This is a genomic window from Streptomyces sp. 840.1 (assembly GCF_003751445.1).
GTDB lineage: Bacteria > Actinomycetota > Actinomycetes > Streptomycetales > Streptomycetaceae > Streptomyces.
In genome coordinates this window covers 461,374-917,934 of sequence record NZ_RJUU01000003.1, presented here as the reverse complement: position 1 = coordinate 917,934, position 456,561 = coordinate 461,374, and the positions used below count along the sequence as shown (strand labels likewise).

At 71.6% G+C, this 456,561-nt stretch carries 404 protein-coding genes, 2 tRNA genes, 8 pseudogenes and 3 riboswitches (2 of these 417 cut by a window edge); of the genes and pseudogenes, 226 read left to right on the top strand and 188 right to left on the bottom strand.

Annotated elements, in window-relative coordinates:
- The 3 genes from EDD93_RS36575 to EDD93_RS36565 form a co-directional block, all read left to right on the top strand.
- Nucleotides 1–708 carry the 3' portion of a cytochrome P450 gene (locus tag EDD93_RS36575; RefSeq protein ID WP_123530817.1) on the top strand. It extends 588 nt beyond the left edge of the window, so only the last 708 of its 1,296 coding nucleotides appear in the window; its start codon lies beyond the left edge, outside the window; its stop codon occupies nt 706–708.
- Complete coding sequence (locus tag EDD93_RS36570) at nt 705–1,961, top strand: cytochrome P450 (RefSeq protein ID WP_123530816.1); 1,257 nt, start codon at nt 705–707, stop codon at nt 1,959–1,961. Before EDD93_RS36575 ends, EDD93_RS36570 begins: the two co-directional genes overlap by 4 nt.
- 364 nt (nt 1,962–2,325) lie before the next feature.
- On the top strand, nt 2,326–3,333 hold the full coding sequence (locus EDD93_RS36565) for a LacI family DNA-binding transcriptional regulator (RefSeq protein WP_123530814.1): 1,008 nt from the start codon (nt 2,326–2,328) through the stop codon (nt 3,331–3,333).
- A gap of 66 nt (nt 3,334–3,399) precedes the next feature.
- Here the strand turns inward: EDD93_RS36565 and EDD93_RS36560 are convergent, their stop codons facing one another.
- The 6 genes from EDD93_RS36560 to EDD93_RS36535 all read right to left on the bottom strand — a co-directional run bounded on the left by EDD93_RS36560 (nt 3,400) and on the right by EDD93_RS36535 (nt 12,253).
- Complete coding sequence (locus EDD93_RS36560) at nt 3,400–4,113, bottom strand: GH12 family glycosyl hydrolase domain-containing protein (RefSeq protein ID WP_123530812.1); 714 nt, start codon at nt 4,111–4,113, stop codon at nt 3,400–3,402.
- A 34-nt stretch (nt 4,114–4,147) separates the two neighbouring features.
- Nucleotides 4,148–6,400, bottom strand: a complete 2,253-nt coding sequence (locus EDD93_RS36555; protein WP_123530810.1) for a glycosyl hydrolase family 95 catalytic domain-containing protein — start codon at nt 6,398–6,400, stop codon at nt 4,148–4,150.
- Nucleotides 6,397–8,373 carry a beta-galactosidase gene (locus tag EDD93_RS36550; RefSeq protein ID WP_123530809.1) on the bottom strand — a complete coding sequence of 659 codons (1,977 nt, stop codon included), beginning with the start codon at nt 8,371–8,373 and terminating at the stop codon, nt 6,397–6,399. Before EDD93_RS36550 ends, EDD93_RS36555 begins: the two co-directional genes overlap by 4 nt.
- A 75-nt stretch (nt 8,374–8,448) precedes the next feature.
- Nucleotides 8,449–9,420 carry a carbohydrate ABC transporter permease gene (locus EDD93_RS36545; RefSeq protein WP_123530807.1) on the bottom strand — a complete coding sequence of 324 codons (972 nt, stop codon included), beginning with the start codon at nt 9,418–9,420 and terminating at the stop codon, nt 8,449–8,451.
- The gene (locus tag EDD93_RS36540; protein ID WP_123530805.1) at nt 9,417–10,553 is read right to left on the bottom strand and encodes a sugar ABC transporter permease; all 1,137 of its coding nucleotides are present in this window, start codon (nt 10,551–10,553) and stop codon (nt 9,417–9,419) included. The genes EDD93_RS36545 and EDD93_RS36540 overlap by 4 nt, the downstream gene beginning before the upstream one ends.
- Nucleotides 10,554–10,645: 92 nt before the next feature.
- A complete protein-coding gene (locus EDD93_RS36535; RefSeq protein ID WP_123530803.1) occupies nt 10,646–12,253 on the bottom strand; it encodes an extracellular solute-binding protein in 1,608 nt (535 codons plus the stop codon).
- Nucleotides 12,254–12,793: 540 nt separating this feature from the next.
- Between EDD93_RS36535 and EDD93_RS36530 the strand changes: the two genes are divergently transcribed.
- Nucleotides 12,794–15,709: a glycoside hydrolase family 3 C-terminal domain-containing protein gene (locus tag EDD93_RS36530; protein ID WP_123530801.1), complete on the top strand. Its 2,916-nt coding sequence runs from the start codon at nt 12,794–12,796 to the stop codon at nt 15,707–15,709.
- A 76-nt stretch (nt 15,710–15,785) separates the two neighbouring features.
- Nucleotides 15,786–18,062 (top strand): alpha-xylosidase, encoded by a 2,277-nt coding sequence (gene yicI / locus EDD93_RS36525; RefSeq protein WP_123530799.1) that lies wholly within the window; start codon nt 15,786–15,788, stop codon nt 18,060–18,062.
- 72 nt (nt 18,063–18,134) lie between these two features.
- On the opposite strand, the gene EDD93_RS36520 is transcribed toward yicI, so the two are convergent.
- On the bottom strand, nt 18,135–18,662 hold the full coding sequence (locus EDD93_RS36520; RefSeq protein ID WP_123530797.1) for a DUF4232 domain-containing protein: 528 nt from the start codon (nt 18,660–18,662) through the stop codon (nt 18,135–18,137).
- Nucleotides 18,663–18,918: 256 nt separating this feature from the next.
- On the opposite strand from EDD93_RS36520, the gene EDD93_RS36515 reads away from it, so the two are divergent.
- The 3 genes from EDD93_RS36515 to EDD93_RS36505 all read left to right on the top strand — a co-directional run bounded on the left by EDD93_RS36515 (nt 18,919) and on the right by EDD93_RS36505 (nt 21,483).
- Nucleotides 18,919–19,488, top strand: coding sequence for a TetR/AcrR family transcriptional regulator (locus EDD93_RS36515; RefSeq protein WP_123531646.1), 570 nt, complete (start codon nt 18,919–18,921; stop codon nt 19,486–19,488).
- An 83-nt stretch (nt 19,489–19,571) separates the two neighbouring features.
- Complete coding sequence (locus EDD93_RS36510) at nt 19,572–20,759, top strand: GDSL-type esterase/lipase family protein (RefSeq protein ID WP_123530795.1); 1,188 nt, start codon at nt 19,572–19,574, stop codon at nt 20,757–20,759.
- Between the two features lie 37 nt (nt 20,760–20,796).
- Nucleotides 20,797–21,483, top strand: a complete 687-nt coding sequence (locus EDD93_RS36505; RefSeq protein ID WP_123530793.1) for a ThuA domain-containing protein — start codon at nt 20,797–20,799, stop codon at nt 21,481–21,483.
- Nucleotides 21,484–21,550: 67 nt separating this feature from the next.
- On the opposite strand, the gene EDD93_RS36500 is transcribed toward EDD93_RS36505, so the two are convergent.
- The 3 genes from EDD93_RS36500 to xylB form a co-directional block, all read right to left on the bottom strand.
- Nucleotides 21,551–22,378, bottom strand: coding sequence for a hypothetical protein (locus EDD93_RS36500; RefSeq protein WP_123530791.1), 828 nt, complete (start codon nt 22,376–22,378; stop codon nt 21,551–21,553).
- Nucleotides 22,375–23,649, bottom strand: a complete 1,275-nt coding sequence (locus EDD93_RS36495; RefSeq protein WP_185092633.1) for a VWA domain-containing protein — start codon at nt 23,647–23,649, stop codon at nt 22,375–22,377. Before EDD93_RS36495 ends, EDD93_RS36500 begins: the two co-directional genes overlap by 4 nt.
- Before the next feature lie 68 nt (nt 23,650–23,717).
- Nucleotides 23,718–25,211, bottom strand: a complete 1,494-nt coding sequence (xylB, locus tag EDD93_RS36490; RefSeq protein WP_123530788.1) for a xylulokinase — start codon at nt 25,209–25,211, stop codon at nt 23,718–23,720.
- Nucleotides 25,212–25,523: 312 nt separating this feature from the next.
- Here xylB and xylA point away from each other — a divergent pair, with 312 nt between their 5' ends.
- Nucleotides 25,524–26,693, top strand: a complete 1,170-nt coding sequence (gene xylA / locus EDD93_RS36485) for a xylose isomerase (RefSeq protein WP_123530786.1) — start codon at nt 25,524–25,526, stop codon at nt 26,691–26,693.
- A gap of 58 nt (nt 26,694–26,751) precedes the next feature.
- Here xylA and EDD93_RS36480 read toward each other — a convergent pair whose 3' ends face one another.
- The 5 genes from EDD93_RS36480 to EDD93_RS36460 all read right to left on the bottom strand — a co-directional run bounded on the left by EDD93_RS36480 (nt 26,752) and on the right by EDD93_RS36460 (nt 31,154).
- The gene (locus EDD93_RS36480; RefSeq protein ID WP_123530784.1) at nt 26,752–27,996 is read right to left on the bottom strand and encodes an ROK family protein; all 1,245 of its coding nucleotides are present in this window, start codon (nt 27,994–27,996) and stop codon (nt 26,752–26,754) included.
- 104 nt (nt 27,997–28,100) lie between these two features.
- Entirely contained in the window at nt 28,101–28,670 is a 570-nt protein-coding gene (locus EDD93_RS36475; RefSeq protein ID WP_398906606.1) for a DUF305 domain-containing protein, read from the bottom strand.
- 92 nt (nt 28,671–28,762) lie between these two features.
- On the bottom strand, nt 28,763–29,410 hold the full coding sequence (locus tag EDD93_RS36470; protein WP_123530782.1) for a DUF3105 domain-containing protein: 648 nt from the start codon (nt 29,408–29,410) through the stop codon (nt 28,763–28,765).
- Nucleotides 29,411–29,671: 261 nt separating this feature from the next.
- Nucleotides 29,672–30,628 carry an IS481 family transposase gene (locus tag EDD93_RS36465; protein WP_123530780.1) on the bottom strand — a complete coding sequence of 319 codons (957 nt, stop codon included), beginning with the start codon at nt 30,626–30,628 and terminating at the stop codon, nt 29,672–29,674.
- A gap of 100 nt (nt 30,629–30,728) precedes the next feature.
- The gene (locus tag EDD93_RS36460) at nt 30,729–31,154 is read right to left on the bottom strand and encodes a hypothetical protein (RefSeq protein ID WP_185092632.1); all 426 of its coding nucleotides are present in this window, start codon (nt 31,152–31,154) and stop codon (nt 30,729–30,731) included.
- A gap of 112 nt (nt 31,155–31,266) precedes the next feature.
- On the opposite strand from EDD93_RS36460, the gene EDD93_RS36455 reads away from it, so the two are divergent.
- Entirely contained in the window at nt 31,267–32,193 is a 927-nt protein-coding gene (locus EDD93_RS36455) for a phospholipid scramblase-related protein (RefSeq protein WP_123530776.1), read from the top strand.
- Nucleotides 32,194–32,268: 75 nt separating this feature from the next.
- On the opposite strand, the gene EDD93_RS36450 is transcribed toward EDD93_RS36455, so the two are convergent.
- Nucleotides 32,269–33,612, bottom strand: coding sequence for a uracil-xanthine permease family protein (locus EDD93_RS36450; protein WP_123530774.1), 1,344 nt, complete (start codon nt 33,610–33,612; stop codon nt 32,269–32,271).
- Between the two features lie 8 nt (nt 33,613–33,620).
- The gene (locus EDD93_RS36445) at nt 33,621–34,745 is read right to left on the bottom strand and encodes an aryl-sulfate sulfotransferase (protein ID WP_123530772.1); all 1,125 of its coding nucleotides are present in this window, start codon (nt 34,743–34,745) and stop codon (nt 33,621–33,623) included.
- Nucleotides 34,746–34,862: 117 nt separating this feature from the next.
- Between EDD93_RS36445 and EDD93_RS36440 the strand changes: the two genes are divergently transcribed.
- Nucleotides 34,863–35,441 carry a helix-turn-helix domain-containing protein gene (locus tag EDD93_RS36440; protein WP_123530770.1) on the top strand — a complete coding sequence of 193 codons (579 nt, stop codon included), beginning with the start codon at nt 34,863–34,865 and terminating at the stop codon, nt 35,439–35,441.
- Between the two features lie 72 nt (nt 35,442–35,513).
- On the opposite strand, the gene EDD93_RS36435 is transcribed toward EDD93_RS36440, so the two are convergent.
- Entirely contained in the window at nt 35,514–36,272 is a 759-nt protein-coding gene (locus tag EDD93_RS36435; RefSeq protein ID WP_123530768.1) for a VOC family protein, read from the bottom strand.
- Between the two features lie 138 nt (nt 36,273–36,410).
- On the opposite strand from EDD93_RS36435, the gene EDD93_RS36430 reads away from it, so the two are divergent.
- Complete coding sequence (locus EDD93_RS36430) at nt 36,411–38,111, top strand: FUSC family protein (protein WP_123530766.1); 1,701 nt, start codon at nt 36,411–36,413, stop codon at nt 38,109–38,111.
- Nucleotides 38,108–38,614, top strand: coding sequence for a MarR family winged helix-turn-helix transcriptional regulator (locus EDD93_RS36425; RefSeq protein ID WP_123530764.1), 507 nt, complete (start codon nt 38,108–38,110; stop codon nt 38,612–38,614). The genes EDD93_RS36430 and EDD93_RS36425 overlap by 4 nt, the downstream gene beginning before the upstream one ends.
- Here EDD93_RS36425 and EDD93_RS36420 read toward each other — a convergent pair.
- On the bottom strand, nt 38,562–39,359 hold the full coding sequence (locus EDD93_RS36420; RefSeq protein WP_123530762.1) for an IclR family transcriptional regulator: 798 nt from the start codon (nt 39,357–39,359) through the stop codon (nt 38,562–38,564). The genes EDD93_RS36425 and EDD93_RS36420 overlap by 53 nt on opposite strands.
- Before the next feature lie 500 nt (nt 39,360–39,859).
- On the opposite strand from EDD93_RS36420, the gene EDD93_RS36415 reads away from it, so the two are divergent.
- The 6 genes from EDD93_RS36415 (at nt 39,860) to EDD93_RS36390 (ending at nt 45,990) form a co-directional block, all read left to right on the top strand.
- Nucleotides 39,860–41,497, top strand: a complete 1,638-nt coding sequence (locus EDD93_RS36415) for a sensor histidine kinase KdpD (protein WP_123530760.1) — start codon at nt 39,860–39,862, stop codon at nt 41,495–41,497.
- Nucleotides 41,494–41,901 (top strand): roadblock/LC7 domain-containing protein, encoded by a 408-nt coding sequence (locus EDD93_RS36410; protein WP_024494673.1) that lies wholly within the window; start codon nt 41,494–41,496, stop codon nt 41,899–41,901. Before EDD93_RS36415 ends, EDD93_RS36410 begins: the two co-directional genes overlap by 4 nt.
- Nucleotides 41,898–42,269 carry a DUF742 domain-containing protein gene (locus tag EDD93_RS36405; protein ID WP_123530758.1) on the top strand — a complete coding sequence of 124 codons (372 nt, stop codon included), beginning with the start codon at nt 41,898–41,900 and terminating at the stop codon, nt 42,267–42,269. Before EDD93_RS36410 ends, EDD93_RS36405 begins: the two co-directional genes overlap by 4 nt.
- Nucleotides 42,250–42,864: an ATP/GTP-binding protein gene (locus EDD93_RS36400; protein ID WP_123530756.1), complete on the top strand. Its 615-nt coding sequence runs from the start codon at nt 42,250–42,252 to the stop codon at nt 42,862–42,864. Before EDD93_RS36405 ends, EDD93_RS36400 begins: the two co-directional genes overlap by 20 nt.
- A gap of 93 nt (nt 42,865–42,957) precedes the next feature.
- The gene (locus tag EDD93_RS36395; protein ID WP_123530754.1) at nt 42,958–44,514 is read left to right on the top strand and encodes a cytochrome P450; all 1,557 of its coding nucleotides are present in this window, start codon (nt 42,958–42,960) and stop codon (nt 44,512–44,514) included.
- 135 nt (nt 44,515–44,649) lie between these two features.
- Nucleotides 44,650–45,990 (top strand): 6-phospho-beta-glucosidase, encoded by a 1,341-nt coding sequence (locus tag EDD93_RS36390; protein WP_123530753.1) that lies wholly within the window; start codon nt 44,650–44,652, stop codon nt 45,988–45,990.
- A gap of 86 nt (nt 45,991–46,076) precedes the next feature.
- On the opposite strand, the gene EDD93_RS36385 is transcribed toward EDD93_RS36390, so the two are convergent.
- Complete coding sequence (locus EDD93_RS36385; protein ID WP_123530751.1) at nt 46,077–46,514, bottom strand: hypothetical protein; 438 nt, start codon at nt 46,512–46,514, stop codon at nt 46,077–46,079.
- Entirely contained in the window at nt 46,508–46,966 is a 459-nt protein-coding gene (locus tag EDD93_RS36380; RefSeq protein ID WP_123530749.1) for an ATP-binding protein, read from the bottom strand. Before EDD93_RS36380 ends, EDD93_RS36385 begins: the two co-directional genes overlap by 7 nt.
- A gap of 204 nt (nt 46,967–47,170) precedes the next feature.
- On the opposite strand from EDD93_RS36380, the gene EDD93_RS36375 reads away from it, so the two are divergent.
- The 3 genes from EDD93_RS36375 to EDD93_RS36365 are packed head-to-tail and all read left to right on the top strand — an operon-like array spanning nt 47,171 to nt 48,772.
- Entirely contained in the window at nt 47,171–48,031 is an 861-nt protein-coding gene (locus EDD93_RS36375; RefSeq protein WP_123530747.1) for a helix-turn-helix transcriptional regulator, read from the top strand.
- Nucleotides 48,031–48,267 (top strand): DUF397 domain-containing protein, encoded by a 237-nt coding sequence (locus EDD93_RS36370; protein ID WP_123530745.1) that lies wholly within the window; start codon nt 48,031–48,033, stop codon nt 48,265–48,267. The genes EDD93_RS36375 and EDD93_RS36370 overlap by 1 nt, the downstream gene beginning before the upstream one ends.
- Before the next feature lie 49 nt (nt 48,268–48,316).
- Entirely contained in the window at nt 48,317–48,772 is a 456-nt protein-coding gene (locus EDD93_RS36365) for a YchJ family protein (protein ID WP_123530743.1), read from the top strand.
- A 29-nt stretch (nt 48,773–48,801) separates the two neighbouring features.
- Here EDD93_RS36365 and EDD93_RS36360 read toward each other — a convergent pair whose 3' ends face one another.
- Together EDD93_RS36360 and EDD93_RS36355 are read right to left on the bottom strand one after the other, a co-directional pair.
- Nucleotides 48,802–50,874 (bottom strand): MDR family MFS transporter, encoded by a 2,073-nt coding sequence (locus tag EDD93_RS36360; protein ID WP_123530741.1) that lies wholly within the window; start codon nt 50,872–50,874, stop codon nt 48,802–48,804.
- A 58-nt stretch (nt 50,875–50,932) separates the two neighbouring features.
- Entirely contained in the window at nt 50,933–51,760 is an 828-nt protein-coding gene (locus EDD93_RS36355) for a hypothetical protein (protein ID WP_123530739.1), read from the bottom strand.
- A gap of 81 nt (nt 51,761–51,841) precedes the next feature.
- Here EDD93_RS36355 and EDD93_RS36350 point away from each other — a divergent pair, with 81 nt between their 5' ends.
- Nucleotides 51,842–53,095: a cytochrome P450 gene (locus EDD93_RS36350; protein ID WP_123530737.1), complete on the top strand. Its 1,254-nt coding sequence runs from the start codon at nt 51,842–51,844 to the stop codon at nt 53,093–53,095.
- A gap of 57 nt (nt 53,096–53,152) precedes the next feature.
- On the opposite strand, the gene EDD93_RS36345 is transcribed toward EDD93_RS36350, so the two are convergent.
- From EDD93_RS36345 to EDD93_RS36330, 4 genes are all read right to left on the bottom strand, one after another.
- A complete protein-coding gene (locus tag EDD93_RS36345) occupies nt 53,153–54,367 on the bottom strand; it encodes an acyl-CoA dehydrogenase family protein (RefSeq protein WP_123530735.1) in 1,215 nt (404 codons plus the stop codon).
- 4 nt (nt 54,368–54,371) lie between these two features.
- The gene (locus tag EDD93_RS36340; protein ID WP_123530733.1) at nt 54,372–54,845 is read right to left on the bottom strand and encodes an SCP2 sterol-binding domain-containing protein; all 474 of its coding nucleotides are present in this window, start codon (nt 54,843–54,845) and stop codon (nt 54,372–54,374) included.
- Nucleotides 54,846–54,927: 82 nt separating this feature from the next.
- Nucleotides 54,928–55,191 carry a hypothetical protein gene (locus EDD93_RS36335; RefSeq protein WP_123530731.1) on the bottom strand — a complete coding sequence of 88 codons (264 nt, stop codon included), beginning with the start codon at nt 55,189–55,191 and terminating at the stop codon, nt 54,928–54,930.
- A gap of 218 nt (nt 55,192–55,409) precedes the next feature.
- Nucleotides 55,410–56,624 carry a helix-turn-helix domain-containing protein gene (locus EDD93_RS36330; protein WP_123530729.1) on the bottom strand — a complete coding sequence of 405 codons (1,215 nt, stop codon included), beginning with the start codon at nt 56,622–56,624 and terminating at the stop codon, nt 55,410–55,412.
- 892 nt (nt 56,625–57,516) lie between these two features.
- Here EDD93_RS36330 and EDD93_RS36325 point away from each other — a divergent pair.
- The 17 genes from EDD93_RS36325 to EDD93_RS36245 all read left to right on the top strand — a co-directional run bounded on the left by EDD93_RS36325 (nt 57,517) and on the right by EDD93_RS36245 (nt 74,791).
- Nucleotides 57,517–58,134, top strand: coding sequence for a hypothetical protein (locus EDD93_RS36325; protein ID WP_123530727.1), 618 nt, complete (start codon nt 57,517–57,519; stop codon nt 58,132–58,134).
- A gap of 176 nt (nt 58,135–58,310) precedes the next feature.
- Complete coding sequence (locus tag EDD93_RS36320; RefSeq protein WP_260256109.1) at nt 58,311–59,729, top strand: DUF6801 domain-containing protein; 1,419 nt, start codon at nt 58,311–58,313, stop codon at nt 59,727–59,729.
- Nucleotides 59,730–59,806: 77 nt separating this feature from the next.
- Nucleotides 59,807–60,760, top strand: coding sequence for a hypothetical protein (locus tag EDD93_RS36315; protein ID WP_123530725.1), 954 nt, complete (start codon nt 59,807–59,809; stop codon nt 60,758–60,760).
- 589 nt (nt 60,761–61,349) lie between these two features.
- On the top strand, nt 61,350–62,345 hold the full coding sequence (locus tag EDD93_RS36310; RefSeq protein ID WP_073734359.1) for an ABC transporter ATP-binding protein: 996 nt from the start codon (nt 61,350–61,352) through the stop codon (nt 62,343–62,345).
- Entirely contained in the window at nt 62,342–63,205 is an 864-nt protein-coding gene (locus EDD93_RS36305) for an ABC transporter permease (protein WP_123530723.1), read from the top strand. Before EDD93_RS36310 ends, EDD93_RS36305 begins: the two co-directional genes overlap by 4 nt.
- A gap of 3 nt (nt 63,206–63,208) precedes the next feature.
- Nucleotides 63,209–64,012, top strand: coding sequence for an ABC transporter permease (locus EDD93_RS36300; protein WP_123530721.1), 804 nt, complete (start codon nt 63,209–63,211; stop codon nt 64,010–64,012).
- Complete coding sequence (locus tag EDD93_RS36295) at nt 64,012–65,325, top strand: MCE family protein (RefSeq protein WP_123530719.1); 1,314 nt, start codon at nt 64,012–64,014, stop codon at nt 65,323–65,325. Before EDD93_RS36300 ends, EDD93_RS36295 begins: the two co-directional genes overlap by 1 nt.
- Nucleotides 65,322–66,353 (top strand): MCE family protein, encoded by a 1,032-nt coding sequence (locus tag EDD93_RS36290; protein WP_123530717.1) that lies wholly within the window; start codon nt 65,322–65,324, stop codon nt 66,351–66,353. The genes EDD93_RS36295 and EDD93_RS36290 overlap by 4 nt, the downstream gene beginning before the upstream one ends.
- Nucleotides 66,350–67,369, top strand: coding sequence for an MCE family protein (locus tag EDD93_RS36285; protein ID WP_123530715.1), 1,020 nt, complete (start codon nt 66,350–66,352; stop codon nt 67,367–67,369). The genes EDD93_RS36290 and EDD93_RS36285 overlap by 4 nt, the downstream gene beginning before the upstream one ends.
- Nucleotide 67,370: 1 nt before the next feature.
- Complete coding sequence (locus EDD93_RS36280; protein ID WP_123530713.1) at nt 67,371–68,486, top strand: MCE family protein; 1,116 nt, start codon at nt 67,371–67,373, stop codon at nt 68,484–68,486.
- Nucleotides 68,483–69,646, top strand: coding sequence for an MCE family protein (locus EDD93_RS36275; protein WP_123530711.1), 1,164 nt, complete (start codon nt 68,483–68,485; stop codon nt 69,644–69,646). Before EDD93_RS36280 ends, EDD93_RS36275 begins: the two co-directional genes overlap by 4 nt.
- Nucleotides 69,643–70,908 carry an MCE family protein gene (locus tag EDD93_RS36270; RefSeq protein WP_123530709.1) on the top strand — a complete coding sequence of 422 codons (1,266 nt, stop codon included), beginning with the start codon at nt 69,643–69,645 and terminating at the stop codon, nt 70,906–70,908. The genes EDD93_RS36275 and EDD93_RS36270 overlap by 4 nt, the downstream gene beginning before the upstream one ends.
- Nucleotides 70,905–71,426: a hypothetical protein gene (locus tag EDD93_RS36265; RefSeq protein ID WP_123530707.1), complete on the top strand. Its 522-nt coding sequence runs from the start codon at nt 70,905–70,907 to the stop codon at nt 71,424–71,426. Before EDD93_RS36270 ends, EDD93_RS36265 begins: the two co-directional genes overlap by 4 nt.
- A complete protein-coding gene (locus EDD93_RS36260; protein WP_123530705.1) occupies nt 71,423–72,067 on the top strand; it encodes a hypothetical protein in 645 nt (214 codons plus the stop codon). Before EDD93_RS36265 ends, EDD93_RS36260 begins: the two co-directional genes overlap by 4 nt.
- 107 nt (nt 72,068–72,174) lie before the next feature.
- A complete protein-coding gene (locus tag EDD93_RS36255) occupies nt 72,175–72,705 on the top strand; it encodes a nuclear transport factor 2 family protein (RefSeq protein WP_260256108.1) in 531 nt (176 codons plus the stop codon).
- Between the two features lie 39 nt (nt 72,706–72,744).
- On the top strand, nt 72,745–73,527 hold the full coding sequence (locus EDD93_RS36250) for a hypothetical protein (RefSeq protein WP_123530703.1): 783 nt from the start codon (nt 72,745–72,747) through the stop codon (nt 73,525–73,527).
- 22 nt (nt 73,528–73,549) lie between these two features.
- On the top strand, nt 73,550–74,791 hold the full coding sequence (locus tag EDD93_RS36245) for a lytic transglycosylase domain-containing protein (protein ID WP_123530701.1): 1,242 nt from the start codon (nt 73,550–73,552) through the stop codon (nt 74,789–74,791).
- Nucleotides 74,792–74,806: 15 nt separating this feature from the next.
- On the opposite strand, the gene EDD93_RS36240 is transcribed toward EDD93_RS36245, so the two are convergent.
- Nucleotides 74,807–75,874: an ATP-dependent DNA ligase gene (locus EDD93_RS36240; RefSeq protein ID WP_123530699.1), complete on the bottom strand. Its 1,068-nt coding sequence runs from the start codon at nt 75,872–75,874 to the stop codon at nt 74,807–74,809.
- A gap of 97 nt (nt 75,875–75,971) precedes the next feature.
- On the opposite strand from EDD93_RS36240, the gene ligD reads away from it, so the two are divergent.
- Together ligD and EDD93_RS36230 are read left to right on the top strand one after the other, a co-directional pair.
- Entirely contained in the window at nt 75,972–76,982 is a 1,011-nt protein-coding gene (ligD, locus tag EDD93_RS36235) for a non-homologous end-joining DNA ligase (RefSeq protein WP_123531638.1), read from the top strand.
- Nucleotides 76,979–78,118: an ABC transporter permease gene (locus EDD93_RS36230; RefSeq protein ID WP_260256107.1), complete on the top strand. Its 1,140-nt coding sequence runs from the start codon at nt 76,979–76,981 to the stop codon at nt 78,116–78,118. The genes ligD and EDD93_RS36230 overlap by 4 nt, the downstream gene beginning before the upstream one ends.
- A 20-nt stretch (nt 78,119–78,138) precedes the next feature.
- On the opposite strand, the gene EDD93_RS36225 is transcribed toward EDD93_RS36230, so the two are convergent.
- Both EDD93_RS36225 and EDD93_RS36220 read right to left on the bottom strand, forming a co-directional pair.
- Nucleotides 78,139–80,379 carry an OmpL47-type beta-barrel domain-containing protein gene (locus tag EDD93_RS36225; RefSeq protein ID WP_123530698.1) on the bottom strand — a complete coding sequence of 747 codons (2,241 nt, stop codon included), beginning with the start codon at nt 80,377–80,379 and terminating at the stop codon, nt 78,139–78,141.
- On the bottom strand, nt 80,376–82,865 hold the full coding sequence (locus EDD93_RS36220) for a ThuA domain-containing protein (protein WP_123530696.1): 2,490 nt from the start codon (nt 82,863–82,865) through the stop codon (nt 80,376–80,378). Before EDD93_RS36220 ends, EDD93_RS36225 begins: the two co-directional genes overlap by 4 nt.
- Nucleotides 82,866–83,128: 263 nt before the next feature.
- Here EDD93_RS36220 and EDD93_RS36215 point away from each other — a divergent pair, with 263 nt between their 5' ends.
- Nucleotides 83,129–84,214: a multicopper oxidase domain-containing protein gene (locus EDD93_RS36215; protein WP_123530694.1), complete on the top strand. Its 1,086-nt coding sequence runs from the start codon at nt 83,129–83,131 to the stop codon at nt 84,212–84,214.
- Nucleotides 84,215–84,259: 45 nt separating this feature from the next.
- Here the strand turns inward: EDD93_RS36215 and EDD93_RS36210 are convergent, their stop codons facing one another.
- From EDD93_RS36210 to EDD93_RS36200, 4 genes are all read right to left on the bottom strand, one after another.
- Nucleotides 84,260–84,913, bottom strand: a complete 654-nt coding sequence (locus EDD93_RS36210) for a restriction endonuclease (protein WP_260256106.1) — start codon at nt 84,911–84,913, stop codon at nt 84,260–84,262.
- Between the two features lie 83 nt (nt 84,914–84,996).
- Nucleotides 84,997–85,134, bottom strand: a complete 138-nt coding sequence (locus EDD93_RS39830) for a hypothetical protein (protein WP_185092631.1) — start codon at nt 85,132–85,134, stop codon at nt 84,997–84,999.
- A gap of 164 nt (nt 85,135–85,298) precedes the next feature.
- The gene (locus EDD93_RS36205; RefSeq protein WP_123530690.1) at nt 85,299–87,545 is read right to left on the bottom strand and encodes a DEAD/DEAH box helicase; all 2,247 of its coding nucleotides are present in this window, start codon (nt 87,543–87,545) and stop codon (nt 85,299–85,301) included.
- A gap of 104 nt (nt 87,546–87,649) precedes the next feature.
- Nucleotides 87,650–88,432 carry an IclR family transcriptional regulator gene (locus EDD93_RS36200; protein WP_123530689.1) on the bottom strand — a complete coding sequence of 261 codons (783 nt, stop codon included), beginning with the start codon at nt 88,430–88,432 and terminating at the stop codon, nt 87,650–87,652.
- A 195-nt stretch (nt 88,433–88,627) separates the two neighbouring features.
- Between EDD93_RS36200 and EDD93_RS40750 the strand changes: the two genes are divergently transcribed.
- The 9 genes from EDD93_RS40750 (at nt 88,628) to EDD93_RS36160 (ending at nt 95,766) form a co-directional block, all read left to right on the top strand.
- Nucleotides 88,628–88,738, top strand: coding sequence for a putative leader peptide (locus EDD93_RS40750; RefSeq protein ID WP_311318354.1), 111 nt, complete (start codon nt 88,628–88,630; stop codon nt 88,736–88,738).
- A gap of 156 nt (nt 88,739–88,894) precedes the next feature.
- On the top strand, nt 88,895–89,899 hold the full coding sequence (locus tag EDD93_RS36195; RefSeq protein WP_123530687.1) for an ABC transporter substrate-binding protein: 1,005 nt from the start codon (nt 88,895–88,897) through the stop codon (nt 89,897–89,899).
- 38 nt (nt 89,900–89,937) lie between these two features.
- Nucleotides 89,938–90,960, top strand: a complete 1,023-nt coding sequence (locus EDD93_RS36190; RefSeq protein WP_123531636.1) for an NrtA/SsuA/CpmA family ABC transporter substrate-binding protein — start codon at nt 89,938–89,940, stop codon at nt 90,958–90,960.
- Entirely contained in the window at nt 90,957–91,808 is an 852-nt protein-coding gene (locus EDD93_RS36185) for an ABC transporter permease (RefSeq protein ID WP_123530685.1), read from the top strand. Before EDD93_RS36190 ends, EDD93_RS36185 begins: the two co-directional genes overlap by 4 nt.
- Nucleotides 91,805–92,563, top strand: coding sequence for an ABC transporter ATP-binding protein (locus tag EDD93_RS36180; protein WP_123530683.1), 759 nt, complete (start codon nt 91,805–91,807; stop codon nt 92,561–92,563). Before EDD93_RS36185 ends, EDD93_RS36180 begins: the two co-directional genes overlap by 4 nt.
- Nucleotides 92,564–93,451 (top strand): ABC transporter substrate-binding protein, encoded by an 888-nt coding sequence (locus EDD93_RS36175; RefSeq protein WP_123530681.1) that lies wholly within the window; start codon nt 92,564–92,566, stop codon nt 93,449–93,451.
- Nucleotides 93,452–93,455: 4 nt separating this feature from the next.
- Nucleotides 93,456–94,529, top strand: a complete 1,074-nt coding sequence (locus EDD93_RS36170; RefSeq protein WP_123530679.1) for an LLM class flavin-dependent oxidoreductase — start codon at nt 93,456–93,458, stop codon at nt 94,527–94,529.
- A gap of 112 nt (nt 94,530–94,641) precedes the next feature.
- Nucleotides 94,642–95,427, top strand: a complete 786-nt coding sequence (locus EDD93_RS36165; protein ID WP_123530677.1) for a VOC family protein — start codon at nt 94,642–94,644, stop codon at nt 95,425–95,427.
- 84 nt (nt 95,428–95,511) lie between these two features.
- Nucleotides 95,512–95,766 (top strand): WhiB family transcriptional regulator, encoded by a 255-nt coding sequence (locus EDD93_RS36160; protein WP_123530675.1) that lies wholly within the window; start codon nt 95,512–95,514, stop codon nt 95,764–95,766.
- Nucleotides 95,767–95,889: 123 nt separating this feature from the next.
- Here the strand turns inward: EDD93_RS36160 and EDD93_RS36155 are convergent, their stop codons facing one another.
- From EDD93_RS36155 to EDD93_RS36140, 4 genes are all read right to left on the bottom strand, one after another.
- The gene (locus tag EDD93_RS36155; protein WP_123530673.1) at nt 95,890–96,819 is read right to left on the bottom strand and encodes a chitosanase; all 930 of its coding nucleotides are present in this window, start codon (nt 96,817–96,819) and stop codon (nt 95,890–95,892) included.
- Between the two features lie 97 nt (nt 96,820–96,916).
- Nucleotides 96,917–97,891, bottom strand: a complete 975-nt coding sequence (locus EDD93_RS36150; RefSeq protein ID WP_123530671.1) for an acyl-ACP desaturase — start codon at nt 97,889–97,891, stop codon at nt 96,917–96,919.
- A 276-nt stretch (nt 97,892–98,167) separates the two neighbouring features.
- Nucleotides 98,168–98,359 carry a hypothetical protein gene (locus EDD93_RS36145; protein ID WP_123530669.1) on the bottom strand — a complete coding sequence of 64 codons (192 nt, stop codon included), beginning with the start codon at nt 98,357–98,359 and terminating at the stop codon, nt 98,168–98,170.
- 8 nt (nt 98,360–98,367) lie between these two features.
- Nucleotides 98,368–99,219 (bottom strand): Scr1 family TA system antitoxin-like transcriptional regulator, encoded by an 852-nt coding sequence (locus tag EDD93_RS36140; protein ID WP_123530667.1) that lies wholly within the window; start codon nt 99,217–99,219, stop codon nt 98,368–98,370.
- A 154-nt stretch (nt 99,220–99,373) separates the two neighbouring features.
- Between EDD93_RS36140 and EDD93_RS36135 the strand changes: the two genes are divergently transcribed.
- On the top strand, nt 99,374–99,847 hold the full coding sequence (locus tag EDD93_RS36135; protein ID WP_260256105.1) for an ATP-binding protein: 474 nt from the start codon (nt 99,374–99,376) through the stop codon (nt 99,845–99,847).
- A gap of 400 nt (nt 99,848–100,247) precedes the next feature.
- Here the strand turns inward: EDD93_RS36135 and EDD93_RS36130 are convergent, their stop codons facing one another.
- The 3 genes from EDD93_RS36130 to EDD93_RS36120 are packed head-to-tail and all read right to left on the bottom strand — an operon-like array spanning nt 100,248 to nt 102,393.
- Entirely contained in the window at nt 100,248–100,955 is a 708-nt protein-coding gene (locus EDD93_RS36130) for a B3/4 domain-containing protein (protein ID WP_123530663.1), read from the bottom strand.
- Between the two features lie 41 nt (nt 100,956–100,996).
- Nucleotides 100,997–101,521 (bottom strand): FMN-binding negative transcriptional regulator, encoded by a 525-nt coding sequence (locus EDD93_RS36125; RefSeq protein WP_123530661.1) that lies wholly within the window; start codon nt 101,519–101,521, stop codon nt 100,997–100,999.
- A 35-nt stretch (nt 101,522–101,556) separates the two neighbouring features.
- A complete protein-coding gene (locus EDD93_RS36120; protein ID WP_123530659.1) occupies nt 101,557–102,393 on the bottom strand; it encodes an EamA family transporter in 837 nt (278 codons plus the stop codon).
- Nucleotides 102,394–102,511: 118 nt separating this feature from the next.
- Here EDD93_RS36120 and EDD93_RS36115 point away from each other — a divergent pair, with 118 nt between their 5' ends.
- The 6 genes and pseudogenes from EDD93_RS36115 to EDD93_RS36090 all read left to right on the top strand — a co-directional run bounded on the left by EDD93_RS36115 (nt 102,512) and on the right by EDD93_RS36090 (nt 107,889).
- The gene (locus tag EDD93_RS36115; RefSeq protein WP_123530657.1) at nt 102,512–103,096 is read left to right on the top strand and encodes an XRE family transcriptional regulator; all 585 of its coding nucleotides are present in this window, start codon (nt 102,512–102,514) and stop codon (nt 103,094–103,096) included.
- Between the two features lie 43 nt (nt 103,097–103,139).
- A pseudogene (locus EDD93_RS36110) lies at nt 103,140–103,571 on the top strand (zeta toxin family protein); the annotation flags it as partial.
- 219 nt (nt 103,572–103,790) lie between these two features.
- Nucleotides 103,791–105,119 carry an MFS transporter gene (locus tag EDD93_RS36105; RefSeq protein WP_123530653.1) on the top strand — a complete coding sequence of 443 codons (1,329 nt, stop codon included), beginning with the start codon at nt 103,791–103,793 and terminating at the stop codon, nt 105,117–105,119.
- Nucleotides 105,112–106,077 (top strand): D-2-hydroxyacid dehydrogenase family protein, encoded by a 966-nt coding sequence (locus tag EDD93_RS36100; protein ID WP_221217382.1) that lies wholly within the window; start codon nt 105,112–105,114, stop codon nt 106,075–106,077. Before EDD93_RS36105 ends, EDD93_RS36100 begins: the two co-directional genes overlap by 8 nt.
- A gap of 53 nt (nt 106,078–106,130) precedes the next feature.
- The gene (locus tag EDD93_RS36095) at nt 106,131–107,045 is read left to right on the top strand and encodes an MBL fold metallo-hydrolase (RefSeq protein WP_123530651.1); all 915 of its coding nucleotides are present in this window, start codon (nt 106,131–106,133) and stop codon (nt 107,043–107,045) included.
- Between the two features lie 238 nt (nt 107,046–107,283).
- Nucleotides 107,284–107,889, top strand: a complete 606-nt coding sequence (locus tag EDD93_RS36090; protein WP_123530649.1) for a TetR/AcrR family transcriptional regulator — start codon at nt 107,284–107,286, stop codon at nt 107,887–107,889.
- Between the two features lie 223 nt (nt 107,890–108,112).
- On the opposite strand, the gene EDD93_RS36085 is transcribed toward EDD93_RS36090, so the two are convergent.
- The gene (locus EDD93_RS36085) at nt 108,113–109,327 is read right to left on the bottom strand and encodes an amidohydrolase family protein (RefSeq protein ID WP_123530647.1); all 1,215 of its coding nucleotides are present in this window, start codon (nt 109,325–109,327) and stop codon (nt 108,113–108,115) included.
- 101 nt (nt 109,328–109,428) lie between these two features.
- Between EDD93_RS36085 and EDD93_RS36080 the strand changes: the two genes are divergently transcribed.
- Complete coding sequence (locus EDD93_RS36080; RefSeq protein WP_123530645.1) at nt 109,429–109,896, top strand: MarR family winged helix-turn-helix transcriptional regulator; 468 nt, start codon at nt 109,429–109,431, stop codon at nt 109,894–109,896.
- Between the two features lie 128 nt (nt 109,897–110,024).
- On the opposite strand, the gene EDD93_RS36075 is transcribed toward EDD93_RS36080, so the two are convergent.
- From EDD93_RS36075 to EDD93_RS36065, 3 genes are all read right to left on the bottom strand, one after another.
- The gene (locus EDD93_RS36075) at nt 110,025–111,656 is read right to left on the bottom strand and encodes an ABC-F family ATP-binding cassette domain-containing protein (protein ID WP_123530643.1); all 1,632 of its coding nucleotides are present in this window, start codon (nt 111,654–111,656) and stop codon (nt 110,025–110,027) included.
- A gap of 283 nt (nt 111,657–111,939) precedes the next feature.
- Nucleotides 111,940–112,356 (bottom strand): SsgA family sporulation/cell division regulator, encoded by a 417-nt coding sequence (locus tag EDD93_RS36070; protein WP_123530641.1) that lies wholly within the window; start codon nt 112,354–112,356, stop codon nt 111,940–111,942.
- A 134-nt stretch (nt 112,357–112,490) separates the two neighbouring features.
- Entirely contained in the window at nt 112,491–112,784 is a 294-nt protein-coding gene (locus EDD93_RS36065; protein WP_123530639.1) for a YciI family protein, read from the bottom strand.
- A gap of 89 nt (nt 112,785–112,873) precedes the next feature.
- Between EDD93_RS36065 and EDD93_RS36060 the strand changes: the two genes are divergently transcribed.
- Nucleotides 112,874–113,551, top strand: coding sequence for an endonuclease V (locus EDD93_RS36060; RefSeq protein ID WP_185092630.1), 678 nt, complete (start codon nt 112,874–112,876; stop codon nt 113,549–113,551).
- Nucleotides 113,552–113,630: 79 nt separating this feature from the next.
- Nucleotides 113,631–113,774 (top strand): morphogenic membrane protein MmpA, encoded by a 144-nt coding sequence (gene mmpA / locus EDD93_RS39825; protein WP_185092629.1) that lies wholly within the window; start codon nt 113,631–113,633, stop codon nt 113,772–113,774.
- A 109-nt stretch (nt 113,775–113,883) separates the two neighbouring features.
- On the opposite strand, the gene EDD93_RS36055 is transcribed toward mmpA, so the two are convergent.
- A complete protein-coding gene (locus tag EDD93_RS36055; RefSeq protein ID WP_123530635.1) occupies nt 113,884–115,074 on the bottom strand; it encodes a trans-acting enoyl reductase family protein in 1,191 nt (396 codons plus the stop codon).
- Between the two features lie 204 nt (nt 115,075–115,278).
- On the opposite strand from EDD93_RS36055, the gene EDD93_RS36050 reads away from it, so the two are divergent.
- From EDD93_RS36050 to EDD93_RS36035, 4 genes are read left to right on the top strand one after another with little or no spacing between them, the layout of a single operon-like run.
- Entirely contained in the window at nt 115,279–116,439 is a 1,161-nt protein-coding gene (locus EDD93_RS36050; RefSeq protein ID WP_123530633.1) for a CaiB/BaiF CoA-transferase family protein, read from the top strand.
- Complete coding sequence (locus EDD93_RS36045) at nt 116,439–117,581, top strand: acyl-CoA dehydrogenase family protein (protein ID WP_123530631.1); 1,143 nt, start codon at nt 116,439–116,441, stop codon at nt 117,579–117,581. Before EDD93_RS36050 ends, EDD93_RS36045 begins: the two co-directional genes overlap by 1 nt.
- A gap of 43 nt (nt 117,582–117,624) precedes the next feature.
- Nucleotides 117,625–118,839 (top strand): acetyl-CoA C-acetyltransferase, encoded by a 1,215-nt coding sequence (locus tag EDD93_RS36040; protein ID WP_123530629.1) that lies wholly within the window; start codon nt 117,625–117,627, stop codon nt 118,837–118,839.
- Nucleotides 118,840–118,870: 31 nt separating this feature from the next.
- Nucleotides 118,871–121,042, top strand: coding sequence for a 3-hydroxyacyl-CoA dehydrogenase NAD-binding domain-containing protein (locus EDD93_RS36035; RefSeq protein ID WP_123530627.1), 2,172 nt, complete (start codon nt 118,871–118,873; stop codon nt 121,040–121,042).
- Between the two features lie 51 nt (nt 121,043–121,093).
- Here the strand turns inward: EDD93_RS36035 and EDD93_RS36030 are convergent, their stop codons facing one another.
- Nucleotides 121,094–121,825 carry a MerR family transcriptional regulator gene (locus EDD93_RS36030; protein WP_123530625.1) on the bottom strand — a complete coding sequence of 244 codons (732 nt, stop codon included), beginning with the start codon at nt 121,823–121,825 and terminating at the stop codon, nt 121,094–121,096.
- Nucleotides 121,826–121,993: 168 nt separating this feature from the next.
- Between EDD93_RS36030 and EDD93_RS36025 the strand changes: the two genes are divergently transcribed.
- Both EDD93_RS36025 and EDD93_RS36020 read left to right on the top strand, forming a co-directional pair.
- Nucleotides 121,994–123,826: a long-chain fatty acid--CoA ligase gene (locus tag EDD93_RS36025; protein WP_123530623.1), complete on the top strand. Its 1,833-nt coding sequence runs from the start codon at nt 121,994–121,996 to the stop codon at nt 123,824–123,826.
- Nucleotides 123,827–123,914: 88 nt separating this feature from the next.
- Complete coding sequence (locus EDD93_RS36020) at nt 123,915–124,571, top strand: TetR/AcrR family transcriptional regulator (RefSeq protein ID WP_123530621.1); 657 nt, start codon at nt 123,915–123,917, stop codon at nt 124,569–124,571.
- A gap of 26 nt (nt 124,572–124,597) precedes the next feature.
- Here EDD93_RS36020 and EDD93_RS36015 read toward each other — a convergent pair whose 3' ends face one another.
- The gene (locus EDD93_RS36015) at nt 124,598–126,598 is read right to left on the bottom strand and encodes a PQQ-binding-like beta-propeller repeat protein (protein ID WP_123530619.1); all 2,001 of its coding nucleotides are present in this window, start codon (nt 126,596–126,598) and stop codon (nt 124,598–124,600) included.
- A 516-nt stretch (nt 126,599–127,114) separates the two neighbouring features.
- Between EDD93_RS36015 and EDD93_RS36010 the strand changes: the two genes are divergently transcribed.
- The gene (locus EDD93_RS36010; RefSeq protein ID WP_123530617.1) at nt 127,115–128,002 is read left to right on the top strand and encodes a polysaccharide lyase; all 888 of its coding nucleotides are present in this window, start codon (nt 127,115–127,117) and stop codon (nt 128,000–128,002) included.
- An 18-nt stretch (nt 128,003–128,020) separates the two neighbouring features.
- Here the strand turns inward: EDD93_RS36010 and EDD93_RS36005 are convergent, their stop codons facing one another.
- The 7 genes from EDD93_RS36005 to EDD93_RS35975 all read right to left on the bottom strand — a co-directional run bounded on the left by EDD93_RS36005 (nt 128,021) and on the right by EDD93_RS35975 (nt 135,522).
- Nucleotides 128,021–128,986, bottom strand: coding sequence for a formylglycine-generating enzyme family protein (locus tag EDD93_RS36005; protein ID WP_398906283.1), 966 nt, complete (start codon nt 128,984–128,986; stop codon nt 128,021–128,023).
- Nucleotides 128,983–129,906 carry a Gfo/Idh/MocA family protein gene (locus tag EDD93_RS36000; RefSeq protein WP_123530615.1) on the bottom strand — a complete coding sequence of 308 codons (924 nt, stop codon included), beginning with the start codon at nt 129,904–129,906 and terminating at the stop codon, nt 128,983–128,985. The genes EDD93_RS36005 and EDD93_RS36000 overlap by 4 nt, the downstream gene beginning before the upstream one ends.
- Nucleotides 129,903–130,751: a carbohydrate ABC transporter permease gene (locus EDD93_RS35995; protein ID WP_260256104.1), complete on the bottom strand. Its 849-nt coding sequence runs from the start codon at nt 130,749–130,751 to the stop codon at nt 129,903–129,905. The genes EDD93_RS36000 and EDD93_RS35995 overlap by 4 nt, the downstream gene beginning before the upstream one ends.
- Nucleotides 130,748–131,707: a carbohydrate ABC transporter permease gene (locus EDD93_RS35990; RefSeq protein WP_123530613.1), complete on the bottom strand. Its 960-nt coding sequence runs from the start codon at nt 131,705–131,707 to the stop codon at nt 130,748–130,750. The genes EDD93_RS35995 and EDD93_RS35990 overlap by 4 nt, the downstream gene beginning before the upstream one ends.
- A gap of 79 nt (nt 131,708–131,786) precedes the next feature.
- Nucleotides 131,787–133,040 carry an extracellular solute-binding protein gene (locus EDD93_RS35985; RefSeq protein ID WP_123530611.1) on the bottom strand — a complete coding sequence of 418 codons (1,254 nt, stop codon included), beginning with the start codon at nt 133,038–133,040 and terminating at the stop codon, nt 131,787–131,789.
- On the bottom strand, nt 133,037–134,482 hold the full coding sequence (locus EDD93_RS35980) for a sulfatase (RefSeq protein ID WP_123530609.1): 1,446 nt from the start codon (nt 134,480–134,482) through the stop codon (nt 133,037–133,039). Before EDD93_RS35980 ends, EDD93_RS35985 begins: the two co-directional genes overlap by 4 nt.
- Complete coding sequence (locus EDD93_RS35975) at nt 134,479–135,522, bottom strand: hydroxyacid dehydrogenase (RefSeq protein ID WP_123530608.1); 1,044 nt, start codon at nt 135,520–135,522, stop codon at nt 134,479–134,481. The genes EDD93_RS35980 and EDD93_RS35975 overlap by 4 nt, the downstream gene beginning before the upstream one ends.
- Nucleotides 135,523–135,631: 109 nt before the next feature.
- On the opposite strand from EDD93_RS35975, the gene EDD93_RS35970 reads away from it, so the two are divergent.
- Nucleotides 135,632–136,804, top strand: a complete 1,173-nt coding sequence (locus EDD93_RS35970) for an ROK family protein (protein WP_123530606.1) — start codon at nt 135,632–135,634, stop codon at nt 136,802–136,804.
- Between the two features lie 51 nt (nt 136,805–136,855).
- Here EDD93_RS35970 and EDD93_RS35965 read toward each other — a convergent pair whose 3' ends face one another.
- The gene (locus EDD93_RS35965) at nt 136,856–137,743 is read right to left on the bottom strand and encodes an oxygenase MpaB family protein (protein WP_123530604.1); all 888 of its coding nucleotides are present in this window, start codon (nt 137,741–137,743) and stop codon (nt 136,856–136,858) included.
- Nucleotides 137,744–138,010: 267 nt separating this feature from the next.
- Between EDD93_RS35965 and EDD93_RS35960 the strand changes: the two genes are divergently transcribed.
- Nucleotides 138,011–138,895 (top strand): oxygenase MpaB family protein, encoded by an 885-nt coding sequence (locus EDD93_RS35960; RefSeq protein WP_123530602.1) that lies wholly within the window; start codon nt 138,011–138,013, stop codon nt 138,893–138,895.
- Nucleotides 138,896–138,944: 49 nt separating this feature from the next.
- Here EDD93_RS35960 and EDD93_RS35955 read toward each other — a convergent pair whose 3' ends face one another.
- Nucleotides 138,945–139,988, bottom strand: coding sequence for a LacI family DNA-binding transcriptional regulator (locus tag EDD93_RS35955; RefSeq protein ID WP_123530600.1), 1,044 nt, complete (start codon nt 139,986–139,988; stop codon nt 138,945–138,947).
- 187 nt (nt 139,989–140,175) lie between these two features.
- On the opposite strand from EDD93_RS35955, the gene EDD93_RS35950 reads away from it, so the two are divergent.
- Complete coding sequence (locus tag EDD93_RS35950; RefSeq protein ID WP_123530598.1) at nt 140,176–141,489, top strand: M14 family metallocarboxypeptidase; 1,314 nt, start codon at nt 140,176–140,178, stop codon at nt 141,487–141,489.
- Nucleotides 141,490–141,563: 74 nt separating this feature from the next.
- Entirely contained in the window at nt 141,564–143,309 is a 1,746-nt protein-coding gene (locus EDD93_RS35945) for a BCCT family transporter (protein WP_185092628.1), read from the top strand.
- A 30-nt stretch (nt 143,310–143,339) separates the two neighbouring features.
- Here the strand turns inward: EDD93_RS35945 and EDD93_RS35940 are convergent, their stop codons facing one another.
- Nucleotides 143,340–144,263 (bottom strand): FAD-dependent oxidoreductase, encoded by a 924-nt coding sequence (locus EDD93_RS35940; RefSeq protein WP_123530596.1) that lies wholly within the window; start codon nt 144,261–144,263, stop codon nt 143,340–143,342.
- A 126-nt stretch (nt 144,264–144,389) separates the two neighbouring features.
- Here EDD93_RS35940 and EDD93_RS35935 point away from each other — a divergent pair, with 126 nt between their 5' ends.
- The 4 genes from EDD93_RS35935 to EDD93_RS35920 all read left to right on the top strand — a co-directional run bounded on the left by EDD93_RS35935 (nt 144,390) and on the right by EDD93_RS35920 (nt 149,689).
- Nucleotides 144,390–146,027 (top strand): ABC-F family ATP-binding cassette domain-containing protein, encoded by a 1,638-nt coding sequence (locus EDD93_RS35935; RefSeq protein ID WP_123530594.1) that lies wholly within the window; start codon nt 144,390–144,392, stop codon nt 146,025–146,027.
- 218 nt (nt 146,028–146,245) lie between these two features.
- Nucleotides 146,246–147,724: a chlorohydrolase family protein gene (locus EDD93_RS35930; RefSeq protein ID WP_123530592.1), complete on the top strand. Its 1,479-nt coding sequence runs from the start codon at nt 146,246–146,248 to the stop codon at nt 147,722–147,724.
- Complete coding sequence (locus EDD93_RS35925; protein WP_123530591.1) at nt 147,721–148,395, top strand: GntR family transcriptional regulator; 675 nt, start codon at nt 147,721–147,723, stop codon at nt 148,393–148,395. The genes EDD93_RS35930 and EDD93_RS35925 overlap by 4 nt, the downstream gene beginning before the upstream one ends.
- 82 nt (nt 148,396–148,477) lie before the next feature.
- Complete coding sequence (locus tag EDD93_RS35920) at nt 148,478–149,689, top strand: amidohydrolase family protein (protein WP_123530589.1); 1,212 nt, start codon at nt 148,478–148,480, stop codon at nt 149,687–149,689.
- 67 nt (nt 149,690–149,756) lie between these two features.
- On the opposite strand, the gene EDD93_RS35915 is transcribed toward EDD93_RS35920, so the two are convergent.
- The 7 genes from EDD93_RS35915 to EDD93_RS35885 form a co-directional block, all read right to left on the bottom strand.
- Nucleotides 149,757–150,806: an ABC transporter ATP-binding protein gene (locus EDD93_RS35915; protein WP_123530587.1), complete on the bottom strand. Its 1,050-nt coding sequence runs from the start codon at nt 150,804–150,806 to the stop codon at nt 149,757–149,759.
- Nucleotides 150,803–151,858, bottom strand: coding sequence for an ABC transporter ATP-binding protein (locus EDD93_RS35910; protein ID WP_123530586.1), 1,056 nt, complete (start codon nt 151,856–151,858; stop codon nt 150,803–150,805). Before EDD93_RS35910 ends, EDD93_RS35915 begins: the two co-directional genes overlap by 4 nt.
- Complete coding sequence (locus EDD93_RS35905) at nt 151,855–152,775, bottom strand: ABC transporter permease (RefSeq protein ID WP_123530584.1); 921 nt, start codon at nt 152,773–152,775, stop codon at nt 151,855–151,857. The genes EDD93_RS35910 and EDD93_RS35905 overlap by 4 nt, the downstream gene beginning before the upstream one ends.
- The gene (locus EDD93_RS35900; RefSeq protein ID WP_123530582.1) at nt 152,772–153,746 is read right to left on the bottom strand and encodes an ABC transporter permease; all 975 of its coding nucleotides are present in this window, start codon (nt 153,744–153,746) and stop codon (nt 152,772–152,774) included. The genes EDD93_RS35905 and EDD93_RS35900 overlap by 4 nt, the downstream gene beginning before the upstream one ends.
- Nucleotides 153,743–155,353 carry an ABC transporter substrate-binding protein gene (locus EDD93_RS35895; RefSeq protein ID WP_123530580.1) on the bottom strand — a complete coding sequence of 537 codons (1,611 nt, stop codon included), beginning with the start codon at nt 155,351–155,353 and terminating at the stop codon, nt 153,743–153,745. The genes EDD93_RS35900 and EDD93_RS35895 overlap by 4 nt, the downstream gene beginning before the upstream one ends.
- Before the next feature lie 434 nt (nt 155,354–155,787).
- Nucleotides 155,788–158,259 carry a Tex family protein gene (locus EDD93_RS35890; protein WP_123530578.1) on the bottom strand — a complete coding sequence of 824 codons (2,472 nt, stop codon included), beginning with the start codon at nt 158,257–158,259 and terminating at the stop codon, nt 155,788–155,790.
- A gap of 156 nt (nt 158,260–158,415) precedes the next feature.
- Nucleotides 158,416–159,273, bottom strand: a complete 858-nt coding sequence (locus EDD93_RS35885; protein ID WP_123530576.1) for an SCO6745 family protein — start codon at nt 159,271–159,273, stop codon at nt 158,416–158,418.
- A gap of 135 nt (nt 159,274–159,408) precedes the next feature.
- Between EDD93_RS35885 and EDD93_RS35880 the strand changes: the two genes are divergently transcribed.
- Nucleotides 159,409–160,422, top strand: a complete 1,014-nt coding sequence (locus EDD93_RS35880) for a GlxA family transcriptional regulator (RefSeq protein WP_123530574.1) — start codon at nt 159,409–159,411, stop codon at nt 160,420–160,422.
- 19 nt (nt 160,423–160,441) lie between these two features.
- Entirely contained in the window at nt 160,442–161,077 is a 636-nt protein-coding gene (locus EDD93_RS35875) for a DJ-1/PfpI family protein (RefSeq protein ID WP_123530572.1), read from the top strand.
- A 9-nt stretch (nt 161,078–161,086) separates the two neighbouring features.
- Here the strand turns inward: EDD93_RS35875 and EDD93_RS35870 are convergent, their stop codons facing one another.
- A complete protein-coding gene (locus tag EDD93_RS35870; RefSeq protein WP_123530570.1) occupies nt 161,087–161,845 on the bottom strand; it encodes an enoyl-CoA hydratase/isomerase family protein in 759 nt (252 codons plus the stop codon).
- An 80-nt stretch (nt 161,846–161,925) separates the two neighbouring features.
- Here EDD93_RS35870 and EDD93_RS35865 point away from each other — a divergent pair, with 80 nt between their 5' ends.
- Both EDD93_RS35865 and EDD93_RS35860 read left to right on the top strand, forming a co-directional pair.
- Nucleotides 161,926–162,594: an HdeD family acid-resistance protein gene (locus EDD93_RS35865; protein WP_123530568.1), complete on the top strand. Its 669-nt coding sequence runs from the start codon at nt 161,926–161,928 to the stop codon at nt 162,592–162,594.
- Between the two features lie 134 nt (nt 162,595–162,728).
- Nucleotides 162,729–163,184 (top strand): ATP-binding protein, encoded by a 456-nt coding sequence (locus tag EDD93_RS35860; RefSeq protein WP_123530566.1) that lies wholly within the window; start codon nt 162,729–162,731, stop codon nt 163,182–163,184.
- 28 nt (nt 163,185–163,212) lie between these two features.
- Here the strand turns inward: EDD93_RS35860 and idi are convergent, their stop codons facing one another.
- The 4 genes and pseudogenes from idi to galE form a co-directional block, all read right to left on the bottom strand.
- Nucleotides 163,213–163,806, bottom strand: a complete 594-nt coding sequence (idi, locus tag EDD93_RS35855) for an isopentenyl-diphosphate Delta-isomerase (protein WP_123530565.1) — start codon at nt 163,804–163,806, stop codon at nt 163,213–163,215.
- A 139-nt stretch (nt 163,807–163,945) separates the two neighbouring features.
- Nucleotides 163,946–164,446 (bottom strand): annotated as a pseudogene (locus tag EDD93_RS35850) (GNAT family N-acetyltransferase); the annotation flags it as partial.
- Nucleotides 164,447–164,584: 138 nt separating this feature from the next.
- On the bottom strand, nt 164,585–165,526 hold the full coding sequence (locus tag EDD93_RS35845) for a cation diffusion facilitator family transporter (RefSeq protein WP_123530561.1): 942 nt from the start codon (nt 165,524–165,526) through the stop codon (nt 164,585–164,587).
- Nucleotides 165,527–165,694: 168 nt separating this feature from the next.
- The gene (gene galE, locus EDD93_RS35840; RefSeq protein ID WP_123530559.1) at nt 165,695–166,678 is read right to left on the bottom strand and encodes a UDP-glucose 4-epimerase GalE; all 984 of its coding nucleotides are present in this window, start codon (nt 166,676–166,678) and stop codon (nt 165,695–165,697) included.
- Nucleotides 166,679–166,936: 258 nt separating this feature from the next.
- On the opposite strand from galE, the gene EDD93_RS35835 reads away from it, so the two are divergent.
- From EDD93_RS35835 to EDD93_RS39820, 18 genes are all read left to right on the top strand, one after another.
- The gene (locus EDD93_RS35835) at nt 166,937–168,739 is read left to right on the top strand and encodes a CDP-alcohol phosphatidyltransferase family protein (RefSeq protein ID WP_260256103.1); all 1,803 of its coding nucleotides are present in this window, start codon (nt 166,937–166,939) and stop codon (nt 168,737–168,739) included.
- Nucleotides 168,736–169,473: a sugar phosphate nucleotidyltransferase gene (locus tag EDD93_RS35830; RefSeq protein ID WP_123530555.1), complete on the top strand. Its 738-nt coding sequence runs from the start codon at nt 168,736–168,738 to the stop codon at nt 169,471–169,473. Before EDD93_RS35835 ends, EDD93_RS35830 begins: the two co-directional genes overlap by 4 nt.
- Nucleotides 169,461–170,522 carry an iron-containing alcohol dehydrogenase family protein gene (locus tag EDD93_RS35825; RefSeq protein WP_123530553.1) on the top strand — a complete coding sequence of 354 codons (1,062 nt, stop codon included), beginning with the start codon at nt 169,461–169,463 and terminating at the stop codon, nt 170,520–170,522. The genes EDD93_RS35830 and EDD93_RS35825 overlap by 13 nt, the downstream gene beginning before the upstream one ends.
- A complete protein-coding gene (locus tag EDD93_RS35820) occupies nt 170,500–171,279 on the top strand; it encodes a CDP-alcohol phosphatidyltransferase family protein (RefSeq protein WP_123530551.1) in 780 nt (259 codons plus the stop codon). Before EDD93_RS35825 ends, EDD93_RS35820 begins: the two co-directional genes overlap by 23 nt.
- An 8-nt stretch (nt 171,280–171,287) precedes the next feature.
- Nucleotides 171,288–172,160: a glycosyltransferase family 2 protein gene (locus tag EDD93_RS35815; protein WP_185092657.1), complete on the top strand. Its 873-nt coding sequence runs from the start codon at nt 171,288–171,290 to the stop codon at nt 172,158–172,160.
- Nucleotides 172,161–172,266: 106 nt separating this feature from the next.
- Nucleotides 172,267–173,196, top strand: a complete 930-nt coding sequence (locus EDD93_RS35810) for an ABC transporter permease (RefSeq protein ID WP_123530547.1) — start codon at nt 172,267–172,269, stop codon at nt 173,194–173,196.
- Nucleotides 173,189–173,974: an ABC transporter ATP-binding protein gene (locus tag EDD93_RS35805; protein WP_123530546.1), complete on the top strand. Its 786-nt coding sequence runs from the start codon at nt 173,189–173,191 to the stop codon at nt 173,972–173,974. The genes EDD93_RS35810 and EDD93_RS35805 overlap by 8 nt, the downstream gene beginning before the upstream one ends.
- A gap of 445 nt (nt 173,975–174,419) precedes the next feature.
- Nucleotides 174,420–175,340, top strand: coding sequence for a squalene synthase HpnC (hpnC, locus tag EDD93_RS35800; protein ID WP_123530543.1), 921 nt, complete (start codon nt 174,420–174,422; stop codon nt 175,338–175,340).
- A 29-nt stretch (nt 175,341–175,369) separates the two neighbouring features.
- Nucleotides 175,370–176,290: a presqualene diphosphate synthase HpnD gene (gene hpnD, locus EDD93_RS35795; RefSeq protein ID WP_185092627.1), complete on the top strand. Its 921-nt coding sequence runs from the start codon at nt 175,370–175,372 to the stop codon at nt 176,288–176,290.
- 119 nt (nt 176,291–176,409) lie between these two features.
- Nucleotides 176,410–177,798 carry a hydroxysqualene dehydroxylase HpnE gene (gene hpnE / locus EDD93_RS35790; RefSeq protein ID WP_123530542.1) on the top strand — a complete coding sequence of 463 codons (1,389 nt, stop codon included), beginning with the start codon at nt 176,410–176,412 and terminating at the stop codon, nt 177,796–177,798.
- Nucleotides 177,795–178,898, top strand: coding sequence for a polyprenyl synthetase family protein (locus EDD93_RS35785; RefSeq protein ID WP_185092626.1), 1,104 nt, complete (start codon nt 177,795–177,797; stop codon nt 178,896–178,898). Before hpnE ends, EDD93_RS35785 begins: the two co-directional genes overlap by 4 nt.
- 107 nt (nt 178,899–179,005) lie before the next feature.
- A complete protein-coding gene (shc, locus tag EDD93_RS35780; RefSeq protein ID WP_123530538.1) occupies nt 179,006–181,009 on the top strand; it encodes a squalene--hopene cyclase in 2,004 nt (667 codons plus the stop codon).
- The gene (locus EDD93_RS35775) at nt 181,009–181,668 is read left to right on the top strand and encodes a 1-hydroxy-2-methyl-2-butenyl 4-diphosphate reductase (RefSeq protein ID WP_123530536.1); all 660 of its coding nucleotides are present in this window, start codon (nt 181,009–181,011) and stop codon (nt 181,666–181,668) included. Before shc ends, EDD93_RS35775 begins: the two co-directional genes overlap by 1 nt.
- Before the next feature lie 5 nt (nt 181,669–181,673).
- The gene (gene hpnH / locus EDD93_RS35770; protein ID WP_123530534.1) at nt 181,674–182,693 is read left to right on the top strand and encodes an adenosyl-hopene transferase HpnH; all 1,020 of its coding nucleotides are present in this window, start codon (nt 181,674–181,676) and stop codon (nt 182,691–182,693) included.
- A gap of 218 nt (nt 182,694–182,911) precedes the next feature.
- The gene (gene dxs / locus EDD93_RS35760; RefSeq protein WP_123530530.1) at nt 182,912–184,873 is read left to right on the top strand and encodes a 1-deoxy-D-xylulose-5-phosphate synthase; all 1,962 of its coding nucleotides are present in this window, start codon (nt 182,912–182,914) and stop codon (nt 184,871–184,873) included.
- Nucleotides 184,870–186,264 (top strand): aspartate aminotransferase family protein, encoded by a 1,395-nt coding sequence (locus EDD93_RS35755; protein ID WP_123530528.1) that lies wholly within the window; start codon nt 184,870–184,872, stop codon nt 186,262–186,264. Before dxs ends, EDD93_RS35755 begins: the two co-directional genes overlap by 4 nt.
- Nucleotides 186,265–186,330: 66 nt before the next feature.
- The gene (locus EDD93_RS35750) at nt 186,331–186,939 is read left to right on the top strand and encodes a helix-turn-helix domain-containing protein (RefSeq protein ID WP_123530526.1); all 609 of its coding nucleotides are present in this window, start codon (nt 186,331–186,333) and stop codon (nt 186,937–186,939) included.
- Between the two features lie 47 nt (nt 186,940–186,986).
- Entirely contained in the window at nt 186,987–187,163 is a 177-nt protein-coding gene (locus EDD93_RS39820) for a DUF6126 family protein (protein ID WP_185092625.1), read from the top strand.
- A 34-nt stretch (nt 187,164–187,197) separates the two neighbouring features.
- On the opposite strand, the gene EDD93_RS35745 is transcribed toward EDD93_RS39820, so the two are convergent.
- Complete coding sequence (locus EDD93_RS35745) at nt 187,198–188,010, bottom strand: tyrosine-protein phosphatase (protein ID WP_123530524.1); 813 nt, start codon at nt 188,008–188,010, stop codon at nt 187,198–187,200.
- 412 nt (nt 188,011–188,422) lie between these two features.
- Nucleotides 188,423–188,612, top strand: a riboswitch (cyclic di-AMP (ydaO/yuaA leader).
- A gap of 3 nt (nt 188,613–188,615) precedes the next feature.
- Between EDD93_RS35745 and EDD93_RS35740 the strand changes: the two genes are divergently transcribed.
- Nucleotides 188,616–189,551 carry a LysM peptidoglycan-binding domain-containing M23 family metallopeptidase gene (locus EDD93_RS35740; RefSeq protein ID WP_123530522.1) on the top strand — a complete coding sequence of 312 codons (936 nt, stop codon included), beginning with the start codon at nt 188,616–188,618 and terminating at the stop codon, nt 189,549–189,551.
- Nucleotides 189,552–189,769: 218 nt separating this feature from the next.
- Nucleotides 189,770–190,615 carry an SGNH/GDSL hydrolase family protein gene (locus EDD93_RS35735; protein WP_123530520.1) on the top strand — a complete coding sequence of 282 codons (846 nt, stop codon included), beginning with the start codon at nt 189,770–189,772 and terminating at the stop codon, nt 190,613–190,615.
- Nucleotides 190,616–190,694: 79 nt separating this feature from the next.
- Here EDD93_RS35735 and EDD93_RS35730 read toward each other — a convergent pair whose 3' ends face one another.
- The 7 genes from EDD93_RS35730 to EDD93_RS35700 form a co-directional block, all read right to left on the bottom strand.
- Nucleotides 190,695–192,248 (bottom strand): alpha/beta hydrolase, encoded by a 1,554-nt coding sequence (locus tag EDD93_RS35730; protein WP_123530518.1) that lies wholly within the window; start codon nt 192,246–192,248, stop codon nt 190,695–190,697.
- A 155-nt stretch (nt 192,249–192,403) separates the two neighbouring features.
- Nucleotides 192,404–193,285, bottom strand: a complete 882-nt coding sequence (locus EDD93_RS35725; RefSeq protein WP_123530516.1) for an STM4011 family radical SAM protein — start codon at nt 193,283–193,285, stop codon at nt 192,404–192,406.
- A gap of 7 nt (nt 193,286–193,292) precedes the next feature.
- Nucleotides 193,293–194,654 (bottom strand): STM4012 family radical SAM protein, encoded by a 1,362-nt coding sequence (locus EDD93_RS35720; protein WP_123530514.1) that lies wholly within the window; start codon nt 194,652–194,654, stop codon nt 193,293–193,295.
- The gene (locus tag EDD93_RS35715; protein ID WP_123530512.1) at nt 194,651–195,466 is read right to left on the bottom strand and encodes an STM4013/SEN3800 family hydrolase; all 816 of its coding nucleotides are present in this window, start codon (nt 195,464–195,466) and stop codon (nt 194,651–194,653) included. The genes EDD93_RS35720 and EDD93_RS35715 overlap by 4 nt, the downstream gene beginning before the upstream one ends.
- Nucleotides 195,467–195,503: 37 nt before the next feature.
- Nucleotides 195,504–196,661, bottom strand: coding sequence for an STM4014 family protein (locus EDD93_RS35710; RefSeq protein ID WP_123530510.1), 1,158 nt, complete (start codon nt 196,659–196,661; stop codon nt 195,504–195,506).
- Nucleotides 196,642–197,610 carry an STM4015 family protein gene (locus EDD93_RS35705; protein ID WP_260256102.1) on the bottom strand — a complete coding sequence of 323 codons (969 nt, stop codon included), beginning with the start codon at nt 197,608–197,610 and terminating at the stop codon, nt 196,642–196,644. Before EDD93_RS35705 ends, EDD93_RS35710 begins: the two co-directional genes overlap by 20 nt.
- Before the next feature lie 7 nt (nt 197,611–197,617).
- Nucleotides 197,618–198,568, bottom strand: coding sequence for an STM4015 family protein (locus tag EDD93_RS35700; protein ID WP_123530508.1), 951 nt, complete (start codon nt 198,566–198,568; stop codon nt 197,618–197,620).
- A gap of 175 nt (nt 198,569–198,743) precedes the next feature.
- Between EDD93_RS35700 and EDD93_RS35695 the strand changes: the two genes are divergently transcribed.
- Together EDD93_RS35695 and EDD93_RS35690 are read left to right on the top strand one after the other, a co-directional pair.
- A complete protein-coding gene (locus tag EDD93_RS35695) occupies nt 198,744–199,070 on the top strand; it encodes a hypothetical protein (protein WP_123530506.1) in 327 nt (108 codons plus the stop codon).
- A gap of 100 nt (nt 199,071–199,170) precedes the next feature.
- A complete protein-coding gene (locus EDD93_RS35690) occupies nt 199,171–200,172 on the top strand; it encodes a DUF6745 domain-containing protein (protein WP_123530504.1) in 1,002 nt (333 codons plus the stop codon).
- 63 nt (nt 200,173–200,235) lie between these two features.
- Here EDD93_RS35690 and EDD93_RS35685 read toward each other — a convergent pair whose 3' ends face one another.
- Together EDD93_RS35685 and EDD93_RS35680 are read right to left on the bottom strand one after the other, a co-directional pair.
- Nucleotides 200,236–200,826 carry a TetR/AcrR family transcriptional regulator gene (locus EDD93_RS35685; RefSeq protein WP_123530502.1) on the bottom strand — a complete coding sequence of 197 codons (591 nt, stop codon included), beginning with the start codon at nt 200,824–200,826 and terminating at the stop codon, nt 200,236–200,238.
- A gap of 125 nt (nt 200,827–200,951) precedes the next feature.
- The gene (locus EDD93_RS35680; RefSeq protein WP_123530500.1) at nt 200,952–202,160 is read right to left on the bottom strand and encodes a glutamate dehydrogenase; all 1,209 of its coding nucleotides are present in this window, start codon (nt 202,158–202,160) and stop codon (nt 200,952–200,954) included.
- A gap of 258 nt (nt 202,161–202,418) precedes the next feature.
- Here EDD93_RS35680 and EDD93_RS35675 point away from each other — a divergent pair, with 258 nt between their 5' ends.
- Entirely contained in the window at nt 202,419–202,859 is a 441-nt protein-coding gene (locus EDD93_RS35675) for a PPOX class F420-dependent oxidoreductase (RefSeq protein ID WP_123530498.1), read from the top strand.
- A 99-nt stretch (nt 202,860–202,958) separates the two neighbouring features.
- Nucleotides 202,959–204,221, top strand: a complete 1,263-nt coding sequence (locus EDD93_RS35670; RefSeq protein WP_123530496.1) for an MBL fold metallo-hydrolase — start codon at nt 202,959–202,961, stop codon at nt 204,219–204,221.
- 79 nt (nt 204,222–204,300) lie between these two features.
- Here the strand turns inward: EDD93_RS35670 and EDD93_RS35665 are convergent, their stop codons facing one another.
- The gene (locus EDD93_RS35665) at nt 204,301–204,879 is read right to left on the bottom strand and encodes a helix-turn-helix domain-containing protein (RefSeq protein WP_123530494.1); all 579 of its coding nucleotides are present in this window, start codon (nt 204,877–204,879) and stop codon (nt 204,301–204,303) included.
- Between the two features lie 47 nt (nt 204,880–204,926).
- On the opposite strand from EDD93_RS35665, the gene EDD93_RS35660 reads away from it, so the two are divergent.
- The 9 genes from EDD93_RS35660 to EDD93_RS35620 all read left to right on the top strand — a co-directional run bounded on the left by EDD93_RS35660 (nt 204,927) and on the right by EDD93_RS35620 (nt 213,389).
- Entirely contained in the window at nt 204,927–205,793 is an 867-nt protein-coding gene (locus tag EDD93_RS35660) for a trans-aconitate 2-methyltransferase (RefSeq protein ID WP_260256101.1), read from the top strand.
- Between the two features lie 193 nt (nt 205,794–205,986).
- Nucleotides 205,987–207,000 carry a helix-turn-helix transcriptional regulator gene (locus tag EDD93_RS35655; protein WP_123530490.1) on the top strand — a complete coding sequence of 338 codons (1,014 nt, stop codon included), beginning with the start codon at nt 205,987–205,989 and terminating at the stop codon, nt 206,998–207,000.
- Nucleotides 207,001–207,163: 163 nt separating this feature from the next.
- Complete coding sequence (locus EDD93_RS35650; protein ID WP_123530488.1) at nt 207,164–207,877, top strand: C39 family peptidase; 714 nt, start codon at nt 207,164–207,166, stop codon at nt 207,875–207,877.
- Nucleotides 207,878–207,905: 28 nt separating this feature from the next.
- Nucleotides 207,906–208,913, top strand: coding sequence for an alpha/beta hydrolase family protein (locus tag EDD93_RS35645; RefSeq protein WP_123530486.1), 1,008 nt, complete (start codon nt 207,906–207,908; stop codon nt 208,911–208,913).
- 423 nt (nt 208,914–209,336) lie between these two features.
- On the top strand, nt 209,337–211,235 hold the full coding sequence (locus EDD93_RS35640) for a sensor histidine kinase KdpD (protein ID WP_185092624.1): 1,899 nt from the start codon (nt 209,337–209,339) through the stop codon (nt 211,233–211,235).
- Between the two features lie 7 nt (nt 211,236–211,242).
- On the top strand, nt 211,243–211,677 hold the full coding sequence (locus tag EDD93_RS35635; RefSeq protein WP_123530482.1) for a roadblock/LC7 domain-containing protein: 435 nt from the start codon (nt 211,243–211,245) through the stop codon (nt 211,675–211,677).
- Between the two features lie 2 nt (nt 211,678–211,679).
- Complete coding sequence (locus tag EDD93_RS35630) at nt 211,680–212,051, top strand: DUF742 domain-containing protein (RefSeq protein WP_185092623.1); 372 nt, start codon at nt 211,680–211,682, stop codon at nt 212,049–212,051.
- Entirely contained in the window at nt 212,029–212,805 is a 777-nt protein-coding gene (locus tag EDD93_RS35625; RefSeq protein WP_311318353.1) for an ATP/GTP-binding protein, read from the top strand. Before EDD93_RS35630 ends, EDD93_RS35625 begins: the two co-directional genes overlap by 23 nt.
- Complete coding sequence (locus tag EDD93_RS35620; protein WP_123530478.1) at nt 212,802–213,389, top strand: GAF domain-containing protein; 588 nt, start codon at nt 212,802–212,804, stop codon at nt 213,387–213,389. The genes EDD93_RS35625 and EDD93_RS35620 overlap by 4 nt, the downstream gene beginning before the upstream one ends.
- 34 nt (nt 213,390–213,423) lie before the next feature.
- Here the strand turns inward: EDD93_RS35620 and EDD93_RS35615 are convergent, their stop codons facing one another.
- The 5 genes from EDD93_RS35615 to EDD93_RS35595 form a co-directional block, all read right to left on the bottom strand.
- On the bottom strand, nt 213,424–215,361 hold the full coding sequence (locus EDD93_RS35615; protein ID WP_123530477.1) for a DUF2264 domain-containing protein: 1,938 nt from the start codon (nt 215,359–215,361) through the stop codon (nt 213,424–213,426).
- A gap of 40 nt (nt 215,362–215,401) precedes the next feature.
- Entirely contained in the window at nt 215,402–217,813 is a 2,412-nt protein-coding gene (locus EDD93_RS35610; RefSeq protein ID WP_123530475.1) for a polysaccharide lyase 8 family protein, read from the bottom strand.
- A gap of 44 nt (nt 217,814–217,857) precedes the next feature.
- The gene (locus tag EDD93_RS35605; protein ID WP_123530473.1) at nt 217,858–219,237 is read right to left on the bottom strand and encodes a M60 family metallopeptidase; all 1,380 of its coding nucleotides are present in this window, start codon (nt 219,235–219,237) and stop codon (nt 217,858–217,860) included.
- Nucleotides 219,238–219,395: 158 nt separating this feature from the next.
- Entirely contained in the window at nt 219,396–220,490 is a 1,095-nt protein-coding gene (locus tag EDD93_RS35600) for a LacI family DNA-binding transcriptional regulator (RefSeq protein ID WP_123530471.1), read from the bottom strand.
- Between the two features lie 62 nt (nt 220,491–220,552).
- Nucleotides 220,553–221,539: a hydroxyacid dehydrogenase gene (locus tag EDD93_RS35595; protein WP_185092622.1), complete on the bottom strand. Its 987-nt coding sequence runs from the start codon at nt 221,537–221,539 to the stop codon at nt 220,553–220,555.
- A 339-nt stretch (nt 221,540–221,878) separates the two neighbouring features.
- On the opposite strand from EDD93_RS35595, the gene EDD93_RS35590 reads away from it, so the two are divergent.
- From EDD93_RS35590 to EDD93_RS35570, 5 genes are all read left to right on the top strand, one after another.
- Complete coding sequence (locus tag EDD93_RS35590) at nt 221,879–222,892, top strand: sugar ABC transporter permease (RefSeq protein ID WP_123530468.1); 1,014 nt, start codon at nt 221,879–221,881, stop codon at nt 222,890–222,892.
- An 82-nt stretch (nt 222,893–222,974) separates the two neighbouring features.
- Nucleotides 222,975–223,835: a carbohydrate ABC transporter permease gene (locus tag EDD93_RS35585; RefSeq protein ID WP_123531620.1), complete on the top strand. Its 861-nt coding sequence runs from the start codon at nt 222,975–222,977 to the stop codon at nt 223,833–223,835.
- A 103-nt stretch (nt 223,836–223,938) separates the two neighbouring features.
- Entirely contained in the window at nt 223,939–225,612 is a 1,674-nt protein-coding gene (locus EDD93_RS35580) for an extracellular solute-binding protein (protein WP_123530466.1), read from the top strand.
- Nucleotides 225,609–227,075, top strand: coding sequence for a M1 family metallopeptidase (locus EDD93_RS35575; RefSeq protein ID WP_123530464.1), 1,467 nt, complete (start codon nt 225,609–225,611; stop codon nt 227,073–227,075). Before EDD93_RS35580 ends, EDD93_RS35575 begins: the two co-directional genes overlap by 4 nt.
- Entirely contained in the window at nt 227,072–229,270 is a 2,199-nt protein-coding gene (locus EDD93_RS35570; RefSeq protein ID WP_123530462.1) for a right-handed parallel beta-helix repeat-containing protein, read from the top strand. Before EDD93_RS35575 ends, EDD93_RS35570 begins: the two co-directional genes overlap by 4 nt.
- A 109-nt stretch (nt 229,271–229,379) precedes the next feature.
- Here EDD93_RS35570 and EDD93_RS35565 read toward each other — a convergent pair whose 3' ends face one another.
- Nucleotides 229,380–230,105 carry a TetR/AcrR family transcriptional regulator gene (locus tag EDD93_RS35565; RefSeq protein WP_123530460.1) on the bottom strand — a complete coding sequence of 242 codons (726 nt, stop codon included), beginning with the start codon at nt 230,103–230,105 and terminating at the stop codon, nt 229,380–229,382.
- Between the two features lie 182 nt (nt 230,106–230,287).
- Between EDD93_RS35565 and EDD93_RS35560 the strand changes: the two genes are divergently transcribed.
- The gene (locus EDD93_RS35560; RefSeq protein WP_123530458.1) at nt 230,288–231,235 is read left to right on the top strand and encodes an NAD-dependent epimerase/dehydratase family protein; all 948 of its coding nucleotides are present in this window, start codon (nt 230,288–230,290) and stop codon (nt 231,233–231,235) included.
- Between the two features lie 37 nt (nt 231,236–231,272).
- Here the strand turns inward: EDD93_RS35560 and EDD93_RS35555 are convergent, their stop codons facing one another.
- Together EDD93_RS35555 and EDD93_RS35550 are read right to left on the bottom strand one after the other, a co-directional pair.
- Nucleotides 231,273–232,175, bottom strand: a complete 903-nt coding sequence (locus EDD93_RS35555) for a transketolase family protein (RefSeq protein ID WP_123530457.1) — start codon at nt 232,173–232,175, stop codon at nt 231,273–231,275.
- 64 nt (nt 232,176–232,239) lie between these two features.
- On the bottom strand, nt 232,240–232,941 hold the full coding sequence (locus tag EDD93_RS35550; protein ID WP_123530455.1) for a transketolase: 702 nt from the start codon (nt 232,939–232,941) through the stop codon (nt 232,240–232,242).
- Nucleotides 232,942–233,069: 128 nt separating this feature from the next.
- Between EDD93_RS35550 and EDD93_RS35545 the strand changes: the two genes are divergently transcribed.
- Nucleotides 233,070–233,143, top strand: a tRNA-Pro gene (locus EDD93_RS35545).
- Between the two features lie 118 nt (nt 233,144–233,261).
- On the opposite strand, the pseudogene EDD93_RS40880 reads toward EDD93_RS35545, so the two are convergent.
- The 3 genes and pseudogenes from EDD93_RS40880 to EDD93_RS35530 all read right to left on the bottom strand — a co-directional run.
- Nucleotides 233,262–233,447: pseudogene (locus EDD93_RS40880) on the bottom strand (site-specific integrase); the annotation flags it as partial.
- A 73-nt stretch (nt 233,448–233,520) separates the two neighbouring features.
- Nucleotides 233,521–233,775: a hypothetical protein gene (locus EDD93_RS35535; protein ID WP_123530453.1), complete on the bottom strand. Its 255-nt coding sequence runs from the start codon at nt 233,773–233,775 to the stop codon at nt 233,521–233,523.
- Nucleotides 233,776–233,957: 182 nt separating this feature from the next.
- A complete protein-coding gene (locus EDD93_RS35530; RefSeq protein WP_123530451.1) occupies nt 233,958–234,587 on the bottom strand; it encodes a type III effector protein in 630 nt (209 codons plus the stop codon).
- A gap of 128 nt (nt 234,588–234,715) precedes the next feature.
- Here EDD93_RS35530 and EDD93_RS35525 point away from each other — a divergent pair, with 128 nt between their 5' ends.
- From EDD93_RS35525 to EDD93_RS35515, 3 genes are all read left to right on the top strand, one after another.
- Nucleotides 234,716–235,147 carry an Hsp20/alpha crystallin family protein gene (locus EDD93_RS35525; RefSeq protein WP_123530449.1) on the top strand — a complete coding sequence of 144 codons (432 nt, stop codon included), beginning with the start codon at nt 234,716–234,718 and terminating at the stop codon, nt 235,145–235,147.
- Nucleotides 235,148–235,248: 101 nt separating this feature from the next.
- Nucleotides 235,249–235,644 carry a DUF2267 domain-containing protein gene (locus EDD93_RS35520; protein WP_123530447.1) on the top strand — a complete coding sequence of 132 codons (396 nt, stop codon included), beginning with the start codon at nt 235,249–235,251 and terminating at the stop codon, nt 235,642–235,644.
- Nucleotides 235,645–235,715: 71 nt separating this feature from the next.
- Nucleotides 235,716–236,159: a DUF2267 domain-containing protein gene (locus tag EDD93_RS35515; protein WP_123530445.1), complete on the top strand. Its 444-nt coding sequence runs from the start codon at nt 235,716–235,718 to the stop codon at nt 236,157–236,159.
- Between the two features lie 525 nt (nt 236,160–236,684).
- On the opposite strand, the gene EDD93_RS35510 is transcribed toward EDD93_RS35515, so the two are convergent.
- From EDD93_RS35510 to EDD93_RS35500, 3 genes are all read right to left on the bottom strand, one after another.
- Nucleotides 236,685–237,449: an SDR family NAD(P)-dependent oxidoreductase gene (locus tag EDD93_RS35510; RefSeq protein WP_123530443.1), complete on the bottom strand. Its 765-nt coding sequence runs from the start codon at nt 237,447–237,449 to the stop codon at nt 236,685–236,687.
- A gap of 113 nt (nt 237,450–237,562) precedes the next feature.
- A complete protein-coding gene (locus EDD93_RS35505) occupies nt 237,563–238,396 on the bottom strand; it encodes an NADPH-dependent F420 reductase (protein ID WP_260256149.1) in 834 nt (277 codons plus the stop codon).
- Complete coding sequence (locus tag EDD93_RS35500) at nt 238,314–238,895, bottom strand: TetR/AcrR family transcriptional regulator (RefSeq protein ID WP_123530438.1); 582 nt, start codon at nt 238,893–238,895, stop codon at nt 238,314–238,316. Before EDD93_RS35500 ends, EDD93_RS35505 begins: the two co-directional genes overlap by 83 nt.
- Nucleotides 238,896–238,984: 89 nt before the next feature.
- On the opposite strand from EDD93_RS35500, the gene EDD93_RS35495 reads away from it, so the two are divergent.
- The 4 genes from EDD93_RS35495 to EDD93_RS35480 all read left to right on the top strand — a co-directional run bounded on the left by EDD93_RS35495 (nt 238,985) and on the right by EDD93_RS35480 (nt 241,455).
- Nucleotides 238,985–239,461: a VOC family protein gene (locus EDD93_RS35495; RefSeq protein WP_123530436.1), complete on the top strand. Its 477-nt coding sequence runs from the start codon at nt 238,985–238,987 to the stop codon at nt 239,459–239,461.
- A 78-nt stretch (nt 239,462–239,539) separates the two neighbouring features.
- Nucleotides 239,540–239,971, top strand: coding sequence for an Rrf2 family transcriptional regulator (locus tag EDD93_RS35490; protein ID WP_123530434.1), 432 nt, complete (start codon nt 239,540–239,542; stop codon nt 239,969–239,971).
- Between the two features lie 172 nt (nt 239,972–240,143).
- On the top strand, nt 240,144–240,896 hold the full coding sequence (locus EDD93_RS35485) for an SDR family NAD(P)-dependent oxidoreductase (RefSeq protein WP_123530432.1): 753 nt from the start codon (nt 240,144–240,146) through the stop codon (nt 240,894–240,896).
- A 136-nt stretch (nt 240,897–241,032) separates the two neighbouring features.
- Entirely contained in the window at nt 241,033–241,455 is a 423-nt protein-coding gene (locus EDD93_RS35480) for a nuclear transport factor 2 family protein (RefSeq protein WP_123530430.1), read from the top strand.
- Here the strand turns inward: EDD93_RS35480 and EDD93_RS40590 are convergent.
- A complete protein-coding gene (locus EDD93_RS40590; protein WP_123530429.1) occupies nt 241,346–241,801 on the bottom strand; it encodes an amidohydrolase family protein in 456 nt (151 codons plus the stop codon). The two genes, EDD93_RS35480 and EDD93_RS40590, sit on opposite strands and share 110 nt — an antisense overlap.
- A 150-nt stretch (nt 241,802–241,951) precedes the next feature.
- The gene (locus tag EDD93_RS35470; RefSeq protein WP_148083926.1) at nt 241,952–243,349 is read right to left on the bottom strand and encodes a hypothetical protein; all 1,398 of its coding nucleotides are present in this window, start codon (nt 243,347–243,349) and stop codon (nt 241,952–241,954) included.
- A 281-nt stretch (nt 243,350–243,630) separates the two neighbouring features.
- Here EDD93_RS35470 and EDD93_RS35465 point away from each other — a divergent pair, with 281 nt between their 5' ends.
- Nucleotides 243,631–244,194: a dihydrofolate reductase family protein gene (locus EDD93_RS35465; RefSeq protein WP_123530425.1), complete on the top strand. Its 564-nt coding sequence runs from the start codon at nt 243,631–243,633 to the stop codon at nt 244,192–244,194.
- Between the two features lie 126 nt (nt 244,195–244,320).
- On the opposite strand, the gene EDD93_RS35460 is transcribed toward EDD93_RS35465, so the two are convergent.
- From EDD93_RS35460 to EDD93_RS35450, 3 genes are read right to left on the bottom strand one after another with little or no spacing between them, the layout of a single operon-like run.
- Nucleotides 244,321–245,211 (bottom strand): ABC transporter ATP-binding protein, encoded by an 891-nt coding sequence (locus EDD93_RS35460; protein ID WP_123530423.1) that lies wholly within the window; start codon nt 245,209–245,211, stop codon nt 244,321–244,323.
- 1 nt (nt 245,212) lies between these two features.
- Nucleotides 245,213–246,097, bottom strand: a complete 885-nt coding sequence (locus EDD93_RS35455; protein ID WP_123530421.1) for an ABC transporter ATP-binding protein — start codon at nt 246,095–246,097, stop codon at nt 245,213–245,215.
- Nucleotides 246,094–247,212, bottom strand: coding sequence for an ABC transporter permease (locus EDD93_RS35450; RefSeq protein ID WP_221217381.1), 1,119 nt, complete (start codon nt 247,210–247,212; stop codon nt 246,094–246,096). Before EDD93_RS35450 ends, EDD93_RS35455 begins: the two co-directional genes overlap by 4 nt.
- An 84-nt stretch (nt 247,213–247,296) precedes the next feature.
- Here EDD93_RS35450 and EDD93_RS35445 point away from each other — a divergent pair, with 84 nt between their 5' ends.
- Nucleotides 247,297–247,947, top strand: coding sequence for a TetR/AcrR family transcriptional regulator (locus EDD93_RS35445; protein ID WP_221217380.1), 651 nt, complete (start codon nt 247,297–247,299; stop codon nt 247,945–247,947).
- 23 nt (nt 247,948–247,970) lie between these two features.
- Here the strand turns inward: EDD93_RS35445 and EDD93_RS35440 are convergent, their stop codons facing one another.
- Entirely contained in the window at nt 247,971–249,287 is a 1,317-nt protein-coding gene (locus tag EDD93_RS35440) for a DEAD/DEAH box helicase (protein ID WP_123530417.1), read from the bottom strand.
- A 326-nt stretch (nt 249,288–249,613) separates the two neighbouring features.
- Between EDD93_RS35440 and EDD93_RS40585 the strand changes: the two are divergent.
- Nucleotides 249,614–249,712, top strand: a pseudogene (locus tag EDD93_RS40585) (RNA polymerase subunit sigma); the annotation flags it as partial.
- Between the two features lie 15 nt (nt 249,713–249,727).
- Here the strand turns inward: EDD93_RS40585 and EDD93_RS35430 are convergent.
- On the bottom strand, nt 249,728–250,471 hold the full coding sequence (locus EDD93_RS35430) for a GntR family transcriptional regulator (RefSeq protein WP_123530415.1): 744 nt from the start codon (nt 250,469–250,471) through the stop codon (nt 249,728–249,730).
- A 197-nt stretch (nt 250,472–250,668) separates the two neighbouring features.
- Here EDD93_RS35430 and EDD93_RS35425 point away from each other — a divergent pair, with 197 nt between their 5' ends.
- Entirely contained in the window at nt 250,669–252,114 is a 1,446-nt protein-coding gene (locus tag EDD93_RS35425) for a glyceraldehyde-3-phosphate dehydrogenase (RefSeq protein WP_123530413.1), read from the top strand.
- A gap of 67 nt (nt 252,115–252,181) precedes the next feature.
- Here the strand turns inward: EDD93_RS35425 and fusA are convergent, their stop codons facing one another.
- The 3 genes from fusA to EDD93_RS35410 all read right to left on the bottom strand — a co-directional run bounded on the left by fusA (nt 252,182) and on the right by EDD93_RS35410 (nt 255,995).
- Complete coding sequence (fusA, locus tag EDD93_RS35420) at nt 252,182–254,281, bottom strand: elongation factor G (RefSeq protein WP_123530411.1); 2,100 nt, start codon at nt 254,279–254,281, stop codon at nt 252,182–252,184.
- Between the two features lie 343 nt (nt 254,282–254,624).
- Nucleotides 254,625–254,978: a hypothetical protein gene (locus EDD93_RS35415; RefSeq protein ID WP_260256100.1), complete on the bottom strand. Its 354-nt coding sequence runs from the start codon at nt 254,976–254,978 to the stop codon at nt 254,625–254,627.
- A 102-nt stretch (nt 254,979–255,080) separates the two neighbouring features.
- Nucleotides 255,081–255,995 carry a DUF2510 domain-containing protein gene (locus tag EDD93_RS35410; protein WP_123530409.1) on the bottom strand — a complete coding sequence of 305 codons (915 nt, stop codon included), beginning with the start codon at nt 255,993–255,995 and terminating at the stop codon, nt 255,081–255,083.
- A gap of 212 nt (nt 255,996–256,207) precedes the next feature.
- On the opposite strand from EDD93_RS35410, the gene EDD93_RS35405 reads away from it, so the two are divergent.
- The 7 genes from EDD93_RS35405 to EDD93_RS35375 all read left to right on the top strand — a co-directional run bounded on the left by EDD93_RS35405 (nt 256,208) and on the right by EDD93_RS35375 (nt 262,550).
- Complete coding sequence (locus tag EDD93_RS35405; RefSeq protein WP_123530407.1) at nt 256,208–256,948, top strand: class I SAM-dependent methyltransferase; 741 nt, start codon at nt 256,208–256,210, stop codon at nt 256,946–256,948.
- 166 nt (nt 256,949–257,114) lie between these two features.
- A complete protein-coding gene (locus EDD93_RS35400) occupies nt 257,115–257,492 on the top strand; it encodes a DUF4440 domain-containing protein (RefSeq protein ID WP_123530405.1) in 378 nt (125 codons plus the stop codon).
- Between the two features lie 51 nt (nt 257,493–257,543).
- Nucleotides 257,544–258,587, top strand: coding sequence for a S66 peptidase family protein (locus EDD93_RS35395; RefSeq protein WP_123530403.1), 1,044 nt, complete (start codon nt 257,544–257,546; stop codon nt 258,585–258,587).
- A gap of 149 nt (nt 258,588–258,736) precedes the next feature.
- Complete coding sequence (locus EDD93_RS35390) at nt 258,737–259,468, top strand: FadR/GntR family transcriptional regulator (protein WP_123530401.1); 732 nt, start codon at nt 258,737–258,739, stop codon at nt 259,466–259,468.
- Nucleotides 259,469–259,618: 150 nt separating this feature from the next.
- A complete protein-coding gene (locus tag EDD93_RS35385; RefSeq protein WP_123530399.1) occupies nt 259,619–260,386 on the top strand; it encodes a (Fe-S)-binding protein in 768 nt (255 codons plus the stop codon).
- On the top strand, nt 260,383–261,921 hold the full coding sequence (locus EDD93_RS35380; protein WP_123530397.1) for a LutB/LldF family L-lactate oxidation iron-sulfur protein: 1,539 nt from the start codon (nt 260,383–260,385) through the stop codon (nt 261,919–261,921). Before EDD93_RS35385 ends, EDD93_RS35380 begins: the two co-directional genes overlap by 4 nt.
- Nucleotides 261,918–262,550, top strand: a complete 633-nt coding sequence (locus EDD93_RS35375) for an LUD domain-containing protein (RefSeq protein ID WP_123530395.1) — start codon at nt 261,918–261,920, stop codon at nt 262,548–262,550. The genes EDD93_RS35380 and EDD93_RS35375 overlap by 4 nt, the downstream gene beginning before the upstream one ends.
- 39 nt (nt 262,551–262,589) lie before the next feature.
- On the opposite strand, the gene EDD93_RS35370 is transcribed toward EDD93_RS35375, so the two are convergent.
- The 6 genes from EDD93_RS35370 to EDD93_RS35345 all read right to left on the bottom strand — a co-directional run bounded on the left by EDD93_RS35370 (nt 262,590) and on the right by EDD93_RS35345 (nt 270,137).
- Nucleotides 262,590–264,491: a DUF2264 domain-containing protein gene (locus tag EDD93_RS35370; protein ID WP_123530393.1), complete on the bottom strand. Its 1,902-nt coding sequence runs from the start codon at nt 264,489–264,491 to the stop codon at nt 262,590–262,592.
- Nucleotides 264,488–265,528, bottom strand: a complete 1,041-nt coding sequence (locus EDD93_RS35365; protein WP_123530392.1) for a hydroxyacid dehydrogenase — start codon at nt 265,526–265,528, stop codon at nt 264,488–264,490. Before EDD93_RS35365 ends, EDD93_RS35370 begins: the two co-directional genes overlap by 4 nt.
- A 37-nt stretch (nt 265,529–265,565) precedes the next feature.
- Complete coding sequence (locus EDD93_RS35360; RefSeq protein WP_123530390.1) at nt 265,566–266,441, bottom strand: carbohydrate ABC transporter permease; 876 nt, start codon at nt 266,439–266,441, stop codon at nt 265,566–265,568.
- Nucleotides 266,438–267,439, bottom strand: a complete 1,002-nt coding sequence (locus EDD93_RS35355) for a carbohydrate ABC transporter permease (RefSeq protein WP_123530388.1) — start codon at nt 267,437–267,439, stop codon at nt 266,438–266,440. The genes EDD93_RS35360 and EDD93_RS35355 overlap by 4 nt, the downstream gene beginning before the upstream one ends.
- A 79-nt stretch (nt 267,440–267,518) precedes the next feature.
- A complete protein-coding gene (locus tag EDD93_RS35350) occupies nt 267,519–268,877 on the bottom strand; it encodes an ABC transporter substrate-binding protein (protein WP_123530386.1) in 1,359 nt (452 codons plus the stop codon).
- A 102-nt stretch (nt 268,878–268,979) separates the two neighbouring features.
- A complete protein-coding gene (locus EDD93_RS35345; RefSeq protein WP_123531616.1) occupies nt 268,980–270,137 on the bottom strand; it encodes a substrate-binding domain-containing protein in 1,158 nt (385 codons plus the stop codon).
- A 137-nt stretch (nt 270,138–270,274) separates the two neighbouring features.
- Between EDD93_RS35345 and EDD93_RS35340 the strand changes: the two genes are divergently transcribed.
- Nucleotides 270,275–271,042, top strand: coding sequence for a sulfite exporter TauE/SafE family protein (locus tag EDD93_RS35340; RefSeq protein WP_123530384.1), 768 nt, complete (start codon nt 270,275–270,277; stop codon nt 271,040–271,042).
- 88 nt (nt 271,043–271,130) lie between these two features.
- Here the strand turns inward: EDD93_RS35340 and EDD93_RS35335 are convergent, their stop codons facing one another.
- Both EDD93_RS35335 and EDD93_RS35330 read right to left on the bottom strand, forming a co-directional pair.
- Entirely contained in the window at nt 271,131–272,660 is a 1,530-nt protein-coding gene (locus tag EDD93_RS35335; RefSeq protein ID WP_123530382.1) for an amino acid permease, read from the bottom strand.
- Between the two features lie 67 nt (nt 272,661–272,727).
- Entirely contained in the window at nt 272,728–273,735 is a 1,008-nt protein-coding gene (locus EDD93_RS35330; protein WP_123530380.1) for a hypothetical protein, read from the bottom strand.
- 320 nt (nt 273,736–274,055) lie between these two features.
- Between EDD93_RS35330 and EDD93_RS35325 the strand changes: the two genes are divergently transcribed.
- From EDD93_RS35325 to EDD93_RS35315, 3 genes are all read left to right on the top strand, one after another.
- Nucleotides 274,056–275,489: an FGGY family carbohydrate kinase gene (locus EDD93_RS35325; RefSeq protein WP_123530378.1), complete on the top strand. Its 1,434-nt coding sequence runs from the start codon at nt 274,056–274,058 to the stop codon at nt 275,487–275,489.
- A 64-nt stretch (nt 275,490–275,553) separates the two neighbouring features.
- Nucleotides 275,554–277,005 carry an NAD(P)/FAD-dependent oxidoreductase gene (locus EDD93_RS35320; protein WP_123530376.1) on the top strand — a complete coding sequence of 484 codons (1,452 nt, stop codon included), beginning with the start codon at nt 275,554–275,556 and terminating at the stop codon, nt 277,003–277,005.
- On the top strand, nt 277,002–278,228 hold the full coding sequence (locus EDD93_RS35315) for an FAD-dependent oxidoreductase (protein WP_123530374.1): 1,227 nt from the start codon (nt 277,002–277,004) through the stop codon (nt 278,226–278,228). Before EDD93_RS35320 ends, EDD93_RS35315 begins: the two co-directional genes overlap by 4 nt.
- Nucleotides 278,229–278,255: 27 nt before the next feature.
- Here the strand turns inward: EDD93_RS35315 and EDD93_RS35310 are convergent, their stop codons facing one another.
- Together EDD93_RS35310 and EDD93_RS35305 are read right to left on the bottom strand one after the other, a co-directional pair.
- Nucleotides 278,256–278,633, bottom strand: coding sequence for a hypothetical protein (locus tag EDD93_RS35310; protein ID WP_398906598.1), 378 nt, complete (start codon nt 278,631–278,633; stop codon nt 278,256–278,258).
- Between the two features lie 27 nt (nt 278,634–278,660).
- Entirely contained in the window at nt 278,661–279,203 is a 543-nt protein-coding gene (locus EDD93_RS35305; protein WP_123530370.1) for a DUF309 domain-containing protein, read from the bottom strand.
- 109 nt (nt 279,204–279,312) lie between these two features.
- Between EDD93_RS35305 and EDD93_RS35300 the strand changes: the two genes are divergently transcribed.
- Nucleotides 279,313–281,946, top strand: coding sequence for an AAA family ATPase (locus tag EDD93_RS35300; RefSeq protein WP_123530368.1), 2,634 nt, complete (start codon nt 279,313–279,315; stop codon nt 281,944–281,946).
- 49 nt (nt 281,947–281,995) lie between these two features.
- A tRNA-Pro gene (locus EDD93_RS35295) sits at nt 281,996–282,069 on the top strand.
- A gap of 286 nt (nt 282,070–282,355) precedes the next feature.
- On the opposite strand, the gene EDD93_RS35290 is transcribed toward EDD93_RS35295, so the two are convergent.
- From EDD93_RS35290 to EDD93_RS35275, 3 genes are all read right to left on the bottom strand, one after another.
- Nucleotides 282,356–283,009 carry a pyridoxamine 5'-phosphate oxidase family protein gene (locus tag EDD93_RS35290; RefSeq protein ID WP_123530366.1) on the bottom strand — a complete coding sequence of 218 codons (654 nt, stop codon included), beginning with the start codon at nt 283,007–283,009 and terminating at the stop codon, nt 282,356–282,358.
- Nucleotides 283,006–284,190, bottom strand: coding sequence for a globin domain-containing protein (locus EDD93_RS35285; RefSeq protein WP_123531614.1), 1,185 nt, complete (start codon nt 284,188–284,190; stop codon nt 283,006–283,008). Before EDD93_RS35285 ends, EDD93_RS35290 begins: the two co-directional genes overlap by 4 nt.
- A gap of 1,005 nt (nt 284,191–285,195) precedes the next feature.
- Entirely contained in the window at nt 285,196–285,627 is a 432-nt protein-coding gene (locus EDD93_RS35275) for a tautomerase family protein (protein ID WP_185092621.1), read from the bottom strand.
- A 125-nt stretch (nt 285,628–285,752) separates the two neighbouring features.
- Between EDD93_RS35275 and EDD93_RS35270 the strand changes: the two genes are divergently transcribed.
- Entirely contained in the window at nt 285,753–286,661 is a 909-nt protein-coding gene (locus EDD93_RS35270) for a LysR family transcriptional regulator (protein ID WP_123531612.1), read from the top strand.
- A gap of 74 nt (nt 286,662–286,735) precedes the next feature.
- Here EDD93_RS35270 and EDD93_RS35265 read toward each other — a convergent pair whose 3' ends face one another.
- From EDD93_RS35265 to EDD93_RS35255, 3 genes are all read right to left on the bottom strand, one after another.
- A complete protein-coding gene (locus EDD93_RS35265) occupies nt 286,736–288,136 on the bottom strand; it encodes a cytosine permease (protein ID WP_123530362.1) in 1,401 nt (466 codons plus the stop codon).
- Nucleotides 288,127–288,221, bottom strand: a riboswitch (TPP riboswitch). (Overlaps the previous gene by 10 nt.)
- A 32-nt stretch (nt 288,222–288,253) precedes the next feature.
- Entirely contained in the window at nt 288,254–289,231 is a 978-nt protein-coding gene (locus EDD93_RS35260; protein ID WP_123530360.1) for a formylglycine-generating enzyme family protein, read from the bottom strand.
- Nucleotides 289,228–290,442, bottom strand: coding sequence for an ROK family transcriptional regulator (locus tag EDD93_RS35255; RefSeq protein WP_123530358.1), 1,215 nt, complete (start codon nt 290,440–290,442; stop codon nt 289,228–289,230). Before EDD93_RS35255 ends, EDD93_RS35260 begins: the two co-directional genes overlap by 4 nt.
- 204 nt (nt 290,443–290,646) lie before the next feature.
- On the opposite strand from EDD93_RS35255, the gene EDD93_RS35250 reads away from it, so the two are divergent.
- From EDD93_RS35250 to EDD93_RS35230, 5 genes are read left to right on the top strand one after another with little or no spacing between them, the layout of a single operon-like run.
- Nucleotides 290,647–292,140 (top strand): sulfatase-like hydrolase/transferase, encoded by a 1,494-nt coding sequence (locus tag EDD93_RS35250; protein WP_123530357.1) that lies wholly within the window; start codon nt 290,647–290,649, stop codon nt 292,138–292,140.
- Complete coding sequence (locus EDD93_RS35245) at nt 292,137–293,003, top strand: ABC transporter permease (protein WP_260256099.1); 867 nt, start codon at nt 292,137–292,139, stop codon at nt 293,001–293,003. Before EDD93_RS35250 ends, EDD93_RS35245 begins: the two co-directional genes overlap by 4 nt.
- Before the next feature lie 2 nt (nt 293,004–293,005).
- Complete coding sequence (locus EDD93_RS35240) at nt 293,006–293,788, top strand: ABC transporter ATP-binding protein (protein ID WP_123530355.1); 783 nt, start codon at nt 293,006–293,008, stop codon at nt 293,786–293,788.
- Nucleotides 293,785–294,816: an aliphatic sulfonate ABC transporter substrate-binding protein gene (locus tag EDD93_RS35235; RefSeq protein ID WP_123530353.1), complete on the top strand. Its 1,032-nt coding sequence runs from the start codon at nt 293,785–293,787 to the stop codon at nt 294,814–294,816. The genes EDD93_RS35240 and EDD93_RS35235 overlap by 4 nt, the downstream gene beginning before the upstream one ends.
- Nucleotides 294,813–297,137 (top strand): DUF4838 domain-containing protein, encoded by a 2,325-nt coding sequence (locus EDD93_RS35230; protein ID WP_260256098.1) that lies wholly within the window; start codon nt 294,813–294,815, stop codon nt 297,135–297,137. Before EDD93_RS35235 ends, EDD93_RS35230 begins: the two co-directional genes overlap by 4 nt.
- Before the next feature lie 275 nt (nt 297,138–297,412).
- On the opposite strand, the gene EDD93_RS35220 is transcribed toward EDD93_RS35230, so the two are convergent.
- The 5 genes from EDD93_RS35220 to EDD93_RS35200 form a co-directional block, all read right to left on the bottom strand.
- On the bottom strand, nt 297,413–297,907 hold the full coding sequence (locus EDD93_RS35220; RefSeq protein ID WP_123530351.1) for an FBP domain-containing protein: 495 nt from the start codon (nt 297,905–297,907) through the stop codon (nt 297,413–297,415).
- Nucleotides 297,908–297,957: 50 nt separating this feature from the next.
- Nucleotides 297,958–298,464: an NUDIX hydrolase gene (locus EDD93_RS35215; RefSeq protein ID WP_123530349.1), complete on the bottom strand. Its 507-nt coding sequence runs from the start codon at nt 298,462–298,464 to the stop codon at nt 297,958–297,960.
- Between the two features lie 82 nt (nt 298,465–298,546).
- Nucleotides 298,547–299,440, bottom strand: coding sequence for an NAD(+)/NADH kinase (locus EDD93_RS35210; RefSeq protein ID WP_123530348.1), 894 nt, complete (start codon nt 299,438–299,440; stop codon nt 298,547–298,549).
- Nucleotides 299,437–300,450: an SPFH domain-containing protein gene (locus tag EDD93_RS35205; RefSeq protein ID WP_123530346.1), complete on the bottom strand. Its 1,014-nt coding sequence runs from the start codon at nt 300,448–300,450 to the stop codon at nt 299,437–299,439. The genes EDD93_RS35210 and EDD93_RS35205 overlap by 4 nt, the downstream gene beginning before the upstream one ends.
- 241 nt (nt 300,451–300,691) lie before the next feature.
- Nucleotides 300,692–301,321 carry a TetR/AcrR family transcriptional regulator gene (locus tag EDD93_RS35200; RefSeq protein WP_123530344.1) on the bottom strand — a complete coding sequence of 210 codons (630 nt, stop codon included), beginning with the start codon at nt 301,319–301,321 and terminating at the stop codon, nt 300,692–300,694.
- Nucleotides 301,322–301,486: 165 nt separating this feature from the next.
- Here EDD93_RS35200 and EDD93_RS35195 point away from each other — a divergent pair, with 165 nt between their 5' ends.
- Together EDD93_RS35195 and EDD93_RS35190 are read left to right on the top strand one after the other, a co-directional pair.
- Nucleotides 301,487–302,347: a phosphatase PAP2 family protein gene (locus EDD93_RS35195; RefSeq protein ID WP_398906193.1), complete on the top strand. Its 861-nt coding sequence runs from the start codon at nt 301,487–301,489 to the stop codon at nt 302,345–302,347.
- On the top strand, nt 302,344–303,306 hold the full coding sequence (locus EDD93_RS35190) for a hypothetical protein (protein ID WP_123530340.1): 963 nt from the start codon (nt 302,344–302,346) through the stop codon (nt 303,304–303,306). Before EDD93_RS35195 ends, EDD93_RS35190 begins: the two co-directional genes overlap by 4 nt.
- 64 nt (nt 303,307–303,370) lie before the next feature.
- Here the strand turns inward: EDD93_RS35190 and EDD93_RS35185 are convergent, their stop codons facing one another.
- Together EDD93_RS35185 and EDD93_RS35180 are read right to left on the bottom strand one after the other, a co-directional pair.
- The gene (locus EDD93_RS35185) at nt 303,371–303,925 is read right to left on the bottom strand and encodes a PadR family transcriptional regulator (protein ID WP_123530338.1); all 555 of its coding nucleotides are present in this window, start codon (nt 303,923–303,925) and stop codon (nt 303,371–303,373) included.
- Nucleotides 303,926–303,980: 55 nt separating this feature from the next.
- Entirely contained in the window at nt 303,981–305,996 is a 2,016-nt protein-coding gene (locus EDD93_RS35180; protein ID WP_123530336.1) for an NADPH-dependent 2,4-dienoyl-CoA reductase, read from the bottom strand.
- Nucleotides 305,997–306,233: 237 nt separating this feature from the next.
- On the opposite strand from EDD93_RS35180, the gene EDD93_RS35175 reads away from it, so the two are divergent.
- Nucleotides 306,234–306,776 (top strand): DoxX family membrane protein, encoded by a 543-nt coding sequence (locus tag EDD93_RS35175; protein WP_123530334.1) that lies wholly within the window; start codon nt 306,234–306,236, stop codon nt 306,774–306,776.
- A gap of 47 nt (nt 306,777–306,823) precedes the next feature.
- Here the strand turns inward: EDD93_RS35175 and EDD93_RS35170 are convergent, their stop codons facing one another.
- Complete coding sequence (locus tag EDD93_RS35170; RefSeq protein ID WP_123530332.1) at nt 306,824–308,470, bottom strand: FAD-dependent oxidoreductase; 1,647 nt, start codon at nt 308,468–308,470, stop codon at nt 306,824–306,826.
- Nucleotides 308,471–308,533: 63 nt separating this feature from the next.
- A complete protein-coding gene (locus tag EDD93_RS35165; protein WP_123530330.1) occupies nt 308,534–309,454 on the bottom strand; it encodes a diiron oxygenase in 921 nt (306 codons plus the stop codon).
- A 542-nt stretch (nt 309,455–309,996) separates the two neighbouring features.
- Between EDD93_RS35165 and EDD93_RS35160 the strand changes: the two genes are divergently transcribed.
- Together EDD93_RS35160 and EDD93_RS35155 are read left to right on the top strand one after the other, a co-directional pair.
- On the top strand, nt 309,997–310,530 hold the full coding sequence (locus tag EDD93_RS35160) for an EF-hand domain-containing protein (protein WP_123530328.1): 534 nt from the start codon (nt 309,997–309,999) through the stop codon (nt 310,528–310,530).
- A gap of 178 nt (nt 310,531–310,708) precedes the next feature.
- Nucleotides 310,709–311,647, top strand: coding sequence for a class I SAM-dependent methyltransferase (locus EDD93_RS35155; protein WP_398906595.1), 939 nt, complete (start codon nt 310,709–310,711; stop codon nt 311,645–311,647).
- Between the two features lie 56 nt (nt 311,648–311,703).
- Here the strand turns inward: EDD93_RS35155 and EDD93_RS35150 are convergent, their stop codons facing one another.
- The 8 genes from EDD93_RS35150 to EDD93_RS35115 form a co-directional block, all read right to left on the bottom strand.
- The gene (locus EDD93_RS35150; RefSeq protein WP_123530324.1) at nt 311,704–312,792 is read right to left on the bottom strand and encodes an NAD(P)-dependent alcohol dehydrogenase; all 1,089 of its coding nucleotides are present in this window, start codon (nt 312,790–312,792) and stop codon (nt 311,704–311,706) included.
- A 2-nt stretch (nt 312,793–312,794) separates the two neighbouring features.
- Nucleotides 312,795–314,195 carry an aldehyde dehydrogenase family protein gene (locus tag EDD93_RS35145; RefSeq protein WP_123530322.1) on the bottom strand — a complete coding sequence of 467 codons (1,401 nt, stop codon included), beginning with the start codon at nt 314,193–314,195 and terminating at the stop codon, nt 312,795–312,797.
- Between the two features lie 8 nt (nt 314,196–314,203).
- Nucleotides 314,204–314,968, bottom strand: coding sequence for a (5-formylfuran-3-yl)methyl phosphate synthase (locus EDD93_RS35140; RefSeq protein ID WP_123530320.1), 765 nt, complete (start codon nt 314,966–314,968; stop codon nt 314,204–314,206).
- Between the two features lie 248 nt (nt 314,969–315,216).
- The gene (locus tag EDD93_RS35135) at nt 315,217–316,143 is read right to left on the bottom strand and encodes a MerR family transcriptional regulator (protein ID WP_123530318.1); all 927 of its coding nucleotides are present in this window, start codon (nt 316,141–316,143) and stop codon (nt 315,217–315,219) included.
- A 105-nt stretch (nt 316,144–316,248) separates the two neighbouring features.
- A complete protein-coding gene (locus tag EDD93_RS35130) occupies nt 316,249–322,755 on the bottom strand; it encodes a beta-ketoacyl synthase N-terminal-like domain-containing protein (protein ID WP_123530316.1) in 6,507 nt (2,168 codons plus the stop codon).
- Between the two features lie 50 nt (nt 322,756–322,805).
- Nucleotides 322,806–328,982, bottom strand: coding sequence for a type I polyketide synthase (locus EDD93_RS35125; RefSeq protein ID WP_123530314.1), 6,177 nt, complete (start codon nt 328,980–328,982; stop codon nt 322,806–322,808).
- On the bottom strand, nt 328,979–330,562 hold the full coding sequence (locus EDD93_RS35120; protein ID WP_123530313.1) for a PfaD family polyunsaturated fatty acid/polyketide biosynthesis protein: 1,584 nt from the start codon (nt 330,560–330,562) through the stop codon (nt 328,979–328,981). The genes EDD93_RS35125 and EDD93_RS35120 overlap by 4 nt, the downstream gene beginning before the upstream one ends.
- A gap of 34 nt (nt 330,563–330,596) precedes the next feature.
- Nucleotides 330,597–331,808, bottom strand: coding sequence for an SDR family oxidoreductase (locus tag EDD93_RS35115; protein WP_123530311.1), 1,212 nt, complete (start codon nt 331,806–331,808; stop codon nt 330,597–330,599).
- A gap of 903 nt (nt 331,809–332,711) precedes the next feature.
- Here EDD93_RS35115 and EDD93_RS35110 point away from each other — a divergent pair.
- Nucleotides 332,712–334,091: a wax ester/triacylglycerol synthase domain-containing protein gene (locus tag EDD93_RS35110; protein WP_123530309.1), complete on the top strand. Its 1,380-nt coding sequence runs from the start codon at nt 332,712–332,714 to the stop codon at nt 334,089–334,091.
- Between the two features lie 70 nt (nt 334,092–334,161).
- Here the strand turns inward: EDD93_RS35110 and EDD93_RS35105 are convergent, their stop codons facing one another.
- Entirely contained in the window at nt 334,162–335,547 is a 1,386-nt protein-coding gene (locus EDD93_RS35105; RefSeq protein WP_260256096.1) for an NAD(P)/FAD-dependent oxidoreductase, read from the bottom strand.
- Nucleotides 335,548–335,862: 315 nt separating this feature from the next.
- On the opposite strand from EDD93_RS35105, the gene EDD93_RS35100 reads away from it, so the two are divergent.
- The 3 genes from EDD93_RS35100 to EDD93_RS35090 all read left to right on the top strand — a co-directional run bounded on the left by EDD93_RS35100 (nt 335,863) and on the right by EDD93_RS35090 (nt 338,071).
- A complete protein-coding gene (locus tag EDD93_RS35100) occupies nt 335,863–336,477 on the top strand; it encodes an ABC transporter ATP-binding protein (protein WP_123530307.1) in 615 nt (204 codons plus the stop codon).
- Nucleotides 336,474–337,331 carry an ABC transporter permease gene (locus EDD93_RS35095; RefSeq protein WP_260256095.1) on the top strand — a complete coding sequence of 286 codons (858 nt, stop codon included), beginning with the start codon at nt 336,474–336,476 and terminating at the stop codon, nt 337,329–337,331. The genes EDD93_RS35100 and EDD93_RS35095 overlap by 4 nt, the downstream gene beginning before the upstream one ends.
- Before the next feature lie 176 nt (nt 337,332–337,507).
- Nucleotides 337,508–338,071, top strand: coding sequence for a hypothetical protein (locus tag EDD93_RS35090; protein WP_123530306.1), 564 nt, complete (start codon nt 337,508–337,510; stop codon nt 338,069–338,071).
- Between the two features lie 102 nt (nt 338,072–338,173).
- Here EDD93_RS35090 and EDD93_RS35085 read toward each other — a convergent pair.
- Nucleotides 338,174–339,469: pseudogene (locus EDD93_RS35085) on the bottom strand (heavy metal translocating P-type ATPase); the annotation flags it as partial.
- Between the two features lie 182 nt (nt 339,470–339,651).
- On the opposite strand from EDD93_RS35085, the gene EDD93_RS35080 reads away from it, so the two are divergent.
- Nucleotides 339,652–340,041 (top strand): metalloregulator ArsR/SmtB family transcription factor, encoded by a 390-nt coding sequence (locus EDD93_RS35080; protein ID WP_123530305.1) that lies wholly within the window; start codon nt 339,652–339,654, stop codon nt 340,039–340,041.
- Between the two features lie 135 nt (nt 340,042–340,176).
- Here EDD93_RS35080 and EDD93_RS40745 read toward each other — a convergent pair whose 3' ends face one another.
- Nucleotides 340,177–341,664, bottom strand: a complete 1,488-nt coding sequence (locus tag EDD93_RS40745; protein WP_311318351.1) for a transposase family protein — start codon at nt 341,662–341,664, stop codon at nt 340,177–340,179.
- Nucleotides 341,665–341,825: 161 nt separating this feature from the next.
- Between EDD93_RS40745 and EDD93_RS35060 the strand changes: the two genes are divergently transcribed.
- Nucleotides 341,826–342,287, top strand: coding sequence for a GNAT family N-acetyltransferase (locus EDD93_RS35060; protein ID WP_260256094.1), 462 nt, complete (start codon nt 341,826–341,828; stop codon nt 342,285–342,287).
- An 83-nt stretch (nt 342,288–342,370) separates the two neighbouring features.
- A complete protein-coding gene (locus tag EDD93_RS35055; RefSeq protein ID WP_123530303.1) occupies nt 342,371–343,165 on the top strand; it encodes an SDR family NAD(P)-dependent oxidoreductase in 795 nt (264 codons plus the stop codon).
- A 58-nt stretch (nt 343,166–343,223) separates the two neighbouring features.
- Here EDD93_RS35055 and EDD93_RS35050 read toward each other — a convergent pair whose 3' ends face one another.
- The gene (locus tag EDD93_RS35050) at nt 343,224–343,592 is read right to left on the bottom strand and encodes a VOC family protein (RefSeq protein ID WP_123530302.1); all 369 of its coding nucleotides are present in this window, start codon (nt 343,590–343,592) and stop codon (nt 343,224–343,226) included.
- A 63-nt stretch (nt 343,593–343,655) separates the two neighbouring features.
- Here EDD93_RS35050 and EDD93_RS35045 point away from each other — a divergent pair, with 63 nt between their 5' ends.
- Complete coding sequence (locus tag EDD93_RS35045) at nt 343,656–344,153, top strand: MarR family winged helix-turn-helix transcriptional regulator (RefSeq protein ID WP_123530301.1); 498 nt, start codon at nt 343,656–343,658, stop codon at nt 344,151–344,153.
- Between the two features lie 36 nt (nt 344,154–344,189).
- On the opposite strand, the gene EDD93_RS39975 is transcribed toward EDD93_RS35045, so the two are convergent.
- Nucleotides 344,190–344,513, bottom strand: a complete 324-nt coding sequence (locus EDD93_RS39975; RefSeq protein WP_260256093.1) for a hypothetical protein — start codon at nt 344,511–344,513, stop codon at nt 344,190–344,192.
- Here EDD93_RS39975 and EDD93_RS35035 point away from each other — a divergent pair.
- A pseudogene (locus tag EDD93_RS35035) lies at nt 344,460–344,645 on the top strand (hypothetical protein); the annotation flags it as partial. The gene EDD93_RS39975 and the pseudogene EDD93_RS35035 sit on opposite strands and share 54 nt — an antisense overlap.
- A gap of 41 nt (nt 344,646–344,686) precedes the next feature.
- Here EDD93_RS35035 and EDD93_RS35030 read toward each other — a convergent pair.
- Entirely contained in the window at nt 344,687–344,947 is a 261-nt protein-coding gene (locus EDD93_RS35030) for a TetR/AcrR family transcriptional regulator (RefSeq protein ID WP_185092620.1), read from the bottom strand.
- Between the two features lie 235 nt (nt 344,948–345,182).
- Here EDD93_RS35030 and panD point away from each other — a divergent pair, with 235 nt between their 5' ends.
- The 3 genes from panD to EDD93_RS35015 are packed head-to-tail and all read left to right on the top strand — an operon-like array spanning nt 345,183 to nt 346,699.
- Nucleotides 345,183–345,608, top strand: a complete 426-nt coding sequence (panD, locus tag EDD93_RS35025) for an aspartate 1-decarboxylase (RefSeq protein ID WP_123530296.1) — start codon at nt 345,183–345,185, stop codon at nt 345,606–345,608.
- 30 nt (nt 345,609–345,638) lie between these two features.
- A complete protein-coding gene (locus EDD93_RS35020; RefSeq protein WP_123530294.1) occupies nt 345,639–346,001 on the top strand; it encodes a GNAT family N-acetyltransferase in 363 nt (120 codons plus the stop codon).
- Between the two features lie 38 nt (nt 346,002–346,039).
- Nucleotides 346,040–346,699 (top strand): aspartate/glutamate racemase family protein, encoded by a 660-nt coding sequence (locus EDD93_RS35015; RefSeq protein ID WP_123530292.1) that lies wholly within the window; start codon nt 346,040–346,042, stop codon nt 346,697–346,699.
- On the opposite strand, the gene EDD93_RS39480 is transcribed toward EDD93_RS35015, so the two are convergent.
- The 4 genes from EDD93_RS39480 to EDD93_RS34995 form a co-directional block, all read right to left on the bottom strand.
- Complete coding sequence (locus EDD93_RS39480) at nt 346,690–347,082, bottom strand: hypothetical protein (protein WP_148083925.1); 393 nt, start codon at nt 347,080–347,082, stop codon at nt 346,690–346,692. The genes EDD93_RS35015 and EDD93_RS39480 overlap by 10 nt on opposite strands.
- Before the next feature lie 54 nt (nt 347,083–347,136).
- On the bottom strand, nt 347,137–347,934 hold the full coding sequence (locus EDD93_RS35005; protein ID WP_123530283.1) for a family 1 encapsulin nanocompartment shell protein: 798 nt from the start codon (nt 347,932–347,934) through the stop codon (nt 347,137–347,139).
- Nucleotides 347,934–349,010 (bottom strand): Dyp-type peroxidase, encoded by a 1,077-nt coding sequence (locus EDD93_RS35000; protein WP_123530281.1) that lies wholly within the window; start codon nt 349,008–349,010, stop codon nt 347,934–347,936. Before EDD93_RS35000 ends, EDD93_RS35005 begins: the two co-directional genes overlap by 1 nt.
- 169 nt (nt 349,011–349,179) lie before the next feature.
- Nucleotides 349,180–349,935 carry an MgtC/SapB family protein gene (locus EDD93_RS34995; RefSeq protein ID WP_123530279.1) on the bottom strand — a complete coding sequence of 252 codons (756 nt, stop codon included), beginning with the start codon at nt 349,933–349,935 and terminating at the stop codon, nt 349,180–349,182.
- A gap of 390 nt (nt 349,936–350,325) precedes the next feature.
- On the opposite strand from EDD93_RS34995, the gene EDD93_RS34990 reads away from it, so the two are divergent.
- Both EDD93_RS34990 and EDD93_RS34985 read left to right on the top strand, forming a co-directional pair.
- Nucleotides 350,326–351,021 (top strand): type 1 glutamine amidotransferase domain-containing protein, encoded by a 696-nt coding sequence (locus tag EDD93_RS34990; protein WP_123530277.1) that lies wholly within the window; start codon nt 350,326–350,328, stop codon nt 351,019–351,021.
- Between the two features lie 128 nt (nt 351,022–351,149).
- Nucleotides 351,150–352,826 (top strand): sigma-70 family RNA polymerase sigma factor, encoded by a 1,677-nt coding sequence (locus tag EDD93_RS34985; RefSeq protein ID WP_123530275.1) that lies wholly within the window; start codon nt 351,150–351,152, stop codon nt 352,824–352,826.
- A 58-nt stretch (nt 352,827–352,884) separates the two neighbouring features.
- Here EDD93_RS34985 and gndA read toward each other — a convergent pair whose 3' ends face one another.
- Both gndA and EDD93_RS34970 read right to left on the bottom strand, forming a co-directional pair.
- Nucleotides 352,885–354,324: an NADP-dependent phosphogluconate dehydrogenase gene (gndA, locus tag EDD93_RS34980; RefSeq protein WP_123530273.1), complete on the bottom strand. Its 1,440-nt coding sequence runs from the start codon at nt 354,322–354,324 to the stop codon at nt 352,885–352,887.
- A gap of 633 nt (nt 354,325–354,957) precedes the next feature.
- Nucleotides 354,958–355,569: a hypothetical protein gene (locus tag EDD93_RS34970; protein ID WP_260256092.1), complete on the bottom strand. Its 612-nt coding sequence runs from the start codon at nt 355,567–355,569 to the stop codon at nt 354,958–354,960.
- 784 nt (nt 355,570–356,353) lie between these two features.
- Here EDD93_RS34970 and EDD93_RS34965 point away from each other — a divergent pair.
- Nucleotides 356,354–357,712 (top strand): ROK family transcriptional regulator, encoded by a 1,359-nt coding sequence (locus EDD93_RS34965; protein ID WP_185092619.1) that lies wholly within the window; start codon nt 356,354–356,356, stop codon nt 357,710–357,712.
- A 796-nt stretch (nt 357,713–358,508) separates the two neighbouring features.
- On the opposite strand, the gene EDD93_RS34955 is transcribed toward EDD93_RS34965, so the two are convergent.
- Nucleotides 358,509–359,618, bottom strand: coding sequence for a LacI family DNA-binding transcriptional regulator (locus tag EDD93_RS34955; RefSeq protein ID WP_123530267.1), 1,110 nt, complete (start codon nt 359,616–359,618; stop codon nt 358,509–358,511).
- An 8-nt stretch (nt 359,619–359,626) separates the two neighbouring features.
- Complete coding sequence (locus EDD93_RS34950; RefSeq protein ID WP_123530265.1) at nt 359,627–362,146, bottom strand: glycoside hydrolase family 3 C-terminal domain-containing protein; 2,520 nt, start codon at nt 362,144–362,146, stop codon at nt 359,627–359,629.
- 207 nt (nt 362,147–362,353) lie between these two features.
- Here EDD93_RS34950 and EDD93_RS34945 point away from each other — a divergent pair, with 207 nt between their 5' ends.
- Complete coding sequence (locus EDD93_RS34945) at nt 362,354–363,694, top strand: transglycosylase family protein (protein ID WP_123530263.1); 1,341 nt, start codon at nt 362,354–362,356, stop codon at nt 363,692–363,694.
- Here EDD93_RS34945 and EDD93_RS34940 read toward each other — a convergent pair.
- From EDD93_RS34940 to EDD93_RS34935, 3 genes are all read right to left on the bottom strand, one after another.
- Complete coding sequence (locus tag EDD93_RS34940; protein ID WP_260256091.1) at nt 363,664–364,986, bottom strand: DMT family transporter; 1,323 nt, start codon at nt 364,984–364,986, stop codon at nt 363,664–363,666. The two genes, EDD93_RS34945 and EDD93_RS34940, sit on opposite strands and share 31 nt — an antisense overlap.
- Nucleotides 364,987–365,380: 394 nt before the next feature.
- Complete coding sequence (locus EDD93_RS40580) at nt 365,381–365,503, bottom strand: hypothetical protein (RefSeq protein ID WP_260256090.1); 123 nt, start codon at nt 365,501–365,503, stop codon at nt 365,381–365,383.
- On the bottom strand, nt 365,500–365,922 hold the full coding sequence (locus EDD93_RS34935) for an ATP-binding protein (RefSeq protein WP_260256089.1): 423 nt from the start codon (nt 365,920–365,922) through the stop codon (nt 365,500–365,502). Before EDD93_RS34935 ends, EDD93_RS40580 begins: the two co-directional genes overlap by 4 nt.
- Before the next feature lie 507 nt (nt 365,923–366,429).
- Here EDD93_RS34935 and EDD93_RS34930 point away from each other — a divergent pair.
- Nucleotides 366,430–369,111: a PA14 domain-containing protein gene (locus EDD93_RS34930; RefSeq protein WP_123530259.1), complete on the top strand. Its 2,682-nt coding sequence runs from the start codon at nt 366,430–366,432 to the stop codon at nt 369,109–369,111.
- A gap of 130 nt (nt 369,112–369,241) precedes the next feature.
- A complete protein-coding gene (locus tag EDD93_RS34925; RefSeq protein WP_123530257.1) occupies nt 369,242–371,602 on the top strand; it encodes a GH92 family glycosyl hydrolase in 2,361 nt (786 codons plus the stop codon).
- A gap of 70 nt (nt 371,603–371,672) precedes the next feature.
- Here EDD93_RS34925 and EDD93_RS34920 read toward each other — a convergent pair whose 3' ends face one another.
- Both EDD93_RS34920 and EDD93_RS34915 read right to left on the bottom strand, forming a co-directional pair.
- Nucleotides 371,673–372,005: an STAS domain-containing protein gene (locus tag EDD93_RS34920; protein ID WP_123530255.1), complete on the bottom strand. Its 333-nt coding sequence runs from the start codon at nt 372,003–372,005 to the stop codon at nt 371,673–371,675.
- Between the two features lie 251 nt (nt 372,006–372,256).
- Nucleotides 372,257–372,754 (bottom strand): MarR family transcriptional regulator, encoded by a 498-nt coding sequence (locus EDD93_RS34915; RefSeq protein ID WP_123530254.1) that lies wholly within the window; start codon nt 372,752–372,754, stop codon nt 372,257–372,259.
- Nucleotides 372,755–372,834: 80 nt separating this feature from the next.
- Between EDD93_RS34915 and EDD93_RS34910 the strand changes: the two genes are divergently transcribed.
- Nucleotides 372,835–374,010: a PP2C family protein-serine/threonine phosphatase gene (locus EDD93_RS34910; protein WP_123530252.1), complete on the top strand. Its 1,176-nt coding sequence runs from the start codon at nt 372,835–372,837 to the stop codon at nt 374,008–374,010.
- A 53-nt stretch (nt 374,011–374,063) separates the two neighbouring features.
- Here the strand turns inward: EDD93_RS34910 and EDD93_RS34905 are convergent, their stop codons facing one another.
- From EDD93_RS34905 to EDD93_RS34885, 5 genes are all read right to left on the bottom strand, one after another.
- Nucleotides 374,064–374,519, bottom strand: coding sequence for an ATP-binding protein (locus tag EDD93_RS34905; RefSeq protein ID WP_123530250.1), 456 nt, complete (start codon nt 374,517–374,519; stop codon nt 374,064–374,066).
- A gap of 104 nt (nt 374,520–374,623) precedes the next feature.
- The gene (locus EDD93_RS34900) at nt 374,624–375,067 is read right to left on the bottom strand and encodes a response regulator (protein ID WP_123530249.1); all 444 of its coding nucleotides are present in this window, start codon (nt 375,065–375,067) and stop codon (nt 374,624–374,626) included.
- Nucleotides 375,064–376,680, bottom strand: a complete 1,617-nt coding sequence (locus EDD93_RS34895) for a CHASE3 domain-containing protein (protein ID WP_123530247.1) — start codon at nt 376,678–376,680, stop codon at nt 375,064–375,066. The genes EDD93_RS34900 and EDD93_RS34895 overlap by 4 nt, the downstream gene beginning before the upstream one ends.
- Entirely contained in the window at nt 376,670–377,929 is a 1,260-nt protein-coding gene (locus tag EDD93_RS34890; protein ID WP_123530244.1) for a PP2C family protein-serine/threonine phosphatase, read from the bottom strand. Before EDD93_RS34890 ends, EDD93_RS34895 begins: the two co-directional genes overlap by 11 nt.
- A 165-nt stretch (nt 377,930–378,094) precedes the next feature.
- Nucleotides 378,095–378,997 (bottom strand): RNA polymerase sigma factor SigF, encoded by a 903-nt coding sequence (locus EDD93_RS34885; protein ID WP_123530242.1) that lies wholly within the window; start codon nt 378,995–378,997, stop codon nt 378,095–378,097.
- A gap of 212 nt (nt 378,998–379,209) precedes the next feature.
- Between EDD93_RS34885 and EDD93_RS34880 the strand changes: the two genes are divergently transcribed.
- The 3 genes from EDD93_RS34880 to EDD93_RS39810 all read left to right on the top strand — a co-directional run bounded on the left by EDD93_RS34880 (nt 379,210) and on the right by EDD93_RS39810 (nt 382,948).
- Complete coding sequence (locus EDD93_RS34880) at nt 379,210–380,724, top strand: MFS transporter (protein ID WP_123530240.1); 1,515 nt, start codon at nt 379,210–379,212, stop codon at nt 380,722–380,724.
- 192 nt (nt 380,725–380,916) lie between these two features.
- Nucleotides 380,917–382,422, top strand: coding sequence for an SDR family NAD(P)-dependent oxidoreductase (locus EDD93_RS34875; protein WP_123530238.1), 1,506 nt, complete (start codon nt 380,917–380,919; stop codon nt 382,420–382,422).
- 349 nt (nt 382,423–382,771) lie between these two features.
- Nucleotides 382,772–382,948, top strand: a complete 177-nt coding sequence (locus EDD93_RS39810; protein ID WP_185092617.1) for a hypothetical protein — start codon at nt 382,772–382,774, stop codon at nt 382,946–382,948.
- A gap of 106 nt (nt 382,949–383,054) precedes the next feature.
- Here EDD93_RS39810 and EDD93_RS34870 read toward each other — a convergent pair whose 3' ends face one another.
- Nucleotides 383,055–383,429 (bottom strand): CrcB family protein, encoded by a 375-nt coding sequence (locus EDD93_RS34870; RefSeq protein ID WP_123530236.1) that lies wholly within the window; start codon nt 383,427–383,429, stop codon nt 383,055–383,057.
- Nucleotides 383,426–383,896, bottom strand: coding sequence for a CrcB family protein (locus tag EDD93_RS34865; protein ID WP_123530234.1), 471 nt, complete (start codon nt 383,894–383,896; stop codon nt 383,426–383,428). Before EDD93_RS34865 ends, EDD93_RS34870 begins: the two co-directional genes overlap by 4 nt.
- Before the next feature lie 198 nt (nt 383,897–384,094).
- Between EDD93_RS34865 and EDD93_RS34860 the strand changes: the two genes are divergently transcribed.
- The 10 genes from EDD93_RS34860 (at nt 384,095) to EDD93_RS34815 (ending at nt 394,737) form a co-directional block, all read left to right on the top strand.
- Nucleotides 384,095–385,057, top strand: a complete 963-nt coding sequence (locus EDD93_RS34860; protein WP_123530232.1) for an urea transporter — start codon at nt 384,095–384,097, stop codon at nt 385,055–385,057.
- A gap of 59 nt (nt 385,058–385,116) precedes the next feature.
- The gene (locus EDD93_RS34855) at nt 385,117–385,422 is read left to right on the top strand and encodes an urease subunit gamma (RefSeq protein WP_073734599.1); all 306 of its coding nucleotides are present in this window, start codon (nt 385,117–385,119) and stop codon (nt 385,420–385,422) included.
- Nucleotides 385,423–385,427: 5 nt separating this feature from the next.
- Nucleotides 385,428–386,288, top strand: coding sequence for a sirohydrochlorin chelatase (locus EDD93_RS34850; RefSeq protein WP_123530230.1), 861 nt, complete (start codon nt 385,428–385,430; stop codon nt 386,286–386,288).
- Nucleotides 386,285–386,764, top strand: coding sequence for an urease subunit beta (locus tag EDD93_RS34845; protein WP_123530228.1), 480 nt, complete (start codon nt 386,285–386,287; stop codon nt 386,762–386,764). The genes EDD93_RS34850 and EDD93_RS34845 overlap by 4 nt, the downstream gene beginning before the upstream one ends.
- A complete protein-coding gene (ureC, locus tag EDD93_RS34840) occupies nt 386,764–388,488 on the top strand; it encodes an urease subunit alpha (RefSeq protein WP_123530226.1) in 1,725 nt (574 codons plus the stop codon). The genes EDD93_RS34845 and ureC overlap by 1 nt, the downstream gene beginning before the upstream one ends.
- Before the next feature lie 5 nt (nt 388,489–388,493).
- Nucleotides 388,494–389,240 (top strand): urease accessory protein UreF, encoded by a 747-nt coding sequence (locus EDD93_RS34835; RefSeq protein WP_123530224.1) that lies wholly within the window; start codon nt 388,494–388,496, stop codon nt 389,238–389,240.
- A gap of 30 nt (nt 389,241–389,270) precedes the next feature.
- On the top strand, nt 389,271–389,891 hold the full coding sequence (ureG, locus tag EDD93_RS34830) for an urease accessory protein UreG (RefSeq protein ID WP_123530222.1): 621 nt from the start codon (nt 389,271–389,273) through the stop codon (nt 389,889–389,891).
- Nucleotide 389,892: 1 nt separating this feature from the next.
- Nucleotides 389,893–390,852: an urease accessory protein UreD gene (locus tag EDD93_RS34825; protein ID WP_123530220.1), complete on the top strand. Its 960-nt coding sequence runs from the start codon at nt 389,893–389,895 to the stop codon at nt 390,850–390,852.
- Nucleotides 390,853–390,889: 37 nt separating this feature from the next.
- Nucleotides 390,890–392,239, top strand: a complete 1,350-nt coding sequence (locus tag EDD93_RS34820) for an ammonium transporter (RefSeq protein ID WP_123530218.1) — start codon at nt 390,890–390,892, stop codon at nt 392,237–392,239.
- 143 nt (nt 392,240–392,382) lie between these two features.
- Nucleotides 392,383–394,737 carry an alpha-L-fucosidase gene (locus EDD93_RS34815; protein ID WP_123530216.1) on the top strand — a complete coding sequence of 785 codons (2,355 nt, stop codon included), beginning with the start codon at nt 392,383–392,385 and terminating at the stop codon, nt 394,735–394,737.
- Here EDD93_RS34815 and EDD93_RS34810 read toward each other — a convergent pair.
- From EDD93_RS34810 to EDD93_RS34800, 3 genes are read right to left on the bottom strand one after another with little or no spacing between them, the layout of a single operon-like run.
- The gene (locus tag EDD93_RS34810) at nt 394,715–396,148 is read right to left on the bottom strand and encodes a lipase maturation factor family protein (protein WP_123530214.1); all 1,434 of its coding nucleotides are present in this window, start codon (nt 396,146–396,148) and stop codon (nt 394,715–394,717) included. The two genes, EDD93_RS34815 and EDD93_RS34810, sit on opposite strands and share 23 nt — an antisense overlap.
- A 37-nt stretch (nt 396,149–396,185) precedes the next feature.
- Entirely contained in the window at nt 396,186–396,710 is a 525-nt protein-coding gene (locus EDD93_RS34805; RefSeq protein WP_123530211.1) for a DUF1990 family protein, read from the bottom strand.
- Nucleotides 396,707–397,558, bottom strand: a complete 852-nt coding sequence (locus EDD93_RS34800) for a YndJ family protein (RefSeq protein ID WP_123531603.1) — start codon at nt 397,556–397,558, stop codon at nt 396,707–396,709. Before EDD93_RS34800 ends, EDD93_RS34805 begins: the two co-directional genes overlap by 4 nt.
- Before the next feature lie 195 nt (nt 397,559–397,753).
- On the opposite strand from EDD93_RS34800, the gene EDD93_RS34795 reads away from it, so the two are divergent.
- Together EDD93_RS34795 and EDD93_RS34790 are read left to right on the top strand one after the other, a co-directional pair.
- Nucleotides 397,754–398,899 carry a DUF6777 domain-containing protein gene (locus EDD93_RS34795; protein ID WP_123530210.1) on the top strand — a complete coding sequence of 382 codons (1,146 nt, stop codon included), beginning with the start codon at nt 397,754–397,756 and terminating at the stop codon, nt 398,897–398,899.
- Between the two features lie 160 nt (nt 398,900–399,059).
- Nucleotides 399,060–400,112, top strand: a complete 1,053-nt coding sequence (locus tag EDD93_RS34790; RefSeq protein ID WP_123530208.1) for a chitinase — start codon at nt 399,060–399,062, stop codon at nt 400,110–400,112.
- 70 nt (nt 400,113–400,182) lie between these two features.
- On the opposite strand, the gene EDD93_RS34785 is transcribed toward EDD93_RS34790, so the two are convergent.
- Nucleotides 400,183–401,550 (bottom strand): FAD-dependent oxidoreductase, encoded by a 1,368-nt coding sequence (locus EDD93_RS34785; RefSeq protein ID WP_123530206.1) that lies wholly within the window; start codon nt 401,548–401,550, stop codon nt 400,183–400,185.
- Between the two features lie 288 nt (nt 401,551–401,838).
- Here EDD93_RS34785 and EDD93_RS34780 point away from each other — a divergent pair, with 288 nt between their 5' ends.
- The 10 genes from EDD93_RS34780 (at nt 401,839) to EDD93_RS34735 (ending at nt 412,596) form a co-directional block, all read left to right on the top strand.
- Nucleotides 401,839–403,905, top strand: coding sequence for a SpoIIE family protein phosphatase (locus EDD93_RS34780; RefSeq protein WP_123530205.1), 2,067 nt, complete (start codon nt 401,839–401,841; stop codon nt 403,903–403,905).
- A gap of 187 nt (nt 403,906–404,092) precedes the next feature.
- Nucleotides 404,093–405,469 (top strand): wax ester/triacylglycerol synthase family O-acyltransferase, encoded by a 1,377-nt coding sequence (locus EDD93_RS34775; protein ID WP_123530202.1) that lies wholly within the window; start codon nt 404,093–404,095, stop codon nt 405,467–405,469.
- A 168-nt stretch (nt 405,470–405,637) separates the two neighbouring features.
- Nucleotides 405,638–406,621 carry an aldo/keto reductase gene (locus EDD93_RS34770; RefSeq protein WP_123531601.1) on the top strand — a complete coding sequence of 328 codons (984 nt, stop codon included), beginning with the start codon at nt 405,638–405,640 and terminating at the stop codon, nt 406,619–406,621.
- A 1-nt stretch (nt 406,622) separates the two neighbouring features.
- A complete protein-coding gene (locus EDD93_RS34765) occupies nt 406,623–406,934 on the top strand; it encodes an L-rhamnose mutarotase (RefSeq protein ID WP_123530200.1) in 312 nt (103 codons plus the stop codon).
- 1 nt (nt 406,935) lies between these two features.
- Entirely contained in the window at nt 406,936–407,793 is an 858-nt protein-coding gene (locus EDD93_RS34760; RefSeq protein WP_123530198.1) for an amidohydrolase, read from the top strand.
- Between the two features lie 34 nt (nt 407,794–407,827).
- Nucleotides 407,828–408,688: an Fpg/Nei family DNA glycosylase gene (locus tag EDD93_RS34755; protein WP_123530196.1), complete on the top strand. Its 861-nt coding sequence runs from the start codon at nt 407,828–407,830 to the stop codon at nt 408,686–408,688.
- A gap of 63 nt (nt 408,689–408,751) precedes the next feature.
- On the top strand, nt 408,752–409,504 hold the full coding sequence (locus tag EDD93_RS34750; RefSeq protein ID WP_123530194.1) for a LytTR family DNA-binding domain-containing protein: 753 nt from the start codon (nt 408,752–408,754) through the stop codon (nt 409,502–409,504).
- 64 nt (nt 409,505–409,568) lie between these two features.
- Nucleotides 409,569–409,931, top strand: coding sequence for a hypothetical protein (locus tag EDD93_RS34745; RefSeq protein ID WP_123530192.1), 363 nt, complete (start codon nt 409,569–409,571; stop codon nt 409,929–409,931).
- A complete protein-coding gene (locus tag EDD93_RS34740) occupies nt 409,928–411,409 on the top strand; it encodes a cation acetate symporter (protein WP_123530190.1) in 1,482 nt (493 codons plus the stop codon). Before EDD93_RS34745 ends, EDD93_RS34740 begins: the two co-directional genes overlap by 4 nt.
- Nucleotides 411,406–412,596 (top strand): sensor histidine kinase, encoded by a 1,191-nt coding sequence (locus EDD93_RS34735; RefSeq protein ID WP_123530188.1) that lies wholly within the window; start codon nt 411,406–411,408, stop codon nt 412,594–412,596. Before EDD93_RS34740 ends, EDD93_RS34735 begins: the two co-directional genes overlap by 4 nt.
- Before the next feature lie 18 nt (nt 412,597–412,614).
- On the opposite strand, the gene EDD93_RS34730 is transcribed toward EDD93_RS34735, so the two are convergent.
- Nucleotides 412,615–413,130, bottom strand: a complete 516-nt coding sequence (locus EDD93_RS34730) for a hypothetical protein (protein WP_123530187.1) — start codon at nt 413,128–413,130, stop codon at nt 412,615–412,617.
- A 124-nt stretch (nt 413,131–413,254) separates the two neighbouring features.
- Between EDD93_RS34730 and EDD93_RS34725 the strand changes: the two genes are divergently transcribed.
- A complete protein-coding gene (locus EDD93_RS34725; RefSeq protein WP_123530185.1) occupies nt 413,255–413,452 on the top strand; it encodes a zf-HC2 domain-containing protein in 198 nt (65 codons plus the stop codon).
- Here EDD93_RS34725 and EDD93_RS34720 read toward each other — a convergent pair.
- Both EDD93_RS34720 and EDD93_RS34715 read right to left on the bottom strand, forming a co-directional pair.
- Entirely contained in the window at nt 413,386–413,955 is a 570-nt protein-coding gene (locus tag EDD93_RS34720; RefSeq protein WP_123530183.1) for a sigma-70 family RNA polymerase sigma factor, read from the bottom strand. The genes EDD93_RS34725 and EDD93_RS34720 overlap by 67 nt on opposite strands.
- 187 nt (nt 413,956–414,142) lie before the next feature.
- A complete protein-coding gene (locus EDD93_RS34715) occupies nt 414,143–414,604 on the bottom strand; it encodes a universal stress protein (protein ID WP_123530181.1) in 462 nt (153 codons plus the stop codon).
- Nucleotides 414,605–414,769: 165 nt separating this feature from the next.
- Here EDD93_RS34715 and EDD93_RS34710 point away from each other — a divergent pair, with 165 nt between their 5' ends.
- A complete protein-coding gene (locus EDD93_RS34710; RefSeq protein ID WP_123530179.1) occupies nt 414,770–415,612 on the top strand; it encodes a polysaccharide deacetylase family protein in 843 nt (280 codons plus the stop codon).
- A gap of 49 nt (nt 415,613–415,661) precedes the next feature.
- Here EDD93_RS34710 and EDD93_RS34705 read toward each other — a convergent pair whose 3' ends face one another.
- The gene (locus EDD93_RS34705; RefSeq protein WP_123530177.1) at nt 415,662–416,321 is read right to left on the bottom strand and encodes a class F sortase; all 660 of its coding nucleotides are present in this window, start codon (nt 416,319–416,321) and stop codon (nt 415,662–415,664) included.
- Between the two features lie 314 nt (nt 416,322–416,635).
- Between EDD93_RS34705 and EDD93_RS34700 the strand changes: the two genes are divergently transcribed.
- On the top strand, nt 416,636–417,280 hold the full coding sequence (locus EDD93_RS34700; RefSeq protein WP_123530175.1) for a hypothetical protein: 645 nt from the start codon (nt 416,636–416,638) through the stop codon (nt 417,278–417,280).
- A 91-nt stretch (nt 417,281–417,371) separates the two neighbouring features.
- Here the strand turns inward: EDD93_RS34700 and EDD93_RS34695 are convergent, their stop codons facing one another.
- Together EDD93_RS34695 and EDD93_RS34690 are read right to left on the bottom strand one after the other, a co-directional pair.
- Nucleotides 417,372–417,926, bottom strand: a complete 555-nt coding sequence (locus tag EDD93_RS34695; protein WP_123530174.1) for a hypothetical protein — start codon at nt 417,924–417,926, stop codon at nt 417,372–417,374.
- Between the two features lie 162 nt (nt 417,927–418,088).
- Complete coding sequence (locus EDD93_RS34690) at nt 418,089–418,856, bottom strand: DUF4239 domain-containing protein (RefSeq protein WP_123530172.1); 768 nt, start codon at nt 418,854–418,856, stop codon at nt 418,089–418,091.
- A 1,106-nt stretch (nt 418,857–419,962) separates the two neighbouring features.
- Between EDD93_RS34690 and EDD93_RS34675 the strand changes: the two genes are divergently transcribed.
- Nucleotides 419,963–420,781 carry an SAM-dependent methyltransferase gene (locus EDD93_RS34675; RefSeq protein WP_123530168.1) on the top strand — a complete coding sequence of 273 codons (819 nt, stop codon included), beginning with the start codon at nt 419,963–419,965 and terminating at the stop codon, nt 420,779–420,781.
- Nucleotides 420,778–422,952: a bifunctional diguanylate cyclase/phosphodiesterase gene (locus EDD93_RS34670; RefSeq protein ID WP_123530166.1), complete on the top strand. Its 2,175-nt coding sequence runs from the start codon at nt 420,778–420,780 to the stop codon at nt 422,950–422,952. The genes EDD93_RS34675 and EDD93_RS34670 overlap by 4 nt, the downstream gene beginning before the upstream one ends.
- Nucleotides 422,953–422,971: 19 nt before the next feature.
- On the opposite strand, the gene EDD93_RS34665 is transcribed toward EDD93_RS34670, so the two are convergent.
- Entirely contained in the window at nt 422,972–423,889 is a 918-nt protein-coding gene (locus EDD93_RS34665; protein ID WP_123530164.1) for a LysR family transcriptional regulator, read from the bottom strand.
- A gap of 95 nt (nt 423,890–423,984) precedes the next feature.
- On the opposite strand from EDD93_RS34665, the gene EDD93_RS34660 reads away from it, so the two are divergent.
- From EDD93_RS34660 to EDD93_RS34650, 3 genes are read left to right on the top strand one after another with little or no spacing between them, the layout of a single operon-like run.
- Nucleotides 423,985–424,692, top strand: a complete 708-nt coding sequence (locus EDD93_RS34660; RefSeq protein ID WP_123530162.1) for a succinate dehydrogenase — start codon at nt 423,985–423,987, stop codon at nt 424,690–424,692.
- A gap of 1 nt (nt 424,693) precedes the next feature.
- Nucleotides 424,694–426,643, top strand: coding sequence for a fumarate reductase/succinate dehydrogenase flavoprotein subunit (locus EDD93_RS34655; RefSeq protein WP_123530160.1), 1,950 nt, complete (start codon nt 424,694–424,696; stop codon nt 426,641–426,643).
- Nucleotides 426,640–427,386 (top strand): succinate dehydrogenase/fumarate reductase iron-sulfur subunit, encoded by a 747-nt coding sequence (locus EDD93_RS34650; RefSeq protein WP_123530158.1) that lies wholly within the window; start codon nt 426,640–426,642, stop codon nt 427,384–427,386. Before EDD93_RS34655 ends, EDD93_RS34650 begins: the two co-directional genes overlap by 4 nt.
- Before the next feature lie 69 nt (nt 427,387–427,455).
- Here the strand turns inward: EDD93_RS34650 and EDD93_RS34645 are convergent, their stop codons facing one another.
- Both EDD93_RS34645 and EDD93_RS34640 read right to left on the bottom strand, forming a co-directional pair.
- Complete coding sequence (locus EDD93_RS34645) at nt 427,456–429,225, bottom strand: glycosyl hydrolase family 18 protein (protein ID WP_185092616.1); 1,770 nt, start codon at nt 429,223–429,225, stop codon at nt 427,456–427,458.
- Between the two features lie 249 nt (nt 429,226–429,474).
- Nucleotides 429,475–431,904: an excinuclease ABC subunit UvrA gene (locus tag EDD93_RS34640; RefSeq protein WP_123530156.1), complete on the bottom strand. Its 2,430-nt coding sequence runs from the start codon at nt 431,902–431,904 to the stop codon at nt 429,475–429,477.
- 169 nt (nt 431,905–432,073) lie between these two features.
- On the opposite strand from EDD93_RS34640, the pseudogene EDD93_RS34635 reads away from it, so the two are divergent.
- Nucleotides 432,074–432,325: pseudogene (locus EDD93_RS34635) on the top strand (hypothetical protein); the annotation flags it as partial.
- A 94-nt stretch (nt 432,326–432,419) separates the two neighbouring features.
- Here the strand turns inward: EDD93_RS34635 and EDD93_RS34630 are convergent.
- Nucleotides 432,420–432,635 (bottom strand): dodecin, encoded by a 216-nt coding sequence (locus EDD93_RS34630; RefSeq protein WP_123530154.1) that lies wholly within the window; start codon nt 432,633–432,635, stop codon nt 432,420–432,422.
- A gap of 200 nt (nt 432,636–432,835) precedes the next feature.
- Here EDD93_RS34630 and EDD93_RS34625 point away from each other — a divergent pair, with 200 nt between their 5' ends.
- From EDD93_RS34625 to EDD93_RS34615, 3 genes are all read left to right on the top strand, one after another.
- Nucleotides 432,836–434,092 carry an extracellular solute-binding protein gene (locus EDD93_RS34625; RefSeq protein ID WP_123530152.1) on the top strand — a complete coding sequence of 419 codons (1,257 nt, stop codon included), beginning with the start codon at nt 432,836–432,838 and terminating at the stop codon, nt 434,090–434,092.
- 181 nt (nt 434,093–434,273) lie between these two features.
- Nucleotides 434,274–435,116, top strand: a complete 843-nt coding sequence (locus tag EDD93_RS34620) for a GNAT family N-acetyltransferase (protein ID WP_123530150.1) — start codon at nt 434,274–434,276, stop codon at nt 435,114–435,116.
- The gene (locus EDD93_RS34615; protein WP_123530148.1) at nt 435,113–435,976 is read left to right on the top strand and encodes a 1-acyl-sn-glycerol-3-phosphate acyltransferase; all 864 of its coding nucleotides are present in this window, start codon (nt 435,113–435,115) and stop codon (nt 435,974–435,976) included. Before EDD93_RS34620 ends, EDD93_RS34615 begins: the two co-directional genes overlap by 4 nt.
- Here EDD93_RS34615 and egtD read toward each other — a convergent pair.
- The 4 genes from egtD to egtA are packed head-to-tail and all read right to left on the bottom strand — an operon-like array spanning nt 435,919 to nt 440,307.
- On the bottom strand, nt 435,919–436,881 hold the full coding sequence (gene egtD / locus EDD93_RS34610; RefSeq protein ID WP_123530145.1) for an L-histidine N(alpha)-methyltransferase: 963 nt from the start codon (nt 436,879–436,881) through the stop codon (nt 435,919–435,921). The genes EDD93_RS34615 and egtD overlap by 58 nt on opposite strands.
- The gene (gene egtC, locus EDD93_RS34605) at nt 436,878–437,633 is read right to left on the bottom strand and encodes an ergothioneine biosynthesis protein EgtC (RefSeq protein ID WP_123530143.1); all 756 of its coding nucleotides are present in this window, start codon (nt 437,631–437,633) and stop codon (nt 436,878–436,880) included. Before egtC ends, egtD begins: the two co-directional genes overlap by 4 nt.
- On the bottom strand, nt 437,633–438,991 hold the full coding sequence (gene egtB / locus EDD93_RS34600) for an ergothioneine biosynthesis protein EgtB (protein ID WP_123530141.1): 1,359 nt from the start codon (nt 438,989–438,991) through the stop codon (nt 437,633–437,635). The genes egtC and egtB overlap by 1 nt, the downstream gene beginning before the upstream one ends.
- Nucleotides 438,988–440,307 carry an ergothioneine biosynthesis glutamate--cysteine ligase EgtA gene (gene egtA / locus EDD93_RS34595; RefSeq protein WP_123530139.1) on the bottom strand — a complete coding sequence of 440 codons (1,320 nt, stop codon included), beginning with the start codon at nt 440,305–440,307 and terminating at the stop codon, nt 438,988–438,990. The genes egtB and egtA overlap by 4 nt, the downstream gene beginning before the upstream one ends.
- 147 nt (nt 440,308–440,454) lie before the next feature.
- On the opposite strand from egtA, the gene EDD93_RS34590 reads away from it, so the two are divergent.
- Nucleotides 440,455–441,297 (top strand): TIGR02452 family protein, encoded by an 843-nt coding sequence (locus EDD93_RS34590; RefSeq protein WP_123530137.1) that lies wholly within the window; start codon nt 440,455–440,457, stop codon nt 441,295–441,297.
- A 113-nt stretch (nt 441,298–441,410) separates the two neighbouring features.
- Here EDD93_RS34590 and EDD93_RS34585 read toward each other — a convergent pair whose 3' ends face one another.
- Complete coding sequence (locus EDD93_RS34585) at nt 441,411–441,878, bottom strand: type II toxin-antitoxin system PemK/MazF family toxin (protein ID WP_123530135.1); 468 nt, start codon at nt 441,876–441,878, stop codon at nt 441,411–441,413.
- Nucleotides 441,879–441,987: 109 nt separating this feature from the next.
- Between EDD93_RS34585 and EDD93_RS34580 the strand changes: the two genes are divergently transcribed.
- A complete protein-coding gene (locus tag EDD93_RS34580) occupies nt 441,988–443,007 on the top strand; it encodes a LacI family DNA-binding transcriptional regulator (RefSeq protein ID WP_123530133.1) in 1,020 nt (339 codons plus the stop codon).
- Nucleotides 443,008–443,059: 52 nt separating this feature from the next.
- Nucleotides 443,060–443,422, top strand: a complete 363-nt coding sequence (locus tag EDD93_RS34575; RefSeq protein WP_260256087.1) for a hypothetical protein — start codon at nt 443,060–443,062, stop codon at nt 443,420–443,422.
- Nucleotides 443,423–443,504: 82 nt separating this feature from the next.
- On the opposite strand, the gene trxA is transcribed toward EDD93_RS34575, so the two are convergent.
- On the bottom strand, nt 443,505–443,876 hold the full coding sequence (trxA, locus tag EDD93_RS34570) for a thioredoxin (RefSeq protein WP_123530131.1): 372 nt from the start codon (nt 443,874–443,876) through the stop codon (nt 443,505–443,507).
- Between the two features lie 117 nt (nt 443,877–443,993).
- Here trxA and EDD93_RS34565 point away from each other — a divergent pair, with 117 nt between their 5' ends.
- The 3 genes from EDD93_RS34565 (at nt 443,994) to EDD93_RS34555 (ending at nt 447,334) form a co-directional block, all read left to right on the top strand.
- Nucleotides 443,994–445,433, top strand: coding sequence for an NAD(P)/FAD-dependent oxidoreductase (locus EDD93_RS34565; RefSeq protein ID WP_221217379.1), 1,440 nt, complete (start codon nt 443,994–443,996; stop codon nt 445,431–445,433).
- Nucleotides 445,434–445,658: 225 nt separating this feature from the next.
- Entirely contained in the window at nt 445,659–446,783 is a 1,125-nt protein-coding gene (locus EDD93_RS34560; protein WP_123530129.1) for a sorbosone dehydrogenase family protein, read from the top strand.
- Between the two features lie 131 nt (nt 446,784–446,914).
- Complete coding sequence (locus tag EDD93_RS34555) at nt 446,915–447,334, top strand: RidA family protein (RefSeq protein ID WP_123530127.1); 420 nt, start codon at nt 446,915–446,917, stop codon at nt 447,332–447,334.
- 160 nt (nt 447,335–447,494) lie between these two features.
- Here the strand turns inward: EDD93_RS34555 and EDD93_RS34550 are convergent, their stop codons facing one another.
- Together EDD93_RS34550 and EDD93_RS34545 are read right to left on the bottom strand one after the other, a co-directional pair.
- Nucleotides 447,495–448,397: a family 16 glycosylhydrolase gene (locus tag EDD93_RS34550; RefSeq protein WP_123530125.1), complete on the bottom strand. Its 903-nt coding sequence runs from the start codon at nt 448,395–448,397 to the stop codon at nt 447,495–447,497.
- Between the two features lie 195 nt (nt 448,398–448,592).
- Nucleotides 448,593–449,177: a histidine phosphatase family protein gene (locus EDD93_RS34545; RefSeq protein ID WP_123530124.1), complete on the bottom strand. Its 585-nt coding sequence runs from the start codon at nt 449,175–449,177 to the stop codon at nt 448,593–448,595.
- Nucleotides 449,178–449,288: 111 nt separating this feature from the next.
- A riboswitch (adenosylcobalamin (AdoCbl) riboswitch) is annotated at nt 449,289–449,438 on the top strand.
- Between the two features lie 2 nt (nt 449,439–449,440).
- Between EDD93_RS34545 and EDD93_RS34540 the strand changes: the two genes are divergently transcribed.
- Nucleotides 449,441–449,656, top strand: a complete 216-nt coding sequence (locus EDD93_RS34540; RefSeq protein WP_123530122.1) for a CbtB-domain containing protein — start codon at nt 449,441–449,443, stop codon at nt 449,654–449,656.
- Between the two features lie 29 nt (nt 449,657–449,685).
- Entirely contained in the window at nt 449,686–450,459 is a 774-nt protein-coding gene (locus EDD93_RS34535) for a CbtA family protein (RefSeq protein ID WP_123530120.1), read from the top strand.
- 87 nt (nt 450,460–450,546) lie between these two features.
- Here EDD93_RS34535 and EDD93_RS34530 read toward each other — a convergent pair whose 3' ends face one another.
- Both EDD93_RS34530 and EDD93_RS34525 read right to left on the bottom strand, forming a co-directional pair.
- Nucleotides 450,547–451,053, bottom strand: coding sequence for a GNAT family N-acetyltransferase (locus EDD93_RS34530; protein WP_123530118.1), 507 nt, complete (start codon nt 451,051–451,053; stop codon nt 450,547–450,549).
- 112 nt (nt 451,054–451,165) lie between these two features.
- On the bottom strand, nt 451,166–451,522 hold the full coding sequence (locus EDD93_RS34525) for a tetratricopeptide repeat protein (protein ID WP_123530116.1): 357 nt from the start codon (nt 451,520–451,522) through the stop codon (nt 451,166–451,168).
- 142 nt (nt 451,523–451,664) lie between these two features.
- Here EDD93_RS34525 and EDD93_RS34520 point away from each other — a divergent pair, with 142 nt between their 5' ends.
- The 6 genes and pseudogenes from EDD93_RS34520 to tkt all read left to right on the top strand — a co-directional run.
- Nucleotides 451,665–452,630 carry a pirin family protein gene (locus EDD93_RS34520; protein ID WP_123530114.1) on the top strand — a complete coding sequence of 322 codons (966 nt, stop codon included), beginning with the start codon at nt 451,665–451,667 and terminating at the stop codon, nt 452,628–452,630.
- 426 nt (nt 452,631–453,056) lie between these two features.
- The gene (locus EDD93_RS34515; protein ID WP_123530112.1) at nt 453,057–453,281 is read left to right on the top strand and encodes a DUF2945 domain-containing protein; all 225 of its coding nucleotides are present in this window, start codon (nt 453,057–453,059) and stop codon (nt 453,279–453,281) included.
- Between the two features lie 45 nt (nt 453,282–453,326).
- A pseudogene (locus EDD93_RS40575) lies at nt 453,327–453,413 on the top strand (plasmid stabilization protein); the annotation flags it as partial.
- Nucleotides 453,414–453,711: 298 nt separating this feature from the next.
- A complete protein-coding gene (locus EDD93_RS34505; RefSeq protein ID WP_123530110.1) occupies nt 453,712–454,170 on the top strand; it encodes an SRPBCC family protein in 459 nt (152 codons plus the stop codon).
- A 117-nt stretch (nt 454,171–454,287) separates the two neighbouring features.
- Entirely contained in the window at nt 454,288–455,919 is a 1,632-nt protein-coding gene (locus tag EDD93_RS34500) for an NAD(P)/FAD-dependent oxidoreductase (protein WP_123530108.1), read from the top strand.
- A gap of 97 nt (nt 455,920–456,016) precedes the next feature.
- On the top strand, nt 456,017–456,561 hold the start of the coding sequence (gene tkt, locus EDD93_RS34495) for a transketolase (RefSeq protein WP_123530106.1). The gene runs 1,678 nt beyond the window's last position; the window shows 545 of its 2,223 coding nt (coding positions 1–545); it begins with the start codon at nt 456,017–456,019; the stop codon falls past the right edge of the window.

Here is a 456,561-nt window from a genome sequence, read left to right as displayed (position 1 = left end):
GCCGACGGCGGTCCGGGCGCGCAGGAGGCCCACCTGCGTTTCGGGGAGCACATGACACGGCTGGTCGCCGCGAAGCGTGCCGAGCCCGGCGACGACGTCACCTCGCGGATGCTCGCCTCCCCCGAGGCCTTCACCGACGAGGAGTACATGCTCGACCTGATGGCCATCACGGCCGCCGGGCACCTCACCACCGCCGACTGGATCAGCAACTCGCTGCGGCTGATGCTCACCGAGGACGAGTTCGCGCACTCGATGGCGGGCGGCCGGCGCAGTGTGGGCGAGACCATGAACGAGGTGCTCTGGGAGGACGCGCCGACCCAGATCCTCGCCGGACGCTGGGCCGCCCGGGACACCCGGCTCGGCGGACATTCGATCGCGGCGGGGGACATGCTGCTGCTCGGGCTCGGCGCGGCCAACACCGATCCGCTGATCCGGCAGAGCCTGTCCGGCGGCGGCCCCTGCGCCCAAGGGGGCAACGGCGCGCATCTCGCCTTCAGCCACGGCGAGTACCGGTGCCCTTTCCCGGCCCAGGAGATCGCGGAGACCATCGCGCGCACCGGCATCGAGGTGCTGCTCGACCGGCTGCCCGATCTGGAGCTACGGGTCCCCGTCCCGGACCTCGTGCGACGGCCCTCCGCGTTCCTGCGCGGGACCACCTCGCTCCCCGTTCGGTTCACCCCCGTTCGTACGACAGGAGACCTCTCGTGAACTGCCCTCACGCCGCCGCGCACGCCGCCGCCCCGAGCGTCGCGACCGTCGTCATCGACCCCATGGTCCAGGACCTGGACGGCGAGACGGCGAGGCTGCGCGAAGCCGGCCGGCTCGCCCGGATCGAGCTGCTCGGCGTACCGGCCAGGACCGTCACCCGCTATGACGACGCCCGCCGGCTCCTGGTCGATCCGAGGCTGGTGAAGGACCTCGACGCCTGGGGGCTGTGGCAGAGCGGCGAGGTGACGCACGCGTGGCCGCTCATCGGGATGATCGACGCCGGGCGGTCCATGTTCACCGTGGACGGCGCCGAGCACCGGCGGCTGCGGACCAAGACCTCGCAGGCGCTCACCCCGCGCCGCTTGGAGGCCATCAGGCCCGACATCGAGAAGTTCACCCAGGAACTGCTGGACGCGCTCGCGGAGGGCGGCAGGGACGGGGCCGTCGTCGACCTCAAATCGGTGTTCGCGCAGCCGCTGCCGATGCGGGTCGTCGGGATGCTGATGGGCGTGGACCCCGCCGAGAACGCGATGCTGACCAGGCAGTACAAGGCCTTCTTCTCGATGCTCACCCCGCAGGACGAACGCCTCGCCCTCCTCGCCGAGCTGGACGTCTTCTACGCCGGACTCGTCCGCGAGAAGGCCGCACGGCCCACCGACGACCTGACCTCCGCGCTGATCCTGGCCGACGAGGGCGGCGAGCCGCTCACCGAGGAAGAGGTGGTGGGCAACCTCAAGGCGATGGTCGCGGCCGGCCACGAGACCACCATCGGCCTCATACTCAACGCGGTTCGAGCACTCCTGGCCCACCCGGACCAGCTGCGGATGGTCCTGGAGGGGGAGGTCTCCTGGGAGACCGTGATCGAGGAGACGCTGCGGTGGGACACCCCGACCACCCATCTGCTGATGCGGTTCGCCACCGAGGACATCCAGGTGGGTGACGACGTCATAGCCAAGGGCGAGGGCGTGGTCATCTCGTACCGGGTGATCGGCCGGGACCTCGAGCAGCACGGCGCCGACGCGGACGCCTTCGACATCACCCGCCCCACCCCCATCCGGCACATGACGTTCGGCCACGGGCCGCACATCTGCCCCGGCGCGGCGCTCTCCCGCGTCGAGGCGGGGATAGCCCTGCCCGCCCTCTTCGCCCGGTTCCCCGCCCTGCGACTCGCGGTGCCGGACGCGGACATCCGCAAGCTCCCGGTGATGACCCAGAACGACATGGAGGCCTTCCCGGTACTGCTCGACGCCTGAGTCCGGGCCGGGGACGGAGCCGGTGGCCGTCCGGACGGCCGGAGCCGCGCGCGTACCCCCGAGGCCATGAAGATCCGCTTCGGAGTGCTCGGAGGCGGAACTGCTGTCCCGGCAGAACCGAGCGCCTCGGGCATATCGTTGCGACAGGTACGGGCGGCCGCCACGTCGGGCGGCGGCGGCTGGACAGTGAGTCGAAGCGCTTCGACGGGGCTATGGACACGCTGTGTGTGCGGGTCTAGGGTCGCACTGTCCGTGCACGTCAGAGGCAGCAGAAGGAAGTCGAAGCGCTTCGTCTCGGTTGTGGCTGCCGGTGCAGGCCGGTATGCGTGCCGGTGTCCGACGTCGTTCTGTGATGGAGAGCTGAATGGTCACCCTTGCCGAGGTCGCGCAGCACGCCGGAGTCTCCGCCAGCACGGTGAGCTACGTCCTCAGCGGGAAGCGGTCCATCTCGGCCCCCACCCGCGAGCGGGTCGAGCTGTCCATCAAGGAGCTCGGCTACCACCCCAACGCGGGTGCGCGGGCGCTCGCCAGCAGCCGGTCGAACATCATCGCGCTCATGGTGCCGCTGCGCACCGACATGTACGTCCCCGTGATGATGGAGATCGCCATCGCCGTCGCGACGACGGCCCGCACCCACGGCTACGACGTCCTGCTGCTGACCGGTGAGGAGGGTCCCGCCGCGGTACGCCGGATCGCCGGCAGCTCGCTCGCCGACGCCATGATCCTGATGGACGTCGAACTGCACGACGAACGGCTGCCGCTGCTGCGCGAGACCGACCGCGCCGCCGTGCTCATCGGGCTGCCCGCCGACACCGAGGGGCTCACCTGCGTGGACCTCGACTTCGAGGCGACCGGGGCGCTCTGTGTGGAGCACCTGGCCGGCCTCGGGCACCGTGAGATCGCGGTGATCGGTGAGGCGGCGGCGGTGTACGAGCGGCACACCGGATTCGCCGAACGCACCGTCGACGGGGTGCGGGCCAAGGCGCGCGAGGCCGGGGTTCGGGTTCTGCACCGGCCCTGCGAGGGCGGTTATCCGGCGATGGCCCAGACCCTGTCGCGGATATTCGACGAGCGCCCCGGCACCACGGGCTTCATCGTGCAGAACGAGTCGGCGGTCGAGCCGCTGCTCAACCTCCTGCGGCAGCAGGGCCGGGCGGTGCCCGAGGACGTGTCCGTGGTCGCGATCTGCCCCGAGCAGGTAGCCGCCCAGGCATCGGTGCGGCTGACCTCGGTGGCCATCCCCGCGCAGGAGATGGGGCGCCGCTCCGTCGAACAGGTCGTCGCCAAGCTCTCCGGCCGGGGCGCCGACGAAACGGAGCTGCTGGCGCCGGAGCTGACGGTACGGGAGAGCACGGGACCCGCACCGAGGTGACGCCGCACGACGCCTGCGCGCACGAGCCGGCCCCCGCGAGGGGGACCGGCTCCCGGTGTGCGCGGTTCAGCTCGCCGAGACGCCGAAGCCGTTGGTGGTGAAGTCCAGGCCGCCGGCGGACGAGGTGATCTCGTAGCCGAACTGGACGTCACCGATGGTCTCGTCACCCCACCAGCCCTTGGTGTCCTTGATCCACTTCAGGATGGGCAGGATGTTCACCGAACCCGCTGTGGAGTCCGAGGTGCGCAGGAACGAGAAGACCTGGTTCGCTCCGTTGTCGCCCTTGTACACGGTCCAGGAGTGGCCGCCGAGCGTCACCGTTCCCTGCGAGGTGCCGAGCGGACCGACGGCGCCGTTGTAGTTGACCCAGAGCATGACCTCGTAGTCGTAGTCGGTGTCCCAGATGTCGTACGAGGTGTTGTACGCACCGGACGACGGGACGGTGACGTTGTAGTCGCTGGTGAGCGACGACAGCGAGGTGATCGACTTTCCGACGACCTTCTTGGCGTTCGGGTACGACTTGATGCCGCCGGTGTTCGGGTGATCGGCCGAGACGCCCCACTTCGAGGACGAGTCGGCCCAGATGGACTGCGAACCCGCTCCGGAACCCCAGATGTTGTTGTACAGGGTGTATCCGTCGTCGGTCGTGTAGTTGCCCCACTGGTCCGACGAGGACCAGATGGCGGCCTGGGCGGGGGCGGCTGCGAAGGCGAGCAGAGCCGCCGCTGCCGTCGCCGGGACCGTGACGAACCTGCTGAGCGTGCGGGTGCGTGTTGCCATGGTTGTCCCTTCCATGGGGGGATGTGGGGGAGTGCTACCGCGGCCCCAGACGGAGGACGCGGTCCACGCCGGCCGTCAGCTCCAGGGGAGCCGAGGCGAGTCCGGCGGAGGAATCGGTGAACGCGCTGCGGCTTCCCGTGCGGACATCGACACGGGCGGCGCGTGTGGGGCGCAGCACCGCGGTCGCGGTCCCGTCGGCGGACCAGCGAAGGTTCAGGACCGCGCCGAACCTGGTACGTATGCCCCGCAGTTCACCGCTCGGGCAGCCGGTGAGCGGCGCGGGCAGCAGGACCAGCCGGTGGGGCGTCGACTGGACGAGCGACTCGATCACCGCGGCGGGCAGCGCGTGGGCGGCGTCCGCGTTGTAGACGTCGCGCCCCGGATAGTGCGCGCTCATCAGGGAGTCGTGGAAGAAGTCGCCCGAGAGCACGGCGTTCAGCGCGGCGGAGGCCCGCGCCCCGTCCCGCAGCCGCGCGGCGACCAGCGCGTGGTGCAGATGTCCGTGGGCGGAGTCGTTCTCCGAGCCCCGCAGCTCCAGCGCTCGATGCGCGGCGGCCGCCAGCTCCGGGGTGTCGTACGGGTTGACCGCGTCCAGCGGCCACACCGGGTAGAGGTGGCTGAGGTGGCGGTGGTCGTAGTTCTCCTCCAGCCCCGGCCACGCCCATTCGGCGAGCGCGCCGTCCGCGTTGACGGCGAACTCCGGCAGCCGCGCCGCCAGGTCGCGTCGGCGGGCGGACGCCGGGTGGGCGGGGGAGCGGTCGGCCGGCGCGGTCAGCGCATGACGGGCGGCCGCGAGGTCCATCGTCGCGTTCACCGTCACCCAGCTCGCGTTGGCGGGCCGGTTCTCCGGAGAGTACGAGGGCACCAGGGCGACGGTCCCGTCCGGGGCGGTCCGGGTCAGGAAGTCCTCGTAGAACAGGGCCGCCTCGTGCAGGGCCTCGTCCAGCCGGGGGTCCGGCACCCCGCTGGTCTCGGCGTGTTCGAGCAGCGGTGCCAGGAGCCAGTCCGCACCGGCCGTCCACAGATGCAGCGGGTACGCACGCTGGAAGTGGCGGGTGTGGCCGGACTCGCCGTCCGTGTGGGACGGGGCGACGATCCCGCGCGCCCCGAAGACCGCCCGTGCGTTGTCCCGCCAGTCATCGAGCTGCCCGTACACCAGGGCGGCATGCGCCAGGGACACCTCCGGCAGCGCGGCGGCCGCCGCCGAGGCGATCTGGAGGTTGAGGTTGGCGTTCGTGGTGAACGCCCCCGACCAGGCGGTGTCCCAGTCGCCCGTCCACAGCCCCGTCAGCCGGGGCGGCAGCACACCGGAGGACGAGAGCAAGTGGTAGCGCCCGGCCGCGAACAGCCGCTCCAGGAGCGCCGGGCTGTTCGGCAGACGGGTCAGCTCGCTCCCGGGAAGCGCCCGCTCCGCCGGGTCCGCGTCCAGGGTCAGGGCGGCCCGCTCGAAGGCCGGGCGGTGCAGCGCGAGGTGCCGGCCGAGCAGCGCCTGGTAGTCGCCGTCCGGCAGCGCCGCGTACTCCGCCGCGAGGTCGAGGCCGCCCGCATGGCGCCGCACCCGGGTGAGCACGAGCAGGGACCGGGCCCCCTCGACGCGGATGCCCTCACCGGACACCGACACCTTCCCGCCGTCCGCCCGGACGACGCTCACCCCGGTGTACGCCGCCTCGCTGTCCGGGTAGCCCACCCGCAGCGCCAGCCGGCCGCCGCCGGGGAACAGCGCGGTGCCGCGCCCGATCGCGAGCCGGGCCGGGGCGCCGGGCAGGGCGTGGTCCAGGGTCAGGTCCACCGCGCGCCCCGGGCCGGTCACGCGCTGCACGATCACGTCGTCCGCGCGGGAGACGAAGACCTCGCTGCGCCGGCCCTCGCAGACGGCCGTGATCTCACCCGTGGCGAAGTCGACCGACCGCCGGTAGCCGGACGGGGACACAGGCTCTCCCGGGGCGGAGACGGGGGCCGGGGCGGGACGGATGCGGGTCTGGAACGCCGGGTGGAAGGGCTGGACCCAGACCAGCGGACGCCCGTCCCCGAACCCCTCACCCGCCCCGGTGTCCCCGGCCAGCAGGGCGTCCCGCAGCCGCTCCAGCCGGTCCGCGAGCTCGGGCGGGCGGGTGCGCTCGCTGCCGTTGGGCCGCACCAGCGTGTGGTGGTTGACGACGACCCGGTCGTCGGCCGGGTCCCCGTGGACCATGGCGCCGTGCCGGCCGTTGCCGCCGAGGAAGGCGTCCTCCCAGCGGGCGGCTGGGCGCGGCTCCCAGGTGCCGTCGATGTGTGCGCGGCCGGTCACGGCGCGGCGCTCCTCAGCACGGCCACACCGTGGCGGCCCAGCTCCACCGTCCCCCGCACCGCCCGGCCGGTCAGCAGGTCCGCCAGGTCGCCGGGCACGTTCACGGCGACCGTGCCCCGCCCGTGGTTCAGCAGGAAGAGCAGCTCGCCGCGGCGGACCGCCTCCACCCCGGGGGGCAGCCCCGCCAGCACCGGCTCCGCGCCGGCCTCCCGTGCCACCCCGTCCAGCAGTGCCCGCAGCGCCTCCGGGCCGGGCAGGGTCGACACGTACCAGGCCCGGCCCCGGCGCAGCACCGCGGGCAGCCCGGCCAGCTCGCCGTCGCGGTAGGCGGCCACCACCTCGGTGTCCGGCTCCGCCTCCAGCTCCTCGGACCAGAGCCCGCCCCGGAAGCCGTCGCACTCCACGGCCGCGCCCGCGTCGAGCGGCCACCACTCGTGCAGGGTCCTGATGCCGAAGAGCGCACGCAGCCGTGCGTCCATGCCGCCCGGCCTGATCCGGTCGTCCACGTCCGCGACCCCGCTGAAGAACCCGCAGACCAGCCGCCCGCCGCCGCGGACGTACGCCACGAGGTTGTCGATCGCGGCGTCCGTGAGCAGGTACAGGTGCGGCACGGCCACGACCTTGAACTGGCTCAGATCGGCCTCGGGCCGGGCGAACTCGGTGGCGAACCCGCCCTCCCACAGGGCTCGGTGCCAGCTCCGTACGATCTCGGTGTAGTCCACCAGCGAGGACGGCCTGCCCTCCTGCTCGCCCGCCCACCAGGAGTCCCAGTCGTGCAGGACCGCCACCTCGGCGGCGACACCGCTGCCACTGACGGCCGGACCGAGCAGAGCCAGTTCGGCCCCCAGGCGCTTGATCTCCCGGAAGGTGCGGCCCTGTTCGCCGGCGTGGGTGAGCATGCCGGAGTGGAACTTCTCCGAGCCCTGCCGGGACTGGCGCCACTGGAAGTAACAGACGGCGTCAGCGCCGCGCGCCACCGCCTGGAGCGACCAGAGCCGGTTCAGGCCCTCGGGCTTGGGGTGGTTGACCCCGCGCCAGTTGACCGGCCCCGCGGCCTGCTCCATGAGCATCCACGGACCGGCGGCCTGTGAGCGCGTCATGTCGGCGATCATCGCGTTGTACTGGCCGCCCAGCGGGTCCCGGGGGTCCGGGTAGATGTCGACGGATACGACGTCCTCCTGGGCCGACCAGGCCCAGGCGTCCTGTCCCGACCACAGCGGCATGAAATTGGTCGTCACCGGGATCTGCGGGGTGTGCCGGGCGACGATGTCGCGCTCGGCGGTGTAACACTCCAGCAGCGCGTCGGAGGTGAACCGTCTGAAGTCCAGCACCTGCGCCGGGTTCTTCATGTACTGCGCCGTGCGCGGTGGCAGGATCTCCGTCCACGCGTCGTAGCGCTGGCTCCAGAACGCGGTGCCCCAGGCCTCGTTGAGCGCGTCGAGCGTGTCGTACCGGCCGCGCAGCCAGCGGCGGAAGTGGGCCGCGGTCCCGTCGCACCAGCAGTGCGTGCAGTACTCGTTGTTGATGTGCCAGACGGTGAGCGCCGGGTGGTCCGCGTACCGAGCCGCGAGGTCCTCGGTGAGGGCCGCGGCGTAGCGCCGGTAGACGGGGGAGCTCGCGCAGAACTGCTGACGCGACCCGTACCAGACGATCGAACCGTCCTCCGAGCGCGGCAGGGTCTCGGGGTGCCGCGCCCCCATCCACGGCGGCGGGGAGGCGGTCGGGGTGGCGAGCACGACGCCGATGCCGTGTGCGTGCATCAGATCCATCAGCCGGTCCAGCCAGCCGAACTCCCGAGCGCCGGGGCGTGGTTCGATCTTCGCCCAGGAGAAGACGCCGAGGGTGACGGAGTTGACGCCGGCCTCCTTCATCAGCCGGGCGTCGTCCTCCCACACCTCCTCGGGCCACTGCTCGGGGTTGTAGTCGCCTCCGAAGAGGATGCGGCCGCGGGCCGCGTCACGCAGGGACGGCATGGCGTCTCTCGTTCCTTCTGCTCGTTCGGGTCTTCTGCTGCGAACCCGGCGTACGGGGGACGGCACGGCCGGAGGTCAGCCCTTCACGGCGCCCGTGAGCATGCCCTTCTGGAAGTGCTTCTGGACGAACGGCGACAGCACCGCGACCGGGATCAGCGCGAGGATCATGACCGCCATCTGCACGGCGAGGCTGTTGATCGCTCCGCTGCTGACCGCCGCGCCCATGGCCCCAGGGGGCACCTGGTGCTGGAGGACGAGCTGACGCAGGATCATCTGCAGCGGGTACTTGTCGCTGTCCTGGATGTAGAGCATCGCGTTGAACCACTGGCTCCAGTAGCCGACCGCGTAGAACAGCGAGATCACCGCGATCACCGCGCGCGACAGCGGCATGATGATCTGGAGCAGGATGCGCCACTCGCCGGCGCCGTCGATCCGGGCCGCGTCGATGAGCTCGGGCGCCGTGTCCATGAAGAAGCCGCGCAGGACCAGCACGTTGAAGACGCTGATCGCGCTGGGCAGGATCATCGACCAGTAGCTGTCGCTCAGCCCGATGCCCGTGACCAGCAGATACGTCGGGATGAGACCGGCGCCGAAGAACATCGTGGCCATCAGGGTCATCAGCAGCGGTCGGTGCGCGTAGGAGTCGCGGCGGCTCAGCCCGTAGGCGCACAGGACCGAGACGACCATGCTGACCGCGGTGCCGACGACGGTGAGGCCCACGCTCACGGCGGCCGCGCGGGTCACCGCGCCCCCGCTGAGCAGCTCCTTGTAGGCGACGAAGGTGATGTGCCTCGGCCAGACGACGAGGCCGCCCGCCTCGTTGATGGTCCTGGTGTCGGAGAGGCTGGTGACGAGCACCACCCAGATCGGGATGATCACGACGGCGCAGATCGCGACGAGACCGAATCCCTTGAAGGCGAGCCCCGCCTTGGTGGGCTCCTCCTCCCACACCGGCCGGGGCTCCGTGCGCAGGGCTCGCTGGAGCGGGGTCTCCGTGCGGGGCGCGGCCTGCGCCCGGCCCTTCTCGTGTTCCAGGAGAGTTGTCATTTCTTGGAGTACACCCCCTGCTCACCCAGCATGTGGGCGACCTTGTTGGCGCCCAGCACCATGGCGACGCTGAACAGCCCCTTGAAGATTCCGGCGGCGGCCGCGTAGCCGAAGTCACCGGTCTTGATGCCCGTCCACCAGATGTAGGTGTCCAGGATTTCCGAGGCCCCGGCGCCGACCTGGTCGCGCTGGAGCAGGATCTGCTCGAAGTCGAGATTGAGCGCGCTGCCCACCCGCAGGACGAGCAGCAGTGCGATGACCGGGCGCAGCGCCGGCAGCGTCACGTGCCACATGCGGCGCCAGCGGCCCGCCCCGTCGACGGCGGCGGCCTCGTACAGATCGGTGTTGACGGCGGCGAGCGCGGCGAGGAAGACGATCACGCCCCAGCCGGCGTCCTTCCACACCGCCTGGGCGGAGACCAGGAACTTGAAGAAGCCGGGGTCGGTCATCAGGTCGAAGCCCTCGTGACCGTGGTCGCGCAGCCACTGGGCGACCAGTCCGGCGCCGCCGAACATCTGCTGGAAGACGGTGACGACCAGTACCCAGGAGAAGAAGTGCGGGAGGTAGACGACCGCCTGGACCCAGGCCCGCACCCGGGCGCTCATGATCGTGTTGAGCAGCAGCGCGATCGCGATCGGGATGGGGAAGAAGAGGACGAGCTGGGTGACGAAGATGACCAGGGTGTTGATGAGGACTTCCCAGAAGCGGTAGTCCTCGAAGATCCGGGTGAAGTTGTCGAAGCCGACGAAGGGGCTGCCGGTGATGCCGAGGTCGTAGACGTCGTAGTCCTGGAAGGCCACGATGTTCCCGAGCAGCGGGATGTAGTTGAAGATCAGCAGCAGGGCGATGGCCGGCAGCGTCATCAGCACCAGGGTGCGGTCGCGCCGCAGCCGCTGGCGCCAGGTGATGCCGCCCGCCCGCGGCCCGGGGCCCGCCGGTCCGCTCCTCCTCGTCCCGTTCTCCGCCCGCCGGTTCTTCGCCGTGCGGTTGCGGCGGGCGCCGGTCGCCCGGGACCTGCCTGTCCGCCCGGCGCTTGCGTGCTTGCCGTCACCGTCACCGCTCCCGCCGGCCGGGGCACTCGCCCCGTCGGCGGTGCGGCCCGGGTCGGCCGTAACCGTGGCCCGTGGCTTCACCCTGTGCTCCCCATGTCGTGCTCCTGGCCCCGGCCGCCGGGCTTTCCGCGCCCGGCGGCCCTCTCACCGCGCACCGGTGCGCGTCCCGCGCCTCAGTTGCCGGAGCCGTTCTTGTCGAGAATGTCCTGGTACCAGGCGCGCAGCTTCTCGCCGCCGCTCTTCTTCCAGGTGTTCACCGCGTCGTCGATGTCGCTGACCTTCTTGCGGCCGCGCCTGATGTCCTTCTGCAGGTCGTCGAAGGGCGTGTACAGGGAGGCGTAGCGCTGCGGCTCGACGATCTGCATGCCGAAGAAGAGCGGCTTCCTGACGTTCGGTGCCTGGCGCGCCATCCAGGCCGCGTAGTCCTTCGCGAGCTGCGGCTGGTCCGGGTAGGCGATGGAGGTCGGGGGCGAGGCGAGGAAGAGGAAGGTGGACGGCTGGGCCTCCTCGACACCCTGCGGGGTGTAGGTCGGGGCGCCGTCCTTGAGTGTGTAGTGGGTGCCCTCGACGCCGTAGTTGGTGAGCATGAACTCCTTGGTGCCGAACGGCGCGGCCGCGTAGTCGGCTATCGCGAGGAACTCCTCGATCCGGGCCTTGGAGAGCTTCTTGCTGAGGAAGGTGAAGATCCCTGCCGGATCGTCCTGCCACAGCACCGGCCTGCTGCCGTCGTGGCTGAAGAAGTCCAGTGCCTGCATGTCGAACGTGGCGTTCGCGGAGGCCTGTTCGGTGACCATGCCCTTCCAGCCGCCGGTGCCGTCGTTGTACATCACCACGTGTCCGCCGGTGAAGCGGATCTTGGCGTCGGCGTCCTTGTTGGCCTCGGCGTCCGGGTGTACGTAGCCGCCGTCGTGGAGCTTGCGGGCGAAGGCGAGCGCCTCGCGGTACTCCTGCGTCTCGATCTTGTGGACCAGCTTGCCGCTCTCCAGCTGCCAGTAGTGCGGCGCGTCGGGCAGCAGGCCGTAGATCTTCTGGATGCAGGTCCAGAGGTCGTCGAAGGCCCACACCTTCTTCTTCGGAGCGGTGTACTCCTTGCCGAACGCCAGCAGGTCGTCCGCGCTCCCCGGCACGGCGCCGGAGCCGGTCAGGTCCTTGCGGTAGAAGATCGCGTTGCCGATGACCGGCGTCGGCATGGGCAGTCCGCGCAGCTTGCCGCCGAAGACGGAGTACTGCCAGGCGCCCGTCGGGATGTTCGCCAGGTTCGGGTACTTCTTGACCGCGTCGCCCGCCAGGTACGGGCTCAGGTCGGCGAACTTGGCGGTGATCGCGTTGCGGATCTGTCCCTGCATGTTCCAGCCGGGGATCGTCATGACATCGGGGATGTCCGAGCCGGCGAGGACCGCGCCGATCTTGTCCTGGTAGGTGTTGCCGTCCTGCGGGTCGAAGTTCAGTGTGGCGCCGACCGCCTTGTTCACCGCCGTGTAGTACGGGTTGTTCCTCTTCGGGACGGTGCCCCACAACGGGGTCATGACACGGAACTTCGAGCCCTTGCCCGGCACCGACTTCACCGAGGTGACCAGCGGGTCCGGGAGTTTGGTGAAGCCGGGGCTCGAACCGTTGACGCTCGCGACGTCGGGCTCGACCAGGTTCAGCGGGGCGTACGACGGCACAACCTTCCTGAGCGCCTTGCCCGTTGTCGTTCCCTCCTTGGTCCCGGCGCCGGAGCCGGAACCCCCGCACGCGGCCAGCAGCGGCACCCCGCCGGCCACGGCGACAGCGGCCACCGCGCCGGTGGCGAGGAAGCTTCTCCGGCTCGGAGCCGTGGGGGAGGGGGAGGAATTCGGCGTCATTGCGTCAACCCTTCGAGGCGCACCAGGACGACACGTGGCGGGCGACCGCCGTTCGGTTCCTGTGTCTGAGGTGGAGCGTTGCTGACTGGGCCGGCGTGACCGGCCGCAGGTGAAGCGGTTCAACAGGGAGGCGGCAGAAGCAGTCGCCGTCCCAGGAAATCCGGGGCGCCGGGCGCCCCGTCGGAGCTCGGTCGAAGTCTTGTCGAAGCGCTTCGATGTTGCAGCGAGGTTAAGTGAAGGGTCCTGGCCGCACAAGAGTCCGTTTCCAGATTCCTCCGACCTGTTTCCTAACCGTTTCCTGGCTCAACGAGAGCCGTCGTGCGCATCCGGGTACGGAGGTCGAGGTCGAGGCCTTGACAGGGGCGGGGTTGGCCGCCGAGCATCGAAGCGCTTCGAAGGATCTTCTGAGGTTTCTCGGAGGCTCGCACGAGGTCCTGGCGTCAAAACCTCCCACCTCTCCAAGGGGACCCGCACGTGACGGAACAACCGCAGCCCTTCCGCGACCCCCGGCTGCCCTTCGCCGAGCGCATCGACGACCTGCTCGACCGGCTCACGCGCGACGAACGGATCGCGATGCTGCACCAGTTCGCGCCGGCGGTCGACCGGCTCGGGCTCGGTGCCTTCAGGACCGGCCAGGAGGCCCTGCACGGAGTCGCCTGGATGGGGCCGGCGACGGTCTTCCCGCAGGCCGTCGGGATCGGCGCCACCTGGAACGCCGAACTGGTGCGCCGGGTCGGCGAAGCGGTCGGCAACGAGGTCCGCGCCAAGCGGGCCGAGGACGAGCGCGTCGGCCTCAACGTCTGGGCCCCGACGGTGAATCTGCTGCGCCACCCGCTGTGGGGCCGGAACGAGGAGGGGTACTCCGAGGACGCCTGCCTCACCTCCGCCATCGCGGTCGCCTACACCCGGGGGCTGCGCGGCGACCACCCGCACTACTGGCGCACCGCCCCCGTCCTCAAGCACTGGCTCGCCCACAACAACGAGACCGGCCGCGACACCTCGTCCTCCTCGGTCCGCCCGAGGGTCCTGCACGAGTACGACCTCAAGGCCTTCCGTGACGCAGTCCGGGCCGGGGCGGTGGCCGGGGTCATGCCCGCGTACAACCTGGTCAACGGGCGCCCGAACCACGTATCGCCGCTCCTGGCCCAGCAGTTGCGCACCTGGAGCGAGCGCTCCCTGGTGGTGTGCTCCGACGCGGGGGCGCCGTCCAACCTCGTCGACTCCGAGCACTACTTCGACACCCACGAGGAGGCGACGGCCGCCGCCCTGCGGGCGGGTGTCGACAGCTTCACCGACCACGGCCAGGACTCCTCCGTCATGACCGGCCGCGTCCGGGGGGCCCTGGAGCGCGCTCTGATCGACGAGCGCGACATCGACACGGCCGTCCGCAGACTGCTCGAACTGCGCTTTTCGCTGGGCGAGTTCGATCCGGACCTCGATCCCTACGCGCAGGCCGCCGACTTCGACACGGCCGGACACCGGGCGCTCGCCCTGGAGGCCGCCGAGCAGGCCGTCGTCCTGCTGAAGAACGACGGGCTGCTGCCGCTGGAGCCCGCCGCCGGGAAGACCGTCGCGGTCGTCGGGCTGCTCGCGGACGCCTGCAAGCTCGACTGGTACAGCGGCACACTGATCCACCGCTCCACGCCGCTCGACGGGATCCGGGAACGCTTCGGCGCCGGGAACGTCGTGTTCGCGGAGGGCGCCGACCTGGTCCGGCTCAAGTGCGAGGACGGCTGGCTCCAGGTGCCTGCGACGGACACCGGGCAGGACGCGCCGCGCGGAACACAGGGCGCCCTCGACCCGGCCCTCGTCCGGGGACGCACCGATCTGCCCGCGCTGACCTGCGGCGACACCCCGGCCGAGCTGGCGCTCGTGGACTGGGGCAACGGTGTGATCACCCTGCGGGAACCGGCGGGCCGCTATCTGTCGGTGGCCGATGACGGCTATGTGCGGGCGTCCGCGGACGAGCCCGGCGGCTGGATCGTCCAGGAGACGTTCCGCCTGGAGGCGGTGGAGGGGCATGCGGGCGGTCACCGGCTTCTGCACGTCGGAACGGGTGGCTATGTCTCAGTCGCCGCCGACGGCGTAAAGGTTGCCGCTCCCGGCGGGGAAGTTCCCGCCCCCGGTGGAGGGGCCCGGGGGCAGGACGGGGAAGTTCCCGGACGCCCCGGCCCGTCCGGCACCGTCTTCGGGATCGAGGTGACCGAGCGCGGCGAGGACGCCGTGGCCCGCGCCGCCGCCTCGGCCGACGCCGTGATCGTCGTGGCCGGCAACGACGCCCACATCAACGGGCGCGAGACCGAGGACCGCACCACCCTCGACCTGCCGGCCCATCAGGAACGCCTCTGGCGCGCCGCCCACGCCGCCAACCCGCGCACCGCCTTGGCCGTCACCTCCGCCTACCCGTACGCCCTCACCGACGCGGCGGCCACGCTGCCCGCGCTGCTGTGGACCGCCCACGGCGGGCAGGCCGCCGGAACGGCGCTCGCCCGGGTCCTGGCCGGGGACGTCTCGCCGGCCGGCCGGCTCCCGCAGACCTGGTACGCCTCCGACGCGGAACTGCCCGGTCTGCTCGACTACGACATCATCGGCTCCCGCCAGACCTACCTCTACTACCGGGGCGCACCGCTCTACCCCTTCGGCCACGGCCTCTCGTACAGCGAGTTCACCTACAGTGCCCTGACCGCCGGGCGCACGGGCGACCTCGTACGGGTGTCGCTGACCGTCACCAACACCGGGCCCGTCGCCGCCGACGAGGTCGTCCAGCTCTACGTACGGGCGGTCGCCCCCTCGGTCCTGCGGCCGCTGCGGCAACTGGCCGGCCACCGCAGGCTGCACCTGGCACCCGGCGCCGCCGAACGCGTCGAGTTCGACGTGCCCGTCACCGAACTCGGGCACTGGGACGTGGCGCACGGCCGCTGGACCGTCGAGCCCGGGGCGTACGAGTTCCAGGCAGGAGCATCCAGCACGGACATCCGCGCCGTCGCCGTGGTCACCGTCCAGGGCGAACCGAGCCCGCCCCGGCCCGTCCTGACGCGGGGTCTGGAAGCGGCCGACTACGACGAACAGCTGGGCACCGCGATCGTCGACCGGACGAAGGCGGACGAGGACGCCGTGACCCCGGTCGCCGACCGAAACGAACTGCTGTACCGCCGCTGTGACTTCGGCACGGGAGCACGGGGCGTGACGGTGTCGGCGTCGGGCAGGGGAGCCGTCCGGATCACCATCGACGGCACCACGGTCACCGTCCCGGTGACGGCCGGCGGCGGACCGTACGACTACCGCGGCCGGCGGGCCGCCATCGCCGCCTCGGGCATCCGCGACCTGCGCGTCAGCCTGGACGGCACCGTACGGCTGGCCCGGATCGCCTTCACCGGGGAGGGCGAGTGAACCGGCCCGCACCGCGTAAGCCCGCTCCTCCCCACCAAGCCCCTCCCGTTCCAGTTGCCCCCGGCAAGGAGTCCGCATGAAGTTCACCGACGGCTTCTGGCTCATGCGTGAGGGCGTACGAGCCTGCTACGCGACCGAGATCCGTGACCTGAGCGTCGGCGATGACCGGTTCACCGCCCATGCCGCGGTCAAGCACGTCGCCGAACGCGGCGACACCCTCAACACCCCGCTGATCACCGTCGAATGCTTCTCCCCGGCCGAAGGCGTCATCGGCGTGCGCGCCACCCACCACGCCGGGACGGTGCACCGCGGACCCGACTTCGCCCTCCCCGGCCTCGACCCGGCGGCCGCCGGCGCCCGGACGACGCGGGAGGGCGCGGTCACCGAACTGACCAGCGGACCGCTCACCCTGCGCATGGACGGCGACGGACCCTGGGGCCTCACCTTCCGCGACGCCGGCGGCCGGCGGCTCACCGGTGTCGACGCCAAAGGCACCGCCTTCGCCACCGCACCGGACGGCACCCACCACATGGTCGCCCAGCTCGCCCTGGACATCGGGGAGAACGTCTACGGCCTCGGCGAGCGCTTCACCCCGTACGTGAAGAACGGTCAGAGCGTCGACATCTGGCAGGCCGACGGCGGCACCAGCAGCGAACTGGCCTACAAGAACATCCCGTTCTACCTCTCGTCCCGAGGCTACGGCGTCTTCGTCAACCACCCCGGACGGGTCTCATTCGAGATCGGCTCGGAGTCCGTGGGACAGGTCCAGTTCAGCGTCCAGGACCAGTCACTGGAGTACTACGTCATCGCCGGGCCGACACCCAAGGAGGTGCTGGCCCGCTACACCGCACTCACCGGCCGCCCCGCGCTGCCACCGGCCTGGTCGTTCGGTCTCTGGCTCACCACGTCGTTCTGCACCTCCTACGACGAGGAGACCGTGACGTCGTTCGTCGACGGCATGGCGCAGCGCCGGATCCCGCTGTCCGTCTTCCACTTCGACTGCTTCTGGATGCGCGAGTACCAGTGGTCGGACTTCCTGTGGGACCCGGACGTCTTCCCCGACCCCGAGGGCATGCTGGCCCGGCTCAAGGAGCGCGGCCTGCGGATCAGCATGTGGATCAACCCGTACATCGCCCAGAAGTCGTCGCTGTTCGCGGAGGCGGCGGAGCGCGGATTCCTGGTGCGCCGGCCGGGTGGCGACATCTGGCAGTGGGACCTGTGGCAGCCCGGCATGGCCCTGGTCGACTTCACCGACCCGGCGGCGCGCGAGTGGTACAGCGGGAAACTCCGCGTCCTGCTCGACCAGGGAGTCGACTGCTTCAAGACGGACTTCGGCGAGCGCGTGCCCACCGACGTGGTCTGGCACGACGGCTCGGACCCGGAGCGGATGCACAACTACTACGCACAGATCTACAACCGCACGGTCTTCGAACTCCTGGAGAAGGAGCGCGGACACGGCGAGGCGGTGCTGTTCGCCCGCTCCGCGACGGCCGGCGGCCAGCAGTTCCCGGTGCACTGGGGCGGCGACTGCTTCGCCTCGTTCACGGCGATGGCCGAATCGCTGCGCGGCGGCCTCTCGCTGAGCCTGTCCGGCTTCGGCTTCTGGAGCCACGACATCGGCGGCTTCGAGGGCACCCCGGACCCGGCGGTCTTCAAGCGCTGGCTCGCCTTCGGCCTGATGTCCTCGCACAGCCGCCTGCACGGCAACGTGTCGTACCGGGTGCCGTGGGCGTTCGGCGAGGAGGCGGTGGACGTCACCCGCAGGTTCACCCTCCTCAAGCACCGGCTGATGCCGTACCTGTACGGGGCGGCCGCCACCGCCCACCGGACGGGCGTCCCGATGATGCGCCCCATGCTGCTGGAGTTCCCCGACGACCCGACGACCCGGATGCTGGACCGCCAGTACATGCTCGGACCGGACCTGCTGGTCGCACCGGTCTTCACCGAGGACGGGCAGGTCGAGTACTACGTCCCCGAGGGCACCTGGACCTCGCTGCTGACCGGCGAGCGCGTCACCGGACCGGCCTGGCGCCACGAGACCCACGGCTTCGACAGCCTGCCGCTCCTGGTGCGGCCCGGCGCGGTGCTCCCCTGGGGCGCCGACGACCAGCGCCCGGACGCCGACTGGCTGGACGGACTCACCCTGCGCGCCTTCGGCCCGGCGGCCGCCGCCGGCACCCTGGTCACGGTGCCGGACCTGACGGGCGCGGTCGCCGCGACGTTCCGGGCGGTCAGGGACGGGACCGGCCTGCGCGTCACCGCCGAGGGCAGCGACCGGCCCTTCCGCGTGGTCGACGAGGAGACAGGAGCCGCGGGGGAGGGTGCGGGCACGGTGGTGGTACGGATCGCCTGAGGGACCGACGCCGGGGCGGCCGTTCCGGGGCGGCGGGCGGTGCTCCGGCTCCGCCCCGGCACCGCTTCGGCCTCAGCGGGTCGCGTCCGCCAGGGCCCGGTCGGCAGAGGCGCGGGAGGTGTGCCACAGGGTCGTGATCGGCTCCCACACCTGGATTCCCCGGCCCATGCCCACCGTCGCGGCGCCGAACGTGACGCCGTGGTGCGAGGGGTCCGCCGCCACGGACAGGGTGCGCACGACATGGCCCTCCGAGGCGCCCGGGGCCGCCGTGCGCACGGCGGCGTACCCGTGCTCGCCCGGCGAGAGCGTGTAGGGGGCGCTGGTGGCCGGCGGCGCCGCCTCGGCCGAGCCGTCCAGCCCCCGGAAGGTGACCGTCGGGATCCGGTCCACCACACAGGTGGTCCCGCCCCGGTTGGTGACGGCGATCCGGGCCACGTTGCGCTGCCCGCCGGAGGAGGCTGACACCTTGAGCGCCTGCTCCTGGCAGACGCCGGGACGGGCCGCCGTTCCGGCGGCCTGGGCGGCGGCCGCGCCGGGGACCGTCAGGGCCAGGGCGGCCGTCGCGGTGAGCGCGGCGGTGAGGGTGGAGGACAGACGCATGATGGTTTCTCCCCTTGGATCGACAGCCTGCGGTCGTGGCCGGAGGGCCCCGGCGGCCGGTACGGCCGGCAAGAACATTCTGGACGGTATGCCACGCTCCTGGCGATAGATAGGACATATCGGTTCAATATCTGTCACGGAGGGCTCGTGGGTATCTGTCGCAGGCGGCCCGTGGGTAATTGCCTATTTACCTACACCTATTAGGTAAATCAAGAGTAGGTGTAGGGTGGTGGTGATCGCCGACGGAAGGACGAACATGGTGCGCGCAGGGCTGACCCCCGACCGCCTGGCCCAGGCGGGGGCGGAGCTGGCCGACGAGGTCGGCTTCGACCAGGTGACCGTCTCGGCGCTCGCCCGGCGGTTCGACGTCAAGGTCGCGAGCCTGTACTCGCACCTGAAGAACTCCCACGACCTCAAGACCAGGATCGCCCTGCTCGCCCTGGAGGAGCTCGCCGACCGAGGTGCCGCCGCACTCGCCGGGCGGGCGGGCAAGGACGCGCTCCGCGCCTTCGCGGACGTCTACCGCGACTACGCCCGTGAGCACCCCGGCCGCTACGCCGCCGCCCAGCTGAGGCTCGACCCGGAGGCGGCCGCCGCCGGCGCCGGCCGCAGACACTCGCAGATGACCCGGGCCATCCTGCGCGGCTACGACCTGACCGAGCCCGACCAGACCCACGCCGTCCGGCTACTGGGCAGCGTCTTCCACGGCTACGTCAGCCTGGAGATGCAGGGCGGATTCAGCCACAGCGCCCCCGACTCGCAGGAGAGCTGGTCGCGGTCGCTGGACGCCCTGGACGCCCTGCTGCGCAACTGGCCCGCGCCCTGACCGGAGTTCAGCGAGCCCAGGGCCGAGGCCGGCCGCCCGCCGGTGAGACCGAACACTTCGACGTTCCGAGCACAGGTAGAGACATGCAGACTGAATCCGACTGGATCACCACACCCATCACCGCCGGCCTCCTGCGCGGGGCCCTCGACCTGGAGCGCACCGAGCACGGGCTGCGTCCGCACCGGCTGCCCGCCCGCGCACGCGCGCAGTGCGCCGACGGACAGCTGGCGATGGCGGAGGCCCAGCCGTCCGGGGTGCGGCTGGTGTTCCGTACCGGAGCGTCCGCGATCGAGCTGGACGCGCTGCGCACCAAGACCGCCTACGAGGGCGCCCCGCCCCGCCCCGACGGTGTGTACGACCTGCTCGTCGACGGCCGCCTCACCGGGCAGGTGAGCGCGACGGGAGGCAACGTCCTCATGGTCGACATGACCGCAGGGACCGCGCGGACACAGGCGGGGCCGGTCGGCACCGTGCGCTTCCCGAACCTGCCCGAAGGTGTCAAGGACATCGAGATCTGGCTGCCGTACAACGAGTCCACCGAGCTCGTCGCCCTGCGCACCGACGCCCCCGTCGAGCCCGCACCGGACCGGGGCCGCAAGGTGTGGCTGCACCACGGGAGTTCGATCAGCCACGGCTCCGACGCCGCGAGCCCCACCACCACCTGGCCCGCACTGGCCGCATCGCTCGGCGGGGTGGAGCTGGTCAACCTGGGCCTGGGCGGCAGCGCCCTGCTCGACCCGTTCACGGCACGGGCGATGCGCGACACCCCCGCGGACCTGATCAGCGTCAAGATCGGCATCAACCTCGTCAACGCCGACCTGATGCGGCTGCGGGCCTTCGCCCCGGCGGTGCACGGCTTCCTCGACACCATCCGTGAGGGGCACCCCACCGCGCCGTTGCTGGTCGTCTCGCCCCTCCTGTGCCCGATCCATGAGGACACCCCGGGCCCGAGCGTGCCGGACTTCAGCAACCTCGGTGAGGGGCGGCTCCAGTTCAGGGCCATGGGCGACCCTGCGGAACGGGCCGCCGGAAAGCTGACGCTCAACGTCATCAGGGAGGCACTGAGCGGCCTCGTCGAGCAGCGCTCCGCCGACGACCCGAACCTGTACTACCTCGACGGACGCAGCCTGTACGGCGAGCGGGACTCCGCCGAACTGCCCCTGCCGGACCAGCTCCACCCGGACGCCGCCACCCACCGGCGCATGGGCGACCGCTTCGCCGCCCTCGCCTTCGCCCCGGACGGCCCGTTCGCAGCCGAACGCCTCTCCTGACCACCTCCGCCCCCGGCCCGCGCACCCGGAGCAGCCGATGCAGCCACCCAGCTCTCCCCGAGTCCTCCCTCCCCGCGTCCTCGTCTTCACGCGGACGACGGACTACCGCCACGACTCGATCCCCGAGGGAGTCGCCGCGTTCCGGGCTCTCGGTGCGGAGCACGGCTTCTCCGTCGACGCGACCGAGCAGCCAGAGGTGTTCGCCGACGGGCTGCACCCGTACGCGGCGGTGGTCTTCCTCTCCACCAGCGGGGAGGTCCTCACACCCGCCGGACGCGCGGGACTGCACGCGTACTGCGCGGCGGGCGGCGGCTTCATGGGGGTGCACGCGGCGGCCTGCACCGAGTACGACTGGCCGTTCTACGGCGAGCTGGTGGGCGCCCGGTTCGACCGGCACCCCGAGTTCCAGCAGGGCACCCTGGTGATCGAGGACCATCGGCACCCGGCCACCGCGCACCTGGCCGGTACCTGGGAGTTCAGCGACGAGTGGTACGAGTTCCGGGAGAACCCGCGCGGCCGGGTACGGGTGCTGGCCTCGGCCGATGCGTCGTCCTACGAGGGGGCAGCGGGGGAGGGGCACCCGCTCGTCTGGACCCATGAGCATGGTGGGGCCCGGGTGTTCTACACCGCCCTCGGGCACGCCGGTGAGGCCTACGCCGACCCGGCCTTCCGCGCCCATCTCCTGGGCGGACTGCGCCATGTGATGGTCTCGGCCGCGGCCTGACGATCCCCGCCCGACGGGCCCGGTCCGCCGGCCGGCCCGGGGTTCCGGACCGGCCGGCGGCGCTGCGTCACATGCCCGGCGGGACCCGGGAGGGGCGGCCGCTGCCGCGGGTCAGCGAGTAGCCGAAGACGGCCGCGAACGCGCCCAGCACCCCGCCGCCGACGGTCCACAGCCAGCGGTCGGTCCACCAGCCGGAGGCCCAGCCGTCCTCGGGCTCACCGGCGAGCGGGACCGGGGCGGCCGACGCACCGTCGGTGGAGGCCCGGTCGGCCGTGGACACACCGGGCACCAGCGGCTCGGAGAGCGTGCCGTCGATGTCCCCGGCACCGCCCTTCCCGGCCGACGTGACCTCGACCTCGGTCCGCACCGGCAGGCCGAGATCCGCCGAGGGCAGATCGACGACGGTGAGCCGGACGTAATAGCTGCCGGGCAGCGGGTCGTTGGCCCACGGCTCGGACCAGGCCCGGACGGTACGCAGGACACACGTCAGCTCGACCGTGGTGGCATCGGCGGCGGCCTTGCCGGTCTGCTTGCCGTATATGCAGGCCTGCCGGCGGCGCAGGCCGTCGTACACGTCGACCTGCCAGGTCGAGACGCCGTGCCGGGTGGCGGCCTCGGGCAGGGTGACCTTCGCCTTGACGGTGGCCCGCTGGCCCGCGTCGGCCGGGAACACCCAGTACAGGTAGTCGCCAGTGGAGCCGCCCGCGGTGGCGGTCTGGTTCTGCTGGATCGCGGTGGCCGTACGGAAGGCGGTGCCCGCCTCCGTGGGGCCCGAGCCGTCGCCGGAGGCGCTGGGGCTCGGTGACGGGTCGTCCGCGACGGCGGCTCCCGCCCCGGTGAGCAGGGCGAGGCCGGTCAGCAGCGCGCCCGCGAGCACACGTGTCGTACGGATCATCGGTTCGTCCTCCAGACGGCGATGCGCCAGCGCGAGATCCAGCCGGTCAGCAGGCCCGCGACCAGTCCGGTGAGGACGAGCACGCCGAGCAGCCACCAGCCGCGGCCGAGACCGAACACGGCGACGTCGGCGGCGTTGTCGGGCCCGTCCACCACGTCGACGGTCAGCTCGACCGGCATCCCGGGCGAGGTCTTCACCGAGGCGGGCGCCGAGAAGGAGTTGCTGACCTGGAGGCAGACGGTCTCCGGGACCGGCTCCTCGTCGTCATCGTCCTGCTCGGGCCTCGGGTAGCGCAGCCCGGACGAGATGGCGTCGGTGCGCCCGGTGCCGGACTCGGAGCCTCTGACGATCTCCCGGCCGTGCACGGTCACCGCGCGCAGCAGCGTCCCGTAGTCGTTGTTCACCGCGCGGTCCGCGAAGACGCTGGCCGAGGCGCGCAGTTCCTGGCCGGGCAGCACTTCGACCCGGTACCAGCGGTGCTCGCCGATCTTCTCGCGGTCGGTGTACAGGCCAGACTTGAGCTTCGGGGCGTCGGTGCAGCTGTCCGTGCCCTCGGTCGCCACGGGGGTGACGACGGGCTCCGCCGCCCGGTCGACCAACTGCGTGACCCGGCCGGAGAGTTCGTCGGTGTGCTGGACGGCGGTGTAGGTGCCGCCGGTGGCCTCCGCGATGCAGGTCAGCTGCTTGCGGATCTTCTCGTTCGGCACCAGGCCGAGAGTGTCGATGACCAGGTGGATGCCGCGCGCCGCGATGTCGCGGGCGACCTCGCACGGGTCGAGCGGCCCGCAGGTGTCCTCGCCGTCGCTGATCAGCACGATCCGGCGGGTGGAGTCGCCGCCCTCCAGATCGTCGGCGGCGCCCAGCAGCGCGGGGCCGATCGGGGTCCAGCCGGTGGGGGCGAGAGTGGCGACCGCGGTCTTGGCCTCGGTGCGGTCCAGCGGTCCGACCGGGTAGAGCTGCTTGGTGTCCTTGCAGCCGACCTTCCGGTCGTCGCCCGGGTAGTCGGCGCCGAGAGTGCGGATGCCGAGCTGCACCTGCTCGGGCACCGCGTCCAGGACCTCGTTGAACGCCTGCTTCGCCGCGGTCATCCGGGACTGGCCGTCGATGTCGCGGGTCCGCATGGAGCCGCTGACATCGAGCACCAGCTCGACCTTGGGGGACGCTTTCGTGGGGGTTTCATCGGCCGCGGCGGGGAGTGCCGAGCCGAGCCCGGCGGTCAGGGTGGCGAGCAGAATGCCCACCCCGACCGTCAGCCTTCTTCTTATGATCATCGCCGGATAGTAGTGAACATCAGTTCGCTATCCAAAACGGGTCGCTGACGGCCCGTCGGCTCTCGCGCTCAGTGCCGTGGCCGGTCCGCGCCCAGCAGCGGTCCGGCCGCCCGGTCCAGTACCGAGCCGATCCGGTCCCAGGTGGTCAGGTCCCGTTCCACCGCCGCCAGTTGCCGGTCCTCGCCGGTCCGCCAGCCGGTGGCGACGGCGACCGGGTCCGTGCCCGTGGCGGCCGAGGCGGCGAGGGCCGCCGCGCCCAGCGCGACGAGTTCGCCGCTGGCGGGTACGGTCACCGGGCGCCCGGACAGCCGCCGTACGGTCTCCACCCACTGCTCCCCCTGGGCGCCGCCGCCGATCAGCAGCAGCGGCCGGGCGGCCACCTCGGGGTCGGCCGGGTCGAGCCCGCAGGCCCGCAGCAGTTCGTCGAGCGCGCGCAGCACGGTGAAGACCGCGCCCTCGTAGGCGGCGCCGAGCAGCTGCTGGGGGGTGGTGTCGTGCCGCAGGCCGGTGAGGAGGCCGGCGGAGGTGGGCAGGTCGGGGGTGCGCTCGCCGTCCAGGTAGGGCAGGAGCACGGCCTCGCCGCCGGGCGCGGCGTCGGCGCGGTCCAGGCCGAGCAGGGCGGCGACCTTGTCGACGGCGAGCGTGCAGTTCAGGGTGCAGGCCAGCGGGAGGTACGTACCGTCGGCCGCGGCGAAACCGGAGAGCGCGGGGGAGGCCGGCCTGGTCCGGGAGGCGGCGAAGACCGTGCCCGAGGTGCCGAGGCTGAGCACCGGGTGGTCCAGGAGCCCGGCGCCGCCGAGTCCGAGGCCGACGGCGGCGCTCATGTTGTCGCCGGTGCCCGCGGCGACGGCGATCCCGGCGGGCAGGCCGAGCGCGCCGGCCGCGTCGGCGGTCAGCGAGCCGATCCGGGCCGCGCCGCTCGGGGCCACCTCGGGAAGCATCGCGGGCTCGATGCAGAGGAGTTCGAGCAGCTCGGGGTCGTAGGTGCCGGTGGCCGTGGAGTACCAGCAGGTGCCGGACGCGTCGCCGGGGTCGGTGACGGCGCGGCCGGCGAGCCGCTCGGTCAGGAAGTCGTGGGGCAGCCGGATCGCCTCGGTCGCCGCGGCGGTGGCCGGTTCGTTCTCCCGCAGCCACTGCCACTTCGACGCCGTCATCGCGGCCACCGGTACCGATCCGGTGCGCGCGGTCCAGGCCTCGGGCCCGCCCAGGGCTTCGGTGAGGGCGGCGGCCTGGGGGGCGGACCGGGTGTCGTTCCACAGGAGCGCCGGGCGCAGCGGACGGCCGTGCGCGTCCAGGACGACGAGGCCGTGCTGCTGACCCGCCACGGCGATTCCGGCGACGGCGGCCGCCGGGACGCCGGACTCCTCGAGGCCGGCGGCGACCGCGTCCCGCAGCGCCTGCCACCACACCTCGGGGTCCGTCTCGCGGGCCCCGGCCTCACCGGTGACGACATGAGGGGCACGGCCGACGGCGAGCAGGCGGCCGGTCGCGATGTCGACGAAGGCCGCTTTGGTGGACTGGGTGGAGCTGTCCACACCGATGACGACGGTATGCGGCGGCATGGCTGACCTCATTCTCTGGCCTCAGGGATCGGTCCCGCGCCGTGGGATGCCGGGGCACCGCCCTGCGGGTATTTGATCGTACGGAGAACAAATTAGGTGATCAAACCGGCAGGGAACAGGGGGTGGGGTGGTTTTCCATCGAAGGGTCCAGCGGATGGTCGCACGGGTGTTCGCGTGAGGGATTGGGTATGTGGCCGAGTCGGGGGGTTACGTCGCCGGGGTGCTCCGTGCATGATTAGTCATGACACTGAACAAATTGAGGTTCGGCCGCCCGACCGGCTGCGGACCCATGGCACCGAAGGCGGTTGGACCATGACCGAACGTTTCACCCCCACCCCCCAGGACAAGTTCACCTTCGGCCTGTGGACCGTGGGCTGGCAGGGGCGCGACCCGTTCGGTGACGCGACCCGGGAGGCGATCGACCCGGTCGACACCGTGCAGCGCCTCGCGGAGCTCGGCGCGTACGGTGTGACGTTCCACGACGACGACCTGATCCCGTTCGGCTCGACGGACTCCGAGCGCGAGGGCATCGTGAAGCGGTTCCGCCAGTCGCTGGACGCGGCCGGTCTCAAGGTGCCGATGGCGACGACGAACCTGTTCACGCACCCGGTGTTCAAGGACGGCGGGTTCACCTCGAACGACCGTGATGTGCGCCGGTTCGCGCTGCGCAAGGTCATCCGCAACATCGACCTGGCGGTCGAGCTGGGCGCCGAGACGTATGTGGCCTGGGGTGGGCGTGAGGGTGCGGAGTCCGGGGGTGCGAAGGACATCCGGCTCGCGCTGGACCGGATGAAGGAGGCGTTCGACCTGCTCGGCGAGTACGTCACCGAGCAGGGCTACGACCTCCGCTTCGCCATCGAGCCCAAGCCGAACGAGCCGCGCGGCGACATCCTGCTGCCGACCGTGGGTCACGCACTGGCCTTCATCGAGCGTCTTGAGCGTCCCGAGCTGTACGGCGTGAACCCCGAGGTCGGCCACGAGCAGATGGCCGGGCTGAACTTCGCGCACGGCATCGCGCAGGCCATCTGGGCGGGCAAGCTGTTCCACCTGGACCTGAACGGCCAGTCCGGCATCAAGTACGACCAGGACCTCCGCTTCGGCGCCGGCGACCTGCGCCAGGCCTTCTGGCTCGTCGACCTGCTGGAGACGGCCGGCTACGAGGGCCCGCGCCACTTCGACTTCAAGCCGCCGCGGACCGAGGACTACGACGGCGTGTGGGCCTCGGCCGCAGGCTGCATGCGCAACTACCTGATCCTCAAGGACCGGGCCGCCGCCTTCCGCGCCGACCCGGCCGTCAAGGACGCGCTGCGCGCCTCCCGGCTGGACGAGCTGGCGCGGCCCACCGCCGCCGACGGTGTGGCCGGGCTGCTGGCCGACCGCACCGCCTACGAGGAGTTCGACGTGACGGCCGCGGCCGAGCGCGGCATGGCGTTCGAGGCCCTGGACCAGCTGGCGATGGACCACCTGCTCGGCGTCCGCTGACCCGTGGCGGGGGCGGACGCGCGCACCCGGCGCGTCCGCCCCCGCCTCGTGCGGACCCTCAGGCCGTACCCCGGCCCGCGTACGCCACCGGGTCCGCGAGCACGTCCGTCATGACCAGGGCCGCCGCGCCCCGGGCCGCGTCACCCGCGACCGAGGAGGCGCGCAGCCGGCCGCTGCCCGGTGACCACAGCCCGGACACGACCCGGCCCGTCAGCTCCTCGTCGACGGGCGGCGACAGCCACGGCATCAGGTTCCGGTAGATCCCGCCGAGCACCACGGCGTCCGGGTCCAGCAGGTTCACCGCGCCGGACAGCACCCGGCCCAGCATCCGGCCCGCCCCGGCGACCGCGGCGACCGCCCGCTCCTCGCCCGCCCGGGTGCGCCGCTCCAGCTCGGCGACCCCGACACCGCTGCCGGTCTCCTCGATGCCGGCCGCCCGCAGGAGCGCCGCCTGACCCGCGTACTGCTCCAGGCAGCCGCGCGAACCGCACCGGCACTGCGGCCCCCGCGAGTCCACCACCACGTGCCCGATCTCACCGGCGAAGCCGTGCGCGCCGCGCAGCAGCTCGCCGTTGATGACCAGGGCGCCGCCGACGCCGATCTCACCGGTCAGGTACAGGAAGCTCCGGATCCGCTCCAGCCCGCCGAACCACAGCTCGGCCAGCGCCGCGAGATTGGCCTCGTTCTCCGAACTCACCGTCAGCGCCTCGTGGCCCGGCCGCTCGGCGGCCAGCGCGGTCGCGAACAGTTCCTGCGCCGGGACCTGGTTCCAGCCCAGGTTCGGGGCCTGGCGCACCGCGCCGCCCGAGACCAGTCCGGGCAGCGCCAGCGCCACCCCGACCGGGAACAGCTCCTGCTCGCCCGCCGACTCCAGGGTGCGCGCGGCGATCCTGGCCGCCCGCGCCAGCACCTCGGCGGGCGGCGCGCCCCGGTTGTCGAGGTGCTCGGTGAGCCGGACCCGGCCGGTGCCGGCCAGGTCGACGACGCACACCGACACATAGTCGATGTTGACCTCGACGCCGAGTCCGGCCGGGCCGGTCCGGGCCATCTTGAGCGCGGTGCCGGGCCGGCCCGCCTGACCGCTGAACGTCTTGCCGGACTCCGTGAGGAACCCGCTGTCGAGCAGCTGCTCGACGAGCGAGGACACGGCGGCCCGGGTCAGCCCTACCCGCGCGGCGACCCCGGCCCGGGTCGCCTCGCCCTCGCCCTCGTCGCGGACGGCTCGCAGCACGAGGCTGAGGTTGCTGCGCCGGACAGTGTCCTTGTCGGCCTTGGGCCCCAGCGGTGTGAGGTTGCTCTTCATATCGGAGCCGAGCCTATGCGATCGCGTACGCCCGTACGGTCCGGATGCGGTGGACCGCGGCCCCGGACCCGCCCTGCTCAAGGGGCGTGTCCGGGGCGGGCGGTTCAGCCGGCGGCCCCGCGCTCCTCGAGCATGTCCGCCATGAGCGCGATCTCCGAGCGCTGGCCCAGCACCATCCCCGAGGCCAGGTTCCTGATCTCGTCGGTGCCCGCGGCGGCAGCGGCGGCCTGTGCCATGTCCGCGCCGGCCCGGTGGTGCGCCGTCATCAGCCGCAGGAACCGCACCTCCGCCTCCCTGCCCTTCGCCTTACGCAGGGCGTCGAGTTCCGCGTCGGTAGCCATGCCGGGCATCAGCGCCCCGTCGCCGCGCGGGGTGAAGGTGTGGCCCATCCACTCCATGGGCGGGCCGGGCGAACTCTTCGCACGGCCCCACATCTCCAGCCAGCCCAGCATCATGCCGCGCTGGTTGGCCTGGGTGTTGATGATGTCGAACGCGAGCCGGCGCACCGCCACGTCGGTGGTGCGGTCCCGGACGATGAACGACATCTCGACGGCCTGCTGGTGGTGGACCGACATGTCACGGGCGAACCCCACGTCCGCCGAGGTCTCGGCGGGAGCGGATGCCGCCGCCTTCCCGGCCGGTGCCGGTGCCGACGCGGAGGGGCGGGCCAGCATGAGCGCGACCAGGGCCAGTGCGAGCAGCAGCAGCGCGCCGCCGGCCAGCACCAGCGGGCGGGACGCCCGCGGCGCGGACCGGGCCGAGGGGGTCACCCGGCGACCCCGCCGCCGCACGCGGCACCGGGCTCGGGGGTCTGCGGGCCCTGGACGTACTTCGTGAAGAACTGCGCGACCCGGGCGTCGGAGGCACTGGTCACGGTCACCTGCTTGCCCCAGGCGCTGAGCATCAGCGGGGCCGCCTGGTCCTCGACGGGACTCATCAGGGAGTACGGGGTGGCCGAGACCCGCTCACCGAGCTTCTTGACGTCGGCGGGCTTCGCCTTGCCGTTGTACGTGACCCAGACGGCGCCGTGCTCCAGCGAGTGGACGGCGTTCTCCTTCGGTATCGCATCGGTGTAGACGTCGGCGTCGCAGTTCATCCACACCGGGTTGTGGTCGCCGCCGACCGGCGGGTTCATGGGGTAATCGACCTTCTTGTCGACGTGCTCGCGCGAGAGCTTGTCCCAGTTCTTCTCGCCCTTGACGGGGGAGGACTTGGCGGCCGTCTCGGCCTTGTCCTGCTTGTCCGCGCGGTTCATCAGGTAGCCGCCGCCCGCGACGAGGCCGGCCAGGACAGCGACGGCGGCGGTGATCGTGACGATGCGGCTGCGGCGCTCGCGGGCCCGCTCCTTGCGGCGGGCCTCCTCGAGCTTGGCGCGGCGGGCGTTGGCATGCGGGTGCTTCTTGGCGGAGGCCATGGCGGGTCCTCTGGTTCGGTGAGCCGGACGGATTGAGGGCAGGCGGAAGCGTCCCCGGAGAGACCGGGGGACGGGGCAGCCCATGGGGCCTTTGAAAGGCCTGGGTCTTTCGTTTGGATCAGGCCGGATCAGGGAGCGGTGTCCGGTGCGTGCGGCTGCAAGGCGGAGGAGGGAGTGAATGCGGAGCATTGGCGACCGACGACAACGCCGCAGGTGTGCGTGCCGGACACCGCGAGCCCGGCGTGATCCAAACGAGAGGCCCTAGATGTATTGACCCGCAGCGTTGTTGACACGGCTGATCGGGGGCTGGCCTCCGAGGGCGGTGTGGCAGCGGTGGTGGTTGTAGGTGTGGAGGAAGTCTGCCAGGGCGGCTGTTCGCTCGTCGTTGGAGGTGTAGGGCCGCAGGTAGGCCCACTCGTCGGCGAGGGTGCGGTTGAAGCGTTCGACTTTGCCGTTGGTCTGTGGTCGGTAGGGGCGGGTGAGTTTGCCGGTCGCGCCGATGTCGCCCAAGGCCTGTTTCCAGGCCAGCCCCTTGCGGTAGGCCCAGGCGTTGTCCGTCAGCACGCGTTCGATCCGGGTGATGCCCAGGTCGGCGAAGAACGCGGCGGCCCGGGTCAGGAAGGCTGCGCAGGTCGCGACCCTCTCGTCGCCATGGATTTCCGTGTAGGCGAGGCGGGAGTGGTCGTCGACCGCGGAGTGGAGGTAGTCGAAGCCCATGTTGCTGCGGGTGGCGCGGCCGGCCTGGCGGCCCAGGACCTTGTGGCCGCCGCCGTCGGGTATCCGGCCCAGTTTCTTGACGTCGACGTGGACGAGCTCACCGGGACGCTCGCGTTCGTAGCGGCGGATCACCGAGCCGGTTGGCCGGTCCATCCAGGCGAGGCGGTTCAGTCCGTGACGGGTCAGGATCCGGTGGACGGTTGAGGCGGGAAGGCCGAGGACCGGGCCGATCCGTGCGGGTCCGAGTTTGCGGGACCGGCGCAGGTCGCAGACGCGGGCCTCGATCGCGGCCGGAGTGCGGTGCGGTGTCGTCCCTGGCCTGCTGGAGCGGTCGGCCAGGCCCGCCTCGCCCTCGGCCCGCCACCGCCGCACCCACTTATGGGCGGTCGCCCTCGAGATGCCCATCTCGGCAGCGACATGGGCGACGGGACGGCCGGACGTGACTCGTTCGACCAGCAGACGCCTCCCGAAGACCGTCAGCCGGGCATTACGGTGGGACACGAAGACCTCCGTGTGGTGTGTTCCTAGACAGCTCCACCACACCGGAGGTCTTCGCCTTTGATCAAGACCCCCGTGTCAACAACGCTCGTGATCAATACACCTAGATCCGTTGAACCTGGAGGGTCAGATGGTCCACGTCGCCGACGGCGTCGTTGGTGGGGCCCCGGATACCGGCTGCCCCGGCCGGGCAGCCCGCCGGAGGGACGGCGGTCGCGCAGGGGAGCGCGGCCGGGGCGGGCGGGGACGGCAGCAGGACCGGCGTCGCGTCGTCGGGCGCGACGTGGCAGGAACTCCCCGAGCCCCGGTCCTGCGGGGCATCGGCCACCACGACCCGCGCCGCGACGGCGGCGACCGGGGTGAAGGACCGGAGGGCGCTGAGCGGGACGGTCTCGTGATGCGTGCCGTCGGACCGCGCGGAGGCGGGCGAGCAGCACGACGCCACGGAGAGCAGCACCAGCAGCCAGCCGAGCAGCACGGGGACGCGGGCGCCGCGCACCCGGACGGTCCGTCCGCTCAGCCTGTTCATCCCGGACATCCTAGCGGTGTGTGAACTTTCAAATGACTGCGATGCCGGATCGGAAGCTGTGGATGTGCGGGGAGGGGGCCCCGCCGACGGCGTGGCGGGATAGTGTGCCCCGGTGACAACGCACTCGAACGTATCTGCGGGATGGTATCCGGATCCGCATGGCGCGCCCCAGCTGCTGCGCTACTGGGACGGATCCCAGTGGACCGAGCACACCAACCCGGCGGGCGGGCAGCAGCAGACTCCGGCCCAGGGCCAGGCCCCTGCCCAGGCGCAGGTGCCGCAGCAGCAGGCCCCGCAGCACCAGCAGCAGGCGGGCGGTCAGCAGTACGGGCAGCAGCAGGCCCCCGCCCAGCAGCAGTACCAGCAGCAGGCTCCCGCCCAGCAGGCCGCGATGCCGCAGCAGGGTGCTCACCCTCAGCAGGGCGGCGGTCCGGGTGCGGGCTCGCTCTTCAACCAGCAGGTCCTGGTGGTGAACCAGAAGGCCAAGCTGATCGAGGTCACCAACGAGTACAGCGTCTTCGACCAGCACGGCAACACTGTCGGCTCGGTCGTCGAGGTCGGTCAGAGCGCGCTCCGCAAGGTGGTGCGGTTCCTCAGCAGCATCGACCAGTACATGACCCACCGTCTTGAGATCCGTGACGCCTACGGTCAGCCGCAGCTGCTGCTCACCCGCCCGGCGAAGTTCATCAAGTCCAAGGTCATCGTCCAGCGCCCCGACGGGCAGCCGGTCGGCGAGATCGTCCAGCAGAACGCCATCGGCAAGATCAACTTCGCGATCATGGTCGACGGGCAGCAGGTCGGCGCGATCAAGGCGGAGAACTGGCGTGCCTGGAACTTCGCGATCGTCGACCACAACGACGCCGAGATAGCCCGGATCACCAAGACCTGGGAAGGCCTCGCCAAGACGCTGTTCACCACGGCGGACAACTACGTGCTGCAGATCCACTACCAGCTGCCCGAGCCGCTGCTCAGCCTGGTGGTCGCGACTGCGCTGACCGTGGACACCGCACTCAAGCAGGACTCCCGCGGCCTCGGCTGAGCCGCGAACCCGCACGCGAGACCGCCCGCGCCCCCTCACCCGACACGGTGAGGGGGCGCGGGCGGTCTGCCGCGTTCAGTCCGCAGGGCGCTCCGGTTTCGTGTCCGGCGGCCCCAGCCTGGCGAACACCGCCGCCAGGATCACCGCCGCCAGCGCCCCGGCGGCCACGCCGCTGCCGAAGACGGTCCGGGCCCACACCGGCATCCCCGCGTACATCTCGGGAGCGAAGACCGGCAGCAGCCCGACACAGAGCGCGAGCGCGACCACGATGCCGTTGGTGCCGTTCGTGAGGTCCTCGCGGCTGAGCATGCCGAACCCCATAGTCGCGATCACCGCGTAGATGATCAGGCCCGCCGCGCCGACCACCGGCTCCGGGATGGCCGCGAGCAGCCGGGTGAGCGGTGTGATGAGCCCGCACAGGATCAGCAGCACCCCCGCGCCCGCAGTCACGAACCGGCTGCGCACCCGGGTGAGCTGGACGATGCCGATGTTCTCCGCACTGGTCACCATCAGCGAGGTGCCGAAGATCCCGGCGCCCAGTGAGGTCACGGCGTCCGCGCGGGAGATCCGCGGGACGTCCCGGGCCGGGTCGGGGGTCCGCCCCACCGCCTCGCTGTTCAGGACGGTCTGCCCGGTCGCCTCGGCCAGTGAGGCGAGCGCGAACACCAGCAGCGGTACCGCCGCCAGCAGATCGAAATGCGGCGTGCCGTACGGGAACGGGTCGGGCAGCGCGAACGTACTGCCGTGCGCCATGTGGAACGCCGTACCGCTCACGGCGGCGACGAGCGTTCCTCCCACGAGACCGAAGAGCACCGACATCTGCCGCCAGACACCGCGCATGAACAGGAAGAACAGGGCGATGATGCCGAGCGTGGCGAAGCCGAGCCCCGGTCCCGAGGCGATCATCGGCGCGGTGATCTTGATCATGTTGATGCCGATCAGGACCACCGTGGTGCCCATCACCAGAGGCGGGAAGAACCGCACCAGCCGTCCGTAGAGCGGCAGCACGGCGATCAGGAAGACCGCCGCGATCAGTACCGAACCCGAGGCGGTGGCGGGCCCGTGCTCCTTGGCGACCTGGAGGAAGATCGCCACCGCCGCGCCGCCGGGCAGCATCAGGAACGGCAGCCGGGCGCCGACGCGCAGCGCCCGTACGCCCAGCGACTGGAGCAGTGCGCCGATGCCGCAGAGCACGAGCGTGGCGCTGAGCAGCGACGCGGTCTGGGACGCGGTCAGCGACAGCGTCGTGCCGATCAGGATCACCGAGGAGACGGGGGCGGCCACCCCGGCCAGCAGGTGCTGGAACGCGAGCGGAACCAGCCGGGGGAGCGGGAGCCGCTCGTCGACGGGTGCGACGGAGGGGGCCGGCGCGTCGGCGGTCGTGTCGGGGGCGGCCGTTTCGGGGACGGGGGAGGCCATGGTCCGGCTCAGCCCTTCGGGACGTCGAGCCAGGGGAGTTCCCCGGCCGAGTAACGGTAGGAGCGGAACACGGCGTTGGGCTCGGACGGGAACAGCTTGCGCACTTCCTCTTCGCTGTAGCCGCCGAAGAACGGCACGATGTACTCCCAGCACAGATAGCCGTCCTGGGTGACCTCGAAGAGCCGTCCGGCCGGGGAGTCCGTCACGAGCGTGTTCCCGTTCGGCAGCCGCTGGGCGCTTCCCATGAACGGGGCGAAGAACGACTCGCGCGCCGGGTCGTGGTACTCCCAGACAATGGTGCCACTCGACCGCTCGATCTCGATGACCCGGCTGAACGGCACGTCCCAGCGCGGCCGGAAGACGCCGTTGTCGAAGACCAGGAAGTTGCCGTTCTCCAGCTCGGTCGGGCAGTGCTGCTGCGATACGACCCCGGGCCCGCTGCGCCAGATGATCTCGCCCGTCTCCCGGCTGATGACGATCACGGCGGACGCGGAGCGCAGGCTCGCCAGGATGTTGCCGTCGCTCGTCGGCAGCACGCTGTTGATCAGCGGGTAGTGCTCGCGCGAGTAGTCGGGGTGCAGGGGGAACGCCTCGCGGTCGAGGTGCTCGGAGACCTTCCACTCCCAGACCGTGCGGCCCTCGGCGTCCACCTCGACGATGGTGTCCGCCCAGACCGTGCCGTCCGGCTCCGAGCCGGGTACCCCGCCCCGGACCGAGGCGGCGGCCTCGCCGGTCAGCGGCTCCAGCGCCGCGTACAGCAGCCGGCCGTCGCCGTAGTGGTACGCGTCGTGGTGCTGGTAGCGGTCGCGGTGCTCGCGCACGACGGTGCCGTCGGGGGTGATCTCCTGCATGATCCCGCCGCGGTACTTGTGCCACATCGGGAAGAGCGCCGGCTCGTCCGGGAGGACGCCGCTGTAGGCGAGGTTGCCGTTGGGCAGGATCCTGGCGTGCCGCCCCGGCCGGTGCGGGAGGTCCCACCGGTGGACGACCTCGCCGCGCATGTCGATGAGGTACACCTCGCCGCTGCCGGTCAGCGGGGCGAAGAGGGTGTACCCGCCGTAGGAGGCCTCCTCGTCCAGGGCTATGAGCCCGGTGCCACGGCGCCGTCGCTGGTTCTGGTCCACGAGGGGCATGGATCGGTCCTCCCGGTTAACTTTATTAGGTGGGACTTAAAAGGTTAACCGGACCGGTAGGCTGCTGGCTGCCCCGCCGGCTGTGGTGTGCGGCACGCGGGACACGGAGTGAGTGAGATGAGCGAGGCGGACACGCCCCAGGTCGGCCCGGGAATTCGCCGACGGCGCCGCGCCCTTGAACTGACCCTCGCGGAGGTCGCGCGGCGGGCCGGGCTCTCCACGCCCTTCCTCAGCCAGATCGAGAACGGCCGCTCCCGGCCGAGCATGGGTTCGCTCCAGCGCATCGCGGACGCGCTCGACACGACCGCGGTCCAGCTGCTGGCCACGGCGGAGGCGCCCCGCCCCGTCGATGTGGTGCGCGGCGCCTCCGCGTCCGTGCGGGAGACCGGTGCGGAGGGCGGCGACGGCCTGATGCGCCCCCTGGTACGCGGCCACCAGCGCCTGCACGCCCTGGAGTTCACCGGGGACCACGACTGGGGCCGCGAGTTCAGGCACCGCAACGACGAGATCCTGTACGTCGCGGACGGCGGGGCCGAGGTCGAGGCGGACGGCAACTTCTACCGCCTGGAGCGGGGTGACACGCTCTACTGCGCGGGAGGCCTCGTCCACCGCTGGCGCCCGATCGAACCCGGCACCCGGGTCCTGGTCGTCGGCATCGCGGACCACGTACAGGCGACGGACGAGCAGACCGGCTGACGAGGCCCGCACCGGGGCGGCGCGGCCTCGTCAGCCGGGAGGCCCTGGGGCCTGACAGTTTGAAGACAGGGCCTAGCCGTCCAGGCGGTGCACGCCGAACACGGCGCCCTGGGGGTCCCGGACCACGGCGATCCGCGGGCCCTGCGCAATGGTCGTGGGCGGCATCAGCAGTTCGCCGCCGGCCCCCTTCGCCGCTTCGGCGCTCGCGTCCACGTCCGCGACGACGAAGTACGGCAGCCAGTGCGGCGGCACCTCGGGCGGGAACTTCTCGTCCATCGTCAGCACACCGCCGAAGTCCGCCCCGTCGATGCCCCACTGGGGGTACGACTCCGAGGCGCTGACCGTCCAGCCGAGCACGGCCGGATAGAAGGTGAGCGCCGGTCCGGCATCGCGGGTGACGAGCTCGGCCCAGCCCAGCGTGCCCGGGTCGTTGAACAGGTCGGCGCCCGCGAACGCGCGCCCCTGCCACAGCGAGAACACCGCGCCGGACGGGTCCGCGGCCACCGCGAACCTGCCCTGGTCGAAGATGTCCATCGGGCCGACCAGCAGTGAACCGCCCGCCGCCGTCACCTTCTGGGCCGAGGAGTCCACGTCCCCGGTGGCGAAGGAGACCGTCCAGGCCGGCGGCTGCCCCGGCTGGTAGACGGGGCTGAGCGCGGCGACGCGGGACTCACCGAGGTGCGCCGTCGTGTAGCCGCCCGCCTCCTCGCGCGGATCGGTCTCGCACCGCCAGCCGAAGAGCCTCTCGTAGAACGACTTGGCCGCCGGGACGTCCGAGGTGCTGAGCTCGATCCAGCAGGGGCCACCGCGCACCGGTGCCGTGAGTTTCATTCGGATTCCTCCGCGCCTGTCTCGTTCCGTGTGATTTCACTGCCGGTGTGAACGCTATGGCCGTGCGCGGCGGCGGGCCATCGGGGCGAGATACCGATCCAAGTGTTTTATAGGTGTAATACCTGCTAACGTATTTGAGTGAGTGATACAACTGCACGGCCGCGCAAGCAGCCCTCCGTCCACCGGCTCCCGCTGGCGGCACCGCTGCGACTGGCCCGGCCCTCGGACATGTGGCTCAAACCGGCCTCCAGCGTGGTCGTGGCGACCGCGATACCCAACCTGGTGCTGTTCTCCGTCGACCGCCTCGACCTGGTGATGTACACGATGGCCGGCTCGCTCTGCGCGCTGTACGGCCACAGCCTGCCGTACGCGCGGCGCGCCAGGTCCGTCGCCGGGGTCGTCCTCGGGATGCTCGCCGGCCTTGCGGTGTCCCTGGTCACCGCGTCGCTGACCGGTTCCACCGCCGTCCTGATCGCCGTCGGCGCGCTCCTGGCGGCCGGGCAGAAGCTGTTCTGCGACGCGACCCGGATCGGGCCCCCGGGACCGCTGATCTTCACCTTCGTCAGCTCCGCCGCACTGTTCGCCCCGCAGCACCTGGGCCAGGTGCCCGGCCACCTCGCCCTGACCCTCGGCGCGGGCGCGGTCTCCTGGCTGGTCACCGTCGCCGGACCCGCGCTCGTGCGCCGCGAAGGGCCCGAGCGCCACGCGACCGCCCGCGCCCTGAACGCGGCCGCGGCCCACGCCGCCGACCCCGGCCACGGCACCCGGCGCGCCGCGGTCGCCGCGGTGCACGCGGCCTGGCAGACGCTCCTCGCCGCCGGACGCCCCACCCCCGTACGCCGTGCGCTGGAACGCCTCGTGGTGCACGCGGAGGCCGCACTCGCCGCCGACGGGGGAGCCCCCGCCACTACCGACCCCGCCGTGCTGCGTGACTGGGCCGCCCGGACCCGGGCCCGGGGGCCGGTGCCCACCCCGCCGGCCGCCCCCGGCACAGCCGCCGAACTCTTCGGCATCGAGGCCGAACGCGCGGTACTGCGACCCACCGGCCCCGGCGAGGCGCGCCGCGCGCTGCTCCGCCGCCTCGGCCCCGGATCCCCGCTGCTGCCCATCGCGGCCCGTGCCCTGATCGGCTGCGCCCTGGCCGGCTACGTCTCGTCGGCCGCCGGCGTCGGCCGCCCCTACTGGGCGATCGTCACCGCCGCCTCCCTCTACCAGGCCAACGTCACGCTCTCCTGGAACCGGACACTCCAGCGCACCGTCGGCAACCTCATCGGCGTCCTGGTCTTCGCGGCGGTGCTGCCGGTGACCCGGACCGGCCCGCTGGCCCTGATCGGCTTCTGCCTCTTCTTCAGCTTCGCCGCCGAGGCCCTGATCACCCGTAACTACTGGCTCGGCTCCGTCGCCGTGACCCCGATGGCCCTGCTCGTCCTGGAGTACGCCGGAAGCCACCCCGCCGGTGAACTCATGGGCGACCGGGTCCTGGACACCGTCATCGGCGCCTCGGCCGGATTCCTCGCCGCGATGCTCGTCACCAACCGGCGCGCCGCAGGCCGGGTCGAAGCGGCCCTCGCCGCCGCCGAACTGGCCCGCGCCCACGCCGTGCAGACCCTCGCCGCCCCCGGCCGGAGCCCCGCCGCACTCGAGGCCGCCCGCCGCAGGCTCACCGGATCCCTGGTCGAGCTGCGCGACGCGGACGACACGGCGGCCGGCGAATGGTGGCAGCGCGACCTGCCCCAGGAGGAGGTACTCGCCGCCGAGCAGGCCGGACACCGTACGCTCGCGGCGACAGCAATGCGGCAGGGGCTGATCGCCCCGGCCCCGGAGAACGGAGCGGTGTGACCGACGACATCGTCGCCTCGGTGGTACGGCAGTGGCGGGCAGTCAACCCGGAGCTCGACACCGGGCCCATGGAGCTCATCGGCCGGATCAACCGCTGTGCCGCCCTGCTCCAGCAGGCCGAGGACGCTCCGCTGCGGGCGGCCGGACTGAGCCGCGCCGAGTTCGACCTCCTCGGCGCGGTACGCCGCACCGACCGTGAGCTCACCCCCGGCGAACTGGCCAGGGAGACGTTCTCCTCCGGCGCTGCCGTGACCAAACGCCTCCGGGTCCTCCAGGAGCGCGGCCTCATCGACCGCCGCAGCGACGCCCGCGACCGCCGGGTCGCACACGTGCGGCTCACCGACGAGGGCCGCGCCCTCGTCGACGGACTGCTGCCGCAGCAACTGGCCTACGAACGCGCGGTGCTCTCCGGCCTCGACGCGGAGTCCAGGGACCGGCTCAGCGCGCAGCTCAGCGAGCTCCTGGTACAGCTGGAGGGGCGCATCGGCGGGGCCCGCCGCTGACCTGCCGGAGTGCGGCGGACCGCCGCAGCTCCCCGGCGTGGCGCACCAGTGCGGCGTCGTCGCCCCGGTCGGCGGGGGTGCAGGCCGTGAGCGCGAGCAGATCTCGCCGGCCCGCGCCGGCCAGCGGGACGGCGACCGTGTGCACGCCCGGCACCGGCCGGCCCCGGCCGACCGCGTATCCGCACGCGCGGATCTCCGCCAGCTCGTCGAGCAGCGCCGACCGTGAGCCGCCCGGCCGGCCGTCCCCGTCCAGCCGCTCCAGCGGGTAGAGGGCGCAGACCTGTTCCGCGGTCATCCGGGAGAGCAGCAGCCTGCCGCCCGAGGTGGCGTACGCGGGGTAGGTGCGGCCCGTCTCCGGCACGACCCGCACCGGCTGCCGGGACTCGCGGCCGTCGGTGACGAGGATCCGGTCCCCGACGAGCGTGACGCTCTGCACGGTCTCGCCGGTGCGCCGCAGCGCGTCGTCCAGTACCGCACCGACCTGTGCCCGGTCCCCGGCGCCGAACCCGGCGGGCCGGCCCAGCGCCATGAGTTCGGGGCCGGGTGAGTAGCCGCGGCCCGAGGCGTCCCGGATCACGAAGCCGCGTCCTTCCAGAGTGCTGAGTACCCGGTGCGCGGTGGAGCGCCCGACGGAGAGCCGTGCGGCCGCCCCGGAGACGGTGAGCGAGTCATCCGTGAGGAACAGCCGCAACAGCCGCAGCCCGGTGTCGAGTGACTCGATGGTGTAGTCCCGCGTCGGCCCCATGAGATGTCCGTTCCCCTGTTCGTTCGGGCGGCGACCACGCGCTTCACTCGCGTGTCGGTCAGAAATCTGTTCCTTTCGATCCGCTTCGATCACATGTGCCCCTGTACCGCTGTCCGGTACGAACTGGACCGCAGGGGAGCCGACCTGGTCGCCATTCTCTTCAGGTCACCATATCCGGCAGGGTAGTTGAGCCCGTGCTGCGCTGCGGTGCCCGCATATCCGTCCTTCACAGCGGGACGCCGAGGGGTGATTCCTCCGGAATCCGCCGTCCCGTCACTCCCCGCGCACGCTCGGAGGCGGTGCGTGCAAAACCCGCGAGTGTATTACCGCTGGAGTGCTCGCGCAGGGGGTTGGGTGAATGTGCCGAAGCACTGTTTCGATCTGACTAAGCTCACGCGCAGTGAAGTCGAGTTGATGTGAATTCGAGCGCTTGTTCCCAACTGCCCTGTAAGCGCTGTACTTCCTGAATACTCCCCCGAGTCAACCGCCAGAGGTTTTAGATGGTTCGTGTTGAATCACCGCCGATCGACCGAGAAACACCTGTCGTCCGCGCCGTGTTGCTGCCCGTTGTCGTGATGGCGGGCGCGACCGCCGCAGCCGTCGCGCTGGTTTCCGGGGCCGCGCGGATACCAGTCGTCGCGTGCGGCGCTCTCACCACCGTCGTGGTCGCCGTGCTCACCGCCGAACTGGCCCGCCGCGCCCGGACGATCCGCCGGCAGCGTGCCCAGTTCGAGCACCGCTGCGCGGGCCTGGAACGCCGCCTGGCCAACCACGACGAAGAGACCGTACGGATCAGCAAGGAGCTGCTGCCCGCCGCGATCCACCGGCTCCGGGTGGGCAACTCCCCGGACGAGGTGCTGCGCGACGTCGTGGACGCCGACCCGGTCTACCGGCATCTGCCCGACGCCCAGCGCTCCCTCGTCTACACGGTGCTGGACATCATCGACAACGAGGAGGCGACGCGTGACTCCGCGCAGCGCGCCTTCGTCAACGTCGCCCGCCGGGTCCAGGCGATCGTCCACCGGCAGGCCAGTGAGCTGCGGGAGATGGAGGAGCACCACGGGCGCAACCCCGACGTCTTCGACGACCTGCTCCGCATCGACCACGGCACCGCGCTGATCGGCCGGCTCGCGGACTCCATCGCCGTGCTCGGCGGTGCCCGTCCCAGCCGCCAGTGGCCCAAGCCCGTACCGCTGTTCAGTGTGCTGCGCGGCGCCATGTCGCGGATCCTGGAGTACCCGCGCGTCGATCTGCACTCGATCGCCAAGGTCGCCATCATCGGCACCGCGGTCGAACCGCTCATCCACGCCTGCGCCGAACTCCTCGACAACGCCACCCGGTACTCGCCGCCGCAGACCCGCGTGCACGTCACCGCGGTCGAGGTGCAGACCGGCATCGCCATCGAGATCGAGGACGGCGGCGTCAGCCTCAGCGAGGAGGCCCGCGCGCGGGCCGAGAACATGCTCGCCAGGGCCCAGGCCGGCTCCAGCATGAACGACCTCGGCGAGTCCCCGCGGCTCGGCATGGCGGTCGTCGGCCGGCTGTCGCGGATGTACGACCTCCAGGTCTCGCTGCGGCAGTCCGCGTACGGCGGTGTCCGCGCGGTGCTCATCGTGCCCCGCTCCATGATCACCACCGGCCCCGCGCCCGGTATCGCCCACGGCATCGGCGCCACGTCGCGGCCGACCAGCGACATCGACCTCGCGGACATGAAGCACGTCGTCCCGGCCCGCAGCACCCACCGCAAGCCCAGCCCGCTGGGCGCCCGCCCGGCCACCGGTCCGGTGGCACCCGCCACCCGCCCCTCGGCACCGGCCACCCGCCCCTCGGCCCCCGCCGGCCCGGCCATCGCCATGGAGGACGAGCTCCCCGTGGTGACGGAGTGGACCGCCGGCGGACTCCCGCAGCGCCGCAGCCGCGGCCGTGCGCCGCTCGGTTCCCACAACCTCCCCGCGCAGCCCGCAGATCCCACCGCGGGCCGGACCAACGGCTACGGAAACGGTCACGAGAACGGCAAGGAACCGCCGCCCGGGATCTGGCTGGAGGCGTTCACCAAGGGCGCCAACGGCGTTCCCCGGGACCCCGGGCCCGACGAAGACTCCGATGACGCGTGGGACAACAAGGGAGACCTGAAGTGATCCAGCAACGGGGCAACATGGACTGGATGCTCAAAGAGCTGGCCGACGACGTTCCGGACATCCACCAGATCGTGGTGCTCTCCGCGGACGGACTGCGCATCGCCCGGCACGGCGGCGACCCCGACGTCGCCGACCGCCTCGCGGCGGCCTGTGCTGGACTGCAGAGCCTGGCCGCGGCCGTCGCCTCGGAGATCCCGTACAGCGACGGCCGGATGCGGCTCGTCGTCATCGAGGTCACCGGCGGCTTCTTCTACCTGATGGCCGCGGGGGCCGGCGCGTATCTCGCCGTGCTCGCCGGTGAGACGGTGGACGCGGGGCTCGTCGGATCGCGGATGCGCGACATGGTCGTACGGATCGGCGCCCATCTGACGAGCCCGCCCCGGCACGACGGGCAGGCCGGATGAGTTCTATCCGACGAGAACGCCGCACGGTCGATCCGGCGCTGAGCGATCCGGAACGGCTCTACGTGATCACCGGCGATCCCGACGGCAGCGAGCGGGCCGCACTCGACCTGGTCACGATGGTGGTCTCGAAGTCACAGCCGACACCCACGGTCCAGCCCGAGCAGGCCGTGATCCTGCGGCTCTGCCAGGCCCCCTTATCCGTCGCGGAGATCTCCGCCTATCTCAGCCTGCCGTTCAGCGTGGTGACCTCGCTCCTCACCGAGCTCCTCGCGACCGAACTGATCGAATCGCGAGCGCCGATCATCCGCGCGACCCTCCCGGACAGGTCCCTCCTCGAAGCGGTGATGCATGGACTTCAGAAACTCTGACACGATCACGGGCCCACGGAGCGAGGACGTCCTGCCCACCACGGCCACCGCCGCGGTGAAGGTCGTGATCGTCGGCGGGTTCGGGGTCGGCAAGACGACGATGGTCGGATCGGTCAGCGAGATCCGGCCACTGACCACCGAAGAGACCATGACCCAGGCCGGCGTCGGCGTGGACGACAACTACGGCGTGGAGAGCAAGACCGCCACCACCGTCGCCATGGACTTCGGCCGGATCAGCATCAGCGAGGAGCTGATCCTCTATCTGTTCGGCACCCCCGGCCAGGAGCGCTTCTGGTTCCTCTGGAACGGCCTGTTCGAGGGAGCGCTGGGCGCCGTCGTCCTCATCGACACCCGCCGGCTGGAGGTCAGCTTCGACGTCATCGGACGACTGGAGGAACGCGGCGTCCCGTTCGTCGTCGCGATCAACACCTTCCCCGACGCGCCGAAACACCCCGTCGAGGCCCTGCGCAGCGCGCTGGACCTGCCCGACGAGGTCCCGATGGTCGACTGTGACGCCCGGCTGCGCCCTTCCAGCCGCGATGTGCTGATGACCCTGATGCGGTATCTGCACAGCGCGGCCGTTCCGCTCGGCTGACGTCCCGCACGCGTTCTGCGCACCCGTTTCGCGCGCCCCCACCGCGTACCCCAATCATCGTCCGCCCTTGGCAGTCTGATCCCTGGAGCGATCGTGACAACCCCATTTCACTACGAGCCCGGAGCGGCCACGGGGCCGGTTCCGCCCCCCGAGTGCCCGGCCCACGGCCTGGGCATCGGCCCCGGTGGCCTGCGACGGTTCTACGGCCCCGAGGCCGAGCAGGACCCGCACGGCCTGTACGACAAGCTGCGCGCGGAGCACGGTTCGGTGGCCCCCGTGCTGCTGCACGGCGACGTGCCGGCCTGGCTCGTCCTCGGGCACAGCGAGAACCTGCACATGACCCGTACGCCCTCGCAGTTCTCCCGCGACTCACGCCGCTGGCGAGCCCTGCAGGACGGGTCCGTCGCGCCCGACCACCCGCTGGCGCCGATCTTCACCTGGCAGCCGATCTGCGTCTTCGCGGACGGTGCCACCCATGAGCGCCAGCGCGGCGCCGTCACCGACTCCCTGAACCGGATCGACACCCGCGGCGTCCGCCGCCACGTCAACCGCTACAGCAACCGGCTCGTCAACGACTTCTGCCGGGAGGGCCGCGCCGACCTGGTCAGCGGCTTCGCCGAGCGGCTGCCGATGATGGTGATGTGCGCGATCCTCGGCATGCCCGAGGAGTACAACGACCGGATGGTGCAGGCCGCCCGCGACATGACACGGGGCACCGCCACCGCAGTGCAGAGCAACGCCTACGTGCTCGCCGCGCTGAGCCGCCTCGTCGAGCGGCGCCGCCGTGAACCCGCGGACGACTTCGCCACCTGGCTCGTCGAGCACCCCGCGGACATGAACGACCAGGAGGTCGCCGAGCATCTGCGACTCATCCTGATCGCCTCCTACGAGGCGACCACCAACCTGATCGCCAACGTGCTCCGCATGGTGCTCACCGACCCGCGGTTCCGGGCCAGGCTCAGCGGCGGCCACATGACCGTCCCCGAGGCGGTCGAGCAGACCCTGTGGGACGAGCCGCCGTTCACCGCCGTCTTCGGCCGCTGGGCGGTCGGCGACACCGAGCTGGGCGGGCAGCGCATCAAGGCGGGCGACGCCATGATCGTCGGTATCGCCCCCGCCAACACCGACCCGGTGGTACGGCCCGACCTCAACGCCAACATGGAGGGCAACCGCGCCCACCTCGCCTTCAGCGGCGGCCCGCACGAATGCCCGGGGCAGGACATCGGGCGCGCCATCGCGGACGTCGGCGTGGACGCGCTGCTGCTGCGGCTGCCCGACCTCGAACTCGCGGTGGACGAGAGCGAGCTCACGTGGGTCGGCAACATCATGGGCCGCCATCTGACCCAGCTCCCCGCCGAGTTCGCCTCGCGCCCGCCGCAGGACGACCGGGAACCGCCCTCCATGGGCAAGCCGAACCCGGCCCGCCAGGACTGGGAGGTGCAGTCGGCGGTCCGCCACACCGCACCGATCCCGGTCCGCGCATCCGTTCCGTCGGAACCGGCCGGCACCGCCCCGACCGGGGCGACCGTCGCGGCCGACGGCTCCGCCGCCGCGCCCGGTGAGGCGACGGGCCTCATCCCGCAGCAGCGCCGGCCCGCGGCCCCGGCCCGGATGTGGCGCGTCGTGACCCGCTGGTGGAACGGCCACTGACCGGCGGCGCCCGGTGACGACGGCCCGGCGGAAGCGGCCCCAGGTCCCTTCCGCCGGGCCGTCGTCACCGCGCGACGGCAGCACCGGCCCGTCGCGAGGGGCCCTCCGCGACACCCCCACGTACCATGCGGAAGCGTGAAGCTGACAATTCTGGGTGGCGGCGGGTTCCGGGTTCCTCTGGTGTACGGGGCACTGCTCGCCGACCACGCCGAGGGGCGGGTCTCCGCGGTCACCCTCTACGACACCGACGCCGACCGGCTCACCGCCGTCGCCCGGGTGCTGACCGAGCAGGCCGAGGGCATCGCGGACGCCCCGGCCGTCGTCGCCACCACCGAACTCGACGAGGCGCTGCGCGGCGCCGACTTCGTCTTCTCGGCGATCCGGGTCGGCGGGCTCGCGGGCCGGGCCGCCGACGAACGGGTCGCCCTCGACGAAGGCGTGCTCGGCCAGGAGACCGTCGGCGCCGGCGGGATCGCCTACGGACTGCGCACCGTGCCGGTCGCGGTCGACCTCGCCCGGCGCATCGCCCGGCTGGCCCCGAACGCCTGGGTCATCAACTTCACCAACCCGGCGGGTCTGGTGACCGAGGCGATGTCCGCCCACCTCGGCGACCGCGTCATCGGCATCTGCGACTCGCCGGTCGGCCTCGGCCGCCGCATCGCCCGGGTGCTCGGCGCCGACCCGGACCGGGCCCGGATCGACTACGTGGGCCTCAACCACCTCGGCTGGGTGCGCGGGCTGTACGTCGAGGGCCGGGACGAACTGCCGCGCCTGCTGGCCGACCCGGAGCTGCTCGGCTCGTTCGAGGAGGGGAAGCTGTTCGGCACCGACTGGCTGCGGTCCCTGGGCGCCGTCCCCAACGAGTACCTGCACTACTACTACTTCAACCGCGAGGCGGTCCGCGCCTACCAGGACGCGGAGCAGACCCGGGGCGCCTTCCTCCGGGAACAGCAGGAGGGCTTCTACGGCCGGATGAAGAAGGCGGACACCCCTGCCCTGGCCACCTGGGACCGCACCCGCGCGGAGCGCGAGGCCACCTACATGTCGGAGAACCGCGAGGTGGCGGGGGCCGGCGAGCGCGAGGCGAGCGACCTCGGCTCCGGGGGCTACGAGCAGGTCGCGCTCTCCCTCATGCGGGCCGTGGCCCGTAACGAACGGACCTCCCTGATCCTCAACGTCCGCAACCGCAGCACCCTTTCGGTGCTCGACGCGGACGCCGTCATCGAGGTGCCGTGCCTGGTGGACGCGAACGGCGCCCTCCCGGTCGCCGTCGACCCGCTCCCGTACCACGCGGTCGGGCTGGTCACCGCGGTGAAGGCCGTCGAACGCGCGGTGCTGGACGCGGCGTCGAGCGGCTCGCGCGCCGACGCCGTGAAGGCATTCGCCCTGCACCCGCTGGTCGACTCGGTCTCCGTCGCCCGGCGCCTGGTCGACGGCTACACCCGGGTCCACCCGGGCCTCTCCTACCTCGCATAAGGCCGCTCACCGGGCGGGCCACCCGGACCGGGAAGGCCTTCGGGCGGGCCGCAACCCGCCCGGTGGGTCGTGCCTGCTCCGCCCTGTCAGGGAGCGGAGGAGACACGCGGGCCGCCCGCGGACGTCCATGAGGGCGTTACCCCGGTCACCTGGCAGACCATCAGGTAGAGCGGGATGGGCGGCGTATAGGGGGTGCGGCTGTCGGGCCGGTGGATGAGCCGGGGCCGCACCGCCGGGACGTAGGCGCCGCGCGCGTACGCGGCCTGGGCGGGCCAGTCCAGTTCGAGGTCGGAGCCCGAGGGGACGATCCACCACCAGCGGTCCCCGTCGTCGAAGACGCAGCCGGTGCGCGGCAGATGAGACATCAGCCGGAAGCCGTACCGCGCCGGTACCCCCACCGCGTCGCATCCCAGGGTCGCCGTGAGGGCCGAGGGGAGCGGCAGCTGTACCCGGCCGCCACCGGGACGGCCCGGCTCACGGGGGCGGCGGGTTCCGAGGAGGTGGGACATCGCGTTCTTCAACATGTGTGCTCCGAGCCGTGCGGCAGTTCTGCCCAGACGATGCGCCCCGAGCCGTCCCCGGCGTCGCGGGACCCCCAGGCACTGCACATCGCGTCGACGAGCAGCAGGCCGCGTCCGTGCTCGTCGTCGGCGTTGCGGCACAACTGCGGCCCGCCGGGCTGGTGTCCTTGGTCCTGTACGGCTATCCGCAGCCGGTGGTCGAGGCAGCGCAGCTCGCACACGACGCGAGAGCTGTTGGTGTGCACCACCGCGTTGGTCACCAGCTCCGACACGATGAGGATCGCGGCGTCGTGCGCGTCGTCGTCCAGCCGCCACTCGTCCAGCCTGGCCCGGGTCAGCCGCCGGGCACCGGCCACCGACTCCGGTTGCGCGGGCAGCGCGAAGCAGTACCGGAGCGCTTCGGTCCCGGGGCTGAGGTCGACGAGCCGGGAGATGAGCGCACTGCCAGGTGCCACGACCGAATCCTCACAGTGGGGGCTGCGTCACGCTTCGCGATCTTGATGAAAAGAGGTGAGCGCGACTAGTGAACTGGTTCACTCACCAACTCTCCCCCTGTCGCGAACACTTGGCAAGGGGCACTCTGAAATTTCCAGAGTGGCTGTGTCTTTGACGGCACGCGCATGGCACACTGCTGGCAACAGCGCATGGGGAGGTCTGAAGTGAGTGAACCGCGGTCCGCCCCGACCGTGGGTCAGGTCGTTCTCGGCAAGCGCCTGCAGGATCTGCGGGAGCGTGTCGGCCTGAGCCGTGACCAGGCTGCGAAGGTGCTGCGCGTCGCGCCCGCGACGATACGCAGGCTGGAGACGGCCGAAGTCGCCCTCAAGATCGCCTATGTGCAGCTCCTGCTGAAGGCCTACGGGATCTCCGAGGAGGAGGCCGACGCCTTCGTCGTCCTCGCCGAGGAGGCCAACAAACCGGGCTGGTGGCAGCGTTTCCACGACGTGCTGCCCGACTGGTTCAGCATGTACGTCAGCCTGGAGGGCGCCGCGAGCCTGCTGCGCATGTACGAGCCGCACTTCGTCCCCGGTCTGCTGCAGACCGAGGACTACGCGCGCTCGGTGATGCGTACCGGAGCGGTCGGCCAGACCAGGCCCGAGGACATCGAACGCCATGTGGCGCTGCGGATGGAACGCCAGTCCCTGCTCACCCGGCCGGACGCCTCACGGCTCTGGGTCGTGATGGACGAGACGGTGCTCCGCCGTCCGGTGGGCAGCCCGGAGAACATGCGCGCCCAGATCGACCAGTTGCTCGAGGCGACCGAGATGCCGAACGTGACGCTCCAGATCGCCGAGTTCTCCACCGGCCACCACCCGGGCACCTACGGGCCCTTCGTGCTCTTCCGGTTCGCCGTCCCTGAGCTGCCCGACATGGTCTACAGCGAGTACCTGACCGGGGCCGTCTACTTCGACGCCCGCCCCGAGGTGGCCTCCTACCTGGAGGTCATGGACCGTATGGCGGCCCAGGCCGCGACTGCACAACGCACGAAGGAAATCCTCCGGGGCTTCCGCAAGGAGCTGTGATGACACCCATATACAACGGCATGCCGGCCGCCGAGCTCGGCGCCGAGGGCTGGTACAAGCCGTGGAGCGGCGGCAACGGCGGCAACTGTGTCGAGGCGATGAAGCTGTCCGACGGACGGATCGCCATGCGCCAGTCCGCCGACCCGGACGGCCCCGCCCTGATCTACACCCACCGCGAGATCGCCGCGTTCATCCAGGGAGCCAAGTCGGGCCAGGCGGACTTCCTGCTGACGTGACGGCCCGCCCGGCTGCCCGCCCGGCGCTCCCGCAGGCCACAATGGACCCATGTCCCGACGCACCTCCCACTCCCGGCGGCCGTCCTCCGCGAGGACCCGCCCCGCTCCCGCAGCCGTGATCACCGCGGCATCGCCGTGCCCGTGCGGACTGCCCGCCGAGTACGCCGCGTGCTGCGGGAGGCTGCACGCCGGGGCCGCCGCACCGACCTGTGAGGCGCTGATGCGCTCGCGGTACGCGGCCTTCGCCGTCCGGGACGCCGCCTATCTGCTGCGCACCTGGCACCCCGGCACCCGGCCGGACACCCTCGACCTGGATCCGGGGACGCGCTGGGAGCGGCTGGAGATCCTGGGGACGACGGAGGGCAGCGCCTTCCACACCACGGGCACGGTCACCTTCCGGGCGCACTTCAGGGACAACGGCCGCGCCGACTCGCTGTACGAGAAGAGCCGCTTCGTCCGGCACGGGGGCGCCTGGGTCTACGAGTCGGCGGTCGACACCGACTGACCTGCCGGGCACCGGCTGATCCGCCCGGCTCAGACCGGCGCGCCCGCCGGGGCGGCCGGGGACAGCTCCTGCGTGAGGTCCTCGGCCAGGAGCCGCTTGGCGATGACGTCGACCGCGGCGCGCAGGCGGACGTCGTCCGGGCGCTCGCCGTCGTGGCCGAGCTGGTCGTTGAGCCAGGTCGCCCAGGCGTCCGTGATGGTCGCGGCCTCCCTGCTGCCCGCGTCGGTGTGGGCGAAGAGGTGGCCGTCCCCGGTGAGGTAGCCCTCCTCGATCATCCGGTCGAAGACGGGCACCAGTACCTCCGGCGGAATGCGGTGCCGGGCCGCGATCAGCCGGAGCCCGGCATGGCCGACCATCCGGGTGAACAGCTCGACCTGCATCACCGCCCAGGCCCCCGCCATGTCGAGCCGGGTGTCCGATTCCGCGATGATCCGGCGGGCCGTGTCCGGGTCGACCCGCCGCAGGACCTTGGCCACCGAGAACTCCAGGAGCCGGGCCGAGTCCCCGGTGTTCGGTGAGGCGAATCCCTCGCCCATGTCGGTGGAGCCGGCCCGCACCGTGTCGCGCAGCTTCACCTCCTTGAGGAAGAGCGCGACGAGGAAGCCGAGCACCGCGACCGGCACCGTCCACAGGAACACCGTGTGCAGGGTGTCGGCGTACGCCTGGGCCAGCGGCGCCGACTGCGCGCCGGGCAGCGAGTGCAGGCCCTCCGGGCTCTGCGAGGCCTTCGCCAGCACCGCGGGGTTGCCGCCGGCCCGCGCCGCCGACGCGATCCCGTCCCTGAGGTTGGGGCCGAGCGTGTTGGCGTAGATCGTGCCGAACACCGCGGTGCCGAAGGCGCTGCCCAGGGTGCGGAAGAACGTCACGCCCGAGGTCGCCGTGCCCAGGTCCGAGTAGTCGACGGTGTTCTGCACCGCGATCGTCAGCACCTGCATGGACAGTCCGATGCCGAGCCCGAGCACCAGCATGTACAGGGACTCCAGCCACACCCCGCTGTCCGGGCCCATCCGGGAGAGCAGGAACAGACCGGCCGCCATGACCAGCGAGCCGACGATCGGGAAGATCCGGTAGCGGCCGGTCTTGCTGACCACGTTGCCGCTGACCACCGAAGCCACCAGCAGACCGATGACCATGGGCAGCGTCCGGACGCCGGAGAGGGTCGCGGAGTCCCCGTCCACGTACTGCAGGTACGTCGGCAGGAAGATCATCGCGCCGAGCATCGCGAATCCCACGATGAAGCTGAGGATCGAACAGACCGTGAAGACCGGGTTCCCGAACAGCCGCATCGGCAGCATCGGTTCCTTCGCCCGGAACTCCACGAGGCAGAAGAGCGCGAGCGCGACCAGCCCGAGTGCGAACAGGCCGATGATGACGGGGGAGCCCCAGGCGTACTGGTTGCCGCCCCAGCTCGTCGCCAGGATCAGGGAGCTCGCCCCGATCGTGACCATGGCGATGCCCAGGTAGTCGATGACCGGACGCCCCGCGGCCTTCACGGACGGGATGGTGCGGGCCGCGGCGATGACCACCACGATGGCGATCGGCACATTGACGTAGAACGCCCACCGCCAGGTCAGGTGGTCGGTGAACAGCCCGCCGAGCAGCGGCCCGATGACCGTGGAGACCCCGAACACGGCACCGATCGCACCCTGGTACTTGCCCCGGTCGCGCAGCGGGATGACGTCCGCGATCAGTGCCATCGAGGTGACCATGAGCCCGCCGGCCCCGATGCCCTGGAGACCCCGCCACACGATCAGCAGCGTCATGTTCGTCGCGAGGCCGCACAGGAACGAACCGGTGATGAAGATGATCGCGGACAGCTGGAAGACGATCTTCCGGCCGAACAGGTCGCCGAACTTCCCGACCAGGACCGTCGCCACCGTCTCGGCGAGCAGATACGCCGTGACCACCCAGGACATATGGGCGGCGCCCCCCAGATCCGAGACGATCGTGGGCAGCGCGGTCCCCACGATCGTCTGGTCCAGCGCGGCCAGCAGAATCCCCAGCACGATCGTGGCGAAGACGATGTTCCGGCGTCGCGGATCGAGCAGGGGCGGCGCGGCGGCACTCTGCGCGGCGGGGGCGGTCTCGCTGGCAGTGGTCACGTCTGCACCCTCACACCGCGCCCTGTCACCCGCATGCCGGGGGCGGCCGGACGTGTGGTCAGGCCAGCACATCCCGCAGGGAGGCCGTCATCCGGGTCACGAACGCCTCCCGCACCGGCTCCGCCACCCGGTCCAGCGAGAGATACGGATTGAGGTCCTCCAGCTCGGCGAGCAGCAGCTCACCGTCGGCCGTCCGGCACGCGTCGACCCGCTGGATGCCGTGGTCGAGGGTGTTCCACGCCACGAAGGACCGGGCGAACCCGAGGTCCTGCTCACTGGCCCCGTACGGCTCCAGCACCCACCGCCGGTCCGGGTGCGGCGCGTACAGCGCGTACTGGAAGTCGTGGTCGACGAAGTAGAAGGACACCTCGTAGCGGAAGTCGATCCGGGGCTGGACCAGCTGCGTCCCGTCCGCGTCGGGCGCCAGGGCGGGAGTGCGGACGAAGCGCAGGCCGACCGAGTCCGCGCCCAGCTTCGGCTTGACCACGTAGCCGTCGGCCTCCGGCAGCAGTCCCAGGTCCGCCACCCGGTCCACCGTCGGGATGACCGGATACCCGGCGCGGCTCAGGTCGACCAGGTACTGCTTGCCCGCCATGTCACCCCGCCCGGTCAGCGGGTTGTAGACCCGGGCGCCCAGCTCCCCGGCCCGTGCGCGGAACGCGTCGTAGGCGTCCTGGTAGTGCAGCACCGGGCCGCTGTTGCGTACGACGGCCACGTCGAAGCCGTCCAGCAGCGCGGCGGCGTCACGCGGATGGCAGAGCGCGGTGTCGAAGTCCGCTCGCAGCCGGGAGCTCAGGAAGATGTCCTCGTCGCAGTAGCGGCGCCCACGTGCCTCGTAGGCCAGATCGGTGACGAAGAGGACGGACGGGCGCGAGCCGGTGGCCATCGGGTTTCCCCCAGGGGGTGGGTGAGCGGACGGGTGGTCAATAACCTGGACGGCGTTGTCCGTCAACGACCTTGGAGCGCCATGACGTCCGCCCCGCAGGAGTCGCTCGCCCCGCACGAGCCGTCCGTGCCAGACATTCTCTCGCCCGCCTTCGCCGCCGACCCCTACGGGGCCTACCGGATCATGCGCGACAGCGCCCCGCTGATCAGGCACGAAGCCATGAACAGCTACATCGTCTCCCGCTACGAGGACGTCGAGCGGGTCTTCAAGGACAGGGCGGGGGAGTTCACCACCGACAACTACGACTGGCAGATCGAACCCGTCCACGGCAGGACCATTCTCCAGCTCAGCGGCCGCGAGCACGCGGTGCGCCGGGCCCTGGTCGCCCCGGCCTTCCGGGGCAGCGACCTGCAGGAGAAGTTCCTCCCGGTCATCGAGCGCAACACCCGCGAGCTGATCGACACCTTCCGGCACACCGGCGAGGCCGATCTCGTCGGCGCGTTCGCGACGCGGCTGCCCGTCCTGGTCATCGCGGACATGCTCGGCCTGGACAAGGCGGACCACGACCGCTTCCACGGCTGGTACACCAGCGTGATCGCCTTCCTCGGCAACCTGGCGGGTGATCCCGCGGTGGCGGCCGCCGGCGAGCGCACCCGGCAGGAGTTCGCCGAGTACATGATCCCGGTCATCCAGGAGCGCCGGGCCGCCCCCGGCGACGACCTGCTCTCCGCCCTCTGTGCGGCCGAGGTCGACGGCGTACGGATGAGCGACGAGGACATCAAGGCCTTCTGCAGCCTGCTGCTGGCCGCGGGCGGCGAGACCACCGACAAGGCCATCGCCTCGATCTTCGCCAACCTGCTGACCCACCCCGAGCAGCTCGCGGCCGTACGGCAGGACCGCGGCCTCGTCGACCGGGCCTTCGCGGAGACGCTGCGCTACACCCCGCCGGTGCACATGATCATGCGTCAGACCGCCATCGAGGTGGAGCTCGGCGGCGGCCGGGTGCCGGCGGGATCGACCGTCACCTGTCTGATCGGGGCGGCCAACCGGGACGCGTCCCGGTACCGCGACCCGGACCGGTTCGACATCTTCCGCACGGACCTGACCAGCACCACGGCGTTCTCCGCTGCGGCCGACCATCTGGCGTTCGCCCTGGGACGGCACTTCTGCGTGGGCGCGCTGCTGGCCAGGGCCGAGGTGGAGACCGGGGTCAACCAGTTGCTGGACGCGATGCCCGACGTACGGCTCGCGGACGGATTCACCCCGTCCGAGCAGGGCGTCTTCACCCGGGGGCCGAGGTCGCTGCCTGTCCGCTTCACCCCGGTCGCGGGGTGACTCCGGGGGCCCCGGAGCCCCCGGACGGCGTCCCGGCGGCGGGCGCCGCGTACGGGTTCAGCGGATGTGGCGGCCCGAGATCGCCCGTGCGATGACCAGGCGCTGGATCTCGCTGGTCCCCTCGAAGATCGTGTAGATCTTGGCGTCGCGGTACATCCGCTCGACCGGATGCTCCCGGCTGTACCCGGCGCCGCCGAGGATCTGCACGGCCTTCTCGGTGGCCGACACGGCGAGTTCACCGGCCCGGAGCTTGGACATGGAGCCCTGCCCCGCGTCGAACGTGCGGTCGTTGCGGGCCATCCAGGCGGCCTGCCAGATCAGCAGCCGCACGGACTCGATCTCGGTACGGATGTCGGCGAGCGCGAAGGCGATCGACTGGTTCTCGATGATGGGCCGGCCGAACGCCTCGCGCTGACCGGCGTACTCCAGCGCGTACTCGTACGCCGCGCGCGCGATGCCGAGCGCCTGGGCGCCGACCGTGGGGCGGCTGACCTCGAAGGTGGCCATCGCCGCCTGCCCCTTGCCGTTGCCGCCCTCGCGGGCGCGGGCCAGGCGGGCGTCGAGCTTCTCCTTCCCGCCGAGCAGGCAGTGTCCGGGGACCCGGACGTCGTCCAGGAAGACGTCCGCGGTGTGTGAGGCGCGCAGGCCGAGCTTCTTGATGGTGCGGCTCGCCGCCAGGCCCTTCGTGGCGGGCGGCACGATGAACGCGGCCTGCCCGCGGGCGCCCAGCGCCGGGTCCACCGAGGCGACGACCACATGGACGCCGGCGATCCCGCCGTTGGTGATCCACGCCTTCTGGCCGGAGATCACCCACTCGTCCCTGGCCTCGTCGTAACGGGCTTTCGTGGCCATCGCGGAGACGTCCGAGCCGGCCTGCGGTTCGGAGACGCAGAACGCCGCCACCTTGGGGTCGTCCTCGTCCCCGTAGCACTGCGGAACCCACTCGGCGAGCTGGTCCGGGGTGCCGGAGGCGAAGATCCCGGCGACGGCGAGGGAGGTGCCGAAGAGCGCCATGCCGATTCCGGCATCGCCCCAGAACAGCTCCTCGTTGGCTATCTGGAGGGAGAGCCCCGTCGGGTCGCCGTACATGTCGGCCAGTGACTCGAAGCCGTACAGACCGATCCGGGCCGCCTCCTGGATGACCGGCCAGGGAGTCTCCTCGCGGGCGTCCCATTCGGCGGCCGCCGGGCGCACCACCTGGGCGGCGAAGCCGTGTACCCAGTTGCGCAGGTCCTGCTGCTCCTCGGTGAGGGCGAGGGAGAAGTAGCTCATCGGCTCAGGCCTTCGGGATGTCGAAGTAGCGGGTGAGGCCCGAGGCGAGGCCGACGTCGCCGGCCACCTTCAGCTTGCGCATCATGAACATCGTCACCGGATTGCCGTTGCCGGAGACCAGTTTGAGGAAGTCGGCGTCCCCCATCACCAGGGTCGTGCGCGGTTCGGCGTCGGAGCGGCCCTCACTGATGGTGCAGGTGCCGTCCGCGATCGAGGTCTCGAAGACCGCGTCGCTGTCCCCGGTGATCTTCCAGCGGATCAGCGCCTTGAGCTGTCCCGCGGCGTCCGGGCGGAACTGCTGCCGCATCCGGCCGAAGACCTCGCCGAGCACCCGGGCGCGCAGTTCGCCGTGCATGACCTCGCCGAGCTGCCTGGCGGACAGGCCCTTCACGATCCGCGCGAACTCCGGCGGGGAGACGGCCGCGAAGTCGAGTGCGGCCAGTTCACCGGTGAGGTTGCCGCTGCTGTTGTCGGCCACGCCAGTTCCTTACTCTGGAGTAAACTTACTTTTGAGTAAGGTAAGCGTCGGGCCGCCCCTCCGCAAGCACGGCCCCCTCCGGTCACCAAGCGCTGCCGGGGCGCACCGTCAGCAGGGGGTGGTGGGCGGCCAGGAACTTGTTGGCGCGGGCCAGCTCGGAGAGGGCCTGCTCGCGGTCGGCCTGGTCCTCGATGCCGAGCCGCGGACCGCGGAACCTGCGGACCTCGCGGGCGGCGCACTCGGCGTCGAACTCCGCCTCCAGTACGTGCTGCGGGATGCAGGAGCCGATCAGCGCGGCGACCCGGTCCGGGATCGGCACGGGGACGAGCAGGTGCGAGGCGGTCATGGGGGTATCCCTCTCGAATGGTGGCCAGGAGGTCATGCGGTGCGGCCGCCGGGTGGGCGGCCGACTCCTCCATATAACGGGACGCAGTTCCGGGTTTCTCGTTGAGAACGTCTCCGTGTGGCAACCGTTTGGGAGTGACCGGGTATTTCGCCTTACCCATAAGTAAGTTGACTCGACGTGAGGGCCGTGATCCGGCCGGAAACCGTTCTGCGGGACTTCTACGGCGTGGACTCCTGGCTCCGGGACTGCAGTTGCAGCGCCCGCAGCACGGCCTCGGTGGAGAACCTGCTCTCGGGGTCCACCAGTTGCTCGCCGAAGATGGATTCCAGGTTGCGCATGCGGTAGCGCACGGTCTGCGGGTGCACATCCAGGAGTTCGCCCATGTGGGCCGCCGTGCCGCGGGTGTCGAGCCAGATGCGCAGGGTCTCGACGAGGCGCTCCCGGCGGGTGGCGCTGATCGAGGCGATGGGGGCGAGCTCCCGCCGGGCGAGCTGGTCCAGGAGGACCGGGTCCGACAGCAGCCACAGGGTGATGAGGTGGTCCTCGCAGAGGATGAACGGCGCGTCGTCGATGACCCCCGCGTCCACGAGTTCCAGGACCCTCCTCGCCCAGCGGATCGAGTCCGAGGCCAGGGCGGTGGGGACGGTCAGCCCGATCGCGGCCCGGGTGCCGAGGAGCGCCTGGCCGAGCATGGATCTTCGCGCGTCGTCGAGGGGGCCGGGGATGAGTAAATGCGGCTGGGGGTCGCTCAGATCGACCAGGATGTCCCGGTCGGCGCTGACCCGGTCCAGCCCCGCCGGGGCGCGTGCCGCGACGAGAGTGACCTGGTCGGGCAGTGTCCACCCGGTCTGCTCGCACAGCTCGGCGATGGCGGAACGGGGTACGGGGCGCCCGGCCAGGATCAGGTGGAGCAGGCGCCGGCGCATGGCCTCGCTCTGCTCGCCCGACTGGGACTGCACCTCCAGGAAGCCCTCGCGGGAGAGCGATTCGAGCTCGTCGATGTAGGTGAAGAGGGCGTCCGCGAAACTGAGCATCAGGGTCGGTGAGAAGTTGTAACTGCGGCCGACCTTCTTCGCCCGCCGCAGCGCGACACGTGCGCCGAGCCGGTAGGCGCCCTGGAGCGTTTCCATGGTGCGGCCCTCGTACGCCTCGAACCGTCCGAACCGGCGGCACATGTCGTCGCGCAGCGAGGTGGAAGTGGAAGGTTCCGCGACCAGGTCCACGAACGAGGAGAGACTCTGTTCGACACCCACGCGAATGGCCTGGCCATTGGGTCCGCTGAGCAGACGCGCGTATTCCGGATAGGCGCGGGTGACTTCTACGCCTATCTCCTTGATGAGGCTGGGCAGTTCGGGTCGCATGATCGCGGCGAACTCCTGGGGAAGCGGCCCCAGCGGATCCCCTGTGTCCAATGGCGAAATGACTTCTCGCATGACGTGTCCCCTCGCTCTCCGGCGCCCGGTGGGGGGTGAGGCAGTGGGGGAAAGCGCTCCCACGAACCGACAGGTGCGTACCAAGTCCGCGATGAAGATAGACCAAGTCAGCGGTCGAGCACATGACTTGCACAAGATCGAAGTGCAGGGGCCACACATCTCGGTCTCATCGTGGTGCTTCGGTGCAGGTGGGACGGGACTGCTCACTTTGAGACAACATTTTCGGCCGCGCGGAACGCGGCGAATGGGGCGGGGCGCCGGGACCCCGGTGGCTACGGCACATCCCGAGGGACGGGGTGGGAAATCGGTGGTGTCGCTCTTGCTCAGGGAATGACAAGCGCTACCACGCGAGGAGCGGGCTGCGTTGACGAATTGCGGCCTGACCGGGAACGGCGGGCAACCGGAACGGGCTGACGGACCGACGGGAGCGCGTTCACCGCGCGAATGCTCCCGCCCACCGTGAACCCCGCAGTGCTCACCCCTCGCACCCCTGGCCGTCGGCGCCGCGCACCCGGCGGTCACCGTGGGCCGAGCCTCTCCTCCCGGTCGCACGTCGGGGCACACGCAGGGCGCCGCCGTCCCTCCACGCGCCCCGGTGCCGGCCGCCCGAAGGAACCGCCGGCGATACTGCGCACTAAATGACAAGTGGTTCGGGAGAGTTAGTAAGCCGCGTACGAGAAAAGAACTCCGTGCGAGCAATTTCGCCCAGCAGGATTGTGCTCGAAGTTTCTCGCAAGTAACGTCACGGCCTGTCACAGATTAGATGTGGCCGAGAGTGTACGTCTCCCCCTCGGAGAAGTGGTTCGTAGACGTGCTTCCTGCCCCTTGGGCAGCTGTGAAGCACGTCCCCGCAAGCAGTGCCACCCGCATTGTCGAATCGGAGGAACTAACTGTGCGTAATACCCTCAAGAAGATCGCCATCACCACCGGCGTGGCTTCTGCGGCTGTCGTACTCGGGGCCACCCAGGCCATGGCCTTCCCCGCCACCACGTGGACGGTCGCGCCCAACCCGGCTCCCTTCACCGCCGTGTCGACCAACACGGTGCTGTCGGTGAGCGGGATTCCGCTCACCTGCCCGACGGCGGGAGCGGCCGGTTCCGCGTTCAGCGCCACCGGCAACCCGGCCACCGTCGGCAACATCACCTCCGCCACCTTCGGCACGACGTCCAGCCCGTGCACGAGTGCGCTCGGCCCGGTGACGCCGGTCGCCACGACCAGTCCGGCCTGGCAGCTCGTGGCGCAGGACTACACCTCCGGTGTGACCACCGGCTACATCAAGAACATCCAGGCCAAGCTCACCGTCCTCACCTGCAGTTTCAAGGTCACCGGTGAGGTCAACGCCAAGTACACCAACAGCACCAAGAAGCTGTCGGTCTCCAACTCCTCCGCCCACCAGCTGACCGTCTCGGGGGCCACCGCCGCCTGTGCCGGGATCGTGGCGAACGGGGACCACCCGACCTTCACGGGCGACTACAGCGTCACCGGGATCACGAGCATCATCGGCACCTGACGGGCTGCCGGCAGTCGAACGTTCAGCAGACCGCACCGCGGGGATCCTGCCGTGCGGTCTGCGCCGTCGATGGAAGGAAATGACGAAGGATGATGATGCGCGGGACAGCAGGGCGGAGCCGTGGGCGTGCGACGGCACGGGGCGGAGCCGTTCTGGCCGCGGTCCTCATGGCCGGAATGATTCCTGGCGCACAGGCGTCCGCCGGTGATCGTGACGTCCACATCGACGTGAAGTACGGCTGCGACTTCCCCTCCGGGAACAAACCCGTCTCGGTCCGGGTGTCCGCGACGGTCCCGGAGGGGGGCGAGGTGGACAAGCCCGTCCAGCTCCGGGACGTGCGTACCGAGCTGACTCTGCCCGAGGCCGGACTGCCGGATCTGGCCGGCCTCGGGGCGGCCGGCGTCGAGGCCGAGACCAAGCTGACCATGGGCGTGGCGCAGGGCGAGCACACCGCCGAGACCGAGTGGATCGGGACCACCGGTGACCCGGTGGCCGTACCGGAGACGGGGGAGTTCGCCCTCACCTCATCCGGTGACGTTCCCGCGGTGACCGCGGGCTCGTCCGGCGATCTCACCTTCACCGCGGGCAAGCTGACCGCGGTGCTGACCCCGCCGCAGACCAGCGACGCCGACGCCGAGCCCGCAGCCGTGACACTGACCTGCGCCCCGGAACCGGACCAGGAACTGGGGCTCGGCGCGGTACGGATCGCCGGAGACCCGGAGTGGCCTTCACCGGAGCCCACCGGCACCAAGGAGGACACAGCCTCCGGCGACAGCGGCACCAGCCGTGACGAGGCGACCCCGAAGGTGGGTGACCCGGCGCAGCCGACCCTCCAGGACGGGAAGGCACCGGTCTGTGTGGGCGACCAGGAAGACCAGTTCAGCCTGAACGCCTATGTCACCGGCTACGCGAACGTCGCCAAGCTCAAGGCCGCCACGCTGTTCCCGGTCGCGTGCACACAGATCGAACAGGGCGCGACGGTGATCAAGATCCAGGACGGTCTCGTCCACCTGTTCCAGGATTCGACGGCGATCCTGGACTATCAGGGCAAGCCCAAGCTGCCGCCCGCCACGGGTACGTTCCTGACGTTCGGTTTCATGCCGACGACCGCGACCCTGGAGATGACCCAGATCCCGCCGGCCGACGGCCCGGACGGCAAGCCGTCGCCCAACATTCATTCCGACCTGAAGATCCTCGGACCCGGGAACAGCGAGGCCGTGACCACCATCGAGCTCCAGCTCCAGCTCCGGCTGTACGACGTGAAGGTCAACGGTGTCGCCCTGGACGTCGGTGGCAACTGCCGTACTGAACGCCCCTTCACCTTGCCCCTCCGGGGGGACATGCTTCTCAAGGACGGGGTCCAGACCGGATACACACTGGCCACCGGCGGCGTGCTCACCGGCCAGGTCACCCTGCCGCCGTTCTCCGGCTGCGGTGTCGGTGAGGACCTGGACGACATCTTCACCGCGTCCATCTCCGGTGTTCCCGGTGCCGTGAAGCAGGTCCAGGCACCGCCCTGTGCGGCGGCCCAGCACGACCAGACGGTGTGCACGGAGGACGGCCAGCCGGTGCACGTTCCCAAGCCGGAGCGCTGAGCCGGCATCCGTCTGCTGTTCCCGTCGTCGCTTCCGAACCATCCCATTCGCTCGGCCCACCATGAATTGAGGGAGTAATGAGAGCTGTCCCGAAGAGATGGCGTACCGGCCTGCTCGCCGCCGGCGCCGCCGCGGTGGTCGCGATCCCGCTGACCCCTCTGTCCGCCTCCGCCGCCTCCGCCGCGAACCTCAACGGGGACTGGGCGCCCTTCTCCCGCTGCCCCGTCGACGATCCCGCCATGCTCGCGGCGGACGGCCAGGACCTCGTCGCGTCCTGCGTGTCCTCGTACTCGCCCGGCGGCTCCATCAAGCTGGGCAGCACCGAGGCCACCACCGGCGCCAACGACATGCAGTTCGGTGTCATCCAGGACACCGCGGCCGGCACGTTCAAGGTCATTCCGCCGGCCGGCGGCTCGCTCGTGGGAGCGCCGACGACCATACCCGGCGGGCTGCTCGGGCTCATGTGCCCCAGTGACATTCCCGTGGTCACCGGCGTCTGCAACTCGATCACCAACGTCAGCCTGAACAAGGTGGTGGCGACGGTGGAGTCCGCAGGCACGCCCACCGAGTTCAACCTGACGTCCGGGCTCACCACCGGTCAGCAGATCGTCAAGCTGCCGGTCCGGATCCATCTGGAGAACCCGCTCCTCGGCTCCAACTGCTACATCGGTTCGGCCTCGGACCCGGTGATCCTGCGCCCGCAGAACACCACGGCTCCGGCCGTCGCCATCCAGCGGTTCGACGGCGACGGAACCCGCAACGCCGCCGAGGGCTCGATGCTGAGGTTCGCGCTCACCGGGAACACCCAGGGCGACACCACGTTCTCCGTGCCGAAGGCCACCGGCTGCGGTCTGGGCGGAATCCTGAGCTGGGCGGTGAACCTGAAGACCGGCCTGCCGTCGGCCTCCGGGAACAACCACCTCACGCTCAACAACGCCTCGACGTACAGCGGCGCGCTCACCTCCCCCGGGCTCGTCCTTCCCAACGCGGGCAAGGTGCTTTCCCAGAACTGGCACTCCGCGGTGAAGTAGGACTACCGCGAGGTGAGGTAACACCGCTTTTCGCGCCGTTTCACGATGCCCGTCCCGTCCGGGATATCCGCCGGAGGGGGCGGGCATCGTCAATATCCGCCGGAGGGGGCGGGCATCGTCATGGGCCGTTCCATACGAATGTGAGCACTTCGAAGGGCGGCGAAGGCTCCGGAACGACTCACTTGCCGATAACTCCGCAGGGGCCCCTGCTCACCTCCGTACAAAAACAACCCGCACGTCGACACCCGTGCAAAAAGTTCAGGAACCGCTATTGCGAAGGCAGGTTACTGAGCCGTAGCGTCCCAGGACCAGGGGCGGTTCCCGCTGCCGGGGGTCAGTTGCCCCGGCTCGCGCGCCGGAGATCTTGCGCAGATTTCGACAAAGCCGCCGCACGGCTTTGTCACTCGGTGACAAGTGATCCACATCGAGCACCGTGTTCGTCGATTTCCGCTGTTCAACGGCTTGTCCTGGCGGTTTCTGCGGACATAACGTGCGCCTCCTGGTGCATGTGTGACGAGCCGCCATTGGATTTCTCAGAGCCGGAGCGCTGACAGATGACCACGTTCACCTACACGTCGAGGGAGGGCCGATGGGAATCGAAGTAGTCGTTGAAGGCCTAACGAAATCCTTCGGTAAACAGAACATCTGGCAGGACGTCAGCCTCACCCTGCCCGCCGGCGAAGTGAGCGTGATGCTCGGCCCTTCCGGTACCGGAAAGACCGTCTTCCTGAAGTCCCTCATCGGACTGCTCAAGCCCGAGCAGGGGCGCGTGCTCATCAACGGCGTCGACATGGTGAACAGCCCCGAGCGGAAGATCATGGAGACCCGGAAGCTGTTCGGGCTCATGTTCCAGGACGGTGCGCTCTTCGGGTCGATGTCCCTCTTCGACAACATCGCCTTTCCGCTGCGCGAGCACACCCGCAAGAGGGAATCGGAAATCCGCCGGATCGTCATGGAGCGGATCGACATCGTCGGACTGCTGGGCGACGAGGACAAACTGCCCGGCGAGATATCCGGAGGCATGCGCAAGCGCGCCGGCCTGGCCCGCGCCCTCGTCCTGGACCCGCAGATCATCCTCTGCGACGAGCCGGACTCCGGGCTCGACCCGGTCCGCACCGCCTACATCTCGCAGCTGCTCATCGACCTCAACGCGCAGATCGACGCGACGATGCTGATCGTCACCCACAACCTCGACATCGCGGCCACCGTCCCGGACAACATGGGCATGCTGTTCTGCCGCAACCTCGTCACCTTCGGGCCGCGCGAGGTGCTGCTGACCAGCGATCTGCCGGTCGTCTCCCAGTTCCTCTCCGGCCGCCGCGAGGGGCCCATCGGCATGTCGGAGGAGAAGGACGCCGCCACGCTCGCCGCCGAGGAGGTCAACGGCTACGGGCAGGGCATCAGCTCGGCCAACGCCACCCGCACCGTGGTCCCGCAGCTGGAGCCCTCGCCGGGCCTGCCCGTACGGCAGGGCGCGCTGCGCCGCCGGGAGCGGGTCATGTCGATGATGGGGCAGCTGCCGGAGGCCGCCCGTACGGCGATCCTGAACAGCTACAGCCCGGCGGCGGGCGGTGGACGCCCGTGACCGCCCCCATGCCGGTGCGGCCCCCGGAGCCCCCCGGGCCGCCCCCGTACCGGGCGCCGGAGAAGGGCAGGGCGCCCGAACAGCGCCGCCCGACCCGGCTGTTCGCCCCGCTGCGGGAGACGGGCAGGCTCTTCGCCCTCGCCGGGACCGTGTGCCGCGAGACCTTCCGCCGGCCCTTCCAGGTGCGGGAGTTCATCGAGCAGTTCTGGTTCGTCGCCAGCGTCACCATCCTGCCCGCCGCCCTCGTCTCCATCCCGTTCGGCGCGGTCATCGCCCTCCAGGTCGGCTCCCTCACCCAGCAGCTCGGCGCCCAGTCGTTCACCGGCGGCGCCAGCGTGCTCGCCGTCATCCAGCAGGCCAGCCCGATCATCGTGGCGCTGCTGGTCTCCGGGGCCGCCGGATCCGCGATCTGCGCCGACCTCGGATCGCGCAAGATCCGCGAGGAGCTCGACGCGATGGAGGTCATGGGCGTGTCGCCCGTGCAGCGCCTCGTCGTCCCCCGGGTGCTGGCCACCATGCTGGTCGCGGTCCTGCTCAACGGACTCGTCTCCGTCGTCGGCACGCTCGGCGGCTACTTCTTCAACGTGATCCTCCAGCACGGCACCCCCGGTGCCTACCTGTCCAGCTTCTCCGCCCTGGCCCAGCTGCCCGACCTGTACATCAGCGAGATCAAGGCGCTGATCTTCGGCTTCATCGCGGGCATCGTCGCCGCCTACCGCGGCCTCAACCCGCGCGGCGGGCCCAAGGGAGTCGGGGACGCGGTCAACCAGTCCGTCGTCATCACCTTCATGCTGCTGTTCTTCGTGAACATGATCCTCACGGCGATCTACCTCCAGATCGTCCCCGCGAAGGGGAGCTGACCGATGTCGATGCTCAGCTGGCTCGACCGATCCGGTGACCAACTCGCCTTCTACGTCAGGGCACTGCTCTGGATCCCCCGGACCCTGCGGCGCTACCTCAAGGAGGTGCAGCGCCTGCTGGCCGAAGTCGCCTTCGGCAGCGGCGGACTCGGGGTCGTCGGCGGCACCATCGGCGTGATGATCGCGATGACACTGGCCACCGGCACGGTCGTCGGCCTCCAGGGGTACGCGGCGCTCAACCAGATCGGCACCGCCGCGTTCACCGGCTTCATCTCCGCCTACTTCAACACCCGGGAGATCGCCCCGCTCGTCGCCGGGCTCGCGCTCTCCGCGACCGTGGGAGCGGGCTTCACCGCCCAGCTCGGCGCCATGCGGATCAACGAGGAGATCGACGGCCTGGAGGCCATGGGCGTGCGCTCCATGCCCTACCTCGTCACCACCCGCATCATCGCCGGGGTCGTCGCCATCATCCCCCTGTACGCGATCGGGCTGCTCTCCTCCTACCTCTCCTCCCGCTTCGTCACCGTCCTGTTCAACGGACAGTCGGCCGGCACCTACGACCACTACTTCAATCTGTTCCTGTCCCCCGAGGACGTACTGCTGTCGGTGCTCAAAGTGCTGATCTTCAGCGTGATGGTGATCCTCGCGCACTGCTACTACGGCTTCCACGCCACCGGTGGACCCGCCGGGGTGGGAGTGGCGGTCGGCCGGTCCGTGCGCAACGCGATCGTGCTGATCAGCGTCACCGACTTCTTCCTCTCGCTCGCCATCTGGGGCGCCACGACGACCGTGAAGGTGGCCGGCTGATGAGCAACCGGACCACGCACCACACCCGTCGCAGACTCTCCGGAGTGGCCTTCCTGCTCGTGCCCGCCCTGCTCATCTGGGTGTCGGTCGCCGTGTACAACAAGGACTTCACCGACGACGCCACCGTGACGGTACGGACCGGGAGCGTCGGGAACGAGATGCACGACAACGCCGACGTGAAGCTCCGCGGGGTCGTCATCGGCCAGGTCCGCGACATCTCCGCCGACGGCGAGGGCGCCCGCCTCACCCTGGCCATCAAGCCCGACGAGCTCGACCGCATTCCGGCCGACGTCACGGCTCAGATGCTGCCCACCACCCTGTTCGGGGAACGGTTCGTCGCGCTCGTACCGCCCGCCGTGCCCTCCGCGAGCACCCTGCGCGCCGGAGCCGTCATCCCGCAGGACCGCTCCAGCAACGCCATCGAGCTGGAGCAGGTCCTCGACAACGTCCTGCCCCTGCTGACCGCCGTACAGCCGCAGAAGCTCTCCGCAACGCTCAACGCGGTCTCCCAGGCACTGCGGGGACGCGGTGAGAAACTCGGCGACACCCTCGTCAGGCTCGACGCGCACCTCCAGAAGTTCAACCCCCAACTGCCCACGCTGAACGCGGACATCAAGGAACTCGTCAAGGTGAGCAGGGTGTACGGGGACGCCGCACCCGACGTCCTGGACGCACTCACCGACTTCACCACCACCAGCGGAACCCTCGCCGACCAGCAGGCGGAGCTCGCCGACCTCTACGGTTCGACGACCGCCTCCGCGCACGACCTCACGACCTTCCTCCAGGAGAACAAGGACAACCTGATCCGGCTCTCCGCGACCGGCAGGCCGACGCTGGAACTCCTCGCCGAGTACTCCGACGAATTCCCCTGCACCCTGCGGACCATGGCGGGATTCGTCCCCGCGATGGACAAGGCGCTCGGCAAGGGCACCGGAGAGCCCGGCCTCCACGTCACCCTCAAGTCCGTGAAGTCCAAGGGCAAGTACGTGGCCGGCAAGGACACCCCCGTCTACGACGCGACCGGCGGACCGCACTGCTACTCCGTGCCGTACGTCGGTACGACGGAGCCGACGGCGGCCGGCCGGGCCGCGGCAACCCCGGCCCCCGGCGACAGGATGGCCGCCGACCCGCAGACCGGGACAGGGCCGAAGGCGACGGACACCGCCCTCGGCATGCCCAACTCCCCGCAGGAGAGCCGGCTCGTCAACGAGCTGGTCGCTCCCTCACTGAAAGTCCAGCCGCAGAGCCTGCCCGACTGGAGCAGCGTGCTCATCGGCCCGGCCTTCCGCGGTGCGGAGGTGAAGCTCAAGTGAAGCGCCGCTCCCTCGCGGGACCGCTCGCGAAATCGATCGTCTTCATCCTGGTGACCGTCCTGGCCACCACCGTCCTCGGCCTCTCGATCGCCAACACCGGGGTCGGTGACACCACCTCGTACAAGGCGCGGTTCACCGACGCCACCGGGCTGATCGTCGGTGACAGCGTCCGGATCGCCGGGGTCAAGGTCGGGCAGGTCGAATCGATCGACGTCGCGGACAAGCGGCTCGCCGAGGTCGGCTTCGCCGTCCGCAAGGGGCGCAGCCTCCCCGCCTCGGTGACCGCCTCGATCAAATACCTCAACATGGTCGGCCAGCGCTACATCGACCTCGACCAGGGCGCCGGTCCCGTCGGCCGGCACTTCCAGGCCGGAGCGACCATCCCGCTCGCGCGCACCACACCGGCGCTCGACCTCACCCAGCTCTTCAACGGCTTCCAGCCGCTCTTCGAAGGACTCTCCCCGCCCGACGTCAACCAGCTCGCCGGCTCCATCGTCCAGGTGCTCCAGGGCGAGGGCGGCACCGTCGACAGCATCCTCCAGCACGTCGGCTCACTGACCTCCACGGTCGCGGCCAAGGACAAGGTGATCGGTGAGGTGATCAAGAACCTCAACACGGTCCTGAAGACCGTGAACGACCGGGAGGCCGGCTTCAACGACCTCGTCGACACGCTCCAGCAGCTCGTCACGGGCTTCGCCGGCGACCGCAAACCACTCGGGCAGGCCGTCACCGCGATGGGCGCGCTGACCACGGTCACCGCCGACCTGCTCCAGGACGGCCGCAAGCCCCTCAAGGACGACATCAAGCAACTCGGACGCCTGTCGGACCAGTTGGGCAAGGGCACCCCGCAGATCGAGAACTTCCTCAAGAAGACCCCCGCCAAGATGGAGGCGATCAGCCGGCTCGCCTCGTACGGCTCCTGGCTCAACCTCTACCTCTGCGAAGCCAAGGTCAGCGGTGTGACCACCGAGGACGGCAGCACGCCGCCCACCGGCATCGCGATCACCCAGCCGAGGTGCCTGGCATGAGAATCAAACCCCTGCGGGAACGCAACCCCGTCGCCATCGGCATCGCCGGACTCCTCGTCCTGGCCCTCATCGGCTACGGCGCCTACCGCGCCGACTCGCTGCCCTTCATCGGCGGCGGCACCACCTACACCGCCGACTTCACCGAATCCGCCGGGCTCGGCTCCGGCGACGAGGTGCGGATCGCCGGCGTCAAGGTCGGTGAGGTCACCGGAGTCTCGCTCGACGGAGCCAAGGTCAAGGTCAGCTTCCGGGTCAAGGACGCCTGGATCGGCAACTCCTCCACCGTGGGCATCGCCATCAAGACGCTGCTCGGCGACAAGTACCTCGCCGTCGATCCGCTCGGCACCGGACCCCAGGACCCGGACCGGCGCATCGGGGCGAGCCGCACCACCTCCCCGTACGACGTCACCCAGGCCTTCAATGGACTCGGCGAGACCATCGGGGAGATCGACACCAAGCAGCTCGCCAAGAGCTTCGAGACGATCTCCGCCACCTTCAAGGACTCACCGCCCGACGTGAAGAGCGCCGCCGACGGGCTCTCCGCACTCTCCAGGACCGTGTCCCAGCGGGACGCCCAGCTGGCCACCCTCCTCAAGGGCAGCAAACAGCTGACCAAGACCCTCGCCCACAAGAAGAGCAGCTTCGAGATCCTGCTGGAGGACGGCAACCTGCTCCTCGGCGAGATCCAGGCCCGCCGCGACTCCATCCACCTGCTGCTCACCGGCACCCAGGACCTCGGCACCCAGCTCACCGGCCTGGTCGCGGACAACAACAAACAGCTGGGGCCCACCCTGAAGTCGCTCGGCCGGGTCACCGCGGTCCTGGTGAAGAACCGCAAGAGCCTCGACAAGGTGCTCTCCCTGACCGGTTCGTACAGCCGGCTCGTCGGCAACACGCTCGGCAACGGCCGCTGGCTCGACAACTACGTCTGCGGGGTCGTGCCCAGGGACTACCTGCCCGCCGACACGCCCCCGGCGACCGGATGCATGCCTCCCAAGCAGCAAGGCGGCCGCTGACATGAGAATCACGCGCATCGTCGGCATCGGCGCCGGACTCGCCGTCGTGGCCGTCGCGGCCACCTCAGGCGTGATGGCCATGGACGACGAGGGCAGGACGACGGTCACCGCCTACTTCGACCAGGCCACCGGCGTGTACGCCGGATCGGACCTGCGGATCCTCGGAGTCAAGGTCGGCACGGTCGAGTCCGTACGGCCCAAGGGCGAGGAGGTCGAGGTGCGGCTCCGTGTCGACAAGGGCGTCAAGGTGCCCAAGGACGCGCACGCCGTCGTCGTCGCCCCCAGCCTGGTGGCCGACCGGTACATCCAGCTCGCCCCCGCCTACCGAGGGGGACCGCTGCTGGCGGACGAGGCCGAACTGCCCGCGTCGCACAACGCCACCCCCGTCGAGGTCGATCAGCTGTACGCCTCCATCACCGAACTCTCCACCGCGCTCGGCCCCGACGGAGCCAACTCCGACGGCGCGCTGGCCAGGCTCCTGGACACCGGGGCGAAGAACCTCGACGGCAACGGAAAGGCGATCGGGAACTCGATCGAGCAGTTCGGGAAGGCGACGAAGACCCTCGACAAGAGCAGCGGGAACCTCTTCGACACCCTCTCCTACCTGCAGACCTTCACCACCATGCTGAAGGACAACGACGGCGACGTCCGCAAGGCCGAACAGCAGCTCAACTCGGTCACCGGATTCCTGGCCGACGACAAGGAGAACCTCAGCGCGGCCCTGAAGGAGCTCGGCACCGCACTCGGCCAGGTCAAGACCTTCATCAAGGACAACCGAGGCGCCCTGAAGGCGAACGTGGACGCCCTGGTGCCGGTCACCCAGGCGCTGGTGGACCAGCGGGCCTCGCTCGCCGAGTCCATGGACACGCTGCCGCTCGCCGCGGACAACGTGATCAAGGCCTACGACCCGTTGAACCGCACCCTCAACGGCCGCACCAACCTCAACGAACTCTCCATGGGCGGACCGCTCACCGACGCGTCCACGGGCCCGAGTGGTCTCACGGCGGTGGACGCCACCCGCCAGAAGGCGCTGCCCTCGCTGCCGCTGCCCGCCGTGGGCACCGTCTACGGCACCCCCGACAAGTCCGCCACGCAGAAGAAGGGGGCCAGGCGATGAGCCGCTTCCCGAGCCGGCCCGGCGCCCGCGCGACCGGCGTCGCCGCCGTGCTGGCGGTGGGCGTCGGCCTGGCCCTGATCGCCACCACGGTCGACCTGCCGACGTTCACCGGCATCGACCAGGTGCCGCTGCCCGGCGGCGCGGACCTCGGCGACCACCCGTACGAGATCACCGCCGAGTTCGGGGACGTGCTCAGCCTCGCCCCGCAGTCCTCGGTGAAGGTCAACGACGTGGCCGTCGGCCGGGTCACCAAGATCTCGCTGGCCGAGGGCGGCTGGAACGCCAAGGTGACCATGAAGGTCAACGGGGGAATCAGACTCCCCGAGAACGCGTACGCGCACCTGGAACAGTCCAGCCTGCTCGGCGAGAAGTACATCCAGCTCTCACCCCCGGCATCCGGCACAGCCAAGGGCGCCCTCGCGGACGGCGACCGCATCCCGCTCACCCGGACCAACCGCAACCCCGAGGTCGAGGAGGTGTTCGGCGCGCTGTCGATGCTCCTCAACGGCGGTGGCATCAACCAGCTCAAGACCATCACCACCGAACTCAACAAGGCACTGGCCGGACAGGAACCCCAGATCCGCTCCATGCTCAAGCGGGTCGACACCCTCGTCACCAACCTGGACGACCACCGGGCGGACATCACCGACGCCCTCGACGGAGTCAACCGGCTGTCAGCCACCCTCGCCACCCGCAAACAGGACGTCGGCACCGTCCTGACCAAGCTCAGCCCCGGCATGAAGGTCCTGGAGAAGCAGCGCGGCTCGCTCATGACCATGCTGCGCTCGCTCGACACGCTCTCCACCGTCGCCGTCGACACGGTGAACAAGAGCAAGGCCGACGTCATAGCCGATCTCAAGGCCCTCGCCCCCACCCTCCAGGCCCTCGCGGACTCCGGCCAGGACCTGCCCGACTCCCTCCAGGTGCTGCTCACCTACCCGTTCACCGACGAGGTGCTGAACGGAGTGAAGGGCGACTACCTCAACGTCTACCTGGATGTCACGGCCCTGCCCGGCACCCAGATCATTCCGCCGATCACCCCGGCCGGTGGCACCGCGCCCCCCGCCGCGGGGGGCGCCGACGCCCTGAAGTCCGGCACCGCACTGCCGCTGCCGCTTCCCTCGGTCACGGGCCCGGCCACGAAGGGGAGCAACCGATGATCACCCTGGCCATCCGGCTCAAGAACATCGCCTTCCTGATCATCGCGGTGCTCGTCCTCGGCTACCTCGGGGTGCGCTACGCCGACCTCGGCCACTACGTAGGCATGCGCAGCTACTACACCGTCAAGGTCCAGCTCCCGCAGACCGGCGGCCTGTTCACCCACTCCAACGTCACCTACCGGGGCGTCTCCGTGGGCCGGGTCGGCCCGATCGAGCTCACCGACGACGGGGTGGAGGCCGAACTCCGCATCGAGAAGGACGCCCCACCCATCCCGGACGCCCTGAAGGCCGTCGTCGCCAACCTCTCGTCGGTGGGCGAACAGTACGTCGACCTGCGGCCGACCCGCTCCGAGGGCCCGTACCTGGCGAACGGCTCCGTGATCGACCAGGCCGACACCACCATCCCTGCGCCCGTCACCGACGTGCTGACCAGCGTCAACGACCTCGCGGGCTCCGTCGACCTGGAGTCCCTGCGTACGGTCGTCGACGAATTCGGCACCGCCTTCGACGGGCGCGGCGACGACCTCCAGGTACTGCTGGACACCAGCAGCGACTTCGTCCAGGCCGCCGACGACGCACTGCCCGTCAACACCCGGCTGATGATCGACGGCGAGACCGTGCTGCGCACCCAGGCCGAACAGGGCGACGCGCTGAAGGGCTTCGCGTCCGGTGCCAAGGATCTGGCCGCCGAACTCAAGGGATCCGACACCGATCTGCGCAAGCTGATCGCCGTCACCCCCGACGCCACCGGCCAGATCAGCGGACTCCTGCGGGACCTCGACCCGAGCTTCGGAGTCGTCGTCGCCAACCTCCTCACCACCTCGGACGTCGCCGTCACCCGGCAGCGCGGGCTGGAGGAACTGCTGGTCAAGCTGCCGGAGGTCGCGGCCGTCGGCTCCAGTGCCGTGGACGAGAACGGCGCCAGGTTCGGCATGTCCGTCACCTTCTTCGAGCCGCTGCCCTGCACCTCGGGCTACGGCGGTACGACCTACCGCAACGGGCTCGACGTCACGCCGGGGCCCGCGGTCAACACCAAGGCCCGCTGCGCCTCGTCGCCCGGCACGGGGATCAACGTCCGGGGCAGCGCGAACGCTCCGAAGGGCGGGGCCCTGCCCCCGCCCGCCAAGCCCGGCTCGATGCTCCTGGGCGGCGACAAGTCGACGGACCGGCTGCCCGGGACGCTCGGGGTCACCCCCGACACCGCCCCGGCCGCCGACGGGATGGCCGGACTACTGGGTCTCGGCCGGGGAGACGGTTCATGACACCACGCACGAGGACCTCGATCGGCTGGGCCGCACTGCTCGCCGCCGTACTGGTCTGCGCACTCGGCGGCTGGTCGTACGCCCAGGCGCGCGGGGACGACGACCTGGCCTACGCCAAGAGCCGCGACACCGCGCTGGCCGACGGGAGAGCGCACCTCGCCCGTCTCAACACCCTGGACGGCAAGGACGCCAAGAGCGTGGACGCCGGACTCGGCGGCTGGCTCGGCTCGTCGACCGGCCCCCTGCACGAACAGCTGAAGCGGACCCGGACCAAGGACGCGAGCGAGCTGACGAAGTCCGGCTCGACGGCGCGCGGCAAGGTCACCGACGCCGCGCTCACCGCGCTCGACGAGCGGACCGGCACGGCGCAGATGATCGCGACGGTCGATGTCCAGGTCACTCCGCGCACCGGAAAGGCCGGCACCGAACGCAAGCGGTTCGAGGCCACCCTCGCCCGGACCGCGGACGGCTGGAAGGTCAAGGCACTGACGGCGATACCGGTCGGGAGCGGCACATGAGGGTACGGGGCGGGGCGACGGTCGTGAACAGCGCCACGGAGGACCCGGTGGCGGAGGACCCGGTGGCCGGCGCCACGAGCGAGGAGCCGGCCGGGCCCGTAACGCCGGATGCCACAGGTGACGATCCGGGGCCCGGCGCCGGCCGCCGCAGGCTGCGCCTGGTGGCAGGTGTCCTGGTCGTGGCGCTGCTCGCGGCCGGAGGCGGACTCTTCGCCATGGGCCGCCAGCTGCGCGACACCCCCGCCACCTCCAACAAGGCGCTCACCGACAGCGAGGCGACCACCCGGGTCGCGGGAGACGTCACCAACGCACTCGGCAAGGTCTTCTCCTACAGCCCGTCGGCCACCGCCGTCACCAAGGAGTCCGCGAAGCAGCTGCTGGCGGGCAAGGCGCTCCAGCAGTACGCGGCGCTGTTCGGCCAGGTCGAGAAGCAGGCCGCCGACCAGAAGCTCACCCTCACCACCCACGTCGTACGAGCCGGGGTGACCCGGCTGACCCACGACAGCGCCCATCTGCTCGTCTTCCTCGACCAGGTCTACGAACGCCGGGGCAAGGCCGCCAGCACGGCGGCGGCGCAGCTCTCCGTCACCGCCCAACTGAGGGACGGGCGCTGGACGATCGTCGAGATCACCTCCAGATAGCGCGGCAGGGACGCAGAGCGGACACAGCACAGCACAGCACAGCAGGGCACAGCACAGCACGGCACAGCAGGACACAGCACAGGGCCGGCCGGCAGGGAGAGGCAGCAATGGCACGGGTACGGATGACGAGGAATCCGCTGGTGGCGGCGGCGATCGTGCTGACGGTCGCGGCGGCGGGCGCGGCGGGCTGGGGCGGGGTGTCCCGGTACCAGGCATCGCACGACGACTCGGCGGCGTACGCGCAGACCCGGGACGACGCACTCGCGGCGGGTGAGCAGGCCGTGCAGAACATGAACACGCTCGACCACCAGAAGCTGGCCCAGGGGCTCGACAGCTGGGAGGACTCCACCACCGGCGACCTGCACCAGCAACTCATCGACGGGCGGGACGCGTTCGTGAAGCAGATCCAGGAGGCAAAGACCGTCAGCACGGCCAAGGTGCTCTCCGGTGCGGTCACCGAGCTCGACGACCGGGCCGGGCGGGCCGGGGTCATGGTGGCGCTGCGGGTGACCGTGACCGCACCGAAGGGCAAGCCCGCGGTGAAGGAGAGCCGGATGCTCGGGCAGCTCACCCGCACCTCCGAGGGGTGGAAGCTCAGCGCCCTCGGTCAGGCGCCCGTCGGCAACACCGCCGGCTGACGCCACCGACTCCCACCCCGCACCGAGAGGACCCCGCACATGTCGACGACCCGTCACCTCGTCAACCGGCAGCGCCGCCTGGCCACCGTCGCCGCGGCGGAACGCACCGCCGCCGCCACGGCCACCGCGCCCGAAGCCACCCGTCCGGACAGCGGGCCCGAGGGCTCCGGACCCGTGGGCGCCGGACCCGGGGGCAGCGGGCCCGGGAGCGCCGGCGCGTCCGGCGAGGACAGTGCCGGCGGCGAGGCCGAGCCGTCGGACAGGGCGGAGGCGGAGGACGAGGCGGCACGGTCCGGGCGCTCGTTCCGCCCCAGGGCCTCCCTGCCCGCCGTCCTGTGTGTACTGACCGTGCTCCTCGGTTCCTTCGCCGCCTGGTCGTTCACCTCGGCGGGCAGCCTGCGCGACGAACCGGGCCGGCAGAACACCGCCCTCACCGACATCAGCAGCACCAGTGAGGTGAAGGGGCAGATCACCGAGGCGGTGGGCGCGGTGTTCTCGTACAACTACGCCTCGCCGGCCAAGGCCGACACCGCGGTGAAGACCTACCTGGTCGGCAAGGCGGTCCAGCAGCACAAGGACATGCTCGCGGAGGTACGGGCCCAGGCGCCCAAGCAGAAGCTCGTCCTCACCACGACCGTCACCGAGAGCGGTGTGGAGCTGCTCGACGGTGACCGGGCCCGGCTGCTGGTCTTCGCCGACCAGAGCAACACCCGTACCGGCAAGTCCGAGGAGACGACCTACGCCGCCGCGATGTTCGCCGTGGACGCGGTCCGCCGGGGCGGCAACTGGCGGATATCGGTCATCGACACGTTCTCCCGGTGACCCGGGGGAGAGGAGAGCACGCATGAGGTTCAACGGCACCATGCGCCGCGGACTGGGCGGCACCGCAGCCGCCGTCGCCGCGATGGCAGCGCTCACCGCCTCCCAGGGACCGGGGCTCGTCGCGCACCAGGAGACGCCGAAGCAGCGCCAGGAGTCGGACGACGTCAAGTGGTCGGAGGTGGCCAACGACGACTCCTACCACACCGAACTGCCGCCGCTGAAGAGCCCCGAGCCCCCGAAACCTGGCGTCAAGCGGGCCCCGGTCGTCGTCGCGGCGTGGGCCGAGGCGGGGATTCCGGCCACGGTGCTCGACGCCTACCGCAAGGCCGAGGCCTCCCTGGGGCGCAGCGATCCGGGCTGCGGGCTGCCGTGGCAGCTACTGGCGGCCATCGGCAAGGTCGAGTCCGGGCACGCGGGCGGCGGCAGGGTCGACGCACACGGTACGACGCTGTCACCGATCCTCGGACCGGTGCTCAACGGCGCGGGATTCGCCAACATCCCGGACACCGACGGCGGGGCGTACGACGGGGACAAGACCTTCGACCGGGCGGTCGGCCCGATGCAGTTCATCCCCTCGACCTGGGCGCACTGGAAACGGGACGGCAACGGCGACGGTCGCAGCGACCCGGGCAACGTCTACGACGCGGCCCTGGCGGCGGGCGGCTACCTCTGTGCCGGATCGCGTGATCTGACGGGACGGGCCGGTCTCGACAGCGCCATCCTGAGCTACAACCACTCCGACACCTATCTGCGCACCGTGCTGTCCTGGCTGGAGTTCTACCGCAAGGGCACCCATCCGGTCGCCGACGGCAAGGGCCCGGTTCCCAGGACCCCCGGCGCCGGGAGTCCGAACGAGCCCAGGCACCCGGTGGGCGGGCCGGGCAGCGGCAAGGACGGTGGAAAGGGCGGCGGCATCGAGGTCGGGGCCCAGCCCGGCCACACGAAGAGCCCGACGGCATCGGCGTCCCCGGACCCGTCGCCGGGCGGTTCGGGAACCCCGGACCCCGGCGGCTCCACCGACCCGGGCCAGTCGCCCGATCCGACCGACAGCGGGTCCGCCACCCCGGATCCCGGTACCAGCCCCGACCCGTCCACCAGTCCGGATCCCGACCCGAGCACCACGAAGCCCGGCCCCGGCTGCGAGACGGAGTCCCCGTCGCCCGGACCGACCGAAACGGCCGGGGCCACCGAGTCTCCGTCACCCGAACCGACCACGACCCCTGAGCCCTGCACCACACCCACTGTGCCGCCCGCCGCCGGCTGAGCCCAGGACGTCCGCTCAGCCACCGCCGGCCGACAGCACCGCGCCGAGGTCGTACCGCACCACCTCTTCCAGCTGGGCGTACGTACAGCTGGAAGAGGTGCGGTCCGGCCGCCACCGGCGGAACTGGGCCGTGTGCCGGAACCGGTCACCCTCCATGTGGTCGTAACTCACCTCGCAGACCCGTTCCGGGCGTACCGGCACCCAGGAAAGGTCCTTCTTGCCCGACCACCGGCTCGGGGTACCGGGCAGCCGGGCGTGCTCGTGCGCCTCGGCGTCCTGCCAGGCTCCCCAGGGGTGGCCGGCGAAGTCCGTGACCAGCGGCTCCAGTTCGGTGACGAGCTCGGCGCGGCGCTTCATCGGGAACGCCGCGCAGACCCCCACATGCTGGAGGACGCCCGCCTCGTCGTACAGACCGAGCAGCAGCGATCCGACGACCGGGCCGCTCTTGTGGTGGCGGTAGCCGGCCACCACGCAGTCGGCGGTCCGCTCGTGCTTGATCTTGTACATCACCCGGGTGTCCGGCCGGTAGGGCAGGTCGAGCGGTTTGGCGACGACCCCGTCGAGGCCCGCCCCCTCGTACCGGTCGAACCATTCCTGGGCGACGGCCGGGTCGGTGGTGGCCGGGGCGAGGTGGACGGGGGGCGAGGCGGCGGACAGTGCGGCCTCCAGCACCGTCCGGCGATCCGACTGGCGCGTTCCCAGCAGCGAGTCGTCGCCCACCGCGAGGATGTCGAAGGCGACCAGCGAGGCCGGGGTCTGCCCGGCCAGCAGCCGCACCCGGGAGTCGGCGGGGTGGATGCGCTCGCTGAGCCGGTCGAAGTCGAGCCGGCCCTCGTAAGCGATCACGATCTCGCCGTCGATCACACAGCGCTCCGGCAGGTTCTCCCGGACCGCGGTGACCAGCTCCGGGAAGTAGCGGGTCAGCGGCTTCCCGGTGCGGCTGCCGATCACCACCTCGTCGCCGTCCCGGTGCACGATCGCCCGGAAGCCGTCCCATTTGGCCTCGTACTGCATCCCCGGCGGGATCCGGGACACGGACTTGGCGAGCATCGGCTTCACGGGCGGCATCACCGGCAGGTCCATGCCCCGATTGTGGACCGTACGACGGCCGGAGTCTCCCGATATGCGGCATATGTGTGCCCGGCCTACCGTGGCCGACATGGCAGCAGCGGGCAAAGCGGTGGAGCTGGACGCGGGCGGACGGCCCGTCCGGCTGTCCAGTCCGGACAAGGTCTACTTCCCGGAGAAGGGGTACACCAAGAGGGACGTGGCCGAGTACTTCCTCGCCGTGGGGCCGGGTATCACCCGCGCCCTGCGCGACCGGCCGACCACCCTCCAGCGCTTCGTGGACGGCGTCGAGGGCGAGTTCTTCTACCAGAAGCGGGCCCCGAAGAACCTTCCCGAATGGATCCCCACGGCCCGCATCGCCTTCCCCAGCGGCCGCCCGGCCGACGAGATCTGCCCCACCGAGGTAGCCGCCGTCATCTGGGCCGCCAACCTCGGAACGCTCACCTTCCACCCCTGGCCGGTCCGGGGCGGTGACACCGACCACCCCGACGAGCTGCGCATCGACCTCGACCCGCAGCCCGGCACCGACTACGCCGACGCGGTGCGGGCCGCCCACGAGCTGCGCTCGGTACTGGACGACCACGGACTGCGCGGCTGGCCCAAGACCTCCGGCGGCCGGGGCATCCACGTCTTCGTCCCCGTCGAACCGCGCTGGACGTTCACCGAGGTCCGGCGGGCGACGATCGCGGCGGGCCGCGAGCTGGAACGCCGGATGCCGGACCGGGTCACCACCGCCTGGTGGAAGGAGGAGCGCGGCGAGCGGATCTTCGTCGACTTCAACCAGACCGCCCGGGACCGCACGATCGCCTCGGCCTACTCCGTACGCCCCCGCCCGCACGCCCCGGTCTCGGCGCCGCTGCGCTGGGAGGAGATCGACGACGCGCACCCGCGCGACTTCGACATCCGCACCATGCCGGCCCGGTACGCCGAAGCCGGCGACGTGCACGCGGACATGGACGACCACGCCTTCCGGCTCGACCTGCTGCTGGAGCTCGCCGACCGCGACGAGCAGGAGCGCGGCCTGGGCGACATGCCCTACCCGCCGGAGTACCCGAAGATGCCCGGCGAACCCAAGCGCGTCCAGCCGAGCCGCGCCCGGCACGACGGGGACGAGGACGCATGAGCACCTCTGACAGCGGGGCCACCCCGCCCGAGCCCGTCCCCGGCACGCAAGGCACGCAAGGCACGTCCGGCGCCGAACCCGGCCCGCCGCACGGAGCGCACGGACGGCCGCTCACCCGCGGCCAGAAGTGGACGACGTACAAGGACTCGCCCTACTTCCCGGCGACCGTCCTGCTGCTCATCCTCGCGGCAGCCGCCGGGCTCTTCGCCGGCTCGTACACGTACGCGATGGCCAACCCGACCCCGCACCAAATCCCGGCAGCCGTGGTCAGCCTCCAGGAGACGGCCCGGGGCAAGGCGTTCGTCACCGCGATGGACGAGGCGCTGGACGCCTCCCTGGACGTACACCGCTACGACACCGCCGCGCAGGCGCGTGAGGCCCTGGAGGAACAGGAGGTCTTCGCGATCGTGCGGCCCGGCGGGGCGGGGGTGTCACTCGACGTGGCCGGCGCCTCGGGCGCCGCCGTCGCCCAACTGCTCGCGGAGTCCGCGGTGAAGGTGGGGGACAAGCTCGGTGTGCCGGTCGCCGTGAAGGACGTCAAACCGCTCCAGAAGGGCGACCCACGCGGACTGGCCCTCTTCTACATCTCGCTGGCAGCCGTGATCATCGGCTTCGTCGGCTCCATCCAGCTGAGTGTGCACGCCAGAAGCCTGATCCCGCTGGAACGGATCGCGTTCACGATCGCCTACTCGCTGCTGGGAGCCTTCTCCATCGCCGCGGTGGTGGACTGGCTGCTGGGCGCCGTCGATCTGCCCTTCGCCGAGTCCTGGGCGATCCTGGCGTTGACGATGTTCACCTCGGGCATGGTCTTCACCATGTTCAACACCCTGATGGGGCGCTGGGCCATGCTCCCGACCTGGGGCCTGATGGTGATTCTGGGGAACCCGTCGTCCGGCGGAGCCGTGTCCTGGCCGCTGCTGCCCTCGCTGCTCGGGCACATCGGGCGCTGGCTGCCGCCCGGTGCCTCGGTCAACGCCCAGCACACCGCCGTCTACTACCAGGGGCATCAGCGGATCTTTCCGTTCCTGGTACTGGCCGCCTGGTCGCTGGTCTCCTGCACCGTCTTCTGGGTGTGGCGCCACCGGCACCCCGGAGGCCGCGACCACATGCCTCAGCATGCGGCCGCGGCCACCTGAGCCACTCCCGGGCGTCGTGCCTAGAGCTCCTGGATCCGGATGTCCCGGTAGGAGATCACGTCCGAGGTGCTGTGGACCTGGAGACCGATGTAGCCGGAGGCGTACCGCCGGCCGTCGGTGCCCGGGTCGTCGCCCCGCGGCGGCTCGAAGACCTGACCGCCGATGTTGTCGAACTCGTTGAGCAGGACACCGTTGCGGTAGATCGAGTAGTGCTGGTCCACCACCCGGATCTCGTAGTCGTTCCAGGTGCCCTTGGGCGTGACCCCGGCGCCGCCGAGACCCACCCGGTCGAATCCGTACACCGAACCGGTCTTGTACATGTCGCCGTCCGGCCGGTCGTTGATCTGGATCTCATGGCCGTACTTGATGGCGACCCACTCCGGATTCGGCTCCTCCGGGTTGTCGTGGACGTTCGGGAACCGCACGAACACACCGCCGTTGGCGTTGCCCGCGCCCGGGGCGTCGTCCCGGAACTGGAGCTTCAGCGAGAAGTCCCCGTACTGGCGGCCCGGGAACCACAGCATGCCCATGCCGTCCACCGTGGTGGAGCTGTTGAGCGAGCCGTCCTCCTCGTTCAGCGAGAACTGCCCGCCGCCGACCTGCTGCCACTTGGCGAACGAGGCCGCCGTGCCGTCGAAGAGCTTGTGGTAGCCCTCGTCCTGGCCCGGCTTGCCGACCCCCGACTGCTTGGCCGCCTTGTAGATCTTCTTGACCTCGCGGGCGTCGACCACCCCGGCGGTGAGCAGCTGGTCGAGGACCTTGTCGACGTGCTTGAGGAACAGCGCGTGCGACGACCAGTCCTTCTCGTCCTCGATCAGCTCGTTGATCGTGCAGCGGTTGCCGGTGATCCGGTTGGGGACCCCGGTGTCGACGGTGCCCACGATGACGGTGAGCCGTACGTCGAACTCCGGGCAGTTCGGCGCCGGCACGCCGCCGCTCTGTGCGACGGTGAACGACGTCTTCTTCGCCTCGGAGGTGTTGCCCGCCTTGTCCGTGGCCCGGTGGGCGACGGAGTGGTAGCCGACGCGGTCGACGATGACGGTGTCGGTGTACGCGAGGTACGGACCGCCGTCCAGCGAGTACTCGACCTTGTCGACGCCCGTGTCGGCGTCGGTCGCGGTGACCGTCACCTTGGCGCTGGTGAGGTAGGCGCCGTCGGAGTTCTTGTCGCCCGCGACCTTCGCGGAGGTCTCCGGCGGTGTGGTGTCCTTCGTCGGCGGCTCGACGACGGTGAACTCCACCGCCTTTTCGGCGGCGGCGTTGCCCGCCTTGTCGGTGGCGCGGTAGCGGACCTTCTGCGCCCCCACCTCGTGCACCATCACGGGACCGGTGTACGGCTGCCAGGCGCCGTCCGCGCCGACCGCGTACTCGATGGTGTTGACGCCGGACCCGGTGTCGGAGGCGGTCACGGTGACCGTCGCCATGCCCAGGTACTGCCCCTGGTCGTCCTTCTCACCGGACACGGTCGCGGAGGTCTCCGGGGCCGTGGTGTCGTCCGTCGGAGGGGCAGCGACGGTGAACTCCGCCGTCTTCTCGGCGGCGGCGTTGCCCGCCTTGTCGGTGGCGCGGTAGCGGATGACGTGCGCGCCTACCTCGTTCACGACGACGGGCGCGGTGTAGGGCTGCCAGGCGCCGTCGGCACCGACCGCGTACTCGACGGTGTCGACGCCCGAGCCCTCGTCGGTGGCCGCGACGGTGACCGTCGCGGAGCCGATGTAGGCGCCGTCGGCGTTCTTGTCGCCGTCGACCTTGGCCGAGGTCTCGGGTGCGGCGGTGTCCTCACCGCCGCCCCCGTCGGTCACGGTCAGGATGCCCTGCATCGCCTCGTGCCCAGGCATCGTGCAGTGGTAGAAGTACCGGCCGGGGGTGAGCGTGACCTCCGCCGTCTGCTTGCCGCCCTTGTCGTCGCCCGGGTTGGCCAGCAGGTTCAGGGGGACGTCGTTGTTGAACTCCGGGTCCGAGACGCTGAAGGTCAGCGTGTGCGGCATCCCGCTGGTGTTCCCGGTCCCCTCACTGTTCTCGAAGACGATGGTCGCCTTGCCGGCCACCGCCGTCTTCGGTGCGGACAGGTAGTGGTCGATGGGGTTGCCGGCCGTCCAGGTGAGCACCTGGTCGGCGGCCGCCGCGCCGGCCGGGGCGACGGTCCGCCCGTAGGCCGCCGTCGAGGTCAGTCCCAGCACCATGAGGAACGACCCCAGCAGGGCGAGCCACAGCCGGGCGGGCCGTGACCGCCTTCGGAAGTAGATCGAACGGTGTCTCACTTCACTGCCGCCTTCCTGGCCAGATCCTTGGCGGCCGGGGTCGCTGCGCCGCCCTTGTACGTCACGCGCCACAGCGCGGACTTGGAGTCGGAGGTGAAGAAGCCGCGCCCGTAGTCCAGGACGTACAGCGAACCGTCCGGGGCGAACTTCCAGTCCATCAGGTTGCGGATGCCGGTTGCGCCGACCGGGATGATCTCCTTGAGGGACTCGGCGTGCGTGGGCAGCCCGCCCTTACCGACCGTCTTCGGGTCGGTGAGCACGGCGTGCCTGGGCTGGGTGTCGTCGTAGAAGTCACCGACGAACCACTTGCCGTCCCAGTAGGACGGCCACTTGTCGGCGCCGGCCTTCTCGTCGTACCGGTAGACCGGGCCGTTCATCGTGGCCTGGCCGCCACCCTTGAGCCAGGGCAGGAGTTCCTTCTGGTCCTCCACCTTGTAGCTCGGGATGCCGTTCTCGTCGCGCGGGTAGTCCACGCCGCCGCCCTGCGGCGAGTACCAGATGTTGTTCGCGGTGACCGGCGGCAGGTTCACCAGGCCGTCGTTGTTGGGCGACTCGTTCTTGGGGTGGTCGCAGTCGTACCAGCCGAGCGGCTTGCTCGGATCGGGCAGATTGCGGTCCCGGTAGGGCTGCTTGTTGCCCATGCAGTACGGCCAGCCGCGGTTGCCCGCCTGGGTGATCGCGGCGAACGTGTCGTACTTGGCGGGGCCCCAGGTGGTGCTCGGCTCGCCCGCGTCGGGGCCGACCCAGCCCGCGTACAGCGTGTCGGTCGACTTGTCGACGGAGATCCGGGCCGGGTTGCGCACACCCATCACGTAGATCTCGCCCCGGGTCTTGCCACCGCCCTCGTCGGTCTCCTTGCCGGTGAACAGGTTGCCCTGGGGCAGGGTGTAGGTGCCGTCGTCCTCGGGGTGGATCCGAAGGATCTTGCCGTTGAGGTTGTTCGTGTTGCCCGCGGTGCGCCGGGCATCGGCGAACGAGACGCCCTTGTAGTTCGGCTCCGGGTTGTTGCCCGAGTAACCGTCGCTGAACTGGGAGGAGTTGTTGTCACCGGCCGCGATGTACAGGTTGCCCTTGGAGTCCCAGGCCATGCCGCCGCCCGCGTGGCAGCAGCTGTGGATCTGGACCGGCCAGTGCAGCAGCACCTTCTCCGAGGAGAGGTCCAGTTTGTTCGTGGCCAGGTCCATGGTGAACCGGGAGACCTGGCGGACCGCCATCTGCTTGTCGCGGTCGATCTTGTCGTGGGGTGTGTAGTGCAGGTACACCCAGCCGTTCTTCTCGAAGTCCGGGTCGAGCTCGATGCCGAGCAGCCCCTCCTCGACCTTGACCAGCTCGTCGCCGCCGCCCTTGTTGCCGAAGACCGTCAGCTCTCCCGCGAGGGTGACCTTCTTCGTCTTCGGGTCGTAGACGTGGATCTGGCCCAGACCCTTGCCGACGTTCGGGTCCTTCCAGTCGGTGACGACCGGAACGCTGCTGTCGGCGCCGCCGCGGCCGATGTACAGCACGCGCCCGTCGGGTGCGGTCACCAGACCGTGCGGCTCGCCGATCTGGTCGTTCTTCCCGGGCTGGTTGGGCTGGGTGACGCGCTCCGCCTTGTAGTTGGAGGTGATCGTCGCCTTGCAGTCGGCCTGCGAGATCCGGGTCGTCCAGTCGAGCGCGCCGCGCAGGTGGTCGCGGAAGTCGGCCTCCGCGAAGCTGTCGACCGTACCGCCCATCGCGGTGTAGAAGGACCGGCCGCCGTCGTAGTCACGGCACCAGGAGACCGGGTGGTCCCAGCCGTTGGCGCTCGCCCCCGGCTTGTAGGTGATCTCCCGGACGCGTGCCACGGTGTGCACGTCGCCGGACGGGTTCTCCTTCCAGTTCAGCCACTTGTCGGGACGCTTCCACTCCAGCGGGAGGTTCTTGGTCGCCGGGTGCTGCCGGTCCCCGATCTCCACCGTCGCGCGCTGTACGGCGGTGGGGCTGTCGGCCGCCGGACGGGCACCGACCAGTCCGGTGAACCAGTCCGAGTACGGCTCGGTGCGCGCCGCGTCGTGGATGCCGAGGAAGCCGCCGCCGGCCTCCATGTACGCCTCCAGACCGGCCTCCTGCTCCGGGTCCAGGACATCGCCGCCGCCCGTCAGGAAGACGACGGCGTTGTACTTGCCGAGCTGTTTGCCGTTGGTGAAGACGGCTGGGTCGTCACTGGCCACGGTCTTGAAGCGGCCCGCCTCCGGCCCGGTGAGCCCGATCTTCTCGATCGCCGAGATACCGGCGTCGACCGTCGGGGACTCATCGGACGCGGAGGCGTGGAAGACCAGCACCTTCACGTTAGCGCCGCCGGGCGGCGTAGGCAGGGACAACGTTGTCGCCATGGACTCGTGCGGTCCGGGATACGGCCTGGCACTGGCGGCATTGCCGCCGAGCAGGGATGCGGTCAGTGCGCCGGCCGCTACGGCCGCCGCAAGTCCGCGTCGCGATCTGGACCTGTGATGTGGTGTGCGCTGCATGTGGTCACCCACCCCTCTTTGGTCACTGCAACAGCGCATGAAGCTAGACCTCTTTTCGCGACTCGCCAATAGCTATGGCAGCAATCGCACGAACTTTGTCCTTAGTGTGGATAAACGAAGATCCCCGGGCTACGGTATGGCCCGTCCCCGAGGACCACCCGTGCCCGGCGGCGTTGACCGCCATGACCTGCGTACCTCTGCGCCGCGCGCCGCAGTTGCCTTGGGTTTCTCCGCAACACCCGTCTGAAAGTGGGGAGTTCGACATGGATCGACGTAGCTTCAACCGGCGGATTCTGATGGGCGGCGGGGTGGCGGCGGCAACCGGGGTGACATCGTTGTCCCTCGGTGCGATCGAGGCCACCTCCGCCGAGAACCCGCCCCGGACGGCCCCGGCGGGAGGCGTGGTCCGCCACCTCAAGATGTACGCGGAGAAGCTGCCGGACGGACAGATGGGGTACGGCTTCGAGAAGGGCAAGGCCTCGATCCCCGGCCCGCTCATCGAGATCAACGAGGGCGACACCCTGCACATCGAGTTCGAGAACACGATGGACGTGGCGGCCAGTCTCCACGCGCACGGCGTCGACTACGACATCGCGAGCGACGGCACCCGGATGAACAAGAGCATCGTCGAACCCGGCGAGACCCGGACCTACACCTGGCGCACCCATGCCCCGGGCCGCAGGAAGGACGGCACCTGGCAGGCGGGCAGTGCGGGCTACTGGCACTACCACGACCACGTCGTCGGCACCGATCACGGCACGGGCGGCATCCGCAAGGGGCTGTACGGGCCGGTGATCGTCCGCCGCAAGGGCGACATCCTGCCGGACAAGACGATCACCATCGTCTTCAACGACATGCTGATCAACAACAAGCCCGCCGACCAGAGCCCCGACTTCGAGACCACGGTGGGGGACCGGCTCGAAGTCGTCATGATCACGCACGGCGAGTACTACCACACCTTCCATGTCCACGGTCACCGCTGGGCGGACAACCGGACGGGCATGCTCACCGGCCCCGACGACCCGACCCGGGTCATCGACACGAAGATCGTCGGACCGGCCGACTCGTTCGGCTTCCAGGTCATCGCCGGTGAACACGTGGGCGCGGGTGCCTGGATGTACCACTGCCATGTGCAGAGCCACTCCGACATGGGCATGGCCGGGATGCTGCTGGTCGCCAAGGCCGACGGGACGGTGCCGGGCCACGAGGCGCACTCGATGTCCTCGCACGCCGCGAAGTCACCGGATGCCAAGGCCTCTGGCGCCAAGTCACCGGACGCCAAGTCACCCGACGCCAAGACCTCTGATGCCAAGAGCTCGGACAAGGCGGCGGCGCACGACGGCCACTGACGGGTGAGGGGCCGCGCCCGCCGCTCCTGGACCGGCGGGAACCGCTCAGGACAGGGCGGTCGGCCGGCGTGGGGGCGGGACGGCCCGGAGCAGTTTCCACAGCGGGCGGGAGCCGGACGCCCACGCCGCGAGGGTGTGCCGGTCCACGACGTGCAGCCGCTGCTGTTCGGCGAAGACCACAGCGGGTGCGGTGACCCTGCCGTTCGTCACGATCACCGCGATGTCGGCTCCGTGCACCTGGCGGGCGGTGCCGTTGAGGACCTGGAGATCCGGTGTCCCCACCGCGGAGCCGGCCAGACCGGCGCGCCGGTGTTTGCACTGGATCACCCAGCGGCGCCCAAAGGGGTCGGTGGCCTTCACGTCGGCGCCGAGGTCCCCGCCGCCGCCCACCCGGAGCGCGTCCTGGCAGCCGTCGCGGCGCATCAGGTCCCGTACGGCGTCCTCGAAACGGGTGTGGTGCAGGGCATCCAGCTGGGACAGCTCGTACCGCAGGCCCTGCGCGCGGACCGCTTCCCACCGCGCGTGCTGCCGCCTCCGGTGGAGCAGCCCGCCGCCGGCCAGTGCCGCAGCCGCGCCGATGGCGATCAGGATCCACCAGTGGACCAGCAGCCAGTTGACCAGGGCCATTGCGAGGACGACGGCCAGGACGGCCGCCAGGAGGCGGCCGAGCATCCGGTCGTCCGCGCGCCGGCGCCGCATGCCGCTCGTGCTGCGGGTACGGCGCCGCGCCGGCGGACGCCTGGCCGGTCGACGTGCCGCCCGGCCCCTGCGCACCGGGCGGCTCATCGGCCCGACTGCGTAACGCCGTTCGCGAGCCGGCTCCGGGCCTCGGTACGCCGGCGCAGCCGGACGAAGACGATGACCGCGAGCAGCACAGCCACATTGATCGTCAGCAACTGCCGGACCTCCCACCAGAACACGGCCTGTACCGAAGAGGGCAGCGGACATCGGCCCCGGCCCTCTTGTCTAGCCGTGACTCGGCGGCGTCGTGACCGAGTTGCCGGTAAATGGCAGTAAAACGATCCTCTGGCCGAATGCCGCAGGAGAACGTTCTTGCGGATGCTTTGTGCGTCGCGGGGAGCCGTCAGACACCGGCTCCCGAGGCCGGGCTCCCGATGTCCGTGCCCGTGCCGGTGTCCGCTTTCGGCCTCGCCTCGGCGGCGAGGCGCTGCTGTTCCTCCTCGACGATGCGGCGGGCCAGCGATCCGTCCGACACGTCCACGGCGTCCGGTGTCGTCTCGGCGACGGTGCTGCGCCGTGCGTACGCGTCGAACAGCCGCTCCTTGCGGGCCAGGATGTCCAGCATGCGTTCGTCGACGCTGTCCGCCACGAGCAGCCGGTGCACCTGGACCGTGCGTATCTGGCCCATCCGGTGGGCGCGGGCCACCGCCTGGTGCTCCATCGTCGGCTTGATCTGCGGCTCGCAGAGAATGACGACCGAGGCGGCCTGCATGTTGAGCCCGATCCCGCCGGCCTGGATCTGGCTCAGCAGCACCGCGTGGCCGTCCGCCGCCGTGAAGGCGTCGATCAGCTCCTGGCGCCGGGCGGCCGGCACGCTGCCCGACAACGGGCCGAACACATCGCCGTCCAGAGCCTGGCGGACCGTCTCCAGCACCTCGCGGAAGTACGAGAACACCACGACCTTCAGGCCGTTGCCCGAGGCCTCCGCGACCAGTTCGCGCAACCGGTTCAGTTTCGCCGAGGTGGCCGGAGCGGCGTACGCGGCCCGGCGCATCCGCATGAACTGCCCGGCGCCCACCGCCTCGTGGTAGGCCAGCAGATCGGCCGGGCTGAACTCCTCCCACTCGTCGACCTGGACCAGCGCCGGGAGTTCGGTGAGGACGTCCTCCTGATTGCGGCGCAGATAGGCGGGTGCCACGGCCCGGCGGAAGGTCTGGGATCCGGCGGCGCCGTGGCTGGTGCTGATCAACGGGGCCAGTTCGGGCTGGAGCTGGCGGACGAGGCTGCGGAACTCCTCCACCCGGTTCTCCATCGGTGTGCCGGTGAGGAACAGCACCCGCTCGGTCCGCTGCGACCAGCCGGCGACCGCCCGGGAACGGCGGGTGGCGGGGTTCTTGACGTAGTGGGCCTCGTCGACCACGAGCATCCCGGGCCGCAGCCCGGTGCCGTCCGCGTCGGGGAGGGTGTGCAGGGCGTCGAACGTGGTGAGGGCGACCCCGCCGTCCGCACGCCACTGCGCGAACGCGTCCTGCCGCTCCGGACCGTGCACGGGCAGCACCCGCAACGTCGAGCGGGACCGGACCTCGCGGGCCCAGTTGATCAGCACGCTCGCCGGGCAGACCACCAGGAAGTGGGTCTCGCCCCGGGCCGCGAGATGGGCCAGCGCGGCGATGGCCTGCACGGTCTTGCCGAGCCCCATCTCGTCGCCGAGGATCACCCGCTTCTGCGCGAGCGCGAAGCGGGCCCCGAACGACTGGTAACCGCGCAGCGACACCCGCAGCCGCGCGTCGTCCAGCCGCAGCCCGCGCACCCGGTCCGCGATCCCGGAGGGCAGGAACCCCTCGGCCGCGTCCCGGTCGGGTCCGGTGCCGGACATCTCGGCGAGCAGGCTGTAGTACTCGGCGGAGCGCACCTCGAAGTCGACCCAGGCCGCGACCGCGGAGTCAGGGTCGCGCAGCAGGTCGACCGACACCTGCCCGAACAGCAGCGGGAGCTCCCGCTCCGCCGCCTCGGCCGTCACGGCCCGGACCTCCGCGAGGGCGGCCAGCGCCTGCGCCCGTGCCGGCCGCCGGGCGAAGAGCATCCGCAGCCGCCCCCTGGCCGGGGCCGCCGCGGCCAGCAGCGGATCCAGCCGCTCGGCCAGGCCGCGGGCCCCGTCCACCGCCCGCCGCACGTCCGGCCCCGCCTCGACCAGCCGGTACAACGCGGTGACCAGAGCGGTCGTGGCGTCGTCCGGGGACTCCACGGCTATCCGCACCGTGACCGTGTCCCGTACGGCGTGCGCGATCCGGTTCGCCGCGGCGAGCGCCTGATCGGCGGTCTGCGCGCCGACGCCGGGGATCTGGCGGAGCTCGTACCGGTTCGCCCCGTGCACCTCGGCGACGTTCGTGAGACCGGCCTGCTCGAACGCGCCGACGCGCAGCCGGCCCTCGGTGACGTCCTTCAGCCTGGACACCGGGATGCCCGCCAGCTCTCCGCCGACGAGGGCGTCGAGCAGCGGGTCGAGCGCGGCCCGTACCGCGTCGACGGCGCGGGTGTGATCGGCCAGCACCCCGCGAGCCGCGTCCAGCAGCTGCTCGGCCCGCGCGAGCAGCTCCCGGGCGGCCCGCCCGGTCGGCACCCCGCCCTCGGCGGGCACGGCCTCAGTCATGTACGTCCCTCTGTCCCCGCGGGTCTCACCACCGCTCCCGGCAACCGGCCGGAGCGACTCGTATCGTCCCATGCGCGGCTGACAGCGCGGGAGGACGCGACGGCTCAGGGAGCGGGCGGCCGGCGCTGTGCCGGTGAGAGCAGCAGGACCTCCAGTGCGCGGGCGCAGGAGCGGGCCTGCGTCAGGAACCAGTCGGTGCGCCCCTCGGTGATCACGGAAGGGGTGGCCCGTACCGCCAGGGCGAACCGGGCGTGCCCGGCGCCGTCCAGCACGGGCACCGCCAGGGTGCGCACCCCATGGGCCGACTCCCCGTCGTTGAGGGCGTAGGTATCGGAGCGCACCCGGGCCAGCTCCGCCTCCAGGGCTGCCGGTTCGACGATGGTGCGGTCGGTGAACGCGGGCAGCGGGGGCAGTGAGAAGGGGCCTCCCTCGCCGGGCCTCGCCCAGGCCAGCAGCACCTTGCCCAGCGCCGTGGAGTGCAGCGGCCGCCGCAGCCCCACCTTCGGCGTCACCGAACCGCCCGCGACGATCACCGCATGCGGTCCGCTGCGCAGCGCGAGGTCGGCGGTGGCGCCCGTGCGCTCGGCGAGATCCGCCAGCTCCGGAGCGGCCAGGTGCAGCCCCCGCTGGTGGTACGAGAGGCGGCCGAGCTCCGTCACGGCGGGCCCGAGCCGGTAGCGCGACGTTCGGGCGTCCTGCTCCAGGAAACCGGCGCCCAGCAGGGTGCGGGCCAGCCGGTGGGCCGTGGAGACCGACAGGGCCAGGCGCCGGGCGAGATCCGACGCGCTCAGGTCGGGGCCGTTGTCGTGGAAACAGTGCAGGACGTCCAGGGCGCGCTGTACCGCCTGCGCCCCGCCGGGAGCGCGTGCTGCGGCGGCCTCGGTCATGGGGGTTCACTCTCCGCTCGTGGGGGGTGCGGGGCCCGAGATTGCCACATTACGGGAGGCGGGAAGGCATGAAACCTCCCTGGGAAACACTGCGTTCACGCCCGGTCCCACATCATGGGAAGCGAGTTGTGGGCCGGATCCGGTCCGTGGCAGGCTTCGGCCCGTCACCACCGACGAGCCGAAGGGAGCAGTGCCGTGGCCGACAGCCGAACCGCGCCCCACGCCCACGCCGCTCCGGTCCCGCTCGCCCTCACGCTGCGCCGTCACATAGACCTGGCCCGCGTGTCCAGCGCCGCCTGTCGCTGACCTCCCCGTCTTCTTCTCCGCCCCCGCGTCACTCCGCCGCGGCACGGGCCGCTGCGGTACGCGCTGCCCGGACCGGGGACGTACGCGCCATGCCCATGGCCCCCGTTTCACGCCCCCGTCTCACCGCCCCGTTTCACCGATCCTCGGGAAGACTCCATGACGCACGCCGTCCTGCCCCGGACGCTCTGGTTCACCCGCTGTCCCGTACCCACCGCCACCGGCATCGCCGCCGACCGGCAATGGCTCACCGACGAGTTCGCCGCCGACGGCATCACCGTCCGCTCCCTCCAGGACGCAGCCCCGGACGCCGACCGTGCCGCGCACTACACCCACTCCCTGCCCGGCCTCTTCCGGGAGGGCGGCAACGTTCCCGCGCTGTGGGCCCGTTCGCGTGGCGAGCGGACCCGGCTGGTCGGGCTCACCTGGATCGAGGAACGGCAGACCGTCCTGGTCGCACCCGGTTCCGGAATCCGGGGCGCCGGCGCACTGCGCGGGCTGCGCCTCGCCCTGCCCGAGCACGACATCGCCATCGACTTCTGGCGCGCCATGGCGCTGCGCGGCTTCGAGGGCGCGCTCGCCTCGGCCGGTCTGGGGCTCGACGAAGCGGTGCTCGTCGATGTGCCGGCCGCCGGGCACGACGGACAGTGGGCGGCCGAACTGGCCGCGCTGCGGCGCGGTGACGTCGACGCGGTGTACGTGAAGGGCGCGCTGGCCGTCGAGGCTGCCCGCCGGGCCGGCGCCGAGGTGGCCGTCGAGCTCGACGAACTGCCCGACCGCCGGTTCCGGGTCAACAACGGCACCCCGCGCCCCATCACCGTCCACCAGCAGCTGCTCGACGACCATCCCGACCTCGTCGACCGCTTCCTCGCCGTGCTGCTGAGGGCCGCCGACTGGGCCGCCGGACAGCCCGCCGAGGTCGACCGCATCCTCGGCGCGGAGACCGGGGCGGGAGCCGACGGCGTCGCCGGCGCCTACCGGCCCGGCACCCACCTCAGCCTCCACCCCGACCTGTCGGCCGAACGCCTCGCCCTGCTCGCCGCGCAGGAGGCCGGCCTGCGCGCCCACGGATTCCTGCCCGAGCCCGTCGACATCGCGGCCTGGGCCGACCACGGGCCGCTGCGGCGCGCGACCGAGTCCGCCCGCCGCACTTCCGCCCGATGAGTCCTACGAGACCCATGAACACCGGAGAACCCCTCATCATGAATCTCCCCCGATCGCTGCGCACGGCCGTCCGGCCGGCGCTCCTCACCGCCACCGCGCTCCTGGCCCTCACCGCCTGCGGGACCTCCGGGGCGGACAGCGCCGGCCGGACTTCCGGCAGCAGCGCCACCGTGTCCGTCCGCATTCCCGACCCCGGCAACTCGGGCGTCCTCGCACGCGGCAAGAAGGACGGCAGCCTCGACAGGGCCCTGTCCGCGGTGGGCGCCAAGGTGCAATGGACCGGCAGCGCGGGCCCCTTCGCCCCCGCCGCCCAGGCGATGAACGCCGACCAGCTGGACATCGCCACCGGCTCCATCACCTCCGGCATCACCTCGCTCGCCCAGCGTCCCGGCTTCAAGTTCTTCACCGCCGTCGCCCCGGACGCGGCGGGCGAGGGCATCCTCGTCAGGAGCGGCTCGAAGATCGGCTCGGTCGCGGATCTGGTCGGCAAGAAGGTCGCCGTCAACCAGGGCGGCACCGGTGAGTACCTGCTGCTGAAGGCCCTCGCCAAGGCCGGCATCCCGGCGGACAAGGTCACCCGGGTCTACCTCCGCCCCGACCAGACCGCGGCGGTCTTCAACGCGGGCAAGGTCGACGCCTGGGCCGTCTGGGCCACCTACGCGGTCGCCGAGATCGGCAGCGGCAAGGCGCACTTCGTCGCCGACGGCGCGGCGATCGGCTCCGACAACTACAGCCTCAACGCCGTGCGGACGGACTTCGCCGCGCAGCACCCGAAGGTCGTGAAGGCCCTCTACCAGTACCTCCACGAGGCCAGCGCCAAGGAGAAGCGGGACCCGGCCGCCTACCTCAACGTCTTCACGGACGTCGGCCCCACCGCCGTCACCGGCAAGGCCAAGAAGGTGCAGACGGAGTTCACCGCCAAGGGCGGCACGGTCGAGCCCATCGGCGCCGACGACACGAAGCGCTTCCAGGACGTCGCCGCGTTCTACGCCGAGCAGAAGGTCACCAAGGACCGCGTCGATGTCGCCGCGCACCTGCTCGACATCGGGAAACTGACATGAGCGGCCTCAGCGCCGCGCCGCACGCCACCACCCCGCCCGCCGGGCTCGTCGTACCGCGCCCCCAGCTCCGCAGGGCCCGGGGCAGGGGCTACGCACTCGCCGTCCGCGCCATCGGACCGGTGGCCCTGCTCGCCCTGTGGTGGGTGGCCTCAGCGACCGGACTCCTCACCCCCGACGTACTGGCATCACCCGGTGAAGTACTGCGGGCAGTAGGCGAGTTGTGGGGCAACGGGCAGCTCCCGGACGCCCTCACCACCTCCCTCACCCGCTCCGGACTCGGCCTGCTGATCGGGCTCGCCGCCGGGCTCACGCTCGGCATCACCACCGGCTTCACCCGGCTCGGCGACGAACTCCTCGACTCCTCGCTCCAGACCCTGCGCACCATTCCCTTCCTCTCCCTGGTGCCCCTGTTCATGGTCTGGTTCGGCATCAACGAGACGGCGAAGATCCTGCTCATCGCCGTCGCCACCACCTTCCCGATGTACGTGTCGACGTCGAGCGGGGTGCGCGACACCGACCCGAAACTCATCGAGGCCATGCGGAGCTTCGGCATGGGCCGCCTCGCACTCGTCCGCGAAGTGGTCCTGCCCGGCGCCCTGCCGTCCCTGCTCGCCGGGCTGCGGCTCTCCATGACCCTGAGCGTCATCGCGCTGATCGCCGCGGAGGAGATCAACGCCACGGCCGGCATCGGCTACCTGATGTCCCAGGCCCAGAGCTACGCCCGTACCGACATCCTCGCCGTCTGCATCCTGGTCTACGGGCTCCTCGGACTGGCCGCCGACATCCTCGTACGGCTGCTGGAGCGCGTACTGATGCCGTGGCGCACCCGACAGGGAGTGGCCCGATGACCGCCCGCACGACCCCCGTTCCGGCCGTACGGGTGCGGGGCCTGCGCCGCGTCTTCGGTGACCGGGCCGTCCTCGACGGGCTCCGACTCGACATCGCCCGGGGCGAGTTCGTCGCCCTGTTGGGCGCCAGCGGCAGCGGGAAGACGACGCTGCTGCGCATCCTGGGCGCCCTCGACGGGGCCGACGGGGGAGAGGTGTTCGTCCCGGAGGCCCGCACCGTCGTCTTCCAGGAACCCCGGCTCGTACCGTCCAAGAAGGTCCTGGCCAACGTGACGGTGGCGCTGCCGCGCAGCCGTTCGGCGGACGGGCTCCGGGCCCTGGCCGAGGTCGGTCTGGAACGCCACGCCGAGGCCTGGCCCGCCACCCTCTCGGGCGGTGAGGCTCAGCGTGTGGCCCTCGCCCGTGCCCTGGTCCGCGAACCCGAACTCCTGCTGCTCGATGAGCCCTTCGCCGCGCTGGACGCCCTGACCCGGCTGAAGATGCAGGACCTGGTCGGCGAGCTGTGCCGCCGGCACCGGCCCGCCGTCCTGCTGGTCACCCACGACGTCGACGAGGCCGTACGGCTGGCCGACCGGGTCGCCGTCCTGCGCGACGGGCGGCTCGTCACCGACGAGAGCGTCGACGTCGCCCGGCCGCGCGACCCCGGCGATCCGGCGTTCGCGGCCCTGCGCCGGCGACTGCTCGACGACCTCGGGGTCGAGACCGCCCCGAAGCCCACCCCAACCCCCGACCGTGCCGAAGCCGGAGTGATCTGAATGACCCTGACCATCGGTGTCCACAGCAGCAATCCGTCCCTCTACTTCCTGTACCACCTCTCCCGTCTGGGCTTCGCCCAGGAGGAGCTGGCCCCGCTGGGCGAGCGGGTCGTCTTCCACCCGTACACCAACGGCGTGCGTACCGGTGAACTCCTGACCAGCGGTGTCATCGACTTCGGCGGCACCGGATCGACCCCGCCGATCACCGCCCAGGCCGCCGGCCACGACCTCGTCTACACCGCGGTCTCCGCCCCCCGTCCCGAACACGGCGCGATCCTCGTCCCCGAGGACAGCCCCGTGCGCACGGTCGCCGGCCTCAAGGGGTCGACCGTGCACCTCGCGATCGGCTCCTGGCAGACCCATCTGATCGCCAAGGCCCTCGACGACGCTGGGCTCTCCTACGCCGACGACATCACCGCCGTCCGCAGCGGCGACGACAGCGAACGGTCGTTGCGGGCGGGGGAGATCGCCGCATGGGTCGCCCAGGGCGACCGGCTGGCCGCCGCCCGGCGCACCGGGGGCCTGCGGACCCTGATCCGTACCGGCGACGTCATCAGCGACCGCTCCGTCTTCTTCACCCGCAGGGACCTCGCGGAATCCAGGCCCGAGGTCATCGAGGCCCTGACCCGGGCGCTGCGGCGAGCCGACGACTGGGCGGCGGCCCACCCCCGGCAGGCCGCCGAGATCGCCGCCGCCGACCTCGGCGGATCGGCGGACGACTGGGAGACCGCGCTCGAATCCCTGCCCTGGACGATCGAACCGGTCACGGACGCGTTCATCACCGAGCAGCAGGAGGCCGCCGACATCTTCCACCGCACCGGCTTCATCGAGCGGCCGGTCACCGTCGGCGACGCCCGCGCCCGTGCTGCCGCCGAAAAGGCGGTATGACGACATGGCGACCGAAGTCCTCTGGTACATCATCCCGCGTGAGGGCTCCTACCCCTGGGAGCCCGAGGGGCGGCGCCCGGTGGACCTGGGCTACCTCTCCCAGCTGGCCGGCACGGTCGAGCGGCTCGGCTACAGCGGTGCGCTGCTGGCCACCGATCTCTACGACGTCTGGCCGCTCGGCAGCGCGCTCGCCGCGTCGACCAGCACCCGCTTCAAACCGTTGCTCGCCGTCCACCCCGGACTCATCTCACCGACCCTGCTCGCCAAGATGGCGCTCAGCTTCGACACCCTGTTCGGGGGCCGGCTGCGGTTCAACGTGGTCAACGGTTCGACCCGGTCGCTCCAGGAGTACGGCCTCCACGTGGAGCACGACGAACGGTACGAGCTGAGCGCGGAGTACTGGTCGATCGTGAAACGGCTGACGGCCGGCGAGGTCTTCGACCACAAGGGCCGCTTCTACGACCTGAAGAACGCCGGCGCCTCCTTCCGGGAGCTGAAGCCGGTCCAGGACTCGCACATCCCGCTCTGGTTCGGCGGCTCGTCCGACCCCGGCATCGAGATGGCGGCCGAGCACGTCGACGTCTTCCTGACCTGGGGCGAGCCCCCGCACCTGCTGAAGGAGAAGCTGGCGAAGGTCCGGGCACGGGCCGCCGCGTACGGGCGCACGCTCAGGATCGGGCTGCGGCTGCACCTCATCGTCCGGGACACGGAGGACGCGGCGTGGGCCGCGGCCGACCGGCTCCTCGACGTCACCAGCGACGCCACGTACGCCCGTCAGCTCGGCGACCGGGCGGGTGAGGACGGGGTGGGCTGGCAGCGCCAGTTCCGCCAGCACGGCGGGAGGGTCCCGGCGCACGCCCGGGAGCTGGAGGTGCACCCCAACATGTGGCCGGGGATGAGCCTCTTCCGCCCGGGTCCCGGAACCGCCGTGGTGGGTTCCACCGCGCAGGTCGTCGAACGGCTCAAGGAGTTCCAGGACCTGGGTGTGGACACCTTCATCCTCTCCGGCAACCCACTGCTGGAAGAGGCCTACCGGGTGGCCGAGACGGTGCTCCCGGCACTGGGCGTCACCCGCTGAGCCGTCCGCACCGGTGCGGACGGACTGCGGTTGTCGGTGCCCGGTGCAAGACTCGGACACATCAGGAGGAAACCTGATGTGTCCGAGAACGGGACGACCGAAGGAGCACCCCATGCTCACCACCCGTTTTGTCGACGGAGCCCCCAACTGGCTGGATCTCGGCACCCCGGATCTCGACGGTGCCACGGCCTTCTACACCGCTCTTTTCGGCTGGGGGTACGAGGCCGGTGGCCCCGAGACCGGTGGCTACGGCATGTTCACGCTCGACGGGAAGTCGGTCGGCGGCGTGATGACGGTGCCCGAGGAGCAGTCGAAGTCGTCCTGGTCGGTGTACTTCCGGTCGGCGGACGTCGACGCCACCGCGCGGCTCGTGGAGAAGTCCGGCGGTTCGGCGCCGTTCGCGCCGATGGACGTGCTGGAATTCGGCCGGATGGGCGGGTTCACCGACCGGGGCGGGGCGTACTTCGGTATCTGGCAGCCGAAGCGGCTCGCGGGGCTCGGGGTCGCGGGGGACACCGGCAGCCTGTGCTGGGCGGAGCTGTACACCCCGGACGTCCCGGCCGCCGCGGCGTTCTACGGTGCGGTCCTCGGCTGGGAGAGCAGCCAGATGCCCTATCCGGACGGCGGCGGCTCGTACACGGTGGTCCGGACTGCGGGCGGCGGCGAGGAGAGCTCCTTCGGCGGGCTCGTCCCGCTCGACGCCGTACCGGCACGGGCGGCCGTGGGCCCGCACTGGCTGCCGTACATCGAGGTCGAGGACTGCGACGCCACGGTGGCCGAGGTCGAGCGGCTGGGCGGCAAGCTGACACTGGAGCCGCTGGAGATGGAGGGCGTGGGCAGGTTCGCCAACGTCACCGATCCCTGCGGTGCGCCGTTCGCGGTGATCAGGAGCGCGTAGCCGCCGCCAGGCCCCGGCGGCCCGGGGCCTGTGATTGATGCGTCGTTGATCAGTCGTTTATCGCGGCACGGCACTGTGTGCTGCATGCTGATCAACACCCCGACCGACCCCGCTCTCGCCTGGCAGGAGACTGCGCTGTGCGCGCAGGCGGGGCCCGAGTTCTTCTTCCCCGCCCCCGGCAGCTCCACCCGGGAGGCCAAGCAGCTCTGCAACGCCTGCGAAGGGCGTCAGGCCTGCCTGGAGTACGCCCTCGACAACGACGAGCGCTTCGGTGTGTGGGGCGGGCTCTCCGAGAAGGAGCGGGACCGGCTGCGCAGAGCGGAGCGCGACCGGGCGTGATCGCGGGCGCCGGGCCGGTGACCCCGGCCGGACGCCCCGCGACACGACGCCCGTGTGCCCCTGGGGCGTGTCGTCGAACTGCCGTCTGCCGGGCGACGACGGCAGTTCGACGACACGCCCTGGTCAGGACGCCACGTGGAAGGTCTCGCCGTACATCTTCCACGTCAGCGGCGGAGTCAGCCCCAGGTTGCCGTCGTACAGGAACTCCCGCTGCGCCGTGTCGATGCGCGAGGTGTCGTGCTGGTTCTTCTTCGACTTCATCACGGCCCGCGCGGCGTCCAGGAACGCGTCCAGATAGGCCTTCTCGTCGCCGCCCTCGTCGACCGTGTCGGCCTCGGCCAGGGCCGCCTTCCGGATTCCGTAGAAGGCGTCGGGCTCCGTCCCCGGGCCCTGCAGCACCATCGCGTCGAAGTAGATGAACTGGCCGAGCGTGCCGAGTCCGTCCAGCTTGGCCAGCCGTACGGCCGGCTCGAAGTACTGCTTGTCCCTGACGCGGTCCTGTGCGGCGCGGAACACCGGGTCCTCGGCCGACTGCTTCCACGCGGCCGTGAAGCCGGGGTCCAGGCCCTTGTGCGAGCCGGTGCCGTCGACCTCACGCAGAGCGGGGACGTACCGCTTCAGCGGGCTGTCCGGATGGTCCTTGGTGAATGCCTCGACGAACGTGAGCATGTCGTGCGTTCCGGAGCAGAATCCGACGATCCCGGCGGTGTAGCCGGTGCCGTCGCCGTTGTCGTCGATCACGCCGTACTGGCTGTGCCAGTCCAGCGTCGAGCTCTCCGACGTCGCCAGCAGCTTCCAGGCCAGCTCGCGCTTTGCCGGTGCGGCCAGTCCGGCGGGCATCGCCTCGACGCGCTCGTCCAGCTGACGGCGTTCCTCGTCGTTCGCGGCCGCGTACGGGTCGGGGCCCACGGAGGCGTCGGCCGGGTCCGCGGCTGCTGCGGAGCCGCCGGCGGGGGAGCCGGCGGACGGCTCGGGATCGTCGCCGCCGCCGCCGTTGAGGAGGATGGAGGCGGCGATGGCTATCGGCGCGGCGAAGAGAACGAAACGCGTCACAGGTTTCACCGGCACAGAGTACGGTCCGCGAGCCCGCTGTGAGGGCCACCCCGCCCCGCGGCGAGCGGTCGCCGCGAGGCGGGGCGGGGCCGGAGCGTCAGGCCTGGGCGCGGGCGGCCATCCGCGCCTTGCGCGCGGCCAGCTTCTCGTCGAACTTCGAGGCCTCGCTGTCCAGCCCGTTCATGTACAGGCCGAGCTCCTCCTGCGCCTTCAGACCCTCCGGGCCGAGCCCGTCGATGTCCAGCACCTTCAGGTAGCGCAGCACGGGCTGGATGACGTCGTCGTGGTGGATGCGCATGTTGTAGATCTCGCCGATCGCCATCTGCGCGGCGGCCCGCTCGAAGCCGGGCATGCCGTGGCCGGGCATCCGGAAGCCCACGACGACATCGCGCACGGACATCATCGTCAGGTCCGGGGCGAGCTCGAAGGCCGCGCCCAGGAGGTTGCGGTAGAACACCATGTGCAGGTTCTCGTCGGTGGCGATCCGCGCCAGCATCCGGTCGCAGACCGGGTCGCCCGACTGGTGGCCGGTGTTCCGGTGGGAGACCCGGGTGGCCAGCTCCTGGAAGGCGACATACGCCACGGAGTGCAGCATCGAGTGGCGGTTGTCGGACTCGAAGCCCTCCGCCATGTGCGCCATCCGGAACTGCTCCAGCTTGTCCGGGTCGACCGCGCGCGACGTGAGCAGGTAGTCGCGCATCACGATGCCGTGCCGGCCCTCCTCGGCCGTCCAGCGGTGCACCCAGGTGCCCCAGGCGCCGTCGCGGCCGAAGAGCGAGGCGATCTCGTGGTGGTAGCTGGGGAGGTTGTCCTCGGTCAGCAGGTTCACCACCAGGGCGATCTTGCCGATGTCGGTGACCTTGGACTGCTCGGACTCCCACGCCTGGCCGTCCTCGAAGACGCCGGGGAAATTCCGGCCGTCGGAGAAGGGCACGTACTCGTGCGGCATCCAGTCCTTGGCGACCTTGAGATGGCGGTTGAGTTCCTTCTCCACCACCTCTTCCAGCGCGTACAGCAGTTGGGCGTCAGTCCACGCCTGTGAACTGCCGAGGTGGGGAGAGGTGATCGTCACGGGGAGCTCCTGGGGACGGGAGAATTACCTACGGCTTCGTAGGTTACGAGACCGTAGGTTAAAGCGGCAGTAAGGCCGGAGCCAAGCCCACCCGGGGGATATTCGCCTACCTTGCGTGATAGTCGCAGGTCAGTCCGGTATACGGAGGGTCAGGACGGCTGTGGGGGAGGGGGTCAGAAAAGCGAAAAGACCGGGCCCGGCCCCCGGTGGCGATGGGCTCTGAACAGTCGGCGTACTCGGAGCACACGGCGCACAGGGGGCTCGGCCGGAGGCGGATCAGATCAGATGATCCGCCGCGCCGGACTTCACCGCGAAGATCAGTGCCCGCAGTGCCTCCACGGAGTCGCTGACGTAGGTGGCGGTGTCGGTGGTGGAGCCGATGTAGGCGCGGCCCTGGTCGTCCAGTCCGAAACGGAAGCAGTTCGCGCCCTCGCTGCAGAACGCCTCGTCCCAGCAGATGTCGTTCATGTCTCTCCTCAGAGGTCCTTGGCTATGCACCGGATGAATTCGCGTGATTCCTCGACGGGTAGTGCGAGCGCCCGAAGCCGCTCCAACAGTCCTCGGTAGCGCCGCAGTTGCATGTCCGCATCGAGCAGCATCGAGCCGTGCGAGGAATCGAGCTGCACGGTATCGAGCTGGGGGACCGCCGCGCTGACATATGTGAAGGACTGCCCGGCGCCGGGGAACCCGCCGGCCGCGAACGGGATCACCCGGACGGTCGTCCGGTCCCGTTCGGACTGGGCGAGGATGTGCTTCAGCTGCGCCTCGGTGACCTTGGGGCCGCCGAACTGCATCCGGAGGGCGGCCTCGTGGACCACCGCCTCGTACAGGGGTGGCCGGTCCCGTTCGAGCACCTCCTGGCGGCGCAGCCGCAGCGAGAGCCGGGCCATCAGGTCGGGGCGTGGCAATTGGGGGTCGGCGGTGTCGAAGACCGCCCGCGCGTGCTCCTCGGTCTGCAGCAGCCCCGGGATGTGCGTGGTGGTCGCGGTGTGCAACTCCTCCGCGTGGAACTCCAGTTCGGCGATGTCCAGCAGGCTGGGCAGCAGGAGTCCGCGATGCTCCTCCCACCACCCCCTGGCTCTCTCCTGCGCCATCTCGGCCAGCAGGTCCACGAGGCCGGTGTCGGGGCAGCCGTAGTTGAAGGCGAGGGTGCGGACCCGTTCGGCGCTGATGCCGAAACGGCCCGATTCGATGTTCGGGATCCGGGTGCGGTCGACGCCGAGCAGTGCGGCGGCCTGCTGGGCCGTCATTCCCGACTGCTCGCGCAGCTTGCGCAGTTCGTACCCGAGGCGCTGCTGCCGGGCGGTCGGGGTGCTCCTGGGAGGCACGGTGTGTGTCCTTCCGGGTGTGGGGAGTCAGTGAAATGACCGGAACAACACAAGTAGTAGCACTGTGCTCCACTTGTGGGCTACGGTCGGTAGCGTAAGTCTCACACGGGGCGACCATGCCTCTGTGTGACCGTCGCCACACGAACCGGGATATGTGAGTACTTTGATGAAGGGCGCACTGCGTTGCCTCCCCGCCCTCGCACCCGCCGGGCCCCACCCGCCGAGAGCGGACAATCTGAGCTATTCGTTCGCCCTGCCCGGTGGCGCCTTCTGTGCCGGACTCGCCCGCCGCGTCGTGAGTGACCTGCTCATCCGGCACGACCTCGCGGGACTCCGCGACACCGCGGTCCTCGCCGCATCCGAACTGGTCGCCACGGCCTACCGGTTCACGCCCGACCGGGAGATGCTGCTGCGGATCCACTGGCACTTCGGTGCTCTGCGGATCGTCCTCTACGACCAACACCCGTGTCACGGAACGCCCGAGAGGTCCGAGGAGTGCAGGGAGCGCCGCAGCGCAGACATGTGGCTGCTGGCGGCCGCGGTCGACGCGCACGGCGGGGACTGGGGCCTCGCCCCCGCGCTGACGGCCACCGGCGGCTCGAAGACCTGGGCGTTACTCCACCCCTAGGGGGTTTCGTGTGAGTTCCTCCGGCATGAGCCGAAAGACCACTTCGGTCCCGACGCCGCGGGCATCTTCCTCTGGTCCGCCAGGCGATCCAGGCGAAACGGCCCAGCCGTACGGGCTTGACCATCACCGTAACCACGTCACGGACCCACCAGTGCACATGACCGTCGGGTCTGCTGGTGGCGGGTGCGGGTGCGGGTGCGGGCTCGGGTGTTTCGGTGAGGTGGGCGTCTAAGGGTGCGAGGTCGATGGCGCCACCGGTATGCGAACCCTGCGATATTTACCGGGCGCCGCGCGTTTGGACATTGAGGCGTCGGACCGGTGGTGGGGTGCGCTCCTGGACGCCCCCGTGGAACTCGACGTCAGCGACGGCGGGGTTGTGCACGCCGGGGTGGCAACGAGTTCACACTGTGACTTCCGGTTGTTCCGGGCTGAGATAGTGCACGCGGGTCTGCGCGGCGTGGAGCATCAGCAGGCCGTGCAGCTCCTCGGCGGCGAGCTTGAGCAGGTGGCTGTCGCGGGTGGCGTGGAGGGTTTCGAGGACGAAGGCGACACGGCCGGAGTCCTCGGTGACGCGGGTGCGGTGGGCGTCGCGGTGGTTCCAGTGGCGGGTCAGGACGCCGGTGGTGTCGTCGTAGATGATCTCGCCGGGCTTGGGGTTCTCAATGGTGTCGGGTTCGCCGAGCGGGGTGAAGGTCTCGGTGCCGTCCGCGTACCGGATGGTGACGTCGCCGGTGACGTGGTCGAGGTCGAAGGCGCCGGCGGGCAGGCCGTGGAGGACGGAGACGGCGTTGTAGGAGTCGACGGCCGGGTTGATCCGGGGAAGGGTGCCCTTCTTGGCGAGGCGGCGGCCGAGGGCGTCGACGCTGGGGCGGATGCGGCGGGGGTTGGTGCCGAAGGAGCGGTAGGCGGTGTGCCATGCCTCGATGCGCGGGTCGGTCTCGTCTGCGGGCTGCCAGGCCCCTGCGGAGAGTTGCTGCTCCAGCGTCTCCAGGGCGGCGGCGGTGTCGGGCCAGGGCTCGTGGCCTCGAAGGCCGGTGGCGGCGACCACGGCGATGAGGGTGTCGGGGAAGGCGTCCGCGACGGCGGGGGCGATGCGGAAGTCGGTCATGGGAGGTGTTCTCCGTTCCTTCGTGCGTATGGGGCGGGTGGTCAGGGCTTCCAGGGGCCGATGCGGCCCAGGCGGCGGCGCTGCTGGTGTGCGGTGGGGGCGTCGAGGCCCTGGCCGCGTTCGGTGAGGCGGTCGGCGACCGCGGTGCGGTGTCCGACGGGCTTGTGGTCGTCGTATGTGAACTTCGCCCGTACGCCGGTGACCTCCAGGCGCAGGCCGCGGATGCCGGGCAGCATCCGGTCGTACGGGGGCTGGTCGACGGAGATGGGGGCGTGGTCGCCGTCGGGCTGGAAGTGAGCCATCTGGCGGCGCAGCAGCTCGGCCTTGTCCTCGGGGTCGTCGACAAGCGTGGCGCGGCAGGTGAACTGGACGGCCGCGTAGTAGCTGGTGGGGACGCCGTCGGCGGGTGGGGTGTCGGGCTTGGCGCGCCAGGGACCGGGGATGAAGGCGTAGTCGCCGAAGACGGTGAACAGGACGTTCGGGTCGTTGTCGATCGCCGTCCACACCGGGTTGGGGCGGGCGAGGTGGACCAGGAGGTGGCCGGCGTTCCAGGGCTGGATGAACATGCTGGTCTCCTTGCGAGGCGGTGGTGCTGGAGGTCTCAGGTGAGGGCGAGGAGGCTGACGGCGATGGCGGCGGCGCCCAGGCCGGCGAGCTGTGCGCGGTGGATGCGTTCGGCGAGGACACTGCGGGCGAGCAGGACGGTGCCGGCCGGGTAGAGGGCGGTGATCACGGCGACGACGGCGAGGTCCCCGCTGCGGGCGGCGAGCAGGAACAGCAGGTTGGCCACCGAGTCCAGCACACCGGCGGCGGCCGAGATCGCGTACGCGGGCTTCTCCGTTCCGAGCTTGCGATACATCAGACCGGCCGCGGTCAGGGTGACGGCGGAGGAGACCGCCCGCCCGACGATCAGGGGTGCCACGCCGCTGTCGGACGGGGCCTGGTGCAGGAAGATCAGCTGGAGGGCGATGGCGGCGCCGGCCCCGAGGGCCAGCAGCAGGGCGGTACGCGACGGGCGGGCCGATCCGGCGCCGTGGCCTGCGCTGACCATCACCACGGCGGCCAGGGCGAGCGGCAGCCCGATCAGGCCGGCGGTGCCCAGGCGTTCGCCCTGGAGCAGGCCCACGCCGACCGGCAGCATGGCCGACACGAGGGCGGTGACGGGCGAGAGCACGTTCATCGGGCCGATCGCGAGGGTGCGGTAGAGCAGGGCGAACGCGGCGGCCGATGCCACGCCGGAGGCGGCGCCCCAGCCGAGCGCGGCAGGGCTGAACGAGGCGCCGAGCACGGGCCACAGCAGCAACTCGACTGCCAGGCTGGCCGGCGCGGCGATCATCACAGTGCGCAGCACGTGGGCCTTCCGGGCGCCCAGGCCGCCGAGGAAGTCGGCGCATCCGTAGGTCAGTGAGCTGACCAGGGCCAGCAGTAGAGCTATCACGAGACGATCCCTTAAGATGCAGTGGAACGACTAAACCGTACAACGGAATGACCGCCCCTTGTCAACCGAACGACCGGGTGGTCCATTCCATTGACCAACCGATGGGGATGGTGACCAGGTGACCGAGACAGAGGCGGCTCTGCGCACGCTCGCGCACAACGTCCGCTCGGCTCGTACGCGCGCGGGCCTGTCGCTGGACGAGCTCGGTCGCCGGGCCAAGGTCAGCAAGGGGGCCCTGGTCGGCCTGGAGAAGGCGCAGGGCAATCCGAACTTCGCGACCCTGGTCCGGCTGGCCGACACGCTGGGCATCTCGGTCTCCGTGCTGATGGAGGGTCCGGCCGAAGGGCGCGTCCGTGTGGTCTCGGTCAGCACCGTGATGCCGCTGTGGGCGGGCGAACGGGGCGGCGAGGCCCGGCTCATGCTGACGACCTCGGGCCCCGCTCCGGTCGAGGTGTGGCGCTGGCGCCTGGAACCGGGCGAGGAGTACCCCAGCCACCCCCACCAGGCCGGCGTCGTCGAGACTGTCAGCGTCACCGCAGGGCGCATGGTCCTGGTCGTCGACGGCGCGGAGCACCCGGTCACGGCCGGGCAGACCGCCACGTTCGAAGGCGATGTCGCCCACACCTATCGCGGGGAGGGTGACGAGACCTGCCACCTGATCATGACCGTCCATCTGCCGCCTGGGCCCGCATCCGCGGCCTGATCCGTCCGCGTAGGTCCGGCCGGACACGTCGGAGGCGTGGAACCGGCTCGGGATCCTCGACCGTTTCCTCACTGACGCCGCCGACGGTGCCCGCGGCCGGTTCGTGTCCTGGGCGAACCATGGCGCCTGCGCGAAGAACACGCTCACAACGCTCGCGGCCATTGAGGCCGAGCGGCTCGCCGACCGCATCGCCGTGGTGACCCGCGACGGCACCGTGCTGTACGACAACGAGGTCGTCGATTGTGCGTGGCGCCGTCGGCCCGCCGCCGGCAAGGCAGTCGCCCGCGGGCGCTCCCACGCGTGGACGGTCCGCGAGCCGGCCGCCTTCCACCATGAGATCGCCCGCGCCGAGGTGCGCGTCCACAGCGATCTTCCCGAGGACGAACGACTGGCAGTACACCGGGATGCCGGGCGGGCCGCGGTGCTCGCCGAGCCGGTCCGTCGTACCGCCTCGGTTCCGTGCTCAACCGGGTGAGTCGATGGTCGGACCGGCCGCCCCTATATATGTGCGCGGAAGACGTTGACGGCGTGTCCGTCACGGTCGTCGTCCTCATTTGCGCCTTGGCGACCGTCTTCGACAAGCAGTGCCCCCGCAGCTCGACGGCTGGATTCGCCGGGGTGGGCTATCTCACTTTCGGATTGATCAATCCATAAATCATTGACGTTGCGACCTGACCTGGGCGAGAGTTACGGCATGAACGATCCAGAATTCGACGCGAACGGTCCCGGTTCCGGACCTCCGCCTCTGAGCCGGGTGACGGTGCTGCTGCTGGCCGTGGTCTGTGGCGCGGCGGTGGCGAACATCTACTACGCCCAGCCGTTGCTGCCCGTGCTGTCGCGGTCCCTCGGGGTGTCCCAGGGAACCGGTGGCCTGGTGGTGACCGTGTCGCAGATCGGCTATGCGCTGTCCCTCGCCCTGCTGGTGCCCCTGGGGGACGTACTCGAACGGCGGCGCCTGGTGACTGTGCTGCTGGGCCTGAGTGCCGTGGCTGTCCTCGGTGCGGCGGCGTCCCCTTCGCTGGGGCTCCTGCTCGTCGCGATCGCGGTGGTCGGAGCGACCTCGGCGGTGGCACAGATCGTGGTGCCCATGGCCGCGTCGCTGGCGCCGGACCACCAGCGCGGTTCGGTGGTGGGCACGGTGATGAGCGGTCTGCTGATCGGCATCATGATCGCGCGTACCGTCGCCGGGCTGCTCGCCCAGATCGGTGACTGGCACCTGGTGTTCGTCTTCGCCGCGGTCCTGATGGCGGTCCTTGCGGTCGTCCTGCGCGTGGTGCTGCCTCCTGTCCCGCCGACGGAGAACGCGACCTATCCTCAGCTGCTGCGCTCGACACTGGCGCTGGTGCGCACCGAATCCCTGCTGCGCAGGCGCATGGCCATGGCAGCGGTCGGCATGGGCTGCTTCACCGTACTGTGGACCGCTTCCTCGTTCCTGCTGGCCGGGGCGCCGTACAACTACGGACCCGCCGTCATCGGCCTGTTCGGCCTGGCCGGAGTCGCCGGAGCAGCCGCCGCGGGTATGGCCGGCCGGCTCGCCGACCGCGGACGCGGCCGTCAGGTGACCACGGGTGGGCTGATCCTGCTGGCGGGCAGCTGGCCCGTGCTCGCCGTCGCCGGTGTGGGCGGGCCGGGCGGTCTGATCGCGCTGACCGTCGGCATCGTCGTGCTCAACCTTGCCCAGCAGGCCCTTCTGATCAGCCATCAGAGCGCGATCTACCGCCGGGCCCCGCACGCCCGGAGCCGGGTGACGACGGCGCTGATGGTGTCCGCGTTCGCCGGGGCCACCGTCGCCTCGGCGCTGACCACAGCGCTGTACCCGCTGGCGGGGTGGCCGGGTGTGTGCGGACTCGGCCTTGTCATCGCGCTGGCCGGGGCCGGGATCTGGGTTCTGGAGCTGGTCCACCCCAGCCCGGCCGAACCGCTCGCCGCCCCGTCGGCGGCCGTGGACACCGGCGTGCCCGCCCGGCATCCGGCAGCCGCGGGCCGCGTGGGCGCGAGCCGTGAGGAGGCCGGCTGTGCCTGACATCCACCGTGTCGCGATCCTCGACGACTACCAGAAAGTCGCGCGACGGCACGCCGACTGGAACGCCCTGCCGGACAGTGCGCGGCTCACGGTCTTCACCGAGCCCCTCGGCAGCCCCGAGAGCGTCATCACCGCACTGGAGCCGTTCGATGTCGTCGTGGCCATGCGCGAACGCACCGCGTTCCCGGCCGAGGTCATCGACGGGTTGCCGAACCTGCGTCTGCTGGTGACGACGGGCCCGGCCAACGCGGCCATCGACGTGGCCGCGGCCACGCGGCGGGGAGTCGTGGTGTCGGGTACGCGCGGGGCCGGGGCGGCGCCGACGGCCGAACTCACCTGGGGCCTCATCCACGCACTGGCCCGTTCCCTCCCCGCCGAGGAGCGCGGCATGCGCCGGGGCGCCTGGCAGCGGACCATCGGACGCGACCTCTACGGCGCGCGCCTCGGCGTCGTAGGACTTGGCGACGTGGGCACCCGCGTGGCCCGCGTGGGGCTCGCCCTGGGCATGGACGTCGTCGCCTGGAGCGCCCACCTCGACACCGAGCACGCCCGTGCCGTCGGGGTCACCCCGGTCCGTAAGCAGGAACTGCTGGCCACCTCCGACGTGGTGACGGTCCACCTCAAGCTCTCCGCACGCACCACCGGGCTGCTGGGCCGGGACGAACTCGCGCTCATGCGGCCGGACTCGCTCCTCATCAACACCTCGCGCGGGCCCGTCCTCGACGAGGACGCACTGCTCGCGGCCCTGCGCGCCGGGACGATCGGCGGAGCAGCCCTGGATGTTTATTCCACCGAACCTCTCCCGGCCGACTCGCCGTGGCGCAGCGCCCCGCGCACGGTACTCGCCCCGCATCTGGGCTATGTCACCGCGGGAACCTACGACGTCTTCTACACCGACGCGCTCGAGGACATCCTCGCGTACGGCGCCGGTGAGCCGATCCGAGTGATCACCCCGTGAACAGACCACCCACCACCACATCCCCCCACACGCACATCCGAAAGGCCGGCCCTGTGGCGACGCACGCACAGCATCCCGAGACGAACAGCGCCGCGGGCGGGGAGCGGGACGGCTCGGGATTCCGGCTCCCCGCGCTCTGGACGCGCACCCTGGGCGAACTCACCTTGAGCTACGTTCCCGACGCGGGCGTCGACATGATCCCGACCCGGGTCTACCCCGCCTCCGCCGAGGAGAACTGGGACGAACACCGCTCGCACATGACCCGGGCGGGCCATCTGTCCATGGGGTGCGGGGCGCTGCTCGTCGAAAGGGGCGGGTCCCGCCTGCTCATCGACGCGGGCCATGGCCGCATATCGGGCCACGACCTGGAGGACTTCCAGCACGCCTTCGGCCATGTGCGGGATCTGCCCGCGTCTCTGGCGTCCCTCGGCGTGGATCCGGCCGAGCTGGAGATGGTCGCCTTCACCCATTTCCACGCCGACCACACCGGGTGGGCCCGGCCCGACGCGGTCGAGGACCCGCGAAGTCTGTTCACGAAGGCGCGCTGGATGGTCGGGAAGGGCGAGCAGGAGAGCGTAACGCCCGGGTCCGGCCCGGTCCTGGCCGGCCAGGACGAACGTACCGTGACCGTGACCGACGGGGCCGAGATCGCCGACGGCGTCCGCGCCTGGTCGCTTCCCGGGCACACCCCCGGGCACACCGCGTGGATCCTCGACACCGGCGACGGACGGGAGGTCGTGGTCTTCGGCGATGCCATGCACTCACCGGTCCAGGTCCAGCACCCGGACTGGGAAGTCGTGCTCGACACCGACCGGAACGCGGCCGAACAGGCGCGGCGCCGGCTCGTGGACCGCCTCGCGCGGGAGGGGGTGTACGGCTTCGGCGTCCACTTCGCCGACCAGCAGCTGGGAACCGTCGACGGCTCCGGCCGCTGGCGCCCCTGGAACGACGAGACGGATGCCTCCTGACGCCCGCCCGGAGCGCGGCGACGACATGAACGCGGCCCTGGCGGCTCGGCCGCTGGGCTTGCGGTCAGCGTGCTCCGCGGCAGACCGGCGAGCAGCCGGCATCTGGAGCAGCGACCCGGACCGGCGAGCAGCCGGTCTCTGGCGCAGCGACCCGCATCGGGCGCCACGGCCGGTATCTCGCGCAGCAGTCGCGCCCGCTAAACTAGATTAATCGTTCCATTATGGCAGGAGGTGTCACGTGCCCTCAGTCGGCCGTCCCCGTACCTTCGACATGGAAGGGGTCCTTGAGGCCGCGATGCGGTTGTTCTGGGAGCAGGGCTTCGAAGCGACATCGATGGCCCGGCTGCTGGAGGCCACGGGGCTGTCCTCGGCGAGCCTGTACGGCGCGTTCGGCTCGAAGCAGGGTCTGTTCGAGCGGGCGATGGAGCACTACGCCGCCGGGCCGGGCAGCGTCACCGACGTCATCGACGACGCTGCCCTGGCCCCGCGCGAGGCCATCTCCCAGATGCTGCACGCGTCCATCGACATGCAGACCGACACCTCCCACCCCCGAGGCTGCCTCGTCGCCCTGTCAGGCACTGTCGGGGACCGCGATACCGCGGTGCGCCGGGCGGCCTCGGCCCGCCGTGCGGTGGACCGAGCGCGCATCAGGGCATGTGTCGACCGGGGTGTCGCCGCAGGAGAACTCGCCGAGGAAACGGATGTGGACGGCATCACGCTCATGATCCACACCTTTCTGCTCGGCGTCTCCACCCAGGTGTGCGACGGCACGCCCGCCCACGAACTGCACGCCTCGGCGGACGCTGTCCTCGCTCCCTGGCACCGGCCGGTACAGGCGGCCTGAGCGAAGCGGCGCCGCAGCTCCGGCAGGCCCCCGGGAGGCAGTGCCGCCGGTCGACCAGGCGGGGGCCGCCAACTCCGCAACCGCCGGGAGACCGCCCCGGAGCATCAGGACGTCGTCTTCGGTGACGCGAAGCGGGCGGCCCTTGGGGAGCGGCCCGGTCACGTCTGCGCCGAGCCGCTCCGAGCGGACAGTTGCGTGCTTCCCGTGAGGGGAAGCGCTCTGGTCATGACGCCAGGCGGGTGCCGCGGCGCCAGATGGCGCGGGTGTTGAGGGTGTCGCTGATGTTCCTCACCGGGTCGCCGTCGACCAGCAGGAGGTCGGCGCGGAGCCCCTCGGCGATGCGGCCCCGGTCGCTGAGGCGGAAGCGGCGGGCGGTGGTCGCTGTGGCCGCGCGCAGGGCCCGTGCGGGCGTGAGGCCGGCAGCCACCAGGTACTGCAATTCGTGGTGCAGGCTCGCTCCGTGTGCCAGGCCCCCGAAGAACGTCTCGGGCATGGAGACGTCGGTGCCGGCCAGCACGTCGACGCCGGCTGCGTCCAGGGCGCGCACGGTGTCGTACACCTCGTCGAGCTTGCCCTGCGGGTAACGGTCGTAGCTGGAACGCAGGGTCTGGTCCCACTTGCTGTCGAGGCGTGCGGCGACCCGTGGGTCGTCGGCGAGTTCGCTGCCGGTGATCCCCATCATCGAGGCATTGAGACTGATGCAGGGAATGACGAACATGCCCGCATCCTTGACGAGGGCAATGATCTCGGCGGTATGCGGCTGGTCCATGAACACGTGGGTGACGCCGTCGACGCCGGCTTCGGCGGCCATCCTGGTGGCCTCCACGGTCAGCGCGTGGGCCACAGTGAGGGCACCGTACTTCTTGGCTTCGGCCACACCGGCGGTCACGGTGGCCTGATCGAGCGAGGGCAGCCCGGGGTGCCCCTCCACGCTGCCGTCGTCGATCATGAACTTGATGAAGTCGGACCCCCTGGCGAGGAGCTGGGGCACGAAGGCGACCGCTTCCTCGGGGGTGGTGGAGAACGGCATCAGGGGCATCACTGGAGGCAGATCCCACTTCGGCCGGAAGCCCTCCGGCATCAGCTCACTCGGGTGGCCACCGGGCGGTGTGATGGCAAAGCCGGAAGAACGCACGTCAGCCACGCTGTCGTCGTCGGTGATGAGCCCCCGGTTCTCCCGTGTGTTCATCCCCTGCATCTCCAGTTCGGTCGTCACGCCGAACCGCAGGGCGAGCGCCAGGGAACCCGGAGCGGAGTGGACATGGGCGTCGATGAGTCCCGGCAGCAGTGTGGCGCCGCTGCCGTCGACGATCTCGCTGCCTTGAGGAGCGCCGCCACCGACACGAGCGATCCTCCCGCCGTCGATGACCACGGTCCGCACGCCGACCGTCTTCTCTCCGTCAAAGATCTGCGCGTTGGTGATCGCGGTGAGCGCCATAGCAGTCCGCCTCGTTTCTCGCTCGTCAAGATTTACATACCTAATGCTATGCACTTGCCTACTGGTATGCAAATGTGCGGTCGGAGCCTAGAATCAGTCACATGAGCAGCGCGTCCTTCTCCGAGCAGCCGTCCGACGACCTGGCACTGGACCAGATCGGCCCGGCACTGTCACGTCTGCGACGACGCACGCCGGCATCGAGTAAGGACCTCTCCCGCAACCTCGTACTCAATGTGATCGCCGACGCGCCGGGCGAGACGACGGTCGGGGGCCTCGCCGCCGAGATGGGCATCGCCCAGCCGGTGGCCAGCCGGACCGTCGCCGCTTGCATAGAGGACGGGGTGCTGCGCCGGACGGCGTCCCAATCCGACGGCCGCCGCACCGTGCTCGAACTCACCGAGCACGGCGAGGCCGAACGCAACCGCTTCGCCGCTGAACAGCGAAAAGCGTTCGAGGAGATCACCGCCGCCTGGTCACCGCAGGAGCAGATCCAGTTCGCACGCCTCTTGGCCCGATACGGAGATGACGCCACCGCGTGGTCCAGGAAACAGGCCGCAAGCCGCGACTGAACGAGAGGTGCCCGTGCGCCGCGTCACGGCCAGGAGCCCGGACGCCGCGGGCCCGCGAGGATCCGCCGGACGGGCCCTGGCCCCGCACCGCGCCCGAGCCCGGCCTCTCCCCGCACACACGGGGTTCCTCACATACCCGCGCGCACCTCCTGCGCCGTGGTGTCCCGGAGTTCACCGTCGAGCAGCAGCCAGCGCGTGATTCCGAGTGACTCCAGGAACGGCACGTCGTGACTCGCCACGATGAGCGCTCCCTCGTACGACTCCAGTGCCGCCGTCAGCCGGTGCACGCTCGCCAGGTCCAGGTTGTTCGTCGGCTCGTCCAGCATCAGCAACTGGGGTGCCGGTTCGGCGAGCAGCAGTGCGGCCAGCGCCGCACGGAACCGTTCGCCGCCCGACAGGGTCCCCGCGGGCCGGTCCGACCGTGCTCCCTTGAACAGAAAGCGTGCCAGCCTCGCCCGGATGGCGTTGTCCGTGGCATCCGGTGCGAACCGCGCCACGTTCTCCACCACGCTCAGCCGGTCGTCGAGCACGTCCAGCCGCTGCGGCAGGAAGCGCGTGGGAACCTCCACCTCGGCCTCGCCCGACACCGGTGCCAGCTCACCGGCGAGCGTCCGCAGCAGCGTGGTCTTGCCCGCTCCGTTACGCCCCACCAGTGCGATGCGCTCCGGACCGCGCACCTCGAACGCGCCCTGGACCCGTGCTCCGTAGGCCAGTTCCAGCTCGCGCAGCACGAGCACGCCGCGGCCCGGGTGGACCTTGGTGTGCGGGAGCTCGACCCGGATCTCGTCGTCGTCGCGCACCGCCTCGACCGCTTCGTCCAGGCGCTCCCGTGCCTCGGCCAGCCTGTCGGTGTGCATGATGCGGTGCTTGCCGGCCGACTCCTGCGCGGCACGCTTGCGGGCGCCCATGACGATCTTCGGCTCGCGCTTCTGGTCGCTCATCTTCTGCCCGTATCGCTTGCGCCGGGCCAGCTTGACCTGGGCGTCCGCGAGTTCTCGCTTCTGGCGGTGCACATCGGCCTCCGCGACCCGCACCATGCGCTCGGCCGCCTCCTGCTCCACGGCGAGCGCCTCCTCGTACGCGGAGAGGTTTCCGCCGTACCAGGTGACCTCGGAGCCCCGCAGATCCGCGATCTGGTCGACGCGGTCCAGGAGTTCCCGGTCGTGGCTGACGATCACCAGGACCCCGCTCCACGCGTCGACCGCGGCGTACAGCCGTTGTCGTGCGTGCAGGTCCAGGTTGTTCGTCGGCTCGTCGAGCAGCAGCACGTCCGGCCGGGCCAGCAGCAGCGCGGCCAGCCGCAGCAGCACGCACTCGCCGCCGGACACCTCACCGATCGTCCGGTCGAGCCCGATGTGTCCGAGACCGAGCTGGTCGAGCGTGGCGCGGGCCCGCTCCTCCACGTCCCAGTCGTCGCCGACGGCCGCGAACCGCTCCTCGCCGACGTCGCCCGCCTCGATGGCGTGCAGCGCCGCACGGGCCGAGGCGATGCCCAGGGCCGCGTCGACCCGCAGCGCGGTGTCCAGGACCAGGTTCTGAGGCAGGTACCCGACCGTGCCCGTCGCCCTGATCCGGCCCTCGGCCGGGGTGAGGTCGCCGGCGATGAGCCGCAGCAGGGTCGACTTGCCGGCGCCGTTGACGCCGATGAGACCGGTACGGCCGGGTCCTACGGTCAGATGGAAGTCGTCGAACACCTCGCTGCCGTCCGGCCAGGCGAAGGAGAGCGACGAGCAGGTGATGTGTGCGAGCGGAGCTGACATGGGGAATCTCCCGGTTGCGAGGAAGGTCGGGGGCAACGGGATCGAGACACCGGCCACCGGCGTTCCACGGAAGGATTCCGGATTCCGGAAATGTGGAGGAAAGCCCTGGTCGCGGAGGACAGCTCGTAGAGCCGAGGTCACACTCGGGCACGCGGGCATGTGGGGACATGGCACGGCGTGCGACGCGGTGTCTCAAGACCTCAGACGAGCAACGTCCTGCTCCGATCGGCGACGACAGGGACAGCGCAGACGCTACGCCCGGCCGGGTGGCGGGGCAAACTAATTAGCGGGAGCCGCCGAGCAGGTCGGTCAGGCTCCGGTCCAGGTCCAGGAACCGGTGCTCGGCGCCGACGGGCACCAGCTGCTGGGTCCGCCGCAGGAACCGCCGCAGGTCGGCGGTGCGTACGTGCACCATCGCGATGCCCTCGGCGGCGTGGAACTCCAGCACCGTGCGCTCGTAGCCGAAGGGCCTGATCCGGACGTCACCCAGGCCGGCCGGCGCGTCCGTGCCCTCCGCGAGCAGCTCCCGGGAGAACTCCCAGGCCACCTCGGTGCCCTCCAGCGTCGCGGGTGCGGGGAAGGCCATGCGGATCGCGAAGGGGTCCGTGCGGTCGTAACTCAGGACGGCGGGAAGTGTCTCCATCTGCGGCGCGGACGCCACCATGCGGGCCTGCACGGACTGCTCGATAACGATGGACAAGACCTGCTCCCTCTCGCGACCGGATGAACGGGTTCCCGGCACTGATACAGACGACGGAGGCCGCCGATCCGTGCACCGGGGGACCGCGTGAGCTGCGTCACCGCTCACCGCTCACCGGCCCCGCAGAGGCACGGTCACAACTGCTGGCGGTGGGGCGCGAGGGCCTCCGAGGTCCTGGTCGCGATGAACTCCGTGATCCGGTACGCGCAGACTCCGTGCACGGCGAAGGGGTCGGTCGCCGTGAGCCGCTCGATGGCGGCCCGGTCGTCCCCGACCGCGAGGATCACTCCGCCGTCCCGCGGGTTCTTGCGGCCGGAGGCGATGAACACCCCGGCCGCGTACTGCGTGTCGAGCCAGTCGGCATGCTCCTTCATCAGCGCGTCGACACGGTCCAGCGGTGCGGAATAGGACAGCTCAAGTACGAACATGATCTCCAGGCTACGGGAGGCCGGGGGCGGTTGCGGGCAGGGGCGACGCGGCCGCCGCCCCGAACGAAAGACCTAAGCTGGTCGCCACCATGACAACTCTTCGGATGCCCGCCGACGAGGCCGCGGCCCGCGCCCTCCAGGACTCCCTGCGCGCCCGCGTGGTGCTCGACGAGCCGGGGCCGCCGCCCGGCACCGGCCGGGTGACAGGTGTCGACGTCGCCTACGACGACGAGCGCGACATCGTCGTGGCGGCGGCCGTCGTCCTCGACGCGGCAACCCTGGACGTGGTGGCCGAGTCCACCGCCGCCGGCCGGGTCACCTTCCCGTACGTGCCCGGACTCCTGGCCTTCCGCGAGATCCCCACGGTGCTCACCGCGCTGGAGTCCCTGCCGGTCGACCCCGGCCTCGTCGTCTGCGACGGATACGGGCTGGCGCACCCCCGCCGCTTCGGGCTCGCCAGCCATCTGGGGGTGCTCACCGGGCTGCCGGTCATCGGCGTCGCGAAGAACCCGTTCACCTTCTCGTACGAACAGCCCGGCCCGCGCCGCGGCGACCGCTCACCGCTGCTCGACGGGGACGAGGAGGTGGGCCGGGCGCTGCGCACCCAGGACGGCACGAAACCGGTCTTCGTCTCCGTCGGCCACCGCACCGGCCTCGACAACGCCTGCGCACACACCCTGCTGCTGGCCCGGGACTTCCGCCAGCCCGAGACCACCCGCCGGGCCGACGCGCTCTGCCGGCGGGCGCTGCGCGAGGCGACCGCCTGAGGGCGGCGCGGGAGGCGGCGAGGGTGTCTGAGTATCCGTACGGATAGCGTTTGACGATCATGGTCGGCACTCTGGACACATGAACGTACCTCGCACACCCACCCGAACCGCACCCCTCCACCCCGCTCAGCGCCGCGCCGCGGCGGGCATGCTGATCGGGGGTGCGGTGGCGTTCGTCTGGGCCGGAGCGATGCTCTACACCCTCGCCTCGTGGCTCCTCTAGGGCGTGTCGTCAAAGTGCCGTCGTTGCCCGAAGGACGGCCGGTGCGGCGAGAGTGCGTGCATGGCGTCGCCCGGCGGACGGCAGTTCGACGACAGGCCCTGGCGGCGCGTCAGCGGACCGCCGCCACCCGGAAGCCCAGCCCGGACGCCCGCAGCCGTTCGCCCAGCGCGTCGCCCATCGCGACGGCCGTGGTGACCTGCCCCGACACCGTCGGCAGCTCGTCCAGCGCCAGGCACAGCGCGGACTCCGCGAGCATCCGGGCCGTCTCGCCGTAGCCCGGGTCGCCGCCCGACACCTCGGTGAACACCCGGCGGCCGCCGCCCTCTCCGACGAAGCGCACCGTGAACCAGCTGCGCTGCCGGCGCTCCGCGTCCGGGCCCGAGCCGGGCTCGTACCGGTTCATCAGCCATGTCCGTGCGGCCGGCAGCTGCGCCGCGCCCAGCAGGGCGCCCATCGCCGCCGTGCCGCCCAGTGCCACCGGCAGGTGCTTGACCGAGGCGTAGTGGCGGTAGCGGAAGTCCGGGCCGTAGCGGGGCAGCGCGCGGGCCGAGCGCTTCACGAGCTGCCCGTCGATCGTGGGCAGCGGAAGGGCCCAGGTCCCCGTCTCCGTGCTGAAGCGCGGCCCGCCCATCGGGGCGCGTGCGCGGCGGCCGACCAGGCGCGGCTCGTGCAGCCTGCGCTCGCGCGCGGCGCGCAGCATCTGCGGGCCCCGGCCCATCGAGTTGAGCGCCGAGGCGAACGTACCGCCCGAGAAGGCGGCGTTGCTGCGGACGAATCCGTCGATCCGCAGGGGCACCCCCTCGGGCAGCTGCTGGACCGTGAAGTACACCCCGAGGTCGTGCGGCACGGAGTCGAAGCCGCACGCGTGCACGATCCGGGCGCCGGTCTCGCGCGCCCTGGCGTCGTGCTCCAGGTAGACCCGGTCGATGAACTCCGGCTCGCCGGAGAGATCCGCGTAGTCCGTACCCTCCTCGGCGCAGGCCGCGACCAGCTTCTCGCCGTACCAGACGTACGGGCCGACCGTCGTGGCCACCACATGGGTGGACCCGGCCAGTTCGCGCAGCGACCCGGCGTCGTCCGCGTCGGCGTGCAGCAGGGGGATGTCCGCGCAGTCCGGACGGAGAGAGGTGAGGTGATTGCGCAACTGCTCCAGTTTGGCGCGATTGCGGCCCGCCAGAGCCCATCGGCAATCCTGCGGCGCGTGAGCCGCCAGATATTCGGCGGTGAGGGCTCCCACGAATCCGGTGGCGCCGAAGAGGACTACGTCATAGGGGCGTTGTGCCCCGTTCTGCCTGTTCACGAGTGCCTCCGCACGGGCCGGCGCCGATGTAGCAGCCAGAGGGTAGCGGAGGTGGACGTGGCGGTGTGCGGCCGGGAGGGTTTCGTGGGGGAGGATCGGCCGAAAAGAACTAAGCGCTTGCTCGGGCGAAAGGGTTGTGCGGAGGGCGGCCGGTTCTTAGCATCATCGGTGTTACATCAGTTGTGTCATACCGCTGGGGGCTTGATGGCAACAGCAGGGAACGGTGCGCACGGCCCGCGGGGCCCGCTCGCCGGAGTACGGGTGGTCGAGCTGGCGGGCATCGGGCCCGGTCCGTTCGCCGCGATGCTCCTGGCCGATCTGGGCGCCGACGTGGTGCGGGTGGACCGGCCCGGCGGCGCCGGACTCGGCATCGATCCGGCCCACGACCTCACCAACCGCAACAAGCGCTCCGTCCTCGTCGACCTCAAGGCCGAGGGCGGCCCGGACACGGTCCTGGACCTGGTGGGGCGCGCCGACATCCTCATCGAGGGCTACCGGCCGGGCGTCGCCGAACGGCTGGGAATCGGCCCCGACGCCTGCCTGGCCCGCAATCCGCGCCTCGTCTACGGGCGGATGACCGGCTGGGGCCAGGACGGGCCGCTCGCCGAGCGGGCCGGGCACGACATCGCCTACATCGCCCTCACCGGCACCCTCTCCATGATCGGCAAGCCGGACGAGCCGCCCACCGTCCCGGCCAACCTGCTCGGGGACTACGCGGGCGGCTCGCTCTACCTCGTCGTCGGCGTCCTCGCCGCCCTCCAGCACGCCCGCACCCCCGGCGGCTCGGGCCAGGTCGTGGACGCGGCGATCGTCGACGGCGCCGCCCACCTCGCCATGATGATCCACGGGATGCTGGCGGCAGGCGGCTGGCAGGACCGGCGCGGCTCCAACCTGCTGGACGGCGGCTGCCCGTTCTACGGCTCCTACGAGACCGCCGACGGCCAGTACATGGCGGTCGGCCCGCTGGAACAGCGGTTCTACGCCGAGTTCACCGAACTGCTCGGCGTCGCCGAGACGGCGCCCGACCGAGGCGACCTCTCCCAATGGGACGAACTGCGCGCGGTCGTCGCCGCCCGGTTCCGCACCCGCACCCGCGCCGAGTGGACCGAGGTCTTCGACGGCTCGGACGCCTGCGTGGCGCCTGTCCTCTCGCTCCGCGAGGCACCGCACCATCCGCACCTCGCCGCCCGCGCCACCTTCGTCGAACACGGCGGACTCACCCAGCCCGCACCCGCGCCCCGCTTCTCGGCCACGCCCGCCTCGGTGCACAGCGGCCCGGCGCTCCCGGGCGCAGACACCGAGGACGTCGCCGCCGACTGGGACGTACCGGCCCTGCGGACCATCCGGAAGGACACCACCGACTGATGCAGCGGCAGATCTTCACCGACGAGCACGACGCGTTCCGCGAGGCCGTGCGCACCTTCCTGGCCAAGGAGGTGCTCCCGCACTACGAGCAGTGGGAGCAGGACGGCATCGTCTCGCGCGAGGCCTGGCGCGCGGCAGGCCGGCAGGGGCTGCTCGGCCTCGCGGTGCCCGAGGAGTACGGGGGCGGCGGCAACGCCGACTTCCGCTACAGCGCCGTACTGGCCGAGGAGTTCACCCGGGCGGGCGCCGCAGGGCTCGCGCTCGGTCTGCACAACGACATCATCGGCCCCTACCTCACCGGCCTCGGCACCGACGAGCAGAAGCGCCGCTGGCTGCCCGGCTTCTGCAGCGGCGAGATCATCACCGCCATCGCCATGACCGAACCCGGCGCCGGATCCGACCTCCAGGGCATCCGCACCACGGCCGAGGACAAGGGCGACCACTGGCTGCTCAACGGCTCCAAGACCTTCATCTCCAACGGGATCCTCGCCGACCTGGTCGTCGTCGTGGCGAAGACCACCCCGCAGGGCGGTGCGAAGGGCCTCTCGCTGATAGTCGTCGAGCGGGGTGCGGAGGGCTTCGAGCGCGGCCGCAACCTCGACAAGATCGGCCAGAAGTCCCAGGACACCGCCGAGCTGTTCTTCAACGACGTCCGGGTGCCCAAGGAGAACCTCCTCGGTGAGCTCGACGGCGCCTTCATCCACCTGATGACCAACCTCGCCCAGGAACGCATGGGCATAGCGGTCGCCGGGATCGCCGCCGCCGAGCACCTGGTGGAGATCACCACCGAGTACGTCAAGGAGCGCGAAGCCTTCGGGCGCCCGCTCTCCAAGCTCCAGCACATCCGGTTCGAGATCGCGGAGATGGCCACCGAGTGCGCCGTCACCCGCGCCTTCCTCGACCGGTGCATCGTCGACCACTCGCAGGGGACGCTCGACGCCGTGCACGCCTCGATGGCCAAGTGGTGGGCCACCGAACTGCAGAAGCGGGTGGCCGACCGCTGCCTCCAGCTCCACGGCGGCTACGGCTACATGACGGAGTACCGGGTGGCCAAGGCGTTCACCGACGGCCGCATCCAGACCATCTACGGCGGAACGACCGAGATCATGAAGGAGATCATCGGCCGCTCGCTGCTCGCCTGAGCCCCCGCACCGCGCTGACAACCACCCCCGAAAGGCAGCTGTCTTGAGTACCGAAGCATTCGTCTACGACGCGATCCGCACCCCGCGCGGCCGCGGCAAGGCCAATGGCGCCCTGCACGGCACCAAGCCGATCGACCTCGTCGTCGGCCTGATCCACGAGATCCGCAGCCGCTTCCCCGGCCTGGACCCGGCCGCCATCGACGACATCGTCCTCGGCGTGGTCAGCCCGCTCGGCGACCAGGGCTCCGACATCGCCCGCATCGCCGCCATCGCGGCCGGCCTCCCGGACACCGTCGCCGGCGTCCAGGAGAACCGCTTCTGTGCCTCTGGCCTGGAAGCCGTCAACCTGGCAGCCGCCAAGGTCCGTTCGGGCTGGGAGGACCTCATCCTCGCGGGCGGCGTCGAGTCGATGTCCCGGGTCCCGATGGGCTCCGACGGCGGCGCGTGGGCGATGGACCCGATGACCAACTACGAGACCGGCTTCGCCCCCCAGGGCGTCGGCGCCGACCTCATCGCGACCATCGAGGGCTTCACCCGCCGCGACGTCGACGAGTTCGCCGCGCTGTCGCAGGAGCGGGCCGCCGAGGCGTGGAAGGACAACCGCTTCGCGCGCTCCGTCGTCCCCGTCAAGGACCGCAACGGCCTCGTCGTCCTCGACCACGACGAGCACATGCGGCCCGGCACCACGGCCGACTCACTCGCCGCGCTCAAGCCGTCGTTCGCGGGCATCGGCGAGATGGGCGGCTTCGACGCCGTCGCGCTGCAGAAGTACCACTGGGTGGAGAAGATCGACCACGTCCACCACGCGGGCAACTCCTCCGGCATCGTCGACGGGGCGGCCCTGGTCGCGATCGGCTCGAAGGAGATCGGGGAGCGCTACGGCCTCACCCCGCGCGCCCGGATCGTCTCCGCCGCCGTCTCCGGCTCCGAGCCCACCATCATGCTCACCGGCCCGGCGCCCGCCACCCGCAAGGCACTCGCCAAGGCCGGGCTCACCATCGACGACATCGACCTCGTCGAGATCAACGAGGCCTTCGCCGGCGTCGTCCTGCGCTTCGCCAGGGACATGGGGCTCTCCCTCGACAAGATCAACGTCAACGGCGGCGCCATCGCGCTCGGCCACCCGCTCGGCGCCACCGGCGCGATGATCCTCGGCACCCTCATCGACGAACTGGAGCGCCGGGACCAGCGCTACGGCCTCGCCACCCTGTGCGTCGGCGGCGGCATGGGCGTCGCCACCGTCATCGAGCGTCTCTGACCGTCCCCCTTCCTACGGAGAAGACAGACACATGACCGAGAGCACGACCATCCGCTGGGAACAGGACGGGACCGGCGTCGTCACCCTCGTACTCGACGACCCCGACCAGTCCGCCAACACGATGAACCAGGCCTTCAAGGACTCCATCGCGGCCGTCGCGGAGCGCGCCGAGGCCGAGAAGGACACCATCCGGGGCATCATCTACACCTCCGCCAAGGAGACCTTCTTCGCCGGCGGCGACCTCAAGGACATGATCAGGGTCGGGCCCGAGAACGCCCAGCAGGCCTTCGACACCGGCACCGAGATCAAGCGCTCGCTGCGCCGCATCGAGACCCTCGGCAAACCCGTCGTCGCCGCCATCAACGGCGCCGCCCTCGGCGGTGGTTACGAGATCGCCCTCGCCTCCCACCACCGCGTCGCCCTCGACGCACCCGGCTCCCGCATCGGCCTGCCCGAGGTCACGCTCGGCCTGCTCCCCGCGGGCGGCGGCGTCACCCGCACCGTACGCCTCATGGGCATCGCCGACGCGCTGCTCAAGGTCCTCCTCCAGGGCACCCAGTACACCCCGCAGCGGGCTCTGGAGAACGGCCTGGTCCACGAGGTCGCCGCCACCCGCGAGGAGATGCTCGACAAGGCCCGCGCCTTCATCGAGGCGAACCCCGAGTCCCAGCAGCCCTGGGACGTCAAGGGCTACCGGATCCCCGGCGGCACCCCCTCGAACCCCAAGTTCGCCGCCAACCTGCCGGCGTTCCCGTCCAACCTGAAGAAGCAGCTGAACGGCGCGCCCATGCCCGCGCCGCGCAACATCCTCGCCGCGGCCGTCGAGGGCTCCCAGGTCGACTTCGACACCGCCCTGACCATCGAGGCCCGGTACTTCACCGAGCTGGTCACCGGCCAGGTCTCGAAGAACATGATCCAGGCCTTCTTCTTCGACCTCCAGGCCGTCAACTCCGGCGCCAGCCGCCCCAAGGGCATCGAGGAGCGCCAGGTCCGCAAGGTGGCCGTGCTCGGCGCCGGGATGATGGGCGCCGGCATCGCGTACTCCTGCGCCCGCGCGGGGATCGACGTCGTCCTCAAGGACGTCTCCCCGGAAGCCGCCGCCAAGGGCAAGGCCTACAGCGAGAAGCTGCTCGACAAGGCCCTCTCCCGGGGCCGCACGACCGAGGCGAAGCGCGACGAACTGCTCGCCCGCATCACCCCGACCGGCGACCCGGCCGACCTCGCCGGCTGCGACGCCGTCATCGAGGCCGTCTTCGAGAACACCGAGCTCAAGCACAAGGTGTTCCAGGAGATCCAGGACGTCATCGAGCCCGACGCGCTGCTCTGCTCCAACACGTCCACGCTGCCCATCACCGCCCTGGCCGAAGGGGTCTCGCGCCCGGCCGACTTCATCGGGCTGCACTTCTTCTCGCCCGTCGACAAGATGCCGCTCGTCGAGATCATCAAGGGCGAGAAGACCGGCGACGAGGCCCTGGCCCGCGCCTTCGACCTGGTCCGCCGGATCAGGAAGACCCCGATTGTCGTCAACGACTCACGCGGCTTCTTCACCTCGCGCGTCATCGGCCAGTTCATCAACGAGGGCGTGGCGATGGTCGGCGAGGGCGTCGAGCCCGCCTCCGTCGAGCAGGCCGCGGCCCAGGCCGGCTACCCGGCCAAGGTCCTCTCCCTGATGGACGAGCTGACGCTCACCCTGCCCCGCAAGATCCGCGACGAGACCAGGCGGGCCGTCGAGGAGGCGGGCGGCAGCTGGGCGGGCCACCCCTCGGACTCGGTCATCGACCGGATGGTCGACGAGTTCGGCCGCCCGGGACGCAGCGGCGGAGCGGGCTTCTACGAGTACGACGAGAACGGGAAGCGCACCCGCCTCTGGCCCGGCCTGCGCGAGCACTTCACCAAGGCGGACACGGACATCCCGTTCACCGACATGCAGGAGCGGATGCTCTTCTCCGAGGCCCTGGACAGCGTCCGCTGCCTGGAGGAGCACGTCCTGATCACCGTCGCGGACGCCAACATCGGCTCCATCATGGGCATCGGCTTCCCGCCGTGGACCGGCGGCGTGCTCCAGTACATCAACGGGTACGAGGGCGGCCTGCCCGGCTTCGTGGCCCGCGCCCGGGAGCTCGCCGAGCGCTACGGCGACCGCTTCCTGCCGCCCGCGCTGCTGGTGGCGAAGACGGAGAAGGGCGAGACCTTCCACGACTGACACGCCGCGCTGCGGGCCGCGCCCACCCGGGCCGGACCCGACCGGCCCGCCTCACCCATCGGTGAACGCGGCCCGCAGCTCCTCCTTCAGCGACCGCTGGAAGGCGGTCACCAGTGCCTGGAGCACCATCGGCTGCATGTGCGCGGACAGCGACTTCATCGCCTTGACGTGCTCCGGGTCCGACTCCCGCTCCCGGTAGGGGCTCCACACCTCGTCGCGGAAGAGCCGGGTCAGCTCGTGAGCGGCCGAACGGGTGTGCTCCAGCAGGACCGTACGGGCGGCCAGGATCGTCTCGTGCGCGATCGGCACGTCGAGCAGCTCCACCCCGAGCCGCAGCAGCCCCGGATCCACCCGGTAGGGGTCCTCGCCGGGATCGGCCCGCTCCAGCACGCCCATCGCGGCCAGCCGGTCGATATCCTGCCCGGTCAGCGTCCGCCCGGCCCGCCGCTCCAGCTCCGCCCGGGTCACGTCCTCCGCCGAGTCCGGTGCCCAGGAGGCCACCAGCGCCCGGTGGATCGCCAGGTCCTGCGCGCTCAGATCGGGCGGCAGCTGCTCCAGATACCGTTCGATCGCGGCGAGCGTCATCCCCTGGTGCTGGAGCTCCTCGATCAGCGCGAGGCGGGAGAGGTGGTCGTGCCCGTAGTGCCCGACCCGGCGCGGCCCGATCACCGGCGGCGGCAGCAGCCCCCGGGTGCTGTAGAAGCGCACCGTGCGCACCGTCACCCCGGCGCGGGCGGCCAGCTCGTCGACGGTGAGCGTCGGCTCCTCGGTCCCGGTCGCCATCTCTGCTCCTCGTGTCCGGCCCCGCGGCTGGACTGCCGGGCGTGTGCGTCGATCAGGTTCAACAGTATTGCTGTCTCACCACTGTTGTGAAAGTGTCCGGCAGCAGCGAAGCGCGATCCACCCCGGGCGCCGGCCCGCCCGGTCGGCCGAAGGCGACAGGAGGCGGCCGTGACCACGATCCTGCGGCTCCCCGCAGACCCCGATCAGCTCACCCTCCCCGCTCTGCTCCGGCGCAACGCCGAGGACCACGGCGCCCGCCCGGCCCTCTCGTGGCGCGCGAACGGCGACGGCGACGAGTGGACGACGCTCACCTGGCAGGAGGTCCGGCGCGAGGTCGCGGTCCTGGCCGCCGGATACGCCGCGCTGGGCGTACGGCGCGGCGAACAGGTGCTCATGATGGTCGGCAACCGCCCCGAGCACTGGCTCACCGATCTCGCCCTCACCCACCTCGGCGCCGTCCCCGTCACGGTGTACGGGACCTCGGCCCCCGGGCAGATCGCGCACATCGCCCGGCACAGCCGCGCCCGGTTCGCGCTCGTCGAGGGCGGCCGCGAGCGGGAGCTGTGGGAACCGCTGCTCACCGACGCCACCGTGCGGCTGGAACGCCTGGTCGTCGTGGCGGCCGCCGAGGCCGGACCCCACCGCACGTACGGCTCGCTCCACGCCACCGGCACCCGGTTGCACCGCCCGGAGGCCTTCGAACGGGCCTGGCAGGCAGTGCGCGCCGACGACCCGCTCACCGTCGTCTACACCTCCGGCACCACCGGCGACCCGAAGGCCGTCCCGATCACCCACCGGGCCGTCGTCCGCAACGCGATGGCGCTGGACGCCGTCGTCGAACTCCCGCCCCACGTCGAGCACATCTGCTACCTGCCCCTCGCCCATATCGCGGAGCGGATGCTGGGCATCTACCTCTCGGTCTTCCGCGCCTCGCACGTCCACCTCTGCCCCGACCCCTCGTCCGTCGCGGCCACGGCACGCACCCTGCACCCGGCCCAGTTCTTCGGCGTTCCCAGGGTCTGGGAGAAGCTCGCCGCCGCGGTGCGGGCGGCGCTGCCGTCCGAGGGGCGGGCGGAGACCGAGGCGGCGGGGGAGACCGCACGCGCACACATCTCCTGCCGGGAACGCGGCGAAACGCCGCCGCCGGCGCTCGAAACCGCCTACCGGGAGGCCCGGGAGACGGTCCTCGAACCGGTGCTGGCCCTCGCCGGCTTCGACCGGCTGGTGTGGACCGCGAGCGCGTCCGCACCGATGCCGCTCGACGTGGTCCGCTTCTGGGCCGGCTTCGGAATCGTGATCATGGACGCCTGGGGGCTGACCGAGACGGTGGGCGTCTGCACCACGAACAGCCCGTCCGGTTTCCGGCTCGGATCGGTCGGCCGCCCCCTGGAGGGCGTGGAGGTGCGGACCGCCGACGACGGGGAGATCCTCGTCCGGGGCGAGACGGTGTTCGCCGGATACCTGCGCGCCGACGGCACCGTGGAGGGCGCGCTGGACGCGGACGGCTGGTTCCCGACCGGGGACATCGGCCGGATCGACGAGGACGGCTACCTCTGGCTCACCGACCGCAAGAAGGAAATGATCGTCACCTCGACCGGCAAGAACGTCTCCCCGGCACTCGTCGAGAACACCCTCAAGGAACACCCCCTGATCGGCCAGGCCCTCGTCCACGGCGACGGCCGCTCCTCCCTGGTGGCCCTCCTCGTCCTGGACCCCGAGACGGCACCCGCCTGGGCGGCGGCCCGGGGCATCGACGCGGACACCTCCGCACTCGCCGCCCACCCGGCCGTCCGGGAGGAGGCCGCCCGCGCCGTGGCGGCGGCCAACGCCCGGCTCAACCGCACCGAGCAGGTCAAGCGCTTCCACCTGCTCGGGGAGGAGTGGAGCCCGGAGAGCGGCGAGCTGACCCCCTCGCTGAAACTGCGGCGCGCGGTGATCGGCGAGAGGTACGCCGAGGCCATCGCCGCGCTGTACCGGCCGGAGCCCGGCCAGGACGCGTGAGCCCGCCGGCTGTCGGTACGCGCGGCGGACGGCAGTCTGACGACAGGCCCTAGGGTGGAGCCGAACCGGCGCAGAGCGGGGAGGGCCCATGGCCGCACGGAGCACGGACGAAGCGCTGCTGGCCGGCGCGCTCGACGGGACGCCGCCCTCCGACGCCCTGAACGAGCAGATCCTCGACGCCGCGCGCGAGCAGTTCATGACCTTCGGGCTGCGGCGTTCCACCGTCGACGACGTCGCCAAGCGGGCCGGGGTCTCGCGGGTGACCGTGTACCGACGGATCGGCAACAAGGACAGCCTGGTCTCCGCCTGCCTGCTGCGCGAGTACCGCCGCTTCGTGGTGGAGGTGGACCGGGCGGTCGCCCCGCTGCCCACCACCGAGGACCGTATCGTCGAGGGTTTCGTGACCGTCCTCCGCCACATCCGCGAACACCCCCTGGTAGGAGGCCTGTTGCGACTGGAACCGGAGATCATGCTCCCGTTCCTGACGGTGGAGAGCGGACCCGCCCTGATCGCGATGCGCGGCTACGTGGCGGGCCGGCTGCGCGAGGCCGGGCGCGCGGAGGGGCGGCCGCAGACCGACCCGACCCCCGTCGCCGAGCTGATGGTGCGGATCACGGTCTCCTTTCTGCTCAACCCGGTCAGCTGTTTCGAACTCGACGACGACGAGCAGCTGCGGACGTTCGCCCGCAGCTACCTGGTGCCGCTGATCGCGATCCCTTCGGCGGACGGCCCCCGGCTGCGCTGAGCCGTCCGGCCCGCGCCGGGGCATGGTCAGTGCCGGTCGTCGATCCGGACCAGATTCGTACCGCGCAGGGTGTAGAGGAGTCCGTGCTCGTCGTGGTTCAGGTGCGGGCCGCTGTACCAGGCTCCGTTGATGCCGGACACCACGGTGCTTGCCGCGAAGGTCTTCCGGTCGAACCGGAACAGTGTGGTGTCCGACACCCCGTACACGGTTCCCCTGTTGGTGACCATTGCCGCGAATCCGGGGGAGATGTCCTTGAGGTCGGCGGTGTGCACCACCCGCCGGCGCGGGAGGTCGATGACGAAGAACTCGCCGCGCCTGGAGAGCCCGTACAGATTCCGGCCCAGGACGGTCATCGCGGCGATGCCCCCCTTCTGGTCCAGGTCGAGGCGCCACAGTTCCCGTCCCCTGCGCGGGTCGAAGGCGACCACCGTGGCGCGGGGGCCCTGGCCCTGGAGGTTGTCGCCGCCGAGGAACGCCACCCCCTGCCGGGTCGCGACCGCCCTGATGAGCTGGCGTTCGTCCACGGGGTTGACGTGGATGGCCGACCGGCCGTTCCCCGGGTCGTACGTCCACAGCGAACCGCCTCCCTCGGTGTCGGACTGGACACCGACGAGCAGCAGGCGGTGGTACGGGTCCCAGCAGGTGTCCAGGGGGCGGTTCTGTTCGGCGGCGAAGCTCGCCACCTGGTGGGGGAGCCGTTTGCCCGCCGGGTCGTAGGACCAGATCCCCTGCGCGTTGTACTGGCCGGTGTACAGCACACCGTCCACCACGTCCGCGTCCTTCGCCTCACCGGGGACGCGGAACTTGACCACCTCGCCGGTGCGCACGTCGTGGCGGGCGATGGTGCCGGTGCCGCCGGTGTACACGTACCCCCCTCCCGCGGCGATCCCCATCCCCAGCTGCGGCCCGGCGGGCGCACCGGCCGCGCCGAGGTCGGTGACGACCGAGGTACGGGCCGCCAGGTCGATCTCGGCCACGAACCCGTAGGCGGAGACGACCACCAGGGTGCCGTCGCGGTGATCGACGCCCCAGACCTCGCCCAGGTCGAGGCCCCCGGCGTCGACGCGGGTGATCTCACCGGTCGTCAGGGAGTAGACGTGCGCGCCCGTCTCGTCGGTGAAATAGACGGACGTCGCCTCGACGGCCATGGTCTTGACCATGTTCCCCCCGGCGGTCACCACGGTGTACGAGGAGTAGTCGTCCAGGTCCATCACGGCCAGCTTGGCCGGGCTGCCCGAGGCGGAGGTTCCGATCACCAGCTTGTCCCCGGCGACGGCGAGTTCGCGCAGCGAGGGGTCGGCCTCGCACTCCCTGGGCACGATGGACGTGAACGTCTTCGCGGCGCGGTCGTAGGCGAACAGCGATGCCCTGCTCGCGTCGCCGCCGCCGGACAGCACGCTTCCCGCCCCGAAGAAGACCGTGCTCCCGGTGGCCACGACGGCCCTGGCCAGGGTGGCCTTCGGATCGGGCACTCCCAGGCTGGTCAGAGCGCCCGTGGCCGGGTCGTACTCCCAGAGGGCGGGCGGGACGCCGGGGAGGCCGCCCACCGAGTAGACCTTGCCGTCCGGTGCGACGGTCAGATCGCGGATGTCCGTCTCGCTCCCGGTCAGCCCCAGCGGCACGGCGGCCTCGTCCGTCCTAGTCAGGTCCCACCGGAAGAGGTTCGGATCGCCCTTCTTCTTGGACAGCACGCCGGCGTAGAGGTAACGGCCCGTCGGATCAGCGGCGAGAGCGGAGACCGTCGAACCTGCCGACAGGTCGGTCCGTGAGGTCACGCTGCGGGTCGGCAGGTGGAAGCCGATCACGCGGGCGGGGCTCAGGTTGCGGGAGCCGATGTAGACGGTGTCGCCGATCAGCAGGCCGCTCATCAGGGAGAACTGGACGACGGCGGGCCCCAGGTCGGTGATGGTGGTGCGCGCACCGGCGGCCGAGGCCTGCGGGGCCAGCACGGCCGCCGCTGTGGTGAGCCCGGCCGCACCGGCGAGCCGAAGGACATGGCGCCTGCTCGGTGACGGGAACTGGTGCATGGGAACTCCTCGATGTTCGGCGGTGTGCTCGTGGCGGGGGTGCGGCGATCTGGCGGAGCTGCCGGGGGACGGGGTTCGTGGCGGACGCCTGTGGCCTGCTGGGGCACCGGGTACGAGAGAGGCGGGCTGTCGGGGCGACTGCGCTGCCTGGAGCGGAAACCTGCCAGTCCGTCGAACTTTTGTCAATGACAAAAGCGTGAACGGATATCAGCTCCCGAGCCACATCCCCGATACGTCGCAAGGGCATTGACCGGCTCTCACCGACCGTGCAAGCATCCGCTGCCAACGCCCCGCAGCCTCGGACAGGCCGCCGGGCGACAGGGGGCACGCGGCTGCTCCTGCGACTCCTTCAGTCGTTCCCACAGGTCCGCGGCGCCGCTTCTTGCCGCCCGTCGGCCCTGGGGGCCCGGCCACGAGGCCGAGGCCGCCGGCCGCGCTCACCGCCTCCCGCAACAACGCGCCGGTTCACCGCCGCAACGGGCCCGTACCCTGCGCACCTCGTGGAAAGAGAGCTCCATGACAATCACGCCCACTGCCACCACTCCGGGCCCGGACGGCACGCGCCGGGCGAAGGGCCACCGCAATTCGCGCAGCGCGGGGTTCGGCTGCGTCGCCGTCCTCGTCGGGGGCACGCTCGCCCTGGCACCGCCCGCCGACGGCGCATCCGGACAGGCATCGGCCCTTCCGGCCGGCTGCGCCGACCCCGTCAACGGGACAACCGTCTTCAGCGACGGATTCGAGGGAACGGCCCCCGACTTCGGCTTCGTGAAGCACCGCTACGACGGCGCCGATGCCACCGCTTCCATCAGGGCGGCCACCTCACCCGTCCTGGACGGGAGCGGCTCCGGCCGGTTCACCGTCCCCGGGGACGGGAAGTCGTGGCGGTCCGAGGTGGCGAACGACGCGGTGGGCTACGGCGCCTACCGGTTCAGCTTCTCCGACTTCCTGCCCGCCGACTGGGAATGGTCCAACTACGACACGATCCTCGCCCAGTGGCACGGCAAACCACTGTCCGACGGTTCGGACACCAACCCGCCCATCGCCCTTTCGGTGCGCAACTCCGAGTGGCTGCTCAGCGTGTTCAACCTGGCGGACCCGGACGACACCACCCCCGTGCGGCGGGCGTACTCCCTGGGCCCGGTCACGCGCGGCGTCTGGAACAACTGGACCTTCGACATCGACTGGTCCACCCCCACCCATCCAGGGGCGCTGCGGGTGTGCCGCAACGGCACCCAGCTCGTGGACGACTCGGGCGAGAACAACTACCACCAGCCGAACGAGCCCTACTTCAAGACCGGGATCTACCGGCCGTCGTGGAACCCCGCGAAGGGCCGCGACTACCCCACGGGTGTCTCGGTCGTCGACGTGTACGACGACTCCGTCTCCGTGACCCGCCTCGGCTGACGCCTACCGGGCCGCCGCTCAGCCGGTGCCGGCGACGCAGCGGAATCCGATGTTGCCGGAGCTGCTGTCGGGTGTGTTGGAACTGCGTGCGTCCACGCGGTAGCGGAAGCAGTAGCTCTCGTGGCAGAGGTAGGAGCCGCCGCGCATCACCTTGCGCTCACCCCTCGGCGGCCCGGCCGGAGCGGTCCGCGGACCGGTGGCGTGCCAGCTGGGGTGGAACCAGTCGGAGCACCACTCCCATACGTTGCCGCAGGTGTTGTACAGGCCGTACCCGTTGGGTTCGAACGCGTTCGCCGGAGCGGTGCCCAGGTAGCCGTCCGCGTCGCTGTCGCGGATGGGGAACTCGCCCTGCCACACGTTCATCCGGTGCACACCGCCGGGTTCGCGCTCGTCGCCCCACGGATAGCGGGCCTGGACCAGACCGCCGCGGGCCGCGTACTCCCACTCGGCCTCGGTGGGCAGCCGCTTGCCCACCCATCTGGCATAGGCGCGGGCGTCCCGCCAGGTGACGTGGACCACCGGGTGGTCCATCCGGCCGGCCAGTCCCGAGCCGGGGCCCTCGGGCCTGCGCCAGTCCGCGCCCGGCACCTGGTACCACCACGGAGTCCCCGGCACCGGACGCGCTCCGCGCGGGTGCTCGGGCAGGAACGCGGCGAACACGAAGGAGGTGCCGAAGCGCTCCGCCAGTGTGATCCAGCCGGTCGCCCCGGTGAACTCGGCGAACGCGGCGTTCGTCACCGCCGTCGTGTCGATACGGAAGGGGGGCAGTTCGACCTCCCGCACCGGTCCCTCACCGTCGGCCGGGTAGCCCCGGCCGTCGTCGGTCCCCATCAGGAAGCTGCCGCCGGGCAGCAGAGCCATGCCGTTGTACGACGGTTCCGGAGGTCCGTCGAGGTCGCGCGTGGCCGGCCGGGGCCCCGGCGCCGGCGGTGGCTGCGCCCCGGCCGCCCGGCTCGCGGCGCAGCACGAGGCGTTACCGGTCACGGGAGGGCCTCCTCGGGCCGGCGGGGGATCGTCACCGGTGCGCCGGCCGAACGGCTGCGGTGGGCCGCCTCGACGATGGCCACGATGGCGAGCACTTCGGACCCGGGGACGTTCGGGACGCCCGTCCGGCAGCTCTCGACGATCGACGTGAGCAGCCCGGTCAGCATGGCCGGTCCGGCCTCGATGGCGAACGTGGGCCCGCCGCCCCGGCCGTTGACGTGCCCGGTCGTCAACGGTGACCACTCCGTGTCGCCGCCGAGGGTCGCGATCCGTCCGTCGGCCCAGGTCAGTTTCGTGCGCCCGGCGTCCGTGGCGTCGACCTCGACGCATTCCGGCCCGAGGGCCGCGACCGCCAGATCCACCAGGTGTACCCCGTACCAGGCCAGGAACGGGTGGCCGGGCTGGGTGGGCAGGGGACCCGTCAGGTCGAGCCGGTCGACGTCGCCGGAGCCGAGGGCCTGCCGGAACTCGGGCGTGAACCGTTTCGGTGAGCCGGCCAGGGGCAGGCAGGCGTGGCGACGCGCCGTGGCCAGCATCGCGCGGGCGTCGCGGAGCGCGAGGGCGAATCGTGTGTCGACGTAGACGGGCTTGCCGAACGGCGCGAGCCGGGTGAAGTAACCGGGGTGGGTGCGGGCGTCGGCGGCGACGATCAACAGCGCGTCGCAGCGCTCGGCGACCTCGTCGGGGGTGGAGCACAGGGGAACTCCGAGCTCCGTCACCTCGCGGGCCAGGGCATCGACGCGGTCGCCTCCGAGGGGGAAGTCTGCGGCCGCCACCCCCTTCCAGGCCGCTGTCACGGTGGCGCCGGGCACGGCGCCGGTGACGCCGTCACCGAACAGGCGTGTGAAGGACGGCGCGTGCGGGGAGTCGACTCCGATGAGCCCGAGCCGCAGGGGCGGGGGCGTCGATGCGGACGTCATCCCTTCACCCCCGACGAGACGACTCCGGCGACGATGTGCCGCTGCAGCACCACGAAGATCACCAGGCAGGGAAGGAAGCTGATGCAGGCGGCGGACATGATGCCCGCGGTCGACACCGTCTCCGTGTGCAGAGTGGCGAGTCCCACTGTCAGCGTGCGCGCCTCGTCCGTCTGGCCCACGACCAGGGGCCACAGCAGGTCGTTCCAGTGCCACAGGAAGACGAAGATGGCGAGCGTCGCGAGGACGGGCCGGATCAGCGGCAACACGATCCGGGTGAATGTGCGCCACTCGCCGGCGCCGTCGATACGCGCCGCGTCGAACAGTTCGTCGGGCAGATCACGCACGAACTGCCGGATGAGGAAGACGGCCTGAGCATTGGCCAGGGTGGGCATGATCAGTCCCCACAGCGTGTTCACCCCGTCCAGGCGTGCGACGAGGATGAACGTCGGGATGAGGGTGGCCTGCATCGGCACCATCAGCGTGGCGACGATCGCCCACAGCAGGGCGTTGCGCCCGGGGAACCGTTTGCGCACCAGGGCATATGCGGCCATGGAGGACGTGAGCAGGATGACCACGACCGAGACGACGGAATAGACGAAGGAGTTGAGCAGCCAGCGGGGGAAGTCACCCACTTCGAAGACCCGTGTGATGTTGTCGAAGGTCAGTGAGTCGGGGATCGCCTGCGGCAGGGTGGGAGCGTCCTCGGGCGACAGCGCGAGCACGATCACTGCCAGCAGCGGTCCGACGGTGAACAGCGAGATCACGGTGAGGGCAAGGGCCGGCAGCCACCTGCGGGGCGGGCGGGCGTCCGGGCGGATGCCGAGTGCGGCGGGCGGCGTGGTCACGGGGTCTCCTTCTCTTCGATGAACCGTCGCTGTACGAGGGACAGGACGAGCACGATGGCGAAGAGGACCATGCCGATCGCCGACGCGTAGCCGAAGTCGAGGAACTTGAAGCCCTCGTCGTAGAGGAAGTAGATGAGGCTGCTGCTGGCCCGGTTGGGGCCGCCGCCGGTCATCACGTAGATGGTGTCGAACACCTGGAAGCCGGTGATCGTCTCGATCACGAGGACGAAGAAGAGCACGGGCCTGAGCAGTGGCAGCGTCACGTGCAGGAAGGCCTGCCGGCTGCTCGCACCGTCCAGCCGTGCCGCCTCGTGCACCTCGGCGGGCAGCGCCTTCAGGCCGGCGAGGAAGACGAGCATCGAGTAGCCGAACCCCTTCCATACCGAGACCAGGGCGAGGCATGAGAGAACGAGTAGTTGGTCACCGGAGAGGAACGGCACCGGGCCGAGCCCCCCGAGCGCGGCGTTGAGCGGTCCGTCCGAGGCGAAGATCCAGGACCAGATGATGCCGGCCATCACGAAGGAACTGAGATACGGCAGGAAGAGCACGGCCCGGAACGTGCCCTGGAATCGCACGAGTTTGTTCAGGAGCAGGGCGCCGCCGAGGGAGACCAGGATGATGAGCGGCACGAATATCAGTACATAGGTCGCAGTCACTCCGAGGCTCTTCCAGAAGAGCGGATCCGAGGACAGGCGGGTGTAGTTGTCGGCCCCGAGCCACGACACGTCTCCGTTGAGGCGGTAGCGCGTGAGGCTCATGGCACCGGCACCCGCGATGGGCAGGAACTTGAACACGGCGAAGATGACGACCGTCGGCAGGACGAACAGGATGCCCGTCGTCGCCTCCCGGCGCTTCAGCCGACGACGGGCCGAGAGACCGTCCGGGGACGGGGCCGGGGTTGCCGGGGGAGGGATCTTGCGAAGCTCCGAGACATGGCTCGGGGTGTGCACGGACATGGCGACCTATCGGTGTGGAGAAGACGGGCCGGTGAGTCCGGTTCCATGGGTGGGCGCCGGACTCACCGCACTGGCTGTGTCAGGACCGGGAGAGCAGCTCGCGTGCTTCCCCTGCCGCCTTGTCCAGGGCCTTCTCCGGCGAGAGGTCGCCGCCGAGTGCCGCCTGGATGCTGGGCGCCAGCGCCGCCATCACCTGGCGCGCGGCGGGCGAGGACTCACCGGGATTGGCGAACTGAAGCGCTTCGTTGAGCACTTGGTAGTCAGGCCCGGTGTCGGGTGCCTTGACGTCGGTGCGGGTGGGGAAGCTGCCCGCGGCCGTGTTGAGTGACTTCTGCACCGTGGGCGAGCTCAGGTAGGCGAGCACGTCGTAGGCGGCGTCCCGGTTCTCGTCCTTGTTTATGGAGGTCAGGGAGAGCAGGCCGGGGTTGCCGTAGGTCGCGCGGACCCTGCCCTGGAGGGGCGGACCGAGCGATACGTTCTTCGCGCCCAGCGCCGCCCGCATCTGGGCGAGTTCCGGCAGGGAGGTGACTGGCCGCATGGCGACCTTGGAGGCGGCTATGGGGGCGCCCTGCACGGCGGGGCCTTCGGTGGCGGCGTCGGCGGGCAGGCCGCCCGCCTTCTTGAGGCCGACGAGGAACTGAAGGGCCGAGACCCCCGCCGCGGAGTCGAAGGCCACGTCCTTGCCGTCGCCGCTGAAGACCCGGCCACCGGCCTGCCAGAGCAGGGGGTAGAAGGAGAGGTTCAGCGTCTGCTCGGGGCTGCCGGCGTAATCCATCACGGCGATGCCCTTCTTGGCGAGCACCGGCGCGGCCTTACGCACGTCGTCCCAGGTTCTGGGGAGGGCGAGCCCGGCGTCGGCGAATATCTTCGTGTTGTACGCGGTGCTGTTGATGTTCTGGAAGACCGGTACGCCGTACAGCTTGCCGTCGATGGTGGCGGCCTTGAGGGTCTCGGGGAAGAACGCGCCCCGCTGGGCGGCGACGGCGTCGTCGACGGGCAGCAGCCCCTGGACCTTGTTGTAGGTGGCGGCCTGGTCGGGGGTGATCAGCACGATGTCCGGGCCGGTGCCCGCGGCGAGGGCGGCGGAGATCTGCGCGTCGCGCTTGTCGAAGGTCTGGAGTTCGATGTTCAGGTCGGTGTCCGGGTGCGACTTCTCGAACGTGGACTCCGTCCGCTCCCAGAACTTCTTGCTCGCGGCCTCGTCCTTGATGACCGGGTACATCCACACCGTGACCTCGGACCTGCCGTCGCCGGCGCCCGACGCCGAGCAGGCGGAGGCGGTCAGAGTGGCGGCCGCGGCGACGGCCGCGCAGCGAAGCAGTCGTGTGCTCATGCTCGTTCTCTCTCTCGTTGTGCGACGGCCTTGCCGGGGAGCGAGCGAGGGCCGGTCGTGGATGCGTCGCGCGGAGTGGCGGATCCGCCGTGAGGTGCGGCGCCGGCCAGCACGGTGAGGGCGTCCTGATGGCGGCCCAGCAGGGGCGGGGAGGTCAGCAGCGGGTCGTCGACGTCACGCATCCACTGCGACAGCGCGAGGGTGAGCTCGCCGCGAACGCCGGCGTATGCGGGGTCATCGGCGCGGTTGTCACGCTCGTGGGGATCGCGCACGAGGTCGTACAGCTCGACGACCGGGCTGGTCTCCACCGTGGGCCCCCGCAGGTCGGCCGGGAGGCTGCGGCGCACCCAGGACTGCGTGGGGTCCATGGCACGCGGGGCGTTGGCAAAGTTGACGACCAGCTTGTGCGAGGTGGAGCGGACCGAACGCTTGGGGTCGTAGTAGATGTGGTGGGTGAGCTGGCCGAAGGTGTGGGTCCGCGGCACCGTGCCGCTCTCCACGGCCGGCACCAGGCTGGTGCCCGGCAGGCCCACGGGAGCGGGCAGGCCCACGAGTTCGAGCAGGGTGGGCAGTACGTCGACATGGCTGGCCATCTGTACGACGCGGCGCCCCGGCCACTGCTCGCGACCGGGCGCCCGGATGAGGAGGGCGACTTCCAGGCCCGGGTCGTAGAGGGTGCACTTCGCGCCGGGCAGCGCCAGGCCGTGGTCGGTGGTGAACACCACGACGGTGTCGTCGCTCAGGCCGAGCGCGTCGAGGCGGGCCAGGACCCGCCCGACACCCTCGTCCATGTGGCGTACGGCTCCCTGCAGTTCGGCGATCTCCTCGCGGGCTCCCGCGTCGTCCTGGAGATAGGCGGGGACGGTGATCCCGAGGGAGCTGTCCGGGCTCACCGTGTCGCCGAGGAAGCCCATCACGCCGGGGCGGTCGTCGCGCGCGGGCGTGCGGTGCGGTTCGTGGAAGCCGACCTGAAGATAGAAGGGAGCGTTCGACACGGCCGCCCGGTCGAGGGCGTCCACGGTCCGCTCGACGACCGTGTCCCGGTCGCCGCCGGAACGCACCCGGTCGAACCCCAGCCGTTCAGCGACTATCTCGTCCGGAAGCACCCTGGACTCGTGGTGCACACCGATCAGTTCGGTGGTGTAGCCGGCGGCCGCCAGCCTGCTCGCGACGTGGGCCGACGGATCGGTGAGGTCCCATCCGAACGGGTCGTGCGTGAGGCCGAGTACGCCGTTGGTCTGCGGATAGGCGCCGGTGAAGAGGGAGGCTCGGGCGGGGCTGCAGTGCGGTGCGGTGGCGAACGCCGACTCGAACAGCGCCGACTCGGCGGCGAGGGTGTCCAGATGAGGGGTGACGACCGTGGGGACCTCGTACGCCCCGAGGAAGCGTCCGAGGTCGTGGCAGTGGATCAGCAGGACGTTGCGTGCCGTGGTCCGGGTCATCCCATCCTCGCCAAGTCGCCGCGCGTAAGTGCGTGTTCCAGAGGCTGTCCCGTCAGGTGGCGGCGGATCTCCTCCACGACGATCCGCCCGGCGCGCCGGCGCGAGTCCGCGGTCGCGCCCGCGATGTGCGGCGTCAGCAGGGCGTTCGGCAGGCCGCGCCAGCGGTCGTCGACGGGCAGCGGCTCGCTGGCGAACACGTCGAGCGCGGCGTCGATCCGCCCCGAGGCGACCTCCGCGTACAGCGCGTCCATGTCCACCACCGAGGGCCGGGCGGTGTTGACGAGCAGCGCCCCGTCCCGCATCGCCGCGATCTCCCCGGCACCGATCATTCCGTGGGTCTCCGGGGTGGCGGGTGCGTGCACCGCGATGACGTCACTGGTGGCCAGCAGCTCGGCCAGCCCGGTGCGGAGCTCGGTGAGTGGATCGCCGGGCGGGATGTAGGGGTCGTGGACGCGTACATCGGCGCCGAGCGCCCGGCACATGCGGATGTAGTGACGGCCGGTGCGGGACGCGCCGACAACGCCGACGCGCGCCCCGCTGATCTCGCGCCCGCGCCCCGTCTCCCTGGCCGTGTCCCAGTCCTGGCCGGACCGCAGGGCGTGATCGAGGCGGTGGGTGCGACGCAGCAGCGACAGCGTCAGCGTGAGGGAGAGCTCCGCCACAGCCGGACCCATCGCCGCTCCCGCCTGCGAGACGGGCAGACCGGTGGCCCAGAAGTCGTCGCCCACCAGCCAGTGGATCGAGGATGCGGCGTGCATGACGAACCGCAGATCGGGGGCGAGTGCGAGGCGGGTGGCGTCGAGCCGGGGGAACCCCCAGGCGGTCACGAGTACCTGCACACCGTCGAGGGCGCGGCCGAATTCGTCGGGCGTGTGCAGCGCGAGCGGCTCGCTCTCGGTGATCTCGCCGAGAGCGGCCAGCGCGCCGAGCGTCGGCGCCGGGAAGAACGCCCGCCGTTCCGCGGGCGCGACGCTCAGGTGAATCCGGATGGGCGGGCCCTGGGGGCGATGCCCCTGACCCGCTCCGAGGTGGTCATTCATGGTGTGGAAGCTAACCAGCGTATAACTTCTGTCAATGACCGAATAAATTACACTGGGCCTCGCTCTACGGGGCGCCTGTCCGCTGGATCATTAGGAGGAAACGTCAGTCATGAAGCCACGCGCCGGGAGCAAAGCCCTGATCCGGGAGATCAACGAAGCCCTGGTCCTCGATGCCGTGCGGGTGCGCCGCCCCGTCGCCAGAGCGCGGATCGCGGTCGAGACGGGGCTGAGCCCGGCCACCGTCACCGGCATCACGGCCCGATTGCTGGGCGCCGGGCTGCTCGCGGAGACCGAGGCGGGCCGCAGTACCGGAGGCAGGCCCGCCCGGCTGCTCGATCTGAGCAGTGACGGAGTGCTCGCCGCCGGGGTCAGGCTGTCGAGCACCGAGGCCTATGTGGTGCTGGTCAACATGCGCGGCGACGTCGTCGCCTCGCATCAGGAGCAGCTCACCTCCACGCGGCCCGAGGATGCGGCCGACACCATCGCCCGAGCGGTGCGCCTCACGACCGCGAGCAGGGCCTCGGCCACGCTCGTCGGGGTCGGGGTCGCCGTGTCGGGTGTCGTCGACCAGCAGGGCGGGATAGTGAGGCACAGCGGTTCGATGGGCTGGGAGAACGTCGCGTTCCGGCGCCGGCTGGCGTCCCTGATGGACACCCCGGTCGTCATCGACAGCTACGTCAACTCCGTGGCTTCCGGTCTGCTGCTCTTCGATGGAGGGCCCGGCGGCCGCAACCTCGTGATCTTCAGCGTCGGGGAGAGCCTCGGTGCCTCCGTGGTGGTGAACGGAAGCATTCACCGCGGCTTCAACGGCACCGCGGGCGGATTCGCCCATTCCTGCGTCGGCACCGGCAGTAAGCGTCCCTGCCACTGCGGAGCGCAGGACTGCCTCGAGACCTGGTCGAGCCGCTGGGGAATCGAGCGCGAGCTGGAGAGGCGCGGGGTGGCGCCGGACGGCCTCGCCGGAGGCGATGACGTCATCGAGAGCGCTGCGGACCGGCTCGGCGCCGCCGCGGCCAACGCCGCCAAGATGTTCGGCCCCGAGGGCGTCGTCATGGCGTTCACGCCGGAGATGAACATTCCGGCGCTCACGGCGCGCACGGAACAGGTGTTCCGCGGTCATTACGCCCACAGCGCCACGCCGCACCCCACGCTGGAACTCACCGCGACGGGCCCGTTCGACCACGCGTCCGGCGCCGCCTACACCGTGCTGGCTCAGCTCTTCACCGCCAGCACGTCCGACGCCGCCCCCGGCGACTCGCCGAGCGCGGCGACCGTCGGCTGACCCGGTCGCCGGCGCCGCCGAGGTGCGGCGCCCGCCGCCGCCCGGCACGGTTCAGGCGGCGGCAGCCGTCTCGTCGGGCAGCGGCTCCAGGGGGCGGCTGCCCGCCCAGTGCGGGCCCAGGTCGTCCAGCCGCCAGCCGAAGGGGTAGGAACGCGGCTGCGGGCGTGAGGGCAGCCAGCGGGGCCGTGCCGGGAGGAGGCGCACGCACCGCGAGCGGGCCCGCAGCGATGCGGCGGCCGCCGAGCGGGCCCAGCGGGGCTGGGCGCGGAATCCGAGGGCTCGCAGCAGCGGTTCGTCCAGCAGGGCGAGCGAGAAGCGTGCGATCACCGGGCGCAGTGGGCGGGGGTACCAGGCGGCCATGGTCCGGAACGTGGCGTTGGCGACCCGCCGGTTCGCCGGGTCGTACGCGAACATCCGCTCCTCGTAGGAGTCCAGCAGCCGCTCGAACCCCTCGTAGGTGTCCGGCGCGTCCTCGATGCCCATCATCGCGGCCATCTTCCGGCCCACCTCGGTCAGCGCCTCGGTCTCCACCCGGCACAGGGGGCGCCAGCCGAAGCGGTCGATCCAGCGCTTCGGCCCGACGACGGTGGTCGCCAGGACGTACAGGAAGTCCTCGTTGGGTATCCGGTACTTGCCGTGGATCCGGTTGAGGTGGCGCGCGGCCGCCCGCCCGCGCTCCGAGTCGAATCCGTCGGCGGCCATCTCGTACCCGATCAGCACCGTGTCGTCGTACCGCTTCTGCCCGGCCCGTTCGAACTCCTGGGTCCGGTCCAGGAGCACGGAGATCCGGGGGATGCCGTAATCCCGCAGGAAGGCGACGCTCACCCCCTGCCGGTAGTCCCAGGGGAACTCGTACTGGGAGATCAGGCGGAGGATCTCGGCGTAGTCGCGCGCCGGATCCATCCGGCGAATCTCGTGCAGACGGCTGTATCGGCCCATGGTGCGCCCTCCCTGTCCGGGTACCGGCTTTCCAGTTGACGGTCCAACTCCATTGATCCGAAAGGGATGTGAGGGGCCGTCTGCTGCCGTGAGTCAAAGTTACAAATACTATTGACTTGTTTCACGAGGTCGTCAACAGTGCCGACGGGCGGGCCTGCGGCAAGGGGCGGCGGGGCCGGTGCGCGTGACGTACGAAGCGCTCGCATACTGGATCACGAGGGGGACCGGTCGCCGGGCCGGGCGCCCGCAGACCGCCGGGAGAACCGAATGAGCAGCGAGCCGGAACCCGTACCGCCCCCGCCCGGGGGTGTGCTGTGGAGCCTGTCCGGTGACGTCCGGGCCCTGCTGATGCTGCCCGCCGCCCTCACCCTCCAGGTCGCCCATCCCGCGGTCGGCGCGGGCGTCGACGAGCACTCCGTCTTCCGTACGGACCCGTGGGGACGCGGTGAGCGTTCCCTGAGCTCGCTCCAGCTCTGGGTGTACGGGGGAGCGGAGGCCGCGCAGGAGGGGCGCAGGCTCCGCCGGCTGCACCGCACCATCCAGGGCACCGACACCCGGGGCCGCCCCTATCACGCGCTGTCGCCGGAGAACTACGCATGGGTGCACGCCACGGGATTCCCGGTGTACCGGCACGCGGCGCGGTATCTGATCCGCCCGCTCGACGGGGACCAGGAGCGGGCCCTGTACCGGGAGTGGCTCCAGGTGGGCCGGGTGCTCGGGATCCACGACCGGGACATGCCGCAGACGATCGAGGAGTTCTGGCCCTACTACCGCGCCATGCTGGCCGAGGAAATCGAGCGGACCGTCGTCGTCGACGAGCTCGTCGCCCCCCGTACCCCCGTACCGCCGCCGGACCGGGGCCCCCTCCTCCTGCGGGTGCTGCTCAGGGCGCTGTGGCCGGTGCTCCTGGTGCCGCTGGCCCGGTTCCGCCGCTTCCTCACCATCGGGCTGATGCCCCGGGACGCGCGCGAGGCGATCGGCCTGGAGTGGACGGACGGGCAGGAGCGGGCCCTGCGGCGGTTCTGTGCCGTGGCGCGGGTGGTCGTACCGGTGCTGCCGGAGCGGCTGCGGTACCTGCCCCGGGCGCGCCGGGCGAGAGCGGCCCACCGGGCGGCGGAGGCCCGGCGGCGTGCGGGGGCAATGCCCGGCTGAGGGGCGCCGCGGCGTGGTCCGGTCACCCGGCGACCGCGGGGCGTGCGGATCAGGCCGAGGCGCGGCGGACCAGTTGTGTCGGCATGATCACCGAACCGGCGTCGCCGGTCCCGTCCTCAAGCCGTTCCATCAGCAGCTTGACCATCAACCTGCCCATGCTCACCACATCCTGACGGACCGTCGTCAACGGCGGATCGGTCGTCTCGGCGACCGACTCCATGTCGTCGAAGCCGACCAGCGCCACGTCCTGCGGCACCCGCCTGCCGTGCTCGCGCAGCACCCGCAGGGCGCCCGAGGCCATCAGGTCGTTGGCGGCGAAGACGGCGTCCAGGTCGGGCCGCCTCGCCAGCAGGCCGGCCATGGCGCGGGCGCCGCCCTCCGCGGTGAAGTCGCCGTCCGCGACGAGCGCGGGATCGCCGTCGGGCAGCACGTCGAAGTAGCCGTCGATGCGGTCCAGCGCCGAGGTCTGGTCGCGCGGGCCCGCGATGTGCGCGATGTGGCGGCGGCCGAGCGAGGCCAGATGGCGTACGGCCTCCCGGGCGCCGCCGCGGTTGTCGCAGTCGACATAGGGGACCGCGAGTCCGGAGGCCGCCCCCGGCCGTCCGGGCCGCCCGCCGTACACCGTCGGCACCCGGAACCGGCTGATGACCGCGGACAGCTCGTCGTCCGTGTGCAGCGAGAAGGCCAGCACTCCGTCCACGTGGCCACCGGCCAGATAACGGGTGACCCGGTCGAAATCCCCGCTTCCCTCCACCAGGAGCAACACCAACTGGGCGTCATACGTGATGAGTTCGCGGCTGATGCCACGGATGTGCTGGGAGAAGAAGGGGTCCGAGAATATCCGGACCTCGGGCTCGTCGATGATCACGGCGACCGCTCCGTTGCGCCGGGTCACCAGCGTCCGGGCGGCATGGTTCGGTATGTAGCCCAGCTCGTCGACCGCTTTGCGCACCTGGTCCACCAGTGGCTGCCGAACCCCGGCACCGCCGTTGACCACCCGGGAGGCCGTCGCCCGGGACACCCCTGCCAGAGCCGCCACGGCTTCCAGGGTCGGGCGTGCGTCGCGGGAGGCATCGGGGATCGGACGGGGCAAGGGACGCTCCTCTGAAGCGCGGGAGGGAGCCGGGGACAGCCGGGGCCCCGGCCGGACAGCACGGACCCCGCCAGCCTAGAGCCTCCCGGTAATCCCTGGCGGGCGCACAGCGGTTACGGCGCGGCCCCGGGTGTCCCGCACGGCCGGAGACCTGTCGCGCGGGCGCCCGGCACGGTACCTTCCGGCCATGCCGACACGAGTGCGGGGTGCCCGCTCGGGCCGTCGCCCGCGCCGCGGCCTCGTGCTGGCGGCCGTCGCCACCGTGCTGGCCGGCGCGCTGCTCACGGGGTCCGCCGAGGCCGCGCGGACGCCGCCGCGTACCGGATTCGAATCGGCCGGCGGGGCGCGCTGGACCGGCGCGGCCGGTGAGCGCGCGCTGCTCGCGGCCGTCGACCGGCACAGCGACCGGGTCTCCGTCCGGCGCATCGGCACGACGAAGCAGGGCCGCCCGCTGCGGCTGGTCCGGATCGGCAGCCGGCGCCCCGGCGCGCTCAAGGTGCTCCTCGTGTGCAGCCAGCACGGCGACGAACCGGCGGCCCGTGAGGCCTGTCTGACGACGATCCGTGACCTCGGCTATGCCAGGGACCGGGCCACCCAGGACCTCCTCTCCCGCACCGAGATCCTCGTCGTGCCCACCGCCAACCCCGACGGCCGTGCCGCCGGCACCCGGGGCAACTCCGACGGGGTGGACATCAACCGCGACCACCTCGCACTGCGCACCGCCGAGGCCCGCGCCATCGCGGCGGTCCTGCGCGAGGACCGGCCCGATGTGGTCTACGACCTGCACGAGTACGGCGCGAGCCCGCCCTACTACGACAAGGACCTGGCCGTACTGTGGCCCCGCAATCCCAACGTGGACGGCCGGGTGCGCGAGGAGTCGGAGGTGCTGGCCGAGGACCATGTGCGTCCGGCCGCCCGGGACGCCGGACACGACAGCGGGCTCTACGGAATCTGGACCGACCCGGTCACCGGCCGGCCGGTCAGGCAGACGGCGGGCGACGGACAGGAGCGCATCCTGCGCAACGCGGCGGGCCTCAAAGGCGCGGTGACCCTGCTCGTCGAGTCCCGCGTGGATCCGCTCACCGACGCGGAGCGGGCCGACCCCGCTCTCAACGACCGCCGCCGGGTGCACTCCCAACTCGCCGCCCTCAAGGGACTGTTCTCGTACGCCGAGGAGCGGCGCGGCGAGATCGCCGCCGCCACCGCACGCTCCAGGGCGGCCGGGTCCACCGGCCGGGGTCCGGTGCTGCTGGGCGGCGCCGACAACGAGGCCCCGGGGCCCGGCGACGTCCTCGCGCATCCGCCCTGCGGGTACCGGCTCACGGCGGCCCAGTTCGCCGGGGCCGGGGACGAACTCGCGCTGCACGGCGTCACCTCCCGGCCCGACGGTGACGGTGTGTACGTACCGCTGGCCCAGCCCGCCCGGAGGCTGATCCCGCTCCTGCTGGACGCACGTGCGTCATACCACCTCATAAACGGTCAAGCCGATACCGCTTGTTGATCCCGGAAGTTGTGCACCGCGTGTGGTACTGCCTACGGAGAGCGAAACTCCAGCCTCCGTGAAAGGTGCCTTTCGTGTCGCAGGACGATCAGAGAAAGGGTGAAAGGGGGGATCTGTCGGTGACGGCGGATCTGCCCGGCGACCCGACCCAGGGCCGGCGCCCCACGACCGACCGGGTGGTGTTCGGCGTCACCGCCGTCCTCACCCTCGCCTTCGTGGTGTGGGGGGCCACGGCCACCGACTCGCTGGAGGACGTCTCCAGCACCCTGCTCAACGGATTGATGCACAACGGTGGTTGGGCCTTCATGCTGGCCGCCTCCGGATTCGTGGTCTTCGCACTCTGGCTCGCCATCAGCCGTTACGGAAAGATCACCCTCGGCCAGGAGGGCGAGGAGCCGGAATTCAGGACCGTGTCCTGGGTCGCCATGATGTTCAGCGCCGGCATGGGCATCGGCCTGATGTTCTACGGGGTGAGCGAGCCCCTGGCGCACTTCGTCCACCATCCGCCCGGAACCCACCCCGCCGACGCCGCCGAGGCGATGCAGACGGCGATGGCCACCACCCTCTTCCACTGGACGCTCCACCCGTGGGCGATCTACGCGGTGGTCGGTCTCGCCATCGCGTACAGCACCTTCCGGCGCCGCAGGCGGCAGACGATCAGCGCCGTCTTCGAACCGCTCATCGGCGCCCGGCACGCCCACGGCGGCGTCGGCAGGCTGATCGACATCCTCGCCATCTTCGCCACGCTCTTCGGCTCGGCGGCCTCGCTCGGCCTCGGCGCACTCCAGATCGGCAGCGGTTTCCACGAGCTGAACTGGAAGGAGAAGACCGGTACCGGCCTGCTCGTCCTGATCATCGCCGTGCTGACCGTGGCGTTCGTCGCCTCGGCGATCTCCGGCGTGGAGAAGGGCATCCAGTGGCTGTCCAACATCAACATGGTGCTCGCCCTGATCCTCGCCGTGTTCGTGTTCATCGCGGGCCCGACCATCATCGTGCTCGACCTGCTGCCCACCTCGATCGCCGCCTACATCGGTGATCTGCCCCAGCTCGCCGGGCGCACCGAGGCGACCGGCGAGGGCGAGGTCGCCGACTGGCTCAGCAGCTGGACCGTCTTCTACTGGGCCTGGTGGATCTCCTGGACCCCGTTCGTCGGCATGTTCATCGCCAGGATCAGCCGGGGCCGGACGATCCGTCAGTTCATCGGCGGGGTCATCCTGGTGCCCAGCACGGTCAGCCTGATCTGGTTCGCGATCTTCGGCGGCACCGCCATCAAGCTCCAGGAGGCCGGGAAGCTCGACGGCGCCGACACCCAGGAGGCCCAGCTCTTCGGTGTGCTCCAGCAGTTCCCCGTCGCCACGCTGATGAGTCTGCTCGTGATGATCCTGGTCGGGATCTTCTTCGTGTCGGGCGCGGACGCCGCGTCCATCGTGATGGGCACCCTGTCGCAGAAGGGCATCCTCGAACCGGCCAAGTGGGTCGTCGTGTTCTGGGGCGTCACCACCGGTGCGGTGGCGGCGGTCATGCTGCTGATCGGGAACGGCAAGGGCGACGCGCTGGCCGGCCTGCAGAACCTGACCATCCTGGTGGCCGCGCCCTTCACGATCGTCATGATCGGGATGTGTGTGGCCCTGATGCGGGACCTGCGCGAGGACCCGCTCATCGTGCGCCGCGAGTTCGGCGTCGAGGCGGTCGAGTCCGCCGTCATCGAGGGTCACGCGAAGTACGACGGCGACTTCGAGATCCGGATCGGTCCCGGCGGCAGCCAGATCACCACCGAGCGCGGGGAGGGGCCCGGCGGTTCGAGCCGGGCCACCGACTGAGGTCCGCCCGCCGGCCGTGCGCGGTCCGCTTCAGTCCACCAGCCGGGCCGTCGCCTCCGCGCAGCCCAGGGCCACGGTCACGCCCGCGCCGCCGTGCCCGTAGTTGTGCACCAGGCGCCCGCCGCCGGGCAGCGGCTCGGCCTCGATGCGGACCCCGGCGTCCCGGGCCGGCCGCAGCCCCACCCGGTGTCCGATGACCCGGGCGCGGGCGATCTCCGGCCGGACCCGGGCACACCGCGCCACGATCTCCTCGGCCGCGCGGGGATCGGGCACGGTGCTCCAGTCGTCCGTGCCCGCGGTGCCGCCGAGCACCAGCCGGCCCGGCTGCGGGAAGAAGTACGTCGTCGTGTCCGACGCCGGGTCCGCCTCGGTGAACCACTCCTCGATCCCCGGGTTCTCCACCATGACCAGCTGACCGCGCACCGGCCGCATCCCGGTGTCCGGGACCAGCTCACGGGCACCGAGCCCGGTGCAGTTGACCACCGTCGCCGCCTCCGCCGCCGCCTCGTCGAAGGAGCTGACCGTGCGCCGCTCGACCGAGCCCCCGGCCGTCCTGACCTGTTCCTCCAGCCAGTCCAGGTGCACCGGCATGTCGATCAGCGGCAGCCGGCACCGCAGCCCCTCGGCGCTCTCCACCACATCCCTCAGCTGCCCGGCCCACGCCCCGAGCGCCGCCAGCCGCTCGCCCCGGTGCAGACCGGCGACCAGCCGTACCCCGGTCTCCCCGGGGCGGGCGGCCAGTTCCTCGTACCGGCGCAGCGAAGCCAGTGACCAGTCCCCGACCCGGTCCTGCGGCTCGATCCGGTACGGCCACCACAGGGCTCCCGCCACCGCGGACGTCGTGGTCGCCGCGGGCTGGCGGGACCAGACCCGCACCCGGTGGCCGCGTCCGGCCAGCACCACCGCCGTGGTGAGGCCGCTGACCCCACCGCCCACCACGATCACTTCCGACACTGCCGCACCGCCGCTCGTCTCTGCCCGGCCCACCCGATCCAAACGAAAGACCCTAGCCGAGGTCCACCGCCAGGGCGATGCCTCGGCGACCGGCAGTCCCGGGCGCCGATTAGGATCGACCCCCTGATGACTGCCACCCTCGTCGCCAAGGACCTCGCCGCCGGACACGGCGACCGCACTCTCTTCGCCGAACTCGACCTCGTGGTCGCTCCCGGTGACGTGATCGGTCTCGTCGGAGTCAACGGCGCCGGAAAATCGTCGCTCCTGCGGCTCCTCGCCGGACTCGACCAGCCGGAGGAGGGTGAGCTGCGGCTCTCCCCGCCCACCGCCACCGTCGGCCACCTGCCGCAGGAACCGGAGCGGCGCCCCGGCGAGACGGTGCGGGAGTTCCTGGCCCGCCGGACGGGTGTCGCCGAGGCCCAGGCGGCGATGGACGCGGCCACCCAGGCCCTCGTCGACGGCGCGCCCGGCTCCGACGACGCGTACTCCGAGTCACTGGAGCGCTGGCTCGCCCTCGGCGGCGCCGACCTGGACGAACGCGCCGAGGAGGTCGCCGCCGACCTGGGCCTGACCGTCGGCCTGGACCCGCCGATGACCAGCCTCTCCGGCGGCCAGGCGGCCCGCGCCGGCCTCGCCTCGCTGCTGCTCTCCCGCTACGACGTCTTCCTGCTCGACGAGCCCACCAACGACCTCGACCTGGACGGCCTGGAACGGCTGGAGCGGTACGTCAGCGGGCTCCGCGCCGGCACGGTCGTCATCAGCCATGACCGCGAGTTCCTGATGCGCACGGTCACCAAGGTCCTCGAACTCGACCTCGCCCAGCAGCAGATCAACCTCTACGGCGGTGGCTACGCGGCCTACCTCGAGGAGCGCGAGCGGGCCCGCAGGCACGCCCGCGAGGAGTTCGAGGAGTTCGCGGACAAGCGCTCCGCCCTTGAGGGCCGCGCCCTGATGCAGCGCTCCTGGATGGACAAGGGCGTCAGGAACGCACGCCGCAAGGCGGGCGACTCCGACAAGATGGCTCGCAAGTTCCGGAGTGAGTCCAGCGAGAAGCAGGCCGCGAAGGCCCGTCAGACCCAGCGCATGATCGAGCGCCTCGACGTCGTGGAGGAGCCGCGCAAGGAGTGGGAGCTGCGGATGGAGATCGCCTCCGCCCCCCGTTCCGGCTCCGTCGTGGCGACGCTGCGCGAGGCGCGGGTCGTGCTCGGGGGCTTCGCGTTCGGCCCGGTCTCGCTCCAGGTCGACTGGGCTGACCGGATCGCCATCACCGGCGCCAACGGTGCCGGGAAGTCGACCCTGCTCGCCGCTCTGCTCGGCCGCCTCCCGCTGGACTCGGGGCACGCGAGCCTGGGCTCGGGCGTGGTGGTGGGGGAGGTGGACCAGGCGCGCAAGCTGTTCCACGGCACGGAATCGCTGCTGGAGGCGTTCTGCGCGGCCGTCCCGGACACGGAGCCGGCCGAGGTCCGTACCCTCCTCGCCAAGTTCGGCCTGCGCGCCGATCACGTGATGCGCCCCGCGACCACCCTCTCCCCGGGTGAGCGGACCAGATCGGCACTGGCCCTGCTCCAGGGCCGGGGTGTCAACCTCCTGGTCCTGGACGAGCCGACGAACCACCTCGACCTGCCGGCGATCGAGCAGCTGGAGTCGGCGCTCGACTCGTACAAGGGGACGTTGCTGCTGGTCACGCACGACCGCCGGATGCTGGAGGCGGTGCACACGACGCGCCGCGTCGAGGTCACGGCCGGACGGCTGACGGAGAGCTGAGGCCGGCCCATACGGCCGTAGTTGGTATGCCAAGAGTGAGGGCTCTGTCTCACCCATCCACTGATTGAGGCTTGAATTCCGACTTATTTCTCATAACTCCTGAAGGTGCGGGCACTTGGTATGCCAAGTGCTACTGTCGCCTTGTTCCGGCCGGGGAGCCGCCGTTCCCGTCGCCCGGCCGGAACGCGACCGGTTCACCCGCACCCGCAGGAGGCCCCGTGCGAACCCGCTGGCGTGCCACCCACGTCCTCGCCCACCGCGACGGCGGCCACGCGCTCCTGCGGGACGGCGAGATCGTGTGGGAGGGCGACACGATCAGCTACGTCGGGCGCGGCTACGACGGCCCCGTCGACATGGACCTGGACCTCGGCGAGGCCCTGGTGATGCCCGGCCTCATCGACCTGGACGCACTCACCGACATCGACCACCTCGTCCTGGACTCCTGGGCCCCGCCCGCCCGCGCCGCCGGACTCCTCTGGTCGCAGGAGTACTTCGACCACCGCAGGCGCGAGGTCTTCACCCCGGCGCAGCGGGCCACCGTCCGCGAGTACGCCCTGGTGCAGCTGGCCCTGCACGGCATCACCACGTACATGCCCATCGCCTCCGAGGTGCACAGCGCCTGGGCGGAGCCGTACGAGGAACTCGTCGCCATGGCCGAGACCTCCCGGCGCATCGGCCTGCGCGGCTACCTGGGACCCGCCTACCGCTCCGGCGTCAACGTGGCCCGCCCCGACGGCGGCCGCCACGTCGCCCTCGACGAGGAGCGCGGGCGGGCCGGGCTGCGGGACGCCGAGCGCTTCCTCGACCACACCGCGCGCCTGGGCGACCCGCTGGTCAACGGGGTGCTGCTGCCCTGCCGCATCGAGACGCTCACCGATGAGCTGCTGCGCGGTACCGCCGAGCTCGCGCTCCGCCGCGATGTCCCCGTACGCCTGCACTGCCTCCAGGGCCTGCACGAACGCGACCTCGTACGCGAGACGCACGGCTGCACCCCACTGGAGCTGCTGGCCCGCGCCGGCCTCTTGGACACCCGGCTGCTCGTGCCGCACGGCGTCTTCACCGACCGCCATCCCGCGGTGCACGGCGAGGACCGGGGCGATCTGGCCGTGCTCGCCGCAGCCGGCATCTCCGTCATCCACTGCCCGCAGACCTCGCTGCGCTACGGACAGGTGCTGCACTCCTTCGGCGCCTACCGGCGCGCGGGCATCAACCTCTGCCTGGGCACCGACTCCTTCCCGCCCGACCTGATCCGGGGCATGGACACGGGCGTCCACCTCGCGAAGACCGCCGACGGCCGCGCGGACGCCGCACCCGCCGAGCACTACGTCGAGGCGGCCACCCTCGGCGGCGCCCGCGCACTGGGCCGCGCCGACCTCGGCCGGCTGGAGCGCGGCGCACAGGCGGACCTGGTCGCGTTCCGGCTCGACGACATCCGCGACGGTGTCCAGGACGACCCCGTCCGCACCTTCCTGCTCAACGGCACCGCCCGGCAGGCCACCCACTCCGTCGTGGCGGGGAGGCCCGTCATGACCGACGGCCGGATACCCGGCATCGACCTGGCGAACCTGCGCCGCCGCGCCCAGAGCCTCTTCGAGACGATGCGGGAGGGTTACGCCGAGCGCGACGCGCACCGCCGAGGTGCCGACGTGCTGTTCCCGCCGACTTTCCCGCCGTTCGAGGAGACGACACCACGATGACGACGACCGAATCGCCCGACGCCAGTGAGTCCCACGCCGACCACGCCGAGCGCACGATCCGGGCCGGCATCCTGTCCGGCGCGTACCCGCCCGGCGCCCGGCTGCGGGAACGCGAGCTGTCGGAGGCCCTGGGCTTCTCCCGTATCCCCGTCCGCGAGGCGCTCACCCGGCTGACCGGCGAAGGCCTGGTCGTCATCTCCCCCCGGCGCGGCGCGTCCGTCCGCAACCTCTCGCTGCGCGACGTCGCGGAACTCTTCGACCTGCGCCTGAGCCTGGAGGTGTTCGCCGCCCGCAGGGCCGCCGAGGCCTGCGCGGCCGGACGCGGCGGTGACCGGCTGCGCGCGCTCATGGAGGCGGCCGAGGACGCCACCCGGCGCGGCGACGTCCACGAGATTCCCGCCGCCAACACCGCCCTGCACGCCGAGATCGTCGCGATGACCGGGAACCGGCTCCTCCAGGACGCACTTCAGCCCTCGCTCGGCCTGGTGCAGTGGCTGTTCACCCTCACCGGCGGCCTGGACCCGCGCGTCCAGTGCACCGAGCACCAGGACATCTGCGCCGCGATCTACGCGGGCAAGCCCGATCTGGCCGACGCCCTCGCCTACGCGCACATCGAGCGCGGCCGGGGGCCGTCCCTGGCCGCGCTGGCCGAGGTGCTGCCGGCCGAGTGACCCGCCCGGCCGGCGCCGTCCGGACCGGGCCCGACCCACCCCGACCGCCCCACCCCGGCGGCCAACCGAGGAGATGCACCACATGCTGATCACAGACGTCCGTCCCTGGGGCGGCGAGCCCTGCGACATCGAGATCAAGGACGGCGTGATAGCGGCGATCACCCCGCACGACCCCGCCCGCGTCGTCGCCGGCGAGAGAGTGGACGGCCGCGGACGGCTCGCGCTGCCCTCGTTCTCCGACGTCCACTGCCACCTCGACTCCACCCGCATCGGGCTGCCGTTCCGCCCCCACACGGGCAAGCCCGGGGTCTGGGGCATGACGATGAACGACCGCGCGCACTGGCGCGAGGACGAGTGGTCCGTCGCCGAGCGGGCCACCCACACCCTGGGCCGCATGATCGAGCGCGGCACGACCCGGGTGCGCAGCTACGCGCAGATCGACGCGGACTGCGGACTGGAGCGCTTCGAGGGGGTCCTCGCCGCCAAGGAGGCGCACGCCGGACGGTGCGAGGTCGAGATCATGGCCTTCCCGCAGGCCGGCCTCTTCAAGGAGAAGGGCGTGCCGGAGCTGATGGACCAGGCCCTCGCCTCGGGCGCCGCCGTGGTCGGCGGCATCGACCCGTGCACCCTGGACCGCGACCCGGTGCGCCACCTCGACGTCGTCTTCGGGCTGGCCGAGCGCCATCAGGCGCCGATCGACATCCACCTCCACGAGCCCGGCGCACTTGGTGTGTTCAGCGTCGACCTCATCCTGGAGCGGGTGCGCGCCCTCGGCATGGCCGGCCAGGTCACGCTCTCGCACGCGTACGAACTCGGCACCGTGGACGAGGCGACGACCCGGCGCCTCATCGAGGAGTTCGCCGAGCTGGACATCGCGATGGCGACCATCGCCCCGGCCCAGCAGCAGCACGCCCTGCCGCTGGCCCAGCTGACCGCCGCCGGAGTGCGGGTCGGCCTGGGCGAGGACGGCCAGCGCGACTTCTGGTCCCCGTACGGCAACGGCGACATGCTGGACCGCACCTGGCAGCTCGCCTTCACCAACCGCTACCGGGCCGACGAGCTCATCGAGCACTGCGTGGCCGTCGCGAGCCGCGGTGGCCACTCGATCCTCCAGGGCGGCCCGGAGCGCCTGAGGTCCGTCGCCGACCGGCCGGGCCTCGCCGTGGGCGACGAGGGTGATCTGCTGCTGGTCGAGGGCGAGACCGTCGCGTCCGCCGTGATGGACCGCAGCGACGACCGCACGGTCCTGCACGCGGGCCGCGTCGTCGCCGACGGCCTCGAACTCGTCGGCTGACCCGCCCGGACATGACGGAGCCCGTCCACCGCGAGGTGGACGGGCTCCGTCATGTCCAACAGCGCTGTTACGCGGCGGACACCGCGGCGTCCGGCACGCTGCCGTCGTCCGCCACGAGGTGGCACGCCACCTGCCGCGTGAGCGACGGGTCCGCCGCCACCGGCAGGGTCCGCAGTTCCGGTGCCTCGGTACGGCACCGCTCCGTGGCCAGCGGGCACCGCGTGTGGAAGTGGCAGCCGGGTGGCGGGTCCAGCGGGCTGGGCAGGTCGCCGCCGAGCACGATCCGGCTGCGGCGTCGCTGCTCGGCCGGGTCGGGCACCGGCGCCGCGGAGAGCAGCGCCTGCGTGTACGGGTGCTTCGGCGCGGCGAACAGCTCTGCGGCCGGGGCCTGTTCGACGATCCGGCCCAGGTACATCACCGCGATGCGGTCCGCCAGATACTCCACGGCCGCGAGGTCGTGGGTGATGAACAGGCAGCCGAAGCCCCGGTCGCGCTGGAGGTCCGCGAGCAGGTTGAGAACGGACGCCTGCACGGACACGTCGAGCGCCGAGGTCGGCTCGTCGGCCACCAGCAGGTCCGGGCCGACCGACAGAGCCCGTGCGATCGAGACCCGCTGGCGCTGGCCACCGGAGAGCTCGTGGGGATTGCGGTCGGCGAGTTCGGGCCGCAGGCCCACCTGGGCGAGGAGCTCGTCCACCCGGCGCGAGGCCTCGGCACGGTTCGCCATCCTGTGCAGCCGCAGCGGCTCCGCGATGATCTGCCGGATCGTCATCCTGGGGTTGAGGGAGGACGAGGGGTCCTGGAAGACCAGGTGGAAGTCCTTGCGCAGGGGCCGCAGTTCGCGCGGAGAGAGCGCGGTGATGTCCCTCCCGTTGATCTCCACACTGCCGCCGGTCGGCCGGTCCAGGCGCACGACGCACCGCCCGACCGTCGACTTGCCGCTGCCCGACTCCCCGACGAGGCCCACGACCTCACCCGGCATGATCGTCAGCGACACCCCGTCGACCGCCTTCACGGAGCCGCCGGACCCGTCGAAGTGCCGCTTCAGATCGTGCACGGCCAGCACCGGAGCTCCGGTGCCCGGGGTGCGGGCGGGTGGGACGAGGCTGGCGCTCATCGGTCGGTTCCCTTGCTCGCGGCGGGTCGGGCCGGCGCGGAGTCGGCCGCACCGGACGGGTGGTGACAGGCGATCAGGTGCGTGCCGGCGGACCTGCTCAGCGGCGGCCGGTCCGTCAGGCAGTCCGCGTCCGCCGAGGCGCAGCGCGGGGCGAAGCTGCACCCGGCGGGCTGCTCGCGCAGATCGGGCACGAGGCCGGGTATCTCGTTGAGCCGGTCGCGGCCGTTCGCGCCCCGGCTGCCGGGACGCAGTACGGCTCCGAGCAGACCCCGGGTGTAGGGGTGCTGCGGGGAGGCGAACAGCTCGTCCACCGAGGCCTGTTCGACGGGGCGGCCCGCGTACATCACCAGGACCCGGTCGGCGGCGTCCGCGACGACTCCGAGGTCGTGCGTGATGAGCACGATCGCGGTCCCGAGCCGGTCCCGGAGTGAGCGCAGCACATCGAGGATGCCCGCCTGCACGGTCACGTCGAGGGCGGTCGTCGGCTCGTCGGCGATCAGGACCGCGGGGTCGCACGCGACGGCGATCGCGATCATCACGCGCTGCCGCATTCCGCCGGACAGCTGGTGCGGGTACTCGTCGACCCGCTTGTGCGGCGCGGGGATGCCGACGATGCCGAGCAGTTCGACGGCCCGCTCCCTGGCCTCGCGCCGGCCGAGGCCCTGGTGGCGGCGGAGCACCTCGGTGATCTGCCGGCCGATGGTGAGCACCGGATTGAGCGAGGTCATCGGCTCCTGGAAGATCATCGACAGCCGGCGGCCGCGCAGCGAGCGCAGCTTCTTCTCCGGCGCGCCGACCAGCTCCTCGCCGTCCAGGGTGATGGACCCGCCGATCCTGGCGGTCGGCGGGAGCAGCCCCATCACGGCCATGGAGGTGACGGACTTGCCGCAGCCGGACTCGCCGACCACGGCCAGCACCTCGCCGGGTGCCAGGTCGTAGGAGACACCGTCCACGGCGTGTACGGTGCGCTCCGCGCCGTGGAAGGAGACCGTGAGATCGCGGACCCGGAGCACCGGCGCGGCGGCCGCGGTGGACGTATCGACTTGGGTCACCGGGAGCCTCCGCGGGGGTCGAGGATGTCGCGGACACCGTCACCGAGCAGGTTGAACGCCAGAGTGGCGAGCACGATGACGAGGCCGGGGAAGACCGCCATCCAGGGCGCGTCCGCGATGAACGGCTGGGCGCTGGAGAGCATCACACCGAGCGAGGGCGAGGGCGGCTGCACCCCGAGACCGAGGAAGCTGAGCACCGCCTCGCCGATGATCGCGGACGGGATGCCCACGGTGGCCTGCACAATGAGGGTCGAGGTGGCGTTCGGCAGGATGTGGCGGAACAGGATCACGCCGTCACCGCCGCCGTTGGCCGTAGCGGCACCGACGTAGTCCAGGTGCTTGAGCCGCAGGGTCTCGGCACGGGTGACGCGCACGATGCCCGGGATCTGCGAGATGCCGATCGCGATGGTCGCGTTCTCCAGGGACGGGCCCATCACCGCGGCGAGGCCCACGGCCAGCACCAGGAACGGGAACGCCAGCATGGTGTCGGTCAGCCGGGAGACCGCCGTGTCGGCGAACCTCCCGTAGTAGCCGGCCACCAGCCCGAGCGGCACGGCCACGACGAAGGCCAGCAGCACGGCCAGCACCCCGACCTGCATGGACGCGGTGACCCCGACGAGCACCCGGGACAGCTGGTCGCGGCCCAGGTCGTCGGTGCCCAGCCAGTGCGACCAGCTGGGCTCCCGCAGCGCCGCGTCGAAGTCCGGCAGCGCCGGGTCGTACGGGGCGATGAGCGGTGCGACCAGGGCGACGAGGACGAATAGGGCGGAGAGCACCGCACCCACGAGCGCCAGCCGGTTGCGCCGGAGCCGGCGCAGCGAGGTGGCGAGCCGCGCGGCCCTGGTGGGCGGCCGGGACGCGGGAGGCGCCGTGGCGGGCGGGGCGGGCGCCGCCGCCGTCGACGGGGAGAGGGTCATCGGGAACCTCCGAGCCGGATGCGCGGGTCGACGACCGAGTACAGGAAGTCGACCAGCAGGTTGATCAGGATGTAGGCGGCCGAGGTGAACAGCACGACGCCCTGCACCATGGCGTAGTCACGGGTGAAGACCGCGTCGATGGTGAGCTTGCCGAAGCCGGGCAGTACGAAGACCTGCTCGGTGACGACGGCACCGGAGATCAGGTGGCCGAGCTGCAGGCCCAGCACGGTGATCACAGTGACGAGCGAGTTGCGCAGCCCGTGCCGGCCGATCACCGCGGCCGGGGCGAGCCCCTTGGCACGTGCGGTGCGCACGTAGTCCGAGGACATGGCGTCGATCATCGCCGCCCTGGTCTGGCGCATCACCACCGCGGCGAGGCCGGAGCCGAGCACGATGGCGGGCAGTACCAGCCGCCGCAGGTTCTCCAGGGGATCGGTGCTGAACGGTACGAAGCCGGAGGCCGCGAACACCGGCATGGCGATGGCGAACACCAGCACCAGCACGATGCCCAGCCAGAACGCGGGGATCGACATGCCGAGCAGGGCGATGCCGTTGGCCAGCCACTCCTCGGGCCTGCCGCGCCGCACGGCGGCCATGACCCCGGCCCCGATACCGACGACCACGGCCATCAGCAGGGACAGCGCGGCCAGTTCCAGCGTGATGGGCAGGGCCTGGGTGATGGAGTCGAGCACCGGCAGCCCGGTCCGGGCCGAGGTGCCGAAGTCGCCCGTGGCCGCGTTGCTGACGTAGCGCCAGTACTGGACGGCGATGTTGTCGTCGAGCCCGTACTCGGAGCGGATCGCGGCCAGCACCTCCGGGGAGGTCTGTTCACCGGCCAGCGCCTGAGCGGTGTCGCCGGGCATCGCGCGGACCCCGAGGAACACGGTGATGCTGACGAGCACCATCGTCACCAGCGACTGGCCGATGCGGCGGCTCACGTACGACGTGAGCAGTCTGCGGAGGGTGGTCACCGGCTCCCCTTCGTGTATCCGGCTTCCTTGACCCTGATCAGGCCGTCACCGGAGAGCTTGATGCCGCTCACGTCCTGCGAGGCGGAGACGTAGCTGATGTTGCGGTAGAGGTAGATGACGCCGTGCTGCTTGTTGATCGCGGCGGTGAGCTTGCGGTAGATCTCGCGGCGCCCGGCCACGTCGGAGGTGCTGCGCCCCTCCACGATCAGACGGTCGATCGCCGGGTCGGAGAGCTTGCCCTGGTTGTTGCTGCCCTTGGTGCCGACGAGGCTGTCGATGTTGCCCGCGGGATCGGGCTGACCGCCCCAGCCGCCGGTCCTCGCCTGGAAGTCGCCCGCCAGGGTCCGGGTCAGCCCGGTCGCGAACTCGGTCGGGCGCAGCTTGACGTCGAAGCCGGCGTCGGCGGCCATGGCCTGCACGACCTGGCCGAGACGGCTGTCCTCCGGAGTGGTGTTGATCATCAGCTCCAGCGGTACCGGCGTCTTGACCCCGGCCTCATCGAGCAGCCGCTTCGCCTTCTCCACGTCCCGCCCCGGGCAGGTGACCGGGGAGCTGAGGGGCGTCCCCGGCGGCACCGGGCCGCAGGCCGGTTCGTACATGCCCTGGAAGACCAGCTTGTTGATCAGCGCCCGGTCCAGCGACAGGTCGAAGGCCTCCCGGACCCGCACATCGCGGCCGAAGGGGCTGTCGACCGGGCTGGGGTCCTTGTCGATGCCGTGCGAGTTGGCGACGTTGAGGGTCAGCGCCATGTAGCCGAGCGACGGGGTGTTCAGGAGCTGGAGTCCCTTCTCACCCATCGAGTTGCGGACCTCGACCGGGCCCATCTGGTCACCGATCTGTACGTCACCCGAGCGGATGTTGGCCATCCGGATGGAGCCGTCGGTGATCGTCTTGTAGATGACGCCGTCGAGATGGACCTTGTCCGCGTCGTAGTACAGCGGGTCCTTCTTCAGCTCGATCCGGTCCCCGACGACCCGCTTGACGTACTTGAACGGGCCGACGCAGGACGGATGGGCCGCGAAGTCGGCCCCGTACTTCTTGATCGCCTTCGGGGACATGATCAGCCCGGCGGTGTTGGCCAGCCGGCCGAGCAGCGGTACGTCGGGGTGGCTCAGCGAGAGCCGCACGGTGTACGGGCCGGTCGCGGTGACCTTCTCGACGGAGTCGATCTCGGAGGCCCGGCCGGAGCCGCGCAGATGCAGGTGGCGGTCGAGCGAGGCCTTCACCGCGGCGGCGTCCAGCCGGGCACCGTCACTGAACCTGGCGCCCTCGCGGACGGTGAAGGTGAAGGTGCGTCCGCCGTCGGTGATCTTCGGCAGGGTGGCGGCCAGCTGCGGGACGAACGTGTTGTCCTGGTCGACGTCGTAGAGCTGTTCGCACATGGAGGTGAACACGGTGCGGGCGACCAGCGTCGTGGTGAGGCTCGGGTCGAGCCTGTCGGGATCGGACTTCAGCCCGATCGTGACCGTGCCGCCGTCGCGGACGGGACGCATGTCGGTGAGGCGCGGCTGGGCGGTGGTCTCCTTGCCGGGCGGCGAGAGCGAGCTGCATGCGGTGGTGATCGCCAGCAGTGCGGCCACCGACAGAGCGGCCGGAATTTGACGCATGGGATCGAGCCTCCTTGGGGACGGCAGGGGGGCAGGACGGCGCAACGAGCACCGGCGTGGGGACGCGTGGGCACTCGTTGGCTACTCGTTGAGCCGAACGGTATACCAGAAGCCTTCGGGCTCATCGAAGGGCGAGCGACCCCGTTTGCCGCATTTGCAGCGGAATTTGGCGCATGAATCGGGCAAGTCGGCCTGAAGGATTTTCGAAAGAAATCGTGACTTGAGATCGACTTGGTATACCGACCTGATCGGGTGGATTGGTGGGCGGTCTGGTCGACGGAGCTGGGGGAGGCGCCTCGGGCCCGGCCGCCGTCGGCGAAGGGGTGGCTGGAAACGGTCCCCGGACATGGCAAAGGGCGGGGCGGGGAGGAGGCCGCCTCGGGCGAACCTCTCCCCACCCCGCCCCGATGTCCCCGGGCGGGATTACGCTCCCGTTACCGCTTCTTGCCACCCTGCTTCGGGTCCAGCAGGCCGGCCCGACGAAGCGCGTCGGCCATCGCCCCGTTGGCCGGAGCCGCGGCCGGAGCCTGGCGACCGCCGCCGTTGCCGCCGCCGTTGCCGCCGCGCCGGTCACGCCCCTGGCCGCCGGCCTGAGTGCCACGCGGCCCCGCGCCGCCCTGGCCCTGCCGCTGGCGCGGCGGGCGTCCGCCCCGCTCGCCGCCCGAGCCGTTGGAGCCGCCGGACCCGGAATCGCCGCCCGCCCCGGCCCGTGCGCCCGCACCCGCACCCGCCCCGGCCTCGTCGTCCAGACGCAGCGTCAGCGAGATCCGCTTGCGCGGGATGTCGACCTCCATGACCTTGACCTTGACGACGTCACCCGGCTTCACGACATCACGCGGATCCTTGACGAACGTCCTCGACATCGCGGACACATGCACCAGGCCGTCCTGGTGCACCCCGACATCCACGAACGCGCCGAACGCCGCGACGTTCGTCACGACTCCCTCCAGTACCATCCCGGACGCCAGGTCACCGAGCTTCTCGACGCCCTCCTTGAAGGTGGCCGTCTTGAACGCCGGACGCGGGTCGCGCCCCGGCTTCTCCAGCTCCTTGAGGATGTCGGTGACGGTCGGCAGCCCGAACTTCTCGTCCACGAAGTCGTCGGCCCGCAGCGACCGCAGCACATCCGTGTTGCCGACCAGGGACGCGACGTCACTGCCCGTCCGCTTCACCATCGCCCGGACCACCGGGTACGCCTCCGGGTGCACGCTGGAGGCGTCCAGCGGGTCGTCACCCCGGATCCGCAGGAAGCCCGCGCACTGCTCGTACGCCTTCGGGCCGAGCCTGGCCACGTCCTTGAGCCCCTTGCGGGAACGGAACGGGCCGTTGGTGTCGCGGTGCGCGACGATGTTCTCCGCGAGCCCCGAGCCGATCCCGGAGACCCGCGAAAGCAGCGGCGCCGAAGCGGTGTTGACGTCGACGCCGACCCCGTTCACACAGTCCTCGACGACCGCGTCCAGCGAGCGCGACAGCTTCACCTCGGACAGGTCGTGCTGGTACTGCCCGACCCCGATCGACTTCGGGTCGATCTTCACCAGCTCCGCCAGCGGGTCCTGGAGGCGGCGTGCGATCGAGACGGCGCCGCGCAACGAGACGTCCATGTCCGGGAGTTCCTGCGAGGCGAAGGCGGACGCCGAGTACACGGAGGCGCCGGCCTCCGACACCATCACCTTGGTGAGCTTCAACTCCGGGTGCTTTTCGCACAGTTCACCGGCGAGCTTGTCCGTCTCGCGGGAGGCGGTGCCGTTGCCGATCGCGATGAGATCGACGTGGTGGGTCTTCGCCAGCCGCTCCAGCGTGGCCAGCGACTGGTCCCACTTGTTGGCGGGCACGTGCGGGTGGATCACATCGGTCGCCACGACCTTGCCGGTCGCGTCGACGACGGCGACCTTCACCCCGGTACGGAACCCCGGGTCGAGCCCCAGCGTGGCCCGCGTCCCGGCAGGCGCGGCGAGCAGCAGATCGCGCAGGTTCGACGCGAAGACACGTACCGCCTCGTCCTCCGCCGCCGTGCGCAGCCGCAGCCGCAGGTCGATGCCGAGGTGGACCAGGATCCGGGTGCGCCAGGCCCAGCGCACGGTGTCGGCCAGCCACTTGTCCCCGGGACGGCCCCGGTCGTTCACCCCGAAGCGCCGGGCGACCATGTTCTCGTACGAGGAGGGGCCGGGCTCCGGGGACGGCTCCTCGGGTTCCAGGACGAGGTCGAGGACGTCCTCCTTCTCGCCCCGCAGCATCGCGAGCACCCGGTGCGAGGGCAGCGCGGTGAACGGCTCGGTGAAGTCGAAGTAGTCCGCGAACTTGGCGCCCGCCTCCTCCTTGCCGTCCCGCACCTTCGCCACCAGCCGGCCCCGCGTCCACATGCGCTCACGCAGCTCGCCGGTCAGGTCGGCGTCCTCCGAGAAGCGCTCCGCGAGAATGGCGCGGGCCCCCTCCAGAGCCGCCGCCGGGTCCGCGACGCCCTTGTCCGCGTCGACGAACGGGGCGGCCGCGACGAGCGGGTCCGCCGACGGATCGTCCAGCAGGCCCGAGGCGAGCGGTTCGAGCCCGGCCTCCCGGGCGATCTGCGCCTTCGTCCGCCGCTTCGGCTTGAACGGCAGATAGATGTCCTCAAGACGCGCCTTCGTGTCGGCGGCCCGGATCCGCGCCTCCAGCGCGCTGTCGAGCTTGCCCTGCTCCCGTACGGATTCGAGGATCGCGGCACGGCGGTCCTCCAGCTCCCGCAGATAGCGCAGCCGCTCCTCGAGCGTGCGCAGCTGCGCGTCGTCGAGCATCTCGGTAGCTTCCTTGCGGTAGCGCGCGATGAACGGCACGGTCGATCCGCCGTCGAGCAGCTCGACGGCCGCCCTCACCTGTCGCTCCCGTACGCCGAGCTCCTCGGCGATCCTGCCTTCGATGGACGTCGTCACGGTTCTACCGACTCGCCTTCTCCTGCTGGCTGTGCTGGTCGGGCCCGGGGGCCGGCCGTGCGGGCCGGACCGGAGCCACTCGCCTGCATTCTGCCGGGTGGCCGGGCGCCGTGTCGCCCGGCCACCCCACAATCCGGCCGTCGGCTGCGCGTCCGGTCAGCCGGTCGCCTCCGCCGGGAACGCGCCCGCGGCGAACGCCGTGGCGAGGAAACCCCGGCCCAGCTCGGTCAGCCGGGCCACTCCGGCGCCGCCCAGGTGTTCGTACGGGGCGAGGTCCATCCGGTCCGTGGACTCCTCGACGCCGGCCCGGAGCGCGGTGCCCTCCTGCGTCAACTCGCCCTCGGCGGTGAGCAGTCCGCGCTCGCGCAGCCGCTCGGACGCGGCCTCCCAGTCGGTGCGCCGCCAGCCGCGGGTGACCAGGATCCAGCGCGGCGCCATGCCCTTGCCGGTGGCGGTGTGGCTGACCAGGGCCTCCAGCGGGTCGAGGCCGGCCGCGACGAGGGCGGCGAGATGGGCGTCGCCGCGGTGTTCCCGCAGCAGGGTCGCGGCGTGCCAGTACGCCAGGTGCGGCTGGTCCGGCACCGGGAGATCGGCATGGGCGGCGTAGAGCGGCCGGGCGTGTCGCGTACAGCCCTCGGTGGCGCGCAGGGCGAGCTGCGCGGCCTCCGCCATCTCGGGCGAGGTGATGATCTCCTCGCCGAGCAGCCTGCGCAGCGTGGAGTCGGCGGCGCGCAGCCGGGCCGCCAGGACCTGGCCCGGTGAGGCGGTGTCCCAGACGGCGGGCACGTGCCGGGCGACGAGCTCGTGGTTGAAGTTGTAGAAGGTCGCGGTGACCGTACCCGCCCCGACGGCGCCCATCGCGGCCGAGCGGGCGGCGAAGTACGCGGCGGAGGAGTCGGTGATCCCGATCCCGGCGAGCTCCTTGCCGAGGTCGGGGGAGAAGTAGAGCGCGGAGTGCAGGGGGTTGAGGGCGTTGTGGCAGCGGCGTCCGGCACGGGGCGGGAGAGTACTCATACCCCGCACGTTACCGACTGGTCGGTACGTGCCGGAACCCCGGGCCGCGAATCAGGTACGCCACGACGCGTCATGGCAGGAAAGGTGGGGAACCCGTCATTGCGGCCATCCGGGCCGAGGCTCAGGATGGCGGACATGAAGCAGCGATCCGTGCTCGTCGTGCTCTTCGACGGCGTCCAGAGCCTCGATGTGAGCGGCCCGATGGAGGTCTTCGCCGGAGCGTCCCGGTCCCCGGAGATCTCGTACGACCTGCGCACCGCCTCGCTGGACGGCGCCCCGGTCCGCTCGTCGAGCGGCCTCACGCTCGTCCCCGACAGCCGGCTCGCGGACGCCGGAGCGGCCCACACCCTCCTGGTCCCCGGCGGCGCGGGTACCCGCGACCCCGACCCCGCCCTGATCGACTGGCTGCGCGGGCACGCCCCGCACGCGGAGCGTCTCGTCTCCGTCTGCACCGGCGCCCTGCTGCTCGCCTCGGCCGGGCAGCTGGACGGGCACCGGGTGACCACGCACTGGACGGTCTGCGACCACCTCGCCCGCACCCATCCGGCCGTCGAGGTCGACCCGGAACCCATCTTCGTGCGGGACGGCAGACTGGCCACCTCGGCCGGGGTCACCGCGGGCATCGACCTGGCGCTGGCACTCGTCGAGGAGGACCACGGCCGGGAGGTGGCGCTCGCCATCGCCCGGCATCTGGTGGTCTTCCTGCGCAGGCCGGGGAACCAGGCCCAGTTCAGCGCCCAGCTCACCGCCCAGACGGCCCGCCGCGAACCGCTGCGCGAGGTCCAGCACTGGATCACCGAACACCCCGGCGGGGACCTGTCCGTCGAGGCACTCGCCGCTCGCGCCCGGCTCTCGCCGCGCCACTTCGCCCGTGCGTTCCACGCCGAGACCGGTATGACGCCCGGCCGGTACGTCGACCGCGTCCGCCTCGAACAGGCCCGCAGGCTGCTGGAGGACACCTCCGACGGTGTCGCCGGCATCGCGCGGCTGTGCGGCTACGGCACTCCGGAGGCGATGCGCCGCGCGTTCGTCAAGGCGCTGGGCACCGCACCCGCCGAATACCGCAGACGGTTCGCCCCTCGGCCGCAGGACCCGCCCCCCGGCCGGACCGCCCCCGCCGACCCCCGGCCCCTCACCATCGGTCTCTGACCGGAAGGAAGGCAGCACCATGCAGATCGCCATCGTCCTCTTCGACCGCTTCACCGCGCTCGATGCCGTCGGACCCTACGAGATCCTGTCCCATGCCCCCGGCGCGGAGACCGTCTTCGTCGCCGAGCGCACCGGACCGGTGCGCAACGACTCCGGCAGCCTGTCGCTGGTCGCGGACCGGACGCTCGAAGAGGTCCCGGCGCCCGATCTGGTGATCGTTCCCGGTGGTCCGGGGCAGAGCGCCCAGATGACGAACGAGACCCTGCTCGACTGGCTGCGCGCCGCCGATGCCACCAGCACCTGGACGACCTCCGTGTGCACCGGTTCACTGCTGCTCGCGGCCGCCGGACTCCTGAAGGGACGGCGCGGGACCTCGCACTGGCTCGCCCTCGACACGCTGAAGGAGTACGGCGTGGAGCCGGCCGCCGAACGCGTCGTCATCGACGGCAAGTACGTCACGGGCGCCGGCGTCTCGTCCGGTATCGACATGGCACTCACCCTGCTCGGCCGGATCGCCGGGGACCGGTACGCGCAGTCCGTGCAGCTGCTGGCCGAGTACGACCCGCAGCCGCCCTACGACGCCGGGTCCCCCGAGAAGGCGCCGGCCGCGATCGTCGAGGAGTGGCGCGCCAAGAGCCGCTTCGTCCTCAGCTGAGGGGAGCGCTCACTCCCGGGCCGGCCAGGTGAAGTGCGGCGCGCGCCGCTCCAGGAAAGCGGCGACCCCCTCGGCCGTGTCGCCGCTGCGGCGGGCCTGGTCCGCCCAGTGGGCGTCCCGGTCCTCGCGCCCCGCGGCGAACTCCTTGGCGGCCGCCTGGGTCAGTTGCGAACGGGACACCAGGACCCGTGCGTAGGCCCCGACCCGTACGTCCAGCTCACCGGCCGGCAGCACCTCGTCGACCAGGCCGGTCCGCAGCGCCCGCCCGGTGCCGATCAGCTCGCCGGAGAACAGCAGGTGCTTCGCCGTCGCCGGGCCGGTCAGCGCGACCAGCCGGCGGGTCGAGGACGCGGGGTAGACGATGCCGAGCCTGGCGGGGGTGACCCCGAACGACGCGCCCTCCTCGGCGAACCGCAGATCGCAGGCCGCCGCCAGCTGGCTTCCCCCGCCCACGCAGTAGCCGCGCACCGCGGCGAGCGTCGGCCGGGGGAACGCGGCCAGTGCCTCCTCGGCGGCCACCGCGAGCTCCTGCGGGGCGTGTGCCGGGTCGCGGAGGGAGGGGATGTCCGCCCCGGCGCAGAAGGTGTCCCCGGCGCCCGTCAGCACCAGGGCACGCACCGAGGGATCGGCGGCCAGATCCGTGAGCAGCACCGGCACCGACCGCCACATCGCGGCCGTCATGGCGTTGCGCTTGGCCGGATTGCTGATGACGAGGGTGGCGACGCCGTCCGCGACGGTGAGCTCCAGCCGGGGTTCCGTACGGTCCATGCGCCGGATGCTATCCGTACCGTTCGAACCTATGATCAAGAAGGGGTCACGCAGCAGGTACGCACCCCGAGGAGCTTCCGGTGGCCGATCCCGTAAAAGAAGGCAGGAAGCTCAGCCGCAGCTTCGGCGGCCTCGCCCTGCTGGGCGGCGTGCTCGTCGTCGCCGGTCTGGTGGGTCTCGTCTACACCGGCGTCGCGACGCTCACCTCGATGATCCTCTTCGGCTGGCTGCTGCTGATCGGCGGCCTGGTCGGGCTGCTCCACGCGATCCAGTCGCGCGGCACCAACTTCTTCTGGCTGGGCGTGGTGGTCGCCGCCCTGAACATCGCCGCCGGGGTCGTGGTCATCCGCCACCCGCACGGCACGGCCGAGGCGCTGACCATGTTCGCCGCCCTGCTCTTCCTGACCGGTGGGGTGTTCCGCCTCGTCGGCAGCGTCGTGGTGCGCGGCCCGCAGTTCGGCTGGACCCTGCTGCAGGGAGCCTTCGGACTGCTGCTGGGTCTGCTGGTCCTCTTCGACTGGCCGCACAGCAGCCTCTACGTGCTCGGCTGCTTCTTCTCGCTCGCGCTGCTCTTCGACGGACTCGGGCTCATCGCGATCGGTGTGGGCGGCCGCCGGATCGTCTCCATGGTCTCGGACCAGCTGACGCCGGCCGGAGGGACACCCGTGACGGGCCAGGACCGCACGGGGGCGGACCGGGCCGGGCCGGAGAAGGGTTCGGGAGACGAGCAAAAGCGGTCTGAGGGCTGACGTATTCGCAGCTGTCCGGTCAAGTTCTGTCGATAGGAGTCGACTTCCGCGCAGTGGCACGGACCGGACCAACTACGCCCCGCACCCTGTACTCGACGTGCAGTCACCATCGAGTGGAGAGCGGGTACCGGTCTATGGAGAGCCGCGGGAGTGTCCCCGCCGGGCCCGTGTCGTACGAAGGGGTCTGGCGGTTCACCGCCCCGGCCACGGATGTGTCCGTACCCCGGGCCAGGTACGCCGTACGCGATCTGCTGGACCGCCAGGGCGTACCCCTGGACGAGGACATCGCCCAGGGGCTGCTGCTCATCGTCTCCGAGCTGGTCACCAACGCCGTGAAGCACGCGGCACTGCTCTCCCCGGAGCTCGCCGTGGAGGTGGCGGTGGACGCCGCATGGGTACGGGTGTCCGTCGAGGACAACCACCCGTACCGTCCGACGGCGCTGGAGACCGACTACGCGCAGACGGGCGGCCGTGGGCTGCTGCTGGTGCGGGAGATCACCAGAGAGGCCGGCGGGGTCTGCGACGTGGAGCACACCGCGGGCGGCGGAAAGGTCATCTGGGCGGCGCTGCCGCTCAGCACGCGCCCCTGACCGGCCCCTCCGCGCCCGCGGTCGCCGGCTACCAGCCCGCGGCCGGGCCGGTCAGCTCACGGATCGCGGGCCGGGCCGCGTCCAGCACCGTCATGAACCATGCCGAGAAGGGCGCCTCGGCATGCCGCTCGGCCAGCTCCCCGGCCGACACGAAGGCCGTCTCGCCCACCTCCTCCGGATCCGGCCGCAGCCGCTCCTGGGCCATGCCCACGAAGAGGTGGTTGAACTCCTGCTCCACCAGACCCGAGGCGGGGTCCGGGTGGTTGTAGCGGACGGTGCCCGCCTCGGCCAGCAACGAGGGGGAGATGCCCAGCTCCTCGTACGTCCGCCGGGCGGCGGCGGCGAAGGGCGCCTCGCCCGGATACGGGTGACCGCAACAGGTGTTGGACCAGACACCGGGGGAGTGGTACTTCCCCAGGGCGCGCCGCTGCAGCAGCATCCGGCCCTGCTCGTCGAAGAGGAACACCGAGAAGGCGCGGTGCAGTTGGCCGGGTGCCTGGTGGGCAGCGAGCTTCTCCGCCGTGCCGATGGTGGTGCCGTTCTCGTCGACCAGTTCGAGCATGATCGCTTCTGCTGCGCCGTTCGACGAGCTGTTCGCCGCGGTGGCTGGTTTGGTCGGCATACCCATCCTTCGCTGTGGTCCCGGCCCCGTGCGCCGGTCCCGTCGAGTCTGCGCAAGTCTGCCGTACAAAAGCGGCTTGTCGGCACTTCGGGCCCTGGCATGTTCGGTCCGGCGGCGCCACGGGGACCGGACGCGCACGTCAGACCCCGAACGCCGCCGGATACTGGATCGTGCCCCGGGGCACGGTTGCGGAACCATCGAGGACCAGCGCCATCATCGCCCCGTCCGGCACCTCGAAGCCCGCCCGGATGCCGTACCGCGACGCGGGCACGAAGCCGAACCTCGGGTAGTACTCGGGATGGCCGAGCACCAGGATCAGTGACTCCCCGCGCAGTCGCGCCGCGTCGAGCGCGGCCCGTACCACCGCCTGCCCCGCGCCCCGGCGTTGGTGCTCGGGCGCCGTGGCCACCGGGGCGAGCGCCAGGGCGGGTGCGTCCCCGACCCGGCAGCGGGTCAGCAGGGCGTGGGCGGCCACGGAACCGTCGGCCGCGTCGGCGACGAAGGAGAGGCCGGGCAGCCAGGCCGCCGGGTCCTCGCGCAGCGCGTCGACCAGATCGGCCTCGGCCCGGGTCTCGAACGCGGCGGCGTTCACCGCGTGCACGGCGGCGATGTCCGCAGGCGTCTCGGGGCGGGCCGTCCAGTGCCGGGGCTGGTGGATTTCGGTCAAGACGAGGAACCTTTGATCGAGAGTGGATCCCACCGTACATCGGCGATTCCGGCGGCCTCCCGGCGGCCGTCGTGCGCTGTCGCCCGCCGGCGCGCACGGGTCCTCACGTGCTCAGCGGCACAGCTTCGCCTCGTGCTCGGCGTGCCCGCTCGGCTCCAGCTGGAAGGTGCAGTGCTCGACGTCGAAGTGGTCGCCGAGGCAGCCCTGCAGCTCGTGCAGGAGCTTCTCGTGCCCGATCGAGTCGAGCAGCTCCTGGTGCACCACCACATGGGCGGACAGCACCGGCATGCCGGAGGTGATCGTCCAGGCGTGCAGGTCGTGGACGTCCAGCACCCCGGGCAGGGCCGTGATGTGGTCGCGCACCTCACCCATGTCGACTCCCTTGGGCGCCGACTCCAGCAGGACGTTCAGGGTCTCCTTGAGCAGCTTCGCCGTACGCGGAACGATCATGAGGCCGATGAGCAGCGAGGCGATCGGGTCGGCGGCCTGCCAGCCCGTGGCCAGGATGATGCCCGCCGAGATCAGCACGGTCACCGAACCGAGGGTGTCCGCGAGCACCTCCAGATAGGCGCCCCGCACGTTCAGGCTGTCCTTCTGCCCGCGCATCAGCAGCGACAGCGACACCATGTTCGCCACCAGGCCGACCAGGGCGAAGGCGATCGTCAGCCCGCCCTTGGTCTCGGCCGGGCTGACGAACCGCTCGACCGCCTCGAAGAGGAGGTAGCCGCCGACCCCGAGCAGCAGCAGACAGTTGGCCAGCGCGGCGAGGATCTCGGCGCGGGCGTAGCCGAAGGTTCGGTTCGGTCCGGCCGGCCTGTTGGCGAAGTGGATCGCCAGCAGGGCCATGCCCAGGCCCAGCGCGTCGGTCGCCATGTGGGCCGCGTCGGCGATCAGTGCCAGGGAGCCGGAGACCAGCCCGCCGACGATCTCCATGACCGTCACGGTGAGCGTGATGCCCAGCGCGATCCGCAGCCGTCCCCGGTACGCGGCGGCCGCGGTGCCGGTGGGTGCGGGGCCGCCGTGCGTATGTCCGTGGTCGTGCCCAGCCCCCATGGGGACGCCTCCCGGTCGTCGCGCGGACCCGGACGCTTTTCGTCCGGGCAATGCCAGTGAACTACGGGCGGGGGGTATCGGGCAACACGGCAGTGAACACCGTTGCCAACTACTCTGACCTGCAGAAATGGCCGCAGGTCAGAGCGCCGGACGGGCCCTCGGGACGGCTCACGGGGCGGGCGGCGCGGGGTGGTGCAGCTGCCAGCCCCGCCAGGCCGACCCGACCATCTCGCGTACCCCGCGCCGGGCCTTCCAGCCCAGCTCCCCGGAGATCCGGTCGCAGGACGCCACCGCCTTCGAGGCGTCGCCGGGCCGCCTCGGGCCGGACTCGGGCCGCTGGTCCAGGCCGGTGACCTCCGCCACCAGATCCGCCAGCTCACGCACCGAGACGCCCTCGCCGCGTCCGATGTTGACGGTCAGGTCCCCGGGGCCGTCCTGGGCGCGAAGGCGCCGGGCGACCGCCAGGTGCGCGTCGGCCAGGTCCGAGACATGGATGTAGTCGCGGATGCAGGTGCCGTCCGGGGTGTCGTAGTCGTCACCGAAGATCAGCGGGGCCTCGCCGCGGGTGAGCCGGTCGAAGAACATCGGGATCACGTTGAAGACGCCGGTGTCCGAAAGCTCGGGCGCGGCCGCGCCCGCCACGTTGAAGTAACGCAGACAGCCGGTGGACAGGCCGTGCGCCCGCCCGGCCGCCCGCACCAGCCACTCCCCGGCGAGCTTCGTCTCCCCGTACGGGTTGATCGGTACGCAGGGGGCCTCCTCGGTGATCAGCTCCGCCTCCGGTACGCCGTACACCGCGGCCGACGAGGAGAACAGGAAACTCCGCACTCCGGCGGCCGCGACGGCCTCCAGCAGGACGGTCAGCCCGCCGATGTTCTCCCGGTAGTACAGGAGCGGCTTCTCGACGGACTCGCCGACCTGCTTCTTCGCCGCGAGATGGATCACACCGCTCACGCCGTGCAGGGCCAGCACCCGGTCCAGCAGCGCGCGGTCGGATGTCGAGCCCCGGACCAGCGGGACCCCGTCCGGCAGCCGGCCCGGATTGCCGGACGAGAGGTCGTCGAGAACGACCACCCGCTCACCGGCTTCCCCCAGGGCCCGCACCACATGTGCCCCGATATATCCCGCTCCGCCTGTGATCAGCCATGTCATGCGCGCCACCCTATGGGCAGGCCAACCGCGTTTTGTCAGGCGAGGCCGCCATCGACGATGATGATCGCGGGCGGCGCCGCATGATCCAGGCCCACCCGGAACGGAGCATAAACGGGCAGTGAACTCCCGCTTCCGTTCATCCGATAGCCTCTGCCGACATGCCGCCGGCCCGCATCGGGGCCGTGCCGTCGCGCGCCGACCCGTGTCAGCACCAAGGAGTGAGTTCGTCTGTCGACCGCCATTCTCACAGGTGCTCCAGTGCCCGGATCGTCCATCGAGGACGATCTGCGGTCACTGGGCTTCGACGTACAGGTCGCCGCCGATGTCAGTGAGGCCGCGCGGCTGCTGTCCGGCGTTCCCGCCGACAGCCGGGTCGCGCTCGTCGACCCCCGCTTCGTCGGCCACGTCCACGCCCTGCGGCTCGGACTGACCGACCCCCGCTTCCCCGCCGCCACCGTGCCCGGCGCGCTCACCGTGCAGCCCGAGGCGCGCGACGCCCTGGTCCACGCCCTGAGCAGCACCAGCAAGGCGGTCGGCGCCGGCGTTCCCACCGGCCCGCCCGGCGGCACCGTCACGGTCACCGACCGCACCGTGCCCGGCCGGCTCGCCCTCACGATGGACGCCGAGGGCACCGCCGTGCAGCGCCCGGAGCTCGGTTCGCTCGTCGCGGCCGTCCCGGCCGACGACGGCGCCCGCGCCGCCGGGCTCGCCGCGGTCGCCGCCGTTGACGACGAGGCGCTCCGGCTGCGCAGCGCCGTGAAGGCCCGGGACGGCTTCTTCACCACGTACTGCATCAGCCCGTACTCGCGCTACCTCGCCCGCTGGTGCGCGCGCCGCGGATTCACCCCCAACCAGGTCACCACCGCGTCCCTGCTGACCGCGCTGGTCGCGGCCGGCTGCGCGGCCACCGGCACCCGCGGCGGATACGTCGCGGCCGGCCTGCTGCTCCTCTTCTCCTTCGTCCTGGACTGCACCGACGGGCAGCTGGCCCGCTACTCGCTCCAGTACTCGACGCTGGGAGCCTGGCTCGACGCCACCTTCGACCGGGCCAAGGAGTACGCCTACTACGCGGGCCTCGCGCTCGGCGCGGCCCGGGGCGGCGACGACGTCTGGGTACTGGCGCTCGGCGCGATGGTGCTCCAGTCCTGCCGCCATGTCATCGACTTCTCGTTCAACGAGGCGAACCACGACGCGGTGGCGAACTCCAGCCCCACGGCCGCCCTCTCCGACAAGCTGGACAGCGTCTCCTGGACGGTCTGGCTGCGCCGGATGATCGTGCTCCCGATCGGTGAGCGCTGGGCGATGATCGCCGTACTGACCGCGTTCACCACACCCCGGATCGTCTTCTACGCACTGCTCGTCGGCTGCGCCTTCGCGGCCTGCTACACCACGGCGGGCCGGCTGCTGCGCTCGCTGACCCGCAAGGCCCGGCGCACGCTCCGGGCCGCGCAGGCACTCGCGGACCTCGCCGACTCCGGCCCGTTCGCCCAGCTGGTGGCGGCCGTAAGCCCGCGGATCCCCGGTGCCTGGACCGCCCCCGTGCTCGCGGTCGTAGGAGCGGGCGCGCTGATCGCGGCCGCGCTCCAGCAGCCGTTCGGCAGCCGGCAGATGATCATCGCCGCCCTCTTCTACACGGTCTGCTCCGGCATAGCTGTCGCCCGCCCCCTCCTGGGCGCACTCGACTGGCTCCTCCCCCCGGTGTTCCGGGCCGCCGAGTACTGCACGATCCTCGCGCTGGCCGCCCGCAGCGACATCGACGGGGCGCTTCCCGCGGCCTTCGGACTCGTATCGGCGGTCGCCTACCATCACTACGACACGGTGTACCGCATCCGGGGCGGCACCGGCGCGCCGCCCCAGTGGCTGGTCCGCAGCATCGGCGGACACGAGGGCCGGACCCTGGCGGTCGCCGTACTCGCGGCCGTACTCACCGCAGACCAGGGGTTCACCCTGGCACTCACCGCTCTCGCAGTGGCCGTGGCCCTGGTCGTGCTGGTGGAGTCCATCCGCTTCTGGGTGTCCTCCGGGGCGCCCGCCGTTCACGACGAAGGAGACCCCGCATGATCGGCCTCGTACTGGCAGCGGGCGCGGGACGGCGCCTGCGCCCCTACACCGACACGCTCCCCAAGGCGCTCGTGCCGGTGGACGGCGAGAAGACCGTTCTCGATCTCACCCTGGCCAACTTCGCCGAGATCGGCCTCACCGAGGTCGCGATCGTCGTCGGCTACCGCAAGGAAGCCGTCTACGACCGCAAGGAGGAGCTGGAGGCCAGGTACGGCCTCAAGATCGTCCTCGTCGACAACGACAAGGCCAAGGAGTGGAACAACGCCTACTCGCTGTGGTGCGCCCGTGAGGTCCTCAAGCGCGGTGTGATCCTCGCCAACGGCGACACCGTCCACCCGGTCTCCGTCGAGCGGACCCTGCTGGACGCCCGGGGCAAGGGGCAGAAGATCATCCTCGCCCTCGACACGGTGAAGACCCTCGCCGACGAGGAGATGAAGGTCATCACCGACGGCGACAAGGGTGTGCGGCGGATCACCAAGCTGATGGACCCGGCCACCGCGACCGGCGAGTACATCGGCGTCACCCTCATCGAGGCCGAGGCCGCCGAGGAGCTGGCCGACGCGCTCAGGGCGACCTTCGAGCGCGACCCGGACCTGTACTACGAGGACGGCTACCAGGAGCTCGTCAACCGGGGCTTCACCGTCGACGTGGCCCCCATCGGTGAGGTCACCTGGGTCGAGATCGACAACCACGACGACCTCGCGAAGGGCCGGGAGATCGCGTGCCAGTACTGACCCGGCTCATCCCCTCCCCGGTCTTCGTCGACATCAGCCGCGGCGCCATGGACGACCTGGCCGGCCTCCTGGCCGACCAGCGGATCTCCGCCTCCGGCAAGCTCGCGATCGCGATCAGCGGCGGCTCGGGCCAGGCCCTGCGCGAGAAGCTCGCCCCGGCCCTGCCGGGCGCCGACTGGTACTGCGTCCCGGGCGGCAACATCGACGCGGCCGTGCAGCTGGCCGACGACATCAAGGGCAAGCGCTACGACGCCGTGGTCGGCCTCGGCGGCGGCAAGATCATCGACGTGGCGAAGTACGCCGCGGCCCGGGTCGGTCTGCCGCTGGTCTCCGTCGCCACGAACCTCGCCCACGACGGCCTCTGCTCACCGGTCGCGACCCTGGACAACGACAACGGACGCGGCTCCTACGGCGTCCCGATGCCGATCGCCATGGTCATCGACCTCTCGGTGATCCGCGAGGCCCCGGAGCGCTTCGTGCGCTCCGGCATCGGCGACGCCATCTCCAACATCTCCGCGATCGCCGACTGGGAGCTCTCGCACCAGGTCAACGACGAGCAGATCGACGGACTGGCCGCCGCCATGGCCCGTACCGCCGGCGAAGCGGTGCTGCGCCACCCCGGCACCGTCGCGGACGACGAGTTCCTCACCGTTCTCGCGGAGTCGCTGGTGCTCTCCGGCATCGCCATCTCGATCAGCGGCGACACCCGGCCCTCGTCCGGCGCCTGCCACGAGATCAGTCACGCCTTCGACCTGCTTTTTCCCAAGCGGGCCGCGAGCCACGGCGAGCAGGTCGGCCTCGGCGCGGCCTTCGCCATGCACCTGCGCGGAGCCCGCGAGGAATCGGGCCTCTTCGCCGAGGTCCTGCGCCGGCACGGCCTGCCGGTCCTGCCCACGGAGATCGGCTTCACCGCCGACGAGTTCGTGCAGGCCGTCGACTACGCCCCGCAGACCCGTCCGGGACGCTTCACGGTCCTGGAACACCTCAGCCTGTCCACCGACCAGATCAGGGACGCGTACGCCGACTATGCCAAGACCATCAGTAGCTGAACTTCGCCCGGTCGTTCACCCCCCGGGCGTCAAGGACCGGCGCAGCGGCGAGCACTGGGCGGGCCGGATCTACATGCGCGAGGTCTCGCTGCGTGTGGACCGGTACCTGGTCAACACCAAGGTCACGCCCAACCAGCTGACCTACCTGATGACCATCGCCGGGGTGCTCGCCGCTCCGGCCCTGCTCGTCCCGGGCATCACGGGCGCGCTGCTCGGCGTGCTCATGGTCCAGCTGTACCTGCTGCTCGACTGCGTCGACGGCGAGCTGGCCCGCTGGAAGAAGCAGTTCTCGCTGGGCGGCGTCTACCTGGACCGGGTCGGCGCCTACCTCTGTGACGCGGCCGTGCTGGTCGGCTTCGGCCTGCGCGCCGCCGACCTGTGGGGCAACGGGCGGATCGACTGGCTGTGGGCCTTCCTGGGGACGCTCGCGGCCCTGGGTGCCATCCTGATCAAGGCCGAGACCGACCTCGTCGGTGTCGCACGCCACCAGGGCGGGCTGCCGCCGGTCAAGGAGGCGGCTTCCGAGCCGCGCTCCTCCGGCATGGCCTTCGCCCGCCGGGCCGCCGGCGCGCTCAAGTTCCACCGGCTGATCCTCTGTGTCGAGGCCTCGCTGGTGATCCTGGTCGCGGCCGTCCTGGACGCGGTCCGGGACGACCTCTTCTTCAGCCGCCTCGCGGTCGCGGTGCTGGCCGGCATCGCCCTGCTGCAGACCCTCCTCCACCTCGTGTCGGTCCTGGCATCGAGCAGGCTGAAGTGAGCACCCCCATGAAACTCGGCGCGGTCATCATCACGATGGGCAACCGCCCGGCCGAGCTGCGCGCCCTGCTCGATTCGGTCGCCGCCCAGAAGGGCGACCGGATCGAGGTGGTCGTCGTCGGCAACGGTTCCCCCGTACCGGACGTCCCCGCAGGCGTGCGGACCGTCGAGCTGCCCGAGAACCTGGGCATCCCCGGCGGCCGCAACGTCGGCATCGAGGCCTTCGGGCCGTCCGGCGCGGACGTGGACGCGCTGCTGTTCCTGGACGACGACGGGCTGCTGCCGCTCACCGACACCGCCGAGCTGTGCCGGCAGGCCTTCGAGGCCGATTCCAAGCTCGGCATCATCAGCTTCCGCATCGCCGACCCGGACACCGGGGAGACCCAGCGCCGCCACGTGCCCCGGCTGCGGGCCGCCGACCCGCTGCGCTCGTCCCGGGTGACGACGTTCCTCGGCGGCGCCAACGCCGTACGCACCCGGGTCATCGCGGAGGTCGGCCCGCTGCCGGGCGACTTCTTCTACGCGCACGAGGAGACCGATCTGGCCTGGCGGGCGCTGGACGCCGGCTGGCTGATCGACTACCGCGCCGACATGGTGCTCAACCACCCCACCACCGCCCCGTCCCGGCACGCCGTCTACCACCGCATGGTGGCCCGCAACCGGGTCTGGCTGGCCCGCCGCAACCTGCCCGCGCCCCTGGTCCCCGTGTACCTCGGGGTGTGGCTGCTGCTGACGCTGCTCCGCAAGCCGTCGGGACCGGCGCTCAAGGCCTGGTTCGGCGGATTCCGGGAGGGCTGGTCGAAGCCCTGCGGACCGCGACGCCCCATGAAGTGGCGTACGGTGTGGCGGCTGACGCGACTAGGCCGCCCTCCGGTCATCTGAGAGGCTCGCCTCTGGGAACATGAGGCGTATTTTTCTATTCGGGACCTGTCCGCCCTGAGCCGCGCCCGCGACTGGCTGCGCATTTTGAATACGAGAGTCTTATCTGGTGAGTGACACAACCCATGATGGTGCGGTCGCGCTGAGCACCCCGCCATCGGCAGACGACGGCCTGAGCTCGGCCGAGCTGGCCGCGAAGTACGGTCTGACGGTGAGCGGAGCCCGGCCGGGGCTCTTCGAGTACATGCGCCAGCTCCGCGGGCGACGCCACTTCATCATGGCGTTCTCCCGGGCGAAGCTGACCGCTCAGTACAGCCAGGCCAAGCTCGGCCAGCTGTGGCAGGTGGCCACCCCGCTTCTGAACGCCGCGGTCTACTTCATCATCTTCGGCCTGATCCTCGGCACCAAGAGGGGCATTCCGCAGGATGTCTTCATCCCGTTCCTGGTGACCGGTGTCTTCGTCTTCACCTTCACCCAGAGCTCCGTGATGGCGGGCGTCCGGGCCATCGCCGGCAACCTCGGTCTGGTCCGCGCGCTGCACTTCCCCCGTGCCTCGCTGCCCATCTCGTTCTCGCTGCAGCAGCTCCAGCAGCTGCTGTACTCGATGATCGTGCTGGTCGCGGTGACCGTCGGCTTCGGCAGCTACCCGCGGCTCTCGTGGCTGCTGGTGGTTCCCGCCCTGGTGATGCAGTTCTTCTTCAACACCGGCCTCGCGCTGATCATGGCGAGGCTCGGTGCCAAGACCCCCGACCTGGCACAGCTGATGCCGTTCATCATGCGAACCTGGATGTACGCGTCGGGCGTCATGTTCTCCATCCCGGTGATGCTCGCGGACAAGCCGTCCTGGATCGCTGATGTGCTGCAGTACAACCCCGCGGCCATCTACATGGACCTGGTCCGGTTCGCGATGATCGACGGCTACGGCTCCGAGAACCTGCCGTCGCACGTCTGGCTGGTCGGGCTCGCCTGGGCGCTCCTGGTGGGCGTCGCGGGATTCGTGTACTTCTGGAAGGCAGAGGAACGGTACGGCCGTGGCTGAGGACAACACCGGGGGGCGCGTCCCCACCGTGATCGCCGACGACGTGCACATCGTGTACCGCGTCAACGGCGGCGGCGGTGGCAAGGGCGGCGCCACCGCGGCACTGAGCCGGATACTGCGCCGCGGCAAGGGCGAGGAGCGCGGGATCCGCAAGGTGCACGCCGTGCGCGGCGTGTCCTTCACCTCCTACCGGGGCGAGGCGATCGGTCTCATCGGGACCAACGGCTCCGGGAAATCGACCTTGCTGCGGGCCATCGCGGGGCTGCTCCCGACCGAGCGGGGCAAGGTCTACACCGACGGCCAGCCCTCGCTGCTCGGGGTGAACGCGGCCCTGATGAGCGATCTGACCGGCGAGCGCAACGTCGTCCTCGGCGGACTCGCCATGGGGATGAGCCGTGAGGAGATCCGGGAGCGGTACCAGGACATCGTCGACTTCTCCGGCATCAACGAGAAGGGCGACTTCATCACCCTGCCGATGCGGACGTACTCCTCGGGCATGGCGGCCCGGCTCCGGTTCTCGATCGCGGCCGCCAAGAACCACGACGTCCTCATGATCGACGAGGCGCTGGCGACCGGTGACCGGAAGTTCCAGATCCGTTCCGAGGCGCGCATCCGGGAGCTCCGCAAGGAGGCCGGCACCGTCTTCCTCGTCAGTCACAGCAACAAGTCGATCAGGGACACCTGCGACCGGGTGCTGTGGCTGGAGAAGGGCGAGCTGCTGATGGACGGTCCGACCGAAGAGGTCCTGAAGGCGTACGAGCGGGAGACCGGCAAGTAGCGCCTGCCCCGTCCACCGCACCGTGGCGGCCCCCGCCGGACTGATCCGGCGGGGGCCGCCACGCGTGTTCCGGCCGGGGTCCGGACGCCGGACGTCCACGGCTCGTCGTACGCGCCCCGGCAAGATCTCCTCCCGCCGGATGACGTCAATCAAGGTGCGCACGGGGAAAGTTGGCACGGCACGGCGCGCACTCGACAGGTGTCCCGCACCCCGGCGTATCGATGAGCGTTGTACAACGTAAGCTGTACCGGTGCTGATTCGTTGCAAGTGGGGCGATACCGCCTGAGTGGAAGGCCCATGGGGGTCCTCCGCACTGGGGAGGGCGGGCGGCGTGTCCGGAATGGGTTGTTTTGGGTCGGCAGTGTAGAACGGGAGATGTGACGGCTATGACGGATAATCTCCAGCTCCGAGGTGCTCACGCCGTCCCCGTGCAGGGCGGTCCGCAGTGACACGAGCCCGCCGGACGCGGCTTGATTCCGCCGTACCCGGAACCCTTGACAAGGCCGCCGACGAGAATTTCCCGGTGGCTCCGTTCTTCCTGCCGCGGGCCTGGCGCGACGATCTGATGGCCGTCTACGGATACGCCCGGCTCGTCGACGACATCGGTGACGGCGACCTCGCACCCGGCGGCGCCGACGCCCGCCACCTCGGCCTCGACCCGGCACAGAGCGAGGACCGCCTCGCCATGCTCGACGCGCTGGAGACCGACCTGCGCCGGATCTTCGCCACCACCGGGGAGACCCCGCACCACCCCCTCCTGCAGGCGCTGCGCCCCACCGTGCGGCGCCGCGCGATGACCCCCGAACCCTTCCTCGGCCTCATCGAGGCCAACCGGCAGGACCAGAAGGTCCGCCGCTACGGGACGTACGAGGAACTGCTCGCCTACTGCGAGCTCTCCGCCAACCCCGTCGGCCACCTGGTTCTCCAGCTCACCGGGACCGCGAGCCCCGAACGCGTCCGCCGCTCCGACGCCGTGTGCACCGCACTGCAGATCGTCGAGCACCTCCAGGACGTCACCGAGGACCTCGGCCGGGACCGCATCTACCTGCCGGCCGAGGACATGGCAAGGTTCCATGTGGCCGAATCTGATCTGGCGGCCCCCAGCGGGGGCGCATCGGTGCGGGCACTGGTCGCGTACGAGGCGGAACGCGCCGGGGATCTGCTGAATGAAGGCACCCCTCTGGTGGGTAGCGTCCACGGCAGGCTCAAGCTGCTCCTCGCCGGCTTCGTCGGAGGGGGGCGTGCCGCCCTCACCGCGATCGCGGCCGCCGGGTTCGACGTACTGCCCGGACCGCCCAAGCCCACCAAGCCCAGCCTGCTGCGCGAGGTGGGAGTTGTCTTGCGAAGAGCGCGTAGAGAGGGGTGAGCCGGACCGTGGAGGGACAGACGACGTACATGTCGGCACCGGTACAGGCCGCATACAGTTACTGCGAGGCGGTCACCGGACAGCAGGCGCGGAACTTCGCGTACGGCATCAGGCTGCTGCCGGCCGAGAAGCGACAGGCCATGTCGGCGCTGTACGCCTTCTCCCGTCGTGTCGACGACATCGGTGACGGTGAGCTGGACCCGGAGACCAAGCGCGTCCGCCTGGAGAGCACCCGCACCCTCCTGGACCGGGTGCGCGGCGGCCGGGTCGACGAGGACGACACCGATCCGGTGGCCGTCGCGCTCGCCGACGCCGCCCGCAGGTTCCCGCTGCCGCTCGAGGGGCTCGACGAGCTCATCGACGGCGTGCTGATGGACGTGCGCGGTGCGACCTACGAGACCTGGGACGACCTCAAGATCTACTGCCGGTGCGTCGCGGGCGCCATCGGCCGTCTCAGCCTGGGCGTCTTCGGTACGGAGCCCGGCGCGCCCGGCTCGGAACGCGCCTCGGAGTACGCCGACACGCTCGGCCTCGCGCTCCAGCTGACCAACATCCTGCGCGACGTCCGCGAGGACGCGGGCAACGGCCGCACCTACCTGCCGGCCGACGACCTCGCCAAGTTCGGCTGCTCCGAGGGCTTCCACCGGGCCACCCCGCCGCCGGGCTCGGACTTCGCCGGGCTGATCCACTTCGAGGTCCGGCGCGCCCGTGCCCTGTTCGCCGAGGGCTACCGGCTGCTGCCGATGCTGGACCGGCGCAGCGGTGCCTGTGTGGCGGCGATGGCCGGGATCTACCGCAGGCTCCTGGACCGGATCGAGCGCGACCCCGAGGCGGTGCTGCGCGGCCGGGTCTCGCTGCCGGGCCACGAGAAGGCGTACGTGGCGGTGCGCGGCCTGTCCGGTCTTGACGCCCGTTACATTTCGCGCCGGACCGCCAGGGGGCGTGTCTGAATGCGCCTCGCGGACATCTCGCGCACCATGAGCACCATGGATGATCAGTGCGGACGGCGGGCAACCCTCGGTCGTACCGCTGCGTCCCTGACGGGAAAGACCTGGCGAGAGGGGGATTCATGACGGATGACAGCCTGCGCTCCTCCCGGGCTGTGGTGATCGGCGGCGGCCTCGCCGGCATCACCTCGGCCCTGCGCCTCGCCGATGCCGGGCTTGACGTGACCCTGCTCGAAGGGCGGCCCCGGCTCGGCGGCCTCGCCTTCTCCTTCCGGCGCGGCGAACTGACGGTCGACAACGGCCAGCATGTCTACCTGCGCTGCTGCACCGCCTACCGCTGGTTCCTGGACCGTGTCGACGGCGCCCGCCTCGCCCCTCTGCAAAACCGTTTGGACGTGCCCGTTCTCGACGTCGGACGGCCTGCCGGGCCCCGGCTCGGACGGCTGCGCCGCAACGGCCTGCCGGTCCCGTTCCACCTCGCCGCCGGACTCGCCGGATACCCGCACCTCTCGCTCACCGAGCGGGCGGGCGTCGGGCGTGCCGCGCTGGCCCTGGGCCGGCTCGACCCGGACGATCCGGCACTCGACGACATCGACTTCGGCAGCTGGCTCGCCCGGCACGGCCAGTCGCCGCGCACCATCGAGGCGCTCTGGGACCTGGTCGGCGTCGCCACGCTCAACGCCACCGCGCCGAACTCCTCGCTCGCGCTCGCCGCGAAGGTCTTCAAGACCGGCCTCCTCTCCGAGCCGGGCGCCGCCGACATCGGCTGGGCGAGCGTCCCGCTCGGCGACATCCACGACACGCTGAGCCGCAAGGCCCTGGACGCCGCCGGTGTCCGCACCGAACTCCGGACGAAGGCCTCGGCCCTCAGCCGCAGCGACGACGGACGCTGGGTCGTCGACACCGGGGCCGAGCGGATCGAGGCGGACACCGTCGTCCTGGCCGTCCCGCAGCGCGAGACCCACGACCTGCTGCCCGAGGGCGCGCTCGACGCGCCGGAGAAGCTGCTGGAGATCGGCAGCTCACCGATCCTCAACGTGCACGTGGTCTACGACCGCAAGGTGCTGCGGCGGCCGTTCTTCACCGCGCTCGGCTCGCCCGTCCAATGGGTCTTCGACCGCACCGAGGCCTCGGGTCTCACCGGACCCGGGCAGTACCTCGCGGTCTCCCAGTCCGCGGCGGACGAGGAGATCGACCTGCCCGTGGCCGAACTGCGCGCACGCTACCTGCCCGAGCTGGAGCGGCTGCTGCCGGCCGCCCGCGGTGCCGGGATCAGGGACTTCTTCGTCACCCGGGAGCGGACGGCGACCTTCGCACCCGCCCCCGGAGTCGGCCGGCTGCGGCCCGGGACCCGTACCGGGGCCCCCGGAGTCTTCCTGGCCGGCGCATGGACCGCCACCGGCTGGCCCGCCACGATGGAGGGCGCCGTCCGCAGCGGTGCCGGCGCAGCGGACGCCGCACTCCTGGCACTCGGCCGCCCCCACGAACATCCGCTGCAGGAGGCGGCATGAGCAGTACCACCGGAACAAGAGGAGAGTCAGTGACCCCGGCGAATCCGGCTTCCGACACCGTGGCGGACACCACGGACGTCACCGCGCTTCTGGAGCGCGGACGGGCCCTTTCCACGCCGGTGCTCCGGGCCGCCGTTGACCGGCTCGCACCGCCCATGGACACCGTGGCCGCCTACCACTTCGGCTGGATCGACGCCCAGGGCAGGCCCGCCGACGGCGACGGCGGCAAGGCCGTGCGCCCGGCGCTGGCCCTGCTGTCCGCGGAGGCGGCCGGCGCCGCCGCCGAGGCCGGCGTCCCCGGCGCCGTGGCCGTCGAACTCGTGCACAACTTCTCGCTGCTGCACGACGACCTGATGGACGGGGACGAGCAGCGGCGCCACCGTGACACGGTGTGGAAGGTGCACGGCCCCGCCCAGGCGATCCTGGTCGGCGACGCACTCTTCGCGCTGGCCAACGAGATCCTGCTGGAGCTCGGGACGGTCGAGGCGGGCCGCGCGGCCAGGCGGCTGACCTCGGCCACCCGCAAGCTCATCGACGGGCAGGCCCAGGACATCTCCTACGAGCACCGCGAGCGGGTCACCGTCGAGGAGTGCCTGGAGATGGAGGGCAACAAGACGGGCGCCCTGCTCGCCTGCGCCTGCTCCATCGGTGCGGTGCTCGGCGGCGCCGACGACCGTACCGCCGACGTCCTGGAGGCGTACGGCTACCACCTCGGCCTCGCCTTCCAGGCGGTCGACGACCTGCTCGGGATCTGGGGCGACCCGGAGTCCACGGGCAAGCAGACGTGGAGCGATCTGCGCCAGCGCAAGAAGTCCCTGCCGGTCGTCGCCGCGCTCGCCGCGGGCGGACCGGCCTCCGAGCGCCTGGGCGAGCTGCTCGCCGCCGACGCGAAGAGCAGCGACTTCGACAGCTTCTCCGAAGAGGAGTTCGCCGCCCGTGCGGCACTCATCGAGGAGGCGGGCGGCCGCGAGTGGACCGCTCAGGAGGCGCGTCGTCAGCATGCGGTCGCCATCGAGGCGCTGCACGGTGTCGACATGCCCGAAACCGTGCGGGCGCAGCTCACGGCGCTCGCTGACTTCGTCGTCGTACGAAAGAGATGATCGCCATCTGTTCCATATGACTCGCAGTCGCCGGCCGGTGTCCCGCACGGACGCCGGCCGACGGAGACCCCAGCACAGCAGAGGACCAACTGCACGAAGGGGAAGCCATGACAGCGACGACCGACGGAAGCACCGGGGCTGTGGATCCCCGCGCAGCCTCGGCCAGTAGACCGACATCCGAATCGACCACCGCCGCGGACGACGTACTGGCCGCCGCGCGACGGGCCGCGGAACGCTCGGTGGAGCACCTCCTCGGCAAGCAGGACGAACAGGGCTGGTGGAAGGGCGACCTCGCCACCAACGTCACCATGGACGCCGAGGACCTGCTGCTCCGCCAGTTCCTCGGAATCCAGGATTCCGCCACGGTCCGGGCGGCCGGCCGCTTCATCCGGGGCGAGCAGCTCGGTGACGGCACCTGGGCCACGTTCCACGGCGGACCGGGAGACCTCTCCGCCACTATCGAGGCCTACGTGGCACTGCGGCTGGCCGGCGACCGGCCGGACGACCCGCACATGCTCCGCGCCTCCGGGTGGGTCAGGGAACAGGGCGGGATCGCGGCCAGCCGGGTGTTCACCCGGATCTGGCTGGCCCTGTTCGGCTGGTGGAAATGGGACGACCTGCCGGAACTCCCGCCCGAGCTGATGTTCTTCCCGAAGTGGGTCCCGCTCAACATCTACGACTTCGGCTGCTGGGCCCGCCAGACCATCGTGCCGCTCACGGTCGTATCGGCGAAGCGTCCGGTCCGGCCCGCCCCCTTCGCACTGGACGAGCTGCACACCGACCCGGGCGAACCCAACCCACCCAGGCGCCCCGCACCGGCGGCCAGTTGGGACGGTGTCTTCCAGCGTCTCGACAAGGCGCTGCACCTCTATCACCGGATCGCCCCGCGCCGGGTGCGCCGCCTCGCGATGAACGCGGCCGCCCGCTGGATCATCGAACGCCAGGAGAACGACGGCTGCTGGGGCGGTATCCAGCCGCCCGCCGTCTACTCCGTCATCGCACTGCACCTGCTGGGCTACGACCTCGACCACCCGGTGATGCGGGCCGGACTCGCCTCGCTGGACCGGTTCGCGGTCTGGCGCGAGGACGGCGCCCGCATGATCGAGGCCTGCCAGTCCCCGGTCTGGGACACCTGCCTCGCCACCATCGCGCTCGCCGACGCCGGCCTGCGCCCCGACCACCCGGCGCTGGTGAAGGCAGCGGACTGGATGCTCGACGAGGAGATCGCCCGGCCGGGCGACTGGTCGGTGCGAAGGCCTCAACTCCCGCCGGGCGGCTGGGCGTTCGAGTTCCACAACGACAACTACCCCGATATCGACGACACCGCGGAAGTGGTCCTGGCGCTGCGCCGGGTCCGCCACCCGGATCCGGCGCGCATCGAGGCCGCCATCGCGCGCGGGGTGCGATGGAACGTCGGCATGCAGTCCCGCAACGGCGCCTGGGGGGCGTTCGACGCCGACAACACCAGCCCGTTCCCCAACCGGCTGCCCTTCTGTGACTTCGGCGAGGTCATCGACCCGCCGTCCGCAGACGTCACCGGGCACGTGGTGGAGATGCTTGCCATCGAGGGCCACTCCGCCAACCCCGTCACCCGGCGCGGCATCGAGTGGCTGCTCGCCGAACAGGACGCGGCCGGCGGCTGGTTCGGCCGGTGGGGCGTCAACTACGTATACGGGACAGGGTCGGTGGTGCCCGCACTCGTAGCCGCCGGACTGCCCGCCGCGCATCCCTCGATCCGGCGCGCGGCCGACTGGCTGGAGTCCGTCCAGAACGACGACGGCGGTTGGGGCGAGGACCTGCGCTCCTACAAGGAGGACAAGTGGATCGGCCACGGGGCCTCGACCGCGTCCCAGACGGCCTGGGCGCTGCTCGCACTCCTCGCCGCGGACCGGCGGGACACCCCCGCCGTGGCCCGGGGCGTCGCCTGGCTCACCGAGACCCAGCAGGCCGACGGCTCCTGGGACGAGCCGTACTTCACCGGAACCGGCTTCCCCTGGGACTTCTCGATCAACTACCACCTCTACCGGCAGGTCTTCCCGCTGACCGCACTCGGGCGGTACGTGCACGGCGATCCCTTCGCCGGCCGCACGGCCATCCGTGAGGGGGCCTGATGGGCGAACCAGCGGGGCCGCCCGGCCCCGCCGCCCCGCTGCTGATCGCCTGCGCGCTCGGCATCGAACAGCTCGCCCTGCGCACCGGCAGGAGCAGGGCGGACAAGGCGCCGGGGCCGGTGACCGTACTCCGTACGGGCATGGGGCCGAAGGCGGCCGAAGCCGCCGTGGCACGGGCGCTCGGCGAGAGCCGGGCACTCGGCGCCGCGGTCATCGCCTCGGGGTTCTGCGCCGGGCTCACGCCCGGCATGCACCCCGGAGATCTGGTGGTGGCCGACGAGACCCGGCTCGCCGGCGAGTCGGCCACCTGCACCGGCACCGAACTGCTTGCCGACGCACTGGCCAGAGCAGTACCGGGACGCACCGTCCACACCGGTCCGCTGACCGGCTCCGACCATGTCGTACACGGGCATGAGCGGGCCGGGCTGCGGACCACCGGAGCGATCGCGGTGGACATGGAGTCCGCCGCCACTCTGCGCACCGCCCTGCGCGCCGGGCCCCGCCCGGTTGCGGCCGTACGGGTGGTCGTGGACGCTCCACAGCATGAGCTCGTCCGCATCGGCACGGTCCGCGGTGGAATATCGGCATTCCGCGTTCTCCGTGCCGTCCTACCGGCTTTCTATGAATGGCACCGATCTTTGCTGCTCCCCAGGAGGTGAGCTAGATGGCCATGCCACTCCGTCAGACCATCAAGATTGCGACGTACCTTGCTGAACAGAAGCTCCGCAAGCGGGAGAAGTTCCCGCTGATTGTCGAGCTGGAGCCACTGTTCGCCTGCAATCTCGCCTGCGAAGGCTGCGGGAAGATTCAGCATCCGGCCGGAGTTCTCAAGCAGCGTATGCCGGTGGCCCAGGCCGTCGGCGCGGTGCTCGAATCCGGTGCTCCGATGGTCTCCATCGCGGGCGGCGAGCCGCTGATGCATCCGCAGATCGATGAAATCGTCCGGCAGCTCGTGGCGAAGAAAAAGTACGTCTTCCTCTGCACCAACGCGATGCTGATGCGGAAGAAGATGGAGAAATTCACGCCGTCGCCGTACTTCGCGTTCGCCGTGCACATCGACGGGCTGCGCGAGCGCCACGACGAATCGGTTGCCAAGGAAGGAGTGTTCGACGAGGCGGTGGCCGCGATCAAGGAGGCCAAGCGCCGCGGCTTCCGGGTCACCACCAATTCCACCTTCTTCAACACCGACACCCCGCAGACCATCATCGAGGTCCTGAATTACCTCAATGACGATCTGAAGGTCGACGAGATGATGATCTCGCCCGCCTACGCGTACGAGAAGGCGCCCGACCAGGAGCACTTCCTGGGGGTCGAGCAGACGCGTGAGCTGTTCAAGAAGTCCTTCGCGGGCGGCAACCGGGCCAGGTGGCGGCTGAACCACTCGCCGCTCTTCCTGGACTTCCTCGAGGGCAAGGCCGACTTCCCGTGCACGGCGTGGGCCATTCCCAACTACTCGCTCTTCGGCTGGCAGCGGCCCTGCTACCTGATGAGCGACGGCTATGTGCCGACGTACCGGGAACTCATCGAGGAGACCGACTGGGACAAGTACGGCCGGGGCAAGGACCCGCGCTGCGCCAACTGCATGGCGCACTGCGGCTACGAGCCCACCGCCGTACTGGCCACCATGGGGTCGCTGAAGGAATCCCTGCGCGCCGCGCGGGAGACCATCGGCGGGAACCGGTGAGCTGATGACCGCCGGAGAACCAGTGGTACTGGCTCTCCGCGAGCTGCCGGCCCGGCCGCTCGCGACGCGTCGCCGTGCGCGGCGCGTCCAGGCCGGGCCGGCAGCGGCCGGCCGGGACGCAGCGGTTCCGGCGCAGGCGATGACGAGGACCGAGGCGTCACCACCGGGGGTCCCCGCCGTCAACGTGAGCTGAGACAGGATTAGAGAGGGGGCCCGGTATGACGCTTCTGCGGAGCATCCGGGGGCCGCACGATCTCAAGACGCTCAACGAACCACAGCTCGGCGAACTGGCCGAGGACATCAGGAAGTTCCTGATCGAGGCGGTGGCCAGGACCGGCGGCCACCTGGGACCCAACCTCGGCGTCGTGGAGCTCTCCATCGCCCTGCACCGGGTCTTCGACTCGCCCGTGGACCGCATCCTGTGGGACACCGGCCACCAGAGCTACGTACACAAACTCCTCACCGGGCGGCAGGACTTCTCCAAGCTGCGCGGCAAGGGCGGCCTCTCCGGCTACCCCTCCCGCGAGGAGTCCGAGCACGACGTCATCGAGAACTCGCACGCCTCCACGGTGCTCGGCTGGGCCGACGGCCTCGCCAAGGCCAACCAGGTACTCGGCCGCCCCGACCACGTCGTCGCGGTCATCGGCGACGGAGCCCTCACCGGCGGCATGGCCTGGGAGGCGCTGAACAACATCGCCGCCGCCAAGGACCGCCCGCTCGTCATCGTCGTCAACGACAACGAGCGCTCCTACGCGCCGACCATCGGCGGCCTCGCCAACCACCTGGCCACCCTGCGCACCACCGACGGCTACGAACGCTTCCTCTCCTGGGGCAAGGGCGTCCTCCAGCAGGCCCCCGTCATCGGACAGCCGCTCTACGAGTCGCTGCACGGCGCGAAGAAGGGGTTCAAGGACGCATTCGCCCCGCAGGGGATGTTCGAGGACCTCGGCCTGAAGTACGTCGGCCCCATCGACGGCCACGACACCGCCGCCGTCGAGTCCGCCCTGCAACGGGCGAAGCGCTTCCACGGCCCGGTGCTCGTGCACTGCATCACCGAGAAGGGCCGTGGCTACCGGCCCGCCCTCCAGGACGAGGCCGACCGTTTTCACACCGTCGGCGCGATGGACCCGCTGACCTGCGTCCCGCTCGCCCCGGCGGTCGGTCCGTCCTGGACCTCCGTCTTCGGGGACGAGCTCGCCGCGATCGGGGCGGAGCGGCCCGACGTCGTCGCCATAACGGCCGCGATGCTGCACCCGGTGGGGCTGACGAAGTTCGCAGCGGCCTTCCCGGACCGGGTCTGGGACGTGGGCATCGCGGAACAGCACGCGGCGGTCTCCGCGGCTGGACTGGCCACCGGCGGACTGCACCCCGTCGTCGCCGTCTACGCCACCTTCCTCAACCGCGCCTTCGACCAGCTCCTGATGGACGTCGCGCTGCACAGGTGCGGCGTGACCTTCGTCCTGGACCGGGCCGGCGTCACCGGGCCGGACGGCGCGTCCCACAACGGCATGTGGGACCTGTCCCTGCTCCAGGTCGTACCGGGACTGCGGATCGCGGCACCGCGCGACGCCGCCCAGCTGCGGGCCCAGCTGCGCGAGGCCGTCGCTATCGACGACGCCCCGACCATGATCCGGTTCCCGAAGGAGTCGGTGGGGGAGCCGGTCCCCGCCGTCGGCCGGATCGGCGCCATGGACGTACTGCACCGCGACGAGGACGCCGATGTGCTGCTGGTCGCGGTCGGCGTCATGGCCCCGGTCTGCCTGCGGGCCGCCGATCTGCTCGCGGGCGCCGGCCTCCGCTGCACCGTCGTCGACCCCCGCTGGGTCAAGCCGGTCGACGAGCAGCTGGCCCCGCTCGCCGCGCGCCACCGGCTCGTCGCCGTCGTCGAGGACAACAGCCGGGCCGGCGGCGTCGGCTCGGCGGTCGGGCAGGCGCTGCGGGACGCCGGGACCGACGTACCGCTGCGCACGTTCGGGATCCCCGAGCAGTTCCTCGCCCACGGCAAGCGTGCCGAGGTGCTGGCCGACATCGGACTCACCCCGGTCGAGATCGCGGGCCGGATCAGCGCCACCCTGGCCACCCGCGGGCCGGCCGGGGCCGCCGGGCACCGACTGCCGCCCGGCGACGGACACCACCAGCGCGACGCCCTGGACAACGGGCACAAGGAGAGCGGGGCATGAAGGACGACGGGCCCAAGGGCTTCGACCTGGCGCAGCTCCTCGCGGAGCGCGGCGCCGAGCGCTACGAGCTGCACACCAAGCACCTCAACCACCAGCTCCCGCGCATGCTGCACACCATCGGCTTCGACAAGGTCTACGAGCGGGCCGAGGGCGCGCACTTCTGGGACGCGGAGGGCAACGACTACCTGGACATGCTGGCCGGTTTCGGCGTGATGGGGCTCGGCCGGCACCACCCGGTCGTACGCAAGGCGCTGCACGACGTCCTGGACGCCTCGCTCGCCGACCTCACCCGCTTCGACTGCCAGCCGCTGCCGGGGCTCCTGGCCGAGAAGCTGCTCACGCACAGCCCGCACCTGGACCGGGTGTTCTTCGGCAACAGCGGTACGGAGGCCGTCGAGACGGCGCTCAAGTTCGCCCGCTACGCGACCGGGAAGCCTAGGATCCTGTACTGCACGCACGCCTTCCACGGACTGACCACCGGCTCGCTCTCGGTCAACGGCGAGGACGGCTTCCGGGACGGGTTCGCGCCCCTGCTGCCCGACACCGCCATCGAGCTCGGCGACCTCGACGCGCTGCGGCGCGAGCTGAAGCGCGGCGACGTGGCCGGTCTGGTCGTCGAGCCGATCCAGGGCAAGGGCGTGCACGCCTCGCCGCCCGGCTTCCTGCGCGCCGCCCAGGAGCTGCTGCACAAGCACAAGGCCCTGCTCATCGCCGACGAGGTGCAGACCGGGCTGGGCCGCACCGGTGACTTCTACGCCTACCAGCACGAGGAGGGCGTCGAACCCGATCTGGTCTGCGTGGCCAAGGCGCTCTCCGGCGGCTATGTGCCGGTCGGGGCGACGCTCGGCAAGGACTGGATCTTCAAGCGGGTCTACTCCTCGATGGACCGGGTGCTGGTCCACTCGGCCAGCTTCGGCTCCAACGCCCAGGCGATGGCCGCCGGGCTGGCGGTCCTGGCCGTGATGGAGGACGAGGAGACCGTGGCGAACGCCCGCCGCACCGGTGATCTGCTGCGCGAGAGGCTGGCCGCGCTGGTCGGCCGCTACGAGCTGCTGCACGAGGTGCGGGGACGCGGACTGATGATCGGCATCGAGTTCGGCCGGCCGTCCTCGCTGAAGCTGCGCAGTCGCTGGACCATGCTGCAGGCGGCCCGCAAGGGCCTGTTCGCGCAGATGGTCGTCGTACCGCTGCTCCAGAAGCACCGCATCCTCACCCAGGTCTCCGGCGACCACCTCGAAGTGATCAAGCTGATTCCGCCGCTCGTCATCGACGAGGCGGACGTGGACCGGTTTGTGACCGCGTTCACAGCGGTGATGGACGACGCGCACGACGGCGGGCTGATGTGGGACTTCGGCCGGACCCTGGTGAAGCAGGCCGTCGCCAACCGCTGATCAGCGGGGTTTTGCCTGGGAGGCAATAAATTTGCCTCCCAGGAAAGATCCTGGCCCAATGGACACATGAATCCTCCAGAAGGAGGGGTGGCCGACGAGCTGCCCGGTGTCGCACCGCGCCTGCGCGATCTGCGCCGCGGCCGAGGGCTCACCCTGGAGACCGCCGCCCAGCGCGCCGGGCTCTCGCCCGCCCATCTGTCCCGGCTCGAAACGGGCCGGCGCCAGCCCTCGCTGCCGATGCTGCTCGGACTCGCCAGGATCTACGGTACGACGGTCTCCGAGCTGCTCGGCGAGATCCCCCCGGAACGTGACGCGATCGTCCGCGCCCGGAAGTTCGAGGGGGCCGAGGCCGACGGCTGGATGTATCAGCAGGCGGGTGGTCCGGGCCGGGCGATGCAGGCGCTGCGCGTCCGGGTCCCGTACGGCGCGCAGGGCGACCTGGTGCGGGTCCACCCCGGTGAGGAATGGCTGTACGTCCTGGCCGGGAACCTCCGGGTGACCCTGGGCGAAACGGTGCACGACCTCGGCCCCGGGGACAGCGCGCACTTCGACTCGCTCACCCCGCACCGGATCGCGGCACCGGAGCGCGAGGGCGCCGAGCTGCTCTTCGTCCACACCCTGCTGCAGAGCCCCGCCGCCGAGCTGTGCCTCGGCAGCGGAATCCACCGTCGCTGAGAAGCCGCCCCCGCCACCGGCCCGGCCGGTTGCCAGAGAGGACTGTCATGTCCGATTCCGAGAACTACGACCCGCTCACCCCGGCCGCGCGCAAGGACGCCGACACCCAGGAACGCAAGATGCCGCGCGGGCTCGTCATCAGGCTGTTCGCCTACCTGGTGGCCGGGCACGTCATCGCGGGCTTCCTCTACCTGCTGTTCGCGGTGGGGATGCACAACCAGTAGCCGCGGACCCCGCGGCCCCAGGCCCGGCGGACGCTCACGCCTCGTCGAGGAGCCGCTCGCGCAGCCGCTCCCGCGTCGCGGGGGTGATCCTCAGTCCCTCGGAGAGGTAGCGCTCGGTGCCGCCCCACGTCTCGTCGATCGTGGCGAAGGCCGCGGCGAGGTATTCGCTGTGGGCGCCGAAGAGGGGGCTGAGGAGCTCCATCACCTCGGGCGACATCCCGGCGGCCGAGGTGTCGCTGCGGCGGACCCGGTAGCGGCGGTGGGCGTCGTTGGACTTGAGGTAGTCCGCCTCGACGGCGTCGCGGCCGACACCCACCGCGAGCAGTGAGACCGCGATGGAGAGCCCCGCCCTGTCCTTGCCCGCCGCACAGTGCATCAGGGCCGGGACGCTGTCCTCGGCCAGGGCGTGCAGCACCCGGCTGTGCTCGGCGGTGCGGTCCAGGATGATCGAGCGGTACGAGGAGACCATCCGCGCCGTGCCCTGGCCGTTGCCGAGGATCCCGCGCAGCTCGTCCATCTCGCCGTCGCGCACCATCCGCCAGAACTCGCTGCCGTCCGCCGGGTCGGTGAGCGGGATGTTCACATTGCGCACGCCGGGCAGCTCCACGTCCGCCCCGTCCAGCTTGAGGTCGGCAGCGTTGCGGAAGTCGAAGACCGTGTGCAGCCCGAGGCCGCCGAGGAACGCCGCGTCCTCGGGGGTGGCGTCCGCCAGGTGACCGCTGCGGAAGAGCCGTCCGTAGCGGACCCGGCGGCCGTCCGTGGTGGGCAGTCCGCCCACGTCGCGGAAGTTACGGACCCCCGCCAGCTCGGGTTCCGTCGACGGGGTCTGCGGCAGCTGCTGCGTCACGGTCACTCCTGGAGGCTCTGGCGCCGACGCGTGTCGCCGACGGGTCCACTCCCGTGACGATACGACATCGGATATTCGGACGATCATCCCGGCGACAGCCCTGATCCTGCCGCCGCGCGCCGCCTCTTCGTGGAGCGCCGGAGTGGACGACGGGCATGACATGTCCGTATTGAGGCTTTTAGTCGAACATGCCCTGCTTATGCGGGAGATGGTCACCCGCTCGTGAGCGGGATCATATCCGTGACGGTGTGTGGCGGTGGGCCCGTCGGGTAATCCGTACGCCGCGCGGAATGCCAAGATCCATAATCCACGGAGTGTCACCGTAATTCCGTGCCGATTTTCCCGAGCGGAATCCGGAGCGGAACCCGTGGCTTGTTTCCGCCGTCCCGGCTCGCTTACGTTCCATGTCAATCCGGATGGAACGCCTAATCCTGCCGCCGTCCGGAATTCGCACCCACTCACCGTGTGGCAGGAGCGGGGGAACCAGGTAAGCCGCCGACCGGAGAGATCCGGCCGGCTCGGGGTGAAGTCGCGCCAGGCGCGACCGGGCATCTCCAGCCCGAACCCGACAGCTCACCTCGTAGGCGCCGGAGAGGAAATTCTTCATGCCCATTCCGGGTAAGCACCGCCGTCCCAAGTCCGCCACCATCGCCCGCGGCGTCGTCGTCGCGAGCGCCGGCGGAGCCGTCATCGCGCTTCCGCTGCTCGGCGCCACCGGTGCCAGCGCCGCGGAGCACGCCGCTCCCGCCACCGCGCAGTCGGCCGCCGCGCACGCCACCCCGGCCAAGCCGGTCGCGGACAAGCAGTCCGGCACCAAGACCTACTCCGTGGTCTCCGGCGACTACCTGTCGAAGATCGCTGCCGAGCACAAGCTCAAGGGCGGCTGGGAGAAGCTGTACCAGGACAACCGCAAGGTCGTCGGCGACGACCCGAGCCTGATCTTCCCGGGCATGAAGCTGACCCTCGGCGGCAAGGCCTGGGGTCACGCCCCGGCCACCGGCTCGCACACCTCCACGGGTGACACCACCCCGTCGAAGGCCCCGTCGAAGGCTCCGGCCCAGACCGAGTCGAAGGCCCCCGCGGCCTCCACCGACACCCAGGCGTCCAACACCGCCTCCGCCGACCAGGGCTCGTCCTCCGGCTACGTCCACCCGGTCCCCGGCAACCACACCACCGCCTACCGCGCCTCCGGTGCCAACTGGTCCAGCGGCAGCCACACCGGCATCGACTTCCCCGTCTCCACCGGCACCAGCGTGAAGGCGATCACCTCCGGCACCGTCGTCACCGCGGGCTGGGGCGGCGCGTACGGCAACGAGGTCGTCATCAAGCACGCCGACGGCCACTACTCGCAGTACGGCCACATGTCCTCGCTCTCCGTCTCGGCGGGCCAGACCGTGACCGCGGGCCAGCAGGTCGGCCTCTCCGGCGCCACCGGCAACGCCACCGGCCCGCACCTCCACTTCGAGGTCCGCACGGGTCCGGCGTACGGCTCGGACATCGACCCGATCGCCTACCTGGCGTCGCACGGGATCAACGTCTGATCCAGGCAGTACCGGTCCGGCGACCCGGACCCTGGCAATACACCGGAGGGACGGTGCGCGGCGGCGCACCGTCCCTCCGCTTATGTGCGGCCGGCGTTCGGAGGACGGCCGCACTTATTCCCCCTTTACCGAAAACTGACTGGGTGGTCTATCTCACCACCCGTCAACCCCGTATTACGGTCGCGTAGGTCACAATCGACGGTGCAGGATATGCCCTTGTGGCAGACGATTCGAGAAACATCCGACAGGGCGTCATCAACCGACAGGGCGCCATCGAGTCGTACGCGGCGATTGGCGACAGCTTCACCGAGGGAGTCGGCGACCTGGGCCCGGACGGGACATTCGTCGGCTGGGCCGACCGGTTGGCGGTCATCCTCGCCGACCAGCTCCCGGACCCCGAAACGGCGCAGGACACCATGGGTGCCGCGCACGGAAACTTCCGGTACGCCAATCTCGCCGTACGAGGACGCCTCCTCGACCAGATAGTCGAGGAGCAGGTACCGCGCGCCAAGGAACTCGCCCCCGACCTGGTGAGCTTCTGCGCGGGCGGCAACGACATCATCCGGCCGGGCACCGACCCCGACGACGTCGCCGAGCGCTTCGAGCGCGCGGTCGCCGAGCTGACCCGGTCGGTCGGCACCGTCATGGTCACCACCGGCTTCGACACCCGCGGCATTCCGGTGCTGCGCCATCTGCGCGGCAAGATCGCCACCTACACCGCCCATGTGCGGTCCATCGCGGACCGCTACGACTGCCCGGTGCTCGACCTGTGGTCGCTGCGCTCCGTGCAGGACCGGCGCGCCTGGGACGGGGACCGGCTGCACCTGTCGTCCGAGGGGCACACCCGCGTCGCGCTGCGCGCCGCCCAGGTCCTCGGTCTCGACGTGCCGGCCGACCCGGACCAGGAGTGGCCGCCGCAGGTGCACCGGGGAACCCTCGAAGTCCGGCGCGACGACATCCACTGGGCCCGCGAGTACCTGGTGCCGTGGATCGGGCGGCGGCTGCGCGGCGAGTCCTCGGGCGACCACGTGGCGGCGAAGCGGCCGGACCTGCTGCCGCTCTGAGGGACCGGGCCGCCAGGACTCCGGGGCGGCCGTCCCCGCGGAGCCGTTCATCTCCGGCAACAGGGCTCGTCGACGGCGCTCAGGACATGCTGCCCCGGCATACCGTCCCCGGGGCCGGGGTGCGGCCCGTGCGGAGGTAGTGGTCGACCTTCTCCGTGACGCAGCGGTTGTTCGGGTATGTCCCGTGGCCCTCTTCCTCGGCCGTCAGGAGGACGCCCACACCGTCGCCCAGGGCGCCGGCCATGTGGCGGGCGCCGGGGTAGGGGGTGGTCGGGTCGCCGGTGCCGCCTACCACCAGGACCGGGGCCGCGCCCTGGGCGTCCACCTGGAGCGTGGCGCGCTCGCCGTCGAACGGCCAGCCGTAGCAGAGGTAGACGCCGGTGGACCAGGCCGCGCCGAAGACGGGCGAGGCCGCTTTCACGCGGGCCTCGTCCTTGCCGAGGCGCTCGACGCCGGGGCGCAGGCTGGAGTCCGCGCAGGTGATCGCGTGCCTGGCGGCGCGGGTGTTGCCGGGCGGGGTCGCGGTGCGGTCGGCGGAGCCGATGTCGTCCGCGCCCTTGCTCAGCAGACGGCCGTCGTTGTGGTCGACCAGCGCGGTGAGGGCTTTGGCGAGCGGCGACCAGCCGTCCCTGCCGCGGTCGAGGTGGTCGCTGACGGCGTACGCGAGCCCGGCGGCGTCGATCTTGTTTCCGGAGCCGGCCGGGGCGGGCTTCTTCTCCAGGCGGTCGGCCAGGTGCGCCATGAGCCGCGCGGCCTCCTCGGGCCCGTCGCCGGTCGGGCAGTGGCGGATACGGGCCGCGCAGTGCACGGCGAACCGGTCGAACGCCGCCTGGACCGCCTTGACCTGTGACAGCTGCTTCTCGGTGTGGTCCTCGGTCGGATCGACGGACGCTTCGAGGACGAGCCGTCCGACGTGCGAGGGGTACAGGTGGGCGTAGACCGCACCGAGCGCCGTTCCGTACGAGACGCCGAAGTAGTGCAGCCGCTTGTCGCCGAGCAGGTACCGCATCAGGTCGAGGTCGCGCGCGGTGTGCGAGGTGCCGATGTACGGGAGGAGCGCCCCCGAGTGCTTGGCGCAGGCATTGGCACCGTCGTAGCCGGTGTCGTCCGCGGTCTTACCGCAGCGGACGGGGGTGGTCGCGCCGGTGCCGCGCGGGTCGAAGGAGACCAGGTCGTAGCGGTCCAGCAACGGCTGGTACTGGCTGAGGAATTCGGGCAGCCCGCTCACGCCGGGCTCGCCGGGGCCGCCGAAGTTGAGGACGAGCGAGCCGATGCGCCGGGCGTTGGGGCCCGTGGCCCTGCGGCGGATCAGGGCGACGTCGATCGCCCTGCCGTCCGGCTTGCGGTAGTCCAGGGGGGCCTTCATGGTGGCGCAGTCGTAGCCCGTGCGCGCGGTGGGCGGCGAGGTGCAGCGGGACCAGTGGAGGCGCTGGCCGGTGGTGAACGCCGCGGGCAGCCCGGCAGGCGGATTGTCCGCGGTGAACTCCGTACGCGGCTCCGCTTTCCTTGCGGGAGCGTCGCGCTGGAGCCAGGCACCGACGAACCCCACCACGAGGAGAAGGACCCCGGCGATGATGTACCCGCCGGCCGGGAGGCCCGGCCTGCGGCTTCGTATCGGGTATCCGTCACTCATCGAAACCCCCGTGATCCCCCTGGACGCCCGCCCCGTGCCCGCATCCCCGTACCTGTGATCGTCCGATCATCGAACGGGTGCAGGTTACAGGCCGCTGCCCGGGACCGGCAGCGGCGCCCACGCCAGCCAGGGGCGGGCGATCCGCGCCCCGGGAGCTACGCCCGCGCCCGCCCGAGGCCGAGCAGCGGCCGTGCCGGCACGCGCTCCAGCACCCCGCCCGCGAAGACGTCGTACAGCGGCAGCGTCTCCAGATGGACGTAGCCGATATGGCAGTCGCACACCGCCAGCGGGCACGCCCGAGGGCCCAGCGCGTCCCGGTAGCTGCCGTCATACAGATTGCCGAGCTCGGCCCGGACGAAGTGGCAGCGGCGCACCGTGCCGTCCCCGTCCACCGAGATCACGGACTCACCGGTGCGGCAGGGCAGCCCGGCAGAACGGTGCGGATGGCGGCTGTACGGGAACAGCGGGTCGATCTCCGTCCACCGGCCGGCCTCCTCGTCCGTGTAGGTGTGCCCCTCCGCTGCGTTGACCCAGAGATACACCTCCTCGGGAAGCGCCGTCCGCAGCCGCCGGGCCTCGTCGAGATGATCCTCCAGACCGACCACGCCGACGCTGTGCCGGATCCCCAGGGACCTCAACTCCCCGCACCTGTCCAGGAAACGCTCGTACGGGGTCTGCCCCGGGTGGTACGTGCACCAGAGCGCGAGCTTGTCCCGGCCCGCGGCTCCCGCCTCGGCGAGCCACTGCGTGCGCCCGCTCAGGTTCGTCTGGATCGCCACCCGGCGGATGTGCGGCAGCCCGGCCAGCTCGACCATCGCCCGGCGGTACCAGGAGCGCACCAGCCCTTCGCCCCACGGTGTGAACAGCACCGAGATCCGGTCACCCCGCTGCGCCGCCGCCCACGCCGTGAACCGCTCCAGCGCGGCCCGGTCGGCCCGCAGCTGCTCCCGGCTGTCGCGCCGCTTGGCGAACGGGCAGTACGGGCAGTCGTAGTCGCACGACGCGAGCGGGCCCCGGTAGAGAATCGTCAGGTCCATCCGGGGCTCACTTCAGCTCGTACGAGGCCATCGCGGCCCGCACGGCAGGGGAGAAGAGGTCGGGGCCCAGCGCGTCGGAGTGCGCCAGCCCCTCGGGGGACAGGCGCAGCAGCCCGGCGGCCGGAGCGTCCGGATCGAGCCAGCCCCGCTCCTCGAACAGGGCCAGCTCAGCGGGGAAGTCCTCCTCGGGGCCGCTGCCGAACCGCTCGCGGTACTCCGACAGCCGCAGCCCCCCGGCCTGGAGGACCGACTGCAGCAGATGACGGCGGCGCGCCTCGTCGCCGTCGGTGTACCGGCCCACCTCCGCGCGGGTGAAGTCCTCGGTCGCCGTGTAGCCGTCGATGATGGACCGCACCTCCCGCATCCGGACCGCGTAGTCGAAGGAGTAGTGCAGCCGCGAGGTGTACGAGCGGGCGCCGCAGCCCAGCCCGATCATCCCGTCGGTCTGGCAGGCGTAGTCGTCGGGGCCCTCGGCAGCCGGGGCACCGGCCCGCCGGAACATCCGCATCGACACCTGCTCGTAGCCGTGCGCCAGGAGATGATCGCGCCCGGCCCGGTACAGCCGCAGCCGCTGCTCGTCCCAGGCGGACTCCGCTTCCGCCGCCGAGGCGCCGGTCCGGCCGAGACCGGTCAGCGGACGCACGTACAGCGGGTAGAGGTACAGCTCCTCCGGACGCCACTGGAGCGCCGCGTCCAGGGAGGTCTGCCAGCTCGCCTCGTCCTGGCCGTCGATGCCGTAGATCAGGTCGATGTTGAGGACCGGGATGCGGGCGTCCCGGATCAGCCCCAGGGCGGTTTCGACGTCCGCCCGGCGCTGCGGACGGACCGCCGCACGTGCCTCGTCCTCGACGAAGCTCTGCACACCGATGCTGATCCTGGTGGCCCCCCGCTCGGCCAGCACGGCCAGCCGGTCGGCGGTCGCGGTCGACGGTGACGTCTCGACCGACAGGGGCACCGAGCGGAGATCGGCGCCCATCCGCTTCTCCGCTATGTCGCACAGGCGCTCCAGCTCACCCGCCGTCAGGAAGGTCGGGGTACCGCCGCCGAAGGCCGCCGCGGCGAAACGCACCGGTTCGGCGTCGTCCAGCGCGTCCCGCACGGCCGTCGCCTGCCGGTCCAGCGCGTCCAGGTAGCGGGTGGTGAGCTCGTCGGGGGCGCCGACCCGGGTGAAGAGGTTGCAGAAGCCGCAGCGGACCTCGCAGAACGGTATGTGGAGGTAGAGCGAGAGCGCGTCCTTGCGTTCCCCGGCCCACAGCTCGCTCAGCGCGGGCCGCCCGCCGGGGTGCTCGGACAGCCTGCCGTACGCCGTCTTGTGCGGGTAGGCGTAGACGTAACTCTGGTAGGGGCGGGGGGAGTACGGGCTGTTCATCGGGCTGTGGCCCCCGCTTCCAGGAAGAAATGGGCGTAAGGAACGGTCCAGACGGACTCGTGCCCGAGCCGGTGACCGGTGTAGCCGTCGTCGCCGTACGCCGTGCCGTGGTCGGAGCAGACGATGGCGAAGGCGCGGCGGCGGCTGCTCGCGGCGGCGAAGAGCCGGCCGATATGGGCGTCGACGTACTCCAGCGCGGCGGCGTGGGTCGCGCGGCTGTCGCCTGCGTCCCGGGTGGCCCCCGGCCGGTGGAACCAGTTCGGCTGGTGCAACGCGGAGACGTTGACGAACAGGAACAGCCGCTGCTCGGCCGGGAGCAGCTCGACGACACGCTCGGCACGGGCCACCTGCGCCTCGAAGGACGTCTCGGACGCCACACCGAACTCGGGCTCCCAGTGCGCCTCCTGGAACATCCCGGGCAGCACCGAGCCCAGGGCGCCCTGCCGGTTGAAGAACCCGACACCTCCGATGCACACCGTGCGGTACCCGGCCGAGGCCAGGCCCGAGACCAGATCGGGGGCGTCGAAGACGAAAGTGCGCTCCGCGGTGGTCTCGCTGCCCGCGAACCGGGCGGCGAACAGCCGAGGATGGGGCCCCGGAGCGGCCGGTGTGGGCAGGAACCCCGCGAAGATCGCCTGGTGCGAGGCGTACGTGAAGCTCCCCGGGGCGTGCCGCCGCTCCCAGCCCCCGGCCGGCAGGTGCCGGGCCAGGTTCGGGATACGGCCGGCGGCGGCGAGCTCCACCGCCACGTCGTACCGCAGGGTGTCCAGGGTGACGAGCAGCAGGTCGTCGCGGCCGACGACCTCGCTCATATCCGGGTTCGGGGCGTCCAGGACGCCGGACGGGGGTTCAGGATGCTGCGTCGACACGGTGGTTCCCTGCTCTGTTCTGTGCTCTGTCCAGTACGGCGGCGACCTGCGCGGCGTAGGTGTCCAGGCCCTCGGCGCCGCTGCCCGGCAGACCTGTCAGTCGCGGCAGCAGGTCACCGAAGGCGTTGACCTCGCCGACGGCGAAGCGCCGCCAGCCGGTCGCGGGCAGCAGGTCGACGCCCACGCACAGTGTGTCCGGGAAGGCGGCGCCCGCCCGCTCGCACACCGCCAGGGCCTCGCGCCAGCTGCCGCCCGCCGCCTCGGTGGCGGCCCGCGCCTCGTCCAGATCGCCGCGAACACCCCCGAGGTGCAGATTGGTCATGGGGGAGGGGCTGGTGCGGACGACGGCATGGGTGGCGCGGCCGTCCACCACCACGACCCGCAGATCCGCGGCCCGGCCGCGCTGCGAGGCCTTCGGCAGCCAGCGTTCGACGTGCAGACCGTCCGGCGCGAGCGCGTCGACGATCGCCGCGACCTCGCCCTCCGTCGTGAGCCGGCGCACGCGGAGCGAGTTGTGGAGCCGGCCGGCCCCGTCCCGTTCGACCGAGGTGGTCGCCCGCACCCGGCCGGGGCCGGCCGTCTCCACGGCGAGCACCCCCGAGGCGGAGGACCCGTGCGCGGGCTTCACGAACACCCTCGGCATCCGGTGGTCGGCCATCAGGCCCCGCACATCCGCCCAGCCGCGCACGGGCGGCGCGGCGGGCCCCGACGTGGGCGAGGCGGGCACCGGCACGCCCGCCGCGTCCAGCACGCCGTGGCACAGCCGCTTGTCGAACAGCACCGCGAGGTCACCGGGGTCGTCCAGCAGGACCGCACCGGCCTCGGCCGCGGCCCGAGCCACCTCCCGTACGGCGGTGGTGAACCGGGCGTACCAGCGGGACGAACCCTCCACCCTGGTCGGGTCCTCGACGTCCCGCAGCAGCCGTTCGACCTCGGCGTCCTCACCGGGGGAGTCGATGCGCACGGTCTCCCCGGGCCGGAAGACCGCCGCCCCGTCCAGCACGTCGAGCCAGGACACGGGGCGGGCCGGGGGCAGCCCGGCGGCTCGCACGGCCTCCTGGAAGAGGCCGACGCGGCGGTTGCCGGGATTGCCCACGACCGCGAAGCGCGGCGGGTCGCTATCCACTGACCGCGACATAGCGGGGCTCGTCGCCCTCGGGATCCCAGTAGTCCGCCCCGTCGAGATCGAGCCGGGTGCCCGACCTGGCGAACGACTCCCGGAGGCGGTCCGCCACCGGACCGGTGAGGTAGTGGTGGGACAGGTCCAGCGAGGTGAGGTGGGTGAGCGGCTGACCGTTGAGCAGGGCCGTGGCTCCCGCGTCGCTGAGGGTGCCCATGGAGAGGGCGAGCGACTCCAGCCGGGCGACCACCGGGGCGCCGGACACCGCCGAGGCGATCTCGTCCTGGATCTCGCTGTTCTGCAGACCGAGATGGCGAAGGCGCGGAAGGCCACCACCGGCCAGGAGCGGCCGCAGATCCTCGACCGTGGCGTCACCGCCGTACCAGCCGACGCCGAGCCAGAGCTCCAGCCTTTCCAGCGCGGGCAGCTCGCAGGACCCGACCGCCCTAACGACATGTCCCGGCAGACCGCCGGACTCGAACCTCAGCGACTTCAGCGCCTCGTGCCGCACCGGGCGCAGCTCCAGGTTCGCCTCCTCGGGGACGCTGTCCCCGCCGCCGCGCACGGTCAGCTCCTCCAGGAGCGGAAACGCATCGAGGACCGGAGTGATGTCGCACATGGCGAGCCACGACACCTCGCACTCCTCACCGGCCACATCGGCGAGGAACAGCGCGCGCAGATCAGTGAACCGGCCGGCCCCGGCGACGAGCCGCTCGACGACCGGGGCGAGAACCGAGTAGTCGTCCTCCCACCAGGGGCCGATCAGCAGGGCCCGGACCCCTGCCGGGTCGACCGTGTCGAGGAAGTGCTGCCAGAGCTCCGGGAACGGCACCCCGTCCTGTCCGCAGTCCAGCCGCCAGGCCACCGACCCGGCCGGGGGCAGAGCGGGCGCGCCCGCGACGTCCCCGGCCGGCAGGGTCAGCACGGGCAGGCCGTGGAACATCTCGGGGTGTTCGATGCTGTTCAACGTCCCATCACTCCGACACCGTGGTGTAACGGCCCTCGGGCCCGCCGTCGTCCCACGGCTCGCAGCGGTCCGACAGGTCGACCCGCACTCCGTGCGGTTCCAGGGCGTCGGCGATCCGGCGCTCCACCTGCTCGCTGAGGAAGTGGTGGTGCAGGTCGAGCACGTCGAGATGGGTCAGCGGCTGGCCCTCGAGGAGCGCGGCCGCGCCCTCGTCCCCGAGCGTGCCGCACGACAGGTCGAGGGTGCGCAGCCGGGCCACGAGCGGCGCCGAGGCCATGGCCGCCGCTATCTCGTTCTCCACCTCGCTGTTGCGCAGGCCGAGATGGTGCAGGGCCGGGAACCGGGTGCCGGACAGCAGTGGCGCGAGGTCCGCCACATCGGCGTCGCCGCCGTAGGCGGAGACACCCAGCCAGAGGTCGAGCTTCTCCAGCGCGGGCAACTCGCTGTCCAGCACCCCGCGGACCACCTCGACCGGCAGTCCGCCGGTCTCGACGGTGAGCGAGCGAAGGTGCTCGTGCCGGGTGGGCGGGAAGACGAGATCGGTACCGCCGCGCACCCCGAGCTCCACCAGTGCGGGGTAGGCGGCCAGCAGCGCGGTGACATCGCTCTGCTGGATCCAGGAGATCTCCGACTCCTCCATCGTCAGATCTGCGACGAACACCGCCTCGAGCGACGTCAGCCGGTCGGCGGCGGCCACCACGAGACCGATCGGGTACGACGAGTCCTCCTCGTACGACTCCCCCCACTGCCCGATGATCAGCGCGCGCACCCCGGCCGGATCGACGGCTGCCAGGAACGAGTCGAACTCCTGCTCCCAGGTGCGGTCGTCCTCGTAGGGCTCGACGAAGACGCGCCAGGCCACCGCACCGGCGGGAGGCCGCATCCCGTCGCTCGCGTCGTGCTGGAAGTCGACGGCCGGAAGGCCGAGCAGCTCGTGCAGGTGGTCCACATCGGACATGGCCCTGGGCTCCTGATGACGGTGACGGGTTGATGTCCGCAAGGTCTATCAACAGCCACTGACAACGGGAGCACCGGCCCCACCGCCCGGTGCTCCGGGGCCGGTTGTCAGACCCCCGCCGTAGCGTTTTCCTCGTGGCCGGCACAGCGGGTGCCGGTCCGGAGGGGAGACGTCTGTGTACCGGCAGGGCGATGTGCTGATCATGGCGCTGGAGGAGTCCGAGGTGCCGTCGAACCTCCTGGACGCACCTGGCGAACTGCGCGACGGGCGGGGCCGGCTGGTGCTCGCGCTCGGCGAGGTCACCGGACACGCGCACGCGGTGCCCGGACCGGGACGGCTGATCCGGGAGGCCGGGGTGTTCGGCCCGATGCTGCTCCACCTCCCCGACGGCGGGCGGGTGGTGCACGAGGAACACGCGGTCATCCCGCTGCCGAAGGGCTGGTTCCGCGTGGTGCGCCAGCGGGAGTACGCACCGGGGGCGGTCCGCATCGTCGCGGACTGAGCGGCCTTCGCCTGCCGGGCCCGCAGGGGCCGGCGGCGACGCGCGATCCGAGAACGCCCATAACGGGGCACGGCACAGGCAACAGGGGACGGGGAAGAAGATGCAGTACGTGGACTCATGGCGGGCCGTGGCGGCGGCGACCGGTGCGGCGGACCGGCCGGCGGCCGAGGACGGGGTGCGGCTCGCCTACCGCAACGCCGGGCTGGCAGAGCCGGCGGAGTTCGTCTGGGCCGATTCGCCCAGGGAGGCCGTCGGCATCCTGAAGAAGCTGACCGGCGCGGGCCGTTCGGTCCGCGAGGAGGTGAGGACCCGGCCCTGGGCGGACGAACGGCGCCGGATGTACGACGAGCTGGGCCCGGCCGGCTGGTCCGCGCTCTGGTCCGCCACCGGTGCCCAGCTGTGGGAGACCACGGCGGCGCTCGCCGACCGGATACGGGCCGCCGTCGTCGCCGAGGCGGCCGAGCGGCCCGAGGACGAGCCGGATGTGCGGCTGCTCCTCCTGGACGCGGTCCTCGGCCAGCACGACGCGGCCTGGCTCGCCGCGTTCGACGGCCGGGGCGACCGGCTCGACGGACTGGCGGCGGTGGCCAGGAACGCGGGCTGGTGGTGGCCCTACGAGCGCACCGTGGTGATCAGCGAGCGCCCCGGGGAGCTGTACCGCGACGAGGCGGGGCGGCTCGACCGGGGCGACGGTCCCGCGCTCTCCTACCGGGACGGGTTCGGGCTGTACGCCTGGCGCGGCATGCCGGTGCCCGCCGAGTTCCTGGCGGAGCTGACCGCGCTCACCCCCGAGCGGATCCGGGCCGAGGAGAACGCGGAACTGCGCCGCGTGATGCTGGAGTTCTACGGATACGACCGCTACCTCACGGAGTCGCGCGCCGAACCGGTCCACCGGGACGAGACGGGCATCCTGTGGCGGATCGCGCTGGACGGCGACGAGGACGTGGTCATGGTCGAGGTGGTCAACTCCACCCCGGAGCCGGACGGGACGCACCGCACCTACTGGCTGCGGGTTCCGCCCGCGATCCGGACCGCGAAGGAGGGCGTCGCCTGGACGTTCGGCCTGCAGGGCGAGGCCTACACGCCGCTGCGCCAGACCTGACGGACGGGGTCGCGGGGGCGGCCGCCGCCGGAGGCGCCGGGTGGGACGCGGACGGCCGGACGGTCAGGCCGTCAGCGTCTCGTGGTCGATGCCGAGTTCCCGGGCCAGTGCCTGTTCGGTCCACTCCAGCATCGTGGCCCGGGAGAGCGGGCCCGCGTACGAGGTCATCTGCACCGCCAGGCCGTCCAGCAGGGCGGTCAGCCGCCAGGCCACGGACATCGGGTCGTCGCAGTGGAACTCGCCCCCGGCCGCGCCCTCCTCGATGACCTCGGCCAGCTCCGCCTTCCACTGCTGGTCGAGATCGCCCGCCACGGTACGCAGTGCGGGGTCCCGGAGCGAGGCGGCCCAGCCCTCGATCCACAGCCGCCAGCCCTTGGCCTGGCCCGTCGGCGCGTACCAGCGGACGGCGGCGCGCAGCCTGCGCACCGCCGTGGTCCGGCGGGTCAACAGCTTGCGCAGATGGGCGAGATCGGCCTCGGCCGCGTGCGCGAACGCGGCGGCGACCAGCTTCTCCTTGGTGGAGAAGTGGTAGAGCACGAGTGCGTTGCTCACGCCGAGGACGGAGGCCACATCGGCGATCCGTACCGCCGCGACACCCCGTACCTCGATCTGCTCCACGGCAGCGCGCAGCAGCTCCTCGCGTCGCTCCGCCACACTCAACCGGACTCTGCCCACGGCGTCACCCTAACAACGGCCCTGCCGCGGCAGGGCGGGACCACGACCTGTCCGTGGGCCGCCGGGCCCGGTGGCGGGCGTCCGTGCCGCCGTCACATGTCCGGTCAGCGGTACCAGCCGAAGCGTTCCGCCATGACCGGCAACCGGTCCGCGACGACCGCGTGGGCCGCCGCCCGGGGGGTGCAGTTCTCCACCGAGGCCCGCTTCATCACCAGTTCGACGAGCGCGCGCATCGAGCTGCGGGTGTGGGCGAAGGCCTCGTCGGCGTCGGCGCGTATGTCACCGAACAGGGTCCACCACCACCAGGCGTTGGTGCCGGAGTTGACGACGACATCGGGCAGCACCGTGATCCCGCGCTCCGCGAGCAGGGCCTCGGCCTCCGGCAGTACCGGCATGTTGGCCGCCTCGACCACCCAACGGGCCCTGATCCCGGCCTGGTTTTCGGCGTCGATGGCGTAGGAGACCGCGGCGGGCACGAGTACGTCCACGTCCTGGTCCAGCCAGGCCCCGGCGGGCAGCTCGCGGTCGGCGTCGCGCAGTGCGCCGCGGTCCACCGTCCCGTGGCCGTCCCGGGCGGCGAGCAGGGCCTCGATGTCGAGGCCGGCCGGGTTGGCGATGGTGCCCCGGACGTCGGCCACGGCGACCACCCGGAGCCCGGCCCGCGACAGGAACCGGGCCGTCGCGCCGCCCATGGTGCCCAGGCCCTGCACGGCGACCCGCGCCCCGGCGTGGCCGACCCCGTCCCGGTCCAGCGCGGCCAGCACCGACTCGGCGACCCCGCAGCCGCCGACCAGCTCGTCGAGCCCGATGCCGTCCACCTCGACGGCGAAGGCGTCGGCCAGCCGCTGCCGGGCGGCCGCCTCGTCGTCGAGCAGCGGATAGACGGCCTCGATGGAGGAGACGAGCCCGGCCTCCGCGGCCGCCCGGTCGACCAGGTCCTGGCTGAGCCCCAGGTCCTCGCCGGTCGTCCAGATGTTCTCGACGTACGGACGCACGGCGCGCAGGTAGCGCACCAGGACGCCGTAGGCGGCCGGGTCGCGGGGATCGCAGTCGATGCCGCCCTTGGCGCCGCCGAGGGGTACGTAGCGGGCCCCGGTGCGGTCCGCGTCGAAGTGGAGCGCTTCCTTCATCGTCATGCCGCGGGCCAGCCCCGCCACCTCGTCGAGCGTGCAGCCCGCCCGCATCCGCAGCCCGCCGCTGGACACCCCGCGCACCAGCCGGTCGACGACCAGGTGCCCCTGGTGACCGGTGACGTGGTCCGTCCAGGTCAGGGAGATCAGCGGGGCGGGCGGGGACACCGCGGGCGTCGTCATCGGGGGTTCTCCTCGGTCACTGAGATCGGGGCGGGCCCGGGGGCGGCGCCCCGGGCCCCGGGCCGTGCGGGCCGGGGCGTGTCGGGCCCATGGTCTTTTACTGAATGGCCATTCAGTATTGGGACGATTCGCTGCCGCTGTCAACGCCGCCCGGCCGGAATCGCGGCCCGGTGGCCGGATGCGGTCGCGCGGCGCCTCGGAACGGACGCCGGGGGCCGGACGCGGAATCCTGCGCGGGGTCCGGACGTTGGATCCGTCATGACGGGAATCGACGCACAGCAGGATGCGCTCCTTCGGCTGTTCTCCGAAGGCAACAGCGGTGTACTGGTCACGCTCAAGCGCGACGGCAGGCCCCAGCTGTCCAATGTGAACCACTTCTACTACCCCGACGAGCGCATCGTCCGGGTCTCGGTCACCGAGGACCGGGCGAAGACCCGGAACCTGCGCCGCGACCCGAGGGCCAGCTACCACGTGACCAGCGAGGACCGCTGGGCGTGGACGGTCGCCGACGGCACCGCCGACCTCACCCCGCCGGCGGCGGACCCCGACGACGCCACCGTCGCGGAGCTGGTCGCGCTCTACCGCGACGTCCAGGGCGAGCACCCGGACTGGGACGACTACCGCCGGGCCATGGTCAGGGACCGCCGGGTCGTGCTGCGCCTGCACGTCGAGCACGCGTACGGGCAGCCGCGTGGCTGAGGCGGGCCCTGCGGGCCACCATCCTGTTGGGTGTTCTGCTCTCGCACTGTCGTACCCCCCGTCCATAATGAGATGACACCGACTCCCTCAGGAGATCTTGTGACCGGCGCTGACTCCACGTTCTCGCTCCGTACCAGGCTGCGTGCGCTGCGGCCCGCCGACTTCGGGGCCGACCCGGACGGCCCCCGTATGGAGCGCATCCGGCGTTCCCCGAATTTCGTCGACGGGGTGTTCCAGAACCCGGTGGGGGCACGGATCAGGCCGTCGGGGTCCGCCCTGGAGTTCGCGAAGACGTACTTCCGCAAGGAGGAGCGGGTACTGAGATCGCCGACCGGTGACGTACCGGTCCATGCCACCACCCTGGCCGATCTCGCCACCCCGCCCGCCTCCGGGCTGCGGCTCACCTGGATGGGGCATTCCAGTGTGCTCGCGGAGATCGACGGCCGGCGGGTGCTGTTCGACCCGGTCTGGGGCGACCGCTGTTCGCCGTTCGCGTTCGCGGGCCCCAAGCGGCTGCACCCCGCACCGCTGCCGCTGGGCGTACTGGGGCCGGTCGACGTGGTGGTGATCTCCCACGACCATTACGACCACCTCGATCTTCCGACCATCCGGGCGCTGGCCGGTACGGACACCGCCTTCGCCGTGCCGCTCGGGGTCGGGGCGCACCTGGAGCGCTGGGGCGTGACCCCGGACCGGATCCGTGAGCTCGACTGGAACGAGAGCACGGAGGTCGCCGGGATCAGCCTGACGGCCACCCCGGCCAGGCACTTCTGCGGCCGGGGCCTGCGCAACCAGCAGCACACCCTCTGGGCCTCGTGGGCCGTGGCGGGACCGGAGCACCGGATCTACCACAGCGGCGACACCGGGTATTTCCCCGGCTTCAAGGAGATCGGCGCCGAACACGGCCCGTTCGACGCCACCATGATCCAGATCGGCGCGTACAGCCAGTACTGGCCCAAGGACCACACGGACGGCCGGCCCGAGCCCGGTGCCTGGCCGGACATCCACATGAGCCCCGACGAGGGGGTCCAGGCCCATCTGGACCTTCAGGGCAACGATCCGGCGGCGGGGATCATGCTGCCGATCCACTGGGGGACGTTCAACCTCGCACTGCACCCGTGGGCCGAGCCCGCCGAATGGTCGATGCGTGCCACTCAGGTCGCAGGGGTGACGCTGGTGGCCCCGCACCCCGGCCGGCCGTTCGAGCCCGCCGACCCCCCGGCGGTGGACCCGTGGTGGCGTGCCGTGGCCGCAGAGCCCGCTGCGGGCTGGGGCAACTGGCCCCCGGTCCACGTACCGCTGCCCGGCGGAGCCGTGACGCCCGCTCCCGACCGGGACCGCGACCGGGCCGCCCAGGCCTGACGGCGTGGTGTCCGCGGGACGGTGCGGCGTTCCCCGGACACCGCACCGCGTCCTGTGCCCGGCCGGGGTCCGGCGCCGGTCAGGCCGGCGGGTGGAGGTGCCCGCGCTGCCCGTCGTGATCGAGGACGCACAGGATCTCGGCCGGCCCGCCGTGTGCCTTGATGGCGTGCGGGATCATGGTGGAGAACCGGGCGGTCCGGCCCGTCCCGACCCGCACGGCGCGCTCACCGAGGAGCAGCGTGACGGTTCCCGACAGCACCGTGAACCAGTCCTTGCCGGGGTGCACCCCCAGCCGGTCGACCCCCGGGCCCCTTGCCTCGTCGGTGATGCGCATCTTGGCGACAGTGGCACCGGCCGGGCCGGAGCCTTGGTTCAGCATCCAGGTGGTCAGCCCGCGCCGCTCGTCGCGCCGGGGCCTGATCACGGCATCCTCGTCGCTGACGCTCTCCACCAGCTGGTCGAGCGAGACCCCCAGGGCGCGGGCCAGCGCCGTGAGCTGGTCGAGCCCGATGCGCCGGTGCCCGGTCTCGATGCGGCTCAGGGTCGAGGGGCTCAGGAAGGCACGCTCGGCGAGGCTGTCGAGCGACCAGCCACGGGCCTTCCGCAAGCTTCTGATCCGCATGCGCACCGTGCTGTCCAGATCGCTTTCTTGCGTCATGCGCAAGAGTTTACGCGATGCGCGCAAGGCGGCGTTACGGTCGATACATGAACACCGCAGACCCGAATACCCCACGCCCGGACACCTCCCGACCGGCCCACGCCGATACCCGCGCCGACGACGGAACGGCCGCCATGGCCGAGATCCTGGAACTCGACGCCGAGGTCCTGGGTGCGTACCTGTCGGAGCTCACCACCTGGCTGGGTGAACTGTCCGACCGGGAACCCGGCCGCATCGTCGACCTGGGCAGCGGAACCGGGACCGGTGCCATCGCCCTGGCGCGGCGCTTCCCCCGGGCCGGGGTCCGGGCGGTGGACCGCTCCCCGCAGATGCTCCACCGGCTGTCGGTGAAGGCGGCCGAGCTGGGGCTCGCGGACCGGGTCCACGGCGTTCGGGCGGACCTCGACCAGGAATGGCCGGCCCTCGACACCAGCGACCTGGTCTGGGCGGCCGCCGCTCTCCACCACATGGACAACCTCGGCCGGGTGCTGTCCCACGCCTTCGGCGCCCTGCGGCCGGGCGGCCTCCTCGCCGTCACCGAGATGGACTTCTTCCCCCGCTTCCTGCCCGAGGACATCGGAGTGGGCCGGCCCGGCCTGGAGGCCCGCCTGCACGCCGCCCTGAACGCGGAACCCGCCGCCGGCTGGACGGACCACCTCGTCCGCGCGGGCTTCGTGCCGGAGGCCGAGCGGCCCTTCGTGATCGACCTGACTGCCCCGCTGCCGCCCGCCGCAGCCCGCTACGCGCAGCTCTGTCTGCGGAAGCTGCGTACCCACCTCGACGGGCAGCTCGCCGCCGAGGACCTGGCCGCCCTTGACGCCGTCACCGGCGACGAAGGCCCGCACAGCGTCCTGCGGCGCGACGACCTCACGGTCCGGACGACCAGGACCACCTGGGTGGGCCGCCGCCCCTGACCGCCCGGAGAGCGGCGGCATCCGCACGGCCGGGCGGGCGTCGAACGGCGGTACGCTGCCGTCGGGAAGCGGGTACGGTGCGGCGGCTTCCCGGTGCACCCCCGTCCACCTGCCCGCTGATCCGCCTACTCGCTGATCCGCCGGACACGGCCGAGGACGGCACCGGTGCGCCTCCACCTTCCAAGGAGCGGCCATGCTGCGGGTGCACTTCACCGCCGAGGATCTGGGGCGGGTCCGGGTGGCCCCCGGGCCGGACTTCCTCTGGGAGATCAGCAACAGCGTGCAGACCCTGCAACGCCGCGACGGTGAAAGGGAGTTCGGTGTCTGGCGCCGCTGGGTCCGGCCGAGGCTCTCCGCGAGCCCCCGGCTGCTGTCCTCGCTGCTGCCGCCACGCGGGTACTCGCCGGACTTCCTCACCCCCACCACCGGCGACCGGGCCACCCTGCACGCGGCCGTCGACACCCTGATGAGCACTCCGCGGCCACGGCTGCGGACCGATCTGACACAGCTGGCGGCCACGCTCCGACTCCCCGGCTGGGTGAGTTCCCTGGCCGGCGGCGACACCGAAACCCTCCGGCAGCTCGGTGAGGCGCTGCGCACCTATCAGCTGGAGGCGCTCGCTCCGTACTGGCAGCGCGTCCACGCGCACATAGACGCCGACCGGGCCCTGCGCCTGCGCAGTCTCCTCGACGGTGGCACCGAGGGGCTGCTGGCCGGGCTCGGGCCCCAGTTCCGCTGGCGCCCGCCCGTACTGGAGGCGACGTACCCCGTGGACCAGCAGCTCCGGTTGCGGGGGAGGGGACTGGTGCTGCAGCCGTCGTTCTTCTGCTGGCCCACGCCGATCACGCTGGCCGACGGGGACCTGCCGCCCGTTCTCGTCTACCCCATCCACCACGCCGCGGACTGGGCCGGCCCCGCCCCCGGCCTGCCGGCGCGGGGCGCGGGGCCGCTGGGCCCGTTGCTCGGTCACACCCGGGCCGGTCTCCTGCGCGCGACCCGCACCGGATGCTCCACGGTCGAGGCCGCGCGGCTCCTGGACGTGACCCACCCCGCCGTCAGCCAGCACCTGAACGTGCTGCGCGCGGCGGGGCTGGTCGCCACCGTGCGCAAGGCCGGCCGGTCCATCCACGTCGCGACGGCGGAGGGCCGGGCGCTGCTGGCCGTCGCGGAGCGGGCGAAGGGACAGCGGGGGCGGCCGGGCCCGTAAGCCTGAACTTTCGTTCCTTGCGCCGTCCTTGAGCGGGGAAGGACGCTGGTGCCCGCTGCCGGGACCGGCCGTGCCGCGCGGAGCCTTCGTGCGCGCCGGCCGGGCGCGTTCCCCGGCGGGCGTTCTTCCCGCAAGGCCCGTCCCCCCACCCTCAGGAGCCTTTATGCGCAGGAGACTCGTGTCCTCGGCGATCGCCGTGGCCGCCGTCGGCGTTCTCCTCCACCCCGGCACGGCCCAGGCCTCGCCCGTACCGCACACCCCATCGGTATCCGTGCTCGCCCACGGAACGAAGGCCGGCACGGCCGTCGTCAGCGGGCACAACGCGCCCGGCACCCGGCTGAAGGTCGCCTCCGGCCGTACCAGCAGCGGGCACTGGCTGGAGATCGACTACCAGGTGCAGGAGACCGGCTACTGGTGCGGACCGGCCGCCACCCGCATCGCACTCTCGGCCAGGACCGCCCCGCCCAGCCAGGCCGTCCTGGCCGGCCAGCTCGGTACGACCGAGGCCGGCACCGACCACATCGGCCAGGTCACGGGCGTACTCAACGCGAACCTCGGCGGCGGCTGGTACGAGACCAAGGAGATGCCGAACGACCCGCCCACCCAGGGCCAGCGCGACCTGCTGTGGAACGACATCGTCTTCGACATCGACCGCAACTACCCGCTGGTGGCCAACATCGTGGCCCCGCCCGGCAACCAGCCGCCCGGCTACCCCTCGGACCAGACGATCTACCACTACTTCACCGTGTTCGGCTACGACGACGTGGACCGCACGGTCCTCATAGCCGATCCCGCCTCCTTCAGCGGCAACCAGATCTACTGGATCTCCTTCGATCAGCTCGCCACGCTGATCCCGCCGAAGGGCTACTCGGCGTGACCCGTTCCCTCGCCACCAGGAGGCCGTGTTGAGCAGCCACCGCAGCAACCGTGCCCACAGTCCCACCCGCAGGAATGTCATCAGGGCCGCAGGCGGGCTCTTCGCCGCGACGGCCCTCGGCGCCGGGGGCGTCCTCGCGGCCGCGTCCCCGGCCGGCGCGGCGGGTGACGGCTTCGGGCTGCGCATCGTGGAGCACGACGAGAGCGATCCGCGTATGTGGTTCTACCGGTTCGCGACCGACGCGATCGGCTGGGACCCGGGCGTCAACGTCCTGCTCCCGGACGACTACCACACCGGCGCACGCACCTACCCGGTCCTCTACCTCTTCCACGGGGGCGGCACCGACCAGGACTTCATCACCTTCGACCGCGCGGGCATCCGGGACTGGACGGCCGGGAAGCCCGTCATCGTCGTGATGCCCGACGGCGGGCACGCGGGCTGGTACTCCGACCCGGTCAGCACCAACACGGGCCCCCGGAACTGGGAGACGTTCCACATCGGGCAGCTGATTCCCTGGATCGACGCCAACTTCCGTACCTACGCCGAGTACGACGGCCGGGCCGTCGCCGGATTCTCGATGGGAGGCTTCGGCGCACTGAAGTACGCGGCGAAGTACTACGGCCACTTCGCCTCGGTGAGCGCCCACTCGGGCCCGGCCAGTCTGCGCCGTGACGCGGGACTGGTCACCCACTGGGCCAACGTGTCCTCCGCCGCCCTGGACCTGGGCGGCGGCACGGTCTACGGAGTACCGCTGTGGGACGAGGCCAGGGTGAGCGCCGACAACCCGGTCGAGCGCGTCGAGAGCTACCGGAACAAACGGGTGTTCCTGGTGGCGGGCACCAGCCCCGACCCGGTCAACTGGTTCGACACGGTCAACGAGACCCAGGTGCTGGCCGGCCAGCGGGAGTTCCGGGGCCTCCTCGGCGCAGCCGGTATCCCGCACGAGTGGTACGAGGAGCCGGGCGGGCACGTGATCCGCGACTACCTGGTCCGCCGCGACCTCGACGGCATCGTCGCCCGGCTCCGCAAGGCCTGACGGCCCGCGGCAGCGGCGCCCGCAGGATCGCTCCCCGCCCGGCCCGGTCCGGCGGACAGGCCGTGCGGGGAGCGGGACACCGGCCGCCCGCACATCCGGCAAGCCCCCTCGGTGATGTCCGAGGGGGCTTCTCGCGTGCCGCCGGGGACGACGGCACACGCCCGCCCCCACCGCATGACGCACTGACCGGACCTGCCTATTCGGTCGCTCGTGCGAGAGGTCATACCAGAGCGGGACGGATAGCGGGCAAGTTCCGCAACTGCCCGCCGCGGCCTCGCTCCGGGCGACTACCGTGTGTGTCCGGTGATCAACGGTGGGCTCATATTCCCGTGCCCGCCCGGCCGATGATCCGAGAATGACCGACCACCGTAGGTGCCACCACATGGATACCGATTACTGGGGCCCCACGTACCGAGGACGCTGATGTCTCAACTTCGCGCACCCGACGCGCGACCGGAACGCCGAGAGGGCGGGCGGCACGGCCGACCGGGTGCCCGTTCCCACTCGGCCGCGGCCAGACCGCGCGCTGCCCAGCCGTCCCCCGAGGCGCGTATACGCCCCCAACTCCTGCGCACCGCCGTGCTGCCGGCCGTCGCAGTCATGCTCACCGGCGCCGCGGCCGTCATCCTCACGGTCCGCTCCACCGGCACCGCGCCGTCCACCGAACTCTGGACCGCGCTCGGCGCGGCGGCAGCCCTGGCACTCGCCGCCGTGGCGGCGGCCTTCCTCGCCGCCAACCGCGTCGCCACCACCGTCCTCGGCCGGTGCTTCGCCCTGCGCCGGGCCAGCGCACAGGGCCAGGCCGAACTGCAGCAGGTGGTGGAACAGCTCCGCAACGGCGAACCCGTACCGACCCGCAGGGCCCCGCAGACCACCGCCCCCGGCAGCGACGCCTTCGAACTGCTGGCACAGGAGCTCGGCCGGCAGCAGGAGGCGGCCGTGGCCGCCGTCGTACAGGCCTCCCGGCTCTCGGAACACACCGGCGAGGACCAGAAGGTCGAGGTCTTCGTCAACCTCGCCCGCCGGCTGCAGTCACTGGTGCACCGCGAGATCCAGCTGCTCGACGAGCTGGAGCACGAGGTCGAGGACCCCGATCTGCTCAAGGGCCTCTTCCACGTCGACCACCTGGCCACCCGGATCCGCCGGCACGCCGAGAACCTCGCGGTCCTGGGCGGCGCCGTCTCCCGGCGGCAGTGGAGCAACCCGGTCACCATGACGGAGGTGCTCCGCTCCGCGATCGCCGAGGTCGAACAGTATCCGCGGGTCAAGCTGGTGCCCCCGATCGACGGCACCCTCCGCGGCCACGCCGTGGCCGACGTGATCCACCTCCTGGCCGAACTGGTCGAGAACGCCACGGTGTTCTCCGCCCCGCAGACCCAAGTGCTGCTGCGCGCCCAGCGCGTCACGGCGGGTCTCGCCCTGGAGGTCGAGGACCGGGGCCTCGGCATGCCGGCCAACGAGCAGAAGCGGATGAACGCCCTGCTTGCCGACCCCGACCAGGTCAATGTCGCCCGGCTGCTTCAGGACGGCCGGATCGGGCTGTTCGTGGTGGCCTCACTGGCCCGCAGGCACGGCATCGCCGTACGGCTGCAGAGCAACATCTACGGCGGTACGCAGGCCGTGCTCGTGCTTCCGCAGTCCCTGCTCGGGGCCGAGGACGACACCGGGGCCGGCGAGGCCCCGGCCCCGCCTCCCGGCCCCGTGCACCGCCCGCCGCCGCTGGACGAGGCCCCCGCCCCCCGCGACCTCGGCCCGGGTACGACGCCCGCCCCCGAGCCGGAGCGCCGGCCGTACGTCCCGCAGCAGCAGGCACTGCGCATGCACCAGCCGCAGCAGACCCGGCGTCAGGGCGAGGGCCCGCCCCTCCCGCTGCGCGCCGAACGCCTCGACCGCCCCACGCCCCCCGAGGCCCGGCCCGGTATCCGCCCGGCCGACGACGCGGTACCGGCGCTCCCGCCGGAGACCGGAGTCGTCCGCGGCACGATGGGCCGGCCGCAGCTTCCCCGGCGCGCGAACCAGGAGCACCTGGTTCCCCAGCTCAGGGAAGCCCCGGCCCCGCGCACCGAGGACGAACCCACCCTGCACGACCCGGGCCTGGTGGCGGCCTTCCGCCGCGGCATCGACCTCGCGGAGGCCCGCGCCGAGACGGAACCCGGGGCGGAGCCCGCGCCGGAGTCCGGCTTCGGAACGGATCCGGCGGTGGCAGCCGCACCGCTGGACCCGCTTCCCGTGCGCGGCGCCGCGGCCCCGGGCCGGCTCCTGCGGGCCGGTTCCTACCACAGCGACCAAGACCCACTCGACGTGAACACCTCCAAGGAGTAGATGCACCATGGCGACCGATACGCCGTCCGGTCAGGTCTCGGACCTCGACTGGCTGCTGAGCGGGCTGGTACAGCGCGTGCCGTACACCCGAAGCGCGGTCCTGCTGTCCGCCGACGGGCTGGTGAAGTCCCTCCACGGCATGGACGCCGACAGCGCCGACCACATGGCGGCGCTGGCGGCCGGCCTCTACTCCCTCGGCCGCAGCGCCGGGGCGCGGTTCGGGGACAACGGGGAGGTCCGGCAGGTGGTGGTGGAGCTCGACTCGACGCTCCTGTTCGTGGCCACCGCCGGTTCCGGCACCTGTCTGGCGGTGCTCGCCGGGCGGAGCGCCGATGCGGCCGTGCTGGGCTACGAGATGACCATGCTGGTCAAGAGTGTCCGGCCCTATCTGATGACCCCGACCAGACAAGCGGCCGGGGTGCCGGGCGCCACGGGGCTGTGAGCGTGTCGGCCACGCAGGACGCGCCGTTGCTCGACGATGCGGCGGGCCGCCTCATCCGCCCGTACACGGTGAGCGGCGGCCGCACCCGCCCCACCACCGTGCTCGACCTGCTCTCCCTGGTGATGGCCACCGGGACCGTCCCGCAGGTCCACCTCGGCCCCGAGCACTCGGTCGCGCTGGGACTGTGCGGCGGACCCACGTCGGTGGCCGAGATCGCCGCACACCTGCGACTGCCCGCAGTCGTCACCAAGGTGCTCCTCTCCGACCTGGTCGACTGCGGAGCGGTCACCGCGCACCCGCCCGCCTTCCATGACATGCCCACTGACCGATCCCTGCTGGAGGCAGTGCTCGATGGCTTACGACGACAGCTCTGACGGTTTCGACAGCTCCGCCCCGCACCCGGGGGCCGGGAGCCCAGGAAACGTCGGCTACGCGGAGGGCCCCGGGAGCGCTGGTCACGCCGGGGTCCCGGGAAACGGGGGATACGAGGACGCCCCCGGCTCCCTCGGGCACGCCCAGGGGCCCAGCAGCTCCGAGGGCTTCCCCGTCGCCCTCAAGGTGCTGGTGGCCGGCGGCTTCGGTGTCGGCAAGACGACCTTCGTCGGCGCGGTCAGCGAGATCGCGCCGCTGAGCACGGAGGAGCTGCTGACTCAGGTCAGCGCGGCGACCGACAGCCTCGAAGGCATCGAGTCCAAGACCTCCACCACGGTGGCCATGGACTTCGGCCGCATCACGCTGGACGAGCAGCACGTGCTCTACCTGTTCGGCACCCCCGGCCAGGAACGCTTCTGGTTCATGTGGGACGAGCTCTCGCAGGGCGCGCTCGGAGCCGTGGTCATCGCCGACACCCGGAGGCTGGAGGAGTGCTTCGCCGCCGTCGACTTCTTCGAACGGCGCGGCATCGGATTCATCGTCGCCGTCAACGAGTTCGACGGCGCCTTCCGATACGGCCCCGAGGAGGTGCGGGCCGCACTTGACCTGGCGCCCGCGGTGCCCGTCGTCCTGTGCGACGCCCGGATCGCCAGCTCGGGAACCGGCGCGCTGGTCACCCTCGTCCAGCACCTCATCAACGCCACCGCCGAGCCGGCCCCGCTCTCCGGGCACGGCAGTTTCGGAGTCCCTACGTGATCCCGCACGCCATCGGGCGGATGCTGCTGACTCCCGTCGACAGCGACGCCCGCGCCCGGACCCAGCGGCTGCGCAGCCTGGACCTGGGGGAGCGGTCCGATGCCTCCTTCGACAACTTCGACGCCTTCGCCGACCGGGTGGCCGAAGTGACCGAAGTGCCCTTCTCGATGGTCAACTTCATCGACGGCAACCGGCAGTTCTACGCCGGACTGCACACCCCCGCCGGCATCCGCAAGGGCGCCGACCTGGGCGCCACTGCGGCGGGCAGCGGCCGCAGCGGCCGCTACGTCGCACTCGACCACGGCTACTGCCCGCACGTCGTGGTCCGGCGCAGGGCGCTGGTCCTGGAGGACGTCTGCGACTACCCGAGGTTCGCCGGGAACCCGGTGGTCGACGACATAGGCATCCGCTCCTACCTCGGGGCGCCGCTCATCGACCGCACGGGGATCGCCCTGGGCGCGGTCTGCGCCGTGGACACCGTGCCCCGCCCGTGGGGGCGGGCCGGGCTCGACACCATCAAGTCCCTCGCGCAGGAGCTGATCGGGCACATCCACAGCCGGGAGGACAACAGCATCGGGATCTGAGCCCGCCCCGCCGGCCGGGCCGGGGGGCCGCCGGTCAGACCTCCACCCGGCTGCCGTCCAGGAAGGTGAGCACCACCGCGTCGCCGTCCACCCGCACCCGCACCGCCGTCCGCAGCGCTTCCGGATGGACGGTGTCCCGGGAGAGCACGACGAGCGACACATGAACGCTCCGGCCGCCGGGACGGGGTGCGCCGCGCAGATACGGGATCGCCGAGTGCGGTCCGTACGCGTTGGACTCCACATCGCGCGCCACCGCCGCCCCGTCGGCGCCGCCGTCCCAGCCGTACAGCGCCACCACCGCGCTGGTCAGCCCGTCGGCCGTGCGGGCGAGCGCCCAGTCGGGACCCGACGAGGCGAACGGGCTCACCGGACCGGCGACCGCGTGGCCGCCCTCCCGGACCACCGCGCCCTCGGGCGAATCGACCCGGTGCACCCGGATCTCCCACGGGCCGTGCAGCACGCTCGTCGTCCCGATCCGGTACGCGCGCTCGTCGCCCGGCAGCCGCGCCGCCGACCAGGAGGAGGCGACGCGGCCCTCGCAGTGCAGCGGATGGATCCGGCGGCGGCGCGACGGCGTGCCGTCCGGGGCGATCAGGGCCAGGTGGTTGTCGATGTTCCGGGCTGCGGCGTGCGGTGCGGACTGCGGCGCGGCCGCCGTCGAGTACGCCAGCTTCGCGTAGTGCGGGTCGTCCTCGCCCGCGCCCCGGTCCGGATCGTCCTCGCAGGCATTGGCCCCGGGCGCGGGCGGGTTGTGGTCGCTGCCGTGATTGACCAGCCGGACGATCCCGTCGTTCCGGGTGCCGTGCAGCAGCCAGCCCGGTGCGGGCAGCGCGGTGTACGTGTCCGACTCCTCGACGGGCAACGGGAGTTCGCGCTCCGTCCACACCGCGTGGTCGGCCGGGAGCAGCAGCCCGAGGAAGCCCTTGCTCGCCCAGTACGGCGAGGCCGGACCCGAGTAGGGCTGGGTGGACGGGAGGAAGGTGTCGTACCAGCCGAGCGTCAGCAGCCCCCGCTCGTCCGGCACCCCGCGCTCCGCGAAGTGCCGCAGCGTGCCCGAGGCGAGCCGGCGGGTGAGTCCGGGAGCCAGCGGGGTGCAGTCGGCGAGCGCACCCATCCACGCCGGGGCCAGCGCGGCGAAGCGGTAGGCGAGCGAACGGCCCTGGTGGACCGGCGAGCCGTCGGCCCCGAAGAAGTGCTGGTAGTCCTCCAGGAACCGGCTCAGCCGCCCCCGGTACACAGCCGCCCGGCCGCCGTCGCCCTCCGGCCCGGCGATCCGCGCCCACAGCAGCGGGTACAGGTGCATCGCCCAGCCGATGTAGTAGTCGAAATTGCGGCCGTCCCCGTCGGTGTACCAGCCGTCACCGACGTACCAGTCCTCGATCCTGTCGAGCCCGTCCTCGATGTCGGACCGGCTGTACGGGGCGCCCACCGAGGCGAGGAACTGCTCGGACACCACCTGGAACAACCGCCAGTTGTTGTCCCAGGTGCGGCCGCCGACGAATCCGGAGAACCAGTCGACGACCCGCTCCTGGACCCCGGCGTCCAGCCGGTCCCAGATCCACGGCCGGGTCTCGTGCAGTGCGAAGGCGACCGACGCCGCCTCCACCATCTGCTGCGAACAGTCCGTCAGGCGCGGCCAGGCCTCGCCGCTTTGGGGGTCCGTTCCGGCCGCGAGACCCGCCGCGTACCGCTCGGTCAGCGAGGGGTCGACCGCCCCGCCCGCGCCCGCGCCCGCGATCCGGCAGGCGGCGAGCAGGAACGAGCGCGCGAAGCCCTCGAGGCCGTCCGAGACGACCCCCGACCAACTGCCGCGTCCCGGCAGCCGGTACTGCGCGAAACCGGGTGAGGCGTATGGCGTCAGCGCGTCGAGCATCCGGTCGGCCGTCGCCTCCCAGTGCGCCCGGGTCCAGCCGGTGCGCGACGACAGGACCCGGTCGGTGGGCGGCAGTTGCAGATACGGGGTGGCGGGCATGGCGGCGCTGCTCCTCGGGATCGACACTCGGAAGAGGTGGTTACTGGACGAGTTCGGTGCGGTGGGTGTGGCCGCGTGAGCCGCCGGTCTCGACCGTGAGGACGGTCCTGCGGCCGAGGGCGACGCGCACGGTGGCATCGGCGTGCGCCACCGACCGCACCCGGAAGGGGAGTTCGACCGTGAGCGAGGTCTGCGTCCGGCCCGGGTCGGCGACCGCGACGGACACCTGTGAACCTCTTCGCCGCACGATCACCGACGCCGGCCCGGACGAGGTGATCCCGGCGGCGGAGCCGGCACCCCAGAAGTGCACGGCGCTGAGCCCGCTCCTGCGGTCCTCCACGGCCTGCGCGACGGCGTCGTTGGCGACGATCCGGACCGGCCGGGAGTGCGCCCAGACCGCGGTGGCGGCGGCCGACGCACCCGGCAGCAGCACATAGGCGTAACCGTCGTCGGCGGGCGAGACGCCGTGGTCCACCCAGAGGGTGACATAGCGTCGGGTGACCGGATCGGTGCTGCCGCCGGTGTCCGCGCCCGTGTTGACGGCCCGCCATGTTCCGGTGCGCTCCTCGCGCAGGGTGTGCAGCGCGGCGCCCCCGGGGAAGACATAGCCGCCGGTTCCGTCGAGATGCGCCCACCGGGCCCGGTGGAACCTGTCGGCCCGGCCCTGTTCCACGGGCAGCGGCACGCCGTCGACCAGCAGCCGGTCCCGGCCGAGCGCGCCGAGGTTGCGGTTCTCGACGATCGTCTCGACCGCGCGGCCGTCGCTCGCGGTGATGGCCGCGCCGAGCGCGACCACCGCGTTGTCCAGCAGGAACCACGCCTTCCTGGTCCGCAGCGTGCTGCCCGGGGCGCCGGCCACCTCCATCGCGGCCACCGTGTACCGGCCGTCCAGGACGGTCCCGCCCGCGACACTGTTCGACGGCAGGTAGGTGGAAGTGCCCGCGCCGGTGCCGAGATCGTCGCGGTGGCGGGTGTCGACCGTGGTGCCGGGGAGCCGGTACGGGTCGACGGTCGGCCAGAAACCGTCGTTGTACTGCCCGAGGCCGCCCCCGTCGTACAGGTACGTCATGCCGTCGCCGGTGTACCAGCCGTGCAGGTTCTCGCCGTTGCCCGCTTCGTACGCGGAGATCCGCTTCGACGAGAGCGACAGCGCGCAGGCCCAGCCGGGGCGGCGGTGCACCACGCGGTCCATGTCCGCGAGGACGAAGCTGCCCGTCGTGCGCGCACCCGCGCGGACAGAGGGGTCGTCGAGCACGGCCTTGGCCAGGGCCAGTTGGGGGAGTGTGGCCAGGGCCGCGAACGGGGTGGTGCGGTTGCGGGTCAGCCAGCCCTTGACCAGAGACCGCCAGCGGTCCGCGTAGGAGCCGGGTGCGCCGGACGCCAGGAGGAGGATCGCCGCGAGGGCCGAGGCGCCGTCCCGGTGGTCGCCCGCACGCTCCCGCGACACGGCCCGCCCGCGCACCGAGTCCATCATCAGCCCGTCGAAGACCACCGGAGCGAAGCTGCGCTCCACGGCCTCGTACATCACCGACACCTTCGGGTCGGCGACAGCCCACGGCGAGTCCGCGAGGAGCGAGAGCAGCCAGGCGGCGCCGCCCAGCAGCACGGTGCCGTACGAGCCGGTGTACGCGACCACCTCGTGCTGGACGAAGGAGCCGTCCTGGTAGAACCCGTCACCCGAACCCGCGTACCGGAAGAGGCTGTTGCGTCCCGAGTCGCGGACGTCGGAGAGGGCGTCACGGGCCGATGCGACCTTGTCCGCGTCCTTGCCGAGCAGCCCGCGCAGCGCCACGATCACGGCCTTGTCTGTGCGGTTGGCGCCCGTCTCGGACAGTGCGGGGGAGTTGGTCCGGCGGTCCGCGTCGGGGCAGTACCGGTCGACGACGCCCAGGTAGTCCGCGAGATCGGCCTCGGGCAGCCGTGTGCGCAGCAGGACGCAGCAGTCCATCAGCGCGCGGGGGGCGCCGATCTCCCAGAACCACCAGTTGCCGCTCTCGCCCGCCTGCGGATGGTAGGCGGTGTCGTAGGTGAAGCGCAGCGCGTCGAGCAGGGTGTCGGCGATCGCCGCGTCACCGGACAGGGCGGCGCCGGGCGTGGCCCATGCGGTGGCGAGGGTGCGCAGCCGGGTGTAGCTCTGCCCGAAGTTGCCCGCAGCGGTGACGGGGGAGAGGTCGGCCCACAGCGCGGTCCGTCCGGTGCCGCGGTCCAGGGTGTCCCACAGCCCCTTCGCGGTGCTGTCGAGGGCCGCGAGGGCGGCTGCGAAGTCGGGGTCGGACGGGTCGAACCCGCCTCCGGTGATCAGGGTCTCCGCCCGCCGGAGGAGCCCGTCGAAGTCCTGGTCCGTGCCGGGCGCGGTGTCCGCGGCCTGTGCCGTGCCCGCCGTCGGGGCGAGCGCCGCGCCGACGGCGGTGGCGCCGCTCGCGGCGAGGAGGGTCCTTCTGCTCAGTTGCACGATGACTCCCTGTCCGGTGCGGTTGCGTCGTCCATGTGTGCCGCTCAGTCGGTGAGCGTGCTCGGGTCGACGTCCGGCCGGGGCAGGTTCAGGGCGGCGAGCTCCGCCCGGCCGACGGCGTCGATCGGGAAGGCCCAGGTGCTGACGAAGAAGTCCGTGAGGTCGCGGCCGGCGACGCGGCTGGAGTAGGTGGCCAGCGCCCGGTAGCGTTTGTCGGTCTCCGTGGAGTCGGACTGCGGGTTCTCCTCGCGCACCAGCTTGTGCAGCCGGGGCCAGAAGTCGTCCCCGAAGGCCAGCTCCAGCTGGCGCAGCGGCACGAGCTTCTCGTAGGCGCCGAACGACTTCTCGTACGTCAGCCCGGCCGTGCCGAACTTGGCGCGTGCGGTCTGGAAGGCGGTCCGTCCGGTCGCCGGGTCGACCGTGAGCAGGTTGGACGGCTGGTCCAGGGTGCGCTGTGCGGCCAGCGAGTAGATGTTCACCGTGACTTCGGTGAGGCCGCCCGGCTTGTAGGCCATCTGCTGGTGCAGGTGGCCGAGTTCGTGGTAGAGCCCCCAGCCGCGGGTGCGCAGTCCCTCGACGGTGGTGGCCCGGTCGAGATAGGCGCGCGGGAAGCCGTTGTAGCCGTGCGTGGCGTACGCGCCGACACCGGTCGGCACCTTGCTGACCTCGGTGAAGTGGTACGGGCCCGCCTTGCGCCGGTGCACGGGGCGTGAGCCGTCGAGGCCGCTGATCCGGGCGTGCGAGTCGATGATCGTCCCGACCAGCCGGAGCAGTGCTGCGTGGTCCTCGTTCCGGTACTGCAGTGCGCCGTCCCGGGTCAGCGTCATGATCGTGTCCGGCCCGTGGAGTTCGACCCAGGGCGAGGTGGTCAGGGTGTCGAGCTGCCGCTGGTAGTCGGCCTCGGTGGTACGGCCCAGGATGAAGACCGGCATGGGGACGGCTCCGGAGCGGATGAGCACCGAGGCCCGTTCGCCGTCGCCGGTGAGCGTCAGGTAGACCGGGCCGCCGTGCGGGTCGGTCACCGTGTTGGCGCCCGCGGTGAGCGGGTGGGCGCGCGGTTCGGTGACCTCGCCGTAGTAGTCCCAGGCACCGATCCAGAGGGTGGGCAGCAGGCCGTCGTGCGGCCGGACGGTCAGCGAGAGCGGGGTGCCGGCGGGGACGTACAGGCCGGTCGGCTGGAACTCCGAGCCGCGCAGCGCCTGGGCGAGCCGCAGCCGTTCGGCCTCGGCGCCGGGGCGGGCGGTGACGGTCAGGGAGACGGGGCGGGCGAGCGGCCGCCCGGGGGCGGCGTGCGACGGGGCCGCCTGCGCGGATGAGGCGGTGGCGCCGAGTGCGGCCACCGCCGCGGCGCCGGCCGCGGCGGCGAGCACGGAGCGGCGGGCGACCGGGGCGGCGGAGGGTGCGGAGGGGGTGTGCTTACGCATGCGGAACTCTCCCTGCAGAAACGAATGAGGGGCGGAAGCGTGCGGAACGGGGTGGGACGTGCCGTCAGCATGTAAGCGGTTGCTGTCGAGCCGCAAGGGGAGTCGGGAAGTTACTGTCTTTTTCTATGGCCAACTGCGGACAGGCAGGAGGTAACCGGTCAACCTCGGGCGGGCCTGCCGGCCCGGGGGCCGACGGAATCGCGTACCACGATGTGGGTACCGAGCCGCAGTGCGCCCGTGGTCGGCTCCCGCCAGTCGTCGTCGTCGCCGCCGGAGACGGCCAGCCGCACGGCCTGGCGCCCCATCTCCTCCAGCGGCACGTGGACCGTGGTCAGCCGGGGGCGCAGCTCCTGGGCGACCGGGATGTCGTCGTAGCCCACCAGCGAGATGTCCTTGGGCACCCGCAGCCCGGCCTCCTCCAGCGCCTGTGCGGCACCGGCGGCCACCACGTCGTTCGCCGCGAAGACGGCCGTGAAGTCGAGCCCGTCCCGGATCAGTTCGGCCATCCGCCGGTAGCCGAAGTTGCGGCTGAAGGCGCCCGACTGGACCAGTTCGGGATCGGCGGGCAGTCCGCGCAGCTCCAGCGCCCGCCGGTGCCCGGCCAGCCGGTCGCGGGTGGTGGAGAGCTTGGGCGGGCCGCCGAGGTAGAGGATGCGCTCGTGGCCCTGCATCAGCAGGTGGTCGGTGATCGCGAAGGCGCCGCCCTCGTTGTCGTACTCGACCGCGGCGGTCGGGGCCGCCTCGCCCAGCGGCGGCCTGCCGCACAGCACCAGCTTGGAGCCGCCCGCGTCCAGCTCGCGTGCCCGGCGCGCCAGCTCCGAGGTGTAGCCCCGGTCGGCGATGGAGCCGCCGACCACCACCACCGCGTCGGCCCTGCGCTCGTGCATCAGGTCGATGAAGGCAAGCTCGCGCTGCGGGTCGCCCTGGGTGCAGCACACCAGGCAGAGCCGTCCGCCGAGCGCGGCCTCGCGCTCCACGCCGCGGGCGATGTAGGCGTAGAACGGGTCGATGACCTCGTTGACGATGATGCCGACGGTGCGGTTGGAGACCCCGGCCAGCGCGCGGGCGTGCGCGTTCACCACGTATCCGAGCTCGCGCATGGCCGACTCGACGCGCTCCCGGGTCGCCTCCGCGACCGGGTAGTTGCGGTTCAGGACGCGGGAGACGGTGGCCGTCGAGACCCCTGCGCGCCGGGCGACGTCGGTGACCGTCGCGCGCCGCTGTCCGTCCGCGGCCGTGCTCTGCCGGCGCATCCGGCTCACCCCCTGGTGGCTGTTGTGTGACGCCGAGCCTAGGCCCTGTGGCGGGACGGAGCTCATGCGATTCTCCCCAGGTCGGTCCGGTGCACCGGGTGGCCGAAGGGCTCGCCGCGCGCGTACCGGGCCAGTTCGTCGACGGCGAGTGCGCCGAGGCGGCCCACCTCGTTGCCCTGGGCCCCCGCGAGGTGCGGGGTCAGGAAGACGTTGGGCAGGTCCCACAGCGGGTGGCCGGCCGGCAGCGGCTCGGGCGAGGTCACGTCCAGGACCGCGTCGAGCCGCCCGCTGACCAGGTGCCCGGTCAGCGCCTCGGTGTCCACCAGCGGGCCGCGCGCCGTGTTGACGAGGAGGGTGCCGGGACGCATCAGGCCGATCCGGCGGGCGTCGATGATCCCCCGGGTCTCCGGGGTGTCCGGGGCGTGCACGGTCACCACGTCGCTGGTCGCCACGAGAGTGTCCAGATCGGCCGGGGTGACACCGAGCAGCGCCGCCTCGGCGGCGCTCACGTACGGGTCGTACAGCAGCACCTCCGCGTCCAGGACCCGCAGCAGCTCGATGACGCGGCGGCCGATGCGGGAGGCGCCGACCACGCCGACGGTCAGCCCGTGCGTGCCGAGCCAGTGCTGCCGGTCGAGGTCGGCGCCGGTGCGGTGGGTGCGGCGCTCCCGGTAGAGCCCCGCCAGCGGGAACACCCGCTTCGCGCCCATGATGATCGCGGCCAGGGTGAACTCCGCCACCGGCACCGCGTTGGCGGCGGCCGCCGAGGAGACGGTGATCCCGCGGTCGAAGGCGTCCGGGGACAGGAACGTCTTCACGGTGCCGGCCGCGTGGATCACCGCCCGCAGCGCGGGCGCCCTCGCCAGCAGCGCGGCGTCCACGGGCGGACAGCCCCAGCCGGTCAGCAGCACCTCGGCGCCGGCGAGCGCCGCGATGGCGGCGGGGGAGCCGAACTCGCTGATCACGGACGGGTCGAGGAGGTCCGCCGTCTCCTCCAGCCGGGCCCGGACGGGAGGCGGGAAGACCTCGTCCAGCAGTCCGGGGCTCATGACCAGAACCGTGCGCGGCCGCCTTCGGGGCGGGGTCGCGGCATCGGTACCGGATTGAGCCGGTGCCTCTTCGGTGGTTCGCACCCTGCCTCCGGACAGTAATCGCGTTCTATGGAATGACCGGCACGCTAGGGAGCACGACGGCAGACCGTCAAGCTCCCTCCGCGTACAACTGGCCGTATTCAGACGTAATAAGGCGATTTTCTGGCCCGGATTTCCTCCGGAGAGCACTGCGAAACAAAGACGTTCGCTCGGATCCCTTGACGCTTGGGTTAACCGCTTACTAACTTGCGGCCGCAGAAGGCTCACTACGCGCCACCCGGCCGAACAGGACGCACCATGGCTGAAACAGCACCCCCGCTGCCGCGGGAGAAACGGCGGCAGCGGGCCGATGAACCCGCCCCGCCCGAAGCCCGGACCGTTGCCGCGCCACACCGGCTGACGCTCGGGCAGCGGATCAAGCGCGACCGGGTGATGCTGCTGCTCACCCTGCCCGGCCTGCTCTACTTCGTCGTCTTCCACTACGTGCCGCTGCTCGGGTACGTGGTGGCGTTCCAGGACTACCAGCCCTACCTCGGCTACATGCACAGCGTCTGGGTCGGCTTCGCCAACTTCTCCTCGGCGTTCGGTGAACCCGCCTTCTGGAGCGCGACGTTCAACACCCTGGAGATCGCCCTCGTCCAGCTGGTGTTCTTCTTCCCGATCCCGGTCGCCCTCGCCCTGCTGCTCAACAGCATCGCGAGCGACCGCATCAGGCGCTTCGTGCAGAGCGTCGTCTATCTGCCGCACTTCATCGGCTGGGTCATCATCGTCTCGATCTTCCAGCAGATCCTGGGCGGCGCCGGGCTGCTGCCCGACGTACTGGGCGGTCTGGGGCTGCCCCGGTACGACATGATGAGCGACCCCGACGCCTTCCCCTGGCTGCTGACCCTCCAGGTGGCCTGGAAGGACGCGGGCTGGGGCACGATCATCATCCTCGCCGCGCTCCTCAACATCGACCGGCAGAGCTACGAGGCCGCCGCGATCGACGGCGCGGGGCCCCGGCGCCGGCTCTGGCACGTGACGCTGCCGGGCATCGCCCCCGTACTGATCCTGCTGCTGATCCTCAACCTCGGGCAGATCCTCTCCGTCGGCTTCGAGCAGATCCTGCTCCAGCGCGACGCGGTCGGCCCGGACGCGGGCGAGGTCCTCGACACCTACGTCTACTACCACGGCATCAAGGACAACGACTGGGGCGTCGCCGCCGCCGTCGGAATCGTCAAGGCCGTCATCGGCACCGTACTCGTGCTGGGCGCGAACAAGTTCGCCCACCGGCTCGGCCACGAAGGGGTGTACCGCGGTGCTGACCGCTGAGAAGACCCGCGCCACTACGGCGACCACCGCACCCGCGCCCCGGCCGGCCCGGAAGAGCAGGACCGACGGCAGGCCGCCGTGGATGGAACGCCCGACCCGGATGGGACAGACCGCCAAGGCCGTCGCCGTCGTCGTGGTCGTCCTCGCCGTGGCCTATCCACTGGTCGGCGTCATCGGCACGAGCTTCGCCTCGCAGACCGACATCATCAAGGCCTCCGGCCTCGTCCTGTGGCCCGACCACCCCAGCCTCGACGCCTACCGCACGATCTTCACGGGCGGCGTCGTCACCCGGGCGCTTCTCGTCTCCGTGGGCATCACCGTATTCGGGACCCTCGCCAGCCTGCTCGTCACCGTCGGCATGGCCTACGGGCTCTCCCGCCGCGATGTCACCGGCTCCCGGCCCATCCTGATGATCGCCCTGTTCACCATGCTGTTCAACGCGGGCATCATCCCGAACTTCCTGCTGGTCAAGGGGCTCGGCCTGTACGACACTTACGCGGCGCTCGTCATGCCCACCCTGGTCAGCGCCTTCAACCTGGTCGTCCTGCGGTCCTTCTTCATGAGCCTGCCGGACGAGCTGTACGACGCGGCGAAGGTCGACGGCGCGGGCGACTTCCGCATCCTGGTGCGCATCGTCCTGCCACTGTCCAAGGCCGTTCTCGCCGTGATCAGCCTCTTCTACGCGGTGACGTACTGGAACGCCTTCTTCAACTCGCTCCTGTACCTCAACGACTCCGACAAATGGCCGCTGCCGATGGTGCTGCGGACCTACGTCCTCCAGGGCCAGAGCCTCAACTCGGCCTCGGCCGACGAGGTGCTCGCCCCGCAGCAGGCCGTCCAGATGGCGGTCCTGGTGATCGCCGTCGTACCGATCCTCTGCGTCTACCCGTTCCTCCAGCGCTACTTCACCAAGGGCGTGCTCACCGGCGCCGTCAAGGGCTGAGAGGGCGCCGGGCGATCTCCGACCGGGCGGACGAGGCCCGGCACCCTCTGAGCGCGACCACCGTCCTCCCACTCCTTCCCTTCCCTCTCCCAAGGAGACTCAGGTGCCGAGCTCTACCCCCGTCAACCGCAGAGCGCTGTTCCGCATGGGTGCGGGCATCGCTCTGGGACTGGCTGCCGCCCCGCTGCTCGCCGCCTGCGGCGACGGCGGCACGACCGCCAAGGCCGAGGCCAAGAGCGCCTCGCTGCTCCCCGACACCGCGATCCGCAACATCGGTCTCAAGCCCGACCTGGCCGGCACCGCGGCCGGTGTCCCGCAGGGCTTCTTCAGCTACCCCGCCAAGCCGCTGCGGGCCACCAAGGGTGCACCGCTCAAGGGTGCGAAGGCGATTCGAGCGACGATGGAGACCTTCTCGCCGCCGCCGCCCTCGCGCGGCAGGAACGCCGCCTGGCAGGCGATCGAGGAGCTGCTCGGCGGCCAGGTCGACATCACCGCCGTACCGGCTGACGACTACGGCACCAAGTTCTCCACCATGATCGCCAGTGACAGCCTGCCGGACCTCTTCATGTACCCGGAGGTCGGCGGCGTCGACAACAAGGCGGCCTTCCTGCGCGCCAAGTGCGCCGACCTGACCCCGTACCTCGCCGGGGACAAGGTCAAGGACTACCCCAACCTGGCCGCGATACCGAAGGGCGCCTGGCAGAGCGCGATCTTCGGCGGCAAGCTGTACGGCGTTCCCATCGCACGGACCGGCACCGGCGGTGCGGGTTTCTACCGCCACGACCTGTTCGAGGAAGTCGGCGTGAGCAGCCTCGACCAGATCACCGGCCTCGACCGGTTCGTCGAGGTGTGCAAGGAGCTGACCCGGCCCAAGAAGGACCAGTACGCGATCATCGCGGGCGTCACGAACGTCCTCGCCATGTCCGCCGGTGCCCCCTACGCCTGGCGGATGGACGCCGCCACCGGCAAGTTCACCACCGACCTGGAGACCCCGGAGTTCCGTCACGCGGTGGAGACCGCCCGGTCGCTGTACCAGGCGGGCTGCTTCTACCCGGGCACCCTGCAGATGTCCGGGGCGCAGAAGGCCCAGTACACGGACATGTTCAAGAACGGCAAGGGCGCCTACGTCTACGACGGCATGCCCACCTACCTGGCGCCCGGGGTCGGCTACATCGCGGCGATGAAGGCCATCGACAAGAAGTACGACCCGAGGCCCTTCGTACCGTTCGGCTCCTCGCCCGTCGCCTGGATGGACAACGTCAAGCTGGAGAACACCTATGTGAAGAACGCGTCCGGGGAGCGGGTGCGCCAGATCCTGGCCCTGGCCGACTTCGCCGCGTCCCCCTTCGGCAGCCAGGAGTACACGCTCATCAACTACGGGGTCGAGGGAAAGGACTTCACCCGCGACGCGAAGGGCAACCCGGCGCTCACCAAGCAGGGCACCCAGGACGTCACCGTGCCCTGGAAGTTCATCTCCTCGGCCGTCCCGGCCATCTTCAGCGCCGACTCGCAGGACGGCGTGCGCCATGTGCACGAGGCGTTCACCAAGATGATCCCGATCATGGAGCAGGACCCGACGCTCCAGTACTCCTCGCCCACCTGGGACTCCAAGGGCTCCGGCAGCCTCTACTCGCTGAAGCAGGACGCGCTCAAGGACATCATCTCCGGCCGCAAGTCCATGTCCGCCTACGACCGGCTGGTCAAGGACTACCTCGCCAAGGGCGCCGAGCAGGCCCGCGGCGAGTTCGAGGAAGCCGCCCAGAAGGGGAAGAAGTGACGACCCGACGCACAGCCCTCAGACTCGGCGGCGCCGCTGCCGTCGCGGCCGCAGCCGTCCCGGCCCTCGCGCCGGCCGCCGCCGCCCGGCCGCACCGCTTCGACCCGCAGCCCGGCTCGAACGGCGTCGGGGACCCGCTCTTCCCGACGCTCGGCAACGGCGGCTACCAGGTCCTCCACTACGATCTGGCCTTCCACTTCACCCCGGTCACCTACGACTTCTCCGGCACGGTGAAGATCAACGCCAGGGCCACCCAGGACCTCTCCGCGTTCAACCTCGACACCGACGGCCACACCATCGACGCGGTCACGGTCTCCGGCCGGTCCGCGACCTGGGAGCTCACCGCCGGCCGGAGCGGCCAGGAGTTCACGATCACCCCGGCCCGCCCGCTCCACGACGGACAGGCCTTCACCGTCGAGGTCCGCTACCGGGGCAACGGCAAGGCGCCACGGCTCGGTCTCACCGGCTGGAAGTTCGGCACCGACGGCGGGTTCGCCTCGGCCGCCCAGTCCTCCCGCGCCGACACCTTCCTGCCGTGCAACGACACCCCGTCCGACAAGGCGACGTGGACCTTCCACATCAGCGCGCCCAAGGGCTTCGTCGCCACCGCCAACGGCGAACTCACCCACCGCACCCGCCGCGCCGACGGCTCCGCCGTCTGGCACTTCGCGCTGCGCGAGCGGATGGCGACCGAACTCATCGGCATCGCCGTCGTCAAGGGCACCTACCTGTACGGCACCAGTCACCGCGGCCTGCCGCTGCGGCACATCGTGCCCCAGGGACAGGAGGAGAAGTACGGCCCGATCGTGGCCCGTACCCCCGACCATCTCGCCTGGCTGGAGGCGAAGTTCGGCCGCTACCCCTTCTCCGTCTACGGCCTCCACATCTACGACGGCTACACCGACGCACTGGAGAACCAGACCCTGTCGCTGTTCTCCACCAACTGGTTCAAACCCAACGCCGCCGGACAGCCGGGCTACGAGACCACCATGGTCCACGAGCTCGTCCACCAGTGGTTCGGCGACTCCGTCACCCCGAACGACTGGCAGCAGGCCTGGCTCAACGAGGGCCCCGCCGTCTACTACGCCGGCCTGTACGGCGAGGAGCGCGGCTGGTCCGTCTTCGAGGACAAGATGAGGGCGACGTACGAGAAGCTCGACGCCGTCCGCGCGGCCGACGGCCCGCCCGGACTCCCCAAGGCACTCGGCGGCACCAACATCTACGACGGCGGCGCACTCGTCCTGTACGCCCTGAGCCTGCGGGCCGGGCAACGGAAGTTCGACACGGTCATGCGCGAGTGGGTCAAGCGTTTCAAGGACTCCACCTACACCACCGAACAGTTCATCCGGCACACCGCCGACGTCACCGGCGACCGGTCGCTGGACCCGTTCCTGCGCGACTGGCTCTTCGGTGCCGTCAACCCGCCCATGCCCGGCCACCCCGACTGGAAGGCCACCGCGTGAACCGCCCGTCGAACGCCCTGCGAGGAACCGCCGCCACGGCCACCGCGGTCTTCCTGGCAGCACTCCTCGCCGCCCCGGCCGCCCAGGCGGCACCCGGCACCCGCACCCTGTACGCGGCCCCCGACGGCCGGGGCGCCTCCTGCACCGCCGTCCGCCCCTGCACCCCGCAGGGCGCCCGCGACCTGGCCCGCACCGAGAACGGGCGCGACGTCCGGGTACTCCTCAAGGACGGCACCTACCGGCTCGACGCGCCCCTGGAGCTCGGCCCGGACGACTCCGGCACCACCTGGTCCGCAGCGCCCGGCGCCCACCCCGTCCTCTCCGGCGGGCAGGACATCACCGGCTGGCACCGCGACGCCGACGGCACCTGGAGCGCCCGCGTCCCCGCCGGGACCACCCCGCGCCAGCTCTTCGTCGACGGCAGGCGCGCCACCCGCGCCCGGGGCGAGGCCTGCCCGGCGAGCACCTGCGACGCCACCGCCACCGGAATGACCGGCGCCACCGCGACCGGCATCGACCACTGGCAGCGCCCCACCGACGCCGAAGCCGTGATCCGGGTCCGCTGGCGCAACTACCACTGCCGGATCGCCGGCGTGAGCGGCGACACCATGACCTTCGTCCAGCCCTGCTGGACCAACTCGGCGAGCGGCACCGACCGCACCGGACCCGCCTGGGACTCCACCGCCGTCGACTCCACCCGCTACAGCGGCGTCGCCTTCTTCGAGAACGCTCCCGAACTCCTGGATCAGCCGGGCGAGTTCACCTGGGACTCGAAGGGGCGCACCGTCACCTACCTGCCGCGCAAGGGCGAGGACATGCGCCGCGCGCGGACCGTCACCCCGCACACCGAACAGCTGCTCGTCATCGACGGCGCCCACGACGTCACCGTCAGCGGGATCGGCTTCGCGTACGCGGCGTACCACCAGCCCGGCACCGACGAGGGTTACGCGGGAATGCAGGCCGGTCTCACCCTGACCGGCGCCACCGGCCCCGTCGACCACGCGGGCCGCTACTACACCAAGCCGTCCGCCGCGGTCACCGTCCGCGGCGGACGGCAGGTGCGCATCGACAGCGGCCGGTTCAGCCACCTCGGCGGGGCCGGCGCGATCCTGGAGGCCGGCACCAAGGACAGCGCGCTGACCCGGTCGTCCTTCACCGACCTGTCCTCGGGCGCCGTGTACGTCGGCGACACCGAACCGATGCCCCAGCAGTCCCTGGCGGGGGAGCGCAACACCGTCGCGTACAACACCATCAGCCGCTCCGGCGTCGAGTACACCGACTCGGTGGGCATCTGGGCCGGGTACGAGGCCGGTCTGAGCATCGACCACAACAGCCTGGACCACCTCCCGTACTCAGCGGTCTCGGTCGGCTGGGGCTGGAACCAGCCCGAGGCCCAGAAGTCCGTACTGCGGGACAACAAGGTGACGGCCAACCGCATCACCGACGTCATGGAGGTCGCACAGCAGCAGCACGACGGCGGTGCGATCTACACCCAGGGCGCGCAGCCCGGCACGGTCCTCAGCGGCAACTACATCAACCGCTCCGCGTACGGCAACACCGAACGCGACGGCAACGGCATCTACCTCGACGAGCAGTCCTCGCACATCACTGTCGAGCGCAACGTCATCACCCGCATCGGCTACAAGTGGGTCTCGAACTGGGCGGACTACGGAATCCGGAACACCGCGCGCGGCAACTGGACCGACACCGCGGCCCCCGCTCTCGGCGGTGCCGGCTCCGTCATGACGGACAACCTGACGGGCCTCGACCGGCTGCCCGCCGAGGCGCTCGCCGTCGCCGCGCGGGCGGGCGCCCGGGGCGGCCCGGTCGAGCAGCTCCGCGCCGACCTGGCCCGCACCGGCACGGCCACCCAGTCATCGACGGACGGAACGGCGACGGCGGCGCTCGCCCTGGACGCCGACACCAACACGGACACCCGCACGCTCTCCGAGGCGGGTGCCTGGTGGCAGGCGGACCTCGGCGCCGTCCGGCACATCCGGCAGGTCGAGATCTGGAACAACGCCTCCAGCACGACGGCCGACTTCGACGTCGTCACCGACGACGGAACGGTGCACGTCAGCGGGAAGGCGCTCCGCCCCACGCTGGTGAACCTGGACAGCCGGACCCGCACGGTACGGATCGTGTCCTCCGGCACGGGCCGGGTGGCGCTCTCCCAGGTCCTCGTCCACCCCTGACCCCCGCGGCACCGCATCTGCCACTCCGTATGCGCCACACCGCATACGCACACTGATCGCCGGACCGGCCCCAGGGCCCGTCCGGCGATCGGCGTTGCGGGACGTCCGGTCACTCCAGCCCGAAGGCGTCCGCCAGCATCCCGGTCTGTGCGTCGAGCAGGGCGTCCACGCTGTGGCCCATCCCGGTGAACTGGCCCGTCGCCTCCAGGCCCACCGATCCGTGCAGCTGTGTCCAGGTGAGCAGTGCGCCGGCCAGCGCCCGCGCACACGCCGCGCTGTCGGCGGCCGCCTCGGGCGCGTACTCGCGGACCCAGCCGCCCACGGCCGGGTCCGCGCCGAGCCAGTCGGACATCTGCGCGACCACCGGGGCCACACCCGCGCCCGGCGCCCCGCCCGCGAACACCGGCAGGAACGGCCCGAGCACCGCGCGGGCCCGGTCCAATGTGTCGGCGGGCGCGACGTATCCGGGGACCGGGGAGCCCTGGAGCAGCAGGTAGCGGTGCGGCTCCCCGACCGCCCAGGCCCGGTACGCCGCCGCGAGCGAGCGCAGCCGCTCCCGTGGGCTGCGCGCCTTTGCCGCCGACCGGTCCGCCGCCGTGGCGACAGCCGAAGCGGCATCGTCGTAGGCGTCCCTGATCAGCGCGTTCAGCAGGTCGTCGCGGCTTGCGAAGTAGCGGTAGAGCGCCGGCCCCGACAGGCCCATGTCCTTGGCGATCCGGGTGAGCGCGAGCCCTGCCACACCCCCGTCGGCCAGCTGCCGCAAGGCCGCGTCCTTGATCTCCGCCCGGGTCTGCTCCCGGTACCGGGCCCGCGGCCCCTGCTGTGCCCCGGCCATCCCGGACCCCTCTCGTTAAGCAAGCTCACTTCAGTTACGGAGTCTAACAGCGAGGCTTGCGATGGCTTCTCGCGAGAGTTACTGTCTCTAACAGAAGCGATGAGCCATAACGGTATCCGGTTCCGACCGGCTGAAGCCGGGCGCGTACCGCTCCACGACACTTCGAATCACAGGGAGTCCCCATGACCGCCACGCGTGATCTTCAGGTAGTTCTCGGCGCCGGCCCCGCCGGCACCGCGCTCGCCGTCGAACTCGTCCGCCGGGGCCACCCGGTCCGCCTCGTCGACCGGGCGGGCACCGGGCCGGCGCTCGAAGGCGTCGACCGGTTCGCCGCCGATGTCGCCACCCCCGAGGGCGCTCGGGCTGCGGTCGAGGGCGCGGCCGTGGTGTACCACTGCGTGAACGTGGCGTACCACCTCCAGGTCGAGACCATGCCCCGGATCCAGCAGGCCGTAATGGCGGCGGCCGAAGGCCAGGGCGCGCGCCTCGTCGTGCTCGACACGCTCTACCCCTACGGCGAGACGCACGGCGCGGTCATGACCGAGGACACTCCGTGGAACGCGACGACAGGCAAGGGGCTGATGCGCGCCGAGCTGGACACCCGCTACCTCGCCGCGCACGCCGAGGGCCGGCTGCGGGTCGTGCTGGGCCGGTCGGCCGACTTCGTGGGGCCCGGTGTCCTCAACTCCACGCTCGGCGGCGCGGTGTTCCCGGCCGCGCTGACCGGGGGAGAGGTCCCGGCCTTCGGCGACATCGACCTGCCGCACAGCTACACGTACATCGGTGATGTGGCGGCCGGCCTCGCGACGCTGGGAGAGAACCCGGACGGCGACGGCCGGGTCTGGCACCTGCCCACGGCCCCCGCGCTCACCACGCGCCGGATTCTGGACATGATCGCGGAGCGCGTCGGCCGTCCGCTGACCCTGACCGTCGTCTCGGAGCCCCGGGCCTTCGGGCCGTTCGACGAGGTGTTCATGGAGGCGTACGCCGAGATGTTCTACCAGCACACGGAGGCGCAGATCGTCGATTCCTCAGCCATCGAGAAGGCGTACGGCCTGGTGCCCAACCCGCTCTCCGCCACGGTCGATGCCACGCTCGCGTGGTACGGCGACCTGCTGGCGGCGCGCTGAGTGCGCCGCCGCACCGGCCGGCACCGGCCGTCGGGTGTCACCGCCCGAGGAACGCGCCGATCCGCTGCCGCAGGCCCCGCGGGTCCAGGCCGTGAGCGCTCAGGTGCTCGTCCATCCGCCCGTACCGGCGCAGCTCTTCGCGGGCGACGCCGAGGCCCAGGATCCGGTGCGGGAGACCGGCGAGTGCGTCGTTGGCCGCCGCGGTGGACGTGCCCGCCAGATACGTCTCGACGACGACCACGTCGGCGGTCGGCCGGTCGCCCACCGCCCGGCGCAGACCGTCCCCGTCGAAGGGCCGCACCGTCGTCGCGTAGAGCACGGTCGTGCCGAGGCCCTCGGTCGCCGCGAGGACGTTGTCGAGCATCGGCCCGACGGCGATCACCACGCCGCCCGTTCCCTCACGCACGACGGTGAACCCGCCCGCCCCGCCGACCGGGCGCGCCCGCTCGTTGGACTGCAGCGACAACCGCACGTAGACCCGGTCGTCGCCGGTGGCGGCCTCCCGCAGCAGTGCCTCGGCCTCGTCGGGGTGCCCCGGAACGTGCACGGTCCAGCCGTCGAGGGTGTCCAGGAGGGCGACGTCGCCGGGCGCCATGTGGGTGAACCCGCCGGCCGGCCAGTCGTAGGAGGCTCCGGCGCTGACCAGCACCGCGCCGACGCCCTGATGGCCGAAGTCCAGCTTCACCTGTTCGAAGGGTCGCTCCACCAGGAAGCTGGCGAAGGTGTGCACGATCGGCCGTAGCCCGGTGAGCGCCATTCCGGCCCCGGCCCCGATGAGCAGCTGCTCCCGGATGCCGACGTTGACGACGCGGTCGGGGTGGGTGCGCTCGGCCTGCTCGAAGCCGTCCCGGCTGATCTCGGCCAGTACGAGTGCCAGCCTGGGGTCCTCGTCGAGCATGCGCGAGGTGGTCGCGATGAATCGGTCGCGCATCGTGTCCATCTGGGGTCTTCCTCTTCTTCCGTGCGTGGTTGCGGTGTGCTGACGTGCGGGCGGGGCGGAGGGCTCAGCGCTTGGGGGTGACCCGGGCCACCACGGCGCGCGGCTGCCCGGGGTGGGGCGCGGTGAAGGCGGCGTACAGCTCCTCGTGGTCCTGCCCGTCCACGGAGGCCACCGACCAGCCCGCCGTCCCGAACCGGTCCGCGATGCCGCCGGGGCGGCCGTACGACGCCGAGGCGTTGTCGATCACCACGGTGTGCAGCCGGTCGAGGCCCGCCGGGGCCGCGTAAGCGATCGCCTCGTGGTTGCTGCCCTCGTCCAGTTCCGCGTCCCCGGTCAGCACCCACACGCGGGGACCGGTCAGGCCCTGGGCCCGCAGCCCCAGCGCGGTACCCACGGCCAGCGGCAGCCCGTGCCCCAGTGAGCCGCTGCCGATCTCGGCCCCGGGCACCAGCAGCCGGTCGGGGTGGTGGCCGAGCGGCGATTCGTACGAGCCGAACCCGGCGAGCAGCTCCTCGCCGAAGAACCCGTGCGCCGCGAGGACGGCGTAGTACGCCATCGGCCCGTGCCCCTTCGACAGCAGGAAGCGGTCGCGGTCGGGGGCGTCCACGTTCTCCGGCGACACCCGCAGCACCCGGTCGTACAGCACCCACAGGGCGTCGAGCGTGGAGGTGGCGGCCGGGCCGTGCTTCTCGTCGCCGGTCATCAGGCTCATCAGCCGGTGCAGATCACGGTAGGCGGGTGCGGGTGCGGCGGTCGTTTGCGTCATGTGCCACAGCCTTCAACATCAAGCATGGTTGAGGTCAAGCGCCCAAAAGGTGTTCGTAACCACCCGTTGAAGTGCGGTATTGTTCTCATGCGCGTTCGGCCAGGGGAAACCCCAGGTCAGACGGGTATCGGGACGTGGCGCAGCTTGGTAGCGCACTTGACTGGGGGTCAAGGGGTCGCAGGTTCAAATCCTGTCGTCCCGACTGGAGGCAGTCGCAGATCAGGGCCGGTTTCGGAGCAATCCGAAACCGGCCCTGACTCGTTTCCGGGAGCCGGGTGGGGACCGGCTGAGGCCGGCCTCCTTGACTGGGTCAGGGGTCGGCGAGTCATGACGATGAGGCTCGGCAGCGAGCGCGGAGCGCACAGCACGTCGAAGTGGGCCGACAGCGCCGCCCCGGCAGCCGTGATTTTGTGGACGTCCGGGTGCAGGTAGCGCTGGGTGGTGGTCAGTGAACCTTGGCCGGCGATCCTGCGGGGGACGTGTACTTGGACGCCGGCGTCGGCGAACCGCCTTCGCCCAACGCAGCTTTTCGCCGCCGTAGAGACGGTTCCGGACGCCGAGACCGAACGCTCATCGCGGCTACTCGATGAGCGTGTAGCGCAGATCGTCGGAGAGGCGGCAGCGGCGCCGGAGGAGGCTGCTGTCATCCAGGCCGCGCTCGGCAAGGTGCCCGCTCCGCCGATTGTGGCGCTGAAGCGTCCCGTGCCGGCAGATGCGGTCGAGCAGGTCCTGTCGCGTCCGTGCCTGCATCAAGGAGGCGGCGTAGGCGGCCGCACCGAGCACCCCGGTCCGGTCGGCCTGGTCGAGGACGAGCTGTTCTCTCCCTACGGTCACGCCGACCTGAAGACCTGGGCCGCACCGGAACCGCGCTTGCCGCGTTCGAGTACGACGGCTTCCACTTCGGCACCACGGGGTGGGTTCGCCGGGTCCCGGAGCCTCCCTGCTGGATCGGCGTGTCCAGGCGGGGGAGCGGGCTGGGCCTGTCCGGGCTGGTGTAGCCGTGAATCGGGCGGGGGTCAGGGGGGAGTGAGGTGGTCGAGTTGGGTGGCGAGGTCGGGGTGGGTGGCGGTCAGGTGGGGGTGGGTGGCGGCCAGGGGGGCGATGAGATCGGCGGGGTCGTTGTTGGCGAGGGCGGCGTGGAGTTCGCCGAGTGGGCGGTGGGCGGCTGTGGGCAGGTCGGTGAGGGCGGTGATCTGGCCGGCGAGGCGGCGCAGGTCGGCGGCGTGGGCGCGGGCCCACGCGGCGGTGGTGCGTTCGGCGGCACGGGCTTCGCGGGTGGCGGTGACGCGCTGTTCACCGGTGGTTCCGGCGGTGCCGGGGCGGCCCCGTAGATAGCGGCGTTCGGCGGCCTGGCGGCTGGCGACGCCGAGAGGATGGGCGAGGTCGGCCCAGCTGGCGCCCGCGTCGCGAGCGGTCTCGATCAGGCCGGTCTCCCACCCGGCGAGCTGCTCGCGAACCTGCCGCAGCAGCACCAGAGAGGCCAGGGCCTGCTCCGGGCCGGGCCCGGCGCCGGGCCTGTCAGGAGCCCGGTGCCCGGCTGTGTGCAGGGCGTCGTTGATGGTGCTCAGGGCCGCCGCGGCGGCGGGGAACGACGCCGGGCCGTGGGCATCCGAGTGGCTGATGCGCGGCTGGTCTGCTCCGGTCATAGGCACCTCCCTCATGGTGTCATCTCATTGACGACATCGTGTTTGTCATCCATTGGATGACATGCTACAACAGTGTCAGTGCAGCGCATTGGCAGCAACTGCCCGAACCCTGCTGGAGGTGTTTCACGATGTTGATGCGTACTGACCCCTTCCGTGAGCTGGACCGCCTGGCGCAGCAGTTGGCCGGTCCTGGCACCTGGTCGAAGCCGTCGGCGATGCCTATGGACGCCTATCGCGAGGGCGACGAGTTCGTGGTGGCCTTCGACCTCCCCGGCGTGAGCCCGGAGGCGATCGACATCGACGTCGAGCGCAACATGCTCACCGTCAAGGCTGAGCGCCGCCCCACGGCGAAGGCCGACGACGTCGCGATGGAGCTGTCCGAGCGGCCGCTGGGCGCCTTCTCCCGTCAGATCGTGCTCGCCGACTCCCTGGACACCGAGCGCATCCAGGCCGGCTACGACGCGGGCGTGCTCACCCTGCGCATCCCGATCGCCGAGCGCGCCAAGCCCCGCAAGATCTCCGTCGGCGTCGGCTCCGGTCACAAGGAGATCTCCGGCTGACATCGCCGGACCGGTGCGGAGGGCGGACACCTGATCTCCCCCCTCACCCCGCTCTCCGCACCCCCTGGGCAGTCCGAAGACGAAACGGGACGGCGGCCGAGATGACGATGCGACACGAAGCCTTCCTCGCCCACGTGAGGGAACGTGGCGCGTACGAATCCCTGGACGAGGCGGAGAGGGTGGCCCGCGTGGTTCTCGCCCTGCTCGGCGCGCACCTGGTAGGTGACGTCCGTGCCCGGATGGCGGCACGCCTGCCGGAGGAGTTCGCGCTGATCCTGCTCAACCCGCTGCAGAGCGCCGAGCCGTTGTCCCCGGAGCGGTTCGTCCGCGCGGCCGCCGCGTGGATCGAGGGCGCCACCGAGCGCACCGCGGCCTGGGACGTCAGCGCCGTACTGTCCACGGTCGCCGACACCGCCGGCGACGACCTGATGGGCGAGATCCTGCTCCAGCTCCCCACGGGCTACGACCTGCTCTTCGGCCGCCCCCAACTCACCTGACCAAGTCCCGGGGTGGTGCCACGTCCCCGGGCACCACCCCATCCCGGCTCCGATGAAAGGCATACACCGCAGTGATCACCGACGTGCGCGTATCGCTTGAGCACCAGCAGTCCTACGGGACGGCGTACGAGCAGATGCTGGAGAAGGTCCGCTACGAGGGCGCCTACCCCACCCGTGACCGGGCCGACGAAGCCGTCCGCCTCGTCCTGGGAGGGCTCGGACGGCAGCTGACCGGTGACGAACGTGTCGACCTCGCCGCCTGCCTGCCGCTGGAGGCCGCGCGAGTGCTCACCGCACAGATCCCCGACCTCCAGCCGCTGACCGGCTGGGCCTTCGTCAAGGACCTCGCCACCCGCTCCGGCGCTTCCCTGGCCACCACCCGCTGGGACACCGGATCCGTCTTCGCCGCCGTCGCGGACCAGGCCGGCGCGGGCCTGATCACCCGTATCCTGCGCCGGCTGCCCACCGGCTGGGCCCTGCTCTTCGGCCGCGCCGAACTTGCCCCTGCCGCATAACCAGCCGCCCGGCACCGGGGCGCAACAGTGGTCCGCCCGATCCCTCTGCGGGACGGCCTCGTACGGGCGGAGTCCCCGATCCACGAGATCGGGGACTTCACCTTTGCTGCGGCCCGCAGAAGAAGTTACGAGAACGGCTGTGGATGACCGTTCGGAGGAGCACCTCGGCGCAGCCGTCCCAAGGGCGCCTTGCCCGCACCCGGTCCGACTCTCACGCCCCGCCGGGAGCCCTGAGAAGCTGTTGTTCTATCGATCTTGGTGGGCGTGAGTTCAGGTGAGCCGGCTCGGGACCTGGCATGAGGGCGCGGATGCCTGTCCGCCTCGGCGTGCGAGATCCTGCGCGGTGCGTCAGCAGACCATCAGCTGCGGACCAGTGGATTCCACTCGCACCCACACCACCAGGCGACGAGAGAAACCCTCAAGGAGTCACGAACCACCCTCCGGAGAGTGCGTGTGGCGAGACGGGGTGAATCGCCTGGTCGGAACCCACGCCGAGGAGCCCGGCCTCCGTCCCTGGCCTCATGATCACCAAGTCTGGCCGCCGGCCCGGACAAGCAGCTCGTTGACCGCGACACGGCGGTCGCGGGTGATGATGTAGGTGACCGCGTCCGCGATGTCCCCGGGGTGCAGTTTCTCCAGGCCCTCGGTCTGGCGTGCGATGGCTTCTTGGAGGTCCGCGCGCACGTGGGTGCCGAGTTCGGTGTCGACGGTGCCAGGCTCGACCACACTCACGCGGACGCGCTGAGGCAGCAGCTCCTTGCGCAGCGCCTCGGTGAACGCGACGACTCCGGTTTTGGTCAGGCTGTAGACGGCGTTCCCGGCGCCGGCCACCCGCCCGGCGGTGGAGCTGATGTTGACGATGTCCGCCACCTTGCGCGGGGCGTCCTCGGCGGCACGCACCAGATGGGGCTGCGCGGCCTGGGTGATGTACAGCAGCCCTTGCACGTTGATCGCGAGCATCCGGTCCCACTCGTCGGCCGGGGCCTGCGCGAACGGGCCGATGAGCATGAGGCCCGCGTTGTTGACCACGGTGTCCAGGCGGCCCAGTACTTCCACCGTGTGCTGCACGGCGTCCCGCGCCGCGGCCCTGTCGGTGATGTCCGCCTCGATCTCCAGTGCAGTGCCTCCGTCGGACCGGATCGCCTCTGCGACCCTCGTCAGCTGGTCACGGCGCCGGGCCACCAGGGCCACGGCCGCCCCCTGCCCGGCGAGGGCGCGTGCTGTCGCCTCGCCGATGCCGCTGCTCGCGCCAGTCACCAGTGCCACGGTCCCGTCGAGCTTTCTGTTCATGACGTGCTCCTTCGCTTGGTCCAGACGCGGCGTCGGTGTCGTGTCCGCTCCCGCCGCCCCGGTCCTGGCCGAGGTCCTTGGACTTCACTCCGGCGTGCCGTGGGGCGGGACCGTCACGGCCGCCTCTGCGCCATGCGCTTGCGCCAGAGGTCGGTATCGCTGCGCACGGCGGCGGCGACGGCCTCGCGCGCTCGGTCGAGAGGCAGGTCCGTCGTGTAGACCGGGGTCCCCGGCTCCTGCCGCCAGGAGGTCTCCAGGTCACCGGCGTCGAATCCGTCGAAGCCGAGCTCGTCGAGCAACACCGTGACGACCTCCTTGGCGGCCGCGTCGGTGCCGGACACCGGAACGGCGATCCGGGCGGGATCCCCGTGCGAGCGGCCTCCTGCGGCGAGGCTCGCCGCGCCGACGGTGTTCAGGGCCTTGAGGAGAGGACGGCCAAGCTGCCGCGCGACCCAGAGACTCTCCGTGAGCCCGCCGTCGATCGCGGGAATGCGCTCGTCACGGAACTCGGGGACATAATTGCTGGTGTCGACGACAACGGCGTCATCCGGCAGATGGCTGCCCACCATGGGGCCGAGTCCGGGCAGCGCACCCATCGGTACGCTGAGGATCAGCACCTGGGCGCGCGCCATGGCATCGGCCGTCTCGGCAGCAGTTGTCCCGGTCCGGCTCGCGAGCTGTGCGAGGGACGCGGGTCCCCGGGAGTTCGCGATCGTCACCGAGTGTCCGCGCGCGGCGAGTTGCCGCGCCAGCGTGCCACCGATGCTGCCGCTTCCGATGATGGAGATGTCCATGTCTCTCTCCTGCTTCTTCCTGGTTGCTCCCGGGTTCTGCTGATCGCCCGGGAAGCGGTTTCCGGGCGTGTCATCCAGCGGGTGCGACCGCTTGTACGGATGGCCGCAATCCGTCCAGGACCACGGCGAGGTGGGCGGTCCTCGCCCGGCCACTGTCCGGGTCACGCGGCAGTGCCGAGATGATCGCGAGCACGTCGGCGGAGGAAATGTCGCGGCGCACGTGTGCCAGGTCCTGGGCGCGCCGGAACAGCACGTCGAACGCGGTCTTCATCGGTGCGCAGAGCTCCCCGACCGGGGAGACGTTCTCCAGCAGTGCGGTGCTGAGGCGGGCGCTCATCCCGCGATACTGAGCGCCGATCTCCTCGTATGCGTCAACCCACTCCAGCATTGCCTGCCAGGGATCTGCGGCTGCGGTCCGCATGCCCGCGGCCTCGACGAGGGCGTTCACCTGTGACTGGAGAATCGCCGCGAAGAGATGCTCGCGCGTGGGGAAACGGCGGTGCATCGTCGCCCGGCCCACCCCCGCCCGCCTGGGGATCTCATCGAGCGGGGCATCTGCTCCCAGGTCCCGGAAGACCTCCGTCGCGGCGGTCAGGATGGCACTCACGTTGCGTACCGCGTCGGCGCGGGTCACTCGGCTGGAGGCGGTCATGGTTGGACCGTAACAGCTAAACGGACACTGTGCCCACTTATGGCGTAGCGTTGAGGCGGGCACTGTCCATCGAGGAGTGGGAGCAAGAAATGGACCAGCGAATCTGGCATGTCGGCGTGGCTGTCGACGACCTCGAAAGGGGCATGAGGGAGTTCACCGAGGTGTTCGGCCTGTCCTGGCGCCCCACTCGCGTCCGCACGCTGACCCTGACCGACGCCCAGGGTGCCGAGCACGAGGTCGAGTGCCACGTGGCCTTCTCCGAAGGGGGGCCGTTCGCCGTCGAGTTGTGGGAATCGATCCCCGGCACGCCACTGGCGGCCGCGCCGGGCGGTGGTGTCCACCACGTCGGCTACTGGGTCGACGACACCGTCCAGGAGAACGCGCGGCTGTCGGCCCTGGGGTTCGGCCCCTACGCGACGGTCGGCGGGCACCCCCTGCTCAACACGGGGCCGTCCGGAATGGTGGTGGAACTGTGCGATCTGCACAGCGACCGCCCCCAGCTGCGCGACCTGTTCCCCGCCGACTCGCCGCATGCCGGACCTGCCGTTCTCGATTCGGCCCTCTGAGCGGGCAGGCCGCTTGCCGCACCTCGTCGTAACAAGTATGGTTACGACAGCGGTGAGGGCGAACGGAACGGGGACGGCATGAGCGCGAACAGCAGACTCACCATTGCGGCGCATGCGCTGACATGGATCGGTCTGTACCAGCGCCGTGGTCACGACGTCGCCACCTCCGAGCAGATCGCGACGAGCGTCAACACCAACCCGGTGGTGATCCGTCGCCTCCTGTCCGAGCTGCGCCGGGCGGGCTTGGTCGACTCGAGGCGAGGCGCCGGTGCCGGCTGGACGCTTTCGCGGGACCTGAAGGCGATCACCCTGCTCGATGTCCATGAGGCGGTCGAGCCGGGGCCGGTCTTCGCCCTCCATCGCTCGGCCCCCGACCCGGAGTGCGTCGTGGGCCGCGGCATCGGGCCCGTGCTGGGTTCGGTTTACGGAGGGATCGAGGCCACCCTCCGCAAGGAGCTGGCGAGAACGACACTGGAAGACGTCCTGCGGGACGTGCTCGAAGCCGCCTGAGGGGTGTCCCGCGATTCCTGGCGGGTGCGCCACGACAGCCACGGCACCTTGCCGCGCTGTCGGAAGGTCTGCATGCATCCAACCCCTTCGTCCGAGCTGTCGATCGCGAAGGTGGCCGTTTCTGCGGACTTCAATGTAACAAGTTTGGTTACCTCAAGAATCGGAGAACCTCATGGGACAGCTCGACGACAAGACCGCCCTGGTGACCGGCGCCTCTACCGGCATCGGCCTGGCCATCGCGCGCAGGTTCGCCGCCGAGGGAGCGACGGTCTATCTGACCGGCCGCCGCGAGGCCGCACTCGACACAGCCGTCGCGCAGGTCGGCGACCGCGGGATCGGTATCCAAGGTGACGTCTCGCGACTCGACGACCTCGACCGGCTCTTCGCCGAGGTCAAGGAGCGCAGCGGCCGCCTCGACATCGTCGTCGCCAACGCCGGCCTCGGGGACTACGGCCCTCTCGGCCAGATCACCGAGGAGGAGTACGAACGCACCACCTCCGTCAACCTCAAGGGCACGATCTTCACCGTCCAAAAGGCCCTGCCGCTGCTGTCGGCCGGCGCCTCGGTGATTCTGCTCTCTTCCAGTGCGGCCCTGCGTCCCGCCCAGGGCCTGGGCGTCTACGCCGCGACCAAGGCCGCGATCCGCAGCCTCGCCCGCACCTGGGCCGCCGAACTGGCCGGCCGTCAGATCCGGGTCAACACCCTCACCCCCGGCCCCGTCGAGACTCCCGGCGGCGACGAACTGCGGGCCGCGTTCCCGCAGGACGACCGGTCCGCGGCGGCCGCGCCCGCAGCACCGACCCCGCTCGGCCGCGCCGGTCGCCCCGACGAGGTCGCCGCCACCGCCCTCTACCTGGCCGGCGACCAGAGTTCCTTCACCACCGGTGCGGAACTGTTCGTCGACGGCGGCGCCACCCAACTCTAGGGCCTGTCCGGCGGATCTACGTGGAGCAGCCCGCACCGCCGTGCGTTGCGCGATGCGTGCCGCAGACATTTCCTGTTCCCGAGGCGGACGCCCCGGCGGACGCCTCTCATACATATGAAAGACAAGGACAAGGGCGATGAACGCAGATACCCGTACCTCGCGGGCCGTGGCCGAGCAGTTCGTGGAGCGCCTCGGCAAGCAGGACCAGGACGGCATTCAGGAGCTGTTCGCGGCAGACATCGACTGGTACGTCCCCGGCAGCGACGCGCTGCCCTGGACCGGCCGCCGTACCCGCCGTGAGGAAGTCGCCCCGTACTTCACCCTGCTGTGGCCGCACTTCGTGCACGGCAAGAGCGAGGTCGTGCTGGAGCGCATGATGGTCGACGGCGGTGACGTGATGCTGCTCGGGATCTTCACCCATACCATCGCGGCCAACGGCCGGGAGTTCACTACGCCGTCGGCCATGCACCTGGTGGTCGAGGGCGGCCGGATCGTCCGCATGCACCTCTACGAGGACACGCTGACCATCGATCAGGCGTTCCACGCCGGCCGGGAGTGAGGACATCGTACTCATCATCGAGTTCGGCGAGCCGCCCAGTCAGGGGAAGATCTCGGCCGTAGCGCTGGCGCGGGCTTGCCGGAGGCCGGTTCGCGACGGGCGCCAGCGGAGGCGTACTGGGGTGACGATCGTGTTGACGTGGACGCGTTCGGGGTCGTGGGTGCTCTGTGGACGGTGACGCCGCCTTGACCGTCTCCCGCACCTCGATGTTCTTGATCTCGTCTTCGGGAATCGTGAGGGGGGTGTCGCTCAGGATGACGAGGTCGGCGAGCCTGCCCACCTCGATGGTGCCCTTGGAGTCCTCCTCGACGTACTGATGGGCGGCATTGATGGTGATCGACCTGATCGCGTCTTACCTGGCTGGACAGGAGGGCGATCGATTGGGCAGGGCGACTGGAGCGTCGTGGTGTGAGGTGTAGATCGGGCATGACGACCGGCTCGCCCGGCATGAGCCGGCGGCGGGGTCTCCTGCCCCACCGCGGGCTCCAGGAAAAGGTCAAGGCATGCGGGACAACGGAACCGAGAACAGCAGCCGTTCGGGAATCACCTGCGACTTCCAGGTGCTGCTCGCATCCTCGTTCACCCACTTGGCGTTCTTGTCAGCGGCCCATTCGGTCTGGCTCCACACCGTTTTCGTACTCCACCAGAGCGACAGCCCCTGGGACTTCGCGGCCCAGCACGCGGTCGGTGCATCGGTACCGGCGCACGTCGTGGTCGTCACACCGGTGGCGTCGCGACGTTGGTAGACGCCGCGCTGGCCGACTCCGCCACGGTGCCTGGGCAGGTACCAGGACCGCTTCCCGGTCGTCGGGTCCCGGTAGGAGAGGGTGCCCTGCGCTCCGGCCATGTCGGCCGTGAACATCTCCGACACGTTCGCGTGCCCGGAGGAGTCCTTGAGCAGCGGCATACCCGACTCCGACGGGGCAGCCAGTTGGTAGCCCCACATCTTGCCGATCTTGGGGGTGCCGGAGGGCTGGTACTCGTTCAGGACGATGCTGTCCGGAGTGGCACTGCGGTCGAGGGAGACGTGGGCAGGGCAGGCGATGCCCGCTGCGGAATCGCACTTCTTGCTCAGGCCGTACGAGCCGATGGCCGGCATGACGTACTGGTAGCCGTGGGCCGAGTAGCCGCCGGCCACCCTGCCGATCGCGTTGCTGTTCGCGGTGGCCTGCAGGATGTGGTTCATGGAGAAGACGTACAGGGCGTTGGTGCTGGGGTCCCCGCCCTTGGCCGTGACGATCAGCTTGTCCCCGAACCACACCATGCCGCCCAGCTGGACCCCGGCGTTGTCGAAGTTGGCCCCGCCCTCGGTGGGAATCACGAGCAGTACCCAGCGATAGGAGAGCGAGCTGGGGTTGTTTGCGTCGATGAAGGCCACGCGTGCCAGATGCTGCCCGTTGGGGTCTTTGTCCAGCATGGCGGGAAAGTCGACGAACAGACTGTCGTTGGACTTCCAGCCGGACAGCATGACCTTGTCGTCACCCCACAGGCCGTCGTCGTCCGCATCGCCCGAGGAGGTCACGCCCTGCGGGAGCCAGCGCTGGGTGTACGCGTCGCCCGTGTCCCAGCAGTAGGCGGAAGCGGGTGCGGGATTCACGGGGAACGCCCGTACTTCTTGCGGGTAGCAGTCGGCCGAATTTCTCATCGTGTGGTTGGCGCTGGCCAGGACCTCGGCCACCCCGACCTTTTTCAGACGGGAGCCGAGCTCTGTGAGGGTGGCGCTGGAGACTCTGCGCTCCTCGAGCCGGAGCTTGGCTGCCTCGGTGGTGCTGGTGAGTGGCCTGACTTCGTCGTAGACCTCCTCCTGGGTCTGGGCGGCACCTGGGGTTATCCCCGCTGCCGCCAGGCTGAGCACGGCCGCGGCCAGTACCAGCCAGTTCCGACTCCTGCGCATGTTGCCCCCCGTTGCTGAAAGCCCACGTCACTGAGACGCGAGTGAATAGTGCGATGTGTCAACTGTCAACCAGGCATGGGGATGTGGAGGACGCGGCCGGTCCGGCAGCGTTCTTGGTCCGCGGCCCGGAACTCGGGGGCCGGCCTCGCGGTCGACCGGAGTGCGGCCGCGGCTGGCGGTGCGGGCGGCAAAGGCGCCGATCCGGACTCGGATCCGCACCGATGAGTTCTCGTGCCGTGTCGGTCTGTACTCGTGAGACCGACCTACGGGAGGCTGACGCCATGCGGAAGCTGATCTACGGCATGAACGTGACCCTGGATGGCTACATCGCCGCGCCCGGCGACGACATCGGCTGGAGCGTGCCGAGCGACGAGCTGTTCCAGTTCTGGTCCGACCGGTTGCAGGCGACCGGCCTGTCGCTGTACGGGGGCGGGCTGTGGCAGACGATGAGTTCCTACTGGCCGACCGGCGATCAGCGGCCGAACGCCACCCCGGCGGAGATCGAGTTCGCGCGCCGCTGGCGGGACATGCCGAAAGTGGTGTTCTCCTCGACGGTCGACAAGGTCGACTGGAACACCCGCCTGGTCACCGGCGACGCGGTCCGCGAGATCACCCGCCTCAGGGCCGAGGACGGCGGCCCGATGGACATCGGCGGCGCGACGCTCGCCGGGGCGGCCATGCGGGCCGGGCTGATCGACGAGTACGTGCTGGCCACCGCGCCGGTCCTGGTGGGCGGCGGCACGCCGTTCTTCACCGCGTTGGACAACTGGGTGAACCTGAACCTGGTCGAGACGCGGACGCTTCCCCGCGGCGTGATCCTGACCAGGTACGAGACGCGGCGCTGAGTGCCCGTCACGCGACTCGGCCGCCCGCAGGCTCCACACGGACGCCGCCACTGGGCGGAGTGCGGGTGGGACGGGGGCGGGCTCGTCCGGCCGGCGGACGGTCCGGGCGCCTGCGTCCGGGTGGAATCAGGCGTCGGCGGGTGCCCGGTCGATGACGGTCATCTTCTCTTCGAGGGTGGCCCGGACCTCGTGGACGTCGCCGGTGATGCCGGCGGACCCCAGTGCCCTGCGGACGGTGTCGGCCGGGGTGTCGGCGAGGCGGACGCGGCGGCCGGTGAGGGTGACGGGCAGTCCGGCGCGGTCGAGGGCCGCGAAGGCGTCAGCCCAGTGCCCGGTGTCGACCTCGCAGGCGGTGGTGTCCGCGATGATCTCGCGTTCGGTTCCGGCGGCCACCGCCTTGCCCCGGGACATGAGGATGAGCCGGTCGCACTGCTGGGCCTCCTGCATGTAGTGGGTGGTGACCAGGACGCCGGTGCCGTGGTCGGCCTGGTCGTGGATCTTGTCCCAGAGGCGGGCGCGGGCCAGTGGGTCGACGCCGGAGGTGGGCTCGTCCAGGACCAGGAGTTCGGGGTGGTGGGCCAGCGCGATGGTGAAAGCGAGCTGGCGTTGCAGCCCGAGCCCGACGGTGGAGACCAGGCGGTGCCGGACGGACGCCAGCGCCGGATCCAGCGCGGGGGGTTCGGCCCGGAACGCGGCGGAGGCGAAGGAGATGTTCTCCGCGACCGTGAGGGTCTGCCACAGGCCGAGGCCCTGGGGTACGTAGCCGAGGCGTTGCCGGGTGGTGCGGTCGGGCGCGCGGCCGAACGTGGTCACCGTCCCCTCGGTCGGCAGGGCCAGGCCGAGCAGCATGCGGATGACGGTCGTCTTGCCGGCCCCGTTGGCGCCGAGGAGGCCGACGATCTCGCCGGGAGCGACCTCCATGGAGACGGTGTCGACAGCGGTGAAGTTGCCGAACCGTTTGGTAATGCGGTCCGCGCCGACCAGGGCGGACGCGGGGGATTCGTGGTGGGCGCTCATGTCACTGCTCCGGATGCTGGTCGGCGAGGGTGAAGGCGATGACGGCGTCCTCCATGTCCGGCGCGACGGGCTGTTCGCCGGGCCGGGCGGGGCCCTGGTGCCAGGAACGGGTCTGCCTGCCCCGCCGCCAGGACAGTTCGCGGGGCCCGGCGGGGGCGTCGCCGGTGGTGATGGTGCCGGGCGTTTCGCCGAGGATGTCGGCGGGCGGGCCGGAGGCGAGCGCCCGGCCGTCGTCCAGGACCAGGCAGGTGGAGGCGCGTTCGGCTTCGTCGAGGTAGGTGGTGGCCATGACGACGGCGGTTCCGTCGGCCGCGGTCCGCGAGATCAGGCGCCACAGATCGACGCGGCTGACCGGGTCGACGCCGGTGCTCGGCTCGTCCAGTACGAGCAGCTGGGGCCGGTGGAAGATGGCGAGACAGAACGCGAGCTTCTGCCGCATGCCTCCGGACAGCTTCCCGGCGAGCCGGCCGGTGGCGTGCTCCAGCCCGGTGGCGTGCAGCAACTCCGCCCGTCGATCGGCCAGTTCGCTGCCGGACAGCCGGTGGGCGGCGGCGACGAAGTCGATGTTCTCGTTCACGGTGAGGTCCTGCCAGACGCCGGAGGCGCCGGTGGGCATGAATCCGCAGGCAGGGGTGCGCGGGGCGCTGATCCGGCCCGAGCCGGGTCGGATGCGGCCGACCAGGGTGCGCAGAAGTGTCGTCTTGCCCGCCCCGTCACCGCCGACGACGGCCGAGACCTCGCCGTTGCGGGCGGCGAGAGTGACGCTGTCCAGCGCGGTGGTGTCGCCGAACGCGACGGTGACGTCGAAGGCGCCCCAGCCGTCCGGTCCCGGAACCAGGTCCGCAGGCGTGGCGCCGCCGGCGCCGCTCTCGGGGTTCCCGGTCATCGGACGCTCGCAGCAGGAACGGCCTTGCGGGCAGCGCCCTTCGGTGCGGCGGGAGCCAGGTCGCGACGGAACCGGAGGACGGCCGCGGTGAACACCAGAGCCGCCATGCCGGCCAGGACTCCGAGCGGCAGCGCGAGGGAGTCGATCGGCGCGTCCCGGAGCATCACGCCGTTGCTGATCTTGTTGAAGTAGGTCAGCGGGAAGATGTAGCCGATCCAGCGGACCCCGGCGGCCATGGCCGCGAGCGGGAAGATCATGCCGGACAGCAGGATCTGCGGCATGAGGGTGAGGAGCGACATCTGCATGGCCTGTCCCTGGTTCTGCGAAACCGAGGAGATCAGCACGCCGATCCCGAGCACGGTGAACAGGAACAGGGCCGCGCCGAGCACGAGGACGGCGACGTTCCCCGTGAAGGGCACCCCGAACAGCAGGCAGCCGAGCACGGTCACCAGCATCATGTCGAAGGCCGCCAGGACGAAGTACGGGGCGATCTTGCCGACGATGACGTCGGACGCCTTGAACGGCATCACCGCGAGCTGTTCGAGCGTCCCCGCCTGCCGCTCGCGGACCAGTCCGATCGCCGTGATGATCGTGCCGATGAACGCCATGATCATGCCGACGAGGGCGGGAACCATCACCCACGACGTCTTCAGGTCCGGATTGAACAGCACCTCCGGTTTCAGGACGCCTCCGCCGGCCAGGGCGGCCGAGGCGGACGCCTGTGCCGAGAAGAGGTCCGATCCGTCGATCAGGACGATCGAGCTCCTCGACGATGCGGTGGTGACCACCACGGCCCCGGCGTCCTGGGAGCGCAGCGCGTCACGTCCCTGCCGTTCGGTCCCCGCCGGGTCCACCTCCCGTACGTCGAAGGGAGACTTCAGCTGTGCCGCCACGGCCTGGGCGTGGGGGCCGTACACCCGGGTGGGTACGTCACTGACGCGGAAGTTGGCGGCGTAGCCGAAGACCACCAGCAGGAGGAGCGGCAACGCGATGATCATCACCATCGTGCGGCGGTCGCGCCGCAGCTCCAGGAATTCCTTGAGGATCATCGCCCACATGAGGACACCGCCCTTGTCCTGGGGCGCCCAGGCCGTGGACGCCGCTGATCGGGTCACCCGGGGTACACCGTCCGGGTGGGCACAGGTTAGGAGCCCCTCACGCGATATGCAACGAGCGTTTAATTAAGTTAGGCTGAGCGAGTGAACGAGAGCGACGAACCAGCCGCGCCGGCTTCCCGCCCCGCCCGCGGGCCGGGCCGGCCGGTGGGCAGGCGGGCCGGTGACACCGTGACCCGCGACCGGATTCTGGAGTCGGCCCAACTCCTCTTCGCCCAAGGCTCCTACGGTTCCACGACCGTACGGGCCATCGCCGCGGCGGCCGACGTCAATCCCGCCCTGGTCATTCACTACTACGGGAGCAAGCGCGACCTGTTCGTCGCCAGTCTGAGGCTGCCCCTCCAACTGAGTGACCAGATCGCGGAGGTGCTGCGCACCGACAGGGACGGCTTGGGTGAGCGCCTGGTCCGCCTCTACCTCAGCCTCTGGCTGAAGCCCTCGTCCCGGGGGCCCCTGGCGGCGATGATGCGCTCGGTCTTCTCCGACCAGGAGGCGGCGGACGCTCTGGGGCAGTTCCTGTCCGAGCAGATGGTCGGGCCCGTCGTGGCGAACCTCGGCAGCGACCGGCCGCAGCTGCGGGTATCGCTGGTCGCGAGCCAGTTGGTCGGCCTGGTCGTCGGCCGCCACATCCTGGGGATCGCCGCTCTCGTCGAGGCGGACACCGAACTGCTCGTCGCATGCGTCGCGCCCGTGATCCAGCGCTACCTCACGGCGAGTCTGCCGCCCTCGAAGTAACCCGGGGTCACGGGCGGCGCCGATCAGCGCCCCTTGCGCACCTGCGACGCCCGGCGGGCCTCCGCCTCCTTGCGGGACTGGGCGGCGCGGCGGCTCTCCTTCGGGGCCTGGGCCCCCATCCCGCGGAACGGGCGCCTGCCGGTCTGTACGGGCTTGGTCGTCGGCGGCCGCTTCGCACCGGTGATCCGCGTCAACTCGGCTTCGCCCGACCGCACCTGAGTGACCGTCGGCCGGACCCCGGCCTCGGACAGCATCTTGCTCACGTCCCGGCGCTGCGCCGGGGTGACGAGCGTGACGGCCTTGCCGGCCCGGCCGGCCCGCGCGGTGCGGCCGCTGCGGTGCAGGTAGTCCTTGGCCTCCGTGGGCGCGTCCACGTTCACCACCAGGTCGAGGTCGTCGACATGGATGCCGCGGGCCGCCACGTTCGTGGCCACGAGAACCGTCACACCGCCGTTCCTGAACTGCTCCAGCGTGTGTGTGCGCTGCGGCTGCGACTTCCCGCTGTGCAGGGCGGCCGCAGGGATTCCGCTGGTCTTCAGATGCCGGGTGAAGGCGTCCACCGATGCCTTGGTGTCCAGGAACATCAGCACCCGCCCCTCCCGGGCGGCGATCTCGGTCGCCGCCGCGAACTTGTCGGCCGCGTGCACGTTCAGGACGTGGTGCTCCATCGTGGTGACCGAGGCACGGTCCCGGTCGACCGAGGCGAGCACCGGCTCGTCGAGGTAGCGCTCCACCAACTGGTCGACGTTGCGGTCGAGCGTGGCCGAGAAGAGCAGCCGCTGGCCGCCGGGGCGGACCTGGTCCAGGATCTCGGAGACCTGCGGCAGGAAGCCCATGTCGCACATCTGGTCCGCCTCGTCGAGTACGGCGATCCCCACCCGGTCCAGGTGGCAGTGGCGCCGCTCGATCAGGTCGCAGAGCCGTCCCGGTGTCGCGATGACCACCTCGGTACCCGCCTTCAGCGCGGCCGCCTGCCGGTTCATCGACAGCCCGCCCACCACCGTCGTCAGACCCAGCCCGAGCACCCGTGCGTACGGCTCCAGCGCGTCACCCACCTGCTGGGCGAGCTCCCGCGTCGGGACGAGCACCAGCGCGAGGGGGCGCTTGGCCTCCGCGCGCTGCCCGGCGGTCCGCACGAGCAGGGCGAGGCCGAAGGCCAGCGTCTTGCCCGAACCGGTCCGCGCCCGCCCCAGCACGTCCCGGCCGGCCAGCGCGTCGGGCAGCGTGGCCGCCTGGATGGGGAAGGGCTCCGTGACTCCGAGGCCGGTCATCGCCGTCAGCAGGGCGCCCGGCAGTCCCAGCTCCGCGAAGGATCCGGTGGCGGGCGGCTTCGCGTTCATGGGGGAACCTTCCTCGGGTGGGGGCCTCCGTAACGCGCCGGGGCCCGTGCTCCTCGGCACGGGCCCCGGCGATGTCGCAAGCTTCCGGCCCATTTTACCAGCGGGCGCCGGGGCCCGGTCCCGGCGCCGGGCAGTGCCCCAGGGGAGGGCGGTTTCCAGGCCCCGGGGAAGGCTCGACGGGGCCTGGCGAAGGTCAGGATGATCAGCGGAACACGGAGTAGGAGGCTTTTCCTGCCGGCGATGTCGAGAACCCGCAACCCGCTCCGTCCCCGTAGTGGGAGCGGCCGAAACGGTTCGCACCGGCGTCGGGGAGGACACCGTGGCCGCGGCTGCACGCCGAGGCGGCCCGGAAGGCTCCCGGCCTGGCTGAGCGGGACCACCTGACGCGTCAGGCCGCCCGGCTCAACACCCGGCGCTCCGGCTGATGCCCGGCCGGCGGTTCACTGAGCGGTCAGTGTCATCTCGAACGCGTACCGGGACGCCCGGTACAGGTGCGAGCCGAACTCCACCGGGCGCCCCGCGTCCCCGAGGACCGTGCGCTCCATGGTGAGCAGGGTGCCGCCTCGGGGTTCGCCGAGCAGCCGGCACTCCGCCGCGGTGGCCCGGCGTGCCCCGATGGTCTGGTCGGCGGTGCGCAGGGCGATGCCGGCCCGCCTGAGCAGTTCGTACAGGCCGTGTCCGGTCAGGTCCTCCTCGGTCAGGCCCAGGAGGTCTGCCGGCAGGTGGTTCTCCATGACCGCTATGGGCTCGTCGTCCGCGTACCGCAGCCGGCGCAGGGCGACGGTATCGGCGCCGGGCTCGACCTTGAGGGCCGCGGCGATCCGGGCGGAGGCGGGCACGGTGCGCATGGACAGCAGCTCGGTGCGCGGCCGCCGGCCGTCGCGCTTGAGGTCCTCGAACAGACTGGTCAGCTCGATCTGCCTGCGCACCCGGTTGTTGACGACCTGGGTGCCGACCCCCCGCTTGCGGGCGAGCAGTCCTTTGTCCACCAGATGCTGCATGGCCTGACGCATGGTGGGGCGGGAGAGCCCGAACTGGTCGGCCAGGGCGATCTCGTTCTCCAGCCGCGTCCCCGGGGCCAACGTGCCCGATTCGATGAGCTGTTGAAGCTGCTGTGCGACCTGGAAGTACAGCGGCACCGGGCTGCTCCGGTCGATGGTGATCAGCCTGGTGATCGACTCCATGTCGGGCTCCTCAAGACGTTCGGCCACGGGGTTCAGTATGCCGCACGTTCGACTCAAGCTCTGTACGTATATATGTCAGAACAAATACCGGACTCCGGGCGATTCCCCGAAGTTGCGGTGGGGGAGCGGCACCCTCTGAATGACCAGAACATCAGCGGGTTACCATATGAGCGCCTCCTAGCTCGAAAGATAAACCTGTGACTGTCAATGACGACTCGTTCACCAACTGGAAGAACCGCGAAGAGATCGCGGAGTCGATGATCCCGATCATCGGGAAGCTGCACCGGGAGCGGGACGTCACCGTCCTGCTGCACAGCCGCTCCCTGGTCAACAAGTCGGTGGTCAGCATCCTCAAGACCCACCGGTTCGCCCGGCAGATCGCCGGTGAGGAGCTCTCGGTCACCGAGACGCTGCCGTTCCTGAAGGCGCTCACCACTCTCGATCTCGGCCCTTCCCAGATCGACATCGGCATGCTCGCCGCGACGTACCGGACCGACGACCGAGGCCTCAGCGAGGCGGAGTTCACCGCCGGGGCCGTCGCGGGCGCCACCGGCGCCGACAAGATCGAGCGCGCCGAGCCGCGCGACGTAGTCCTCTACGGATTCGGCCGCATCGGCCGCCTCCTGGCCCGGCTGCTCATCGAGAAGGCCGGCTCCGGCAACGGCCTGCGACTGCGGGCCATCGTCGTCCGCAAGGCCGCCGGCCAGGACATCGTCAAGCGCGCCTCGCTGCTGCGCCGCGACTCGATCCACGGCCAGTTCCAGGGCACGATCACCGTCGACGAGGCGAACAACAGGATCATCGCCAACGGCAACGAGATCAAGGTGATCTACTCCGACGACCCGACGACGGTGGACTACACGGCGTACGGGATCAAGAACGCCGTCCTCATCGACAACACCGGCAGGTGGCGCGACCGCGAGGGGCTGTCCCAGCATCTGCGTCCCGGCATCGCCAAGGTCGTCCTCACCGCACCCGGCAAGGGCGACGTCCCCAATGTCGTGCACGGCGTCAACCACGACATGATCAAGCCGGACGAGCAGATCATCTCCTGCGCCTCCTGCACCACCAACGCGATCGTCCCACCGCTGAAGGCGATGGCGGACGAGTACGGAGTCCTGCGCGGTCACGTGGAGACGATCCACTCGTTCACCAACGACCAGAACCTGCTGGACAATTACCACAGCTCCGACCGGCGCGGCCGCTCGGCGCCGCTCAACATGGTCATCACCGAGACCGGTGCGGCGTCCGCCGTCGCCAAGGCGCTCCCGGACCTCGACGCGACGATCACCGGCAGCTCGATCCGGGTCCCGGTGCCGGACGTCTCGATCGCGATCCTCAGCCTGAAGCTCGGGCGCGAGACCACCCGCGCCGAGGTTCTCGACCACCTCCGTGAGGTGTCCCTCACCTCGCCGCTCAAGCGTCAGATCGACTTCACCACCGCCCCGGACGCCGTCTCCAGCGACTTCATCGGCTCGCGCCACGCCTCCATCGTCGACGCCGGCCCCACCCAGGTCGACGGCGACAACGCGATCCTCTACCTCTGGTACGACAACGAGTTCGGCTACTCCTGCCAGGTCGTCCGCGTCGTCCAGCACGTCTCCGGGGTCGAGTACCCGACCTTCCCGGTACCCGTGCTCTGACCACGCCGCACCGGCCCGTGTGCGGGCAGCCCGGAGGCTGCCCGCACACGGGAGCGGAACGCGCCGGCTAGCGGGCCGCCGCCGGGCCCGGCACCGTGCTCGGCGCCGGGGCGTAGCCCGTGGCCCGGGTGGTGAACGTCCCCCGGCCCTGGGTCCGGCTGCGCAGCCGGGTCGCGTAGCCGAACAGTTCGCCCAGCGGCACGGTCGCCGTGATCACCGCCGTACCGGGCCGCGCGGTGGAGCCGGACACCTGGCCACGCCGGGCGGCCAGGTCGCCGAGCACCCCGCCGACGGCGTCGTCCGGCACGGTGACCGTCACCTCGGCCACCGGCTCCAGCAGCACCATCGCGCAGGAGCGCAGCGCCTCCCGGAGTGCGAACCGCCCGGCCGTGCGGAACGCCATCTCCGAGGAGTCCTTGGGGTGGGTGGCGCCATCGGTCAGCGTCACCCGTACCCCGGTCACCGGATGCCCGCCCACGGGGCCCTCGGCCAGGGCGTCCCGGCAGCCGGCCGCCACCGCACGGACGTACTCCTGCGGAACCCGGCCGCCGGCGACGGCCGAACGGAACACGAACTCCGCCCCGCCCTCGCCGTCCTGCCCTCCGGCATCTGCCAACGGCTCGACGTCGAGCACGACATGGGCGAACTGCCCCGCCCCGCCGTCCTGCTTGACGTGCCGGTACACCAGACCCGACACACCGCGCACGACCGTCTCCCGCAAGGCGACCTGCGGGCGGCCGACCCGGACCTCCAGACCGTGGGCCCGGCGGATCTTCTCGGCCGCGACCTCCAGATGGAGTTCGCCCATGCCCGAGAGCACCGTCTGACCCGTCTCGGGGTCCGTCCGCACCGCCAGCGACGGGTCCTCCTCGGCAAGCCGCGCCAGCGCCGCCATCAGCCGCTCCGTGTCGCTGTTCCGGCCGGCCTCGACCGCCACCGACACGACCGGGTCGGCCACGGTGGGCGGTTCGAGGACCAGCGGGGCACCCGGCGCGCACAGGGTGGCACCGGCGCGGGCGGACTTGAGGCCGATCACCGCGACGATGTCCCCGGCCACCGCCTCGTCCACATCGACATGGCGGTCGGCCTGGACCCGCAGGATCCGGCCGACGCGCTCGCTGCGCCCCGCGCCCGCGTCCAGCACCGTCTCCCCCTTCCCGAGCGTGCCCGAGTACACCCGCAGATACGTCAGCCTGCCCGTGGCGGTCGCGGCCACCTTGAACGCCAGCGCGGCCAGCGGAGCCACCGGATCGGCGGCCCGTTCCACCACGTCGCCGCCGAGCGTGCCGCGTACGGGCGGCACGTCCTGCGGTGAGGGCAGGTAGGCCACGACGGCCTCCAGCAGCGGTTCGACACCTCGGTTGCGGTAGGCCGAACCGCACAGCACGACGACGCCCTCGCCGGTGCGGGTCAGATCGCGCAGGGCCTCGGCCAGCGTCGCCGCGGAGAGCGTGGAGCGCGCGCAGAACTCCTCCAGGGCCGCCGGGTGGAGCTCCGCCACCGTCTCCTCCAGCAGCCGTCGGCGCCGGAGCGCCTCCGCCCGCAGTTCATCGGGCACCTCCCCTTCCTCGTAGGTGTCGCTGCCGTCGGCCCAGACCAGTGCGCGCATGCGCAGCAGGTCCACGACTCCGCTGAAACGCTCCTCCTCCCCGATGGGGAGCTGGACTACCAGGGGCACCGTGTGCAGCCGTTCCCGGATCGACGCCACGGCGGTGTCGAGACGGGCGCCGACGCGGTCGAGCTTGTTGACGAAGGCGATGCGCGGAACGGCGTGCCGGTCGGCCTGACGCCACACCGACTCGCTCTGCGGCTCCACACCCGCGACCGCGTCGAACACAGCGATCGCACCGTCGAGGACCCGCAGTGAACGCTCGACCTCGTCAGCGAAGTCGACGTGCCCCGGGGTGTCGATCAGGTTGATCCGGTGGTCCGCCCACGTGCAGCTCACCGCGGCGGCGAAGATGGTGATGCCCCGGTCGCGTTCCTGGGAGTCGAAGTCGGTGATGGTCGTTCCGTCGTGGACCTCGCCGCGCTTGTGGGTGGTGCCGGTGGCGTAGAGGATCCGCTCGGTGACGGTGGTCTTGCCTGCGTCGACATGGGCGAGGATGCCCAGGTTGCGAACGCGGTCGAGGGTGCTGGTGAGCTGGCGGTTCGGTTCGGTACGCACGGTCCGTGGCCCTTCGGGGTGATCCGGAAGAAGACGGCGCGATCCCCGGACGAAAAGGCCTGTTCCCGGGTCTGCGGAACCCCCTGAACGCGGCGCGCCGCACAGGCGGCGCCGCGATGACGGTCAGTCGGAGAGGTGGCAGGGATCAGGTGTTCGTCGCGGGTGTCCGGGGCCGGCCGCGCAGCCGGCGCCGGGCGCAGGTAGACACCAGGATCACCTCGTACCGCGACAGGGGAACGACGACGGCGGTGCGGTGGTGCACGGCAGGTCTCCCCTCACTGGTCACGGTGCGCGCCCTGAACTGACAGCGGCGCGTGCTCTCGTGGCGAGTCTAGGCAGGCGATTACGGCCGGGGGAACCGGTTTTCCGTCGCAGCGGGGGCTGTTGCCGGGCCGTGGCCGTGAGAGGACGGGTCCGTGCCGCACCGGAGGGAACCACGGCCCGCGAACCGGCCGCGGGAACGGCACGCCGTACGGCACCGCCGCAGCGCCCTGCGGCCGCAGCCGCGCCACTCGGCGGATGAGACGCCCGCTCCCCGGCCGCCGCGGGTGATCAGCGCGTTCACCGGGCCGTGGGGATCCAGGGCCATCGTCCGGGCCAGCAGGACCCCGATCACCAGCGGGGCCAGGGTGACGGCCAGCGTGGTGCCGGCACTGGTGACGTGCTGCATGCGGGGGCGCGGTGCGTCGGGAGCCATGGCTCCATTCGACCGGCAAAGGACCCGTACGGGATCGGGTCAGGTACTCAGTCCGGGCGGCCCGGGTACTCAACCCGGCCGCCCGCGCCCCCGCTGAAGCGGCTACGCCGTGGTGCCGGGGCCGGAACCGGTGCCCGAGGCGGCCTTGATGCCCTTGGTGATGTCATCGAGGACGGACAGGGCGGGGGCCTTGCTGTTGATGTCGAAGCCCGAACGGACGACGATCAGCATGTTCTCCGCATGGGGGGAGGGGAAGGCCAGCGACTCGACGTACCCGTCGTCCCCCTTCTTCGTCACGACCTTCCAGCGCACCCGGTAGCCCTGTTGGCCGGCCACCGTGACCGCCTCGGACTTCAGTTCCTGGTGCGAGGTGATGCCGCCGTAGATCTTCTCGCCGTACGATTCCTTCGCGTTGGCGGCGATGTCCTTCTCGGCGGTGGCCTTCGCGGTCTTGGTGTTCAGCTTCAGCGCCTCGGCCGGGACGGAGAACACGCCGCCCCGGACGCACTTCTCCTTGGTGTCCCCGGGGCAGGCGTAGGAACCCGTGGTCACGCCCGCACCCATGCCCGACTCGCCCTTCCAGCCGTCCGGGACCGGGATGCTGATCCCGCTCGCCAGGTCGGTCGCGTAGCCGTCCTCGGTCTTCGGCAGCTGCTGCTCCGGGCTCTGGCCGCCGCCGTCGCTTCCTCCGTCGTTGCCGCCGCCACCGCTGCCGCCCGGTGCCCCGGGCCCGCGGCTGGGCGCGTGCGAGGGCGTGCCGGACGGGGCGGTGGCCGTGTTCTCCGACTTCTCGCCGGAGTCGTCGGTCAGCAGGTACACGCCACCGCCGATGGCGGCGAGCACCACCACCCCGGCGGTGATGCCGGCGCCGATGCGTATTCGGCGGCTGCGGACGGCCGCCGGTGGCACCCGGAGGTGATCGGTCCACTGGCTGCCGTCCCACCAGCGTTCCTGGATGGGGCCAAATCCTGTGTACCCGGGGTCTGGATGCCAGCCGGGCGGGCTCGTCTGCGTCACGGCAGCCACCGTAGCCGGGTTGCGTGAGAATCCTATGAATCAGATGAATTCGATGACCTGGGCGGCCGGTTCCGGTTCCGTTCCGGCCGTCCGGGAAATCCGGTTATGGTCTAGACAATTGATGACGTGGCTCGCTAGCATCCGCGACGGAGCGCGGTGGGTGCGCGGCAGCGGTCCGCCCGGTCCTTCGGCCACGGCAGGATTGAGGGCACATGGAAGCGACCGCTCCGGACCGCAGGTTCGCCGAGGACTACCGGATCGCCCGGGAGATTCCGCGCGACGGGCTCACCGCGTGGCGCGCGGCGGTCGCGGCCGAGGTGCCGCTGGGGCCCGGGGCGGTCGTGCTCGATGTCGGCGCCGGTACCGGGGCGTTCGCGGCCGTGTTCGCCGACTGGTTCGGGGTCCGGGTGCTGGCGGTCGAGCCGGCGGCCGCCATGCGCGCGCTGATCCCGCGGACCGAGGACATCGAGGTGCTGGACGGCCGGGCCGAGGCGCTGCCCGTGCCGGACGGGTGCGCGGACGCGGCCTGGCTGGGCTCGGTCCTCCACCACATCGAGGACCTGCCCGCCGCGGCGAGGGAGATACGCCGGGCCCTGAAGCCGGGGGCGCCGGTACTGATCCGCAACTCCTTCCCCGGCCGCTGCACCCGGGACCTGCGGGTGCGGTTCTTCCCCGGGACCGCGCGCATCGTCGACACGTACCCGACCGTCGAGCAGACCTGCGCGGCGTTCGCCGCAGCCGGTTTCGCCCGGGTCGCACTGCACGCCGTGCCGCAGGAGAGCGCGCCGACCCTGTCCGGCTTCGCCGACCGCATCCGCCGGGACACCGACGCGAAGCTCCGGGGCCTCACGGACGAGGAGTTCACGTCCGGGATGCGGCGGTTGCGGCAGGCCGCTGCGCAGGAGCCGGACCTGCCGGCCGTCAGCTGGATGGACCTGCTGGTCCTGGCCTGACCCGTACAGGGCGGAACCGCTGCGGCCTGATGGGTTCGGTCGTGCTGTCTGCCCAGGTCATGCGATCGACGTAGCGCGCAGGTCCGACGGACCCGGCGGGTCGATCGGCACTTCGGTACCGCTCGTCCGGGTCTGTGCCGGGCACGGCAGGCCCTAAGGTCTCCGCATGAACGGAAACGATGAGGAGGAGCGGTCCGTGCGGGCCGCTGTCGAGGGTGAGCTGCGGCTGCTCGATCCGGCGGTCCGGGCCCTGCCCGACGCGGTGACCGAGCTCCTCGACCCGGAGTTCACCGAGTTCGGCGCGTCCGGGCGGCGGTACGACAGGACGTCGATCCTCGCCGTCACCTCCGCCGACGGAGAGGGGACACCCGTCGCGGCCGCCGCCACCGGCATGTCCGGCAGGCTGCTGGCTCCGGGCGTCGTCCATCTGACGTTCGTCACCGAGAGGGACGGGCGCAGAGTGCGGCGCAATTCGATCTGGCGCCGCACCGGGGCGCGCTGGCGGCTGTACTTCCACCAGGGAACGCCGGTCAACGCCCGCTGACCCCGGGGGAATTCGAACGACGGCCGCCGGTGCGCCGTCTAGGCTCCTGTAATGACGAACCCCAGCAGCCCCGCCAAGCCCAGGCCCGGCGACCGCGTCGCCGTGCTGTCCCCCTCGTCCGGGCTCCCCGGCATCCTCCCGCTCCCGTTCGAGCTGGGACTGCGCAGGCTCCGCGAGGAGTTCGCTCTGGTACCGGTGGAGTACCCGAGCACCCGGAAGATGGGCTCCACGCCCCGGGAGCGGGCCGCCGACATCCACGCGGCGTTCTCCGACCCCGCGGTCAGGGCCGTTTTCGCCAGCATCGGAGGGGACGACCAGATCACCGTGCTCCCGTACCTGGACCGGGAGCTGCTGCGGGCCAACCCCAAACCGTTCTTCGGCTACAGCGACAACACCAGTCTCCTGGTGTTCCTCGAACGCCTGGGCATCGTCGGCTACCACGGCGGATCGGTGATGGTCGAGCTGGGACGCCCGGGGGCGATGCACCCGCTGACCGCCGGATCACTGCGGGCGGCGCTGTTCACCCACGACGCCCATGAGCTCGTCCCGGCCGAGGAGAGCGGCTGCGTGAACGGCCGCTGGGAGGACCCGCGGACCTTCGACGCCGAACCCGCGATGCTGCCCGCCGACGGCTGGACCTGGCACAACGCCGACCGCGTGGTCGAGGGTGCGAGCTGGGGCGGTGAGCTGGAGATCCTGTCCTGGATGCTGATGGCGGACCGGGAGATACGGCCGGTGGCCGAGTACGAGGGCCGGGTCCTGTTCCTCGAGACGTCGGAGGAGATGCCCGGCGCCGACCAGGTGTACCGGATCCTGCGGAACATGGGGGAGCGGGGGCTGCTGGAGCGGTTCCCCGCACTCCTGATGGGGCGCGCCAGGAACTGGTCCTTCGAAAGCCCGCTGGGGGCGAAGGAGGGCGAGGAGTACCGGGTGCTCCAACGGCAGGCCGTTCTGCGGGCGTTGAGCGAGTACGCCCCCGCGACGATGGCCGTCTTCGACGTGGACCTCGGTCACACGGACCCGCAGTTGATCATTCCCTACGGCGGTCGGGTGCGGGTGGACGGACCGGCCAGGCGCATCGTCGTCACGTACTGAGGACCGCATTGAAGGAAACCGAAGGAGAGGGCGGAGGGCGGAGGAGGCATCCGTTCTGGTCCGACCACATGTCGTGTGTGACATAGTTGGATGTTCGGACAAAACGTGACCGGCTGGGGAGCGGCGCCGGTCGAGGCAGGGAGTGGCGGATGCCCGTCGAATGGCAGCCCGTGCGGCAGTCGCGCACCCATGAGCTGGTGCTCCAGAGCATCGAGCAGCGGGTGTTCGCCGGTGAGCTCAGGGCCGGCGACCGGCTGCCGCCCGAACGCGAGCTCGCCCCGGTGCTCGGAGTGAGCCGGTCCGCCCTGCGCGAGGCCTTGCGGGTGCTGGAGACCATCGGGGTCCTGGTCGCACAGCCTGGCCGGGGGCCGGACGCCGGAGCGCGGATCGTGCGCAACCCCGACGACGCCCTCGGCAGGCTGCTCCGGCTCCACTTCGCCCTCGGCAGCTACAGCCTGGAGGACGTACTGGAGGCGCGCGTCGTGCTGGAGCGCTCCAGCTTCGAGGCCGCCGCGCGGCACGCGTCCGAGGAGGACCTGGACGAGGCGGGCGCATTGCTCGTGCGGATGGGGGCGCCGGACATCGGCGTGCCCGAGTTCAACGACCTCGACACCAGGTTCCACGTGCACATCGCGCGCAGTTCCGGCAACGAACTGACCTCCACGCTCACCTCCGCCGTCCGCGAGTCCGTCCGGCCGCTCATCCTGCGGGCCCTGGAGGCCGCGCCGGACTGGCGGGCCACCGCCACCGCGCTCAACGCCGACCACACCGAACTGCTGCGCCTGGTGCGCGCCGGCGAGGGGGCGCGGGCCGCCGATCTGGTGGAGGCGCACATCCGGGGACTGCACGGAACGCTCGTCGACGAGAAGCCCGGGGCCTGACCGGGGCCGGTCCGGTTCCGCCCTGCGCCCTTTCATCGCCGCAGGCCGCGTACTATGGTCCGACCATACAATGGTTCATGGTTCATGATCCGGTCGGGACCATGAAAAGGATCATGACGTTCACGTGCAGAGAAACGATCGGGGAGACCCATGCGCATCGGACTCTTCGCCACCTGTCTGGGAGACACGCTCTTCCCGGAGGCGGTGAAATCCACCGCGGTGCTGCTGGCCCGCCTGGGCCACGAGGTGGTGTTCCCGCCGGGGCAGACCTGCTGCGGCCAGATGCACGTCAACACCGGATACCAGCGCGAACCCGTACCCCTGGTGCGCAACTTCGCCGAGCAGTTCGGTGACTCCTCCATCGAGGCCGTCGTCATGCCGTCGGGGTCCTGCGCGGGGTCGGTCCGCCACCAGCACGCGCTCATCGCCGAACGCTACGGCGACGCGGCGCTGCGCGCGGGCGTGGCCGGCGTCAAGGCGAAGACGTACGAGCTGTCGGAGTTCCTCGTCGACGTGCTGGACGCCACCGATGTCGGCGCGTACTTCCCGCACCGCGTCACCTACCACCCCACCTGTCACTCGCTGCGCATGCTGAGAGTCGGTGAGAAGCCGCTGCGGCTGCTGCGGGCCGTCGACTCGATCGACCTGGCCGAGCTGCCCGAGGCCGACGCCTGCTGCGGGTTCGGCGGCACCTTCGCGCTGAAGAACGCCGACACCTCGACCGCGATGCTCCAGGACAAGACGCGCAACATCGCCGCCACCGGGGCGGATGTGTGCACCGCCGGCGACTCGTCCTGTCTGATGCACATCGGCGGCGGGCTCTCCCGGATCAGCTCCGGCACCCGCACCCTGCACCTGGCCCAGATCCTCTCCGCCACCCGCACCTCGCCGTACGTCCCGACGGAGGCCGCCCGATGAGCAGCACCTTTCTCGGCATGCCCGCGACGCCGCCCCGCTCCCCGTACGGCACGGGCAACCTGCGCGGTGACCGGAAGTTCCCCGTGGCCGCCCACGACGACCTGGGCAACGCGCAGCTGCGCCGCAACCTCGGCAAGGCCACCCACACCATCCGCGCCAAACGACTCAACGTCACCGGCGAACTGCCCGACTGGGAGGAGCTGCGCGACGCGGGCGCGGCCATCAAGACCGACACCATGAACCGGCTCCCCGAACTCCTGGAGGAGCTGGAGCGCAAGGTCACCGAACGCGGCGGCACCGTCCACTGGGCCCGGGACGGCGCCGAGGCCAACGAGATCGTCGCGCGGCTGGTCAGGGAGACCGGGAGCAAGGAGGTCATCAAGGTCAAGTCGATGGCCACCCAGGAGATCGGTCTCAACGAGCACCTCGAATCCATCGGCATCACCCCGCACGAGACCGACCTGGCCGAGCTCATCGTGCAGCTCGCCCACGACAAGCCCTCGCACATCCTGGTGCCGGCCATCCACCGCAACCGGGACGAGATCCGGGAGATCTTCCTCAAGGAGATCCCCGGCGTCGACCCCTCGCTGGACAATGTCCCCGCCCACCTCGCCGCCGCCGCCCGCGCCTATCTGCGCGAGAAGTTCATGACGACGAAGGTCGCCGTCTCCGGGGCCAACTTCGGTATCGCCGAGACCGGCACCCTGTCCGTCGTCGAGTCGGAGGGCAACGGCCGCATGTGCCTGACCCTGCCCGACACACTGATCACGGTCATGGGCATCGAGAAGGTGCTGCCGCGCTACCAGGACCTGGAGGTCTTCCTCCAGCTGCTGCCGCGCTCCTCCACCGGCGAGCGGATGAACCCGTACACCTCGATGTGGACCGGAGTCACCCCCGGCGACGGGCCGCAGACCTTCCACCTGGTGCTCCTCGACAACGGACGCACCGCCACCCTCGCGGACAGCATCGGCCGCGAGGCGCTCAACTGCATCCGCTGCTCGGCCTGCCTCAACGTCTGCCCGGTGTACGAACGGGCCGGCGGCCACGCCTACGGATCGACGTACCCCGGGCCGATCGGGGCCGTCCTCACCCCGCAGCTCGCCGGCATGCACGCCGCCAAGGACGACCCCAACAGCTCGCTGCCGTACGCCTCCAGCCTCTGCGGGGCCTGCTTCGACGCCTGCCCGGTCAAGATCGACATCCCGTCGATGCTGGTCGAGCTGCGCCACCAGCACACCGAGCAGGCCGGCACCACGGCGGAGAAGCTCGCGATGAAGGCGGCGGCCGCGGTGATGAGCCGGCCGAAACTGTTCACCACCGCGCAGAAGGCGTCCGGGCTCGGCCGCGTCGTCGCCGGACGGGACAAGAAGATCTCCCACCTGCCGCCCCCGTTCAACGGCTGGAGCGACAGCCGTGACACCCCGGCCCCGCCCAGGCAGACCTTCCGCTCCTGGCTGGCCTCGGCCGAGGGCGCGGCGACGATGCGGGCGGCCGCCGACGAACACACGCGCGACCAGCAGCAGGAGGAGAAGTGACGACCGCTCGCGAAACGGTGCTCGGCCGCGTCCGGGACGCCCTGGCCCTCGCACCCGCCGCCGACACCCCGATCCCGCGTGACTACCGCACCGGGCGCACCCTCCCCGACGCGGAGCGCCTGGCCCTGTTCACCGACCGGCTCCTCGACTACAAGGCCCAGGTCCATCCCTGCACGGCCGACCGCACGGCCGACGTCGTGGCCGAGGTGCTCCGGGAGCGCGGTGCCCGGCGGATCGGGGTGCCCGCCGGACTCGACCCGCAGTGGCTCGCCGCGTACGACGGGCAGGTTCAGCAGGACTCGGCCGACATCCCCGCGCCCCGGCTCGATGCCCTCGACGGTGTCGTGACCGCGTCGGCCGCCGGCTGCGCCGAGACCGGCACGATCTTCCTGGACGGTTCACCCGACCAGGGCCGGCGGGCGCTGTCACTGGTGCCCGACCTCCATGTCTGCGTCGTCGACCTGTCGGCCGTGGAGGTGGGCGTACCGGAGGCGCTCGCCCGGCTGGTGCCGACGCGGCCGACGACCCTGATCAGCGGCCCGTCGGCCACCTCCGACATCGAGCTCGAACGGGTGGAGGGCGTGCACGGCCCGCGCACCCTGGCCGTCGTCATCCGCACCGACGCCTGACGGGGCGGGGGCGCGCCGGAGCACGCCCCGCCCCCGCCGTCACCCGTGCTCGACCGTCACCGGGCCGAAGGCCACACGGGTCGTCGCGGCGTCCTCGGCCCAGCAGACCTCGACCGTGTCCCCGTCGACGTTCACCCCGCTCACCACCGCGTCGAGCGCGGCCGCGCCGGGCTCCGCGGTGAGCGAGGCGAGCGCGGCCAGCACCACCGTGCCCTCAGCGCCGGCGCCCAGCCGGGGCAGCACCGCCCACGGCGTGTACGCGGTGCCCTGCGGGGCGCGCACCTCGTCCCGCGACTCCCAGCCGTGCAGAGCGTGCAGCGCGGACGTGACCCCGGAGCCGGCTCCGGTCGCCCAGCCCGTCTCCTCGACCCGGGCGCCGGGAGGCGCGCCGAGCACCCGGTGCACCCGGAGCTCGTAGCGCCCGCGGACCACGGTCACGCTCTCCACCCGCAGTCCCGGCTCCGTGGCCGCACCGCTCGCGAAGACCGGACGGTGCCACGAGGCGGCCCAGCCCCAGCCCTCGCCGCCGCCCGCGCCGAGCGGGCGGATGGCGCGGCGGCGGCTGCGGTTTCCGCCGACGACCACGGCCAGGTGGTTGTCCGCGGCGTTGGCCGGGGCCGTGGGGCCGGTGACTGTCGAGTACGCCTGACGGCTGTACAGCGGATCGTCCTGCGCCGCCGACTCGCCCTCGTGCGGCCGGACATGGTCGCTGCCGTGGTTGTGCAGCCGGACGATCCCGTCCGCCCGGGTCGACTGGACCAGCAGCCCCGGAGCCGGCAGGGCGAGGACCCGGTCCGGCCCCTCACTGGGCGCCGGCTCCTCGGTCGCCGTCCACAGCGGATGGTCCGCCGGAGCCAGCAGGGACACGAACGCCTTGGACGCCCAGTACGGGGACGACGGGCCCGAGTAGGGCTGGAGCGTCGCGTCGTGCGGCCCGTGCCAGCCCAGGCTCAGCAGCCCGTCGGTGCCGGTCGCCCCCCGGTCCAGGAAGTAGCGCAGCGCCCCGCTGATCACCCGCCGCGAGGTGCCTGGCGTGAGCGGGGTGTGCCCGGTCAGCGCGCCGAGCCCGACCGCCGAACCGGCCGCGAAACGGTAGGTCAGCGAGCGGCCGAAGTGGATCGGCGCCCCGTCCCCGCCGAACAGCAGCCCGAAGCTCTCCAGGTGCTCGCGCAGGCGCGCCCCGTAGTGCGCGGCGAACTCCGCGTCGCCGGAGAGGTGGGCGTCGAGGACGGGGTAGAGGTGCAGCGCCCAGCCGTTGTAGTGGTCGTAGGCGCGGCCGTCGCCGTCCGCGTACCAGCCCTGTCCCCGGTACCAGACCTCCATCAGGTCGCGGGCCCGCTCCCGGGCGCGCGCGGTCTCCGCGTCGCCCCGGCCCACCGACTCCAGGAACCCGGCCACCGAGTACGGGAACAGGTACCAGTTGTTGGCCGCCGGGGTGTGGCGCAGGGCGCCGCGCAGCCACTCCTCGGCCCGGTCCCGCACCGCCGGGTCCAGCCGGTCCCAGAGCCACGGCCGGGTGAGGCGCAGCCCGATGGCGACCGAGGCGGACTCCACCATGGGCTGGCCGAAGACGGTGTGGTCGCGGATCAGCGGCCAGGACTCGGCGTCGTCCCGGCCCGGCGTGCGGGTGCCGGCCGCGAGCCCGTCCGCGTACCGGCCGAGCCAGCCGTGCGGGTCATCGCCGCCCGCGCCCGCGACCCGGAAGGCGGCGGCGAGGAAGGTGCGCGCGTAGCCCTCCAGCCCGTCGGAGCGGACCCCCGACGCGGAGGGGCGTCCGGGCAGGTCGAGCATCGCGCTGCCGGGGGTGGCCCACTTCCAGGCGGCCTTGAGCAGTCCGTCCGCGGCGGCCTCCCAGTGCGCGCGGGTGTAGCCGGTGACCGGGCTCGTCGCCCGGTCGTCGGCGGGGAGCTCCAGCGGGGAGTCGGGGTGCGGTCGGTTCATGCGAGGAAAGCCAGCCTTTCGCGTCGTACGGGATGGGCGAATCCGTCACCCTCGGCCCAGCGCTCGGTCTCGCTCACGGCCAGATCGACGAGCCGCCGCCACTCGTTGCCCTGGGAACCGGCGAGATGCGGGGTGATCAGGGCGTTCTCGCACTCCCACAGGGGGTGGCCGGCCGGCAGCGTGTCGGGTTCTGTGACGTCGAGGACCGCCCGGATGCGGTTCTGCAGCAGGACGTCGGTCAGTGCGTCCTGGTCGACGACGGCGCCGCGCGCGGTGTTGACGAGCACCCCGTCCGGCCGCATGGACATGAGCAGTTCACGGCTGACGAGCTTGTGGGTGGCGGGCAGCAGCGGGGTGTGGACGCTCACGACGTCGCTCTCCGCGAACAGTTCGCCGAGCCCCACCGGCCGGACACCGAGTGCGGCCGCCTCCTCGTCGGAGACGTACGGGTCGTGCAGCAGCACCCGCAGGTCGTAGGGGCGCAGCAGTTCGATGACCCGGCGGCCGATGAGCGAGGCGGACAGGATGCCCACGGTCCGGCCGTAGTTGCCCACGTCGGGGGAGGTGGCCAGCCAGTTGCCGCGGCGGCGCTCGGCGCGGTAGTCGCGGGCCCGTTCCAGCGCCCGTTTGCCGGAGAGCAGGATCATCGCGACGGTGTACTCGGCCACCGGTAGCGCGTTGGCCGCGGCGGCCGACGACACCTCGATGCCGCGCTCCCAGCAGGCCTCGGTGATGTGGCCGCGCACGCTTCCGGCCGTGTGTACGACGGCGCGCAGCCGGGGCGCGGCGGCCAGTGCCGCCTCGTCGATGGGCGGACAGCCCCAGCCGGTGACCAGCAGTTCCGTCTCGGCGAGCACGGCGCGGGCCCGGCCGGTGGTGAAGTCGTCGAGCACGGGCGGCGGCGCGAGGTCGCACACCTGCGAGAGCGCCGCCAGCGACGGAGCGTCCAGCAGGGCGTCCGAGGCATCCGGTTTCATCGCCACGGCGGCACGCGGCCGGCGGCGTGCGGCAGGGGTGGTGGGGGTGGTGCTGGGCATCTTTCTCCTGGTCCTCGACGATGTGTGACCGGTCCGGCTACTTGACGGCGCCCGCGGTGAGCCCCGACTTCCAGAAGCGCTGGAGCAGCGCGAAGGCGAGGATCAGCGGCAGGACCGCGAGCAGCGAACCCATGATCACCACGGGGTAGTACTCCGGTGAGACGGTGGCGGCGCTGTTCCAGGTGTAGAGCCCGAGGCTGACGGGATACAGGTCCTGGTCGGAGAGCATCACCATGGGCAGGAAGAAGTTGTTCCAGATCGCGGTGAGCTGGAAGAGGAACACGGTGACGAGTCCCGGCCCGAGCATCCGCAGCGCGACCCGGAAGTAGGTGGTCAGCTCGCCGGCCCCGTCCACCCGGGCCGCTTCGAGTACCTCGTTCGGCACGTAGCCCTGGCTGAAGATCCGGCCCAGATACACGCCGAACGGATTGAAGAGGACCGGGATGAAGACCGACCAGAAGGTGTTGACCAGACCGGTACCGGACGCCATCAGGTACAGCGGCAGCGCCAGCACGGTCTGCGGCACCATGACCGCGGCGAGCACCAGGCCGAACAGCTTCTCCTTGTGCGCGAAGCGGTACTTGTCGAAGGCGTACCCGCAGGCGATGCTGATCAGCGCCCCGAGGGCGGCGCCGAGGACCGCGTACAGCAGGCTGTTGCCGTACCAGCGCGCGTACAGGCCGCCGTCCATCGCGAACAGGTCCTTGAGGTTCTGCGTGAAGGAGAAGTGGTCGAGCGACAGCACGTCGCTGCCGAACAGCGCGTCCCGGTCCTTCGACGCGGCGAGCACCAGCCACAGCACCGGCAGCAGCGTGTACAGCACGGAGATACCGACGACCAGGTTGACCACGGAGCGGCCGAGCAGCCTGGGGCGCAGTACGGCGGTGGTGCGGGTGGGAACCGTCGCACTCATCGGGCTTCCTCCTCGGCGGCGTTGGAGCGGTTGGTCCAGCGGGTCACGCCGTAGGAGAGCGCGACGGTGCAGACCAGCAGGACGACCGAGGCGGCGGCGGCCAGGCCGTAGTTGTTACGGGTGAACGCGGCGTCGTAGATGTACATGCTGGGCGAGAAGCGCGAGCTGATCATCGGGGTCGACTGGCTGAGCAGCATCGGCTCCGTGAAGAGCTGGAGCGCGAAGATCAGGGTGAACATCGCGACCATCACGATCGAGGAGCGCACCAGGGGTGCCTTGACCTGGAGGGCGGTGCGGACGGGGCCGGCGCCGTCGACGACGGACGCCTCGATGACCTCGCGCGGCACGGCCTGCAACGCGGCGTAGAAGACCACCATGTTGTATCCGAGGTTGCTCCACAGGGCGATGTTGACGATCGAGGGAACGACCGTGTGCACACCGAGGAAGTCGATCGTGATGTCGGCCTTGCCGAGCAGGTCGACGACGGGGCTCAGTCCCGGTGTGTAGAGGTAGAGCCAGATGACGGCGGCGATGATCCCGGGCACGGCGTGCGGCAGGAACAGCCCGAGCTGGGCCCAGGAGCGCAGCCGCACCACCCCCGAGTCCAGCAGCAGCGCCAGCGCGAGCGCGCCGATCACCATCAGCGGGATGTAGATCACGCAGTACAGGACGACGGTGCCCAGCCCGCTGAGGAACGTCGGGTCGGTCAGTACGGCGGTGTAGCTGCGCAGACCGACGAAGACCCGGCGCTCCGGGCCGAAGCCCAGGCCCGGCTGGTCGTCGCTGAAGAAGCTGAGCCAGACGGCGGTTCCGACCGGGATCAGGAAGACCGTCACCAGGAGGATGAAGAAGGGGGTCATCAGCGCGCCGCACGCGCCCAGTTCACGCCGCTGCGCGGACTTGCGCGTGGAGCGCGGGGACGTCCTGGGAGGCGCCGCCGCGGCGGCCGCGGAGGTGCTGGCGGGGGCCGTCGTCGGTGTGGTCAGGGGGCTGGTCATGGTGTCACCTGCCTCTCTGCTGCTGGGGAGTCTGTCTGCCGGGGGTTCTGCTGCGGGGGAGACGGGGGCGGGGGCACGGTCAGCTGCTGTGCTCGGTGGTGGACAGGCCCAGCGCCCTGAGGTCGGGCATGGTGCCCTGCTGGGCCGCGCGTACGGATTCGAGCAGCGAGCCCTGGCCGCCGCCCACCCGGGCGAAGCCGTCCTGCATGACCTTGAGGGTGGCGGTCATCCGGGGCCCCCAGGTCCAGTCCCGGATCGTGCGTGCCTCGTGGTCGAAGAGGGTGTAGATGTCCTGGCCGCTGTAGTAGGCGCGGTCGAAGGCCTTGCGGTAGACGGGCAGGAGCCCGGGGACGGCCGGGTACTGGCTGCTGGCCCCGCTGGAGAGCCGGGCGCGCAGCGCGTCGGGGTGGGAGACCTGCCACTCGATGAACTCCAGTGCGGCTTCCGGCTTCTCGCTGTCCCGGGTGACCGCGAAGGTCGATCCGCCGTGGGTACCGAGCGCGGCGTCGCCCGCCTGCCACTGGGGGAGCGGCGCGATGGCCCACTTGCCCTTCTGGCCGGGGCGCGCGTTCATCTGCGCCCCGGCGTCCCAGGCGCCGCTGAGCCGGACGAGGACCTGGTCGCCACCGACCTGGGCGTCGTACTGCCGGCTGTCCACGGCGTTCACGAAGACCAGGTCCTCGTCGATCAGCCGCTGCCAGTAGGCCGCCACCCGGCGGGTCGGCGCGTCGCCGAGCGACACGTTCCAGGCGCCGCCGCCGGTGTCGAACCACCGGGCGCCCGCCTGCCAGGCGAAGGAGGCGAACTGCGGTCCGCCGTCCGTCGCGAAGGCCGTCAGCCGCCGGCCCGGTGTCTTCTTGGCGACGGTACGGGACGCCGCCTCGAACTCGTCCCAGGTGCGCGGGATTTCGAGGCCGTACTCGGCGAGGAGGTCGGTGCGGTAGTGCATCACCATCGGCTCGACGTCCAGCGGAACGCTCAGGACGCGCTTCTCGAAGGTGGTCAGGCCCAGGGCCTGCGGGAGCAGTGCCGACCGCAGCTTCGCGCTCATCAGGCCGGTGAGATCCAGGGCGACCCCGTCGATGGCGAAGCCGGGGATCTGGGGATACTCGATCGTCGCGACGTCCGGCGCGTTGCCGGCCCGTGAGGCGTTGCTGAGCTTCGCGTATCCGCCCTGGGCCCCGGACGGGATCTGCTGGAAGTCGACCTGGATCGTGTCGTGCGTCCGGTTGAACGCGTCCACCACCTCCTGGCTGCCGCGCAGGGCGGACCAGAAGGTGATGCGCGTGGCGTTGCGGCCGGCCTTGTTGCTGACGGTGCTGGACCTGCTCGTGCTGCTCGACCCCGATGTGCCACCGCTGCACGCGCTCAGCGCGCCCGCCAGCGGTACTGCGGCCATCGTGGCGAGCATGGATCGACGGCTCTGTCGACCGGGCATGGGCGCCTCCCGTGGCTCCTGATTGAGGACACGGGGAATCCTGTTCGGCTGATCGGTAACGGTCAATAGATCGCTCAGAAGAAAATTAAAGCGGTCAAACGATCAGTCCATGGTGGGGGTGATCGCCTGGGCCGATCCGCGGACCTTCAACTCCGGCAGCAGCTCCGTCCGGCGCACCGGTCCGGCCGCCCCGGCCGTCCCGGAGAGCCGGTGGAGGAGCAGCTCGGCGGCCGCCCTGCCGATCTCCGCCTTGGGTGGCGCCACCGCGGTCAGCGGCGTGCTGCCGAGGGCCGCGACGACATCGTCGTACGCCACCACCGAGCAGTCCCGGGGCACCTGCACACCGTTCTCGGCCAGGCGTTGCACCAGCATCAGGGCGTCCACGTCGCCGTGCAGCACCGCCGCCGTCGCGCCCCGCTCGCGCAGCAGGGCGGCGAGGTCGAGTGCGGGGCCGGCGCTCCCGGCGGAGGTGGCCGGTGCCGGACCCGCCTCGTCCGGGCCGGGGCCGGGCACCGCGTCCGGTGAACTCAGCACCACCGTCCAGTCCGCCACCTCGGGGTGGCCGGCCGCGATCCCGGCGAACGCGGCGCGCACTGTGCGGGCCGTCGGGCTGTCGTCGCGGGCGGCCAGCACGATCCGGCGGTGGCCCAGTGCCACCAGGTGCTCCACGGCCAGGTGCACCCCGTACCAGTGATCGGAACAGACGGAGTCCAGGGCGTGCAGCGCACTGCCCGGCCGGGGCCGCCGCTCCATCAGCACGGTCGGCACGTCCACGTCCGCCAGCCAGCCGTAGTCCCTCTCCTCGGAGAGCGCGTGACGCCATCGCGGGGCGATCAGCAGGCCGCGCGCGCCGTCCGCCAGCGCCCGCTCCACCAGCGGCCGTTCGGCGCCGGCCGACTGCGGTGCGATGTGCAGCGCGATCCTGATCCCGGCCTCCTCCAGTACGCTCCGCGCGCCGTGCAGCGTCTCGTACAGGTACGAGTGCCGCTCCGGCACGACCAGCGCCACCGCGCCGCCCTCGCCTGCCGGCTCGCCGCCCCGCGGGGCAGGCACGGGCGCGGCACCCGCCGGTTCCCGCAACGGCCTGGCCACGCCGTGGCCCCGCCGCAGCCGCCCGGCCCGGGTCAGCTCCTCGACGTCGCGCCGCACCGTCACCACGGAGACGTCCAGTTCGGCGGCGAGGACGCTGACCTTGACCGCCCCCCGCGACTCCACCACCGACATGATCCGCTGACGCCTGAGCTCAACCGGCTCCCGCATGTGCTGGCCCCCTGCCGTACCGCTGCGCATTGTGCGTTTGAACGCTTCGTCCGAGCGTTTGGAGCGCAGCATAGCCATGCAGCTTCCCCTGCTGGGTGAAGGCCGGAAATCATGGCAGATTACGATCTCTCCCTGGCATGGACACTCTCACCCTCTGGCAACTGGCGGCACTGGCCGCGGCATCCGCCCTCGTCGGCTTCTCCAAGACGGCCGTCAGCGGTGCCAATACGATCAGTCTCGCGGTCTTCGCGGCCGTCCTCCCGGCCCGCGAATCCACCGGAGTGCTGCTCCCGATCCTCATCGCCGGCGATGTGCTCGCCGTGCTGACCTACCGCCGCCACGCTCACTGGCCGACGCTGCTTCGGCTCTTTCCCGCCGTCGCCGTCGGCGTGCTGGCGGGCACACTGTTCATGATGTGGGCCGGCGACGCCGCCGTACGGACCTCGATCGGCGCGATCCTGATCTTCATGGCGGGCGTCACGATCTGGCGGCGCCGCGGCGCGGCCGGGAGCGCGGAGCCGTCGGCGGACGCGGGCCCGCCGGCCGCCGGCGAGCGGCTCATGGCCCGCTCGTACGGGGTGCTCGGCGGCTTCACCACCATGGTCGCCAACGCGGGCGGCCCGGTCATGTCGCTCTACCTGCTGTCCGCCGGATTCCGGAAGCTCGGCTTCCTCGGCACCTCCGCGTGGTTCTTCCTGATCGTCAACACGTCCAAGGTGCCGTTCAGCGTGGGCCTCGGACTGATCGACGCCCGGTCCCTGCTGCTCGACGCGTGCATGCTGCTGTTCGTGCTCCCCGGCGCCTGGATCGGCCGCACATGCGTGGACCGGATCAACCAGACGCTCTTCGAACGCCTCGTCATCGGGGCGACCGTGCTGGGCGGCCTCCAACTGCTGCTGAACTGACGGCGGCCCTCCCGGATCGCGGTGATCCGGAAGGGCCGGTGGCCACGACAGCGGCCGGACAGGCCGGGGCCCGGCGGCGGCCGAGTGGTCAGATGATGCCTTCCTCGATCTCCGCCTGCTCACGGGCGTTGCCGTACGCCGACGGGGTGCTGTACGAACCCCGCGCGACGAACCACCACACGGTGGCCAGGACCAGCACGGCGACCAGGGCGATCGAGGCGTAGTTCATCGAGTCGATCGTGACCGGGGACGACTGCGGCAGCAGGAACAGCACGGTGACGATCGAGACCCACACCACGGCGATCCAGCCGACCGGCTTCGACCAGCGGCCCAGGTGCCACGGCCCGCGCTCGAAGCGGTCACCGGCGCGCAGCTTCAGGAAGATCGGGATCGCGTAGGCGGGCGTGATGCCGATGACGTTGATCGCGGTCACCGCACCGTACGCGGTCGCGGAGTACAGCGACGGAACGGCCAGCAGCCCGGCGACCACGACCGACAGCCACACGGCGTTCACCGGCGTCTGCGTCCGGGCACTCACCTTGCGCCACAGCGCCGAGCCGGGCAGCGCGTTGTCCCGGCTGAAGGCGAACACCATCCGGCTGGCCGCGGCGACCTCGGCGTTGCCGCAGAACAGCTGCGCCGCGATCACGATCAGCAGCATGGCCGTGGCGCCCGAGGTGCCCAGCGCGTCGATCAGGATCTGGGCCGGCGGCACTCCGGTGGCACTGTCCTGGGTGCCCGCGTAGTCCTGGATCGCGAACGTCAGCCCGGCGAGCAGGACGAAACCGGCCACCCACGAGACCCAGATCGAACGGACGATGCCGCGGGCCGCCGAGACCGAGGCGTTCGAGGTCTCCTCCGACAGATGGGCGGAGGCGTCGTAGCCGCAGAAGGTGTACTGGGCCAGCAGCAGACCGATCGCCGCCACGTAGAGCGGGTTCTCCCAGCCGGTGTCGTTGACGAACTCGGTGAAGACGAACGACGGAGACTGGTGGTGGGAGGGCACGATCGCCAGCACCGAGACGATCACCGCGACGCCGGCCAGGTGCCACCACACACTGATCGAGTTGAGCACGCTGACCAGGCGCACGCCGAACAGGTTCAGCACGGCGTGCAGCAGCAGGATGCACAGGAAGATGACCATCGTCTTGCCCGGCGTCGGAGTGAACCCCCACTGCAGGTTCATCAGCGCACCGGTGAACAGCGCGGCACCGTAGTCGATGCCCGCGATCGCACCGAGCAGCCCGAGCAGATTCAGCCAGCCCGTGTACCAGCCCCACTTGCGGCCGCCGAGCCGGTCCGCCATGTAGTACAGCGCCCCGGACGTCGGGTACGCGCTGGTGACCTCGGCCAGCGCCATGCCCACGCAGAGCACGAACAGACCGACACCCGCCCAGCCCCACAGCATCACCGCGGGCCCGCCGGTCGACATGCCGAAGCCGTACAGGGTCATGCAGCCGGACAGGATCGAGATGACGGAGAAGCTGATGGCGAAGTTGCCGAAGCCGCCCATCCTGCGTGCGAGCACCGGCTGGTAGCCGAGCTCGCGCAGCCGCTGCTCCTCGTCCTTGGGCGTGTTGGCCTCGGAACCCGTGTGGGGCGAGGTGGATATGGACATGCGGGGGACCTCCGTGAGCGGTGACGGTGCGGGGGACAGGGACGGAGCGGGGGCGCCGGGCGCCGGATCAGCCGTGCGGTCCCCGGCCGGGGTCGCGGGCCGCGGCCAGGGCGCGGGTGCGGGCGCGCAGGAACACTTCCTCGGCGCCGCCGGGGTCCTTGGGGGTGCGGGTGCGGTACGCCCAGGGCACCGACGTGAAATAGGGGCCGAGCTCCTTGAACACCGGTGCGGCGTCGGCGAACTTCAGCGCTCCCCACAGGGCGTGTGCCAGGTGGTTGAGGTCGAGCAGCGTATGGCTGGGCGCGGACGTGGGCAGGAACCAGATCTCCAGAGCGCGGACGGCGTCGCGCTCGGCGTCCTCGGTCACCCAGTGCAGGTCCAGAGCCTTCTCATGGCCGCGTTCGCGCCGGTAGCGCTCGACCCGCACATAGAGCGGAAGTACGTGGAGTGCGGATCCCTGAGGCGCCGAGGAGGCCGCCCACTGCACGAAGTTGACCGCTTCGGAGAGGGAGCCGCCGGCCTTGCGCGCATAGACGAACTGGAGCATCCGGTGGTACGCCTCGCGGTTGTACGGATCGCGCTTGTCCGCCTCCGCCAGCAGCCCCCACGGGCCGGGGAAGAGCATGGGCCCAGGCGGGTGCAGCCGGTGCTCGTCCAGCCGCTGGCGCTCGTCCAGCTGGGAGAGGGCCAGCAGGCACACCCAGGGCACCGGGTCCGCGGGCGAGGCGTGGGCGGCCGACCGGCAGGCCTCCCAGGCCTGCTGCCACAGCTCCTGCGCGCGACCGTGCCCCTCGCGGTGGGCCCGGACGGCCCGCTCCACGACGACCCGGGCGTGCATCACGGCGGCCGCGACGCTCCGGGGCTCCTCGGTCAGCCAGGCCTGTACGGCGTCCGAACCAGCGGCGACCGCACCGAGCACCTGGGTGCGCTGGGTCCACAGTGTCCAGTCCGGGGTGCTCTCCAGCAGATTGCGCATGGAGAGCCAGCGTCCCGTCCGTAAGTCCTGTAACGCGGAACGGAGGTCGTTGTCGTGGCCGGCCGGGTGGTAGACCGGCCGGAAATCACTGTTGGCCATGGACGTGCTCTGGGCGTCGTGTCGGTCTCATCGGTCCTCAAGGACGTGGGGGGTGAATCAGCTGTTGAAATATGAACTGATGTAAAGCGTCCGCTTGTTGCTCGGCGGTGAGTGTAGAGCCCATTGCGCCCGAGCCCCGAATGAATCATGGATCGTATTCAAGTCGCTCCAGCAAATGGGAGGTTGGGCGTCAAAGGGGAGTTCCGGACATACGCTTTGCCGGTGCTTGACGGAACCGCTGGGCTGCACCACTCTTGGGGGCCGCCCCGAAGATCACGATTCCGTTCAAGCGCCGGAGCTTGCGTACCACTGGAGAGCCGATGACAGGTCCGGTACTCGCCGTGGACCAGGGGACCTCCGGCACCAAGGCGCTGGTGATCTGTCCGGAGCGGGGCGTGATCGGTTCCGCTTCGGCTCCGGTGAGCCCGAGGTTCGGCTCCGGCGGGGCGGTCGAGTCGGACCCGGGCGAGCTGTTCGGTTCGGTCGTCGACGCAGGGCGGCGGGCACTGGCCGAGGCGGGCGAACCGGTCGTCGCCGTCGGCCTCGCCAATCAGGGCGAGACCGTGCTCGCCTGGGACCCGGACACCGGGCGCCCGCTCACCGACGCCATCGTCTGGCAGGACCGTCGGGCCGCCGGTGTGTGTGCCGAGATCGCCGAGCGCGAAGACGAGCTGAAAGAACTCACCGGACTTCCCCTCGATCCCTATTTCGCGGCCCCGAAGATGGCCTGGATCCGCCGCGAACTGACCCGCGAGGGTGTCGTCACCACCAGCGACTCCTGGCTCGTCCACCGGCTCACGGGCGAATTCGTCACGGACGCCGCGACGGCCGGACGCACCCAGCTGCTCGATCTCGACCGGGTCGGCTGGTCACCCGACGCGCTGGAGATCTTCGGCCTGGACGGCGAACGACTGCCTTCGGTGGTGGATGCGGCCGGCTCGTTCGGGACGACGACCGCGTTCGGGGGCGAGCTCCCGCTGACCGGCCTCCTCGTCGACCAGCAGGCAGCCCTGCTCGCCCAGAGCGCACTGGAGCCCGGCGCCGCCAAATGCACCTACGGCACGGGTGCGTTCCTGCTGGCCCAGACGGGCCCGGTGCCCCGCCGCAGCTCCACCGGACTGGTCAGCTGCGTGGCCTGGCGGCTCGGCGGACGGACCAGCTACTGCCTGGACGGCCAGGTCTACACGGCCGCCTCCGCCGTGCGCTGGCTCACCGACCTCAAGGTGATCTCCGGCGCCGCGGACCTCGACCCGGTCGGCGGCTCGGTCCCCGACTCCGGGGGCGTCACCTTCGTACCGGCACTCGCCGGGCTCGCCGCCCCCTGGTGGCGCGGCGACCTCCGGGGTTCGGTGACCGGGCTCGGCCTGGACACCACCGCCGGACACCTGGTGCGGGCCCTGTGCGAGGGCATCGCCGCACAGGTGGTCGAGCTGGCCGAGGCGGTCGCGGCCGACCTGGGGGAGCGGCCCGGGGTGCTGCGCGTGGACGGCGGGCTGACCCGCTCCGCGCTGCTGATGCAGACCCAGGCCGACCTGCTGCAGCGCCCCGTCGAGGTGTCCGCCCTGCCCGACGTCACCGCGCTCGGCGTCGGAGCCGTGGCCCGGCTCGGTCTCGATCCCGGGCTCTCGCTCCGCCAGGCCGTGCCGGACTGGACGCCGGCCGCGGTGTACGAGCCGAGGATCGGCCCCGACGAGGCCGCCGAGCGCCTGGCCGGATTCCGCGCGGCCGTCGGCGCTCTGCTGGAGCGGTCGTGAGCACGGTGCGGGCCCGCAGTCGCTATTCGGCCGGAGTGGTCGTGACCTCCGCCGGGACCGCCCGGTGAACCGGACGGTCACAAGGGCCGGACAGCCGCTGCCCGACGGCCCCGCCTACGACGTCACGGTCATCGGCGCCGGAGTGGTCGGCACCGCGATCGCCCGGGAACTGGCCCGCCACCCCGTCCGGATCGCGGTCATCGAGGCCTCGGACGACATCGGCAACGGCACGTCCAAGGCCAACACCGCGATCCTGCACACCGGCTTCGACGCCGTGCCCGGTTCGCTCGAGGCCCGGCTGGTCCGCGACGGGCAGCGCAGGCTCGCCGCGTACGCCGCCGAGACGGGTATCTCCGTAGAACGCGTCGGTGCCCTCCTCGTGGCCTGGGACCAGGAACAACTCGACTCGCTTCCCCGCCTGTTGGCGAAGGCGGAGGAGAACGGCTACCAGGCGGCCCGGCTGCTGGACGCGAGCCGGCTCGCCGAGCTGGAACCGCACCTGGGCCCGGGTGCGCTGGGCGCGCTGGAGATTCCCGACGAGTCCGTCATCTGCCCCTGGACCACCCCGCTCGCGTTCGCCACCCAGGCGGTCCTGGCCGGCGTCCACCTGCACCTGGACTGCCGCGTCACGGCCATCGAGCCGGGCACCGAGCCCGGCAACGGGTCGGGCGACGAGCCCGGCACCGGCGTCCACACCCTGACCACCACCCGAGGCACGCTCCGCACCCGGGGCCTGATCAACGCCGCCGGACTGCACGCCGACGCGATCGACCGCCTGCTCGGCCACGACGCGTTCACCGTCACCCCGCGCCGCGGACAGCTCATCGTCTACGACAAGCTCGCCCGCGATCTCGTCCGCCACATCCTGCTCCCCGTACCCACCTCGGCCGGCAAGGGCGTCCTGGTGGCACCGACCGTCTTCGGCAACGTGCTGCTCGGCCCCACCGCCGAGGAGCTCGACGACAAGGCCGCCACCGAGTCGACCGAGGAAGGACTCGCGCTGCTGCGGGAGAAGGGCCGCAGGATCCTGCCCCGGCTGATCGAGGAGGAGGTCACCGCCGTCTACGCGGGGCTGCGGGCGGCCACCGGCCACGAGGACTACCGGATCAAGGCGTACCCGGACCTGCGCTACGTCGCCGTGGGCGGCATCCGCTCCACCGGGCTGACCGCCTCCATGGCCATCGCCGCGCACGTCACCGATCTGCTCGCCCGGACCGGGCTCGACCTGGGCGCACCGGCCGAGCTGCCGCCCGTCACCGTGCCGGTCCTCGGGGAGGCGGCCGACCGCCGCCCCTACCTGGACGCCGGACTCATCGCCCGGGACCCCGCCTACGGCACCGTGGTCTGCCACTGCGAACGCGTCACCGAGGGCGAGATCCGCGACGCCCTGGCCTCCGTGCTGCCGCCCGCCTCGGTCGAGGGCCTCGCCCGCAGGACACGGGCCGGCAACGGGCGCTGCCAGGGCTTCTACTGCGGGGCCCGGCTCCGCGCACTGACCGAGAGGGCCCCGGGATGACCCGCCACGAGCGCACGGTCGACGTACTGGTCGTCGGAGCGGGCCCGGCCGGACTCGGCGCGGCGGCCGAACTCGCCGCGTCCGGGGTACGGGTGGAGGTCCTGGAGCGCGAGCAGGACGCGGGCGGCGTCCCCCGCCACTGCCACCACGACGGCTTCGGCGGCCGCCGGACCACCGGCGGCGTGAGCGGGCCCGAGTACGCCAGGCGGTGCACGGCCGCCGCCGAACGGGCCGGCGCCACCCTGCGCACCGGCATCACCGTCACCGGCTGGGCCGGCCCCCGCACACTCGACGCCACCGGGCCGGGCGGGCTGGAACGGATCACCGCCCGCGCGGTCCTCCTCGCCACCGGCGCCCGGGAACGCCCCCGCAGCGCCCGGCTCGTCCCCGGCACCCGCCCCGCGGGCGTCTACACCACCGGGGAGCTCCAGCAGGCCGTCCACCTCCACCACCAGCACATCGGAACCCGCGCCGTGGTCGTCGGCGACGAACCCGTGGGCCATGCGGCGGCCGGCACCCTGCGCGTCGCCGGGGTCGAGGTCGCCGCCCTGGTGACCGGCCGTCCGCCGCAGCCCCTCGCCGTGCTGCGCCGGGGGCCCGGCGCGCCGGTGCTCAGCCGCACCTCCGTGACCGGCCTGTCCGGGCGCGGCAGGCTCACCGGAGTCACGGTCCGCCACGAGGACGGCCGGACCACGACCCTGCGCTGCGACACCGTCGTCTTCACGGGCGACTGGATCCCCGACCACGAACTGGCCCGGCGGGGCGAGCTCGCCCTCGACCCCGGCACCCGGGGGCCCGCCCACGACGCCTCGTACCGGACCGGCGAACCGGGCGTCTTCGCCATCGGCAACCTGCTGCACGCGGTGGAGAGTGCCGGCACCGCCGCCGCCGAGGGGCGGGCCGTCGCCGCCCCCGTACTGCGCCATCTGGTAACCGGGTCCTGGCCCGCAAGGCGGGCGGCGCTCGCGGTCGAGGCGCCGCTGACGTGGATCGCGCCCAATCTCATCGGTCCCGACGACGACCGGCCGCTGGACAACCGCTTCGTCCTGCGCACCGGGCGGCGCCGGGCCACCCCGCTGTTCGAGGTCAGGCAGGACGGGCGGCTGCTGCACCGGCAACGGCTCCTGCTGCCCGCCAGACCGGGTTTCCCCGTCCACCTGTCCGCGGACTGGCTGGACCGGGCGGACCCGCACGGCGCCACGGTACGGGTCCGGCTGCTCTGACCGATCCGGGCCGCAGTGCCCCGCAGATCACGGAATCAGCAGCCAGTCCGAACCGATCGCCGCGACCAGCCCGATCCCCAGCAGCCAACTGCCCAGCCGAGTGCGGCCGTTCCGGCTGAGCTCGATCACGATCCCGCACAGGATCAGCGCGAGCCCGTACACCCCGACCACCAGGACGGAGGACCGGCTCGCGATCCGCAGGCCCAGGACGACCGCCATCGCGGCCATGCCGACGGAGGACAGGATGATGCGCAGCCGTCTTGCCTGACGCGGGGTCAGCCGACGTTCCTCGGTGTCGGGTGCGGCTATCGGGGTGTCCACGGCCTGGTCCGGGTCAGAAGTGCTCATGACGCGGGATGGTAATAGCTTCGCGCGGCCCTGTTCACCGCTCTCGGTCAAGGGCAGGGAAAGGACGCGCCCGCCCCGTCCGCGCTACCGGCCGACGCCCCGCAGCCTCGGCGCCTCGGCAGCGGCGTCGACGGGCTCCGCGCCCGGTGCCTCCACCCGCCCGGCGAGCTCGCGCCCCCAGCCGGCCAGCGCACCGACATCGATCCCGTGCGCCGGGGACCCGCCGGGCTCCCCGGTGAACTGCTCGCGCTCCACGGACTCCACGGACTCCGTGAACTCCGTGAGCGCCGCAGCACCCCGCCGCAGCAGCCGCGCCCCGCCCGTCGCATTGCCCCGGGCCGCATGGGTCAGCCCGACCGCCAGCTGGGCCAGCCCACGCCACAACTCCCGTTCCGCCAAAGGGCCCGACTTCCACGCGTCCTCGAAAACCTCATGGGCGTGGAACGGCATCCCGGCCTCCAGCAGCCGCTGCGCCTCCCGCACGGTCTCCTCCGGGGTGCGGACCACACCCTCGGGCTGCCGCTCCACCCCCGGTGAGCCGTACGGCAGGGGGCGCCCCAGCCCGTCCCGGGGGCGCGCGTTGTGCGCCCGGCCTTCGGTGTCGCGGTCCCTGCGTGTCTCGTCCACCCCTCGATTGTGCCCCGCACCTGCGGCGAACTCCCCGAAGCACTGTTGGTGGGCCCCCGCGCACGACTACTCTCGACAGTTGTCCGTACCACTTTGGGGGAGGGCAGGCATGCAACCGTCCCGGCCGCTGTACGAGCGCGAACCGGAGATCGCCGCTGCCGCACAAGCCGTCGACGCACTCTGCGGCGCGCAGGCGTCCGGCGGGCTGCTGATCTTCAGCGGTGAGGCCGGCATCGGCAAGACAGCACTGCTGGCCGAGATCCAGGCCATGGCGGCCGACCGGTGCACCGTCTGGTCCGCACGCGGCGGCGAGACAGTCACCTCCGTACCGTTCCACGTCGTACGCCAACTGCTCCAGCCCGAACTCGAACAGCTCCCCGCCGACGACGTACGCGCCCTGTTCGGGTCCTGGTACGAGATCGCCGCGCCCGCCCTCGGCCTCGTCGAGCCGACCGGTCCGCAGCCCGACCCGCAGGGCGTGCGCGACGGCCTCGACTGGGTCGTCTCACGGCTCGCCTCCCGGCTGAGCCACCGCCCGCTGCTGCTCCTCATCGACGACGCGCACTGGGCCGACGGTGAATCCCTCGCCTGGCTGGCCTCGTTCACCGCCAGGCTCGGCGAACTGCGCGTCCTGGTCGTCCAGGCACACCGGCCCGAGGAACTCGCCGCCCGGGAGCCGGCCCGCAGCGCCGTGGGCGGGCATCCGGCACAGGTACGGGTCGCGCTGCGGGCCCTCACCCCGGACGCCACCGCCGAACTGGTCCGCGCGGGGCTCGGGGAACACGCCGACGACCCGTTCTGCCGCGAGGTCTGGGCCGTCACCGGCGGCAACCCGTACGAGGCTGTCGAACTCGTCGCCAAGGTCCAGGACCGCGAGCTGGCCCCGCTGGAGGACTCCGCCGGGCTGCTGCGTGAACTCGGCGCATCGGCACGCGGCAGCGGGCTCGTCGCCCGGCTCGAACGGCTCGGCACCAACGCCAACCGGTTCGCCTGGGCCGCCGCCGTGCTCGGCACCGACATCTCGCAGGACCTCGCCGCGACGCTGGCCGGAATGAGCCCCGCGGAGGCGGCGGACTGCACGGCCCGGCTGCGCGAGGCCCGTATCGTCAGCGGCTTCGACCCGCTGGAGTTCGTGCACCCGCTGATCGCCACCGCCGTGTACCGCTCGATTCCGCCCGCCACCCGCACCGCCATGCACGGCCGGGCGGCCTGGGCCATCACCCGTGCCGGTCTCGGCCCCGCCGCGGCCTCCCGGCACCTGCTCGAAGTCCATCCGGACGACGACCAGGAGCTGGTCGGGCAACTGCGGGCAGCCGCGGCGCAGCACCTCGCGGTCGGCGCCCCCGAGGCGGCCCGCCGCTGTCTGGAACGGGCTCTCCAGGAACCGCCGCGCCAGGACGTGCGCGCCACCCTGCTCTACGAACTGGGCTGCGCCACGCTGCTCAGCTCGCCACCCACCACGGTGCGGCATCTGCGTGCCGCGCTCGACCTTCCCGGCCTCGCCGACAACCTGCGGGTCGACGCCACCTTCCGGCTCGCCGCCGCGCTGTCCCACAACAACCAGCTGAAGGAGGCCGCGCTCGCCCTCGCGGCCGAGGCGGAGCGCACGGCGCCCGGCCCCGGCCTGATGCGCCTGCAGGCCGCGCATTTCCTCTGGGAGGGCATGCAGGCCACCGAGGACGACGGTCCGGGCCGCTCCCGCCGGCTCGCGGCCAACGCCGACCACCTCACGGGCCGGGACAATGCCGAACGGGCCCTGCTCACCCTGCGCGCCTTCGACGCGATGCTGCGCGGTGAGAACTCCCAGCTGATCGTCGACCTCTGCGAACGCGCCCTGGTCAACGGCCATCCCGCCCGGGGCCTCGGCTGGACCGATGCGGAGTGGGGCTTCGAGCTCCCCACCCTGCTCGGCATCACCTACGCCTTCACCGACCGGCTCGACCGCGCCGAGGAACTCTTCGGCGAAGCGGTGCGGGCCTTCGAGATCTCCGGCTGGAGCGGCGCCCACCTGGCGTTCGCCCATACGCTCCTCGGTCTGGTCAACCGCCGTCGCGGCCGCCTCGCGGAGGCGGAGGGCTTCCTGCGCGAGGGGCTCCGCCTCGCCGACCGCGTCGGCAGCGGACTGCCCGTCCACTGGGACGCCGCCTGCCTGCTCATCGACACACTGCTGGCCCGTGGCCGGGTCACCGAGGCCCGCAAGATCGCCGACCAGTACGACTTCGGCACGCCCTACCCCAGCGCCATGGTGCTGCCCGACGGGCCGTGCGTCCGGGGCCGCCTGCTGCTGGCCGAAGGCCGTACGAAGGAAGCCGTCACCGAGCTGGAAGCCGCCGGACAGGCCCTCGAACCGCGCGGCAGGTTCAACGGCATCTGGGGCCCCTGGGCCGGCGACCTGGCACGCGCACTGGCCGACGAGGACCCGGCCCGCGCCGCCCGGATCGCCAACTCGGCCCGGGTGCACGCCGAGCGCTTCGGCACGGAGACCGCGATCGGCGAGGCACTGCGCTGCGTCGCGCTGTTCGCCCGCCCGGAGGAGGCCGAACAACTGCTGGGCGAGGCCGTCCGCCATCTGGAGGCGTCCCCCTCCGGCTACGAGTTCGCCCTCGCCCTCTACGAGTACGGCATCGCGGCCCGCTCCCCGCGAGAACTCGCGCGGGCACACAAGCTGGCGACGGCCTGCGGCGCGGAATCCCTGGCGACCCGCGCCCAGCAGGCACGGGCGTCAATGCGGTCCACCGAGTGAGGTAATGTTTGTCCTGCGCAGCCGCCCGGGAGACCGGGAGGAATCGCAGCGGGACGTGGCGCAGCTTGGTAGCGCACTTGACTGGGGGTCAAGGGGTCGCAGGTTCAAATCCTGTCGTCCCGACTGGAGACAGTCGCAGATCAGGGCCGGTTTCGGAGCAATCCGAAACCGGCCTTTGATCATTTCTGGGGACCAGCTGGGGATCAGCTGATCGTGGAGCGGTCCCCTTGCCCGTGGGCGGGCGCCCGCAGGCGCCCGCCCATGCGCATTCCTGTCAGGGCGCCGAACCTTGCCGGGAACGGCGCGTGGCGCTCGATTCCCCACAAGGGTGGCTGCCTGCGGTGGCGTCGGAGCCGGACCACACTCGTCGAGGCGCAGAACCGGGTGGGCCCGGCTGGGCCGCTGCGGCTCAGCGTTCGAGCCTCCTGGTGTGCTCAGAAGGTATTTCGTGACCGGGCTCCGCGACGACGGAAGGAACGAGGTCCTCGGTGAAGTAGTCGGGGTCCTTGGGGCGTGCGTGCGCGGACAGCGCGCGGGGCGCCGGTTCGAGGTGCGGGATGTGTTTGGAGCAGTGCACATATGCCTCGTGGATGCCGATCAGCGTCCACAGTACGGGCCTGCGTCCGGGGGCGGCGTCGGCCGGTATCCAGGGGTGGGCGCCACGCAGGTCGTGATCACCGACGAGCCCGGCGGAGCCGTTGACGTGCAGCCCTATGTGGTCATGGGTGAAATCCATGAAGAGTAGTCCGACGTGAGGGTTCTCGGTGATGTTGCCTGCGCTGGCCAGGACGCCGTTGCCGCGGTACTCGGGGTAGGCCAGGGTCTGGTCGTCCAGGACAACGACGAAACCGGGGGGCCCCGCGCGGAAGGTGGCGTCGCACTGCCCGCGGGCATCAGCGGTGGAGACGAAGACCATCGACTGGCGGTGGATGAAGTCACGCATCGGCGCGGTGAGGTGCGCGTGGACCTGCCGGTCGTAGAAGGCGTCGGCGCGCTCCTGGCTGCCCAGATGAGCCTGCAGCCGGCGCTCTCCGTGCGAGGGGGTGGCGGCGTGGTTCGTCACAGGGTGTCATTCTCCAGACCGGGTCGGTGCGGTGTGAGGGGAGCGGTGAGCACAGGGGTGTCGATCGGGTCGTGATGGATGTGCGCCCGTGGGGTTCCCTGGCGCAGGAGAGTGTCAAAGGCCGTGGTGACCATGACGGGCGGGCCGCACAGAAAGGCCTCGTGCCGGTCCCAGGGGCCGAATTCACGCAGGACCTGCGGGAGCGTGCCCTGCTGGCCGGGAATCTCCTGGTGGGAAACGGATGCGCGGACAGTCAGCCAGTAGTGGCGCTGCGCCATCCGCAGCATGTCGTCGAGGCCGTACAGCTCCTCGGCGGTACGGGCCCCGACGAACAGGTCGACATATCGGCGCATTTGGTGTTCGGCCGCTTCCAGCAGCAGGGCGCGAATCGGCGCAAGGCCGGTACCGCCCGCCACGCACACCAGATCACGGTCTCCTGCCGAGGCGAGTGTCATGTCGCCCTGCGGCGGTCCCAGCCGCACGGTATGACCTGGCGCTGCTTGATACACCAGCGCGTTGCTCACCGGCCCACCGCGAACAGCCCGCACATGGAAGGTGAGGGTGCCGTCCGGACGCGGCGGGTGGGAGGGGGAGTAGTGCCGCCACGCACGGGGATGCCAGGGAGTTTCCATGCTCACGTACTGTCCGGCCACGAAGGGGTAGGGCAGATCGGGGCGGACGGTGATCTCGGCGATCCCGTGCCCTCGGTACGCACGGTCGATGATCTGCGCCTCCCAGGTGGCCGGGCGCAGGCGGATGTCATCGGCCGCGGCCGCGATCATCACGTGCGAAGCGACACCGTAGGACCGGGCCCAGGCAGCGGCGACCTCGTCGTTCCAGGCCGTCCCCGCATAGCGGGCCAAGGCGGCCAGCAGACATTCCCCCACTGCGGGGTAGTGCGCCTCCAAGGTCCCGAACTTGCGGTGGTCGCGCCCCAGCCGGGAGCAGAACTTCACAAGGCTGTCCACGTCGTCGACCAGGTCGATGATGCGCAGGAGTCCGCGCAGCAGCCGGTCACGCTGGACGTCCATGTTCTCGGGGAACAGGCTCCGGACGTCGGGATATCGAGCGAAGAGGATGGCGTAGAAGTACACGGTCAGCTCCGTGGCCTGCGGTGCAACGACCGCCAGGCTGGAGCGCACCAGCGAGACCTCTCTGCTCGTCGGGGGTATGGGCATCATCTCGGGCCACCGCACACCGGAAGACGGAACGGTATGGGGATCCGGTTACGAGACGGGTGGGGGGAGGAATCGGCCGCGCCAGATGCTGGGGTGACCAGGTCGACCGGGTGTACAGACAACACAAGCTTCGCAATCGTGAGGGGCTTCCAACTCCGGCGGGGCAGGTGCTGTGAAGCGTGATCAGTAGACGCCACATTGTGCACGGCGGCCGCGCGGCCGAACGAGCGCCCTGTGAGCCCACTGCTGACATCAGCGAGACCAGTGGTCCCGCTCGGAGGATTCGGCCGAAAGGCCTTGTCCCCCCACTGCCCTCTGCGTGCAGAGCCAGTCCTGTGTCACTCCGAAGGGTTCCGACCACTCACCAAAGCGCCCGATCCTGCTCCGGCAGGACCCCCGTGCGGACGCCGGCCCGGGTGCTGACCTGGGGCTTCGGGGGGAGACGGCGGCGGAGGGGCCCGTACGCCGGCCGCGTCGGCAGACTGCTCGACGCCGGTGGCGCAGCCGGTGGTCCTGCCGGTGGGGATGAGCAGGTGGGGCTGAAGGTCCTCGACGCTCTCGCCGTTCGTGCGGCGTTCGGAGCACCGTGTGCAACATGTCGTCAGTGACGACCGGCGGCCGGCCGCCGTGGTTGCCCGCACGGGCCGCGGCATCCAGCCCTTCGAGCGTGGACTCCCGGATGTTCTCCCGCTCCGTCTCCGCCATTGCCACTGAGAACCCGGAACAGCCGGTGTCCCGGCCCGCTGCCGTACCTCCCCTGGAGGGAACCGGCGAGGATCTCCAGCACCGGGCCCTGCGCGGTGAGGTGGTCGGCCGGAGCTGTCTGCTTTGCCGCCTCGCGCCCGGCCTCTGTCGTCCCGAACGGAGGCAGTGGCAGGGCAGGGCAGGTTCGGGAACAATCCCGGAGCGGGCCTCGGTCATTTCCGGGGGCCGGTTGGCGCCCCCCTGGCCGGTTCAACGGGGGGAGGCGACCGGGTCCGTCAGCGATCGCTGACCGAGTCGTCGGCGTCAGCCCACGTGACCGGCCCGCATGGCCTCGGGGCTCATCCGGGTGTCGAACCCGGTGTCGGGGTCGACGGTCCGGCCGTGCACCCACCAGTTCTCCGAAGCGGTCTCCAGAACAGTCATCAGGATGTCCTCCCGGCGCATCCCCGTGGTGGCCGTGATGCGGTCGGCGACGGCTTCGAAGAGCGCTGCCTTCTGCTCGGGGGGCCGGTGGTTGAACGTCATACGGATGATCACCGAGTCGGTGCTGCGTTCGATGCCGAAGAACGTCGACGGGTGCAGGATGTCGCCGGGCTCCATGTCGTGCACGACATGGAAGAAGTCGTCCTCCGGGATCTGGAACACCTCCCGCATCGACGCGTGGACCGCGGCGGAGAGGGCTTGGCGGAATTCCGGTGTCCTGCCCTTGCGCAGATAGATCTCGACGAATGGCATGGGGGTGCTCCTTGGCAGAAGTGGGGCTGGAGTCCGCGCGGTTTCGCGGCTGATGCAGCCAACGCTAGGCGGACCCAGCCCATGCGGCCAGCGAAACTCTGGCATGGTGGGTATGCATGAACGTCATGGAGCCCTCACTGACCGGCTTGCGGGTCCTGAGGGAGATTGCCGAACGCGGCAGCTTCACCGCCGCCGCCGCAGGGCTCGGCTATACCCAGTCTGCTGTCTCGCGGCAGGTCGCCGCCCTCGAACGCGCCGCCGGGGTCAAGCTGTTCGACCGCCGCCCCGGCGGCGTCGCCCTCACCGCGCCGGGCTTGACCCTGCTGCGGCACGCGGTCGTCGCGCTGGAGGCACTGGCCGCAGCCGAGCGCGAGCTGAAGGGAGCGGCACCCGAACGCAGTGTGGTGCGGCTCGGCACCTTCGCCAGCGCCGGAGCGCTCATTCTGCCGCGCACGCTCGCCGTCCTGCGCCGCACGCAACCTGGCATCCGCGTCACGACACGCGAGGCCACCACTCCGGCGCTGGTGCGCGCGCTGCGGGCGCGCACGGTCGACCTGGCCGTCCTGTCGGTCCGACCGCCCTACCGGCCCCTGGACGATCAGACTCCCCGTCTGGAGTGCGAGACGCTGCTGGAGACAGAGCTGCTCCTCGCGGTACCGGCCGACAGTGCGCTGGGCAGCCGAGCCACGGCGGACCTGGAAGAACTGGCCGATCAGGAATGGATCGCCAGTACCTCCAACCCCGCCGAGCCGATGATGGGCGTCTGGCCAGGTCTGCCTGGGCGGCCCCGCATCACCCACACCGCCCGCGACTGGCTGACCAAACTTCACCTGGTCGCAGCGGGCTGCGGCATCACCACCGTGCCGCCGGGGCTGGCCGACGCGGTTCCCACGGGCGTGCGCCTGGTCGAGGTCCGCGGTGGGCCCGCCGAACGCCGGCGGGTCGTCCTGGCCCGCCTCCCCGGCCCGAACCCGCCGGCTTTCGCCCAGGTTGTCCAGGTCCTGCGCCGTGAGGCGGCCCGTCGGCCCGACTGAGCGGTTCCGGAACGCGCGGGGACGGCGAGACCGCGGTCGCGAAGACGTGACGCCCGAGGTCCGCCCCGGGGCAGTCAGGCGCGGCGGCGCAGCCGCAGCGGGGCGTAGACGGCGAGGGCCGCGAGGAACGCCACCCCGTAGGCGAGGTCCGCCCCGTGCAGCGCCTTCGCCACCGGGCCCGCGTACAGGCTGGTGTTCATGAACGGCACCGCGGCGGCGAACGCGGCGCCGAAGGCGGTGAGCGCCGGCCACCACGGCTGAGTGCGGGAGCCCTCGGCCGCCAGGTCGACGGGGGAGCCGCCGCGGGCCCTCGCCCGGACGATCCAGTCGACGGCCACGATCGCGACGAACCCGGGGATCCAGTAGCCGACGAGCAGCAGCACGTTCTGGAAGCGGGCGGTGGTGTCGGCCGCGTGCATCCACAGGACGAGGGGGAAGCCGAGGGCCGCGGCGAGCGCGGCGGCGACGGGGCGCGGCAGGCGGACGCCCATGGTCTGCAGCGCCAGCGATCCGCTGTAGTCGTTCATGGCGTTGCTGCACAGCGCGGCGAGCGTGATGGCGAGCAGCCCGAACGCTCCGAGCGCGCCACCGCCCAGCAGGGCGTCGACGCCGTGCGCGGTCTGGTCGGTGAAGACGGACGCACCCCACAGGCCGAGTGTCTGGACCGCCACGAACGAGACGCTGACACCGAGCAGCGTGCACCAGAACATCCGGGGCCGCGAAGTGGTGCGCGGCAGATAGCGGCTGAAGTCGCTGGCGTACGGCGCCCAGGACAGCGCCAGGCTCAGGGCGATGGTGCACGTCAGGACGAACGCACCGGCCCGGTCGGCGCCGTGCGCGGTGCCGGTCGCGGCGGGGTGGACCCCGTGCAGGAGCTTGGTGGCGAGCACCGCGAACGCGGCGGCGAGGACGAAGGTCATCACGGTCTGGAGCCGGTGGATCACCTCGTACCCCAGCACGCCGAGCGCGCCCTGGGCGGCCATCATGACCAGCACCCCCAGCCAGAAGGGCCAGCCGCACAACTGGGCCAGCGCCTCCCCGCCGAACAGCCCGATCAGCGCGTCCCAGGCGATGGACGACAGCCACTGGAGCGTGCCCGGCAGCACCACGCCGCGCCCGAACGCCAGCCGGGCGAGCGGAAGTTGCCCGGCCCCGGTCTGGCTGCCCCAGGTGCCCAGATACGCGGTGGGCACGGCGCCCACGAGCGTGCCGAGCACGACGGCGGTGAGCGCGGTCGCGAAGTCCAGGCCGAGCGCGATGCCGACGGTGCCGGTGAAGACCCCGGTCATGGTCAGGTTGGGGGCGAACCAGACGGTGAACAGCCGGCCCGGCCCGCCGTAGCGGCGGTCCTCGGGGACGGGGGCTATCCCGTGCGCCTCGACGCGCAGATCGCCCGGGGCGGTGGGCATCCGCCCGTCGAACGCGGGCCGCCGGTCCGTGGCGGCGCGCTCGTCCTGGGCATACGGCAATGACATGAAGACATCCCTCCGCCAGTGCTAACTGGTTCAGGTTCGACGGGTGTGTTCTCAGCCCCTGCGAGGGGCACCCCGTGTCCGGTGCGGCGGCCAGGATAGCCGGATGTGTGCCGGCCGCTATGCGGGGGGCCGGACGGTGAGCGCGCAGCGGAAGCCGCCGTGGCCGGTCGTGCTGTCCGGGCTGTTCGAGGTGCGGGCGGCGACCCGGTAGCGGTTGCAGTAGGAGCGGTGGCACAGGTGCGAGCCGCCGCGCAGTACCCGGTTCTCGCCGTGCGGCGGTCCTGCGGGGTCGGTACGGGTCCCGGGGCGGCCGGCGGTGTGCCAGTCGGCGCTGAACCGGTCGGCGCACCACTCCCACACGTTGCCGGAGGTGTTGTACAGGCCGTAGCCGTTGGGCGCGTAGGCCTTGACGGGTGCGGTGCCCGCGTGGCGGTCGTCGCGGGTGTTGCGTACCGGGAAGTCGCCCTGCCAGATGTTGCAGCGGTGCCGGCCGTTCGGGGTCAGCTCGTCGCCCCAGGGGAACCGGGCCCGGACGAGGCCGCCGCGGGCCGCCTTCTCCCACTCGGCCTCGGTGGGCAGCCGCTTGCCGGCCCACCGGGCGTAGGCCGTCGCGTCGTTCCACGACACGTGGACCACCGGGTGGTCCCGGCGGTCGCCGATCGAGGTGCCGGGCCCCTCGGGTGCCCGCCAGTGCGCCCCGGTCACCGCCCGCCACCAGGGGGCGCCGGGCACCGTGCCCGGCAGTACGGCGCGGCGCGCCGACGGGGGGACGAAGGCGCCGAACACGTAGGACCAGCCGATGAGTTCGGCCTCGGTGCGGTAGCCGGTTGCCTTGACGAAGACGGCGAACCGGGCGTTGCTGACGCAGGCCGCGTCGATGTGGAACGGCCCGGTCGTGACCTCCCGCACCGGTCCCTCGCCGTCGTCCGGGAACGCGTCCTCGTCCTCGCCGCCCATCAGGAACGGTCCTCCCGGTACGGCGACCATGCCGCGCAGCAGCTCGGCCCGGCCGCGCACGGGGACGGCGAATTCCGCCGGGGGAGCGGTGGTCACGGCCTGGCCGCCCTCGCGGGCGGGCCCGCAGCAGGCGCTCACCGGGCGCTCCCGGCGCCGGGAGCCGGGCGGTCGAGCAGCTCCGCCAGGTCCTGGCCGGTGGTGCGCAGCAGCAGGGCGACCCCGCCGAGCGCGGCGGCCTCACCGCCGAGGGTCGAGCCGCGCACCTCGATGGTGCGGGGGGCGGACGGCAGGGAGAGCGCGGCGAGCTGTTGCCGGATGGGGGCGAGGACGAGACCGTCCAGGGCCGCCGGTTCGCCGTAGACGACGATGCACTCGGGGTCCACCTGCGCGGCGAGGGCGGCGAGCACCCGGCCGGCGACGAGGGCCGCGGTCCGGATCACGTCGGCGGCGTCCGCCTGGCCCCCGGCGGCGAGCTCGACCAGCTCTGCGGCGTCGTGCGCGGTGACCCCGCGATCGGCGCAGGCGGTGAGCATCGCGGGGACGGAGATGAGCCCCTCCAGGCAGCCGCGGCCGCCGCAGTGGCAGGGCTTTCCCTCGGGGTCGCAGCTGGTGTGGCCGATCTCGCCGGCCGCGCCGTGGGCGCCGTGCACGAGCGAGCCGTTGACGACGAGTCCGCCACCGACCCCTTCCGACCAGCGCAGATAGACAGCGTTGTCGAAGCCTCGGGCGGCGCCCCAGGTCACCTCGGCGAGTGCGGCGAGCCGGGAGTTGTTGTCCGTGAGCACGGGGGCGTCGAAGTGCCTGCCCAGTTCGGCGGCGACGTGGCCGGCGAACGGCGTCATCGTGCGCGGGTCGCCGGAGGCCGGGTTCTGTACGAAGCCGGGGAGGCCGAGGCCGATGCCCTCGACCGGGGCCAGGCTGATGTTCTCGCGCCGTACCAGCTCCTCGACGCCGCGGATCGCCTGCGCGGCCCGCTCGGCGGCGCTGCTGTCGGCGGGGACGGGGGCGCTGTACCGGCCGACGATCTCATGGGCGCAGTTGGCCACGACGACGTGGACGCGGTGGCGCTGGAGGTCGATGCCGATCAGCTCGGCGCCGCGGGAGTTGAGGGAGATCTCCAGGGCCGGCCTGCCCCGCCCGCGCGGCTGCTCCGGGTCGGGGGCCGGCTGCTCGACGACGGCCTTGCGCTCCAGTAGATCGGAGACGATCGCGAACAGTGTGGTACGGGAGAGCCCGACCCGCTCCTTCAGCTCGCCTCGGCTCAGCGCGCCCGACCTGCGCAGTTCACCGAGTACGGCGGCTTCATTGGCCCTGCGCAGGCGCTGCAGGGCATCGGTGCGTTCCGTCATGGACGCATGGTCGATCGGGTCAGGGCTTTCTGTCAACGCGCCGGACGAATTCACACAATGTTTATTCCCGAGGGTTGACGTAAAAAAGTCGGCGTCCCTACAGTTCCGGTCAGCCGACTGCACCGGCACCTGCCGAAGCACCGCGGACCGGTATCGGCCGGGTTCCCGGCAGCACACCGAGCGACCACCGAAAGGGCGGCCCGAGTGGCTCCGCGCAACGTCCTGTTCCTGATGACCGACCAGCACCGGGTCGACACCCTGGGCTGTTACGGCAACCCACTCGTCGACACCCCGGCCCTCGACGCCCTCGCGGCCGGGGGAACCCGTTTCGACCGCTTCTACACCCCGACCGCGATCTGCACCCCGGCCCGCGCCTCGCTGGCCACCGGCCTCCACCCCTTCCGTCACGGGATGCTGAACAACCCCGAACGCAACGGCGGGAGCAAGGACGAGCTCTCCGACGACGACCCCACGCTCTGGGGGCAGTTGACGGACCGGGGCTACTCGGTGGGGCATGTCGGCAAATGGCACATCGGCCGCGACCGGGGCCCCGAGTTCTACGGCCTGGACGGCGAGCACCTGCCCGGCGCCCTCAACCCCGTACACCACCCCTCGTACGAGAAGTGGCTGCGGGACAACGGCTTCCCGTCCTTCGCGGTACGCGAACCCGTCTTCGGGACCGCCGCCAACGGCACCGGGCGCGGGCACCTCATCGCGGGCCGGCTCCAGCAGCCCGCCGAGGCCACCATGGAGGCCTTCCTCACCGACCGCACACTCGCCCTGCTGGACCGCTACGCGGGCGAATGGAAGGCGAACGGCAAGCCGTTCATGCTGTCCTGCCACTGGTACGGCCCGCATCTGCCGTATCTGATCCCCGACAGCTACTACGACCTGTACGACCCCGACGACGTCCCGCTGCCCGCCTCGATGGCCGAGACCTTCGCAGGGAAGCCCGAGGCGCAGCGCCAGTACAGCGCGTACTGGTCGTCGGACGGATTCGACGCCGCCGCCTGGCGCAAGCTGATCGCCGTCTACTGGGGCTACGTCACGATGATCGACCACCAGGCCGGCCGGCTGATCGAGGCGCTCAAGGGGCACGGTCTGTGGGACGACACAGCGGTCTTCTTCACTGCCGACCACGGTGAGTTCACCGGCGCCCACCGGCTCAACGACAAGGGCCCGGCGATGTACGAGGACATCTACCGGATCCCCGGCATCGCCCGGATACCCGGCGCTCCGGCCCAGGTCAGCGACGACTTCGCCGGGCTCATCGACCTCAACCCGACCATTCTCGAACTGGCTGGAGCGCCCGTGCCCGACCAGTGCGACGGCACCAGCCTGCTGCCGATGCTGACCGGGGCAGGGGCCGGTTCTGCGGCTGCCCGCGACGAGGTCGTCGCGGAGTTCCACGGCCACCACTTCCCCTACTCGCAGCGCATGCTCCGCGACCGGCGGCACAAGCTGGTCCACAACCCGGAGAGCGTGCACGAGCTGTACGACCTGGTGACCGACCCGCACGAACTGCACAACGTGTACGAGGCGCCCGCCTACGCGGACGTCCGGCGCGACCTCACCGTACGGCTCTACCGCGAACTGCTGCGCCGAGGCGACCCCGCCTACACCTGGATGAGCTACATGGCCGACATCGGCGGCGACCGGGCGGCCGATGTCGACGGCGTTGCGGAGGAAGTGGCATGAAGACACCGGCCGAAGCCCCCGCCCCGCAGCGGGAACGGCGCCCGGACGCGGCGGGCACGAGCGGCTCCACCGCCCCGAAGACCGCCCGCGACCCCGCAAAGAAGGCGCGCGGGACCGGCCGGCTCACCGCCGCGCTCCTCGGCCTCGCCTCCGCAGCGCTCGGCCTGCTCGCCTGGGCCGTCCTCGCGAACAGCGGCATCGACGGCTTCCCCGGACCCGTGACCGTGGCCCGCCGCGCGGGTGAACTCGTCGCGGACGGAACCCTGTTCACCGACGCGGGCGCCAGCCTCAAGCGCGTCCTCACCGGCTATGTGCTCGGCGTCGTCCTGGCGGTCCCGGTGGGCTTCCTGATGGGCTGGTACCCGGTCGTCCGCAGGCTGATCGAACCGTGGTTGCAGTTCTTCCGCATGGTGCCGCCGCTCGCCATCATCCCGCTCGCCATCGTCCTCATGGGCATCGACGAGACCCCGAAGATCTTCGTGATCTTCCTGGCCTCCTTCCTGTCGTCCGTCGTCTCCACCTTCCAGGGCGTCGTCGCCGTCGACGTCACCCTCGTCAACGCCGCCCGGGTGCTCGGCGCCCGTGACCCGCAGGTCTTCATCGGCGTCGTCGTGCCCGCCTCCACCCCGTTCATCCTGGTCGGCATGCGGATCGGGCTCGGCGCCTCCTGGGCGACCGTCGTCGCCGCCGAACTCATCGCGGCCCAGGGCGGACTGGGCTTCCGGATGCAGCAGGCACAGCTCTACTACGACCTGCCGACCATCTTCGTCCAGCTCATCGCGATCGGCGCGATCGGCCTCGCCATGGACCGGCTGCTGCTCCTCGCCGAGCGCCGGCTCACCCACTGGCAGGAACGGCGGTAACCATGCCCACCATCAACTTCCGTGACGTGAGCCGCGACTTCGCGGTCAAGGACGGCGACTTCCTGGCCCTGGACCGGGTCTCCCTCGATATCGACGACGGCGAGTTCGTCACCGTCGTCGGCCCCTCCGGCTGCGGCAAGAGCACCCTGATGAACATCGCCGCCGGACTCCTCGACGCCACCGGCGGCGAGGTCACCGTCGACGGCGTCCCCGTGCGCGGCCCCGCCCCCGAACGGGGCGTCATCTTCCAGCAGTACGCGCTCTTCCCGTGGATGACCGTCGCGGCCAACGTCGAGTACGGACTCAGGGTCGCGGGGGTCAAGAAGGCCGAGCGCCGCCGGCGGGCCCGCGAGGTCATCGAACTCGTCGGCCTCACCGATTTCGCGGACTCGCTGCCCAAAACCCTCTCCGGAGGCATGAAGCAGCGCTGCGCCATCGCCCGCGCCTACGCCGTGGACCCGAAGGTCCTCCTGATGGACGAACCCTTCGGCGCCCTCGACTCCCTCACCCGGGTCCGGATGCAGGAGTCGCTCCTCGACACCTGGGGCCGCGACCGGCGCACCGTCATGTTCATCACCCACGACGTGGACGAGGCGGTCTTCCTCGCCAACCGCGTCGTCGTCATGGCGGCCCGCCCCGGCCGCGTCCACACGGTCGTCCCGGTCACGCTGCCCTATCCGCGTACCGAGGAGCAGCGGCTGTCCCCGGAGTTCGCCGCGTTGCGTGCCCGGGTGTGGCACGCCGTCCACCACCAGCCCGCCCCGCTCGAAGGAATCGCGTCATGAAGTCGATCCGTGCCGTCGGCCGTCGTACGGCCGGCCTGTTCCTGGCCCTGGCGCTCGTGTCCGTCACCACCGGCTGCGGGGGCGGCTCCTCGTCGGATGCCGCGGACGGCGGACCGCGGAAGGTGAGGTTCGGCTACATCGCCGACTACAGCGGTTCCGTCGCGCTCGCCGTCGCCCAGAAGCGCGGACTGTGGAAGAAGGCGGGCCTCGCCCCCGAGCTGAAGGTCTTCACCAACGGCCCGCTCCAGGTCCAGGCACTCGGCTCCGGTGACCTGGACTTCGGCTACCTCGGCCCCGGCGCGCTGTGGCTGCCCGCCTCGGGCCGCGCCTCCATCGTCTCCGTCAACATGCTGGGCCTGGCCGACCGGGTCATCGCCCGGCCCGGCTCGGGCATCGAGAAGCCCGCCGACCTCAAGGGCCGGAAGGTGGCCGTCGCGGAGGGCACCTCGGGCGACATGATCCTCAACCTGGCGCTGCGCGAGGCCGGTCTGAAGCAGAGCGACGTCAAGAAGGTCGTCATGGACGCCTCGACCGTCGTCACGGCGTTCTCGTCCGGCCAGGTCGACGCGGCGGCCACCTGGTACCCGCTGATCGACACGATGAAGAAGAAGGTCCCCGGTCTCAAGGAGATCAGCCGGACCCAGGACTACTACCCGAAGCTGACCTTCCCGAATGTCTTTGTGACCCAGCCGAAGCTGGCCTCCGGGGACCCCGAACTCGTCAAGAAGGTGACCGGGGTGCTCAAGGAGGCCGGTGACTGGACCGAGGCACACCCCGAGGAGTCGGAGACCGTCACCGCCGACTTCCTGAAGCTGCCGGCCGGGCAGCTCAAGGGCTCCACCGACTACGTGAAGATCCTTCCCTCCGCCGAGCTGACGAAGCTCAGCGAGGACGGCACGGTCGACGGCTGGTTCGACGAACTCGCCGCCGTCTTCGGCCGGATGGGGAAGCTGCCCGATCCGGGCAAGGCCGAGGACTACTACCTCGGTGACCTGTACGCCGAAGCCGGAAAGGCGGACCGTTCATGACCGACTCCAACCGCTCCCGTGACTTGGGGGACCGCGGCGACGTGGCCGCCACCACTGGCGCCACCGCGCCGGGCGCCATGAGATCCGGCGCCCTTGGACGGCGCGGATTCCTCGCGGGGGCGGCCGGCCTGGCCGGTGCGGCCCTGCCCGCCCTCACCGCCACCGGTGCCGCCGCGAGCACCCCGGCGGCGGCCGGCGCCCCGCTCCGCGCTGCCTCCGGCGGCCGGGCACGGGCCACCGTGCTCTGGTGGGGCGCGGGCAGCGCCGAGTTCGCCGCCACCGAACTGCGCGACTACATCCGGCGGATCACCGGGGTCCGGCTGCCCCTGCGCGCCGTGACCGACCCCGGCGCGCCCGTCCCCGACGGTGTCACCGGGCTGGTGGCCCTGCGCGCGGGCACCGGCGGCGCGGCCACGATCGGCGCCGGCCGGCTCGCGGACGCCGGACGGGAACTCGACGGTGCGCCGGAGGACTCCTTCACGCTGCTGGGCGACGACACGCTCCTCCTGCTGACGGGGCGCGGCGACCGCGCGCCGCTGTACGCCGTGTACGCCCTCCTGGAGCGCGCCGGTGTGCGCTTCTTCGCCCCGGCCTTCCCCGCGTACGAGGGCCACCACGAGCGGATTCCGAGCAGCCGCACCCTCGACCTCCCCGCCGTGCGCCTCACCGACCGGCCGGGCTACGACCTGCGGCGCCAGTACGCCGAGGAGGGGTTCAGCCACACCGCCGCGAGCCTGCCCCCGCTGCTCGACTGGATGGCCAAGAACCGGCTGAACACCTTCGTCTACCCGACGGACTACCTGGGCCTCGGCGTCACCACGTACGACGGGGTGCGCGACGTGCTGGTCCGTGAGGCCGCCAAGCGCTCCCTCCGCATCGAGACCGGCGGTCACGGCTACGACAGCTTCCTGCCGAAGGCCGACTACCCGCAGTTCTACGAGTCCGGCGGTCCGGTCTTCGACATCTACAACCCGCAGGCCCTGGACGCGTACGTGACCGAGGTCGTCGCCTTCCTGCGGGAGCGGCCCGAGATCACGCTCTTCGACTGCTGGCCACCGGACGTCGGCGCCTTCCAGAAGCCCGTCCTCGACCGGTACGGCACCGCGTCCAACGCCGAGTCGGTGGTGGTCAACGAGCTCGCCCGGGTGCTGCGCGAGGAACTGCCCGGGGTCCGGGCCGAACGGATCGCGTACGCCTCCACCGTGCAGCCGCCCGGCCCCCAGTACCCCTGCGACCCCGAGGTGGTGGTGGACTTCGCCCCGTACGGCCGGAATTACGACGGTCACCTGGGCGATCCCTCGGTGGGCGCCAACACCGCTCTGGCGAAGGCGCTGCGGGCCTGGCGCTCCACCCACCGGGGCCCGCTCGCGATGTACGAGTACTACCGGCGGTACCGCTGGCGCAGCCTTCCGGTCCACCCGCTCACCACCATCGCGGCCGACGCCGTCCACGAGTCGGGGCTCGGTCTGAACGGCATCGGCATGTACAGCGAGCCGGGCGACTGGATCACCTACGAGCACGTCCAGTCCCTGGTCGCCGCGCTGGCCTGGGACAGCTCACTGGACGCGGGCGGCTACCTCGACGGCTACCTGGAGGCCCGGTTCGGCGCGGCCGGGGCCGGCGCGATGGGGCGCTACTACGAGCTGACGGCCCTGGACCCCGACACGCACGGGCCCGGTGTGCTCACCACGAACTACGGGCAGGCGCGGGCCGCCCTCCAGGAGGCGGCCGGCCGGGCGGAGGGCCCCGTGCCGCGCACCCTGCTCGACCGGCTGACCCGCAACCTGGACATCGCGCTGGCCGACATGAGGATCGGCCTGGCACCGGCAGGCAGCGCCGAACTGGACGCGGCGCGCCGGGAGTACCGGGCACTCGTGCACCGCAATCGGTTCAACGGCGTCTGCCTGCCCAACATGCAGGCCCGGGGGCGCTGGAACGGCCCCGGCAGCCAGTCGCCCTACGACGACGCCCGCATCCGCCAGGACGTCGTCGACACCTACGCGAGCCCTGCGGCCGGGTTCGGTGATCCGGGATTCCTGGTGCTCGAACGGGGCGGTGCCCCGGTGCCGCTCGACGTGGAGGCCCAGGACGTCGACTTCGCCGGCCACACCGTCCACTGGACGGCGACCGCGCCCGACGGTGTCGTCGTGGCACCGTCGAGCGGCACGCTGAAGGTGCGCGGCACCCGGGGCGCCGCCGCCCGGGTCGCCGTACGGGCCACCTCGGACGCGGCGGCCGGCGCTCACCCGGTCACGCTGGAGTTCCGCCTTGCCGACGGGACCCGGCTGGTCCCCTCCAGGGTGGAGACCGAAATCCGCTGACAGGCGCGGCGGCGCGGCGCCCGTCCTGTCCCGCCCCGGCATCCGGCCTAGGGCCTGTCTTCAAACTGCCGTCGTCGCCCGAAGGGCGGGCGGGCGGCGTCAGGTCGTGCTCTCGGCGTGCCGGCCCCAGGCCCCGGTACTGGACGTACCGGGGTCTGGGGCCGGTGCGGCGAGAGTGCGTGCGTGGCGTCGCCCGGCAGACGGCAGTTTGAGGACAGGCCCTAGGGGGACGGGACGGCCGTCCGCCGCCCCCGCCGGTTCCGCGTATCCCCGGCTCAGCTGTAGAGCCTGGCCACGAACGCGGAGAGGTTGGCCGAGGTGCGGGCGATCTGCTCCTCCACCGTCAGCGACTCCTTGAACCGGGCGCCCGACGGCACGGCCTTCTTCCCCCGGACGTAGAGCGAGCAGGCCAGATCGGTGCACATGTACAGGCCGACCGAATTCCCCTCGCGCCCCGCCTGCCCGGACTTGCGGGCGGTCATCAGGGACACCCCGCTGCCGGGGTGTGTGGTCAGACAGAGCGAGCACATGCTCCGGTGCAGGAAGCCGCGCTGCTGGGAGGGGAAGCGGAGCGTGATGCCGGCCGTCCTGCCCTCGTGCTCGGTGACGATGTAGCTGCGCCCGGGAGCGGACAGGTCACGCCAGCCGAGGAAGTCCAGATCCTCCCACGGCAGCTCCTCGAAATCGCGGGGGAGCGGCAGACGCTTGGCTTCCCCCTTGGAGCAGTTGACGAACGATGTGCGGATGTCCTGTTCGGTCACGGCCTTCATGACATCGACGCTAACTCTGCCTATGACCCCTAGGCAAATGAATAACTGATTTAGGGGTTCACCTGTGTGGCCTCGGGCAATACGGTCAGCTTATGGGCAGGCGGGTGCGCGATGCCGAGATCGGGGCGCCAGGCCGCGAGGATCTGTGCCGAGGGGTCGAACAGCGGCGTCGGCAGCTCCTCGGGCCGGGTCCACCGCCAGGCGCTGATGAGATGGGGTTCGGTGACCTGGGGGCTGCCCGACTCCACCGTGACCAGGGCGGCCATGGTCACCCGGTTGATGCCGCCGGCCACGTCGTGCAGCATCGCGAAGACGCCCATGTCGCCCTCGGGAACCTCCAGACCCGTCTCCTCGCGGAGCTCGCGCACGGCCGCCGCCGCGATCGACTCGTGCGTCGGATCGACCTTCCCGCCCGGCAGCTCCCAGCTGCCGCTGTGGTGCCGGCCGAGCAGGACGCGCCCCTGCGTGTCCCGCACGATCACGCCGACCCCCAGGGCGGCCTGCGCCTGCGGCGGCCGGGAGTTGCGGTCCGGGATGCGCGTCGTCTCGCTGTCCATGTCTGTCTGCTCCTGGGGCTGGTCGGCGGCCGGTGACCGCCATGGGGCGCCGAGCCTACGGGCGGGGACCGGGGTGCTGCGGTCAGCCGGCCAGCCGCAGGGACGTGGGTGAGATGCCGAGCCGTACCGTCTGCCCCCAGGTCAGCTCCAGCGCGTCCGCCTCCATCCCGTCGCCGAAGACCACCACCCGGTCCGACTCCACGGTCAGCCGCAGCCCCTGCCCGCGCCCCAGCTCGCCCGAGACCAGTGAGGTGCCGGTGACCGGGGACGGCCAGGCCTCCCGGACGAACCAGAGCAGCCGGGAGTCGGTGGGCGCCGGCAGGGCGAGCGGGCTGCGGCGTTCCTGCCACAGGGAGCGCAGCCAGCCGGTGGCGCCGGTGCCGGTCCCGACCAGGACGCCGGAGGAGGCCTGGGACTCGGCGGGGGAGTCGTCGGGGCCGAGCCGGTAGCGGGCTGTCTGGTGCCCCGGCGGGCCGAGGTAGATCTCGTTGAGTGCCAGCAGCCGCTGGGTGTCATCGGCCACCGCCTCCACCATGGTCAGCTCGTCCACCGCGCCGCCCGGTGCCACGGCCGCCCGCAGCAGCGCGGCCGCGTCGGCGGGCCGGTGGCGGACCAGGACCCCGGGATTGCGCCCGGGATCGGTGTCGATGCCGACGACCGGCTGGCCGCAGAGGTACTTGGCGGCGTTGGCGACCAGGCCGTCCTGGCCGACCACGACCACCACGTCCTCGGGCGCGAAGAGGAACCGGTCCAGGTCCTGGCGCTCCACCCGGGACTGCCGCCACTGCAGCGGAACGGCCGCCGCCACATCGCTGAGCGCCTGCCGGGTCCGCTCGTGCCGCCGGGCGACCTCCTCGATGGACCGGCCCCGGCTCGTCAGGAAGAACGCCGCCTGGCCGTGGGTGCCGTGCCGCGCGAGCAGTTCCTCGTACTCGGTGGTGCGGTGGACCAGGACCGCTCGCGGCGCCAGGCTCACGCCCGGCTCTCCGGGGCGGGCCGGCCGAGCTTGGTGAGCAGGCCGGTGAGGACGTCGGGCGAGAGGGTGAGGCTGTCGATGCGCGGCAGGTTCTCCGCGAGCCGGGTGGCGGCCAGGGCGTGCAGCGTCGCGGCCTCCACCTCCCCGTGCACCCGCAGCCAGGCCGCCTGGGACTCGGCACGTGCCGCGCCGACCTCGCGGGCCGATTCGGCCTCGGCGCGGGCGAGGCGCACCTTGCGCGCGGCCTCGGCCTCGGCGCGCACGCCGTCGGCCGCCGCGTTCTCCTCGGCCTCGCGGCGGGTGTTCGTACCGCGCTGCTCGACCAACTGCTCCTCGCGGCGGGCGAGCTCGATCTGGCTGGCCAGCTCGTTCTCCGCGATGGTCCGCTCGCGCTCGACGGCCACGGCCCGCCGCTCGTACGTCGCGCGGTCGGCCTCCTGCTGGATCTGCTCACGGGCGGGGGTGCGCAGGGCCCGTTCCACCTCGGCCTCGGGCCGGATGGCGACGACGCGCACGGCCACCACCTCGATCCCGGTGGCGGGCAGCCGGGGCTCGGCGGCCAGGCCTGCGGCGACCCGCTCGCGCACGGCGGCCACGCCGTCGACGAGTGCGCCGGCCAGCGGGGTGCGGGCCAGCACGTCCAGGGTGTGCTGCTGGGCCGTCTCGGTGAGCAGCGTCGCGATCTGCTCCAGCGGGGCGCCGCGCCAGACGCCGGTGTCCGGGTCGACGGAGAAGTCCAGGCGCGCGGCGGCCTCGGCCGGATCGCTGATGCGGTACGTCACGGTGGCCTGCACGGTGACGTCCTGGAAGTCGGCGGTGCGGGCGTGGAAGGCCATGGCCAGCTCGCGGTCGTTGACCGGCACCTCGGAGAGCGCGGCGCTGAGCGACCGGTACCAGAAGCTCAGCCCTGCCCCGTCGTGGGCGAGCAGGCCGCGCTTGTGGTGGCGGATGTGGGCCGTGGGCGCGGAGCGCAGATGGCGCCAGCCGAAGCGCCTGGTGATGTCGGCCATGATGGGACCCCCTCGTTCTCGTCATTGAGACGATAAAGGGAGCGAGGTCATATCGTCAAGAGGACGAGAAGGGGGATTCCGGCCTGATCCAAACGGAAGGCCCCAGTGGTGCGGGCGTACGAAAGCGGGCGGCCGGTGACTTCCGAAGAAGTCACCGGCCGCCCGGAGGTGCGCCGCCCCCGTCCCCACGGTGCGGCGCGAGCGGGCCGTCGTCATCCGCTGGGGCGACGGCCCACGTCTGTCACGACCCGGACGCGTGGGCGTCCAGGCCGAGTGCGGGAAGGACGGCGCCCTCCACGAAGCGGACCAGGAAGGTCTCGTCCGCCACGGCGCCCTCCAGCAGGGGCCGGGCGCGCATCACGCCGAGCAGCTGTGCGGAGACGAACTCCGTGGCGGGGTTGTCCGCCGCCACTTCGCCACGCTCCACACCGCGCCTGACCATGGCGTCCAGTGCCGCAAGTTCCGGCAGGATCAGCGCCTCGCGCAGCGCGCACAGCAGTTCGGGGCTCTGTAGTGCGGCATGGCTCAGGGCCAGCATCAGCGTGGTGTCGCGCCCCGAACCCTCACCGATGGCCTTGGCCGCCGCACGCAGGTCTCCCGCCAGCGTGCCCGTGTCGATCCTCGGCAGCAGCCCGCGCCGGGTGCCGTGCAGGGCGGCGACGACCAGCTCCGGCTTGGAGCCCCACTGCCGGTAGAGCGTGGACTTGCCGCAGCGTGACCGGGAGGCGACGCCCTCCATGGTGAGCGACTCGTAGCCGCTCTCCCTGAGCATGTCGAGGACTGCCGTGTAGAGCTCCTGGGCCCGCTCCGGTGTGATCTTCGACCGGCGTGGCGCGGGGGCCGACTCCTGCTCGGTTTCCTGCGACGACATGCGCGTTCCCTCTCTGCGACTCTGCGACGAGGTCCATCGATACGCCAGTGTACCGATACGCGAGTGTTCCGATACGCTCCCGTATCGGTACACTGGCGTATCGATACGGCATGGGCTGGTCCATGCCGCCGTAACACCGCTTCGTCAGCAAAGGGGCACCGGGTGATGTTCGCCGGTAGCAGGCCCGCAGATCAGGAGCCGGACAGCGCTGCCCGACCGCCCCTCGTCCGCGAGCTTCTTCTCGTCGCAGGACTCTTCGTGATCTACAAGTTCGGCCGCCAGGCGGCCAACGGTCACGTCGATGAGGCGTTCCACAACGCCACACACGTCTGGGACCTCGAACGCGCGGCACACCTGCCCGGTGAGGGAGCCGTGCAGGGGCTGCTGCTCCACAACGAGATGCTGATCCACCTGGCGAACACCTACTACGCCACCGTGCACTTCCCGGCCACCCTGCTCTTCCTCGGCTGGCTGTACTGGCGCCGCCCGCACCACTACGTCTGGTCGCGCCGCATCCTCGCCGTCCTCACCGGCGCCGCACTCGCCCTGCATCTGGTCTTCCCGCTCGCCCCGCCCCGGCTGCTCGCCGCGACCGGGCTCGTGGACACCGGGCAGGTGTACGGGCCCACGGTCTACGGGTCGACGCCCGCCACCGACTCGATGGCGAACCAGTTCGCGGCGATGCCCTCACTGCACTTCGGCTGGGCGGTCATGGTCGGCGTCGGCCTCGTCGTCGCCACCCGCTCGCGGTGGCGCTGGCTGTGGCTGCTGCACCCGGCGATCACCCTGTTCGTGATAGTCGGCACCGCCAACCACTACTGGCTCGACTCGATCGTGGTCGCCGCACTGCTCTCGGTGGCCTTCGCCGCCCTGCGCCTGCCGCGCACGGGGCCGGCCCGGCCCCACATCCCCTGGCCGGCCGCCTCGGCCGCCTCGGCCGGCTCCTACGCCACCGGCCCGTACGCCGCCCCCGCGCGGGCGGGCGGCGCCTCCTCGTCCTACGCCGCGTCCGGAGCCGGACGATGAACGCCACCCTGATCGCCGTCGCGCTCTCCCTGGTCTCCGCCGCCGCGTACGCCTCGGCCGCGGTCGCGCAGGCACGGCTCGCCGGACGCACCGCACCCGGCGCCGGAACGCTCCGGCTGCTCGCGCACGGGGCGTGGTGGTCGGCCGTCGGGCTGAACGCCGGCGGCGCGCTGCTGCACGTCGCCGCGCTCAAGTACGGCCCGCTCACCCTCGTCCAGCCGCTCGGCGCCCTCACCCTGGTCGCCGCCGTCCCGCTGGGCGCCCGCGCGGCCGGCCGCCGCGTCTCCACGACCGAGTGGCGCGGCACCCTCCTCACCCTGCTCGGCCTCGGCGCCCTGCTGACGACCTCGGGGGGCTCCGCCCCGCACGAGACCCTCAGCCTGGTCGAGGCACTGGCGGTGGGCGCCGGAACCATGGCGGTCGTCGCCGGCCTCAGCCGCCCCGGCGCCCGCCCGGGACTGCGGCACGCGGCGGCCTCCGGCATCACCTCCGGCGTCGCCTCCGCGCTCACCCAGACACTCACGGTCGCCGTCACCGACCACACCACGGGCCCGCTGTTCAGCTGGCGCCTGGTCGTCGTCGCGACCCTCGTCTCGGCCTTCGCGATGGGCGGGCTGCTGCTCTCCCAGACGGCCTACCGAGGCGGCCTCGGCGCACCGCTCGCCGTGGTCACCCTCGCCAACCCCGTCGCCGCGGCGGCCATCGGCCTCGCCCTGCTGGGGGAGCGCCTCCAGGGCGGCACCATCAGCCTGTTCGCCGCGCTGCTGGGCGCGGCCGCCGCGACCCGCGGAGTGTTCCTGCTCAGCCGCGCCCAGGCCGGGGCGGCGCCCGTCGCCGCGCCGCTGCCCGCCGCGCCCGCACCGGGCGTCCCCGTACCGTCGAGGGTGGTCATCAGGAGCCCGCGCGGCCTCCGCCCGGAACACGGGCACCTCCGCAGGATCAGGGCCGGCCGGTCCTGATCCTGCGGCGAAGCCCCCGGGCACGGGGTGCGAGCCGCAGCCCTGAGCGCTGCGGCCGGCCCGGCTACCGCGGCAGCGGCGGCGCCGCCGGGACGGCGTCATCATCCAGCGCACGGGTCAGCCAGCCGATCCAGAAGCTCTCCAGATCGATGCCTCCGCGCAGCACCAGATGCCTCAGCCGGTCCTCGGCGGAGGTGCGCTCCGGCGGGAAGTCCCGCTCCTCGATCTCCAGATACTCCGCGAGCTGCCGCCGGTGCAACGCCAGATGACGGCGCAGCTCCGCGTCGAGACCGGGCGCCCCGACGACCGCCGCCGCCCGCATCCGCAGCAGCAGCGGGTCCCGGACCTGCCTCGGGTCCTCCGGGCGGGCCACCCACGCCGACAGCTCCTCGCGGCCCGCCGGCAGTACCTCGTACTCCTTCTTCTGCCCCCGGGCCGGCTGGGCCGGTACGAGCGCCCTGATCTGCCCGGCCCGCTCCAGCTTTCCCAGCTCACGGTAGATCTGCTGGTGGGTGGCCGACCAGAAGTAGCCGATCGACCGGTCGAACCTGCGGGTCAGCTCCAGCCCCGACGAAGGCTTTTCGAGGAGGGCGGTGAGGATCGCGTGCGGGAGTGACATGGGGTGCATCCTAGAGACGGCCGGCCGGCTGCCCGGCCGGCCCCGGGGTGCCAGGTCAGAGCGAGGCGGCGAGTTCGGTGCCCTGGCGGATCGCCCTCTTGGCGTCCAGCTCGGCCGCGACGTCCGCGCCGCCGATGAGATGCGCCGGACGGCCTGCGGCGAGCAGTTCCTCGTACAGGTCCCGGCGGGGCTCCTGGCCCGCGCAGAGCACGATCGTGTCGACCGGCAGCAGGTGCCGCTCGCCGTCGACCGTCACGTGCAGGCCCTCGTCGTCGATCCGGTCGTAGCCGACTCCCGCGAGCATCGTGACGCCGCGGTGGCGGAGCTCCGTGCGGTGGATCCAGCCCGTCGTCTTCCCGAGCCCGGCGCCGACCTTGCTCGCCTTGCGCTGGAGCAGATGGACCGTGCGCGGAGCCTTCGGGCGCTCGGCGGTGCCGAGCCCGCCCCGCTCCCGGTACTCGGTGTCGACGCCCCACTGCCGGAAGAACACCTCCGGATCCAGGCTCGCCGAGTCCCCGCCGTCCGTCAGGAACTCGGCCACGTCGAAGCCGATCCCGCCCGCCCCGACGAGCGCCACCCGCTCGCCCACCGGCGCCCCGTGGCGCAGGACGTCGAGGTAGCTGACCACGCTGGGGTGGTCCACGCCGGGGATCGCCGGCGTGCGCGGGGTGACCCCGGTGGCCAGGACGACCTCGTCGAAGCCGTCGAGCTGCTCCGAGGTGGCCGCGGTGCCGAGCCGGAGCTCGACCCCCTCCTCCGTCAGCCGGGTACGGAAGTAGCGCAGCGTCTCGTTGAACTCCTCCTTGCCCGGCACCCGGCGCGCCACGTTGAGCTGGCCGCCGATCTCGTCCGCCGCCTCGAACAGCGTCACCGCGTGCCCGCGCTCCGCCGCCGTCACGGCACAGGCGAGGCCGGCCGGACCGGCACCGACGACCGCGACCCGCTTACGGGTGCGCGTCGGCGACAGGATGAGTTCCGTCTCGTGGCACGCCCTCGGATTGACCAGGCAGGAGGTGACCTTGCCGCTGAAGATGTGGTCAAGACAGGCCTGGTTGCAGCCGATGCAGGTGTTGATCGCGTCGGCGCGGCCCTCGCCCGCCTTGACGACGAAGTCCGGGTCCGCCAGGAACGGCCGGGCCATCGACACCATGTCCGCGCGCCCCGCCGCCAGGATCTCCTCCGCGACCTCCGGGGTGTTGATCCGGTTGCTCGTCACCAGCGGTACGGAGACGGCGCCGCGCACCTTCTGGGTCACCCACGTGAAGGCCCCGCGCGGCACCGACGTCGCGATGGTCGGGATACGTGCCTCGTGCCAGCCGATGCCGGTGTTGATGATCGTCGCACCGGCCGCCTCGATCTCCCGGGCGAGGTGTACGACCTCCTCCAGCGAGGATCCGCCGGGCACCAGGTCCAGCATCGACAGCCGGTAGATCAGGATGAAGTCGCTGCCGACCCGCTCACGGACCCGGCGCACGATCTCGACCGGGAAGCGGATGCGGTTCTCGTAGCAGCCGCCCCAGCGGTCGTCGCGGTGGTTGGTCGCGGCGGCGATGAACTCATTGATCAGGTAGCCCTCGGAGCCCATGATCTCGACGCCGTCGTAACCCGCGCGCTGCGCCAGCGCGGCCGCCGTGACGAAGTCCTCGATCGTCGACTCGACCTCGTCGTCGCTGAGTGCGTGCGGGGTGAACGCGCTGATGGGTGCCTGGACGGCGCTCGGCGCCACCAGGCCCGGGTGGTGCGCGTAACGCCCGAAGTGCAGGATCTGCATGGCGATCCGGCCGCCCGCCTCGTGCACCGCCGAGGTCACCCGGGCGTGCTGCGCTGCCTCCGCCTCCGTGGCCATCCTGGCGCCGCCGGGGAACGTGCAGCCCGCGTCGTTCGGCGCGATGCCGCCGGTGACCATCAGGCCCACGCCGCCCCGGGCGCGGGCGGCGTAGAACGCGGCCATGCGCTCGAAGCCGTGCTCGGCCTCTTCCAGGCCGATGTGCATCGACCCCATCAGGACCCGGTTCGGGAGGGTGGTGAACCCGAGGTCGAGCGGGCTCAGCAGATGCGGGTACGGGCTCATGCGGCGGCTCCTCGCGCAGTGTCGTCGCACCAGTTCTAGAGCACCGGGACGCCATTGTGCAACAAGTTGCACAATGGCGAACGTCGCACTGTGTCACGGGTCACGTGCCCTGCGGCGGTGCCCCGGACGGCGTAACAACGTGCCCCCTCGGGGCGCGGCGGCGCCGAGAGTGGACCCGTACCGCACCTGAGGTCCGTCAGTCCGCGGCGGGCCCCCGAAACCTCCCCGGAGAACCTCATGGGCAGCGTGAACCGTCGTGACCTCGGCCTGCTTCTCCTGCGTGTCGGGACCGGCGCGGTGCTGGCCGCGCACGGCAGCCAGAAACTGGCCGGCTGGTTCGGCGGCGGAGGCATCGAGGGCACCACCGCGGCGATGGAGGCGATGGGCTTCCACCCGTCGAAGCACAGCGCCGTCGCGGCGGGACTCGGCGAGGCCGGCGGCGGCGTCCTGCTGGCCCTGGGCCTCGCCACCCCGGCGGCCGGGGCGGCGGCGGCCGGCGCGATGGCGGGAGCCGTGGCCGTCCACGCGCCCGCGGGATTCTTCGCGCAGGGCGGCGGTTACGAGTACCCGGCCTTCCTCGGGTTCACCGCTGCCGCGATCGGACTCACCGGCCCCGGCCGCTACTCCGTGGACCAGGCCACCTGTCATGTGTTCAACCGGCCCTGGACGGTGGCTCTGGCCTTCGCGGGCGGCGCGGTAGCGGCGGCCGCCGTCGTCGGCAGGCGGGCCAAGGGACAGGTGGCGGCGGCTCCGGCCGACCCCGACCTCGAAGAGTTCTGATCCGGCGGGGCTCCTGATCCGGCAGGGTCCCCTGCCTGCCTGCCGGGTCAGTTCGACGGTCTGCCGCGGCCGCCCTTCGCCGCCGCGACGAGTGCGGACACCGTGGCCAGTTTGACCCTCGGGCGGCCCTGCTCGCGGCCGCCCGCCAGCTCGGCCCGTTCGATGGCCGCCAGCCCCCGGGCGTCCACGACATCGCGGCCGCGGCTCCGGGCGAGGCGTTGGAACGCCCTGGGCGAGGGAGCGGGGGAGGGCAGTACGCCTGCGACGGCGTCCGCCAGGAGGCTGCCCACGGTCTCGGCGGCGCAGGTGCGATTGGCCCCGATGCCGCCCGACGGGCCCCGCTTGATCCAGCCGACGACGTACGTCGCCGGCAGGCCCGTCACCCGGCCGCCCTCGTGCGGGACGGTCCCGGTCGTCTCGTTGAAGGGCAGCCCCGGCACCGGCAGGCCGCGGTATCCGATCGCCCGCAGGAACAGGCCCGCCGGTATCTCCCGCCGGCCCCCGGCGCACGTCACCCGCACTGCCTCGACGTGGTCCCGGCCGAGCAATTCCACCGGGGCCGTGTGGAAGCGGAGGACGATGCGCCGTCCGGCGGCGGGGGAGGGCGACCGGCCGGCCGTCTCCCGGGGCACGTCCCGCAGGAGCGCGGCCTTCTCGCCCGGCGCGGCGCTGTCGATCGCCGTACCGGTCCTCGGGTCGCTGTCGTCGACTACCAGTTCCACACCCGGCAGGTGCTTGAGGGCGAGCAGCTCGGAGGCGGTGCAGGCGAGGTGTTCCGGGCCGCGCCGCCCCAGCAGCACCACCTCGCGCACCTGCGATCCCCGCAGGGCCGCCAGCGCGTGACCGGCGATGTCCGTGGCGGCCAGGGCGGCCGGATCAGTGACGAGGATGCGCACGACGTCGAGCGCGACGTTGCCGTTCCCGGCGACGACCACCCGGTCCGCCGTCAGGGCGACGGTCTCCGGCGGCGTTTCCGGGTGGGCGTTGTACCAGGACACGAACGAGGTGGCCGAGATGCTGCCCGGCAGGTCCTCGCCCGGAATGCCGAGCCGCCGGGCGGTGGAGGCGCCGACCGCGTAGATCACCGCGTCGTGGTGCGCGGCGAGCTCCTGCGCGGTGATGTCCCGGCCCACCTCGACGCCCAGGGTCATCCGTACCCGGGGGTGCGCGTGGAAGCGCGCGAAGGTCTCGCCCGCCTTCCTCGTCGCCGGGTGGTCGGGCGCGACGCCGTACCGGACGAGGCCGCCCGCCACCGGCAGCCGGTCCACCAGTGTGACCTCGGCGTTGGTGTGCAGCAGCAGGTCCTCCGCTGCGTACATCCCGGCCGGCCCGGTGCCCACGACCGCCACCCGGAGCGGCGCGAAGTCGGACGGCAGGCTGCGCGGGAACGCGGGCTCGCCCCAGGCGTGGAAGTTCGGTCCGGCGACCGGCTCCGGCTCCCGGTCCCCGAAGTAGGCGGCGTTGATCGCGGCGTACTCCTTGTGCGCCCCGAAGAGGCTGTCCACCGGGACGACGGCGTCGACCGGGCAGGCATCCGCGCAGGCGCCGCAGTCTATGCAGGTCGCCGGATCGACGTAGAGCATCTCGGTGCTGCCGAAGTCCGGTTCCTCCGGCGTCGGGTGAATGCAGTTGACGGGGCACACGGCGACGCAGGTGGCATCGCTGCAGCAGGTCTGGGTGATGGCGTAGGTCATCTCGTCATCTCGTCGGCTCGGTCGGTGGGGCGCGCGGATCGGAGCGGGTCGGGTCGGACCGGATCAGATCAGGGAGGCGCGCTTGTAGAAGAAGAGCGCGGGCCTCGTGAGGAGCCGGGCCGAGGCGAGGAACTCCATCAGGCCCGAACAGCTGGACCGCATCAGCGACTTGTGGTGCTCGTTGGCCCCGGCCTCGCTGCGGGCGCGCTCGCTGTCGAGCCCGGCGTTCGCGTAGACGTCCCGGTTCACCATGCTGGTGACGATGTAGTACGAGGCGATCGCGACCACGAGGGAGTTGATGTGCCGGCGCACCGGACCCGCGTTCCGCAGGCGCCTGCGGGTCTCGTCGCGGGCGAACTTCATGTGCCGCGATTCCTCGACCACATGGATGTTGTTGATGGTGCGGACGAAGGGTGCGACCCGTTCGTCCCGCATCCAGTCGCGCTGCATGACGTCGAGGACCTCCTCGGCGACGAGGATCGCGGCGTAGGCGGCCTCTCCGAACGCGAGTGTCTTGAAGGCCCTGCCCAGTTCGACCACGGCGCGGTGCGGCCGGTAGGCCGGGGCGCCGAGCTTCGCCGCGCCCCTGGCGAACATGATGGAGTGCCGGCACTCGTCGGCCACCTCGGTGAGCGCCCACTGGAACCGCAGGTCGGTGGGGTCCTTCGCGTACATGTCCCGCAGGACCATCTGCTGCAGGATCATCTCGAACCAGATGCCCGTGCTGGCCACGGACGCGGCCTCCTGGCGGGTCAGCGCCTTGCGCTGCGCCTCGGTCAACTCCCGCCAGTACGGGGTCCCGTAGAGCGTGCTCCACTCGGGGCTCGCGCCGTGGTGGTCCGGGTCCAGGGGCGTCTCCCAGTCCACCTCGGCGGCCGGGTCGTACGACAGCTTCGCGGCCGAGTCGAGCAGACGCCGGGCGACGTCCTGACCGGCGGCCCGGTCCTGGTTCTGGTCCTCCGGCCGAACAGTGCTGCTTGCCATGCTGCGGCTCCTTGAATCGAGAGGGATCGATCCGACGGCGCCCGGCGTGCTGCCTCACCCCTGCCCCCTCGATGGGACAGCCGGCCGCCGAACACCGCCCTCGCTTATTAGACGTGGCGTCTAGCAAGCTGTTGGACGGAAGGTATAACAAGAGCGGGCGGCGGCCTACCCCCACGCGGCAAATTCGTACGGTCTCTCCACGGAGCGCCAGCGTCACGGCCGCAACTGCGCCGGGCTGGACGGGCGTCGGGCCGGCCGTCGGGGCGGGGTGTCTCGCCTCCACCGCACGCGGGATGCCGGATTGTTCGCGGTACACATCATCTGAGTGAAATGCACCCGTTCAGGTGAATCGGCATGGATTTTTTATGCAGCGGCGATCGTCGGCCGGATAGTAAAGGGACGGCCGGAGTTCCCAGTGGGGAGTTCGCAGTCACGAGTTCAGGTTCTGGATTCCTGGCGGGGCCGGTAGGTGCGGTGACCGATCGTTCGTTGATTCCTTCTGGCCACCGGAACGGTTCGGTCAGAAGAAAGGTGGCTGGGCTGTGCGTGCAGAGGCAACCAATCGGGTCAAGCTTGTTTTCTCGCTGCTCGACGCCAATGGGAATGGCGTTCTCGATGCCGAGGACTTCGACATCATGGCGCGCCGTGTCGTCGAGGTGGCACCCGATTCCGACGACGCGGCGAAGGGTGCGATGGAGGCTGCCTTCCGGCGGTACTGGTCGACCCTGAGCACCGAACTCGACGCCGACGGCGACGGGGTGATCAGCTTCGACGAGTACGCGGCCTGTGTGCTGTCACCTGAGCGTTTCGACGCGACGATCGGTGACTTCGCCGAGTCGCTCGCCGCGCTGGGCGACCCGGACGGCGACGGTCTCATCGAGCGGCCCCTCTTCATGGCGCTGATGGTCGCGATCGGTTTCGAGCGCCCGAACATCGATGCTCTCTTCGACGCCTTCGGGCCCTCGGATTCCGACCGCATCGAGGTGATGTCCTGGGTGGTCGGTATCAAGGACTTCTACAGTCCGGAAAAGGCCGGAATTCCTGGCGACCACCTCGTCGGGAGCGTGGAGGCCTGAAAGCGGGAATCCTGTATCCGGCCGGAACCGGAATTGTTATTCCGGTTCCTCGCTGTTTGTGGTCTCAAGATGCCTCAGGGGGGCGCGTGGCCGGCACGGAGTATCGGAGTACCGAAATCGAAGGGGCGGAAGGCGTGAACGGGTGGGAATGGTGAACGGCGTGGGGACAGCGGAAGAGGTGGGAGAAACCGGCGGGACGGAAGAAGCCGGCAGGACGGGAGAAACGAGCGGGGCGGGAGAGGCGGACGGGGTGGGCGGAGGCGTCGGCCTGACCGCTCTTCTGGTCGCTGCGGCCCGTGCGATCGAGACCCACCGCCAGGACCCTCTGGCCCGGGACGTCTTCGCGGAACACTTCGTGCTCGCCGCACCGGCCTGCGCGAACTGGCCGGTCCGCCTCCAGCAGGTTCCCGACGGTGACGCGAACCCGCTCTGGGGGCGGTTCGCGCGCTACTTCGGGCTGCGGACGAGGGTCCTCGACGACTTCGTCCTCCGGTCGGTTCAGGCGGGCGCCCGCCAAGTGGTGCTGCTGGGAGCAGGGTTGGACTCCCGGGCGTACCGGCTCGACTGGCCGCCCGGCTGTGTGATCTTCGAGGTCGACAGAGAAGGCGTGCTGGCCTTCAAGCACGAGGTGCTCGACGGGCTGTCCGCCGAACCGAAGGCGGCGCGCGTACCGGTCCCGGTCGATCTGCGCGCCGACTGGGCAGGAGCGCTGACCGACGCCGGATTCGACCCGGCCGCACCCAGCGTCTGGCTGGCCGAGGGGCTGCTGTTCTACCTGCCCAACGCCGCCGAGACCAGCCTCATCGACACGGTGGACGAGTTGAGCGCCGGCGGAAGCGCCCTCGCGTTCGAAGTCAAACTCGACAAGGATCTGCTGGAATACCGCGACAGTCCCCTCTACACCTCGACCACTGAGCAGATCGGCATCGACCTGCTCAACCTGTTCGACAGGGGGACGAGGCCGGACTCCGCCGGACATCTGACCGGCAAGGGCTGGTCGACATCGGTCCACACCCCCTTCGACTTCACCCGCCACCACGGACGCGGCCCGTTACCGGAGGCCAACGACGCGCTCGCGGGCAATCGGTGGGTGTTCGCGAACAAGCCCCGGCCGTGACCCTGCCGACGGGGCGGCCCGGCCCGCCCCGTCGACAGGCCCCCTCCGTCCGCCCGTTACGGAATCAGCACCGGCTTGACCACGCGGCCCGCCTCGCAGTCGCGCTCGGCCTCGTTGATGTCGGCGAGCGGGTACGTGCGGATCAGCTCGTCGAAGGGGAACCGGCCCGCCTGCCACAGCCCGGTCAGCCTCGGGACCAACAGCCTCGGCACCGCGTCCCCCTCACAGATGTGCGAGATGCGCCTGCCCCGGTCGAGTGAGCCGGGTTCGATGGGCAGCGTGGTGCGCAGCCGCGCCACCAGCCCGAGATGACCGGTCGGGCGCAGCGCCCGGAGCGCGTCGTTGATCAGCTGTGCGGAGCCCGTGGTGTCCAGCGCGTACTGCACACCACCGCCGGTCAGGGCCCGGATCCGGTCGGCAGGGCCGGCCGGTCCGGCACGCAACGGGATCGCACCGAACCGCTCCGCGAGGGCCAGCCGTTCGGGAAACCGGTCGACGGCCACGGTCACCGCACCGGCCGCCGTCGCCGCCATCACCGCGGCCAGGCCCACCGCCCCCGCACCGAACACCGCCAGGGTGTCCCCAGGACCTGCGCCGAAGGAGTTGAGAACGGCTCCGGCACCGGTCAGGAAGCCGCAGCCCAGAGGCCCGAGCAGCTCGACGGGCAGCGCGGGATCGACGCGCACGGCATTGCGGGCCCGGACCATCGCGTACGCGGCGAACGACGACTGGCCGAACCAGCGCGGGGCCAGCCCGCCGCCCGCCGCGTCCCTGAACCGTGCCGCGTGCTCCGTCCGGCCGCCGAAGAGATTGAGCGAGGCGAAGGAGTCGCAGTAGGCGGGGGCGCCGCTCAGGCACGTCGGGCAGCGCCCGCAGGAGTCGAAGCCCAGCACGACGTGATCGCCGGCGTTCAGCCCGGTGTCCGGGCCACCCGTCTCCACCACCACCCCGGCCCCCTCGTGTCCGAGCACCGCCGGCAGCGGTGAACGGCCCGCCGAGTGCCGCACCGCGAGGTCGGTCCGGCACATCCCGCAGCCGGCGATCCTGACCAGCACCTCGCCCTCGGCGGGCCCCGCCTCCAGGACCACCTCCTCGACGGCGAACGGCCCCTCGTACCCGCGCAGTACCGCCGCGTCGAACCTCATCCTCATCCCTCCAGCGGACGGTGCACGACGAACGGTCTGAGGTTCCCGTAGAGCCCCCACGGCCCGCCCGCGACGCCGACACCGCTCTCCTTGATGCCCGCGAAGGGCTGGGCGAGGGACAGTTCCGCATGGTGGTTGATCCACGCCGTGCCGCATTCCAGCCGGCCGGCGACCGCCTCGGCCCGGTCGAGGTCCGTTCCCCACACCGATCCGCCCAGCCCGAAACGGGTGCTGTTGGCCGCCTCGACCGCCTCGTCGAGTCTCCCGTACGGCAGTACCGGCAGCACCGGACCGAACTGCTCCTCCGTCACCACGGCGCTGCTCGGGGGAACACCGGTCAGGATCGTGGGAGCGAAGAAGTATCCCGGCCGCTCCAGCCGGTGGCCGCCGCAGACGGCTCGGGCGCCGTCCGACACGGCCTGGGCCGTGCAGTGCTCGATCCGGGCCAGCTGCGGGGCGTTGTTCACCGGCCCCAGCCGCGTGTCCGGGTTCAGTCCGGCTCCGACCACGACGCTCTTCGCGTAGTGCGCGAGGGCCTCGACCACGCGGGAGTGGAGCCGGACCGGGGCGTAGACGCGTTTGACCGCCATGCAGACCTGCCCGCAGTTGCGGAACGCCGCCCAGAACAGCCGCTCCGCGATCCGTTCCACATCCACGTCGTCCAGCAGGATCGCCGCGTCGTTGCCGCCCAGCTCCAGCGTGACCCGGGCGAGTGAGGCCGCCGCGCCCTCGGCGACCGCCCGGCCGGTGGGAACGGAACCGGTGAAGGTGACATGGCGGATCCCCGGATGGGAGGCGAGGCGGGCGCCGAGCGGCTCGCGGCCCGTGACGATCGTCAGCACGTCCTCGGGCAGGGCGGCGGAGACCACGGACACCAGCAGCCTGGTGGCAAGAGGTGTGAACGGGGACGGCTTCAGCACCACCGTGTTGCCCGCGGCGAGCGCCGGAGCGAACTTCGCCGACGCGAGCTGGAGGGGAAAGTTCCAGGGGACGATCGCGGCGACCGGCCCGAGCGGCCGCCAGCGGATCTCGCTGTGCACCGGACGGCCGTCCCTGATGGGGCGGGGCCCGGGAGCGGCCCTTGCGAAGTAGCGCAGGCGGGCCGCCGTGCGGTCGAGCTCCGCGTACGACTCGGCCAGGGGTTTGCCCTGCTCACGGGTGAGGAGCGGCGCGAGGCCGGGCGCGGCCGACTCCACGGCGTCGGCTGCCGCGAGGAGTGCGGCGGCGCGGGCGGCGGGGTCGTCCCGCCAGCCGCGCCAGGCCGCCTCCGCCCGGCCGACGACGCCGTCCAGTTCGTCCGGCTGCTGGTCGGGGGAATCGTCGAAGGCCTCACCCGTCGCCGGATCGACGACGGCGAAACGCCCGCCGGCTCCGGGCCCGCGGCGGGGCCGGCAGTTCGGCATCCGGGCGGTCAGCCCGCGGTCGCGGCGGCGGCAGCGGTGGCGGCGTGCTCCCGGGCATGCCGGTCCATCTCGGCCCGGAAGGCGGCCACCAACGACGGCCGAATCCGACCGGTGTTGCGGTCCCCTCCCTCGCAGACCGCCCCGCGCACCCCCACGATGTCGGTGCCGATACGGGTCAGCGCCCCGAGGTCTGCCGCCTTGACGCTGCCGGCGAGGGCGGCGAGCAGGCCGGCCCCGTGGGCCAGCCGGACGAACTCCGCGCAGACCTCGGGCGGTACGTGGTCGAACAGCCGCGTACCGTCCTTGATCGCGGTGTCGAGCATGGCCGCGTCGGAGCCGGAGCGCCGGGCGATGTCGGGCAGCGCCAGCGGATTGACGCAGCCGATCCGGTGCGCGTCGGCATACCCGGAGGCGACGACGAACGCGTCCGGCCGGTAGTCCTTCACCGCGCGGACGACCCCGCGCATGACCTCGATGGCCTGCTCGGGCGTCGTGCATCCGTAGAGACCGACCTTGATGTACGTGGCCCCGGAGACGGCCGCGCCGAGCGCGGCCTGAGCCACGGTGCCGGGCTTGTACGGGACGTCCCCCACGGTGGCGGAGACCGGCTTGTCCGCCGGGACCGCGTCGCGGATCTCCCTGATGACCCAGGGGTAGTTCGCGCCGAGCGACCCCTCGTCGGGTTTCTTGACATCGACGATGTCGAGGTGTTCCGCCGCCTTCGCGCAGTCGAGCGCCTCGTCGACGCCGTCCGGGGAGATGAGAAGCAACAAGGTGAATTCCTTCCACCGCAGGTCCGCCTGCCGGGGCAGGCGTGCGGAGCCGCTCGGATCACTGCCGTCCGCTCATCATGGCGGCGGGCCGTGGTCACCGGCAGGGCGTGCGGGGTCAGAACGGGGCACTGCGCCGACCCCGTCACACGTCGCACTCCGCCGTACACGCCGGTCCGCGTGCGCAGGCCATGCGCCGTACGGCCACCGGCCACCGACGGCCACCTGCGGCCGTCGGTGGCCGGGCCGGCTTACGGAGTGCGGTCCGCGCGCAGCGCCTGGAGCAGCCAGGAACGGTCCGGCAGCAGACTCGGCAGCACCTGCCAGCCGTTGACCGCCCACACCAGCCGCCAGTACCGCTCCATGCGCGGATCGCCCGCCGCCTCCAGTTGCTCGATCATCCGGAGCGCCCCCTCCGCCTCGGGGATATGCGGGTAGGCCTGTACGAACAGCTGGACGATGCCCCGGACGGCCGGTCCGGCTTCCGGGCCGAGCGGGTCGATGCCCGCTTCCTTCGCCGCGGCGACCAGTTCGCCGACGGGCTCGGGCACCTCGCCCCGTAGACCTGGTTCCGTGTGGTCGGTCCCCTGTTCAGCGGTCCTGCGCATGTGGTCGCGGAAGTCCTCGTCGTCCATGAGCTCGTTGAGCTCCACCCACGCGCGGATCTGCTCGGGGGAGGGGTCGTCCGCAAGGGCGGGGGCGGCCGCGCGCACCATGGCGGCGAGTTCGAGGCGGGCGTGTTCCGTACCGAAGGTGGCGTCGATGAAGTCGTCGATCAGGCGCCTGCGTTCGGCTGCGGTCAGGCGGGTGAGCTTGTGCATGAGACTGGCCTCCTCGGGACCGGAGCCGTGGACGGCCACGGCTCTCAGGACACTGCGCCGCAGCCGCAACGTCCGGATCTGGAGATCCACGGCATCGGCGTGGACCGCCGCCACCTCCGCCACCGAGACCTTGCGGTCCAGCACCTGCCGGATGGTGGCGAGGTCCATGCCCAGCTCCCGCAAGGTGCGTACGAGGTCCAGGCGGAGCAGTGCGTCGAGGTCGTAGAGCCGGTATCCGGCGGGGCTGCGGGCGGCGAGCGGCACCACCCCCGAGTCGGAGTAGAACCGGATCGTCTTCACCGACAGGCCGGTGAGCCGGGCAACTTCCCCGATCGGGTGGAGGGTCGCGTCGTTCATGCCCCTCATCCTGACGTCTCCCCCGACTGGAGACTCAAGGCCGCTCGCCGCGAGACGGCGGCGGGCGGCCCCCGGCCGGCACCTGACTACCGCACCCGGAGCCCCTCAGGGCATGCGCCCCGCCCCCGGCACCACCCGCATGCCCAGGCCCCGCACGCGGTAGATGCACGTGTCGTCGCCCCACAGCGAGGCGTCCGCCACGGCGTAGGGCCCCCGCTCGTCCGTGCCGCTCGCCACGATGTCCATGTCCACCCGGATCAGCCGGTTCGCCGGGGTGATCTGGCCCCGGTATGTCCAGGCCGTCTCGTGACCGGGCAGCACCGGCTCGAACCCGGCGGCGGGGACGCCGTCGGCCGCGCCGCGTTCGAGCAGGTGGTACTGGAGGAGCTGGCACATGGCTTCGATGCCCAACGAGCCCGGTTGGACCGGGTCCTGGAAGAAGTGCGCCCGGAAGAACCAGGCGTCCGCGCGCACGTCCTTCTCCGACCGCAGCCGGCCGAGCCCCGCGCTTCCCCCGTCCGGCCAGTAACCCGTGATCCGGTCCAGCATCAACAGCATCGGGCCCGGCAGACGCGGCTCCCCGGCGCAGTAGCGGGCGGGGCGGGCGGTCAGATCGACGGTGTGCCCGCAGGGCTCGTCGAGCCGGGCCCGCTCGTCCGCCGAAGTCGGCAGGCCCTGCTGGTCGTCGAAGGCCGAACGCGGGAAGTAGCCGAAGACCGTGGTGAGTTCGTACACCGGTACGTCGTCGGCCGTGCACTCCACCCGGAACGACTCGATGATCATGTCTCCGCTGCGCGAGACGCGCGTCAGCTCCGCCCTGGTACGGACGGTACGGGTCGCCGGAGTGACCTCGCCGGTGACCGTTCCCGATCCGTCGAGGTTGCGGAACAGCAGGTCCGTCCCGCCGGTCAGCGCGCTGCCCACGTACGAGGCAAGCCACCCGCAGGGCTGCAGCGCGATCTCCAGCAGGACGGCGAACGGCATGGCGCGGCCGCCGTTCTCCTCGAAGTACCAGACCCGGTCCGGCACGTCGTACTCGGCGACGACGACACTGCCCTCCCGCATTCCGGCCTGCGGCCCCTCCACCGACACAATCCGGCTCATGAAGTGGTACGGCGGGCCGGGGAGCCGGGCCACCCTGCGGGTGCCGTCGAACGGCTCGTACATGGCGCCGAACGCCTCGCTCGGCCGGCCCCAGGCGCAGGCCAGCAGCGAGGCGTAGTCGAAGGGGAACCCGTCGGCCGCCACAGCCACCGGCTTCTCCTCCCGGTGCCCGGCCATCCCGGCGAGCCGTGCCAGGGGCACCGGGGCGCCGCCGGACTGCACGGCGGGCGGGCCCGAGTGCCGCCAGTGCGACAGCGGCCAGTCGGGGACCAGCCGGAGCGCCATGCCGCGGCCCAGGAACGCCTTCGTCCCGTCCACCGAGCCCAGGACGTCCGCGTACAGCGTCGGCACCGGTCCGCCGCAGACGCCCGTGACGAACAGCTCGTAGACGACCCGTCGGCCCTCCGGCGTCGCCTGGCCCCGGCACATCGCACTGGAGGGGTGATCGGTGACCGGTTCGAAGCGCCAGCCGTCCCGGTCGACCGTGTAGCCCATGGCCGTCAGGTAGAACGCCATCGCCTGGAGACCGCCCTGGAGCATCAGAGTGCCCGGCATACAGGGGTCGTTCTTGAAATGCCCGGTGAAGAACCAGTCGTCGGGCGAGAGCGCGGTCTCGGCGCGCAGATACCCGCGCCCCCACGGTCCTCCGGCGGGGTCGAACGCGACGACCTCGTCCAGCAGCCGCAGTCGGCTCTCGTCCAGCGCAGGCGTGCGTACGTGGGCAGCCGTCGACTCCCAGCCGGGCCCGAAGCAGTCCGCCGGGCGGCCCTGCGCCAGGGCCAGCAACCGGTCGGGCCCGAAGCGGGACAGCACGCAGCGCACGGCCGGCGGGTCGAGCGGCAGGCCGTCAGCGGGCGCGTGCTCGGCGGGGTCCCAGCGGACACCGCCGCTGCCGGCGAGTTCCGCCGGGGTGAAGAACCCGGCCTGGCCCTCGCGGACGCTCAGCCGCAGTTCGCCGTCCACGTAACAGTCGTAGTGGAAGAACGCCAGCCGCACACCGTCGGCCTCCGCGTGGCCGTCGACATGAATCTCGAAGCACAGGGTGTCGCCCGCCTCGGGCGGGGTGCCGTGGAACGTCACCTCGCAGCCGAGCAGCCGGTAGGCGCGCTCGCCCCGGTTCAGGAGGTCGACGCCCAGCCAGCTGAGCAGGAGCAGATCGGCCTGGCCCGCCTCGATCAGTACGCCGGCGGGCATGCGCCCCGTGGAGTCCAGGTACCAGCTGGTGGGCAGGACGTCGGTCTCCGTCCAGATCGTCCCGTCCGTGCGCACCGGACCTGCCATCGTCAGCGCCGCCGGCACCGCGTCGATGCCGGTGACCCGGTCGGCGAACAGCATGGGCGGTCCGGGCATCCGGGTCTGTACCGGGTACCCGTCCTGTTCGGCGAAGCGCGGCCCGAACAGCGCGGAGACCTCGCGGGAGGCGAGGTGCTCCAGCTGGGCGCGGTCGAACTTCGGCCCCGGCCTGAGGTCTCTCGCCGGGACCGGGCCGGGCTCGGTCGGCCCGGCCACCAGCCTGGGGGATCCCGTTGGGATCAAGTCCGCTTCGCGGGGCCCGGTTGCCGGCCTGCCGGCGGTGGTCAGTGCCTGGACGGCGAGTGCCGACACCCGCAGGAACCGTTGATGAGCCTCGGTGTGCGCGGCCATCACCTCCTGGTGCAGCTCGGCGACGTGAAGCGCGTGCAGGGCGGCCAACGCCCCGGCTCCCGCCGCACTTGCCGCACGAGCGCGGGAGGTTGCGGGGGAGGAGGGCGCGGGTACGGCGACGCCGGCCCCGGCGGGGAAGGCGCCGCGCAGGACGGGGCTCCGGTCCGGTACGGGGGCCAGCTCGGGCGCCCGGGGCAGAACGGTCACGGCACGCTCCAGGGGAGGCAGGCACGGGGTCGGGGGTACGGCGATGGTGACGGTGGGGCCGGGCGGCGCGAGCCGGCCCGAGGCCTCGGCGAGCCGGGCGAACAGCGCGTCCGCCCGCACCGGCACTCCGGCGACGACGAGTTCGCCGACCGCGAGGCACAGCTGCCGCAGCCCGGTGTCCTCGGAGGCGTCCAGCGCGACGGCCACGTGTTCCCGGTCGCCGAGCACCCGCTTGATCCAGCCGGTGCACAGTCTCCGGGGCCCGTGCTCCACGAACACCCGGACGCCGTCCGCCCACGCCCGCTCGACCGTGGCCGCGAAGTCGATCGTGCCGAGCCCCTGGGCGGTGATCGCCTCGGCGGCCCGCTCCTCCGTCAGCCGGTACGCCCGCCCGGTGGCCCCGCTGTAGAACCGCACCCCGGGCACCTCGACCGTGGGACGGCGGTGGACCTCGCGCCACACCTCCGCGACCTCGGCCAGCTCCGGTGCGTGGGCCGCCAGGTCGTAGTCCAGCTCGATCGCCCGGTCGGCGCCGATCCTGGCCACGGCCGCCGCACACGCCACCGACTCGCCGCCGATGACGCAGACACCGGGCGCGTTCACCGCCAGCAGGTGGACCGAGGCGTCCGCCGCGATCTGCGCCCGGACGGTCTCCAGCGGTGCTCCGACCAGATAGCTCGACCACCGCGAGCCCTGGATCCCCCGCTGCCGCCAGTAACGCCGGACCGCCCGCAGCTCACCTGTGAGTTCGGTCGTGAACAGACCACTGGCCCGGACGGCCTCGAACAGCCCCGCGGAGTCAGGCCAGGCCCCCAGCGCGACCAGCGCCGTCGACTCGCCCGATGAGTACCCGAGCGCGGCGTCCGGCCGCAGCCCGAGCAGGTCGCGGCTGAGCACGGTGTGGGAGACCGCCAGTTCGGCGGCGGCCCAGATCTGCCCGAGGACACCCGGCTCCGGCCCGGACCGCAGCCGGGCGGTCATCTCGCGGTGCCCCTCCCGCACCGCCTCGCCCAGCGACGGCAGGGCGAGCATCAGCTCATGGCCCATACCCGGGTAGGCGGCCGAGCCGTTCGTGTAGACGAAGGCGGTCTGCCCGCCGACCGGACCGTCCCGGTACAGCAGGTCGGCGGGGCGGGCCCCGCCCTCCGCCAGCCAGCGGCGGGCGGCTTCCCTGCGGCCGGCCGGCACGGTGTCCCCGTCGGCAAGGAGCGCGAGGCGGGCCGGGCCGGCCGAGGAACGCGTACCGGAGTCCAGCGCGGCCAGCACCTCCTGACGATCGGCCCCGGAGAAGACGTGCAGGCGCGGAGCCGTGCCCCGCAGCCACGGCAGGACGTCCCCCGCGCGCAGCCGTACGCTCGCGGCCGGCCCTTCCAGCGGCAGCGCCACCGCCCGCGCCGTCCGGGCGAAGGCTCCGGCGTCCGCGGGCCCGCCGGGGCGGGGCACCGCGCGGTGCTGGAGGGAGAGTGCCGCGACCGCGACGGAGACCAGGCCGGACGCGGCATGGGCGCGCCCGAAGACCGACGACGGGTCGAACACCGCGTCCGGGCCGTCCCCGATGACCATGTCGGGTTCCCCGGCGGCACCCTCGTCCAGCAGGGCCACCACGGTGTCGCCGTCCCTGCGGGCGGCCGCCAGGGGCTTGAGGACCAGGACGACGGCCGCGTCCCCGGGCTCGTCCCGGTGGCCGAGCTCCCGCAGAGCAGCCCGGTGGACGGCCTCGCAGGACAGGTCGGTGGCACCGACGAGAGCGGCGTCGGCCTCACCCGAACGGATGGCCCGCGCCGCGAGCTCCAGTGCGATCAGCCCGGAGGCCTCCTCGGCGGAGACCGTGAACCCGGGGCCCGCCAGGTCAAGTTGGGTGCTGATGCGGTTCGCCGCGAGGTTCGGCATGCTGCCCACCACCCCTTCCGCCGTCATCGGGGGAGTGAACGCCCCCCGGGCGGAATCCGCCGAGGCGCCGGTGACGTGCACGCCCGACCGCTCCAGCCAGAACGGCACCCGCCAGCGGGCACCCGCGCGGGCCACCTGGGGGTCCACCCCGGTTCCGATGACCACCATGGTCCGCTCGCGGGGCAGGCTCACCCCCCGTACGGCCTCCCGGGCCGCCTCCAGCACCAGGAGCTGATGGGGCACGGCCCGCTCCAGGGCCAGCGGCGGGAAGCACAGGCCCGGCAGCTCAACGGGGATCTCCGTGACGGGGCCGCGCCGTTCACCACCCAGCACCGCCCGGCGCAGATCCTCGGCGGACGTGCCCTCGCCGACCCGGGCGCCGACGGCCACGATCGCCACCGGTACCCGCTCGGCCCTGCCGCCGTGCCGGGCCGCGGACACGGGAACGGCGTCCGGTGGGTCGACGATCAGGTGGGCGTTGGTACCGCCGAACCCGAACGCGCTCACCGCGGCCCGCCGCTGCCCCGTCCACTCCTCCGCAGCGGACAGCAGCCGCAACGGGGTACCCGACAGCGCGTCCAGCGGCTGCTGCGCGCCGAGCGTCGCCGGGCGGACCCCCGCGCGCATCGCGCCGAGCACCTTCAACAGCCCCGCCACGCCCGCCGAGGCCAGCAGGTGCCCGACGTTCGACTTCGCCGAACCGATCGGCACGTCGTCCGCCGCCCCGAAGACCCGGGCCATGCCGCGCGCCTCCACCGCGTCACCGACCGGCGTCCCTGTCGCATGGCACTCCACGAGCGACACCGACTCGGGAGGGACCCCCGCGACGTCGTACGCCAGCCGCATCGCCCGTACCTGGCCCTCCTCCGACGGGCTGATCAGACCCGAACCACGCCCGTCGTTGGACAGCCCGACGCCGCGGATCACGCCGAGCACCGGCACACCGGCGGCGCGCGCCTCGGACAGCCGCATCAGGGCGACGAAGCCGGCGCCCTCGCCGTGCACCAGCCCGTCCGCGTCCCGGTGGAAGGGGCGGCTGCGCCCGGTGCGGCTGGTCGCGGACAGCCCGCAGAACCCCACGTGGAGGTAGAGCGGGTCGGGGCGGCTCACCGCGCCGGCGACCATCAGGTCGGCCGTGCCGTCGTGCAGCCGGTCGCACGCCAGCTTGATCGCGTACAACGAGGACGCGCAGGCGGCGTCGAGGGACCACGCCCCGGCGCCGAGGCCGAGCGCCTGGGCGGCGAGCCGGGCGGGCAGCCCGGAGGAGAAGCGGTTACGGGCGTCGGGGCGCGCACCGCGCTCACCGCTCAGCAGGGCGTCCCGGAGAGCGGGGCGCTGCGCCGACAGCCAGACGTGCTCGGCGAAGGCCGCCCCGGCGGGCGTGGGATACGACAGGTTCCCCAGCACCAGCCCCCCGCGCGGCAACGGGCCGGAGCGGCCCGCCTCGGTGAGCGCCTGCCGGACCCCGTACAGCACCCAGTGGAAGAGCGGGTCCAGCGACGCGATCCGCTCCGGGGCGATCAGGAAGCCGCCCGGATCGAAGACCGATGCGAACCCGCGGACGTACCCGCCGACATCGGTCCAGGTGCGGTCGAGGTGGTCGTCCACCGAGCCCATCGCCCACTGGCGCGGCAGCCGCCACCGGTCAGCGGGTGCGGCCGACAGGCTCAGGCGGCCGGCGGCGATGTTCTCCCAGAACGTGTCCGGATCGAGCGCACCGGGCAGCACGCAGCCCCGGCCGACGACGGCGATGGGTTCGACAGGCATGCGGGTCTCACTTCACTTCACGGCAGGGCGGAGGCCGGGGCCGGGTGCGGTCAGGAGGGGCGGCGGACGAGCTCGACACCGATCAGTTCCAGCCGGACGGACCCGTCCGCGTCGATGAGCGCCGCGTCGCAGCGCGCCCCGGTGTCGTGCGCCTTGCGGCCCCGCACCACACACCGCACGGTGCCGTCGACCGGGCCGCGCCGGTGCACCCTGCACTCGGCGACGGCCATCGGCAGCGTCGCCGCTCCGAGCACCTCCTCGCCCCAGAGCAGGGCGAGTTGCAGCGCGCCGTCCACGGCGGCCGGATCGAGCGGCCAGTGCTCACCGGCCCAGCCCAGGGCGCGCAGGCCCGCGACGGTCGCCTCGGCGCCGTGCTGCGAGACGCCGCGCACCGAGCGCAGTACCTGGAACCGGGGACCGTGGAAGAGCACCTTCCCGTCGTACGACTCGGCCCGGGAGAGCGGCTTCAGGCCCTCCGGGGTGTTCCAGGCAGCAGCGTCGGGCTCCCCCTCCCCGGCGTCGAGGACCGCCCGGAAGTGCGCCTGGCCGTCCTCGCCCAGCAGCTCCGCCTCCAGCTCCGGGAACGCCCCGGGTGCGCCCCGGCTGCCGAGCAGGGTGATCCGGTGTCCCTCGCCCGGCAGTTCGGGCAGGGAGAACGTCCTGTAGACCCGCAGGTCACGCAGGACCAGCTGCCCGGGATCCGGCAGCCAGGCCGTGGCCGCGGCCGTGAACCAGTTCAGGACCAGGGCGACGGGCAGCACGGGAACACCGGCGGGGGCGTGGTCGGCCAGCTGCGGAAGGGTGTCGGAGCGGACGGTCATCTGTGCCTGCCTCGGTTCACCCGCCGGGGAGAGGGCGGCCGGGTCGTCCCCGGCGGTCAGCACGACGCGGGCGTCGCCGGCGGCGCCGTCCAGCTCGGCGGTGCAGGCCGAGGCGCCCTGGTCCAGCGGGATGAGCGGCACTCCGGAGCGGCCGAAGTGCGCGGCCAGGGCCGGGGTGACCATGCCGCCCTGCCAGGGGCCCCAGGCCACGCACCGCACCAGACACCCGGGACGGCGGGCCTGCTCGGCCGACGCGACCTGATGGAGGACCTCGTTGGCCATCGCGTAGTCGCTCTGCCCCGGATTGCCGAAGACGGCGGCCACCGAGGAGAAGAGGCAGATCGTGTCCAGCGGATCGTCCGCCGTCGCCGCCAGCAACGCCCGCAGACCGTCCACCTTGGTGGACATCACCGACTCGGCCTGCTCGTCGGTCTTGTCGGCGATCCGCCGGTCGGCCAGGACCCCCGCGCCGTGCACGAGGCCGGTGACCGGCCCCCACGTCTCGCGTACGTCGCGCAGGGCGGCGGCGAGGGCGTCAGCGTCACGGGCGTCCACCCGGATGTACCGGACGGGCGACCCTGCGGCCTCCAGCCCCGCCACTGTCGCCCGCACCTCGCGCGCGGCCAGGATCTCCCGGGCCCGCTCCGCGATCCGGGCGGGCGAGACGCCGGCCGCGTCCGGGGTGGAGCGTTCCGCCAGCAGCCGGGTGAGGGCCGGTTCGTCGGTCGCCGTGGTCAGTCCGGCGGGTTCGGCGGCCGGTTCGGTCCTGCCGAGCAGCACGATCCTCGGACGGTGGGCCCTGGCCAGGTCGAGCAGGGCGGCCGCGGTCACCCCGCGCGCCCCTCCGGTGGCCACGATCACCGAATCGGAGGAGATCCTCGGCGCGCCGCCGGGCGTCACCCGCCCGGGTACCAGCCGCAGAAGGGTACGGGTGCCGTCCGCCCGCAGGCCCGCCTCCGGGTCGGCGCCGCCCTCGAACAGCTCCCGCACGACTGCCGCGGCGACCTCCTCGTCGTCCCGGCCGCCCCGCCGGCAGTCGATGACCTTGACCGAGGCGTCCGGCCACTCCTTCGCCGCCGTCCTGGCCAGCCCCGCGACCCCGCCCAGCCACGCACGGCCGGGTTCGCCGCCGCCGAGCCCGAAGTCGCCCCCGGTGTCCTGGACGGTCACGAACAGCCCGCCGCCCCCGGCCGTCCGTGCGGCCGAGACCGCACGCGCCGCCCGCAGCGCAGACAGGTGGACCTCCCGCGCGCCGTCCGGCGTGGGGTCCGCCGTGAGCGCGCCGAGATGGATGACTCCGTACGCCTGCGAGGGCACCTCCGCCGCGACGGTGGCGTCCACGCCGCGTTCCGTCAGCTTCCGCGCGACGAGGCCGGCCATCGCGGACCCGCCCGTGCCGCCGTCGGTCACCACGACGGGCCCGTCCAGCAGCCCGGCCGTGGCCAGCCCGGACGGCGGCGACTCCACCGTCCGGGGCACCAGCCTCGTCAGCGGCGTCCGCTCGCCCGATCCGGTGCGGGGGGCGGGCAGCGCGGATGCGGTGGCTGTGGTGTTGGTGGTGTTCGTGCTGCTTTCAGTGACTGCGGTGGTTCCGGGCGGCTCTGGGGGGTCGGTGGCCTCCGGTGCCGTGGGCCCGGAGGCCACCGGGGCGCCGTCGGTGAGCGCGTCGACGATCTCGCGCAGGGTACGGAGCTTGCCGAGCCGGCTGATGTCCCCCGCGCCGACGTCGGGCACCTCGCGGCGCATGACGGACAGGATCTCGACGCGCTTGATGGAGTCGACGCCCAGATCCGCCTCCAGTTCCATGTCCATGTTGAGCATGGCGGCGGGATAGCCGGTGAGCCGCGCCACCACGGACAGCAGCAGTTCCTCCAGTTCCGAGGGCGACAGCGGCGCCGGGCCGTCGGCCGGTGCGGGGGCGGCCACGGGTGCGGGCGCCGCTGCCCGGACAACGCGCACGGCCTGAGCCGCAGGAACCGGAGGGGCCGGCGAAACCACGGGTACCGGCTCCGGCACGGGTACGGGCACGGGTCGCGGTGACGAGGAGCGGGGGAGCGGCAGCGGCGCCGGGGGGACGGGCGCGTCCAGGTCTCCGCCGGTGCGCGGGTCCGAGGCCGGGTGCGCGGGCAGGTCAGCGGCCCCACCCGTGCGCGGTGCGCCGAGCATCGCGGCCAGGGTCGTCTCGGTCATCCGCAGGAAGGCGATATGGCTGTCCGTCAGCATGCGCTGGCAGGCCGCGTGGGCCTGCGCCGTCTGCCGCTGGACGCTCTCGACGGCGGCGTACCAGCTGCCGTCGACGCCGTCCCCGCCCCAGGAGCCCGGCGGAGCCCCGGCCTCCGATGCCGGTCCGGGCTCGGGCTGCCAGGACACGGGTGCCGCCGGGACCTGCGACGGCTGCGGGGCGTGGACCGGAGAGGGGATGTACGCGGGCATGGGGGCCGCCGGGGTGTCGGACGCGGATACGTGTACGGAGGCGGGCCGGGGCCCGCGTTCGGGACCGTCCGCCGCAGCGGGCGACGGCCCGGCGGACGCGGCGCCCGCCGGAGGGAACTGACCGCAGTTGGCTCCGCTGATCTTCACGGTCATTCGGGGCTCGTGCTCCTTCGCTGGGCTCTCGTGGGCGTACGGCGCCCAGAGGGTGTCGAGGTCGAGGGGGACGCCGCGTACGGCGAGTTCGCCGAGCGCGGTGTGCAGGGTGTCGGCGCCGGACCGGGCCGGCCGGTCCAGCGCAACGGCCGTGTGCGAGCGGTTGCCGAGGATCTGCCCGACCAGGCCGGTCAGCGCGGCCCCGGCGCCTACCTCGACGAAGGTCCGCACGCCCGCCGCGTACATGGCCTCGATCTGGTCCTGGAAGAGCACCGGGGAGGCGATATGGGCGGCGATCCGGTCGCGCACCTCGTCGGGCGCTGACGGGTAGGGCGCCGCGTCCGCGTTTCCGTAGACCTCGATCCGGGGTTCCGTGAGCGGCACCGTGCGCAGGTAACCGGCGAGCGGCTCGACGGCCGGCCGGACGAGCGGGCTGTGGAAGGCGGTCGACGTCGCCAGCCGGCGGGTTGCGGTCCCGTCGGCCGACAGCGCCTCCTCGGCCCGCGCGACCGCCTCCGACGTCCCCGAAAGAACGACTTGGCGAGGGGAGTTGTGGTTGGCCGGCCAGATGTCACCGAACCCGCCGCCGGCCAGTACCCCGGCCACGTGCGAACGGTCCGCCGCCACCGCCAGCATCCCGCCCGGGGTGACCGCCGCGTCGCGCATCAGCTCACCGCGGCGCCGGGCCAGATCCACCAGCGAACCGGCGTCCATGACACCCGCGCAGTGCAGCGCCACCAGCTCGCCGAAGCTGTGACCGGCCACGCAGTCCGGCCGCAGCCCCAGCTCCCGCACCACCTCCAGCAGCGCGAGGGCGTGCACCGCCAGCGCGGGCTGCGCCCATTCGGTGGCGTCCAGCAGGGCCCGCCGGGCCGCCCGCTCATCATCGGTGAAGGCAGGCGGCGGGAACACGGCCCGGTGCAGGGGCAGTCCGTCGAAGCGGGTGCCGCCCAGCCGGTCCCAGACGGCCTGCGCGCCCGGCGCCAGCATCGCGAGACCGGCTCCCATCCCGACGTATTGGGAACCCTGCCCCGGGAACAGGAAGCCGATGCGGCCGGGCTCGGCGTCCCCGCACGCGTACCGGACACCGGCGGGCGTCGAGAACGCGGAGCCGGGCTGCCGCCGGATCAGCGCGACCGCCTGCGCGTGCTTCTCCCGCAGGTCCTCGGCATCCGTGGCGACGACGGCCAGCCGCATCCGGGCAGTGGACGCGAAGGAGCTGTGGCTCTCCCGGGCCAGCGCGGCCAGCGGACGGTCCTCGCCGGCACGCGGCGCCACGAGGTCCGACAGGGAGTCGCCACTGAACAGGACGAGCTCGCTCGGGGCGGAGCGGTGGCGCAGAGCCGCCCGGCCCCCGGCCCCCCGGGGCGCGTACTCCTCCAGCGTGACGTGGAAGTTGCTGCCGCCGAAACCGAAGCTCGACACCGACGCCCGGCGCGGATGCCCGGCGGGCCGAACCCACGGGCGGGTCTCGGTGTTGACGTAGAACGGGCCGTCCGCAGCGGCGGCCGCCGGGTTCGGCCGGTCGACCTTCACGGTCGGCGGCAGCACCTTGTGGTGCAGGGCCATGACGGCCTTGAGCAGTCCCGCCGCGCCTGCGGCGCACTTGGTGTGGCCGATCTGCGACTTGACCGATCCGATGGCGCACCACTGGCCGTCCCTACGGCCCGAAGCGCCGAACACCTCGGTGAGCGCCGCCAGTTCGGCGGTGTCTCCGGCCTTCGTGCCGGTTCCGTGCGCTTCCACCAGTTCCACGGTCTCCGGCCCGTAGCCCGCCTGCTCGTAGGCGCGTCGCAGCGCCCGCGCCTGGCCGTCGGGGAGCGGGGCGTAGATCGCCGTGCTCCTGCCGTCGGAGGACGTGCCGATGCCGCGGATCACCGCGTGGATCCGGTCGCCGTCCCGTTCCGCGTCGGACAGCCGCTTCAACGCGTACATGACGACCGCTTCGCCCAGCATGGTGCCGTCGGCGTCGGCCGAGAAGGGCCGGCAGTCACCGCTGGGGGAGAGCGCGGGGGTCTTGGAGAAGCACAGGAACATGCCGATGTCGTTCCCGGTGTCGACGCCTCCGCTGATCACCAGGTCGGCCCGGCCGAGGGACAGCTCGGCGACCGATGTCGACAGGGCCGCCAGTGAACTGGCGCAGGCGGCGTCGGTGGTGTGGTTGATGCCGTGCAGATCGAACCGGTTGGCGATCCGGCCCGCTACGACATTGCCCAGCAGCCCGGGGAAGGTCGATTCCCGCCACGGTGCGAAGCGGGACGAGATGCGGTCGCACACGGCCTGCGCCTCGCTCTCACCGAGTCCGCCCTCCCGCAGCGCCGCGAGCCACACCGGGCGCTGGGCGCGCCCGTACATGTGCGGAAGCAGTTCCAGCGCGGCGGCCCCGAGGACGACCCCGGTCCGGTCCCGGTCCACCCCGGCCGGACCACCGGCGTCCTTCAGTACCTGGTCGGCGACCATCAGGGCGAGCAGCTGGGAGGTGTCCGTCGTCGGCAGATTGGCGGGGGGAACCCCGTAGGCCATCGGGTCGAAGTCCACCTCGGGGAGGAAGGCGCCCCGGCGGGCGTACGTCTTGTCGGGCGCGGCCGGGTCCGGGTCGTAGTGGTCCGCCACGCTCCAGCGCGAGGCGGGAACATCGGTCATCAGGTCGCGGCCACCGGTCACGATCCGCCAGTAGCCGGCCGCGTCCGTCGCGCCGGGCACCAGGGCCCCGACGCCGACCACGGCGACCGGGACCTGGCGGTGGGGTGGGGCGGGCACGGTCTCTCCTCCGGTTCGGGCTGTCCTTGCCGGCGCCGCGTCGGCGCCGGTCCCGCTCATGCCAGCCCGCGCGGCGGGTAACTGAACGCCTCGGCCGTCAAGGGGACCCCGTAGGTGCGCAGTTGATGGGCACGGGTGAGTACCGCAGCCCCTTCGAGCAGGTTGAGCGCGATCTGCACCACGGACCGGTTTGCCGGCTCGGCCAGGAACGTCCCGGCCACCCACCGGTTGAACGCGCCCATCGCCGGACCGCACCAGATCTGGTAGTCGGTCCGCCGCGAGGCCTCACCGGTGATCGCCCACCGGCTGGAACTCCCCAGGTACCAGCGGAAGACCAGAGCCATGCGGTGCTTCGGGTCGGCCTGAGCACGGGCGATCTCCGCAGGATCGCGCTGCTCCCAGAACGCGCGGGTGCGCTGCCAGACCTCGTCGAACGGGGCACGCAGCACGTCGCGTTCGATCCGGGTCCGCAGTGCGGGCGGGATCTCCTCCAGCGAACCGTGGGCCCGGTAGGCGGCGTGGAGCCGGGCGGCCCGCTGGGCGAACATCGTGCCTCGGGCGAGGACCTGCAGTTTCACGCCCAGCTCGAACATGTCGGCCGCCGGTGCCATGGCCACATCGGCGATGTCCGCGTCGCAGAGCATCGCCTTCGCCTCGTCGGACAGGCCCGACTCGACGGCCGTCTGGTTCACCGACCCGGTGACGACGTAGGACGCGCCGAGCGCGAACGCGGCGGCCACCGCGTCCGGTGTGCCGAGGCCGCCCGCCGCGCCGAGGCGGACCGGCCGGGGGTAGCCGAACCGGCGGCACAGCTCGTCGCGCAGGGCCGCGATCCTCGGCAGCAGGGCCTGCAGCGGCCGGTTGTCGGTGTGCCCGCCGCTGTCCGCCTCCACCGTGATGTCCTCGGCCACCGGCACCAGGGCCGCCAGATCCGCCTCCTGCCGGGTCAGCTTCCCCCGGGCGACGAGATGGTCCAGCAGTACGGGCGGGGCGGGGGAGAGGAACCGCTCGGCCACCTCGGGCCTGGAGACCTTGGCGAGCAGCCGTGTGCGCCGGACGACTGCGCCCGCCGCGTCCCGGCGCAGCCCGTGCGCGGAGCACAGCACGACCGCCGGGGTCAGCTCCATGAACGCCGATGCGGAGATCCGCGGGACACCGGCGTCCACCAGCAACTCGGCCACCCGGAACTCGAGTTCCGGCTCGGCCGGGGAGTGGATGAGGTTGACGCCCCAGTTGTCGCGGGATTCCAGCTCCCGCGCGAGCGCGTGCACGCCCCGTTCCACCTCGGGGTAGGCCAGCCCGCCCGCCCCGAAGAAGCCGAGCATCTCCGCGTGCGCCATCGCCGCGACCATCCGGGTGGTCGCGATGCCGTTCGCCATCTCGCCCGCGACGTAGGGGAAGCGGACGCCGTGCGCCTCGCAGAAGGTGCGGCCGCCGAGCCACTCCGGGTACAGCGGCGGCAGCGTGCCGAGCACCGTGCCGCCGGGTACGGGACCGGTCGCGAGCCCCAGCTCACGGCCGTCCGGCGAACTGACGACGTGGACCGGTCTGCGGATCTGCCGGGCACGGGCCGTGATCCCCTCGGGCGAGAAGACCGGCGGCGACGCGGCGGGGGCGTCGGGGAGAGCGAGGACGGACACGGCAAGGGCTCCAACGGGAGAGGACGTCTGCTGGTCAGGCGTACCGGGCGGACGGAAGGACGGCCGGGGCGGTGCCCGGCGCCGGGGCGAGGGGCCGGCCTCTCGGGGCCAGACCGGACCAGAGGTAGTCGAGGCTCACCGGGGCCGACGCCGCCGTCGGCCCCAGCCGGGTCCTGACCCGGGTGTCGTCGAACCGCCGCCGGTGGGCGAGGTAGGCCGTCATGCCCGGATAGAAGTCCAGCAGGGCCTCCAGCGCCGACGGGGTCTCCGGCTTGGCGGCGACCAGGTCGATCGAGAGCGGGACCAGCCGCTCCAGCAGCGTCACGACCGTCGGTACCGGCACGTCGCGGTCGTGGACGACGTGGTACGTGTCGACGCCGCCCGATGGCGTCAGTCCGGCCAGCCGCACCATGACCTCGGCCGCGTGATCGACCTGCAGCAGGTTCAGCCGGCCGCGCGGGTGCCCCACCGTCCGGACGAGGGGCCGGCCGCCCGGCCCGGGGTCGCCGGGCCCAGCCGGTTGTGCGGGCCGGGCTGACTCTGCGGGTTCCCGGGGTTCTGCGGGCTCTGCGAGTTCCGCCGCACACCGGGCGTCCCGCAGGATCCGCTCGATGACCAGCAGCGGATGCGAGGGCAGTTCGGGGTGCGGCGGCAGATCGGTGACCAGGATGCTCGGCCGCAGGACCAGGGCCGGGCGGCCGTGCTTCCGGGACCACGCGTGTACCAGCAGCTCCGCCTCGTACTTGGAACGTTCGTAGGCGTTCTCGAAGCCGCAGGCGTCGTCCAGCTCGTCCTCGTACGCCACTCCGTCCCGCCGGGACCCGGCGACGAACGCGGTGCTCACGTGGCGGAGCAGAGGTGTCCGGTGTCCGGCGGCCGCCAACTCCAGCACGTGGCGCGTGCCTTCGACGTTGATGTGGCGCAGCTCGGGGAGATCGCCCTCCAGATTGATGCTGCCCGCACTGTGCCAGATCGTGCCCAGACCGTCGGCCAGCTCCTGGAAGGCCCGCCCGGACAGCCCCAGGCGGGGCTGCCCCAGATCGGTGTCCACCACTCGCAGCCGGCGCGGGAGTTCGGCGATGAACGCCTCGGGCGAGCCGGTCAGTTCGAAGTACCGGGTGATGCGGTGCAGGGCGTCGTCCGATCCGGCGTGGGCCAGGACCGTCACTGTCGGGTGGGTGCCGAGCAGGCGACGTAACAGGCGCAGTCCGAGGAATCCGGTGGCGCCGGTGAGGGCGACGTGCACGAGCGTGGCTCCAAGGGCGGTGAGAAGGGGCGGTCCCGCGACCGTGTGCGGAGCGGAGGGGGCAGGGGCACCGCCGTTACGGCGACCGGGTGCCGGCAGAGCGGGGTGCCACTGGCCGTCCTGCGAGGCGGGGTGCCACTGGCGGGCGCGTCGCACGGTGCGACCGGTCCGTTGCCCTGTCCGGACAGGGTTTCCCGGGCCCGCCCCGGCCCGGTGACCTCCGGCGCACGGCACACAATGTCAGACGGTGGGCGGGCTGCCCGCCTCGATTCTCCCTGCTCACCCGAACGAAGTACGCCACACCGGGAACCGTGCGCGCCGTCCGATTCGGAGGGGTTTCACAGCCCTCCCGGCCGCCTCGTCGAACACGGCGACGGGACATGTGCGGAGCCGTACGGGCGCGGTCCGAGACCCGTCCTCCTTTCGAGCGAACCTGCCGGTGCGGATCCTGGACCGGCCGAGGGGCCCGGACGCGCGTGCCGGGGGCAGCCGCGTCGGCGGCGGCTGCGGGTGGCGCGGTGCGGCAGGCCGGTCACGGCACGGGAACCGGGCCCCCGGATGCCTGCGTGCGGATACGGGCGACCTGCCCGGCGCCGACCGGGACCGGGTAGCCGGGGCGGGCACGGGGTGCGGAGGCCGGACGGACCGGCTGCGGACGGTGGTCATTCTGTTGTCCTGTCTGTTGTCCTGCCGGTCCGGGCAGCGTTGTGCCGCGCGCGACGGCCGCAGGTGCGGCGGCCCGGTGGCGGCGGCCTCCTGCGGTCCGCCCGCTTGTGCACGGATGACCTGTTCTCGTCTGCCGCCGGTGCTGTCGTCCAGCCGTGGCCGTGCGGTGGCCCTGCCCTGACCTGATCTGATCTGATCTGTCGTGGCCTTCGGCCAGAATCGGAGCTCCGAAACCCCATGTCCGGTCTTGAACAGCCCACTGAGTCCACTGAGTCCACTGAGTCCACTGAACCCGCCGAGCCCGCTCAGCCCGAGCCGTCCGCCCCGTTCGTTCCGTCGCCCCGCCGCCATCCCACGCACTCGGTCGACCGGGCGTTCCTCAACCTGGGGCGTCGGCGGCCCGATGTCCGCTGGGACGGCGGCGGTGTCGCGTATCTCAGCGGGCCGCCCCCGGCCCTGGCGGACTTCCGAGCGTATGTGGGCTTCCGTCTGGGCGGGCTGCCCCTGCACACGAGCAGGGTCGAGGGCGGACGGCGGCCCCAGTGGCAGCCGGACGCGGAATTCGACATCGCCAGGCATGTGCACGAGGTGGCCGCCGACGGCCCCGCCGCCTGGGACGGTGCCCTGCACACCGCGCTCAACGCCCCGTTCGAGCCCGGAGCCCTGTGGGGGATGTGGCTGATCCACGGGCACGAACCGGACGCGTACGCCGTCTGCTACCGCTTCCACCACGCCTGCCAGGACGGTTCGGCCGCCGCCATGACCTTCCGCGCCATCCTGGGCGAAGGGGAGCCGTCGGCGCGCCCGGTACCCGGCCGGAGCCGCCGGGCCGGGGTGCCACGGCGGGTGGGTGCTGCCGTAGGGCTCGCCATCAGGTTCGCGGCGGGCTCTCTCGCCGTACGGGGACACCGCCCGGACGCCGTCTTCACCCCCTCCGGGGAGAGGCGGCTGGCGCGGGGGCGGGTACCGGCGGACACCCTGCGCCGGATCGGCGCCGCGCGGGGCGGCTCGGCCCACGATGTGCACCTGGCCGCGCTGGCCGGGGCGTTGACCGACTGGTCGGCCCGCGCCGGGGTTGCTCTGCCCCGGGTGACGGCCCTGCTGCCCATCGACGCTCGCCGCCCCGACGAGGACCAGACGTGGGGCAACCGCTGCTTCGCCGTGCCGCTGGAGCTGCCGGTGGGGGCCGCGTCGAAGGATCCGGACGGGCCCGGCGACGGTGACGTCTCACTGCGGCGACTGGACCATGTGATGGCGAGGACAGGCAAGTTGCGGGGCGACGCATGGCGGCAGGCCATTCAGGACCTCGTCCGCTTCATGCCGGGCCGCCCCACCGAGTGGTATCTGCGACGCGTGCTCTCTCCGCGCGTCACCAACGTCATGGCCACCTCCATGCCGCTGGCCGAGAAGGGGAGCCTGGGGGAGACGCAGGTGACGGGCACCGCCCTGTTGCCCCTGCTCGTGCCCGGACACCTTTTCGGTGTGGGGCTGTCCTTCTTCGGCGACTGGGCCGAGGTGTCCTTCGTTGTCGACGGCGCCCTGCCGCTGGGGGAGTCGCTGCCGGAGCTGTGGGAGCGGGCCGTGGGCGAGCTGGAGGAGAGCTCGGCCCCGGCCTGAGCGCGGCCCCGGTCTGAGCGCGGCCGGGCGTTCGCCGTCGGGCACCCTGTGAGGTTCGCGGCGGAACGGATCACGTGGCCTCCGTTGGCGGACCGAGACCGGAGCGGGGACCGGGCGCGGCCGGCGCGGGCAGGGGTGGGACGCCCCCGCGTGCTCGGCGTGCGCCCGCCCGGAGCTCCCGGCGAAGGGCCCGGTGGTAGGAGCGGACGTCGATTTCGATCCCGTGGCGGTAGGTGGGCGCATACGTCCGTCCGTGGAGCCGCCACTCGCGGCTGATCGCCCGCGTCATGTCCTGCTGCGACGGCAGGGCGATCGTTCCGGTGATCAGGCCGGCGATCCATTCGGCCTGTGGTTCGAGCAACGGGAAGGCCTCACCCGCAGGCTGGGCGAGCCCCATGAAGTAGAGGCCAGGTAGCCGGGGCGGCACGGTGCGCAGATAGAGCTCCGTACGGCCGCCCCGGGCCGCGAAGACGCCGGGGTCCAGGAAGGGGAAGGAGATGGAGTACCCGGTGGCGTACACCACGGCGTCCACGGGCTCCTGGCTGCCGTCCGTGAAAGTTGCCGTGTCCCGGCCGAACGAGCTGACGCCGGGTCTGGGAGTGACCGCGCCCCTGGCCAGCTGGACGAGGAGTTCGTCCGAGGTGGAGGGGTGGGCGGCGAGGGGCCCGCGGACCGGTTCGGCCAGCCCGTACTGGGCCGGGGCACCGCGGGTCAGGCGCAGGAGAAGCGCCATCGCCGGGCCCTTGAGGAACCGAGGGATGCGGGACAGCGGGCTCCACACCAGGTGGTCCGCAGGCCGGCCGAGCAGCATCTTGGGGAACACGTGCGTCGCGTCGCGTGCGGAGAGGAACGTCCGCGCCGCCGTCCGGGAGACCTCCGCCGCGATCTCGCACGCCGAGTTGCCCATGCCGATCACCAGGACCCGGCGGCCCGCGTACGCCTCCGGGGTGCGGTAGTCGTGCGAGTGGAGGGCGGACCCCTCGAACTCCTCGGCCCCCGGCACGGCGGGATCGGGGAGGCGGGGGTTCCAGTGGTGCCCGTTGGCCACCACCACTTCGGTGTACCGCCGCGTCTCCACCTGCGCTGCCGTGTCCCCTCGGCGCCGGTGCGCGACCTCCCAGCCGCCGTCGTCCAGCGGCCGCACCGAGGTGACCTCCGTGCCGAACGTGATGCGGCGGAGCAGGCCGAACGTCGCGGCGTAGTCCTCCATGTAGGCGAGGACCTTGCTGTGGTGCGGAAAGACCGGGTAGGTGTCCGGCATCGCCAGCGAGGAGAAGGACATGCTCTCCTTCGAGATGTTCGTGTGCAGCGACGCGTACACCCCCGACATGCCGTTGTCGTTCCCGTACCGCCAGAGCCCGCCGATGCCCGAACCGGCCTCGAAGCAGTCGAACGGAACACCGCGCGAGGCGAGGACCTTGCTCGCGGCCAGGCCGGAAGGGCCCGCTCCGATCACACACGTTCTCCGCATGGCTGAACGACCCTTCATCGACACCGATCGCGGCACTCCGGAGCGGGTCACGCTAGCCACCCCACCGCCTCGGGAACCGGTCTTCAGCGGTGGACCCGTCGCGCGGATGACACCTCGTGCACGGGGTTGACGGCGAGGGACAGGCGCTCTGCCGGCACCGTTTCCGCCGCTCGGCCCGCTCGTTGGGCACGGGCGGACCGGACGCGCCACCGAGCGCCCGGCCGACGCATTCCCGTACACCGGCAGGACGCCGACGAGTTCAGCGGCCAACAGCCGGGCCCGGCACGACGGAGCGACACGATGGACGTCACAGATGTGCACCACGCCTACCGCCGGCACACCGTTCTGCGGGGCGTCGACCTTCGGCTGCGGCCCGGCACCCTCGCCGGAATCGTCGGGGAGAACGGCTCGGGCAAGACGACCCTGCTGAAGATCGTCTCCGGTGAACTCAGGCCCGGCAGGGGCTCGGTGCGGCACCGGGGAAGGTTCGGCTACTGCCCGCAGTCCGTGGTCCTGGACGACGCGTTCACCGTCCGCCAGCACCTCGACTTCTTCAGGAGCGCGTTCGGACTCCCGGATCTGCGGCGGGCCGAGGAGGTGATGGAGGTCCTCGGCTTCACCGAGTACCTCGACCAGCGTGCGGGCCTGCTCAGCGGGGGCTCCCGGCAGAAGCTGAATCTGACCCTCGCGCTCATGCACGATCCGGACGTGCTGCTCCTGGACGAGCCCTACCAGGGCTTCGACTGGGAGACGTACCTGCGATTCTGGGAGCTGGCGACCGGACTGCGCGACGCCGGGCGCTCGGTGCTGGTCGTCTCCCACCTGGCGTACGACATCGACCGGCTCGACCTGCTCTGGCGCCTGGAGGACGGGCGCCTGCACTGCCGGGAGCCGCAGGCGGAGGCGGTGGCATGAGGCGGCACTGGTCCCTGTTCGGCACGGCGTCGCGCTACGCGTTGATCGGGCACGCCCGCAACCGGTTCGCGATGCTGCTGGTGGTCGTGTACATCCCCGTATGGATCGGCCTCGCCTATGTGACCATCCCCGACCGGCTCGCCCCCTTCCGGCTGCGGGCCACCGGCGAGGTGCTGTCCCCGCCCGGCAACCACCTGACCCAGATCACCGGCGCGCTGAACGCGGTCACGTTGATCGCCGGATTCATGATGTTCGCGGCCACCTTCACCGGAGGCGCGTTCGACCGGCGGCTCGCGATGGCCGGATACCCCCGCTACCACCTCGTCCTCGCGAAGCTCGCCGCGCTCACGCTGGTGTGCGCGGCGATCGCCGGGTACGCCACGGTAGCCGTCGGATTCTCCTGGCCGCCGCGGCAGCCACTCCTGCTGGCGGCGGCGCTGTTCTGCGCCGCGATGACGTACGGCGCGCTCGGCGTGGTCTTCGGATCGGTACTCCGCCGGGAGGTGGAGGGCATGTTCGCCATTCTGATGATCAGCATCCTCGATGTCGCCCTGCAGAACCCGCTCTCCAGCTCAGGGTCCGACAGCGCGGTGGTGCGCTTCCTGCCGACCTACGGAGCCGTGCAGGCGGGCATGTCGGCGGCGTTCTCCGACACCTCCGCCGTCCAGGGCCTCGTGATCCAGTGCCTCTGGCTCCTCGGCGCAGCCTCGGCCGGGTTCCTGGTCTTCCGCAGGCGGACCGGGAACGCGCTGCCGCCGGAGAGGCGGCCGTGGGTCCCGTCTCCCACCGACAGCGCGGGCGCCGAGAGGGCGCCCGAGCCGCTCCCCCCGGCGGAGCGCGCACGGCCCACCTGAGCGCCGACGGGCCCCGGGAGCGGTTCGTCGCACGCACGCCCGACGCCCCTTTGTGCCACTGGCCGGCCCGCCGAAAGGGTCCGTGACCTGCGGGATGCGGTGATCGTTCAGTAGCCGTCGGGCGCCGATGCGGTGCCCGGACCGACAGACCCTTCCGTGCAAGGAGCACTACCCCCATGACTCTTTCGCGTACCGTCCGGCGCACCGTCCTGACCGCTGCTCTCCTGTCCGCCTCCGCGCTGACCGTCTCCTCCAGCGCCGTGGCCGAGCCCACCGCCCGCGCCGCCGCTCCGGCCGCCGCGCAGGCGGCCCCGCTGCCGCCGGCGTGTCAGGAGGCGCTGCTCGAAACCATGGACAAGTTCCCCGTCGTGGACTTCACGGTCCCCGACAAGGCCAAGAACACCATGCTGGGCGAAGTGCTGGGTCTGAGCGAGGCCGACCAGGCGGTCTTCACGGAGGCGGCGTGCGCGGCCTGGAACACCTGGGCGACCAACAACGGCCAGGCGGTCGCCGGGGAGCTGGACACCCGCTACCGGAACGCCGCGGCGCCCGTCTGCAACAAGTTCGCCAAGTCCTCGATCGGGACGATCAAGAAGTACGCCCCGAACGTGCCCGCAGCGACCCGTGACATGGAGAAGGTGGCCAAGCAGGTCTGGAAGAACTCCATGGAGAAGCTCGCCGCCGATGCCACCAACGCGGACTGCCGCACGGCCTACAACGGGGTGAAGGCCGGCTGGTAGCCGCCGCGCTACGGGAGCGCGGGGCGTCCGCCGGGGCGGGCCTGGCCCGTGCTCCCGCACCGGCCAGGGGCGCTCCCGCCCGGCCGGTCATGACGCCCCCGCTCAGGAAGTGTCCTGACCGGGCCGGGGCCAGGCGGATTCCCGCAGGAGCCGCAGCCCGTTGAGACCCACGACGACGGTGGAGCCCTCGTGTCCGGCGACGCCCAGCGGCAGCGGCAGCGTGCCGATCAGGTCCCAGGCCACCAGTGCGGTGATGAAGATCCCGGCGATGACCAGGTTCTGCACGACCAGACCGCGGGCCTTGCGGGACAGGGTCACCACGGCGGGGATCGTGGCGAGTTCGTCCCGGACGACCACGGCGTCGGCGGTCTCCAGGGCCAGATCGGAGCCCGCCCTGCCCATGGCGAAGCCGGTGTGGGCGGCGGCCAGGGCCGGGGCGTCGTTGACGCCGTCGCCGACCATCAGCACCCGCCGTCCATCCGCCTCCCATGCCTTCACCACCGAGAACTTGTCCCGGGGCAGGAGCCCGGCGCGGACGTCGGTGATGCCGACCTCGGCGGCCAGGTGGCGGGCGGCACGCTCGTTGTCACCGGTCAGCAGGACCGGGGCGGAGCCGGTCAGTTCGGTGAGCGCGGCCACCGTCGCGCCGGCATCGGGGCGGAGCCGGTCCGTGATGCCGAACACCCCGACAGGCACGCCGTCGCGCAGCACGAGGACCGCCGTGCGCCCTTCGGCCTCGAGCACACGTACCGCGCTGTCGGCGTCCGGGGTGCGGGCATGGGTGAGGCGGGCCGGGGAGCCGACCTGGACGAGACGCCCACCGATAGTGGCCGTGACTCCCTGACCGGGTACGGAGACGAAACCGGCCGCCTCTACGAGTGCGAGCGCGGGTGCGAGGCCGCGTTCGCGGGCGGCGTCGGCGACGGCGCGCGCGAGCGGGTGCTCGCTGGGGTGCTCGGCCGAGGCCGCCAGGGCGAGGAGCTCGTCCTCGTCCAGCCCGGACCCGGGCAGCGGGCGGACGGCGGTGACGCGCGGGGTGCCTTCGGTGAGGGTGCCCGTCTTGTCCAGGGCGACCGCGTCGATCTGGGCCAGGCGCTCCATGACGACGGCGGACTTGGCGAGGACGCCGTGGCGGCCGGCGTTGGCGATCGCGGAGAGCAGCGGCGGCATCGTGGACAGCACCACGGCGCACGGCGAGGCGACGATCATGAAGGTCATCGCACGGAGCAGGGCGGGCTGGAGCGGGGAGCCGAACGCGAAGGGGACGGCGAAGACGGCCAGGGTCGCGACGACCATGCCGATCGAGTACCGCTGCTCGACCTTCTCGATGAACAACTGGGTGGGGGCCTTGGTCCTGGAGGCCTCCTCGACCATCTTCACGATCCGGGCGATCACCGAGGGCCAGAATCCGCGTACGCCGCCGGGGGACGGCCGGGCGCGGTCCGGCCGGGGCCGGAGCGGACCGCTGATCCAGGACAGAAGACATGACAGAACAACCCTTCGCGGGCCGGAGGGGAACAGGTTCTCACCATACAAGAACACATGAATAGGTCTTCATGTGTCGTCGGTATGATGTTCCCATGGGCCATGGAACCGACACCGCAGGCAGCTCCACCACCCGTGAGCGCCTGGACGCCGTCGGTACCGCCGACGTCGCCGCCACCCTCCAGGCCCTCGCGACCCCCTCCCGGCTCTACATCCTGGCCCGCCTCCAGGAAGGCCCCTGCGCGGTCGGTGACCTGGCCGAGGCCGTCGGCATGGAAGCCTCCGCCTGCTCCCATCAGCTCCGGCTGCTGCGCAACCTCGGCCTTGTCACCGGCGAACGCCACGGGCGCTCGATCGTCTACGCCCTGTACGACAACCACGTGGCAGAACTCCTCGACCAGGCGCTGTACCACGTCGAGCATCTGCGGATGGGGGCCCGCGACGCCCCGGTGACGCCTGCGGAGGAGGCGCCGGCCGGTCCCTGACCGACGGTGGCCGCCGCCTCCGCGACCCGGGCGGGCACAGCATCGGCCGGTTGTTGCGCGCCACCGCTGGTGGCGCGCAACAACCGGCCGGAGAAGTCGATCCGCGTCGGGCCCGAGCCTCGGACCCGGTGTCCGTCAGGCCAGAGCGGCTCCGAGGATCATGCCGCCGACCAGGCCCACGGCGCTGACCACGATGGCGATGACCGCGAGCCGCTCGTGCCGGACGGTCTTGGCGACGATGGCCAGGACCAGGCCGACCACACCGAAGACGATCGGCAGGAAGAGGAGCGAGATCACTCCGAGCACGATGGCGATGATGCTCAGTACGTTGCCGGTCGTCGCAGGCCGCGGGGCGCCGTGGGGCTGCTGGCCAGTCTGGTGATTGCCGTACTGCGTCGTCATGACCCACTCCTTAGTCGATCGGCCTGAGGCCTGGTCCGGCGGTGACCGGCTTGTTGCTCGGTTGCCCCGAACTCCCGTATCGACACATTGACTTGAGTTCGTTCGAGGAACCGTCCGCGCGATTCGCCGTCCTCGGCGCGCACGCCTGGGGCGCAATAGCGGCAGTGAGGCGGCCGTGGCGCCACGGGGGATGTGTGAGGGGTGGGTGAGGGCCGCTGATGCAATAGACCGACATGGCCCGGATGATGGAATCTGATTGCGACCTTGGGAGCGATTGAGTTCGGGGTGTGCCGGCCTGATGGGTTGGCTGGTGGGTGAACAGCGGGTTACCTGCCGGGCGAGTACCAGTTCGGTGCTGGTCTTGCGGCGGGTGGGCCTGCGGGCGGAGCGGTCGGAGACGAGTCCGGCGATGGCGAGATGGGGCTCGGTGTAGGTCTCGCGGCGGCCGGTGAACCGTTGCAGGGGCCGCCACTGCTTGTACTCGCCGTTGGTGTGCTCCACGCAGATCCGGGCCGATGGCTGGCGGCGCCGCTGCTCGTGCCAGGCGTGACGCTCGCCCATTGGCGCGTCATCCTTCGGTTTCTTCGGCGGGGCGCTGACCTGGGCGGGGGGCTCGTTGGCCAGGCCCCGGTAGCCTTCGTCGACTTCCGCCCTGACGTTCGGGTGCTGGCGGAACCGTTCGGCGAGGCCTTCGGTGCGCACGGCTGTCCGGTCGTGCATCCGGCCGGGCCGGACCACCCCGCTGAACAGAGTGCGGCCCTGCCCGTCGCTGAAGGTGGTGGTCTTGATGGTGTTCTGCTTCTTCTTGCCGGATACGAAGGCCTTGCGGCCGGGACGGCGCGCGCGGGCGGCGGACCTGCGCCTCGGTCCCGTCGATCCCCAGGGCACACCCTCGGCATCGGCATAGGCGAAGACATCCCCCCGCGTCCCCAGCCGCAATCCGGGCCGGTCGGGAACCGCGAAGCCCCGGGTCGCCAGAAGTAGGCGGACCTGTCGGACCGCTGCGGAGACGGTGGAGCGGTCCACCTCATACAGCTCGGCCAGCGCAGCGTGCGGCAGCCCCAGACGCAGATGCACCAGCGTGACCAGTAATCGGTTGACGAGGACCAGGCGCTGCCTGGGTCCCGCACCGGCTGCTCGCCGGCGGTCTCCGCCCCGCCGCTCGCGCAGCGCTGACTGGCGGCCGGCCTGCCACCCGGGAGCGAGTTCTTCGAGCAACATGCCGAGGTGTGCGCGGGAGACCCCGGACAGGACAGGATGGGAACAGGCCGCACGGGCCCAGGTATGCCTCACGACTCACCCAACCCGTGCGGCCTGTTCCCGCGTCACGGACCGGCCGCATGACTCCTCGAACAATCACAACACCTGGCATGATCCCTGTCATGTGCACACGGATCACATCAGCCGATATGGCCGATATCCACCAAGTTCTCGGTGATCACCATCGGTACTGGGGAGAACGCGATCTTCGGTCCCTGCACCTTCTGGCGCTGGTCAAGGAGTTCGGCTCTACCTGTCTGGTCGCCCGTGCCCAGGACGGAATCCGTGGGTACGTCATCGGGTTCGTCACCCCGGCCGGCACCGGATACGTGCACTTGATCGCTACCAGGGACGATGCCCGCGGCACCGGTCTCGGACGCCGTCTGTATGCAGCGTTCGTTGAGGTCGCGCTTCGCCACGGCGCACGGCAGTTGAAGGCGATCACGTCACCCGGAAACGTCGGCTCGATCGCGTTCCACCGCAGTCTCGGCTTCGACGTCAAGATCGTCGAAGACTACAACGGACCGGGCCAGGCCAGGGCCGTCTTCCATCGGCTTCTGCCCTTCGACGCATCGCGGCCCTGAACGGCCTCCGCCCCATCACCGGCAATCGCTCCCCGCGTCGTTAACCCTGATTGATCCTGATTCATCCAGGGAATGCGACTTCCATGCTCGTCAATCTCTCCGGAAAATCAGCCCTGGTCACCGGCTCCACGCAGGGAATCGGCGCGGCGATCGCCGCCGGCCTCGCGGGCGCGGGTGCCCGCGTCGCGGTCAACGGCCGCAGTGCCGATTCGGTGGCCGCCGCCATCGAGCGGCTGCGCCAACAGTGCCCCGAGGCGGAGTTCGTCGCCGCGCCGGGCGACATCGCCACCGACGAGGGTGCCCGCCAGGTGCGCGACGCGCTGCCGCGCGCCGACATCCTCGTCAACAATCTCGGTATCTTCGGCGCCCAGCCGGCGCTGGAGATCAGTGACGACGACTGGCGGCGCTACTTCGAGGTCAACGTCCTGGCCGCGATCCGTATGACCCGGGCGTATCTGCCGGGCATGAAGGAGAACGGCTGGGGCCGGGTGCAGTACATCGCCAGCGACTCGGCTGTGGTCATCCCGGCGGAGATGATCCACTACGGCGTCTCCAAGACGGCGCTGCTGGCCGTCGCCCGCGGCTTCGCGAAGGACGCCGCGGGCACGGGCGTGACGGTCAACTCCGTCATCGCCGGTCCGACGCACACCGGTGGGGTCGAGGACTTCGTCTACGAGCTGGTCGACAAGGACCTTCCGTGGGACGAGGCGCAACGCGAGTTCATGCGCAGGCACCGGCCGCAGTCGCTGCTCCAGCGCCTCATCGAGCCGGCCGAGATCGCCCACATGGTCGTCTACCTGGCCTCGTCCTTCGCCTCCGCGACCACGGGCGGGGCTCTGCGGGTGGACGGCGGCTACGTGGACTCCATCCTGCCCTGACCGCTGCGCCCGGGACGGAGTGGGCCCCACGGCCGCTCCCGACCGGAGCGTTCGTCCGTCAGGCGCGGTCGTGGAGGGTGATCCGGTAGCCGTCGGGGTCGGCGAAGGTGAATGTCCGGCCGAAGGGGCCGTCGATCGGCGCGCAGGTGATGGTGTGGCCGTCGGCGACGAGAGCGTCGTGGATGGCCTGGGTATCGGTGGCGTGGAGCCAGATCGCGGCGCCGATGCCGGGCTGGGCGACGGATGCGAGATCGGTGCCGGGAACGATGTCACGGAGCGCGAACGCGATCGGCTTCGTCTCGAAGACGACGGCATGCGGAGGCCCGGCCGGCGAGCGGACCAGGCCGAGGTACTGCTCGTAGAACGCCTGCGAGGCATCGAGGTCGTGCACCTGGAGCGAGATGAAGTCGGGGCCGGTGGCGGGCATGATGGTGCTCCTTCTGTTCGTGTCAGTATCCTGACACGAACCAATGTATGTCAGACTACTGACATGAGTCAAAACGGCGTCGGCATCGACCTGGACAAATCGCTGGGCTACCTGCTGAAGGAGGCCTCGAGCGCCCTGCGTGCGGCCATGGAGGAGGTGCTGCGGCCACTCGGGATGACCGTGACGCACTACTCCTGCCTCGAACTGCTCGCTCAGCGGCCGGGCTTGTCGAACTCCGGGCTGGCGCGTGGCGCGTTCGTCACCCGGCAGTCGATGAACGTGCTGCTCCAGACCCTTGAACGGGATGGCTACGTGACCAGGCCTGCGGAAGCGCGCGTCGGGAAGGTCCTTCCCGCTCGGCTCACGCCTCGTGGCCGGCGGAGCCTGGAGAAGGCGACCGCAGCGGTCCGGTCCGTGGAGGTGAGGATGCTGGCCGGCATGACCGGGACCGAGCAGGCGGCGGCGTTCCGGATCCTGCGGAGCATGATCCACTCCCTGCGCGAAGGGGGAGGCGAGGGCGGCGGCGATGCCGGTGGCGTGAACGCCGCGGCGCCGAGCTGAGCAGATCCTCGAACGAGGCGCGCGGGGTGTTGCGCCTCACCATGATGTCGAGTTCCCGGCCGCGCCGCCCCGGTCGTGGGCGACAGGGCGTCCCTGGCGAAGGTGGAGCAGGTGCCGGCTGTCGTCGTCGGTGATCAGGGTGGCGCGGTGGTTGCGCTGCCGGTGCTGGACCTGCCGGACCGTACCCTTCGCGGCCGGGCGGCCGTGGATTCCGTAGCCGTGGACGCCGAACTCGTACGGGCGGGACCGGCGCGCCGAGCAGTACGTTGCGGTCCTCACCGAGTCGCCGGCCCAGCGCCAGGTGCTGTGCGAACTGCTGAGCACACGGGCGGGGGTGCTGGAGCCAACGTCTCCGCGCACGTCGCCGCCCGCTACGAAAGGGGGGCAGCGGCCAACGTCGCGGACCTCGCCAGGCTGGCCCACCGCCGCCTTCCCGAGCTGGGTGCACGGGCACCGGCGCTGACCGCCGCCGTGATCATGGAGATCGGGGCGGTGCGGACGCACGCGCGCCCGTCCGATGCCATGCTCAGCGCCTACGACGCAGACCCTGCTTGGTGGAAGTCGAACAGAGCTCCGGCGTACTGCGCCAGGTCCTCGGGGGTGACTGGAACGGCGTCGACAGCCTCTGCCGCAGGTTCGGCGAAGACCGCGTCGAACAGGCCGGCCTTGCTGCCGAAGTGCCGGTGGAGCAGCGCGCTGTTGACCCCTGACGTGGCCACGATCCGCTCGACGCGTGCACCCGCAAGGCCGTACTCGGCGAACTCCTCGCCGGCCGCCCGTGTGACCGTGATCACGGCCGTCCCTCGGTGGTGCTGCGTAGGCTTGGGCCGCCGCTGGGGTGGGGCCCAGTGAGGGGGTGTGATCCTCCTCCGGCCGACCGACGGCGTGCCAGGAAAGTCAGCAGGCGGTCAGCGTGAGCCCTGGAGAACGTGGGGAAAGCTGCCCGGACCTGCGACTCGCTGTAGGATGTCGAAACAGCCCTTGACCTGCAAAAACGCAGGCAGGGAGCCTAGATCCAGGAGTGCCTCGATGATGCGCACCATGTTCAAGTCCAAGATCCACCGGGCCACCGTGACCCAGGCCGACCTGCACTACGTCGGCTCCGTCACCGTCGACGCCGAGCTCATGGAGGCGGCGGATCTGCTGCCCGGCGAGCTCGTGCACATCGTCGACATCGACAACGGCGCCCGGCTGGAGACGTACGTCATCGAGGGCGAGCGCGGCTCGGGGGTCATCGGGATCAACGGCGCGGCCGCCCACCTCGTGCACCCCGGCGACCTGGTCATCCTGATCAGCTACGCGCAGGTCGACGACGCCGAGGCGCGCGGCCTGGTCCCGCGTGTCGTCCACGTCGACGCGGGCAACCGGATCGTCGAGCTCGGGGCCGACGCCTCCGCTCCCGTTCCGGGTACCGACACCGCGCGCAGCCCGCACGCCGTGCCCGCGGCGCGCTGAAGCGACCGACCCGACAAAGGAGCACCCGTCATGGCGGACCGGAGCGGACGCAACGGAATCGACCTCGTCGACGACCGGGCGGTCGGCAAGCTGCTCGCGTACGAGAACGGCACGCCCGCCGGCGTCGTCGTGTACTTCGTGATGGACGGGGCACCCGCCGCGCTCGTCGCCGTGCACACGGTCGTCGAGCCGGGGCACGAGGGCAAGGGGATCGGGAGCGCCCTGGTCAGGGAGTTCTACGCCATCGCGGGCCGGGAGGGCGTCCCTGTCGTGCCGCTCTGCCCGTACGCGGCGAAGTGGGCGTCGCGCCACCCCGACGAGGCACCACAGGCCCCGGCCGAACTGGTGGAGCGGGCGAAGGAACAGCTCACGTCGCATCCCGAGCTGTACTGATCACCGGGGCAGGCGGCGGGGCCGGTAGCGTTTCGCCCATGCCCCTGGCTCTGCTGCACACCTCCCCGGCGCATGTCCCGGTCTTCGACGCCCTGCGCGACGCCGGCCATCCGGAGCTCGTCCTGCGCCACCTCGTGCTCGAGGACCTCCTCGACCGGGCCGGGGAGAGCGGGCCGCAGGCGGTGGCGGGCGACGTCGAGGCGGTGCTCGTCGCCGCGGTCGCCGAGGGGGCCACGGCGGTGCTCTGTACGTGCTCGACGATCGGCGGGGTCGCCGAGTCGCTCGGCCCGGCACTCGGCGTCCCGGTGCTCCGGGTCGACCGGCCGATGGCGGCCGCCGCCGCCCGCGAGGAGCGGGTCACGGTCATCGCGACGGTCGCCGCCACTCTGCCGCCGACCCTCGCCCTGCTCGCCGAGGAGGCCGACAGGGCGGGCCGGCGTCCGCCGGAGGTGCGCACCGTGCTGGTCGAGGGCGCCTGGGAGCGCTTCGAGGCGGGCGAGCACGACGGCTACCTGGATCTGGTGGCCGAGGCCACCGACGCGGTGACGGACGCCGACGTGATCGTGCTGGCCCAGGCGTCCATGGCCGGTGCCGTCACCCGTACGGTCACGCGGATTCCGGTGCTGTCCAGCCCGCGTCCGGGCCTGGCCGCAGCGGCTGCGGCAGCCGCCTCGGTGGGCCGGGCGGATCATTCGTAGCCCGAACGTATGGACTCGCCGGGCGCGGGCAGCCGCTCCGGGAGACGGTGGAGGAGATCCACCCAGACCGTTCGGAGGCCCGAGATGACCCATCCGTTCCCCGACCCCGTTCCGCCCGCGCCGACCCCGGGGCCCGTGCCGGGGCCGCCGCAGCCGCTGCCGGAACCCACACCGGTGCCGCCCGGCCCGGGGCCGACGCCGCCGGTCCCGACACCGCCGGGCCCCTCGCCCGACCCGATTCCGCAGCCGCCCGCGCCGAACCCCGAACCGGTGCCGCCGCCGGAGCCGGAGCCCTCACCGGTCGGCTGACCGATGCGCTCGACCGCCACGGGTGACCGGCCGCGGCCTTTCCGCCCCTCGGCCGGCTCGATGATCACCGTCATATTCCGTATTCGTGCCGGAGGCCCGACGTCCTGGGCCTCCGGCACGAGCCGCGATCAGGCGATGATCGGGACCACGGCCTCCGGCGTCAGCATCCGGAACGTGAACGACTGCTGGAAGTACAGGCTGACGGTCGTCGCGTCGTGCTCCTGGTAGCCGATCGACAGATCCTCGCCCAGGCACAGCTCGAAGTCGCCGCCCCGGGTGGAGAGCAGCACCCCGCCCGCCACCGCCGGCGCCCACAGGATCTGGTCGTCCAGCAGCCGGGCCAGATGGGTGGAGACGGGATATCCGTGGTCGGACGTCTCCGTCGCCTCCGTGAACGCGTCAGCGCCGAGCAGCAGCCGGTAGGGCCCGTCGACACCGGCCAGCCGCAGCTGGGTCAGCGCCTGGCTGACCGTTGCCGGATAGTCCCGCGCGTCCGCCGGAAGTGCCAGCGGGCTGTGCGAGGAACCGTCCCGCAGGCCGGTGATCCCGGCCGCCGCGTAGCCGTCGATGAGCGCCATGTCCTCTGCGAACGCACAGGTTCTGGCGGCGTCCTTGACCGGCTGCCAGTCGCTGTCGTCGGAGCCGCGCTCCACATCGTCCACGGCAGCCCGCGTCACCGTGAACGGCACCCGCCACTCGATGACCGGCACCGACGTGCGGGCACGCGCCAGCACATCGGGGGTGGGCGGGTCGATCTCCCGGAGGTGGCCGTCGCCGACGGCCGCCAACTGGGCGCCCTCGGGGCCGCGGACGTCGACGACGCGGCGGCCCGCCAGATGGCGGCTGAAGGTGCGCCGGGCCTCCTCCTCGATCTGGTCCCAGGCGGCTTGCGTGACAGGGGCGAGTTCGCGGTGGAGGTTGTTCATCACTGGGCGCTTTCTTGCAGGCTGCCGATGTGCAGCGAACCGTCACGGGAGCCCGGCGGGACCGGGGCCTGCGAAGCCGGCGCGGACGGCGGCTCCGGCAGGGCCCGGGTCCCGGCCTCGGCGGACGCGGGCGACGGCGGCGGGGCGTCGAGGAAGTCGGCGCTGGGGGCGTGGAAGAGCGTGCCGGTGACCGCGGTCGAGAAGTCGAGGATGCGGTCGTGGGTGCCGGGGGGACTGCCGAGGAACATGTTGCGGAGCATCTGCTCGGTGACGCCGGGATCGGCGGCGTACGCGATGAAGTACGTACCGAACTCACCCTGCCCGAAGCTGCCGAACGCCATGTTGGCGCGCAGGATGTCGCGCTCCGTGCCGTCCGGGTCCGTGATGGTGTTCAGCGCCACGTGGGAGTCGGCGGGTTTGACGTCGTCGGCGAACTCGATGTCCGTGAACTTGGTCCGCCCGATCACCCGTTCCTGCTCCTCGGTGCTCAGTGCGTTCCACGACGTCAGATCGTGCAGGTACTTCTGCACGACGACGTAGCTGCCGCCCGCGAAGTCCGGGTCCTCGTCGCCGACCAGCGCCGCCGACCGCGCGTCCGGCCCCACCGGGTTCTCGGTGCCGTCGACGAAGCCCAGCAGGTCCCGGTGGTCGAAGTAGCGGAACCCGTGCGTCTCGTCGACGACCTTCACCGCGCCGCCGAGCCGGCCGAGCAGCTGGGACGCCCACTCGTAGCACACGTCCATCCGCTCGGCCCGGATGTGGAACAGCAGATCGCCCGGGGTGGCGGGGGCGTGGTGGCGGGGCCCGTGGAGCTCCTGGAAGGGGTGGAGCGAGGCGGGGCGCGGCCCCGCGAACAGCCGGCTCCAGGCATCGGAACCGAACCCGGTCACACAGGCCAGCCCCGCCCCGGGGAAACGGAACCCGATGGAGCGGGCTAGGGCCGCCAGATCCGGCAGTGCCTCGCGGACAGCCGGCTCACCGCCCGGCTCGATCGTGGCGACCAGGATCAGGGCGGCGCTGGTCAGCGGCGCGACCACGGGCTGCGCCGCGGCCGCTTCCTCGGTGGTCCCGGGCATGCGGCGGCTCCATGGGATGGCGTGGGCGACAAGGCAGTACGGCGGTACCCGCGTACGTGACGGCAGCGGGGCCCGCTGCCACTTACCCACACCCGGCGGGGTGCCGCACCCCAGCGCGTCCGACCGGGCGATGTCCGCGCCGGCGCCTCGCACGTCCCCCCCGGAACGTTCACTCGTCCGCGAGGTCACTCCGGCTGCACGCCAGCACGCCCGTGGTGCTCGAAAGCCGGGCCATCAGCGCGTCCGGATCGCCCCTGCCCTGCACGACGAGCGCGACCTCGACGGTCCGCTCGGGCGGCGGCTCGGTCTCCGACCGGCGGCGGCGCCGGAACATTCCCTCGCCGTCGGCGGCGAGCGTGGTCAGCTCGGAGATCGCGAACCCCGCCTCCGTGCAGTGCTTGACCAGCTCCCGCAGCGCGCCCACCCCCTCCGTGTAAGTGATCCGGTACCCGATCGAGGCGTTGCGCAGCGCCGGGAGGCGGTGAGCCAGCGGCCGGACGCCGTACGACACCAGGAAGTAGGCGAGTGTGGCGAGAGTCGCGAGGACGGGCAGGCCCGCGCCGGCCGCGCAGCCGACCGCCGCGGTCAGCCAGATCGACGCGGCCGTCGTCAGCCCCTTGACCGAGCCGCGGTGGACGAAGATGACGCCACCGCCGATGAACCCGAGCCCGGAGACGATCTGCGCCGCCACCCGGGACGGGTCCAACTCGACCTGTCCGGTGACCAGTACGTCCGAGAAGCCGAACTTGCTGACCAGGGTGAACAGGGCGGCCCCGAGCCCGACGATCGTGTACGTGCGCAGACCGGCCGCCTTCTGGCGGATCTCCCGTTCGATCCCGATCGCGCACGAGAGCCCGAACGCGATGCCGAACTGTGCCGCGTGCGTCCAGTTCTGACCGAACGGTTCATTGATGTCGATTGCCACAGACCCTCCGAAACCCTTGAGACCTTCCGGGCAGCCGGCCGCCGGAAGGAAAGCGCCGTCGCTCCCGCCGTGCCGGGCGGTGCGACGGTTGCGGCGGCGCGATCCTTCACCGTACCGGCCGGTCGGGCACGGCCCGAGGCGCCGCCGGGACTGCGGGGTCGGGGATTGCGCCGATCGGGCAGCGAACCGTGCCGCCTCCCGTCTGCGGCCGACGGCAGGCGGACGCCCGCCGTGTGCTCCATCCACGTCATCCCCATGGCTGTCCGGCGCCCCACCGTGGCGCCCCTGCCGGGCTCCGGCGGGTGGGCACCGTACGGTCGGGCCCGTAGGCGCGAAATCGCGCGGAATCGTCCCGGACGGCTGACGCCGGGGCCCTGCGGAAGATGTGAGATGGCAAAGATCCTTTTCGTGATGACCGGTTCCGACCACTGGACCCTGGCCGACGGGAGCGTGCACCCGACCGGTTTCTGGGCCGAGGAAGCCGTCGCACCGTACGAGCGGTTCAAGGCGGCCGGGTACGAGATCGTCGTCGCCACTCCCGGCGGCGTGGTGCCGACCGTGGACCGGGGAAGTCTGGCGCCGGAGTTCAACGACGGTCAGGAGAACGCCGACCGGGTGGCGAACGTCCTCGCCTCCATGAACGAACTCCAGCAGCCGCTGAGCCTGGCGGACGTCGACCTGGCGGACTACGCGGCGGTGTTCTACCCCGGCGGCCACGGCCCCATGGAGGACCTGGCGGTGAACGTGGACTCCGGGAAGCTGCTGACCAGGGCGCTGGAAGTGAGGCTGCCCCTCGGCATCGTCTGCCACGCCCCGGCCGCCGTGCTCGCGGCCACGAAGAGCGACGGCACCAACGCCTTCGCCGGCTACCGGCTCACCGGTTTCACCAACACGGAGGAGAGCCAGGCCGGCTTCGCGGACAAGGCCAAGTGGCTGCTCCAGGACCGCCTCGTGGAGATCGGCACCGACTTCCAGGAGGGCGAGCCGTGGGCCCCGTACGTGGTCGTCGACCGCAATCTGGTCACCGGCCAGAACCCGGCCTCCGCCGCACCGCTCGCGGGGGAGCTGCTCAAGAAGCTCGCCTGAGCCGTCGGGTCCGGCCGCGCCGGACCCGTACCGGAAACTCCGGCCGGAGGAACTGATATCCCGGCCGCCCGCGGCGGTCTCCCAGTCATCGGGCATCATCGGCGGCCTACAGGACAGGGATCTGAGACATGAGCAGTCAGCAGCACACGGTGGACCCGGTGCCACTGGTGATCGCCGCGCGCAACGGGGACGCGGGGGCGCAGGACGCACTGGCCAGCGCCTACCTTCCGCTCGTCTACAACATCGTGGGCCGGGCCCTGAACGGTTCGGCGGACGTCGACGACGTGGTGCAGGACACCATGCTGCGCGCACTGGACGGCCTCGGCGCTCTGCGCACCCCGGAGAGTTTCCGCTCCTGGCTGGTGGCGATCGCGATGAACCAGATACGTGCGCACTGGCGGGACCGCGACATCGCCCCCGGAACGCTGGAGGAGGCCGGGGAGATCGCCGACCCGGGGGCCGACTTCGTCGACCTGACGATGATGCGCCTGCAGTTGTCCGGACAGCGCCAGGAGACGGCGTGCGCGACGCGCTGGCTGGAGCCGGACGACCGGGGCCTGCTGTCGCTGTGGTGGCTGGAGTGCGCGGGGGAGCTGACCCGGACCGAGGTGGCCCAGGCGCTGGAGCTCTCGCCGCAGTACGCGGCGGTCCGGGTGCAGCGGATGAAGGCGCAGCTGGAGACGGCCCGCGTCGTCGTGCGGGCCCTCGGCGCGCAGCCGCCGTGCGAGGAGCTGCGCGCCGTCCTCACCACCTGGGACGGCCGCCCCTCGGCCCTGTGGCGCAAGCGAATAGCCCGGCACGCCCGTGACTGCCTCCGGTGCGCCGGACTGTGGAGCGGCCTGATGCCCGCCGAGGGCCTGCTGGCCGGACTCGCGCTGGTGGCCGTGCCCGCGGCGCTCCTCGTGCTGTGGCCCGCCCGGGACGACACGGCGCCGGTCGCCGCCGCACATGCTCTCGACGCCGCAGCGGGCGACGGCGCGACCGCGGCCCGTGCCGGCCGCCACCGGTCCGGGGGCGGCCGGCACACGGGCGGCCGGGACGCCTCCCGAGCTGCCGCACGCCGGCGCCGGCGGATCCAGCGCCGGGCGGTCGGCGGCGCGGTGGTGGTGGCGTGCATGACCGGCGGGGGCCTCTGGTACGCGGCCCTCGGGCCCGGAGCGGGGACCGAGGGGGACAGCGCGTCGCGCACCTCGGCGGCGCCCATCGCCGATCTCACGGCGTCCGAGAGCCCGGCCACCACCTCGTCGCCGCCCTCGGCGTCCGCGTCGCCCTCACGCTCGCACTCGGTCTCGCCCTCGCCGTCCACCAAGCGGAGCACCTCCGCCTCCCCGGCCCGCAAACCGCCCAGGACCGTCGCCCCGCCGCCGGAGAAGACGTCCGTACCCCGCCCGTCGAATGCCCCAGCCACGCAACCCGCCCCCGCGAGCGAGACGGCCCAGGTCGTAGCCCTGGTCAACCAGGAGCGGGCGAAGGCCGGATGCGGGCCGGTCAAGGAGGACGCGCAGCTCACGGACGCGGCACTGCGCCACTCCGAGGACATGGCCGCCCGTGACTTCTTCGAGCACACCAACCCCGACGGCGCCGACCCCGGACGCCGCATCACCGACGCCGGCTACCACTGGTCGACGTACGGCGAGAACATAGCCCGGGGTCAGCAGACTCCCGCATCGGTGATGGAGTCCTGGATGAACAGCCCGGGTCACCGCGCCAACATCCTCAACTGTTCCTTCAAGGACCTCGGCGTCGGCATCCACAAGGGCTCCGGCGGACCGTGGTGGACCCAGGACTTCGGCGCCAGGATGTGAGCCGTCCGGCACAGCGGGTCCGGCACACCTGTCCGGAGCCGGCCGGCCGGTCCGCCCGTCAGTTCTCGACTTCGGTCTTGTCGCCGCCCCAGAGCGTGTGGAAGACGCCGTCGCGGTCGACCCGGCGGTAGGTGTGGGCGCCGAAGTAGTCGCGCTGGCCCTGGGTGAGTGCGGCGGGCAGGCGTTCGGCGCGCAGGGAGTCGTAGTAGGCGAGGGTGGCGGCGAAGGCCGGGGTCGGAACGCCCTGGGTCACTGCGGCGGCGACGACGGCGCGCCAGTCGTCCTGGGCGGCGGCGATCTCCTGGGCGAAGCTCTTGTCGGAGAGGAGGCTCGGCATGTCGGGCTGGGCCTCGTAGGCGCTGGTGATCCTGTCGAGGAACGCGGCCCGGATGATGCAGCCGCCGCGCCAGATCGCGGCGACCTTGCCGAGGTCGATGTCCCAGTCGTACTGCTCGCTGCCGGCCGCGATCTCGTGGAAGCCCTGGGTGTAGGCGACGATCTTCGAGGCGTACAGGGCCTGCTCGACCTGGTCGGCGAATGCCGCCGCCTCGTCCTTGCCGAGCTTGTGGGCGGCCGGTCCGGCGAGGTGGTGTGAGGCTTCGCGGAGGTCGGCGTGGCCGGAGACGGAGCGGGCGAAGACGGCCTCGGCGATGCCGGAGACCGGGACGCCCAGGTCCAGGGCGATCTGCACGGTCCAGCGTCCGGTGCCCTTCTGCTCCGCCTGGTCACGCACGACATCGACGAAGGGCTTGCCGGTCGCCGCATCGACGTGCGACAGCACTTCCGCGGTGATCTCGATGAGGTAGGAGTCCAGGCGCCCGGTGTTCCAGGTACGGAAGATGTCCGCGATCTGCGCGGGGGAGTACCCCGCCACGTCGCGGAGCAGCTGGTAGGCCTCACCGATGAGCTGCATGTCCGCGTACTCGATGCCGTTGTGCGTCATCTTCACGAAGTGCCCGGCACCATCGGGGCCGACATGCGTGACGCACGGCGCGCCGTCCTTGGCCTTCGCGGAGATCTTCTCCAGCATCGGCCCGAGCGAGTCGTAGGACTCCCGGCTGCCGCCCGGCATGATGCTCGGCCCGTTGAGCGCGCCTTCCTCGCCGCCGGACACCCCGGTGCCGACGAAGTGGAGGCCCTGCTTGCGCAGAGCCTGCTCCCGGCGGCGCGTGTCCGCGAAGTGCGCGTTGCCTCCGTCGATGATCACGTCGCCGGGTTCCAGGAGGGGCGCGAACTCCGCGATCACCGCGTCCGTGGGCTCTCCGGCCTTCACCATGACGACCAGGCGTCGTGGCTTCTCCAGCGCCGCCACGAAGTCCTCGGCACTCTCCGCGGCGATGAAATCACCCTCGTCGCCGAACTTCTCGACGAGTTCGCGGGTACGAGCGGCCGTACGGTTGTGCACAGCAACGGTGTATCCGTTGCGGGCGAAGTTCCGGGCCAGGTTGCGCCCCATGACGGCAAGTCCTGTGACACCGATCTGCGCTGTGCTGCTCATCGAGGTTCCGCCTGCTTCCGGTTTCGTGGTCTTCGGCAGTTCGGCCGACCACCATGGTGGAACGGACTCCCGAGCTTACGAGGTACATCCGACCGCGGACCGTGAGGCTGTCGCGGTGTCGCCGATGTGCCCCGAACGGGCGTGCCATGCCCGTGGGCACCTGGGGCCTGTCCGCCGGATCATGGATGGTCGCCTGCCAGTGACACCAGGGTCTGCACAGGGGATCGACGGGGGATGGTTTCCGGGGCCGTTGGGCCATCGTGGCCAGGACGCCGGTCGGGCATCCGTGGCGCGTCGCGAGCTGGGTCCTGTTGGCAGTTCTGGCGGTTGCCGCCGTGAGGATCGTGCCGCAGCCGTGGAGCGCGGGAGTCTGTCCAGTTGTCTCATTTGCGGCATTGCTGCCTTTTTCTCGGGTGTCGAATCGGAAGAGGTGATTGCGTTCAGGGCCGGAGCCGGATCACTGCGGCCGTGGCGGTGCCGTGGGAAACGTAGGACCGCCGTCCTTCGTAACGGGTCGCGACGGCCCGGAAGGGCTTGAAGGTTCCGGTCCCACGCTCGGTTCGCCGGCCGGTGTCGATGCCGTGCGTGGGTGATCTTCTCGAAATGCTGCTGCCGAGCACCCTGGAGGCGGGATCACAGGTAACCGAAGAAGCGGATCCACCACGTCGGGTGGTACTCGGGCGGGTAGGAGGAGACGAGGTCGCTGACCCCGTCGTATCCCGTCCGGAGCAGGTGCTCCGAGATGACGGTGTAGCCGAGGGCGTCGAGTTCTTCCCCGATGCGGAGTCGATCGGTGGTGTGGAAGAGCTCACGCTCCTCCTCCTCGTCGAGGACGCCGGGATCACCCAAGGCCACGACGGCCAGGTTCCCGAAGTTGCTGATGACCACCGTGATGTGTTCGGCGCTGTCAGCGGCGGTTGCGGGGATCACGACCGTTCCGTGATGGCTGGCGTCCTGGACCTCGCGGTCGACGCTGCAGACGCATTGGAACCGCGCGTCCAGACGGGCTGCGAGCCGTTCGAACCGGGTTCGGGCGGTGGCATGGTCGTAGCCGCGTGGGAACTCCATGTGCTGCGGGTCATCGAGTTGCCGGAGCAGGTCCCACGTGCTCTGGCCATCGAGAGGCAAGTACGTCTTCATGTACGTCTCCCCCTTGGGAGTGGCGGGCGAGCGCTCTTCCGTGAGCCGGATGCCCCACGCCGTGTCCGGATGCCCTACGCCGTGTCTGTGGAGCCTCTCGGCCATGGTCAAGCTACTCACCGGCCGCCGGTGTCGAACCCGGCCCCTCCACGTTTGCCGACGTCCTCTCCTGTCGCTGCGGGAGCTCTTGAAGCAGCGCCGGACTCCTGCGGCCCGCTCGTTCGCCTTGACACCCCCCGAGCGGCGGGGCAACACTGTTCGGGGTTCGGAGAGCGCTCTCCGAACCGGGGCTCCGCGCCCGAGCAGGGCTGCTGATCCCGTAGGGCCGCCCGCACCGTCCCATCCCCGCTGTCGGTGCGGTGAGGAAGTCCGCGTTGGTCACGGAAATCCGTGACCAACGCGGACTCATGTCCGTTTCATGGTCGCTTCACGGCCGCCCCGCACGGGCCGGACGGGGATCGGGCGGCCCCGCTCCAACGGTCCGCCGTGGACACGCCGGCGCCGACCGGAGGAGCGGGCTCCGGTCGGACGCGCAGACGGCGAGGATCCCGCGGACCGGATCGGCGCAGAGTGCGGCCGCCGGCTGGACCTTGATGCCGGCCCGCTTTCCGGGCGTCGCCGGCCCGGAAAGCGGGCATCTTGCCGCCCTCGATGCCGGAGGCCCGGACGGGCGCTCAGCGGGTGAACGTCTTCGGTGAATCGCTGCGGCCGCCACTGTCGGGCGAACCGCCCCCGGCGTGCGCGCGCCGGATGTCCCCTTTCCGGAGGGAAGGCCGTGTTCGGGAATCGAACGATCTTCATGACTTAATTTATGCCGTGATGTAAGAGGTGAGAGAAGGTCGCGTCAAGTCCCGCGGTCACGGTATGTTGCGGGAAGGGAAGGAGCCACATGGCTGAGCGCAACAGACGGACCGTGCGTGACCTGCGACGGGGCAACCGGGCAAGAGTGTTGCAACGGTTGTATTTCGACGGCCCGCTGAGCCGCCAGGAGCTCGGTCCTGCCACCGGGCTGAGCTCGGGTTCCATCAGCAACGTCGTTACGGAACTCGACGCCGAGGGCCTCCTGGAAGAGGCCGGGGTCGTCGACTCCGACGGCGGCCGCCCCCGCACGCTGCTGCGCGTCGCGCCTACGGGCGGGCTCCTGATCGGCATCGACATCGGGGAGACCCGGATAAGGGTGGAGCTCTTCGACCTCTCCCTCACCGAACTCGCCCGTACCGAACGGCTGCTGGCCCAGCACGGTTACGACGTCAGCCGCATCGTCGGCCACGTCCGCAGCGGCGTCGCGGATGTGCTGCGGGACGCCGGGGCCGACCCGCGCCGGCTGCTCGGCATCGGGATCGGCGTGCCGGGGATCATCGAGCGGGACGCTCCGGACGGCGCCGTCGGTGATGTGGGCTCGGTCGTCCACGGTCAGACGATCGACTGGAGTGCCGTTCCCTTCGAGCGGCTGCTCCGCGAAGCCGTCCGGGTCCCGCCGGAGGTGCCGTTCTTCATCGACAACGGTGCCAAGACGCTGGGCCAGGCCGAGATGTGGTTCGGCGGCGGCCGGGGTGCGGGGGCTTCGGCCATCGCGCTCATCGGCTCCGGCGTCGGCGCCTGTGTGAACCACGGCGACCTGCTCGACGAGGACCGCAGCAGCATGGCCCTCGAATGGGGTCATACCACCGTTCAGCTGCGCGGACGCCGCTGCCGGTGCGGCTCCATCGGCTGCCTGGAGGCGTACGCGGGTGCCGAGGCGATGCGCGAGCGCTGGCACGAGGCGGGGGGCCCGCTCGCCGCCGACGCCGACGACGAGACCGCTCTCGCCGCGCTGCTGGCCGCGGCCTACCCCGGGCAGGGCGGTGAGCCGGACCCACTGGCGGTGTCACTGCTGGACGAGACGGCCGAATGCCTGGGCGCGGCCCTCGGGGACCTGATCAACCTCTTCCTGCCCGAGCGCATCCTGCTCGGCGGCTGGGCGGGCCTGCTGATCGGACCGCACCTGCTGCCGGACATCCGCCGCTACGCCCAGGAGTACGCGCTCCGGCACGCCGCGGCCCGCACCACGATCGAGATGGGCCGCCTCGGCCCCGACGCGGTCACGGTCGGCGCCGCGACGCTCCCGCTGGCCGACTTCCTCGCCAGGGGCGGCAGCCGCCCGGCCCCCGAGCCCCGGCCCAGCTCCCCGGCGCCGGGGTTCCGGACCGCCGCGGACGCGGTACGCAAGAGGGAGTACCCGCAGACGGCTTCGGACGCGGCGGGCTGAGGCGGCGGGGTGGACGAGCGGTGCGGGGCGGCGCCAGGGCGGTGCGGGCGTGCACGGCCGTCCGTCCGGCACCCCGTTCACTGCGGGGGCGACGGCCGGCCCGTGGGACGCCACGCGGCCGGCCAGGCCACCTCCCGGGCCACGGCCCCGGGGACGCCGAGACCGGCCGCGCGTACGCGACGTAGCGGTCCCGTGCCTGGCGGAACTCCAGATACGCCTGGTCCCAGTCCTGTTCGGCCTCGGTGGGGATACCGCGGGCCAGGCACTCCAGCCGCCACACGCAGTGGTCCAGCGTCTTGGAGGCGGTGTTCGCCTCGGTGCCACCGAGCAGCGCGAGTGTCTCGGACAGCGCCGACCTGCGGGACTCCAGCGCGCCGAGTTCGTTCCGGCAGTGCCTCGGGCGCCGGCCCCGCCACCGGCCCCGACGTCAGGCCGCGGGCGACGGCCGGCGTCCGGTAGCCGGCCGCCAGCTCCTTGACGGTGTGGGCGTACTCCGCGCAGGCCGTCAGGTGGCGCTCGTCTCACCGCACGGCTTGCTGCCTGCGCCACCTCGTCCGCTCGTTCAGGCTGCTCACCACGTACGACATGAGCGCCCCGGGGGCGACGCCCGCGAGAGGGAGTATCCGGTCGGTCGGGCTCACCGCGAACCCCGATCAGGTGGCACGGCGACCGCAGGGCCCCGGGCGGCGACCGCCCGATCCTTTCCGCGGCTGAGACGGCCGCGCAACCCCGAGGGGCGCGTGGACGTCACAAGGTCCTCGCGCCGGCTCGAAGTCGCGGGGGTCCGCGCGCGGGCTTACGCCGAGCCCCGCACCACCAGTGCCGGTTCGAAGATCACGGAGGTCGTCGCGCCGTCCGGCTTCGCCAGCCGTTCGATCAGCAGCCGGGCCATCTCGGCGGCCATCGCCTCGACCGGCTGGCGGATCGTGGTCAGCGGGGGACGGCAGGCCGACGCCGCGCTGCTGTCGTCGAACCCGATCACCGCGACGTCCTCCGGTACCCGTTTCCCGTGTTCCCGCAGGACATGGCAGGCGCCCACCGCCATCAAGTCGTTGGCCGCGAACACCGCGTCCACGTCGGGATGCTCGACCAGCAGCCGCTCCATCGCCGCCTCGCCGCTCTCCTGGGTGAACTGCCCCTCGGCGATCGCGATGTACGGGTGTCCGAGCCCCGCCATCGTGTCGCGGAAGCCTGCCAGCCGCTCCTGCCCGGCGGGCACGTCCAGCGGCCCGGTGATGGTCGCGATGCGGCGGCAGCCCCGCGACAGCAGATGCTCGGCCGCCAGCCGCGCGCCGTCCTGGTGGGCCAGGTCGACATAGCTGATCCGGACCGGGCGGGCCGGCCGGGCGTACAGCACCGCGGGCAGCCCCGCGTCCGTCAGCAGCGCCGGCAGCGGGTCCTCCGCGTGCGTCGACACGACCAGGGCGCCGTCGGCGCTGCCCTGGCGGAGGAAGGAGACCACGTCCTCCCGGGCCCGTGAGGTCTCGGCGAACATCAGCACCGGGTGCATGCCGCGCGGCCGCAGATAGTTCACCACCCCGGTCACCACCCGGCCGAAGAACGGGTCCGCGAAGACCTGCGCCGTGAAGGCGGAGCCGCTGTCGGGCTCGCCGGCCTCCGCGCCCCCGGCTCCGGACGGGCGCGCCCCGTCGGCCGGTTCGCTCTCCACCCCGGCGCCCGAGACCACCAGCGCGATGGCGTCGGTGCGCCGGGTCACCAGCGAGCGTGCCGCGCGGTTCGGCGCGTATCCGGTACTGGCGACCGCCCGGCGCACGGCCTCCTGGATCACCGGATCGACATTGCGTACTCCGTTGATCACCCGGGAGACGGTGGCGCGGGAGACCCCGGCCGCCCTCGCCACGTCCTCCAGGGTGGGTGTGCCGGCCGAGCGCAGATCATCCGTCATGAGCGCATTTATAGCACCGACGGAGAGCGCTCTCCATCGCGGTCCGCTGCCTCGGGAACGCCGGAGCCGGGCGAGAGCGGTACGCCGGCCGCCGTCAGCGTCGCCGCGAGCGGCAGTCCGCCCGCCGAGCGGCCGGCCAGCAGCGTGAACTCGCCGGACTCCGTCTCCCACCCGTGCCGCTCGGCCGACCAGTGCGCCAGGGCCCGCCCGGACACCCGCACCACCGCCACCACGCTCTCGCCGGGCCGCGCCCGGACGGCCGCGTATCCGATCAGTCGGCGCACCGGCCTCTCGACCGCGGACCCGGTCCTGGCGAGATAGACCTGCACCGTCTCACGGCCGGTCCGCCGGCCCGAGTTGCGCACCCGCACCCGCACGTCGAAGGGTTCCCCGGCCCGAACCCCGGCCGGGGCCGCCAGCTCCTCGTACTCCCAGTCGGTGTAGCCCAGTCCGTGGCCGAACCAGTAGGCGGGCGCGGAGCCGGAGCGCAGCCAGGCGCGGTAGCCGAGGTGCAGGCCCTCCTCGTAGCGCAGTTGCCCGTCGGGGCCGGGCAGCGTGTCGAGCACCGGTACGTCGTCCTGGGTGGCGCCCCAGGTGGTCGGCAGCCGGCCGCCCGGCTCGGCCAGGCCGAACAGCACGTCCGCCAGCCCGCTTCCGGCCTCCTGCCCGGGGAACCAGGTGAGCAGCAGCGCGGGCACCCGGGTGTGCCAGGGAAGGGCGACCGGGCCGCCCGAGTTGACCACGACCACCGTGCGGGGGTTGGCCCGCACCACGGCCCGGACGAGCGCGTCCTGCCCCTCCGGCAGGGCGAGGCTCTCGCGGTCGTGCCCCTCCGACTCGCTCTGCTCGGTGGTGCCCACGACCGCCACGGCGACCTCCGCCGCCCGCGCGGCGGCCACGGCGTCGGCCAGTGCGGCGGACGCGTCCCCGGCGGGCGGGGCGGCGGAGAGGATCGTCGCGACTCCGGAGTGCGGCGCGAGCGAGCGCCGCGCCACGACCTCCACCTCCTCGCCCGCCGCGAGTTCGGCCCGCGCGCGGTGCTCGGGCGGCGCGACATGGACGCGGGTCGGATCGTCGCTGTCCAGCGGGAAGGTCCCGGCCAGCACCTCCCGGCCGCCGACGGACAGGGTGATGGCGCCCCAGCCGCCCACCGCCCAGGTCCACACCCCGCCCACGGGCGGCCGGACCAGGGCCCGGATCTCCACGGCCGAGGCGCCCCCGGCCGTGACGGAGGGCTCAACGATCCGGCCGGACAGCCGGTGCTCGGCGTGCAGTTCGGCCCCGTCCGCGTCCAGCAGCCGTACGAGTACGCCGGGTTCCCCGGACCGGGGATCGCGCGACCAGTCCCGGGTGAGGGGGCGGGGCAGTGGCGACGGCGGCAGTCCCGGCCGGTAGGTCACCCTCGCGTCCCCGCCCAGCGCCTCCTGGATTCCGGCGAGCGGAGTCACCACCGAGTCGGGGAAGACCTCCGCGCTGCCGCCGCCCTGGATCCGTACCTGCGTGGCGTGCGTGCCGATCACCGCGACCGAGCGCAACCCGGCCGGGTCGAGCGGGAGGAGCCGTCCGTCGTTGCGGAGCAGTACCGAACCGGCGGCGACGGCGCGGCGCAGCAGCGCGCGCCGCGCGGCGGGCGCCACCGCGGGCCGCCGGGCGGGCCGGGGCGGGCCGAGCGCGCCCACCCGCCGCGCCAGCCGCAGCAGCCGCCGCACCTTGTCGTCGACCACGTCGGCGGGGACCAGGCCCTGCTCCAGGGCGGCGAGCAGTCCGGTCGCCCAGGGGCCGTCGGGTCCGGGCATCACCAGGTCCTGCGCGGAGCGGGCGGTGTCCAGGAGGGTGCGCACGCCTCCCCAGTCCGAGACGACCGTCCCGTCGAACCCCCAGTCGCTCTTGAGCGGGTTCTCCAGCAGCGGCGAGGCGGACATGGTCACGCCGCCGACCTTGTTGTACGCGGACATCACGGTCCAGACCCCGGCCTCCACCGCGGCCTCGAAGGGGGCGAGGTAGACCTCGTGCAGGGTCTGCTCGTCCACGCGCACATCGACGGTCAGCCGGTCCGTCTCGGCGTCGTTGGCGACGAAGTGCTTGGCGGTCGCGGAGACCCCGCCGGACTGGATGCCCTTGATCAGCGCGGCCCCGGTCCGCCCGGTGAGCAGCGGGTCCTCGGAGAAGCACTCGAAATGCCGCCCGCCGAGCGGGGAGCGGTGCAGGTTGAGGGTCGGGGCGAGGACCACGTCCACGCCCTTGCGGCGGGCCTCGGTGGCGAGCAGCGCGCCGAGATCCGTGAGCAGCCGTTCGTCCCAGGAGGCCGCCATCGCGGTCGGCGAGGGGAGTACGAGCGAGGTCTCGCGCTCGTCCCACGTCTCGCCGCGCACCCCGGCCGGTCCGTCGGAGAGGGTGAGGGCGCGCAGTCCGACAGTAGGTTCGGGGTGGGTGCGCCAGGTGCTCCCGCCGGTCAGCAGGCGCACCTTCTGCGTGGCGTCGAGCTTCTCCAGCAGCCGGTCGATCTCTTCGTCCGTCATGACGGCCATGTCCCTTCACCCCAGCGCTCCCCGTAGCCGGAGAGCGCTCTCCCGTCGTGCCTGGGCCAGCGTCGCTGGCCGACGTCGACCGTGTCAATGGGAAACGGTTGCGCGGGTGTTGAAGCGCGTAACCGGTCGCGCTCTTGTCATCACCCGCTGTCAGCACATAAGTTGACCGCTTGCGACGTGTCCTACTGTCAGTGGGGGAGCCAAGTCATGGCCGCGAACGGACGGCACCGCAGATACCAGCCGAGCCGCATCAACCGTGCCTCGGTGCTGGTCACGGCGGGCGGTGCGGGACTAGCACTCCCGCTGATCACAGCCGCCTCGGCGGGTGCCGCGTCAGGCGATGTGTGGGAGAAGGTGGCCGCGTGCGAGTCCACCGGCAACTGGCACATCAACACCGGTAACGGCTATTTCGGCGGGCTGCAGTTCACCCGGTCGACCTGGGCCGCGTACGGCGGCGCGGAGTACGCGCCACGCGCCGACCTCGCCAGCAGGGACCAGCAGATCGCCATCGCGGAGAAGGTCCTGAAGGGTCAGGGGCCGGGCGCCTGGCCGGTCTGCTCCGCGCGGGCGGGACTTGCGCGGGGCGGGGACTCTCCCGACATCAGCCCGCAGAGCGAGCACACGGCCAAGGTCGCGGCGCCGAAGCGGGCGGCCACGGAGGCCAGGACCGCGGCGCCGGCCAAGGCCCGGACGAAGCAGGCCCCGGCGGCCACGCCGACGTCCGTGCCGGGCAAGCGCGACTCGTACACCGTGGCGAGCGGCGACTCGCTCTCCGGGATCGCGGCCGACCGCGACCTCGGCGCCTGGCAGCGGCTGTACTCGGCGAACCGCAAGGTCGTCGGCGACGACCCGGATCTGATCTTCCCCGGCCAGCGCCTCAGCCTCGACCTGGCCGGGACCCCGAGGACGAGCCCGAAGAGCGCCCCGAAGGCGGAGGCGAAACCGGCGGCCCGCCCCGCCGCGCCCAAGCGGACGGCGCAGCCCGCGCCGAAGCAGGCGCATCCGAAGCAGCCGGCGAAGCAGGCACACCCCGAGCAGACGGCCAAGCCGTCGCACCCCAGGCCGGCGGCCCAGCCCAAGCAGCAGGCCAGGCCCGCGCCGAAGAAGGCGGAGACACACAGGACCGCCGGGCACACCGCGAAGCACGCCGGGATCACCGCCCCGGTCGAAGCCCGTACCGGCACCCAGTACCGGCAGGCCGGTTCCTGGTCGAGCGGCTACCACACCGGCGTCGACTTCCCCGTGCCCACCGGCACCTCGGTCAAGGCGATGTCCGCGGGCACGGTCGTCACGGCGGGCTGGGGAGGGGCGTACGGGTACCAGATCGTCATCCGGCACAGCGACGGCAAGTACAGCCAGTACGCGCACCTGTCGGCGCTCCACGTGCGCGCCGGTCAGCGTGTCGGTGAGGGCCAGCGCATCGCCCGCTCCGGCGCCACCGGCAACGTGACGGGTCCGCACCTGCACTTCGAGGTCCGCACCGGCCCCGAGTACGGCTCCGACATCGACCCGGTGGCCTACCTCAGGGCGGGCGGCGTCAAGGTCTGAACGCTCCCGCCCTGTCCGTCGTCATCGGCCGTCACGGCTGTGGCGCCGGCAGCGGGCGGCGAGGCGGTGGACCCGGCGGGCGATCCGCCGCGCCCGGTGGCGCCGGTGTGCGGCGGCCGTGGGCCCGGGGCGAACTCGACCTGCACCGACCGGCGCTCCGGCGGGATCCGTACAGGCCGCGGCAGCCGGCTGTGAAACGTGTCCGGGACCGGGGCCGCAGGGCCCGGGGGACCGGGGAACGTCACCGCGGCCTGCGGCGCCCCGGCCTGTCGCCGTGAAGCGCCCGCCGGGGCCGGCGAGCCGGCGGGCCCGCCGAAATCCCCGGCCTCCGCGCCGGGGACGGGAGTGGAACCGGCTTCGGGCGCGGAGGGGGCGGCGGGCGGGGCGGAGGCGCCCGGCACCTCGTCGGCGCTCTCGCCGCTCTCCCGTGCCCCGTCTGCGGCCGCCTCCTGGGCCCGTCGGCGCTCGGCGCCCATGCGTTCCGTGGTGAGCAGGATCAGCCCGCCGGCCGCGACGACCCCGCAGCCGAGGGCGAGCACGGTACCCGGGGTGCCGTAGCGGAACGTCTCACCGAACAGCGTGATGCCGACGGCCGCCGCGACCACCGGGTTCACCACGGTGACCGTGGCGAGCGGGGCGGTCAGGCCCGCTCCCCGGTAAGCGGCCTGGGACAGCAGCAGGCCGGTCGCGGCGAGGGCCGCGATCACCAGGAGGGCCGGCAGCCCGGTCCCCACCGAGCCCGAGGTCCACTCCATGGCCACGGTCTTCGTGAACACCGAGGCGATACCGAACGCCACACCGGCGGCCCCGGCCAGCACCACACTCCGCATCACTGGCCGGCGCATCGCCTTCGAGAGCAGGACGAGCGCCGCCACCGCGCCGAACGTCACCGTGCCGAGCATCAGCTGCTGCGGGCCGCCCAGAGTGTGCGCGTCGGAGCTTCCGGTCAGGGCGAGCAGCCCGGCCAGCCCGACGGTCGCCATGACCGCGCCGCGCCAGGCCGTGGCCCCGGCCCTGCGGCCGACGAAGAGAGCGGCCATCGGCAGCGCGAAGACGATGGTGAGGGCGCCCAGCGGCTGCACGAGGCTGAGCGGACCGTAGGCCAGCGCCACCACGTGCAGAAGCGCTCCCACGCCGTTCAGCGCCACCGCGGCCCACCACACACGGTCACGCAGCGGAGCGAGCGAGCGGCCGTCGGAGGCCGTGGCGACGCGCTCCTGGACGATCGCGCCGGCCGCATAGGCGACCGCGGAGACCAGTGACAGCAGCACGGACAGCGCGAGGGAACTCATGTACACCACGATGGCCCTTCAAAGCCGCCGCGTCGTCGTCCTTGAGACGGCGATCCGGCGTACTGCTTTGGTAGTACGGCAGTGGTTACGGTGTCCTCCTCCCGACGGTAGTCCCCCCTGCGAACGGCGTCAGAACGATCATCCCGCACGGATGCGGTGGGCCGCGAGCCGTGGCACTCCCGGTGTCCACGGCGTCACGACAGGTGGCCGGGCGCAGGGGTCGGCAGCACGACGGACGAGCCGGATGCGGCCTGGCGGCAGCGGCCTCGGTGGGCGCGTTCTTCGCGCTGCGGGCCATCTCGTCGCCGGACGCGGTGCCTCCGTCCTCGACAGCGCGCCGGGTTGGCCGGGCCTTCAGGGATGCCGGAGGGCACGTGCGGACACGTCGGGTGTGTCAGTCGAAGGAGAAGCGTGCGGCGGCTTCGGCGGGCGTGGCCGCCTGGCGTCGTCCGCGGACATCGTGGACGGCGGCCGCGCCTTCGGCACGGAGCTGTTCGCCGCCGGCGTCCAGGGTCATGACGCGGCGTAGGCGCGGACGTCGTCGGCGGTGAGGTCGTTGCGGTTCCGCTCCGCGTACTGCCGGAGGAGGTCGCTGACGTCCGGGGCGAACCGGAGCATGGTCACCGGGGCGTCGAAGCGCCTGGCGATGGCGATGAGCCGTGCGCGTGCCGGCCGCGTGACGTTCGTCGACTCGGCGAGGGCGCTGTGTCCGGCGGCGAGCCGGGCGATGATCCTGCGGTCACGTTCCTCGAAGATCCGTGCGTCCTCGGTGCCGGAGCCGGCCTGCGCGGGCGGGGTACCGAGGAGTTCCGCGCGGATCTCGTCGCTGGAGATGACGGCCTCCGCGTCGATCTGCCCGCCGGCGATCAATGCCTGAACGAAGCTGGTCTTGCCCGAGGCCGGCGGGCCGACGAGGACGACGAGTCCCGCCGGCACACGGATGGCCGGCGCGATGGCGTCGAGACGGTGGGCGCCTGGGCGGTCGCGCGCTTCCTCGGGGCGGGCCGGCGGGCGATCCGCCGGACAGGGCGTGGTCGGTGGTCGCGGACCGTGCCGGCGCCCACGTGCGGCCTGTGTGCGCGGACGTGGCAGTTCGGGCGCTGACACGGGTGGCGTTGCGTCGATTTCGGCGGGGTCCTTCGGCACGGACCCATTGTGCCGGGTGCGGTGACGGTCCGCCACGACCGTCGGCGGGGGCGGCCGAAGACCTGCGTGCCCCGGGGTCCGTACGCCCGACCCCGGCCACGGCGGCGGGCATGCCGCAGCCAGGCGCCGAGGGCGCCCGGCCCGCCGCGTTCCTGGTCACGGGCGTGCCGAAGGGCGGCGCGGCGGGGGTGCGTCCTGCCCCGTGCCACGCCGGTCTGCCGCCGGTTCCGGCTGTCCCGCTCCCTCCGGACTACGGATTGTCATGCACCTGGACAGGGTCGTATTCGTCGTGCTGTCATGCCAACTGCCATTCCTTCCAACGTTGTACATCCTGTTGCAACGAGCCGCCACCCTTCCTCACAAGGAGGATCCGTGCGCATCAGAAAGAAGCTTGTCCTGCTGCTCGCCGCCGTCGTCGGCGCTGCGGGACTGTCCGCGGTACCCGCCGCTTCGGCGGCGGACCAGGACCCCGGGAGCCCGGTCGACGTGCATGGGCTCAAGGGGGAGTACTACACCCAGTCCGCCCCTGGCGCCTTCGACTTCGGTGAGCTCAAGGCCACCGGGTTCGATCCGGGCATCGACTTCCCGACCCTGGAATCGCGGCTGTCCTCGGCCACCGGGCAGTCCGACGACGCCAGCATCCGGTGGACCGGGAAGATCGTGCCGGAGAAGTCCGGCGCCACCACCTTCTCCATGATCGGGGACAACGGCTTCCGTCTCTGGATCGACGGCAAGCCGGTCATCGACCACTGGGTCGACGACTGGGAGAAGGAACAGACCTCCGAGCCGGTCGAGTTGACCGCGGGGACCGCCTACGACTTCAAGGTCGAGTACTTCGAGCACGAGGGCGGCTCCAACCTCCACCTGAAGTGGACCGAGCCCGGCGGCACCAAGGTGCCGGTGCCGCAGTCCGCCTTCCGGCTGCCCGACGACTTCGCGTACGACGGAGCGATCGCCGCGACCGTGCTCGCCGACGGCCGCACCCTCAAGCTGGACTTCGCGCAGAAGCTCGGGAAGCTCCCGGCCGGCCTGGTCAACCACCTGAACGCGGTGATCGGCGGCGCCGAGTGGCCGCTCGGAGCGGTCAGGGCCGACCCGAAGGACCCGCGCAGCTTGACCGTCGCCCTCAAGGAGCCGGTCGTCGGCAACAAGGCCGGCAACGCCACCGGGCTCGCCGATATCCGCTACGACGGCGACGGCGCGCTGGCCGGCCAGGACGGCAAGCAGGTCGGCGCCTTCTGGTCCAGTGGGCCGAACCACTCCACGCACGAGCTGAGCACGAAGTGGGCCGACGAGGTGGGGCCGAAGAACGCCCTCCCCGAGTACCCGCGCCCCCAGCTCACCCGCGACAACTGGCAGAACCTCAATGGCTCCTGGGAGTTCGCCGCGGCGAAGGCGGGGGAGCGGCCCCCGGTCGGCAGGAAGCTCGGCGAGAAGATCCTCGTCCCGTACCCGGTCGAGTCCCAGCTCTCCGGGATCGAACGGCATGAGGACCGGATGTGGTACCGCCGGACCTTCACCGTCCCGAAGAACTGGAAGGTCGGCTCCGGCAAGCGCCTCCAGCTGAACTTCGGCGCCGTCGACTGGCAGGCCGAGGTGTACGTCAACGGGCACAAGGTCACCGAACACAAGGGCGGCTACGACAAGTTCAGCGCGGACGTCACCGACGCGCTGAAGCCGGGCAGCACCCAGGAGCTGATCGTCGGCGTCTACGACCCGACCGACGCCAAGGACGGCGAGAACCCGCCGATGGGCAAGCAGCGCCTGGACCCGAGCGGCATCTGGTACACCCCGTCGTCCGGCATCTGGCAGACCGTCTGGATGGAGCCGGTCGCCGCCGACCACGCGGACTCGCTGAAGATCACCCCGGACGTCCCGGGCGGCAACGTCACCGTCGAGGCGCGCGGCGTGCGGGACGGCGTCCCGGTCACCGCGACCGTCTACGACGGCAGGCGCAAGGTGGGCACCGCCACCGGCCGCACCGGATCGGCGCTCAAGGTGCGCGTCCCGCACGCTCACCTGTGGTCCGCCGACGACCCGCACCTCTACCAGCTCAAGGTCACCGTCGGCTCGGACCGGGTCGGCAGCTACTTCGGGATGCGGTCCATCTCCGTGGAGAAGGTGAACGGCACCCCGCGCACCGTCCTCAACGGCAAGCCGGTCTTCCTGATGGCCACCCTCGACCAGGGCTTCTGGCCGGACGGGCTGCACACCGCGCCCACCGACGAGGCACTCGCGTACGACCTCAAGATGCACAAGGCGATGGGCTTCAACTCGGTGCGCAAGCACATCAAGGTCGAGCCCGACCGCTGGTTCTACTGGGCGGACAAGCTCGGTCTGATGGTCTGGCAGGACATGCCGGCGATGAACACCGTCAACCCGTCGGCCGCCGCCCGCACCGAGTACGAGCACGAGATGAAGGAGATGATCGACGAACACTCCAGCCACCCGTCCGTGGTCATGTGGGTCACCTTCAACGAGGGCTGGGGCCAGTACGACGAGGCCCGCATCGCCGACCAGGCCAAGTCCTGGGACCCGACGCGCCTGGTCAACAGCATGTCCGGCATCAACCTGGGCGTCGACGGCGGCACCGGGGACATCATCGACGAACACGGCTACCCGAGCCCGGCCCTGCCGAAGCCGGACGGTCGACGCGCCCTGATCAGCGGTGAGTACGGCGGACTCGGGCTCGCGGTGCCCGGCCACGCCTGGGCCGTGCAGCAGTCGTACATCGCGGTCGACCCGGCCACCTACACCGACGACTACCTCGCCAAGCTCGACGAGGTGCACGCGCTGGCCTGCAAGGGCAGCAACGGCGCGGTGTACACGCAGATCTCCGACGTGGAAGGCGAGCTGAACGGCCTGCTCACCTACGACCGCAGGGTCGTCAAGCCCGACGTGAAGCGGGTCCACGACGCCCAGCAGGCGTTGATCCGCGACGCCTCGCGGCCCGACGTGGCGGGATGCCCCGCCGGCTGACCGCTCCGGCCCGCTCCGGTCCGTCCCTCGCGGGGGCGGCCCGGAGCGGGCCCGTCCGCCCCCTTGACGGGGGCTGACGGGGAACCAAGAATGATCGCGCTCTGACAACGTTGTCCGAAGGAGTATTCCCATGCACCGGACCCCACGGCCGCGACTGCGCGGCCCGGCGGCCGCTCTCGCGGCCGCCGCGCTCCTGGGCGGTGTCCTCACCACGGGGGCCACGGCTGAGGCCATGCCGCGCGACGGCCGGCTGACCGATCTGGTCAACCCGTTCATCGGCACCCAGAACGAGGGCAACACCTACCCCGGCGCCTCCGTGCCCTTCGGCATGGTGCAGCTCTCCCCGGACACCGGCCACAACACCGGTTACGACTACGGCGAGAACCACATCCGTGGCTTCTCCGCCGTCCACCTCTCCGGCGTCGGCTGCGGACTGGGCGGGGACCTGCCGACCCTGCCCACCACCGGCGACGTCACCGAGACCGACTACGGCAAGTACGCGGCCGAGTTCAGCCACGACGACGAGACGGCGAGCCCCGGCTACTACAAGGTCGGGCTCAAGACCGGCATCGACGCCGAGCTGACCGCCTCCAGGCGGACCGGGGTCCAGCGTTACACCTTCCCGGCCACCGACAAGGCCAACGTCCTGCTCAACGCCGGGCAGTCGCTGCACAAGACACTGTCCTCCGAGGTCGAGATCCTCGACAGCCGCACCGTGCGCACCGCGATCACCGGCAGCGGCTTCTGCCAGGACACCAAGCCGTACACGGTCTATACCGTCACCCACTTCGACCGGCCCTTCACCACCTCCGGCACCTGGAACGGCGACACCGTCACCGAGGGCTCGAAGAAGTCCTCCGCCACCGACGCCCGCAACGGCGCCTGGCTGCGCTTCGACACCAGCAAGGACCGCACCGTCGAGGCCACCACCGCGCTGAGCTACGTCGACGCCAGGGGCGCCGCGCTCAACCTCCGCGCCGAGGGCGGCCGCAGCTTCGACCACGTCGAGCGCGCCGCGCAGCGCGACTGGGAGGACCGCCTCGAAGGCGTGAAGGCGCAAGGAGGCAGCGACGAGCTCCGCCGCACCTTCTACTCCTCCCTCTACCGGTCCTTCCTGGCGCCCAACATCGGCAGCGACGTCGACGGCCGCTACACGGGCTGGGACCAGAAGAAGCACAGGGCCGTCGATGCCAACGGGACGTTCACGTACTACCAGAACTGGTCGCTCTGGGACACCTACCGCACCCAGGCCCAGCTCCTCTCGCTGCTCGCCCCGCGCGAGTCCCGCGACATGGCCATCTCCGTCCTGCGGATCGACGCCGAGAGCGGCTGGCTGCCCAAGTGGGGCTACGGCACGGTCGAGACGAACATCATGACCGGCGACCCGGTCACCCCCTTCCTCACCAACGCCTACCAGCAGGGACTGCTGAAGGGCTACGAGGAGCAGGCGTACCGCGCGCTGAAGAAGAACGCGGACGGTGTGCCGCCCACGGACTCCGCGCCGGTCGGCCGGGAGGCCAACGCCGAGTACCTCAAGGACGGCTTCGCCCCGTACGTCAAGGACCGTCCGCACGCCAAGCCCGGCGACTCGGACTACGACCACGGCGCATCGGCGACCCTGGAGTACGCGCTGTCCGACGGCATGCTCGCCGAGATGGCCCGGGACCTCGGCCACAAGGCCGACGCCGCCCGCTACGGGGCCCGCGCGCAGAACTACCGGAAGATCTTCGACCCGTCGACCGGCTTCTTCCGCGCCCGCGACGCCGCCGGAGCCTTCACCGGCCCCGTCGATCCGGCCGAGAGCGAGGGCTTCCACGAGGGCACGTCCTGGCAGTACCAGTGGATGGTGCCGCAGGACATCCCCGGCATGGTCGACCTGATCGGCGGCAAGGACGCCGCCAACCAGCGCCTCGACTCCTTCTTCGCCTACGACAAGCTGCTGGCCGACCCCGCGAAGACCGCCCGTGAGGTCTGGGTCAACGGCCCGTACGCGTACTACAACGCCGACAAGTACAACCCGCAGAACGAGCCCGACCTCATCGCCCCGTACACCTACCTCTCCACCGGCCAGCCGTGGAAGACGACGGACGTGGTCCACGCGGCCCTGACGCTCTTCACCAACGGCCCGACCGGCATGACGGGCAACGACGACCTGGGCACCATGTCCGCCTGGATGGTGCTGTCCTCGATCGGGGTCTTCCCGGTCCAGCCCGGCACCGACACCTGGGGCCTGTCCACGCCCGCGTTCGAGCGCGTCGACATCAAGCTCGACCGCAAGTACTACGCCCGCGGCGCGCTCACCGTCAGCGCCCCCGGCGCCTCGGACACCGACCGCTACATCCAGTCGGCCCGGCTCGACGGCGCGAAGCAGACGCGCACCTACCTGACCACACACGACATCCGCTCGGCCCGTTCGCTCTCCTTCACGGTGGGCGGCGTACCGTCGGCCTGGGGCACCTCCCCCGAGGATGCCCCGCCCGCGCTCGGCTGACCCGGCCGGCCCACGCGACCCGGGCGCCCTTCCCCTGCACGACGGGGGAAGGGCGCCCGGGTTTCGTGGTTCAGAGGGGGAGCGGAGGGCCGATCGCCTCGGCGACGGTCGCGAAGACCGGCAGTGCGCTGTCGAGGCCCAGCACCCCGATGAGCCGCTCCATGAAGGGGGACGGCTCCGCGAGCCGCAGCCGGGGACCCAGCAGGGTCTGCCCCTGGAGCAGCACGTTCACCGTCGTCGAGTCCGCGAAACTCACGTCAGAGAGATCCACGACGACGGGACCGTCCCCGGCCGCCGCCGCGCTCTCCAGCGCCGCGCCCAGCGGGGCGACGTTGTCCATGTCGAGGTCACCGGTCACGCCGAGGACCAGCGCTCCCCGGTCCTGGCGTGGGACGATTCTCATGGCTCTTCCGGCACTGGGGGATGGGAGCACGGTCACCTCATGATGCACTGGACGGCGGGGGAAAACGCCGGTTGACGCGGACGGTCCGGTGCATGTCCGTCCCTGGTCGCGGCGGGTGAAGGTCCAACGATAGAAGTAATAGTTGCCATTTGACAACATTCTTCATGGGGCAACAATCTGTACCCGAACGATCAGTGAACGCATCCCCTCGGGGAATACCTCAGAAACGCGGAAGCAGGGGCTCGATGAAGCTAGGCGCTGTCCGCGATGTCGTCCCGGAGCCGGCCGGCGGTGAGCCGTTGCGCCGCAGCCGAGCGGAAGGCGGCCAGCCCTCCGGCGAGCGCCGCCACGTCGGCGGGCTGCATCCGCTCCAGTACGGCGGAGAGCTCACGCGTACGGATCGCCCGGTACTCCTCCAGCAGGGCGCGGCCCCGCCCGGTCAGCCGCAGCTCGACCTCACGGCGGCTCGTCGGGCTCGGGTCGCGCTGGACGAGGCCCATGGCCTCCATCCGGTCGCAGAGCCGGCTCACCGACGGAGCCCGCGAGCCGAGCGCCTCACCGAGCGAGCGGAGGTTGCTGCCCTCCTGCTTCTCGATGACGAGCAGGGCCCGCAGCTGCGAGGGCGAGACCGTCCCCGGAGGAGCGGCCTCCTGGCCCCGGCCCCACAGCACCTCCAGCAGTTCCGATGCGGCACACACGTCCTCGGAGACCCGCTCAAGGCCCTGAGGAGGATCGGTACGGTGGCGCATCCGTCCACTCTGTCATCCGGGACGTCCTTCTGTCAGCCCGGCCCCGGCTCCGCGACCCGACGAGGAATGAGCGCAAGACCTTGAACGTCCGCACCGAAATCGAGAGAGCCGTACGCGCGGCCGCACCACATGCCCTGGTCGAGACGGTGCGCGCGGCACTCGCCGCGGCGTACGACGCCCGGTCCGTGGAGCTGTTGCTGGCGGACTACGGAATGACGCTGCTCAAGCCGGTCGGCTCCGCACCGGGGCGCGAACGCGTCCTGTCGATGCACAACAGCCCGCAGGGCCGGGCGTTCGGCAGCCAGCGCCCGCACGAGGAGCCGGCCGGCCGGGGCGGCGCCGTCGACCACCACTTCCCCGTGACGGTACGCGGCGAGCGCCTCGGCATCCTCACCGTCCGCCTCCCGGCGGGAGCCTCGAACCCGCGGACCATGGACGAGCTGGCCCAGGTGGCCGACCTGCTGGGCCACGAGATCGTCGTCGCCGAGCGGGACACGGACCTGTACCAGGCTGCGCGCCGCGTCACGCGGCTCACGCTGGCCGCCGAGATGCAGTGGCAGCTGCTGCCCGCACGGGCGTTCACCGCGTCGGAGTACGCCATCGGTGCCCAGCTGGAGCCGGCGTACGCCATCCACGGCGACAACTTCGACTGGGCGGCGGACGGCGACCAGCTGACCGTCTCCGTGACCAACGGCATGGGCGAGGGCATCCAGGCCTCCCTGCTCACCAACCTCGCCGTGAACGCGCTCCGCAACGCCCGGCGGGCCGGCATCGGCATCGAGGACCAGGCCGCACTCGCGGACCAGGCGCTCTACGACCAGCACCGGGGCAGCGCCCACGTGTCGACCCTGCTGCTCCGCTTCGACCTCGCCACCGGAACGGTCGGCGCGGTGGACGCCGGCTCCCCGCAGCTGTGGCGGCTGCGCGGCAGGAAGGTCGCCCGCGTCGAGCTGGACGCGCAGCTGCCGCTCGGCATGTTCGAGGAGTCCCGGTACGACGTCCAGAACGTCCAGCTGAGCCCCGGCGACCGGCTGCTGCTCGTCAGCGACGGGGTGTACGACAGCGTCTCGCCGCTCGGTGAGGCCTATGTGGAGCGGGGCCTCGCCAGGGCGGTCCTCGCGACCCGGCTGCTGCCCGCCGCCTCGGTGCCGGGCGCCGTGCTGCGTGAACTCGCGGACTACCGGGAATCGGAAACGCTCGACGACGCGCTGGTCGTCTGCATCGACTGGTTCGGCAGGCACGACGAGGACGGCTGACCGTCCCGGGACGGGAGACCTCGGGGGACCGGCGGGCGCGGGGGCGGCCCGGTTCAGCTGCTGAGCGTGAACTCGGCGCGGATGCGCTTGCCGACGGGCACCCGCTCCGCCGTCAGCCGGTCGCACAGGGCCACCACGATCTCCATGCCGTGGCCGCCCAGCCGGCTCGGGTCAGGGGCGTAGAAGACCGGCAGCGCGCTGCTGCTGTCGTACACCGTCACGCTGATCCGCTCCGCGGTGCCCTCGAGCTCCAGCAGGTAGGGGCCGTGGCTGTAGCGGTCGGCATTGGTGACCAGCTCGCTCACGGCCAGCATCAGATCGTTGCGGGTGTGCGTGCCGAGCACGGCCATCCACTCGGAGACGAGCCGCGCGAGAAATCGGTCGGCCAGGCCTCGCGCCAGGGCAATGCACCCCGGCTCGCCGTCGAACACCTCGGCGGCGTGCAGTGCCTCCGTGGGCGGACGGCTCCTCGGGGAGTCGTCCGGCCGGGAGATGGCCTGTTCGTTCATGTGCTCCAGCCAGGGCGCAGCGGGGGGAGGCTCTTGGAGCCTCGCTTCTCGTTGCTCGTGTACCCGCGCCGGGCGATCCCACTCCCGGCCGATGTCAGCAGATCTTACGCACGTCCGGGGAGCCGGACCACGGTCACGAAGAACTCGTCGATCTGACGGACCGCCGCGATGAACTGATCGAGGTCGACCGGCTTGGTGACGTAGGCGTTGGCGTGCAGTTTGTAGCTGCGCAGGATGTCCTCCTCGGCGGAGGACGTGGTCAGCACGACCACCGGAATGAGGGAGAGCTCCGGGTCCTGCTTGATCTGCTCCAGCACCTGGCGCCCGTCGTACTTGGGCAGGTTCAGGTCGAGCAGGATCAGGTCCGGGCGCGGAGCTTCGCTGTACTCGCCTCTGCGGTAGAGGAAATCCAGCGCCTCCTGGCCGTCGCGGACCACGTGGAGGGTGTTGCGGATCTTGTTGTCCTCGAACGCCTCACGCGTCATCAGCTCGTCACCGGGGTCGTCCTCGACGAGCAGGACCTCGATGGGCTGTGCGGGATGGGTCACGCGGCATCTCCGTGGATCTCGGCGGGCGGGGCGGATTCGTCGGCGGTGGGGCCGTCGTCCGCGACGGGCAGACTGAAGTGGATGCGGGTGCCTTGGCGGGGCTCGGGATCCAGCCAGATCCGGCCGCCGTGGAACTCGATGATCTTGCGGCAGAGGGCGAGCCCGATCCCCGTGCCGTCGTACTCGTCGCGGGCGTGCAGACGCTGGAAGATGACGAAGACCTTCTCGGCGAACTCGGGCGCGATCCCGATCCCGTTGTCCGTCACGGTGAAGTGCCAGACGTCGTCGTCCCGCACACAGCCGACCGTGATCACGCACGGCTCGTCCGGGCGGCGGAACTTCACCGCGTTCCCGATCAGGTTCTGCCAGATCATGGCGAGGGTCGTGCCGTCGCCGTTCACCTCGGGCAGCGTGTCCTCGCGTACCACCGTGGCCCCGGACTCCTCGATGACCAGGGTCAGATTGGCCAGCGCCCGGTCCAGCGAACGGTCCAGGTCGACGCTGCGCCAGCTGTCGTGGACGCGGCCCACACGGGAGAAGGTCAGCAGGTCGTTGATGAGCACCTGCATGCGCTTGGCGCCGTCCACCGCGAAGTCGATGTACTGCTTGCCGCGTGCGTCCAGCTCCGTCCCGTAGCGCTTCTCCAGGAGCTGGCAGAAGGACGCGACCTTCCGCAGCGGCTCCTGGAGGTCGTGCGAGGCGACGTACGCGAACTGCTCCAGCTCCGAGTTGGAGCGGCGGAGCTCCTCCGTCTGCTGGGCCAGCAGCTCCTCCTTCTCCCTGGCGGCGTCGAGCTCCTCGACCAGGCGGCCCCGCATGTCCTCGACGGCGCCGGCGACCGCGCGTACGTCGGAGGGGCCGCGCACCTCGATCCGGCGGCGGAAGGAGCCGGACTGTACGCGTCTGGAGGCCTCGGCCAGCGAGTGGAGCGGCCGTCCCACCACCCGGTGCAGCAGCAGGCTGAGCGCGATCACGCACAGCACGAAGCAGGCCACGAGCGCGATCAGCGCCCGGTCGCGGGTGACGCGTGCGTCGTTGAGCTGGTCGCGGGCGTGGTCGCGGGCGGTGTCGAGATGGGACTGCTGCACGGTGTAGAGCCGGCGCAGCGAGTCGAAGGCGGCCTTGCTCCCGGCGGTCCTGGCGGAAGAGCTGTTCTCCCTGCCGTCGCGGCGGACGGCGGCGATCAGTGGTTCGGCATGGTCCCTGCGCCACTGCGCGGACGCCGCGGCGATCCGGTCCAGATCACGGGCGTACGGGTCGGCGTCGCCCATCGCCGAGCGGACCCGGGCCAGCCGCAGCCGCTCGTCGCGCTTGCCCGAGGCATAGGGCTCGAGGAAGGCGGGGTCGCCGCTGAGGGCGTAGCCGCGGACCCCGGTCTCCTGGTCGAGCAGCGCGTTCTGCAGCTGGAACGAGGCGGAGCGGGCGGGCTGGATACGGTCCACCAGTTCGGTGGTCCGGTCGGATATCCGGGCCAGCACGAGCCCGCCGACGACCAGACAGCCGCACACGACCACGACGAAGCAGGCCAGGATCAGATGGACCCAGTTCTGGACCGACAGCCGGGCCAGCCGTCCCGGCAGCATCGGGGCGTCGGTCGGTGAGTCACTGGCCATGAGGTGTCCTGTTCCAGGCGAGGTGCAGCACGGCCACGTCGTCGGCGAGGCCGCCATGGGGGGCCGCCGCGTCGGCGGCGCCGTCGACGAGGGCGTCGACGAACGGGCGGGCGGGCAGTGCGGCCCGGCTCCGGGCCATCTCGAGCAGTCCGTCCTCGCCCAGCCGGGTGTCCGGTCCGGTGCGTCCCTCGAACAGGCCGTCGCTGAAGAGTACGAGACCGGCGCCGGGCGCCAGCGGCAGGTCGGTGGAGATCCACTGGCCGTGGCCGGGCAGCAGCCCGAGTGCGATGCCGCCCTCGGGCTCCACCCACTCGATGTCCGTTCCGTCGCGCAGCAGAAGCCCCGGGTGGCCCGCCCGCACGATCCGGACGTGGTCCCCGCCGGGCGGGAAGACGAGTGAGGTGACGGTCGCGAAGACGTGCGGGTCGGACCGCTCCGCGACGAGGATCTCCTCGAGCAGGGCGATCTGTTCCAGCTGGTCGGTGCGGCACAGCACCGCCGTGCGCCAGGCCACCCGCAGGCACACGCCCAGCGCGGCCTCCGCCGCGCCGTGCCCCGACACGTCGCCGATCACGGCGTGCACCGTGCCGTCGGACGTCTGGACCACATCGTAGAAGTCGCCGCTGAGCAGGCCGTGGGCGCGGCCGGGCTCGTACCGGGCGACCGCCTCGAAACCGTCGTCGTTCAGGAGCGGTACGGGCAGCAGTCCGCGCTCCAGGCGGGCGTTCTCCTGAGCCATCTGCTGGGTGGCCCGCAGAGCCGACGCCGCTCGCTCGACCTGCTTGCGCTGGAGCGCGTAGCGGACGGCGCGGGACAAAGCCTGCGGGTCGAGCCGGCCCTTGACCAGGTAGTCCTGCGCGCCGGTGGCCACCGCGTCGAGTCCGGCCTCGGCCTCGGCGAGACCGGTCAGCACCACGATCGCGGCGTCCGGTGTGGTCTCCACGATCTGGGTGACGGCACTCAGCCCGTGCACATCGGGAAGGTGCAGGTCCAGCAGGACGCACACGGGCGTCCTGTGCCCGCGCAGAAAGGTCAGGGCCTCGGTCAGGGTCTTGCACCAGGTGAGTGCGGAATCCAGCTCGCCGTCGGCCAGCATCTCCTCGACGAGGAGGGCGTCGCCCGCGTCGTCCTCGACCAGCAGGATGGCGGCGTTGACGTCCCACACGGAGCCCCGGCCGTCCGGCTTCGCTCCGGTCTGCGCCGGGAGTACCGCGCTGACCGGATGCCGCGCGTGGGAGTCAGTACGCATCTCAGCCACGCCTCACCCTCTCGTCGTGATCGAGCGGGCCGCCCGCCGTCGCCAGGCAGCATATGTGAATGACGCCTGCCCTTGTGCGGGCAGGCGTCATTGTGCTGCTGCGAGGAGGCGGCGGTACGGATGTTGCCGGGACGCGGCACTCGCACCCGCCGGGTGTCAGGCCTCGACGGACATCCCGGCGCGCAACTGCTTGACGATGCGGGCGAGCAGCCGTGAGACGTGCATCTGCGAGACGCCGAGCTCGGCACCGATCTGGGCCTGCGTCATCTCCTGGCCGAAGCGCATCCGCACAATGCTGCGCTCGCGCTCGTCGAGCTGTTCCAGCAGCGGTGCCAGCGTGTGGAGGTTCTCGACGGTCTCCATCCCCGGGTCGGCCTCGCCGATCATCTCGGCGAACGACCGCTGGTCGCTCCCGGAATCGGTCTCGGCCGAGGGGGAGTCCAGGGACCCCGCCGAATAGCCGTTGGCCGCGACGAGCCCCTCGATGATCTCTTCCTCGGGAAGGTCGATGAATTCGGCGAGCTCCTTGACGGTCGGATCACGGTCGAGCTTCGCGGAGAGCTGCTCCTTGGCCTTCGCCAGGTCGACGCGGAGTTCCTGGAGCCGCCGCGGCACGTGCACCGCCCACGTCGTGTCCCGGAAGAAGCGCTTGATCTCCCCGACGATGTAGGGGACCGCGAAGGTGGCGAACTCGACTTCGCGCGAGAGGTCGAAGCGGTCGATCGCCTTGATCAGCCCGATGGTGCCCACCTGGATGATGTCCTCGGTGTCGTCGCCACCGCGGTTGCGGAACCGCGCGGCGGCGTACCGCACCAGTGAGAGATTCATCTCGATGAGGGTGTTACGGGCGTACTGGTACTCGTGGGTGCCCTCTTCGAGGACCTGCAGCCGGTCGAGGAACAGCTTCGACAGGGCGCGGGCGTCCTTCGGAGCCACCTTTCCGGTGTCCTCGATCCACGGCAGCTCCGCAGTGCCGGGCTCCGTGCGGATGCCGGTCTGCTCCGAGAACGAGCGTGCGGCATCAAGAACTCCGCCGGTCTGCTCCGTCGTGGCCGCCATGTTGTCGCCCCTCCTACTCGCCAAGTACGTCAGACCTCGTGTGCCCCGCATCGGCGAGGTCATGCCGAATGGGTGCGATTCTTTTTTCGCCGTCGTGGCGGCCGCGTTCATGGCTGGGTGGTATGCGCATTTTGTCTCGATCCCGGTTGGATCCGGGATGTTGCCGGCCCGCATTCGCGGGCACTGTCTTGTATCCGATGCAGGGAGATGCCATGGCGAACAGCAATCCCACAGGCCCGGCGACCGCCACTGTCACGACCAGGATTCCGGCGAGACTGGACAGGCTCCCCTGGTCCAGGTGGCACTGGATGATCGTGATCGGGCTCGGGACGGTCTGGATCCTGGACGGCCTGGAGGTCACGGTCGTCGGCAACATCGCGAGCCGGCTGTCCGAGGACGGCAGCGGTCTGCCCATCAGCGCCGGGCAGGTAACCGGGATCGCCGCGGCCATGTACGTCGCGGGGGCGTGCTCGGGCGCGCTGGTCTTCGGGTGGCTCACCGACCGCTACGGCAGGAAGAAGCTCTTCCTGATCACGCTCGCCGTCTACCTCCTGGCGACGGCACTCACCGCGGTCTCCTTCTCGGTCTGGTGGTTCTTCCTCTTCCGGTTCTTCACCGGCTTCGGAATCGGAGGGGAGTACGCCGCGATCAACTCGGCCATCGACGAACTCATTCCGAGCAAGTACCGGGGACGTGTCGACCTCATCATCAACGGCAGCTTCTGGCTCGGTGCCGTGGCCGGATCGCTGCTCTCCGTGCTGGCCCTGAACACGTCCGTCTTCCCGAAGGACGTCGGCTGGCGGCTCACATTCGCCCTGGGCGTCGTCCTCGGCCTCGTCATCCTCCTCGTGCGCCGCCACGTGCCGGAGAGTCCCCGCTGGATGTTCATCCACGGCCGCGACGAGGACGCGGAGACGCTCGTGGCCGAGGTGGAACGCGAGGTGGAGTCACAGACGGGACGGAAGCTCCCGGAAGCAGGGACAAGCATCACCGTCGAGCAGCGCGGCGGGATCGGCTTCGGGCTGATCGCCAGGACCGTCTTCAGGTCCTACCCGAAACGGGCCGTGCTGGGCTTCTCGCTCTTCATCGGGCAGGCGTTCCTCTACAACGCCGTCACCTTCGGCTTCGGCTCGATCCTCGTCACGTTCTTCGACGTGTCGAGCGGCGCCACCGGCTACTACTTCGCCGTCATCGCCGCCTGCAACTTCCTCGGACCGCTTCTGCTCAGCCGGTTCTTCGACACCGCGGGGCGCAAACCCATGATCGCCGGGACGTACCTGCTGTCCGGTGTCCTGCTCCTGGTCACCGCGTGGTTCTTCAACAGCGGCTGGCTCTCGGCCGTCACCATGACCGCCTGCTGGTGTGTCGTGCTGTTCTTCGCGTCCGCCGGTGCCAGCTCCGCCTACCTGACCGTCAGCGAGATCTTCCCGATGGAGACCCGCGCGATGGCGATCGCCTTCTTCTACGCCATCGGCACCGCCGCCGGCGGAATCTCCGGACCCCTGGTCTTCGCCGAGCTCACGCAGAGCGGTGTGCGGGCCGACACCGCGCTGGCCTTCTGTATCGGAGCCGTGCTCATGATCGCGGCCGGGCTGGTGGCCTGCTTCTTCGCCGTGGCGGCGGAGGGCCGGTCCCTCGAGGACATCGCCGCGCCGCTGAGCGCCCGGGAGGATGCGGGCGGAAGCGGCACGAAGCCCTCCACCGCGCCGTCGGGCGAAGCCGGCTGACGCACCCGAATGGAGCAGCCACCGGAGCATGGCAAACTTGGGTGGGGCGTTCGGCCCGCAGTGCGGCGGCTTCGCGCGGAAGCCCGCGGCCGGACCTTCAGTCCCGTGGATGCCTGTCCTCGTGAGTCCGGCTCGGCGGCGCGCCACGGTCCGCCGGGAGAATCCGGTGGCACAAGCAACAGAGGAACGGCAATGACGGTGACAGAGGACGGCCCCGAGCTCGTGCCCGGGACCGAGGATCTCGCGCCCGGTACCGAGGAGTTCGGTCCCGGGATCGACCCGCAGCGGCTGGCCGTCTGCCTGAGCGTGCTCGACGAGCTGGACACCATCGACGTCGACCACCCGGACGCCATCGCGGTGCGCCGCGCCACCGCCGGCGTCTACCGGACCGTGAAGCAGCGCCGCCGCCAGGAGCGCCGGGCCGCGAAGACCGCGCACGACAAGGCAGTCACCGAGGCCACCGCGACCGGCTCGGCCGACCGCATCGACGACGAGACGCAGGGAGTCCTGCCGTCCTCCTCCGCCGCCGCCGAGATCGCGGGCGTCCTCCAGCGCCCCAGGTCCTGCTACATCTGCAAGACGCGGTACGTCGAGGTGGACGCCTTCTACCACCAGCTCTGCCAGTCGTGCGCCCGGGAGAACCGCGCCCGCCGTGACGCGCGCACCGACCTGACCGGACGCCGGGCGCTGCTCACCGGGGGCCGCGCCAAGATCGGCATGTACATCGCGCTGCGGCTGCTGCGTGACGGTGCGCACACCACCATCACCACCCGCTTCCCCAACGACGCCATCCGCCGCTTCAAGGCGATGGAGGACAGCGACGAGTGGATCCACCGGCTGAAGATCGTCGGTATCGATCTCCGCGACCCCGCCCAGGTCGTCGCGCTCGCCGAATCCGTCGCCGCCGAGGGCCCGCTGGACATCCTGATCAACAACGCCGCCCAGACGGTGCGCCGCTCACCGCAGGCCTACAGCGAGCTGCTCGGTGCCGAGTCCGCCCCGCTGCCCGCGGGCGAACTCCCCGCCGCCGAGGTGATCGGCACGTTCGGCAGCGGCACCGTCGACCGCGTCGCCGCGCTGCCCGCCGCCCGCAAGGAGGGGTTGAGCGCGCAGGACGTCACCGACCTCGCGCTGGTCACCGGATCCGCCTCGCTCGAACGCATCGCCGCCGGCACCGCGATCGACGCGGGCGGGCTCGTCCCGGACCTGCACCACAGCAACAGCTGGATCCAGACAGTCGACGAGGTCGAGCCGATCGAGCTGCTGGAGGTCCAGCTCTGCAACTCGACCGCACCGTTCATCCTGATCAGCCGGCTCCGCCCGGCCATGGCCGCGACGGCGTCGGCCCACTCCTACGTGGTCAACGTCTCCGCGATGGAGGGCGTGTTCGGCCGCGGTTACAAGGGGGCGGGACACCCGCACACCAACATGGCCAAGGCCGCGCTGAACATGCTCACCCGTACCAGCGCCCAGGAGATGTTCGAGAAGGACGGCATCCTGATGACCGCCGTCGACACCGGCTGGATCACCGACGAGCGGCCGCACCCCGACAAGATGCGGCTGGCCGAGGAGGGCTTCCACGCCCCGCTCGACCTGGTCGACGGCGCCGCCCGCGTCTACGACCCGATCGTGCGCGGCGAAGGCGGTGAGCCGCTGTACGGCTGCTTCCTCAAGGACTACGCCCCGGCGAACTGGTAGCCGTCGGCGGCAGCGCCCCTCCTCGAAGTCGCGGACCCGGCCCGGGAACCCTCCCGGGCCGGGTCTTTTCCGTGCTCGGTGGCTGAAAGTGACCCAGGGCACACGTTCCATCGAGCGTACGGGCGCTCATTTGGTTACTCTGAGGGGAACGGACGCCACCGAGGGATCCACGAAGATTCCCCGGCCGTCCTGGGACAGGCCTGTCAACCGGGCCGCCGTCCCGCCCCGTACCCGGCGCCACCGCGACCGAAGCTGATCCTGCCCCTGCCCTCATGGGCGGTCGACGTGCCGGTATTTGGAGCCGGAGCGTTGGCGACGCCCGGGGTTACGCGACACAAAGGAGTGCGCGGTGACGACACCGGAACTGACGAAGTACGAGAAGCGACCGGCCGACCGGCCCGGAGAGCGGGCCCGCAGGCCCGAGAAGCTCCGCAACATCGAGGTCTGGGCCAGGTCCGCACCGATCCGGCTGGCCGGCTACGAGGACGATCTCGCCGAACCGCACATCCTGCCCGGCATCGACTGACCGTTCCACCGCCGAGCTCCGGTCCGCGCCCCGAGAAGGGGCGGGGGCCGGAGCTCGGTCGTGCCGTGCGCGGTCCTCCAGGAGGCGGCTCGTCGGGCGTGGGAGTTCAGAAGGCCGCGCGGGCCACGGCCGCCCCCGCGAACGAGAGACCGACCCCCGCGCCCACGGTGAGCAGCAGATAGCCCGCCGCCAGGGTCAGCCGACGGGCGGAGTTCAGGGTCAGCAGTTCGTAGGAGAACGTCGACCAGGTCGACAGGGCCCCGCAGAACCCGGTGGCGAGCAGCAGATTGAGCCGGGCACCCAGCTCTCCGCCCGCCACCGCCTCGGCGACGAAGCCGAGGAACAGGGCCGCGCCCGCGTTGGCGGCGAAGGTGCCCCAGGGAAAGACGCTGTGCAGGCGGAACTTCGCGTCGACCCCCAGGTAGTAGCGCAGCGGCGCGCCCACGAGTCCGCCCGCGATGACGAGCAGCCAGTCGGTCATGAGGCGCCGCGCTCTGTGGCGTAGGAGCGCCCGAAGACGACGTGGGTGACGAACGCGCCTGCCGTCACGGCGGCCAGCGCGGCCACCACGGTCAGCACCAGACAGCCGACCGCGTACCCCGGCTGGTGGTTCCCGAACAGCTGCCGGACGTTGTCCGTGTAGTGCGAGAAGGAGGTGAATCCGCCGAGCACTCCGGTGCCGAGCAGTGGGCTGATCAGCCGGGGAGCGTCGGGGAAGCGCAGCTTCATGGTGACCATCAGGACGCCCATGAGAAAGCAGCCCACCGTGTTGACCAGCAGGATCGTCCACGGAAAAGCCGAAGGGCCGTTCGGCCAGAGCCGCTCGGCCCCGTACCGGGCGACGGCTCCGGTGGCGCCGCCGACCGCGACGGCGGCTACCACCGACAGCTGTACCCCCGGGTGATGGTCGGGGTGGCTGTGCAGGTGCAGCCTCATCCTGGGTGACATCCCGCGAATCTATGGAGCGGGCGGGGGCGGCCGGGGCGGATCGCGACGGCCCGCCGGAGCCCGTACCCGGTTGGGTCAACCGGGGGCTACGCAGCGCGATTATCTGATCGCCCTGTGTCTTGATGGCATGTGTAGCCATGTGTTCTTCCGGTCCGCAGGCCGGAAGGTCTCCTCGCTTTCGAGTCGCTGGAGTCAGCCTTGCCCCTCGCCGAGCCGGAAGTCGTGCGGCGGCTGGAGAGCCGTCAGCCGTCCGCCTACGTCCTCGCCTCGCTGCGGGGGTTCGGGCAGGTCGATCTGCAGCCCGGTCTGCTGACCGGGGTGGCGATCCTCGTCGCGCTGTGGGTGTCCGGCTGGCAGAACGGCCTCTTCGCCACACTCGGCACGCTGATCGCCACCGCGACCGCCTACGCCCTCGCCGTCGAGCGGTCGGGGATCGCGTCGGGACTCCAGGGCTACGCGGGCTGCCTCACGGGCATCGCCCTCGTCTCCTCGCTGGGCAACCACCCCGCCACGTATGTGCTGACCGTCTTCGGCGCCGTCATGTGCACCCTCCTGATGGCCGCCCTGGGCACCCTCCTCAAGCCCTACGGGCTCACCCCGCTCACCGCGCCCTTCTGCCTGGTCTCCGGGGTGATGGTGGTGGGCGCCCCCTCGTTCTCCCGGGTCTGGCACGGCGACCCCGCCTCCGTGGCCAGCACCACCACCGGCGAGACCGGGTGGACCTGGACATCCCTGTGGCACGCGTTCTTCAACAACATCTCGCAGGTCTTCCTGATCGACAGCTGGTACGTCGGGCTGATCATGCTCGTCGGCCTCGCCCTGGCCGGCCTGCGCGTCGTGCTCTACGCGGCGGCCGGCAGCGTGCTCGGCATCGTCGCCGCGTGGTTGCTGGGCGCGCCGACGGCCCTGATCGCGAACGGCATCTACGGATACAACGCGGTGCTCGTGGCCATCGCCCTCGGTGCGGTCTTCATGGCGAACACGCCCTGGAACGCCGCGTACGCGCTGTTCGGCGCGGCCGTCAGCACCGGGCTCACGGCGTCGCTGACGTCCGTCTTCAAGACCTTCGGCGGCCACACCTTCACCTGGCCGTTCATTCTCACGACCTGGGTGGTGCTGGCCGCCGTGCCGCTGCTGCCCCGGCTCCGCCGGAGCGGCTGACCGCCCCGGCCTCCGGGCCCCGCGCCCTTCGCCCGTACAACCCGAGGAAGGTACCGACGATGAACCTCGCCCCTCGCGAGATCGACAAGCTGCTGGTGTACGTGGTGGCCGACCTGGCCCGCAAACGCCAGGGGCGCGGCCTCAAGCTCAACTACAGCGAGTCGGTCGCGCTGATCACCGAGGCGATCCTCGAAGCCGCGCGCGACGGAAGGAGCGTCGCGGACTGCATGGAGCTGGGCCGCCATGTCGTGGGCGAGCCGGACACCATGCCCGGCGTACGGGAGATGCTCGGCCTGCTCCAGGTCGAGGCGTCCTTCGTGGACGGGACGAAGCTGGTGTCCTGCCACGACCCGATCGGGGGCTGACCCCGGTGGCCGAGCGGTGCGCCGTCATCGCCGTGTGCGGCCGCGAAGCGGCGTACGGTCGCGCGCTGGAAGGTCTCCTCGACCCCGGGGTACACGTCGTTCCGAGCGGGCGTGAGCTGTTTCGGAGCGTCTCGGCTCACCTGCGCCGGGGCGAGGAGACCGCGGTCGTCCCGATGACGCTGGGCCGGGACCCGGAACTCGTCGCGGACACCGCCCGGACCCTGTGCGCCGTTCCCCGCAGCGAGCAGGCGGCGACCGTGCTGACCGAGCCGTTCGGCACCGCCCAGCACCTCGTGGGCTGGCTGCGCGCCGCCGCCGGCCGGGTGCCCGGGACGTCCGCCCTGCTGGTCACGGCCCCGGCCGGTGACCCGTTCGAGGACGCCGAGCTGTACCGGATCGCCGCGCTCGTACGCCGCTACGGGCGCCATGCCCTGGTCGAGGTGGCGTTCACCGGCGGGGACCCGGACCCGGCGGCGGGTGTCCGGCGCTGCGGGCTGCTCGGCGCGGAGCGCGTGACGCTGCTGCCGGCCGGGTTCGCGGCGCCCGAGCTGCCGGGGCCGGCCGGCGGGGCAGGCCCGCCCGTGGACCTGGCCGGCCCCCTCGTCTCCGCGTCCGCGCTGCGAAGGGTGCTGGCCGAACGGGTGGCCGACGCCCGGCGGCGCCGGAGCGAGCACGGCGACGACGGCATCGCGGCCGGGCTGACCGCTGCCGAGAACCACGGCCACTCCCACACCCACCCACCGGGCGAGGGACACGGCCACGGACACGGTTCCGGTCACCACCACGGCCACGGTCCGGGCCATTCGCACACGCATCAGCAGCTGTCCGCCGATGGAGCGGGCCAAGTCATCGGGAGCATCGCATGACGTTCCGGCAGAAGTACCTCTACGGCAAGGACCCCATCGAGCTCAACGCGGGCCGCCGCACGCTGAAGGTCACCGTGAGCAACACCGGCGACCGGGCGGTCCAGATCGGTTCCCACTACCACTTCTTCGAGGTCAACTCGGCGCTGTCGTTCGACCGCCAGGAGACGCTCGGCATGCACCTCAACATCGCCGCCGGCACCTCGGTGCGCTTCGAGCCCGGCGGTTCGCGCGAGGTCGAGCTGTGCGCGTACGCCGGAACCGGCCGGCTGGTCGGCTTCAGCGGACTGCTCAACGGCAGCCTCTCCTCCCACCCCGCACGCGTCGAAGCCGTCCGCCGGGCCATCGAGCGGGGCTTCGAGGGCGCACAGAACACCCCGGCGGCCAAGAGCACCGGGCCCGCAGCCAAGCCGGCCGGCAAGTCCGCCGGCAAGCCCGCAGCCAAGGCCTCCAAGGAAAAGAAGAAGGGTTCGCGCTGATGCCCATCCTGCCCCGCAAGCAGTACACCGACATGTTCGGCCCGACGGTCGGCGACCGCTTCCACCTCGCCGACACCAACCTCGTCGTCGAGGTCGAGAAGGACTACAGCGAGGGCCAGTACGGCGACGAGGTCGTCTACGGCGGCGGCAAGACCATGCGGGACGGCATGGCGTCCGACCCGCAGGCCACCTGCGCACAGGGCGCACTCGACACCGTCATCACCAACGTCGTGGTCATCGACCCGATGGTCGGCGTCGTCAAGTGCGACATCGGCATCAAGGACGGATTCATCGTCGGCATCGGCAAGTCCGGCAATCCGCAGACCCAGAACAACGTCGACCCGGACCTGGTCATCGGCCCCGGCACCGAGGCCATCGCGGGGGAGCACCTCATCGCCACCGCGGGCGCCATCGACACCCACGTCCACCTGATCGCCCCGCAACAGGCCGAGCAGGCGCTCACCAACGGCATCACCACGCTCATCGCCGGCGGCACCGGACCCACCGACGGCTCCAACGGCACCACCTGCACCCCGGGCCCGTACAACATCGCCAAGATCCTCCAGGCCGCCGAGGGCTGGCCGGTCAACCTGGGCATCATGGGCAAGGGCAACGGCAGCCTGCCGGAAGCGCTCAACGAGCAGATCGTCGCGGGCGCCTGCGGGCTCAAGGTGCACGAGGACTGGGGCGCGACCCCGGCCGTCATCGACAACGCCCTCAACGTCGCCGACGCGCACGACGTCCAGGTATCCATCCACACCGACAGCCTGAACGAGAGCGGGTTCTTCGAGGACACCCGCTCCGCGATCGACGGCCGCACCATCCACACCTTCCACAGCGAGGGCGCGGGCGGCGGCCACGCCCCCGACATCATGCGGGTCGCCGGCGAGCCGAACGTCCTGCCGTCCTCCACCAACCCGACCCTGCCCTACACCAAGAACTCGGTGGACGAGCTGCTGGACATGGTGATGGTCTGCCACCACCTCAGCCACGACATCCCCGAGGACGTGTCCTTCGCGGACAGCCGGGTCAGGGCCGAGACGATCGCCGCCGAGTCCGTACTGCACGACCTCGGTGTGATCAGCATGTTCTCCTCCGACTCGCAGGCCATGGGCCGGATCGGGGAGTCCGTCACCCGGGCCTTCCAGACCGCCCACCACTGCAAGGACAAGCTCGGCAGGCTGGAGGGCGACCCGGCGCGCAACGACAACCAGCGGGTGCTGCGCTACCTCGCCAAGGTCACCATCAACCCGGCCATCGCCTCCGGCATCGCCGAGCACGTGGGGTCGATCGAGAAGGGCAAGCTGGCCGACATCGTGCTGTGGCCCATCCACTCCTTCGCGGCCAAGCCGAAGATCGTGATCAAGGGCGGCATCATCTCCTGGGCGCAGATGGGCGACCCCAACGCCTCGCTGCCGACCCCGCAGCCGGTCATCTACCGCCCGATGTTCGGGCAGTACGGCAAGGCGCTCCAGGCCACCCACGTCACCTTCATGTCCCAGGCGGGCATCGCCGCCGGGGTCCCCGCCGAACTCGGCCTGGAGCGCACGGTCCTGCCCGTCCGGCGCACCCGCACCATCGGCAAGCACAACATGGTCCGCAACGACGCGCTGCCGGACATCCAGGTCGACCCGGAGACGTTCAAGGTCACGCTCAACGGCAAGGTCGCCACCATCGACCCGGCCGAAACGCTGCCCCTCAACCACCTGTACTTCCTGGTCTAGGGCCGATGTACCGCAACGAGGGCGACACCGCGGCCGAACCCCCGCCGGCCATGACCGAGGCGGTCACCGGTCTCGGGCCCCTGCTGGTCAGCCTCCAGCTGACCGACTCCGCGTTCCCGAGCGGCTTCTACACGCTGTCGCACAGTCTGGAGGGCTTCGCCCAGGCCGGGGCCGTCGGCCCCGCCACCGTGCCGGCGCTCCTGCGCGACCTGCTGCTGCACGGCGTCGGCCCCGCGGACGCCACGGCGCTCGCCCTCGCCCACCGCGCCACCGCGGCGGGCGACCCGGCGGCCGTCGTCCGGATCGACGAGCACCTCTTCGCGACCAAGCTGGGCCGCGAGATGCGCCAGGCCGCCACCCGGACCGGACGCCAGCTGCTCGACCTGGGCCGGGAGGTCTTCGACCGTCCGGAGATCTCCGACTACCTCGGCCGGGTAGCGCGCCGGGAGGCCCCCGGCACCCAGGCGGTCGCGGCGGGCGTCATCTACGCCGCGACGGGGGTCCCGGTCCGGCACGCGGTCGCCGCCGACCTGTTCGCCTTCTGCGTCAGCTTCGCGGGCGCGGCCCTGCGGCTGCGGCTGACCGACCACCGCTCGGCGCAGACCCTCCTGCGCGGGGCGGCGCCCGTCATCGAAGCGGCCGTCGAGGCGGCGCTGCGGCGCGAACTCGACGACGTCGGCGCCACCGTCTTCGCCTCGGACATCATGTCGGGCCGTCATGAACGCGCCGAGGCCCGGCTCTTCGCCAGCTGACACCCACCCCGTCACACACCAGGGAGCACCATGGACGACAACGTACTGCGGGTCGGCATCGGCGGGCCCGTCGGATCCGGCAAGACGGCGCTCATCGAGGCGCTGGTGCCGGTCCTGATCGAGCGCGGCCACCGCCCCGCCGTCATCACCAACGACATCTACACCCAGGAGGACGCCCAGCACGTCCGCCGCACACTGGCCGGCGTCCTGGAACCCGAACGGGTTGTCGGCGTCGAGACGGGCGCCTGCCCGCACACCGCCGTCCGCGACGACCCCACGATGAACCTGGCGGCGGGCGCCGAGATGCTGGAGCGCTTCCCGGACACCGACACGCTGCTCTACGAGTCCGGCGGCGACAACCTCACACTGACCTTCAGCCCGGCGCTCGTGGACCTCTTCCTCTTCGTGCTGGACACCGCCGAGGGCGAGAAGATGCCCCGCAAGCGCGGCCCCGGCATCACCGAATGCGATCTGCTGGTCATCAACAAGATCGATATCGCGAAATACGTCCGCACGGACATCGGCGTGATGGAGTCCGACGCCCACCGGGTGAGGGACAACCGCCCCGTCGTCCTCACCGACTGCCTGACCGGCGTCGGAATCGACGACATCGCGGTCTACCTCGAATCGCGCCGCAAGGTGCTGATCTGAGATGACGCTCGCCCCGCACCGGCCACCGGCCGACCGGCTCACCGAGGAGTACTACGCCGCGGTCCGGGTCCCCCCGGACGTCGCGGCCCTGGCCTCGGTGCCCGACACGCTCGCGCCCGGGTCCCCGGCCAAGGTCGGCATCCTCGACCTGGCCTTCGCGGTACGGGGCGGGCGCACCGAACTCGTCGAGCGCTACCAGAAGACACCGCTGCAGATCATGCGGCCGCTGTGGATCGACCCCGCCCTGCCCGGCATGAGCTACGTCTACCTGATGGCGACCGGCGGCGGCTACGCCCAGGCGGACCGCTACCGCACGGACTTCCGCTGCGGCCCGGACACCCAGGTCCACCTGACCACCCAGGCCGCCACCAAGATCTTCCGGATGGAGCACGACTACGCGAGCCAGCGGGTGCACCTGACGGCGGAGGCCGGGAGCTACGTCGAGTACCTGCCGGACCCGCTGATCCCGTTCCGGGACGCGCGCTTCTACCAGCGCACCGAGGTCACGGTCGCGAGTGGCGCCACCGTGGTGCTGGGGGACACCCTCACCGCCGGACGGCTCGCCCGGGGTGAACGCCACGCCTACCGGGTGCTCGCCACCGACCTGCGGGTCAGCCGGCCGGACGGCACCCTGCTCGCCCTGGACACCCTGCGCCTGGCCCCCGGGCAGGACGGCGCGGGAGTCCTCGGCCCCGGGGTGTTCGCCGGCCACGACCACGTCGCCTCGCTCTTCGTCGTCACCGACCGGGCCCCCGCCGCCGAGGTCGCGGACGCCCTGCACGGGGCGCTGGCCCCGCTCGGCGTCCTGTACGGGGTGAGCGTCCTGCCCCGCGACTGCGGCGCCTGGGTGCGGTTGCTGGACGACAGCCCGATCCGGGTCGCCGCGGCCCAACAGGCCCTCTGGCAGTCCGTGCGCCGGCTGCTCACCGGTCATCCGGCCCCCGACCTGCGCAAGCCGTAGCCTCTCCGCCCCCACGAGACCCACGAGGTACCCGCCGATGAACACCGCTCCCGCGCCGATGCCACCCGCGTACGACTCCGGTGACACCGCCTGGCTGCTCGCCTCCACCGCCATGGTGCTGCTGATGACGCCCGGTCTCGCGTTCTTCTACGGCGGCATGGTGCGCACCAAGCACGTGCTGGTGATGATCAAGATGAGTTTCGCCGCGCTCGCGTTCGGCACGCTCGTGTGGTGGGTTATCGGATACACGCTGGCGTTCGGCCCCGACGTGGGCGGCGCCGGCATCATCGGGAACCTCGACCACGTGTTCATGCACGACATCGGCCTGACCACGCTGACCGGTTCGATCCCCACCTACGTCTACAGCACCTTCCAGATGGGCTTCGCGATCATCACGGTGGCGTTGATCAGCGGTTCGATCGCGGACCGCGCCACGATGCGCGGCTGGCTCGTCTTCGTCGTGCTGTGGCTGCTCATCGTCTACATCCCCATCGCGCACTGGGTGTTCGACTCGGACGGCTGGATCGTCAGGCACCTCGGCGCCCTCGACTTCGCCGGCGGCCTGCCGGTGGAGCTGAACTCCGGTGTGGCGGGCCTGGCCGTCGCTCTCGTGCTGCGCGCACCGCGCGACTTCGCCCGCCGCGAGGAGCGCCCCAACAACATTCCGCTTGTGGTCATCGGGGTCGGGCTGCTGTGGTTCGGCTGGTTCGGCTTCAACTCCGGCTCGGCACTGAGCGACCAGGGCACCGCCGCCGCGGCCTTCATCAACACCCAGCTCGGGGCCGCGGGGGCGATGGTCACATGGCCGCTGGTGGAGAAGTGGCGCACCGGCAGGGTCACCACGATGGGCGTCGTCTCGTCCGCCGTCGCGGGCATGGTCGCCATCACACCGGCCTGCGGTGAGATCAACACCCTGGGCGCGGTCATCACCGGCCTCGTCGTCGGCGCGGTCTGCGCGTTCGCGATCACCCTGAAGTTCCGTTTCAACGTGGACGACACGCTCGATGTGGTGGGAGTGCACGGTGTCGGCGGACTGATCGGCCTGATCATGGTCGGCCTGTTCGCCACCGCACGCATCAGCGGCAAGAAGGGCCTCTTCTACGGGGGCGGCTGGGGGCTGCTGGGCAAGCAGCTCGTCGCGATCGTCGCCGTGATCGCCTTCTCGTTCATCCTGACCTGGATCATCGCCAAGGCCGTGGACCTGACCGTCGGGTTCCGTGCCAAGGAGGAGTACGGCACGGTGCCCGGCGAGGAGCAGGAGCGGGCGTACGACTTCCAGACCGCCGAGCGCCTCGGCGCGCTGGTCTCCAGCAAGCCGTTGAGCAGCGACGACGAGCTCGTCAAGCAGATCAAGACCCTGCTGCGGGCCCGCGAGCAGGGGAAGTAGGCGGCGGGAGGCGGGGCGGATGCCGGATGCCCGGTCCGCCCCGCTTCCTCCCTTGAGTCATCCGATGGATACGGTAAAGAAGTTTCGTTCTGTCTGGAAGATTGCATTGACAGGTTCACGTCGTGCTCCAATCATCGGACGTCATGACCGAACTTCCCAGACGCCATGTACTCGGAATGACGGCAGGGGCGGCAGTCGGCGCCGCCCTGCTCACCCCCGCCACCGCCGAAGCGGCCCCGCGAACCGGGACCGCCCCCGAGACCCCGCACGGCGGTGACTGGGGGACCGTGCCCCCGGCCGTCCCCGTCCCCCTCGACGACTGGTTCGACAACGACGGCATCGACACCGCCGAGAACCGAGGCGGCAGCTTCGACGGCTCCGGCTACACCTTCCCCGGCGAGGAACTCCCGGCAGGGGAGAGGGAGATAGCCGGAACCCTCTTCCGCTTCCCGGCCGCCGGGGCCGGGGCGAAGAACAACATCGTGGCCCTCGGCCAGCGCGTCGGCCTCCCGCCCGGCCGCTACCTCTCCGGCCTGCTGCTCACCGCGTGCAGCTACGGAACCGCGTCCGGCCGGGCGACGGTGCACTACTCCGACGGCACCACGTCTCAGCCGGCCCTCGCCGGACCCGACTGGTACTCCGGCAGCGGCGAGCTGACCTGCGCCTACCGCTACACCCCCGACGGCACCAAGGACCCGCACCCGGTCTCCATCGCCGTGTCCGAGATCCCGCTCGACCCGGCGAGGCAGGCAGTCGCGCTGACCCTTCCCACCACCCAGCCGGCCGAGGAGAACAAGTCCGCCCTGCACGTCTTCGCGCTCTCCCTCCAGCCGGCGGCCGAGGGACGGGCGCTTGCGGTGCGGGACGCGCACTCCACCACATCGCTCCTGGACCACGGCGCCCAGAGCGTCGAGGCCACCGTCGTCAACGCGGGTACCGTGGGCATCCTCGCCGCCGACGGACTCAGCCTCTCGGTCGACGTGCCCGGCGCGCGCACCGTCGCACCCGCGCGCGTCACCCGGCTCGCCCCCGGCGAGCAGGCCCGCGTCCGCATCGGCATCCGCAACAGGCCGGGCACCGCAGCCGGCACCGCCCGCGACGGCAGCGTTGTCGCGCGCGGCCGGGGGCAGCAGGCGGCGACGGTCCGGCGCTCGCTCACCCTCGGCGTCCCCGACTACACCCCCACGGACGCCTCCCTCTCCACCCACCAGGCGCCCTACTGGTACCAGGACGCGAAGTTCGGCATCTTCATCCACTGGGGCGTCTACTCGGTCCCGGCGTGGGCACCGGTCGGCACGCAGTACGCCGAGTGGTACTGGAACCAGATGCAGGACCCGGCCAACCCCACCTACGCCCACCACCGCGACACCTACGGCGAGTCCTTCGCCTACGACGACTTCATCCCGCAGTTCCGCGCCGAGCACTTCGACCCCCGCGCCTGGGTGGAGCTGTTCCGGGACGCCGGCGCGCAGTACCACGTCCTCACCTCGAAACACCACGAGGGCTTCGCCCTCTGGGACACCAAGCTCTCCGACCGCAACTCGGTGAAGATGGGCCCGAAGCGGGATGTGATCAGGGAACTCTTCGACGCCTCACGGCGCTACGCCCCCGAACTCCACCGAGGGCTGTACTTCTCCATGCCCGAGTGGTTCAACCCCGACCACCCGTGGATGGGCCACGCCCCGCGCAACCCGTACACCCTGGAGCCCGTCCCGTACACCGGCCACAGGCCGGGCAAGGACTACGTCACCGAGTTCCAGGGCCCGCAGATGCTGGAGCTGATCGAGGGCTACGACCCCGAGATCATCTGGTGCGACATCGGCGGCGACAACGACAGCCACCGGGTGCTCGCCGAGTACTTCAACCACGCCAAGAACCGGGCCCGGCCGGTCGACGTCACGGTCAACGACCGCTCCGGAATCGGCTCGCACGACTTCACCACACCCGAGTACACGACGTACGACCAGATCGTCACCGCCAAATGGGAGTCCAGCCGGGGACTGGACCCGTTCAGCTACGGCTACAACGCGCAGACCCCGGACGAGAAGTACATGACGGCCGAGGAGATCGTGCACTCGCTCGTCGACATCGTCTCCAAGAACGGCAACTTCCTGCTCGACATCGGACCCAAGGCCGACGGCACGATCCCCGCGATCATGCAGCGCAGGCTGCGCGAGACGGGTCAGTGGCTGAAGACCAACGGAGAGGCGATCTACGACACCACGTACTGGGCGCGGATGCCGCAGCTGGGCGAGGAACTGCGGTTCACCGTCCGGCCGGACAAGGCGTTCTACATCCACTCGCTGGTCCGGCCCGGCGCGACCCTGACGGTCCGGGCTCCGGTGCCGGTCCGGGGCGGTGACCGGATCACGCTGCTCGGCCACGGCCGGCCGCTGAGCTGGCGCACCAGCGGTGACTCGCTGGTGATCGACGTGCCGGCGGCGGCCCGCAGGACCGGCGAGCACGCCTGGGTGTTCAAGGTCGACTGGAGGGGCTGACCGGTCCGGGGCGCGGCACGGGGCGCATGAACTCCCGCACATAGGTGCGGTGCCACCAGTTCCCCGTGGTCCGCAGTTCGCGCCAGGTCGTGTACCGGTAGCGGTACACCCTGGCGCGGACGTGCTCCGGCGGCGCACCGGGGAACGGGTTGTGCCGCAGCAGCCGCAGCGTGTCCCGGTCGTTCTCCAGCAGCCGCTGGACGAAGGGCCCGAACCAGGGGCGGGCGTAGGCGGGCGAGAGCGCGGCGAACCACATCATCCAGTCGAGCCGCAGGTGGTACGGGGCGAACTGGCGCGGCAGCCGCCCCGGATCGCCGGGCTTCCCGCGGAATCCGTACTCCCGCCAGACCGTGTCCGGACCCACGGTCCGCTCGTCCGTCCCCTCGACCACCACCTCCAGCCGGACCCGGCTGATGCTGCCGAACGCGCCGTAGGTGTTGACCAGGTGCAGTGGGTCGAAGGAGCGGTTCATCACCTGGCGGCGCGAGACCAGATTGCGGGCCGGGCGGTAACTGAGCGCCAGGACCAGGGCGGTGACGGCGATGACCACTACCTGGTACCAGAGAGGTGCGGCGGCCTGGGCGGGCGGCGCGGCGACCGGGGACCAGTCGACGGCCGACAGGGCGAGCGCGATCGTCAGCCAGTTGAGCCACGCGAAGTTCCCCGACAGCACCAGCCACAGCTGGGTGAGGACCATCAGGCCCGCCGCCGCGCCCGCCACCGGCTGCGGGGTGAACAGCAGCACCGGGACGAGCAGCTGGGTCACGTGGTTGGCCGCCACCTCGGCCCGGTGCAGCGGCCGGGGCAGATGGTGGAAGAACCAGCTCAGCGGTCCGGGCATCGGCTGGGTCTCGTGGTGGGAGTCGAGACACGTCAGTCTGCGCCAGCACGCGTCGCCTCGGATCTTGATCATTCCGGCGCCGAACTCCACCCGGAACAGCACCCACCGCAGCAGCCACAGGACGAGGACCGGCGGGGCGGTGTGCGCGTTGCCGAGGAAGACGGCGAGGAAGCCGGTCTCCAGCAGCAGGGACTCCCAGCCGAAGCCGTACCAGGTGTCCCCGACCTGGACGATCGACAGGTACAGCGCCCAGGGCAGCGCCCACATCAGCATCGCCGCCCACAGCGGCAGCAGGCCGTCCACGCCGGCGATCAGAGCGACGGAGATCGCGCAGCCGGTCCGGGCGACGAGGGCGAAGAAGCGGTCGGAGTAGTGGAGGCGGAAGAGCCCCGGGGCGGTGCGCCAGTCGGTGCGCCGCAGCAGTCCGGGGGCGGGCAGCATGCCGCGTTCACCGATCAGCGCCCGGAACTGGAGCGCGGCGGTGAGGAAGGCGGTCAGGTAGATGACGGCGAGCACGCGCTGAAAGATCAGCCGGCCGAGCCAGTACCCGTCTGCGGTGAACCACTCCATCGCTCCCAGTATCGGCCCCGCAGCGCCTCCCGGCGCGTCAGTTCCGCTTCTGGCGTGCCTCCGTGACGATCCGGCGCAGGGTGCGGCCGAGCCTGCGCGCGTACCACCGCTGGGCGACCGGTACGAGGGGACCGGCGATCCGGGTGTACCAGCGGGCCGGCCGGCTGAAGGCCATCACGGTGAACGACACCGTCCCGTCGTCGGCCAGGTCGACCACGAAGGACTCCTCACCGCACTCGGGGTGCCGGATCAGCGTCCCGTAGGCGAATCCGGTGCGCTGCGGCCCGTACTCGGTCCAGATGACCCGGCAGGGCGCGGAGAGCCGGACCGGCCCGAGGCCGAGCGCCACCCGAACGGACGCGCCGGGTTCGGCGCGCGCCGCCGATGCCGTGACCCGGACCCCGGAGGCGCGGTGCAGCAGGAATCCGGTGACCGCCGCGCCCGCGGTCTCGAAGTCCGCCCGGCCGCGGCCGACCCGGACGCGGTGGTGCAGGTGGTGGTAGCCGTCGGGGAGCGGGCCGAGACGGGTGGCGCCCGCCTCCGGATAGGTCAGGGTGCTCATGCGGTGCGTCCTTCGTGATCGGTGCGGTCGCGGAGCCGCTTCCAGGCGAGCACCGAGCAGAGCGCGAAGCCCAGCGCGTTGCCCACGCCGTGGGTGGCGGCCATCCAGGTCAGGGTGGGGTGGGGCAGTCCGGTGGCCTCGCCCAGTGCCCAGCTGAGCGCCAGCGCCATGGTCACCGCGAGCACGCCGGCCGAGGCGCCGAGCAGCAGCCGGGTGGCCCGGTCGCGGCCCGTACGGACCCGCCGCCAGGTCAGCAGGGCGACGGTCCACATGCCGGCCGTCAGCACCACCGCGCCGGCGAGTTCGGCCCACTCGCCGACGAAGTAGCCGATCAGGACGAGCAGGGTGCCCAGCGGCACGCTCAGCGCCGCGAACCGGCCCGCCGGGCTGTCGACGAGCCGGCAGAGCAGTCCGGAGACCAGTGCGGCGGCGAACCCGGCGAAGTGGAAGTGCGGCACGGTCAGCGCCAGGATGCCGGGGCCGAATCCGAACAGCGCACTGCCGGAGCGCTCCGCGACCAGCGCGATGGCGGCGATCGCGGGTGTTCCCAGGGCGGTGAGCAGCGCGATCTCGGCCGGCGCGGTGCGCGGGGAGCGAAGCGGTGCGCGGCGGCCGACGAGCCGGGGCAGGGCGTGCAGTGCGAGGAGCACGGCTCCGAGCGCGTAGGCGAGGGCGAGGGCAGTGGCAGCCGGGCCGCGCGGCAGGCAGAGGGAGACCGCTCCTGGCACGGCGAAGGCCGGCCACAGCCGGCGGATCCGGTCGAGCTCCGGTACGTCCGCCAGCCGCAGCCCGGCCGGGACGATCACCAGCATGCCGAGCATCACGATCAGGCCGACCAGAACAGACATGACCCACCCCCTGTTGAACATGTTCAACTTCTGTCACCGCCGACTCTAGAGGCTTTCTTGAACGTGTTCAAGGAGAGGGTTCCGGCTCTGCCCCGCAGGTGCGCCCGCCGTGCGCCTCCGGCTTGCGGGGCAGGGGCAACTGCGGCAGACATGAGGGGACCACTCGGGACCGGTGAACCGGCAGGAGGCCTCTTCGTGCGCTCACCCATACGCCTGCGCCGCACCGCGGGCGCCACGCTGTCCGCCGGGATCCTCCTCGCCGCGGGCTGTGCGCAGGGCACCCACGGCAGCAGCAACGGCACCAAGGGGACCGCCGACGTTCAGGCGGTGCTGCTGCAGCCGGCCCAGGCGCGGGGTCCCGACCCGTTCACCGCGTCGACGGCCCGGAAGTCCGGCGCGGCGCCGACGCCTTCGGATGCCGCTCCGTCGCGGTCCCCGGGCTCCGGCGGCGGCGCTGTCCACGAGCTGACCGGCGACACCCCCGGGCTCTACGGCGCCGTCCGGTCCGTGGCCTCCTGCGATGTCGGGAAGCAGATACGCCTGCTCGCCGCCGACCGGGCCAGGGGCGCGGCCTTCGCGCACGCGGCGGGCATCACTCCGGCCGGGATCGCCGGCTTCCTGCGCGGGTTGACCCCGGTCCTGCTGCGCGCCGACACCCGGGTCGCCGGCCACGGCTTCGGCGGGGGTGCCGAGACCACGTTCCAGACCGTGCTCCAGGCCGGCACCGCCGTGCTGGCCGACGGCTACGGGCTGCCGAGGGTGAGGTGTGCCTGCGGGAACCCGCTGACCGCGCCGGACCGCGCCCGTGCGCCGGGCGGCCGGGCGGGGGAGTGGACCGGCTACGACCCGGCGCGCATCGTCGCCGTCGGGCCGGCCGGGCGGGAGCTCTCGGGTCTGGTGATCGTGGACGTCGTGCACGACGCCTGGATCGAGCGGCGCACCGGGGACGAGGGCGCCCATGACCGCACGCCCGAGGTGCCGCCGCCGTACGGTCCGGACGCCGACATCACCGGGCCGCTGCCCAGGGTGCCGCCGGGGGAGCCGACGGACTGCCCCACGCCGGGTGTCCCGACCCCGCCCGGCGAGGAGGCCGCCGTGACCGCGAGCCCCTCGCTGGTCCCCCAGGACGGCCTGGCGGCGCCGCGCTGTCCGGGCGACCCGCCCTCCGGCGATGCCACCGAGCCTCCGGCCCCGCTGCCCGACGAGCCGACCGGTACCCCTGCGGAGCCGGACGACCCGCCCGGGGAGCCGGTGCCGTCGATGACGCAGGAGCCGCAGACGGCGATCCAGCTGCCGTGGCCGGACGGCGCCGGTGATGTCGCGGAGCCCGTCGCGGGGTGAGTCCGGCGCGGTCGCGCATATGGTCCAGACCTATTGACGGAAGGTCTGGACCACTTTAGCGTGTGCCGCGTTGTGGCGGCCGGGGTGTCAGGACCTCTGACTTGTCAGGATCATGGCACTTTCGGCTTCTCTGGTCTCCACCCCACGAAGGGAACCGGAAATGTTCGGTCGGACATCACGTCTGCTGGGCGTCGGCATCGCGGCGGCATGCGTCGTACAGATGCTGGTCGCGGCGACACCGAGCTCCGCGCAGGACGACACCTGCGCCGTCAAGTCCAAGCCCGCGGGCAAGGTGCTCCAGGGGTACTGGGAGAACTGGGACGGCGCGTCCAACGGTGTGCACCCGCCACTGGGCTGGATCCCCGTCACCGACAGCCGCATCACGCAGCACGGCTACAACGTGATCAACGCGGCCTTCCCGGTGATCCGCTCCGACGGCACCGTCCTGTGGGAGGACGGGATGGACTCGACCGTCAAGGTCCCGACCCCGGCCGAGATGTGCCAGGCGAAGGCGTCCGGACTCACCACCCTGATGTCCATCGGCGGCGCGACGGCCGGGATCGACCTCAGCTCCAGCGCGGTGGCCGACCGCTTCGTCGAGACGGTGGTGCCGATCCTCAAGAAGTACAACTTCGACGGCATCGACATCGACATCGAGACCGGTCTGAGCGGCAGCGGCAACATCAAGCAGCTGTCCGCCTCGCAGGCCAACCTGATCCGCATCATCGACGGCGTACTGGCCCGGATGCCCTCCAACTTCGGCCTGACGATGGCCCCGGAGACGGCCTACGTCACCGGCGGCAGCGTCACGTACGGCTCGATCTGGGGCGCGTACCTGCCCATCGTGAAGAAGTACGCGGACAACGGCCGGCTCTGGTGGCTGAACATGCAGTACTACAACGGCAGTATGTACGGCTGCTCCGGCGACTCGTACGAGGCGGGCACCGTCCAGGGCTTCACCGCGCAGACGGACTGTCTCGACAAGGGGCTGGTCATCCAGGGCACCACCGTCAGGGTGCCCTACGACAAGCAGGTCCCGGGGCTGCCCGCCCAGCCGGGCGCGGGCGGCGGCTACATGGCGCCGGGTCCGGTGTCCCAGGCCTGGAACCACTACGGCGGCGGCCTGAAGGGCCTGATGGACTGGTCGCTGAACTGGGACGGTTCCAAGAACTGGACCTTCGGCGACAACGTCAGGGCGCTGCAGGGGCGCTGACCGCCCCGCGACGGACGCCGGCCCCGGAAGGCCTCCGAGCGGAGGCCTTCCGGGGCCGACGGGCGTGATGTCAGTTGCCGGGCTCCGAGGCGTCGAGCATGGCCTCGCGCTCCACGACCTTGACCCGCTCGCGGTCCTGCTCGGCGCCGAGGGCGCGCTCGTGGGCATCCAGCCGGTACCAGCCCTCACGGGTGGTGTAGCGCACCCCGCGCGCCCGCAGGAACTCGGTGACGGCCTCCGGCTCGGGCTGCGCCGGGGCGGGCAGCCGGCCGGTGGTGTGGTCCTCCAGCAGGCAGGCGACGGTCTCGTTCGCGTCGCCCTTGGTGTGGCCGATCAGGCCGATCGGGCCGCGCTTGATCCAGCCGGTGACATACACCGAGTCCATCGGCTCGTCACCGGCCAGGACCCGTCCGGCGGCGTGCGGGACGGTGCCGGAGGCGACGTCGAAGGGGAGCTTGGGCAGCTCCTGCGAGTAGTAGCCGACCGCGCGGTAGACGCTCTGCACGTCCCAGTCGTTGAAGCGGCCGGTGCCGCGCACGTTGCCGGTGCCGTCCAGTTCGGTGCGCTCGGTGCGCAGCCCGACGACCCTGCCGTCCTCGCCGAGGATCTCGACCGGGGACTCGAAGAAGTGCAGGAACAGCTTGTGCGGACGGTCGCCGGCATCGCGGATCGCCCAGTTCTCCAGCGTGGAGGCGACCATGTTGGCCTGCTTGTTGCCGCGCCGGGTCTCGATCGAGCCCTGGTCGTAGTCGATGTCCTCGGGGTTGACGATGACCTCGATGTTGGGCGAGTGGTCCAGCTCGCGCAGCTCCATCGGGCTGAACTTGGCCTGGGCCGGGCCGCGCCGCCCGAAGACGTGCACCTCCAGCGCCTTGTTGGCCTTGAGGCCCTCGTACACGTTGGCGGGGATCTCCGTCGGCAGCAGCTCGTCACCGGTCTTGGCGAGCATCCGGGCCACGTCCAGGGCCACGTTGCCGACGCCGAGGACCGCGACCTTCTCGGCCTCCAGCGGCCAGGTGCGCGCGACGTCCGGGTGGCCGTCGTACCAGGAGACGAAGTCGGCGGCCCCGTGCGAGCCGTCCAGCTCGCTGCCGGGTATGTCCAGGGCGCGGTCCGCGTCGGCGCCGGTGGAGAAGATCACGGCGTCGTAGAAGGACCGCAGCTCGTCCAGGCCGATGTCGTTCGGGTAGTCGACGTTGCCGAAGAGCCGCAGCTGCGGCTTGTCCAGGACCTGGTGCAGCGCCTGGACGATGCCCTTGATCCGGGGATGGTCCGGTGCCACGCCGTAGCGGATCAGGCCGAAGGGGGCGGGCATCCGCTCGAACAGGTCGATGGACACGCCCGGGTCGGCGGCGACCTCGGATTTGAGCAGCGCGTCCGCTGCGTAGATTCCGGCGGGGCCGGCTCCGACGATGGCAACGCGGACGGGGCGTGTCATGGAGGGCTGTTCCTTAGAACGGGCGGAAGGACGGGCGAACACGGATGGGGCGCGTCTTGGTAAGGCTTGGCTTAGTTCGCCCCTGCGCACACGTTAGCCGCTGCCCGGGTCCGGTTTCGGGGCGGGTCGGCGTTCTGCGGGGGTATCCGGTACTCCGGCCCGGGGCTCCCCGGGCCGATTCCTTGGGATACGGGCCCGCGGGGCGGTCTGCGGAATGTGTCCCATCGCACGTTCAGCTGGTGGACAGCTCAGTCGAAGAATCGGACAAATGGTGGCAGAGTTGCCCACATGGATGATCGGGTAGCGGGTGCCCTGTCACTCCCGGACGACTGGCCCGCCCACCCGGACCTCAGTCTCGCCCTGAACCGTATGGGCAGCTTCGACTGGGACCTCGACAGCGGCCTCATGCACATGGATCAGCCCGCCCTAGACGTGTTCGACCTGCGGGCCGACGAATACGACGACCGGCCGGAGTCGCTCGCCGTGCGCGTGCCCCCGGACGAGGGGGTGCGGCTGGACGCGCTGGTAGCGCAGGCGCTCAAGAGCGGGCGCAGCAACTACGGGGCGTACTTCCGCAGCCTGCGCCGCGACGGGAGCCTGCGCTGGACCCACACCCAGGGCTTCGTCCGGCGCGACGCGACCGGGCGCCCGCGCCGGATCATCGGCATCGTCCGGGACGCCACCCAGGAGCTGGCCGACTCCACCGCCCGCCGCGAGCTGGACCAGGAGCGCAGGCGCCGGACCAGCCTGGTGGAGGGCACCACGGCCGCGCTGGCGCACGCCCGTACCGTCCGGGACGTCACCGACGTGCTCAAGAACTCCCAGGGGCTCGCCCACCTGGGGGCGACGAGCCTGGTCATGGGTCTGATCGAGGCCGGGCGCATCCATCTGGTGGCGGACGGGCCGGAGGGCTCCTTCGTGCCGGGCACCCGCTACACCCGGACGGACGAGCCCTACCCGATGAGCGAGGTGGTGCGCACGCTCACCCCCCGCTTCATCGAGTCCGCGGAGGACTTCGCCGCCTCGTATCCCATCCTGTGGCCCTACATCAGCCATCTCGGCATCACCTCGGCGGCCTATCTGCCGCTGATCGCCCAGGCGCGCCCGATCGGCGCGCTCGGGCTGCTCTACAGCGACAAGGACGGCTTCACCGGCGACGAACGCAATCTGCTGGTCGCCCTCGGCAGCTCCATCGCCCAGAGCCTCCAGCGCGCCATGCTCTACGAGCAGGAGCACGACCTCGCCGAGGGGCTGCAGCAGGCCATGCTGCCGCGGCGGATCCCCGAGGTGCCCGGGGCGCAGATCGCCGTCCGCTACCGCTCGGCCCGCCTCGGCCGGGACATCGGCGGCGACTGGTACGACGTCATCCCGCTGCCCGGCGGCCGGGTCGGCGCCGTCATCGGTGACGTACAGGGGCACGACACCCACGCCGCGGCCGTCATGGGTCAGCTGCGCATCGTGCTGCGCGCCTACGCGGCCGAGGGCCACAGCCCGGCGACGGTGATGGCGCGGGCCTCCGTGTTCCTGCACGAGCTGGACACCGACCGCTTCGCGACCTGCACCTACGCCGAGGCCGACCTGACCACCGGGGTCGTGCAGCTGGTCCGGGCCGGTCATGTGGACCCGCTGGTCCGGGAGCCGGACGGCACCTGCCGCAAGGTGCCCGTCGACGGCGGGCTGCCGCTGGGGCTCTCCGCCGAGTTCGGGCGGCTGGAGTACCCGGTCAGCACGGTCGAGCTGGATCCCGGCCAGACCATGGTGCTGTTCACCGACGGGCTGGTGGAACTGCCCGGGGCCGACCTGGACGAGGGGATGCAGCTGCTGGCCGACACGGTCAGGACCGGCCCGCAGGACCTCCAGCCACTGGCCGACCGGCTCTGCGAGTGGGTCGACGAGCGCGGCGGCGAGGACGACGTCGCGGTGCTGCTGCTGCGGCGCCGGGCCGCCCACGCACCGCAGCCCGGCGGCCGGCTCCAGCAGCACGTGGCACAGAACGACCCCGAGGCGCTGAGCTCGGCCCGCCACATGATCCGTGCGGCGGTGCGGGCCTGGGGCGCGAAGGACCGGGCCGACGAGGTCGAGCTGGCCGCCGACGAACTGACCACCAACGCGCTGATGCACACCGACGGCGGCGCGATCGTCACCATCCGGGTGCTCACCGGGGCCGGGCGCCGGCTCCGGGTCGATGTCGAGGACCGCTCCAGCGCGCTGCCGCGCCGCCGGGACGCGGGTGAATCGGGTGTGTCGGGCCGGGGGCTGATGCTCGTGGACCAGCTGGCGGACGCCTGGGGCGTCGAGTCACGGGGCACCGGCAAGTGCGTCTGGTGCGAGTTCAGCATTCCGCCACGCGACTGAGCCGCCGGACCGGCGCCGCCCGGAGGAAGCCCCCGAGGCGGTTGCGCGGGCAGCGGCGGGGGCTATGAACACTACTGGAAAGTAACAGAACGTAACATGTCTGTACTTGACCGTAACCGATCGAGAGGGATTGACTGTGATCTCGTGATTGCCGTCAGTCATTTGTCTTCGATGACATGAGGACCCGTTGGGCACTGAGCTACTGGCACCCCTCGATCTCGCCTTCTGGCACCTTGAGTCCGATGCCCACCCCATGCACCTCGGCGCGCTCGCCGTCTTCTCCCCGGACGGGGGCGGTGCGCCCGGACCTGACGCGCTGCTGGAACTGCTCGGCTCCCGGGCCGCCGCGATCCCCCGGCTGCGGATGCGGGTACGCGACGTACTGCTGCCGGTCGGCGGCGCGGCCTGGTCGGTGGACAAGGACTTCGACGTCCACCGGCACGTCAAGCGGGTGGAGCTGCCCGAAACGGCGGACGGTGAGGGCGCGTTCATGGCAGGGGCCACCCGGCTCGCCGGCGAACTGATGGAACGGCCGCTGCGCAGAGGGCTGCCGCCCTGGGAGATGTACGTGATCGGCGGCGCGGCCGACGGCCCCTTCGCCGTCCTGGTCAAGCTCCACCACGCGCTCGCCGACGGGATGCGGGCGGTTGCCATCGGGGCCGGGATCTTCGACGAGATCGCCTCCGTCGCTGGACCCGGCCGGGCCGGTGCACCGGCCGGCCGGGTCAGGCCGGTGCCGCCGCGCTCCTGGATGCCGGGCCCGCGCCAGGTCGCCGGTCTCGCCCTCGGCCGGATCGAGGATCTCGGCCGGGCGTTCGGCGTCGGCGCCTCGCTGGTACGGGCCAGCCGCCTCGACCTGCGCGGCGCGACTGCGCTCAGCGCCAGCTCCAGCGGCACCAGGCGCCTGGCCACCGCCGATCTGGACCTCGACGCCGTGCAGCGCATCCGCCGGGCGGCGGGCGGCACCGCCAACGACGTGCTGCTCGCGGTCGTCGCCGGAGCGCTGCGCCGGTGGATGCTGGAGCGCGGCGAGCCGCTGCCCGGCGCCGACCCGCGCGCCCTGGTCCCCGTCTCCAGGCGCCGCCCGGGAGGCGCCGCCACCGGGAACCGGCTCTCCGCCTACCTGCTCGGCCTCCCCGTCTCGGAGCCCGACCCCTGGCAGCGCCTGCGGGCGGTCCGCGGGGCCATGGACCGCAACAAGTCCGCCGGGCCGCTGCGCGGGGCCGGCGCGGTCGCCGTACTCGCCGACCAGCTGCCCTCGCTCGCCCATCGCTTCGGCGCCCCGCTCGCCGGCAACGCGGCCAGGATGCTCTTCGACGTCCTGGTCACCAGCGTGCCGCTGCCGCGCTCCGCGCTCTCGCTCGCCGGGTGCCCGCTGCGCGCGCTGTACCCGATGGCGCCGCTGGCCCGGGGCCAGTCGCTCGCCGTCGCGCTCACGACGTACGGCGGCCGGGTGCAGGTCGGGCTGGTGGCCGACGGCAAGGCGCTGCCCGACCTGGAGCGGCTGGGGCGCTGCGCCGAGGAAGAGGTGGCCGAGCTGCTCGCGGCGCTGCCTGTCCGCTGAACGGCCGGGCCCCAGGCTTCGGCCGTCCGACCGGTCGTGCGGCCATAGGTCGGACAGATTCCCGGGCAATCGAGGTAGTTGATGGCGCCCGGGGTGTTGACGTGCCCAAGTGATCCGATGAATATTTGCCGTGTGCACGAAGTGATCATCGGGGAGGGCGGCACAGGCATGCGGCGCAACAGGCTGGGAAACAGCGCGGTCGAGGTCACCGAGCTGTCCTTCGGGGCGGCCGCCATCGGCAATCTCTTCACCGCCGTCGAACCGGCGCGGGCCGCGGCCGCCGTCGACGCCGCCTGGGACGAGGGCGTCCGCTACTTCGACACCGCCCCGCACTACGGACTGGGCCTCTCCGAGCGACGGCTCGGTGAGGCGCTGCGCACCCGGCCCCGCGACTCGTACGCGCTGTCCACCAAGGTCGGCCGGGTGCTCGACCCGCTGCCCGACGGGGCGCCCGCCCCGTCCGACGAGCTCTCCGAGGGCTTCGCCGTACGGGCCACCCACCGCCGCCGCTGGGACTTCAGCGCCGCCGGCGTCCGGCGCAGCATCGAGGACAGCCTGGAACGGCTCGGCCTCGACCGCATCGACATCGCCTACCTGCACGACCCGGACGACCACGCGGAAGCCGCCTTCCGGCACGCCTACCCGGAGCTGGAGAAACTGCGCGCCGAGGGCGTGATCGGCGCCATCGGGGCCGGCATGAACCAGACCGCGATGCTCACCCGGTTCATCCGCGAGACCGACGCCGACGTGGTGCTCTGCGCCGGCCGTCACACCCTCCTCGACCAGTCCGCCCTCATCGAGCTGCTGCCCGAGGCAGCCGCCCGCGGCCGCAGCGTCGTCGTCGGCGGGGTCTTCAACTCCGGCCTCCTCGCGGACCCGCGCCCCGGCGCGACCTACGACTACGCCGCCGCCCCCATCAGCCTCCTGGACCGGGCGCTGCGCCTGAAGGCCGTCACCGAGGCCCACGGCGTGCCGCTGCGTGCGGCCGCCCTGCACTACCCGCTCACCCACCCCGCCGTCGCCGGGGTGCTCGTCGGCACCCGCTCCCCGGAAGAGGTCCGTGACGCCGCCGCGCTGCTGCGCGAACCGGTCCCCGACGAGCTCTGGGACGAGCTGCGCGCAGAGGGCCTGCTGACCGAGAACGGAAACTGACATGCGTATCGCCCTGCACACCAAGGTCCGCGCGGACCGCATAGCCCAGTACGAGGCCGCACACCGAGAGGTACCGGCCGAACTGACCCGGGCGATCCGCGCGGCCGGCGCCACCTCCTGGACGATCTGGCGCAGCGGCACCGAACTGTTCCACGTCATCGAGTGCGAGGACTACGCCCGGCTCCTGGCCGAACTGGAGGAGCTCCCCGTCAACGTCGCCTGGCAGGCCAGGATGGACGAGCTCCTCGACGTCACGCACGACTACTCCTCCAACGGCGCCGGAGCCGGGCTCCCCGTCGCCTGGGAGCTGTGAGGTGACCGGCGGCCCGCGCATCGTCGACGCCCACCACCACGTCTGGGACCTCTCGGTACGCGACCAGGAGTGGATCACCGGCGAGGAACTCGCGCCCCTGCGACGCGACTTCTCCCTTGCCGACCTGGAGCCGGAGGCCCGCGCCAACGGCGTGAGCGCCACCGTGCTCGTGCAGACCGTCACCGTCCCCGAGGAGACCCCCGAGTTCCTCGCGCTCGCGGACGGCAGCGATCTCGTCGCCGGCGTCGTGGGCTGGAGCGACCTCACGGCGCCCGGCATCGCCGACACCCTCGCCGCCCTGCGCGAGCTCCCCGGCGGCGACCGGCTCGTCTCGCTGCGCCACCAGGTCCAGGGCGAACCCGACCCCGAATGGCTCCTGCGCGCCGACGTACTGCGCGGCCTGGCCGCGGTGGCCGGTGCCGGGCTCGTCTACGACCTGGTGGTCCAGCCGCACCAGCTGCCCGCCACCGTCCGGGCCGCCGAGCTGCTGCCCGGCCTCACCTTCGTCCTGGACCACGCGGGCAAACCGCCCATCGCGACCGGCGCCCTGCGCCCCTGGGCCGACGAGGTGCGGGCGCTGGCCGCCCTCCCCAACACCGTGTGCAAACTCTCCGGCCTGGTCACCGAGGCCGACCGGCACCACTGGACCGCCGAGGACCTGCGCCCCTTCGCGGACACCGTCATCGACGCCTTCGGGCCCGCCCGGCTGATGTTCGGCTCGGACTGGCCGGTGTGCCGGCTCGCCGCCACGTACACCGAGGTCGTCGAGGCCGCCCACACCCTGGTCAGCGGTCTTGCCCCCGGTGAACGGGCCGCCGTCCTCGCCACCACCGCCGAGCGCGTGTACGGCCTCCGGTAGCCACCGGGGCGACGCCTGCGGCAGGCTGGGAACCATGCCCGAACTGCCGGAAGTCGAAGCCCTGCGGGTCTTCCTCGACGACCACCTGGTCGGCAGGGAGATCGACCGCGTACTCCCGCTCGCCATCAGCGTCCTGAAGACGTACGACCCGCCGCTCACCGCCCTGCACGGCGGCACCGTCACCGGCGTCCGGCGGCACGGCAAGTTCCTGGACATCGCCGTCGGCCCCCTCCACCTGCTCACCCACCTCGCACGCGCCGGCTGGCTCCAGTGGAAGGAGAGCTTCCCCGCCACCCCGCCGCGCCCCGGCAAGGGGCCACTGGCGCTGCGTACCGTACTCACCGGCGGCGACGGCTTCGACCTCACCGAGGCCGGCACCACCAAACGCCTCGCCGTCCACCTCGTCCACGACCCCGCCGAGGTGCCCGGCGTGGCCCGCCTGGGGCCCGACCCGCTGGACCCGTCCTTCGACCGCGACGCGTTCGCCGCGCTGCTCGAAGGGGAGCGCCGGCAGATCAAGGGCGCGCTGCGCGACCAGTCCCTCATCGCCGGCATCGGCAACGCCTACAGCGACGAGATCCTGCACGTCGCGAAGATGTCGCCGTTCAAACTCACCGCACACCTCACCGACGACGAGATCACCCGGCTGCACACCGCCCTGCGCACCACGCTCGACGACGCCGTCGCCCGCTCCAGCGGACTCGCGGCCGGAAAGCTCAAGGCCGAGAAGCGCAGCGGGATGCGGGTCCACGGGCGCACCGGCCAACCCTGCCCGGTCTGCGGCGACACCGTCCGCGAGGTCTCCTTCAGCGACTCCTCGCTCCAGTACTGCCCGACCTGCCAGACCGGCGGGAAACCACTCGCCGACCGCAGGCTCTCCAGACTGCTCAAGTAGCCCGCCCGGCCGGTGCGCCGTTCGATCCGCCCGTGTCACCCGGCCGGTCTACACTCCGGCCTCATGCTGCGCGTACTCGCCGTCGACGACGAAGAACCCGCCCTGGAGGAGCTGCTGTACCTCCTGCGCGCCGATCCCCGCATCCGCAGCGCCGAAGGGGCCACCGGGGCCACCGAGGCGCTGCGCCGCATCGGCGGCGCCGTCGACGCGGGGCCCGAGGACGCCGCCGCCATCGACGTCGTCTTCCTCGACATCCACATGGCCGGGCTGACCGGGCTCGACGTCGCCCAGCTGCTGGCCGGATTCGCCGCGCCCCCGCTCATCGTCTTCGTCACCGCCCACGAGGACTTCGCCGTGCAGGCCTTCGACCTCAAGGCCGTCGACTACGTCCTGAAGCCGGTACGCCGCGAGCGCCTGGCCGAAGCGGTACGCCGCGTCGCCGAACAGGTCGCAGAGCGCTCCGCACCCGTCCACGACACGTCACAGGACCAGATCCCGGTCGAACTGGGCGGCGTCATCCGCTTCGTACCGATCGACGACATCGCGTACGCCGAGGCCCAGGGCGACTACGCGCGGCTGCACACCGCCACCGGAAGCCACCTGGTCCGGGTGCCGCTGACCACCCTGGAGGAGCGCTGGCGGACCCGAGGCTTCGTACGCATCCACCGCCGCCACCTCGTGGCGCTCGGAAGGATCGACGAACTCCGCCTCGACGCGGGCAGCATGAGCGTGCGCATCGGCACCGCCGAACTCGCCGTCAGCCGCCGCCACACCCGCGCGCTGCGCGATCTGCTGATGCGGCAGGGCGGTCGCTGACCAGCGGCTACCCGCGTTCGAATCCCTTCCCAGCGGGGCCGGGTGCTGCGTACACTCCGGCCCCATGTCCGCAGAGTCAACGCCCCGGCGCGAAGTGGTGACGGGGGAGCCCCGGCGGGTCCGGCCGCTGCCGCGCTACCGCACCCAGTCGGAGATCGACGAACAGACCGCGCTGGGCGGTGCCTACGTACGCTCGCTGATGCGCAGCCAACTGCGCGCCGGGCTCACCGCCTTCGCCGTGCTCGCCGCCGTGGCGGGCACCCTGCCACTGGTCTTCGCGGCGCTGCGCAGCGACGCCGTCGTGTGGGCCGTCCTCGGCTTCGCCGCCTACCCCCCGCTCACCCTGATCGCCTGGTGGTACGTGCGCCGGGCCGAGCGCAACGAACACGACTTCGCCCGGCTCGTGGAAGGCCGCCCCGCACAGTGAGCCGCGCCTACGCGGTGACGGCGGTCGCCGCCGTCGTCTCCGCCACCGTCCTCGTCGGCGGATTCGGACTGCGCATCTCCCGCACCACGTCCGACTTCTACGTCGCGTCGCGCACCGTACGGCCCCGCCTCAACGCGGCCGCGATCAGTGGCGAGTACCTCTCCGCCGCCTCCTTCCTCGGCATCGCCGGACTGGTGCTGGTGCACGGCCCCGACATGCTCTGGTACCCCGTCGGCTACACCGCCGGGTACCTCGTCCTGCTGGTCTTCGTCGCCGCCCCGCTGCGCCGTTCGGGGGCGTACACCCTGCCCGACTTCGCCGAGGGACGGCTCGAATCGCGGCAGGTGCGCCGGCTCGTCAGCGTCCTCGTCGTCGGAGCGGGCTGGCTCTACCTCGTCCCGCAGCTCCAGGGCGCCGGGCTCACCCTGAAGATCCTCACCGGGGCGCCCGGCTGGCTCGGGGACGTGCTCGTCGCCTCCGTGGTCGTCCTGGCCGTCGCCGCGGGCGGCATGCGCTCCATCACCTTCGTCCAGGTCTTCCAGTACTGGCTGAAGCTGACCGCACTCCTGGTCCCCGCCATCTTCCTGGTCCTGGCCTGGCAGGGCGACGGACGCCCCCGCGTCACCTTCGACGAGCAGCTGTCCGTCTTCCGCGCCGACCACCCGCTGTACGCCACCTACGGGCTCATCGTCGCCACCTTCCTCGGCACGATGGGCCTGCCGCACGTCGTCGTCCGCTTCTACACCAGCCCCAACGGCCGCGACGCCCGCCGCACCACCGTCGCCGTCCTCGCCCTCATCGGCGTCTTCTACCTGCTGCCGCCCGTCTACGGCGCCCTCGGGCGGCTGTACGCCCCCGAGCTCATCGGCGGCGGCGACGCGGACGCCGCCGTGCTGCTGCTGCCCGGCCGGGTCATCGGCGGCCTCGGCGGCGACCTGCTCGGCGCGCTCATCGCCGGTGGCGCCTTCGCCGCGTTCCTGTCCACCGCCTCCGGACTCACCATGGCCGTCGCCGGGGTCCTCACCCAGGACGTGCTGCCCTCGCGGGGCGTACGGCACTTCCGGCTGGCCACCGTCCTCGCCATCTCCGTCCCGCTGGCCGGATCGCTGCTGGTCAGCCGGGTGCCGGTGGCGGACTCGGTGGGGATGGCGTTCGCGGTCTCCGCGTCCTCCTTCTGCCCGCTCCTGGTCCTCGGGATCTGGTGGCGCCGGCTCACCCCGCCCGGCGCCGTCGCCGGTCTCCTGCTCGGCGGCGGCTCGGCGCTGCTCTCCGTCGCGATCACCGTGAGCGGCGCGGTGCGCCCGCCCGGCTGGCCGCATGCCCTGCTCGCCTGGCCCGCCGTCTGGTCCGTACCCGTCGGCTTCCTCGCCATGATCCTCGTCTCGCTGGCCACGCCCGGCCGGATACCGGCCGGCACCAACGCCGCCATGACCCGCTTCCACCTGCCCGAAGCGCTCACCTCGGGGAGGCACCGGTGACCGGGGCCGGATACGCGGTGATCGTGCTCATCGGCGTCCTGCTGTCCGGGGCCGGCCTGCTGGCCGGACGCCGCACCGCCCGCCCCGTCCGCACCAGCGACGTCGGCACCCCGGTGGAGCACGCCACCTTCGAGACCCTGCACACCGCTTCACTGGCCGCGCCCCCGCTGCGCGCCGGACTCACCGAGGACAGCGCCCGCAAGTCCGCCCGCCGGCTGCGCTCCCTGCTCGGCACCGACGCGCTGTGCCTCACCGACCGCGAGCGCGTACTCGTTTGGGACGGCGAGGGCGGCCACCACGGCGAACACGTCATGGAACAGGTGGCGGAGCTGCTCGCCAGCGGCCGCGACACCGCCTTCCGCAGCGACTGCGACGATCTGGACTGCCCGCTGCGGTGGGCCGTCGCCGTACCGCTCACCGTCGACCACCGGGTACTGGGAGCCCTCATCGCCTACGCGCCCCGGGAGTCGGCCGTCCTGGCGCGGGCCGCAGGTGAGGTCGCCCGCTGGGTCTGCGTACAGCTGGAACTCGCCGAGCTCGACCGCTCGCGCACCCAGCTCATCGAGGCCGAGATCAGGGCCCTGCGCGCGCAGATCTCCCCCCACTTCATCTTCAACTCACTGGCCGCCATCGCCTCGTTCGTCCGCACCGACCCCGAGCAGGCCCGCGAACTCCTTCTGGAGTTCGCCGACTTCACCCGCTACTCCTTCCGCAGTCACGGCGACTTCACCACCCTCGCGGACGAACTGCACTCCATCGACCAGTACCTGGCCCTGGTCCGGGCCCGCTTCGGCGAAAGGCTCGCGGTCACCCTCCAGGTCGCCCCCGAGGTACTGCCCGTCGCCCTGCCCTTCCTCTGCCTCCAGCCCCTCGTCGAGAACGCCGTCAAGCACGGGCTCGAAGGCGCGGTCACCTCCAGCCGCATCACCATCAGCGCCCTGGACGCGGGCTCCGAGGCCGAGGTCGTCATCGAGGACGACGGCATCGGCATGGACCCCGAACGGCTGCGCCACATCCTGCGCGGCGAGGGCGGCAAGTCCACCGGCGTCGGCCTGCTCAACGTGGACGAGCGGCTGCGCCAGGTGTACGGGGACGACTACGGGCTCGTCATCGAGACGGGCATCGGCGCCGGAATGCGGATCACCGTGCGGCTTCCGAAGTACCGCGCCGGGGTGCACGGTTCCTGAGGACCGGCCGCCGGGCCCTCAGTAAAGGTGGATCGAGAGGTGTCCCAGCGGCAGCCCCAGCTGCCAGGCCGGCGTCCACACCTGGGCCGGGGCCCCCTCCGCCTCCGGGCCGGGCGGGCCGTCGGCCGGTTCCGGGTCCGGCGGGCCGATCGCGTCGAGGTCGGCCGCCAGCAGCTCGGTGTCCTCCAGCCACCGCCACGCCGCGCGGGCCAGCGCGAGATCCGGGTCGGGGCCTCCCCGCGCCGTCTCCAGCGCGTCGAGCCGTTCACAGACCCAGCCGCGCCACGGCGCCCCGTACGCCGTCAGCAGCCGCAGCTCGTCCACCCGGGTCGCGGGGAGCGCCTCGGCCACCGCGCCGTCGGAGAGGAAGACGGTGAGGGCGAGCGCGTCACGCCCCGCCCGGTACTCCAGCGTCGCCGGTTCCATCAGCTCACCGGTCCGCAGCAGTTCGTCGGCGATGTACTCGGCGTACATCCAGGCCATCGGGATCAGCAGCCCGCCGCCACCGGATCCGTCACGACGTTCCGGACGCATCGCGTCTCGCCCCATTCCGTTCTCGGCACGCCCCTACACGCAGCATTGAACCGGGGGAGCGCGCCCCGCGTGGCCAGAAGGGCAGGATCCGTAGGACCGGATACGTCACAGACAAGAGGTTGCGATGACCGCCGACCCCGGGGAGGGACCGCACATGAGGCAGCTGCTCGGAGCCTACGTGCTGGACGCGCTCGCGGCCCCGGAGGCGCTGGAGGTCTCCCGCCACCTGCAGAACTGCGACCGCTGCGCCGCCGACTACGTGGCGGTGGCGGAGGCCGCGGCACTGCTGCCGCTGCTCAGTGAGGAGGACCTCCTGGAGTAGCCCGGCAGACCGCGCGAGAGCAGGCGCAGCGCGTAGTACGAACGGGACTTGACGGTCCCGGCCGGAATGCCGAGCACCTCGGCCGTCTCGGCCACGCTCAGCCCCCGGAAGTAGATCTGCACCAGCACCGCCCGGTGCTCCGGGCTGAGGCCGCGCACCGCCTCGCGCACATCGAGCGCGGCGACCGCGGACTCGGCGGTGTCCTCCCCGCACGGGGCGCTCTCCAGTACCGCGTCGCCCACCTCGACGGGCCGGGCCAGCCGTGACCTGCGTGCGTCGATCGCCAGCCGGCGGCCGACGGTGAACAGCCAGGGCCGCATCGACTCGTACGGGGCGTCGAAGGCCTCCGGGTGCTGCCAGGCCCGCACCAGGGTCTCCTGGAGCAGGTCCTCGGCCCGCTGGCGGTCACCGAAGGTCAGGCCGAGCAGGAAGTGGAACAGGGCCGGGCCGTGGTCACGCTGCAGATCCGCGAGGGCCCGCTCGTCGGTCGTCGCCGTGGTCATCGTGAACGCCCTTCCCCGCGGAGGTCCCTGCCGCCTCGCTGCTGACTGGCGTATATGAACGCATCCGGGCCCCGGGCAACAGGACAAAAGCCGCCCCGTGCGACGAGCGGTCGCACGGAGCGGCGAATGGTGCGGTGAGCGGTCGGGCGGCGGCGGCGCGGGCCCGCGAAGATCCGCCGGACAGGCCCTAAGGGACCACGGTGACGGGCCAGCGTCCCGCCTTCACCAGGCGGACGGCCACCGAGCCGATGAAACGGTGCCCCGCCGACTCCGAGGCGCCCACCACTACGGCATCCGCCTTGAGTTCGTCCGCGGCCGTCACGAGGCCGTTGTACGGATCACCGCGGAAGGTGTGGAACTCCCAGCGCACATCCCATATGTCCTTCATCCGTTCGGTCGACTCCCGGATCTCGTTCACCAGACCCTCCGCGACCTCCACGGTCGTGTCACCGACCGGCGCCCCGAGCGCGGCGCCCGCGGGCAGCACGGGCTGCACGTAGACGAGGGCGAGCATGGCCCGCTGCCGACGGGCGAGACCCGCGGCATAGGCCGCGGCGCGCATGGACGACTCCGAACCGTCGAGGCCCGCGACGATCACTTTTGGGCCGTCTGTGCCACGTTCGAACTGGTGAGGCTGCTGGTCTGTCACGGCAGTGAGGCTATCCGCTCCCGGGCGGCCCACTCGCCCCGGATGCAGGCAGCCCGGTCGCGCGGACGCCGGTTGCCACGGACGGGCTCCCTCCATTGGGTGCAAAACCCCGCGTGACCGGTGTCGTTGAGGTGGGTGGGAGCCGGGACGTGCGAGCAGTTGGTCATGAAAAATGATCAGAGGCTGCCGGTGCGCAGAACGCTGCTGAGGCTCGCCGCAGGACTGGGCGCCGCCTCCCTCGTGCGCCTGGTCGCCGCGGACACCGCAGGCACTCCCTTCCGGCGCCCCGCGGCGCCGTCCACCGCCGCGGCCGGGCCGCAGGCGGCCCTCCGGACCAAGCCGCTGTCCTATCGTCTGAGTCCCATGACAGCGAACACCCCGCCCCACTACCGCCCCGCGGCGCCCCCCGTCCGGACCCGCCCGTTCGAGAAGCTCCCCGGCATCGGGCACGCGATGGTGCTGACCTTCGACGACGGCCCGGACCCGCTCTACACCCCGCACATCCTGGACACCCTGCGCAAGCACGATGTGCGGGCCATGTTCTTCCTGTGCGGGGAGATGGCCAACGACAACCAGGACCTGGTGCGCAGGATCTCCGACGAGGGTCACACGGTCGGCAACCACTCGTGGACGCATCCGCTGGTCACCAAGCTCTCCAGGGCGGGCATCACCGACGAGCTGGGCCGTACCAGCGAGGTGATCGAGAAGATCACCGGCGCGCCGCCGCTCTGGTACCGGGCGCCCTACGGGGCCTGGAACCGCAACTCCTTCGAGATCGGCGCGGCGATGGGCATGGAACCGATGGCCTGGACGGTGGACACGCTGGACTGGACGGTCCCCGGCACCGACAGCATCGTCCACCGGGTCAGGGAGGGGGCGGCGCCCGGGGTCGTGGTGCTGTCGCACGACGCGGGCGGCAACCGTTCGCAGAGCGTGGCCGCGCTGGGCCGCTATCTGCCCGAGCTCCTGGACGACGGCTACCGGCTCACCGTGCCGCAACGGCGCTGAGCCGCGCGGCGGCCGCCGCCGGGGACGGGTCCGCCCCCGGCAGCGGACGTCAGCGCGTGGCGACCAGCCGGGCGAAGACCACCACGTTGCCGTCGTAGCCGTTGGCCTTGGTGAACCCGCCACCGCAGGTGATGACCCGCAGCTCCGGCTTGCCGGTGTCGCCGTACACCCGGGCACCGGGGAAGTCGTTCTTCGCGAACACCTCGACACCGTAGACCTCGAACACGGCCACCCGGTCGTCGCTCCGGGTGACCTCGACGCGGTTGCCCTTCTTCAGCGAACCCAGGCTGTAGAAGACCGCCGGGCCTGCCTCGTTGTCGACGTGGCCGACGACCACCGAGGTGCCGAGCTGCCCCGGCGCGATGCCGTTCTGGTACCAGCCCGCCAGGTTCGGGTCCTGCGGGGGCGGCGTCTCGATCCAGCCGTCCGGGTCCAGGTTCACGTCGATGACCGGTGCGTCGACCTGGATCGAGGGGATGGCGACGCGGTCGACGGGGGCGTACGCCAGCGGCTTCACCACCGGGCCGGAGGCGGGCGCAGCGGGAGCCTGCTTCTGGTGGCCGACCGAGGTGGCGGCGACCGGCTGCGGCGGTCCGGGCGAGAGGTCCGCCCCGTTCCGCATCAGTGCGAGACCGGTGAGCATCACCAGGGCGAGCGCGCCCCAGGGCGAGTGTCTGATCCGTTCGGGGTGCCAGTTGTCCCGGCCCATGGTTCTCCCTTCGTCGCGACGAGGGGAACGCTAGGCGCGGGGCGGCCGGGCGGCGATCAGGGAGGGGCGAACGGGTGGCGGCCCGGTGGGCGCCTGCGTATCGGAGTAGTGCGCGGATAAAAGTTCTGACGCTCTGTGACCTGCGGATCCATCAGTTCCGCAGGTGCGCGGACGGTGTGTCGGATCACCGGGGTGGAGCAGCGCCGAAATGCGCTGGATCAAGGATCTGGTGAGGGTTCGTCATGGGAGGCGTTCTCGTCGATCCATCCCGGTGCACCGAGCTCCGGGGGCGCTTCCCGCTGGAGGTTCGAACGATGCGTGCTACACGCGCTCTCGTTGTCGCCGCGACCGCCGTCGCCGCTCTCGGGCTCGGCGCCCCGATGGCAGCAGCCGGTGGAGACGTCGGGAACGGCCAGAACAACGGGAACAGCCAGAACGACTGGAACGACCCGGGCGACTGGGAGAACGGCAACAACAACGGGAACGGGAACAACAACGGCAACGGCAACGGAAATAACAACGGCAACGGCAACGGCAACGGGAACGGGAACGGCCGCAACAACGGCCCGAACAACGTGACCGTCGACCCCGAGCGCGTGCACCAGGGCGCGGCCATGCAGGTCAGCGCCGAGGGCTGCGGCCGCGGCGGCAGCGTCTCGTCCAACGCCTTCCGCACCACGCGGCTTTCGGCGGGCCGGGTCGGCCACGCCCGGGTGCGGATCTTCAACGACGCGACGCCCGGCTCCTACAACCTGACGGTGCGCTGCGACGGCACCGACCGGACGGCCGGGCACCGGTTCACCGTGCTCAACAGCCGGGGCGCGCAGGGCGGCCTCGGCGGTTCGATGGCCGCGAGCCCGGCGGACATGGGCGTGGGTGCGGGCCTGGTCGCCTCGGCGGCCCTCGGCGGAGGCATGTACATCATGCGCCGCCGGAGGAACGGCCATGGGGCGGTCTGACCGCACGGACATACCAGCCGGCCCGATAACGACGTCGCCCCGAGTCCTGTGAAAGGACCCGGGGCGACTTCCGTTCGGCCGGCGGTGCCGCTCAGTGCGAACGGTTCTCCCGGCGCCGCCTCGCCACGAAGACGGTGCTGGTCGCGGCGGCCACGGCCAGCGCGGTGCCGCCCACGATCATCGCGGTGTTCGGGCTGTCGATGCTGCCGCCGAGGCCACCCTGGACGCCGGCGGGCGAGGCCGCCGAACCGGTGGTGCTGGTGGAGCTGGTGGTGGGCGTGTTCGTGGCCGCGCTGATGGTGAGGTTCACCTTCGCCGTGGAGCTCGGCGATGTGTTGCAGGTGAACGTCACCTGGTACGCGGCGGCCGGTTTGGCGTCCCAGTCGACCGTCGCCCTGGCGGTACCGCCCCTGGGGATGGTGACGGTGTCGAACACCCCGGAGGACGCCGTGGCCGTCGTCGAGCACCCCTTGGCGGCCAGGGTCACCTGGCCGCCCGGCGCGATCACCGAAGGCGTGACGGTGTATCCGCTCCCGCTGTTGGGCGGTCCACCGGTGGTTGCGGCATACGCGGTCACGGCCGGGGCGGTCAGGGCGAGTGCTGCGGCGCCGAGCAGAGCGACGGGAGCGACACGTATAGCGCGCATGGTGATTCCTCCGGGTCCCCGAGGAGCAGTTACGGAACGGATTTCCGCAAAGCATCAGAAATGCACCTCGATGCCGCCAACGCTAGAAGTGGTGCATTTCGCCCGCGATCGGAGTCGTCCAATGGTGCGCCGCTGTCCCCCGAGCGGCGCACGGGCGGGCCGCTATCCGCCCGACGCCCGTGGGAACAGGTCGAGGAAGGGCGCCGCGGTGGCCGAGAGCCCCCGGCCGAAGGGTGAGTCGAAGTCCCAGATCAGGAAGAGCAGAAAGGCGATCAGGACACTGAAGAGACCGGCCAGCAGGAGTTCGCGGAAGGTACGCCGGATCTGCAGGGTGAAGATCAGCCCCACGGTCACCAGCGCCCCGATGATCAGCCCGAACCAGACGACCCCCGGCATGGTGGCCCCGGCGCTCTGCCCGCGCGCGCTGCGGGCGTCGTCGGCCGCGGCGATCTGGTCGACGAGCGGCTGGTACGCCTGCCCCTCGTGGTCCGTCTTGGGCTTGTAGTCGGTGACATCGGCGCGTACCCGGTCCAGGAGCTCCGCGCCCCGGTCGTCGAGCGTGCCGTGGTCGATCATGGTCTGCCACTCGTCGTGCACGACGAAGCTGACGTAGGCGTCCACATCGGCGCGGATCCGGGTACGTACCTCGACCGGGTACACGGACGAGCGCGCGTCGACCTCGTGGAGCGCCTGTGCCTCCTGGCGGACGTACTCCTGCGCCGCGCCTCGGCCCTCCCAGACGCCCGCGATGGCCAGGCCCAGCACGATCGCGTAGACAACGCCGATCATCATCGTCATGTATTCGATGACGTCAGGGGTTTCGGACGGGTCGTCGTCCTCGGGCAGCCGACGGTTGTTGAGCACCGCGATGGTGAGCACCACGGCGCTGGCCGCGACCATGGCGAAGGTGAGAACAAGCCATTCCGACATGTGGGTCTCCGGAGGTCATCGGGAACGGGGCCGAAGCACGGCGACGGCGAACACCGCGGGGGCTGTGATCATCAAGGTGAGCGTGACCAGGGAGGTGTGTCGCTCCGGGGCCTTCCGGACCGGTCTGCGGTAGGCGGGAAGGGCCACCGGCCGCGGTGTGGGGCGCGCGGACGGGGACGGCGAGGGGGACGGTGACGGAGGCGCCGGCGGTGGGGGAGGGGGCGGTGGTGCCGGCTCGGGGGCGGGGGGCGCGGGCTGTACGGGAGGCGGCGGAGGAGGGGGCGGCGGTGGTGGCGGGGGTGGTGGCGGAGGCGGTGGAGGTGGAGGTGGAGGTGGAGGCGGCGGGGGAGGCGGCCGGGGTGTGGGCGGTGGCGTGGGCTCGGGCTTCGGCCCCGCGTGACAGCTGCCGTCACCGCTGGTGGCGACCGCCGAACTGCCCCCGTCGTCGCCGATCGAGGCGTATCCGCAGTTGCTCGCGACCGCGGGCACCGGGGCGGTGAGCAGCCAGATGAGGGCGACGGCCGCGGAGAGCCGGCCGATGAGTGATCCGTACACGACCGGGAGCATGTTCCGGGCCGCACGGCGGCACGCCGCACACCCGCCGGATTCCCCTGATGGTGGGGACCTGAAGCACTGGGTGTTTGCGGCCGGGGAAAATTCTGCGGACGCATTGAACAAAGAAGGCCCGGGGCGGAGCCGGCCATGGTCGTGCGCCGTGCGATTCCTCATCGCAACCGGCGGCGGTCACAGGAGGGTTGATACCCGCATCCGGCGCTCCGGCTCACTCGCGGCCACCGCGCTCCCGCACCGGTGGCGGCGGAACGAGTGGCGCCAACAGCCGCGCAGCCGGGGGAAGATGGTGCGGGACGCCCCGCAATGCCGGCTCGGCGGTGCGTCAAAGTAGTTCTATTGCGAACCTTTTTCAGGCGTTTCGGCGACTGATTGTCACACGCAGCGACGGGACGGTTGCAGTTGCCACGTGTGTGACCAATAACGGACCGCTAATTTCCGTTTCCGCTCGCTCTCCTGGCGGGCGATCAGTAGCCTCTGGTCAACACTGACCATGAACATGGCCGGATCGCCGTGGCGACTTGTTGGAGAGATCGATGGAGCGTCCCGCCTGGGCACCGCAAGGCATTGACATTTCGGTGCCGAGCGTGTCCCGAATGTATGACTTCTATCTGGGCGGCTCGCACAATTTCGAGGTGGACCGGGAAGCGGCTCGCAAGGCCATGGAGTTCATGCCGGGACTTCCCAAGATCATGCAGGCGAACCGTGCCTTTATGCGCCGGGCGGTGCGTTACGCACTCGATGAGGGGATCTCCCAGTTCCTGGACATCGGTTCCGGGATACCGACCTTCGGCAATGTCCACGAGGTCGCCCAGGGCATCGCCCCGGAGGCCCGAGTGGCGTACGTCGACCACGATCCGGTCGCGGTCGCACACAGCCAGGCCGTGCTCGAGGGCAATTCCGCAGCGGTGATCGCCACCGCCGATCTGCGCCGGCCGCAGGAGATCCGGGACAACCCGGAGATCTCCGGACTCCTCGACTTCGACCGGCCGGTGGCGCTGCTGCTCGTCGCCGTACTCCACTTCATCGAGGACTCCGACGAACCGCACAAGGCGGTCGCGGAGCTGCGGGACATCCTGGCCCCCGGCAGCCTTCTCATCGTCACCCACGCCTCGTACGAGGGCATCCCGCTGAGCCGGGAGGAGGCCGGCGGCGCGGTCGGCGTGTACAAGGACATCCGCAACCCGCTGGTCATGCGCTCGTCCGAGGAGATCGCGCGGTTCTTCGACGGATACGAATTGGTCGACCCCGGAGTGGTGCCGATGCCGAGCTGGCGCCCCGACACCCCCGCGGCACAGGGCGGCGAAGACCCGTACGCCTTTTCGGGCTTCGCGGGAGTGGGACGCAAGGCGTGAGTATTCCCGCCCAGTCGTCCGGGGCACCGGACGCGGAGCCCGACGGCCCCGAGGACCGGCTCCGGCGATTCGCCACGATCTGGAGCCGGGCCATCTTCCCGTCGACGGCCACCTCCCTGACCCGCCCGGAGTTCGAGCACCACCTGCTCCCGCTGGCCCGCACGCTCAGCGACACCCTGCACGCACGCCCCTTCGACGCCGTCGCGGCGGCCGGGGTGGGCGGCGCACTCGTGGCCGCGCACTGCACCGACCCGGACGCGCTCAGCTCCACACTCGGCGTCGTCGACTCCTACCTCGTCCTGTACTGCGGGAACAACGGCCCCGTGGCACTGACGACCGAGGACAGCCGGTCCCGCTGCGCCAGGATCCAGCACGCCGTCGCGGGCGGCTTCAGCCAGGCGCTGCGCGAGCGGACCCTTGCCGAGCAGGAGGCCATCGCCCGCTCGGCACTCACCGCGCGCTCCCACGCCGAACAGGCGCTGCACGCCACCGAGGCGCGGTTCCGGGCCGTCTTCAAGGACGCCGCCATCGGGATCGGCATCGCCGACCTCGACGGCAATGTGCTGGAGGTCAACGACACCCTCACCCGGATGTTCGGCGGGCTCGACCACCACGTGCGCAGCCACCGCGTCAACGAGTGGGTCCACCCCGAGGACTCCCCGAAGGTCTGGAAGTACTACAACGAGCTGGTGAGCGGCGAGCGCGAGCACTACCGCGTCGAGAAGGCGTTCTACCGCAACGACGGCACGGTCCTGTGGACCAATCTGACGGTGTCGCTGCTGCGCGACGCCGAGGGCCGGCCCGAGTACCAGCTGGCGCTGATGGAGGACACCACCGAGCGCAGGCTGCTGAATCTGCGTCTGCGGTACGAGGCCACGCACGACGCGCTGACCGGTCTGCCGAACCGGACGCTTTTTTTCGAGCGCCTCGAGAAAGCGCTCTCGGCCGGTGATGGCAGCCGTTTCGGCCTCTGCTACCTGGACCTGGACGGCTTCAAGGCGATCAACGACAGCCTCGGCCACGCCTCGGGCGACCGGCTGCTCGTCGAGGTCGCGGACCGGCTGCAGAGCTGCGCGACCGCGCCGGGCGAGATGGTGGCGCGGCTCGGCGGCGACGAGTTCGTGGCGCTGACGACCGGCCCCGACACGGCCTCGGAGGTCGACGAACTCGCCTGCCGCATCCTCGGGGCGCTCGCCACCCCGATCCGGCTGGACGGGCGCGAGCTCACCGTCCGGGGGTCCATCGGCGTCGTCGAGGGCCCGGCCGGCGAACGCAACGCCGCCGAGGTGCTGCGCAGCGCCGACATCACCATGTACCGGGCCAAGTCCGCGGGCGGCAACCGCTTCGAGCTGGCCGACGCCGAGGCGGACGCCCGTGCCATCACCCGGCACGGGCTGACCACGGCGCTGCCGGCCGCGCTGGAGCGCGGCGAGTTCTTCATCGAGTACCAGCCGCTGGTGCACCTCGGGGACGGTTCGGTGCACGGGGCGGAGGCGCTGGTGCGCTGGTGCCACCCGCAGCACGGGGTGCTGGGTCCCGACCGGTTCATCGCGCTCGCCGAGCACACCGGGCTGATCGTGCCGCTCGGCCGCTGGGTGCTGGAGGAGTCGGTACGGCAGGCCAACTTCTGGCAGGAGCGCCACACCGACGGGGGCCCGCTGCGCATCAACGTCAACCTCTCGCCCGCCCAGCTGCACCACCCCCGGCTGGTCATCGAGACCGTCGACGTCCTGGAGCGTTCCGGTCTCGAGCCCGCGGCGCTGTGCCTGGAGGTCACCGAGTCGGCGCTCATCGGCGCCGACGACGATCTGCTGAAGCCGCTGCGCCAGCTGGCCGACATGGGCGTCGGCATAGCGCTGGACGACTTCGGCACGGGTTACTCGAACCTGGCGAACCTGCGCCGGCTGCCGGTGAGCGTGCTGAAGCTGGACCGGTCCTTCACCCAGGGGATGCAGCACCACCCGGCCGATCCGGTGGACCTGAAGATCGTCGAGGGCATCGTGTCGCTCGCGCACAGCCTGGACCTGGCGGTGACGGTGGAGGGCGTGGAGACGGGGGCCCAGGCGGAGCAGTTGCGGGAGCTGGGCTGCGACACGGCCCAGGGCTGGTACTACGCCCGTCCCGGCGCCCCGGACCGGATCCACTCGCTGCTGCTGGCCGACGCGGTGTGAGCCGGCGGGCGCTCCGTCCTCAGGCGTGTCCGGCGCCCGGGGACGGCGTGTCCGTCCGGCTCGCCAGCAGCACCCGCTGGAACTCGCGGGCCGCCCGCGGCGGGGCCACGTCGCTGCGGTGCGCGAGCGCGATCGTACGGCGGAGCCCCGGCCTCGCCAGCGGCGTCGTCCGCAGGTCGTGGCCCGCCCGGGTGGCCACCATGCTCGGCACCACCGCGATGCCGAGACCGGCCCGCACGAAGCCGAGCACCGCGTCCATCTCGCCGCCCTCCACGGTGAACGACGGCTCGAAGCCCTCCGCCCGGCAGGCGGCCACGGTCAGCTCCCGCAGGTCGTAGCCGTGCCGGAACATCACCAGCGGCTCGCCCTGCAGATCCGCGATCCGCACGCTGCCGCCCCGGCCGGGCCGGGGCCCGGCCGAGGAGGAGACCACCACCAGATCCTCCTGGAGCAGCTCGACCGTGGTCAGGGCCGGTGAGGCCGAGGGGAGCGGAAGCACCACGAGGGCGAGATCGAGGGCGCCGCGCGCCAGCTCCCGCACCAGGTCGTGCGAACCGCCCTCCTCCAGCAGCAGCTGGATGCCCGGGTGCAGATCGTGGAAATCGCGCAGCACGTCGGGCAGCAGTCCCGTGCAGACGCTGGGCGTCGCCCCGAGCCTGACCCGGCCCCGGCGCAGCTGGGCCAGCTCCTGGACCTCGTGCCTGGCGGTGTCCGCGTCGGCCAGGATGCGCCGGGCCAGCGGCAGCAGCGCCTCGCCCGCGTCGGTCAGCGCGATGTTGCCCCGGGCGCGGCTGAACAGCTCGGCCCCCAGCTCGCTCTCCAGCGCCCTGATCTGCTGCGAGAGCGAGGGCTGCGACACATGTACGTCCTCGGCGGCGCGGGTGAAGTGCCGGGCCTCGGCCACGGCCACGAAGTACATGAGCTGCTGAAACTGCATACACGCACCATAGCTCGCCCGATAGGCAGAGGCTATGGATATGAGCCGCTCCATGTCTTGGACTGATCAGGGCCTTCGGTCCTACCGTCGTGTCCATGGCATTGGCAACACGGACGGACCGACGGCCGTCCATGACGCGTTCGCTCTGGGACTCGTCCGTCGGCAAGAAGACGATCATGGCCGTGAGCGGTCTGATCATGCTCCTCTACTTGGTCGCCCACATGGTCGGCAACCTGAAGATCTTCTTCGGCCCCGGCGAGTTCGACGGCTACGCGCACTGGCTGCGCGTGATGGGCGAACCGGTACTGCACCACGAGTGGGCGCTGTGGATCGTCCGGCTCGTGCTCGTCGCCGCCGTGGTGCTGCACGCCGTCTCCGCGTACCAGCTCAGCCGCCGCGACCTGAAGGCGCGGCCCAGCAAGTACGTCCACCGCAAGCCCCGGGCCAGCTATGCCACCAACACCATGCGCTACGGCGGCATCATCCTTGCGCTGTTCATCGTCTGGCACATCCTGGACCTGACGACCGGCACCGTGCACTCGGGCGGATTCCAGTCCGGACACCCGTACCAGAACGTCATCGACACCTTCTCCACCTGGTACGGCAACGTCATCTACATCGTCGCCATGCTCGCCATGGGCCTGCACGTCCAGCACGGGTTCTGGAGCGCGGCACAGACCCTCGGCGCGGGCAGCGCGACCCGCGAACGTGCCCTGAAGACCATCGCCAACGTGCTCGCGCTGGTGCTGACGGCGGGCTTCGTCTCGGTCCCCGTCGCCGTCATGACCGGAGTGGTGAGCTGACATGAACGACTACACCGACTACACCGCCGGCGAGCCGCTGGCCGACACCCGCGCCCCCGGCGGGCCCGTCGCGGAACGCTGGGACACCCGCCGCTTCGAGGCGAAGCTGGTCAACCCGGCCAACCGCCGCAAGCACACCGTCATCGTCGTCGGCACCGGCCTGGCCGGCGGATCGGCCGGTGCCACGCTGGCCGAACAGGGCTACCACGTCGTCCAGTTCTGCTTCCAGGACTCGCCCCGCCGGGCCCACTCGGTCGCCGCCCAGGGCGGTATCAACGCCGCGAAGAACTACCGCAACGACGGCGACTCGGTCCACCGCCTCTTCTACGACACCGTCAAGGGCGGCGACTTCCGCGCCCGCGAGTCCAACGTGCACCGGCTCGCCCAGATCTCCGTCGAGATCATCGACCAGTGCGTGGCCCAGGGCGTCCCCTTCGCCCGCGAGTACGGCGGCCTCCTCGACAACCGCTCCTTCGGCGGCGTCCAGGTCTCCCGCACCTTCTACGCACGCGGCCAGACCGGACAGCAACTGCTCCTCGGCGCCTACCAGGCACTGTCCCGGCAGATCGCCGCGGGCAACGTGGAACTGCACCCCCGCACCGAGATGCTCGACCTGGTCGTCGTCGACGGCAAGGCCCGGGGCATCGTCGCCCGCGACCTGGTCACCGGGAAGATCGACACGTACTTCGCCGACGCGGTCGTGCTGGCCAGCGGCGGCTACGGCAACGTCTTCTACCTGTCGACCAACGCCATGAACTCCAACGCCACCGCCATCTGGCGCGCCCACCGGCGCGGCGCGTACTTCGCCAACCCCTGCTTCACCCAGATCCACCCCACCTGCATCCCGCGCACCGGCGACCACCAGTCCAAACTGACGCTGATGAGCGAGTCGCTGCGCAACGACGGCCGCATCTGGGTACCGAAGGCCAAGGGCGACACCCGCCCCGCGGGCGAGATCCCCGAGGACGAGCGCGACTACTACCTGGAGCGCATCTACCCGGCGTACGGCAACCTCGTACCGCGCGACATCGCCTCCCGCGCCGCGAAGAACGTCTGCGACGAGGGCCGCGGCGTCGGCCCCGGCGGGCAGGGCGTCTACCTGGACTTCGCGGAGGCCATCGGGCGGATGGGCCGGGCGAAGGTCGAGGAGAAGTACGGGAACCTCTTCGACATGTACGCGCAGATCACCGCGGAGAACCCGTACGAGACGCCGATGCGGATCTACCCGGCCGTGCACTACACGATGGGCGGGCTCTGGGTCGACTACGACCTCCAGACCACGATCCCCGGCCTGTTCGCGATCGGGGAGGCGAACTTCTCCGACCACGGGGCCAACCGCCTAGGCGCCTCGGCGCTGATGCAGGGCCTCGCGGACGGCTACTTCGTCCTCCCGTCGACGATCAACGACTACCTGGCCCGCAACCCCCACCACGCCGCGATCGACGCCTCGCACCCCGAGGTGGAGGAGGCCGTGGCCGAGACCGAGGACCGGATCAACCTGCTGCTGGCCGTCGACGGCGACCGGACCCCCGACTCCTTCCACCGGGAGATCGGCGAACTCATGTGGGAGTACTGCGGCATGGCCCGCACCGAGGAGGGGCTGCGCAAGGCACTCGACCGGCTGCCGCAGATCCGCGAGGAGTTCTGGCGCCGCATCAAGGTGCCCGGCACCGGCGAGGAGTTCAACCAGTCGCTGGAGAAGGCCAACCGCATCGTCGACTACCTGGAGCTCGCCGAGCTGATGTGCCTCGACGCACTGCACCGCGCCGAGTCCTGCGGCGGGCACTTCCGCGAGGAGTCACAGACCCCGGACGGCGAGGCCGCCCGGCGCGACGAGGAGTTCTCCTACGCCGCCGCCTGGGAGTTCACCGCCACCGGCGGCGCTCCCGTCCTGCACAAGGAAGACCTGGTCTTCGAGTACGTCCACCCCACTCAGCGGAGCTACGCATGAAGCTCACCCTGCGCGTCTGGCGCCAGAAGAACGCCGACGCCCCCGGCGCCATGTCCACCTACCGGGTGGAGGGCATCTCCCGGGACATGTCGTTCCTGGAGATGCTCGACACCCTCAACGAGGAACTCATCCTGGAGGGCGACGACCCCGTCGCCTTCGACCACGACTGCCGCGAGGGCATCTGCGGCGCGTGCAGCCTGGTCATCAACGGCGACGCCCACGGCCCGGAGCGCACCACCACGTGCCAGCTCCACATGCGGTCCTTCGAGGACGGCGACACCATCGACATCGAGCCGTGGCGGGCCTCGGCCTTCCCGGTCGTCAAGGACCTGGTCGTGGACCGTTCCGCCTTCGACCGGATCATCCAGGCCGGCGGCTACATCTCCGCCCCGACCGGTACGGCACCGGACGCGCACGCGACACCCGTGCCCAAGCCGGACGCCGAATTCGCCTTCGAGCACGCGGAGTGCATCGGCTGCGGTGCCTGCGTCGCGGCCTGCCCCAACGGCTCCGCGATGCTGTTCACCTCGGCGAAGGTCAACCACCTGAACGTGCTGCCGCAGGGCGCCCCCGAGCGCGAGACCAGGGTCCTGGACATGGTCGGGCAGATGGACAGCGAGGGCTTCGGCGGCTGCACCCTCGCCGGGGAGTGCGCCACGGCCTGTCCGAAGGGGATCCCGCTGCCGTCGATCTCCGCGATGAACAAGGAGTGGCTGCGGGCGACCCGCAAGGTCCACCGCTGAGTTCGCCGAAGAGCCCCGGTCCCGGAGGCCGCCCGCCTCCGGGACCGGGGACTCAGCCGTCCCGGCGGGTCAGGACGTCACGGCGAGGTCGTCACCGTAGACCGTGCCCTGCCCGTACCAGCCGTGCAGATACACCGTCACCGCGCCACTGGCCCCGGTGGTGAAGGCCACCGACTGCTTGGCGTAACCGCTGGAGGAGCCCCAGGTGCTCGCCGTGGCCCCGCCCTTGACGCCGAGGTAGCCGTAGCTGCCCTGCACCCAGCCGCTCAGCGTGTACTTGGTGTTGGGGGACAGCGTGAGCGTCTGCGTGCACTCGCCGGTCTGCGAGGCGGTGGCCGCCGCGGCGAGCGCGTGGGAGCCGCCGTGCACCGGGGTGGAGACGACCGAGCCGCCGGACTCACAGGTCCAGGGGCCGAGCGCACCCGTCTCGAAGTCGCCGTTCACCAGCGAGCCGGTGCCGCCCCCGGGACCGGAGACCGTCAGTGTGAAGACCGCCGCGTGGCTCAGCGTGCCCGCCGCGCCGGTCACCGTGATCTTGTACGTGCCGGGCGCCGCCGACGCCGAGGCGGTGACCTTCAGGGCCGACGTGCCGCCCGCGGTGACCGACGTCGGGCTGAGCGTTGCCGTCACACCGGCCGGCGCCCCGCTCGTCGTCAGCGCCACGGTCTTGGCGCTGCCCGAGGTGACCGAGGTGTTCACGGTCGCCGTGGCCGAGCCGCCGGGCGCGACCGTCGCCGAACCGGGGGCGACGGCCACCGAGTAGTCGTCCGTCACCGGGCCCGTGCCGCCGCCGGTGGTGAAGGGCGCGAACGTGTGACTGAAGTACCAGGTGTCCTGCGCGATCCCGGAGCAGGTGTCGCTGCCGCCGGTGCCGGGGCAGCCGCCGTTGTCGCGCTGGAGCGCCCAGAACGACAGGGTGCTGACCCCCTTGGAGACGGCCCAGTCGTAGACCGCGGTGGCATCGGCCGTGGTGAACGTCTCGGCGGGGCCGTAGTCGTCGATGCCCGGCATCTCGATGATGCCGGTCATGCCCCACAGCTGCGCCTCGGTCTTCGTCGGGTAGAGCTTGGCCAGCTGGCCCTTCAGACCGGTGATGGCCGTCTGGGTGTCCTGGGCCATGTTGTGCGAGGCGCCGTCGTAGTAGTCGAACGTCATCAGGTTCACGACGTCGACCTTGGCCCCGTTGGCCACCGCGCTCTTGAGCACGGCGAGCCCGCTGGCGGCCAGACCACTGGTCGTGGTGGGCAGGGTGTACGAGATCTGCACCGAGCGGCCGTTGGCGGCGGCCCAGTCCTGGACCTTCTTGATGGCCTGGTTGCGGCGGTCGATCCCGGCCTTGTTGGTGAGCGAGTTGTCCTCGATGTCCATGTCGAGGCGGGACACGTCGTAGGTCGTGATGACCTTCTCGTACGCGGCGGCGATGGAGTCGACGCTCGTGCAGCTGTCGGCGATCTCGGTGCCGGCGTTGTCGGCCGCGTACCCGCCGAACGACGGAATCACATCGCCGCCCCGCGACCGGATGGTCGTGAAGTCGGCGCCGAACTCGGACTGGGCGATCGGCGTGCTCGAATCGCCGTTCCAGTACGGGGTGCAGGAACCCTTGGCCTCGGTCTGGACGAAGGCCATCGTCAGGTACTTGGCGCCGGACGCCTGTGAGAGAGCGGCCGGGCTGTCTCCGTTGTACGCCTCGAAGTACGGGGCGAAGACGTGCGCGGGCAGGGGAGTGGCGGCGGTCGCGGCGGCCTGTGCGCCGACGCCTGATCCGAGGACCAGGCCTGCGGACGCGACGGCCGTGGCCAGGGCGCTCAGGACGGCGGCGACTGTTCTTGGACGTCTCATGGGGTAGCTCCCAGCGGAGTTGAGACAACGGGCGGATCGCACGGCTCTGCCACGCCCGTCGAGGGCGTGGTCCGTTCCTGTGATTCCCGGCCGGGGGTCACATGCCGCACGGCGAGGAGCGGCCGTGAGGCATGCCCATAATTGGTCTGGACCAGGTAACTGTCAACGTTCTTTACTGTTTCATTTCCCTTCCCCTGCCCGAACCGGCAACCGGCAGGGCAAATAGGGGAGTTGGGTAGAAAAGAACGGTCAGTCGAGGTGGAGCGAGGCCCGGAGGTACGCCGCCGTCCGGCTGCCCTCAGCCCGAGCCACCTCGGCCGGCGGCCCCGTCGCCACGATCCGGCCGCCGCGGTCGCCACCGCCGGGCCCGAGGTCGATCACCCAGTCGGCGCCCGCGACCACGGCCATGTCGTGCTCGACGACCACCACCGTGCTGCCCGCGTCGACCAGCCCGTGCAACTGCCGCATCAGGACCTCGACATCGGCCGGATGCAGACCCGTCGTCGGCTCGTCCAGCAGGTACAGCGTATGACCCCGGCGGGCGCGCTGGAGCTCAGCGGCCAGCTTGATCCGCTGCGCCTCGCCGCCGGAGAGCTCGGTCGCCGGCTGCCCGAGCCGCAGATAGCCGAGCCCCACGTCGAGCAGGGTCCGCAGACTGCGCTCGGCGGCGGGCGTGCCGGCGAAGAAACCGGCCGCCGACTCCACGGTGAGATCCAGCACCTGGGCGATGTTCAGCCCTCGCAGGGTGACTTCGAGGGTCTGCGGGTTGTACCGCGCGCCGTGACAGTCCGGGCAGGGCGCGTACGTACTGGGCAGGAAGAGCAGCTCGACGGAGACGAACCCCTCGCCCTGGCAGGTCTCGCACCGCCCGCCCGCCACGTTGAACGAGAACCGCCCGGCCCGGTAGCCGCGCTCCACCGCCGTGTCCGTCGCGGCGAACAGCTTGCGCACGACGTCGAACAGCCCGGTGTACGTGGCCAGGTTGGAACGGGGCGTACGGCCGATGGGCTTCTGGTCGACCTGGACGAGGCGGTCCACCGCCGCCAGCCCCTCGGCCGACGCGCACCCCGGTGCGGGCCGTTCGCGCGGCTGATCGGCCTCCGCCTCGGCCGGGGCCCGCCGGTCGGCCAGGACGTCCGCGAGGACCTGGCCCACCAGCGTCGACTTGCCCGACCCCGAGACCCCGGTGACGGCGGTGAACACGCCGAGCGGGAAGGCGGCGTCCACGCCGCGCACGTTGTGCCGCTCCACGCCGTGCAGCCGCAGCCACCCGCCGGGCTCCCGCACCTCGCGCGCCGGGGCGGGCGTGTCATCGAACAGGAAGCGGCGGGTCGCCGACTCCGCGACCTCGGCGAGACCGGCCGGCGGGCCGCTGTGCAGTACCCGGCCCCCGTGCTCACCGGCCAGCGGCCCCACGTCGACCAGCCAGTCCGCCCGCCGCACCACGTCCATCTGGTGCTCCACGACGAAGACCGTGTTCCCGGCCTCCTTCAGCCGGCCGAGCACCCCGAGCAGCGACTCGGTGTCCGCCGGGTGCAGACCGGCGGACGGCTCGTCCAGGACGTAGACGACGCCGAACAGCCCCGACCGCAACTGCGTGGCCAGCCGCAGTCGTTGCAACTCGCCGGAGGAGAGGGTGGGAGCCGTGCGGTCCAGGCTGAGGTAGCCGAGACCGAGTTCGGTGACCGGTTCGATCCGGGCCAGCAGATCCTCCGTCAGCACCCGCGCCGTCTCACCGCTGCCGGCCGACGCCAGCACCTCGGTGAGCGCGGTCAGCGGGAGGCCCGCCAGCTCCGCGATCGTACGGCCGGCGAACGTGACGGCCATGGCCTCCGGCCGCAGCCGGCCGCCCTCGCAGACCGGGCACGGCTCGCTGGTCAGGAAGCGTTCGGCCTTCGCCCGCAGGGCCCGGCTCCTGGAATCGGCGAACGTGTGCATCACATAGCGCCGCGCGCTCATGTACGTACCCTGGTAGGGGCGTTGGATCCGCCCCGCGTCGCGCACCGGATGGACCGTCACCACCGGCTGCTCGTCGGTGAACAGGATCCACTCCCGGTCGGCCGGGTCCAGCTCGCTCCACGGCCGGCCGACGTCGTACCCGAGGGCGTCCAGCACATCGCGAAGGTTCTTGCCCTGCCAGGCCCCCGGCCAGGCGGCGATCGCGCCGTCCCTGATGGACAGCGAGGGATCGGGGACCAGCAGTTCCTCGGTGGTGCGGTGGACCCGGCCGAGCCCGTGACACCGCGGACAGGCCCCTGCGGCGGTGTTCGGCGAGAACGCGTCGGAGTCCAGCCGCCCGGCGCCCGGCGGATACGTCCCGGCCCGGGAGAACAGCATCCGCAGCGAGTTGGACAGCGTGGTCACCGTCCCCACGGAGGACCGCGCACCCGGCGCCGAGCGGCGCTGCTCCAGCGAGACGGCCGGCGGCAGCCCGGTGATCTCGCCCACCGCGGGTGCGCCGACCTGGTGGATCAGCCGCCGGGCGTACGGGGCGACGGACTCGAAGTAGCGGCGCTGGGCCTCCGCGTAGATCGTCCCGAAGGCCAGCGACGACTTCCCGGAGCCGGAGACGCCGGTGAAGACGGTGAGCGTGTCGCGCGGGATGTCGACCCGGACGTTGCGCAGATTGTGCTCGCGGGCACCGCGGACCCTGACGTACGGGTCGTGGGGGGTGGGCATGAGGGTGGGGACTCCGTACGGTTCGGGGCGGGCCGGCCGGGACAAACAGTCCGATTCTAGGTCTTGGTGACCTGCCGGGCCGCTCCTGGGGTGACGGGAATGGCGGTCGGGGCCCTGCCGGGTCGTATCCGGCCGTGTGGCCTTGGATTGCTACGGCCTGTCTTCAAAGGCCTGGCCGGCCGGGCACGGCCTGCCCGAGGGCAGGCTGCGCATGCGGCGCAACGACGACCGCCGGCCGGCCCGCCGGACCAAGCTGGAGATCCTTGAGCGGCTGGGCCGGGAGCGTGAGGTGCGGGTGCTGGTCGACGACGAGCTGGTCTGCGACGCGGCCGAACTGGCCGGATTCACCGTGGTGCGGGCCCGCTGGGCGCGGACGTCGCCCGCGATGCGGGACGCGCGGGAACGGGAGGGGCGTACGTGACCCGTCCGGGTCTCCGGCGGCCTGCGTCGCGGGTCCCGGCCCGTCCGGATCCCCTGTGGGCCCGGCCGTGGGCCCCGGCCCGGGGCGCCCGGATTCAGTCCTTGTCGTCGAGCCGGAAGCCGACTTTCATGCCGACCTGGTAGTGCTCGATCTGGCCGTCCTTGATCTGGCCGCGCACCTCGGTGATCTCGAACCAGTCGAGATTGTGCAACGTTTCCGAAGCCCTCGCGACCCCGTTGCGGACTGCCGCATCGATGCCCTCATGGGAGGTTCCTACGATCTCTGTGACGCGATACGTATGGTTTGACATCTTATGTCTCCTCTCGCCTCTACCAAGGTGCCCCACCTTGGCTGGGTTCGCGAGAGTTGGCCGGGCGGTCGCGGGTCCGGAACCCGCCTTGACCAAAGTATTGGTCCATACCAAAATCCAGCCACGCCCGTGCGAGCGCAGCCCGCAGTCCCCCACACCGGGTCCTGATCTTGTCGTGCCGTTTCGCAGAAGGTGACCCCGTGAAGAACCGCATGCTCGTAGGAGCTGTTGCCCTGATATCCGTAGCCGCACTGGGTGGCTGCGGAGTGATCCCCGGTTCGGGTGGCTCCGGCAGCAAGAAAGTCACGATCTGGCTGATGAAGGACAGCGTCAGTCCCGATTTCCTGGACCGTTTCAAGAAGTCGTACGAAGAGGCGCACTCATCGGTCGAACTGGACTTCAGGATCCAGAGCTGGAGCGGTATCGGGCCGAAGGTCATCAAAGCCCTGGGCGGCAAGGACACCCCGGATGTCATCGAGGTCGGGAACACCCAGGTCGCCCAGTACGCGGAGAGCGGCGGACTGCGCGACCTGACCCTGGAGTCGATGCGTGATCTCGGCAGCGAGAACTGGCTGCCCGGCCTCGCCGAACCGGGCAGCATCGGCGGCGTCCAGTACGGAATCCCCTGGTACGCGGCCAACCGGGTGGTGATCTACAACAAGGACCTCTTCGAGCAGGCCGGCATCAAGGCCCCGCCGAAGACGCGCGAGCAGTGGATCGCGGACAGCGGGAAACTGAACAGCGACGGCGATCAGGGCATGTATCTGCCGGGCCAGAACTGGTACGTACTCGCCGGGTTCATCTGGGACGAGGGCGGCGAACTCGCGAGCGAGAAGACCGGCGACTGGAAGGGCGCGCTCAACTCCGCCGCGGCCCTCAGGGGCATGAAGTTCTACGAGCAGCTCCAGGCGCTCGGTGCCGGGCCCAAGGACGCGGACGAGGAAAAGCCCCCACAGGCAAATGTGTTCGCCAAGGGGGATGTCGCACAGATCATTTCCACTCCCAGTACCGCGACGCTGATCGAGAAGGCGAATCCCGAACTCAAGGGAAAACTGGGATACTTCCCGATCCCGGGCAAGACCGAGAAGGCCCCCGGTTCCGTATTCACCGGGGGATCCGATCTGATCGTCCCGGAGAAGGCGCACCAGCGCAGCGCCGGCATCGACGTGATCAAGGAGCTGGCCGGTGCCAAGTGGCAGGAGGCGCTGGCCAAGTCCATGAGCTACGTGCCCAACAAGACCACCCTGGCCCATGTCATCGAGGGCGAGGAGAGCACCGCCGCGATGGCCGAGGGTGCCGCCCGGGGCCACGCCACCCCCAACTCGCCGCAGTGGGCGGCGGTGGAGGCCGACAACCCGATCAAGCCGTACATGACGGCCGTGCTCCAGGGCGGTGACCCGGCCAAGGAGGCGAAGACGGCCTCGGAGAAGATCACCGCAGTGCTCGCGGGGAGCTGACCGCGCGGCCGGACGGTGAGCCGGGGACCGGCGCGCACCGCGGGATTCAGCCGTCGCACATCCCGGCTCTCCATGGCGGTCACGTCGAATCCAGCCGGTCACGGAAGAAGTAGGGAGCCGGCCGCCGAACCGCTGAGGCGGCCCGGCAGCCGCCCCTGCCGATCCGTCCCCGGAGGCCGTCATGCCCGCGCTGCCCACCGCTCCCGCCACCTCCCCGGCCACCGCTGCCACCCCAGCCGCCCCCGTCCCGCCCGTTCCCGCGCAGCAGCAGGCCGGCCCCGCCGCCCCGCCGCGCTACCGGGTCTCCCTCGCCGTGGACCAGGAGGAGGTGCGCGCCGCCCAGCGCCTGCGCCACCAGGTCTTCGCCGCCGAGTTCGGCGCCCGCCTCGAGGGCCCCGAACCGGGACTGGACAGCGACGCGTTCGACGCGTACTGCGACCACCTGCTGGTCCGCGAGGCGTCCACCGGCGATGTCGTCGCCACCTACCGCCTGCTGCCGCCCGAGCGGGCCCGGATCGCCGGACGCCTCTACGCCGAGGGCGAGTTCGACCTCACCAGGCTCGACCCGATACGTGACGACCTGGTCGAGGTCGGCCGCTCCTGCGTCCACCCGGCCCACCGCGACGGCGCCGTCATCGCCCTGATCTGGGCCGGCCTGGCCCGCTACATGGAGCGGACCGGGCACAACTGGCTGGCGGGCTGCTGCTCGATACCCCTGACCGACGGCGGCGGGGCGGCGGCCCGTGCCTGGGAGACCGTACGGACCAAGCACCTGGCACCCGAGGACTACTGGGTCTCCCCGCACCGCCTCTGGCAGGCCCCCGCCGCGCTTCCCGCCGGTCCCGGCGGGCTCGCCGCGCTCCCGGCGCTGCTGCGCGGCTATCTGCGCCTCGGTGCCCGCGTCTGCGGGGCGCCCGCCCACGACCCCGAGTTCAACGTCGCCGATCTGTACGTACTGCTGTCGCTGCGCGGCACCGACCCGCGCTATCTGCGCCACTTCCTCTCGCTCGCCCCGCAGCAATGAGCCACTGGCTGCCCGCCTCCCCGTGCACCCCGCCCGGCTGCGTGGTCCACGAGGGCCCGGCCAGACACCCGGTCCCGGCGGCGGCCCTGCTGCTGGCCGGATGCGCGCTGACCCTCGCCGGGGTGGTGTGCGCCCCGCTCGCCCTGTCCCTGCTCGGTGGGGCCCGGCGGGAGCGGCTGATCCGCTGCTGGGCGCACGGCGTGCTGCGGGCCTTCGGGGTACGGGTGCGGGTGACCGGGCCGCCCGCCGCGCGGGGTGACGCGGCGGGTGACGGCGCCCCCGGGGTGCTCGTGGTCGCCAACCACGTCTCCTGGCTGGACATCCCGCTGGTCGCGGCGGTGTTCCCCGGCCGGATGCTGGCCAAGAGCGACATCCGCCGCTGGCCGCTGCTCGGCCCGCTGGCGGCGCTCGGCGGCACCCTGTTCGTCGAGCGCGAGCGGCTGCGTGCGCTGCCCGCCACCGTGCGCGCCGTCGCGTCGGCGCTGCGGGGCGGCGCGCGGGTCGTGGTCTTCCCGGAGGGGAGCACCTGGTGCGGCCGGGGGCCGGGCGGCCGGTTCCGGCCCGCCGCGTTCCAGGCCGCGATCGACGCCGGGGCCGCGGTCCAGCCGCTGCGCATCCGCTACCTGTACGGACCGCGGGACCGCCGCGCCCCGGCGGGCGCGGCGGCCTTCGTCGGCGACGACCCGCTGGCCGCCTCGCTCTGGCGGGTGGTGCGGGCGGCCGGGCTGACCGCCGAGATCCACGTAGCCACGCCGATCCCGGCGGGCGCGGTGCCCGGCCGCCGTGCGCTGGCCCGGCTGTCTCAGTCCACCGTGGCCAGCGACAGCGCGAACCTGCCCGCCGCGTCCGTCCACCACTGAGCCAGCCGAAGCCCGGCCCGGTCCAGTTCGTCCCGCACACCGTCCTCGCGGAACTTCGCGGACACCTCGGTCCGCAGCTCCTCACCGGCCTCGAACGGCACCACCAGATCCAGCTCCGGAATCTTCACCGTCAGGTCCCGGCGGGCCCGCAGCCGCATCTCGATCCACTCGCGCTCCGGGTTCCAGCGGGCCACGTGCTCGAAGTCGGCAGGCTCGAAGTCGGCCCCCAGCTCCCGGTCGACGACCGACAGGACGTTCCGGTTGAACGCCGCCGTGACCCCTGCGGCGTCGTCGTACGCCGCTACGAGCACGTCCTCCTCCTTCACCAGGTCCGTACCGAGCAGCAGGCCGTCACCGGGGGAGAGCAGTGAGCGCACGGACGTCAGGAAGGCGGCCCGCTCCTCGGGCAGCAGATTGCCGATGGTGCCGCCCAGGAACACGACCAGCCTCGGTCCCGGGGTCTCGGGCAGCGTCAGCGCGCCGGTGAAGTCGGCGATGAGCGCGTGCACGGACAGGCCGGGCCGCTCCTCGAGCAGCGCCTCGGCCGCCCCGCGCAGCGCGCTCTCGCTCACGTCGACCGGCACGTAGGTGTGCAGCTGCGGCAGTGCGTCGAGCAGGTGCCGGGTCTTCTCCGAGGAGCCCGAACCCAGTTCCACCAGGGTCCGGGCGCCGGACGCGGCGGCGATCTCGCCGGCCCGGTCGATCAGGATCTCCCGCTCGGCACGGGTGGGGTAGTACTCGGGCAGCCGGGTGATCTCCTCGAACAGCTCGCTGCCCCGGGCGTCGTAGAACCACTTGGGCGGCAGGGTCTTCGGCTGCCGGGTCAGACCGTCCAGCACGTCGGCGCGCAGCGCCGCGTCCGTCGCGTCCAACGGCAGGTTGCGGGTCAGCAGAAAGGGACTCACTCGGTGGGCTCCTTGAGCGGGGTCAGCAGAACATCGGCGCGGGTCGCGGTGAGCAGGGTGCGGTCGGGGACCTCGCACCAGAGTGGATCGTCGTCGTAGGGCTCCGAGGCCACGATCGCGTGGCGGCCGGGCTCGGACCGGTACCAGAGGGTGTCGCCCCAGGCCGTCGCCACGATGGTCGAGCCGTCGGTGAGCAGCAGGTTGAGCCGGGAGCCGGGGGCAGCCTCGGCGGCCTCCAGCACGGTGTCCGCGACGGCCTGCGGGAGCGCGTCGCCCGCCGCGAGCCGGTGCCGCACCAGGGCCCATACCAGCGCCGAGTCGCAGCGTGCGGCCAGCCGCAGGAGTTCGGCCGCGGGCAGCGTCGCCGCGAGCGGCGCCATCGACCCCGGCCAGCCCTTCACCGCGCCGTTGTGGCTGAACAGCACCTCGCCCCCGGCGAACGGCGCGGCCGCCGCCTCGCCGTCCGGATCGAACTCGGTGGCATCGCGGACCGCGGCCAGCACGGCACGGCTGCGCACCACTCTGGCCAGGTCCGCGAAGGTCCGGTCGCCCCAGACGGGCCCCGGCCGGCGGTAACGTCCGGGGACCGGGTCCCCCTCCGCGTACCAGCCGACGCCGAAGCCGTCCGCGTTGACCGTCCCGTGCCGCTGCCGGCGCGGCTCCCAGGACTGGCGCACCAGCGAGTGCGCGGGCTCGGTCAGCACCTCGCCCAGGGGCACCGGCGGCCCCACATAAGCGATATGACGGCACATCAGGCATCCCTCGCGGTCCGGAACCCCGAGAAGATCTGCCGCCGGACCGGCAGGTCCCAGTTGCGGAACGTACCGCGGCAGGCCACCGCGTCCACCGCGAAGGAACCGCCGCGCAGCACCTTGTGCCCCGGACCGAAGAACACCTCCGAGTACTCGCGGTACGGGAAAGGCGCGAAGCCCGGGTAGGGCAGGAAGTCGCTCGACGTCCACTCCCACACGTCCCCGATCAGCTGCCCCGCGCCGGACGGCGACCGGCCGGCCGGGTACGCCCCGGCCGGGGCGGGCCGCAGATGGCGCTGGCCGAGGTTGGCGCGCTCCGGTGTGGGCTCCTCGTCGCCCCACGGAAAGCGCCGGGACCGTCCGGTGGCGGGGTCGTGGCGGGCCGCCTTCTCCCACTCGGCCTCGGTCGGCAGCCTGCGCCCGGCCCAGCGGGCGTACGCGTCCGCCTCGTACCAGCTGACGTGCAGCACCGGTTCGTCCGCCGGTACTGGTTCGGTCACGCCGAAGCGCCGGCGCAGCCACTGGCCGGCCTCCCGGCGCCAGAACTGCGGTGCCGTCAGCTCGTGTTCACGGACCATCGCCCATCCCTCGGGCGCCCACCAGCGCTGCTCGGTGTAGCCGCCGTCCTCGATGAACGCCCGGTACGCGCCGCAGGTCACCGGGGCGGTGTCGAGGAAGAAGGCGGGAACCTCGCGCCGGTGTGCGGGGCGTTCGTTGTCCAGAGCCCATGGCTCGGTCGAGGTGCCCATGGTGAAGGGGCCCCCGGGGACCAGCACTTCGGCGTGGAGCGCGGCCGCATCGGTGGCCCGGGGCGGCTCGGGGGCGCTGAGCGCGGCAGGCCCCGAACGCAGTTGATGGGTGATCAGCATGGTCTCGTCGTGCTGCTGTTCGTGCTGCGCGATCATCCCGAAGGCGAACGCGGACCGCAGCAGCGGGCGTCCGCCGAGCGGGGTCGCCCCCAGCACGTCCAGGGCCCGGCCGCGCACCTCGGCGGCGTACGACCTGGCCTCGGCGGGGGCCAGCAGCGGCAGGGAGGGGCGGGTGGCCCTGGGGTGCTCGAAGGCGTCGTACAGGCCGTCGATGTCCGGGCGCATCGCCTCCCGTCCGCCCACGTTGCGCAGCAGCCACAGCTCTTCCTGGTTGCCGATGTGCGCGAGGTCCCAGACCAGGGGCGACATCAACGGTGAGTGCTGGGCGATGAGTTCGTTGTCGTCCACGCTGTCGGTGAGCAGCGTGGTGCGCTCCCGTGCGGTGAGGAGCGCCGCGACGGCGCGCTCGCGGAGCGCCTCGGGGTCCAGCGCGTCGGGTGCGTCCGGGCGCTGCGGCCCGGCTGGCGAGGTCGCGGGGGAGTCGGTCATGAGAGGGTCCCCTTCGGGTCGTACCGGCCGTCCGTCCGGTCGGGTGCGAGCATGGCTGCCCGGAGATCGTCGGCGGGACATCGGCCCCGGGCGACGTACCGGTCGTGGAAGTCCGCCACCACGTCCCGCACCGCCCGCGTCGCACCGATCCGGGGCAGCGCGTCCAGGGCCAGCTCGAAGCAGGCGTTGGCCGCCACCCGCAGTTCGGGATCGGCCAGCCCGTCCCGGGCGGCGGCGAACCAGAGCGGATTGCGCGGAGCGGCCAGCGGTCCCGCCGTCTCGGCCAGCGGTTTGACGGTGCGGTACACGGTCTCGGCGGCCTCCGGGTCGTCGAACAGGGCAGTGGTGACCGCGAGCGGCACGAGCCATCCGTCGGTACCGGACTGCGCGTCGATCATGCGCAGTTCGAGGTGCCCGCGCGGACGGACCGGCGGGAACAGCGTGGTGATGTGGTAGTCGAGGTCGGACCGGTCCGGGCGGCGCGGCGCCCCGGAGCGGATCCACTCCCGGAGGCTGAGCCCCTCGGGCACGGACCACGGCCCCTCCCCGCCACGGATGCACAGGACCGGCGTGTCCAGGACATGCGCGGCCCAGGCGTCCCGGGCCGGCAGCGATCCGGCCGGGGCGAGCGTGCGCAGCGGGTCGAGGTCGGCCCACAGCGACTGGCGCGCGGACCGCCACGGCGTCGGCCTGCCCTGCCGGAACGGCGAGTTGGCAAAGGCCGCCACCAGCACCGCGCCCAGCAGATGGGCCAGCTGCCAGCGCCGCCCGTAACCGAGCGGGCCGGGCTCCTCCTCTCCGGCGTCCAGGCAGACCTGGACGGACGCGGTCGTGCACATCATGGCGCGGCCCGCCGGACCCCACCGGTCGAGGGCCTTCTCCATGGCCTCGTAGCGGGGTTCGCGCAGCAGCCTGCGCGGCGTTTGCCAGGGATCGACGCCGAGCCCGACGGCGGTGAGACCCAGCCGGTCGAGCGCGGCACGTACCAAGACGAGGTCGTCGGCGGTGTCGTTGACACACGCCATGAGGGAATCGCCGGGCTGTGAGCTGAGCTCCAGCTGTCCGCCGGGTTCGAAGGTGACCGCGGCGTTCAGGGGCAGCGCCCGGACTGCGGCTGCGGCCGCTTCGAGACGGTGGTGCGGGACGGGACTGTGCGGACGGTCTCGATCGTGCAGGAGCCATTCGAGCTCGACCCCAACGATGCGCGGCGGTCCCGTCTTGAAGCAGATGCCGCGCAGTAGATCCTCCGCCTCGCCCTCGCCGAGGGGCGGGGCGTGGCCGGGCGGACCGTGGCCGCCGGACGTTTCGGATGACATGCCGGGCCTCCTTTGCCGGTGCGTCCGTCCTACCCAAACCCCTGCCGGGAGTTCGCACAAGAGTGCCCCGGCGCATCGGAAACCCGGTTGCGTCCGAACCGGGGAAGCGTCGATCATGCCCCGTATGCACCATAAGGGGGAGGGCCGGTGAGCGCCCGGCTGCGCGGCATCGCGCGCGAGACGGAGTCCATCGTCGAGGCGGGGTTCTACCGCACGCCGCAGGGGCGGGAAGTGAGCATCGAGCGGGCGCTGACAGCTGCCCTCTCGGGCACCAGGCTGTACGGTCCCGAGCCGGTGCCGGTGGCCTCGCTGGACCGCGACCGCACACCGGCCATCGAGGTGACCGGCGAGAGCAGCCTGCGCGCGGCCGCCCGGCTGACCGGCGAACGGCCGGGCAAGGTCGCCGTCCTGAACTACGCCTCCGCCCGTAATCCCGGCGGCGGTTATCTCAACGGGGCCCAGGCGCAGGAGGAGGCCCTGTGCCGTGGCTCCGCCCTGTACGCCACGCTGCGCCGCGCCCCGGAGTTCTACGCCCACCACCGCGCCGAACGCAGCGCCTTCTACACCGACCGGGTCATCCACTCACCGGGTGTGCCGGTCTTCCGCGACGACCGGGGCCGGCTCCTCGACACCCCGTACACGGCGGGATTCCTCACCTCGCCCGCCCCCAACGCCGGGGTGATCCGCCGCACCGCTTCCGGCTCGGCGCACCTGATCGCGGCCGCCCTCGCCTCCCGGGCCGAGCGGGTGCTGGAGGTCGCGGCGGTGCGCGGCTACCGCAGGCTGGTGCTGGGCGCCTGGGGGTGCGGCGTGTTCCAGTGCGATCCGGCGGAGGTGGCGGGCGTGTTCCGCGCGCTGCTGGCCGACGGCGGCCGGTTCGCGGGCCACTTCGAGCAGGTCGTGTTCGGCATCCTCGACCGCGACGGCGCCTCGGCCACCAGGGCTGCCTTCGATCAGGTGTTCGGTGAAATGGGTCAACCCTCACCCTGACGTTGAGCCATAGGCTTCGACGTCAGCCGGTACGGCCGGCCTGGGCCGTTCGGGTCTGCGGCCCGCCACCGGTCCACGGGGGCCCCCGTGGAGGCGACGGGCCGCGGGAGCCGTCACTTCCAGCCGTAGAGCTCCCGGAGGCGCCCGGCGACCAGGTCGAACCTGTCCCGGTCCAGGGCGCACGCCTCGCGCCGCATCCCGTCCTCGTGGACCCGGAGCACCCGGTCCAGGTCGACCCAGGACTGGCGCCCCGAGCTGTCCCAGGGCCCCGCGCCCAGCGCCACCCACTCGCGCTCCTGGTCGTGCTGCTTGCTGGAGAGCTGTACGGCGAGCAGGGTGCCCGACTCCTCGCGTGCCACGACGAGAACCGGACGGTCCTTGCCGCGCCCGTCGTTCTCCTCGAACGGCACCCAGGTCCAGACGATTTCGCCGGGGTCGGGATCGCCGTCCCGGTCGGGGGCGTACGTGGCGCGGACCGGGCCCACCCCGTGCGGGTCGGCCTCGGAGGTCGCGCCGGGCCCGGTGCGGCCCGGAGAGGCGGCCGAGCCGTCATTGATGTCGCTGCGGTGCTGGATGGTCATCGCAACACCGTAGAACCTGCACGGCCCCTCGCGGGGAGCGGGGCCGCGAAACCGGTACGGGGACCGGAGCGCGGCCGTACCGAACGGGTCTGTAAGACTGCCCGACGCCATGATTCAGTTACCCGAGCAGCCCGCCGAAGGCCCCGTTCCGACCAGCGCCGACGTGGCGCGGCTCGCCGGCGTCTCCCGGGCCACCGTGTCCTACGTACTGAACAACAACGCGGCCGTGCGGATCAGCGATCCGACCCGCCGACGGGTGCGCGACGCGGCCGCCGAACTCGGTTACGTACCGCACGCCGCCGCCCGGAGCCTGCGCGCCGGACACTCCCGGATGGTGCTGCTGCCCATCGGGGGATTTCCCTCCGGCCCGCTGCACCACCGCTTCCTGCACGAGCTGGAATCCGGACTGCGCCGCCTCGACTACACCGTGGTCCAGTACGGCTCCCTCGGGCTGGACGCCGACGACGCGGCCCGCGCCTGGGCGGAGCTCCGGCCCGTCGCCGTCATCGCGCCCGGCTCCGTCCCGCTCACTCCGCAGGGCACCGCCGTGCTCCGGCGCTCCGGCGCCAAGGCAGTGATCACGCTCGGACCGCAGCCCGTGGCGGGCGCCCACGCGCTGATCATGGACCAGCGCAAGGTCGGCCACTGCGCCGTCAGACACCTGCTGGAACGCGGCCGGCGCCGGATCGGCGTGGTGATGCCCGGGGAGCCGGGCCCCGCGCTGTTCGCCGGACCCAGACTCACCGGCGCCCGGCAGGCCGCCGCAGGCAGGGCCCGGATCGTCCCGCTGCCGCTGCGCCACGACGAGGAGTCGGCCGCCGCGCTCGCCGCCCGCTGGCGCACCCTCGGCCTGGACGCCGTCTTCGCGCACGACGACATCCACGCGATGCTCCTGATGCGGGCGCTGCAGGACGCGGACATCGACATCCCGGGCGAGACCGCGGTGGTCGGTGCGGACGACCTGATGCTGGCGAGGCTGCTGAGGCCCAGGCTCAGCAGCGTGCGCATGGAACTGGACACGGAGCTGCCGCTCGCCGACCTGGTCGACCGGCTGGTACGGCACCCCGGGAAGGAACCCGAGCGGCACGACCTGCTGCGGGCGCGGGCCGTCCACCGCGAATCGAGCTGAGCGGCCCCTCCAGCGCGGCAACGTGCGCGGCGGACCTCCCTTGCCTAGCGTCATGACCATGAGCCATCCGCAGAGTTACGAGATCCTGCTGGTCCCCCAGTTCGCCGACGCCAAGGAGACCGGTGCCGGCGCCCCCGGCCCGGGGCGGACCATCCGGTCGGCGGTCGTGGAGGCGACCGGCGCGACGGGCGAGTCCGGCTACCCCCGTTACGCCGGGGAGGGCATGGTGGCGGACATCGACCCGGCCACGCAGACCGTCGAGGCGATTCTGGTCGACGGCTCGGAACTCGACTACGGACTCTCGGCCCGGATCTCGGACGGGTCAGTCCCGGACGAGCAGGCCCCCGACGAGCAGGCCCCGGAACAGCCCACCCCGCACCAGCAGCCTGTCCCGGAGAAGGGCACGGACGGCTGAGGCGGGCCGCCGAGCGGGAACGCGTCGGGGCCCGGCCGGGACGGCCGGGCCCCGACGGGCTTCGAGCGCTGGTACGAAACGCCTACTTCTGCTCCTTCTGCTCTTCCTCGATGGACTTGCGGACCTCGTCCATGTCGAGCTTCCGGGCCTGACCGATGACGTCCTCGAGCGCGGCCTCGGGCAGCGCGCCCGGCTGCGAGAAGACCGCGACGTTGTCGCGGACGATCATGAGCGTCGGGATCGACCGGATCTCGAACGCCGCGGCCAGCTCCTGCTGCGCCTCCGTGTCGACCTTGGCGAAGACCAGATCGGCGTGACGCTCGGACGCCGAGTCGTAGACCGGGGCGAACTGCCGACACGGGCCGCACCAGGAAGCCCAGAAGTCGATCAGGACGAACTCGTTCTCGCTGACGACCTGATCGAAGTTTTCCTTGGTGAGCTCTACGGTGCTCATGCTCTGCTACCTCTTCCTGTGCCCGTGCGGACGTGTCCCCGGACAACGGTGCCTGTGCTTGCACTATTCCGCCTGCCCATGTGGCCGCCGCGCACACCCATGACCAAAATGGTCCTCATGACACATGCTGTGGAGCCTGTCGAGTACGACGTCGTGGTCATCGGTGCCGGTCCGGTGGGTGAGAACGTGGCGGACCGGGCCAGGGCCGCGGGCCTGAGTGCCGCGATCGTGGAGTCCGAGCTCATCGGTGGTGAGTGTTCCTACTGGGCCTGTATGCCGAGCAAGGCCCTGCTGCGCCCGGTCGTCGCCCGCGCCGAGGCCCGCCGCGTCCCCGGGCTCAGCGGATCCGTCCAGGGACCGCTGGACACCGAGGCGGTCCTCGCCCACCGGGACGCGTACGCCTCGCACTGGAAGGACGACGGCCAGGTGGCCTGGCTGGAGGGCATCGGCGCGGACATCTACCGGGGCACCGGCCGGCTGACCGGGACGAAGGCGGTCTCCGTCACGGCGCCCGACGGCACGGAGCACCGGCTCGCCGCCCGGCACGCCGTCGCCGTCTGCACGGGCAGCCGGGCCGTGGTCCCCGACCTGCCGGGGATCGCGGAGGCCCGCCCCTGGACCAGCCGTGAGGCGACGAGTGCCAAGGAGGTGCCCGGCCGGCTCGTCGTCGTCGGCGGGGGAGTGGTCGGTGTGGAGATGGCCACGGTGTGGGGCGCGCTGGGCTCCGAGGTCACCGTGCTGGTCCGGGGCGCGGGGCTGCTGCCCCGGATGGAGCCGTTCGCCGGTGAGCTGGTGGCGGAGGCGCTCACCGCCGCCGGAGCCGATGTCCGGTTCGGTGTCTCGGCCGCCGCGCTGCGGCGCCCGGCCCCTGACGGACCGGTCACCGTCGAACTCGACAACGGTGAGAGCATCGAGGCCGACGAGATCCTCTTCGCCACCGGCCGCGCCCCGCGCACCGACGACCTGGGCCTGGAAACGGTGCACCTGAAGCCGGGTTCCTGGCTTCAGGTGGACGACAGCTGCCGGGTCGAGGGCACCGGCTGGCTCTACGCCGTCGGTGACGTGAACCACCGGGCGCTCCTTACCCACCAGGGCAAGTACCAGGCCCGCATCGCCGGGGCGGCCATCGCCGCCCGCGCCGAGGGCGTCCCGCTGCTGGAGACGGACCGCTGGGGTGCCCACGCGGCCACCGCCGATCACTCGGCCGTCCCCCAGGTCGTCTTCACCGACCCGGAGGCCGCCTCGGTCGGCCTCACCCTGGCCGAGGCGGAGCAGGCGGGCCACCGGGTCAGGGCCGTCGACCACGACCTCGGCGCGGTGGCGGGTGCCGGGCTGTACGCGGACGGCTACCGGGGCCGCGCCCGCATGATCGTCGACCTCGACCGGGAGATCCTGCTCGGCGTCACCTTCGTGGGCCCGGGGACCGGCGAGCTGCTGCACTCGGCGACGATCGCGGTCGCCGCGGAAGTCCCGATCGAGCGGCTCTGGCACGCGGTACCCGCCTACCCGACGATCAGCGAGATCTGGCTGCGGCTCCTGGAGACATTCCGTGGGTAGCGGCGGAAGTTGAGGCCGGACGGCGAAGGCCTGCGGGTGCGGTGGGCGGAGCGGGTCATCCCTCCTGTGGTCTAGGCCAAGGGGGTCCTGTCCCTCTATCCTCGTGCGTGCCAGCGGCACGCCGTTCCCCACCCCTGGTTGCGTGCTGGCGAGCGCGATGCCCGGCCGACTCTGTCCCGAGCGGCCGGGTAACCTCCCCCCACTCACCGCCTCCAGGAGGCCACGGTGAAAGTACGCACCAGAATCACGGCGATCGTCGGCGCTGCCTGTATCGCCGCGTCCCTGGCTCTCGCCACGGCGTCGGCCGCCCCGCAGCAGTCGGCGTCGGTCGTCCTCAACGAAGTCGCGCGGGCCACGAGCCCGTCCGCCGGCACCGCCGGGCCGGACGGCACGGTCTGGATCGCCGAACGCGCCGGAACCGTAAGGGTTCTGAATGCCCAGGGGATCGGCGAGCCGGTCCTGGACATCTCCGACGAGACGACCATCGACGGCGAACGCGGCCTGCTGGGCATCGCGTTCGACCCGGACTTCGCCCACTTCTACATCTCGTTCACGGACCTCGAAGGCACGAGCACCGTGGACGAGTTCGCCATGGAGGGCGGCGCGATCCGGCCGGACACCCGGCGCACCGTTCTGACACAGACCCAGCCGTACTCGAACCACAACGGCGGCGACATCATGTTCGGTCCCGACGGCTATCTCTACATCGGCCTCGGTGACGGTGGATCGGGCGGCGACCCGGACGGCAACGGCCAGAACCTCGGCACGCTGCTCGGCAAGCTTCTGCGGATCGATCCGGGCGGCGGCGACCCGTACGCCATCCCGGCGGACAACCCGTTCGTGGACGACCCGACGGCGCGGGGCGAGATCTGGGCATACGGACTGCGCAACCCGTGGCGGTTCTCGTTCGACGCGGGCACGGGCGACCTGCTGATCGGCGACGTCGGCCAGAGCGACTGGGAGGAGATCGACTGGGCTCCCGCGGCCAGCAAGGGCGGCGAGAACTACGGCTGGTCCTCGATGGAGGGCAACCACCCCTTCCGCGGCGGTACCGAGCCCGCGAACCACGTGCCGCCGGTGCACGAGTACGACCGCAGCGGCCTCGGCTGCTCGGTCACCGGCGGCTATGTCTACCGAGGCGATGCCATCGCCGGCCTCAAGGGCACGTACGTGTTCAGCGACTACTGCGACGGCACGATCCGCACCCTGCAGATCGAGAACGGCGAGGTCACCGGCGAGGGTGACCTCGGAGTCCAGGGCGGCGAGGTCATTTCGTTCGTGGAGGGCGGCGACGGCGAACTGTATGTTCTCGCCATCGGCGGCAGCATCTCGCGCATCGACCCGGCGTGAGCCGATGAGGTACCGCGCACACTGACAGCCGGGAGGCCCGCGGGGCCGGGACCGCGAACCGCGGTCCCGGCCCCGCCGGTCGCGGTGCGGCCGGCAGGGGCTGATTTCCGGTCGTGGCATGATCGGCGGCCATGGAGCACTTCATACGTCCCAACGGTTCACCGCCCGTCAACGGCTACAGCCACGCGGTCGCCTTCACCGGAGCGATGGTCGCCGTCTCGGGGCAGGTCCCCCTGGACGGCGACGGCAATCCGGTCGGTAAGGACGATGCCGAGGCCCAGGTCCGGCAGGTCTACGCGAACCTGATCACCGCGCTGGAGGCAGCAGGCTCAGGTCTGGAACACGTGGTCAAACTGACGGTCTACCTGACCGACCTGGACGACCTGGGCGCGTTCCGCACAGTGCGGGACGAGTACCAGGACGCCAAGAACCCGCCTGCCTGCTCCTTGGTGAGGGTGGCCGGCCTGGTCCACCCGGACTTCCGGGTCGAGATCGATGCATTGGCCGTGGCGCCGAGTGCTGGCCGGCGATCCGCTTCCCCTCGCGGCTGAAGCCGCACAGCGGATCCTTGCCTTCGAGGGGGCGAGCGCCGGCATCCGGTGATCCGGGCGTGGGGCCCCGGTGGCGCCGAGGGCAGCCGGCAGGGCCCACGCCGTGCCGCAGACGGCGCACGCGGTCCCGCCGGGCGGCCGCCCGGCGGGACCGTTTCGCTCAGGCCGGGGGCTGGCTGTCGCTGGTGGTGACGCGGACGTGGTCGACGACGAGTTGCTGGGGGAAGGTGGTGTTGCCGTCGGGGTCGCCGGGCCAGTAGCCGCCGACGGCGAGGTTGAGGATGAGGAAGAAGGGCTTGTTGAAGGCCCAGGTGTTGCCGCCGGTGTCGGCGGGGGTGCGGTGCTGGTAGACGTTGCCGTCGACGGACCACGTGACGGAGTCGGGGGCCCAGTCGATGGCGAAGGTGTGGAAGTCGTCGGCGAAGGCCTGGCCGCCGGGGAGGCTGTAGCCGGCGCCGATGCCAGCGGAGCCGGAGTAGCCGGGGCCGTGCAGGGTGCCGTGGACGGTGTTGGGTTCGAAGCCGACGTTCTCCATGATGTCGATCTCGCCGGAGTTGGGCCAGCCGACCTGTCCGATGTCGTCGCCGAGCATCCAGAAGGCGGGCCACATGCCCTGGCCGCGCGGGATCTTCATCCGGGCCTCGACGTGGCCGTAGGTCTGGGTGAACTTGCCCGAGGTGTTGAGCCGCGCCGAGGTGTACTCACAGGTGCCGTACCAGCACTGGTAGTTGTTCGGGTTCTCCTTGCGCGCGGTGATGACCAGATGGCCCTGGCCGTCCAGCGCCGCGTTGCTGTTCCCGGCCGTGTAGTACTGCCGCTCGTGGTTGTTGACGTTGTCACCGGTCTCGATCTGCCACTTACCGCCGTCAACGGCGGAACCTGCGGCTCCGTCGAAGTCGTCGGTGAACGTCGCGGCGGCGGTGGACGCCTGCGTGGTGACGGATCCCTTCGAGGCCGGAGACGGCATGGGGGCGCCGGAGGCGAGGCCGGAGGTGGCGGAGACGAGGGCGAGTACCGAGAGTGCGGAGACCAGGAGGCGCCTGGTCAGGTGGGGGGAGCTCATGTGAATTTCCTTTCCGTACGGGACGGAGGAAATGTGACTCACCATGCATATGACAAGTGGGGGCATGGCGGCCACGTGGGGGAGTTGAGGCCTTAGTTCACTTCGTGATTTAAGAAGTGAACCAAGAGCGTGTCAAGGCTCTTGGCAGACCACAGTTCTTGCACGCACCGGGCCGCCGCCCCGTCGGCGCGTTCGTCAGCTCTCCGGTTCCGCCGGGAGCGGCCGGCCGCAGCGCAGGTTCCACCGCCCCGACCTGCCGCTGAGCTCCGTGACGGTCAACGGGGCGACGTCCAGCCGCCAGAAGGCCTGCGGCGGGAGGTCCAGTGCGTGGACCGTCGCGGCGCGGATCACGGCGGGCTCGGCCACCGCCAGCACCCGCCCGTCGTCGCTTCCGTGCGGGGAGTCGAGCCACGAGCCCACCCGCGTGCACAGTTCCAGCAGGGACTCACCCCCGTGCGGCGCGGCGGCCGGGTCGCTCAGCCAGGCGGCCACCCCGTCCGGCTCGGCCGTGCTCACCTCGGCCAGCCGGGCGCCGGACCAGCGGCCCATCTCCCAGTCCCGCAGGGCGGGTTCGGGTTCGGACCGGAGCCCCAGTGCGTCCGCGGTCGCGGTGCAGCGCATGGACGGGCCGCGCATGCGCCTGGCCGCCGATGGCACGGCGGGTGCGGCGGCCCGCGCCTGCCGGAGTCCGGAGTCGTCGAGCGGCGCGTCACCGGCGAACCGGGCCTCGCGCAGCGCCGCGTTCATCGCCGGTGAGATCAACATCACCCGTACCGTCATTGCTGCCCTCAACTCCCTGAACGGTGGCCACTTGCCCGACCACACCATGGCATCAGGGCTTCCCGGACGCCCGGACCGCACCATGGCGGCGCCCACGCCCAGGCGGTATGGTCGCGACCACACGACGAGGGTGTGACGGAAGTCCGGTGAGAATCCGGCACGGTCGCGCCACTGTGAACCCGTACCTGTGCGGGGAAGTCAGACCCAGCACCTTCGTCTCAGGCACCACGATCGGGACGCGTGTTCCCACAGGAGGTTCTGCCATGGCACAGACTGCTGCCCCCGCCACCGGCGCACCCGCCATCACTCCCATCTCACTGAAGGCCATCGCCCCTTGGGCGGTCTTCTTCGGCATCCTCATGCTGATCCTGCTCTACTTCGTCGGCGCCGAGCAGGGCGCCACCTCCGTCATCTCGGGCGCGGGCGTGCACGAGTGGGTCCACGACGGCCGTCACCTGCTCGGTTTCCCCTGCCACTGACCCACCGGGCTGATCCAGGGGAATCCCTCATGAACTCCATATCTGTCAGAGCTCTGCTGGTCCGCGGCATGCTGGCCGGCCTCGTCGCGGGCGCGCTCGCGCTGGCCGTCGCCTACTTCCTCGGCGAGTCCCGGGTGGACGCCGCCATCGCCCTGGAGGAGGCGCACAGCCACGACCACGGTGGCGGCGAGGAACTCGTCAGCCGCACCATGCAGTCCACCGCGGGCCTCGCCACCGGCGTAGTCGTCTTCGGCGTGGCCATCGGCGGCATCGCCGCACTCGTCTTCTGTTACGCGCTCGGCCGGATGGGCCGCTTCGGTCCGCGCGCCACCGCGGCGCTGATCGCGGGCGCGGCCCTGCTGGCCGTGTACGTCGTGCCGTTCCTGAAGTACCCGGCGAATCCGCCGGCCGTCGGCAACCCCGACACCATCGGCAGACGCACGGCACTGTTCTTCCTGATGGTCGCCCTCAGCGTGCTGCTGGCCGTCGCCGCCGTCATCCTCGGCAGGCGGCTGGCACCCCGCCTGGGCGCCTGGAACGCGACGATCGCCGCAGGGGCCGGATACGTCCTGCTCATCGGTCTCGCGTACGTCTTCCTGCCCTCGTTCAACGAGGTCGGAAAGGGCTTCCCGGCCACCCTGCTGTGGCAGTTCAGGCTGGCCACGCTCGCGGTCCAGGTCACGCTGTGGACCACTTTCGGGCTGCTCTTCGGCTACCTCACCGAACGGCTGCTGGTGCCGAGGGCGCAGCCTGCCCGTGCAGGCGGCACAACAGCGGAACGCGCCGCGGCCGCGGCGGGCTGACCCGCCCACGCGCCGTCGGGCCCGTGCAGCGCCGGAACCCGCGAGGTGAGTCCTCGCGGGTTCCGCCGCGTCACGGGCCGGCTCGCGTCACCGCCCGGCGGGACCGTCCCAGTCCACGCGGTAGTGCTTCAGCAGGGAGTCCTCACGCACCAGGCGCATGCCTGCGGCCGTCATGACGCGCTGGGACGCGACGTTGTCGAGGTCGGTGTCCCCGTGCACGCAGACGACGCCCAGGCCGCGGGCGAACCGCAGCAGCGCGCGGAGCGCCTCGGAGGCGTACCCCATGCCCTGGACCGAGGGCACGAGCCCGTAGCCGATCGTGACGTGCCCGGCCTCGTCGGGAACCCCGTGGAACCCGAGCCCGCCGATCACCGGCCCGTCCTTGCCGAGCCGTATCTCGTACGAGCCGAACGGAGCCGGATCCCCGGTCTCGGCAATGGCGCGCAGGACGCGCGTGGCCGCCGCCCGCTCGCCCTGGGAGGGGTATCCGGCCGCCCACCGGACGCCTTCCGGTGGCCGGCCCTCCACCACGTGCTCGACGTCGGATGCGCTCATCGCGCGGAGCAGGAGGCGCGGGGTATCGATAACGGTCATGACGCAGTGGACTATCACGCGGTGCGGGCGGGCCGCACCCGGATATCTCCCGGTGAACGCCCGCCCGTACCGCATGTCCCACCCGCCGCAGGCACCCCCGGTCGACCTGCGGTCACGCGCCGCCCGCCGGGGTGAAGTCCCCGGCCAGCGCGGCCGCCACCCGCAGGTGTGTCGCCGCCTCGGTCTGCCGCCCCTGGCGCTCCAGCGTGCGGCCGAGCATCAGCCGGGCGTAGTGCTCCACGGGGTCGAGCTCCAGTACCGCCCGCAGTTCCGTCTCGGCCCGGCCGAGCCGCGCCGAGTGGTAGTAGGCCCTCGCCAGCAGCAGGCGCGGCGCGACCTGCTCCGGCACCTCCTCGACCAGCCCGCCCAGGATCCGGGCCGCCACCAGGTACTCCTTCGATTCGAAGAAGAACTGCGCGCGCTCCCACCGCTCGGCTGCGGTACCGAACTCGTAGTAGGTGTCGCTCATTCGTCCTCCTCGGTCGAGGCTCGCCGCCGGGCCCGTCCCGGCTGCGTCGATGGTCACAACACTCCAAGGTGGTTTAACATTCCACTAAATATTCGGCGTGGGTGCCGTCGGACCGGGCCCGTACGGGAATAGGTTGAGCGCCATGAGCAATCTCGATCGCCAGGCAGTTCCCTCCGTCTGCGGAGGGCGCGGCTTCGTCGTCGCCGAACCCGTACGCGAACTCCTCACCCCGCGTCGGGTGAAGCTCGGGGAGTCCACCGAGGTGCGCAGACTGCTGCCCAACCTCGGCCGCCGCATGGTCGGTGCCTGGGCCTTCGTGGACCACTACGGCCCCGACGACATCACCGACGAGCCCGGGATGCAGGTGCCGCCCCACCCCCACATGGGCCTGCAGACCGTCAGCTGGCTGCACGAGGGCGAGGTCCTGCACCGCGACAGCCTCGGCAGCCTGGCGACGATCCGCCCGTACGAACTCGGCCTGATGACCTCGGGCCGGGCGATCAGCCACTCCGAGGAGAGCCCCAGGCCGCACGCCGCTCTGCTGCACGGCGCACAGCTCTGGGTCGCGCTCCCCGACGCCCACCGCGACGCCGAGCCGCACTTCCAGCACCACACGGACCTGCCGACGGTCACGGCCCCCGGCCTCACCGCCACGGTGATCCTCGGCGAACTCGACGGTGCGCTCTCGCCCGGCACCGCGTACACCCCGATCGTCGGCGCCGACCTGGCGCTGCGCCGGGGCGCCGAGGCCCGCCTCCCGCTCGACCCCGACTTCGAGTACGCGGTGCTGTCGATGTCCGGCGAGGCGGAGGTCGACGGCGTACCCGTCCTGCCGGGTTCGATGCTCTACCTCGGCTGCGGCCGCACCGAACTCCCGCTGCGCGCGGAGTCCGACGCCGGTCTGATGCTCGTGGGCGGTGAGCCCTTCGAGGAGGAGATCGTCATGTGGTGGAACTTCGTGGGGCGTTCCCACGAGGAGATCGAGGAGGCCCGGCAGGCGTGGGCGGAGGGCTCCCGCTTCGGTGAGGTGCACGGCTACGACGGCGACCGGCTGTCTGCTCCCGCACTGCCGCCGGTGGCGCTGAAACCGCGGGGACGGGTGCGCTGACCTGGAGGGATGTGTTCTCCGACGGTCTTAGTCGTGTGCGCCGGCTGCGGCCCCCCGCCAGTACGGCGGAGGGGCGCAGTTGCGCCTCCGGTAGGTCGATTCCTAGGGCGGTGCCTGCCCTGCCCGACCAGCGCTCTCCGGCTCCCGCTCCTGTTGCTCGGCCCTGTGGAACTCGTCGTCCGGCAGCTGACGGGCCCGTTGTGCAGTGGGGGTGCGCCCCGTCTCCCGCGGTGTCACGATGTCCGGTGAGAGGTGCCTGACCCGGTCATGGAACAGGGCTACTCGCTGCTGCCACTCACCGCGCGTACTCCAGGTATTCGGTGTCAGCCATCTCGCCCACTCATGCTGCCCTGGTCTACCGCCCCGACGTCAGTGAATCGCCTGGCGGGCCGCGGAACCACGATCCTTGAGAGAGGGACGCCTTCCATGACCAAGAAGAAGCTCTCCGCAGGGGACGACGTCGAATGGAAGAGCCACGGGAAGACGGTCGAGGGCTCTGTCACGAGGAAGGTTGACCGGCGCACCAAGGCCGCCGGCCGAACCGTGGCTGCGTCGAAGGACGATCCCCAGTACGAGGTCGAGAGCGACAAGACGGGCAGGACGGCCGTGCACAAGCCCGAGTCGCTGCGCCGGAAGAACGACGGGTCGTAAGCGGCGGCAGCGCGGGCCGGCGGGGTCCGGGGCCGCCCGAAGGGCCAGCGGTACGAAGAGGCCGAGAAGAAGAACATCGGGGGCCGCTCCACGATGAACAAGGAGGAGCTGCTCAAGGCCGTCGGCCGTTGAAGGGCTGGTTACGCCTGGGGCGGGGCCGCTCAGGGGATATATCAGTCGAACCCGGTCTCGTTCCCGTGACCGAGGGAACACATGACGTGAGTTATGGCCCCAGGCCGGCTCGCCCCCGACCGACGGCCAGCCGGCGCCCGCTCCGAGCGAATGCCGGCCCACGGGGCGCCGGCCCCGGAGGGACGGCGAGACCGATGAAGACTCATCGCCGACATGTTGGTACATCCAATGGCAACTAGAGTGATAAGTGTCCGATTCAGCCCTTGCCACTCATCCATTTGCGTGCGTGGAGGCGTTCATGGCTGTCCGCCATCAGCTCATCAACCACCCGCCCTCGGCCCTGTGGGCCGTGCTGGAACAGCCCGAGCAGTACGCGGAATGGGTGGTAGGAACATCGGACTCGCGTCCCGCTGAGGGGAATTGGCCGAGTCTGGGATCTTCTATCGCCTACACCCTGCGCCTGGGGCCGAAGGAGTTCGAAGGGCGCACTACCGTACGGCGGCTCGAGCGGCCGGGTGCTCTCGAACTCGAGGTGTTCAGTGGGCCCATGGGGACCGCGAGGATCGCCTTCGACATCCGCCCGTGGGGCGAGGGAACACTGGTCATCCTCGATGAGCATCCGTTGCGGGGGCTCGGTGGCGTTCTGCACAACGCCGTGTTCGACGCCGTGCTCCAGCTCCGCCACCGCGCGATGCTGGAGCGGCTCGCCAAGGTGGTCGACGCCGAGGCCGACGCCCACGGCGTCCGCACGGGGTGACCTGGGAAAACGGTGACCTGGGAAAACCGTGAGTTCCAACTGACGACACGGCCACGACGCGACGCGGGACGGACGACACGATCCGCGCGCCGACGGACATGACGAAGGGGACGACGCATGGCCGACGCGGTGGTGATCGGAGCCGGTCCCAATGGCCTGGTGGCGGCCAATCTGCTCGCGGACGCGGGCTGGACGGTCGAGGTGTTCGAAGCGCAGGAAACCCCAGGAGGGGCGGTGCGCAGCGACCGCGGTGTGCATCCCGAGTTCGTGAACGACTTGTTCAGCTCGTTCTATCCGCTGGCGGCGGCTTCGCCGGTGCTGAACGGACTCGACCTCGCCAAGGAGGGCCTTCGCTGGTCCCACGCACCTCACGTGCTGGCCCACCCGCTGCTCGACGGCTCCTGCGCGATCCTCGACCGCGACCGGCGGGTGACGGCCGACGGGCTCGACCGGGCCGCCCCGGGGGACGGCAGGGCGTGGAGCGACCTCTGCGATCTCTGGGACCGGGTCGGCGAGGATATTCTGAGCACCCTCTTCACGCCCTTTCCGCCGGTACGCGGCATGGTCACGCTGGCAGGCCGGCTGCGTGCGGCCGGGGGACTGCGGCTGGCGCGCAGCATGATTCTGCCCGTGCGCCGTCTGGGCGAGGAGGAGTTCTCCGGTGAGGGCGGCCGCCTGCTGCTGGCCGGCTGCGCGCTCCACGCGGATATGGCCCCGGAGGCCGCCGGCAGCGGCGGATTCGGCTGGCTCATGGCCATGCTGGGGCAGGCCTACGGTTTCCCCGTGCCCGTGGGCGGATCCGGGGCGCTGACGGCCGCTCTGGTACGGCGCCTGCGGGGCCGAGGCGTCAGCGTGCACTGCGGCCGGCGGGTGAGCGAAGTCGTCGTACGGCGCGGCCGCGCGGTGGGGGTGCGGACGGCGGACGGCTCCGCGGTCCCGGCCCGCAAGGCGGTCCTCGCCGATGTGTCGGCGCCCTCCCTCTACCTGGATCTCGTCGCGGCGGAGCACCTGCCGCCGCGGGTCTTCGACGACCTGAAGCGGTTCCAGTGGGACTTCGGCACGTTCAAGGTCGACTGGGCCCTGAACCGGCCGCTCCCCTGGAGCGCCCCGGAGGCCCGGACGTCGGGCACGGTCCATGTCGCCGAGGGCGTCGACGAACTCACCCGGTTCGCCGCGCAGATCGCGATGGGGCGGATCCCGGACCGCCCGTTCAGCCTGCTGGGGCAGATGACCACAGCCGATGCCTCCCGCTCGCCGCTCGGGACGGAGTCGGCCTGGGCGTACACGCACGTCCCGCACCGCGTGAAGGCCGACGCGGGCGAAGACGGGCTGACCGGCCGCTGGGACGCCGGTGAGCGGGAGGCGATGGCCGACCGCGTCGAGAAGCACATCGAGCGCTACGCCCCCGGGTTCCGGGACACGATCCTCGCGAGGCGCGTGCTCGGCCCCCCGGACCTGGAGCGTGCTGACAGCAATCTCCACGGCGGTGCGATCAACGGCGGCACCACGGCTATGCACCAGCAGTTGGTCTTCCGCCCGGTTCCCGGCACCGGCCGCCCCGAGACGCCGGTCGCGGGCCTCTACCTGGCCTCCGCCTCGGCCCACCCCGGCGGCGGGGTGCACGGTGCCCCCGGCGCCAACGCCGCACGTGCCGCGATCCGCAGCTCGCGGGCCTTCGGGGCGGTCGTCTCCGGCACCCAGCGCGCGTTGGCGCGCCGCAATCGGGCAGGCGAGGAAAGAAGACGCTGACAAGCGGTCGGAACACCCCGCCGGGCCCGGCCACGAAGCCCGCCGGCCGGACGCCGTGCGGCGGCGGGGCCGGCCCATGCCGACGAGGAGGAACCCGATGGAATACCGCGAAGACCCGAACACGATCCTCGACGGCCGTTCGCACGAACTGGCTCTCCCCACAGCCGACGAGGCGGGCTGGGGGCCCATGGACGTGCGGGCGGTCGACACCGTGCGGGTGCTGGCCGCCGACGCGGTCCAGAAGGCGGGCAGCGGCCACCCGGGCACGGCGATGAGCCTCGCTCCGCTGGCGTACCTGCTGTTCCAGAAGGTGATGCGGCACGACCCCGCCGACGACCAGTGGCTCGGCCGGGACCGGTTCGTGCTGTCCTGCGGCCACTCGAGCCTGACCCTGTACATCCAGCTGTACCTGAGCGGTTACGGCATGGAGCTGGACGACCTCCGGCAGTTGCGGACCTGGGGCTCCGCGACTCCGGGGCACCCCGAGTACCGCCATACCCGGGGCGTGGAGATCACCACGGGCCCGCTGGGGCAGGGCTTCGCCTCCGCCGTCGGCATGGCCATGGCGGCGCGGCGCGAGCGCGGTCTGCTGGACCCCGGCGCACCGGCCGGCACCAGCCCCTTCGACCACCACGTCTACGT

Coding starts and splice junctions, on each gene's coding strand:
- EDD93_RS36565 (WP_123530814.1), top strand. CDS start 2,326: ATGGTCACCCTTGCCGAGGTCGCGCAGCACGCCGGAGTCTCCGCCAGC.
- EDD93_RS36560 (WP_123530812.1), bottom strand. CDS start 4,113: ATGGCAACACGCACCCGCACGCTCAGCAGGTTCGTCACGGTCCCGGCG.
- EDD93_RS36550 (WP_123530809.1), bottom strand. CDS start 8,373: ATGCCGTCCCTGCGTGACGCGGCCCGCGGCCGCATCCTCTTCGGAGGC.
- EDD93_RS36545 (WP_123530807.1), bottom strand. CDS start 9,420: ATGACAACTCTCCTGGAACACGAGAAGGGCCGGGCGCAGGCCGCGCCC.
- yicI (WP_123530799.1), top strand. CDS start 15,786: ATGAAGTTCACCGACGGCTTCTGGCTCATGCGTGAGGGCGTACGAGCC.
- EDD93_RS36520 (WP_123530797.1), bottom strand. CDS start 18,662: ATGCGTCTGTCCTCCACCCTCACCGCCGCGCTCACCGCGACGGCCGCC.
- EDD93_RS36515 (WP_123531646.1), top strand. CDS start 18,919: ATGGTGCGCGCAGGGCTGACCCCCGACCGCCTGGCCCAGGCGGGGGCG.
- EDD93_RS36510 (WP_123530795.1), top strand. CDS start 19,572: ATGCAGACTGAATCCGACTGGATCACCACACCCATCACCGCCGGCCTC.
- EDD93_RS36505 (WP_123530793.1), top strand. CDS start 20,797: ATGCAGCCACCCAGCTCTCCCCGAGTCCTCCCTCCCCGCGTCCTCGTC.
- EDD93_RS36500 (WP_123530791.1), bottom strand. CDS start 22,378: ATGATCCGTACGACACGTGTGCTCGCGGGCGCGCTGCTGACCGGCCTC.
- EDD93_RS36495 (WP_185092633.1), bottom strand. CDS start 23,649: ATGATCATAAGAAGAAGGCTGACGGTCGGGGTGGGCATTCTGCTCGCC.
- xylB (WP_123530788.1), bottom strand. CDS start 25,211: ATGCCGCCGCATACCGTCGTCATCGGTGTGGACAGCTCCACCCAGTCC.
- xylA (WP_123530786.1), top strand. CDS start 25,524: ATGACCGAACGTTTCACCCCCACCCCCCAGGACAAGTTCACCTTCGGC.
- EDD93_RS36480 (WP_123530784.1), bottom strand. CDS start 27,996: ATGAAGAGCAACCTCACACCGCTGGGGCCCAAGGCCGACAAGGACACT.
- EDD93_RS36475 (WP_398906606.1), bottom strand. CDS start 28,670: ATGCTGGCCCGCCCCTCCGCGTCGGCACCGGCACCGGCCGGGAAGGCG.
- EDD93_RS36470 (WP_123530782.1), bottom strand. CDS start 29,410: ATGGCCTCCGCCAAGAAGCACCCGCATGCCAACGCCCGCCGCGCCAAG.
- EDD93_RS36460 (WP_185092632.1), bottom strand. CDS start 31,154: ATGAACAGGCTGAGCGGACGGACCGTCCGGGTGCGCGGCGCCCGCGTC.
- EDD93_RS36450 (WP_123530774.1), bottom strand. CDS start 33,612: ATGGCCTCCCCCGTCCCCGAAACGGCCGCCCCCGACACGACCGCCGAC.
- EDD93_RS36445 (WP_123530772.1), bottom strand. CDS start 34,745: ATGCCCCTCGTGGACCAGAACCAGCGACGGCGCCGTGGCACCGGGCTC.
- EDD93_RS36440 (WP_123530770.1), top strand. CDS start 34,863: ATGAGCGAGGCGGACACGCCCCAGGTCGGCCCGGGAATTCGCCGACGG.
- EDD93_RS36435 (WP_123530768.1), bottom strand. CDS start 36,272: ATGAAACTCACGGCACCGGTGCGCGGTGGCCCCTGCTGGATCGAGCTC.
- EDD93_RS36420 (WP_123530762.1), bottom strand. CDS start 39,359: ATGGGGCCGACGCGGGACTACACCATCGAGTCACTCGACACCGGGCTG.
- EDD93_RS36415 (WP_123530760.1), top strand. CDS start 39,860: ATGGTTCGTGTTGAATCACCGCCGATCGACCGAGAAACACCTGTCGTC.
- EDD93_RS36405 (WP_123530758.1), top strand. CDS start 41,898: ATGAGTTCTATCCGACGAGAACGCCGCACGGTCGATCCGGCGCTGAGC.
- EDD93_RS36400 (WP_123530756.1), top strand. CDS start 42,250: ATGGACTTCAGAAACTCTGACACGATCACGGGCCCACGGAGCGAGGAC.
- EDD93_RS36385 (WP_123530751.1), bottom strand. CDS start 46,514: ATGTTGAAGAACGCGATGTCCCACCTCCTCGGAACCCGCCGCCCCCGT.
- EDD93_RS36370 (WP_123530745.1), top strand. CDS start 48,031: ATGACACCCATATACAACGGCATGCCGGCCGCCGAGCTCGGCGCCGAG.
- EDD93_RS36365 (WP_123530743.1), top strand. CDS start 48,317: ATGTCCCGACGCACCTCCCACTCCCGGCGGCCGTCCTCCGCGAGGACC.
- EDD93_RS36355 (WP_123530739.1), bottom strand. CDS start 51,760: ATGGCCACCGGCTCGCGCCCGTCCGTCCTCTTCGTCACCGATCTGGCC.
- EDD93_RS36350 (WP_123530737.1), top strand. CDS start 51,842: ATGACGTCCGCCCCGCAGGAGTCGCTCGCCCCGCACGAGCCGTCCGTG.
- EDD93_RS36345 (WP_123530735.1), bottom strand. CDS start 54,367: ATGAGCTACTTCTCCCTCGCCCTCACCGAGGAGCAGCAGGACCTGCGC.
- EDD93_RS36335 (WP_123530731.1), bottom strand. CDS start 55,191: ATGACCGCCTCGCACCTGCTCGTCCCCGTGCCGATCCCGGACCGGGTC.
- EDD93_RS36330 (WP_123530729.1), bottom strand. CDS start 56,624: ATGCGAGAAGTCATTTCGCCATTGGACACAGGGGATCCGCTGGGGCCG.
- EDD93_RS36320 (WP_260256109.1), top strand. CDS start 58,311: ATGATTCCTGGCGCACAGGCGTCCGCCGGTGATCGTGACGTCCACATC.
- EDD93_RS36315 (WP_123530725.1), top strand. CDS start 59,807: ATGAGAGCTGTCCCGAAGAGATGGCGTACCGGCCTGCTCGCCGCCGGC.
- EDD93_RS36310 (WP_073734359.1), top strand. CDS start 61,350: ATGGGAATCGAAGTAGTCGTTGAAGGCCTAACGAAATCCTTCGGTAAA.
- EDD93_RS36300 (WP_123530721.1), top strand. CDS start 63,209: ATGTCGATGCTCAGCTGGCTCGACCGATCCGGTGACCAACTCGCCTTC.
- EDD93_RS36295 (WP_123530719.1), top strand. CDS start 64,012: ATGAGCAACCGGACCACGCACCACACCCGTCGCAGACTCTCCGGAGTG.
- EDD93_RS36285 (WP_123530715.1), top strand. CDS start 66,350: ATGAGAATCAAACCCCTGCGGGAACGCAACCCCGTCGCCATCGGCATC.
- EDD93_RS36280 (WP_123530713.1), top strand. CDS start 67,371: ATGAGAATCACGCGCATCGTCGGCATCGGCGCCGGACTCGCCGTCGTG.
- EDD93_RS36275 (WP_123530711.1), top strand. CDS start 68,483: ATGAGCCGCTTCCCGAGCCGGCCCGGCGCCCGCGCGACCGGCGTCGCC.
- EDD93_RS36270 (WP_123530709.1), top strand. CDS start 69,643: ATGATCACCCTGGCCATCCGGCTCAAGAACATCGCCTTCCTGATCATC.
- EDD93_RS36265 (WP_123530707.1), top strand. CDS start 70,905: ATGACACCACGCACGAGGACCTCGATCGGCTGGGCCGCACTGCTCGCC.
- EDD93_RS36260 (WP_123530705.1), top strand. CDS start 71,423: ATGAGGGTACGGGGCGGGGCGACGGTCGTGAACAGCGCCACGGAGGAC.
- EDD93_RS36255 (WP_260256108.1), top strand. CDS start 72,175: ATGGCACGGGTACGGATGACGAGGAATCCGCTGGTGGCGGCGGCGATC.
- EDD93_RS36250 (WP_123530703.1), top strand. CDS start 72,745: ATGTCGACGACCCGTCACCTCGTCAACCGGCAGCGCCGCCTGGCCACC.
- EDD93_RS36245 (WP_123530701.1), top strand. CDS start 73,550: ATGAGGTTCAACGGCACCATGCGCCGCGGACTGGGCGGCACCGCAGCC.
- EDD93_RS36240 (WP_123530699.1), bottom strand. CDS start 75,874: ATGGACCTGCCGGTGATGCCGCCCGTGAAGCCGATGCTCGCCAAGTCC.
- EDD93_RS36230 (WP_260256107.1), top strand. CDS start 76,979: ATGAGCACCTCTGACAGCGGGGCCACCCCGCCCGAGCCCGTCCCCGGC.
- EDD93_RS36220 (WP_123530696.1), bottom strand. CDS start 82,865: ATGCAGCGCACACCACATCACAGGTCCAGATCGCGACGCGGACTTGCG.
- EDD93_RS36215 (WP_123530694.1), top strand. CDS start 83,129: ATGGATCGACGTAGCTTCAACCGGCGGATTCTGATGGGCGGCGGGGTG.
- EDD93_RS36210 (WP_260256106.1), bottom strand. CDS start 84,913: ATGCGGCGCCGGCGCGCGGACGACCGGATGCTCGGCCGCCTCCTGGCG.
- EDD93_RS36205 (WP_123530690.1), bottom strand. CDS start 87,545: ATGACTGAGGCCGTGCCCGCCGAGGGCGGGGTGCCGACCGGGCGGGCC.
- EDD93_RS36200 (WP_123530689.1), bottom strand. CDS start 88,432: ATGACCGAGGCCGCCGCAGCACGCGCTCCCGGCGGGGCGCAGGCGGTA.
- EDD93_RS36195 (WP_123530687.1), top strand. CDS start 88,895: ATGACGCACGCCGTCCTGCCCCGGACGCTCTGGTTCACCCGCTGTCCC.
- EDD93_RS36190 (WP_123531636.1), top strand. CDS start 89,938: ATGAATCTCCCCCGATCGCTGCGCACGGCCGTCCGGCCGGCGCTCCTC.
- EDD93_RS36185 (WP_123530685.1), top strand. CDS start 90,957: ATGAGCGGCCTCAGCGCCGCGCCGCACGCCACCACCCCGCCCGCCGGG.
- EDD93_RS36180 (WP_123530683.1), top strand. CDS start 91,805: ATGACCGCCCGCACGACCCCCGTTCCGGCCGTACGGGTGCGGGGCCTG.
- EDD93_RS36175 (WP_123530681.1), top strand. CDS start 92,564: ATGACCCTGACCATCGGTGTCCACAGCAGCAATCCGTCCCTCTACTTC.
- EDD93_RS36170 (WP_123530679.1), top strand. CDS start 93,456: ATGGCGACCGAAGTCCTCTGGTACATCATCCCGCGTGAGGGCTCCTAC.
- EDD93_RS36165 (WP_123530677.1), top strand. CDS start 94,642: ATGCTCACCACCCGTTTTGTCGACGGAGCCCCCAACTGGCTGGATCTC.
- EDD93_RS36160 (WP_123530675.1), top strand. CDS start 95,512: ATGCTGATCAACACCCCGACCGACCCCGCTCTCGCCTGGCAGGAGACT.
- EDD93_RS36145 (WP_123530669.1), bottom strand. CDS start 98,359: ATGAACGACATCTGCTGGGACGAGGCGTTCTGCAGCGAGGGCGCGAAC.
- EDD93_RS36130 (WP_123530663.1), bottom strand. CDS start 100,955: ATGACCGACTTCCGCATCGCCCCCGCCGTCGCGGACGCCTTCCCCGAC.
- EDD93_RS36125 (WP_123530661.1), bottom strand. CDS start 101,521: ATGTTCATCCAGCCCTGGAACGCCGGCCACCTCCTGGTCCACCTCGCC.
- EDD93_RS36105 (WP_123530653.1), top strand. CDS start 103,791: ATGAACGATCCAGAATTCGACGCGAACGGTCCCGGTTCCGGACCTCCG.
- EDD93_RS36085 (WP_123530647.1), bottom strand. CDS start 109,327: ATGGCGCTCACCGCGATCACCAACGCGCAGATCTTTGACGGAGAGAAG.
- EDD93_RS36080 (WP_123530645.1), top strand. CDS start 109,429: ATGAGCAGCGCGTCCTTCTCCGAGCAGCCGTCCGACGACCTGGCACTG.
- EDD93_RS36075 (WP_123530643.1), bottom strand. CDS start 111,656: ATGTCAGCTCCGCTCGCACACATCACCTGCTCGTCGCTCTCCTTCGCC.
- EDD93_RS36065 (WP_123530639.1), bottom strand. CDS start 112,784: ATGTTCGTACTTGAGCTGTCCTATTCCGCACCGCTGGACCGTGTCGAC.
- EDD93_RS36060 (WP_185092630.1), top strand. CDS start 112,874: ATGACAACTCTTCGGATGCCCGCCGACGAGGCCGCGGCCCGCGCCCTC.
- mmpA (WP_185092629.1), top strand. CDS start 113,631: ATGAACGTACCTCGCACACCCACCCGAACCGCACCCCTCCACCCCGCT.
- EDD93_RS36050 (WP_123530633.1), top strand. CDS start 115,279: ATGGCAACAGCAGGGAACGGTGCGCACGGCCCGCGGGGCCCGCTCGCC.
- EDD93_RS36045 (WP_123530631.1), top strand. CDS start 116,439: ATGCAGCGGCAGATCTTCACCGACGAGCACGACGCGTTCCGCGAGGCC.
- EDD93_RS36035 (WP_123530627.1), top strand. CDS start 118,871: ATGACCGAGAGCACGACCATCCGCTGGGAACAGGACGGGACCGGCGTC.
- EDD93_RS36030 (WP_123530625.1), bottom strand. CDS start 121,825: ATGGCGACCGGGACCGAGGAGCCGACGCTCACCGTCGACGAGCTGGCC.
- EDD93_RS36020 (WP_123530621.1), top strand. CDS start 123,915: ATGGCCGCACGGAGCACGGACGAAGCGCTGCTGGCCGGCGCGCTCGAC.
- EDD93_RS36015 (WP_123530619.1), bottom strand. CDS start 126,598: ATGCACCAGTTCCCGTCACCGAGCAGGCGCCATGTCCTTCGGCTCGCC.
- EDD93_RS36010 (WP_123530617.1), top strand. CDS start 127,115: ATGACAATCACGCCCACTGCCACCACTCCGGGCCCGGACGGCACGCGC.
- EDD93_RS36000 (WP_123530615.1), bottom strand. CDS start 129,906: ATGACGTCCGCATCGACGCCCCCGCCCCTGCGGCTCGGGCTCATCGGA.
- EDD93_RS35990 (WP_123530613.1), bottom strand. CDS start 131,707: ATGTCCGTGCACACCCCGAGCCATGTCTCGGAGCTTCGCAAGATCCCT.
- EDD93_RS35985 (WP_123530611.1), bottom strand. CDS start 133,040: ATGAGCACACGACTGCTTCGCTGCGCGGCCGTCGCCGCGGCCGCCACT.
- EDD93_RS35980 (WP_123530609.1), bottom strand. CDS start 134,482: ATGACCCGGACCACGGCACGCAACGTCCTGCTGATCCACTGCCACGAC.
- EDD93_RS35975 (WP_123530608.1), bottom strand. CDS start 135,522: ATGAATGACCACCTCGGAGCGGGTCAGGGGCATCGCCCCCAGGGCCCG.
- EDD93_RS35970 (WP_123530606.1), top strand. CDS start 135,632: ATGAAGCCACGCGCCGGGAGCAAAGCCCTGATCCGGGAGATCAACGAA.
- EDD93_RS35965 (WP_123530604.1), bottom strand. CDS start 137,743: ATGGGCCGATACAGCCGTCTGCACGAGATTCGCCGGATGGATCCGGCG.
- EDD93_RS35960 (WP_123530602.1), top strand. CDS start 138,011: ATGAGCAGCGAGCCGGAACCCGTACCGCCCCCGCCCGGGGGTGTGCTG.
- EDD93_RS35950 (WP_123530598.1), top strand. CDS start 140,176: ATGCCGACACGAGTGCGGGGTGCCCGCTCGGGCCGTCGCCCGCGCCGC.
- EDD93_RS35935 (WP_123530594.1), top strand. CDS start 144,390: ATGACTGCCACCCTCGTCGCCAAGGACCTCGCCGCCGGACACGGCGAC.
- EDD93_RS35925 (WP_123530591.1), top strand. CDS start 147,721: ATGACGACGACCGAATCGCCCGACGCCAGTGAGTCCCACGCCGACCAC.
- EDD93_RS35920 (WP_123530589.1), top strand. CDS start 148,478: ATGCTGATCACAGACGTCCGTCCCTGGGGCGGCGAGCCCTGCGACATC.
- EDD93_RS35915 (WP_123530587.1), bottom strand. CDS start 150,806: ATGAGCGCCAGCCTCGTCCCACCCGCCCGCACCCCGGGCACCGGAGCT.
- EDD93_RS35905 (WP_123530584.1), bottom strand. CDS start 152,775: ATGACCCTCTCCCCGTCGACGGCGGCGGCGCCCGCCCCGCCCGCCACG.
- EDD93_RS35895 (WP_123530580.1), bottom strand. CDS start 155,353: ATGCGTCAAATTCCGGCCGCTCTGTCGGTGGCCGCACTGCTGGCGATC.
- EDD93_RS35885 (WP_123530576.1), bottom strand. CDS start 159,273: ATGAGTACTCTCCCGCCCCGTGCCGGACGCCGCTGCCACAACGCCCTC.
- EDD93_RS35880 (WP_123530574.1), top strand. CDS start 159,409: ATGAAGCAGCGATCCGTGCTCGTCGTGCTCTTCGACGGCGTCCAGAGC.
- EDD93_RS35875 (WP_123530572.1), top strand. CDS start 160,442: ATGCAGATCGCCATCGTCCTCTTCGACCGCTTCACCGCGCTCGATGCC.
- EDD93_RS35870 (WP_123530570.1), bottom strand. CDS start 161,845: ATGGACCGTACGGAACCCCGGCTGGAGCTCACCGTCGCGGACGGCGTC.
- EDD93_RS35860 (WP_123530566.1), top strand. CDS start 162,729: ATGGAGAGCCGCGGGAGTGTCCCCGCCGGGCCCGTGTCGTACGAAGGG.
- idi (WP_123530565.1), bottom strand. CDS start 163,806: ATGCCGACCAAACCAGCCACCGCGGCGAACAGCTCGTCGAACGGCGCA.
- EDD93_RS35845 (WP_123530561.1), bottom strand. CDS start 165,526: ATGGGGGCTGGGCACGACCACGGACATACGCACGGCGGCCCCGCACCC.
- galE (WP_123530559.1), bottom strand. CDS start 166,678: ATGACATGGCTGATCACAGGCGGAGCGGGATATATCGGGGCACATGTG.
- EDD93_RS35830 (WP_123530555.1), top strand. CDS start 168,736: ATGATCGGCCTCGTACTGGCAGCGGGCGCGGGACGGCGCCTGCGCCCC.
- EDD93_RS35820 (WP_123530551.1), top strand. CDS start 170,500: ATGCCAAGACCATCAGTAGCTGAACTTCGCCCGGTCGTTCACCCCCCG.
- EDD93_RS35815 (WP_185092657.1), top strand. CDS start 171,288: ATGAAACTCGGCGCGGTCATCATCACGATGGGCAACCGCCCGGCCGAG.
- hpnD (WP_185092627.1), top strand. CDS start 175,370: ATGTCGGCACCGGTACAGGCCGCATACAGTTACTGCGAGGCGGTCACC.
- hpnE (WP_123530542.1), top strand. CDS start 176,410: ATGACGGATGACAGCCTGCGCTCCTCCCGGGCTGTGGTGATCGGCGGC.
- EDD93_RS35785 (WP_185092626.1), top strand. CDS start 177,795: ATGAGCAGTACCACCGGAACAAGAGGAGAGTCAGTGACCCCGGCGAAT.
- shc (WP_123530538.1), top strand. CDS start 179,006: ATGACAGCGACGACCGACGGAAGCACCGGGGCTGTGGATCCCCGCGCA.
- EDD93_RS35775 (WP_123530536.1), top strand. CDS start 181,009: ATGGGCGAACCAGCGGGGCCGCCCGGCCCCGCCGCCCCGCTGCTGATC.
- hpnH (WP_123530534.1), top strand. CDS start 181,674: ATGGCCATGCCACTCCGTCAGACCATCAAGATTGCGACGTACCTTGCT.
- dxs (WP_123530530.1), top strand. CDS start 182,912: ATGACGCTTCTGCGGAGCATCCGGGGGCCGCACGATCTCAAGACGCTC.
- EDD93_RS35755 (WP_123530528.1), top strand. CDS start 184,870: ATGAAGGACGACGGGCCCAAGGGCTTCGACCTGGCGCAGCTCCTCGCG.
- EDD93_RS35750 (WP_123530526.1), top strand. CDS start 186,331: ATGAATCCTCCAGAAGGAGGGGTGGCCGACGAGCTGCCCGGTGTCGCA.
- EDD93_RS39820 (WP_185092625.1), top strand. CDS start 186,987: ATGTCCGATTCCGAGAACTACGACCCGCTCACCCCGGCCGCGCGCAAG.
- EDD93_RS35740 (WP_123530522.1), top strand. CDS start 188,616: ATGCCCATTCCGGGTAAGCACCGCCGTCCCAAGTCCGCCACCATCGCC.
- EDD93_RS35730 (WP_123530518.1), bottom strand. CDS start 192,248: ATGAGTGACGGATACCCGATACGAAGCCGCAGGCCGGGCCTCCCGGCC.
- EDD93_RS35725 (WP_123530516.1), bottom strand. CDS start 193,285: ATGGACCTGACGATTCTCTACCGGGGCCCGCTCGCGTCGTGCGACTAC.
- EDD93_RS35720 (WP_123530514.1), bottom strand. CDS start 194,654: ATGAACAGCCCGTACTCCCCCCGCCCCTACCAGAGTTACGTCTACGCC.
- EDD93_RS35715 (WP_123530512.1), bottom strand. CDS start 195,466: ATGAGCGAGGTCGTCGGCCGCGACGACCTGCTGCTCGTCACCCTGGAC.
- EDD93_RS35710 (WP_123530510.1), bottom strand. CDS start 196,661: ATGTCGCGGTCAGTGGATAGCGACCCGCCGCGCTTCGCGGTCGTGGGC.
- EDD93_RS35700 (WP_123530508.1), bottom strand. CDS start 198,568: ATGTCCGATGTGGACCACCTGCACGAGCTGCTCGGCCTTCCGGCCGTC.
- EDD93_RS35690 (WP_123530504.1), top strand. CDS start 199,171: ATGCAGTACGTGGACTCATGGCGGGCCGTGGCGGCGGCGACCGGTGCG.
- EDD93_RS35680 (WP_123530500.1), bottom strand. CDS start 202,160: ATGACGACGCCCGCGGTGTCCCCGCCCGCCCCGCTGATCTCCCTGACC.
- EDD93_RS35675 (WP_123530498.1), top strand. CDS start 202,419: ATGACGGGAATCGACGCACAGCAGGATGCGCTCCTTCGGCTGTTCTCC.
- EDD93_RS35665 (WP_123530494.1), bottom strand. CDS start 204,879: ATGACGCAAGAAAGCGATCTGGACAGCACGGTGCGCATGCGGATCAGA.
- EDD93_RS35660 (WP_260256101.1), top strand. CDS start 204,927: ATGAACACCGCAGACCCGAATACCCCACGCCCGGACACCTCCCGACCG.
- EDD93_RS35655 (WP_123530490.1), top strand. CDS start 205,987: ATGCTGCGGGTGCACTTCACCGCCGAGGATCTGGGGCGGGTCCGGGTG.
- EDD93_RS35650 (WP_123530488.1), top strand. CDS start 207,164: ATGCGCAGGAGACTCGTGTCCTCGGCGATCGCCGTGGCCGCCGTCGGC.
- EDD93_RS35640 (WP_185092624.1), top strand. CDS start 209,337: ATGTCTCAACTTCGCGCACCCGACGCGCGACCGGAACGCCGAGAGGGC.
- EDD93_RS35635 (WP_123530482.1), top strand. CDS start 211,243: ATGGCGACCGATACGCCGTCCGGTCAGGTCTCGGACCTCGACTGGCTG.
- EDD93_RS35625 (WP_311318353.1), top strand. CDS start 212,029: ATGGCTTACGACGACAGCTCTGACGGTTTCGACAGCTCCGCCCCGCAC.
- EDD93_RS35615 (WP_123530477.1), bottom strand. CDS start 215,361: ATGCCCGCCACCCCGTATCTGCAACTGCCGCCCACCGACCGGGTCCTG.
- EDD93_RS35605 (WP_123530473.1), bottom strand. CDS start 219,237: ATGCGTAAGCACACCCCCTCCGCACCCTCCGCCGCCCCGGTCGCCCGC.
- EDD93_RS35600 (WP_123530471.1), bottom strand. CDS start 220,490: ATGCGCCGGCAGAGCACGGCCGCGGACGGACAGCGGCGCGCGACGGTC.
- EDD93_RS35595 (WP_185092622.1), bottom strand. CDS start 221,539: ATGAGCCCCGGACTGCTGGACGAGGTCTTCCCGCCTCCCGTCCGGGCC.
- EDD93_RS35590 (WP_123530468.1), top strand. CDS start 221,879: ATGGCTGAAACAGCACCCCCGCTGCCGCGGGAGAAACGGCGGCAGCGG.
- EDD93_RS35585 (WP_123531620.1), top strand. CDS start 222,975: ATGGAACGCCCGACCCGGATGGGACAGACCGCCAAGGCCGTCGCCGTC.
- EDD93_RS35565 (WP_123530460.1), bottom strand. CDS start 230,105: ATGGCCGGGGCACAGCAGGGGCCGCGGGCCCGGTACCGGGAGCAGACC.
- EDD93_RS35560 (WP_123530458.1), top strand. CDS start 230,288: ATGACCGCCACGCGTGATCTTCAGGTAGTTCTCGGCGCCGGCCCCGCC.
- EDD93_RS35555 (WP_123530457.1), bottom strand. CDS start 232,175: ATGGACACGATGCGCGACCGATTCATCGCGACCACCTCGCGCATGCTC.
- EDD93_RS35550 (WP_123530455.1), bottom strand. CDS start 232,941: ATGACGCAAACGACCGCCGCACCCGCACCCGCCTACCGTGATCTGCAC.
- EDD93_RS35530 (WP_123530451.1), bottom strand. CDS start 234,587: ATGACCGGAGCAGACCAGCCGCGCATCAGCCACTCGGATGCCCACGGC.
- EDD93_RS35525 (WP_123530449.1), top strand. CDS start 234,716: ATGTTGATGCGTACTGACCCCTTCCGTGAGCTGGACCGCCTGGCGCAG.
- EDD93_RS35520 (WP_123530447.1), top strand. CDS start 235,249: ATGACGATGCGACACGAAGCCTTCCTCGCCCACGTGAGGGAACGTGGC.
- EDD93_RS35510 (WP_123530443.1), bottom strand. CDS start 237,449: ATGAACAGAAAGCTCGACGGGACCGTGGCACTGGTGACTGGCGCGAGC.
- EDD93_RS35500 (WP_123530438.1), bottom strand. CDS start 238,895: ATGACCGCCTCCAGCCGAGTGACCCGCGCCGACGCGGTACGCAACGTG.
- EDD93_RS35495 (WP_123530436.1), top strand. CDS start 238,985: ATGGACCAGCGAATCTGGCATGTCGGCGTGGCTGTCGACGACCTCGAA.
- EDD93_RS35490 (WP_123530434.1), top strand. CDS start 239,540: ATGAGCGCGAACAGCAGACTCACCATTGCGGCGCATGCGCTGACATGG.
- EDD93_RS35485 (WP_123530432.1), top strand. CDS start 240,144: ATGGGACAGCTCGACGACAAGACCGCCCTGGTGACCGGCGCCTCTACC.
- EDD93_RS35480 (WP_123530430.1), top strand. CDS start 241,033: ATGAACGCAGATACCCGTACCTCGCGGGCCGTGGCCGAGCAGTTCGTG.
- EDD93_RS35470 (WP_148083926.1), bottom strand. CDS start 243,349: ATGCGCAGGAGTCGGAACTGGCTGGTACTGGCCGCGGCCGTGCTCAGC.
- EDD93_RS35465 (WP_123530425.1), top strand. CDS start 243,631: ATGCGGAAGCTGATCTACGGCATGAACGTGACCCTGGATGGCTACATC.
- EDD93_RS35460 (WP_123530423.1), bottom strand. CDS start 245,211: ATGAGCGCCCACCACGAATCCCCCGCGTCCGCCCTGGTCGGCGCGGAC.
- EDD93_RS35455 (WP_123530421.1), bottom strand. CDS start 246,097: ATGACCGGGAACCCCGAGAGCGGCGCCGGCGGCGCCACGCCTGCGGAC.
- EDD93_RS35440 (WP_123530417.1), bottom strand. CDS start 249,287: ATGAACGCGAAGCCGCCCGCCACCGGATCCTTCGCGGAGCTGGGACTG.
- EDD93_RS35430 (WP_123530415.1), bottom strand. CDS start 250,471: ATGGAGTCGATCACCAGGCTGATCACCATCGACCGGAGCAGCCCGGTG.
- EDD93_RS35415 (WP_260256100.1), bottom strand. CDS start 254,978: ATGGCTCCCGACGCACCGCGCCCCCGCATGCAGCACGTCACCAGTGCC.
- EDD93_RS35405 (WP_123530407.1), top strand. CDS start 256,208: ATGGAAGCGACCGCTCCGGACCGCAGGTTCGCCGAGGACTACCGGATC.
- EDD93_RS35400 (WP_123530405.1), top strand. CDS start 257,115: ATGAACGGAAACGATGAGGAGGAGCGGTCCGTGCGGGCCGCTGTCGAG.
- EDD93_RS35395 (WP_123530403.1), top strand. CDS start 257,544: ATGACGAACCCCAGCAGCCCCGCCAAGCCCAGGCCCGGCGACCGCGTC.
- EDD93_RS35390 (WP_123530401.1), top strand. CDS start 258,737: ATGCCCGTCGAATGGCAGCCCGTGCGGCAGTCGCGCACCCATGAGCTG.
- EDD93_RS35385 (WP_123530399.1), top strand. CDS start 259,619: ATGCGCATCGGACTCTTCGCCACCTGTCTGGGAGACACGCTCTTCCCG.
- EDD93_RS35380 (WP_123530397.1), top strand. CDS start 260,383: ATGAGCAGCACCTTTCTCGGCATGCCCGCGACGCCGCCCCGCTCCCCG.
- EDD93_RS35370 (WP_123530393.1), bottom strand. CDS start 264,491: ATGAACCGACCGCACCCCGACTCCCCGCTGGAGCTCCCCGCCGACGAC.
- EDD93_RS35365 (WP_123530392.1), bottom strand. CDS start 265,528: ATGCCCAGCACCACCCCCACCACCCCTGCCGCACGCCGCCGGCCGCGT.
- EDD93_RS35360 (WP_123530390.1), bottom strand. CDS start 266,441: ATGAGTGCGACGGTTCCCACCCGCACCACCGCCGTACTGCGCCCCAGG.
- EDD93_RS35355 (WP_123530388.1), bottom strand. CDS start 267,439: ATGACCAGCCCCCTGACCACACCGACGACGGCCCCCGCCAGCACCTCC.
- EDD93_RS35350 (WP_123530386.1), bottom strand. CDS start 268,877: ATGCCCGGTCGACAGAGCCGTCGATCCATGCTCGCCACGATGGCCGCA.
- EDD93_RS35345 (WP_123531616.1), bottom strand. CDS start 270,137: ATGCGGGAGCCGGTTGAGCTCAGGCGTCAGCGGATCATGTCGGTGGTG.
- EDD93_RS35340 (WP_123530384.1), top strand. CDS start 270,275: ATGGACACTCTCACCCTCTGGCAACTGGCGGCACTGGCCGCGGCATCC.
- EDD93_RS35335 (WP_123530382.1), bottom strand. CDS start 272,660: ATGTCCATATCCACCTCGCCCCACACGGGTTCCGAGGCCAACACGCCC.
- EDD93_RS35330 (WP_123530380.1), bottom strand. CDS start 273,735: ATGGCCAACAGTGATTTCCGGCCGGTCTACCACCCGGCCGGCCACGAC.
- EDD93_RS35325 (WP_123530378.1), top strand. CDS start 274,056: ATGACAGGTCCGGTACTCGCCGTGGACCAGGGGACCTCCGGCACCAAG.
- EDD93_RS35315 (WP_123530374.1), top strand. CDS start 277,002: ATGACCCGCCACGAGCGCACGGTCGACGTACTGGTCGTCGGAGCGGGC.
- EDD93_RS35300 (WP_123530368.1), top strand. CDS start 279,313: ATGCAACCGTCCCGGCCGCTGTACGAGCGCGAACCGGAGATCGCCGCT.
- EDD93_RS35285 (WP_123531614.1), bottom strand. CDS start 284,190: ATGATGCCCATACCCCCGACGAGCAGAGAGGTCTCGCTGGTGCGCTCC.
- EDD93_RS35275 (WP_185092621.1), bottom strand. CDS start 285,627: ATGCCATTCGTCGAGATCTATCTGCGCAAGGGCAGGACACCGGAATTC.
- EDD93_RS35270 (WP_123531612.1), top strand. CDS start 285,753: ATGGAGCCCTCACTGACCGGCTTGCGGGTCCTGAGGGAGATTGCCGAA.
- EDD93_RS35265 (WP_123530362.1), bottom strand. CDS start 288,136: ATGTCATTGCCGTATGCCCAGGACGAGCGCGCCGCCACGGACCGGCGG.
- EDD93_RS35255 (WP_123530358.1), bottom strand. CDS start 290,442: ATGACGGAACGCACCGATGCCCTGCAGCGCCTGCGCAGGGCCAATGAA.
- EDD93_RS35245 (WP_260256099.1), top strand. CDS start 292,137: ATGAAGACACCGGCCGAAGCCCCCGCCCCGCAGCGGGAACGGCGCCCG.
- EDD93_RS35240 (WP_123530355.1), top strand. CDS start 293,006: ATGCCCACCATCAACTTCCGTGACGTGAGCCGCGACTTCGCGGTCAAG.
- EDD93_RS35235 (WP_123530353.1), top strand. CDS start 293,785: ATGAAGTCGATCCGTGCCGTCGGCCGTCGTACGGCCGGCCTGTTCCTG.
- EDD93_RS35230 (WP_260256098.1), top strand. CDS start 294,813: ATGACCGACTCCAACCGCTCCCGTGACTTGGGGGACCGCGGCGACGTG.
- EDD93_RS35220 (WP_123530351.1), bottom strand. CDS start 297,907: ATGAAGGCCGTGACCGAACAGGACATCCGCACATCGTTCGTCAACTGC.
- EDD93_RS35215 (WP_123530349.1), bottom strand. CDS start 298,464: ATGGACAGCGAGACGACGCGCATCCCGGACCGCAACTCCCGGCCGCCG.
- EDD93_RS35205 (WP_123530346.1), bottom strand. CDS start 300,450: ATGGCCGACATCACCAGGCGCTTCGGCTGGCGCCATCTGCGCTCCGCG.
- EDD93_RS35200 (WP_123530344.1), bottom strand. CDS start 301,321: ATGTCGTCGCAGGAAACCGAGCAGGAGTCGGCCCCCGCGCCACGCCGG.
- EDD93_RS35195 (WP_398906193.1), top strand. CDS start 301,487: ATGTTCGCCGGTAGCAGGCCCGCAGATCAGGAGCCGGACAGCGCTGCC.
- EDD93_RS35190 (WP_123530340.1), top strand. CDS start 302,344: ATGAACGCCACCCTGATCGCCGTCGCGCTCTCCCTGGTCTCCGCCGCC.
- EDD93_RS35185 (WP_123530338.1), bottom strand. CDS start 303,925: ATGTCACTCCCGCACGCGATCCTCACCGCCCTCCTCGAAAAGCCTTCG.
- EDD93_RS35180 (WP_123530336.1), bottom strand. CDS start 305,996: ATGAGCCCGTACCCGCATCTGCTGAGCCCGCTCGACCTCGGGTTCACC.
- EDD93_RS35175 (WP_123530334.1), top strand. CDS start 306,234: ATGGGCAGCGTGAACCGTCGTGACCTCGGCCTGCTTCTCCTGCGTGTC.
- EDD93_RS35170 (WP_123530332.1), bottom strand. CDS start 308,470: ATGACCTACGCCATCACCCAGACCTGCTGCAGCGATGCCACCTGCGTC.
- EDD93_RS35165 (WP_123530330.1), bottom strand. CDS start 309,454: ATGGCAAGCAGCACTGTTCGGCCGGAGGACCAGAACCAGGACCGGGCC.
- EDD93_RS35150 (WP_123530324.1), bottom strand. CDS start 312,792: ATGAGGTTCGACGCGGCGGTACTGCGCGGGTACGAGGGGCCGTTCGCC.
- EDD93_RS35145 (WP_123530322.1), bottom strand. CDS start 314,195: ATGCCGAACTGCCGGCCCCGCCGCGGGCCCGGAGCCGGCGGGCGTTTC.
- EDD93_RS35135 (WP_123530318.1), bottom strand. CDS start 316,143: ATGAACGACGCGACCCTCCACCCGATCGGGGAAGTTGCCCGGCTCACC.
- EDD93_RS35130 (WP_123530316.1), bottom strand. CDS start 322,755: ATGCCTGTCGAACCCATCGCCGTCGTCGGCCGGGGCTGCGTGCTGCCC.
- EDD93_RS35125 (WP_123530314.1), bottom strand. CDS start 328,982: ATGAGCGGGACCGGCGCCGACGCGGCGCCGGCAAGGACAGCCCGAACC.
- EDD93_RS35110 (WP_123530309.1), top strand. CDS start 332,712: ATGTCCGGTCTTGAACAGCCCACTGAGTCCACTGAGTCCACTGAGTCC.
- EDD93_RS35100 (WP_123530307.1), top strand. CDS start 335,863: ATGGACGTCACAGATGTGCACCACGCCTACCGCCGGCACACCGTTCTG.
- EDD93_RS35095 (WP_260256095.1), top strand. CDS start 336,474: ATGAGGCGGCACTGGTCCCTGTTCGGCACGGCGTCGCGCTACGCGTTG.
- EDD93_RS35090 (WP_123530306.1), top strand. CDS start 337,508: ATGACTCTTTCGCGTACCGTCCGGCGCACCGTCCTGACCGCTGCTCTC.
- EDD93_RS35080 (WP_123530305.1), top strand. CDS start 339,652: ATGGGCCATGGAACCGACACCGCAGGCAGCTCCACCACCCGTGAGCGC.
- EDD93_RS40745 (WP_311318351.1), bottom strand. CDS start 341,664: ATGTTGCTCGAAGAACTCGCTCCCGGGTGGCAGGCCGGCCGCCAGTCA.
- EDD93_RS35060 (WP_260256094.1), top strand. CDS start 341,826: ATGTGCACACGGATCACATCAGCCGATATGGCCGATATCCACCAAGTT.
- EDD93_RS35055 (WP_123530303.1), top strand. CDS start 342,371: ATGCTCGTCAATCTCTCCGGAAAATCAGCCCTGGTCACCGGCTCCACG.
- EDD93_RS35050 (WP_123530302.1), bottom strand. CDS start 343,592: ATGCCCGCCACCGGCCCCGACTTCATCTCGCTCCAGGTGCACGACCTC.
- EDD93_RS35045 (WP_123530301.1), top strand. CDS start 343,656: ATGAGTCAAAACGGCGTCGGCATCGACCTGGACAAATCGCTGGGCTAC.
- panD (WP_123530296.1), top strand. CDS start 345,183: ATGATGCGCACCATGTTCAAGTCCAAGATCCACCGGGCCACCGTGACC.
- EDD93_RS35020 (WP_123530294.1), top strand. CDS start 345,639: ATGGCGGACCGGAGCGGACGCAACGGAATCGACCTCGTCGACGACCGG.
- EDD93_RS35015 (WP_123530292.1), top strand. CDS start 346,040: ATGCCCCTGGCTCTGCTGCACACCTCCCCGGCGCATGTCCCGGTCTTC.
- EDD93_RS39480 (WP_148083925.1), bottom strand. CDS start 347,082: ATGACGGTGATCATCGAGCCGGCCGAGGGGCGGAAAGGCCGCGGCCGG.
- EDD93_RS35005 (WP_123530283.1), bottom strand. CDS start 347,934: ATGAACAACCTCCACCGCGAACTCGCCCCTGTCACGCAAGCCGCCTGG.
- EDD93_RS35000 (WP_123530281.1), bottom strand. CDS start 349,010: ATGCCCGGGACCACCGAGGAAGCGGCCGCGGCGCAGCCCGTGGTCGCG.
- EDD93_RS34990 (WP_123530277.1), top strand. CDS start 350,326: ATGGCAAAGATCCTTTTCGTGATGACCGGTTCCGACCACTGGACCCTG.
- EDD93_RS34985 (WP_123530275.1), top strand. CDS start 351,150: ATGAGCAGTCAGCAGCACACGGTGGACCCGGTGCCACTGGTGATCGCC.
- gndA (WP_123530273.1), bottom strand. CDS start 354,324: ATGAGCAGCACAGCGCAGATCGGTGTCACAGGACTTGCCGTCATGGGG.
- EDD93_RS34970 (WP_260256092.1), bottom strand. CDS start 355,569: ATGGCCGAGAGGCTCCACAGACACGGCGTAGGGCATCCGGACACGGCG.
- EDD93_RS34965 (WP_185092619.1), top strand. CDS start 356,354: ATGGCTGAGCGCAACAGACGGACCGTGCGTGACCTGCGACGGGGCAAC.
- EDD93_RS34955 (WP_123530267.1), bottom strand. CDS start 359,618: ATGACGGATGATCTGCGCTCGGCCGGCACACCCACCCTGGAGGACGTG.
- EDD93_RS34950 (WP_123530265.1), bottom strand. CDS start 362,146: ATGGCCGTCATGACGGACGAAGAGATCGACCGGCTGCTGGAGAAGCTC.
- EDD93_RS34945 (WP_123530263.1), top strand. CDS start 362,354: ATGGCCGCGAACGGACGGCACCGCAGATACCAGCCGAGCCGCATCAAC.
- EDD93_RS34940 (WP_260256091.1), bottom strand. CDS start 364,986: ATGAGTTCCCTCGCGCTGTCCGTGCTGCTGTCACTGGTCTCCGCGGTC.
- EDD93_RS40580 (WP_260256090.1), bottom strand. CDS start 365,503: ATGACCCTGGACGCCGGCGGCGAACAGCTCCGTGCCGAAGGCGCGGCC.
- EDD93_RS34930 (WP_123530259.1), top strand. CDS start 366,430: ATGCCAACTGCCATTCCTTCCAACGTTGTACATCCTGTTGCAACGAGC.
- EDD93_RS34925 (WP_123530257.1), top strand. CDS start 369,242: ATGCACCGGACCCCACGGCCGCGACTGCGCGGCCCGGCGGCCGCTCTC.
- EDD93_RS34920 (WP_123530255.1), bottom strand. CDS start 372,005: ATGAGAATCGTCCCACGCCAGGACCGGGGAGCGCTGGTCCTCGGCGTG.
- EDD93_RS34915 (WP_123530254.1), bottom strand. CDS start 372,754: ATGCGCCACCGTACCGATCCTCCTCAGGGCCTTGAGCGGGTCTCCGAG.
- EDD93_RS34905 (WP_123530250.1), bottom strand. CDS start 374,519: ATGAACGAACAGGCCATCTCCCGGCCGGACGACTCCCCGAGGAGCCGT.
- EDD93_RS34895 (WP_123530247.1), bottom strand. CDS start 376,680: ATGGCCAGTGACTCACCGACCGACGCCCCGATGCTGCCGGGACGGCTG.
- EDD93_RS34890 (WP_123530244.1), bottom strand. CDS start 377,929: ATGCGTACTGACTCCCACGCGCGGCATCCGGTCAGCGCGGTACTCCCG.
- EDD93_RS34885 (WP_123530242.1), bottom strand. CDS start 378,997: ATGGCGGCCACGACGGAGCAGACCGGCGGAGTTCTTGATGCCGCACGC.
- EDD93_RS34880 (WP_123530240.1), top strand. CDS start 379,210: ATGGCGAACAGCAATCCCACAGGCCCGGCGACCGCCACTGTCACGACC.
- EDD93_RS34875 (WP_123530238.1), top strand. CDS start 380,917: ATGACGGTGACAGAGGACGGCCCCGAGCTCGTGCCCGGGACCGAGGAT.
- EDD93_RS34870 (WP_123530236.1), bottom strand. CDS start 383,429: ATGACCGACTGGCTGCTCGTCATCGCGGGCGGACTCGTGGGCGCGCCG.
- EDD93_RS34865 (WP_123530234.1), bottom strand. CDS start 383,896: ATGTCACCCAGGATGAGGCTGCACCTGCACAGCCACCCCGACCATCAC.
- EDD93_RS34855 (WP_073734599.1), top strand. CDS start 385,117: ATGAACCTCGCCCCTCGCGAGATCGACAAGCTGCTGGTGTACGTGGTG.
- EDD93_RS34845 (WP_123530228.1), top strand. CDS start 386,285: ATGACGTTCCGGCAGAAGTACCTCTACGGCAAGGACCCCATCGAGCTC.
- ureC (WP_123530226.1), top strand. CDS start 386,764: ATGCCCATCCTGCCCCGCAAGCAGTACACCGACATGTTCGGCCCGACG.
- EDD93_RS34835 (WP_123530224.1), top strand. CDS start 388,494: ATGTACCGCAACGAGGGCGACACCGCGGCCGAACCCCCGCCGGCCATG.
- ureG (WP_123530222.1), top strand. CDS start 389,271: ATGGACGACAACGTACTGCGGGTCGGCATCGGCGGGCCCGTCGGATCC.
- EDD93_RS34825 (WP_123530220.1), top strand. CDS start 389,893: ATGACGCTCGCCCCGCACCGGCCACCGGCCGACCGGCTCACCGAGGAG.
- EDD93_RS34820 (WP_123530218.1), top strand. CDS start 390,890: ATGAACACCGCTCCCGCGCCGATGCCACCCGCGTACGACTCCGGTGAC.
- EDD93_RS34815 (WP_123530216.1), top strand. CDS start 392,383: ATGACCGAACTTCCCAGACGCCATGTACTCGGAATGACGGCAGGGGCG.
- EDD93_RS34810 (WP_123530214.1), bottom strand. CDS start 396,148: ATGGAGTGGTTCACCGCAGACGGGTACTGGCTCGGCCGGCTGATCTTT.
- EDD93_RS34805 (WP_123530211.1), bottom strand. CDS start 396,710: ATGAGCACCCTGACCTATCCGGAGGCGGGCGCCACCCGTCTCGGCCCG.
- EDD93_RS34800 (WP_123531603.1), bottom strand. CDS start 397,558: ATGTCTGTTCTGGTCGGCCTGATCGTGATGCTCGGCATGCTGGTGATC.
- EDD93_RS34790 (WP_123530208.1), top strand. CDS start 399,060: ATGTTCGGTCGGACATCACGTCTGCTGGGCGTCGGCATCGCGGCGGCA.
- EDD93_RS34785 (WP_123530206.1), bottom strand. CDS start 401,550: ATGACACGCCCCGTCCGCGTTGCCATCGTCGGAGCCGGCCCCGCCGGA.
- EDD93_RS34780 (WP_123530205.1), top strand. CDS start 401,839: ATGGATGATCGGGTAGCGGGTGCCCTGTCACTCCCGGACGACTGGCCC.
- EDD93_RS34770 (WP_123531601.1), top strand. CDS start 405,638: ATGCGGCGCAACAGGCTGGGAAACAGCGCGGTCGAGGTCACCGAGCTG.
- EDD93_RS34765 (WP_123530200.1), top strand. CDS start 406,623: ATGCGTATCGCCCTGCACACCAAGGTCCGCGCGGACCGCATAGCCCAG.
- EDD93_RS34755 (WP_123530196.1), top strand. CDS start 407,828: ATGCCCGAACTGCCGGAAGTCGAAGCCCTGCGGGTCTTCCTCGACGAC.
- EDD93_RS34750 (WP_123530194.1), top strand. CDS start 408,752: ATGCTGCGCGTACTCGCCGTCGACGACGAAGAACCCGCCCTGGAGGAG.
- EDD93_RS34745 (WP_123530192.1), top strand. CDS start 409,569: ATGTCCGCAGAGTCAACGCCCCGGCGCGAAGTGGTGACGGGGGAGCCC.
- EDD93_RS34730 (WP_123530187.1), bottom strand. CDS start 413,130: ATGCGTCCGGAACGTCGTGACGGATCCGGTGGCGGCGGGCTGCTGATC.
- EDD93_RS34725 (WP_123530185.1), top strand. CDS start 413,255: ATGACCGCCGACCCCGGGGAGGGACCGCACATGAGGCAGCTGCTCGGA.
- EDD93_RS34720 (WP_123530183.1), bottom strand. CDS start 413,955: ATGACCACGGCGACGACCGACGAGCGGGCCCTCGCGGATCTGCAGCGT.
- EDD93_RS34710 (WP_123530179.1), top strand. CDS start 414,770: ATGAAAAATGATCAGAGGCTGCCGGTGCGCAGAACGCTGCTGAGGCTC.
- EDD93_RS34705 (WP_123530177.1), bottom strand. CDS start 416,321: ATGGGCCGGGACAACTGGCACCCCGAACGGATCAGACACTCGCCCTGG.
- EDD93_RS34700 (WP_123530175.1), top strand. CDS start 416,636: ATGCGTGCTACACGCGCTCTCGTTGTCGCCGCGACCGCCGTCGCCGCT.
- EDD93_RS34695 (WP_123530174.1), bottom strand. CDS start 417,926: ATGCGCGCTATACGTGTCGCTCCCGTCGCTCTGCTCGGCGCCGCAGCA.
- EDD93_RS34690 (WP_123530172.1), bottom strand. CDS start 418,856: ATGTCGGAATGGCTTGTTCTCACCTTCGCCATGGTCGCGGCCAGCGCC.
- EDD93_RS34675 (WP_123530168.1), top strand. CDS start 419,963: ATGGAGCGTCCCGCCTGGGCACCGCAAGGCATTGACATTTCGGTGCCG.
- EDD93_RS34665 (WP_123530164.1), bottom strand. CDS start 423,889: ATGCAGTTTCAGCAGCTCATGTACTTCGTGGCCGTGGCCGAGGCCCGG.
- EDD93_RS34660 (WP_123530162.1), top strand. CDS start 423,985: ATGGCATTGGCAACACGGACGGACCGACGGCCGTCCATGACGCGTTCG.
- EDD93_RS34655 (WP_123530160.1), top strand. CDS start 424,694: ATGAACGACTACACCGACTACACCGCCGGCGAGCCGCTGGCCGACACC.
- EDD93_RS34650 (WP_123530158.1), top strand. CDS start 426,640: ATGAAGCTCACCCTGCGCGTCTGGCGCCAGAAGAACGCCGACGCCCCC.
- EDD93_RS34645 (WP_185092616.1), bottom strand. CDS start 429,225: ATGAGACGTCCAAGAACAGTCGCCGCCGTCCTGAGCGCCCTGGCCACG.
- EDD93_RS34640 (WP_123530156.1), bottom strand. CDS start 431,904: ATGCCCACCCCCCACGACCCGTACGTCAGGGTCCGCGGTGCCCGCGAG.
- EDD93_RS34630 (WP_123530154.1), bottom strand. CDS start 432,635: ATGTCAAACCATACGTATCGCGTCACAGAGATCGTAGGAACCTCCCAT.
- EDD93_RS34620 (WP_123530150.1), top strand. CDS start 434,274: ATGCCCGCGCTGCCCACCGCTCCCGCCACCTCCCCGGCCACCGCTGCC.
- EDD93_RS34615 (WP_123530148.1), top strand. CDS start 435,113: ATGAGCCACTGGCTGCCCGCCTCCCCGTGCACCCCGCCCGGCTGCGTG.
- egtC (WP_123530143.1), bottom strand. CDS start 437,633: ATGTGCCGTCATATCGCTTATGTGGGGCCGCCGGTGCCCCTGGGCGAG.
- egtB (WP_123530141.1), bottom strand. CDS start 438,991: ATGACCGACTCCCCCGCGACCTCGCCAGCCGGGCCGCAGCGCCCGGAC.
- egtA (WP_123530139.1), bottom strand. CDS start 440,307: ATGTCATCCGAAACGTCCGGCGGCCACGGTCCGCCCGGCCACGCCCCG.
- EDD93_RS34585 (WP_123530135.1), bottom strand. CDS start 441,878: ATGACCATCCAGCACCGCAGCGACATCAATGACGGCTCGGCCGCCTCT.
- EDD93_RS34580 (WP_123530133.1), top strand. CDS start 441,988: ATGATTCAGTTACCCGAGCAGCCCGCCGAAGGCCCCGTTCCGACCAGC.
- EDD93_RS34575 (WP_260256087.1), top strand. CDS start 443,060: ATGACCATGAGCCATCCGCAGAGTTACGAGATCCTGCTGGTCCCCCAG.
- trxA (WP_123530131.1), bottom strand. CDS start 443,876: ATGAGCACCGTAGAGCTCACCAAGGAAAACTTCGATCAGGTCGTCAGC.
- EDD93_RS34565 (WP_221217379.1), top strand. CDS start 443,994: ATGACACATGCTGTGGAGCCTGTCGAGTACGACGTCGTGGTCATCGGT.
- EDD93_RS34555 (WP_123530127.1), top strand. CDS start 446,915: ATGGAGCACTTCATACGTCCCAACGGTTCACCGCCCGTCAACGGCTAC.
- EDD93_RS34550 (WP_123530125.1), bottom strand. CDS start 448,397: ATGAGCTCCCCCCACCTGACCAGGCGCCTCCTGGTCTCCGCACTCTCG.
- EDD93_RS34545 (WP_123530124.1), bottom strand. CDS start 449,177: ATGACGGTACGGGTGATGTTGATCTCACCGGCGATGAACGCGGCGCTG.
- EDD93_RS34540 (WP_123530122.1), top strand. CDS start 449,441: ATGGCACAGACTGCTGCCCCCGCCACCGGCGCACCCGCCATCACTCCC.
- EDD93_RS34535 (WP_123530120.1), top strand. CDS start 449,686: ATGAACTCCATATCTGTCAGAGCTCTGCTGGTCCGCGGCATGCTGGCC.
- EDD93_RS34530 (WP_123530118.1), bottom strand. CDS start 451,053: ATGACCGTTATCGATACCCCGCGCCTCCTGCTCCGCGCGATGAGCGCA.
- EDD93_RS34525 (WP_123530116.1), bottom strand. CDS start 451,522: ATGAGCGACACCTACTACGAGTTCGGTACCGCAGCCGAGCGGTGGGAG.
- EDD93_RS34520 (WP_123530114.1), top strand. CDS start 451,665: ATGAGCAATCTCGATCGCCAGGCAGTTCCCTCCGTCTGCGGAGGGCGC.
- EDD93_RS34515 (WP_123530112.1), top strand. CDS start 453,057: ATGACCAAGAAGAAGCTCTCCGCAGGGGACGACGTCGAATGGAAGAGC.
- EDD93_RS34505 (WP_123530110.1), top strand. CDS start 453,712: ATGGCTGTCCGCCATCAGCTCATCAACCACCCGCCCTCGGCCCTGTGG.
- EDD93_RS34500 (WP_123530108.1), top strand. CDS start 454,288: ATGGCCGACGCGGTGGTGATCGGAGCCGGTCCCAATGGCCTGGTGGCG.